We start from the raw sequence: 461,373 nt of genomic DNA on the forward strand, positions 1-461,373 counted from the left end.
CAAGGGTATAATAGTGGCCCACATATTGTAGGACATGTAGAAAATGTAAAACAGGATAAGGATTTATTACCTTGGGGCGCGTGGTATGTCATTCGAAAAGAAGATGACATCGTTCTAGGTGATATAGGTTTTAAAGGGAAACCAAATGAGGAACATACAGTAGAAGTTGGTTACGGATTTATTGAGAAATACTGGAATAAAGGGTATGCGACAGAAGCTGTACAAGAACTAATAGATTGGGCTTTTCAGACAGGAGAGGTAGAAACGATTATTGCAGAGACGCTCCTTGATAATTATGGTTCGATTCGTGTGTTAGAGAAGTTACATATGAAAAGAGTAGATTCGACAGAAACAATGATGAATTGGAAAATAGAAAAAAACCGCTCGAAGTAAGTTGAGCGGTTTTTAGTAATTAAGGTAGCATCTGTTTTTGATCATTCGGATATCCGGCTGTCGGTGTGTTAGAATGCTTGGAATGATTACGAACAGCAATGAAAATAGAAATAATAACGACAAGACCAATTGCCACGTAAGAAAGGGAAATAATCGTTGGATCCACTTTAAATGTAGTAAGTAGTGTACGAATGTTTGTAAAGATAATAAGGCCACCAACTAATACGCCAAGTAAATGAGAAGGTACGATGCGCACTAACCATGCAGCGATTGGAGCTGCGACAATACCGCCAAGCATTAACGAAAATACCCAAACCCAACTTACTTGTTCCCAACCGAGTGAGATGAAAAAACCAATTGTTGCAGCGAGTGAAACAGGAAACTCACTCGTATCTACAGATCCTATAACTTTTCTAGCTTCATTTCCTCTTGCTAAAAGTACAGGTGTCGTAATCGGCCCCCAGCCCCCACCACCAGTTGAATCAACGAATCCAGCGAATAAGCCAAGCGGAACAAGTTGTTTAGCAGACATACGTTTCTTTGAAGTAACAACTTGTTTTTGAATAATGAATCGTAATAAAATATAAACCCCTAAAGTAAATAAAAATACAGAAATGTACGGTTTAATTACATCACCAGGTAAATTACTTAAAAAACATGCCCCGACAAATGCGCCAATTGCTCCTGGTAATGTAAGCCTGGAAACGGTATATTTATCAACGTTTCCAAACTTGAGGTGAGATGCACCAGAAGCGGCGGTTGTAACAACTTCAGCTAAATGAACAGATGCGGAAGCTACAGCCGGTGCGATACCAAACATTAGTAAAAGTGAGGTAGACGTTACCCCGTACGCCATTCCAAGCGCTCCATCGATTAATTGAGCGAAAAATCCAATAATAGCAAAGACAATTAATTTCTGCATAAATAATCCCCCTGTAATAGTAAATGAAAAAGGCACTTTTCCCGTGTGAGAAAAGTGCCTTTGGTTTTTCCAATCAGCAATAATGAAATTTGTTTCATTATAATACATATTAATCGTATAAATCAACTAGGTTTTAAAGTTTTTTGAATTGAATGAAAGAAAAATAAAATATACAATAAAAGGATGGAGAGAAAGGGGAGAAAGACATGTTATTATTTGATCACCTCGTACATGCAGTGAACTGTACACCGGAGGAAGCGGCAAAACAAATGCAGGAACTTGGATTTCATACTGCACTAGGCGGAGAGCATACTACTTGGGGGACTTGGAATAGTTTATGTTATTTTGATTTATCTTATATAGAATTTTTAGCAGTTCAACATGAAGAAAAAGCGAAGAAAGCAGACAATCCATTAGTACAAGAAACGGTAGTGAAATTACAGGACGGAGAAGGTATGCTACAAATCGCAATTCGAACAGATGCAATTGAAGAGCTAGCAGTAAAGTTTAGTAAGCACGGTTTACATACGATAGGACCGTTTGAAGGGAAACGAATGAGAAAAGATGGCCGCCTTTTAGAATGGAAAATGTTATTTGTAAAGCAAGATAAGAACGGACCGAAATTACCTTTTTTTATACAGTGGAATGAAACGGACGAAGAAAGAAGAAATGATTTACGTAACATTGGCACGATCACTGAACATAAAAACAAAGTACAACAAATTGAAACAATCCATTACGCAGTAAAAAATGTTCGAGAAACAGTACGGAAATGGAAAGCAGTCATGGAGCTAACTGCAAGTCCAGTCATGAAAAATGAAGAATGGAATGCGGAGTGTCAAAGTGTATCGTTTGGTGACATTCAAGTACAGTTTTGTGAACCAATTGGAGAAGGTCTAGTGCAAGAATACATAAAGAATTATGGTGAATATCCATTTGCAGTGGAATGTAAAGGAGAAAATAAACGAGAGCATGAAGTGTTAGGTAGTTTGTACATATATTAATAGAGGTGAATGTTGTGAATGAAATACTTAGAGAGATAGAGAGAAAACTAGAATGCCCTCGTATTATAAAGTGTACAGCTATTTCAAAAGGTTTCTCACATGAAGAGAAATATAAAATAGAATTAGAAAACAAAGTAACATATTTTGTAAAAGTATGTGATGCAGTTCATTTTGAACGTAAACAAGAAGAATATACGTATATGAAACAATTAGAGTCATTACATATTCCAACGCCTAAGTTAATTCATTTCATAAAACTTGAGGAATTAAATAAATGTGTTCAAGTATTTGAATGGGCCCAAGGTGTAAATGGTGAAGAGGGCTTAAGTAAGCTATCGGTGGAAGAACAGTATCATGCAGGAAGAAAAGCAGGAGAAGTATTAAAGAGGATTCACTCGATAGAAAAAGAAAGTGCAAGTAATAAATGGAAAACATCTAGATGGAATAAATACGAAAGATACATAGAGGCATTAGCAGATTGCGAAGTGAATTTTCTAGATCTGAAGCCAGTATTAACCTTTGTAGACAATCATAAAGACTTATTAAAAAATCGTCCAATCACATTTTTACACGATGACTTCCATCCAGCAAATAGTATGATTCATAATAAAGAATTTATCGTTATCGATTTTGGTGGATATGATTTTGGCGATCCCATACACGATTTTTATAATGTAGCGATTTTTACTACAAGAATAAGCAAACCATTTGCGGTTGGACAAGTTCACGGTTATTGCGGAGGCGAACCATCACTTCATTTTTGGAAACTGTACTCCTTATATGCAGCAATGACATTCCCAGCTGATATCGTATGGACAAACCGAAGCACGTCGCATTTAGTAGGTGATATGAAGAAAAGGTTAAACGGAATTTTAGAAGATCATAATCAATTTTCATCCTATATTCCAAAATGGTATCAATCAAGTGAATTTAATAAATAACGGAGGAATTTATATGGACAAAATAGCAGTAATTTCAGATATACATGGTAATATTCCGGCTTTAGAATCTGTACTACAAGATATTAAATTGAGAGGAATTGAACGCATTATTTGTCTTGGAGATTTAGTAGGAAAAGGTCCTCATTCTAGCGAAGTAATTGAAATCATTCGTAAAGAATGTGAAGTAGTCGTAATGGGAAACTGGGATGATTTTATTACAAAGCCGACTGAATTTGAAGCATTAAAATGGCATCAAAAACAACTATCGGAAGAACAAAATGACTATTTAAGAAGCTTGCCATTTTCAATCGAGTTTTATATGAGTGGAAAACTCATTCGAATGTTTCACGCTTCACCGAGAAGTTTATATGAAAGAATACAACCACACGCTTCAAGAGAAGAGCGTATTAGTATGTTCGAAAACAGTGAGCTCACGGAGAATATAGAAGGAGAAAGAAAACCAGATGTCGTTTGCTACGGTGACGTTCACCAAGCATTCGTTCAAAATTTCAGAGGGAAAACGTTATGTAATGCTGGTAGCGTAGGAAACCCACTTGAAATCACACAAGCTTCTTATTTAATATTTGAAGGAACTTACAAAGAAAAAGAAGCAGCAAGCTTTTCTATTCAACTCGTACGAGTACCGTATGATATTGAATTGGCAATTCGATTAGCAGAAGAAATTGATATGCCAGAGATTGCAGAATACAAACAAGAGTTACGGACTGCATTGTATCGAGGATTTAAGGGGAAGTAAACCAATCATAATATATCTATCGTAACTTAAAATATATCAACGATTTTTTTGATATATCGACGATTCGACGAATAGTGACATGGATTGTTACTTGTAATTATATTATGTTAACTGATTAAGGGGGGAATATCATGTGTCGAAAACAAAACATCAAAGAAATTATTGATCGTATTTTAACGTTAAAATTAACTCATCCAATTAGAGTTGGAGTAAGTGGTATTACAGCTTCAGGAAAAACAACATTTGCAAACGAATTAGCGGAAGAAATAAAAAAACGAGGGTTACCAGTAACACGCGCTAGCATTGACGATTTTCATAACCCAAGGGTGATTCGTTATACACAAGGTAAAGAATCTGCAAGAGGGTATTATGAAGATGCACACGATTATACAGCTTTCAAAGAAAGGTTATTAAAGCCTTTAGGACCTAACGGGAATTTACAATATGAAACGATTTCTCATAACTTAATAACGGATATTCCTGTATATAATACGCCTATATTCGCTCAACCCAATATGGTACTCATAGTAGATGGAACATTTCTATTGAAAAAAAACATTGAGTATTTATTTGATTACAAAATTTTTGTAGATACAGATTTTGAGATTGCGAGAAAACGTGGTGCGAAGCGGGAGACAGAAGCTTTTGGAAGTTATGAAGAAGCAGAGAAGATGTTTTTGAACAGGTATCATGCGGCTTGTAAAATGTATATAGATGAGCATAATCCGAAAGAGTGTGCGGATGTTGTATTTCAGAATACTGATTTAGCAAAAACAAAACTTATATTTCATGAGCGAAAGTAATACACAATCAAAAGTATATGTATAGCCTTTTATTAATAGTTATAATTCTCGTATAATTATATTAGCTTTAGAAAGTGAAAAACGGGGGATAAGGCAATAAGAAACGCAAAAAGGGGAGAAAAAATATAATGAATGAAGTACTAGAATTAAAAGAAGAACTACTACAAATTAAAAATAATAATTATGCTGTACCAGAAGACGTGGATGCATATCCGTATGCGCAGTGGATGTTAGATTATATTGGATCACCTGATGCTGAATTACGTGATGATTTAATTTATAGTACGCTTCACACATGGATTACAACTAATGTGTTTAGACAAAAAGAATTACGAGGATTAATGTTACAAGCAATTAGTCCTGATTATTTATTTTATAAAATTGGTGAAAAGGGAACAGACTCTGTATTTAAGCGTGCATTCTCCGTATTAATTCCACCACTTATTTTATCTGTTCATGAAAGAGAACCGTTGTTATCAGAAGAACAACTATACAGCGTAGCAGAACAAGTGCTGGAATATGTATATTTAGAAGAAGATGTAAGAGGTTATGTAGAAGGAAAAGGATGGGCACACTCTACTGCGCATGCAGCGGATGCGCTCGATGCGTTAGCACGTACAATACAAAATCGTGAGTTTTCATATGCGATTCTTGCAGCTGTTCGTCAGAAAGTTCGCCTAAATGACTATGTTTACATACACTTTGAGGATGAGAGATTAGTAACGCCAATTATGTCGTTACGTAATCAAAATCTTTTAACAGAAGAAGAGTGGAGCAACTGGTTACATAGTATAGCAATTGTTGAAGACATCCCGCATCCTCAGTATGATATTTTAGTACAAAATATTAGAGCTTTTTTAAGAAGTTTATACTTTAGAGTTTTAGAGACAGAGGGTAGTACAGCCTTTACAGATGATATTTTGGAAACTTTGAAGGATTTGCGTAGGTATTAAAAATCCATTTTGCTAAAAGGAAATTACATAAAACCAACACCTCCCAACCATACTAATAAAATGTGTTGGAGGTGAGTTTTATGGACAAAAAAGACTTTGAAAAAGTGTATAATGATTATTTATATCAAGGAAAAGAACAAGCTCAATTCGAAGTAGACCATGAAGTTAATACAGGAGCAGAACAAATAGTTGCCGTTCGTAAAAATGATGATGGGGATTTAATTGCTTTTAAGACAAGTAGCGGGAGAGAGTTAGATTATATGACTGCTCTTAGTGAAGCAAAATCAGGGAAGTTAGCTCATGTGGACGTATTTCATAAGTATGGCAGAGATATTATACGTAGCGAACCTGATGGAATAAAAGAAAATAACTTAGATAATTTACCTTCATTTTAAACGGGTAAGCCTTAAGAAGAGAATGTTCATTTGGATATTCTCTTCTTTTTTTCTCTACAAATAGACGGTTCATTTCTACAGTGCGATCATACTTTTAAAGAGCACTCTAAATTTTTCTTTATCTTCTGCTGTAAATGGTTTCGGTCCCTTTGTACGTTTACCACTTTTTCGAACCATTGCACTTAAATATCGTGTTTGTAATAGTTGTTCAATGTTATCATTCGTATACTTATAGCCTTTATGGTGTAGTACGATACAGCCTTTTGCTAAAGCAAGCGAAGCAAGACCGTAATCTTGTGTTATGATTAAATCTTCTTTTTTTGCTAACTGCATAATTCGGTAATCCGCAGCATCTGCTCCAGAATCAACATAAATTGTTTCCACGCCTTTTGGCTGCTCTGCATTAGAATAATGAGAAAAGCTTGTAACGAGGGTAACAGGAATTTCTGCCTTTGTAGCTTCAAAAATAATTACATCTTTTACAGGGCAAGCATCTGCATCAACATAGATTTTCATTGGTATCACTCCTATAACTAGGTTCGTGTTGATGATAATGGTAGATTTAGGTTTTGTCAAACGAGGATTTTGTATTTTAACTTACAAAAATTGTATATATTTAAAAGTATATGTTAATATACAATTGGTGTAATGATAATAATTTTCAGAAATGGGGAATTGAATGATTTATAAAGCAGATAACAATGTAAGGCAAAAGTTAGTTGAGATGTTTGATGATTTCGATAGTACGATTGTACTTTCCTATCTCCAAGGGCATATGGGAAGTGCGTGGGTAGACAATCCTGAAAATCCAACTGTTGCTCAAATAACTGTAGGGATTTTTGTGTTTTACGCCGGGAATCCAAACGCAGAAGAGGCGGAAGAATTATTATATAATCTACCTGATTTTACTCTTGCCATTGTAGATTCGGATGAATGGAAAAAACGGATAGAGACTGTTCACAAAGGAACAATTGAGAAGTTTCAAAGGTTTAGATTTAATAAGAACCCCGGCGATTTAGATAAAGAATACATACGGGATATATTGTCTACATTACCCCAAAATTACGAAATGAAAAAAATTGATAAAGATATAGCAAAGTCATCTTCATTTCATGCACTCTCAGAAGATTTTACTAGTCAGTTTGATTCAATCGATGATTTTATTGATAGGGGCGTAGGGTACGCCGTTTTAAATAAAGGACAAGTTGTTTCTGCTGCAACATCATTCAGTATATTTGATGATGGTATCGAGATTGAAATTGCGAGTCATCCTGAACATAGAAGAAAAGGTTTAGCTACGATTGTAGCATCTGCACTTATATTAGATTGTTTAGATAGAGGAAAATATCCTAGTTGGGATGGAGCAAATTCTGAATCTGTTGAACTAGCAAAAAAGCTAGGCTACACTTTTAAAGAATCTTATGATACATATTTTATTGAAATAAAAAAATGAACCAATACAAGTACATAAACTAAAGTGTTTTTTAGTTTATGTACTTAGTTAAAAATTAATTAAATTGCAAGGATACTACTTATTTTCCACAAACTAAAATAGCCTCCCGCAAACGAGAAATCCCTTCCTCAATTTGATCAATATCCACTTTTCCATAAGATAAACGTATATAACCATCTTTCGCCCCGAAAATACTACCAGGCATAAAAGCAATTTCTTGTTTTAAGCTTTGCATAATGAGTTGTTTTTCGTTTATCGGTTCTTTTAATTTTCCCCATATGTAAATACCACCGGTCGGGTTTGAAAAAGAGATTTTATCGTGAAGTTGCTCGTTTAGAGCGCGGACGATAACGTTTCTTTTTTCTGCTAGTTGTTTTCGTAACGGTACGATATGAGACTGAAATGGTACGGTTTCGAAAAATTGCTGCATAAGCCACTGCGGGAAAATGCTCATACCTAATTCCATTTGGTGCCTTGCGTCTGATAACCTTTCTACTACAGACTGCGGAGCGACAAGCCAGCCAACTCGTAAACCTGGTGCAATCATTTTAGATAAAGAATGTACATAAATGACAGTTCCGTTTTCATCAATTGATTTTAAGGTAGGACAAGGTTGTTTCTTTTCTAGCGTAAGTAAACTAGACGGATCATCTTCCACAATCGCAATTCGTAAGTCTGCGCAAAGTGATAACAGTTTTTTTCTACGGTTTGGATGAAGCATAGTTCCCGTAGGATTTTGGAAATTTGGATTTAAAAAGATCATTTTAATACGATGCTTTCTATATAGCTCTTGCACATCATCCGGATTAATACCGTGTTCATCGACAGGTAATGGGAAAATACGAATACCTGCTGATTGGAATAACGGTAAGGAATAACAGTGTGATGGACTTTCGAAAGCGACAGCATCACCTGGATTTAATAAACATTGTACGATAAGGTGAAGTGCTTGCTGTGCACCAGATGTAATCATAATCGATTGTTCAGTCGCTTCAACTTTTAAATATTCTTTCATATATTTTACTACCGCTTGTCTTAATGGAAGATAACCTTGCGGGTGATCGTAACTTAATGCATGCGTTAACGGTTGTTCTCGTAAAATCGTTTGTAGTTGATCGTGAGGATAAAGATTACAACCAAGCTCTCCGTTTGCAAAATCAATAATATTTTCATTTTGTTGTACTTCTGCTCGAATATGGCGAAGTAACGGTAAGTTTGGTAAGAACGTACCGCCTTCCACGAAATTTCTCCAGTTCGGCGTTAATGTTGGAGAAACGCCCCACATATGTGTACTCACGCGTGTTCCTTTACCAGTCGTACTTTCTACAATTCCCATAGCACGTAGTTCATTATAAGCAGTCGTTACCGTACTACGGTTTACATTTAACTGTGTAGCTAATTTCCGTTCAGAAGGTAGGAAGCTACCTGGAGGAAGTTCCCCGTATGTAATACGTTTCTCGATAAAGTCAACAACTTGCTGATAAATAGGGATTTTACTGTCACTATCTAGCTTCCATTCCATAAAAAAACGCCTCCGTATCTCTTATATACATCCAGTATAGCAAATTGGCTGGGTAAAAAAACAGCCAATTGGACGGTGTTATATCCAGCCAATTTTACTATGCTAAATATGGAAGGGGAGATTCGGATGAAACGATGGCAAATGGAATGGCTCCTAGTATCAGTAGCGTTAGTATGGGGAGCAAATTATACAATTGGAAAGTATGGCGTGGCATTTATGTCATCCATTCAATTTAATAGTTTACGATTTTTAGTAGCATCACCGGTATTATTACTTATTACATTTTTAATAGAACGCTCATTACGCATTGAAAGAAAAGATTGGCTACGATTAGTAGCAGTCGGTATCGTTGGTACGACAATGTATCAAACGATGTTTATGCTATCTGTGAAATATACTTCAGCAACGAACGCCTCATTATTAATTGCGATGTCACCTATATTTACAGGGATATTAGCAGTATTGCACAAACAAGAACGCTTTTCGATGAAAGTACAAATAGGTTCAATAGTAGCCTTTATTGGTGCCGCATTCGTTTTATTAACAGGTCATACAGGAGGAGCTACTTACGAGTATGCATGGCTCGGAAATATAATTGGATTAGTCGCAGCAATTGCGTGGGGATGGTATCCAATATTAGCACAACCCCTTATTACAAAATACTCCGCAATGAGAGTCACATCTTGGTCTACTTTAATTGGAATTGTACCTCTCGTTATATATTGTTTATTCAACGTAAACACATTAACGTGGCCAGTAGACATGCCAAGTTGGGGTTCACTAGCATATTCAATCGTCTTCGCGACAATCTTCGGACTTGCGATGTGGTATGTCGGTATTAGTCAAATAGGCTCAACGAAAGTAATGGTATATATGTATCTTGTACCGTTGTTCGCAGTTGTTTTTGCGGCAGTAACAATCGGAGAGCAAATAAACATGATGCAACTCGTTGGCGGACTTATTATCTTTGTGGGTCTATATGTTGTAAAAAAAGGTGGAATGAAAAAGCCAGCTCTCAATTTGAAAAAAGTAAGCTAACAGTAAAAAGGATCTCTTTCATATAGAAGGAGATCCTTTTTCATTTCGTAATAAAAGCGCTTGTTCAATCGCCCATTTTTGATGATCATGAAGTAGAAGTTCCACAGCATGTAATGGAGACATCCACCTTAAAACATGATCCTCCTCACAGTTTCCAGTTCGTTTCTGCACCATGTTCGCGATATAAAAGAACCCGTCATTTAAATAATAAGTATCTTCCTTTTCCGCATAAAAATATCGCATCGCATTACCGATATACTGGTTAATTTCAATTGCCCATCCTAATTCCTCTAGTAGTTCACGATGTAAGCATTCATCTTTTGTTTCGGTACCTTCCATACCACCGTCGGGTAAAAAGTAGCGTTCTCCTTTTTGGATAATAGCAATCTTTGAAGAGGTTGAGTTAAAAATAATTGCATAACAACTAGGTCGTAATACATATTGCTCAGTAGGCTTTTTATAGCCAAAAGTAAGTTTAGATATCATAAAATACGCCACCTCTTTATAAAATACATAAAATGGATAATAAGGTAAAAATAGAATTGTATAAGTATAATCTTACGAGATTGGAGTGATAACAAAATGATAAATCGAAAGTGTACGCGCTGTAAAGAAATTACAGGTGCATTGCTTGGTGGTAAAAAAATTAAGGAAGAATTTTTATGTGAAGACTGTTTGCAAAAAGGAATTGCGAGTGGAGAAATCGAATAATCACAAGTGGAAGAAAAATAAACTTCGTATCTTTCTATAAAAATATTAAAAATAATGAGTGTGATTTATTTAATATCCTCGATTTTGATGGCCTTTTCAGCTGGATCACTTATACCTGATTCAGGGTTTGGTGAAATATCAATTACAGGATCAGGTACAGTTGGGGTTATTATACTAGGGTCCATATTCCAGTCTGTTCTTGTATTTTGCGGGATCTGAGTATTCATTCTATTAGTAGAAACCGTCATTAAAATTTATGAAAAAATGAAGTGAGTGAGAGGGAGAAACATATGCGAGTAAGAAACATCCAAGGGGAAGATTATGTAAAGATTCATTCAGTTTTAAATGATTGGTGGGGCGGGAGAGACATGGCTGCCATGTTACCAAAACTGTTTTTCGTTCATTTTCAAGAAACAAGTTTTATCATTGAAGAAGATGGAGAAACGTTAGGTTTCTTATGTGGATTTTTTTCACAAACATATAAAGATGAAGCATACGTTCACTTTATCGGTGTAAATCCGAAGTATAGAAGAAGAGGAATCGCATCGACATTGTATTCTTATTTCTTTGATGTCGCTCGTGCAAATAACCGTAAAGTTGTAAAAGCAATCACATCACCAGTTAATAAAAAATCGATACAATTTCACCAAGAAATTGGTTTTCTAATTGAGGCTGGGGATGATGAGATAGAGGGTGTATCGGTACATAAAAATTATGACGGGAACGGCGGTAGTAGAGTTTTGTTTTTAAAACATGTGTAAAAGTAGGCTAGCGTGAAGTTAGCCTTTTTGTTGTGAGGAGGAAAGTATATGGAGAGTGCTCAAAGTAAGGACGAGTATTTACGACGTATTTATAAAGTACAAGATTATATAGAATTACATATAAATGATTCACTTTCAATTGAAGAGTTAGCGGATGTAGCAGGATTTTCAAAGTTTCATTTTCATCGGATTTTTAAAGGAATAGTAGACGAGCCGTTATCTCGGTATGTGAATCGCTTGAAGTTAGAAAGGGCAACAAATCTACTTACATATCGCACAGATATGACGATTACTGATATCGCTTACCATTTTGGTTTCACAGATTCAGCAGTTTTCTCCCGTACATTTAAAAATTATTACGGAGTAAGTCCGTCTCAATATCGAAACGACAATAGCAAGAATTGCAAAGACGTAAGAAGAACTTCTCAATACAATGAATGTAAGAAGGTTCGAGGGAATGTTGAAATTGTAACAGCGGACGATATAAACGTCGCATACATAAGACATATCGGTACATATAGGGAGTTAACTATAGCTTTTCCAAAAATGATAGAGAAATTATTTCATTACGCAGCTAAGCAAAACTATCATGTATTTGAGGATACGAAAGTATTAACCATTTACCACGATCATCATGAATTTACTGAGGACTATCATTTAAGAACAAGTTTATGTATAACAATTCCGGATGCGTCCGCAGTAGAAACGAGTGATATTGGAATAATGGTAATACCTTCTGGAAAGTATGCAGTAGGGCATTTTGAAATATTCCAAGATGAATATAAAGGAGCATGGGATTTTATATACGGTGAATGGCTACCAAATAGCGGATATAAACCGAGAGATGCGTATCCTTTTGAAATGTATAAAAATGACTCAAGGCAGCACCCAGAAAATAAACATATAGTTGATATATATGTACCTATCGAACCTTTTTAATTATAGGTTAAGGGGGAAAGGATAATGAAAACTGCTGAAAAGTTAGATCAGATTATACAAGAAGAATATAAAAACATGAATGGTATGTTAGTAGTGCAGAAAGGTAATATTATTTTTGAAAACTATTATAACGGGCATGGTCCAGATGATGCATTTCATGTAGCGTCAGTTACAAAAACGATAATCTCGGCCCTAATTGGGATATGTATAGATAAGGGCTATATAAAAAGCGTTGATCAAAAAGTAATAGAGTTTTTTCCTGAATATAAACGTAAGGAATCTGAAATAACAGTGCGACACTTACTTACAATGACAGCTCCATATCCTTTTGTAGACTGGCAGGAACCGTTAGAAGAATTATGTACACAACCAGACTGGGTACAGTATACACTTCATAGAATGGGGAACGGCGGAGAGATTGGAACTTTTAAATATTCATCTGCAGGAGCGCATGTACTATCAGCAATTATCACGAGTGCAACAGAAAAAAGTGCGCGTGAATTTGCGAATGAACAGCTATTTCAGCCACTCGACATGAGAGAAATTCCAAACTACAATATGAAAGCGTTTGGATTTGATGACTTATTCGGAAAAGATGTAAAAGGATGGGTTCATGATCCAAATGGTATTTCGACAGGCGGCTGGGGACTAACGTTAACAGTTAAAGATATGGCTAAGTTTGGACAGATGTATTTGAATGAAGGTATTCATAATGGAAAACAAATTCTATCAAAATCATGGATAAAAGAATCGACAACAATGAACCAAAATCAATATGGTTACTTATGGTGGTTACGAGAAGAAGATGAAATCTTTTCATACTGTGCTATGGGTGACGGTGGGAATGTGATTTGTTGTATTCCAGAGAAGGAATTGGTAGTGGTGATTGCGTCTGAAATTATACCGAATGCAGGGGATAGATGGGAATTGATTAAAGAGTGCATATTTCCTCATTTAAAAGATTAATATAAGTGTTGTAAGAACAAAATTGTTCAACTAAGATTATAAAACTTCAACACCTATACGAATATTGAATAATTGCATGGTGTTGAAGTACTTTATAATCTATTAAAGCTGCTTTCAACTAAAAGAAGAAACATCTTTTTTCTTAGCTGTTTAACTATTTTTTAACCTTGTGAAGTATAAGATACATCGTGCCCAGCACAATTGCTAGTAAGGTAAATTTAATTAATTCTATTAGGCTGGCATCCCACTTGTTTTGTACGACATCTGTTAAATAAAATACATTAAACATACCATGTAAAATTGCGGGTGATATTACAGAACCGCCATATTCTCTCGTGTACGTTAAAATTATAGATAATATAAATAATAAAGAGAGATAACTTAATATTCCTAGAAGCTGAAACTCATAATTTTTATAAAAGATTGCTATTGGTAAATGCCATGAAGACCAAAGTAAAGCTATAATAATAGCTGTTTGCATGAATGAATATTTTTTTCGTAAATAGTAATGAAAATTCCCTCGCCATATAATCTCTTCTAATAAAGATCCAATTGTAAGACCAACGAGCAAGAGAAATCCCAATTCATTCCAATGATGATATAAGAACTTTATATCATAATTATAAAAATAGAAATGGAGACATAGTCCTAGAAGTAGTGGCAATAATATAGAGAAAATTAGTGTTTTTATTTTTGGACGTGAAATTCCAAGTGTATGAACTATTTTTTGTTTCTTATATAAAGTTTGATATGAAATAACTGCTAAAAGTGGAATAACCATTGTAAACCCCAAATAATTACGACCATTTTCTATGTTCAGCAAGATGATATATACAAGTGATGTGAGAAAATAAATACATAATGTTGAATGATAAACTATGTGCTTATTCATATTTTTCACCTGCCTAAGTATGTAAAAGTGGTTAAACGAATATCCGATATTTTAATTATATATGAGATGGAAATCGACAGAATGAATATTTCCATATTATTGTTTTTAACATAGAAAAAGCGTCGGAATTACATATATTGAACTTGTAGAAAAAATTAAATTATCCCCCGTAACTTTTCATAACAAAAAATCGTTAAACAAAAGAATAGATTTTTTATCACGAATGGGGGAGAACCATGAAAATGTTAATACTAGGTGGTACACGATTTTTGGGAAGAGCTGTGGTAGAAGAGGCTTTGAACAGAGGGCATGAAGTTACATTATTTAACCGCGGAACAAACAAAGAAGTTTTTCCTGAAGTGGAACAGCTTATCGGTGACAGAAATGGTGATGTATCAAGTTTAGAAAATCGAAAATGGGACGTTGTCATAGATACATGTGGATTTTCTCCACATCACATTAGAAATGTTGGAGAAGTGCTTAAAGATAATATTGAACACTATATATTCATCTCTAGCCTTTCCGTATATAAAGATTGGATTCCACATGACATAAAAGAAGACTATATATTACAACCTGAACCAACGGAAGCGCAAATAAAGGCTGTAGAGAATGGTGAAATATCTCCTTATGAGCATTATGGTGCACTGAAAGTATTATGTGAAAAAGAAGCAGAGAAGTATTGGCCGGGGCGTGTTTTACACGTAAGAGCAGGACTTCTTTCAGGAATGTTTGATTATACTGATAGGCTTCCATACTGGATTCAGCGTGTAGCAAAAGGAGGAGAAGTGTTAGTTCCAGGAAGAAAAAAACGTCCAGTGCAGATAGTTGATATAAAAGATGTTGCATACTTTGGACTCAACATGGCAGAAAAAAATAAAGCAGGTATATTCAATGTTACAGGTCCGAATGATGATTTGACGATGGAAGAACTATTAAATACGTGTAAAAAGGTTACGCATAGTGATGTTGGATTTGTTTGGATAGAGGAATCGTTTATGAAAGAACATAATGTCCAGCCTTGGACAGAAATGCCTTTATGGATTCCAGAAACTTTTCCGTTAGAAGGGGAAACGAAGCCGTGGAAAGGCGGGTTTTCTATTAGTGTCGAGAATGCTGTGAAAGAAGGGCTTACTTTTAGAAGAATAGAAGAGACAGTTACAGACGTGTATGAGTGGATGAAGAGCACAGACGAATGGGAATTAAAAGCAGGTATTTCAAGGGAAAGAGAAAAAATGTTATTGGATAAGTGGTATGAAATAAAGAGAGTTTAAATAAGAATTTTGTGAAAAAAGGACTCTGTTTATTGATTAAACAGAGTCCTAATATGAATCTACCACTCAATCGGTTCTTCTCCGTACATCTCCCATAGTTTAGGAAACATTTTTTTTAAACCTTCTTCATCGTCTTCATCCCAGTCAAATTCAAATTCAAAATCAACATCGTCGAATTCTTCGTTAGATAAGACATGGTAAAGTGTAAAGTAAGTATCATCATGTTTTTCTAGTGTGCAATGTGATTGTAACATATGTATATGCACTTGTAATGATGAAAAATGAGAGTTTGGAAAATTCGAAAATGATTGAATGAAGTGAATAAATTTAGTAACCTTATTTGTACAGTAATTACATAATTGTTTTGTGATAATTTGATATTTATATAAAGGGGCGTTACGGATGGATCTTACGTTTAAATTAGAGGAAACATGTTTTAATTACCGAGTCGGAGCAATTTGTAAACATGATAATAAAATACTTATTCTTCAAAACAAAGGGGAAGATTATTGGTACGTACCCGGCGGTAGAGTGAAAATGCTAGAGAATAGTGAAGATGCGTTAAAACGAGAGCTTGCTGAAGAGTTAGCGGTTTCTATTGAGATAAAGAGATTATTATGGTCAGTAGAAAATTTCTTTACGCTTTCTGAGCGAAAGTTTCATGAAATTAGTTTTTATTATGAAGTAGAGCTACATGAGTTACCTGCGAATGGAGCGGATCAATATATTTTGGAAGAAGAGGGTAGAACGTATTTGTTTAGATGGGTGTCAGTAGAAGAACTGCATACATATAACTTACAGCCTGCATTTATAAAAGAGAAAGTAAAGGATATAGCAGTACATACAGAACATATCGTTTTACAAAAATAAACGTATTCGGAGGGAAAAAGGGTGAAGGGGACTAAAAAAGAGGTACATATAAATGACAAAGTAATTCGTTACACACATATCGAAAAAGATTCCAGTACGGTTTGCTTTATGTTTTCAGGTTCAGGATACAATTACGATAAGCCGTTATTTTATTACACGACGATGCTTATGCTTGAACATAAAATTGATGTTGTACATATTCATTACTCTTACGATGAACAGGTAATGAATAAACCAATAGAAGAACTAACGAAAGTAATGATGGTGATATTAATCCTATAATGAATGAAGTATTAAAAGGTGATCAATACAACGAGACGATGTTTTTAGGGAAGTCACTTGGAACAATTCCGATTGCAAAGGATTTAATGAAGAGAAAAGAATTTTTACAGTCAAAAATGATAGTACTTACACCTTTACTAACTTTTGAATCTATTTTTGATTCTATTTTACATAGTAGTCACGAAGGGCTTTTAGTAATTGGGGATAAAGATAACCAATATAATGCAGATCAAATTAATCAGTTACATAATACAAATTTAAAAATTGATGTTATCAAAAACGCAAATCATTCTGTAAATGTTGGAGAATATGAAACAGAAAATTCAATTGAAGCAATAGCGAAAATAATAGAAAAGCTTAAAGAAATTGTTAGGGAAAACTAACTTATCAATACATGCAAAAAGAGGTGCGAATTGCACCTCTTTTACTTTAATAAGCCTTCAAAACATGAAGCAAATAATCTTTCCGATTCAACGGATTATAATCAACACGTTTTCGAGTAGGGAAGGGAGCCAAAATCTTTGTGAAACCAGCTGGCTTCGTTGTAAATACACCTTCTCCTTCTGTAAAGGAATGGAGCATGCGTTTAAAATTCTCTGTTTTTGCAACAGGTAATGAACCTGTTAATTGATAAGAATCATTATTGAATATAGGCTCTGCAAAAGTTGCTGGAATGTCAGCGAGCATATACATTGCGGTACTAATTGCTTGCTCCGGTACAGTTAATTCAAACGCATTAACAGGTTCATATACATATGTTTCAGCTTTCTTTAAAGCATCCATTAAAACGAGTGGCGTTAAGTTTCTAAAGTCACTCGCTGTTGTAACAGGACTAGCATAACCTGTATGCGTTAACGTGACAGAAATGTCCGTAACTTCCCAACCGTATAAACCTTGTTTTAACGTTTGAAATACAGTATCTTCAATCGCTTTATGAAATGCTAAAGGTAGTGAGCCAAGTTCAACGCCTAATTTATATGTTATGCCAGAATTAAGTTCACCACGTTCGACTTTGAATCCAACTGTTGCGCAAAATGGATTCGTTTTTTCGCCCATTACTTCAACGGAAATCCCAATGCCAATTAGCTTCTCAATACATACAACTCGCGTATTTGAAAAAGTAACCTGCAAATTATATTTCTCAAAAAGAGTCGTTTCAATTACTTCTTTTTGTACTTGACCGAAAAGGCGAATATATAGTTCATTATGAACATCATCTTTCCACACTTTAATGAGTGGATCTTCTTCACATAGTTCCATAAGAGCAGCGTATAAATCATGAATTCGTTCTTTAGGTACTGCATCGATGGCAGCTTCCATTTGTGGTTCGGCAAAGTGAATATCTTTTATATAATCAGTCCGTGTACCGATAATATCACCAATTTTAATATCACTTAGTCCCCACACTTTGCAAAATTCTCCGCTAGGAACGGTAGAAGTTTGAACAGCATCTCCATTATGAAACATGCACATTTTTTTAATCTTTTCCTTATGTGGTAGAGACTGATCGCGCTGTATATCAACATGTTTTCTAACGTGTAAGTTACCAGAAAAAACTCTTACATATGCAATCTTTTCTCCAGAAGGTTCACGTTCAATTTTAAAAACAATACCGGACAATTCTTCGTCTTGAGACAGATTATTAGCTGGAAGTAAGGTTGAAATATTTTCAAGTAGTTCAGATACTCCTATACCCGTCATTGCGGAACCGAAGAAAATCGGATACACATTTGCTTGCGCTATTTGTTTAATGAGTTCTTCTCTTAACATTGTGTCCGTTACGATTTCGTTATTTACATATGACTCAAGTAACGATTCATTATATGGTGCTAATCGTTCTATACAATCATCATATGATTTATATTCAATAATACGAGCTTCCTTTGTTCCTTCGTTTAGGACAGAGTAAAAGGGGAATGTTTCATTTGAAAGAATCGTTTTTATTTGCTTTACAACTTTTTCACTATTTGCACCACGACGATCAATTTTATTTACAAATAAAATAGTCGGTATGTTTAGTTTCTGTAACGTTCTCATTAAAATCTTCGTTTGTGCTTGCACACCTTCAACGGCAGAAATAACTAAAATCGCACCGTCTAAAACGCGGAATGATCGCTCCACTTCAGCGATAAAATCAGCGTGTCCCGGTGTATCGATGACATTTACTTTTAAGTCATCAATAAAGAAAGAAACGACGGATGCTTTAATCGTAATTCCGCGCTGCCTTTCTAATTCCATTGAGTCTGTTTGCGTACTTCCGCCATCAACTCGGCCAATTTCTTTAATCACATTCGTTTCATAAAGAATACGTTCAGTCAAACTCGTCTTGCCAGCGTCTACATGCGCGACAATCCCTATATTTATTGTTGTCATATATCAATATCCTCATTTCATTTTCCATTTTCATTTCCTCATTTCTATTTGTGTATTGCCGCATTATAATCACTCTCCAGTCATTTAAATTATTACTATTATAATGTAATTTACATTTTTTGTAACGCTACAAAGCGCCTTAATTTGGAAAAAATAAAATGAAAACAAAATGCTTGCATTCTTAATCGATATAGATTATATTAATTGACATATCAACTATTGATACATCAAATATTTTTATTTTGTATGTAAAGGAGGGATAGTTTGACAAGTTCATGCTCAAAAGAAGCGATTATTTTATATAAATTACACTTTCTAAATAAAGAAGTAAGTTCGAAATTTGAAGGGTGTACGGGTATGAGCCAGTCTCGATTAGAGCTTATACTTCAGTTATTTGAAGTAGGTGAAATTAGTCAAAAAGCACTTCAGCAAGAAGTGAACATTGATAATGCGGCGATTTCGAGGCATTTAAAGCAGCTTGAGGCTAATGAAATGATTGTAAGACGTAAAAATCCAGATGATAACAGAATTACGTTAGTTTCTCTTACTGAAGAGGGACGAAATAAAATTCAGGCGTTTCAAGAGGAAAAAGAACGTTTTGCAGCATCGGCATTTAAAGGATTAAGTGAAGAAGAACGCGACAATCTTTTAAATATGTTAATTCATATTCAAGAAAATATAAAAGAACTTTAAAAAAGGGAGAATACAACTATGACTAACTCAGTAAAAACAAATGATTTTAACGAAATTTTAACAGGACGTCGTTCCATTCGTAAGTACGATCCATCAGTGAAAATTAGTAAAGAAGAAATGACAGAAATTCTTACAGAAGCAACACTTGCGCCATCTTCAGTAAACATGCAACCATGGAGATTCGTAGTGATTGAAAGTGACGAAGCGAAAGCAACACTTGCACCACTTGCGAAATTTAATCAATCTCAAGTAGAAACTTCTTCAGCAATGATTGCTTTATTTGGTGATTTAAACAACTTTGATAACGCAGAAGAAATTTACGGTACAGCAGTAGAGCGCGGTTTCATGCCAGCAGAAGTAAAAGAAGACCAGATGAAAAAACTTTCAGCTTACTTCTCAATGGTTACACCAGAAGTAATGAAAGATACTGTACTTATTGACGGTGGTCTTGTAGCAATGCAATTTATGCTAGCAGCTCGTGCTCACGGTTATGATACTTGTCCAATTGGTGGTTTTGAAAAAGACCAAATCGCTGAAGCGTTCGGATTAGATAAAGAACGTTACGTACCAGTTATGTTAATTTCAATCGGAAAAGCTGCTGATAGTGGTTACCAATCAGTACGTCTTCCAGTTGAAAAAGTTGCTGAGTGGAAGTAATTTCAAAAGAAATAAGTGAAATATGAGAGGGGAAATACCATGATTATTATTCACGCAACATTTCAAGTAGATCCAGCGAAACAACAAACATTTTTAGAAGAAGTTCAACCATTACTTCATGGTTCAAGAGAAGAAAGTGGAAATGTATCTTATGATCTTTATAAAGATGTAGAAAAAGAAAATGTGTATACGATGGTAGAAGTATGGAAAGATGAAGTAGCAGTTGCGAGTCATAATACGAGTGAACACTTCACATCTTTCGTTAGCAAAGTAAAACAGTTGTTAACTGCTCCTCTTGATATAAAAGCTTATAATGGAGAGTTAGTAAAATAATGAGAAAGATGACTTTAGCTTATAGTGCTAAGGTCATCTTTTTTATTTTGACAGGAATATATTTACTTTTATCGTAATGTGTTATAATTTGGAAAATAATAATTCTTAATTTTCAGAACAAAAGAAAATGGGGGGATAAATAGATGAACACATTAAAGAAAATCACTAATAATATTTCGAAAGTTATTATAGGAAAAGATGAATCCATAGAACTTGCAGCCATTGCTCTAATAGCAAAAGGACATATTTTATTAGAAGATGTACCGGGGACAGGAAAAACAACACTAGCGAAAAGTTTGGCTAAAAGCGTGGACGCAAAATTTCAAAGAATACAATTTACAGCGGATACTTTGCCCGGAGATGTTATTGGTCTTGAATATTTTAATGTGAAGGAATCGGATTTTAAAACGAGGTTAGGTCCTATTTTTGCAAATATAGTATTAGTGGATGAAATTAATCGGGCTGTACCGAGAACACAATCTTCGTTACTCGAAGTTATGGAAGAGCGTACTGTTACAATTGCAAAACAGACGCATTCATTACCAGAACCTTTTTTAGTAATTGCAACGCAAAATCCTCTTGAATCTGCGGGTACATTTCCTTTACCTGATGCTCAATTAGACCGATTTTTACTTACGATTCGCCAAGGTTATCCTACGAGAGAAGCTGAAAAGGAAATGATGAATCGGTTTCAAACGAATGATCCGTTAGAAACATTACACCCTATTATTTCAAGTGAAGAAATTATTATGATGCAAAAGCGTGCAAGAGAAGTGTTAGTAGGAAATGATGTACAAGATTATCTTCTTGAAATTATTGAAGCAACGCGTAAGCATGAGCTAATTGAAATTGGTGTAAGTCCGCGCGGCACATTGGCATTTATGAGGGCAATCCAAGCACGGGCAATATTAAATGAAAGAGATTACTGTACGCCAGATGATATAAAACAACTCGCTGCTTCCATATGTGCTCATCGTTTAACGTTAACGATTGAGGGAGAGATGAAAACGACGAAAGAACAAATTATGAAAGAAATTCTTCATACGATTAATGTGCCGGTGGAGAATGTACGATGAATCAACAGCTTGTGTATACACCTTTAGCGGAGCCTTTCGTAATAGGAGTTATGTCAGTTGTAGCCGTTATTTTAAGTGTATTTTCAAGTAATCTACTCATATTATCTCTCGTATTTTTGTATGTAATTTTAATAGGTGCTATGTATGTATATATACGTAAAGTATCTCGTGTTCAATGGGAATACAGTCAAGGGAATTCGAACGTTTTTATAGGTGAAACGAACAGATGCAAAATAAAAATTTCAAACAAATCAATTTTTCCTATTTTTAATGTTGTATTTCGATTTAAATGTGAAAATAAGCTAACTTGGAATCATGATGATATAAACAAAAATCATAGTACAGGTTCAAATTATTATATGAATTTTAATTTAAAAGGAAGGGAGTCAGTTTCATTTGATTTGCAAGTTGTAGCGTTAAAAAGAGGCATCGCGAAATGGGAAGAAGTTGAAATTGTGATTACCGATCTCTTTGGATTTATAACGAACCATATCACATATAAACAAGTTGATACGCCCTCTTATTTAGTCTTACCAGCTGTTCCGAAAATACAAGTTCCGGAATTACAAGAATGGTCACGAGGATTTCGAAAAGCGATGTCTTCACCCTTATATGATGAAACGAAAGTAATGGGAGTAAAGTCTTATGAAAATGAGGATTTTCGTTCCATCCACTGGAGTGCAACGGCGAAAACGGGGACGATAACTGCGAAAAAGTATGAGCGAACGCAATCAGATAAATACGCGATTTATCTCAACTTGCAAAATAAAAGTGGTATTTCTTTGCGAAATGATACAGAGGAACTAATCGAATTAACGGCGGGTATATGTAAACAATTGCTCATGCAAAACTGTTCATTTGAAGTATGGATCAATAGTGTAAAAGATAACGGTTTGCTACATATAAAAAATGGGGATAATCGGAAACACTTGCAAAATGTATTAAGGGTACTTGCCTCGATATCAGACCAAGATACGCCTGTATCTTCTTCTTATTTTTACACAGCAGGCTTTCGTCGAAAGGAACTGGATGCGGTTCCTTTAATCCTTGGTACTTCACCAAAGAAATACAGTAGAACGAATAAATGGATTGTAATGAAAGAATAAGAAGGGGCTTATGTCATGGCGAATAAAAAGCGACATATGAAAGTGAAGTTATGGGGTGTAAGAACTTTAATCATACTTTTCTTTGCGATTAGTGCGATAACGTTATCACAAGGTGTTGTGTATGTACAAGACATAGTAAAAGGGCTTTTTTCTAGTAAGACGGAGATAATATCAGAAAGAAATTATGATTTTACTAGTGTAGACGCACAGTTTGATGAACCTGAAAGAATTATAGATGAAGAAACAGGAGTTGTAGATACAAGAACGAAAATAGATAGGGAAATTCCACTTTTTGTACGAAAAAATTCATGGACTGATGTGTTTTCTGTTCTTTCAAATTCATGGATTAGTGTCATTTTTTATGTAATTATTGCAGTGGTCATTTTATATGCTGTTTATAAATTAATGAGGAAAAAGGTAACGAAATCAGAAATAGAACAGGATAAACAATCGATAACAAAAGAAAATACGGATAGAACCGAAAAGAACAAGAAAGTGATGCATCAGTTTGAACAGCAGTTACCTAAAGATACGATAAGGAAAACATTAGTTGAATGGGAAAGAACTTTACCATTTCACGAACAGAGAAGGTCCTATGAAACGATGCAACAATGGTTAAGCAGAATTTGTAGAACGAGGGATATTATTCCGATATATGAGTCTGTCCGATATGGAGAAAAGACGTATACGGAGTTAGATGTGGAAAAGACTGTGCAATGGATAGAGCGAGACGGGAAGGTTTGAAGTTAATATAAGTAAATTAAATTAACTGTAAATTAATTTTATTTACTTATATTTAATTACGTGGTAATGTATACTTACTTTTTTATATCGCTACCAATGGAAAAAGGTTACTTTAGTAGAGTATTGCTCGTTACATTTTTTGTGAGGCTATCTTCATTTCATCAATATAGAATGAAAAACAGATGAAATAATTACGAGTAGCATATAAATAAAAAATTATTATTTATGTTTAAATTTTTGTAAGGGTGTGAAAATAGAATGAAACCGGTATTGAAAAACATACTCCTTTCCTTTATTTTTTCTGCAGCAGGGATGTGTTGGTTTCTGTTTATATTAGTTAGAGGAGGCGGAGACTGGTTATTGTCTTGGGTAGGTGTATTAATGGCATTTTTATCTTTATACGTGTTAATAGATTTATATTGTAAGTATACATACGATAAAAAATTAAGTAAATTGTTTATTAAAGCAACAGTTACTACTTTTAGTTTTGCAGTATTGGGAATCACCTTTGGTATTGTACACGAGCTATTGCAGCCATGGAGTCTCAGTCTAATGGTTTGGTATTGGTTGTTAGTATTACTTTTATTTGTAATGACGATAATATTATTAGTGATTTTAGTATTTGTTAATCGTAAAAATCACCATATTCCTAGGAGATATAGAATACTTATACTGCTAAATTTATTTCTTACGTTAGGACCAGTATTATGGCCACTATTACTTTCTATTATCGGAAATGGTATGAACGCTAGTGCAGGATGGTAAAGGTGAATATAGATTAGTTGTTTAAATAAAAGAGAACGTGTTTACATAAAAAATGAAAACACGTTCTTTTTTATTCATTTTAATACGAACACAATGAAACATCTTAAAATAATTAAGATAAGGTGAAATAAAAACGGGGGAGGTTAAGGGACTTTCCTTATTTTTTATGCCCTTTTTATTTTCATACATAATTCTTTCTCAGCAGATTGTATCAAACTTTAAACGTAAGTATTTTGTAAGGAATGGATAAGAAAAAAGAGAGTTTTATCATATAGGATAAAAGTATATTTCGAATCAAAATGATATGAATAGGGGAGAGAGAATCTTATGAAAAAACGTAATCCAATGAAGTTAGCAAGTTTGGCAGTGAATCGGCTACACTAAGTTGGACAGATACTATAAGGGCTAGTAGACTTAACATACTAACCTAAGGGAGCGTGCTACTATGTCACGTCAACGTCGAACTTTTACACCAGAATTTAAACTTCAATTAGTAAAGCTATATGGAAATGGAAAGTCCCGTGCAGATATCTGTCGAGAATATGAAATAACGCCTTCTGCGTTGGATCGCTGGATTAAGAATCATCAAGAAACTGGGACATTTACTGCTAAAGAAAATCGGACAGAAGAAGAAAATGAGTTAATCAGATTACGTAAAGAAAATCAACGTTTAATGATGGAGAATGACATTTTAAAGCAAGCAGCGCTGATCATGGGACGAAAATAGATGTGATCCGAAATAACACTCACAAATATTCAGTATCAGCAATGTGTAACGTCCTTAACATCGCCAAAAGTACCTACTACTATCACGCCAAGCCGCGTGAACAAGACGCACATGAAAAAGAAGACGTTGAGCTTTCCAACGAAATAGAACGACTCTTTAAAGAAAGCCGTAGTAACTATGGTACTCGTAAACTCAAAGTAGAATTAAAGAAACAGAAGATGGTCGTTTCTAGACGTCGAATCGGTCGAATTATGAAACAATTAGGACTTGTATCAAATTATACGGTGTCACAATACAAGCCGTATAAACAAACCTGTAATGAAGCACCAATCAAAAATGAGTTACAACGTCAGTTTAAACAAGAAGAGCAATTAGCTGTAGTTGTCAGTGATTTAACATACGTCCGTGTTGAAAAAAAATGGCACTATGTATGCTTATTTGTGGACCTTTTCAACCGAGAAATTATAGGTTACAGTGCTGGTCCAAATAAGACAGCAGACCTTGTGTATAAAGCATTAGCGAGTATTAAAGGAAATTTACATAACATCAAGATGTTTCATACAGACCGAGGAAAAGAGTTTGATAATAAACTGATTTCAGAGGCTTTAGAAACATTCAGAATTCAACGATCATTAAGTATGAAGGGCTGCCCCTACGATAACGCTGTGGCCGAAGCGATGTTCAAAGTGTTTAAAACAGAATTCGCAAACGGAGCACACTTCGCTTCTCTTGAACAGCTCGCTCTTGAACTTGATGATTATGTTCATTGGTTTAACAACATTCGAATTCACGGAACACTAGGCTATTTAACGCCAGTGGAATATAAGAAACAGACCTTATAAAAATTGTCCAGTCTAGTGTTGACATTCCAGCAGTTTTATTAGCGGGTACCACTGTATTCACACCAGGTTTTACTGTAAAAGCAGAGTCTACTCAAAATATTTCTAATTCGTCAGAAGCACATGATCAAAAGAATCGGAATGGTTGGAAAAGGGTCATGCAGGAAACAATTCAAATTGGAGCGCCAGGGGTATTAGCTAAGACGTCTAATAAAGGGAAAATTAGTAGTTATACTGCTGGCGTAGCAGATTTAAGCACAAAGAAACCGGTGAAATCAGATTATCGCTTTCGAATTGGTAGTGTGACGAAAACTTTTACCGCCACGACGGTTCTTCAATTAGTTGGAGAAAATCGCGTACAACTTGACGATTCAATTGAGAAGTGGTTACCGGGTCTCGTTCAAGGAAATGGGTATGATGGCAATCAAATTACGATACGCCAACTTTTGAATCATACAAGTGGTATCGCTGAATACTTAAAGTCAAAAGATGCTGACATAATGAATTCGAAAAAAACGTATACAGCTGAAGAAATAGTGAAAATAGGTCTTTCTCTACCTCCAGATTTCTCGCCGGGCAAAGACTGGTTGTATTCAAACACAGGATATGTAATATTGGGAATGCTAATTGAAAAAATAACTGGTAATAGTTATGCGGAAGAAATTGAAAAGCGAATTATTGAACCTCTGGACTTGCCAAATACGTTTTTACCAGGAAATTCACCCGTCATCCCAGGAAAGAATCATGCTCGTGGATATGTGAAAATGGACGAAACAGGCGAGTTGAAAGACATTACGTATTATAATCCGAGTTTAGCTAATGCAGCTGGAGATATGATTTCTAATGCGGATGATTTAAACAAGTTCTTTTCATCTTTACTCGGTGGTAAGTTACTGAAGGAACACGAGTTAAAAGAAATGCTTACTACAGTTCCTATAGAAGGAAAAGGGGTTGGTGATGGATATGGCCTTGGAATCTATGAGACGAAACTTCCAAATGGTGTCTCAGTTTGGGGGCACGGAGGATCAATTCCTGGGTTTATGACTTTTGCTGGTGGAGTAATTGGAGGCAAGCATACATTTGCTGTCAATGCTAATTCTTTAGGTCCGGTTGAAATCCTTACACAGTTTAATAAAATGATGCAAGTTGAATTTAATAAATAATAGATGAAAAGAGTTCTACTATAGAGGTATATAAGGACTTGTATGTGATTTAATTGTTATTAAAATATACTCTTAAAAAATCCCGAATCATGAGCAATTTACTTCCCATGATGCGGTTTTTTTATGTGCTGTTACAAGAAAAGTAATGATGTATTTAAATTTTTTCATTTTACTATAAATCTATTATATTTATTTGATATTCCTTATTTATAGTGACTTTTACATTTTTAAAATATTGCAACATACAAAGGTAAGTAGTTCTAGATTTCGGGGTTAATAATAAGTGAATTCTGATTTTTGTTGAAAAATATTTAAATGTATTTCCGTAATTTACATAATAAGGTACTTTTATCGTATGAATTAATAACAAATAGAATTAAGTATACAAAAATAGATAATTATGATTTGTGTAAAAATTATTGACTATTATGAAAATAATGATTAATATAAGTTTTATATTTTGGTTCCATTTATATTACAAATTTGTATTTTATTTCAAATTTAATTGTGTCGTAAACTATAATTGAATATATTGTGAAAAAGAATAGGGAGCGGGAACAGCAATAGAAAAGGCTATCTTTTCAAATTTTGTAATGAAATCAAAGGAAGGATAAATATGTATAAACAAGTAGTAGAACTGTTAGAAGAAGCGGCTATATCGTATACACAATATACACATGAACCAATATTAGATTATGAAACAGATAGAAAAATTAGAGAAAGGTTTAAATTAGAAGGTGTACCCAGTAAAAGTTTATTTTTAAAAGATAAATCAAATAACTATTACATATTTGTAACTGTTGAAGGAGAAAAATTAGATTCAAAACTTATGAAAGATTTGGTTGGAAAAAGGATTTCTATTTGTTCAGCCGAGGAGTTAATAGAAAAAACTTCTTGTGTTCCAGGGTGTGTATCTCCATTTGGCTATTCAGATGAAATCACACTTATTATAGATCGAAAAATTTATAACTATAATAAATTTTTGTTATCTCCCGGTATACCTGAGATAACAATTGAAATACCTACAAAAAGTATAAATAAAATCTTAAATATTGTTGAGAATAATATTTTAATATATGAGAAAAAATCATAAATATATTAGGGGGGATTTTAGTAATGCCAACTACAAAAATGTATTTATACGATCAAAAGAGAATAATTGAAGAACAAAATAAAGGGATTTTAGATGAGTGGAAAACTATATCTTTCAATAATTTTCACGATAGCATTTTAGATCAATCTAAACCATTTCCGTGTTATTTTGCAGTAGATTCTGAGAAACATGGTTGGTCTAGATATATATTTTCTGAATCGGCTTATGATGAAAATGAATTGTTCAAACTAAGGGATGGGATTTATGAATATATTAAAACATATCAACAAATTGCAAAGAGAACTACTTTAGTAATATTTTTCAAACCATCTAATAAACAATTACTGGCTGAAGAATACAAAAAACAATTTTGGAATGTATTACAATTTTTAATGAGAAATGATCCGGAGCCATGGAATGCAGAAATACCAATAGATCCTTATAACGCTAAATGGGAATTTTGTTTTGGTGGTGAACCTATATTTGTCGTTTGTAGGGCTCCAATATATTCTGAGAGAAAAAGTAGATATACAGGAACAGGCCTTGAAATTACGTTACAACCTCGAGGTACTCTAGATGATATTACAGGTGATACAAAACAAGGGAAACAAGTAAGGAAAGTGATTAGAAAACGTTTGTTAGCATATGATGATATTCCAATGCATCCAGATATAGGGGATTACGGAATAAAAGAAACCTTTGAATGGAAACAATATATGTTACCAGAAACAAATGAAGAAAGTGTAATGAGATGTCCTATTACGGGGTTGAAGAAAAATGATTAGCATGATATTCAGTTATATATTATTAGGGATTTCATTGTCTGCACCAGTCGGTCCGATTAATGTTGCTCAAATAAATAAAGGAATAAAAAATGGTTTTTTGAGTGCATGGTTAGTAGGAGTCGGGGCGATGTCAGCAGATGTTGTAATGATGTTTTTAATTTACTTTGGTATTTCGACTTATTTAACAACTCCAGTTGCCCAGCTTTGCATTTGGATTTTTGGTTTTGTAACGATGATTTATTTGGGCTATGAAAGTATGAAAGAAGCTACTAAACAAGTTCAATATATTTCATCAGGTGAAAAAGAACATCCTTTAAAATCTTTTCTATCGGGGTTTGCTATCGCAATTTCAAATCCATTAAATATTATTTTTTGGATAGGGATATATGGATCAGTTCTAACTAGTGCTATGAATACTATTGGAAAAGAACAAGCTTTATGGTATAGTGCAGCCATTTTTGCTGGGATTATGCTTTGGGATATATTTATGGCTACATCTATTCATTTTGGTAGAAGATTTATTAATCATACAGTAATGAAATGGATTTCTATAGTAGCAGGAATTATTTTAATTATGTTTGGAATATATTTTGGCTATGAGGCAGTAAAAGGGATTAATAGACTATTATGAAATGATTGATAATTAGAGTAGGTAGTTATTTTTAGAACTTTATTCATAGCGAACCTTTTGGTTTTTGAATTTGTTAATTGATAAGTATAGGTTAATTCCTTATAGTAAAAGACTTATAGAATCATTCTATAAGTCTTTTTATTGCTGTATAGAAAAATATATAGGCACATTCTCTTCTCACAAGAAGAAATAAAATTTTTAACAAGAGTGATAAAATAAATATATAAGCAGTAAAGCAAATTTCAATAAAAGTAGCTTGTTTGCATTTGAAAAATCTAGAATGTTTTTAATTGCTATGAATTACTTTCACAACTTTTGTGAGCACTCCTGCAACGACAATGTTTGCAGGTACATCTTTTGTAACAACTGCACCTGCAGCAATAACTGAATTGTTTCCAAGTGTCACACCAGGAAGTATGGTTGCACTAGACCCGATCCATACATTTTCACCAATTGTAACAGGGGAGGCGTATGTCGTGTTTCTTGTTTCTAAAGTTAGCCCGTGATTAAGTGTGGCAATTGTAGCATTCATACCGATTATACAATTGTCTCCTATTTGAATCCCATCTCTATCTTGAAAAGAACATCCATTGTTAAAAAATACGTTTTTGCCCTTACAAAATATTCATTATTCTTTCAAAGGTTCCAGTAAAACAACTTCACAGAAATGTTCATGTTCAAATGAGGAAGAAGTGAACAATAAAACGATTTATATTCCGAAAATTGTAATTTTTATGATTGTTAAATATAATAGTGGTATATATTGAGTGGACTTAAATAGAAAATAGTTTAGTTAATTAATTATTTTTCGTCTTAACTAATATAGCATTGGAGTGAAATACATTGGGACAAAATCAGTTTAGATGGAGTAACAAGCAATTGCGAGAACATGTTGAAATAATAGACGGTACAAGAAGTCCACACAAATTATTAAAGAATGCAACATACTTAAATTCCTATATACGTGAATGGATGCAAGCGAATATTTGGATCTATGATGATCGTATTATATATGTAGGTGAAAAACTACCAGAGCAACTACATGAATGTGAAGTCATTGATTGTGATGGAAAGTATGTCGTTCCTAGTTACATAGAACCGCATGCACATCCATATCAATTATATAATCCAGAGACGTTAGCGAATCATGCGATGCAATTTGGAACAACAACTTTTATTAATGATAATTTAACTCTATTTTTCACGTTAAAGCGTGAGGAATCATTTCATTTATTAGATGAATTTAAAAAGCTTCCAGCTAGTATGTATTGGTGGTGCCGTTTTGATGGACAAACTGAATTGCAAAATGGGGAATCTTTATTTAATAGTGAAGAAATAATAGAATGGCTACAGCATGAAGCAGTTCTTCAAGGAGGAGAGCTAACAGCATGGCCAAAATTATTACATGGCGATGATGAAATGTTAAATTGGGTGCAGGAAACAAAGCGATTACAGAAAAAAGTAGAAGGACATTTCCCAGGAGCATCTGAAGCAACATTAGTAAAATTAAAACTGTTAGGTACAGACTGTGATCATGAAGCAATGACGGGTCAAGAATTGTTAACTCGTCTTATGCAAGGTTACACTGTTTCTCTTCGAAACTCTTCCATCCGACCAGATTTAGAAGTTTTATTAAAAGAATTACTGGAATTAGGTGTAAAACAATTTGATAGATTCTTTTTCACAACAGATGGTTCTCATCCGTCCTTTTATGAAAACGGAATGACGAATGTAATGATTACTACTGCTATAAAGCAAGGTGTTCCAGTAATAGATGCATATCATATGGCAAGTTATAATATTGCTCGTTATTATAATATGGAGCATATACATGGTTCGATTGGGACAGGGAGAATTGCTAATATCAATATTTTAGAAAGTAAAGAAAACTCAGTACCAGCGAGCGTTATTGCAAAGGGGAAATGGGTGAAGCGTGACGGTGTAAATACGCATGAAGCATTACATATAGACTGGGGTAAATGTAAAGTAACTCCATTATCATTAGATTGGTCCATAGAAAAAGAGGATATGATTTTCTCTAATAAAACGGGTATACACTTATTAAATAACGTTATTACAAAACCATATACTAGTAAAATCAACATAGAATGTAATGAATTGTCCACAGATCATGATGAATGTTTCCTTATGATGATTGCTCGTGATGGCAGTTGGCGAGTGAATACAGTTGTGAAAGGTTTTGCGAAAGAACTAGGTGGGCTTGCTAGCTCTTATTCTGGTACAGGTGACATCATTCTTATCGGAAAAAGAAAAGAAGATATGCTTATAGCTTTTCATAGAGTAAAAGAGCTTGGCGGGGGAATGGTAATAGCTGAGAAGAATGAAGTATTACATGAAATTGCATTACCATTGCTCGGAATTATGTCTAATTTAAAAATGAGTGAATTAATACAGGAAGAGAAACAGATGGTGAAATTACTACAAGAGCGTGGCTACGCGTATGATGATCCAGCATTTACAATTTTATTCTTTTCTGCGACGCACTTGCCTTTTATACGGGTAACACCTATAGGGCTATATGATGTGAAAAGTGGAAAGGTAGTTGCTTCGCCGGTGAATTTGATAAAGTAATATTAGAAAGAACTCCTCCGCTACAGTAGTTATGTAAAGTGGGGGAGTTTTATATTTTAGATGTATTGTTATAAATAGGATTACATATAAATAATCTCAAAAATAACCTTAAACGAGAACAAATAGATAAATTAGGAAAATATATACCCAAAACATACTTGACTCATAGGAATTAATGGATTAATATGTGGGTATTACTTATTTTACCACTCATTATTTTAATGCTAAAACAAATTGAATAGCTGATTGGATAACCAAAGGCACGTATACATTTCATAATTTTGAAATGTGTTCGTGCCTTTTTGTATTATTCATAGAGCAAGGAGCGGAGGAGATATGAATAAAACGATGCCAACATTAATCGAAGAAACAGATTGGTTGTTTCGTAAAATGGTCCGTGAGTTTGTAAAGGAACGTGACAAAATTAAGATTGAAGGTATTATGTTGCCGGGCATCTTAATATTAAACAAAATTATTCGAGATGGTGAGCAGCGTCTAACTGATTTAGCAGAAGAACTGGATTTTACATCAGGAGCGATTACGGCATTATGCGATAAGTTAGAAGAAAGAGGCCTGGCTATTCGGAAACGTCATCAGGAAGATAGACGAATCACTTTACTTGATATTACTGAAGATGGCCTGAAATTTATAAAGCGAAATAATAATATAAGAACAAGTTTTATGTCTGTTTTATTCGATGGATTTTCAACAGAAGAATTACAAGTGCAGGCTGAAATTTTTAAACGCTTAGCCTATAATTTAGAACACCTTTCGGATAGGATTATGAAACTAAGTAATGAGAATACGGAGAAATAACAAATAATGCTATTACTCTAGTTATTGAGGTCTGAAAATTCGAATAATCAAAAGGTAACTAATTAATAATATGAATAGGAGTGGAAAGAATGGGACATCCAACAATTTATCCAACAGGAGCAACAGTATATAATCCAAAGAAAGCTTGGAGTGGCTATACAATTTATCAAGCTGCAGATCATGGTGCGTTATTAATTGATATGAATGGAAAGGAAGTACACTTATGGAAAGGACTGCGCGGATTTCCAAATAAGTTATTACCAGGCGGATATGTTTTTGGTCATACAGCACAAAGAGATCCTGAGTTTGGTTTTCAAGATGAAGTCGATTTAGTTCAAGTTGACTGGGAAGGAAACATCGTCTGGAAATTTAACCGTCTGGAACATATTGAAGACCCAGGCCATGATTCGCAGTGGATGGCTAGAGCTCATCATGATTATCAGCGTGAGGGAAATCCCGTTGGTTACTATGCACCAGGATTAGAACCGAAAACAGATGGTGGAAATACGTTAATTTTAGCACACAAAAATGTACATAATCCGAATATATCCGATAAGCCGTTATTAGATGATGTCATTATTGAGGTAGATTGGGAAGGGAATATTATATGGGAGTGGGCTGTCAGTGATCATTTTGAAGAACTTGGATTTGATGAAAGTGCTAAAAATGTACTATTCCGTAATCCTAATATTAGATCCTTTGGTGGTAATTCGGATGGAGATTGGATGCATATAAATTCTATGTCTACAATTGGTCCGAATAAGTTTTATGACCAAGGAGATGAACGTTTTCATCCTGAAAATATTATTTGGGATGCTAGGGAGTCAAATATAATTGCCATTATTGACAAGAAGACAGGAAATATAGTTTGGAAACTCGGTCCTGATTATTCTAGCCCAGATGTTAAGCATTTAGGATGGATCATTGGACAACATCATGCACATATCATTCCGAAAGGATTGCCTGGAGAAGGGAATTTACTCGTATTTGATAATGGTGGTTGGGCAGGATACGGTCTTCCAAATCCTGCATCTCCATACGGTTCCAAAAATGCTGTTCGTGATCACTCGAGGATTTTAGAAATTAATCCAGTAACTTTAGAAATTGAATGGCAATATACGCCAACTGAAGCTGGGTATCAAGCTCCTTTAGATTCATATCGATTTTACAGTCCATATATTAGTTCTGCTCAAAGGCTGCCAAACGGAAACACATTGATTACTGAAGGAGCAGATGGTCGGATTTTTGAAGTTACTCGTGACCATGAGCTTGTATGGGAATATATTTCACCATATAAAAATAACAGAAACTCAAATATGGTTTACCGTGCGTATCGTGTACCGTATGAGTGGGTACCTCAACTAGAAAAACCAGAGGAGAAAGAAATTATTCCCCTTGATATAGCAGCATTTAGAGTACCAAATGCTGCAGAAGCTGGTACGAAATTCGTTGTGACAGTCGAAGGGACAATATCTTACGGCACCGGAGATTTTTGTGTAGCGACATTGGAAGAAATAAATAAAAAACGAGATTAACGCTAGTAATTTAAAGTGTGGGGAGAGTCATTTCCCCCACTTATTAAAATGAACTTGATAGGTTTGTTATATGACAAAACGTTTCCATTTCTTTATTTGTAATAATTTAACGTAATATTTCGGTTAAACAAATCTTGCTTCAAGCTTGAACAAATTGTTATGGAGGAATGATAAATGGTGAAACTAAAGCCTTTATTTTTAAGTTTATCAATGGTTACTAGTTTAGCTGTAGCAGGATGCTCAAACTTTTCAAAAGAAAGTGCGGGAACGACAAAAAGTAATGGGAAAGAAACGGCCGCGGTGAAAATGGCTATAGATACAGCTGCTGGCGGATCTTTTCAGTTTAGAGCTGCCGAGAAACAAGGCTATTTTGAGAAAAATAGTATTAAAGCTCAACTATCGAATTTTGCTTATGGAATTGATACAGTTAATGCGGTATTAACGGAACAAGCTGATACAGGTCTTGCTGCTGATTATGCGCTTTTAAATTCGTTAGGAAAAGGGGATATGGTCGTAATTTCAACACTTACGCGAGGAAATGAAAAATCATCAAAAGACAATGAGCTTCTAGTTAGAGAGGGTATTAAAACAGAAAATGATTTAAAAGGTAAAAAGTTAGGCGTACCTAAAGGGACTGTAACGGAGTATGTTTGGGCGAAATATTTGGCAGCGAAACATATTAATGAAAAGGATATTATCTTCGTTCCATATAGTACACCAGACGAAGCTATTGTAGGAATGAAAAATGGTGATATAGATGCTGTTTGGAGTTCTGGTGCATTAAAGGATAAATTTAAAAATATAAAAGGTGTAACAAAATTAGGTGATTTAGAAAGTGCAGGCGTTACAATTGACAGCTATTTACTAGCAAAAAGATCATTCGTCGAGAAGAATCCAAAAGCCGTTGAAAATACTATTAAGGCTCTTTCTGAAGGTATAAAGTACGTAGAAAACAATAAAAAAGAAACAGCAAAACTTGCTTTTGAACAATTGAAACTACCCGAGAAAGATGCATTAAAAGATATTGAAAGACAGAACTATGTTCTTGGATTTACAAAAGAAGATGCTAAGCATCTAGAAGATATGAAAAAATGGTTAGAAGAAAAAGGGAAGCTGAAAGATAAATATGAATTGAAAGATAAGATTGATCTTGAATCACTAAAGAAAGCTTTCCCTGAATCTGTTACTTATAAATAGAATAGGAGTGAATTATGGTGAGTACAGTAAGTGAAAAAGAAGTATTGAAATCTCCTGTGGCCATTTCTATTTCTGGGTTATCTAAATCATTTAATAACGAACAATTTGTTTTAGAAGATGTAAATTTAACAATTGGGAATGGTGAATTTTTTATATTACTTGGCCCAAGCGGATGTGGAAAATCTACGTTATTAAGTATGGTTGCTGGATTTGTTGAAAAGACATCAGGGAAACTAATAGTCAATAATGAAGAGGTAATTAAGCCTGATAGAAATCGTGGCGTCGTATTTCAACAAGCAGACGCAGCGCTTTTTCCGTGGCTAACAATTAAAGAAAATATTGAATTTGGTTTAAAAATGAAAAAAATGATAAAGCAGACCCGAAATGATATATCCTCTCATTATATAAAACTAGTTGGACTAGATGGGCATGAAGGAAAATATCCAAGAGAACTTTCTGGAGGAATGAAACAAAGAGTTCAATTAGCACGTGTGTTAGCCAATGACTCGCAATTTTTATTAATGGATGAACCATTTGGAGCACTCGATGCAATGACTAGAAGAACAATGCAAATAGAGTTAATTCGAATTTGGAAAGAAACAAACAAAACGATTATTTTTGTCACTCATGATATTCAAGAAGCTCTATTACTTGGGCAAAGAATAGGGGTAATGTCTAAAGGACCTTCTTCAAAAATTGAAAAGATTTACGATATTCCACTACCGTATCCGAGAACATTTACAGATAAAGAATTTAATTACTATTATCAAATGATTCAATCACACTTTGATTGAAAGGAGGTCCAAATATGAGCGTGTTGAAAGATGAGATTGCAAGAAAAGAGACTATTTATGAAACAAATAATTTCAAGATTGGTTTACAAAAGAAGCTATTACAAAGTGGAATTATCACTTGGATACTTATCCTTACGATATGGAGTGTTGTAGCGAATTTTTCTGATCCGCAATTTTTGCCAAGTCCGATAGCAGTTTTGTATGGAGCAATTGAACTGAGTCAAAATGGTTCCTTATTTATATATATAGGAGTTAGTTTTTTAAGAGTAATAGCTGGATGGATTTTAGGGAATCTTGTAGCCATTCCGGTAGGATTATTAATTGGCCGAATCCCATGGTTAAGAGCGCTATTTGATCCAGTTATCAATTTTATTCGCTTTATTCCACCTCTTGCCTTTATAACATTATTTATGCTTTGGTTTGGTATTGGAGAGCAATCTAAAATTTTTCTCATTATGTATGCAACTTTCTTTATTGTGACGATTAACACAATTACCGGTGTGCAAGCTGTTGAAGAAGATAAAATTCGCTCAGCGAGAAGTATGGGAGCATCAGAATGGCAAATTATGTTCCATGTCATCATACCAGCAGCACTTCCTTATATTTATACGGGGGCAAAGCTTGCAATGGGATCCTCATTTATGGCCATTGTTGGAGCTGAAATGGTTGCAGCTAATGAAGGAATTGGTTATATGATTTGGAATGCAAGGTTATATTTCAAAACAGATTGGATTTTTGTCGGTCTTGTTATTCTTGGATTGATGGGCTTCTTGATGGATCGGATATTTAATAAATTCGGAAGTGTAGTTCTGAAAAGATATAATGTGGTGAAAAAATAAAAAAGAGCCATTTAGCTGACTAAAAAAAGGTTAGATAAATGGCTCTTTTTTATGAAAAAAGTCGATGCGTTCTTACTTCTTATTATTTTTCTATTTTGGTTTCAATCCTCTTCACCAAATCAGCTGACACTTTATGGAAATTCCCTAGAACGACCTTTCTAATATCATCGGATATAACTTTCAAGTCACTAGCTAAGTTTTCTGCAAGATGTTCTTTTTCTATCGGTTTTAACTTCGTATAAAATTCACCAGCCTGCGTAAAGTCATCTTGTTTCGTTATTGAAGTTCTTTCAATTTTACCTTCAACGTATCTTCCGTCACCGCTCGTTATTTGATTAGCAGGTGTCCAATTTTGTTGCTTGTTAATCGTTAATTTCCGAAATTCGGGACCAATTCTTCTTCTTTGAGAATCACTATAAATGTTAGCTCGCCCTTGCAACATTTTATCATCTGATAATTCAGCACCGTCAAGTAAATTAGAAGGGGAGAAAGCGACTTTTTCTACTTGTTCCATATAATTTTCAGGGTTTTTATTTAATACCATTTTGCCGACTGGTATAAGAGGATACGCTTTTTCATCCCATATCTTTGTATCATCTAAAGGATCGTAAGAAAGATGCGCTTCATCTTTCGGGTCCATGAGCTGGACATATAAACCATATTCCACTGGTTTACCGTTTGCAATTGCATCATATAAATCTTTCCCGCTATAATCTGGGTTTTCAGCAGCCAGTTTATTTGCTTCCTCACTAGTAATGAATTGTACACCTTCAAATGGGTACCAATGATACTTTACATACTTTCTATTGCCTTCTACATTTCTCCAAACATATGTATTTACACTATGTCCTGGGATGTGGCGAAGGCTTTTGACCGTACCATTATCAGAGTACAAACGGACAACGAAATGTATGGATTCAGGTGCTCTAGCGACAAAGCTCCAAAATCTATTAGGGTCTATTAAGTTATTTTTAGGTGAAGGTGACAACGCTTGAATGGTTTCAGGGAAACGCATCGGATCGCGTACAGAAAAGACAGGAATGTGATTACATAATAGATCGAAAATACCTTCTTTAGTATAAAATTTTGTAGAAAAACCGCGTACATTTCTAGAAGTATCAGGTGTTCCTTTCGTGCTAACAGCTAATGAAAATCGCACCATAACGGGAACTTTCTCATTAGCATTTTGTAGGAAATTTAGTTTAGTATGTTCGGGCATTGGATAGATTGTTTGAAAATAACCGAACGCACCAAATCCTTTTACATGAACAGGTCTTTCTAAAATTTTTTCGTGAATAAATTGTTGTAACGCCTCGTGAAGCACACTATCTTGCTCTAGAACAGGTCCACGTGAACCAACTGTTTGAGAGTGAAGTATAGCTTGTTCATTACGTTCTCCATTATCATTAAAGTCTTTCCTTAGTAAAGATTGTCTCTGTTTATCATAGTTTTCATTCATCAATATAGCCTCCAAATCTTTTTCGTCCATTGTTACTAAATATGATTTTATAGCCTTGATTATGTATAACACGCTAAGTTCAAACTAGTTACAGACCGCTAGATGAGAAAAACGCGTATGTAGTGGACCTGTTGAAATAGAAGAAATTATGGAAAAATGAATATCGGGAAGAACATTACTATTAAAATTTCAATCTTAAAAATGAATTTATACATGACTTTATAGAAAATGAACATAAATAAAACAGGGAAAATAACTAGGAGGAATGTAACATGTCGGATTGGTTTCAATTAGATAAAGAGTATATGATGTCAACGTACTGTCGTACAAAGCTTGCGATAGAAAGAGGAGCAGGGTGTAAACTGTATGATGTGGATGGTAAAGAGTATATAGACTTATTTTCTGGTGTCGGAGTAAATGTATTAGGATACAATCACCCGAAAATCGTACAAACAACAATGGATCAAGTTACGAAGTCGTTGCATCTACCGTTTCATTTTTTAAATCCAGTTGCGATTGATTATGCAAAGAAATTAGTTGATTGCTCTTTAAAAAACGGAAAGGTCTTTTTTACAAACTCAGGTACAGAAGCGACAGAAACGACGTTGAAATTAATTGATAAATATAGAGCTATTATGCATGAAGAACGTGAAGGAATTGTAGTGTTGAAGAATAGTTTCCACGGGCGTACGTTGGGGGCACTTCATTTTACAAGACAAGAAAGTGTATATCAAAATTTCCCGAAAACATCGATCCCAGTATATGAAGTTGAGCGCGAGAATATAGAGCAATTAGAAGAGACAATAATTCATGAAAATCCAATTGCAATTATGTTAGAACCTGTATTAGGAAGCGGAGGAATTTATCCATTATCGGGTGAATTTTTACATGGTGTTCAAAATTTATGTGAGAAATATAATGTATTACTTATCGTTGATGAAGTTCAAAGTGGTATGGGGAGAACAGGAAAACTATTTGCTTATCAAAATTTCAATATTACACCACATATTATTCAAATTGGTAAAGGAGCAGGAGGCGGGATACCACTTGGCGGAATTATTGTAGGTGAAAAGTTATGTGATGTATTTGCACCAGGAGATCACGGCACCACATTTGCTCATTCATCAATGGGAACGGCTTTAGGTTTAACTGTATTAAATACATTACTTGACGATGGTTTAATGCAAGAAGCATATGAAACGTCACTATATTTGAATGACAAACTGCAAGACATTCAGAAAGAAAATTCTTATTATATTCAGGAAGTGCGTCATGCGGGGATGATGTTTGGGATAAGTGTGAATGACACGAATGAAAATGTGAAGAAATTACAGATTGAGTTAATGAGTAAAGGAATGTTGGTCGATGTAACACAAGGGAATATTATTCGATTACTTCCGCCGTATATTATTACGAAAGAGGAAATTGACGCATTCATTTATGAGTTTATTTCCTGTATTCATAACATAGCTGCTACAGCAAGTATTTAAAAAAATATAAAAAGCTGAAGAAGTCGCTGTTTTAGCGGCTTCTTCAGCTTTTTAAAATAGTAAATTACTTAACCTAGAGAGCATCTCATTGGACAAATAATTAATTATGTGAAACAATAATAACAGATAAGGAGACGTTAATTTTCCTTAAGTGCTTCGAATTAATTTTATTCAATAAGAGAAGGTGTGCTTAAAGAAGTTAAATTAAATAAGGAGCTGTTTTATTATATGCAACAAAATAATGATTTAAATTTTGAACCTCAAGACGTTAATATTGTTAATCCTAAACAAGCCAGGAAAGCAGTAGTTGCTACTGGTATAGGGAACGCAATGGAGTGGTTTGACTTCGGATTATACGCGTATTTAGCGGTAATTTTAAGTCAATTATTCTTCTCAGGTGTTGATAATAGTGGATTGCAACTTGTACTTACATTCGGTACATTTGCAGCGGCCTTCCTCGTTCGACCAATCGGAGGTGTATTCTTTGGTAGAATAGGAGATAAGTACGGCCGAAAAATCGTGTTAAGTACTACTATTATTTTAATGGCACTTTCTACATTATTCATCGCATTACTACCAACCTATGAACAAATTGGTGTATGGGCACCAATACTACTTTTAGTTGCCCGAATGATTCAAGGCTTCTCTACAGGCGGCGAATATTCAGGAGCAATGGTTTATATCGCAGAATCTTCTCCAGATAAAAAGCGTGGTATACTCGGTAGTGGTCTTGAAATTGGAACACTCTCAGGTTACATTGCTGCATCGGTAATTGTTACCATTTTGACGTTATTGTTAACAGATGAACAAATGCTCAGCTGGGGCTGGCGTATTCCTTTCTTAATAGCTGCACCAATTGGTTTGGTCGGTTTATACTTACGCCGTCATTTAGATGAATCTCCCATCTTTGAAGAGATGGAAAAAGCACAAGAGGAATCTGAAGACAATGAACAATTTTCATTTATGGATATTATGAAATATCACAAAAAAGACTTCTTATTAAGCACAGTAATTGTCGCCTTCTTTAATATTACAAATTATATGATTCTTTCGTATATTCCTTCTTATCTAACTCAAGTACTTAAAGTCGAAGAAACAACAGGCTTACTAATTATTTCTATTACGATGGCACTTATGATTCCACTAGCACTATATTTCGGTAAATTAAGTGATAAAATTGGTAATAAACGCGTCGTGCAAATCGGTTTACTTGGTTTAACTGTATTTGCAATTCCAGCCTTTTTACTAATAGGTAACGGGCATATTGCAGCTATATTTGCAGGTATTTTCGTATTAGGTTTCTTCCTAAGTGTATATGAAGGAACATTACCTTCATTATTACCATCACTCTTTTTCACTGATGTACGTTATCGAGCACTTTCGATCTCATTTAATATTTCTGTATCGATATTTGGTGGTACAACACCACTTGTATGTTCATACTTAGTTCATGCAACCGGTAACCCGCTTGCACCGGCATTTTATTTAACAGGTGTAAGTATTATTGGATTAGTTGTATTTAGTGTCCTATTCGTTACAACATCAGGACGTGCGCTAAAAGGTTCATATCCTACAGTAGAATCGAAAAAAGAAGCACACCAAATTGCTAAAGAAGATCCTGAAGAAACACTTTGGTGGCATGAAGAGTCATTAGAGATTGAAGCAGGGAAAAACGCCTCAATTTAAAAAGTAACGTAGAAGTATAAAAAGACTCCTATGAAAATAGGAGTCTTTTTGTTGTGTTATTTCTTTCTTTTCTTTAAACTCTTCTGATATGCATAGAGTTTATGGATTTCTTCCTTAAATTCATACAAAAGTACGGTGTTTTCCTCATTTGAATAACGCACTGTATTATAAGCATTACTAATAATATGACTCTGAATATTTACATCTTCTTCACTATTTATTCTATCTAACCATGCCTCAATAGTTTCTCCTCGATTTCTATTTAAAGGAGGAATTAATTTACTCTCAAGCTTAAAAATTTCTTTTCGAATTTCGTTATGTGGCGGTTTGTTTCGTTTCAAACGTTTTTGGCTCATTCCTTCTTTATCAGTGATGATAGTAGATTCAAAGACAGGTATATTTGGTAAACTGAATTGTTTTCGTTTTTTTATTATTTTCCAAACGACATAAATAGCGATAGCTGTACAAGCAATTATGGTCATGCTATTTATAAGAGTTGGATCAAAAGAACGTGGCTCCAAATCATCCTTAATTGTAGGGTCTTTTAGATTTCCTTTATTCGACCAAAAATCATCTGTTTCTTTTAACACGGCTGCTGAAAATAATGGATTGATAGCGTATCCGAACCCTAATGCAACTGCTTCTATGATAAATGAAAAAACAAGCCGAATGAAAGGAAACACTTGAATAAGTATTATACTCATTACACCAATCGTAATAATAGAAGCGAAACGTAATAACTGTTGATTACGATTTGCTCCAGTTAACCAAAATGTAATCATAATGTGTATAACTAATAGTAATAGTTTCTCGAGTGGTGGAAAAGGCGCATAAAATATAGCTGAAACACCAAACCAAACGATACCACCTAACGATTTTTGAACTGGGTATCCTGGTCCAACTACATGTACGATAAAGAAGAAAAGCGGTAACATAATTGTGCCAAATAGAGAGAACGGGAGAAAAATAGAACAACCGATTATTTGAGTCATTAACAGTATGACAAATCCTGTTGTTTTTTTCTTCGTGAATGTATGGATTAGAAATACACCAATATAGCTTAGTGCTAAAAATATAGTAATAGCTATAAGTTCGTCCCTTTCTGTTAATAACGAAAGGAGGAGCAGCAGAATAAAGTCATTAACGTGATAGAGCCAAGTTTTCAAGCTTTTCCACCATCCCTTCGTTATTTATGAGAAACGTAGGTTGCGATAGAAGAGAGAGGTCATTCTTCTGCAAGCCAATGTAAATCATTGTAGAGGATTGTTCTCCTTTTCTATTTGTATAATGGAGAAATCCTTGTTTCGGAATTAATGTGCTATCGTCTGAAATACGTGCCAATTCCTCTAAAGCTTTTGCGTAATGTGTTTGCCCTTCATTTAATGGTAAGTGCAGAGGACCACCTTCAGCTAATATACTAATAAATAATTCAAACGGTATTTGATGCTTCGTAGCGTATTGACAAATGTATGTTGCAAATGAAATAAGATCTTCTATATTATCTTTCCAACCAAACCCGCGATCAGCAGATAATGAAAGACAAATTGTCCAACTATAATTTTTAACAGGTTCATATTGCTTTGCCTGTAATTCCTGCATTTTCGCAGATGCTTTCCAATGAATGGAGCGGAAAGATTCACGTTCGTACCGTTTCACACCGATAATAGATGTTTCATCATTGTAAAAAGAAAAATTCGTTCGATAAGATCCATTTAAAAGTTGCTGAAGTTCTTGCAAACCTGCTACTTCTTTAGGTGATGGATACACAATAATTTCAGTTCTTAATTTATCAAATACAGGTAAATGTACAGATAATAAATGAAAAGGATCTTTCAAAACACATTCGAATTGTTCAATTTGGAACACGCCACGCTTCGTTGCGGTTAATGTTAAATCCCATTTTTGCGCTGAATGAGCAGGTTGTGAAAAAGGAAAAGAGAATAACGTTTTCGATATTTGTTCAATTCCTTGATCTTTATTCGGTAGTAGGGACGGATCTAAATGAAAATAACAAACACCGTTAACGAGTGGTATGTTTGCTCCATTTTTTAAATGAATAAAAAACTGTCCAGATTCATTAGGAAATAAACGAGTTGTTTGTTTCTCGTTTAGCAATTGAAACTGTTTTTCTATATATGCGACATATTTATAAATGAAAATCGCAAATAAATAGTAGAAGAAAAAGAAAAACATAATGATTCGTTGCGGCATAAAAAATGTAAATAGTATCGCGCCTGGAACAGATAGTTGAATAATATGAAGTTGAAAAAATAAAGGTACAGTTACAACGCGCTGTCCATTCATACTTGCTCAATCTCCACTGGTACGTCAACCTCTTTTAAAATCTTTTGCATCATTTCATTTTTTGTCGTACGTAATGCGCCTTCCATTGATAAGATGATACGGTGATTCCAAACAGAAGGAACTAAAAATTGTATATCTTCTGGTGTGCAATATTCTCTCCCGCGTAAAAAGGCTAAAGCTTGAACAGCACGTACTAAAGCTAATGTGGCACGTGGACTTACACCGTTAGCGATATAATCATGATTTCTTGTAGCATGAGCAAGTTTAATAATGTAATGTTCTAACGGTTCTGATACGAAAATCCCTTTTACTTGTTTCTGTGCCTCTAAAATATCATCTAAAGTAATAACAGATGTGACACTTCCTAGTGGTGCATCGTTACGAAAACGTCGCATCATTTGTAGTTCATCTTCAGGATTCGGATAACCTATAGAAATTGTCATTAAAAAGCGATCAAGCTGTGCATCTGGAAGAGGGAACGTCCCTTGTGATTCAATTGGATTTTGCGTCGCAATAACAAAGAACGGTTTTGGAAGAGGAGTTGACTGCTTTTCAAGCGTCACTTGTCGTTCTTCCATCGCTTCTAATAAACTAGACTGTGTTCTCGGCATTGCACGGTTAATTTCATCTGCCAGTAGAATGTTTGCCACGACTGGTCCGAGTCTTAACTCGAATTCGCTCGTTTTCGGATTGAAATATTCAATACCTGTCACATCACTCGGAAGTACATCCGGTGTAAATTGAACGCGAGAAAAATTACCACCAATACTTTTTGAAAGTGTTTTCGCAAGTAACGTTTTCCCAGTACCAGGTACATCCTCAAGAAGTACATGACTGTCAGCAAGCAAGGAAACAATTAATAGATCTATAACATTTTCTTTACCTACAAAAACTGATCCTATATTTTCCTTCAATTTATTTATCATATATATCATTCCTTTCAAAATATAAACGGATATTTCTATATTTTAACAAATTATTCAGAAAATTTATATGATTTTTCAATTCAAAGAAATAAATATTCAATTATTAAATTATACTCTTGCATATTTTGGAATGCGAATATATAATATCGGTATATGATATATCGTGAGGCGATATATCATGAAGCGATGTATCGGAGGTAGTTATAATGAATGTAAAAGCGCAAAAATATATTCCGTTAACTGAAGCGACATATTACATATTGTTGTCATTAGTAAAGCCAATGCACGGTTACGGAATTATGCAAATGGTAGAAGAGATGACAAATGGAGAAGTAAAACTCGGTCCTGGAACTTTATACGGGAATACGACGAAGTTATTAAAAGAGAAATTAATTGTTGAAGTTGCCTCAACAGATAGAAAGAAGTGTTATGAGTTAACACCACTTGGTAGAGAAGTGTTAGAGCTAGAGTATAACAGGTTGCAGAGGTCGGTAAGAAATGGAAATAGTATATTAGGGGAGTGAATAGAAGATGAAGACAAAGAAGGTATTGAAATTTTTCGCGGCATGGAGTTTAGAAAAAGAAGAAGCCTTTTTACGGAAAATGCATCAAAAAGGATGGGCGCTCCAAAATTATAATATGATGTATACGTTTAAGAAAACTGAGCCGAAAGATATAATTTATAAAGCCGATTTTAGAATGGATTATAGAGATTCAAAGGAAAAACAAAAAGAATATATTGAATTATATGAAATGTGTGGTTGGAAACATGTAACAAGTTTCACCAAATGGCACTACTTTTGCAAGGACATAGCTGATGATAATGAGTTGCCAGATATATATTCGGAAAAAGAGACAAAAATCGAAAAGTTTAAAGACTTATTTAAATTTCTTGTATTTGTTTTTTCATTTGCAATGATATGTATGATTCCTACTTTCTTAAGTTCTTCGGAATTTAGGATTCCAATTTTGATAAAAGGTTTAATTGGATTTTTAGGTTGTATGTATTTGTATATATTTATAAGGTTATTTTGGAAGATAAAAAAATTAAAAAAAGAAATTCTTTAAAAATATAGAAAGGGGATTAAAATGATCGTTTTGACTATGTTATTTATATATTTGACCTTAGGTGAAGGGGTTCTTGGTAAGCGGCTGTACAATAGGTTGAAAGAAGATATACAAACAAATAAAAATGCAAGAGTTTCCTTTTATATAAGAACAATGAGTTTACTGTGGGTGTTAACCATCATTATGTTAATAACATCATACTCAATCAATATCCCATTTGAGGAATATGGACTTAAACTACCATCTGCTAATCATATGGTAAGTAAGTATTTTAAAAATATGAATATATCATTGTGGATAGGTGTATGCATTGGGTTTATAGTGCCGTTAATTATGTTAAAGAAAAGTAAACTTTTTCAAAAGTATACAGAGAAACAAATGAGTGATGTTTCAGAGATGCTCCCTAATAATTGCCGAGAAACAATACTATGGATTTTTATTTGTATTACAGCAGGTGTAACAGAAGAGCTATTATTTCGTTCTTTCATGATGAATTACTTATCACAGCTTTTCCCAGCACTATCGATAATGGGGGTACTAGTTATCTCTTCCATCATTTTTGGTTTAGCGCATTTTTATCAAGGGTGGAAAGGTGTAGTAGGGACAACGATTTTAGGTTTTATGTTAGGAAGGGTATATATTGCAACTGGATCAATTTATCCATCTATAATTATACATATGTTGATAGATTTACTTGTACTGATCCGCTTATTTATATTGAAAGGAAAAGTAATATTACAGAGGGTCTAAAGTAAATGTAGAATGAGAATAAAAAAGTTGCTTGAAACACAAGCAACTTTTTTATTAGAAAGATTGATTTTGAGCAGGTTTAATAAATTGCTCTGGATTTTCAACAAGCCCACATACAGCACATTGGACACGATAAGTAGGTCCTTGATAAGCCATATGAAAAGCATTCATCGTTTCATTTGTGTATTCTTCTTCTACTTGACCAGTTTGTGGATTTAATTTGACTGGTTTTACTTGTTGCTCAAGAATATTAAAGCGAGTGCGGTTCGTTTTACAACTTGGACATAGCATTGGTTCCATATGTATACACCTCCATTTGTAGCATTTCTTAAACTCATTAATTTTATGCAAGCAAAAAAACTTTCTCAATATAAATAGGTGTTTAATGTATTTAAAATTCAGAAAAAATAAAATATAATAAGAGTACGAACTGGTTATGTCCAAACCAAATCTCCTGTTTTATGCCAATAAGCTGGGAGGCCGAGAAATCGGCCTCATTTTTTTGTGCTCGTTACTATAGGAAACAAGGTTTTTATGAGACTTTTGTCGAAATTTTAGGGATGGATATAAAGGGGGATGTAAAATGAATTTAAAAATGAAGTACATCATTTTATACGTAGAAAAGTTTGAGGAATGTTTAAGATTCTATAAAGATGTATTACAGTTACCGATAAAAGCAGAGCACGGTACATATATTGAATTTAATACGGGTACTACCATATTAGCGATGAATACGCGGCAAGACGTAAAAGAATTAACAGGATTACCACTTACAGAAGGTGAGTTACAATCTTCCCATTTTGAATTGGGATTCGTTGTCGAAAATGTACAAGAAACGATTGAGCAACTTAGAGAACAAGGTATTAAGGTTTTAGTTGAACCAATTGTAAAGCCGTGGGGGCAAACCATTGCATATATTGCTGATCCAGATGGAAATTATATTGAAATTTGCAGTTCATTAGAATAGAAGGAGAAAAAGAGATGGGATTTCCGAAACTAGAAACAGAACGTTTACAATTAAGAGAACTAACACTGTTAGATGCAGAAACGATGTTCCGTTATTTTTCAAAAGAATCTGTTATACGTTATTTCGGAATGGATTCTTTCGAAAATATTGAGCAAGCGAAAACAACGATTCAAACGTTTAAAAATCGTTATGAAGAGAGAAGTGTATTTCGCTGGGGAATAGAGAAAAAGGGGACGGGCCAATTAATCGGAACGTGCGGTTTTCATTTAATTAACCATCATCATAAGCGAGCTGAAATTGGTTATGAGCTAGACGATACATATTGGGGACAAGGGTATGCAACGGAAGCGTTACAGGCGATTTTAGCTTACGGGTTTGAAACATTGCAACTTATAAGAATTGCTGCTGTTGTATATGTAGAAAATAAAGCTTCTCAAAAATTATTAAATAAAGCAGGATTTCAAGAAGAAGGATTACTTCGAAAACATATGATTCAAAATGGAGTTGCTCATGATACCATTTTATACTCGTTATTAAAAGAAGAGTGGAAGAAGTAATGAGTACAAACGAACTTATAACTATTATGAAGAAACATAGGAAAAATAAATTTATTTTAGGGATAGATGGTTTAAGTCGTTCAGGAAAAACAACATTTGTTGCAAATTTAAAGGAAAATATGAAACAAGAAAGTATTCCGTTTCATATTTTTCATATTGATGATCATATAGTGGAGCGTAATAAACGATATCATACTGGTTATGAAGAATGGTATGAGTATTATTATTTGCAATGGGATATTGAATGGCTTCGGCAGAAGTTTTTTCGAAAGCTACAAAATGAAACAAAACTAAAATTACCGTTCTATAATGATAAGACAGACTCATGCGAAATGAAAAAAGTACAGATCCCCATAGTAGGTGTAATTGTAATTGAAGGCGTTTTTCTACAGCGAAAAGAATGGAGAGATTTCTTTCATTATATGGTGTACTTGGATTGTCCAAGAGAGACACGTTTTCTGCGGGAAAGCGAAGAGACCCAAAAGAAACTTTCGAAGTTTCAAAATAGGTATTGGAAGGCAGAGGATTATTACTTAGAAATGGAATCACCGAAGGATAGGGCGGATTTAGTTATAAATTGATTTGAAGAAAACCTCAACTTTTTGTTTGAAAAGTTGAGGTTTCTCTATGTAATAGCAGATTAATTATTTCAATTAATGAGAAGGAGAATATTATTATAATTTGAATTATATATTTATAGATAAATCTATAGATGAAAAGATTTCAATAAAGCGAGTGATTACATGAGTATTTTCATTTTAGAAGACGATGTCATACAAGCACAGCAAATGAAGCGGCTAGTTGAAGAGATTTGTGAGAAGTATAGGTTGCCTTTTGATTTTATTGAGGTGACTAGTAAAAGTGAAAATATTATTACTAATATTCCGAAGGCGAAGTATGTCCCAATCTATTTTTTAGATATAGAGATTAAAAGGGAAGAGCGTAAAGGGTTACAAGTAGCACAAGAGATACGAAAGTATGATACGCAAGGAATTATTGTGTTTGTAACGACGCATTCTGAATTTGCACCTATTTCATATCAATACATGGTATCAGCTTTAACTTTTATTGATAAAGGGTTGCCATATGAGGAGAGATATAAAGTTTTTGAACAATGTTTACTTCAATATGAAGCAAGAAATAAGCATATTATTCCGTCGGATGACTTTATCGTTGAAAATAGTAATGCCACTGTGCGGGTTCCTTTTCATGAAGTTGAATATGTTATGACTGATGAACCGCACCGGTTAGCATTAGTGACGTTAGATCGAATCGTTTATTTTTATGGAGCATTAAAGGAGATAGAAATAATAGATGAACGTTTATTTCGTTGCCATCAGTCATATATCGTGAATACGAAGCAAATGTCTTCTTACGATGCGAAACAAAAAATGATAGTTTTAAAAAGCGGGAAACGCATTCCAGTGTCACGGCGTTTAGTGAGTAAAGTACGTAACATGTTAAAGGGTGAGATGTAATGTATATTTATGATTTATTTGCAATACTGCTTACTAGTATGTGTCATACGTTTTTATATATACAATTAATCCGATACAACAGATTGTCAGTTAGAATGTTAATAGCTTTAAGTACGGTATTCATTATTTTACTTGCTATTGTCGTAACAGTAACGAAATATCCAGAATTGAATAGTACGATTGTGTTATTTTTAATAAGTTTAGGATTAATGCAAAATGAATTGAAATTTAAGCATAATTTATATTTTGCACTGGTGAGTATGGTGATTATAACGTTAGTGAAAATGTTGCTATTAGATTTAGGGATGAAAATCTTTATGTTAACTCCATTCAATTTATATTTATGGACAGGTAGTATTATTCATCTTATCGTATCAATCCTTACTTTTATCGGTATTTTAGTAGCGCGTAAAAGAATTCAAAAAATCGCTCAATATATAGTAAGTAGTCCGTTATACTATGTAACTTATATATTATTAATGATCGGGTTTATTATTGAACTAATTTTAACTCAGCCGTCAACTGAGTTTTTAGCAAAAATAAATCAACAATACAGTGAAGTAAGTTATAATTCAGCGATTATTATTTTTTTATTATTACTAATCATCGTACTAATAAGCTCACATTTATCGAAAGAAAAGTTACGAGAAGAGCATGAAAAACGTTTAGATAAAGAGTTATTAGATTATGTGGAAAAATTAGAGGATATGCATGATGAGCTTGCTAGTTTTCGTCATGATTATATGAATGTATTACTATCGTTAGAAGAAGGAATACGTACAAAAAATGTGAAAGAAATTGAGCAAGTGTACTACGATGTTATTGCTCCCACATTAAAAACAATAAATGATCATGAACTTGATATCGCAAAATTATCTCGCATACAAATTCCTGAAGTAAGAAGCGTATTAAGAGCAAAAGTTAGCACTGCTCAGCAGCAACAAATAAAAGTAATGCTTGATATACCAGAGAACATTGAAAGTGTTTCGATGACGATTATTTCATTTATTCGTATCATTTCAGTTTTAGTAGATAATGCAATTGAGGAAGCAGTATGTAGTGAGGAAAAGATATTACAAATCGCATTCTTTGAAATGGATTCACGACAATATTTTATCGTGCGTAATAGTTCAAAGGGTGAAGCGATTGATTTACAAAAAATTTATGAGAAAAACCATTCAAGTAAAGAAGGTGCTAGAGGGTACGGGCTATTTTCGTTAAAACGAATCATAAATAAAACAAATAATGCGACGTTAGAAACAACTTATGTAAGTCCTTATTTCACACAAACATTTATATTAAATGAGATGAAATGACCATCTATGATGAAAAGGAAACCAAATAAGAAATAACTACATACTTTCTTCACTCAATTTTATACACTTCAAGTAAGAGGTGAAGCGAGATGAATGGTCTTATTTTTACAACAATGATTAGCTTTGGTTTACCGCTTATAGCACTTTTATATGCTTTTTGGAAGAAACGCTATATTCCATATATGTTAGGTATATTGGCTTTTGTTGTATCACAAATATTGATTCGCATACCAATGCTAAATTATTTAAATGGAACTAGCACAGATTTTCAAATGTTTTCTGTTATGCAGCCTATACTATTTGCAGTTTTGCTTAGTATATCAGCTGGAATTTTTGAAGAGATAGCTCGTTTTATCGCAATGCGTTATTTTATGAAGCAACGAGATTGGCAGTCTGTTTTTTTATTTGGAGCAGGGCATGGTGGTATTGAGGCGGTGTTGATAGTCGGTATCCCAGTAATATCCCTATTATTATCACAAACCGTCATTCAAAATGGTGACAGTTATTATCTCGGTGGTATTGAGCGCATCTTTGCGATGGTATTACATGTTGGGCTTTCTTTCATTGTATTGCAAGCTGTCGTCCAAAAGAAATTTCGTTATGTTGTATATGCAATTCTCATCCATGGGAATGTAAATGCATTAGCTGGCATTATATCGCTATATGTGCCAGGGAAAAGCGGGATTATTATGTCAGAAGTTTCAATAGCAATTTTTGCGTTACTCACTTTTAGTTATAGTTTTATTTTAAAAAGAAAGGGTGTATTAAAATGAGAAGAATGTTACTTATTATTATAAGTGCTATCACGGCGTTCGCGCTCGCAGCATGTACCGGTAATAAAGTAGATGAAAGTACGTCTAAAAAATTTATTTCAAAAGCGGAAGAAATTGTATCATTATTAAATGAGGCAAAGTATAAAGACGTGCGTGAAAAATTTGATAGTAAAATGAAAGCTGCATTGTCAGAAGAAAAGATGAAAGATCTTATACCTATAATTGAGAAAGCTGGTACATTTGAAAAAATTGAAAAACAATCGATTGAAGAAAAAGATGGCTTATATACTGTTATTCTTGTAGCAAAATATAGTAAAGAACAACGGACATTCATTATAACTTATAATGATAAAGAAGAAATAGCAGGTTTAGTTATTAAATAAAAAACAGATACAGTGGAAGTTTCCGCTGTATCTGTTTTTTTGATTTAACCAAATTATGGTTATTTGTGCTAATATGAACTTATAGCTATATAGAAGGGGTGAGTTAGTATGAAAACTGAACTAGTTCCTAAAAAGAAGTACAGTATAATAAGCTACATATGTTTACTCATCGGTATTTTATGTTTTCTGTTCGTTTTTATAACGCCAACAAGGATAGCGAATGCAGGTAATATAGTGGGAGATTATATTACAGTTGCCCTGACAGTTGCAGGTATCATACTTTCTATCATTACAATGACGAAAAAAACAGAGAAGAAGGGGATTGCTATTCTTTCATTCATACTGTCCTCATCATTCTTTATATTTTGGATCATCGCGATTATTTTAGTTTTGACTGGTCGAGTTAGTTTTGCTCCGTAATACCGAATAAAAAGAGCCCTTCTCGTGTGAAGGACTCTTTTTATTCGGTATCTTCTGGTTGATATTCTAAAATATCCCCAGGTTGGCATTCTAATGCTTTACAAATGGCTTCTAAAGTTGAAAAACGAACTGCTTTTGCTTTACCATTTTTCAAGATCGAAAGGTTAGCCATTGTAATTCCAACCTTCTCCGAAAGCTCTGTTACACTCATTTTTCTTTTCGCTAACATTACATCAATATTAATAATAATTGCCATATTATTCACCTCAGACCGTTAAATCATTTTCTGATTTTATATCTATCGCATCTTTTAATAGTCTTTGGAGAACGGCAGCAAAGACCGCGATTACCATTGAAGCAAAAATTATAATCATTCCAATAATAATAATGCCAGGGGCGTCATCTCTCTCTGCCACAAGATAGAAAAGTGGCATACCTAATACATATAATACACTAATTGCTAGTGCGCTGTACTTAATATTTTTTAAGGCTTTAACAGATAGCTCAGAGAATGCGTTGTTTTTATCAATATAGTTTAAAAGTTTGAATGTTTGATACAGCGCAAAATAATAAGGTATTGCTGTTGCGTATAAGTTGATAAATACAAGATATTTAATATATGCAATATCAGGATAAAGTTCTGCGGCGAAGTTTCCTATTTTAGGAACTAAAAAAATGCACATAGCAAGAACAGGGATACCCATTAGAATCACAGCTGTCTTTAGGAAGAGTGTTGATCCTTGTTTCATAAAAAGCACCTCATTTATTTAATATCTTATTAATTTACCACGAAATTTATTGTTAAACAATAAATTTTTATTTAATTCAATTGGGGATTTATTGTTTAACAAGTTAATAATGAAAAATCTTCTTTATAAGATAGATGAACTATACCGAGATGTAATGAATAAGAAAGTTACTATTGTTAGCTTTAGAAAAATTGGGAACTAATAAAACATATGTAGACAGTCAGAATTTTGTATGTAAATGAATGTGAAACTAATGGAGGCGCAATCATGTTTGTATTGGGTTTAAAGATGAAGAAGTTACTGTTAGTAGGAACGATCACACTAAGTATGTTATGTACTGAAAGTATGATGAATGATTATACGGTGGAAGCGAAAGTGAAAAAAGTAGAACGTCAACCGAAAAATGTAATCATAATGGTTATGGACGGAACGAGTTCTTCAGCAACTACATTAGCTCGCTTGTATAAAGGGAAACCACTTGCATTAGATGAAATTGTAACAGGGGGAGTTCGTACATATTCGGCGGAATCAGCTATAACAGACTCAGCTCCAGCAGCTACAGCTTTAGCGACGGGGAATAAATCGAATTCAGGATATGTAGGGGTATTACCTACTATTGTGAGTTCACCTGGCTTAAAATCAATGAAAGAAGAGGACAAGTTACGTCCAGTTGCCAATGTTTTAGAAGGTGCGAAACGTACTGGTCGCGCAACTGGAATTGTTGCTACAGCTGAAATTCAGCATGCTACTCCTGCTGGATTCTCCGCTCATCATGTGAATCGTAACAATTTTGAAGTGCTCGCGGAGCAACAAGTATATCAAAATATAGATGTCGTATTAGGTGGGGGAAAAGCAGCACTTCTACCTGAGACAGATAGTGGGATTCGAAAAGATGGTGAAGATTTAGTAAAAGTGATTCAAAATAAAGGCTACGACTTTGTTGAAACGAAAGATGCATTATTGAAATCCAAAGCTAATAAAATTTGGGGCTCTTTCTCACATAATGCTTTAGCGTTCGATATGGATCGTGAAGCAACAACTCCAGAGCAACCAACACTCTCTCAAATGACGGAAAAAGCAATTCAAACGTTATCAAAAGATAAAGATGGGTTCTTTTTATTTGTGGAAGGAAGTAAACCAGACTGGGCAGCCCATGTGAATGATCCAATTGGGATGATTAGTGATGTGTTAGCATTTGATAATGCAGTTGCAGAAGCATTAAGATTTGCAAAAAAAGATGGTAATACGATGCTAATAGCCGTAGCGGACCATGGTAACAGCGGTATTTCTATTGGCAATATGAATACGACAAAAGGTTATAATACTACGCCGGTCTCTGCATATATTGATCCATTGAAAAAAGCGAAAATGACACTTGAAGGGACTATCAATAATTTGAAATCTGATCTATCCAATGTAGAAGAGGTAGCTAAATTATACGGGTTGGACAATTTAACTTATGATGAAAAAGAAAGGTTAAAAGTGGTTAAAAAGAAAATAGACGTAGGTCCAATTTTCACTACATTATTGGCTAACCGTGCGAACATAGGCTTTACAACAGGAGGTCATACTGGTGAGGATGTATTTTTATATTCATACGGTCCTCAAAAGCCAGTTGGTTTGATTCAAAACACGGACGTTGCAAAGACAATAGCGAAAGCGATGGGCTTTAATTTAGAAGAAGTAACAAACAAATTATTTGTAGAGAGTGAATTAGCCTTTAAGCAGAATGGTGCAACTGTAACAATAGATAAAACTGATGTAGCGAATCCTGTACTCATAGTAAAACATAATAATGTAACAGCTCAATTATTTGTTAACAAAAATATAATTCGTATTAAGAATAAAGATTATGAACTAGGAAGTGTTGTTGTAGAAAGCAATGGTAAGTTCTATGTACCAGAAGAAGCAAGTCGTTTATTCATAAAGCATTCTCGTTAAAAAAATGCCAATTCCTTAGCTACTACTTAGGAATTGGCATTTTTGTATAGATGAGATTTCATTCGAAAAAACGAGGAAAGAGAACCACAAATTCTAGAGTAAACTTCCTGTAAATTTACCTATTTTATGTTTTTCATCCTAGAAAAAATATTTCTCAACATTTTAGCACTTTAAAAAGATTGAATATTCGTATTATAACGAATATTATATTGCTATCGGCAAAAATCGATAATTTGCAGACACTGGGGAGGAAATACATTGAGAAAGAAAAAGAAATTAAAACCTTTAGCGGTATTAACAACAGCAGCAGTGCTAAGTAGTACGTTTGCTTTTGGAAGTCATGCAGCGTATGCTGATACGCCACCATCTCTACCAATTGATGAGCATTTAATACCAGAGGAACGCTTGGCAGAAGCGCTGAAGCAACGAGGAGTAATCGATCAATCTGCATCACAAGCTGAGACATCAAAGGCTGTCGAAAAATATGTTGAGAAAAAGAAAGGGGAAAACCCTGGAAAAGAAATCTTGGCAGGAGATAATCTTACGCAAGAAGCTTCAGATTTTATGAAAAAAGTAAAAGATGCAAAAATGAAGGAAAATGAACAAGCGCAGCAGCCCGAAGTAGGACCAGTAGCTGGGCAAGGTCCAGGATTGAACCCAGGAAAATTAAATGGAAAAGTACCGACTACACCAGCGAAGCAAGCTGAGTACAATGGGGCTGTTCGAAAAGATAAAGTACTTGTATTACTCGTAGAATTTAGCGATTTTAAGCATAATAATATCGATCAAGAACCGGGGTATATGTATTCTAAGGACTTTAATCGTGAACATTATCAAAAAATGTTATTTGGTGATGAGCCATTTACGTTATTTGATGGATCGAAGATTAATACATTTAAACAATATTATGAAGAACAATCTGGCGGAAGCTACACAGTTGATGGAACTGTAACAGAATGGCTTACTGTTCCAGGAAAAGCGTCAGATTATGGTGCTGATGCGGGAACTGGTCATGACAACAAAGGTCCTTTAGGCCCAAAAGATTTTGTGAAAGAAGCATTGAAAGCAGCAGTAGCAAAAGGTATCAATTTAGCAGATTATGACCAATTTGATCAATACGATCAAGATGGTGATGGAAATAAAAATGAGCCAGATGGAATCATCGATCATTTAATGGTAGTACATGCAGGCGTGGGGCAAGAAGCTGGCGGTGGTAAATTGAAAGATGATGCAATTTGGTCTCATCGTTCAAAACTAGGGTCGAAGCCATATGCGATTGATGGTACAAAATCTTCTGTTTCGAACTGGGGCGGAAAGATGGCTGCATACGATTATACAATCGAGCCAGAAGACGGAGCGGTTGGTGTATTTGCACATGAGTATGGTCATGATTTAGGCTTGCCAGATGAGTATGATACAAAGTATTCAGGACAAGGTGAACCAGTTGAATCATGGTCTCTAATGAGCGGCGGTAGCTGGGCTGGAAAAATTGCAGGTACAGAGCCAACAAGTTTCTCACCGCAAAATAAAGAGTTTTTCCAAAAAAATATGAAGGGGAACTGGGCGAATATTGTTGAGGTAGATTATGATAAACTTCGTACGGGAATCGGTACTGCAACATATTTAGATCAAAGTGTGACAAAATCAAAACGACCAGGAATCATTCGTGTTAACTTGCCAGACAAAGATATAAAAAATATTGAGTCAGCATTTGGTAAGAAGTTTTATTACAGCACGAAAGGAAATGATATTCATACAACACTTGAGACACCAGTATTTGACTTAACGACTGCAACGGATGCTAAGTTTGATTATAAGGCATTTTACGAACTGGAAGCGAAGTATGATTTCCTTGACGTATATGCGATTGCAGAAGATGGAACGAAGACACGCATTGATCGAATGGGCGAAAAAGATGTAAAAGGCGGTATAGATACAACGGATGGTAAGTGGATTGATAAATCATATGATTTAAATCAATTCAAAGGAAAGAAAGTAAAACTGCAATTTGAGTATGTAACAGATATTGCAGTAGCATATAAAGGATTTGCGTTAGACAATGCAGCATTAACTGTAGATGGAAAAGTTGTTTTCTCTGATGACGCAGAAGGCCAGCCAGCAATGACATTAAAAGGATTTACTGTGTCTAACGGATTTGAACAGAAGAAACATAACTACTATATCGAGTGGCGTAATTACGCTGGGTCTGATACTGCATTACAATATGCACGTGGTCCAGTATTTAATACAGGAATGGTTGTATGGTATGCGGATCAAAGCTTTACAGATAACTGGGTAGGCGTTCATCCAGGTGAAGGGTTCCTTGGAGTAGTAGATTCTCATCCAGAGGCAATCGTAGGAACATTAAACGGACAACCTACTGTGAAGAGCAGTACACGTTATCAAATTGCCGATGCGGCATTCTCATTTGATCAAACGCCAGCATGGAAAGTAAATTCACCAACTCGCGGTATCTTTGACTATAAAGGATTACCAGGAGTTGCAAAATTTGATGATTCTAAGCAATACATCAACAGCGTTATTCCAGATGCGGGACGTAAGTTACCTAAACTAGGATTGAAGTTTGAAGTAGTAGGTCAAGCTGAAGACAAGTCTGCAGGTGCAGTTTGGATCCATCGATAAAATAAAATGAAGAGGAGCTGCCATAAGCCGGTGAAACTGACTTATGGCAGCTCTTTTCTGCTTGTGAAAAAGTTTGTAGAAGTTCATTTTATAAATAAAACGCTCCATTTGTCCAATTATAGCGCTATTTGGGGAGTAAGTAATTTGTAAGTATTGAGTAAGAAAAAAGAGATTTTTATAGTATATAATATTTATTACATCTACTTTTAACACCTGATACTAATAGTATGCTATAATATGAATTAGCAACAAAAAGGAAAGGAATTAGTAAAATGACATTAGAAAATACTAAAAATTTAAAAAAACAAGTTGCTCCATATGAAAAATCAACAATTAAAAAAAGTGTGTGGCAACTTATTAACACAGTCGTGCCATTTGTTGTTTTATGGTATCTCGCTTATAAAAGTTTGTCTGTTTCTTATCTGTTAGCATTAGTTCCATCTCTGTTAGCTGCTGGTTTTATGACGCGAATTTTCATAATTTTTCATGATTGTACCCATTATTCATTCTTTAAAAGTCGACGTGCAAATAGAATAGTAGGTTCATGTATGGGTGTGTTAACGTTATTCCCATTTGATCAATGGGGGCATGAGCATGCGATTCATCACGCTACAAGTGGTAATTTAGATAAGCGAGGTACAGGAGATATTTGGACGCTTACAGTCGATGAATATGTAGCTGCACCATTTAGACTTCGTTTAGCATATCGTTTATATCGCAATCCATTCGTTATGTTTGGATTAGGTCCGATTTATGTTTTCTTGCTTAAAAATAGATTTAACCGAAAAGGTGCAAGACAGAAAGAACGTATGAATACGTATTTGACGAATATTATTATCGTTGCTGTAGTAGCTATCCTTTGCTGGGCAATAGGGTGGCAATCGTTTCTGTTCGTACACGGTACGATATTCTTAATAGCAGGTTCAGTAGGGATTTGGCTGTTTTACGTACAGCACACTTTTGAGGATTCTTATTTTGAAGAGGATAAAGATTGGGAATATGTAAAAGCGGCAGTAGAAGGAAGTTCATTTTATAAACTTCCAAAAATCTTGCAATTCTTAACTGGTAATATTGGATTCCATCATGTTCACCATTTAAGCCCAAGAGTACCTAATTATAAGCTAGAAGAGGCACACAATAATACGCTTCCGTTAAAAAATGTACCAACAATTACACTTGCTACAAGCTTACAATCACTACGTTTCCGTCTTTGGGATGAGAAAAGTAACAATTTTGTTAGCTTTAAAGATGTAAAAAATATAATTAAAAATAATGTTTCTGTTCGGGTGAAATCGGAATTATAATTTCATCGGCTATAAAACTCCCCTTAATCATTTTCGATTTAAGGGGAGTTTTTGTTATATATAACGGATATTGAGGACGTGGAATACTCATATGTAGGTATAAATTCAAGGATACGATAATCATATTATGTAAATAAGATGAAACATCATTATTTTTTATTATTGTGAAGGATATCATACATATATAATGGAAAGCAAAAGGTGGATGAGAGTAATGATGAGAACAGAAACAACGTAATAAAATAATTCTTTCAAAAGGAAGGGGAAATGAAAGATGTTGAAATTACAAGGAAAATACAATGAAGCGAAAGTATTTACGAATAACGTTGATGAGACTGCGACAGGGCAGATTATTGATCTTTGTAACCAAGAATTTGTAAAGGATAGTCAAATTCGTATTATGCCAGATACACATGCGGGAGCAGGGTGTACGATTGGGACAACGATGACAATACAAGATAAAATCGTTCCTAATCTTGTAGGGGTAGACATTGGTTGTGGTATGGAAGTTGTTGTAATTGATAAGAAAAAAGAAGAAATTAATTTTGATTATTTAGACGAAACAATTCGTAAATTCGTTCCAAGTGGTTTTCGTATCCGAGATAAAGAACATCGATTCTCAAAAATGATTGATTTTGATGGTGTGAGAGCACCATTTACATTACAACGCGCTCAAAAAAGTATAGGTACTCTTGGAGGAGGGAATCATTTCATCGAACTAAATGAAGACGATAAAGGGAATGTATATATTGTCATTCATAGTGGTTCTCGTAATTTAGGAAAGCAAATAGCAGAGTATTATCAGAACTTCGCATATGAACAACTCATTGATGTTACATCAATGAAAGATGAGATTATTAAGAGATTAATGAAAGAGGGGAGAGAAAAAGAAATACAAGAAACTTTACGTGGAATAAAGAAGCCTAATATTCGAAAAGAATTAGCTTATTTAGAAGGACAGGGATTCAAAGATTATATGAATGACATGAGTATTGCCCAAAAGTATGCTGAGTTAAATCGTAAAGCAATGATTGATGAAATTGTTACGAAAATGGACTGGAAAGTAACCGATCAATTTACTACAATACATAACTATATAGACATAGAAAATATGATTCTACGAAAAGGTGCTATTTCAGCTCAGAAAGATGAACGAGTCATTATTCCAATTAACATGAGAGACGGTTCAATTATTGCATTTGGTAAAGGTAATCCAGACTGGAATTTTTCTGGTCCGCATGGGGCAGGACGTATCATGAGTCGGAAGAAGGCTAAAGAATTATTGAGTCTAGAGGACTTCCAAAATACGATGACAGAAGTTTGGACTACATCGGTAGCAGAGAGCATAATTGATGAGGCACCAATGGTATACAAGCCAATGAATGAAATTATCGAAAATACGAAAGAGACAATAGATATAAAGCATATTATTAAGCCATTATATAATTTTAAAGCGAATTAAAATGATAAAAGACCGCACATGAAGTGAAAGCCATGTGCGGTCTTTTATATAAGCAGGGTATTACATCGTCTCTCTAATTTTAGTTTCACTATTAGTGTTAGTAGAAATTCTTTTCTTAACTTTTAAGTGATAATAAGTGTAGCAAAAGATAATAAATGGTACAGTGCAATAGATTCCAAGTCGTTGTTCAGGGATAAAGATAAGACTAATTAATATAATGCCATACAATCCAAAACCAAGAATTGGTACAAGTGGATAAAGTGGAGTTTTGAACTTTAAGTCTTCTAATTTTCCGCCGTCTGCTACATAATGTTTACGGAAAAAGAATTGAGAAACACAAATTGACATCCAAACAATGATTGTTATGACTCCGGAGATGGAAATTAACCATAGGTAAACAGTTTCAGCAGCTACTACGCTTGTCAAAAGAGAAAAAGCAGAAATAGCAATTGTCATAATTAAAGCATTTAGAGGTATTCCTCGTAATGATAATTTCTTTAAAAAGGCTGGAGCCATTTCATTTTTGGATAATGACCAAAGCATGCGAGTTGCTGCGTACAATCCTGAATTGGCGACAGAAAGAACAGCAGTAAGAATAACAAAGTTCATAATATCAGCAGCATATGGAATACCGATATTATCAAAAACAGCAACGAACGGGCTTTTTGTTAATCCTGCTTCTTCCCAAGGAATTAAAGCAACGAGAACAAAGATTGCTAAGACGAAGAAAAACATCGTACGCCATATAATATTTCTAATAGAACGAGGTAAAGTTTTTGCTGGATCTTCACTTTCACCTGCAGCGATTCCAACAAGTTCTGTACCTTGGAAGGAATAATTGACTGTAACCATTGTTAATAGAATAGCTGCAAGTCCATTTGGGAATAAACCACCATGATTTACGAAATTTGATAATAGCGGAGCTGGTTCGTCGCCTTTCAAATCAATTAAACCGAACATAGCAGCGCCACCAAGGATAATAAAAGCGATAATGGCAGATACTTTTATACTTGAAAACCAAAATTCTGTTTCTGCATAACTACGAGCAGATAGTGCGTTAATCGTGAAGATTGTAACGCCAAATATTAAACACCAAACCCAAACAGGAATATCAGGAAACCAGCGCTGCATTGTAATGCCAGCGGTTGTAAATTCAAGGCCAGTCGTATTCGCCCAGCTTAACCAATACAACCATCCGATTGTAAAGCCAGTTGCAGGATTGATAAACTTAGTGGCATATTCCTGGAAAGACCCCGAAACAGGCATGGCTACAGCGAGTTCACCAAGACATAGCATAACGAAATACATTAATAATCCACCGGCCATAAAGGCAAGTACGGATCCACCAGGTCCAGCCTGACTTATAATAAAACCAGATCCGTTAAATAATCCCGTTCCAATCACACCACCCAGTGCAATCATGAATAAGTGTCTACTTTTCATCGTACGTTTTAATTCATTGTTTGTATTATTTACTTGCGCCATTGTTTTCCTCACTTTCGTAGTTGATAGCATAAAGTTTGATGTTTTTCCGTATTATGGAATGTATTCCGTGATGTGAAATCTTGTTATAATTTTCAGATAATTAAAAAGAAAAGTCAATATTTTTTTGTTTACGCTTTCAAATTATTGTTCGCGACATATTTTTATTTTTGGAAAATTGAATAAATGGATTGATTTCATTTCGAATGTTTGTTAAATTGATAGGTAATTGAGCGTACTAACATATTACAAGTGAAGTAGAGGTGAGTTATGGTACAGTCCATTGATCGAGCGATAAGTATTATAAAGTTATTAAATTCTACTAATGAAAAAGAGTATTGGGCCATTTCTGATATAGCGGACAGAACACATCTCCCAGTTAGTACAGTACATAGATTACTTAACTCTCTAATCGAGCATGGGCTAGTTACACAAATTTCAGAGACGAAACAGTACAAAATTGGACCAATGTGGATGGAAATAGGATTACGACAATTGGAGAAGGTAGACTACAGATCAGTTGCAAGAGAAGTAATGAAACGATTGGCCTATGAAGTGGAAGAAAGTGTGTATTTGAACATTCCAAATGGAACACATTCTATTATCATTGAAAGAATGGATAGCCCTTTAAAAATTCGAGTTATTGATAACTTAGGGGAACAGATTCCTCTTTCAATTGGTGCTGCAAATAAAACGATGCTTGCCAATATGAAACAGAATGAAATGGAATATATTGTTGAGCAACTACTTTCTACCCTACCAGAACAAAAGCAAATTCTTCTTGATCAAATAAAGCAAATAAGAAACGAAGGATATGCTGTCAGTTATGGAGAAAAAACAGAAGGGACAGCTTCAGTAGCTGCACCTATTATCGGATTTAATCATAAAGTAGTAGGAGCATTAAGTGTTGGGTTAATTAGTCATCGCATTAATGATGATCGACTTTCTTTTCTTATTAGTAAGGTAAAACAAGCAGCACATGAAATATCAATAAAAATCGGCAGTACATCAGAACTATAGTTTTGATAGCTGTCGTCATTTTTTATTCATATAATGGAATTCGTTTTCATAATACGGAAAAATAGGGGGATTTATATGTCAAAGTGGCAATCAAAAGAACAATTGATTCAATTATTAAGCGGTCTTGTTGAAATTCCTAGTATTACAGGTACAGAAGCTGAAGTGATATTGCCAGACTTCGTTGTGGAACAATTATCTGATTTACAGTACTTCAAAGAAAATCCGCACCATTTGCAAAAAAATCCGACAGGGGACGGACGATATTTTGTTACAGCACTAGTAAAGAAAAGCAATCGTACAAAAAATACCGTAATTTTAGTTAGTCACTTTGATGTTGTAGATGTGCAAGATTACGGAGTGTGGAAAGAAGATGCATTTAATCCTAAAAAGTTAACGTCTATGTTTTATTCTCATAAAGATGAATTACCAGACCATGTACGTGAAGATATAGAACAAGGAGATTGGCTGTTTGGTAGAGGAACAATGGACATGAAATGCGGCCTCACGTTACAAATGGCGATGATTGAGCAAGCCTGTGAAGGAAGATTTGATGGGAATGTTCTTTTATTGGCCGTACCAGATGAAGAAGTAAACTCTGTAGGGATGAGAGCTGCTGTTCCAAGATTATTAGATTTAGCAAGAGAACATGATTTAGAGTATAAAACGGTACTAAATTCAGAGCCTATGTTTGCAAGACATCCTGGTGACCAAAATAAGTATATTTACACTGGTTCTATTGGTAAAGTGTTACCTGGTTTTCTTTGCTACGGAAAAGAGACACATGTAGGTGAACCTTTTGCAGGCTTAAATGGGAGTTATATGGCTTCATTAATAACAGCAGAATTAGAGTTGAATACAGACCTTTGTGATATTGTAGAAGGGGAAGCGAGTCCTCCGCCAACTAATTTACTTCAAAGGGACTTAAAGGAGGATTACTCTGTACAAATTCCGCATCGTGCAGTCACGTTATTTAATTTGTTTTTACTAGAAAAATCAATGACAGATATCGTTTCATTGCTGCGTCAAAAAGTAACGAAAGTAGCAGGAAAAATAGAAGAATCATATGAGAAGCAAGCTTATCGTTTTTCTAAATATAATCCATTTATACCACCTAACCTCAAAGTAAATGTATTAACGTATGAAGAGCTTATCGCATATGCAATTGAACAACATGGGCAAGAGAAAATAAATGAAATTCAATTTAGCATTATAAAAAATAGAGAAGATAAAGATGATCGTGCGGTAACGATTGATTTAGTAGATAAACTAGCTATTTTATGTAAAGAAAAGGCGCCGATGATTGTACTTTTCTTCGCTCCGCCATATTATCCAGCTGTAAGTTCACGTAACAACCAGTTAATTAAAGAAGTAGTTGGAGAAATGGAAAGGTATGCACACTTCAATCATAATATTACATTTGAAAACCAAAACTATTTTGGAGGAATTTCAGATTTAAGCTATGTGGGCTTACAAAATCCATTACATTCAATGAGTTCACTTGTAGACAATATGCCATTATGGGATAAAGGTTACTCAATTCCACTTCAGGAACTAGAAGAATTTGACGTTCCAGTATTAAATATGGGGCCGGTAGGAAAAGATGCACATCAATGGACAGAACGTCTAGATGTAAATTACGCATTTGAAACGCTATTAGATATGTTACCGATTTGCATTGAAAAATTACTTGTTTCTAATAAAATTACACAAGTATAGTAGGGAAGGGGAAAATGAAATTATTTTAATATAATTAATAACTAAAACGGCCAAACTCAAGTAAATTCGAGTTTGGCCGTTTATCATGTAGTGCATTTCTAATTACATTCATGTGAATTTATAGTTTTACTTTTTCGTTTGACCAGATAGTTCGACAGACTTTTGTGTACAACGTTGCATAGCTGAAATGATGGCTGTTCGTAAGCCTTTTTCCTCTAAAGTTGCTACAGCTTCTATCGTTGTTCCGCCAGGGGAACAAACCATATCTTTCAATTCACCTGGATGTATTCCTGTTTCTAGTACCATCTTTGCAGATCCTAATACAGCTTGAGCTGCGAATTTATATGCTTGATTTCTTGGCATACCATCTAGTACAGCAGCATCTGCCATCGCTTCTATTATCATATATACGTATGCTGGTGAAGAGCCACTTACAGATGTTACAACATCCATTAACTTTTCACTTACAATCTCTGATTGACCAAAACTATTGAAAATGTTTAGCACATCTTCTAAATCTTTTTCTGTCACCATTTCATTCGGACATAATGCTGACATTCCTTCTCCAACAAGAGCAGGAGTATTAGGCATTACTCGTACAACTTTTAATTTTTTATTAAAGGCATTTTCAGTACTTTTAATACTTTTACCAGCAGCGATCGTAACGATGATAGCATCGTTTTTTATCACTTCTTTAATTTCGTTAATTACTAACGGGTATAAGTCTGGTTTAATTGATAAAATTAAAATATCAGCATTTTTAGCGACTTCATTGTTGTCAGTAGTTATAGATATTCCGTACTTTTCACTAGCATTTTCTAAATTCGTCGTGTTTAAATCTGAACACATGATTTTATTTGAAGACACTATCTTTTTGTTTAGCATCCCGCCAATTATAGCCATCCCCATATTTCCGCATCCGATGAATCCAATTTGTTTATCCATAATAATTCAATCTTGCTCCTTTTTAATAAATTATATCATTTCGAAAGTATTATCTTAATATAACAATAACATCTCTGTGCAATATAAAGAAACATTCTAAGAGAATATATTCCTTTTTGCAACATGAAAAGATAAAAATTAATTATATTCGACATTTTGTAAATGTATACACTATAATGTAAGGTTTATGTTTATAAATATGAGTTGAACTTATATTGATTTGTATTTTCATTCAGTAGGGCAATAACTTCATACAAGTAACTCGCAGCTCTATGTATTTTTAAAAATACCTCTTGACACTAAATCGAACTATATCGCATAATATAAAAAAATTAAACCGAAAATCGTTGAAGGGAAATAGTACATATGTCTTCTTGCGAAAGAGAGTGGAATTCACCGGCTGAAAGATTCCTCGTATAGAATATATCGAACCTATCCCTGAGTCTTAAATGAAAGTTTAGGCGTTCGCCTGCGTTATAGGCACCAAGTGGATATCTATGTATATCAATTAAGGTGGTACCGCGGAACAATGACCGTTTCGTCCTTTTTATTTTATTAAGGGCGAAGCGGTCATTTTTATTTTGCTCTTAAATAGGCTACGTGCAGCACTCATAAGAATAGAAATCGCTGCAAGCTGTATGAATAGAAATGTAATGTATAAAAAACTTTGATTTTAGACTTGGGGGATAAAAAAGTGAAGAAACAGCGAATAGTTGTAAAGATTGGGAGCAGTTCTTTGGCGGATAGTCATGGAGGCATTTCTAAAGAACAACTTTCAGATCATGTTGCCGCATTAGCTCGATTGAAAGAGGAAGGGCATGAAGTGTTGTTAATTACATCTGGGGCCGTTGCTGCAGGTTTTTCTGCTCTAGGATACCCTAGCAGACCTGTAACAATTAAAGGGAAACAGGCTGCAGCAGCTGTCGGACAAAGTTTATTAATGCAGGCGTACACGGAGGAATTTCGTAAATACGGTATCGTTACTGCGCAACTATTGCTGACGAGAAGTGATTTTTCTAGAAAAGAACAATATAGTAACGCTTACGCGACGTTAGGAGAGTTACTAAACCGTTCTGCTCTTCCAATTATTAATGAAAATGATTCCATCTCTTTAGAGGAGTTAACGTTCGGTAATAATGATATGCTGTCAGCTTTAGTAAGCGGACTTGTGTCGGCGGATATGCTGATGATTTTTACAGATGTGAACGGTTTATATGATAAAAATCCTCAGAAAAATGAGGATGCGAAAAAATATTATTTCCTTCCTGAAGTTACAGAAGAAATCGCTTCTCTTGCAGGAGATGCTAGCTCAAAACTTGGGACTGGCGGAATGAAATCAAAAATCGATGCTGCAAAGACAGCACTCTCTCTTGGGGTAAGTGTATTTATCGGTACAGGACGTGGACAAGAGAAATTTGTTGATGTTTTGAAGGGGAAAGGTGACGGAACGTATGTCGGAAATGCCCCTCAAAAAGAAATGAAGATGAACAAGCAGTGGATTGCCTTGCATTCGGTTGTTAGCGGTCAAATTGAAATAGACGCTGGAGCAACTACAGCTATCATTCAGCATGGCAAGAGTCTTCTTCCTGCGGGTGTTACAAATGTGTCAGGATTTTTCAAAGTTGGCGATGTTGTAGAAGTCATGACGCAACAAGGGCGCGTAATTGGAAAAGGACAATGCACATATAGCGCAGAGGAATTAAGAGAGATAAAAGGTATGCAAAGCCAACATATTCAAGCAAGAGGCGAAAGGCATAATTATGAAGTCATCCATAGGGATCATTGGGTTTCACTTTAAGAATAGTGATGTTAAAAAGGAGGAAATAAAAATGAATGAAGTGTTAGCAAAGGGGAAAAGAGCGAAAGAGGTTGCTAGGGAACTGGTACTAAAATCTACACATCAAAAAAACGAAGCACTTGATGCAATTGCAAATCAATTAATAAGTGAAACAGCTTATATTTTAGAGGAAAACAAACGCGATATTGAAGAAGGTAAGGCAAAAGGATTTTCGGATTCACTCCTTGATCGTCTTATGCTAACTGAAAATCGTATTATTGATATGACAGAGGGGATTAAGCAGCTAATTGAATTACGTGATCCTGTAGGAGAATGTGTAAGTGCATGGGAAAGGCCAAATGGACTATCTATTCAGGAGATGCGTGTACCACTTGGTGTTGTTGGCATGATTTATGAGGCAAGACCGAATGTGACGGTGGATGCTGCTACAATTTGTTTAAAAACTGGAAACGCAGTCATATTACGTGGTAGTTCTTCTGCTATTCATTCTAATAAGGCGATCGTTGCCGTTATTCACAGGGCGCTCAAACAAACAAGCTTACCTCAAGAAAGCGTACAGCTTATAGAAGATACAACGCGAGATAGCGCAAAGCAGTTATTTACAATGAATGATTATTTAGACGTTCTTATTCCAAGAGGTGGCAAACAATTAATCGATACTGTTGTGAGAGAAGCGTCTGTTCCAGTACTTGAAACAGGTGCGGGAAATTGTCATATTTTTATTGATAAAACAGCGAATAAGCAAATGGCAATTGATATTATTATAAACGCAAAAACGCAGAGACCATCTGTATGTAATGCGATTGAAACGATTGTACTTCATGAGAAGTGGGCACAGCAATATGGTAGCGAGTTGTTTTCTTCTTTGAAGGCAAGAGGCGTGGAGCTACGTGGTGATCAAAAAGCATTGGCAATTGATTCATCAATTGTACTTGCTTCAGAAGAAGACTGGGGGACAGAATTTTTATCTCTCACGCTAGCAGTTAAATTAGTTTCTTCTATAGAAGAAGCGATTCACCACATAAATACGTATGGATCTATGCATTCTGAAGCGATTATTTCAGAAAACGAGGAAAACGTCAGCAAATTTTTCGTATCTGTTGATGCTGCTGCGCTGTATCACAATGCATCAACTCGTTTTACTGATGGAGCTGAATTCGGATTCGGAGCTGAGATTGGCATCAGTACACAAAAGCTACACGTAAGGGGACCAATGGGACTTCCTGCATTAACTTCTACAAAATACGTCATTCGTGGAAATGGACAAATTCGAAAATAAAAATAAAAGACACTCAATTTTCGTTTGGGTGTCTTTTATTTTAAAAATTATTTACCATACAAAAAGCCCAACAAGCATAGCGCTTAATAAGGAAACAGCCATTCCGCTCACAAGAAGCTTCCAAACATTTTTCCCGATGACTGATGATTTTTCGCCGCCAAATAATGAATTGTAAGTTCCATAAATCATACCTACTGTACTAAAGTTAGCAAAAGAAGCTAGAAATGTTGTGGCAACCGCAACTGTATGCGGTTGTAAAGACTTTAAGTTTGATTTTAAATCCATCATTGCAACAAATTCATTCGTCGTTATTTTGATCCCCATTAGTTCAGCTACATACATAGCATCACTGCCCGATAAACCGAGTAAAAAAGCGAAAGGACTAAAGATAATAGAGAAGATTTTTTGAATTGTTAAACCCGTTACAAAAAATCCTAAAATCCCATTTAAACATGCTGTTAAAGCTACATATCCAATTACCATAGCTAAAATAACGATAACCATATTCATCCCGACTAACATACTGTTGGAAATAGTAGAAAAGAAATCCTTTTTTTCATGTTTGGAAGGTGAATAAACAACATCTTCTTCTTTCGAAACTTCCACAGGATTTAATACATTGGCTAAAATTAATGCGTTAATACAGTTTAATGGGATTGCGCTGAAAATATATGTTGCTGGAACCATTGATAAATAAGCACCAAGAATGGATCCGCTGACGCTACTCATACTCATAATTCCAAAAGTCAGCAGACGATTTTCTTTTAAAACAGATAATTGATCCCGAACAACAGCAAGCGCTTCGGTGTTCCCTAAAAACATCATTTGAATCGAAAAGAAGCTTTCTAACTTTGGTAAACGAGAAATCTTTGAAATAATTGCACCTACTTTATCAATAATCCAAGTTAAGATTCCAAAGTAAGAAAGAATATCAAAGAACGTGATAACAAAAATGATAGGAAGTAATGCGCTAAAGAAGAAATCAATTGTTTGATTTTCCATAGCAGAAGGAAATGCAAATCGAATTCCTTCATTCGCACATGCTAGTAGCCAACTGAAAAATGAAGCAATTTTATTAATGATAATACTGCCTAGCTTTGTGCCTAACATAAACCACGTAATAAAAAGCTCCAATATGATGAGAATTACAATTGGTCTCCATTTTATATGTTTTTTATTAGGCGAACATAAGTAAACAATTAATATGACAACGAAAATCCCTAACATATTCAATATGAAATACATGTCAACAACTCCTTGAGGCTTATTATTTGTATATAAAAAAGCTCCTATTCTTCTTAATTTAGAATGAATGTATTTCAACTAAAATTTTGTTAATTCTAAAAATGTAGAAGGTAAAATTCGATAAAAATAGAATTTAATATATAGCAAACAAGGAGGGATAAAAATGGAGGTCTATCACATAACGAGTAGAAAGAGGGAAACTTATAACGTTCAAGTGAAATATTCGATACTTTTCGAATGTGCTCTTGGAATTGCTGCGATTACTCATAAGCGGTTAATTGATACTCTTGAAAAGAGCCAAAATGAATGGGAAGAAATTAAGAAATCATTAACAGAAGAAATGAGAGAGCACTTACAATTTGTCGAAGAACATAATACGTGGAAAGCATTGCTTCAGTTGTTGTATGAAGAAGATTTTCACGATGTATCGCAGTTTCATACTACAATCGATTCACTTTCAGAAGAAGATTTGAAGTATATATGTTTACCGTTTTTAGGGGAGAAGTATGAGGAGAAAAGACGTTTAGCTGCAAGTACAGATGTAACTGCAATACATGAACTAATGGAACTGACAAAAGATCATCAGTTTTTCTCTACTTATATTCGTTTTATATGCGATGTTGATGTACAAGTGCTGAAAGCTCATTTAATTGCTGTTATGACAGGATGGTACGACAGTGTTATTAAAAGAGAGGAAGAACAAATACTTTCTATATTCAAACGAGATTATGAAGCAAAGAATGAAATGAATAAAAAGATGAAACCAGAAGAGTTTGTCGAGTGGGCTACAGGTGGCGTTCATTATATGCCAGAACCAAGTGTTCATTACGTACTTCTTATCCCGCAAATAACGTACAGACCGTGGAATATTGAGGCGGATGTTGAAGATACAAAAGTATTTCATTATCCAGTTGCAAACGAAAGTATCCATCCTGAAGATCCATATGAACCGAATTTTTTTTTAGTTCAAAAACATAAAGCTCTTGGAGATGAAGCGAGATTACGCATTGTAAAAATGTTGTTCGAAAAAGAACGAACATTGCAGGAAATTACAGAAAGATTGCAACTTAGTAAATCGACTGTACACCATCATTTGAAATTGTTACGTGCAGCGAAGTTGGTTGATATACATGACGGAAAGTATGTATTGAGGAAGAAAGCAGTACAGTCTTTAGCGAAAGAATTAGATATGTTTTTGAATAGATAATTAACAACGAGAATGTACATAAAGGGAGGAATATAAAAGAAAAGTTGGTGTATGAAATTGAAAAATGTATTGAAAAATCGCTCGTTCTTTTTTATGTGGATTGGTAGTGCAATCTCAGAATTAGGAGGGGGGTTCGGAACGTTATGTAATTCAATTCTAGTATATGAGTTAACAGGATCGGAAATGGCTTTAAGTAGTATGTGGCTATTATATTTCATCCCATCACTCATACTGCAATTAATCAGTGGCCCATTTATTGATAAATGGAGTCGGAAGTGGATTATGATTTTTTCACAATGGATACGAGCGTCCGTATTCTTATTACCTTTGATAATGTTAGTTTCCGGTAGTTTAGAAGTTTGGCACATTTATGTTGTTCAAATTGTAGTGGGACTTATTACACCACTTTATACACCTGCAAGTCAAGCAATTACACCGAGCATTGTAGGGAAAGAACAACTTCAAGATGCAAATGCGTACATTGATGGAATGACTCGTCTTATGATGTTTCTTGCGCCAGTATTAGGTGGAGTAGTCATTCATTTGATTGGCACAGAACTTGCGTTATCTTTCGTATGCATTTGTTTATTTGTTAGTGGCACTTTCTTACTTTATATAAAAGAAAATAGAACGTCGCAACCTATTCGGAAAACATGGCTAGAACAGTTTCTTCACGGTTTTACATATTTTTTCACAAAACCAATCATCGTTTGGCTCGGTATATTTTTTACTTTCGTTCAATTTGGAGTAGGAGTAACAATGGTCACAAACCTTCCTTATATAAAAAGCGAGCTGTCAGCGGGATATGTGGAATTTGGTTATTTTATGGCCGGATTTCCACTTGGCTATGTAGTTGGATCTATACTAGTCGGAAAAGTAACATATAAAAGCCGGCGTATACTTATGCTTGGAGGATTGTTTATAGGGGGGCTCACATACATTTCGCTAGGGTTCAATCATAGTATTATCATTGCAATAATAATTGAAGTAATAGCAGGGATTTGTATTGCATTTTTCAATGTTCATAACACAACGATATGCCAACAGTCAGTTCCGAACAATATGATAGGACAAGTATTTTCAGTGCGATTATTTTTCATACGATCCGCTATGCCGTTAGGTGTGTTAGTAGGGGGAATATTGAGTGAAATGTGGGGAGTAAGAGCGCTATATTTAATCATCGGTGCAATTATATGTGTCACCTCTTTAATAGGAATGTTACTTCCGTATTTCAAGTTTTTAGATGGGGCAGTTGAAGAGAAAACAGCGTAATTCGAAAAACTTAAACTTTATAATTGAAAATAATTATCATAATCAACTATAATGTAAGAATAGTAGTATTCGTATTACAAAGAGGGAGTGGGATATATGTTTATCGAAACGAAAACATTTACAGTAAAAGAAGGTACATCAAATATAGTTGTAGAACGTTTTACTGGAGAAGGTATTATTGAAAAATTTGAAGGCTTTATCGATTTAAGTGTTCTTGTGAAAAAAGTAAGACGAGGCGACGAAGAAGTAGTCGTTATGATTCGCTGGGAATCTGAAGAAGCTTGGAAAAACTGGGAAACAAGTGAAGAACATTTAGCTGGACATAGAGCGAGCCGTGGTAAACCAAAACCAGATCATATTATTAATGTGGATCACGCAGTTTATTATGTGAAATCATCGAAAGCGGCTTATCAGAAGTCGTAATATATATAACGGTAGAGGATATTTGTTTATTAAGAAACAAATATCCTCTTTTTTTTGATTTATAGTAAAATATGGATGTGATAAATGTTTATTTGTAAATGGAGGTAAATGAAGTGAAAAGAATATTACTAATGACATCTTTGGCAACGATATTATTATCAGCGTGTAGTAATAATAATGTGAAAAAAGAAGTATTTAAGAATGAGGAAGAAAAACGTGAAAGCAGTGCAAACATAGTAGAGCAGAAGGAATATATCATTATTGATAAGAAACATAATGATATATTTCTAAAAGATGCTAGCTCAAATAAAGAAGACAGTGTGAAAGTAAGTTTAAATGATTTAAACTCAACAAAATGGAAGGCGCCTAAAAGAAACGGTATCCTAGATATAGGTGATCATATCTCTTTGGAGAAAGAAGAGGGTAAATATACACCTACATTAGTAAAAGATCTTGTTGGTGAAATAAAATATGATGGTACAATTAAATATAAAATTTTAGAAGCAACTAGTAAATCGGTAAAGTGGTTTCCGCTAAATAAAGAGAACAATGGAGGATATGTTCCGCCAGAGATGGTAAAAGTAGTGAACGCTTCGAAAATAAAAGCTGGAGACATTGTAACGATTCAAGATAAAACAAAAAGCAGTGAAGATGTAATTATATATGAACTGACAATTGTTGAATAAGTATGTAGAAGATGAAAGATATAAGAGAAGTAAAATATATAGGTAACGAATAACTCCTTAATAATGTGTGTGGAGGTTACAAATGTTAGAAGCACAAATATTTAAACATGAACAACATAAAAAAATAGTGCAAACAATAGTAGCGGAAACCTTGTGTACGGAAAAGGTAAATGGATTCATGCTCATCGGATCTGTCGCGAGAGGTGACGCATATCCTGACTCGGATTTAGATTTTTATATTCTTTTAGAAGACGGACAAAAGAAGAAATTTCATTCTGAAACGAGAGAAGGTATTTTTGTTGAATATAAGTATGCAGATGTTAATCAAATATTAGTAAACTTTAAAAACAATCCGATGGAACTATATTCATTTTTAGAAGGTGAAATTTTATTTGATAAAAGTGGTGACTTAAAAAAATTAAAGGGAATAGCTATATCTGAATTTGAAAACTATCGTGTTTCTAGCGATAAAGTGAAAGGCATTTTTCATTGGTTGCATAGTTCGTTCATTAAAATTCAATCTGCTTTAAAAGCAAATGATGAGTTAAAAGCTTCATACATAGTTCATACGTCAACTTGGACATTGGTAGAAGGAATATGGGCTATTAATAATAAGCCAGTACCGCCAGCGGGATCTGTTTTGAAGTATATTAAAACTTTATCTATAGTACCAGTTAATTTTGAAGATTATATAAATAGATTGTTTTTAGGTGATACGAAGGACCGTATTAAAGCAGCAATGGAGTTAATTGAGTGGGTGCTTCATAAATAATACTGTTTCGGTAAATCGATATGTTGTTTCGAATCGTCGATATATTGAGAAAATCGTTGATATAATTCAAGTTACGATTGATATATTTGGAAAATCGTTGATATAAATTTCATATACTGTATAAGTAGCAACTAAAAGAGTGTAATCTAGTCAATTTTTTTACTAGATTACGCTCTTTTTAGCCCAACTGTATTTCAAATTCAAGCATAGCTTGATCTTTCCTAAACGGCATATCGAGTTCTTTAAATCGTAAGCTTATTCCAAACAAATTATTAGGAAGGGCAGGAGATACAACGAAATGATGACTCATATGTCCATCAGTGCCGCCACCACCTTCTGACCAACAGTCGTATGTATCGTCTATTGATAATTGGAAGAAACTATGAGGCTTAACTTCATTCGTGGAATCCCAATCGCTATATAAATAAATTACACTAGCGTTTGCATATTGTCGAATAAAAGTTACGGTATACATGATACCTTTATATTCATACGTTTTACAAACAGGTATATGTTTTTGGAATTTAGTTGGTTCGACGCGAGGTTTAAATTCACCTTCGTCCATCATGGAAGAGAATAGTGAATTTAGATAGTCTGGATAAAATTCGTATTGCTTTGCCCATTTATAAATCGCTTCATCATGAGGAAAACCTGGGTTACCATCTGAAAGTTCTTTTCGTTCTTTTAATAGGGCACAAATTTTTTCATCGATAGTATATAATCTTTCATCGTAATAATCAGTAGGGCGTTCAAAACCCATTCGTTTCATAATCATTCCTCCTCGTATATTATATTTAAGCTGTTATTTCAGCTTTAAATTCCCTTAATAAGAGACCCGTAAATTAATACTTGGATGTCTCAAGATATTTCTAGATAATGATTGTAGGATCATTTGGGACAATTCTAATTTCTCCTGTGGATATACCACATAAAAAAGAGTGTTTCTCAGTGAACGTGCGGGACTCCCTACTCGCAGGCTGAGCAGCCTGACCCTCGAACCTAGATGTTAGTAGCTCTAGGGCGGCTTTCGATTCAGGACAAGCTCTCATACACGAGGTTGTTGGTCGGCGTACACACTAGAGATATCTCGAGGCGTCCAAGAAATGATTCTAAATCGAAAGGAGGTCTCTTACGTGAGATTATTTGTTGGTCTAGATGTAAGTTCGTTTGATATAAAAGCTTGTATTCTAAATGGTGAAGGAGAAAAGCTAGACTCCTTTTCAGTCAATAATGATTTACCAGGTGCCACAGCGCTTAAAGAGCGATTATTACAACGTATAGCCACTCAAGAGGTTGAAACCTTTAAAATCGGCTTAGAATCCACATCTGTTTATAGTTTTCATCCATCTATGTTTCTTCACTATGATGAAGACTTACAAAGCTTTGGAGCAAAAGTCTTTCTAATGAATCCAAAACAAATTGCAAACTTCAAGAAAAGCTATTCTGACATGGATAAAACAGACGAGATTGATGCCTTCGTCATCGCTGACTATTTACGGTTCGGAAGAAATCAAATGTCTATCGTAAAAGAAAGCCAGTATGTGGCACTACAGCAATTGACAAGATCTCGTTATCAGCTCGTTAGAATGTTGACAAAGGAAAAACAACATTTTTTACAACACCTAAGTTATAAATGTAATACGTTCTCACAAGAGGTGGACTCTTCTATATTTGGCAACGCCATGATGGAATTGTTCCTTGAAAAATTCAGTCTAGAAGAGCTAGCCAACATGCCTTTAGAGGAACTCGCTGAGTTCCTACAAGTGAAAGGAAAAAACCGATTTGGTGACCCAAAATGTGTGGCATCAACCATTCAAAAGGCTGTTCGCTCTTCCTATCGTTTGGATAAGGTTGTGGAAGACTCCATCGATGTCCTTCTCGGAACATCTATTGCGGTCATTCGTACCTATCAACAACAAATCAAAGAACTAGAAAAATCCATTAAGCGAATCATGGCTGGATTGCCTCAAACACTTGAATCCATTCCTGGAGTCGGACCTGTGTTCGCCGCCGGTATTCTCGCTGAAATTGGTCAAATCGAAAGATTTGATGATGAAACCAAGGTAGCAAAATATGCCGGATTATATTGGCGTACGCACCAGTCTGGTCGATTCACCGCAGAAAACACTTCATTATCTCGTAATGGAAATCATTACTTGCGGTATTACTTAGTTGAAGCCGCCAACTCTGTAAGAAGGCATGTATCTGATTACCAAGAATATTACGTGAAAAAATATAATGAAGTACCAAAACATCAACACAAACGTGCACTCGTTCTAACCGCAAGAAAACTTGTGCGATTGGTGGATGCGCTACTACGTAGTCACCAACTCTTTACGCCAGAAAGGTGCGTGAAAGTGTGACATAAAACTTGTCATCGCTACCTTTCAATTAATTTCCAGTAAATTACATGTATTACTGGTCTAGTTTCGTGATGTCTTTTTTAAATAAATAGTACTTTGATAACTAAAAATTCTGTTGTTTTTCAGTTGACATACTACCGCAGGTCTTTTCTTTATTTTAACAAATAAGAAAGGACGATATATTTTTTAATGTAAAAATTAAGTGAAAACCTAAAATCATTTATAAATTAAATATTGTAGATTTAAAATGAAGTTTCATAACAAGGTCTATTTTGCAGAGAAATTAATTATGTATAAAATAACAATAATATATCTTAATGCAAGAAAATCTAGAGAATCAAGCAGGTTTCCCATATGGTACAGTACGAAACGATTATAAGTAGTACAGTGATATAAATAGGAGGTTATCGCTATGACATCTGTATTTAAAGATATGCGTTCCAGCTAAGAACGGAACGACTCGACCTGAATATGTGGGAGGAATCTGATGCAGTCTGGCTTAGAGAACTAATTGGTGAACGTGGAGTGGAAATGCCAACCGTTGAATCTGTTCGTAACGATCTTATTGAGAAGCGCAAGATAGCAGTTGAAAATGGTATTTCTCTTCTCACGATTCGTAGACGAGACGAAGGCGATTTCATCGGTTACTGTGGCTTAATTATCGGTCGTTCCACGCTTGAAGAGCCGGAGATTGCATACGAGTTGTTCCGCAGTGCTCATCGCATGGGTTATGCGACAGAGGCAGCATCAGCGGTATTGGAGGCTGCGATTGCTACGGGGCGCAAAAGACTATGGTCTACTGTAGGCGCTTGGAATACTGCGTCTTTTCGGGTGTTAGAGAAGTTAGGATTTACGCGACATCATAGTACGTTTGGCGAACGCGGTGAGATTGTTTGGAATGTGCGCGATCTATAGATTAAATTCAAAACAATGAAAAATGTAAAAGAAAGCCCATATGTTAGATTACTCAGTAATCTAGCATATGGGCTTTTCCTTTAAATGCAATAGTTTGTTTTAATTTTTTACATCCTCATATAATTGGAGTGCCTCTTTCACATTCAACCCATTTTTCACAATCCCATGTATCGCTTGAATCATCGCAGCTGGATGTTCGGATTGCCATATGTTGCGGCCCATATCTACGCCGATTGCACCTTCTTGCAGTGCGTTATACGTAATGTTTAATGCGTCTTCAATTGAATCTAGTTTTGGGCCGCCCGCGATGACGACTGGGGCAGGGCAAGTGCTTGTGATTTTTTCGAATCCTTCGCAGTAATACGTTTTAATAATGTCAGCACCCATTTCAACGCATACACGGGAAGCAAGTGCTAAAAAGCGAGCTTCACGTTTTTGCAGTTCTTTTGCAACTGCGGTAATGCCGAGTACTGGCAGACCATAATCGTGAGCTTCTGAAACTACATTTGCGAGATTTGTAACTGTTTGTGTTTCATAGTCTGATCCGACGAAAACAGATACACCGACGCCAATTGCATTTTGTTTTACTGCTTCTTTTACAGGGGTAACAATTGTTTCATTCGCTAAGTCTTTACCGACGATAGTAGCTCCGCCTGATACGCGCATAACCATCGGTGTACTGCAATTTTCAGGAATGCATGAGCTAAGTACACCTCGCGTTAAAAAGAGAGAATCCGTATAAGGAAGTAAGTTTTTAACAGTTTCAAGTGGCTGTTCAAGCCCATGAATTGGCCCTAAAAAGTAGCCGTGATCTATCGCTAACATAACCGCTCTGCCATCAGGTAAAATTGTATTTAATCGATTTTTAAATCCCCAAGTCATTCAAAATCACTCCTTCGTTAATGTTGGATTTTCCGTTTGAACAGTATCTTTATTTGGTAAATGTGGTGACTTTATAAAAACCGCTTTAAAAGGTTTGTCAGAATGGTTAATAAGATAGTGAGATTCATGAGGACGAACTTGCAGGACATCACCTTGTTTCATTGGAACTCTTTCGTTATTTACATAGAAATCTATTTCACCTTCTAATGCATAAAAGACCTCTTCGCACGTCGTATGATAATGGTTTTGAAACTCCTGCCCAGGCTGAATGACAACAAGGCCAAGATCAATATTCGGACCTTGTATTAAATATTTCGGCCCGTTATCACCGAAGCGATAGGAGAAGTCATTTTCATTCGCTTTTAACATACATTCCACTCCTTTATGTAATGTGTTACAGTGCACCAGGCGCAATCCACATATGTGAAGTGAGCCCTTTATCAGCTAAAGCGAGCTGACTGTCATATACAGTTTTCCATGTTTCATAGAACTCTTTATATAGTTCGTGATTTTCAGTAACTGGTTCGAATGTTTGCTCCCACTGTACAAACTCTTCGGCAGTTTCTTCCATAGATGCATATATGCCAGCGCCAAATCCAGCAGCAATCGCAGTTCCTAAAGCAGCTGCTTCTTTCACAACAGGTACTTTTACAGAAATACCAAGGACGTCTGATAGAATTTGTGGCCATAGTTTTCCTTTAGCGGCACCACCAGCAAAAATAACTTCAGAAGGGAATATACCAGTTAGATTTTCTATTAATTGTAAGTTTCCAAGTGTTACGAAGGCGGCATTTTCTTCAATAGCACGGAATAGCTCTTTTTTTCCACATTTGTCAGCGTCTAAACTTAAATTTAAAAAAGAAGGTGCGGCATGACGCCAAGAAATGTAGTTCATAACGTTTGAAAAAGTAGGGATAATGCCATGTGAGCCGACAGGTACGTCTTTCGCTTGTTCTTCTAATAATTCATAAGCATCTACACCGAGTTTGTCAGCAAGTTTCTTTTCCTCTTGGCAAAAAGCGTCTCGAAACCAGCGCATAACGAGGCCTGGGAAAAAGGCAATCGTTTCGTATTGCCATAGGTTACGTACGACGTGACAATTTATACGAATCGCAGCTTGTGGATCTGGTATTGGCTCAGTAACATTCACTTCTTGTTGCCAAAAACTACCTCCGCATATTAATGTTTGATTCGGTTTCACGACTCCAGTTCCGAGTGATGCCATTTGAGCATCTCCGCCCCCGGCTACGACAGGAATTCCTTCACGTAATCCAGTTAATGCTGCACACTCTTTTGTAACGTTGCCAATTACTGTACCAGCTTCATTTACTGTTGGTGAAAATGGTAAAGATAGACCGCACTCCTTAGCGACATCGTTATCCCACACTCTATTTTGTAAGTCAAAAATACCTGACGTGCATCCGTTTGAAGGATCGATTTGCAGCACGCCGCTTAGTTTATATAAAATCCAATCGTTTAACATTGTAAAAGAGTGAATAGAATTATAGACGTCGGGTTCATGTTTTTTTATCCAAAGTAGGCGAGGTAAAGCACCTAATGAAAAAGTTTGACCAGACTTTGTATATAAATCTTTTTCAAGATGTGACCGAATTTCTTTTAGTTCACTAACCTCCGCGGATGCACGCCCATCAACATTTGCACACGCCCATATTTCTTGCCCATTTTTATCATATAAAACAAAACCTTCTCGCATACTAGTAGCGCTAATAGCTTGAATGGAAGAGGGCGAGATATTACTTCTTTGTAAAACTTCTTTCGTGCATTGTTGTACTAGCTTCCAGTTTTCTATTACATCAAAATTCATAGAACCTGGGTAACGAGGATCTGTATTATGAACCCATTCTTTTTGACTGACAGCAATTTGATTACCTAGTAAATCAAAAAGAACAGCTCGAATGCTTCCTGTACCAGCATCAAAAGCTAATAAATGAGACATTAACAATCACCATCCTTTCGTAATAAGGAGAGGGCCGTTTCCTCATCGGTAATTAATGTATGAATAAACTTTCCTTTTAAGGCACCATAAATTGCGTCTATCTTTTCTGTACCTCCAGCAACACCGACGACATGATTCATATTGCGCAAAATAGAGAGAGGCGTGCCAATTAGACGATTGTGATGCGAGAGCTCTAGTAAATCGCCATTTGTATTATAAAACTGTCCTAAAATATCGCCAGCACCGTTTTGACTACGAATATATGTCATCTCACGTAGTGTTAATTTTTCTTCTTTTACAATCGTAGCGTCTTGAGATAATCCGCCAATACCAACAATAGCTGTATGTGCAAGTGAAGCGACATGAAGCATATCTTTTACACTCGGTTCTGATAAAATACTTTGTGCCATTTCGGTTGTAGACGCTAGAAACGGCGTAGGGATAATGTGAAGATCACCTTGCATGTAATGTAAATAGTTTTGTTTTCTCGAGAGATAGTGATTTACTCCGCCTGTTAACGTTACGATTGAAAGATTAATAGAAGTCTCAAAATGAATGTTTTCTAGCATTTTGCTAATTGTTTCTCCCCATCCAATACCGAGTAAATCGCCTTGCTGGAGATGAGTTTCTAAATATTGTGCAGCAGCTTTTCCGAGAGAAGCGTGATAATTGTTTACTGGGGGCGGGATAATAAAAGCATCTTTTAAGTGGAATTTTTTCATTAAGTCACGCTCAATACTTAAACAGTGCAAACCAGTCCCTTTTACGTGAAATGTAACGATACCTTCACTCCGCGCCTTCTCTAATAACCGGACGACTTTATTTCTTGAAATATGAAGAAGTGAAGCAATCTCTTGTTGTGTTAATTGGTCTTTGTAATAGTACCAAGCTACTTTCGTTAATAAATTTTCTTCAAAGTTCAGCTGTGTCATACTCTTCATCCCTTTCAACAATTGACCACAGCTTAAACATATGTACCATATATTTTGTTTATTCCAGTTGAAGCGATTAATAGTACGTAGAAAAAAGTGTTCTAGATATAAAAAAAGGAATATACAATGCTACAAAACAAGTAGAACAAATAATCATTTTCTCAAAAAATGTTCTGTATAAAGGCAGGTGACATCATGTGGAGAACGCACCTTTATTACAAGTAAAAAAAATGAGTAAGGCGTTTTTAAATCAACTTGTATTAAAAGAAGTGAACATTCAAGTAGAGCGCGGAGATATATACGCTTTAGTTGGAGGGAATGGTGCCGGGAAATCAACATTAATGAAAATATTAACGGGGTTATATTCGTATGATGATGGAGAAATGTATGTAAAAGGAACGAAGCAACAGTTTTCAAATCCGTCAGAAGCACATCGAAAAGGTATTTATTTAATACCGCAAGAACCACTCATTTTTCCGCATATGACTATTGAAGAAAATATATGTATCGGGTTAAAAGAAAAGAAAAAGAAATTAAGAGTACAGATTCAGCAATTGATTAGCAGCCTAGGATGGGATATTGACCTTAATGAACTAGGAGGATCATTATCGATTGCGCAACAACAGTTAGTAGAAATTGTTAGAGGATTAATACGAGAAGCTGAGATTCTTATTCTAGATGAGCCAACATCGACATTAACAACTCACGAAATTAAGAGTCTTTTTATGTTGATGAAAAGTTTACAAGAAAAAGGAATTGGGATGATTTATATTACGCATCGCTTTCCAGAAATCTTTGAAATTGCCAACAAAGTAGCAATACTACGTGATGGAATGATTGTAAGCCAAGGTGACGTATGTGACTATACATATGACATGCTGATGGAGGGGCTATTGCCAAAAGGGTATAAACAGAAAGAGAAAATAGAAGTAGTTCAAGAGACAGCAAGGACGAAAAAAATATTAGAAGTGATCGATATAACGAGCCACACATTCAAAAATATATCATTCACTGTACATGCAGGCGAGATTGTAGGTGTTGCTGGCATTATAGGATCTGGCAGGACTGAATTAGCAGAAGCGATATTTGGATTGAAAACTATAAAATCAGGATCTATCTTATTAGAGGGGAAATCAATTGATGCGTGTTCTTTGCATAAAAGGCTAGAAAAGGGACTGGTTTATGTCCCAGAGGATAGGGCGAGGAATGGCATTTTCTCAATTGCTTCAGTTAAAGAAAATATTGCAGCAGCAAGTTTACAGCAAAATAATCGCTTTTTTATAAATCAAGAAAAAGAAAGCGCTTTAGTTAATTCGTTTATAGAACAGTTCCGAATTGTTGTACACGATATGAATGAAGAACTGGCATCTTTATCAGGAGGTAATCAGCAGAAGGTCGTGCTTGCAAAGTATCTCGCATGCAAGCCTAAAGTTATTATTCTGGATGAGCCGACTCGTGGAATTGATGCGAAAGCAAGGATTGAAGTGTATGAGACGATCGAAAAAATGAAAAGGGAAGGACTCGCAATTTTATTAATCTCTTCAGATGTTGAAGAAATTGTTCAATTAGTAAACCGTGTATATGTAATGAGAAATGGACGATTTGTTTCTCATATGGAAAAAGAACAACTAAGTGTGAATGAAGTTACACGCCTTGCATACGGAGGTGTAGCGGAATGAAACGCATGTTAAAAATGCATGAAACGTCTATCATACTGTTACTACTAATGTATATAGCTATTGTAGGAATAATAAACCCTAGTTTTATTCAATTTAACTCGTTCTCTTTACTGATGAAATCAAGCGTTATTTTAGTCGTGCTAGCAATTGGCCAATCGTTCGTCTTATTTACGAAAAATATAGATGTATCAGTTGGTTCAATTATGGGATTAAGCGCAGCTGTTTGCGGAATGTTGTTAACTGATGGATATCATGCATCTCTGTCCATACTTGCTGCTATTATACTTGGCGCTATTCTCGGTTTTATAAATGGAATTGGTGTTGCAAAGTTTCGGGTACCGGCCATTATTATGACATTAGGTATGTTAGGAGTCATTAGAGGTGCGATGTTAATCTTTACAGGTGGAAAGTGGATTGAAGATATACCAAACGATTTTAAGCAACTGTCATCGAGCGTCATACTTGGTTTGCCGATAATTGTATGGATTGTTCTTATTATTTTACTACTACTATACTTCTTTTTAAGGAAAGTGCCATACGGAAGGTACTTCTATGCGGTTGGTGATAATGAAGATGGCGCGAGACTTATTGGTATACCTGTTAATAAAGTGAAGATATGTGCGTTTATAATTTCAGGCATAAGCGCTGCGCTCGCTGGTTGCATATTTGTTATGAATATCGGATTCGTTCCTAATCAAACAGGAACTGGGATAGAACTACAGGTTATCGCAGCTGCTGTACTAGGGGGAGTTCATTTAAAAGGAGGAACAGGTTCTATAGTTGGAGCTGCATTAGGAGCGATATTTTTAGAGGTGATAAGCAGTTCACTCGTCTTTTTAAAAATACCAGCATTTTGGAATAATGCTATTTCAGGTTTCTTATTATTGCTAATCGTCATATTAGATAGCGTTATGAAAAAGTGGAAGGCAGAAAGTAGGATGAATCTATGAAGTATGTATACAGATGGGAAGGTGTTCTAATCGTATTACTTCTTTTAGAATTTATTCTCTTTAGTTTTATAAATAGTGATTTCTTAAATATTAGTAATCTCCTTTTTAGTACAAATGATTTCCTATTTATCGCAATTGCGGCGATACCAATGACTTTCGTTATAGTAACAGGAGGAATTGATGTATCAGTCGGCTCAATAATGGGTCTCACTTCGATCTTAATCGGTGTACTTTGGATGAACGGAATATCTATTTTGTTTGCTGTCATAATCGCCCTAATAATTAGTTGTTTAGCAGGCGCTATAAATGGACTCATTATAAAAATGACAGATGTAGAACCACTCGTCGTTACACTCGGCACGATGTTTTTATACGGAGGAATTGCACTCGTCATTTCAGGAGGAGCAGGTGCTTCTGGGTATGAAGGGATAAGTGGTTTACCTGACGCATTTGTACAACTGGCAAGCGGTAATTTTATAGGAATACCGAATTTATTATGGCTACTGATCGTATTAACAGTTTTATGTGCTGTATTATTTCACCGAACTATATACGGACGCCATATAAAATTAACAGGTGCGAACGAAAATGCAGCAAAATACACCGGGATTAAGACGAAGAAAGTAGTCATCATTGCTTACATGCTTTCCGGGTTAGGAGGTGGATTAGGGGGGACTTTCTTAACTGCCTATTTCGGTTCGGCACGTGCTGATATGGGAAGTGAAACAATTTTACCAATCATTACGGCAGTCGTATTAGGCGGGACACTTATTACAGGGGGAAAAGGAAGCATTATCGGTACTGTACTGGCGAGTATTTTCATTGGACTCATGCAGTATGGCTTGCAAATGACGGGTTTAACAAATGAACAATCCAACGTAGTAATTGGTATTATCCTTATTCTTTCAGTTATTATGAGACATTTCAAATTACATCAATTCACACTGGGGAAAAGAAAGAATTTGCATAAGGGGGAAATGTCATGAAGAGAAAACTAGGGATTGTATTCATTGTATGTATTTGTTTAATCTGTTTAATCGCCTGTTCTAGTCAAACCGCAGATAAGAAAAAAGCGGATGATGTGAAATTTGCATTTATCCCGAAATTAACAGGAGTTGGATTCTTTACATCAGGTGGTGAAGGAGCAAAAGAGATGGGAGATAAACTAGGCGTACAAGTGAAATATGATGGCCCCTCTGAAGCAAGTGTTTCTGGGCAAGTAAAATATATAAACAATTTCATTAACCAAAACTATGATGCACTTATGGTTTCTTCAACGTCAGTTGATGGTTTATCGCAATCACTGCAACGTGCTAAGAAAAAAGGGATGACTGTTTTAACTTGGGATTCCGATGTGAATCCGAAAGATCGTTCCTTTTATATAAGCCAAGGAACACCAGACCAACTTGCTAACTTATTAATTGAAATGACTTCCAAGCAAATTGGAGATAAAGGGAAAGTAGCATTTTTTTATTCTAGCCCAACAGTAACAGATCAAAACCAATGGGTAACGAAAGCGAAAGAAATTATTAAAGAGAAATATCCGAACTGGGAAATTGTAACGACGCAGTACGGTGAAAATAATGCGCAAAAGTCTTTGTCAGTAGGGGAGAATATTTTAAAAACGTATCCGGATATTAACGCAGTTATTTGTCCAGATGCAACAGCACTCCCAGCCATGGCGCAAGCAGCTGAAAACTTAAAAATGGATAAAAAGGTTGTCGTAACTGGCTTCTCTACACCAAACGTTATGCGTGATTACGTAAAACGAGGAACAGTACAACAATTCGGATTATGGGACGTAAAACAACAAGGTGCACTCGCAACGTATGTAGCAAATGAAATTGTTGTAAAAGGGAAGAAGTTAAAAGTAGGGGATAGCTTCGAAGTAAAAGGAATTGGAAAAGTGAAAGTAGAGCCAAACTCTATTCAAGGATATGATTATGAGGCAGAAGGAAACGGAATTATCGTATTGCCAGAGCGAGTTGTATTTACAAAGGATAATATTGAAAAATATAATTTCTAGTAACGAAAAAACGTCCGAATGTATCGGACGTTTTTATTTCTTCATTAATTATGAACTGTTTCTTTTTCATTTAATCCAAGGGTACGACCTGTAGAAGTGTGAAGGTCTTGGAATAATCTTGGATTTTCTGTTAATGAAATGCCGTAAGAAGGAATCATTTCTTTTATTTTTCCTTCCCATTCTACCATTCGGCTTGGGAAACATTTTTCTAATACTTCAAGCATAACATGAACGGCAGTAGAAGCACCCGGTGAAGCACCTAGTAATGCTGCGATTGATCCATCAGCCGCACTAACAACTTCTGTACCGAATTGAAGTGTTCCTTTACCGCCAGCATCAGTATCTTTAATTACTTGTACACGCTGACCAGCAACTACAATATCCCAATCTTCACTTTTTGCGTTCGGAATGAATTCGCGTAATTCTTCCATACGTTTTTCGTGTGATAACATAACTTGCTGAATTAAGTATTTTGTTAGTCCCATTTCTTTTACACCAGCAGCTAACATCGTTAAGACGTTATTTGGTTTTACAGAACCAATTAAGTCAAGGTTTGAACCAGTTTTTAAGAACTTAGGAGAGAACCCTGCGAATGGTCCGAATAATAAAGCTTTTTTATTGTCTATATATCTCGTATCAAGGTGAGGTACAGACATTGGCGGAGCGCCAACTTTAGCTTTACCGTATACTTTCGCATGATGTTGCTCTACAACTTTTTGGTTTTTACATACCATAAATAGTCCACTTACCGGGAATCCACCAATATGTTTTGATTCAGGGATACCAGTCTTTTGAAGTAGGGGTAGGCTACCGCCACCGCCGCCGATAAAGACGAATTTAGCAGTGTGATGCTCAATTTTACCACTATTCATATCGTGTACTTTCACTTCCCACAAACCATTTTTCGTGCGTTTAATGTTTTCGACACTATGTTTGTAGTTTAGCTCGACATTTTTCGTTTTTAAGTAATCAAACAACATTCGTGTTAATGCACCAAAGTTAACATCTGTTCCAGAGTCAATTTTCGTTGCCGCCATAGGCTCATTAGATGTACGACCTTCCATAATGAGTGGAAGCCATTTTTTTAATGTTTCAGGAGAATCGGAAAACTCCATTCCTTGAAACAGTGGATTTGTTGAAAGCGCTTCAAAACGGTTTTTTAGAAACTGCACATTTTTTTCACCTTGTACTAAACTCATATGAGGTAGAGGCATAATAAAATCTTGTGGATTACGAATTAATTTGCTTTTTACAAGATATGCCCAAAATTGTCTTGAAAGCTGGAATTGCTCATTCACTTTTACAGCCTTACTAATATCTATAGATCCGTCAGATTTTTCGGAAGTATAGTTCAGTTCGCATAGCGCAGAATGCCCTGTACCTGCATTATTCCATTCATTAGAGCTTTCTTCCCCGGCACTTGCGAGTTTTTCAAAAACTTTAATTTCCCATTCAGGTGCTAATTCTTTTAGTAATGAGCCTAACGTTGCACTCATAATTCCTGCACCAATTAAGATAACGTCTGTTTTTTGCTGCATGTTGCTCATGATAATCTCTCCATCCCCTATATTGGCAAAAAAGAGTAGGTGTTTTCTATGTCTAAGCCGTAAAAGAGAAACACCGCCTAGGCCCCACCTAGGTGTATACCTTTTTTGTCTCAATTATATAACCATCTCATACTCTATTATAATAATTAATAGACTAAAATATCTAGTGTTATCTGATAATTTTAAAATATTTAACGCTTTATTTGCCAAAATTCTTATTTAACAAGCACTTTTCAGTTAATGAATAGAAAAAAATTACAGTTTGAAATTATCTCGAAAAAGCTTACGTATCCAAAAGTCGGTAGAAAGGATACCTTTTTATGGGACTTTTTTAAAAAACTATTGTATAATTATTCTGAATATTAAAAAAGGGGGATACACATGCGTACACAAGAACAAATCGCAAACTTATTTCGAAATTTTTCAATAAAGGAATGTAAAGGGTCAAGTGACTTATATGAATATTTATCAATGAAAATTGCTGAAGATGAGGAAGTACTTACACTATCGTCCTATGCTCAGGTAGGTCAACCAGTCCCAAACTTATTATTAGGTGCAGTACATTATTTATTGTTAGCAGGGAAAGAACATCATGTAAAAACGTATTATAGTAGCTTAGTTGAACATGCCGATACGAATTTAGATCAAGCTTTTGATCATTTTAAAGATTTCTGTAAAATGTACAGAGAAGAAATGATTAATTTATTACAAACGAAACTCGTACAAACAAATGAAGTAAGACGATGTGCATACTTATATCCAAGTTTCAGTTACATATTTAACAAAGTGAATAAACCGTTAGCGTTAATAGAAATTGGGACAAGTTCTGGATTACAACTATTTTGGGACCAATATAGCTATTCGTACGGTACAGATGAAACATACGGAAATATAAATTCGAATGTACATGTAACTTCTGAAATAAGAGGGGAGAATGTGCCTCATTTATTAAAAGAAAGTCCACCTGTCGTAGAAAGAATCGGACTAGATTTACATGTAAACGATCTACATAGTGATGAAGATTATTTATGGCTACGTGCACTCATTTGGCCAGAACATAAAGAAAGGCTTGAACTGTTTGACCAAGCTGCATCTTTAGTAAAAAATAAATCTGTTCAATTAATAGAAGGAGACGGTGTAGAGTTATTACCATCTATTATTGAACAAATAGGTGAAGATGCTGTTATCTGCATTTTCCATACACACGTCGCCAATCAAATACCAGAACAAGTAAAACGTAAGCTAGAAAAACAAATCCAAGAAATCGGTGCAAAGCGCGATGTATTCCATCTTTATAACAACATGTGGGACCGGGACCTTCATATTGATTATTATATTATCGGAAACGAATATCGTGAAACGGTTGGAGAAACGGAAGGGCATGGGAGATGGTTTAGCTGGAAGCTTGGGAATGAGACGCTATGTTAATATGTGAGAAATTTTTATTTTCAAGAAATTAGATAGTGAAATTCCAGAAAAATGAAAGTAACTAGTTACTTTCATTTTTCTTTTGTGATAATATGTTAGTAATTACTTACTTACATATTGAATGGAGGAATAAAGATGGGGAAATTAACAGCACGAGAAAAAGTTATGGAAGCTGCTACTTTATTATTCGGGGAAAAGGGGTATACAGCGACAACAATTCGTGAAGTGGCAGAAAAAGCGGGGGTAAGCGAATTAACGATATTTCGTAATTTTAAAAATAAGGAAAATCTTTTTAGGGAGAGTATTATTTTGCGGACGACACCAGTCGCATTGTTAGAGGAAATAGAAGAGCAATTTACGGGTGATTTATATAAGGACCTTACAAAAGTAGCAGAAACATATATTCAAACCAATTTACCAAAGCTAAATTACATTTGGGCTACGTTAATAGAATCAAGACAAAATAGTGAAATGAAAGCATTACTACATGAGTTGAATTCACATCTAGTGAATCACTTAGAAAAATATTTAAAGCAACTTGGTGAGAAGGGACACATTTCCACCTGTAATTACCGTTTGATAGCGAATATGTTTTATGGACAACTGTTTTTATACATTATGAATGTAAGTATATCGGAAGAAGAAATTCAGTTAGAAGAGTATATAGAGACATGTGTAAATTTATTTATGAATGGGATTTTAAATAAATAAAACGAATAAGGGTGGCAGAAATGAGGAATATATTTGCATTAATAGCTTTAATTGCAGGTTTTTTTTATGGCAATTTTAGATTCAAATATTGTGAATATCGCATTACCAGAAATGACAAAGACATTTCATACTTCAATTGATACAATTTCTTGGGTTGCTAATAGTTATAATGTTGCCTTTGTATCGTGTTTATTAATTGCAGCACGTCTGGCGGATCAGTTTGGTCGCAAGAAACTGTATATTATTGGTTTATTGTTTTTTTCTATTAGTTCATTTATGTGCGGTATAGCCACTTCTTTTCATACATTAGTTGCTTTTAGGGTAATACAAGGACTTTCTGCCGCAGTTATCGTACCAGTTGCTATGCCATTAGGCCTTAATTTAGTACCGAAAGAAAAACAAGGTATGATAGGAGGCGTCATGGGAGCTTTTGGGGGATTAGCAGCGGCGATTGGCCCTTCACTTGGAGGCGTTTTAACTGACAAATTAAATTGGAGTTGGGTGTTTTTTATTAATATACCAGTTGGTATTTTATCTCTTATCTTCGTGATTCTTTGTATTAAGGAATCGTATGATCATGCTGCAAGCTCTAAAATAGATTGGGCAGGTATGATTACTTCTGCATCTGCACTATGCTTACTCGTATATGCACTCATACAAGTAAATACAAATCATTTAACCATGATAAGCTTAATACTTCTTTTTATGCTCTCACTCATAGGATTTAAATTGTTTTTTATCATTGAAAAGAAAAGTGAAAATCCAATGTTGCCATTAAAATTATTCACAAATAAAGAGTTCTCACTCTCGAATCTTTCTTTATTCTTTGTTGGAATGGGATTAATGAACTTTTTGTTTATACTTGCTTTTTATTTCGTTCAAGTAGGAGGTATGTCAGAATTACAGTCAGGTTTAATCATTAGCACGCTAGCTATTGTTTCAATGATTGTTACAACAATAGTAACACCAATTGCAGCAAAGCGGGGAAGTTCATTAATAGGCAGTATAGGTCTACTAACATTTATCATAGCATCATATTTATTTAGTCAAATAGATTCCAACTTTACTACATGGGATTACCTTTGGCGATTAATGATTGTTGGGATTGGAACTGGCTGCACATTAGCACCGTATACAACAACGGCAGTTTTAAGTGTGCCTATTGAAAAGTCAGGTGTTGCTGCAAGTATTTGTAATATTTCAAGAACAGTTGGAAGTATTGTTGGGGTTGCGATACTTGTGATGTTTCTGAATCATCAATTGTTAGTTGAAAAAGAGAAGGTAAATAGGGAAGTAGTAACTGTGATTAAAAAAAGTGATTTGTCAAATTTAGAAAGGGGGGAAGTACTGCAAGCGATAAATAAAAAACAGCAAATCATATTAAAATCTGATGGAGAGCGAAAAATTTACAAACAAGTAAAGGAGGAATATCAGCAAGGAATAATTCGTAGTTATAATTTAGCATTTTTAATGGGCGCAACTATATTTTTTATCGCATTTATTTTTAATATAGGAAGAGTCTTATTAGAGAAGAAAAGAAGAGGATTGTTTGAATAAAGAAAAAGGCTGTGCGTCATATAGAGCACAGCCTTTTTATAGTGATATGTATTTAATCAAAACCCAGGTAATCCATCAATCTCACAAATTTTCTTGGATGTAAAACTTATATTTAGTAAAATTTTGCGCGAGGGGATGTTGTTCGGATCAATAATTACAATATAGTTTTGGCATAGTATTCCTCCAAACTAAAATTTTTTTTGTTCGTCAGAAAAGATTGTCTTTAACACTATTACTTACACTACCATAACCGTTGTTTTCAGTAAAACACGCTCCATCTAATGTAAGATTCCCTGAATGTTGTAATGTATTAAAAGTTCATTGGTACGCTCATTACTAAGTCGTAACATATCATATATGTATTTTTGGCTATATTGAGGATAGGTTGGTTTTATATATGTTTTAGTAATTGAAAGAAAACTATTAAGTATGAAGAAGGGGATAAAACGTTTATAGGGGATATAGAAAGTTATAATATATAGAATTAGAAATAAGAATTTGATAGTATTGGAGTAAGGAGTTTTAATAACAGTATATTAAGTCGTATTAATATAACTGTTGCAAATGTTTTGGTATGATATTAAATTTTATTATTTTTACGAAAGCATTTGATAGAATTCAAAAAATATAATGGAGGCTAATATGAAAAAAGTAATTGGCGCAGCAACAGCAACTGTTTTCGGATTGGGAGCATTTACCACAACTGCTACTGCAGAAACGATCGTAACAGCAGATGTACTCAACGTACGTGAAAAACCGACTACGGAATCAAAAGTTGTCGAAAAAGTAAAAAACGGGGAAGAATTAAAAGTCATAAATACCGAAGATGGCTGGTCAAAAATTGAGTTAAATGGTAAAGAAGTATTTGTAAGCTCGGAGTTTACTAAAGATATTTACCATGTAACAGCAGATTTGTTAAATGTACGTTCTGAATCAAACACAGAATCAAAAATTCTTGGCAGACTGAAAAAAGATGATGTAATTGAATCAACGAAGCAAGTAAAAGACGGATGGCTACAATTTGAGTATAAGGGAAAAACAGCTTATGTAAATGTTTCTTTCTTATCAAGTAAAGCACCAATTGAAAAAAAGGCTGACGGGAAAACGAAGCAAGTAGCGAAAGTACAAAAATCGGTTAAAGCTAATGAAGAAGCTAAAACACAGAAGATAACAAAGGCAAAAGAAACAATAAAACCTAAGGAAGAAGCGAAAGTACAAAAAGAAGCAAAGCCTAAGGAAGAAGTGAAAGTGCAAGAAGTAGCGAAACCTAAGGAAGAAGCGAAAGTACAAAAAGAAGCAAAGCCTAAGGAAGAAGTGAAAGTGCAAGAAGTAGCGAAACCTAAGGAAGAAGTGAAAGTACAAGAAATAGCAAAGGCTAAGGAAGAAGCAAAAGTGCAAGAGGTAGCCAAAGCTAAGGAAGAAGCAAAGGCACAAGAGATAGCAAAGGCTAAGGAAGAAGCAAAGGCACAAGAGATAGCAAAGGCTAAGGAAGAAGCAAAAGCGCAAGAAATAGCCAAAGCTAAGGAAGAGGCGAAAGCACGAGAAATAGCAAAGGCTAAGGAAGAGGCGAAAGCACGAGAAATAGCAAAGGCTAAGGAAGAGGCGAAAGCACGAGAAATAGCAAAGGCTAAGGAAGAAGCAAAGGCACAAGAGATAGCCAAAGCTAAAGAAGAAGCAAAAGCGCAAGAAATAGCCAAAGCTAAGGAAGAAGCGAAAGCACGAGAAATAGCCAAAGCCAAGGAAGAGGAAAAAGCACGAGAAGCACTAAAGGCAAAAGAAGAGTCTAAAAATAACGTGCAGTCTGCTAAACGTGAATTAACGGTGGTGGCGACAGCATATACTGCTGATCCGAGTGAGAATGGTACATATGGTGGACGCGTTTTAACTGCGATGGGGCATGATTTAACGGCTAATCCGAATATAAGAATTATCGCAGTAGATCCGAAAGTAATCCCATTAGGATCTAAAGTATGGGTAGAAGGTTATGGAGAAGCAATCGCTGGAGATACCGGAAGTGCAATTAAAGGTAATCGCATTGATGTATTAATGGGTTCAAAAAGTAAAGCGATGAATTGGGGAAGACAAACAGTTAAAGTGAAGATTTTATAATAAATCTAGAATATAACATAATAAAAATAAGACTGACATATTCTGTCGGTCTTATTTTCGTACCATCACATCATTAAGAATTGCATCAAATATATCTTTTTGCGTGAAGTTATCTGTAAAAATAGTTTCTCTAGTAACTTCAATTGTATCGTGCGGATTATACCATTTTTGTAGGGAATCCTCACCAAATTCATGCCGCTTTTTCCTTGTATTATGTCGTCGAATCGTTTCCTTTAACGATAAATCAAAGTAATATGTATACGCGTTTCCTTCAAAAAAATGTATTAATTCTTTCAGCATATCACCGTATCTACGACTGTTTAAAATACCTTCTAAAATAACAAACTCACATTTTCCTTTTCCGTACTTTGTAATTTCAAATAGTAAATCGTGTGATAAATTACCGATTGTGTCGTGTACTCTAAGCATATCTCTACGTACAACATCCTGCGATACTAAAAGTGTGCCTTGTCCGAAATGTTCTTGTAGTTGCTTTGCGATTGTTGTTTTACCACTTGCGGAGTTTCCTCTAAGGATGATTAATGTTGATTTTATAGGATTAGACATAATGTATTCCCCCAACGTGAATGATTATATAGAAAATTTTAACAAATGAAACGTAGAAAGTGTATAATTAATATGATGTAAATAAAAAAGGTGGGGGCGAAATGGAAGCGAATTTAAATAAGGCGCAACCAATTTGGAAACGAACATGGTTTCGCTATCTTGGGGTATTTATAATTGTACAATTGTTGTTTATTATTTGTGAAGTAACTGCATGGGCACCAAACTTTAGACCTGGCGGAGAATTCTTTAATAGAGTATTAAATTCTCAATTTTTTACAGAATGGTTCACGCCATATAAAATTCCTCATTTTAATGTGTTTACAGCATTTTTTGCCATTACATTGTTACCATACGCACTAATAGGGGCAATGAAAGATTTCACTACAAGAAAAAATATAAAGAATTAAAAAGAGGTACTATATGCTATTTCAAAAAGATAATGTATCGGTTAGGTATGTAGTAGAAGAGGATGCACCAATCATTTCAAAATGGTTAACAGACCCAGAAGTACTGAAGTATTACGAAGGACGAGATGATCCGCAATCAGTAGAAATGGTACTGAATCATTTTATACATAATCCAAATAGTCCTGAAAAAAGGTGCTTAATAGAGTTTGATGATGTGCCGATTGGTTATATTCAAATGTATCCAGTTGATTCGGAGTGGAAAACTTTATATGGCTATGAAGCATCACAAAATGTATGGGGAATGGATCAATTTATCGGAGAACCCGCCTATTGGGAAAAGGGAATTGGAACTAAACTTGTTCAGGCAGTAATTACATATATAATGGAGAACACGGGAGCAAAAGCAATTGCAATGGACCCGAAAGTAAATAATGAACGTGCAATAAAGTGTTATGAAAAATGCGGATTTAAAAAGGTGAAGATTTTAAAGGAACATGAACTGCATGAAGGGGTATTAGAAGATTGTTGGATGATGGAATATAAATAAAAGGGAGCTGCGCGATATGAAAAAAGCATTATTAGTAATTGATGTGCAAGCAGGTATGTATACAGCAGGAATGCCAGTACATAATGGGGAAAAGTTTTTAGAGACATTACAAGAGCTTATTGAGAAATGCCGTTCAAATGATATTCCGGTAATTTATGTGCAACACAATGGACCGAAAGACCATCCGTTAGAAAAAGGTACAGATGGGTGGAAAATCCATGCGGCAATTGCTCCACTAGAAGGGGAGTGTGTGGTTGAAAAAACGACTCCAGATTCATTCCACAAGACGAACCTAAAAGAAGTATTGCAAGACAAGGGAATCGATCATGTTATCATTTCAGGAATGCAAACGGAGTACTGTGTGGATACGACAACGCGAAGAGCGTTTAGTGAAGGGTATAAAGTAACGTTAGTGAGCGATGCACATAGTACGTTTGATACAGAGGTGTTACGTGCTGAAGACATTGTGAAGCATCATAACGTAGTGTTTGGAGCGTTTGCTAATGTTGTTACGTTAAAAGATTTGAAAGAAACTGTCTCTAAATAAGAGGCAGTTTTTTATTAGAGGAAATCGTGTCAAATAATGTCGGTAAGTCGATATCCTTTGTCGAAACGTCGATATATTTGAAAAATCGTCGATATAATTTCACGTACCATAATAAAAACACAAAAAAAGGAGCACCACATAATTAAAAAGGGCGCTCCTGTATCAAAATATTATTTCTTCTTATCTTTATCCAATATATTCTGCTCTTCAGCAAACTCCGTACCATATGCGAAGCGACGATTAATATGAATATTATCGTTATGGTGCCTTGTGTGAGAGTTAGAGAAGCGATGAACGATTACTTCTGATAATGTGAAGACAATTGCGGAAAGGATGCTTCCCCATGCAATTTGCATATAGTTGTCTAATAAAATATTACCGAAAATCCATACGCTTAAATATGTTAGTAAGAAATCCGACATAATGGCACCAGTATTGCCAATTCGATTTAAAATAATTTTATCAACGAACATATAAGATACGATTGTTACAAAGAGACTAAATGAAATAATTTGGACGAACGTTGCTGGGAAAAATAAAGCGAGTCCGATACTAAATGCGATAATGCACGATATAAACTTGATAAGCACTACAGTAAAACCATTCAATATTTACACCTCCGATTTATACATAGTTTTACAATAAATTTAGGAGTTCATACATTGTAACGAATATATTTATATAAAACTTTTTCATGTTCTATATTTGTCTAAATATTAAAAAAACAAAGAAAAAATGTTATAGTAAAATGAGAGTATATGACATTTTTAGGTAAGGGGGAATCCTCGGTGTGGATTACTTCAGAAGTAGAAATTCCAGACGAGTTAATTGATCATCTTGAACAAGGAAAGTTAGTATTATTTGTTGGAGCGGGAGTTTCTATGAAAGGGAAATCAAACTTACCGAATTTTGATGATTTAGTTGATGAAATTGCAAAGACGTTATATGTCGAAAAACGTGAAATAACAGAACCACATGATTATTATCTTGGTAAAATTGCGAAAACAAAAGATGTACATCAAGTTGCAAGAGATTTAGTGCATATTGAAAAGTCAAAGCCGAATCCGCTTCATTATGCGATTCCGAGATTGTTTCCTTTAGATACAGAAGTCCGTATTGTAACAACAAATTTTGATCGACATTTTACAACTGCAATGAAAGAAATGAATAGAGAATTAAACGTATATTACGCACCTGCGTTACCTACAGGTAGAGCGTTTAAAGGACTCGCTTACATACATGGCAATATAGAACAAGAGAAAGAAGCATTAATTTTAACAGATGGTGATTTTGGAAGGGCTTACTTGACGGAAGGATGGGCGAGAAGATTTTTAGTTGATTTATTCTCGAATTATACCGTTTTGTTCGTTGGATATAGCCATAATGATCCAGTAATGAAATATTTAGCAACTGGTTTACCACCAAGTACAAGGCGTTATGCATTTGTCGCACAAGGGGAAAACACGTACCATTGGGAGCATTTAGGGATAAGGCCGATTGTGTATCCGAATAAAGGGAATAATCATCAGTCTCTCGTTAAAGCAGTGAAACGATGGGCTGAGTTAATGGGTGATAATTATATTACGAAACGAATGCGAATTCGTGACATAGTAACAGTACCGCCGTCAGTAGAGCAGGAACAATTATCATACATAAAACAATCTATAAAAAAAATTGAAACAGTCCGCTACTTCGTTGAATTTGCTCACGATTATGAATGGGTGGAATGGCTTGAAGCGGAAGGGAAATTACAAAATTTATTTTTAATTACATCAAACTATAACGAGGTAGATGAATTACTTGCAAAATGGTTAGTGGAACAATTTCTTTTTAGTCATCAAAAAGAATTATTTCAATTAATTTTTAAAAATCACTCTAAACTATCTCCGTTATTATGGAGAACAATTTGTAGCTACTTAAACGAAACGAAAATGAAAATGGACCCGTTGTTGTTTGCAAGATGGACACTGCTTTTATTAGAAACAGCTGAAAAAGATAGTAAATCGATTGAAACAATTTCTTACTTATTGCAAAAATGTTCTTTTCCTGAGCATAAAGAAATCGCTTTATTGTTATTAACGTTTATTTTGGACGGAAAACTTAAGTTGAAGCGTGAAAGAAAGTGGGGAAATGATACCGGGGAATCAATAGAACTTGAGGAATCAAGTCGTTTACCCGTGTCTATATTTTCTTATGTGGAGCAAATTTGGAATGAAAAGATGAGACCGCATATTTCTTATTACGCCGTTCCAATTATGATGATGGGAATAGAGAAGTTGCGGATGTTATCACTAAGGCAAACGGCATTGAAAAAAAGGGATAAGGAAAATGTGGAAAAAGAGTTTCAGCAAAATGATCTTGCATTTTTAATTCAAATTGTAAAAGAATGTTTAGCCTATCTATGTGAAAGCGATGAGAAAAAAGCAAATTATTATATTACAGAAATGATAGAAGCAAACAGCATACTTCAAAACCGAATTGCAATTGATGCGATGAATAAAAATATATTTGTTAGCGCCGATGAGAAAATAAAATGGTTGTTACAGGAAGGGATTCTTTTAGATGTCACGTATAAACAAGAAGTTTTTCAACTTATAAAAAATCATTACGCACTCTCTTTAGAAAAAACAAAAGAAGAAGTCATTCAAATTGTACTGAAGGATCTTGCAGAGGAGAGGGCATTTGATGTTAGTTTCGTTTTAGATTTATTATTCAATTGTGATACAAATAGTCCATCTACAGCAAAAGGTTATGAGTTAATGAAGCAAAAACATCCTCACTTTCATTCTGATCGATACAGTGTACAAAAGAAAGAGGTCGCAGAACAAAGTATTACTTGTAATGTAACTGCCGATGGATTATTGCAGCTAAAAGATGAGGAAATTATGAAACAAGTTCGCCAATTTTCTCAAGATGGTGTGTTTGAACAACGTCATTTTTTAGAGATGTTATCGAAAGCATGTAAATTGAATACAGAATGGAGTATTTCATTTGCTTATCAATTAGTAGGTATGCATGAAATAAGTAATGAAGTTTGGTTTGTTTGTATTAGAGAGTGGCGAAATAACAGAGGACTGACAAATGAACAAATACAAAAAGTTATTCCTCTGTTGCAGAAATTTGTTAGAAATACTGCTTTTCATTGGTTAATTAGTAGTTTTTTATATGAAATTAGTAATCGATTAGAAGAGTTAGAGGAAAATAGTATACGCAATGTGAAACGGTTTGCTTTTTCGGTATTCCCTCAAGTCATGAAAAGTGATACGGATTTTAAGCTTGGAAAACAAGATTTTTACAATGAATCGATTCAGCATCCTGTTGGAAAAATGACAGCTGTACTATTAAAACTGTTATCATATGATCATTTATACGATCGCAATGTGTATGAATATTTATTTTTATTTGAAGAACAAGTAAGAATTAGTACAGAACGAACAAATTTTATGTTAGCGCGTTTAGTAGCAGATATTACATTTCTTTATCATATTGAGAAGCAATGGTGCCGAAAATATTTGTTACCGTACTTAGAGTTAAAGAAGGAAAATGAAATCACGAAATATGCATGGGCTGGCTTGTGTTACACACAAATCAATTTACCTTTATTTACAGAAATGAAGCAATTTATTAAGTATGCAGTAGAACATTTGGAAGTATTACATCCGCATACGAGGGAAGCTTTCTTAAAATGGCTCAGTTTTGTATTTATTAAATGTGTACTGTATTGGGAGCAAAAAACAGATTGGTTATACCCTTTACTTTTACGAGAAAATGAAGAAAATAAAATTAAATTTATGCAGTTCTTATGCTATTATGTCAAAACGTTAAGTGCAAAAGAACAACAAAAATTTTGGGCAGCTTGGCTCAGTATATTTTTGCGAGAGCGACCGAAAATGGGGGGAATCACAGCTAGAGAATATGTAATGCTTTTACGTATTATTTTATTTATGGATGAAATAGTAGAAAGAGGATTATCTATCATTTGTAAAACATTTTTGGACGTGGGTGGAAAAGGGAATCAAACGGAGTTAAAACAGTTATTTCATGAAATACTTGAGAAGACAGAGAGTATAAAGATGTATAAAGAGTTGTATGCAAAAGTATTTTTCACTTTACTGCAAACGCTTCAGGAAGCTAATTTACTTGAAACTGAAATCATTCAAATAAAAGAATTATTAATTGGATATAGAGTAGAAAAATGTGTAATAAATGCAATAGATAATGAGATAATTCGCATCGGAATTGTTATGGAGAATTTACAAGAAGAAATGTAGGGCAAAAATGTAATTTAAAAAAATATATAAAAAGTTGTTGACAGTGTTTTGAAAAGCGTTCTATAATACGAATCATACTTATTCAATTTCAAAAAACATTTGAATAAACAAAGTGCAATGAAGAGATCACAGTAGTGGTTAGTCTTACTGTAACAGAGAGCTGGTGGTTGGTGTGAACCAGTACAGGGATAATCATGAATTACAGTCTTGGAGCATCTTTTTCGTAGTAAAGATAGTATTGTCTTTATGAAGAAAAAGCGGTCAATTGATCGTTAACAGTGAAGAGAGGTAGACAGAAATTTAGTCTACAACTAGGGTGGTACCGCGATAAATATCGTCCCTACTGATTTATTCAGTAGGGACTTTTTGTATTTTAGTGGCCCAACTTGAAAATTAAATATGCATGCGTTGAAAGGAAAAGCAGTAGTTGTTGTTTCCCTGTAACAGAGAGCTGGTGGTTGGTGTGAACCAGTACAAAAACAAGAGCGAATTACAGTCCTAGAGCATCTTTTTCGTAGTAAAGATAGTATTTATCTTTATGAAGGGAAAGACGGTCAGATGATCGTTAACAATGAAGAGAGGTAGACGAAAGAAGTCTACAACTAGGGTGGTACCGCGATAAATATCGTCCCTACTGATTGCATCAGTAGGGATTTTTTGTACAAAAAAAGTGGGTTTTTAACTAGTAGAGAGTGTCTTTGTACGAATTATTAGTTTAAAATAAGAAGAGGTATCGATTCCACTTTAAATTTGTATAATTGACCAGTTCAGAAAATAGAGAATTTTTCATTCTCTTACTATACTTTTAAAACATTAGAGGAGGATTTCCAAATGGCAAATCATGAATTAGATCAATTACGTAAACAGGTAGATGAAATTAACTTACAACTATTACACCTTTTAAACAAACGTGGTGAAATCGTTCAAAAAATTGGGGAGCAAAAGCAAGTACAAGGTACGAAACGTTTTGATCCAGTACGTGAGCGTGAAGTACTTGATATGATCGCAGAGAATAACGAAGGACCATTCGAAACGTCAACGGTTCAACATATTTTCAAAACAATCTTCAAAGCTAGCTTAGAATTACAAGAAGATGATAACCGTAAAGCATTACTAGTATCACGTAAAAAGAAACAAGAAAACACAATCGTTGATGTAAAAGGTGAATTGATTGGTAACGGCACACAAACGTTCATTATGGGACCTTGTGCGGTCGAAAGCTTAGAGCAAGTTCGCCAAGTAGGGCAAGCGATGAAGGACCAAGGCTTAAAATTAATGCGCGGTGGTGCTTTCAAACCGAGAACATCTCCATACGATTTCCAAGGTTTAGGAGTAGAAGGATTACAAATTTTACGCCAAGTAGCAGATGAGTTCGACTTAGCGATCATTAGTGAAATTTTAAATCCAAACGATGTTGAAATGGCATTAGACTACGTTGATGTAATTCAAGTTGGTGCACGTAACATGCAAAACTTCGATTTACTACGAGCTGTAGGTAAAGTTAACAAGCCGGTATTATTAAAACGTGGATTAGCAGCAACAATTGATGAGTTCATTAATGCAGCAGAATACATCATTGCACAAGGTAACGACCAAATTATTCTATGTGAGCGTGGTATCCGCACATACGAAAGAGCGACACGTAACACATTAGACATTTCAGCAGTACCGATCTTAAAGAAAGAAACACATTTACCAGTTGTTGTTGACGTAACGCATTCAACTGGACGTAGAGATTTATTATTACCAACAGCGAAAGCGGCTCTTGCAATTGGCGCAGATGCAGTAATGGCTGAAGTACATCCAGACCCAGCAGTTGCATTATCAGATTCTGCACAACAAATGGATATTCCGGAATTCCATAGATTCATGGAAGAGTTAAAAGGTTTCAAAAATAAATTATCTTAATTCCATATTATATATGCGTTGAAGAGGAAACAGTAGTGCTTATCTCACTGTTAAAGAGAGCTGATGGTCGGTGTGAATCAGTACAAAGATAAGCATGAATTACAGCCTTGGAGCATCTTTTCCGCCAACTTTTGGAGGGAAAGACGGTCTAATGATCGTTAAAGAAGAAGAGAGGTAGACGAAAGAAGTCTACAACTAGGGTGGTACCGCGATGAACATCGTCCCTACTGAGCGCTCAGTAGGGACTTTTTTGTACAAAAAAATAGTAAAGGGGCAAGAGAAATGAGATACATTACAGCTGGAGAATCACATGGACCGCAGTTAACAGTTATTTTAGAAGGTGTACCAGCAGGTTTAACGCTGGCGGCGGAACATATTAATAAAGAATTATTAAGAAGACAAAAAGGGCACGGACGCGGAAGACGTATGCAAATTGAAACAGATACAGTTGAAATTGTAAGTGGTGTTCGTCATGGGATGACACTTGGCTCACCCATTACGTTAATCGTAAAAAATGATGATTTCAAACATTGGACGAAAGTAATGGGTGCAGAGCCAATTTCGGAAAAAGAAAGTAAAGACATGAAACGTACAATTACGAAGCCACGTCCAGGACATGCGGATTTAAATGGAGCAATTAAATATGGTCACCGTGATATAAGAAACGTACTAGAGCGCTCTTCTGCAAGAGAAACGACAGTTCGTGTAGCTGCTGGTGCGGTTGCGAAACAAATTTTAAAAGAATTAGGCGTAGAAATTGCAGGGCATGTACTTGAAATTGGCGGAGTAAAAGCAAAACATATTTCTAACTTGTCTATTGAAGAAATTCAAACAATTACTGAAAACTCACCAGTTCGATGTTTAGATAAAGAAGTAGAGCAAGAGATGATGAATGCAATTGATAATGCAAAAAGTAGCGGAGATTCAATCGGAGGCATTGTAGAAGTCATTGCAGAAGGAATGCCGATTGGCGTTGGTAGTTACGTTCATTACGATCGTAAATTAGATGCAAAACTTGCTGGTGCGATTATGAGTATTAATGCATTTAAAGGTGCTGAAATTGGCATTGGTTTTGAAGCAGCAAGACAGCCAGGAAGTAAAGTGCACGATGAAATTTTATGGGATGAAGAACAAGGATACACGAGAAAAACGAATAATGCCGGTGGTTTAGAAGGCGGTATGACAACGGGAATGCCAATTGTCGTAAGAGGTGTAATGAAACCAATACCTACATTATACAAACCGTTAGCAAGTGTTGATATTGATACGAAAGAAGCATTCCAAGCGAGTATTGAAAGATCTGATAGCTGTGCAGTACCAGCTGCAGGTGTAGTAGCTGAATCTGTTGTAGCATGGGAACTTGCACATGCACTAGTCGAACAATTCGGAAAAGATCGTATGGAGTTAATTCAGCAAAACATTACGCAACATAATAAATACGCAAAAGAATTTTAATAAAAAGGTGGTTTTAACATGCAAGTAAAAAATCAACTATCATCATTACAACCATATAAACCAGGTAAATCACCGGAACAAATGAAAGAAGTGTACGGAGATCATTCATTTGTGAAATTAGCATCGAATGAAAATCCATTCGGCTGTTCACCACGTGTTTTAGATGAGTTGCAAAAATCGTGGTTGGATCATGCTTTATATCCTGACGGAGGTGCTACAACACTCCGTCAAACAATTGCAAATAAGTTACATGTGCAAATGGAACAAGTACTTTGCGGTAGTGGTTTAGATGAAGTCATTCAAATCATAAGCCGTGCAGTACTTAAAGCAGGAGATAACATCGTAACGGCTGGGGCAACATTCCCGCAGTACCGTCACCATGCAATTATAGAAGGTTGCGAAGTGAAGGAAGTTGCGTTAAATAACGGTGTATACGACTTAGACGAAATTTCTTCAGTAGTAGATAACAATACAAAAATCGTATGGATTTGTAATCCGAATAATCCGACAGGCACATATGTGAATGACCGAAAATTGACTCAATTCATTGAAGGGATTAGTGAAAATACGTTAATTGTCATTGATGAAGCGTACTATGAATACGTAACAGCAAAAGATTTCCCAGAGACATTACCGCTTTTACAAAAACATAAAAACATTCTTGTACTTAGAACGTTTTCTAAAGCGTACGGATTAGCTTCTTTCCGCGTAGGATATGCAATTGGACAGGAAGAGTTAATCGAGAAATTAAATGTCGTACGTTTGCCATTTAACGTATCTTCATTAGCGCAAAAAGCAGCGACGATTGCTTTTGGAGATGAGGAGTTTATTGAGGAAATAGTTCGTGTAAATACAGAGGGATTACAACAATACGAGAGCTTTTGTAAGGAACATGATATTCCATTTTATCCATCGCAAACAAATTTCATCTTCTTGCCAGTTGAGAATGCTGGAGAGATTTATGAAGCTTGTGCACACGCAGGATTTATTATTCGTCCGTTCCCAAATGGCGTCCGTATTACAGTCGGAACAAGGGAGCAAAATGAAGGAGTGATTTCAGTGTTACAACAACACTTTGAAAATAAAAAAAGAAAGTCTCGAGATGAGGCAAATGCGTAAGAAGGTAGTATTAATTGGAACTGGTTTAATCGGAGGCTCTCTCGCATTAGCAATTAAGAAAGAGCACGATGTAACGATAACAGGTTATGATATATTTCAAGAACAAGTAGAGCGTGCAAAAGAATTACACGTAGTAGATGAAATAGCAGTAAATTTACAACATGCATGTGAAGAGGCGCATTTAATTGTTTTTGCTTCTCCAGTTGAAGAAACGAAGAAGTTATTACACAAATTAGCGTCATTTCGGTTACGAGAAGATGTTATCGTAACCGATGTTGGTAGTACAAAAGGAACGATTATGAACGAAGCGGAAGCTTTATTTTCAAAGGAAGTTTCTTTTATTGGTGGACATCCGATGGCAGGTTCTCATAAAACGGGAGTTGAAAGTGCAAAAGCGCATTTATTTGAAAATGCATTTTACATTTTAACACCGATGCATCACGTGCCAAATGAACATGTGGAAGAGTTAAAAGATTGGTTAAAAGGAACAGGATCACATTTCCTTGTTTTAAATACAGAAGAACATGATTATGTAACAGGGATTGTAAGTCATTTCCCGCATCTTATTGCAGCTGGATTAGTAAAGCAAGTGGAGAAACATGCAGGAGATAATCCACTTATTCATCAGCTAGCTGCTGGAGGTTTCAAAGACATTACACGTATCGCATCTAGTAGTCCGAAAATGTGGAGTGATATTGTTAAGCAAAATCGAGAGCATTTAATGGTATTATTAAAAGAGTGGATCTCTGAAATGGAAGATTTATATGATACAGTTTCTGCCGGAGATGCAGGCGAGATTCAAAACTATTTTGCGGATGCGAAAGAATACCGTGACTCTTTACCGGTAAGAAAGAGAGGGGCGATTCCTGCCTATCACGACTTATACGTCGATGTTTTAGATAAAGTAGGGGCATTGGCTCACATTACAAGTATTTTAGCGCGCGAAGAAATTAGTATTACGAACTTGCAAATATTAGAAGCGCGTGAAGGGTTGCTTGGGGTATTACGTATTAGCTTCCAAAGAGAAGAAGATCGTATGCAAGCGAAACTCGCGCTTGGAGAAGAAAAATACCAAACTTATGAAACAATTTAAATGAGAAGGTGAAAACGTGAAGGAAAGAACAATTCAACCTGTTAATAACGGATTAAATGGCAACATTACAATTCCAGGAGATAAATCGATTTCTCACCGTGCTGTCATGTTCGGTGCGATTGCAGAAGGAAAAACAACAATTAAAGGTTTCTTGCCCGGTGCAGATTGTTTAAGTACAATTTCTTGTTTTAAAGAAATGGGAGTAGATATCGTGCAAAACGGTGATGAAGTCACTGTAGTTGGTAAAGGATTAGAAGGTTTACAAGAACCGAAAGCTGTATTAGATGTTGGTAATTCGGGTACAACTATACGTTTAATGTCAGGAATTTTGGCAAATACACCATTTTTCTCTTGCGTACAAGGTGATGCATCTATTGCAAAAAGACCGATGAAACGTGTAACAAATCCATTAAAACAAATGGGTGCGAACATTGATGGGCGCGAAGAAGGAACGTTTACACCGCTAACAATACGTGGTGGAGATTTAAAAGCAATTGAATACACTTCGCCGGTAGCAAGCGCACAAGTAAAGTCAGCTATTTTACTTGCAGGGCTTCGTGCAGAAGGTGTAACAGCTGTTACAGAACCACATATTTCACGTGATCATACGGAAAGAATGCTTGAAGCATTTGGCGTTAAAGTGACTCGCGAAGGAAAGACAGTGAAACTAGCAGGTGGACAAAAGTTAACAGCGACAGATGTTCAAGTACCAGGTGACGTATCATCAGCTGCCTTTTTCTTAGTAGCAGGTGCAATTATTCCAAATAGTAAACTAGTATTACAAAATGTAGGCATGAATCCAACACGTACAGGTATTATTGATGTTTTAGAGAAAATGGGTGCTACGTTCACTGTAGAGCCAATTAACGAAGGAGCATCAGAACCAGCTGCAAACATTACAATTGAAACATCTTCATTAAAAGGAATCGAAATCGGCGGAGATATTATCCCAAGATTAATCGATGAAATTCCTGTAATTGCATTAGCGGCAACGCAAGCAGAAGGAATTACAGTTATTAAAGATGCACACGAATTAAAAGTAAAAGAAACGAACCGTATTGATACAGTCGTAGCGGAATTAACGAAACTTGGTGCTCGCATAGAAGCAACTGAAGACGGGATGATTATTTACGGGAAATCAGTTTTAAAAGGAAATACAGTTAATAGTTATGGTGATCACCGCATCGGAATGATGCTTGCGATTGCCGGCTGTCTAGCAGAAGGTAAAACAACAATTGAAGACGCAGAAGCAGTAGGTGTATCATACCCTACATTCTTCGAAGAACTTCAAAAATTAGCTAAATAAAGTGAAACTTTAATCAGTGGGGGGCTTCATCCCCCACTGATTATCAGCCCTCACCAATCGGACTTTAACGGGCAGTTGATCCCCTACCTAAATTCTTTGCTTTCGCTAAATTTTGAGGTGGGGGTCTTACTGCCCGTTAAAGCGGGATAAAGTAATGAGAAGCAGATACAAGATGTATCTGCTTTTTTTATATTGAATTTGTGTCGTTAAGCCAATATAATTTCATTCACCGCACTGTAATATTTTAAATTATGGTACAATTCAAACAAAGGAAGGGGAGAAACATATGAACGTTATACGATTAAAAGAAGATAAATTTAGAGAAGCACTATGCTTATCAGAATACGCTTTTCAATATAAAGTTGAAGAGGATCGATTGCAGCAGCAACTTACAAGAATGAAGGAAAGTCATGAAGTATACGGTATTATGGAAGGTAATGACTTAGCTGCAAAACTACACCTTATTCCGTTTCATATATACATAGGAAAAGAAAAATTTAAAATGGGTGGCGTTGCAGGGGTAGCAACGTATCCAGAATACAGAAGAAGCGGATATGTGAAAGAATTACTTCAACATTCACTTCAAACGATGAAAAAAGACGGATATACAGTATCGATGTTACATCCATTTGCTGTTGCATTTTACCGTAAATATGGCTGGGAACTTTGTGCGAATCTTCTTGTATGTCATATGACAAAGAGTGATTTAGTTATGAAAAAACAAGTGATTGGTACTGTGAAACGTTTCAATAAAGAAAATCACTCAGAAGAAGTAGAGAAGCTTTATGAAACATTTGCAGAACGTTTTTCTGGTATGCTAGTTCGAAATGAAAAATGGTGGTTACAAGCAGTTTATGATGATTTAACATTAGCAATTTACTATGATGAAAATAAAACTGCAGCCGGCTATATGTTATATAAAATAGAAAACTATAAAATGACAGTAGATGAATTTGTTCCACTGCATAATGAAGCACGAAATGGTCTATGGAATTTTATTTGCCAACATGATTCTATGATTAAAGAACTTGAAATGACAGTAAGTGAAAACGAACAGTTGTTATATACATTGCAAGAACCACGTGTGAAAACAGAAATAAAACCATATTTTATGGGAAGAATTGTAGATGTAGAGCAGTTCTTAAAACAATATGAGTTGAACTGGAACAACGTACAGCAAGAAGTAATCTTACATATTACAGATTCATTTGCACCGTGGAATAATGTATCAGTGAGACTTGCAAATTATGAAATAACAATTATAGAAGAACCGATGGATAAAGGGATCAAGCTAGATATAAATGCACTATCTACAATATTGCTTGGATACAAACGCCCATTAGAACTAAATGAATTAGAATTAATTAGCGGAAGCGAAGAGGAAATACAAGCGTTTGAGAAAATAGTTCCGGTACGAGATGCATTTATTTATGATTTCTTTTAAAAAATAGGGCTGTCCAAAATCAAATTTTGGGACAGCTTTCTCTTTGGGCGTCGGTTTTTGTCGGTAAGTTGATATATCCTGAAAACCGCTGATGTAATTTTATTCACAAATAAGGGAATAAAATTACAACTATACGTAGTCACACACTTGACTTTTATTCCCTGTAATTTATAATTAAAAACGGAATGAACTTTCATTCCTGAAAATAGAGGTGGAAAAAATGGCTAAAAACAAACAAGAGGATATTTTTGATGCTGCGATGCAACTTTTTGCAGAGCGTGGTTACGATGGTACGACAATTCCAATGATCGCTGAAAAGGCAAAAGTCGGTGCGGGTACTATTTATCGCTATTTTGAAAATAAAGAGGCGCTTGTTAACTCATTATTTTCAAAAAGTATGTTACAGCTTTCTGAAATGATAAAAACGGATTTTCCTGTTGAAGCAAATATTCGTGAACAGTTTAGTCATACGTATAACCGTTTATTTGAATTTGCGAGAAACAATGTGGATGCTTTTTTATTTACAAATTCTCACTGCGATAGTTATTTTCTTGATGAGCAGAGTAAGAAAATATTTGACGATTTTATAGGCTTCTTTATGAATATTATTGAAGATGGAATCGCAAAAGGTTTTCTTCGTCCATTGCCTCCAGTTGCTTTAATTATTATTGTATATCAACCGTTAGAAAAATTAACGAAAGTAATTGCAACAGGGCAATTAGAATACTCGAAAGAGTTAGTAAAAGAATTGGAAGAAAGCTCTTGGAACGCTATTAGAATCATTTGATTCTATAGCTTTATAAGGACAGGAATGAATATTCATTCCTAAATATAGTTAAAAAATGAGAGTAGGAGAGGGTATTTGTGTAACTAAAGGAATGAACATTCATTCCGAAAAAGTAGTTTAATAGAGTTTATAAAACAATGTAATAGAGCAATAGGAATGAATGTTCATTCCGGAATGGTATTTTAAAAAGGTGGGAATGAATATTCATTCCGAAACTAACATGAAATTTTAATCGCGGGAGATGATGCAAATGAGCAAGCTGAGAAATTGGAGAAGTTTATCTTTTCTATTGTGGATAGTTATTACCATTACAATGATCGTTACGATGCCTAATATGGATAAATTAGTGAAAGAAAAAGGGCACATTACGATTCCTAATACAGAACAAAGTAGTATTGCTGACAAAATGATAAAAGAAATGAATAAAGACGGGACAGAAAAGTATGAGATTATAGCAGTTTTTAATAGTGGTAGTAAAACAACTTTAACGACTGAACAAAAAGAGGAAATAACAAAAACAATCAATGCTTTGCAAAATGAAAAAGAACAATTAGGAATTAAAGAAGTTGTTTCACATTTAGATAATAAAGAATTAGAGAAACAATTAGTTTCTAAAGATAATACGACTATTTTAACGCAAATATCGATAGATAAAAAACATGGTGAAATATCGAAAGTTTCAAATAATCTTCATAATAAAGTGAAAACGAAAGGGGTAAAAACGTACTTAACAGGAAGTGACTTAATCGCGGGTGATTTTCTTACATCTTCTCAAGAGGGAGTGAAAAAGACTGAAGTTATTTCAATTATTTTCATTCTTGTAATATTAATCATTGTATTCCGTTCACCTATTGTTCCCATTGTTTCTCTTCTTACTGTTGGGGTATCATATTTAGTTTCAATGGGGATTATTGCTCATTTAGTAGATCAATTTAATTTTCCATTTTCTAACTTTACACAAGTGTTTGTAGTTGTTGTCCTGTTTGGGGTTGGAACAGACTATAACATTTTATTATTTACGAGATTTAAAGAAGAATTAAGTAAACAAGAAAACGCATTTTTGGCTACGAAAGAAACATTTAAATCGGCAGGGAAAACCGTTTTATATAGCGGGATAGCAGTACTAATTGGTTTTGCATCTCTTGCTTTAGCGAGTTTTAAATTATATCAATCTACTTCAGCGGTAGCAATTGGTGTCGCAGTTTTATTACTAGTATTAACTACGTTAAATCCGTTTTTCATGGTGCTTTTAGGAAAAGGGATGTTTTATCCCGTTAAAACATTTAAAGGTCATGAAGACAGTCGTCTATGGGGATTCTTTGCGAAAAACTCAGTAGTGAGACCATTTGTAGCTTTAATTATTGTATTCGTGATATCGATTCCTTTCATATTAAAGTATTCTAATACACTTAATTACAACGATTTATTTGAAGTAGACAATAAATATGAGTCGAAAATGGGGATTAACGTAATAGAAGAACATTTTCCACCTGGTTTTTCTTCACTAAGTACGTTAGTCATTCAATCGAATAACAAGTTAGATGAGGCGAGTTCGCTTCAAACTTTAGATGAACTAACTGATAAGATTTTGAAAGTGAAAGGTGTTTCAGAAGTATATTCACCGACACGTCCAACTGGTGATAGGATTAAAGAACTATATATAAATAAACAAGCGGGTGAACTAAATACAGGTTTAGGGGATGCCAATGGTGGTATAAAGGAAATTAATGATGGATTAACTACTGCGAAAGATAAGATGGGTAATAAGGACTCAAATAGTCTTGCAAACGTTCAAAAGTTAATGGATGGAACAAATGAAGCGAAAAATGGTGTATCGGCATTAGGAACAGCTTTAAATCAACTATCTAATGGCATAAATGATGGAGCAAAAGGTGCGCAGCAAATTGAGAGTGGGTTAACTTCAGTAAATGAAAATATAAGTATATTATCTCATGCAGCTTCACAACTTCATGCTGGCTATACGCAGTTAGAAAAAGGTTTAAGTTCTTACGATCAATACTTCGAAAGTATTTCTCAAGCGGTTGACGGTGCGAAGAAAGGTTATGAACAAATTGAAATGTTAATGACCAATTTCATCCAAACGAAACCAGAATTAGCAAATGATCCTAACATTCTGCAGACGATAGGAATTGCTAAAGAGGCTCAAAAGCAATTAGGTGGGCTTTCAAATGAATTAAATCAATTAGCAACGCAACACAATGCGGCGATGGGATCATTTAAAGAAGCGAATCATTCGTTATTGAAAGTGGATAATGGCTTAAAAGAAATGAGCAACGGAGTTACTAAGTTACAAAAAGGAGCAGCTGATCTTAAAAATGGATTAAATGAAGGAGCAACAGGTTCAAAACAAATTGCGAACAAGTCATCTGAATTACAAACCGGATTAACGAAAATAAACGATGGGCAAGGCCAGCTATTAACCGGACTGAAAGACTTGCAAGAACAGATGGGGCAATTACAATCAGGACTATCTAAAAGTACAGAAGGCCTTGAAAAGGTAAGTAACGGCCTAGGGGATGCTCAGAAATATTTAGGAGAACTAAATGAATCAAAAAGCTCTGAGAAATTTTATATTCCAAAAGAAGTTTTGGAGGGAGAAGATTTCCAAAAAGCTTTGAATACGTACATGTCACATGATAGAAAGACTGCTAAAATGACAATCATTTTAGACGTAAATCCGTATTCAAAAGAAGCGATGCCAATTATTCAAGAAATCAATAAAACGATAGATGGTACTTTGAAGGGGACGGAATTAAATCATGCGAAAACAGCAATTGGAGGAACAACAGCTAGAAACGTTGATTTAAAAGAAGTAACAGGTCAAGATTTCTTACGTACAGCTACAATTATGTTAATTGGAATTGCGATCGTACTAATCGTCATTACACGTTCATTATTAAACACCATCTTTATTATTGGATCGTTACTATTAGCGTACTTTGCATCATTAGGGATAAGTGAACAAATTAGTACGCATGTTTTACATGTAGATTCATTAAGCTGGAATGTTCCGTTCTTCAGTTTCATAATGATAGTCGCTTTAGGAGTGGATTATAGTATTTTTGTAATGATGAGATACAATGAGTTAGAAGGGGACCCAGCGACGAAAATTGTAACTGCTTCTCGTCATATTGGAGGAGTCGTATTATCAGCAGCACTAATTTTAGGTGGTACATTTGCTGCATTGATCCCTTCAGGTGTATTAACGCTTATACAAGTAGCATCCGTTGTTGGTGTTGCACTGTTACTGTTAGCTATTATTGTGATGCCAATATTGTTACCTGCTTTAATAGGATTAACGAGTAAAATGAAGAATTATGCAAAGAAATTAAGTGAAAGGAAATAAAAGAATCCACTTTTAAAAGTAACTGGTTCCGTTATAGGATAGAAAATATAAAATAACACACAAATTAGGGATGCAAAGTCACATATGATTTTGCATCCTTTTTTACTGTTATTATAGTGTTTAAGCACTTATATATAGTTAAATTGCAAGGGAAGAGAAAAAGAAAACAGTAAAAAATACCAGCGCAACGATTGGGGATTCCTGACAAAGTATTTGATTTAAAAGATATAATTTACTTTAGATAGTTCACTCTGGTGGACTATCTTTTTTTAAAGGTAAATGGAAAATTTATGTTAAAATAATGATAGAGATTGTGAAAAAATGTTCTTAAGTTAACGATTAGGCTAATTTAAGAAGGATTTTTTAAAGGAAATGTTGAATATCGTATTTTGAAGGAGTGATTGCAGTGGAGTAAGTAATTTTTTTAATCTTGGTTAAATACTTTGAAGGAAGGGATTTATAACTATGAATACAAAACTAATAATAGTAGAAGGTTTACCTGGATTCGGAAAATCGACCACTGCAAAGCTAATAAATGAAATTCTAAACCAAAATAAAATTGAAGTGGAACTATTTTTAGAGGGGAATTTGAACCACCCCGCCGACTATGATGGTGTATCTTGTTTTAATAAATTTGAATTCGATAGATTAGTATCTAACAGTGGAGATTTTAAAGAAGTTCTTCTTAAAAGAGTTTTAAAAAAAGGAAGCAATTATTTATTACCATACAGAAAGATAAAAAATGAGTTTGGTGACCAGTTTTCGGACGAATTATTTAACGATATTTCAAGAAACGATATATATGAATTACCATTTGATAAAAATGTTGAATTAATTACTGACAAATGGCATGATTTTGCTGAAATTGCTCTAGAAGATGATAAGGTTTATATTTTTGAATGTTGTTTCATACAAAATCCATTAACGATTGGGATGATTAAATACGGTGAACAAAAAGAAAAAATAATAAATTATGTAATGAAAGTTGCAAAAATCATAGAGAATTTAAATCCAATGTTATTCTATGTAGAACAAGATGATCTTGAATTTTCATTTAGGAAGGCATTAAAAGAAAGAAATCCAGAATGGTCCACAGGAATTGTCGACTATTACACGAATCAGGGCTATGGGAAAGAACATAACCATTCAGGGGTAGAAGGAGCGATAAAAGTTCTTGAAGCTAGAAGGAATTTAGAGTTAGAAATATTCAATATGTTAAAAATGAAAAAAGAAAAAATCAATAATACAAAATATGAAATTGACTCATATAGATCAATGTTAAAAGATAAATTAACAATACAAATGGTGAAATAGCTTTTTACACTAACTGGTGCTTTAGTTGGAGAAAGAAATAAAAACGCTCAGAATATTTTCTGAGCGTTTTAGTTTGCTATTTATAATGGGAAATGCATACAAATTATTGTATTATTTCAATTGATAAACATAATGCTCCAATTATAAATGTTTTTTCAAAATGAATCCTCTTTAAAACGTGTATGTAACTTTAATATAATTAAAAACAAAGGTTTTATTCGAGTTTGGAAAGAAAGGAATAGCAATCAACCGTTGCTATTCATCCAGCTTCTACTATATAATAGCTATAGTCTACAATAATTGAGTCGTAATATGCGATTTTTTAAGACAATCGGTGAGAAAACGCTGAAATAAGCGGTATTAGTAGGAGGACACAAATGATTACAGTAAGTAACGTTAGTTTGCGTTTCGCGGATCGCAAATTGTTTGAATCCTCTTTAAAACCTATATAAATCCAGTTATAACAACCTCTAGTTTGCGGTTCTGCTTTATTGAATCGTAAACTGGGGGTTTTTTTAATGGTTAAAAAAAGTAAAACGAAAAGAAATTTCAGATTGTCTATGGAAGAATTAGATGTTCTCGGAGAATTGGAAGCAGCCGAGGAATATATCGAGAGTTGGGAGGAGGCTTTTGAATTTTTTCATAAAGCGGGCATTTTAAAAGGATTGAGGGAAGCGACTTTATTTCACTATCAAGCCCAATTGAAATCACTTTTAAGGGCATTACCTGTTGGAATTAAGCCATACGAGGTAACGAAAGAACATATAGAGGATGCTATTGTATTCTGTAAAGAAAAAAGAAATTTGCAGCCTTCAACAATCAACATTGTAATTAGGGCAAACAAAACATTTTTTAAATTTCTATTTGAGAACAAACACATTCCCATAAATCCAATAAAAGATATTAAAAAATTAAAGGCTCGTACAAAAGAAGTTGAAGTCCTTACACCAAAACAACTTAAAACTTTACTTTCTAAGGTAGACAAAAAAACTTGGAATGGCGTTAGAGATTATGCCATTTTATTAGTTTTAATAGAGACAGGATTAAGACAAAATGAAATATTGAACCTTAGCGTATTAGATGTAGTATGGGAACAAGATTTACTATTAGTGAAACACACTAAAACTTTTCATCAAAGAAAAGTACCGATTACAGATAATACTAAAAACGCACTAAAGCGATGGTTACTAATCAGAGGGGAAGTACATACAAAAAGATTATTTTGCGGAATATCGGGAAGTGCTTTTACAAGTAGTGGATTAAGACAAATGATTTATAAGTACGCTAAACTAGCAAACATTCAATCTAGATGTAGTCCTCATATTTTTAGACATACATTTGCATCCATATATTTAAGGAACGGTGGGGATTTATTTTCATTACAACAAATAATGGGGCATAGCGATATTACGATGACAAGGAGATACACGCATTTTATGTTTGACGATATAACAGAATTACATAAAAAATACAGTCCATTAAGGAAATTAAGAGATTAATTAAAAAGAAAAAAGCCTCCAACCGCCATTGGAGACTCAAAACTACAAACATCGAAACTAAATAACGGACAAGCCGTATCAGTCCGACCATCTACTTTGCAGTATATCGAAAAAATTCGAAGATTGCAAGGCGTCTTTAGTAATGTCTTTTTTGGGTACTGATGCGGCAAGTCAAAAAGCGGAAGCCGTACCGCTATAAAAACGTAAAAGGATAGCTAGACCGCCGCAAACACTAGCGCTACACGTTTAACGTAATTCCGTTCCCTTGCGTGTGTAGGTCTAGTGGGTAGCGCACATAATCGGCTAGGGTGGTGTTTGTTGCGATTACGATCGCAGGAATCAACGAAAGATATCGCATACAGGGGCAAACTTGTATGTAGAAAGTCGTTGAGTACGGAAGTACACGGGCAGGAACGGCAAGTACTAGAAACCTCGTTATGCGTGACATGACGCTAGTTTGATCCGCTTCTCTATTCGCATTTACTGCGAGTAGGGAACGAACTCGCGCCTATTTCCTGTTATCGTTCCATTCTGCTAGTAAGTGCGTCACCGATTGTAAATAGTATAAATTCGGTATTTAGCGTCACTAGCGGAAGTTAGTTGAATATCGGAGGAAAAACAGACGCTTAGAAGAGGTGGAAGACTTACGTATGGAAAGCAGACTTAATATAAGACAGTACGCAAATAAAGGCGAAGACATAAACGCGAAGACATAAACGCAACATTAAACAGACTAGCGCTATTAGGGGGAGAGCTAGCAACCTAACAAAATAAACTACCCCAAAACGATAAAAATGAACTTCGTTGCTATAAGAAACACAAAATTTCCATTTAGGAGGTGCTTCAAAACCTTAGCTTGATGGGCATGTGCATGTGCATGTGTATGGTAAAATGAGGTATACACTTTAGGAAGGAGATTATAAATCTTGAAACCTTTTGAATATGAACATAAAAATGGCGGTAGTGTTATCTTGACTATGAAGAACATTAATAAAACCATTTTTAACTATTATGTAAATGATGAATTAAAAGCAACGGGAACAAGAAAAGAAATAGCCGAAAAGATGAATACAAAAATCAATCTTGTCACGAAAAATGTGTACAAGACTAGAAATAATCCTAATAAGGCGATTAAGTACATTTAAAAATAGTAAAGGTAGGGGAATAGGATGAACTTCACAAACAAGGTAACAGAATACGACATGTTAAAAGTAATGGATATTGTAGAAGGTAAAAATGAGATAAAAAGAATCATAACACAAGATGAATTTAGAGATGTTATGTTGTGTCCTCATGATATGGAAAAAGCTATTTTTGATTATAGCGTAAATAATGAAGCTATTGCTAACGGAACTATGAAAGAAATTATTTCAAAAGCAAATATTTCAGAAGAAAAATTTTTACAGTTGTTAGATTACGAAAATGACTATGAAAATGAACTTCTTTATTTAGAAGAATATGATAAGGGAATGTTTTACTTTAAAACGGAAGATATGAAGTACCCGTATGTTGGTCATGTAGATGATTTAGCCGTATTTCTTATTGATAAGTTAGGTAAGGAAGAAACAATTAAATTGTTTAGCAGCGTGAAAGAAAACATATTCAAAGATGAAGAAGAACTAGAAAATGTGATTATTGAGGACTACGAAAAAGATTGTGAAGTATACACATTAGAAAACGATACGATTCACATATTAGGTTATGGTGCTGAAATTTTCAGAGATGTTCCGTTTGCTTATGAAAATTTAATAGAAGATAATTCGGAATTGTTATACACATATTCATTACTAGAAAAAACTGTATATGAAGATAATGATTGTGAGCATGAAGAACTATGCGAAAAATGTGGTAACTGTTTAAATTGTGAACATGGCTTTTTAGATGGTGATGATTCATATACTTGTTGTTGCTCTGATGAGGAAGAAGTAATATGCCCGACATGTGAAGCGTGTGTAAAGTGCGCTTGCAATTGTAGTAAAGAATAATAGAAAGGATGATATTACATGAAGATAAAAATTAAAATAAAAAAGGGGCGAAAACCTTCCGCAATTCTATTAATAGTTGCGTTCGTACTTTTGATAGTTACGAAGATAATAGGGAACGTCATTATAGGGGGACTGGCGGTAGTATTCGGATTAGCCGTAGTCGCATCGGTTATTACTGCTAGGATTGGCGACTTTATGCGGAAGAGAAAAGGAGAAGAGGACGTATAAAGGTTCGGAAAAAGACGGAGGAATTATACTATGAAAAATAAGCGCAAAGAAACGTTATTCATTGTATTCGCATTTTTATTTATGACCGCAGCGAAAGTATTCGGTAATCTATACATAGCAGCTTTCGGTGTTGCATTCGGATTATCGGTAGGTTTGGCGTTTGTTACTGCGATGATTGGTGATTTTGTACGCAAGAGGAAAGAAGAGGGGGACGCGTGAAGGATTGATTTAATAAAGATCGTGGCGGAATAATACATAAAGGGTAATATCGAAGTGCGTTACGTATGGGAAGTTGAGTGTCCTTTGTGAAATCTACTATTAATATATAATGAATTAACATAGGGTGATTAATATGCATTAAACAACACTGGGGGAATTACTATGAAGTCATTGAAGAAAGTAGTTTTATTAGGGGTGGCGACAACGTCAATCTTTAGTGCTTGCTCTACAAAAGAAAAAGTGGGCTATGAGCCGTATAAGAAACACGAATCTGTTGAAACTGCGCAAGGAGAAGAGGAAACGTCCAATCCGACTAAGGTCGAGAAGGTTGAAAAAGAACCTGTGAAGGATGAGAAGCCGCAACAAGTGGAGGAATCAACGAAGGAAGATTCGGAGGTTAACGACAGACGTCCGTATTATAAAGATGCGAATAACGATGCACCAACCGTGTCACTAGAACAGTATGACGGCATCAAGGTCGGAATGTCTGCGAACAAAGTCAAAGAGATAGCGGGAACACCTAGATTCATCGAGAAATATAAGTCGTTCTCTATCTACGGATATCTAGGGCATGATGGAGAAGGTTCGATGACTATAACGTTTAATCCTGATGGAAGTGTAACGAAGAAAGCGCAAGACGGTCTTAGAAATACTGCGGTTAAAGATGCGAAAGCTAACGAAGACCGTGCAACAGGTAATCCTAAACCTGCTACGAAATCTAGTACTAAAATTCCGAACGATTATTGCGGACACGGACACGATGAAACGAAGGAACTAGCGCACGACTGCGAAAAGATTATTGATAAAGAGGCTCATAGAAGACATCTGGAGCAACAGGAAAGAGAATATGAAGAACAACAACGTGAGGAAGCGAAGAAATACCAATCTGAAATGACGGAAGAAGATAAGTCGAGAATTCTACGTCAAGAAAAGCGCTGGAATACGCCTAGCGGTGGTATTGGCGATAAGTGGCAAGATGAATTAAAAGAAATGGAAGAGCAAGAAGCGAAGAAGGGTGCGCAACAATAACACATTACAACAGGCGGTGGGAACTGATTTTTTGTGACTGGCGGAATAGGAGGAGGATGTATAATGGACGTAATTTCAGAATGGACTAATCATCATATGAGCATTAGGGGAAGAAAGGATTTAGTTTCCTCTGATGAAATGTGGCGTAAAAAGTTTATAAATTTGCAAAATAACAAAGGTGATTTAGAAATTGTTAAACCAAATACTTTGCTATTCAGGGTCCATATTGGTGGAAATGATGAGCCAGATTATGATGATTATGATGATCGGGGAGAAAATCAAAACGAGGAGTATGCGCATGATTATAATAACTGGCTAGATGAGAGCAATGTTGAGCGTATTCGTTTTGATAATCATTGGGTATCATTTACAAAAAGTGTAGATGTTATTGGCTCAAATTATTTTGGTCAAAATGGACGTAGTGGATTTGTTATAGTGATTTCTTCTGATAAGGCAATTGATATTTCTTCTTTGGGAACTAGGGGATTTGATGAGCAAGAAGTTGTTGCTCCAATGGATAGAAAAACACTAAGAGAAATATTGACTTTCAAAGACTTCATAAAGAAGTATGGTACTGGAAATTCTGATTATGAAAAAAGAGAAAAAATATAGACTAAAAATCCCCTTAATGTCAAGCTCCGCGTAATTAGGAGGACGCACGTGTTCCGAATTAAGGTGAAAATTAAGAAGGGACGGAAACCGTCTATTATATTATTAACGTTGGGCTTATTCGCGTTGTGGCTGCTGAATGTATCGGACAACTTTTACATAAAACTATTCTCGGTGCTATTCGCTTTATCTGTCATAGCCACATAGCTTACGGAAACGGCGTTACGCAGTCGAGATAAAATAAGAGAATATAACAACAATAATAATAGATGATAGTAATGGGCGATGTGTAACGGCATTGTCTCTTTATGCGCATTTCTTCGTTAATATCCATTGTAAAACTCGGCTACTTGTTTATTAGTAGCTATTTCTAAATTAGGTAAAAGTAGCAACGCCTTAACACGCTCTAATACTTCTATACGTCCTACGTGTTTTTCTCGTAACCTCTCGTCGATAGTAAACGCATATGGATTTGTTTGTAAGTGTGTTGTCATTTTAATCTCTCTTTTTAAGTATATTCATCCCTATAAGTGCACTGATTTTTTTCTTTTGGTACGCATTTACAAAAAAGGCTATAGAGGTAGTCAAAAAAGTAGCAGGGACTCTGTTTTAATGGTATATTTTAGGTATACGATAAGGAGAAGGATAAAACCTAACTTTTCAGTCATCATGATACTTTATATTTCTCTTAACAAAGAGAGGAGCATCAAAATGAGATTTTCGGAAAAATTTGAATTAGAGAATCAAAATCAATCTAATTTTGCATTTGTTAATATACGTGTGGATAGGGATAATAGGCTGTGCGAGACGTTCGTAATTGAAAAGATTACGCACCATCTTGAAACGTTGAAATGTAAATAACACCCACAACGAATTAAGATTGTAGAACTCTTAACTTGAGAAGTGGAATGATAGAGTAACGTCTTGAAACGCTTCCCCTAATACTCCGACATGCGCCTTCTAGTTTTGCGACATAAGAAGGGGTCTGAAGCTCGGTGAAGTCATCTGAAAAATTACCGAAGTACCTATTTTAACAGGCAACCGAAAAGGATCTCAGAGGTGAGTCCCGTAGTTGATAGGGTGGGGGTCACAAAAAATTAGATATGGTGAGAATGAATAAAATGGTATTCTGACGAACTTCCGAATGTACGGGTCGAATATTCGCATACCAGAAATGGTATGGGAAACGAAAGTTTCTATGTCCAGTGGTGGATACGTTATAGCCTGGAAAAACCACCATGCAATGTTACAGGCATTGGATAGGGCATCGGCTTAAAGGAAGCATCTAAGTCTAAAATTGATAAAGTTAAGGGAACGTCGAAAGCTAATGATGTGGAGAGCGCAAACTCTATGAAACAGTAAGGAGGAAACGGTATACCGAGGGAACTTCTTTTAACATTAGTGAGAGTAGTGGTAGGAGCAAAGAAGGTTCTGTAATGGAACTGGAGCAATAGCCACAAGTCGACTCTTTAAAAGTCATATAACCTCAATCGCTCATGGAATTCTCGTATGACTTAAAAGGTCACGAGCCAAGATTGGAGCGTGATAAAACATGAAAAGGTCTAGAAAAGAGGGACTAAAGGATAACTCGCTTAGACATTCTGAATACTACGGTATGCAGGAATCACAAGACGAGTTATATGCCAAAAGTCTAAATGGAGGAAACTTCAAGCAGTTAATGAAAGTCATAACCTCTGAAAGTAATATTCTTTTAGCGTTTAGAAATATTAAACGCAATTCAGGAAGTATCACAGAGGGGATTGATGGAGTTACTATCAAGGATGTTGAGAAACTCAGTCAAGAAGATTTCATCAAAATTGTTCAAAAAAGATTTTCTAACTATACCCCACGAAAAGTGCGACGCGTAGAGATACCAAAGCCTAATGGGAAAACGAGACCACTCGGAATTCCATCAATGTGGGATAGAATTGCGCAACAATGTATAAAACAAGTACTTGAACCTATATGCGAGGCAAAATTCAACAAACACAGTCACGGTTTCCGTCCAAATCGAAGCCCTGAAACAGCTATGGCAGATGCAACCTTGAGGGTGAATCGAAGTCATATGCAATATGTAGTTAATGTAGACATACAAGGATTTTTCGATGAAGTTAATCACAAAAAACTCATGCGTCAACTATGGACTATGGGAATACGAGATAAACAACTTCTTGTAATCATCCGAAAAATGTTAAAAGCCCCAATAGTACTGCCCAATGGTGAAATGCAATATCCAAACAAAGGTACACCACAAGGTGGAATATTAAGTCCATTATTAGCCAATATCAATCTAAATGAATTCGATTGGTGGATAACAAATCAATGGGAAGACAGGTTGTTAAAGGAATTGTCATTAACCATTAAAAAGGGCGGACATGTTGACAAGTACCCACATTACAGTAAAATGCGCAAAACAACGGCTTTGAAAGAAATGTATATTGTTCGATATGCAGATGACTTCAAAATCTTCACCGCTACGAAATCGAATGCACAAAAAATCTTTAAAGCATGTGAGATGTGGTTGCAAGAACGCCTAAAACTACCAATTTCGAAGGAAAAGTCAAAAATCACAAATCTCCGTAAGGAAAGTAGTGAATTTCTTGGTTTTGAAATCAAAATGGTAAAAAAGGGAAGTAAGTTAATTGCAAGAACACACATATCAAACAAAACCAAAAAGAAAATCCAAAAACAATTTGAAGATCAAATCGCTGTAATTCAAAGAAGTAAAAATGAGGGACTAAAGAATAAAGCTATTGTTCGCTACAACTCTATGGTAATTGGCACACATAATTACTATGAGATTGCGACCGAGGTTAATAGGGATTTAGCAAGCATCCATAAACACCTAAATATAAGGATTTACAACAGATTACATGTTAATAGGAAAGGGAAGTACAAAGGGAAAGATAAAGGAATTAAAAGATACATGAAATCAGCAATGGTTCGATATCTAAATGATATTCCTATTCTACCACTAGCGTATATCAAGCACAAAAGCCCCAAAAATAAGGATACAAAAATCAATAAGTATACACCACAAGGTAGAGAATTGATACATAAAAATCAATCTGCAGTGCCTGAATGGAAAATACAATGGTTAAGAGAACACCCTGTCATTAGTCAACGAGCAACTGTTGAATATAATGACAACCGAATCTCTCTATTTGTAGCCCAACATGGCAAATGTGCAATTACTTCCGAGGAACTAATACTATCAGACATGCAATGTCACCATAAAACACCTTGGAAATATACGCAAGATGATAGTTATAAGAACCTAATCCTAATATGTAGAGATGTACACACATTAATCCATGCAACATCGCCTGATGTGATCGGAGGTCTAATGGAGAAGTTGAAGCTAAACGAAGGACAACTCATTAAGCTAAATAAACTTAGAAAACAAGCGAAAAATGAAATGTTAGAAATCAATTGACAAACAAAACATTAACAAAAGTAATAAACCTTTAGATTGAGGAAACACAAAGACATTAAACAGTCGATGGAACGCCGTGTGCGGTGAAAGTCGCACGCACGGTGTGGGGCGGGGGAAAAATTGGAGATAACATCAAAGATTTACCTATCGCACCCGAAATGGGTAGGCGCTACCCCAGAGGGAAATATCCTTTGGGATGCGTCACATTTTTCTAGACCCTACGCGTATAGCTGCTGAAGATGGAGAGTGGTTTGAAAGGTGTAGCGTGATTATTCAAGATTTCTTTAATACAATATTCGATTTGTATAATGAGGGTCGAACTGAAGAGGCTAGGGCGCATTTTCAATCTTCGGGAGAGTCCAATGAACTCTTTTTAGGTTATACTGAAGGTTTTCCAAGAGGGAATGGAAATTCAGAAGAGTCATTAGCAAAGGTTTTTGATTTTGTTGATATGCAAGGATTACTAGAGGATGTAATTGTCGGAAGATTAGAAGATTTTTACGTGTTCGTTCCAGATTTCGGTAGAGATTTATTGTCAGATTTAGTAGCTAGTTTAATAAAAGCGGAACTAGTTTCTTTTACGCAAGAACAATGTGAAATTCACAACATTGATTTATCAGTTGAATTTGAGTTTCAGTATTGGGACAATATAAACCATAGATGGGAGACTGCAATAGAAAGGCTACCTGCCCATGAGGGGTACCCGATAGTTCTTATACCAAAAGAAACTCTTGTTGATAAATATTTATACGGTCCAAAGAGGTATTGGACTCAGGTTGTTAGTATATGGAGGCAACACAGACATCGAGACGAAGAGAGTGAATTACATCAAAATCGCTCAAATCATGAAGAGTTTGCTTCTAAAAAAGAGATTGCCCGATCAGAAATTAAGGAGCAAGGTATCACAGAAAAACAATATCTAGTTAATATGACAAGAGAGAATCCTGGTATGATTGTTAGATTCCGCGATAATATTAACAATACTCAAAGAGGGACTAATTCTAATAAAATGAGTGATGAAGAATTAGAGCGATTTATTGAAGCCTCTTATGAATTGGTATAATTTAATAGAATTGTAGTACCGCATAGTCGGTAATTGATATAAGGGTTACGCTGAGAAGGCGTAGCTCTTTTTATATACGTAAAGTAACGGGAATTTACGGTATGTAAACTACCTGATAATGTAATAGAAAGTAGCTGAATCCCTTGCGAGAGTAAAGTTTACGGTGGTTTACGTGTAATGAAAATAGTTACATTTATTTACGTATATACGACCTCATAGGGATTGGTACACTTCGCTACATTTCGGTAGTGATCGATAGTGATTTATGATAGGTTGCGAGTAGTGAGCGTTGTACATCGATACATATGTGTGGTACTTCCTGTAGATTCGTAGTTATCGCTATACATCAGCAGATCACTATATAGAGGATGCCTTTCCAAACTCATAAGGTTATTATCTACGCGCACCTGATCGAAAAACCTCGTAATTTTATTTAATTTATGTTCGTGATCGTATGCAATTCGTGGAGTCGTAGAGGTCTAAGGATTCGAATGATCTTCGCTAGGGCTTCGTGAGATATCTGTGCATACAAAAAAGACAACGCCACTCAAAGCGATGCCTCGTACTCTTTTACCTTCTTATAGAATGTCGCCTTCTTCATATTGACCGCTGCCATAAACTCGACTGCCATGATCTTCTTCGCTTTCCAATCGCTATACAATCGATCCCAGTCCGCAGGAAGCTCCATAACAGGGCGTCCGAGGTGTTTTCCTTTTTCCTTTGCTGCGTCGATGCCTTCACGTTGACGATCCTTTATCGTTCTACGCTCCTGCTCGGCGATTGACGTATAAACTTCGATGATAATGTTATTAATCATTTCGATCACCCAGTCTTGCCCCGCAGGAACGTCCGTCATTGTCGTAGGAAGGTCGATAATTTTAACGCGAATCTTTTCTTTCTTAAAGTATTCTAAGTACTCTTTGATCTGTTGTTTATTACGCCCTAGTCGGTCAATGGATTTGATGTACAATGTATCGCCTGCGCGCATCGCTTTAAGCATATTCTGAAAGCCCTCGCGATCCATATCCTTTCCGCTTGCCTTATCGGTATAGATATATTTCTCATCTGTTACATACGGCTGCACCGCTTTATATTGTCGATCTAAGTTCTGACTATTCGATGATACTCTCAGATATGCAAAATTAATTGTCATAATGAAAACCCCGTTTCTTTTTATCATTAACCTAAATATACATTTTGTGTCTGTAAAGGTCAATTATTTAATAGACGTACACAAAGGTTTATTTTTGGTTATTAATAGACTTATATCTGATCGTTTTCTCAGTGTCTACAAACGTGTACCTTTTTAGACCATTACCCACGACGTACACTTATATAACAATAGCCCGCTATATGTTTCGTTTTATACCACATCGCCATACCACTCGACCAATAGCCCGATACCATTGCCCCGATATAGATAGGCGCATATAGGTCGGGTTATACGTGCTTGTACAGGCGCTCATACGTTCTCGTGTAATACGATTGTATTCGGATAACGGAGAAGTGTAGTACAAGGCTAGCAAAAGCCTGAGAATGAACGTTATACATTAACACCACGTATACTCACACCGTATGACTACGCTGCGGCGTACCACACTACTTCGCATCATATCGTACTGGATCGTGAGTAGCAGGATCAGGATCGTTCTTGTTTGATCTTCTTATTTAATTGTTGCGATTGAATTGTTATTCATTTCATTCATTGATCTTCTTCGTTGTCTTCTTCTAATGATTAAAGTCTTTGATTGATTCGTTCGCTCGCTCTTCTTCTCGTTGAGTTCGATTGCAATTCGTTTCTTCTTTCTTCTTCGCAGTGAATCGAATTAATGTTCGTGATTTAATTTGAATTAATGTTTCTTTCTTTGTGTTTCTTTTCGTGAATCTTTCTTGATCGTGAAACTTCGAAACTTCTTTTAAAGGCTCTCTCGCTTGCTGCTAAACGCTGAGAATGTCGAAGGTGTTACGTTGTCCCAAACTTTCCGAAACGCTCAGACCCTCCAAGCCCGCGGCGGCAGCCTCGTACGCAACTGCTAAAACCTAGCGAGCACCATTTTTAACCCATAGGGTTACTTTCCACGTAGCAGATAATGAAGACTTTTTACCCAATCCCCTACGAATATCGAAAATTACGATCATATAAAAATTTCTGTGCTGATTTTTGAAACAGGGGGTTCACCTGATAATGAAAGAGTTTGCGTTTATGTACGTGTAAGGATATCCGCAGCCTGTACGAATTGCATACGAAGTCACCCGAAATATGTAAAGGGTGGCGTCTATGTTTACGTAAGTACGGTGACAATGCGGACAAATACGCATCACTTGACCGAAAATGATTGGGTCATCGCGTATATATTAACGTCAGGATGGCGGCGTATATTATTTAAATGTCTTTTACGCTCTATCACGATCTTATTAATGTCTATATTGCTGCGTAAAATCACTGTAAGAATTCGCTCTTTGAATTCGATACAGAAATATTATTTTTATAATAACGTCTTTTTAATAACGTCTTTATTACGTAAGATACATCACACTAACGAACAGTGACTAATCCAACTAACGAACAGTGATTAATCAAACGAACATGAAAGGAGAGTGCTTATTATGGCACTAACAGAAGAGCAACGACAGGCACAAAAGGATAGCCGATCGAGAAAGAAAGAGATGGTCAAGGATCTAGAATCGATCACGAAGAAGTACGACGAGCAACCATTCTATGATAAGCACGAAAAAACGGAGAGTGGGTTCATCAAAGTGCCGAGGAATATCATGCACTACATGAACTTGCAGCCGTACGGATTCACGACAGAAACGATATTTCTATATCAAGTCATCATTCAATATACGGCAAAAGACACTAAATATGCTTATCCATCTCAATATGAGCTGGCAAACCTACTAAAGAAAACGACATCGACGGTTAAAAGGCATATTGCACTACTGAAAAAAGTCGGACTTATCCGCGTCGAACGCGCCAATAAAACGAATTCCAATCGCTATGTACCGTTAGCGCCATTAACAGAAGCGGAACTACTGCAACGCTACCCACTCGCAAAAGAGTACCATGACGAATTCGAACGAAACATGACCGAATTTAGCGCGTCGGAAACTGAACGAATGAGGAAGTATCGAAAAGAAAAGGGGCGAATGTAAATGACTAAACTAATAAACATAAGAGGCGAAGAGGTACGAATGGAAGAGCTTACGAGGGGCTGCGAAATTCCGTCTACTATACCTCTAGAGTTGTTAACTTTACTTAAGCGATTGGGCAACGATAGCGGCGAAGTTAAAGGTGTAGCACAGTCGGTAATGACTAAAATGCTGTCTATCAGTAGTCAAAGTATATTGGATTCACTGGGCTATCCGATATTCACCGTCATATATACGTTAGAAAAAGCGAAGATAATCGAGCGGACAGGAATGATCGAGGGGACACAGAGTTACGCCATTCTATTCGATCGTGTAAATGAGATTTCAAATTACATTAATGAAAAACGAATTAAACGCGAAAAGCAAGAAAAGGCACGTCGGGAAGAATACGAGATACGAAAGTCTGATACGTTTTTCTAGGAGTGAGAGCGACGTTCACGATCTCAGCAATCGGAATTATGAGACAAACAAAAACAAACGGAGGTAGTACAAATGCAAATGACACACATCGAAAATAAATCAAGAGCACAACGAACAAGCGAATTATCCGAGGTTATCGCTGAGGGTCGTAGGAAATACGGCGAGCATCACATTATCGTCAATTCGGGTACGGAATTGCACCCGAATTGGATCGCCATACCGCAAACACCAAAGGGAGCTGCGGGCATAAAAACGCCTGACATATTCGATCCTTCGTGGTATCGAAACGACGCTAATGATAACGCCTAGGGGAGCGGTTAAGTTGGTGCAAAAATACATAGGCGATCCGCGCTTAGATTAGAGTTGGACGAAATTCGGAAACTAGCTAATCGGCGTATCAAGAAAAGGAACGCGAGAAAGGAGGTGATGAATAATTTCACATATCACAAGGGTAATAAAAAGAAATACAAAAAATTTGTATAGAATATACAATTAAATAGTAAATAGAACTACATATATATTGAGAAGAAGATTTTCCTTTTCTCCCTCTGAGTTCCTCTTTTCGTAGTGTCAGCCGTAGATTATTCTCGATCTGCGGTAATGGCACATTGATAAATTAACAAATATATCGCACTTGGCGCGGAAACGTCTTATTAAAAATAACGACCTGATGCGCGTAAATAATCGTTTACTTCTTCTTATAAGCTCGATTACACTGGCGGGTTTACCCGCTCTTTTTTAATCTCACATGTATAAAATACACGAAACAAGGAGGCGAAACGTAATGTACAACCACCCGTCATATAATGCGTCAGTCCTTGCGTTAATCTTAAAGCTCGCACAGATTACGCAATTCGACCTAGCGAATCTATTAGGAACGACACAGGCGAGCATATCACGCTATATATCAGGCGATCAAAAGTTACCATCAGAGAAAGCTGAACTTCTTACTCAGATCATCGGCGAACATAATCTATTTTTATTACAAACGTTCGACGGCAGTATGATCGCCATAAGCAACGATCTACAAAAACGACTAAAAACGAAAGAAGGCGATTAATATGCGCCCGTTACTAGTGGCTGATATGTATGAGCTGCGGGGTAAATCCTTCTTAGTTGCTTACCTCTATAGAGATGGCACATTACTGACTCAGGTCATATTGCTTTTAGAAGAGAAGCCGCTAGCCGAGAAACTACGAGAAATTGTATGTGTAAACTGTGAGGACTTTCCTAGTTTTGACGTATGGACAAGCACAGAAGATATATACCTTGCGTGTTTAGGCGAACCCGATATTATGGGACACTATAAAACGCAGGAAGATACGAGCGAAACGCTTAGATGTTTCGAAGACGAGCGGACACAAACCGCTTTAATAGATGTTTACGAATTAAAAGATCCGAACGAAATAATACAAATAAAATCAATAACAAAGTGGCGCACAGTATTAATCGAATGGCTGCGTAAGGGTATCAAACTACTAGAGGGAAATACGAAAGGGGAAACGAAAGATGGAATGGAAACTATACGATGAATTCACAGTACAAAACGATAAGGCAAACGAGTTTATCGCAGGTTATCGAGGGAAGGTACAAACTGCGAAAGAGGCAGTAACGTCCGCTACAAAGGCGTATGAAGCGATTCTCCAAAAAGAATTTGCGGGTGAAAAAGTAGCGACGCAAAAGAAAGCAGTGCTAGCAGATATCGAAAAGGCTCAGGCTGCGTTGAAAGTCGCCGAGGGCGAGTACAGTAAAGCGAATGATTATGCGATGGCGAATCTAGCAGGTACGATCACACTCGACGACCTTGCTAGTGACTGGCGAAAGAACTTCGTACCAACCTTACGAAAAGAGAAGGTCGATCCACTGCGTCAGAAGGCGGAACAAGGACTAAAGGATTACTTCGCGGCAGTCTTAGAAATATTACGCATCGAAAGCGAAAATAAATGGGCAGTCGAGTTTATGAATGAGCGCTTTAGAAGTCGAAAAGGCGCTAGACCGATCATGCAGAATGCGGCAGGTATCGGCGATATTCCTGTACCGCCAAATGATAGCGATTGGAATAATATCTTGAAGTATAAACAAATACCTGCGAGATTCAAGAGCTAAGCGATATTTAAAGGTAAATCGCCTATTAATATAGATAAAAACAATGTGAAGTCGCCAATAATCGGGCGGCTTTTTCTAATTCTAAGGGGGAAATAAAAATGGTAAAAACTTATTCTAATGAACTAATCGGTGTCAAAGAAAGCGTAACAGACGAGATGTTATTACTAAATCCGCTACAAACACCTATGCTCGACTTACTCGGTTTCGGTGATCCAGTAACTAACGTAGAACACGTATGGTTCGAAGATGAAATGTTTGCGCAGGATGGTATCGCAGCGAACGAAGCGTCGGCAGAAGCAACGACGATTACAGTCGAAGACGCAGAAGCATTCCGACCGAATCAAGTTATCCGTAACGGCGAAGAGTTAGTCTTAGTAGCTAAAGTCGAAGGCGAAACGTTAACGGTATTACGTGGATATGCGGACACAACTGCGGAAACTGTAGAAACTGGCGCAACTTTAGAAGTTATGTTTGTAGAAGGTTCGGAAGGTGCAGACGCTCGTGACGCTCGTTACAAGCCTCGTAATCGTGTATCGAATCTGATGCAGATTTTCGACGAGACAGTCGAGTTAACAGGTACGGCGCAGGCAATCGCGCAATACGGCATTGATAGTGCGTTCGAACAGGAAAAACAAAAGAAACAATTAGAACTAGCGTTACAACTAGAAAAAGCGGTAATCAACGGAGTTCGCTACGAGCGAGGAAATACGCGTATGATGCGCGGTATTCGTTCGTTTATCAAAACAAATGTTATCAAAGCAGAAGGCGCAGAGATCACAGACGAGCACCTGATCGAAGCATTCCGCGCAATCTTCGAGAAAAGCGGATCTACTGTGAGCGGTAATTACAAGATCATCGCGGGAGCTACGCAAAAGATCGCTATCTCAGCTTTCAATAACGCGCAGATTCGTCTAGATCGTTTAGACAATGGTCGAGGTCAAGTCGTAGATCATTACATGAGTGACTTCGGCGCTGCTGAGATCTTATTAAATAAAAACATCCCTGCGGGAGAAATCCTGATCGTAGATGCGAATCGCTTATCTATTAGACCGCTAAGAGGTCGCGAATTCTCTCACCAGTTTTTAGGACTAAAAGGCGATTACATGCAAGGAATGTTAGTCGGCGAGTACACACTAGAAATGCTACAAGAAGCGGCTCACGCTAAGATTATGGGCTTATCGACTAGAATGAAATAATCGAAATTAATCGACTAGGGCTTCGGCTCTAGTCGCTTTTTATGCGTAAACGATATAGATCGGTAACGAATGGAATCGCATCTTTCAGCATTACGGGCGTCGACAGTGTGTTACAATTAATCGAAGCGGAAAGCGAGGATCTCCAATTGACTGGACGTGTGATTGGACAGTTTAAGAAGGTTGTATAAAAAGGGAGATGGCGCAAAGATGGCGAAATCAAAAGAGAATGATTTAACGGAAAAACTCGTGGAAGGTCGGAGCAAATACGGTGACGGTAACTTCACGGTACAGAACATTGGCGAGGAAAATAACCCGAACTGGATCATCGTAAAAAATGCGAAGAAAGGATCGGCAGGCATTCGCGAAGAGGAAGAATTAAGACTGCGATCAAAATATATAAAATAGTGCGGAAATGGGCGAGGTCTTAACGGACTTCGCTCTCTTTTTTGTGCGCAGCGAGACAATATTCGAAAATAAGTCGCCGAGATTAACGATTTGAGGCGATTAGATTTAATGTGATGAACAGTTATGCGCCTATATGCGTTCTATACCGATTTAAATAGATTAAGAGAAGGGCGAAAGTGAGGTCGTGGTAGATTTGCTACAACTTTTTTTATTTTTATGTGATATATTTAGAAGATGAAATTTAATTATTTGAATAATAGGAATATTACGCAAGTTGCGTAATTGAAGGGGGAATAATATATGAAGATTGAAGAATTGATAAAGTCGTTAAAAGAAAGTAGCGCTAAGGAAATTGGAAAAGAAATTGGTATATGTGATAAAAGGTTGTTAAGAGGGTTAAAAAACGCGAGGTATGAATATAGTAAAAAAAGTGGCGTAGGTTGGCATTTTACAGGACAAGGAGAGGCGCCTTTAAAAGCAGATATCCGAGAATTTATAGCGGTTTCCGATGATACGAAGGTAGAAACTACGGATGATGTACTTACAAAAAAAGACGTAAGTGGATTACTGAAAATGCTAAGCGAATGGGATACGACTAAAAACGCAGTTAATACGCTCATGCAACAAAAGGAAAAGATTTCGGCACAGAGGAAAACTAATCCGATTCATTCGTTGCATGAACGCATTAGAGAAAGTGGATCGAAAGGAAAGGTTAGCAGGACGGTGAATATCGGCAAGGAGATATGTTCGAAATTAGGTACAATCGAAGATGAGTATCGTTTAAATCGTGATGAAATTGTAGAGATTGCGCTCTATGAATTCTTCGAGAAGTATAAGGTGTAATATCGGTGAGAGGGGCGTAAGATTTTATAAACTGTGTCTTTTTTGGATATAATGGTAGCAATTCTTGTGATTATATATGTATTTAGCGCCTTAAATTGTTAATGGATTTTAAAGGATATTAATAAATAATTCTTTAAAAAGAGCAATAAAACTACTTATATCATAATTATAAGTTGTAATGATTAGCATGTTCTAGTAGAATTGTTTACAGATGAAAATAAAGGAATCGTAAATTATGGATTTCTGTTAAAATTGGAGAAGGGTTGAGAAACCCTAGGTATTAGTAGGAGGACACAAATGATTACAGTAAGTAACGTTAGTTTGCGTTTCGCGGATCGCAAATTGTTTGAAGATGTTAACATAAAATTCACGCCAGGTAACTGCTACGGTTTAATCGGAGCAAACGGTGCTGGTAAATCAACGTTTCTAAAAATTTTATCTGGAGAAATCGAACCATCAACAGGTGACATACATATTACGCCAGGCGAGCGTCTAGCAGTATTAAAACAGAACCACTTTGAATATGAAGAGTTTCCAGTATTAGAAACTGTAATTATGGGTCATACTCGTCTTTACAAAGTAATGCAAGAGAAAAATGCCATTTACATGAAAGAAGACTTTAGTGATGAAGATGGTATGCGTGCTGCAGAACTTGAAGGTGAGTTTGCTGAGCTGAACGGTTGGGAAGCTGAGTCAGAAGCTGCAATCCTTCTTAAAGGTTTAGGTATTGGTGAAGACCTTCATGATAAGAAAATGTCTGAGTTAACTGGTGCAGAGAAAGTAAAAGTATTACTTGCTCAAGCTTTATTCGGTCAACCTGATATTCTATTACTAGATGAGCCTACCAACCACTTGGACTTAAAAGCGATTCAATGGTTAGAAAACTTCTTAATGAACTTTGAAAATACAGTTATCGTTGTATCCCATGACCGTCACTTCTTAAATAAAGTATGTACGCACATGGCTGATCTTGATTTCGGTAAAATTCAACTTTATGTTGGTAACTATGACTTCTGGTATGAGTCAAGCCAATTAGCTTTAAAATTAACACAAGATGCTAATAAGAAAAAAGAAGAGAAAGTAAAAGAGTTACAGAACTTCATTGCGCGCTTTAGCTCAAACGCATCTAAAGCGAAACAAGCAACTTCTCGTAAAAAATTATTAGATAAAATTACATTAGATGATATTAAGCCATCATCTCGTCGTTACCCATTCGTTGGCTTCACACCAGAACGTGAAGTAGGAAATGACTTATTAACTGTTGAAGGTCTTTCTAAAACAATTGATGGTGAAAAAGTGTTAGATAATGTGTACTTCACTTTAAATAAAGGTGATAAAGTTGCATTTATTGGTCGTAACGATATTGCGATGACGACATTATTTAAAATCCTTATGGGTGAAATGGAGCCAGATAGTGGTTCATTTAAATGGGGCGTTACAACATCTCAATCGTACTTCCCAAGAGATAACTCTAAATACTTTGAGAACAGTGACTACAACTTAGTTGAATGGTTACGTCAATTCTCTCCACAAGATGAGTCAGAAAGCTTCTTACGTGGTTTCTTAGGCCGTATGTTATTCTCAGGCGAAGAAGTTAAGAAGAACGTTTCAGTACTATCTGGAGGCGAAAAAGTTCGTTGTATGTTATCTAAAATGATGTTAAGTGGTGCAAACGTTATTACACTTGACGACCCAACGAACCACTTAGACCTTGAGTCTATCACTGCATTAAACAATGGTTTAATTGCATTTAAAGGTACAATTTTATTCACATCACATGACCATCAGTTCGTACAAACAATTGCAAACCGCATTATCGAAGTAACGCCAAACGGTGTAATCGATAAAGAGGCTACTTACGATGAGTTCTTAGAAAATGAAGAACTTCAAAAACAAGTAGATGCAATGTACAAAGGTCAATAATAAATGATGAAAACCTCGCTCTCGTTTTGAGAACGAGGTTTTTTTTATAAATTGTATTTTATGGATTGTGAATAATTATTTAAAAATAATTTTATTGAAGGAAAGAGATTTGAATGTTGTACATAGAAGAATGGCTGAAGCATAAATAACTGAAGAAATATAATATACATTAAAAAATAAATGTTATCTATTGTGAATTTAATTATATTACATTAATGTTCCAGAACTGGAGACATATTTATTTGCGAAGTAGGGAATAAAGGTATATAGTATGTGATGTCATAATTAGTGGATGAATCTTGGGAGAAAACAGAAAATGTTACAAATTTATTTTGTTAAATAGAAACCAAGGTCAAAATGTATAGAAAGAAATAGTTGAATAAATACTAGCTTCAAATTATAATTACTAGTATTCTTCATATAGTTAAATAAATAGAATCTATTTGAAGATAAAAAATTGAATAGAGAGACAGACTTATAAAAAATAAGCCTTGGATGATCAAAAGAGGTGGAGAAATGAAACAATTCTTATTAAAGAGCAAAAGCGTGCTAAGCAATCATTTTGGATTCTTTCTGTTTGCCGTTATTTTATTTTGGCTCAAAACATATGCGGCTTATGTAACAGAATTTAATTTAGGTATTTCAAATACAATCCAAAAATTCTTGCTGTTTTTCAACCCGCTTAGTTCAGCAGTGCTATTTTTAGGACTTGCATTATTTGCAAAAGAGAAACGATCTTATATTTGGTTAATTGTTATCAACTTGTTATTGTCGATTCTTTTATATGCAAACGTCGTATACTATCGCTTTTTCAGTGACTTTATTACGTTCCCGACGTTGACACAAACGAATAACTTTGGAGATTTAGGTGGTAGTATTGTTGCGTTGCTACATCTTTATGATCCGCTATACTTCTTAGATACAATTATTTTAATTGTGTTAGTTGCAACGAAATTTGCAAATCCAAAACCAATTCGTGTTGCGAAGCATAAAGTATCACTAGTATTTGTAGCAGGTATTTTATTATTCAGTGTTAACTTAGGACTTGCAGAATCTGACCGTCCTGAATTATTAACAAGAACGTTTGACCGAAATTATATTGTGAAATATTTAGGGGCGTATAACTACACAATTTATGATGGAATTCAAAGTGCGAAAGCATCAACGGAAAGAGCGTTAGCTGATGGAGATAATATGACAGAAGTAAGAAATTATTTAACATCAACTTATGCTAGTCCGAATCCTGAATATTTCGGTAAAGGTAAGGGAATGAACGTAATTTATATTCATTTAGAGTCATTCCAAAACTTCTTAATTGATTATAAATTAAACGGTCAAGAAGTTACGCCGTTCTTAAACTCATTTACAAAAGATGCGAATACGCTTTACTTTGATAACTTCTTCCATCAAACAGGACAAGGAAAAACATCTGATGCGGAGTTTATGTTAGAGAATTCTATGTTTGGTTTACCACAAGGTTCTGTCTTTACAACGAAATCTCATAATACGTATCAATCAGCACCAGCTATTTTAGGGCAACAAGGATACACATCAGCAGTATTCCACGGTAACTATAAAACATTCTGGAACCGTGACGATATTTATAAATCATTTGGTTTTAATAAATTCTTTGATGCTTCATACTATGATATGAATGAAAAAGATGTAGTAAACTATGGATTAAAAGATAAACCATTCTTTAATGAATCCATTCCGTTATTAGAAACATTGAAACAACCGTTCTATACGAAGTTTATTACGTTATCAAATCACTTCCCGTATCCAATTGATAAAGAGGAAGCGACAATTGAACCAGCGAACACAGGTGACTCATCTGTAGATACGTATTTCCAAACAGCACGTTATTTAGACGAATCTGTAAAAGGTTTCATCGATTACTTGAAACAATCTGGTTTATACGATAATTCGATTATCGTTATGTACGGAGACCATTACGGTATTTCAGATAATCATAACGCAGCAATGTCAAAAGTAATGGGTAAAGAAATTAACTCGTTTGAAAATGCACAGTTACAGCGTGTACCTTTAATCGTTCGTGTACCAGGTGTGAAAGGTGGCGTACAACATCAATACGGTGGTGAAATTGATGTTCTTCCAACTCTTTTACACTTACTAGGAACAGATACAAAAAATTATGTTCAATTCGGTTCAGATTTATTATCACCAGATCATAAGCAAGTTGTTGCGTTCCGTAACGGCAACTTCGTAAGCCCAACAGTTACTGCATTAAACGGCAAATACTATGATACAACGACTGGAAAACCAGTAGAATTTACAGATGAAATAAAACAAAATGAACAAATGGTTCAAAACTCGTTAAAATACTCTGACCAAGTCGTAAATGGTGACTTATTACGATTCTACACACCGGAAGGATTTACACCGATAGATCGTTCGAAGTATAACTATAACAATCGTGATAAAAACAAAATGAAAGTAAAAACGACTCCGGAAGGGGAAGCTAAATAAATAACAAAAGGCACTATTCCTATGAATAGTGCCTTTTGTTTGTAAATAAAACATCATCATGAGATAGAACCATCTGTTGCTTTCTGTTTTGCCTTTCCGAAGAAAACTACACCGGCAATGATGATAATGATGAATGCCCATTTTATGAAAGGATTACTTTCGAAAAATGCAGCGAACCATTTTTCATCTACAATCATTTTCGCGGCAGTATAAGCTAAAACAGCTGCTCCAATTGTAATAATGATAGGATAACGGTCGACCCATTTTAAAATTAATGTACTGCCCCAAACTACTACTGGAATTGAAACCAATAACCCGATGATTACTAAAGAAAAGTTGCCATGCGCAGCTCCCGCAACAGCAAGAACATTATCAATTCCCATTAATGCATCAGCAATGATAATGGTTTTAATAGCAGACCAGAAACCTTCTTCTGCCTTAATATCGTGATCTTTGCCTTCAGCAATTAATTTGTAAGCGATCCATATAAGGAGTACACCACCAATTAGAAGTAGCCCTGGTATTTTTAACAACCAAACAACAACTAAGGTAGCAAGGGCTCTAATCGCGATTGCCCCGATAGTTCCCCATATAATAACTTTCTTTTGTTGATCTTTCGGTAATCGTCTTGCTGCTAACCCAATTACAATGGCATTATCACCTGCTAACACTAAATCAATTACAATAATGGCAAATAAGGCTGACAAATATTCAGCTGAAAGGAAATCCATATACATATCACTCCTTAAGAGTAATATGTGCTAAAGTGTTGATAATATAAAAAATAGGATTGACTTTGTATATTCAATCCATAATTTCTTACTGTATTTTGATAAATCTGTTTTAATTTCGTATCAATCGCTTTTGCAATCTCTTTTGCTTTTCGATTCATCTTTTTAATACGGTTTTCTCTTCTACTACCCAAGTTTTTACTTCTGATTTCATGAATAGATCTATCTTCCTTAGCACGAAAACGTCGTATTTTTTACGAAGGAGAGAGGGGGGGTGAGTCGAATATACGAGGAGTAATTCCAAAAACGATAAAAAGACTTGATTCCCAGTTAAAGGAAATCAAGTCTTTTTCATTACATACGATTATCATGCCAGAAGTTTAATGGGAAGTGTTCGTTCTCACTATAGGCTTCTAATTCATATCCTTTTTCTTTCAGCCCTTTAATAATACCAGGTACTGCTTTTACGGACTGTGGATGAATGTCGTGCATAAGGATAACTTCTGTTGGCTTGTTTGCACCATTAATAACGTTTTCTACAATTTTAGCTGATGCAGCGTCAACCGGCATTTTGTTATATCTCCAGTCTAATGAATCAATTGTCCAATCCCAAACTTTTAGCCCATTCTCAACAACTTTGTTACGAAGCGCTTCGTTTAATCCTGGCATTGAGCCGTAAGAAGGACGAGTTAATACTGGTGATTTACCTAGAACGCCAGCGATTAATCCTTGATCTTCTTTCATCTCATCTACGTAATGACCTTCTGTGTAAAGTTTCTTGTAGTTATGAGTCATACTGTGCATCCCAACGTAGTGGCCTTCAGCATCTTCACGCTTTACAAGATCAGGAAAAGCTTTTACATTTGAACCAATCAGGAAGAATGTTGCTTTTGCATTTTCTTTCTTTAACATATCTAAAAGCTCAGCTGTGTATTTTCCAGGACCATCATCAAATGTTAAATAAGCTACTTTTCTAACTTGCCCATTGTATTGTTTTGGAGCTTCTTTCGGTGCAAGAGACGATTGAATTTCACTTACAAGTTGAACAGATTTTGCTTCATCCTCTGTACTTGCTAGAGCAGTATGTGTTGATCCTAAAGCCGCTTCGTATGTAAAAAATACCCCCGCGCAAATCAACATAGCCCTTTTCACTAAAGTTGTCATTCGAATTCCATTGTGCATAATTTTCCTTCTCTCTATAAAAGTTCTACTCTACTATATTAGCAATTATAGGGAGGTAATTGCAAAAAAACTTTTTTACAAGTGCAAAAAAGTTTGTCCAAAAGTATGCAAGATTTCAATATTTTGCTGGTTTACTAAAAGGAAACAAGGATGGAATGCAAATGCATGTAGTTTGTTGCTGTATATAGTAAACCCAATGAGTGAGTTATACAGAGAATGCTGAAGAAGAGTGTGCCTGTTGCATTAAAACGCATCTACAAAATTTCACATACCGCATTTAAAAAGTAAATATAGGAAAACCAAAAAGTAATATAGAATATATCGTACATACATATATGAAGTCAACAGAAAAAATAAAGAGGTGGGTATATGTTACTTGAAGAAGTAATGCAGCAACTAGAGGAATACGGAACAGAACAGAATCGTAAAACGTATAAAAATCATGGGGCGAAAGAGCCACTATTCGGAGTTAGTTTTGCCAATTTAAAATTGTTAAAAAAGAAGATAAAAAAAGATCATGATTTAGCAATTTTATTATGGGAAACAAAAAATATGGATGCAATGACATTAGCAACAATGATTTTAGATCCAAAGAAAGTTACGACAGAACTGTTAAATAAATGGGTACAGGAAGTTGATTATTATTGTTTAATGGACGTTTTGATGACAGCTATTTGTACGTCACCAATCGCGATAGAAAGGATGGAAGAATGGACAAACTCCGATGATGAATGGATTGGAAGAGCAGGCTGGTCTTTATTAGCAAATATAGCGATTAAAAATAAAACGTTACAAGATGATTTCTTCTCTCCTTATCTAGAAGAAATCAAAGTAAATATACATAATGAAAAAAATAGAAAAAAAGAAGCGATGAATCGTGCATTAATCGCGATAGGAATTCGTAATGAAGACTTAGAGCAAACAGCGATTGAAATTGCACGTAAAATTGGAAAGGTACAGGTTGATTACGGAGCAACGTCATGCAAAACACCAGACGCAGAGTCGTATATAAAAAAAGCGAGAGAAAGAGCTGCAAAAAAGAAAGTGAAATAAGAAAAGGGGAACGGTTATGAAAGCAATGGAAGCGGCAAAAAGCATAATTACATCACACTTTCCGGATTGTGATGTAGCTTTACTTGGAGGAAGCGTTGCAAGAGGAGAAGCGACAAAAACATCTGATCTGGACATTGTAATAGTTGATCAAAGTTTAACGTCTTGTTATCGAGAATCTTTCTATAGTAATGGATGGCCTGTTGAAGTGTTTGTACATAATTTTGAAACGTATAAAACCTTTTTTAAAATGGATTGCGATCGCGGGAGACCTTCGTTACCACAATTAGTTTCAGAGGGGATTGTATTAAAAGGTGAAAATGAAATTGTTGAAAAACTAAAAAGAGAAGCAAATAATTTACTAAATAAAGGACCAGCAAAATGGACCGAAGAAGTGATGAAGCAGAAGCGGTATTTTATTACAGATACTTTGGATGATTTTATTGGTGCATCAAAAAGAGAAGAAGAATTATTTATCGCGAATTTATTAGCTGATTTATTACATGAATATGTTTTAAGAGTAAATGGGAAATGGCTTGGAAATTCAAAATGGTTTATAAGGGTACTTAGAAAATATGATGAACAATACGCAGATCAATTTGTAGTGGCGTTCGATCATTTTTATACAACGGGAGAGAAAATGAAATTGATTACTTTTGTAGAAAAAACGCTAGAACAGTATGGAGGAAGAATGTTCGAAGGGTTTTCTATAGGAAAGTAAAAAGGGGATAATACAATGAATATACCATTCGTTCAATTAAGAGAACTGACACTAGATGATGTAGAAGACCGATATCAATGGTCATTAGATACAAAAGTAACAAAACATTTAGTTGTACCAGATCAATATCCACCGTTCACTCGTGAAGATACAAAAAAATGGATTGAAGCATGTATAAATCGAAAAAATGGTTACGAACAAAGAGCTATCACGGCAGAGAACGGCATACATATTGGATGGGTAGATCTTAAAAACTTTGATAAAACAAATAAAAATGCAGAATTGGGAATCGCGATTGGTAATAAAGAATACTGGGGTAAAGGGTATGGAATAGCAGCTCTATATAGTATGTTACATGTAGCATTCTTTGAGTTTGAATTAGAAAAAGTATGGCTACGTGTAGATGAAGATAATTTACAAGCTAGAAAGAGCTATGAAAAGGTTGGTTTTGTATGCGAAGGGTTAATGAGAAATGATCGATTACGTAAAGGTCAGTTCATTCATCGCTATCGTTATAGTATGTTAAGAGAAGAATATCAATCTTTAATTAGTAGTTTGTAAAAATATTATGTTAACTTAAAGGGGATGGAGAAATATGATTCGATTACTTACGAAAGAAGATGCAAAAAAATATTGGGGCTTACGTTTACAAGCATTACAAGTAAATCCAGAGGCATTTGTAACAACTTATGAAGAGGCGATTCACCAAGAAAATCCGATTAGGCGAGTGGAAAGTAATTTAACAGCTGCTACTAGTTGTACATTTGGTGCTTTTAATGAAGATCATCAATTAGTTGGAGTTGTTACTTTACTAACAGAAGAGAAAGAGGCGTATAAACATAAAGGCCATATCGTTGCGATGTATGTAGATGCAAGCAATCGAAGAAGTGGCCTTGCACGTGAGTTAATACGTAAGGCAATCGAAAAAGCAAGAGAAATGAACTTGGAACAATTGACATTAGGTGTTGTATCCACTAACGAGCCAGCAAAAAGGTTGTATGAATCAATGGGCTTTAAAACGTATGGGATTGAAAAGAGAGCTATAAAGATGAATGGTGTGTATAGTGATGATGAACATATGGTGTTGTTCTTGTAAGAGAGGGAGTTTAGTATGAAAGATCTTTATATAGACAAAAATATGAACCCGCAAGTAGCAATTTTGTATGCGATGGTTACGGATACATTTAAAAGACTGCAAAAGTTAGTAGAAGGAACTGACGAAAAAGAACTGTCATTTAAAGGGACAGAAAATAATGAAAATAGTATTGGACAACTACTTCAACATTTAGCAGTTGTCGATTTGCATTGGGTATACCGCTTAAAAGGAGAACCCGTTCCACTGGCACTTGATAATATATATGGACCTATGTTAAATGAAGCAGGAGAGCTGCCCAGTTTAAGAAAACATACATTGCAACAATTAATGCAAGATTATGAAGCAGTGCAACATATGTTTTATGAGGAATGTATGAAACTAACAGAAAATGATTTAACACGAGAGGTTTTTTATGAAAAGGGAGAAAATGCGACTATAAGGTGGGGGATATGGCATATAGCTGATCATAATCGGTACCATCAGGCTCATATTAGTCAGTTAAGAAAACTATATAGAGCTAGAATGCATACGAGATAAAGATTTCGAATTTTAATTATATTTAATTTGTTGTATAGTATAAGAAGAAACTAAACAAGGGGTTTTATAATGAAAGCTATTGCAGTAGGGATATTGGCATCATTTTTCTTTGCCTTTACCTTCGTTTTAAACCGGGCAATGGATTTAGAAGGTGGAAGCTGGATTTGGAGTGCATCATTACGGTACTACTTTATGGTTCCAATGCTTTTACTTATTGTCATGTATAGAGGAAACTTAAAGCAACTCTTTCAATATATGAAAAACAATCCGAAAGAATGGTTAGTTTGGAGTATCGTTGGATTTGGTCTCTTCTATGCACCACTTAGTTTTGCTGGAGCTTTCGGACCTGGTTGGCTCGTTGCATCAACATGGCAAATTACGATCGTAGCAGGGATTTTGTTAACACCATTTTTTGCAGTAGATCCGTTACATAAAAAACTCCCAATGAAGGAATTAGTTATGTCGGGTATTATTTTATGTGGTGTTGTACTCATGCAAGTAGAACATGCTTCTTCATTAGGAATTCGTGAAACCGTTCTATGTGTCGTTCCTGTACTTATTGCAGCGTTTGCGTATCCTCTTGGAAATCGAAAAATGATGCAAGTTTGTAAAGGGGAATTAGATGTATTCCAGCGAGTTCTCGGTATGACATTAGCAAGCCTACCATTTTGGTTTTTACTATCTGGTTATGAAGTATCAACAGGTGGTCTACCGTCAAGTAGCCAAGTCTTTCAATGTTTTATTGTAGCAGTTAGTTCAGGTTTAATCGCAACGGTATTATTCTTCTTTGCGACAGATCTTGTAAAAGATGATCCGCAAAAACTAGCAACAGTGGAAGCAACTCAGTCCGGTGAGGTTTTATTTGCGCTAGTAGGAGAACTTATCTTGTTATCTGCACCAATTCCGTCATCTTTATCTTGGATTGGTATGAGTCTAGTTATTATTGGAATGATACTACATAGTTATGTAGCGGTCGTTGTGAAGAAAGAAGAAAAAATAACGGCGTAATGAGATTAGCTCTTTATATAAAGAGCTAATCTTTTTTCATAGAAAGGAATGATGATATGAATTTGCAACGCGTTGAACAAATTGAGAAAGATCCCATTTTAAATGTACTACAGTATGCAGTCGGACCAAGTGAAACTAGCTTAAAGAAAGCAGTTTTATTTTATGAAAGGAATAAAGCGACTTTGCATAGATATGAAGAAAAGGCTTGCATAGGTATTGAAATAATTGGAGCAAAGAAAGCGAGAATTTGCCATATAGCAGTCGTTCCACAATATCGTCATAATGGAATTGCGTGGCAAATGATAAAGGAAGTATTAAGAATGCATCAATTGATGTATCTAGAAGCAGAGACAGACGATGAAGCAGTAGAATTTTATAAAAAAATTGGTTTTCAAGTTAAAAGTTTAGGAGAAAAATATCCGGGGGTTGAAAGATTTTGTTGTTATTTAGAAATGTAGTATAAAAATATATAAATATACATATTATGTTTAGTTTGAAAAAAGTGATATTTACATTATATAATAAAGGTATCTGGAAAAATATAGATAATAGAAATTAGGTGTATAACACATGAGAATGGATAAAAGTAAATTTATAAAAATTGCTACTTCAATAGGAGTGTCATCTTTTTTATTAACGGGCTGTGGCGATTATGAAGAAGATACTGCCCAGCAAGAAAGTACTGCTGTTAAAACAGATGGTGCAAAACAAGGAAATGAACAAGAAAGATTAAATTGTGATGATAAAGCTCCAACTAATGAAAATGTAGAAAAAGATGAGTTATGTAAGGAAAATAATCCGTCATTTTCTTCTTATCATGAAAATTCACATTTACCGATACTGCCGTTCGTTGCAGGATATTTATTAGCAAGCAGAACTTCAAATATGAATTATACAGTAAAACCGAATATAATGAAGAAACCGTATGCAAATAACATTATTCCATATCGTGAAAAAGACCAAAGTAGAACTGGAGGCAGCGGTGGTGGAGGGTATTACGGCGGAACTAACAGCAACAATAATAAATCTTCCAATAAAGTAGATTTAAATAAACAGCAGCCAAATCCATCAAATAAAGTAACACCAGATACAAATGCGCCGAAATCATCTACGACACAAACGCCGAAAGTGAATTCTGGTTCTAGTGGAATTGGGAATGCAAAAGCGCCAGCAGGATCCTAAAATGAAAGGATAATGGAGTAATGTATACAGAACAAGAACAGAAAGATTATATGAAAGTATGGTTTTCACTTGCAGAAGAGGCTGGTCGGAATGGGTTTACTTGGCCGAGTCTATTAGAAAATGAAGAATGGAATCAATATATGGCAACAGGTATGTATCGTATGCCAATAAAAACTTATACTGCTATTTCAAAAGCGACAGAAGAAATTATGTATGTGCTATATAGAACGTATCAATATATTCTCAATACGACAAAAGATTTTCAAAAATTAGGATTTCCAGCTGAAACGTGGGAAATTGCGAGAATGAAACATACAGGTTTGTTTTCATATTTTACAAGGTTTGACTTTATCGTAAATGGTGAAGATATAAAGTTAATAGAAGTAAATTGTGATACACCCACAGGTTATTTAGAGCCTTCTGTCGCAAATGAAGTATTATGCCGTTATCACGATGTAAATCATCCAAATCATATAGAAGAGCATATTGTGCAGGCGTGGGAACAAATTAAACATGACTATAGTATAGATCCTAGAGAAACGATTTATTTTACGAGTTATGATTGGCATGATGAAGACCATCAAACGGTTCAATTTTTAAGAAGCTATTGTTTAGATCAGTCAACGGATTATATAGGTATACAAGATATCGTCGTTGCAGATGATGGTATATATACGCCAAATGGTGAGAGAATTCATTATTTATATAGACTATATCCAATTGAATATTTAGTTTCAGATGCTGATAAAAACGGGAAAAGAATTGGACTCCAGTTTTTAGATCATATTGCGCAAGGTAGAGTGAAAATCATTAATCCACCAGCTGCTTTCCTTATGCAAAATAAAAGTGTGCTCGCATTAATTTGGCAACTTTACGAAGATGAAGTTTTCTTTAGGGAAGAAGAGCGAGAGACCATTCAAAAATACTTCCTACCAACATATTTTACAAATAAACCATTTATAGAAAGAAATGAATCCTATGTTTCTAAACCTTTATACGGCCGTGAAGGCGGAGGGGTATCTATATTTGAAAATAATGAACTATTAGCTGAAGATAAAACAGAGTATTACTTTGAACAGCGGAAAATATATCAGCAATACATAGAAATGCCTGACTATACAATTGATACATGGGACGGTCCGTATACTGGTAAACTATTAATTGGTTCACACTGTATTAGCGGGAGAGCTGCTGGTTTATTTTTACGTGTAGGTGAGAAAATAACGGGAAACTTATCGATGTTTACTGGAGTTACAATTGAAGGATAAATGAAACAAAGAGCTTATCATTTTTGATGAGCTCTTTGTTTGTATATAGTGTTTTTATGTTTTTGATGTAACGCCTTCATTTTTTGCATAGATAAAAACGATTAAGTTAAAAATTAAGAAAAATATGATAATATATGTATGTAGTAGTTTAAAACAAATGGGGGAACAATCGTGAAAATGAATGACATAGTGGCAAGTACAGCATTGCCAAATACAATCAAAACAATTACAAATGATTTAAGAAAATTAGGGTTAGAAAAAGGAATGACGGTTATTGTACATTCTTCGTTAAGTTCCATAGGCTGGGTATCAGGCGGAGCAGTTGCAGTAGTAGAGGCGTTAATGAATGTTATTACAGAAGAAGGAACACTCATTATGCCAACGCAATCTTCAGATTTATCCGATCCGAAACATTGGTCAAGACCGCCTGTACCTGAAGAATGGTGGCAAATTATTCGGGATAACGTCCCAGCATTTGAGCCACATATAACGCCAACAAGGGCAATGGGAAAAGTAGTTGAATGTTTTCGTACATATCCGAATGTAGTACGTAGTAACCATCCATTAGGAAGTTTTGCTGCATGGGGAAGACATGCAGAAGAAATAACAATGAATCAGTCACTATCAATGAGTTTAGGAGAAGAATCTCCATTAAGAAAAATATACGATTTAGACGGATACATATTATTAATTGGTGTTGGATATGATTCCAATACTTCTGTACATTTATCAGAAGTACGTTCTGGTGCATGTGAGTTAATAAAAGTAGGGGCACCCATTATAGAAAATGGTGAAAGAGTGTGGAAAGAATTTGTTGATATGGATTACGATTCTGACAAATTTGTAGAAATTGGTGTGGAATTTGAGCAAAAAGGAACTGTGAAAATAGGGAAAATAGGAAACGCAAAGTGCCGTCTTATGAAACAACGTGATATAGTTGATTTTGGAACAGAATGGTTTCGTAAGAAAAATTAGTAAGGGATGGTTACGATGAAGGGGAAAAAGGTATTAATTACAAGCGGTGGTTGTTTAGAAAAATGGGATCAAGTTCGTGGTCATACGAATATGGCAAAAGGAACAATTGGAAGAATAATTGCCGAAGAGCTTATAAGTAAAGGGGCCTATGTTATATATTTACATGGTTATTTTGCGGAGAAACCGAATGATATAAACAATCAATTAGAATTACACCCATTTGAAGGAATTGTTGATTTGCAAGATAAAATGAAAAGTATCATTACGCATGAAAAAGTCGATGCGGTTATTATGGCAGCGGCTGGATCTGATTGGATTGTGGACAAGATTTGTGATCAAGAGGGTAATGTTCTTGATATGAATGGAAAAATCTCAAGTGATATAGCGCCGATTATACATTTTCAAAAGGCACCGAAAGTATTAAAACAAATAAAACAGTGGGATTCAGAAACTGTACTCGTTGGCTTTAAACTTGAAAGCGACGTAAATGAAGAAGAACTGTTTGAAAGAGCGAAAAATAGAATGGAAGAAGCGAAGGCGAGTGTAATGATTGCAAATTCACCACATTCTTTATATTCGCGCGGAGCAATGCACTACGTAATTGGACAAGACGGTAAAGGGCAGTTATGTAATGGAAAAGATGAAACAGCGAAAGAAATTGTCAAAAGGTTAGAGGTACTATGTAATCGCGTTACTGCTTCATAATTTCAAGTATTTGGATAAGAGTGAATCCGCATAGTATATATTGGTAAGCGAAACTTTTTGCTTTGATACAAACGTTAACCATTCAATATGGATACATAGAATAATTGGTGAGGAGTGAATTCTATGGAACATTTATTAAAGCAAGCTATTAAACTCCGGAAAGAAAAGAAATATGCGCAGTCTAAAGAGATACTCATTGGATTAACGAATTTTACGAGGGATGCAGAAGTACTTTATCAATGTGCTTGGATACATGATGTAATGGGGCTGGAAACAGAAGCTATGCCGTATTATGAACAGGCAATTGCAAACGGTCTTGAAGGTGAGTCACTTTGCGGAGCTTATATCGGCCTTGGTAGTACATATCGTTGTATAGGTGAGTATGACAAAGCAATTACTGTTTTAGAAACAGGATTACAGCAGTTTCCAGATAATGATGTGATGAAAGTATTTTTGTCATTAGCGAAATATAACGTAAACGATCATGAATCCGCGATGAAATTATTACTTGAAACAGTCGTAAAAGTAGAAGAAGTTAAAGAATTTGAACGTGCTATTTCATTTTATAAAGACCATTTAAACGAGATTTTTAAATAGAGGAGTGAAAGTATGAGTGTCACACTTTCGCGAAGGCGAAAAGGTATATGGATTGGACTCGTATCTTTAATCTTGTTATCAAACTATTTATTGTATGCTCTTCCAATTGTACCAGCTACTCCGAAAGAAGTTGTTCTTGGGTCATTATTAGATTGTATGTTTATAATTCCAATCATTACGTATTTCTTTATTATTCGAAAAAGGTACTCGTTAACGTATATATTTCCTGTTGTAATAGCTGGTTATATATTTGCAAGATTTATTATTCCAAGCGACTATTTACAAGCTTTTTCATACGTTTCTTATAGTATAGTTGCAGGAGAAATTGTTTTTGTATGTTTAGAGTTATTCCTTCTATATAAAATTATTAGAAAGCTTCCTAACATAATAAAAAAATGTAAAGAATATAAAAGTGAGTATTCTTCATTTTCTTATGCAATTGATGCAGCGTTTGACACCACTATGAAAAGAAATAAATTAGTAGATATCATTGTAACAGAGTGTAAGTTAATCTATTATGCATTTTTATCGTGGCGTGAAAAAGTGCCAGAAGGTGAATGCGTATACTCATATCAAAAAAAGACTGGTGCAATAGGTGTATATATTATGATCATCCATGCGACTTTAATAGAAAGTATCGGTTTTCATTATTTGTTTCATCAATGGAATCCAGTTGTAGCATGGGTGTTACTTATTTTAAACGTATATGCAATGTTTTATTTTTTAGCTGAAATACAAGCAATGCGTAAAAATCCAATTATTGTTACGGAAGAACAGGTAATTATTCAAATTGGATTAGGGAAGAAAATCATTATACCGTTTACACAAATTGATAAGATTACGTTTTATAAAGGAGAACTTTTAAAAAAAGAGAAAGAGGTTCTTGACGCAACGGTGATGGAATTTATAAAGGAACCTCCAACATTTGAAATCATACTCAAAGAGCCAATAAAAGCACAATTATTATATGGATTTTCTAAAACAGTAAGTCGCGTTCACTTAAATGTTGATGAGGAACGGAAGTTTTATGATGCAGTTACCGAGAAATTAAAACATGGGTAATGCTATTAATTTTCATCGTGCGTTTGGTGTGTATGGTATTTGTATCGAAAATAATAATATATTAGTAATCGATAAATCAAAAGGTCCATATAAGAATAGATATGATCTACCTGGTGGGAGCTTATATGAAGAGGAGTCGCTGTTATCGGCACTCCATAGGGAATGTAAAGAAGAAACTGGGTTAGAAGTAAAGGTTATAAAGCAAGTAGGTACGGTTGATTTTCAATACCCTTCAAAGTTTAAAGATTATACACATGTACACCATATTGCAGTTTTGTATGAAGTTGAAAAGAGTGCAGGGAAAATCATAGTACCAAAACAATTTGAAGGTCAAGATTCTTTAGGAGCGAGATGGGTTTCTATAGAAAGCATTACAGAAGACAATTCATCTCCGCTTGTATGTAGTGCAGTAGAGTGGCTGAAAACAAATGAGCTTCCATTAGAAGTAAAAAAATATGAAACATGGACAGTGAAAAACTCCTTCTAAAATAAGAGGGAGTTTTTATTGTGTATTTGGAGACCAAACACTTCTTTATCACTATATAAATGGATATAATTAAGGTTAGAAATAGCATAAGGGGAAACAAATCATGAATAAATTACTAACACTTAAAAGTAAAATTGTAGAAAGAAAAATCCGATATGACTCGACAATAGTAGATCATACTTGCTTATTACTTGAAAAGCAGTTGCAAAGTATCGTGCTATTTCATGAGGTTCAGTATTCATTTACAATGACTGCACATCGTGCGAGTTTAACAATCCCAAAAGGAAGTTACACCATTGCATACTATTGGGAAGATCGTCCGTACAATTTATACATATGGAGAGATAAGAACGGAATGTATGTAGGCTCTTATTTTAATGTTGTAAAAAATACGCAAATAACAGATGAACTAGTGTCATTTGAAGACTTAATTATTGATATTTTGGTACTTCCAAGTGGAGAATATTTTATTTTAGATGAGGATGAGTTGCCTGAGTCTTTAGAGGAGTTTGAGGATGGTTATGTGAATGAAGCTCTTAATGTATTAGAGGAAATAATTCAAAAGATGCTTCCTCAAATGATTGTAGAAACAGAAAGAGTGAGGTTAAACTAAATTGTAATCGATTTGAAAATAGAATACGTGTTTAATGAAATTGAGTAGTCTCAAGTTATATAATCTAACTTTTTTGATAAGTCTAAGGTTAGATGTATATTTCTTGGGATTACTCTTTTTTTGTGGAAATTAATATTGACTGAATACAGTTCAGTCGTTTATGATTGAATCAAATTCAGTCGCGGAAAAAACATAATAGGAGATAACATATGAAAAGAATATCGAAAGAACCAGATGTTAGAAGGCAAGAGTTGATGGATATTGGTTTTGAACTATATATGAAAAATGGTATGAAAGGATTTGGCATAAAAGATGTTGTGAATCATGCTGGTGTAGCAACGGGCTTATTTTATTATTACTTCAAGTCTAAAGAGAATTTTGTTGATGAAGTATTAAATGATTTTATTGTGAAAAATATGGAGTTAATTGAAGAAATACTTATTTCTAATGAACGGTCTGTCATGCAAAAGCTGAAAGATTCTCTAAATATATTTTGGACATTTATCGAAAAATTAGCGCCTTATAAAAATGTGAGTTCGTTTCAGACGGAACAACATTTTCAACTGGAACAGAAATTATTTACGCGAATGCAGCCATTAATTCGACAAGTAATCGAAGAAGGGGTGAAAACTGGGATTTTTAATACTGATAACTCATTATTAGCATCAGGATTTATTTTATACGGTCTTAGCAGTATTGCTCATTCAGAGGTGAATTTGAATCTAGACACGAAGCAAGAAATGGTTAATTTAGTATTAAATACACTACAATATGATCAAAGAGAAGGAGAATGTATATGAAGATCATGATTGATGGAAATAATATTTCGAATGAACAACTTATAAAGTGGAAAAAAGAACGTATGAAAAAAGTTTTCAATACATTAGGACATAAAGAGCCAGAATTAAATGATACAGACGTTATGATAAAAAAACTAACAGAACTAAAATTAAATTATTCATACAATGAAATGTATGATAAGTTAAAATCTAAACTTAAATTAAGTGAAATGGGTATGCGTATTTGTACTGCTTTATCTGGTGATAGACGAAAATTTTCAAAAACAAATATTTATTTAGATGGGATTACAGCAGAAGAGGCGATAAATGGAATTGATAGTTTTATGCTTGAACAATCAGATGAAAATAATCAAGTGAATTTATCAGCCTGTCCAGATCACTACGTACTAAGACCCTTTGGGGAAAATGAATTGGAGGTTATCGAAACTACTGGTAATTCTCCATTTCCAGTTCAATTTTTTATTGTTTTTGGTGACGAAACAGGATTAAAGACACCTAGAGATAAGTCTTATCAATACCAATCAACAGGTGTTGCACGTATGAAAGACGGTACTACTATTGGTGGAGTTCGACATCAATTCAAAGATACAGATACTGGTATAGAAGTAAGTCTAGTTGTAGAGTTTCCGGCACTTTGTCCTAATAGTCTTATTAAATCGCATCAAATGCATTTAGCATGTGAGTTTTCTTATTGGTTACAGTGGATTAAGGAACATAAAAAATAATTTTTATATAAATAACAATAAGGATGTTCAAACGAACCATATGTATTTTTTAACAAAACCCAGTTGACTTATCGGAAATGTTTGTATAATATGTACTTAATTCTATTACGTATTGCTGATTGGAGAAACCAAAGGCATTTTATCTATTGATAAAATGCCTTTGGTTTTTTTATTACATAAATACTGAATCTGTTCATTTAGATGAATCATTTCAAGGAGGGGAAGAAGTGACTGTTTTAATTGATGGAGTATCAAAATATTTTTCGAAACAAACTCGTACTGTCCAAGTATTAGAGAATATTAATTTTCAATTAGAAAAAGGGGATTTTGTTACAGTAATTGGTCCGAGTGGTTGTGGAAAAAGTACATTATTAAAAATTATTGCAGGTTTAGACAACGATTTTGAAGGTGAAATCATTATTGATGGGGAGCGTATAACAAAACCGAGTAAGAAGCAAGGATTTATATTTCAAGAGCATCGTCTGTTTCCGTGGTTAACAGTTGAAGAAAACATTGCAGCTGATTTGTCATTAAAAGATAAGTATGTAAAGGATAAGGTAAAGGAATGGGTTAAAATTGTTCGGTTAGACGGTTTTGAAAAATCATATCCGAAAGAAATATCAGGCGGGATGTCACAACGTGTTGCGATTGCAAGAGCGTTACTAAGAGATCCTAATGTATTATTACTTGATGAACCATTTGGAGCACTGGATGCATTTACCCGAAGTCATTTGCAAGAAGTACTGCTCAATATTTGGGAACAAAAAAAGACGACAATGATATTCGTTACACATGATATAGACGAAGCAATATATCTTTCAAACAGAATTGTCATCATGAGTGCAAAGCCTGGAAAAATACATAAAGTAATTGAAAATAATTTACCTTATCCGCGTAGTAAAACTTCGGAGTCATTCCAAGAAATTCGAAAGAAAGTATTACAGCAGTTTGAGTATGGAGGATTGATTCAAACAAGTTTATAGGGAGAGGGTGAGTATTTATGTATAAAAAATTTAAAGTTCTTTCTTTTGCATTAGCTATTTCTTTATTTTTATTCGGATGTGAGAAAAGTACAGCAAGTAGTAAGAAGGAAGATGTAACAGTACAAATTGGTATTCAGCAAGGGTTAAGTCCACTATTACTCGCGCAGAAAAAGGGATGGTTTGAAGAGGAGTTTAAAAAAGAAGGAGTTAAGGTGAAATGGACAGAATTCCAAAGCGGACCTCCTTATTTTGAGGCAATCGCATCAAATCGATTAGACTTTGGTGAAGTTGGCAATTCTCCAGTTATTTCCGCGCAAGCAGCAGGTATTGAATTTACCGAAATTGCTAATACAAGTTATGCGAGAAAAGGAACAGGGATTCTTGTACAAAAAGATAGCAAGATTACGAGTGTAAAAGATTTAAAAGGTAAAAAAATCGCAGTAGCAAAAGGAAGTAGCGCATTTAATTTATTGTATCGAGCGCTTGATAAAGAAGGTATCAATGCGAAAGATGTAAATGTCATTCAGTTACAACCAGATGAAGCGCAGCCAGCATTTGAATCAGGATCAGTAGATGCATGGGCAATTTGGGATCCTTTCATATCGTTACATACGGTAAATAAAGGAGCGAAGGTAATTACAGATGGTGAACAATTAAATGTATCTTCTCCAGAGTTTTTAATTGCGAGAACAAAATTTGCGAAAGAGCATCCAGAATTAGTGGAGAAATTCCTTAAAGTATATGAAAAAGCACGTGTATGGCAAGATGAAAACTTGGATGAAGCAATAAAAATATATACTTCTGCAAAGAAAATAGATGCAGATATTGTAAAAGAAGTGTTTAATCACGACAAACCCATCTTAGTTCCGGTAACGAAAGAAATAGTTGCAGAACAGCAACAGACAGCAGATTTTCAATATAAGCTCGGTTCTATAAAGAAAGAAATCAAAACAGATAAAGTTGTAGATAATTCTTTCGTAGAAAAAGCATTAAAGGCGAAATGAAAAGAGGTTTTGTAAATTGGAAAATACGAAGGCTGTTGTGAAAAGGGCAAGTATAACGATTGGCAAAAGCAATGTAAAAAAAGTGCGAAAGACAAATGTAAAAGTGTTAGTAAGAGCGATTACTATACCAGTTATCGTATTAATAATTTGGCAATTAGCCGGCGTATTTGATCTAGTTTCTAAAACAGTTTTACCAACGCCGCTAGATATATTTTTAGCTTTTCAAGAACTTATAAAAACAGGAGAGTTATTCGGTCATTTAAGTATTAGTGTATTCAGGGCTGCGGCTGGTTTCTTTATTGGCGGGAGTTTAGGAATTATTTTAGGAACAATTGTTGGATTTTCAACGAGAAGTGAGCAATATTTAGATCCGTCAGTACAAATGTTAAGAACTGTGCCTCACTTAGCTGTTGCACCGCTTTTCGTATTATGGTTCGGTTTTGGAGAAACATCAAAAGTGTTATTAATTGCAGATGGTGCATTTTTTCCTTTATACGTAAATGCGTTTCTAGGAATACGAGGTGTAGATTCAAAGTTATTTGATGTTGCGAGAGTGTTAGAGTTTAGTAGAAGAAAATTAATTACAAAATTAATTTTACCTGCTGCATTACCGAACCTATTATTAGGAGCAAGATTATCATTAGGAGTTGCATGGGTGAGTTTAGTAGTCGCAGAACTTATGGGATCTACAGAAGGTATTGGCTATATGATAATGGATGCAAGGCAATTTTCAAATACAGATATCGTATTTGTTGGTATTATCATCTTTGCATTCGTTGGGAAGTTTTCGGATTCACTCGTACGTTTACTAGAAGTGAAGTTTTTAAGATGGCGAGATAATTATAAAGGTGAGATAGGAAATTAACATATAAATTATTAGGGGTAATTTATATAGAGTAGTTTAGTGTACGTTTCAAAATAAATAAGGGGTGTGTAAAGGTATGGAATTATTATGGTTTATTCCGGCGTATGGAGATGGACGATATTTAGGAACGACAAAACGAGGAAGAGCAGCTGAGTATGGTTATTATAAACAAGTTGCACAGGCAGCTGATTATTTAGGATATACAGGTGTGTTACTTCCAACTGGCCAAGGTTGTGAAGATCCATGGGTATTAGCATCGGCACTTGCAGCTGAGACAGAAAAGCTAAAATTTTTAGTAGCAGTTAGACCGGGACTAATGTCACCGACAGTTGCAGCAAGGATGGCATCTACATTTGATAGAATTTCAGACGGGAGACTACTGATTAATGTAGTCGCTGGAGGAGATCCAGTTGAATTACAAGGAGATGGATTGTATTTTGAGCATGATGAAAGATATGAAGCAGCTGATGAGTTTTTAAAAGTTTGGAAATCGACATTGAAAGGTGAAACCATTTCATTAGAAGGGAAACATATTAAAGTTACAGATAGTAAAGTTGTGTTCCCGCCAGTTCAAACGCCATATCCTCCTATATATTTTGGAGGATCATCCGATGCTGGAAAGGAAGTTGCGGCTGAACATAGTGATGTATATTTAACGTGGGGAGAACCGCCAGAGCAAGTGAAGGAGAAAATAGAGGAAGTAAGAAAGCTGGCAGAAGAGAAGGGGCGTTCAGTACGATTTGGCATCAGGTTACACGTAATTGTAAGAGAAACAGAAGAAGAAGCATGGGAAGAGGCAGAACGTTTAATTCAATATGTAGATAATGAAACAATTGAGCTTGCTCAAAAGACCTTTGCAAGATATGATTCAGTGGGGCAAAAACGAATGACACATTTAAATAAAGGAACAAGAGAGTCGCTAGAGATAAGTCCTAACTTATGGGCTGGCATCGGGCTTGTAAGAGGTGGTGCGGGTACTGCGCTTGTTGGAGATCCGCATACAGTAGCAGATAGAATAAAAGAATATGAAGCGTTAGGAATTGATACATTTGTATTATCGGGATATCCTCATTTAGAAGAGGCATATGAAGTGGCAGAACTGTTATTTCCTTTATTGAAGGAAGATAAGAAGCAAGAAAATAAAATTGTTGGTGAAATGATAGCTGATGCATATGCATTAAAAAAATAGTGAGAAAAAACCCGCAAGTAAATCACTTGCGGGTTTTCATCGTAAACTATCAGAAAATATGGTAAAATTAAATAGTAACTTAAGGTACGGTTGGTTGTTCAATTATCACTTCTCTAAGTAGGAGGGGGGTGATAATAAGTGAGTGAAATAGCGTTGTTACTGCAAGGTGGACTGTTTCTCGTTGCATTGTTAACATTCGTCGTCGTTTTAATAGACAAGCTCAAAAAATAACAACCCACCTATGCCAATAGAATGTGGGTTGTTTTGTTTGTAAGAAACAAATAGGATAAATGAACAATCCAATCTGCTAAGTTACGTGGACTAGTGTGTAGCCGCACACTAGTCTTTTTTATTTATATACAATTTATAATTGGTTTATGTGATTGTATTGTTCTTTTCATACTTATTATAACACAGTGTCTTTTCATCAAGAAAGGAGACCGTATGTTCTGTTTCTAATTAAATAGAAGGTGACTTTTCTTTAAAGAGCCCGTCCATATACTGTTTTAAAGTTTGAACGTAAAATTTTTGCTTATTTACATCATTTACGCCGACAATTGGTGATGGAAGTTCATATCTCTTTTCTGATAAATGAACGACAACATCAAAAATATCAAATAGACGAATGAAACAGAACAGGCCATCTTTATCACTTAATAAAATAAAGTAGTGGTTTTCACTATTTGTATTTAATGTATTCCATAAAGAACTTTTGCTTAAATCGCGAACAATGCTCTTTTCTTTTAATTCCATGAAGTCGGCATTTGATAGGATGCTAGAAATATCAATCGCATCTGGATCTTCAAAATAGCCATCGACTGCTTGTACAGCGAAAGTATAAGCCATTTTTAATACACTCATTTTATACTTACGGTTATCTAAAAGTAATTCACGTTGAATAGAGCTAGCTACTTTCGTTACACGTTCTTCTTTCCAAATTTCATTATGTAGTGAAATATCGTGCTTTTTACATAGTTTCATAATTAATGCATTGGAATAAAGTATTTCGTCACTTACTTCAACCACATCCGTCTCAGCCGCTGCAAGTTCCTCACCATGCTCATTCGTATAGAGCGGGGAGTCAATCTGTTTTTTCATGTGTTCAATCTTAAACTGACTTAATTTATGTCGGATTAAGGGGCGATCAATATTTGTTGTCATTTGTTCATAACAAGTATCACAAATTGAGTTTGTGAAATAATATCCACATAATATTTCTGGGATGACATATTGTTCACTAAGTTCTTTCGTATCTTTTCTGCAAATGATGCATTGTGTCATTTTTATCACCTTTATCTGCAAATTTGTATGTAATCTCATTGTAGTGTATTTATTGGTATTTTGGAATATTGTAAAGGAAAATATTATGTGAAATTGTTACTTATTTTGGTACAATGAAGAGAAGTGCTAGTTTAAAGGAGGACGTTTTTTTGAAATCGAAAGTGCACTTTTGGACATTAGAAGTGCTAATGGTTGTAGCGATCATATTTATTTGCACAAAAATATCGTTTCTATTTCAACCGATTGGTATCTTCATATCAACGCTGTTTTTCCCAATCTTAATCGCGTTATTTTTATACTTCATATTTAATCCGGTGTTAGTCTTTTTAGAGGAGAAAAAAGTACCTAGAAATTTAGCGATTTTACTGTTATATCTTTTTATCATAACATTAACTGCGGTTGGCGTTGGGGTAGTTGTTCCAACGATCTCACAACAGCTAATGGATTTAGTGAAAAATATGCCAGGCTATATAAAAGAGGGAAAACTATACATACAAGATTTATCCCATCATAGATTGTTTGAATGGTTATCTACACAAAATTATGTTTCCATTGAAACAATTGAAAAAAATGCAATTGAGTACTTAAAGGATATACCAAACACCATTACGTCGAGTGCAACGGCTTTATTTGGTATCATAACGAACGTCGCATTAGTGATCTTCACAGTACCGTTCATTTTATTTTATATGTTTAAAGATGGACATGCGTTTCCAGGAAAAGCAGTAAGTTTATTACCAGAGTCATACCGTGAAGAAGGGCTTCGTATCATTAAGGAAACGAACGAAACATTATCTGCATATATTCAAGGGCAAGCGCTCGTTTGTATATTTGTAGGTGCTTTTACTTTTATCGGTTATTTAATTATCGATTTACCGTACGCTTTTGTTTTAGGAATTATAGCTGCATTTACAAATATAATTCCTAACTTAGGTCCATTTATCGGTGCAGCACCAGCTGTTATCGTAGGTCTGTTCGTATCTCCGATGCAAGCGTTGTACGTAATTATTATCGTAACAATTGTACAACAGTTTGAAAGTAACATCATTTCACCGCGTATTATGAGTTCAAAATTAAATATCCATCCGTTAACAATTATTATTTTAATTTTAGGGGTAGGTAACTTTGCGGGAATTATCGGAATGATCTTGGCGGTGCCAGTGTATGCAGTAACGAAAACAGTTGTATCGAACTTAGTGAGATTGTTTAAGACGAAACGAAGTAATCGAAAATAGTATATGTTGAGAAAGATACACCGCTTTTTAAGTGGTGTATCTTTTGTTTATTAATCAAATTTAAAAATTGTACAAATACAATTTTATTGTGTATTTATTACATATCAAATATAACGTTAAAGTTGTATGATATAGCTCCAATAAAACTATGTGGAATCCCTCTGAACTATCCAAATCATTTCCTTACAACGTGCTATCAACATCATAATCGACTCCTTTCAAGTTTTATATTTTTAAAGGATTATAGGTGAGTGTAGTATTTGCTTCTACGATCTCGAATTTCGTCCATAATCTTTTTGTATTGTTGCTCTTGTTTTAATTCCTCTTCAGAAAAAATTTTTTTCTGGATTGTAATTGTTAAGAAGAAAAGATGAAACTTCATGATACATTCCTCCTTTCGAAAGGAATTATAGATGGCTACAGTAGTGACTTTGACGTTCTTTTACATCTTCCATAGCTTTATTAATTTGATGATCATGCAATATTTCACTGTCGGAGAACTTAGTTTTTTGAATCGTAATGGTTAAAAAGAATACTTTAAATTTCATAAGTGTATTACCCCTTTAAAAGTTATTTAGAAAAGACAGCTGTAATAAGAGGCTTGACGCTCTTTTACTTCGTCCATAATAGTTTGAATGTGTTGCTCACGTAAAATCTCTTTCTGTGAAAGTTTACGTTTTTGAATCGTAATCGTTAAAAAGAATGCTTTAAATTTCATGAAGGTATTGCTCCTTTATAATTAATTTAGAAAAGACGTGTGTAATAAGAAGCTTGACGCTCTTTTACTTCGTCCATAATATATTTAATGTGTTGCTCACGTAAAATCTCACTTTGAGAAAGCTTACGTTTTTGAATCGTAATCGTTAAAAAGAATGCTTTAAATTTCATTAGGAAAGTGCTCCTTAAAAATATATTTTTAATACATATGTGTATAATATGAACTTTTAATGTCAGTCATTTTATCAGTCAGTTGTTTTATTTGTTGTTTACGATTGATTTCAGCTTCAGTTAAAGTATTCTTCTGAAGTACAGTCGTAAAAAAGAAAATATGAAAAGTCATAAATGAATTCCTCCTTTCGAAAAGGAATTACATGTGATCACAATAAAGTGCTTGGCGCTCCTTAACATCATTCATAGCTTTTTCTATTTGCTCATTATGAAACATTTCATCTTTAGAAATTTTATTTCTTTGAATCGTAATACTTAAAAACAATACGCTAATAGTCATCGAATGTTGCTCCGTTCTTAAAAAAATGATGTAAGAGGCTAAAAAATCGCACAAAAAAGCCACAGGAAGATATAGTTCTCCTATGGCAGGGCGTGAAAAAGCCACAGGAAAGTATACGACCTCCTGTGGCGAATTTATGAATTAATCGAAATAATGTACGATTTTCAATTCTCCATTAGGTTGGTCGAATTCATATTTAATTGTCCAGAAAACATAGGTGCAGTTAACGCTAAAGTTAAAGCATGCAATTGTAATTTCATCATTTCCTTCGACCTCCTTTTAGAATATTTTTCTTACGTTAGTAATTATATACAATTAATGGATAATTGTAAACAGGAAAAGTGAAAATTTTTAATTTTGATTAAAATGCGTATATTTTAAAGGGTTTTGAGAAGGTGTATTGTAATTAACGAAATATCGATAAAAATGGGGGATGCTAAATGAAATATATGCATCGTATTGTAGTTGTTATGCTAACAATTTTTTTATTTATTACTGCTTGTTCTAGCGGAGAAAGAATAAAAGAAATATCTGATGTGAAACCTGGTGATTTTAAGAAATATGCGGGGACATATGTTGGGAATAACTCAGATGTAGTTGCAATTGTTAATCATTTACCCGGTGGTGATACATTTCAAAGCATTAGTTTAGAGAATGAAAGTATAAAGGTGTACTATGGTGCAAAAGGAAATGGAACTCTGACAGAAGACATGGTTGAGACGTATTGGTTTGATGGTAAGGATACGATGGAGAAGAATTTTCTCTTTAACGTTATTTATCTAGCGATTTTAGTACCAAATGCGAAAAGCTACGAGTTTCAAGTAGAAAATAAAAATTTCACGATAAAAAGAGAAGAAATACTATCAATCCTGTATGAAAAATTTGATAATTTCCCAAAAGAACATGATATATGGGATAAAAAGAAAGTAGGAAAGTTTTTTAAAGATAAAAATGAAAAAATTACAATGCTTGTGGAAGATAAAGATTTTCGGAAATCTTTATTTGCTAAATCTCCAGTACAGCAGTTGAAATGATGGGAGGAAAATAGGTGGAGTTAGTATATAAAATTACTTATCATCGAATGCAAGATCATTATTTACCTAAGTTAATACAGGCAATTAGCTTCGTTAGTGAAGAAGACTTATGGAAACAAGGGGATTCTGTGAATTCAATTGGTGGAATTATACTACATATTTGTGAACATATACAGAGAAATACTAGTCGTTATAAAAATCCAAATATAGTCTTTGAAAAGGGAATTGAGGAGTATTTTCCAGTAAAGCGACAACGTACTGAACTTTTGCTACAGTACGTTGAAGAAGTATTTGATGAATGGGGAACAGAATATATACAAGCATGTGGAGAAAAAAGAAATATTGAACTTCATAGTTTATTACATTTAGTGGAGCACACAAGTTATCATTTAGGGCAAGTTGTAGATCGTACAAAGTCTATAAAGGGACAACAATTTAATTTTTGTCAAAATGGTATAAATGAAAAGAATTTAAAAATTAGAGTTGAAACTTCAAAATTTTAGAAAGAGAGTTATTCTTAAACGAATGACTCTCTTTTTTTATAAAAGAAATTTATGGAAATATACATTTTTATGTGATATGGTTAATTACATAAGTAATGAACCTATGAACCTAAGGTGGTGAAATTATGAAACCTACTCTGGAGCAAAATAAATTAATATACTTGCAAATTGCAGAAACGATCGAATCTGATATTTTAAAAGACATATTACTTGAAGAAGAACAAGTGCCATCAACAAATCAATTTGCGAAGATGTTACAAATAAATCCAGCTACTGCAGCTAAAGGGGCAAACGTATTAGTGGATGAAGGGATTTTATATAAAAAGAGAGGGATCGGGATGTTTGTTGCAAAAGGAGCGAAAGAAGTTGTACTTAAAAAAAGACAAAATACTTTTATGACCGAATATTTACCGAAAGTGTGGGAAGAAGCGAAAGTGTTAGAAATATCAAAAGATGAATTGATGGATATGATTCAAAAAATTACGAAGGAGGGGAAAGAGGGATGATTGCACTTGAAACGAAAGAGATAACGAAAAAATATAAAAAGAAAGTAGCTGTAAATAAAGTTACGATTTCATTGGAAGACCATAAAATATATGGTTTGCTTGGGAGAAATGGAGCAGGAAAAACGACACTATTAAATTTACTTGCAGGTCAAATTACTTCAAGTAGTGGAAGCGTATCAATATTTGGCGAACATGTTTTTGAGAATAGTAAAGCGATGCAAAATATTTGTTTTGTTAGAGTGAAAGAAGAAGCTCATTTAAGTTTTAAAGTAAAAGAAATTTTTAAGATGTGCAGCATGTTTTATAAAAATTGGGATGGAGCTTATGCTGAAGAACTGGCAGATAAATTTAAGCTGAATATGACAGAGAAATACCATAAACTATCCCATGGTATGCAAACAGTCGTAGGAATTATTCAAGGATTAGCAAGTAGAGCACCAATTACTATTTTTGATGAACCGACTACAGGTTTAGACGCAGCACATCGAGAGTTGTTTTATAGTTTACTACTAGAAGATTACGGTGAGTATCCACGAACAATTATATTATCAACACATTTAGTAGAAGAAGTAACCCATGTGATTGAAGATGTGATAATCATAAAAGAAGGAAGATTAGTTGTTCAATCATTGGTGGAAGATTTATTACAACAAGTTCAGATTATTTCAGGGCAAAAGGATAAAGTGGACGAGTTCTTGATCAATAAAAAAGTATTAAATCGAGAAGTTTATGGAAATAAGGGTATTGCTGTTATATGGGAAGAACTTTCTAATGAAGATTATTACTCTCTTGAAAAAGAAGGTTTAGCAATTGATAGAATTACATTACAAAAATTATTTATTCACATAACTGGTGGTGAAGTGGAATGACGATATTAATGAAACAGTTAAAGTTACATATTAATTTTCATTATAAAGCAATTTTAATATTTTGGATTGTAGCCTTATTAATAAAAGGGGCTTTAAATGCTGCGCATTTAAATGGAGTGAACATTGGTTATTTACCCGAAATTATAAATAACCCGTCAATAGCAATTATGTTGTTTATAGTAGGGAGTGTTTTCATCATTCAAGATGAGCTATTTCGTTTAGCTGTTTCATTTGGTGTAACGAGAATTCAATATTTCATCGGAGCAATTTGTTATATTATCTTGCAATCCGCAATGTTTTCGTTTCTTCAAATAATGCTTTTGCAAGATATAAAATATAATTTAGTAAATGTTAGTTTTGGGGAGCAATCGGTACAACAATTTATTTTGCACTTTTTATTTTATGTTACAACAGCATGTTTCTTTCAAGTGGTAGTAGTTTTTAAACAACGATTTCAGTGGATCGGTCTTATGATTGGTGGGACCCTTTTCTTATCAATAAATAGTGTACTTTATGGAGAAGCAGGGGTAACCAGTTTATTATTTACGAGTGATGGATCTTTAGTAAATATACCGTATTTTACTGTTATTTCAATTGGATTAACTGTCCTTTATATCATAACTAGTAGTATATTTATTCGTAAAGTATCATTCGAAAAAACGATTTGAAATATTATTAGATTACTATAGAGAGAAGGATAGCAAATGGGAGATACATCTTCACTCATTACAGTCTTTTTAGGCATTGCACTATTAATATTCTGGCGTCGTTATCGCTCCATGCATAAGCCAATAAAGGGATCGGGAAAACATATTTTATGGCCGTTATTATTTTTAACACCAGGTGTTGTATGGTTTTTTGGTCCAGTACATCCAGCTATATTACAAGTAGTTATAGCGGTATTCATTGGGGTACTTTTTGCTGTGCCGCTTATAGTATTAACAAATTATGAACGAAGGGACGATGGGAATATTTATACGAAAAAAAGTGCAGCTTTTTTAATTACTTTTATTGCACTTGTCGTTTTAAGGTATGGTTCAAGACAATTTATTGTAGATTTAGATCAACAAACGGTTGGTTTATTATTTTACGTAGTTGCTGTCTCGTATATTATTCCTTGGAGAATTGCTTGTTATATAAGGTTTAGGCAAGTTTTGCGGGGGAATAGTAATCATACAGTGTAAAAACAAAGACTTCTCAATAGAGAAGTCTTTGTTTTTATGAAATCATTATATGCTATGTAACTAATTTTCCCTCTCAAAATCACCACTATATGGTAAAATTTTATAATGAATGAAAGAAATGTATGGTAATGGGGGTAAATCAAATAAATGAAATGAAAATAGTTCTTTTTGAGAGGAGGTAATGAGTCGATATGAGCTACTTTATTGCGTTAGTATTTGCTGTTTTATTAGCTTTTTCATATAAAATTGTTGATATTACAGTTGGCATTATTATTGGAAAAACGTTGTACCGCAAGATAGAAAATGAGATTATTTATATATGGGGGACAATACTGACGATAATTAGTTATTTTTATGTAGATAATTATGTATTCCGTTTACCAATTCACTATGAATCAATTGTTGTATTAATCTTGATTGCTTTGATAACGAATATTGTCATTTCACGATACTCAGGATATAATCCAATTGGGAAAAAGAATATCTTAAACTTTGTAATTATGTATCCTGTTTTTGAAGAAGTAATTTTTAGAGGGATGATTATACCAATACTTAACAACGCATTCCCAATCCTCTCTAATTTTGAAATAGCTTACATACCAGTTACGCTACCAATTCTAATATCTTCCTTTCTATTTGCTGTATCTCACTTACAATATTACAAATTTAATCAGACTAGTATAAAATTTATGCTGTTCGCATTTTTAGGGGGAATAATACATGGTATGATTACGGATTCCACACTATCAATTGTTTTCCCAATATTATTACATATAGAATTCAACTTCCTTTCTGTATATTACGCAATAAAAACTGTAGTAAATTGATAATTGAGTTAGTGTATTTATAAATGAATTATTGAAATCTTATTAAAAAAGGTAAGAAAATAGTTTTTTTACTACAGCTAACGAATTTTACGTCAACAATCACCTCTAGCTGGGGAACTAGTTGATTTTTATAGTAACAAAGATAAAATCTCACATGTAGAGACTGTTTTAGCGTATAAAATCCGCGTTTCAAAAAGCTGACAAAAGTCAGCTTTTTTTATTCGTAGCATAAAGTAAAGCACCAATCGCACCGCTATTACCACCATCTCGTAAAAAGATGGGTGTTTTATTTTGGTATTTTGTGTAGCTACTAATAATATTTTGAAGATGTATGTTATTACATAGAGTCGAACCAATATAAATAATATGGTCAATGTTTTTTGTTTCGGCGAATTGAAGGCTTAATGCAGTAACGACTTCACCGACAAGTCCTTGTATAGTAGCAAGTATATCTGAGTTATTATAATTTGATTCTATAGTAGCGGCTTTACCAAAATTGCTAGCAGTTAAGCTATTATCAATAGGAGAGAGAATACCACCATAAATATCTCCAACCGTAATATCTAGTTCTTTTCTAGATCCTATTTTTGTTAAAGGAATCACATCTTCAAAATGATCTATGTTTGTTAACAATTTTGAAAGCCCCATAATAGTACCACCGCCAACACCGGTTCCACCAACTCGAATATATTTTTCATTATAAACGTAATGAATGGAAGTGCCTGTACCGATATTTGTTAAAATAAAATTGTTTATATCATATTTATTATCTTTTAATATGTATCGGACACCTGTAAGAGTAGCTTCAAATTCGTTTAGTTCTACTATTTTATATGAGGGTGAAAGTAGTTGCTGTAATTGTTTTGCTTTACCACCTGTAATACATATTTGTTTTTTACCAGTGTTTTGCTTAAGCCAATCTATTATTTTATTTTGTTCATTTGAATAAAACTTTTCAAAAGCTAATTGCATTTTTTCGTTCAAATAAGCAATTTTCGTTAATGTTCCTCCAGCATCGATACCAATCGTACTTTCCATTTTTCTGCCCCTAACTAAGTAATTTGTTTACTCTGTTCATGTTGATGAGACGAATTTGTAGGAGATAGATACCCTAGTGAATGAAAACGTCTCTATTCTGCTTGGTATATTAATAGCTTTTCTATCGTTACAATCGGCTGATTATTAACGGTTGCGGTACCTTTACCAAGAACAAAACCTCGGCGATTGCGAGTTAACTCATAATGTAAATCAAGTTTATCACCGGGATATGCTTTTTCATGGAATTCAACCCCATCTAAAGAGGAAAGGAAGCCTAGCCCTTCAGAGTCACTCGTATGTACAAATGCGCTAAGCTGAGCAAGTGCCTCTACAATTAACATATGAGGCATATGATTTTGACTATCATTTATAAACCATTCGTTATTTGTAATGAGTTTATATCCTGTAACGGATTCACCTTGTTTTACATTTGTTACTTTATCAATCATTAAAAATGGATAACGATGGGGAAGCGTGTCTTTAATATGCATATGAAAGTACCTCCAATGAATAATACCCCTGCTAAAGTTAAGCAGGGGAGTGGGAACTAATTTTTAACTAATTCATCTACTTTTTCAAGGGCGAAAATGCCGCTATTTCTAATGTTTTCAACAACTTGTTGTAACACTTCTTTATCTTGAACGAGTGCAATACGTACAAAGCCTTCTCCGTGAGGTCCGAATGCATGACCTGGTGTGACAACGACATTCGCACGATCCATTAATGCATAAGCGAAGTCTATAGAAGTCCAGCCTTTCGGAATTTCGGCCCAGACGAACATACTGCCAGCTGGTTTTTCAACATTCCAGCCAAATGTTCGGAACCCATCGACTAAAGTATCTCTACGTTCTTGATAAATACCACGGTTTTTCTCACAAAAAGCAGCACCATTTTTTAGTGCAGCACATGCCGCTTTTTGAATTGGTAAAAACACTCCGTAATCTGTATTGGATTTAAACTGAGTAAGCGCACGAACAATTTCTTCATTACCAATCATATAACCAATACGGCTACCTGCTAAACTATAACTTTTTGACAAAGAGTTGATTTCTACGCCAACATCTTTAGCGCCAGGTACAGAGAGGAAGCTAATTGGTTTAATACCATCAAAATAAAATTCAGCATAAGCAAAATCATGGACAACAATAATGTTATGCTTTTTCGCAAATGCGATTACCTCTTTAAAGAAATCTTCATGAGCCATTGCTGGAACGGGATTCCCTGGGAAGTTTAAAATCATCATCTTCGCTTTATCTGCAATTTCTTCAGGAATTAGCTCTAAGTTAGGTAAGAAATCATTATCTTTCTTTAGAGGCATGTAGTAAGATGTTGCACCAGCCATTTGAATTCCTGTTTCATAAGCTGTATATCCTGGATCAGGAACTAATATAATATCTCCTGGATTCGCATAAACCATAGGTAAATGAACGAGTCCGTCCTGTGACCCCATTAATAATAAAACTTCTTTATCGGCATTTAATATAACATTATGAGTGTTGTTGTAATATTCAGTTACAGCTTCGTGAAATTCTTGAATGCCACTTAATGTGTATCCATAGCTTTCTTTTTGATCTGCTGTATGTACCATTTCTTCTCTTACGAAATCAGCAGGTGGCATATCAGGATTCCCGATACTTAAATCAATCATTTTGTGACCTGCTGCAATTTTTTCTTTTTTATAGGCCCCTAATTCACTAAATATAGAAGATTGGAATGCTTTCATTCTAGTTGCTAACGTGTAAGTCATCAAAACCCCTCCTAAAAAACAGTGTTTTCTTTCTGCGTTTTTAATTATTCTGAAAACACATGGTTACATTTTATCACTTTTTTGTGAAAATTAAAATGATTGACAAATTTAGAGGGAGGTTAAAGAGATGGAATACAAAATAACGCAGAAAACATTTTCTGCGTTTGATATGAAGTGTAATTATTTCTTTTTATATGTACATAATTTTTCCACTGCATAAAAGTATACGTTTAATTTGCCATCGACAACTTTTAAAGTTTGATCTGATGTAAATGAGTTACCATAATCAATGTGATATACATTAGAATCCTTAACAAATGAGCCTTTGTATAAATCTTCTTTTTTCTTCGTTGTTTGCATCTCTACTAAATATTGAATGATTTTTTCTTTCTTTTCTTCTTTTACAACTGTTTCAAATTTATACGATATAGGACAAAGACCGTTTTTATTGTCAACGACTTCCCAAGAACCGTAAATATCATTATTGCTACATCCGCTAAGTAAAACGATGAATATTGGAATAATTAATAGAATCTTTTTCATTTTGTACTCCTTTCTTTGCATTTTCAATAAACGTGCGAATACGATACGAACATTGTAATAAATAAAGTTTAAATTTTTATAAAGAATTATTTAATTTCATATAAAAATTTAGGGGGGATTGAAAAAGCATGAATCTAGTATAAAGTCAGATTCATGCCTAGTTTGCTATCTGATGTTTTGTTTTTTGTGGATAAATGAAGTGGAAAGAAGAATGACAATGCCATTTAAAATATATACATTTACAATAGAAACGGTTAGGTTAACTGCTCCAAAACTAGCTTTATTGAATATAGAAATGAAAGCTGAAGTAGTCAAAAAGATAATGGGAGTTAACAGTAAAAATATGAAACCTGCCACAATTCTTCTTTTAAAGTTATGCCCTGAAAGGGAAAAGGCTAAAAAGTTTAGGATGCTAAACATAACTATTACAAAAATAAAGATAATAAATAATTGCATACCATCAGACATTCCTACACCGCCTTGTTGTAGATAATAGTTTATATAATGTATTCGAAGGTAAGAGTGTTTACTTTTTTTAATAATTTTAATAAACGTAATAAATAAGATTATATAAAACAAAGAAGCATGGATTAGTTTAATACTACTAAATCCATGCTTCTTTAATTATGTTATAAATTCGCAGATTGAGATGGTTGTTTTTCATACTGTTTCTGTTTAGAAAGCGATATGAAAATAATGAATAATGAAATAACACCGAAAATAAGAACCATATATTGCAATCCAATCGTATCTAAGAAGAAGCCTGTGCCAAGTAAGACAATTTGGAACATCACTCTTTCAAACATATTACGGAATGAGAAGAGTCGGCCGTGATAGCTCTTTTCCACTTTCGTTTGGAAAATTGTCGACATAATAGGGAAGAAACAACCAACACTAAAACCAAACAACCCAAATGATGTAAGAGACATCCATTTTATATCGCTAAAGAACAATGATAGATGTGCAAAAGCGGTACAAACAGCGAAGAAATATAGTAACTTTTCAGGTTTGAAATGATCAGATAAACGTTTAATAACGAAGGCACCTAACATAAATGCGATACCTTCAATCGTATATATAAAGCCTTTAATCGTTGGATCATGTTGCATTTCGCTAATATTAATTACCATTAAATTAAATCCAGCTATAAATAATAGAGGGATAATACTTAATATAAGTGCTGTGAAAGCAATCGGAATTCCTCTTAAAATACGGAATACTTCCATAAAGCTATTATCTTTTGCCGCTTGTTTACTAGGTGTTGTTGATTTCTTATCTTCGAATTGTAGGAAGAAAGTTGATAGGAATAATAAAGCATATGCTGCCATTGAGAAGGCGTACATATATTGTAAACTCATTACAACTAAAAGAATTCCACCTAGTGAAGTACCTGCAATACGAGCGATTGTACCTACATTCATATGTACACCGTTCATTTGTAATAACTCATGCTCACGTACGATAAGTGGAATTACAGATTGTAATGCAGGGAAATAAAATGCTGCTGAAATTTGAAGCGCAACCATAAATGCAATCATAAAGGCGATACTTTCAAATTGGATAGCGAAAAACATAAAAATAACACTAATAACACGACCAAAACCAGCATAAAGAAGGACTTTTTTCTTTTCATATTGATCGATGATACGACCAGCCATAGGTCCCACTAGAACACCTGCTAATAGTCCGATAAACAATATAACTGATTTCATGAAATCAGAAGGGACATATTTTTGCATAAATTCCAGGTTGCCAAGAATGCCAAGCCATAACCCTAAACCTGCAATAAACTCCCCAATTAAAACAATCCAAACATTTTTATTACGCCACATAATATAAAACCTCTCCGTCTTTTAAAATGAAAAACTCGTATATAAAACCTCCTTATTTTATGTATTATTTTTAACGAACTTTTTTAGAGTCAGAGTCTATATTACGTGTTTCATGAGTGGATTTCAATCTTTTTGATTTGTCAAAAAATCGATGTGTAGTTGATGAAATAAGTAATGAAAATGTAAAAAATTATGATGAAGTATCAATTGAAAGTAAGGACAAATAAAAGGAAAATAGAAAAGCAAGAACGTACATACTACGTTCTTGCTTTTCTCAAGTACAAAATGAAATATTAGATTCACTTAGCAACATTTACGCTCTTGTCCAATAGCTAAAGCGCTAAAAGATAGAGGACCAACAACTTCTGCGCTTGCGCCGCTAGTAAGGTTTTCTACAGTTAATGAATATTGGTGCGTTCCACTGCTAACATCTTGATCTATAGCTTGAAATGTTTGAGTATAGAATTGTTCAGAATCTGTAGATTCAATACCTACTTGTGCATTAAAAATTTCAAAGTTATCACGGAAAATTCGGAATAAAACTTGTGAAGTCCCAGTTATACCTTCTACACCAATTGTAGCGATTAATTCTACTCGATTATTACGTGAATCTCTACTTGAAATTCTCAACTTCAAATTTGCTAGAATTGCTTTATTTGGAGAAGCTGGGATTGCAAAAGTTGTTTCACCTGTTTTACTTATAGGCTGAGTAGCTTGATAGTCAATGATATGAGTCATATTCGTCACCTCCTCATATACTAAAATATGAAAATAGCAATGAAATAGCTTGGACAAATAATAGAATATTTTAATAGAGTCGACATTAATTGTTGAAAAGGAGTAATTCACAAAAAAGCATCAAGAAAATATCACAATACAGTGATGGTTTTCTTGGTGCTTTTGTACTTAGGCCGAATATTCTTCTTTGCGTACTTCGAAAAATTCATTACGACGTAAGTAATTATAAACTTTCTCGGAAACCTCTTCTTCTTCAGACATTAAGAAACGATGATTAAAAGCATAGAAGGATTGACCTTTAATTAATTTTACGTAGTAAATTTTACACGCCTCCTCTAGCAAAATTAGTATTCACTTAATATTATGATGACCTATATGCTTGTGAATCATACTTGAAGTTTCAAAGTATAGAAGCGAAACAAATTAAAAAGCTTACAAAACTGTAATGTTGTTGTCACGTTTTCCGATAGTTAAAAATAACCAATCTCCTCTATACTACAAATAAGTTACATAAAATAAGGGGGTAAAAATGATGGATGAAGTGATTGGAGAAGTTGTAGCAGGAATCTGTGAATTTGTGGTGGAAGTAACAGCAGATGCTATTGGGAATTTAGTTTCTGGAAAGGATGAGGAAAAAGAAACATTATAATAGTTTGTAAAAGTATACAGATGATTAAACTATAAAGGCTGATTTCTAAAGGGAAGTCAGCTTTTTTATTTTTTACATTATATTAATATTATTTGAATATTCATTTGTTATTATGTTTATGAAACTCATAAAGGAGGTGAATAAATAAAGATGTCGAATTTAGAGGCTGATTTATCTGATTCTCGTTTAATTGTGGCGAATGTGGAGGAAAAGGAATATCACTTTATTGTTCGTGAACACCCGATTGTAGGAAAAATGATATCGCTATTGGAAAATGGAAAAGAATATGGTTTAATAGATAAACAAATTGCTAATAAAGATAAATTTATTAAATCGGAGCTTACTAAATTAGAGTATTTTAACATAGATGTTCTCTATCATACACCTGGATGGATATGGATTGGTATGGATCAATTTGGTTTACATGCTCGTGAGGCTACTTATAACGAAGTAGACGTTATTATGAAGTTGAAAGAGGATTTATATTATATAGATGTATATGAAAAAGTAAAAATGTAATTAATATTTAGTCAGGTTAGGGGACAAGTTCCCGTAGCCTTTTTTGTTTTATATGTAAACGGAAAATCGATTTTATGTTGATGATAGGACAGCATGATAAGAAGTGAGCTGAAAAGAGGATTTGAAAATACATAAAGAGAACTTTAATTATTATATGAATTCTATATGTAAATAACAATAGAAAGAAGATGATAAAATGAGTAAAGAAGAGCTTGTGAAACAACAGTTTGGTAATAATGCGGAGAAGTATGTAAAAAGTAAAATTCATGCTAAAGGACCGGATTTACAATATGTAGTTCAACAAGTTGAGTCTCGTCATAATAATCGTCTTCTTGATATTGCTACTGGCGGAGGACATGTTGCAAATGTATTAGCGCCATTGTTTAAAGAAGTAGTTGCTTTAGACTTAACAGAAAAAATGTTAGAGAATGCAAAAAAATTTATTATAAGTAACGACCATGAAAATGTGTCTTTTGTTGCTGGAAACGCTGAGAGTTTACCGTTTTCTGATAGTTCTTTTGATACAATTACGTGCCGAATTGCAGCACATCACTTTACGAATCCAGCTCAGTTTATTTATGAAGTAAATCGTACGTTAGAAGATAATGGATTGTTTATTTTAATAGATAATGTTTCGCCGGAAAATAATGAATACGATACATTTTATAATTTTATAGAAAAAAAGCGGGATCCGAGTCATGAACGGGCTTTGAAAAAAACAGAATGGATTACCTTATTAGAGAAAAATGGTTTGCAAATGCAGTCATGTCTTACTTTTGACAAGAAATTTGAATTTGACTGGTGGTGCGATATGATGGATGTACCTTTGCAGAAACGCGTGAAATTAACAGAATGTATGATGAAAACATCAGTTGAAATGCAAGAATTTTTTAACATTCAATATGAAAATAATAAAATTATATCGTTTTATACTGAAATGGCATTGTTTATATGTAAAAAAAGTGCGACATTAAAAAGATAAATTTCTTGAAGTCTTTTCAAAGTACGATATACTTAGTACTGAGAAAATGAGAATAGAGGAAAAGTAATAATGATTCGCGTACGTATTGAAGGAACTGAAGAAGAAATGCTTGAATTTATGGAGAAAATGCCTGATATTCCTGGATTTGAAAAAACACATATGAGAGAACCGAGAAAAGGAAATAATCCAAAATATGATTCAAGTAAAAATATACTAGCATATTTATCTTATAAAAAGATTGAAGTCGCCAATAAATAGGCGGCTTTTTTAGTTTGCATCGTTTCACAGCCTTGTCTTTTTCACATAATAATAATAGTAGATTATGCTGAAGAGGGGTGAGGATAGTTAATAAGAAAATCATCTTTTTTGGAGACTTTGGTATTGACGATGCAGTGGCGTTAATTTATGCAAATAAAACATGTAAATTAGATATTATAGGTATTGTTGCTGAATATGGAAATGTATCGCGAGAAATCGTAACGGAAAATGTGTATTTTTTAGAAAGATACTATGCTACAAAAGTAAAAATCATTGAGGGTGCAGCGAGGCCGATGACTGCTGAAGAACCTTTGTTCTTTCCTGAAATCCATGGGGAGCACGGTCTAGGCCCAATTATTCCACCTAATATGAGGATTTGTAAACGAGAAAATTTTTGTGAATTAATTAAATTAATTGAACCTTGTCCAGAAGATATTATTATCGTAGCGACAGGACGTTTAACAACATTGGCGACGTTATTTTTATTATATCCAAATGTAATGGATAAGATATGTTCTTACTATATCATGGGTGGTGCATTTTTATTTCCTGGTAACGTTACTCCTGTATCAGAAGCGAATTTTTATGGAGATCCAATCGCGGCAAATATTGTAATGAAGTACGCAAAGAATGCGACAATTTATCCGTTAAATGTAACGCAAGGAGCCCTTATTACTCCAGAAATGGTGAATATTATTAATAAAGAAGGAACAGGGCAGGCAAAGCTTATTAAACCAATGATTGATTTTTATTATGAGAACTTTTATAAAAAAGAATACCCGGGTATTGCTGGAAGTCCGATTCACGATTTACTTCCATTCATTTCATTTATAAATGATGATATTTTTGAATATAAAAAATCTGCAGTTTGGATTAGTACGACAAATGACGTAACAAGAGGACAAAGTGTGGCTGACTTTAGAAAAATAGCTGAACCGACGAGGTTTGATGATCGGCCGATACAAAGAATTGCGGTTGGTTTTAACTATCCTGCATTTAAAGAAGAGTTTATGCGGACAATATTGAAGCCCGACTGTCCATAATAAGTGTAATATCTCAAGTTGCATAAATTGTTAGCCTAAAAAGTTAATTAACATGTATTATTTTTACAAAAAAATACAGTTATGCTCCATGAATAACTTATGAAAAATGTAACATAACTAATGGTAAGCAATTGTTTCTAATTATATTTTGATTGGTGAAATATAAAGGAGGTTATCATATGATTTGGTCTTTAATCGTTGGTGGTATATTAGGGTGGCTTGCTAGCTTAATTACTGGTAGGGATGTACCAGGCGGTGTAATTGGTAATATTATTGCTGGTATTATTGGTTCTTGGATTGGTGGGAAATTACTTGGTAGTTTCGGCCCAGTAATCGGCGGATATGCAATTATTCCAGCTTTAATTGGTGCGATTATTTTAATCTTCATCGTAAGTTTCTTATTGCGAGCAATGCGAAAATGAATGTAAGGACTGTTTACATTTGTAAGCAGTCCTTTTTATATGTTATGCTAGTATTATACAATCAGGAGGTGTCAGCATTGAAATCATTTACAGTAAATTTCCATCAAGAAGATAATGCTAAAGCGACAACAGTACATAAATTAAGTGAAGAGGACTTCAATAAAGCGACAGAAAAAGGTACTCGTCATCTATTTGATTTAGATACAAACGTTGGATTCTTCGTATTCTTTGACGCAGAAGATGCAGAAGGAAATGATCAATACTTAATGTTACAATATGAAGGGGATCATGAAGAGCCAACTGCGTGCTACGGATTTGATTTAAAACTATACTATCAATTTTTAGCATTATACTTAAACGATCTTGAATTCCAAGGTGAAACAGATGAAGAAGAGGAAGAGTATGGTCCAATTCATCATTTAGCTCACTTACTTTATCATATTGTTGAAGATGGAAAGTCAATCGAAGTGTAAAAATACATATGTAAAGCTGCCCTTTTTGGGCAGCTTTTTTCTATTTAAGGAAGGATTGCAGTGTAATTGGCGAGAAGGGATATATAAGGAGATGGGGGAAAATGATTAATAATACAATTCCGAGTTTTTTTAAATTATGGGAAAGCACTGACGTAGAATTAGTAGTCCTCAATCAATATTTCACTTCGCATCCAGAGATATTTGAAGAATACTTTAAGTATCATTGTCCTAATACGAATGAACGTCTTTCTAATGCCATAAAACAATATCCCGCAAAAATAGAAGATATTCGTATCATTGCAGAAACATTACCGACTCTTATTCAAGAGATAACGAATGAATATCGTAATAAATATAGCTTTGATGTAAATATGAAATTCCACATATTTGTTGGAGCTTTTGGATCTAATGCATTCGTAGAGAGGGAGATCATTGGAGATATATTTTTTGCGGTAGAAAAATTATCTCCAGATTTGAATCATCTTCGTGTTATTGTTGCTCACGAAATAGGGCATATATATCATAATGTTATGTTACAAAATAATGGAATGGATTGGGAGAAAGCTGTGTGGACCGATGCGGCAGTTAATTTGTATCGTGAAGGTGTTGCAACATACGTATCAAAGCAAATTGTGAAAGGTTTAAATGAATCCGTGTATTACTCATATGACGATGATGGTGAACGTTGGTTACAATATTGTATAGAAAATGAAGAACAAATAAAGAAACGTTTTTTGAAAGATTATATAGAAGGATGGACGTTTGAAAAAGAGAAAGAGTGGTTTCGGTTATCTGGCGGACAATATTTTGGATACAACCGACTCGGTTATTTTTTAGGAACAGCTTTTGTAGAATATGTTGCACAAGCATTGGGCGAGAGTGAAGTATTTACTTTTTGGAACAAACACAATTTGAAAAGAGGTGTAATGGATTGGTTATCGAAATGAATCAGATTATGATAGGGGGCTGAAATGTATGAGAATGTATGTAAAGATAGGTATGTTATTTCTCGCTTTTACATGCATTTTTGCATTAGTAGCATGTAAAGGGACGGACGAAAAAAAGGAAACAGACCCAACAACGGAAAATAGTAAAAACGAACAGAAAAATACTTCTCAAGAAAAGAAAGAGCCAGATGAAAAATCAAATAATGAAGGATCAACAAAACCAAAGGCAGATCAAAGTGCGAAAGATACAGTAATAAATCAAAAATCAATTAACCACGTTAAAGAATTATTTGAATTAGCGAAAGAAGGAAAAGTACCTAATGTTACGTTCGCAGCTCATACAGGAGATATTGAAGAAATAGAAAAAGCGTGGGGGAAAGCAGATAAGACAGAACAAGCAGGTAACGGAATGTACGCTACCTTTACAAATAAAAATGTTTCCTTCGGTTTTAATAAAGGATCACAAGTTTTTGATGTACGCTCCTATCATGCAGAACTAAAATCAATTACATTACAAGAAATTGAAAAGGCATTAGGAAAACCAAACTCAGTTAAAGGAAATGGTGAAGATAAAATATATGTATATAAAGTAAACAATCAGTTTGAGTTAAAATTCATTATTCCAAAATCGACTGGTAAGGTAAATCATATTTCGGTATTTTCACCTGAGGATAGTATTAATAAAATGGCAGGGTAGGATAATAAAAAAGGATGTCACAAAAGTCGAAATCGATGACCATGTGACATCTTTTTTTGGTGTAAATAAGAAACTTCCTTTTATAAAATATGATGGGGATGCTCTAAAACATCTTTTTGAATATCTTTTCTTCTTTTCTTACGCTCTAAATTTTGAACAAAAAGAGCTTGAATAATGCCCCCAATTATTAAGAAACAAGCACAAATATAAAATAGCATGCTACCGTTTAGTTTACTTAATAAAACGGCACCAAGTACAGGACCGCACGTTCGGGATATATCCCAATGTAACCCGTAAATTGAAAAATACAATCCACGTTTATCTGTAGGGGCGATTTCTGAAACAAATCGAAGTAAATGGTTTAAAGCAATACTTCCACCAATGACTAAAAAGAGTAATGTAAAAAATAGTGACGCGATTGTTGCTGAAAGCCCGTAGCCAATTGCAGCTATTGTATAGCATGTGTAAGAAATAAGAATAATTTTCGCCATAGAAAATCTTTCAGACCATTTCACGAGGAAAACTTGCAGAAAGATTTCCATAATAGCTTTGCATGTTGAAATAAAAACGAGTATGAGTTCGAAATCCGGAAAATTATGTTTCGCGAAAATAAGATAATTCGTCTCAGTTTGTGCATAAAAAAAGCTAATAGGAAGTGTAGAAATCATAAGTCCAAATACGGCGTAATGTTTGTGTACAAATTGTTTTGGAGATGCTACTTCAAATTTTTGCGTTGGTGTTGTCATTGCCGGAGCAGTTTCTGGAAGCTGCGTCCAAACAACGACTGCATATGCTATAAGTGTAATGCTTTGCACTATAAATACATATTCAGGGTGAGTCTTATAAAAAATAGTACCAATTAAAGGACCGATTAGAGTACCTATTGCTCCCATCGTTTGCAGAAGTGAGAAGATTTCTGCTTGCTGCCCATGTTTTGTTAAATCAGCAATTTGTGCACGTTGAGCGGGAATATATAAGGAACGGCCAACCCCATTTATGACATATAACAAAGCAAATATAAAAACGGATTGAGCAAAGATGAAGCTGCCGATTGCAACGCCTTGCAGCAGTAAGCCGAGTAACATAATTTTCTTTCGCCCATATTTATCAGTCACTCTTCCAGCAATAAGTGTAAATATAATGTCCGAAAGCGGTTGTAACCCGAAAATAAGCATAGTCATCATAATATTGCCGTTTAGCATCTTATTAACGTAAATAATCATAATGATAGCTAACATGGATTCTGTTGTTCGAGTTAATAATTCACCGCACAGTCTAATGATGATTGGTTTATTGTAACGTAATAAGAGATGATTCAATATTATTTCCTCCTTTCTATATTGAAATGATAAGATGAAAGGAGAATTGGAAAAAGGGTAAAAAGAATAGGGAGTATTTTTCACCTTTTAGGGGGAATATGATGTTTATTTTAGATCAATACATTGAACTATGGGTTGCCTATGGGAAAGGGAAAAAAGAAGGAGAACAATTAGAAATAACAGTCCAAAATATATCCGAAACATTATTTTGTACAGAACGTAATAGTAAATTGATTATAAAAAAATTAGATGAGTTAAATTGGATTGCTTGGTTTCCAGGACGAGGGAGAGGGAGGCGTTCTAAAGTAATATTTCGAAAGCATCCGAAGTCATTAATTTTAGATAAGGGAAAAGAAATAACGAAAAAAGGAGATGTGAAAAGTGGAATCTCATTTGTAGAACGCTACAGCTCACAGTTTCCATCAATAAAGAAAGAGTATGAAGTTTGGGTAGATTCCATATTTGGCCATCAAATAGAACGGACACCTGAAGGAAGAAAAGACGTACTTCGTTTGCAAGTACAAATGAACCTGGACATCGCTTTAGATCCGGTTTACGCTACGATGCGCTCAGAATGTCATATGGTTAAACATCTTTTTGATACACTCGTATATGTAAATGAGGAAACAAATTCTATAGAACCAAGGCTTGCTTTTCAATGGGAATATAATGATGCTGAAAAGGTATGGACTTTTTATTTACGAAAAGGCGTTCGTCTTCATAATGGAAAACGCCTTACTGCACATCATGTTATACATTCATTGAATCGATTTATGAAAGCTGAAAACAACCCACATGCATGGATGTTACAACATGTTGAAAGTTTCCGTGCAGTGGATGAATTTGTTGTTGAAATTCAATTGCATACGGAAAATAGGATGTTTTTACATATGCTAAGTGCAGAACAATGTTCTATCGTAAAGGAAGATGAAGCGGGAAACTTCATAGGTACAGGACCTTTTATATTACAAGAGAAGAATACACATTTATTTGCATTAGAAGTACATGATTTATATTATCGTGAAAGACCTTTTCTTGACCGAATTGAACTATTGAATGTAGAGCAAAATGTAAATACATATGACGTATTAGTAAAGGCACAGTATAAAGATAAAGAAAATCTTAATAAAGAACTTTCACGGCTTGAATCGAATGTGACATATGTAACGTGTAATCTTGTAAAAAAAGGGCCAATGCAAGATGAGCTGTTTCGAAAAGCGCTATACAAAATTATTCATGGTGATAAAATCGTTCAAGAACTCGGCGGAGAACGTGGAGAAGTGGCAAAGAAACTAATATTAGCAAATGAAAGTATAGTAGATATTGACGAAGATATCCAAAGTTTAATTAAAAGGAGTACGTATCATAGTGAAGTGCTACAACTATACACATTTACAGGACGAGATCACGTTGAAGATGCACAATGGATACAAAAAGAGTGTGCGAAGTACGGGATTCGTGTAGAAACTAATTTTCTTGAAATAGAAGATCTTTTAGAAATTAGTACGATACAAAAGGCTGATATGATGCATGATAGCGCAACAATTAGCGAACGAATAGAAGATAGTTTGTTATATATGTTTCTTACAAAAAACAGTTTTATTCATGGGCAAAGCAGCGTGGATTTTCATAAATTATTGTCCCCTTATTTTAAACAAGAACAAGTAGAGAAAAGAGTTACACTGTTACGCGATATTGAGGAGACATTGTTACGTCAAGTTCAAGTTATTCCTTTATACCGTAACAAACAACAAGTAACTTCTCATGAAAAAGTACAAAATATAATGATTAATTCACAAGGGTGGATTGATTTTTATAGAATATGGTTTAAACCTTGATAGATAAAGGTTCTTATGCATTTTTCATGAGATGTGTAAGGGCCTTTTTGTATGTAAAATAGGATTGTTTTACACATTGTTATGCTACTTGTTATAAAAGTTCATTTACAACGTAACAGTGTTATGTTACATTGTTATCAGGAAGGAGTGTTATACAGTTGAGTACAGATTTAATTTCAAAAAAAGATTTATTAGAACTTACTGGTATTTCATATGGACAGTTATATAGGTGGAAAAGAAAAAATTTAATACCGGAAGATTGGTTTGTACGAAAGTCTACATTCACGGGTCAGGAGACATTTTTTCCGAAAGAAAAGATTTTAGAGCGAATTGATAAAATCCAAACGATGAAAGAGGATCTATCACTAGATGAACTAGCGAATATGTTTTCACCGAGTGTGAGAGAAATTCTTTTAACAAAGGAAGACGTTTTACGTAAAGGGATTGCATCAGAACCAGTTTTACAATTTTTTATAGAACAAACGAATAAAACAGCAGAGTTTCAATTTGTAGATATTCTTTATGTGTACATGTTAGAAGAATTACTACAATCGGGAGAGATTAGTTTAGAAGAAGGAAAAATGGTCTTGCAAGTATTAAGTGAAAATTATGAAGCAATGAAACATAAAACGTGTGACTTAATCATTGTCCGAAAGTTAGGGATTTCTACATGTTTCTTAGTTTCAAACGTGGACGACTTAATTTTTGAAAAAGGCACCAAAATCGTTTTGCGCGAAGCGATTATGAAATATACCGAAGCATTAAAAACTAAATTGTTGTAGTGGAGGAGAAAGTATGCGTACAGATAATTTGATTATAAATGGTTACGGTTCATCGAATGGCGGCGAGTTTCATAAAGTGCAATTAAACGGAAAAGGAACTGTGAATGGAAATGTTGAATGTGAGCAATTTGAATGTAACGGTTACGGTGCAGTTACTGGCGACTTGAAAAGTAGCAGAGCACGAATTAGCGGATCTGGTAAAGTTGATGGCACAGTTCATGCTGAAACGATGCGAATTGATGGAAAAGCTACAATTACGCAAAATGTAAAGGCAAACAGTTTGAAAATTGCAGGAAAAGGTACGATAGGTGGAAATGTCACAGGTGAAGAATTTAAAGTTAATGGTCAAGCAACAATTGACGGTAATTGTGAAGTGGATACTTTTTCTTCAGAAGGTCAATTTACAATTGGCGGATTATTAAGCGCTGATGAAATAAATATTAATATTCACGGTACATGTCGCGCGAAAGAAATTGGTGGTCAAACGATTAAAGTAAGACATAGATCAGGTACATTAAGTAGGCTATTTAAAACAGTATTTGGCTTGCAGTTAGAAGCTGAGCTACTCGAAGGTGACAATATCGATATTGATTATGCTCACATAAGAACGGTAAGAGGAAATAATATTACAGTAGGACCGAACTGTGAGATTGAACTCATTGAATATACAGGTGTTCTTACTGTTGATAAAAGCGCAAATGTAAAAGAAATTAAGCAGGTTTAATGGGAGGGAGAAAGTAATATGGAACATCCACATAGTCTCACAGTAAATGGTTCCGGTAATTCAGCAGGCGGAGATTATAATAAAGTGAAGATTCGCGGTGAAGGAACGATTTCTAATGATATGAGCTGTAATGAATTTAAAACGTACGGCACGAGTGATGTACGGGGTAATATGAAAGTGAAAAATTATGTTGTGTATGGAGATAGTGAAGTACAAGGAACTGTAGATGCAGAATATGTAAAAGTATATGGTAATACACAAATGCATGGTGATGCACATATTGAAAAAACAAAAGTTAGAGGTATGATAGATATTGCTGGGAAGTTTTCAGGTGATTTTGTCGATGTAAAAGGTGCTTTAAATGTGAGGGGAAATATTGAAGTAGAAGATTTATCATTAACTGGTGGTCTTGAAAGTGATGGATTACTTAATGCTGAAAATATTCAAATCTCACTTCGTTATGAAGGAAGTAAGGTAAGAGAAATTGGTGGTAAAAAAATTATGATTCGTAAAAAAGCGAGATTTCTTCCTTTTATTAGTCATGCTGGTAACCTACAAACTACAATTATTGAAGGAGATGATATTTATTTAGAACATACGATTGCTGACGTAGTGAGAGGAAACAACGTTACAATTGGCCCTGGGTGTGAAATTAGTGTTGTAGAATATCATACTAGTTTTAATCAAAAAGGTAATGCAGTCGTAAAAGAACATAAACAAATATAAGTAATACGAGGGAGAGCAAGAGATATGGTTGAGAAGAATAATAAGCTTGGCTTTGTTGTGGCGGGCTTATTGCTAGGTATACTAATGGCATCAATGGATAATACCATTGTCGTAACGGCGATGGGAACGATCGTTGGTGACTTAGGAGGCCTTGAAAACTTTGTATGGGTTGTTTCTGCCTATATGGTCGCAGAAATGGCAGGTATGCCGATTTTCGGTAAACTATCAGATATGTATGGTAGAAAGAGATTCTTTATTTTCGGTTTAATTGTCTTTATGATTGGTTCGGCACTTTGTGGTACTGCTGAAAATATTACACAGTTAGGTATTTATCGTGCCATTCAAGGTATTGGCGGCGGGGCATTAGTGCCGATCGCGTTTACAATCGTTTTTGATATTTTCCCTCCTGAAAAGCGCGGGAAAATGGGTGGTTTATTCGGAGCGGTATTTGGTTTATCAAGTATTTTTGGTCCGTTACTCGGCGCATATATTACAGATTACATTAGCTGGCACTGGGTATTTTATATTAACTTACCACTTGGCGTTTTAGCACTTATTTTTATTACATTCTTTTATAAAGAATCACGAGTTCATAGAAAGCAAAAAATTGATTGGTTTGGCGCAATTACTTTAGTTGGTGCAGTAGTTTCTTTAATGTTTGCTTTAGAACTTGGCGGACAAAAGTATGATTGGGATTCTAGCTTTATTTTAAGTTTATTTGGCGGATTCGCTATTTTAATTATTGCATTTATTTTTATTGAACGAAAAGTAGAAGAGCCAATCATATCATTTGAGATGTTTAAGCAGCGCTTATTCGGAATGAGTACCATTATTGCTTTATGTTATGGTGCTGCGTTTATGTCAGCAACTGTATACATTCCGTTATTCATTCAAGGTGTATACGGAGGTACCGCAACAAACTCAGGGTTATTACTATTACCGATGATGTTAGGATCAGTTGTAACAGCGCAATTAGGTGGGTTTTTAACGACGAAGCTTAGCTACCGAAACATTATGATTATTTCTGCTGTTATTATGCTAATTGGACTATTCTTATTAAGCACATTAACGCCAGAAACAAGTCGTGTATTATTAACAGTGTATATGATTATTATTGGATTTGGAGTTGGTTTCTCATTCTCTGTACTAAGTATGGCGGCTATCCACAACTTTGGTATGGAACAGCGAGGGTCTGCGACTTCAACGAGTAACTTCATTCGTTCATTAGGCATGACGCTTGGTATTACAATCTTCGGAATGATCCAAAGAACAGGTTTCCAAGATCAATTAGAAGAAGCATTTAAAGGTATGAACGGGGGAATGAATACAAACGCTTTAGGAGATTCAAGAGCTATTTTATCAGAATCGGCAAGATCTCAAATTCCACCGCAAATATTAGATAAAATTATTGATGCTCTTTCTAGCTCAATTGTCCAAACATTTATGTGGGCATTGGTACCAGCTGGTTTAGCATTCATATTTATTTTCTTTATGGGAAATGAGCGCATGGTAATTAAAAAACAACAAAAGAATAAAAAGAGCGAAACATCAAAAGCGTAATGAAAAAGCTCCCTTCCAATTGGAAAGGAGCTTTTTCGTATGTACGGATTTAGATTAGCCTTCGATGATTTCGTATTCTTCGTCTGCTAATAATAAAATTTGTGTTTTCTTACCTTTGTTTTGAACTTCGATTACATCGTAAGCACCTAAGTCTCTTATTTTGCTTTGAGAAGCGTTAACCATAACTTCAATAGAATCAATTAAGATATCTTCTTCAATGTATGATTCAGGCAATGCCATATCTTCAGTATCTAATACACATGCGTATAGATTTTGTAAGTTTTCAGCAGTAGGATTTTGTTCTTCAACATCAATGATGTTTTTTACTGCTTCCATATTTTCTTCTTTTGCTTGGTATACTTTAATTTTAGCCATTGTTTTAATCTCCTTTATAACGTAATCGTAGAGGCTACACTTCATTATAACGTTTTTTTCATGAAAGATGAAATTGTTATATGTATTTATAGGGGAATTTATGTGTTAGTACTCATTTTTAATGCGATAAGTAGGCAAATATATTCCTACGTTAAAGTTATATTGTCCAAGCTTTTCTCATATCCCGCTCATATTATGTGTATGAGATAAAACATATAGAGAAGGGATGGAGTGTAAGTGGGTTGTGAGCCGAAACGAAATGATCGATGTTGCCAAAATAGTATTTGTGAATTTTTGCGAAGTCTAGAGCCTTTTACAAAAGTTGAGAGTATTGTAATTGCCGGAAATGAAATTGTTGTATCTTATTTTCTTTCATTTAATAAGAAGAATGGTGTCGTATCCTTCGTACAAGAGGACGATGAGGTTATTTTTGTAGATTGCTCTAAGATTGATGCAATTCGAATAGGAAAAGTTTGTAGTTGTAAAACGAAAGTCAAATTTATTGAAGAGGATTTCAGTCTACTTGGAAACGTTTGTCCGCAATGTTTAACAGAGGGAAGCACACTCTTTTTTGACTTTCACAATTCAGAATTGAATTTATCACTTCAAGCAAAAACAATTGATGCGCCTAGTTGTACTGAGTTTATAGATGAGATGGGAAATGTAGTAAAACAAATTACTATAATAGGTGAAGCAATTGTTTCTAAAGATTTTGTTCAAGTGCCTGAATTATTAAGTTTCCGACTAGTATTATCTGATACGGCTACGAATCCTTTAAAGTTTGGAATACTGTTCATTAATTTCCCTGATCTTACGTTTATTATTCTTTTCGCATCGAGTGGATACCTCAACATTTCGAATTGTTTGAGGATAGAGAGTGGAACTGGTAATGCTGAAATAGAAGAGATGAAAAAGATAATATCGAATGACGATAATACGTACACATCAGTTGTTAAAGTGACTAAAGTATATAAAAACGGAGGAACAGAATCATTTGTTTATAAGAATGAGTTATAACATATATATTTAAATGAACCCTTAAACTAATGTTGAGGGTTTTTACATAATAAAAGATTATAGATTGTGAATTTTTATTAAGTATATTATCTGTAAACCTATACACTAGAAAGTCATTTACTTTTTGATTAAATGTTATAATAATTTTATATTTATGAATAATTTATAATTATATGGAATGTAGTAGACGTTTGCTTATATGTAGAAAAGAGTAGAAGTACATTAATTCTAAAGAAAGCAGGAATGTAAATGATATATGAAGCGAATATACATACAAGAGAAAAATTAGTTACTATGTTCGAAGATTTCAATAACGTTGTTTTACTTTCTTATTTACAAGGACATATGGGTACCGCTTGGGTAAATGATCTTGAAAATCCGACAGTAGCGCAAATTACGGTAGGGATCTTTACATTTTACGCTGGGGATTCAAAGGTGAAAGAAACAGAAGAATTGCTTCGAAACATTCCTGATAGAATGTTAGTCATCGTAAATAGTGTAGAATGGAAAAAGCGTTTAGAAACATTTTACGAAAGAAAAATAGATAAGTTTTTACGATATAAATTTAAACGTAATGCAGAAGTTTTTGATCGTTCAAAATTACAATCTCTTATATCAGCGCTTCCAAAAGGATACGAGTTAAGAAGAATAGATGAAAATATCGTAAATAACCCTACATTACATAAAGTCTCTAAAGATTTTACAAGTCAATTTCAATCAGTAGAAGATTATATAAACCGAGGTATAGGGTATTGTATTTTGTATAAAGGAGAAGTTGTATGCGGTGCATCATCATATAGCATTTATGATAATGGCATTGAAATTGAAGTTGCGACTGATCACAATTATAGAAGAAAAGGATTGGCGACTATAGTTAGTGCAGCACTCATCTTGGACTGTTTAGAAAAAGGGATATATCCAAACTGGGATGCAGCGAATACTACATCTGCAAAACTAGCTGAAAAACTAGGATATGTTTTTGATAAGGCGTATGATACTTATTTTGTGGATAATAGTTCAAATAAAAGAGCAGTTAGCCAAAGCTAACTGCTCCTCTCCAAAGGGGGAATGGAGAGATACAATCATGTTATTTACATTATTGACGGGAGATTGATTTTTAATCAATCTTCTATAAAAGTTGAGATAAAATATTTTTAATTAACCCTGAGGATCCAATTAAGAGTACTGATAAAAATACAATTGAGAATATACTTTTTTTAGGTTTTTTTAATTCTATGTATATGTTAGTAATGGCACCAATTGCAACTACAGTAAAGATAACGAGTCTTATTACATCTATCATAAATAACGCTCCTTTTAATTACTTAATTGTATTATATAGGAATTGGCCTTTCGATTAGTTTATTTGAATACGATTTAAGGTAATTTTAAACAAACTAATCTTTTATACAAAAGTAAGGTTAAGAAAAAAGACAGCGTAAGAAGTAATAGTATATCTTGTAGAAGCTGATGTTGACCAAATAAATTATGGTTATTATCTATGCGGAAAAGTATAATTAATATTTATATATACTCACTTTAGGTACCTTTACAACTTAAATAATAAAACATGCTTTTCATAATGATCCAAACACCAATTATATTTTTCTAGAATAATTGGATGAACAACTTCTTTCGTAGTATCGACCTCAGTATAGCCATATTTCTTATAAAAGTTTTCTAATTCCTCAAAAGGAAGACAATATACATTTGGAACTTGTAATTTCTTCGCAGTTTCTACTAAAAATGAAACAAGATCCCCAGCTAATTGTAGCCCTCTAAATTGAGGAAGAATATAAATTCCACCCATTTCTAAAGTATCTTCATCTATTTGGACTAATCGTCCAACACCTGCATACTCATTGTTGTATGTAATAATTGCAACTTTATCTCTTTTTAAATCACTTCGTACAAATCCTATTGAGTCGTATTGATTATTAATCCATTCTAAATCATTAGATGTAGCCAATTGGATACTCATAGACATCCTCCTTCGGAATACTAGCACTATTTTTATTATATAAAACATAAGATGCTATATCAAAAGAACCTTGATATAGCACATTTGCAAAATTTATTAGTTGAAGTTGTAGATTTGCTGGTATTGAAATGATAATTTCAACTAAAAGAGGATAAGAACCTTGTGAATCTAGTGTAAAACTAGTTCTTGTGTTTGGTAACGCATTATTATTTAAGCGTATAGAGTTTATAGGCTTATTTTAATTGGTGTAGCTACTATATTATTGGAACTAGTAAGGAAATATAATAATCCCCAGCCTGAGTGATAAAAATCGTATTAGGATTTAACAAAAAAACCTCCTGAAAAAGAAAAGGGATTTAAAAATAAGAGCACTTCGAAAAGTGCCCTTCAGTAACGACTACTCATTCTAAAAAGAAAGGACGCAATATATCATATGAAGTTAAGTGTATTTAATTATGGGCCTTTTATATAAAAGTTTTATTTTGTTCCGAATGAAAAGGCGGTTGTTTCCGTAACCACCTTTCAGTAAAATAAAGCACTTTTTATGAAATAAATTATGGATGATCCCTAAAAAGGGTTATAGGATATACTCACATTTTTATAACTAAAGTGACGAGTTCAGGTTATAAGAAAGGAACAATTATATTGTATGAAATCTATTCTAGAGTAGTCGCAAAGAAAGCTGTCTTCTTATTTGAAGGCAGCTTTCTTTTATTAGAAAAAGAAGTAGAAGTAAAATAAAAGATTAAGTTACTTGTCCAAACAAATCTTTAAAAAATACATAAAATGCTAATAGTTAGTCAATATTTTAATATTGCTAACTTTTAAGACTAAAAGGGGTGATTTTATGTGTGAATGTGAAGTTTGTAGAAGAAAGAAAAACCGGGATCCATTAAATCGGGATTGTGAGCCGAAAAAACGAGCTCCTAAGCTAAAAAAAGAGGATTGTGAACCAAAAAAAGAGGATTGTGAACCAAAAAAAGAGGATTGTGAGCCAAAAAAAGAAGATTGCGAATCATTAAATTATTATTCGTTTAGTAAAAATGCAAATTTTTTAGAGGAAGCTATACAAACAGATAAAATCGATCAAATTTCTGAGGAATATATTGAAATAGTTGATTCAGCAGATGTACAAGTTACTACTACAGATACAAAAGCTGCGCTATCTATCCAAGCGGCATTACAAGCAGCTATTGTGGTTGTAGTAAGTATTTCTATAGCAGATAGTGAAAAGGCAGATAAAATAACACAAGAATTATTTCAAAAATCAGCTATTAAACAAATTAATAGACAAAAAACATTTATTAAAAATTCCAGAAACGTAACCGTAACAACTACTGATACAGATATTGCAGTGAATATTCAAATTCTCCTTCAAATTTTATTAGCTTTATTAGTTAAACTAAACATTTTATAAAGTGTCTATCCTATTGATATTTAGCTATAAGTTTTCACTCTAAGTAAACGTTTTTTGTTGTAACATATGGTACAAGCTTGGACTTCTTATTATGATTGAATTAATATTCAAGATAAATGAAAAAGCAAGTGTGGAAAATTACAAATAAAGTTTAAATACATTATTTAACAGTAAATGAAACTTATATTTATGTGAAGTGAAGGAAAGAAAGCTGACTTCTTATTAGAAGCCAGCTTTTTGAAGTTATTAGTAAAAAGAAGTGGAAAATAGAAGATTAAGTTACTTGTCCAAGCAATTTTTATTAAATTACATATAATGCTCTTAGTTATTTGAAATTTTTATAGAAAATTGATTGGAGTGAATATTGTAAATGGATGATTTAAACAAATTTTCTTCCTTTAAGTTTGATAAGGATCAAAAGAATATAATTATAGACCTTTTACTCTCAGATATTTTTAATAGGCATGGGATAAATGAAGAAAAACTAAAAAATTTATCGCCAGAAAAAAAGCAGCAAATTAAAAGTATTGTTTCTGAAATACAATCACAAGTTAATAATTATTTAGATTGAAAGGGGGTGAACGTATGGACAAAACATGTCATTCAGATGAAAATAAAAAATGGAGTGCATTAGATTACTCAAATCCTCATCCATCTTTTAAAAATACTAGTGTTTCAGAAGCAGCTGCGCAAGAAAGTAAAACTTACCAAATTTCTGAAGAATCAATTACAATTGTCGATTCAGCAGATGTAGAAGTTACTACTACAGATACAAAAGCTGCGTTATCTATTCAAGCTGCATTACAAGCAGCTATCGTGGTTATAATAAGTATTTCTATAGCAGATAGTGAAAAAGCTGATCGTGTTGCACAAGAATTGTTTCAAAAATCATCTATTAAACAAATTAATAAACAAGAAACTGTTATTAGAAATTCTAGAAATGTTACAGTTACGACTACTGATACAGACATAGCAGTAAACGTTCAAATTCTTCTCCAAATTTTATTAGCGTTACTAGTTAAATTGAATATTTTATAAAGTGTTTAACTTGTTTTTTATCTAGTGATTCTTTTACTGTTTTAATTATAGTACAGGCTATAAATATTACTCATAACTGGACTAATATTTAACATCGCTAAAATAATAATGAGAGCAATGTGATGGAAAATGAAGTTTGGTTATTTTATGAAAATTTAAAAGCCAGTTCCTTTATTGGATTTGGCTTTTAAATTTTAAACAGTATGAATTTGAAAAGATTATATTAAGATAAAGAATTAAAATATAATGATACAAAATACTTATAAAATTATTCGTGTTTTAGAAAAATAATAAGAAAAAGGTGTTTAAAATAGAATCATTTGTATTAACAGTTCAAGTTTTGAAGAATAGTGCATACAATATAAAGTGTTTTCCTTTCTTCATTTAAGTTTTACGTATATAATTTAAAGGTACTATTTTTATTTTATTATTTTATATTTATAACAGAATAGAGGTTTAAAAATGGGTGTTAAAATCATTACGGATAGTGCGGCGGATTTACCAGTAGAATTGCTGCAAGCATATGATATTGATTTAATTCCACTCCGTGTTTATGATGAATCAGAAACAGAGTATTTAGATGGAGTAACATTAGAGTCAGTTACATTATTGCAAAAAATGAGAGAAGGCGCTGTTTATAGAACGTCATTGCCTTCACTTGAAACTTTCCAAGAAAAATTTGTTTCTTATGCAAAAGAAGGTAATCCTTGTATATATTTAGCTTTTTCATCTGAACTGTCTGGTACATATCAATCATCAGTTCTCATTAAAGAGGAAGTAAAAGAAACATATGCTGATTTAGATTTAGAAATTATTGATACGAAATGTGCTTCGCTTGGTCAAGGTCTTGTTGTTTTAGAAGCTGCTAAAATGGCGAAAGACGGTGCATCAAAAGAAGATATTTTAAAACGTGTTGATTTTCTAATGAACCATATGGAACATATCTTCACTGTAGCTGACTTACAGTACTTAGTGAGAGGTGGACGTTTAAGTAAAGTCGCAGGATTTATCGGTGGTTTACTAAACATTAAACCGATCTTAAACGTGGAAGAAGGAAAACTTGTACCACTTGAAAAGGTAAGAGGGAAAAAGAAAGTACTTGGCCGAATTGTCGATATAATGGAAGAGCGTGGAAAAGAACTTAAAGGTCAAACAATCGGTATAACTCATGGTGACGATTTAGAAACAGCTGAAGCATTAAAAGCATTAATTACAGAAAGATTTGGCTGTGAAGTATTTATCGTAAATACAATTGGTGCAGCAATCGGAGCACATACAGGACCTGGCGTTATAACGTTATTTTTCTTAAATGAAGTAGAGTAAAGGATTGATCTTTTGATCAATCCTTTTTTATTAATCAGTAATAATTGGTCGATATGGTATCGGTGAAGATAAAATCATCGAAGTTTTGACTGTTCCAAATGGTATAACGATATCAATTAATTCCTCTAATTCCTTCATAGAGTGAACCGCTACTTTTAAGTAATAGCTACTTTCACCTGTTACTCGATGACATTCGAGTATTCTATATTCTTCGTAGATTTTCTCCTCAAATTTTTTACAAGGAATCTTTAGATTTTCAATTCTTAAAAATGCTTGAATTGATTTTCCAACTGCATCTAATGATATCCGAGCGGTATATTTCTCAATTATTCCAGTATCTTGTAATCTCTTTAGTCTTTCTGTAACACTAGGGCGGCTGAGGTGTAAGTGCTCCGTCATTTCTGTAATTGTCATTCTCGCATCTTCTTGTAGTAATAACGTAATTTTCTTGTCAATTTCATCCATGAATTATGCTCCTTTGCAAAATTGAAAGTAAATTTCTGAAATGAATACATAATATAAAATCCAATGTTAAATTACATACACTTTTGTATATTGAATAGAATGATAACTTTCTATAATTAAAATATAAATGGAGGTGCATGTAATGTCTAATCATTTTGATGAAACAATTTCTATTAAAAAGGGAACAGCCTTATACGTCGGAGCGGTTCTAGGATCAGGAATTCTTATATTACCTGGTATGACAGCGAGTGTAGCAGAGGGGAATGCAATTGTTTCTTGGCTTATTATGATATCACTTAGTATTCCACTTGCATTCACATTCGCATTTTTATCGATTGAGCATCCAAGTGCTGGTGGAATAGCTACTTTTGCAGAAAAAGCTTTCGGTAAAAAGATAGGTGCTATTATAGGATGGTGTTTTTTTATTGCAGGTAGTGTTGGGCAAATTGTTGTCTCAATGACTGGTGGAATGTATATAGTGAGAGTGTTTGATTTATCATCATATTTTTCTTATGTTATAGCACTTATTATTTTAAGTATTTCAATTGGTTTCAATTTATATGGGTTAAAAATGACTGGGTGGTTTCAAGTATGTATTGGTGTATTAACTTTCTTTGTTTTAATTGTAACAATTATTAGTTCACTACCTTATATTGAAATGAAAAATATAAACGTAAATATTTCTATGCAAGAAATAGACCCAATCATAAAAGCATCATTATTAATTTTTTGGTCTTTTTTCGGCTGGGAAGCTATTGCAAGTTTAGCTCCTGAATTTAAATCACCTAGAAAAAGAAATATTATTTTATCTACGGGATTTGCGATTGTTATTATTGGAGTTTTATATATAGGTATTGCATTATCAGTAATTGGAACGAAATCCTATCATATCAATGCTGATAATACTACATCTCTTGTTCTTGTAATGAAGCAAGCATTAGGCGACCAATTTGCATGGATAATTGGATTTGTAGCTTTTATCATTTGTTTAGGGACGACAAATGCATTTATCGCAAGTATGGGGCGCTTAGGTTATTCACTAGGAAAAGAAGAAGTTGCACCGCGTTATTTAGCGCATATTAATAAAAAAAGAGAAACACCAACAAATGCAGTAAAAGTTGTAAGTTTTATTGCAATAATAGGTTTGTTAATTAGTTTCGTTTTCCATATTAGCATAGATAAAATTGTTTTAATACCGAATTCGTTAGGAATTGTTACATATATAGTCGGTACTGCCGCTGGGATGAAATTAATAAAGAATAAGTTAGGTAAAATTCTTTCTATAGTGGCTTTTACATGTTGCGTAGTAGTTTATCCTTTTATTGGAGGAGTAATATTGATTCCAGTAGCCGTAGCATTCATATGTTTATGGTATGTGCGTTTCAGTAGCAGAATAAAAGAATATAAATAAGAATGCGCTTATAGAAATCTAAATATTTAAAGATGTTAAAATTTTACCACTTCATATATAATTGTGTAGGGAGAAATATCTGTAACTATTTGTAAAAATAGGGGGCGGCTATAAAAATGCATGAAATTGCTAGGTGGAATTTAGATCGATTGTATCCGGTTGAGGATATTCTAACTCCAATATTGGAATTGAAAGAACAATATTATGAGACAAAGGATGTAGGGGTCCTTTCAAAACTTATACAAGCTATTGAAAAAGCAGAATACTATTTGTACTGTCGATCGGCTGAAGAAAGTGTTGCATCGGATAATACTAGATTGACTGTGAAAGTAAAGGAATTAAAAAGTGAAGTGCAGCAAGTCATACAGCAAAGTGAAGTGGAAATTACCGATAGTACTAGGCTAATAAAAGATGAACTAAATGCGTGGGAAAATATGTACATACAATTAAGGAATAGGATAGAAATAGAGCACAATAATAAGCAATTATCATTTGGACAAGCAAATCATATTGCAATGAATAGTGATAATGAAAAGGAAAGACTAGAAGTATTCGAGTCATTAACATTTGCTTTACATAAGGAGAAAGAAATTTTTGCTACTGTATTAAATCAAATAGGAAGATTGCGTAATACAAAGGGTAATGAATTAGAAGATAGAGAGATTTTAGCAAGGTCACTTCATGCGAATGGTATTTCAGAAACTGTATTATTACAAATATGGAATACGACAGAAGAAAATCTAGATAAATTAGTTAGTGCTTTAAATGTGTATAAGAAAGGCAGAGCTTCGATTACATGGCATGAACTTATGACAGTAAAGGAGAATAATGAGGTTATTATTCCTTTTTCAGTAGCAGTACAAAACATATACGATGCATTAAAAAATATAGATGAAGAATTAGCAGAATTTGCACGTCATGCGATAGAAAGTGGTTGGGTAGATGCAGAGCTGAGAGAGAATAAACCACCAGGTGGATTTTGTGCTCCTTTTTTCAGTGAGAAAGAATCTCGAATCTCAATGCGTTACGACGGAAGTATCGATAGTGTAAGAGTACTTGCCCACGAACTAGGACATGCTTGGCATTTTTATAATATGAGTTTTGAACAATCCTCTTCTTTTTTAGATGATTATTTGCCAATGAGTACAGCTGAATCAGCATCTATTTTCTTTGAAACGGTGCTTATAAATTATCTAATTCAAACAACAGATAGTATAGATATGAAAAAGTCATTGCTTAGCTGGAAAATAAGAAACTGTTTTAATTATGTAATGGCAATTCGAGCATCGTACGAATTTGAGAAGAACTTTTACGAGAAATGTAAAGAAAGTCCTTTAAGTGCTGATGAAATCGAAAAATTATCTATAGTAGCGCAAGAAAAAGCATATGGAAATTCATTATCAGAATATCAGCCGTTTGTTTGGATGAAATATGTTCAGTTTTATTTAGCAGATGTTCCTTTTTATAATTATCCATACACATTTGGCTATTTAGTTAGTTTTAGTTTATTAGAAATAGCTAAAGAAAGGAAAAGTACTTTTCACTTGAAATATAAAGAGTTTTTACGAGAAACAGGAAAAGCCCCAGTGGAAGAACTTATGAAAAAACATTTTGAAATAGATATAACGAGCTATGAATTTTGGGATAAAGCCTTTAAACAAATTTCTAAAGATATTGATGAATATTTGCGACTTATGTAAGGAGAGAGTATAGTGGATTACCAACTTATAAAGGGAATACCTTTTTCAACTTTAGAATATACAAAAGCTATAAGTTTATTAAAAAGTTGGCTACATGAAAAACAAGAGAAACCAAGATTTGTAGTAACTGCAAATCCTGAAATTGTTATGTCTGCAAAGGAAAGTACGGCTAAATCTAAACAGTTTAAAAAGATGTTACTATCTGCGGATTTAATAACAGCGGATGGAATTGGTGTCATAATTGGCTCGAAAATATTAAAAGGAACGCTGAAAGAACGCGTCACTGGGGCAGATATCACTCACGATTTAATAAAATATTGTAACGATAATCGATACCGTGTCTTTCTTTTTGGAGCTGCACCAGAAAGTAATAAAAAGGCATTAGTAAAATTAAATGAGCAGTTCCCAGGCGCACAGTTTAAAGGACAGCATGGATTTGTAAATGGTGAGGAAATAGAAGAAGTAAAAATGAAAATAAAGCAATTCAAGCCGCACTTATTGCTAGTAGGACTAGGTTCACCGAAACAAGAAGAATTCATCTATGAAAACATACAAACATTAAACGTTCCACTATCTATTGGTATTGGAGGTATGATCGATATATTATCTGGTACTGTAAAAAGAGCACCGAAAATTATGAGGGATACAGGAACTGAATGGTTATATAGATTACTCTCACAGCCGAAAAGATTAAAGAGACAAATCGTACTTCCGAAATTTTTATTGTCGGTTATGTCTGAAAGAATTAAAGGGAGTAATTAATAAAGGAGAGTACATTCATGAACAGAATCGGAATTATCGGAGCAATGCAAATTGAAATAGACTTACTTTTAGAAAAATTAGTTGTACAAGAAGAACAAATAATTGCGGGAATGCCTTTTTACGTTGGAGAATTCATGGGAACTGAAGTAATTGTTACAAGATGTGGTGTAGGGAAAGTAAATGCAGCGGCATGTACGCAAACATTAATTCATAAATTTGATGTAGATGCTATCATCAATACAGGTGTTGCTGGTGGATTACACCTGGATGTAAAAGTTGGTGATATTGTTATTTCAACGAATGTTACCCATCATGATGTAAGTAAGACTCAAATGAAAAACTTATTCCCGTTTCAAGAACAATTTATCGCAAGTAAGGAATTAGTAGAGCTAGCGCGTAAAGCATGTAATAGTAGTTCTTTACATATGGAAATTCATGAAGGAAGAATCGTAAGCGGTGAATGTTTTGTTGAAGATTCAAAACTAAAAGCGAAATTAATAGACGAATACGCACCGCATTGTACAGAAATGGAAGGTGCAGCAATTGGACATGTTGCCTACATAAATGAAGTACCGTTTCTCGTAATACGATGTATTTCTGACAGTGCAGACGATGAAGCACAAATTTCTTATGATGACTTCGCGAAAACGGCCGCAAACTATTGTTCAGAAATTATCGTTGAGATGCTTAAAAATATATCAAGTAAAACTGTATTATAATTCAAAAGGAGAGAATGAAATGTTACAAGCATTCATTTTTGATATGGACGGAACGTTATTTCAAACAGATAAAATTTTAGAATTATCGTTAGATGATACTTTTAATCATTTACGTTCATTACAATTATGGGATACGGTAACACCTATTGATAAGTACCGTGAAATTATGGGTGTGCCGTTACCGAAAGTTTGGGAAGCTTTATTACCGGATCATTCTCTTGAAATAAGAGAACAAACAGATGCATATTTTTTAGAAAGATTAATTGAAAACATTAAGAGCGGAAAAGGTGCTTTATATTCGAATGTAAAAGAGATTTTTACATATATAAAAGAAAATAATTGCTCAATATATATTGCAAGTAATGGTTTAACTGAATATTTACGAGCAATCGTATCTTATTATGATTTAGACCAATGGGTTACTGAAACGTTTAGTATTGAACAAATAAACTCACTTAATAAAAGCGACTTAGTAAAAAGTATTTTGAACAAATATGATATAAAAGAAGCAGCGGTAGTCGGGGATCGTTTATCTGATATAAGCGCAGCTAAAGATAATGGCTTGATTGCGATTGGATGTAATTTTGATTTTGCACAAGAAGATGAACTTGCCCAAGCTGATATAGTAATAGATGATTTACTGGAGTTGAAGGGGATATTGCCTGCTATACAGAGATAATAAAGTTGTTTAAATTACAATATAATCATTCTAAAAATAATAAAGTCGTTTAAAAATCTTTCTTCCATTAACGGAGTAAATTGCTTAGTGGGGAATTAAAATAAGTACTTGTGGCTTCTGAAGTAATGGAAAAAGAAAGATGTTAAATACAAAGTAGATTCTGTTATACAGAGGTAGAGATAGTGGTATTCATTTGTGATGGATTAGTAATGGTTTGATTTGGATTATAAAGTGTGTGCGTTTTTTGCCAAGTACTATATGACTTATTCTATGGAGGAAATATGCTTAAAGATAATTTTAACATTAATAATATTCCCACGGTTTTGTGGGGAGATAAAAGTGAAAAAGTTTTTATTGCAGTACATGGAAATATGTCAAATAAGGAAGATGCAGTTATTCAAATATTAGCTGAAGAAGCTAATCAAAAAGGTTATCAAGTATTAAGCTTTGATTTACCTGAGCATGGAGAAAGAACAAATGATAATACACTTTGCAAAGTACAAGTTTGTGTTAGGGAATTATCTATAATTATGAATTACGCAAAAGAACATTGGAAAGAAGTAAGTGTGTTTGCATGTAGTATCGGAGCTTATTTTAGCCTTTTAGCTTATCAAAATGATGTGATAGAAAAGGCGTTATTTTTATCACCAGTAGTTAATATGGAACGAATTATCGAAAATATGATGAAATGGTTTAATGTAACACCAGAGCTTTTGCAAAAAGAAATGATTATAGAGACACCGATTGGTCAAAAGTTATATTGGGATTATTTATGTTATGTAAAAGAACATCCTATTAATACATGGAATACAGATACATATATTATGTATGGAGCTAAGGATGAACTGTGTGAATTTGAAACTATAAACGATTTTACAAAAAAGCAACGTTGTGAATTAGAGGTCGTGGAGACAGGTGAACATTATTTTCATACTGAGGAACAGTTAAAGGTATTTGAACAGTGGTTATACAAACATATAGATTAACAAATTATAACTTAACTTGAACATGTTAGAGTAGAATGGTGAATTTATAAACTGATATTATTTTTGAGAGACACTATAAATGTAAGGGTATTCATTTAAGCAAACAGCTGCTTTAGTTCATATATTATCGATTTACATCTGAAGTGAAGAATACACATACTACGAATTGAATAAGATAACAATCATAAAAATGCCCAGAATAAATGATTCTAGAGCATTTTTATGTATTTTCATAGTAAGGGGGATTTACTTGAAAGATATATATATTCAACAAATTGAAGATTTAATGATATACGAACACGAATATCTTGTTCAGGAAAGCAAAGATGAAGGGTTTTATTTCCTAATAAAACTAATAAGTGAATATGAAAATAAAATAAACACATTTAATAAAACTGGAGAATGTTTATATGGTATTTTTCAAGGGGAAAAGTTAATTGGAATAGGTGGGCTAAATGCGGATCCGTATACAGAAAATAATAAGATTGGCCGATTAAGGAGATTTTATATTGCGAAGGACTATCGTCGTATAGGACTAGGGAAGTTGTTATTAAACAAACTATTATCTCATGCAGAAAAGTATTTTAAAGTGGTGGTTTTACATACAGATACGAAACAAGGTGATGTATTTTATACTGCAAATGGATTTGTGAAGAGAGAAGTATATAAAGGATCTAGTCACTATAAAGTATTATAGAAAAGGCTATCAAAACAATATTTTATTAGTCTCGAGTTCCTATATTTATAAAAAGAAAATTTAATTTCATTTACCGAAATAATAGTATAAAAAAGAGACCTCAGCTTCTAAAAATAAGCTTACGAGATCTCTTTTTTTCTAGTCAATTATGTGCTTACATTCATTTGCTTCAATAATCTCTTCGGATCACCTTTTAAATAATAGAAATGTGGATTATTTTCATCGTCGTAAAGCATAATATAAGGCTTTTGATTAAGCGGGAGAAGTACAAGTACTTCATCAATTGTTGTATGTAACCATTGATTCGTAATAGAAACTGGTTTAGATAAAGGGATTTTTATCATGTGGCCATCTCTTGGAACGACATTTAAGTTTTTGAACGGGCCAGTAATGGATTTAGCATATTGAACAGCTTTTTTTTGAATAGCTGGATCTAAAGATTGTTTTTGAACGACCATTTCTTTTTGACAATCAAATACTTCAATTTGTTGATTTGTATTTGCGAACGCATTTGTTGATAATAAGAAGAAAAGAAGAGTAATGACCCCGATTTTTTTCATCATAGTACAACACCTCGTTTTTACTATACCCTTAACTGGTTCAAATATTTTTCTGTCACATACATGTAACAAAGAAGTTGTATGATACAATTGATTTTTGTTTAAAAGCAATGGAGGATAATGTATGAAAGTATTAATCGCAGATGATGAACAAGATATGCTAAGGATTTTAAAAGCTTATTTTGAGAAAGAAGGCTTCGAAGTTTTCTTAGCGAAAGATGGAGAAGAAGCACTTCAAATATTTTATGATGAAAAAATTGATTTAGCTATTTTAGATTGGATGATGCCGAAACATAGCGGTATTACTGTTTGTCAGGAAATAAAGAAAAACTCAAGCGTAAAAGTATTAATGCTCACGGCGAAAAGTGAAAGCGAAGATGAATTAGCAGCTCTTCAAAGCGGGGCAGATGAGTACGTAAAAAAACCATTTCATCCAGGTGTACTCATTACTCGAGCGAAAAAGCTAATACAGCACGATGATGTCATTCAAGTTCAAGATTTGAAAATTGATTTTACGAAAAATAAAGTTTATAAAAATGACAAAGAGTTAGATATTACAAAAACAGAGCTAGAATTAATAAAGTGTTTTTTAAATCATAAAGGCATGATTTTAACTCGTAAAAAATTGTTAGATATCGTATGGGGATTTGACTATTTTGGAGAAGAGCGAACTGTTGATACACATGTAAGAAGGTTACGTAAAAAAGTAGGAGAAAATATTATAAAAACGCATCGTGGTTTAGGGTATAGTTTGGAGGAGCAGAGTGAATAAACTTGGAAAAAAGCTATTTCTCAGCATTTCTTTAACTGTTATTCTTATTTTTACGATTTCTTTATTATTAATTAACTATCTTTTACCGAAATATAATATTTACAAAACACGAGAAAGTTTAAAAGGTATTACAGCACAAATACAGTCCATACCGAGCGAACAAATAGATGAAGCAATTTCTAGCATTGAAAATAAAGGAACTGTTACGATTGCGTATACATCAATTAACAATTCGGAAGATCATATTAATGATGAGTTACGCTTGCAACTTACAAGGAAAAGAGTTGCCCTTAATAAAATTTGGATTACAAAAGAAGAAATAATGAAAGTAAAGAACTTCGGACAATCGAATAAAATATACGATCAAGGGAAAACCAAATCTAGCTTTTTTGTGAAATACATGACGAAAGGCGATATGTTGATTTTGGTAGGGGTTTCTATCGCAAATTCGAATGAAATAATAAAAACGTTAAACACATTTTATGTATTCATTTTAGGTATGACGATTTTACTTATTATTGTACTTGTATGGATATTATCAAAAACAATTACGACACCACTGAAAGAATTAAGTGATGTCGCAGAAGATATTTCACGTTTAAAGTTTAAAAAGATAGAAGTGAAAACGAATGATGAAATAGGAGACTTAGCCACTAGTATTAATATCATGAGTGAAAAACTACATGAAGCGCATGAAGATTTAACAGACCGAAATGAACATTTAAAACGATTTATGGGTGATGTGACCCATGAATTAAAAACTCCAATCGCGTTAGTGAAAGCATATTCTATGGGAATAAAAGATGGTCTAGATGATGGTACATACATAGATACAATCATTAAACAATCGGATCACATATCAAACTTAATTGAAGAGTTATTACGATTTTCTAAACTAGAAAGAGATGTGTTACAAAAAGAAGAATTTTCTATTAAATCACTAGTCCAAAGTATATTAGATAAGCATAAGATTGAACTGGAGTCGAAAGAAATTAATTTGCAAGTGAACTATAATGTTGGCGATGCAATTGTTTATGCAGATGTAAATAAAATGAGAATGGTGTTCCAAAATTTAATTTCTAATGCGATAAAATATACATCAAATCAAAATATAAAAATTACATTAGAAGATCGAAATGAGAGTGTATATTTTCAAATTCAAAATGGTATGAATGCTGAACATATGAAAGATATCGATAAAATTTGGGAACCTTTTTACGTCTTAGAATCTTCTCGTAGTAAAGATCGTTCAGGTACAGGACTAGGCTTAGCGATCGTGAAAAGTATTGTAGAAAGACATGGTTTTGACTATGGCGTAGTTACTATAGGGGGAGAAATACGGTTTTATATAACTATGAAGAATGAATAATTTAATACAATTAGAAGCATCGTCTATTAATAGGCGATGCTTCTAATTGATTATATTTGAGTAGTAAACGAGAATAAATAACTTCGAAAAATAGTTGGAAGAGTGTTCTACAAATTTCTCAAGTGGTTGTACAAAAGAATAACTAAATTTTCAGTAAATTTGTTGTATAGTAAAAGGAGAAATATATGGGGAGGAAAGAGTATGGGGAAAAAGAAAATAGCAATTACATTATCAACAATCATATCTTTATCAATCACATCAGGAGTTTCTAGTATGACTGCGAATGCAGACAATAAAGAAACAAACTACATAAATGAGTATGACATGAAGTTAAATGGAAATGTTTCAGATGCGTTACGTTCAAGTACGAAAATTGAATTAGAAAACGGGATGACAAAACCGATTTACTCGCTTGATGAAGCGATTGTTGAAAATTTATTTGTAGAAACGGAAGTAGATAGTGATCGAGATGGAAAAAAAGATCGAGTATCAGTAAAAGTTATGCGTCCAAAAACTGATCCAAATGTGAAAGTTCCTGTTATATATGAAATGAGTCCATATCGAGCTGGTTTAAAAGATGTTCCTGTATATAACGTAGATGAAGAATTGTATGCGTATGAAGGGAAACCGTATGGAGCTGTTAATCTTGGTTCGTATGGAAATTATTATGTACCAAGAGGCTATGCAGTCATTTTAGGTGAAAGTATTGGAACTGGGAAATCAGATGGATGTCCGACGACTGGGGATGAGCAAGAAATATTAGGGACGAAATCTGTTATTGATTGGGTAAATGGACGTGCGAAAGCATATACAGAAAATGGTGAGGAAGTTAAAGCCGAGTGGTCAACGGGAAATGTAGGTATGACAGGAGTTTCTTATAATGGTACGTTACCAAATGCTGTTGCAACGACAGGCGTTGAAGGGCTAAAAACAATTATACCTATCGCAGCGATTAGTAGTTGGTATGATTATTATCGTGCAAACGGTGCAGTGATTGCGCCAGGTGGATACCAAGGAGAAGATACAGATAATATGGCAGAAGCAGTACTAACAAGAGAAAATCCTGAAGTTTGTGGACAAGTAATAAAAGAGTTAACAGCAGGACAGGACCGGAAAACTGGTAATTATAATAATTTTTGGGACAAACGTAATTATGTAAAAGATGCTAAAAATGTAAAAGCGAGTGTATTTGTTGTTCATGGTTTAAATGATTGGAATGTAAAGACGAAGCAGTTCGCGCAATGGTGGGAAGCACTTGGAGAGAATGATGTTCCTCGTAAAATGTGGCTACATCAGGGTGGACACGGTGGAACATCAACGAATGACTGGCAAAGAACACAAAATAAATGGTTCGATTATTGGTTATACGGAATTGAAAATGGAATTATGAATGAACCAATGGTCGATGTACAACGTGAAAATAAAACTTGGGATAAAATAAAAAATTGGCCGGATCCATCAGCTGTGCCGTCAAAAGTGCGAATGTATTTAAGTAATAAAGCAGTTAATTTACCATTCAGTATGGGTTCTGTTAATAAGATGTTTTCATTCGTAGATGATGCAAAAATGAAATCAAACCAATTAGTTGCAAACCCAGAATTAGAAGTAGCAAATCGATTAGTGTATACAATGCCTGTACTGCAAAAAGATACGCGTATAAGTGGTATACCAAAGATTTCAATTACAGGAAATATTGATCGATCTGTATCAAATTTAACAGCATTACTTGTTGACTATGGAGGAGCGAAGCCGGAAATCGTAACGAGAGGCTGGATGGATCCACAAAACGTAAAGAGTATAGAAAATTCAACGGCGATTCAACCGGGCAAAGATTATACATTTACATGGGACATGCAGCCAGATGATTATGTCTTTAAAGCTGGGCATCAAATTGGAGTTGTTTTAATTGCAAGTGATTATGATTATACAATTAGACCAAAAGCGGGCACGAAGCTTACAGTGAAATTAAGTGAAGTGACATTGCCAATTGTGAAATAAATAGTTATGGATAAAGAGCTTACTACAAAGTAAGCTCTTTACATTTTGAAAGGGAGAGTTTAATGTGAATGTTTATTGGTAGATACAAAAATACTTACAACAAATAAAAAAATTGCATTTATGATCAATAGGCCACTAAATATAAGGCCCGCAAAACCTCCAGCGAATCCATCGCCTACTTTTTCGCCAATTATGTGCAAAGTGGCGAAGAAAACAATGGGGCAGCAAGAATGAAAATACCACTAGATATTTTCCATATTTGCCTATATTTCTTCGCTATAAAGAAAATTAGAGCATTAAAAGTAATAAGAAGTAAAAGAAATATAATGAATGAATTCATCATACCCTCCTTCTAGATGAATTCTGAATTTTCGTTGTTTTTGTTTTCATTTCGAAGGAAGTATTATACAATATGATTATATTTTATGGAAAGCGAGTGATATATTATGACAGTCAGCTCTTTCGAATCTTCATTAAAAATACAGGTACAGGGAGATTAATTGAATTTAAATCTTCCGTACGTAAAAAACGGAGGAGAAAATAAATGTTTAGTTTTTATAGTTCACTTTGCACGGAACTTTATGATTACACAAAGCCTGTCGGTTATTCTTTAAATGGTGATATTGAGTATTACGAAGAACGTTTGAAAAATTGTAGAGGTAGAATTCTCGAAGCAGCAGTAGGGTCAGGGCGTGTCATCATCCCGCTTCTTGAGGCTGGTTTTACAGTAGATGGGATTGACTATTCACCTGAGATGCTAGAATCGTGCCGTATAAGATGCAAAGAGAGAGGCTTACACCCTAATTTATATGAAGGAAGCTTACAAAAATTTTCACTTCCGCAGAAATATGAGGCAATTATCATTCCTACTGGTTCTTTTTGCTTAATTGAAAATCGAGAGGATTCTATAAATGCATTGAAATGTTTTTATGAACACCTTAATCCAGGCGGACGATTAATCGTAGATATTATGCTTCCGTATGACTGGAAGACGGGGGAGATTCATACATCGACTTTTTCTTTGCCGAGCGGAGACGGAATTACATTAGAAAATAAATCAATTGAAATAGATTGGCTGAACCAAGTTACTCTATCATATTTAAAATATGAAAAATGGAGTAAAGGACAGTTAGTACAAACAGAACTACAACGCTTTGCGGTACGCTGGTATGGAATAGAAGAGTTTAAACTTCTTTTAGAAAGTATTGGTTTCTCTAATATTACTTGCTCTGCTGACTATGTTTTTGAAAAAAAACCGTCAAAGGCAAATCAAATGTTTACTTTTGAAGCAGTGCGAAAAGAAAAATAAAGAAGTATGTAAGAAAACAAGGCAATCGATACAATATCGATTGTCTTGTTTTAATTGTATATTATTTACATGTTATTACGTTTTCATTGTCCAAGCATCCTTCTACTAACTACATATACTATTTATATTAAAGACAGTCACTATTTTAAATAGAACTGTAATTTTTTTATTAATGATATTTTAGAGAAGTAGGGGGATAAATTTGGCAAACGAAGAACAAGATAGAATTGAAAATCAAGTGTATTCAAATCGTGTAGTAAGATCAGAATTTGATGCGAATTGGGAAACTTGTATATCAAAAAGTGGTTATGTAATTTATGTAGCAACAAGTAATAATGCTGAAGTAATAGTACTTCTTGCAGATGGTTCAAGTAAATTATTAATTTTCGAACAAGGCGGTAAAGTAGTAGTAGGCGGTGGTGGAACAAGTCATTACAGTAAGCCGCACATCGCAAGAAATATTTAAGGTAGAACAAAATGCCGGAACATGGTTAACTCATTTTAGTAGAACTTGATGTACTACAAATACTTTTGAATGATCAGAGAAGTTTGTAGGGAATTGTACGGATCAATATTTGAAATATAATGTATCGTTTGAAGAATTCTATAAGCAATAAAAAAGCATTTCCTATTTCGGGAAATGCTTTTTCTATGTTATAGTATAATAGTGTTTTGAAACAATGTTATTTTAATATATTTCAAATTTTGTTATGTATTATTTTTATATTAAATTAGTTGCGTAAGTATTTTTTTATATAAGGAGTAATAATTAGAGAAATGAAAAATATAGACTTTATACTAGAAAGTGATGAGGCATTAAAACCGTCTGAACGATTAGTACTATTATTATTAGAGAAGCATAGAATGTTATATACGAACGATCTATTGGCATTATCTAATTTATCATATAAAACATTAACAGATTCATTAACGGCGCTTGTATTAAAATCATATGTGCTAAAGGAAACAGGTAAGGGAAGAAGACAGAATTGTTATAGATTGGTATGATAAAACTGCTGATTTTAGAGAGTTTATATTAATATTTATCGAATGTAAGGAGAAAATGTATTTTTGTTTTCAAATGAAAAATGAAATAAACTCAAATATTTTTAATTTCATTTTTGTTAATGATAATTTAATCATTTTAAAAATAGAAAAATAAAATAAACTGCATAAAACAGAAATAAAAAAACAATCCGTTTTTAAAACGGATTGTTTTTTTATTGGAATAATATTATAAGATGAATGGAAAACAGGAATGATTATTCTACTTCACTTGTATACTTTTCAGGTAATAATTCCATTACGTTACATTTTACAAGTTCACCATTATAAGAGAGTATAACATTCGTATTTTTTCCGTAATCACTTATTAATTCTCGACACATACCACATGGAGCAACAACCCAACATTTTTCTATATTTTCATGAGGGTGTGGGTGAGCGACTGCTACAATGGTATCAAATTCATGATCACCTTCTGAAATAGATTTTCCAATTGCCATAGCTTCACCACATACTGTTATTCTTCCGACATTCGCTTCAACATGTACTGCTGCATAAATATTACCTGTTTTAGTGCGTACTGCTGAACCGATATGATGACGACTGTATTTATAGGTTTTTTTGATTACTTTTTCAGCAGCTATAATTAAATTATAGTCTGCACTATCTAAAGGCATTACTCGTAACATAACTTCTCTTCCATATTAAACATGATTAGCATCATTTTAACAGAAAATTACGATATTTAAAGCAAGAGATAAAAAATAGATAGATAATATTATTATGTAAACTATTGTTTTGAAAGGAAAATATAATATTTAATAGAACATATAGAAGAGGATATGATATTGCCTTAGAAAAAGGATATGATCATCTTTTACATCATTTAAAACAGGAAGTGAACGTATGATAAATAAATGGAGTGTAGGCATATTTTTATTTAACGAGGTAGAAGTGTTAGACTTCGCGGGGCCATTTGAAGTTTTTTCTGTAACCGAAGCGGATGAAGAAAAACCATTTACTGTTTATACAGTTAGTCAAAATGGAGAAATGATTACAGCAAGGAACGGATTAAAGGTAAAGCCTGATTATAGTATTAAAGATTTACCACCAGTTGATATATTAATCATTCCAGGTGGTAAAGGCGCACGGGAAAATGAAGTGCAAAATGATATTATAATCAATTGGGTTCGTCAGCAAATGAAAGAAGTAAAACTAATAACTTCAGTTTGTACTGGAGCGTTATTACTTGCGAAAGCCGGTTTACTGGATGGCTTAAAAGCCACAACGCACTGGGCTAGTATTCAAACGTTCAAAAAAGATTTTCCGAATGTAGAAGTAATGGAGAATGTGAAATTTGTAGATGAAGGGCACATCATTACATCGGCAGGTATTTCAGCTGGTATTAATATGTCATTTCATATTGTGAAAAATTTGTTAGGTGTGGAGGTTGCTGAGGATACGGCAAAAAGTATGGAATATGATATTGATTTACAAAATTAAAAAAGCCCAAATTGGGCTTTTTTCTTATTTTAAGTGTATATAGGTATGATCTATGCTCTAAACTTAAGCTCTTAAATAGTCATTCTGGTTTTATCAAATATACGACAATGCATCTCTTTCCTCCTTGTAATCATGTTAAAACAAGGAGAAACTTGTATGTAAAAAAACTCTTCTACAATAGTAGAAAAAGAATAACAGAAACTACTATTTTATGGCAGTATACATAAAAAAATGCAACAAAAATACAGAAATGTCGTCGAATGCTATCTTTAATTGGTTAATTAGTGAGATATTTTTGTGAAGGAGCTTATTTTATAAGAATAGAATTAAAGTTAATAAGAAATCATGCCGATGGTAGTGAAAATATATGTGTTAGGGGGATTTCATAATGAGGAAACTCAAGCGAATAAATGTTCCTAATATACAAGAACAACTATCACAGTCTAATGAAAATCGAGCAATTAATAAGAAAAAACTAAGGCGATTTATATTCATGTTTATATTTATTGCGGCGGCTACTTTGTACGTTCAATTTATTTTAACGAAACAACAAGAAATAATTGTAGAAAAAAAAGATACAATAACGAACCAAAAAAAACAATTGGTTTCTTTAAAGAAAGATAAGGCTTCTTTAAAGACTAACATAGAAAATTTAACAGACGATGAAGAAGAAATTTTAAAGTTTGCGAGAAAAGAATATCAATTTTCTAAATCAAATGAAACTATATTTGTGTTGCCGAAGTAGTGTAATAGAACAGTTAGCAATAGCTAGCTGTTTTTTCATGTATGAATGTCATGGTACAAGAAACAATTACATATTGTAAAAATGAAGAGCTCGAGCTGTTTTTGTACTTATGGAATATATACGAAAATAAATGTTGTTAAAATTCTGTCAATTGTATTATAATACAAGGTAAGCGGATACATTTTTTAATCCATGTTGAGTTTATCACTCATACGACTATTAAGAAAACCGTTATCCCGTATTAGAAAGGAAGAGAGCTGTGTACGCTTCAAATACAATTTATGTCGTAGGGGATGCGAAAGCACCTCAAAATAATCCCATTACCGAAAAGTTTAAAAGCTATTTTGTAGCGTTTGTACTTGTTAAGGAGACTGGGGAAATTGTAGATGCAGATTGCTCAGCGACAATTGCATTAACATCTCAATTCGTTAAATATTTATTTCTACATAAAAATATTAATGACCCAGAATTAGTAATGGAAATAAAAGATCGTTATTTCGGTTCGTCTCAAAAAGCACTACTTGTAGCATTAAAAGATGCACAGAAAAAATATAATCAAATCGCTGCTTTGTCTACACATTCATAGACAAAATCCAGCCGTAAGAATCTTCTTATGGCTGGATTTTTTTATTTCCCATTAACCTTCCACATGAAAAGTAGGCAAAAGAGGAGATGTATTGCTCCAAAATCATTGTGAATTAAGGTTCTATTTTGCGAGAAAACGAAAGGATGAACAAAATGAAAATTACTGATGTAAAAGTAAATCGTAGACGTGTAAATCTGCATACACCGTTTAAAACGGCGCTTCGTACTGTAACCGAAATAGAAAGTATAGACGTATATATTCATACAGATGAAGGAATTGTTGGCAAGGGTGCTGCAGCTGCAACACCAGTTATTACGGGGGATTTCGCTAGTGGGATTGAAGAAGCAATTTTAGGGCCGATGCGTTTAAGTTTAATTGGTCAAGATATTATTCAGTTTCAGCAGTTACTACAGCACATTCAAATGAGTTGTATTGGAAATCCAAGTGCAAAAGCGGCGGTAGATATCGCTTTATATGATGTGTATTGTCAGTATCATAACGTTCCACTTTACGCATTATTAGGTGGAAAAAAAGAAATTCACACAGATATTACTGTAAGTGTAGATGAACCGTTCATTATGGCGAAAGAGGCAAAGCAACATGTAGAAAAAGGATTTCAAACTTTAAAAATTAAAGTTGGGAAATCTGCACACTTAGACTTAGAACGTATTGAAGCGATTCGAAATAGCGTACCAAAAAATACGACGTTACGATTAGATGCAAATCAAGGGTGGAATCCAAAAGAGGCAGTTTCTATCATTAAAGAGATGGAAAATCGCAATTTAAATATTGAATTTATTGAACAACCTGTTCATGCGAAAGATTGGGATGGATTAAAGTACGTCAAAGATCATGTACAAACGCCTATTATGGCAGATGAAAGCATATTTTCAGCGAGTGATGCATTAAAAATTGTGCAAGGAAGATATGCAGACTTAATCAATATTAAATTAATGAAATGTGGTGGCATTCGCGAAGCGTGGCGTATTGCCGATATTGCAGAAGCAGCTGGTGTGAAATGTATGGTAGGAAGCATGATGGAATCTTCTCTTTCTGTTAGCGCTGTTGCACATTTAGCTGCTGCACATCCTAATATTCATTACTTCGATCTTGATGCACCGCTTTGGTTAATGGAAGAACCGGAAGGAATGACTTATTCTGGATCAAAGGTAAACCTTCAATCGACAGTGAATAGTAAATCTTAGGAGAAGAGACTAGTAAATTATCTTTTAAGGGGGATATGTATGAAAAAAGTAGGAACTGCATTTTTAACAACTTTATTTATATTTTCATCGTTTACATCAGCAAATGCTGAAGAAAAGAAAGATAGTAAGGCTTTTATCGATGTATCTGCTGCAACACTTTGGACCACGCCTGATTCATTACGGCCAATTGATGCACCAAGTGCTACAAATCCAGTTGATTTGTGGAAGTGGACGAAATCGATGACGCTTGATGAGAAACTTTGGTTAACAAGTGCAAATAAATTAGAAACGCAAGCATTATTAGGCCAAGAAGTAACAGTTGTAGATAAAAAAGGGGATTGGGTGAAAGTGTTAGTCCATGGTCAGCCAACACCTCGAAATGAAGAAGGCTACCCAGGATGGATGCCTGAAAAACAGTTAACATATAATCAAGAATTTGCAGATAAAACAAATGAACCTTTCGTATTAGTAACAAAACCGACAGCCATTTTATATATAAATCCTTCTGAAAAACATAAATCGCTTGAAGTGAGCTATAATACGCGACTGCCGCTACTTAGTGAAGATACGATTTCATACCGCGTGTTGCTACCAAATGGGCAGAAAGCTTGGCTACGAAAAAATGATGGAACGGTTTACCGTTCTCAAAATGATATTCCAACCCCGACGGCCGATGATTTAATAAACACAGGGAAAATGTTTTTAGGATTACCGTACATTTGGGCTGGTACAAGTGGTTTCGGATTTGATTGCTCTGGATTTACACATACGATTTATAAATCGCACGGTATTACAATTCCACGAGATTCTGGTCCGCAATCGAGAAATGGAGTTGCAGTGGATAAAGAAAATTTACAAAAAGGAGATTTAATCTTCTTTGCATATGATCAAGGGAAAGGTAGTGTCCATCATGTGGGAATGTATATTGGTGACGGAAATATGATTCACTCACCAAGAGCTGAAAGATCAGTAGAGATTATCCCGTTAAATACACCTGGATATATAGAAGAATACGCTGGTGCTCGTCGTTACTTACCTTAAAAAATAGAGGGGGTTTTCAAATGAAAAAATTTGTTCGCTACTCATTAGTTAGTACTCTATTCGTTTCTTCGATTTTAGTTGGCTGCGCAAAAGAAAAAACAACGACAAAGCCGAAAGATGAGAAGAAAGTATTACAGTTACTAGAAACGGGTGAAATTCCATCGTTAAATTCAGGGAAAGTAACAGATGCAGTATCATTTAACGTTTTAAATAACGTAATGGAAGGATTATTCCGTTTATCGAAAAATGATGAAGTGATTGAGGCTGGAGCACAAAAATATGAAGTGAGTAAAGATGGGAAAACATATACATTCCACTTGCGTGATGCGAAGTGGTCTAACGGAGATCCAGTAACAGCGCAAGATTACGTATATGCTTGGAAGCAGCTTATTAATCCGGATACTGCTTCTCAATATGCATACATTGCGTACGATGTGAAAAATGCGGAGAAAATAAATAAGAAACAACTAGGATTAGAGGAATTAGGAGTAAAAGCGAAGGATGATAAAACGTTCGTTGTAGAGTTGGAACATCCTGTACCGTATTTTACGAAACTACTTATTTTACCGTCCTTCTATCCAATTAACGAGAAATATGCGAAAGAGCAAGGCGATAAATATGGATTAGAAGCAAATAAAACAGTATATAATGGGCCATTTACATTATCTGATTGGAAGCATCAAGCTAGTTTTATGATGAAGAAAAACGATAAGTATTGGGATAAAAAAGAAGTGAAGCTAGATGAAGTAAACTATCAAATTGTTAAAGAAATTTCAACTGCGGTAAATTTATATGAAACAGATAAAGTTGATAGAGCTGTCATTTCTACAGAATTCGTAGATAAATATAAAAATAATAAAGAGCTAAAACAATATACAGATCCAGTTATGTACTTCTTCCGATTTAATGAAAATGTGCCGATTCTTAAAAATAAAAATGCACGTCTTGCATTAAGTACAGTGTTTGATAAGAAAGGACTTGCGACTTCATTTTTAAATGATGGATCGGTTGCTGCAAACTATTACGTGCCAAAAGGATTTTTAAAAGGTCCAGATAAAAAAGATTTTAGAAGTACAGCAGGTGAGTTTAATAAAACGGATGTAAAACAGGCGAAAGAATATTGGGAAAAGGCGAAGCAAGAGACTGGTACAAATGAAGTAACGCTTGAGTTATTAAACTATGATTTAGAAAACTTTAAGAAAGTAGGAGAATACATTAAAGAACAGCTAGAGAAAAACTTACCAGGCTTAAAGGTAAATGTAAAATTACAACCACATACGCAAAAGCTAGCGCTAGAGAAGAAGAAAGAATATGAAATGTCATTATCACGTTGGCTACCAGATTATCCAGATCCAATGACATACTTAGAAGTATTCCTTTCTGGAAGCAGTGTGAACAATACTGAATATGCGAATCCAGAATATGATGCGTTAATTAAGAAGATTAAAACAGAATTAGGTAATGATGAAAAAGCTCGTTGGAAAGCACTGCAAGATGCGGAAAAAATGCTGCTAGATGATGCGGTAATTGCTCCCGTATTCCAGCGTGGATTATCGTACTTACAAAAGCCATATGTGAAAGATTTATACGTACATCAATTTGGACCAGCAACAAGTTTAAAGTGGGCAGATGTACAAAAATAAAGGATGAGAAAACAGACTCCACGTTTGTGGTAGTCTGTTTTTTAGTTAAAGTCGGGTAAATAGTACATGGTATAATTTACTAGTCTGTATAAAATTTTGGAGGGGAATGAAGTTTTATGTTTGAAGAAAAGAAAGTAATACATACAAAAAGGTTATTCATGAGAAAGCCCATTATAGAAGATGTTGATCAATTTTATAGCATAGTAAAAGAAGAGGCTGTTGGCAAATGGCTTGCTAAATCAAGGGGAATGTCAAAGGGAGAAGCAAAGGACTATATTATGCAACTAATATCACATTGGGAACAGTATGGTTTCGGGGTATGGTTATTAGTTAATAGAAATACAGGAGAGCTTTTAGGACATTGTGGTTTAAGAAAAGTGGATGAAACTGATGAAATAGAGATTATGTATCTACTTGATCCAGACTATTGGGGAAATGGATATGCATCAGAAGCGGCAGGGGCTTCTATTCAATATGCAAAAGAGACGATGGGTGTAAAAAGAGTAATTGCTAGGGTGAAAATAGCAAATGACAATTCGAAAAATCTTTTGCGAAAGTTAGGTTTTACATATACTCATAATGTTGATTATAGTGGACGTACCTTATCTTATTTTGAATTTAATATAGCTTCTGATGAATTATAGACATTTTATATGTTTTTTCATGTCTTAATAATAAAATTATTACTAAATTTCCAGTGTGAAATGTATGTAGAATCTTGTATAATTAACGTGTTTCTATGGAAACATTTTCTTGCGCTATATAGGTCTTAATAGAACAAGGAAAGAAATACATACATGTATATAATAGATAAATAGAATGGAACATGTATAGAGAAAAAGGAGAGAAATGATGACGTGTCAAAGACAAGGGTTACAATCCAATTGCGATAGGAAGAGGACTAAAAAATGAAAATGAAGCATGCTTTTGGTCCCATAATTTTAGCTTGTGTGCTTTTTTTCATTATCGTACTCATCCCATCAAAAAGTTTAGTATCAATGATTAGTGATAAGAAAGTAGAAGATGCGGCAACTTCCTTACAAAAAGAAAAATTACAAAGTGTATTCTTGCAACAGAAAATGTTAGAGAATTCGCAGTATTTACCGATGTACGGTTCATCTGAATTTTTACGAATGGATGCATATCATCCGTCTAATTATTTCAAAGTAAATCCCGCTGGTTTTACGCCATATTTAATTGGGATTGGCGGTACACAAAGTTTAGCTCATATATTAAATATGACATCTACAATGGATGAGTTAGAAGGTAAAAAAGTAGTCTTTGTTTTATCACCACAATGGTTTACAAAGACTGGTGTATCGCAGGGGGATTTTACGAACAATTTCTCTAAACAACAAGCATATCATTTTATTTTTAATGATAAAATAAATGTAGAAATGAAGAAGCAAATTGCGAAACGACTTTTAGATTATAAAGTTGTTCAAGAAGATGATATATTAAAAAATTCATTAGAAGGTATTGTATTTAATGATACGAAACATAACGTAAAAGCGGGCTTAGTTAAACCACTTGCTTATATGCATCGAAATATTTTAGATCATAGAGATTTATTTAACTCCATATTTAAGATTGAGCCGATGAAAGAAAAAACAAATGTGGGACTACGTTCAATTTCTTGGGTAGATGCACGTAAACATGCGGAAGAAGAAGGGAAAGCGGAATCTACTACAAACACATTCGGAATTGAAAATCCATATTACTATAAACATAATTTAAAGAAAAAATTAAAAGGGTTAAAAAACTTTAGAGCAAATGAATCGTATGAAGAATCACCAGAATATGATGACTTACAAATTGTTTTAAATATTTTTAAAGAGAAAAATGTCAAGCCGCTCTTTATTTCTGTACCTGTAAATGGACCGTGGTATGATTACGCTGGTTTCCCTAAAGAGCGCCGTGAAGTGTATTATAAAAAAGTTAGGGAACAAGTTGAGAAAGCTGGATATCCAGTAGTCGATTTCTCTGGCCATGAATATGATAAATATTTCTTAAAAGATACAATTCATTTAGGTTGGAAAGGCTGGATTTACTTTGATGAAGCAGTGCAAAACTTTTATACTGAGAAATAAGTGTGGAGAAAAAGGAACGGCTATAAGCTGTTCCTTTTTTAGTATAGAGGATTTTGATGTGGGCAATTCGGAAAGGCATGTATATCTTGAATTTGTCTAAAATCATAATGCTTCATTGCGAACTGCGCTTGATAAAGGTATTCATACACATATAATTGACCATCATGTGCTGAACATAATACACCAGAGGTTCCTTGCCCATTTATGAAGGAAATACCGATAGGGCGTCCGATTAAGTATTGTATTTTTTGTTGCCAATGCATAGGGGAATCACTCCTTTTTGAGATAATATACGAAATGAATGAGTGAATTGTTGCTTATCCACATAATTATGGAGGCTTTTTATATAATTCCTAGAAGATATTCATATGAATGAATTACAAGTGCGAGAAAGGAATGCATAATGAAGAAAGAAAATATTTTAGAAGAAAAGTTAAATATAATAGAATGGTGTCAAACATTACAGCAAGTACCTGATGATATATGGTTTCAGGCATTAAGAGAAGGTTCATGGGCAATTGCGGATGTGATTTCACATTTTATAGTTTGGGACGTGTTTTTAATAAAGGATAGAATTCCATACTTTATAAGTGGACAATCTGTACCAAATGTTCCAATAGATGTTGAGGAAATGAATAAGGGAGCAATTAAATATGCGAGATCTGGTATTTCAAAAGAAGGACTATTAAATCAATTCAGTGTTACTCGTAAACAGTTAGTGGATGAAATTGAGCGAATTCCCACCAAATATTTTTATAATGTCTACCAATTTGGCACTAAAAAAGTGAAATTAAATCATTACTTTTCATCACTCATTCAACATGACTTAAAGCACAAAGAAGAAATAATACAATTTCTAATACAAAATCAAGCCTATAATAAAAACCGCTAACATTCGTAATGAATGTATAGCGGTTTTTATTATATATTTTTACGCAAAATTTTACGTTTTTTTGTCCATTTTTTTACAACGAAGTATAAAACAATAAGTATGACGCCACCAATTGCGAATGATTTCACATATGGTCCAGCGATATCATTAATATTCTCCCAATTTTCACCTAGTTTTTCACCTAAGTAAATGAAAATGATAGACCAAGGGATGATTGCAAGTGCTGTTAACGTAGTGAAACGTAGGAATGACATTTTTGTAATACCAGCAGGAATTGAAATCGCATGACGCACTACTGGAATGAAGCGTGCTGTAAAAATGACGCCAGTTCCGTAACGATTAAACCAATCTTCTGCAGCATCTATATGTTTTTTATGAATGAAAATATATTTTCCGTATCGTTCTAATATAGGTCGTCCACCGTATCGTCCAAGCCAATAAATAAAAATTTGAGCAATAACGCCGCCAATTGTACCAAATACAACTGCACCTACAAATGAGATACTACCATTGAATACTAGGAATCCCGCATAAGCAAGGACAATCTCACTTGGGATAATCTCAATCATAAGTCCAAGCATAATGCCCCAATAACCTAATCCCTCAAAAAACGTTAATACTGAATGAATAAAACTACTTACCATTGTTGCACCTTCTAGTTTATGTATTTTTGAATAGGTGAACCTTATACTTAATAACATAAAAGATTCACTATGTGTAGATTATACCTTATTTGTATAGGGGATTGCTATTTCAATTCTTTTATGTCTCTTATAAGTATTATAATAAAGCATATAAGGTCAGTTTTTATGAAGAGATAATGAAAAGATTATTAAAAATTTCTCATATGTTAATGATAATAAACTGAAAATTAAGTATAATTATATAGGTTTTTAATTTGTAAAAACAGGAGGAGAATACATGCAATTTAATGATCCGATTTATGGGGAAATTACTATTTGTGATAGACATATCCTTCGATTGATGGATACAAAAGCATTTCAAAGATTGGCGTATATTAAACAACAAGGACATACATATTTTTTACACGAAAACGCAATACATACGAGGAAAGAACATTCAATAGGTGTATATGTACTTGTAAATAAAGTGATAGAACATCTTACGAATATTGGTGATATTCAATTATCAGAATATAAGAGGGAATTATTATCTGTTGTAGCACTTCTACACGATGTTGGCCATGGCCCGTATTCGCATTGTTTTCAACAAATATCAGGTGAAGATCATGGTGAGTGGACTATACGAATCATTCAAGAGGACGAAGAAATACGCACAATTTTAAATCAGACCCCTGGATTATTAGATGATGTAATGAAAGCTTTAACAGAAGATGGAGTTTTTCTAATTATAGATGAACTTTTGTTTAATTCATTAGGAATGGATCAATTAGATTTTTGGAATAGGGATTTATATTATTCATCGCTTGAGATAGGTGGATTACAGATAGAAGAACTGATAGCTAGTATGCGTTTTATAAACGGTAAACTTGTCATTGAAGAATCGGGAATCCCTTTGATTGAACAACTAATGAAAATGAAAGAAGGACTTTATAATTATGGCTTTGGTCATCCGTTTGTAATAGGAAAAGATTTATTGTTGCAATCCATTTTTCAAAAGATAACTGAAAAAAACTTTAAATTCTATACCCCTGAATTACAAAATTTCTTTCATAAAGAAGAGGATTTATTAGTAGAGGACTTTCTTCCATTACAAGATGAAATGATTTTACATGAAATTCAGTGCTTTGCAAAATCAGAGGACAAACAATTAGTGGCGTTAATTCAACTTTATTTTTCGGGTGCTAAAAGTTTATCATTTCAAAAAGGGGTGGAGGGTGATTTTAAAAAGGAAAACAACAATTTAGCGATAATAACTGAGAAAAAGGCGTACAGTTCATATGTAGGTGGTATTTACGTCTATAGTGAGGGGCAGTTAGAGGACATTTTAGAAAAATCCCTTTTTATTCGAGAGATAGTAAGGTTACCTAAAAAAGAATATGCATATTTAATTTAAAATGGATGAGGTGGAAATATGGTTTGGAAAGAACGTCTTTTAGAAATGGATGATTTACCAGTTATATTAGAATGGTATAACGATGAAGAATTACATAACATAGCGGATATAAAACCATTCAAGCGATATACAATCGAAGTGCTTCGTGAGTACTGGACTGAAAAATTGTCGCGTTCTTATGCAAGTTATCATGTAATAGTAGTGAAGGATGAAGTAATAGGTAGGGTCGGATTAAAAAAGACGAAATATGATGATACATATGTGATGGAATACTCTATTCTCATCGGCGTTTCGAATTTATATTCAAAAGGGATTGGGACGGAGATTACAAAGTATTTTATTAATAAATCATTTTTAGACCCTGATATAGAAGCAGTTCTATTGCAAGTTAGGGAAGATAATAAGAGGGCAATTCGTTGTTATGAGAAAGCTGGATTTAAAAAAATAAAATCGTATATAGAGAATGAAGTGAAAGTGTACGAAATGATTAAAGTTAAGAAAGAGGAAACAGTATCGAAAGAAAAAAGTATGTGTATTTAGTTCTGAATATAGCATGAATTAGGGAGAGTGAAGAAAATACATGAAACATAAAATTGCATTACTGGCAGATGTACATGGAAATGCAACTGCTTTAAAAGCAGTTATCGAAGATTCTATGAAAGAAAGTGTGACTGAGTATTGGTTTTTAGGAGATTTAATTATGCCTGGTCCTGGATCGAATGATTTATTTGAAATGTTAGAAAGTATTAACGTTGATACTTATGTACAAGGAAACTGGGAAGATAGCTTTCTTGATGTTCTTAATAAAAACATTGATATTGATAACGCAACTGATATTTATGTTTCTAGATTAGTTCAGTATCAATGTGAAAACTTGGATGAAAACTATATTAAGAAAATTAAAAATTTACCATTACAGATAACAAAACAGGTTAATGATTTATCGATCAGTATTAGTCATAATCTACAAAATAAAAATTACGGGGGAGATTTGTGGCCAACTAATAATCAGGAACAGTTTGACCGGTTATTTGATCGTGAATATGATATTGCGATTTACGCTCATACCCACCATCAATTGTTGCGCTATAGTAGCAATGATCAATTAATTATTAACCCAGGAACAGTTGGACAACCTTTTTACAAGTGGAATAAGCTAAACTCTGACTTACGTGCTCAGTATGCAATTCTTGAGATTGATGAGGCAGGGATTGCGGAGGTGAGATTTAAAAAAGTTTCTTATGATGTAGAAAAGGAATTAAAAAACGCTATTAGTAAAAATCTTCCTTATATTGATTTATATCGCGAATTGCTCGAGACAGGAAAAACTCATACTCACGATATTGAATTATTGCGAGAAATTAATGATAAATACAATTACAACGATGATGTAATTAAGTTTATCGAGAAAATCTAATAGGAATTTAATAGCACGAAATGAAAATTGTTGAATGAATTATAGATTAGTAATGATAATTACATAATCAAGAGCCATTTTAAAATGAAACTTATATGCAAACGATTTTTGCATCTTATATCGATTTAAAAAACAAGCATCTCCCAGTTTTACATATAAGGTAGGGGGATGCTTGTTTTTTTACGGCTTCACATCTAAGTTCTGTAAAAATAACGTTGCTGTTACGTAACGTTTCGCTAACATTTGTACATATGCGGTATGTACAGAAAGTGTGGCGATAATAATGGCGTTACGAATTGCTTCGCGTTGTTCGTTGTTAACTTGATCGAACTTGCTTGCAATTTTATCAGCTCTTTCTTTTACGATGTTTTCAATTGTATGGATTGTATCTGTTGCATTTAATTGTAAGCAATTCCCTTGATTGAGTTCTTCAAATAGAGAAGAGTATGCTCCATATAAATGAACAGGATTGATTAAGTCATCACTTCGATCGGCTGGGTCATTTACGATAAGGCGTAATAGCTTACGAATGGATTCAAAATCAAGTGCTGTTTTTAAATCTTCAACAATGAATAGTAAGGCTGCTTGTTCAATTGAATATTTTTTTCCTTTTTGAGGAGAGCCAATCATTTCTTTTATATCTCGTTTCACCCAGTTTTGCATGGCAGTTACAGAGAAACTTGTGTTTTCGATCTGATTGCCAAGCGCGACTATTTCATTTAAAGAGAAACCGACGTCTGTATCGTCAATTTTTATCAGTTTTTCAAAAATAGGTGAAAGTGCGGTAGTAATAAAAGCAGTTACGCTTTGTCCGCTTTCAATATCTTTTTTATGTGACTTTGCCCAAGCTTCTTGTAAAATACCGAGAGGCTTTTTCGTATTCCATCCTCTTAATGATAGAAGAAGGGTAGCCATTTCGTTTCGTGTGAGATGAAATGTTTCCATCTTTTCACCTCCATAAATAATAAAAAGTTCTTATGAACCTATAATATGTTTTGTTTCATTTAAAGTCAATTCTGTTTTGCTTAATTTTTCCTTTGTCACTAAACTGTCGGAAGTAAATAACACTTGCATATTTCGACAAAAGTTCATATAATAAGTTCATAAGAACCTTTAAAATGTTTTTAAAAATAAATCTATCATTCTGAATTTACTAGAAAGGTAGATTTCACATATATCTATATAAAAGGAGAATGGATATAATATGTTGAAAAAACTTGTAGCAGTCATGACAGCATTCATGGTTATCTTTGGAGCTAGTAGCTTCATGTTTGTAGATCACGCAGCAGCGAAGAGTTACAAATCTGGTAAAAAGTCATTTACACCAAGTTCAGGTCAAAAGTCAAAAGTTGATTTAAACAAAAAAGACTCAAATGTAAATTCTCAAAAAACGACTCCTGATTCAAAAACAAAAGCAACAAATACAGCACCAAAAAGTAATAAAGGAAGCTTTATGAAAGGTTTATTACTAGGTGGTCTCGGTGGTTTACTAATGGGTAGCTTATTTGCAAATATGGGAGCTCTTGGTTCTGTATTAGCATTTATGGTAAATATGTTAGTAATGGCTGGTATCGTAATGTTAGCAATTCGTGCATTTAAATACTTCAAAGATCAACGTAAGAAAAAGGAAGATGAAGTAGCATGGAAACGATAAAAATTTCTGAACAAGAACTGATCAATGCCCTTTGCGTATATATCGCTGAAAAAAGACAAGTTGGTCCAGAAGAAGTTTTAGTTGAACTTATGTACGACGATGACTATGGTTTTTCTGCTGAAGTAGAGGTAAATGGTCGCCAACAAATTTTAATTCAAGCGAACTTAATCGAAGCACTACGCTTATTACTTGACAGAGAATATAATGTCAATTCATTTGCGGCGAGATTACAACTTGAATTAGATGATGAAGAAGGTATTTACGCGTTAGCGAAATTTAATAACTCAGATGAGTAGGAAAAAGAGCTGTTGAGAGTATTCTCAGCAGCTCTTTTTAGTATGTGCATATGCAAGGGAATAATCACGCCATATTTCATTCATTTTCCGTCTACCGACATCAACACCTTGGTTAAATTGAATGGCAGCTTGTTGACGTACCGCATGTACATGTTGGATTGCTTGTTGCAATTGTTGTTCCACCGAATGGGATTTTTTATTTGCTTGTTTTACAATTGAATATCCAGCAACAGTTCCTTGTGCCATCGCGATTTTCCCGCTTTCAATGCCAGTTATATTACCAGCAACAAATAAACCGGGAAGAGGGGTTTCCATTGTTTCAGAATGGAGAGGAACATGCCCACCTAATTCCGGAATGTAACGGAACGGACAGCCAGCTACAGCGGCTAGTTCAGCGAGAGGATATAAGCCACCGGCAATACAAACGAAGTCTGCCTCATATATTTGTTCCGATCCGGTTACGATATTTCCTTTCGTATCAATATTAGCAATGCGTACACCTTCAACTTGATCTGTTCCGATAATTTCAAGAGCTGCTTTTCGAAGGTGAAGAGGTGTACCGTTTATTTTCATTCCGCTGTTTGGATAGAAGGTTAATCCGGCTTTTCGAATCCAGTCATATTTCATAAAATGGCTACCTATGCGTAGAAAAGCAGAAGGAGCGAGATGAGCCGCATTTAAAAGAGAATTTAAAACTTCTTCTGGTTCACCAGCCTGTTGACTTAATTCACTTTTTTCAGGAAGGACGATATGTTCCACTTTAATTCCTGCCAATTGTAATTCATTCAAAATAGCAAATGACAATATGTTAGCACCAATAATGATTCCTTTTTTCCCAACTTGCACACGATGTACATTCGTCATAACTTGAGCAGCGCCAATTGACATCACCCCAGGGAGTGTCCAACCAGGAAGAGGGATAGAGTACTCAGCAGCGCCAGTAGCAAGTAAAACGAAAGGTGCTTCTAATGTACCGATATTCGTATGGACGAACCAAGAACTTTCATCTTTATCTAAATTATAGACGGAAATGCCACATTGAATATTAACTGAAAGAGATTGTGCTTCTTCGTGAAGGCGTTTTGATTCTTTTATTCCATTCCACCATTCTCCAGTAGGTTCTTGATGTAATTGTCCTAACAATCTTCCGCCAGGCTTCATAAATTCATCAATAACAAGTACTTTTAGTCCAAAACGGGCACAAGAGATAGAGGCTGATAAGCCCGCGGGTCCAGCACCGATAACAATGACATCGTTCATCGTTTTTTCACCATCTCTCTCACGATATTTGGATGTTGTTTACCACTAATAACAACCATACCGTTTTCTACAACAGTTAAGCATGCTCGTACGTTTGCTTGATTGTTTACTGTGACGCGGCATTCAGAACAATGTCCAATATTACAGTAAATACCTCGTGGTGTCCCGCTATCTTCATGCACTCTTAATGTTCTTATTCCGTTCGCAAGTAAAGCAGCTGCAATCGTTTCATGTTCATATGCTTCATATTGTTGACCGTTAAATTGAAAAGGGATGCGATTACTATTATGTAAACTCCCTAAAATAGGGTGATGTGTAATTCTACTCATTTACTTTCACCTACCGATCCAAAAGTAACTGCTCGTACCGGTGGTTGATATTTCAATGGAATCTCCTTTGTAGTTACGCCTAGATTTGTATTTTCAATCATTCGATCAATCATCATTCTACATGTGCGGCCACCGCAAAATCCCATGCCAGCACGTGTTCTTAGTTTTAATTCTCTAGCCGAGCATTTATATTCAGCAATTGTCGATTGAAGTTGTTCGTATGTAACTTCTTCACATCGACAAACAATTAAGTGATCTTTATTCGTCATATGTATTCCTCCTCTAGTTCGGTTTGCACAAATTATATAATGCAAAAACTATGCCAATATAGAGGAGGGAAGGTTTATTGCAACCCAAGTTTTTTTAAACGGTTATATAAAGTGGCTCTCGTAACACCAAGCTGTTTCGCACATTCTAATTTATTTCCATTCAAAATGCGTAAAGCCCTCTCAATGACTTTTTTCTCATGTTCCTCCATCTCTTCTTGTAAAGAGAGGATTGTATTATTGTTGCTGAGTAATAGGGAATGAGACGTATGATTGTCTAACGTTTCAGTTGTATGAAATGGTAAATATTCTTGTTTTATAATACCGTCAGTCGCAAATACAACAAGTCTTTCAATAACGTTACGGAGCTCGCGAATATTACCTGGCCAATTGTAATGAAGCAGTTCATGCATAATGCTTGAAGGTAAGTCGCGAATGGGTCTGTTATAGTTTATTGAAAAATCGTTTAGGAAAGAATAGGTTAATTCAATAATATCTTCGCGTCTTTCGCGCAGCGGTGGAATATGCAAACTAACGACATTTAGGCGATAGTATAAATCTTCTCGGAACGTGCCTTTTCTCATTTCTTCTTGTAAATCACGATTGGTAGCAGCGATAATACGGAAGTCAATATGAATCTCTTTTTCTCCACCAACTCGGTAATATTTTCGTTCTTGTAGTACGCGCAAAAGCTTCACTTGCATATCGAGCGGCATTTCTCCTATTTCATCAAGAAATAATGTGCCGCCTTGGGCGAGCTCTATTTTACCTTTCTTACCTTTACTATTTGCACCAGAAAACGCCCCGCGCTCATACCCGAATAATTCGCTTTCAAATAACGCCTCTGGAATGGCACCACAGTTAATCGAAATAAAAGGTGCCTTCGCTGCCTCACTAGCTTCATGAATTGTTTTCGCAAATACTTCTTTTCCAACACCACTTTCACCGAGTATTAAAACAGTTGATTTCACCGAACAAACTTTTCTAGCTAATTGTATTGTTCTTTGTATAACAGGGCTCTTTCCATTCATCGCAAGAAAAGGATCTGATTCATCTTTATACTTTGCTACTTCTTGTTCTAAACGGTGCATTTCATGTGACATATTGAATAGTTTTTCATTTAATGCGACTTGATTTGTAACGTCAGTTTCTGAAACGACTGCTCCTATAATTTCACCGTTACAATAAACTGGATTTGAGTTAATTAATACGAACAAATCTGGACGAGGTTGATGGAACTGAGCGATTATACTTTTTCCATCATGTAATGATTGCAAAATTTCCAAATCTTTATAGTCAAAAAAACGAGTGATAGGTTGCCCAATAATTTCATTATGCTTGACTGAAAAGATCTTTTCGGCGCCATCTGTCCAGGTGCAAACGCGTTCTTTATCATCGATGACCGTAACGGAAGAATCCGTTGTTTGTATTACGGTGTTATAAAAAGAATGGAGTTCATTGTATGACTTAACAAGAAACGGGATGATTTGCTGAGCTGTTATACAGCATATAGGCTCTTTATTTTCGTTCATTATGATAACGACTATTTCATTGGAAAACGCGTCAATTAAAGCGGTGAATGAGTCATCTTCATATATTACTGCGCAGTTATATTTTTCTGTAGTAGAAGGGCGGTAATAATACTTTCCGTTAATTTGCTCAATATGTTGCAAGCAGTATGTATGATCAATGGATAAAATTTTTAGAAATTCTTTTATTGTGGGAAATGAGAATGCCATATTGTCCTCCTATTATGTATAAAAATTTTGACAGTGATAAAAAAATAATACACTTATTTGTGATAAATTTAAAATATTTTTACAAATAAAAATATTTTTTATAAAAATTGTATATATGTACAGTTGGCACGTCAATTGCATAAAAGAAAGTGAGAGCTTTAGGGGAAGGAGGAGTATTTTGTGAGGCACTGCGACGTTTTAATAATTGGCGGCGGTATTATTGGCTGCTCGATCGCTTATTACACTTCAAAATACGGAAGAGACGTAACAATCATTGAAAAAGGAGAATTTGTCAGCGGGACGTCTTCACGGTGTGACGGAAATATTTTGGCTATTGATAAAGACCCAGGATTTGATAGTCAAATGTCGTTAGTAAGTCAAAAATTAGTAACGGATTTAAGTGAAGAGTTAGAGCACTCATTTGAATATAGGGCACCAGGAAGTATTCTCGTATGTGAGTCGGATGAAGAGATGGAAGCAGCGCAGCAATGGGTGAATCGCCAAAAAGAAGCTGGTTTACCGTTTCGAATGCTTGATAGGCAAGATATAAGAGCGGAATCGCCATTTTTTGCAGATGATTTATTAGGCGGGTTAGAATGCGCAACAGATTCGACTGTAAATCCATATCTTCTTGCTTTTTCACTTCTTGCAGAATCGAAGAAATATGGTACGAAGGCTTTTAATCATACGGAAGTAAAAGAAATGAAAAGAGATATAGACGATTCCTTTATTGTGGAAACGACAAATGGAACGTTTACTGCGAAGCAAGTGGTGAACGCAGCGGGTGTGTGGGCTCCGAAAATCGGACAAATGTTGGATATAAATATCCCAATTGAACCGAGAAAAGGGCATATTATTGTAGCTTCAAGGCAACAACACGTTGGTTGCCGTAAAGTAATGGAATTTGGTTATTTAATTTCTAAATTTGGTGGAAAACGAAAAGTGGATGCTTTAACTGAAAAATATGGGGTAGCTCTTGTGTTTGAGCCGACAGAAAGCCAAAATTTTTTAATTGGTAGTAGTAGAGAGTTTGTAGGGTTTCATACGAGGATAAATAACGAGGTTATTAAATGTATTGCGAACAGAGCAATACGTTTTTATCCGAAAATGGCGGATATGATGGTGATTCGTTCATATGCTGGATTACGCCCGTGGACAGAAGATCATTTGCCGATTATTTCACGTGTGGAACATATCCCAAATTACTTTATAGCAGCAGGGCATGAGGGGGATGGCATTAGTCTTGCCGCAGTTACAGGAAAAGTGATTGAAGAGTTATTAAACGAAAAAGAAACAATCATTCCTATTGAACCACTTCGTTTGAGTCGTTTTACAGAAAGGGTGTTAAACGGATGAGGTCACAAAGAGTCTTTACGACGATTGATACACATACGGGTGGGAATCCAACGAGAACATTGATTAGCGGCCTGCCTAAGTTAATAGGCGAGACGATGGCAGAGAAGATGTTACATATGAAAAAGGAGTATGACTGGATTCGCAAATTGTTAATGAATGAACCGCGTGGTCATGATGTAATGTCAGGAGCGCTATTAACAGATCCGTGTCATCCTGAAGCAGATATTGGTGTTATTTACATAGAGACAGGTGGATATTTACCGATGTGTGGTCACGATACAATTGGTGTATGTACAGCTTTAATTGAATCAGGTTTAATTCCGGTAGTTGAACCGATTACCTCGTTAAAGTTAGACACGCCAGCCGGGTTAGTTGAAGTGGATATCTTTGTTCAAGATGGAAAAGCGAAAGAAGTCTCCTTTTGTAACATACCAGCTTTTTTATTGAAACACATTACTGTAGACGTCGAAGACATTGGAACTGTAGAGGCGGATATTGCGTATGGAGGGAATTTTTATGCCATTATCGATGCGAAATCAGTAGGGTTAGAGTTAGTACCAGAAAACGCATCTACAATCATAGATAAGGCAATTCATATAAGAAATATCATTAATGAGAAATTTGAAATCATTCATCCAGAGCATTCGTTTATTAGAGGATTAACCCATGTGGAGTTTTATACAGATCCTACACATGAAAGTGCGCATGTGAAAAATACAGTTGTCGTTCCGCCTGGAGGAATTGATCGTTCTCCATGTGGTACAGGAACATCAGCAAAGTTAGCGGTATTATATGCTAACCAAAAAATTGAGATTGATGAAGAGTTTGTTCACGAGAGTATCGTTGGCTCTTTATTTAAAGGTTGTGTCATAAATACGACAAATGTTGAAAATATTGAAGCTGTCGTAACGAAAATTACAGGTTCAGCTTGGCTTATGGGGATGCATAGATTTTTTTACAATGAAAAGGATCCACTGAAAGAAGGCTTTTTGCTAATTCCGCCGATGGAACATGAAACGGAGGATGTAAAATGAACATTCAAAAAATGTATACAGCAGTAGACGTACACGTAAATGGCGAGGCATTCCGTGTAATAAAAGATGTACCATGCAAGTACTACTACAATTTAGAACAATTAAACGAACAATTTTCAGGTGAATTAGCAGAAGAAATGCAGCTTTTATTAAATGAACCGCGTGGTTTTATCGGTTTAAATGGATGTATCGTCGTTCCTTCTATTCATCCGGAAGTCGATGCAGCTGTATTATTTTTTAATCATGAAGGGTCAATTCCTCTCCATTACGGAGGTATTGTCGCAGTCATAACGATGTTACTAGAAAGCGGCTATTTAAAAAAGAGAGAGACGAATCAATACAAAATCGAAACGTTATCTGGCATATTTTCAGTCCATGCGTATGTAGAGAATGATGAAGTTGTATCTGTTTCGTTTGAAAGTAAACTATGTTATTTGATTGAGAAAAATTTACAGGTTGGTAATATAAGTTACTCTCTTATACAGGCAGATAAAGTATACGCAGTTGTAGAAAAAGGTGCGTATTCTCCAGAAATTTGTATTGAAAACATTTCTGAGTTGAAAAAATGGGGAGAAGCTACACTCCAAACTATACAAAAACAGTCGCTAATAAAAAGGCTTATTTTAGTAGAGCCTTCGCAGAAAGAGAAGAACCATATAAAGTCGATTACCTTTCATGAAGATAGCTTTATCGTACGTTCGCCGGGGTTTGTCTCTACTATTGTGTCATTTGTTCATACGTTATTTAAAAACGATAGTATAGCGGATAAACCTTTTATAAATGAAAGTATATTTAATAGCTTTATAACAGTTGAAAAAGTGAAAAGGGAAGAAACGGGTTACATTTTCCGTTTTGAAAGTAGAGGTTTTATTACAGGGGTGCAGACATTTCTACTAGACCCTACAGATCCATTTCCAGCAGGATTTTTATTAAAATAAAATGGTAAGGGGAGAGATAAATATGAAAAATATTAAAGGGGCATTTCCAGTATTAATCACACCGATGGATGAGTTTCAAGAAATTAATTGGAACGGTGTAAAACAAAACGTAAACTACTTTATTGAGCAAAAAGTGGCTGGCATTATTATAAACGGAAGCACAGGAGAGTTTGTTAGTTTGTCAAAAGAAGAACGATTTAAAATGGTAGAAACAGTATTAAAAGAAGTTAATGGCCGTATTCCGGTTATTGTTGGAACTGCAGCAGAAACGACGAAAGAAACGATTGAATTTACAAAACATGCAGAAACGCACGGAGCGGACTGCGCATTAATTATTAACTCATACTATTGTAAGCCAAAAGAAGAGGAAATTTATTTTCACTTTAAAGAAATCTCAAACGCTGTAAATATACCAATTATGTTATACAATAATCCGTTTACATCTGGTGTTGATATGAGTACAGAACTCATGCTACGTATTGGAAAAGAGTGTGAAAATGTTACACATATTAAAGAATCTAGCGGAGATATTCGAAAAGCAAGAGATTTAGTAAGACAAGGCGAAGGTGCGTTTCAAGTATTCTGTGGATCTGAAGATTTAGTTATGGAATCTTATTTAGTTGGTGCGACGGGCTGGGTTTCAGTAGCAGGAAATATCGTACCGGGACTTGTTACAAAAATGTATGAGCATTTTCATAATGGTGAATTAGAAAAAGCTTGGGAAATAAACGACGCTATTTTACCTCTTTGCGAGTTTCTCGAAGGATCAGGAAAGTATGTGCAAATCGTGAAACGATCAATGGAATTACACGGGCAAGCTGGGGGGCCTTCTCGCTATCCGAGACTCAGATTAACTGAAGAAGAGGATCAAAAGCTTCAAATGATTATTTCAAAAATTGCAGCTCATGCAGCTGTTTAAATAAGGGGGAGAGCATATATGTTAACGAAAAACATTGAACTAAAACCAAAAGTGAAAGCGTTTTTAAATGAAGAAATTAAAATGTTTATTAATGGTGAATTTGTTCCTTCGATTAGCGGGAAGACGTTTGAAACATACAATCCAGCAACTGAAGATGTTTTAGCTATCGTATGTGAAGCACAAGAAGAGGATATCGATGTCGCAGTAAAAGCGGCACGATCTGCATTTGAATCAGGACCTTGGGCAGAAATGACTACCGCTGAAAGAGCACATCTTATTTATAAATTAGCAGACTTAATAGAAGAGCATGGAGAAGAATTAGCACAGTTAGAAGCTTTAGATAATGGGAAGCCATATCAAGTAGCACTGGATGATGATATTGCAGCGACTGTAGAAAATTATCGCTATTATGCGGGATGGGCTACGAAAATTATCGGGCAAACCATTCCGATTTCAAAAGATTACTTAAATTACACACGCCATGAACCTGTTGGCGTTGTAGGTCAAATTATTCCTTGGAATTTTCCGCTCGTTATGTCTTCTTGGAAAATGGGAGCTGCACTAGCAACAGGTTGTACGATCGTATTAAAACCAGCAGAGCAAACTCCTTTATCCTTATTATATGCAGCGAAACTTTTTAAAGAAGCAGGTTTTCCAGATGGTGTTGTAAACTTTGTGCCAGGTTTCGGCCCTGAAGCGGGAGCTGCAATTGTAAACCATCATGATATTGATAAGGTAGCCTTCACAGGTTCAACAGTTACAGGAAAATATATTATGCGTCAATCTGCAGAAACAATTAAACATGTAACGTTAGAACTTGGTGGTAAATCACCAAATATCATTTTAGAAGATGCTGATTTAGAAGAAGCGATTAACGGTGCATTCCAAGGTATTATGTATAATCACGGCCAAAATTGTAGTGCTGGATCTCGCGTGTTCGTTCACCAAAAACATTACGAAACAGTCGTAAATGAACTAGTAAAAATGGCGAATAACGTGAAACTTGGAGCAGGTATGGAGAAGGAAACGGAAATGGGTCCACTCGTATCTAAAAAGCAACAAGAGCGTGTACTATATTACATTGAACAAGGAAAAGCTGAAGGCGCGACTGTTGCTGCTGGTGGTGAACGTGCATTTGAAAAAGGTTATTTTGTACAGCCAACGGTATTCACAGATGTTACTGACGATATGACGATAGTTAAGGAAGAAATCTTCGGACCAGTTGTCGTTGTGCTTCCATTTGATTCGACGGAAGAAGTAATCGAAAGAGCAAATCGTTCGTCATATGGACTTGCAGCGGGCGTATGGACACAAAATATTAAAACAGGACATCAAGTTGCCAATAAATTAAAAGCAGGAACAGTATGGATTAATGATTATAACTTAGAAAATGCAGCGGCACCATTTGGTGGGTTTAAACAATCTGGTATCGGTCGTGAGTTAGGTTCATATGCGCTTGATAACTATACAGAAGTGAAGAGTGTTTGGGTCAATATAAAGTAATAGAGAGTCTAACTGTTAATGAATAGAGATACGGACAACTGGAAGATTTCATAATAGTTGTCCGTTTTCTTATATATAAAATAGTGTTCTAAAGAATGATAAGGGGGATTTGGATGGAGCAATTAGTAGAGTGGTTAGTAGGGCAAGTGTGGAGTATTGGTTTAGTTGTTTTCGCGTTAGGAGCAGGTGTGTATTTTACAATTGCAACTCGTTTTCTTCAAATTCGTTATTTTAAAGAGATGATTAAACTATTATTTGAAGGGAAGAGCTCAGAAACGGGAATATCATCCTTTCAAGCATTTTGTTTAGCTTTATCAGGTAGGGTTGGAATAGGTAATATTGCAGGGGTCGCGACAGCTATCGCTTTTGGCGGGCCGGGAGCTGTATTTTGGATGTGGGTAATGGCTCTTTTAGGAGCAGCTAGTGCCTTTGTCGAATCAACATTATCTCAAGTATATAAAAGTAAAGTTGGAAATGAATATCGCGGTGGTACACCGTATTTCATTGAAAAAGGATTGAAAATGAAATGGTTTGCAATCATTGTAGCGGTCGTTGTAACACTTTCATATGGTGTTTTATTACCAGGTATTCAATCTAGTAGTATCGCAGTTGGATTCGAAAACTCTAATGGGATTAGCAAATATATAACTGGTATATTGTTAGTCATATTATTAGCAGCAATTATTTTTGGTGGCGTAAAGAGAATTGCAGGCGTTTCTCAAATGCTCGTTCCATTTATGGCAATTGGATATGTAATTGTTACATGTATCGTATTAATTGCGAATGTAACGGAAATTCCAAGTATGTTCGCTTTAATTTTCTCTAGTGCTTTTGGTATAAATGAAATGTTTGGTGGAATCGTCGGTGCAGCAATTGCATGGGGCGTAAAGCGCGCTGTATTTTCAATAGCTGGCGTTGGAGAAGCGACGTATAGCTCTGCTGCGGCTGAAGTATCTCACCCAGCAAAACAAGGGTTAGTTCAAGCGTTTTCTGTATACATTGATACAATTATCGTATGTACAGCGACAGCTCTTATGATTTTAATAACAGGTATGTATAATGTTATACCGGAAGGGAAAAGCGCTATTGTAAAAAATATAGGGAATGTTGATGCTGGTCCAATCTATACACAACAAGCAGTTGAAACTGTTATGACTGGGTTTGGTCCATTATTCATTTCAATCGCAATCTTCTTCTTCGCATTTACAACTTTACTCGCATACTACTATATCGCTGAAACGACACTTACTTATTTAGATCGTGAGCTTAAATATAGTTGGTTAAAACCAGTTTTGAAAATTGGATTTTTAATTATGGTTTACATCGGTAGCATAGAATCAGCGTCGCTTTTATGGAATCTTGGGGATTTAGGAATTGGTAGTATGGCATGGTTAAACTTAATTGCGATTCTACTATTAAGTAAAATCGCATTAAAAGTGTTAAAAGATTATGAAGCGCAGAAAAAAGAAGGGAAAGATCCAGTATTTGACCCTAAAAATGTAGGAATTGAAGGTTTAACATTTTGGGAAGAAAGAAGTAAAGAGGTTCAAAGAAAAAACGTTAAAGAACAAGCGGTAGTGGATGATAGTCTGAAACTGTAGTTTAAATAAACTGAATATTCATTCTATTAAACAAGGTATATTGCCTTCTTTTCATCACATACTACAGTAGGTACAGATAATTTGAATGGGGGTAATAATAAGATGGAACACGAACAACATCATAGTTCAGTAAATGACGTTCTACATCATTATAAAGAAGGAATCGGTAGTTTTACAAACCAAATTCCTGAAATTGCTGAAACATATAATGCATTCACGCAAGCTTGTTTTCAAGAGGGTTCTTTAACAAAAAGGGAAAAACAACTTATTGCATTAGGAATTAGTCTAGCAACGCAAGATGAATATTGTACCGTTTATCATACAAAAGGGTGTCTTGATCAAGGGTGTTCAGATAAAGAAATTCTGGAAGCGTGTGGTGTATCAGCAGCATTTGCTGGTGGAGCTGCAATGAGTCAAGCGGTAACTTTAGTGCAAGAGTGTTTAACAGAACTGAAAAATCATAAGCATTGAATAGAAAAAAACGTTTTAAACTTTATGTTTAAAACGTTTTTTATGTGAAATTACATTTGTATTCATTTTAATATTTTATATCTTCATAAATCGAATTCTCTACATCAGGAAGAACTGTGTATATGCTTTTACCGATTAAAGCTTCTAATTCTTTCTTAATTGCATAAAACCCTTTCCAATGTAATGATGTATGAGACGTTGTACCGTGACGTAAACCAACGGAAATCAATCTTCTTTCCAGCGTAGTAAAACCATCCGCGTCAGCAAGAGCATCACAAAGAGTAATTACTTTATTGTATAAATCGTAGTTACAATGTTCAATCAATATTTCAACTAACTGGATTCTCATATGATCAGGAACGAGACTCCACTCCGCTGCGATATCTATATGTTCATTTTTGCATGGGAATGAGTGTGTAACACAAATAACAGCGTTTCCTGTATACCCTAAATCATTCATATACATATAACCATCATAGGAATGAATGACCGATTTGGTAAAACCTTTGTATCTTCCGATATCATGCAAAAGGGCAGCATTATATGCTATATCAGCATCTAGGTTATACCCATTTTTAATAAGTTCTATAATTATGTTTTCAGTTGCCTGAGCAACATTTATTGAATGTTCAAACCAAGGACCGGGGTTTTGTTCATATGCCCATTCGAGTAATTCTTTTGCATATGTTCTATCTACTATATATTTCATATCGTTATCCTTTCCCTAAAAAATCATGTTTTAAAGAATTTCATCTTAGTATATCATTATTCCTGCTTTAAAAATTGGTACAATGAAACAAAAGGGGGATTAGTAATGCAAAATTTAGTAATTGAAGAGATTAAGAAAATAAATGATGATATGGAAGAGCTTTCTGAACTTTTGAAAACGGTTGTAAATGATGGGGCGTCAATTGGTTTTTTACCTCCACTGGATCAAAAAGAATCAGCGAAATATTGGGAAACTGTTTTAGCACCAGAAGTGATCTTATATGTTGCTAAAATAAATAATGAAGTGGCAGGGAGTATTCAATTACATTTAGTTACAAAGCCTAATGGGATTTATAGAGCTGAAATTTGTAAGTTAATGACTCATCCAAACTTTAGACGTAATGGCATTGGACGTTCACTTATGCGCAAAGCAGAGGAACGAGCGAAGCAAGAAAACAGGACTCTTTTAGTGCTAGATACGAGAGAAGGAGATCCTTCGAATAAATTGTATAAATCATTAGATTATCAAGAAGCTGGAAAAATACCAGAATACGCAATTTCTCCAAATGGTAATTTAGATGCCACAGTTATTTATTATAAATTTTTATAAGTGATGATTAAAATGCTGTCATGCTTAAAATAATAAAGTTTGATTTTTAACACCGTCTATATTTCTCTAGCGATGTTATTTGAATTTAATTAATGTGCTAATTGAATTTGAGAAAGTTTTTAGAGGGTTCTTTTCGTAATGTTCCTCGACTTATAATGGATGTAGAGAAGATGACTAGGCAACTATAGTTATTTTCGCTTTATTATGGGAAAGGGGATGACGAGATGAAAACGAAAGGTTTACAGAAGGTGAAGAAAGTTATATTAAGTGGTGGGATATTACTTACAGGATTGTTAACTTTCGGTTTTTCAGAAAAAGCTTCAGCTCATGGATACGTAGAATCACCAGCGAGCCGTTCTTATTTATGTAAGCAAGGGGTGAATGTAAATTGTGGTCCGATTCAATATGAGCCGCAAAGTGTAGAAGGAATAGGTGGATTCCCGCAATTAGGACCTTCTGATGGACAAATCGCAGGAGCTGGCCATTTCCCTGCTTTAGACGTTCAAACAGTTGATAGGTGGAAAAAAGTTACGTTAAACGGCGGGACGAATACATTTAAGTGGAAACTAACCGCACCTCATAGTACGAAAGAGTGGAAATATTATATTACGAAAAAAGATTGGAATCCAAATAAGCCTTTAACGAGGTCTGATTTAGATTTAGTGCCTTTTTATGTGAAAAATGATGGAGGAGCTAGACCTGGAACTTCCGTAACACATGAAGCAAATGTGCCTACTGATAGAAATGGATATCACCTTATTTTAGCTGTGTGGGAAATAGCGGATACTGGAAATGCATTTTATCAAGTTATAGATGTTAACCTTGTAAATAACGGTTTAGCATCAAATAACGTGCTAAATCATGTAGCGCAAGTTCCTACTTTATTTTAAATAAAGTATACATTTCGATCATCTAATTCATTTTAGATGATCTTTTTTACGAAAAACGATGAAAAATATAGAAGAAAGTGCAATTATTTATAAAAAATTATGCTTTAAATATTGTCATATTTGCTTCTTTAAGATATCCTTTTCATGAAGAGGTGGAAAACATGGAAAAAGTACTAGTTTTCGGGCATAAAAACCCAGATACAGATGCAATTTGTTCTGCAATTGCATATGCAGAATTGAAAAAAGAATTAGGAATGAATGCTGAGCCTGTACGTTTAGGCGAAATCAGCGGTGAAACTCAATTTGCGTTAGACTATTTTAAAGTAGAAGGACCGCGTTTTGTTGAGACAGTTGCAAACGAAGTGGACAACGTTATTTTAGTAGACCATAACGAGCGTCAACAAAGTGCTAACGATATCGAATCTGTTCGTGTGTTAGAAGTTATTGATCATCACCGTATTGCTAACTTTGAAACAAGCGATCCTATTTACTACCGTTGTGAGCCAGTTGGTTGTACAGCTACAATCTTAAACAAAATGTACAAAGAAAACGGCGTTACAATTCGTAAAGAAGTTGCAGGTTTAATGTTATCTGCAATCATTTCAGATTCTTTACTATTCAAATCTCCAACTTGCACAGAGCAAGACGTAGCAGCAGCTCGTGAATTAGCGGAAATCGCTGGTGTAGATGCTGACAAATACGGCTTAGAAATGTTAAAAGCTGGTGCTGACTTAAGCGGAAAAACAATGGAGCAATTAATCTCTCTTGACGCTAAAGAATTCCAAATGGGTAATGCGAAAGTTGAAATCGCACAAGTAAACGCTGTTGATACAAATGACGTTCTTGTACACCAAGCTGAACTTGAAAAAGTTATCTCTGCAGTAGTAGAAGAAAAAGGTTTAGACCTATTCTTATTCGTTGTAACTGATATCTTAACTAACGATTCTGTCGGTCTTGCGATCGGTAAAGCAGCAAACGTTGTTGAGAAAGCATACAATGTATCTCTAGAAAACAATACTGCTACATTAAAAGGTGTTGTATCTCGTAAGAAACAAATCGTACCAGTATTAACAGAAGCATTTCAAGCGTAATATTATTGAGTATGATTTAACAAAAAGACAAGTAGTCAGATTGGCTACTTGTCTTTTTCTTTCTCTAAAAAACAGAAAATTAGATTTTTAAAAGGAGAGTTGTGTATGTTTAATGATTTGGAGAGTAAATTACAGTCACTTTTAGAGCGAAATATTACTTCTGTTTTAGAATTAGAAAATTGGATTTTCGATGAATTGCGTGTAAACGCTGAAATAGAAGAGAAGATAACAAGTAGTTTAATCGCCACGTATAGAGATACAGGTAACAGAAATATGCGTGATTTACATATGTATAATCAAAATACAATTCAACCACTTTTAAAAAGATACAATGCAAAGTTTGACCAAAAATTTATAGAGTGTCCGTTTTCTAACTTATTAGACGAGCGAAAATATGCATTTATGAAAAAAGCAAGATTTGTAAAGAGTAAAATGTTTAATGAAAAAAACATTGCTCTTTCTATTAAAGAGCAAGAGTGCATTACGAAGTATAGAGAAATAATGTCTAACATAACAATTAATTGGGAAGGCGAGCAAAAGACGTATGCACACGTTAAAGCAAAGCTAGATAACCCAAATAGAGCTATTCGCGAAAAAGCTTGGCACGCTTTATGTGAAGCAAGGAGTGCAGTGAAACCAGAAGTGGATCGTATTATGAATGAACTTATACAATTGCGGAATGAGATAGCTTTAAATGCAGGGTTTAATAATTATAGTGAATATGCTTTTAAACAAAAAAACAGAGATTACAGTATTGATGATTGCTATAAGCTCCATGAATCTATAGAAAAGTATGTTGTACCAATTTGGAAACAGTTAGGAAGTATTTCTAAAAAGAATCTCGGTGTAAAAACGTATCGCCCTTGGGATCTTTCTCCATGTAATTTACCAAAAGTCCCATTCCAAAATGTGATTGATTTATTAAATGGTGTGGAAGAAATATTTCGAAAGATAGATTTATATTTTTATGAGAAATTTATTCATATAAGGAAAGCTGGATGCATTGACGTAGAAGAACGTGAAAATAAAGCACCAGGAGCTATTTGTTTTACCTTGCCTCATAGTAAAGAGGTTTTTGTGTATTCTAATTTTAGTCCTTCATTTTATGCAATTAATGCACTTATACACGAAGTGGGGCATGCATTTCATTTTTATAAACAATTTAAAAACGATAGTAGTATGCAGGAAAGATATCTGCGCGAAGAGGTGGCTGAACTTTATTCCCTCAGTCTTGAGTTATTAGTAATGGATAAGCTGAATGTTTTTTATAAGCAAGAGGATGAATATAAAGAAGTGCAACGCGTACAAATATATCGTGCTTTGTCTTTATTAATGTCGTCAATTGTAGGAGATGTATTCCAGCACTGGATCTATGCGAATCCAAACCATACACCAGAAGAACGTGATAAGAAATACGCCGAACTATGCAAAAGATATCAATATTCAACAGTCGACCTTGCAGGATTAGAGGATGAAATCGGTGCAAGTTGGATAGAGTCATTTCACTATGTTCAGTTTCCTTTTTACAAAATTGAATATGCAATTGCACAAATAGGAGCAATGCAATTGTTTCAAATTTACCGGGAAGACCCAGAAAAAGCGATTGCTTTCTTTAAAGAAGGTGCGAATGCAGATTGGAATTTATCTATACAAGAAATATATGAAAAAACAGGTGTCACGTTTGATTTTTCGGAAGAAAGGATAGAAAGTACTGCAAGTGTTATTTTGGATGTGATCAATGAATTAAAATAAGGATAGCACTCGCTATCCTTATAACTGTTTATTCGTAGATTTTTTCTTGTTTATATAAAATGTAATAATAGCTGTAATTAGGAAAATAGGTAGGGCATACGCTTGCCCAACAAACAATTTCCAGCCAATATGATTATAGCCTTGGGATGATGGAGCGATCATAGCGATTATGCAAATTATAATATAGAGTACTAGTGCAGGGAGTATATTTTTCATTTGTTCACCTCCTTCTAAAGATATCCTATTTGATTATTTATATACTTTAATTATTATTAAGGGCTTTGAAAAGTAAATATACTATTGTTTATAGTATTATAATATTTATAAGGAGGTACTATGTTTAAATAGGGTAATGGGGGTTCAAATCTTAAAAAAGTGAATTATTAGTAAAAAAGATAGTCATATGGTAAAAGATGTAATTTTTATATTTGATATCATTATATAGCATGTTGAGGTCAAAATGTATAAAATAATTAACTTTACTTATGCAGGAGAAGAGGTAAGAAATATATGGGAAGGTTATGCATAATTCCATGCGGAAAGAAGAAAATTTGGGATAAGTATCCTGATTACGGACCGATGGAGGCAAAAGATGTATATATTAGCCCGTTCGGAAAAGCATGTCAGGCATATGCAACAATGTTTTTTGAGAGTTGGGTTATATTATCGGCGAAGCATGGATTTTTAAGGCCAAATGATATTGTACTAGAAAACTATGATCTTGCGTTTGATTCAAAGAGCGATAAGGTAATAAGTATAGAGCAATTACAAAAACAGATGGTAGATAAAAGTTTACTACAGTTTGACGAAATCGTCTTACTTGCAGGGAAAAAGCATAAAAAAGTAGTAACAAAGCTATATCCAGAAGAAATGATTACATATCCGTTAGAAGGATGTAAAGGAATTGGATATATGTTGCAGAGGTTGAAAGAGGCAGTGAAGGAAGAGGAGGAAATATAAGTATAGTTTCGGTCACCATGAGCTTAAACTGTTTTTAGGGAATTAAAACGTAAAATAGAGTTTTTAAGCATCGCCAAAAAGGTGATGCTTTTTGTTCGTGTCACCACTTTTTATATCGAAAACGATTTGCCTTCACCTTTAGAAAATGTAGGATGTATGGGGACAGTTAAGATTGTAAGAGGGAATAGCAATAAGACAAGTTTTGAATATGATATTAAGAAAGGAGATGTTGATAAATAATGGCCAGATATAGTTTGCATGGAGGACACAATAGTATTGTTCAAGGGGCTAATTTTGGGAATCGGAAAGAACACGTTCTAGATAGGCAAGTTAAAGATGCTGTGGCGGCTAAGTTAAGATCCCTAGGACACACGGTTTATGACGATACGGACGAGGTAGGGACAACTCAATCACAAAATTTAAATAATATCATTCGGAATAGCAATTCCCATGCTGTGGATTTAGTTATTTCTTTTCATCTTAATGCAAGTGATGGAAATGGACAGGGTGTTGAGGTTTTGTATTATGATCAGAAAGATTTGGCGGCTAAAATATCAGCTCAAATAGCAAAAGATATTGGATGGCGTGATCGAGGTGCGAAACAACGTACAGATTTAGCGGTATTAAATGGAACGAAGGCACCGGCTATTCTTATTGAATTAGGATTTATTGATAATGAATCCGACATGGCAAAATGGAATGTTGATAAAATCGCTAATTCTATTGTATTTGCTCTTACAGGACAAACTGGAGGAGGTGCAACGGACTTGCTCAAAGTAAAAACTGGTGGTGTAGCATTTAGCAATTTACAAGCTTTGGCTCAGGCGATGGTTGATGCGGGTATTGATGGACAAATTGTCGTTCAGAAAGATGGCATTGGTTATGCTATAACGAATGGCTATCCGTCCGGAAATATCGATAAATTTACAGCTTGGTTAGATGCACGTAAATGGTACTATGAGTACTTGAGATAAAACGAAAATTAGTTTGATTAAAAACTAAAAATTGTCTTATTTTTAGCTAACAAGTATATTAAGTAATTAATAATTATGTAACTATAAATATAGATAATGTATATGTAAAGTAGTACACAAAACCACCTTTCTGACAGGTGGTTTTGTGTATCCCGCTTTAATGGGTAGTAAAATTCATACCTCAAAATTCGGATAAAGCTAAGAAATTAGCTGGGAATTGCACTGCTTGTGGCCTCCTACTGATTATAGTTTAGAGCTTTGTAAGTCTTTACTTATTAAACCCGTAATAATATTTTATTTTCTCAATACATAAGCCGAATTTTAAATTATTACTAAATAATACAATACTTCTCATACTATTTATTAGATGATAATAGCAAAAAAACAAGCTTTGAATATAATAATGAAAAAGGAGATGTTAAATAATGGGTTATATTGTAGATATTTCGAAATGGAATGGCGACATTAACTGGGATATTGCAGCACCACAATTAGATTTTGTAATTGCACGTGTGCAAGATGGTTCAAATTATATAGATCCTTTATATAAAAATTATGTACAAGCAATGAAAGCAAAAAATATTCCGTTTGGTAATTATGCGTTCTGTCGTTTCGTTTCAGTAGAGGATGCACGGATAGAGGCGAGAGACTTTTGGAACCGTGGTGATAAAAATGCCACAGTTTGGGTAGCTGACGTAGAAGTAAAAACAATGAACGATATGAGAGCGGGTGCACAAGCTTTTATTGATGAATTACGCAGATTAGGAGCTAAGAAGGTTGGTTTATATATTGCTCATCATATGTATGATCCATTTGGAATGGCAAATGTCAATTGTGATTTTGTATGGATTCCTCGTTATGGTGGTAACAAACCAGCCTACCCATGTGATATTTGGCAATACACAGAAACAGGGAATGTAGCTGGCATAGGAAAATGTGATTTAAATAAGTTAATGGGAAATAAACCGTTAGTTTGGTTTACTAATCAAACTATTGAACAATCGACAAAACAAGAAGGAGTTGGAATTATAGTGAATAAATTTAGTAAAGTTGTTACGTATGAATTTGGTACAGCATTAGTAGTAGAAATGTTAGGAATGATGGATGCTCTTGGGTATGAATCTCGTATTATCTCATATGGAGATAAACAAGGATTAGTTAGATTTGAAACAGCATATCGCCAAGGGAATGAATTAGATCGAGCGACAGCGTGGTTAGATGCTAAAGGACTTAAATATTTTTATACAAAAGAATAGTTTGCTAAATAAAAAGCCGTCATGTGACGGTTTTTTATTTTTATGTAATCTTTTAACTCTACTTATAATATGGAGAAAATAGATTAACAAACAAGCCATTATATACTTTCAAACATAGAATATGATGCATTCTATCAAGGAGGAAGCATATTTATGAGAAATACTTGTCATTGTGGACATTTTCAAGATTGTAAAAAATTTTGGGATGATTTGATGTTTGGGAGATATAGATGTAAACGCAATGATTTTCACGAGTGTTGTTGCACAGAGAAACCGAAGTGTGAGTGTGAAAAATGTCATTGTAAAACAAAAGCGAAATGCCATTGTAGGCATGAAGAGGAAGGGTATTAATAATAAAAAGGAGTACGATACGTACTCTTTTTTTGGGGTGATTATATTCCATGTTGAACAGATTTCTTTACAATTAACCATGTGTCTTTCTTTTTAATCGTTATAGCTACATTAGTTCCATTAGATTCCTTATAAAAGATATATCCATTGTTTGAGTTTACATATGTGACTGGTTCGCCTATGCAATCTCGCGAGCAGGATTTGTTGACTAGTTCAATTAGGGATAGTTCGCTTGGATCTGTTTTACTTGCTTCTATAACAGCATCAAGGTTCGTTTTTCGATAGCCTTGTAAGTTGATATGAAAAAGCTGCTCTATTTCTCCTGTAATGCTAGTATTCATTACTTCTACTGAATTCTTTTTTTCTTGAAGAAATCCGTTTTCATAAAGTAATTTTGTATATCCAATCCATGCTATTAATACTAGCATGAAAAATATACCCGTCATTTTAAGCGTTCGTAGTCGTTTACTTACAATAGTTTCTGAGTATTTCATTCAGTCTAATCCTCCAATGTTTTTAATTTAAAATATGCTTGGATACATACTTTTAGAAGAGGATGAAATTTGATGAGTTTTCAATAAAAAAGAAAACATCCAGAGTTAGATGCTTTCTTTTTTGTATTTTTTGCTATCTGTTCGTTACTTGTTTCATAAGTGGTCTAATTTCTTTAACCGGTGGTTTTTTATCATATACATCAACGTAAGAAAAGTAATAATTTAAGTTTCTAAGAAGTCCTTTTCCTATTTTAGCGCTTAAGAATGGAAATACTTGTCCAGTATAATCGTCGAGAGATTTACAGTAGTATTTTTCATCTAAATATATACTGTATTTACATGTTAGTTCTACTAGTGCATTCCCTTCATCATCAATTACTTCCTTAGAATCAATAATGTCTATTAATGCGAATTTTTCATTTAGATAAACTTTCTTCTTTTTCTCATGTTTATTTGTAAGTATAAATACGAGACCAATGGCGTTAATCAAATAGTTTCCTCCTATAAAAAACGGATATTAATAAAATATATCGATATAAGCTAAATGTAAAGAGCGGGGGCGAAATATCATTGATAGAAAGTTTAATAAGCCGATTTGTTTTTTCAAATCGGCTTATTGTTATTGAAATACTTGCGGGAATTGCTTTACGATTGCGTTTGTTATCATGTCGGACATTTCTAAAGCTTCTTTTTCAATTTTATCGTACAGTTTTACGCCTGCTTCATAATCTTTATTTAGGAATGCCAGTGCTTCTGCCTTAGTTAGTGATAAATGTTCATAAAACATTTTTCTAAATTCTTCTTTATCTATATATGGGTTGATGCTAGTAAGAAACGCAACAATTTCATCACCGTTAGCGTACCATTTTTTCTCTATAGCGGTAGCCGCATTTTGATCACCAGCTTTTGCGGCTTTAACAAGATCAGCTGCAATTACTAAGTGTTCTTTAATGAGTGCACTATATTTTTTTACAGCATCCTCACCATAGAATGGTTCGAGCGATAGTCCCATATGTGTTGCATTTTGAAGAAGCCGTCCAACTGTAACGTTTATGTCGGGTAAATTGAAAACAATACTTATAATAGCTAATCTCGTCCAAGCGACATGTTGTTCCCATAAGGAACGCATATAACCTTTTAAAAAGTTCTCATTTTTACTAATTCGGAAATTACGTACAGATGTATCAAAGTGTACATAAGGGTTATGATAGGGGGAGTAATACGATTGCCAATAAGTATACATAAACGGTAACACTCCTTTGAACATGTATAACTCAAAGTATGATGGAAATTTATTTTTAGTTACGTGTCCTCGTTTATTTTTAAAATTTGAGCGATCTTATTGTGGTATATATAGATAAAACGAATATAAAATAAAAGAGGCTCTGCAAGGGAAGTTGCAGAGCCTCAAAAGGGTATTGCCGAGATGTCGGACTCGACTACGTAATATTATCATAAAATTCTATTAAAAAAACCTGGTAAATGTGTCCAATTGAAAGGGAGTCTTTAATAAAGTCAAAGGGATCTGCTTCCCGCGGCAGATCCCATTAACTAGATAATGTCAATGAGCAAAAACTCATCTGGAGTACCTTTATAGTAACAAGTGAATTTCGTTTTGTGTATTGAGAAAAAAGAATTAGATATTTAAATGTTAAGCATTTATATTTTACCTTTTGTAATTATGACCATTTGTAGTGAGTGGATTATGGTTATAAAATGGTGATAAGATTTATAATTACATCTAAAAGTGTTATGAAATATATATAAATTAAAAAAGACCCGCTTATATAAGCAGGTCAACTTAAGGGGTTTATCCAACAGAATATTTCATATAATACCAACTGTATTGCAGTAAGTCTATAAGGGTTATATTGAGAAAATTATTATGAATGATCTATTTCGCACCTGTATTAACGTTTAAAAAGTTGAGAAAGAAAATGAAAAAGCTTTCTATAAGAAAATAATGGTTGGTACTTATAGTATGATTCATATTTCCACGCTTCATTATTTGAGAATTGGAGTTGGTTCGATATGGTTTTCTGTTTGATGGAACTAATATTACAGTGCTTCATATAGTAACCTCCTGAATTCATATGTATAAGATTAGTAGTATTCAAGGAGAATTAATAAAATGTGTATTTATTTTGAAATTCGTTATAATTGCTAATCATTCTCAAAAACGTAAAGAAGCATAAAATAATGAAAAAGCAGGCTGATAGTCATGTATTCATCACTTTCATGATGCATAAGAGATGATATAATAGGAGTAGATGAAAGATAAAGAAAAGCAGGTGACTCTTTTTTGTTTACAAAAGCACAAGAACTTTTAGCGTCTTATTTCGGTTATTCGTCATTCCGAAGAGGACAAGATGAAACAATTAAAAATGTATTAGATGGGAAAGATACTGTCTGTATTATGCCTACAGGTGGTGGTAAGTCAATTTGTTATCAAATTCCCGCATTAGTATTTGAAGGAACAACGTTAGTTATATCGCCTTTAATATCACTTATGAAAGACCAAGTAGATACATTAGTACAAAATGGTATTTCAGCTACATATATTAATAGTTCTATTTCGATTACAGAAGCGAATCAACGAATTCAATTAGCGAAACAGGGCCATTATAAGTTACTTTATGTAGCGCCAGAGCGACTTGATTCAATGGAGTTTGTTGACCAACTGATCGATATGAAAATCCCGATGATTGCCATTGATGAGGCGCACTGTATTTCACAGTGGGGACATGATTTCCGTCCGAGCTATTTACATATACACCGTATATTAGATTATCTTCCAGAAAAGCCGCTCGTATTAGCATTAACTGCTACGGCAACACCACAAGTTCGTGATGATATTTGCAACACGCTTGGAATTAATCAAGAAAACACGATTATGACAACGTTTGAGCGCGAGAACTTATCATTTTCTGTTATTAAAGGACAAGATCGTAATGCATATTTAGCGGATTATATTCGTCAAAATCAAAAGGAATCTGGGATTATATATGCAGCTACTAGAAAAGTAGTTGATCAGTTGTATGAGGATTTAATGAAAGCGGGAGTTTCTGTATCAAAATATCATGCCGGTATGAGTGATAACGATCGAAATGAGCAACAAGAACTCTTTTTACGTGATGAAGTGAGTGTAATGGTAGCCACATCTGCGTTTGGGATGGGTATTGATAAATCGAATATTCGTTACGTTATTCATTATCAACTTCCAAAAAATATGGAAAGTTATTACCAAGAAGCAGGACGTGCTGGCCGTGACGGATTAGATAGTGCATGTATATTGCTTTATTCTTCTCAAGATGTACAAGTACAACGCTTTTTAATTGATCAATCGACAGGAGAGTCTCGTTTTTCAAATGAACTTGAAAAACTGCAAAATATGACTGACTACTGTCATACAGAACAATGTTTACAATCATTTATTTTGCAATACTTTGGAGAAGAACCAAAAGAAGATTGTGGCCGCTGCGGTAATTGTACAGACGACCGAGAAAGTATCGATGTGACGAGAGAATCGCAAATGGTTTTATCTTGTATGATTAGGACGAACCAACGATTTGGTAAACAAATGATTGCACAAGTACTAACTGGATCTAAAAATAAGAAAGTCATTGAATTTAATTTTCATACTTTGCCAACTTACGGACTTTTATCAAATCGTAGTGTAAAAGAAGTGAGTGAATTTATTGAGTTTTTAATTTCAGACGAGCTAATTGCAGTTGAACATGGTACTTACCCGACACTAAAAGTAACGGAAAAAGGGAAAGAAGTGTTACTTGGTAAAGAGAATGTTTTACGTAAAGAACGAGTAGAGACAAGACAAATCGTTCAAGATCATCCTTTATTTGAAGTACTTCGCGAAGTACGTAAAGAAATTGCGCAAGGAGAAGGGGTCCCTCCATTCGTTATTTTCTCTGACCAAACGTTGAAAGATATGTGCGCAAAAATGCCGCAAAGCGATTCTGAACTTTTAACTGTGAAAGGGATTGGTGAACACAAACTTGTGAAGTATGGTTCGCACTTCTTACAAGCAGTTCAGCACTTTATTGATGAAAACCCAAACTATGCTGAAACTATTAAAACAGAAGTGGTGACAGAACGGAAGAAATCAGGGAAAGCTTCAGCAAATTCTCATTTGGAAACGTATGAAATGTATAAACAAGGTATTAATCTAGATGAAATTGCGAAAGAACGTGGATTATCAAGACAAACGATTGAAAATCATTTAATTCGTTGTTTTGAAGATGGAATGGAAGTAGACTGGAACAGTTTTGTTCCTGCAGAATACGAACAACTGATTGAAACTGCTGTGCAAATTGCTGATGGTGGTCTGAAATCGATTAAGGAACAACTTCCGAATGAAGTGAGTTACTTTATGATTCGTGCTTATTTACAAATTAGAAAGTAGTGACATGTAAAGGGGATAGGGATTTATGCATCACGTTTTTGTGTATGGCACGCTAAGAAAAGAGCAAACGAATGCTCATTATATGCAAGGTGCAATATGCATTGCAGACGAAGCATGGACGTATGGGGAATTATTTGATACAAACGAAGGGTATCCGGCGATGACTTATTCGAATGAAGAAAAGGTGTATGGAGAAGCTTATGAAGTAAATGATGACATATTGCGTAAGTTAGACGAACTAGAAGAATATACAGGTAATGCAGAGACGGATTTATATGAACGAATCACACAAATAGTATTTGATGGTGATAGGGAAATAGAGGCATATGTGTATATCGCTCAAGATAAAAATATGCTAAAGAAAGTTATCATTTCTGGTGATTGGTTGAAGTATCAACAAGGGAAATAATAGCAGCCATAGAGCAGATAGTGGAATTGTCCATTATCTGCTCTTTTATTTTTGGCACTTTAAAAATTCTTATTATTTAGATAAAATATAAATATAGGGAAATCAAAAGGAGGATTTTTCATGGGTATCAGAAATTTAGTTTCTCACCTGTAGTAGAAAAATAACGTACAGGAGGAGAATAATAATGAACGAATTAAATGTAAAAGAATTTTATAAAAAACAATTTGAATTACTAAGCTATGATATAAAAAATGAAAATTGGTTGCAGGAAGTTGCGAAAGAAGTACAAGAACAAATTGGATATCCATTTCAAACGATGTTAGAACTAGGAGCTGGAAATGGTGGTTTTGCAAGAGCGATGTCTAATTTGGATGTAAAGATGACTACTGTTGAGCTTGTACCAGAGTTAGTTATCTTTGCTAAAGAACATTCTACTAGTGATATTGAGATTCATTGCGCTGATTTTTATAAAATTAACTTTGAAGAAAAGTTTGATGTTGTTAGTTATTTAGATGGATTTGGTGTAGGGACAGATGAAGAACAATTGGTTTTATTAAAACGAATCCATAATTGGTTGAAAGATGATGGGTGTGCACTTATTGATATTTATCAACCATTATATTGGGAAAAAGCAAATGGACAAGAAATGCCGATTTATTCTGCAATGCGAAAATATGAATATGATAGTGAAAATGCTAGGATGCTGGACCACTGGTGGGAAAAGGATTCTTCAAATGATATCGTGACACAATCTTTACGTTGCTATACGATAGATGAGATTAGTAATTTATGTGCAGAGGCTGGTTTCAGTATAGTTGGGATTTTCCCAGGAGGAGCATATGACTTTGAAGAGAGGAAATATAAAGAGCAAGCGTCTTTAAATGAATGTTTATCATATCGAATAAAAGTAAAAAAGAGTAGGGATTAATTCCTTACTCTTTTTGTGCTTTTATAGTGTGAATCATTGACTGTTTTTCGTATTTAATTGTCGTTCTTTTTTAATTCTTATAGATCTTAGTACGACCCCAATTCCAAGAAATATAATAGTAGCAACGACTCCGCTAATAGGGTTTAACCAAAAATCACTGCTGTTAGTAAGTGTAATGATCCCTGTTATTGTAACTAAAACAGTAGGAACGGCATCTTCAATTGCATGCATGATAACGCATGGCCATACTGACTTTGTAAGTCTATATATTTCAACATACATAATAGACCAAGAAACCATAAGTAGACAGCCTGATAAAAGCATATGTAACCTTGAAATAGATTCGAAATATTCATTTGGTAAAAAAACTAAATAATAAGCGGCATGCCAAAGAGCCCAAACTAAACCAGAAATAATATAAATAAACCAATCGTTTAACTTTAGTTCAATGAGCTTAGGAGTTAAATAACCGCGCCATGAAAACTCTTCAAAAATATTTTTAATAAAGTTACCAATAGTAGACATGAATATGAGTGACAATAACGAATATATTTCAAAACTAGTTATGTTTGCTACTCCAAAAATAAGTGCTAAACTTATCGTTATTACTGTAACGAACGGGTAAATTAGTATCGCAACGAAGTACCATTTAAAGTTTGCCTTCAAATTTAGTTTTATACCAAAATCATTCCAATCTCGGCTAATAACTCTAAGGAAAATACATGAGAGGAAAGGTAATATTAACCACAGTCCCATGCCTAAAGAGTTTCCTTCAGGCTGATCTGTTAGAAAAGAATCTAGAATTACGCCAATCCAGCCACTTGCCAATACAATGAACACAAAAATAAGTAAATGTAACTTAAGGGGTTTTCTTTTGGTAGCAGTCATTTTGAATAGACTCCTTTACTTTTATTTTTGTTTTTGTGATTTTAGTTATTTTATAAATGAAATAATAGATATCTAGAAAAGAAGCTGGAGAGTATGTAAGGGGAACTTAGTTAGATAGTATAAAGTCCTTTTATCAATAGAAAATAACAACTTTTGTATAAATCACTTTATTATATGTGTAGTTGTATGGTTTAGATGTTATATATTCTTATCATGTAAAAATATCATTTGAATTTCAATATTAGAAAGGTGAAAAGTAAGATTTTTCAGAAAAAATAAATTAAGGCCTTGACTTTATAATTGGATTTTTAATACAATTATATTTCGACTGAAAAATTAGAACGGACAGGAGGGAATCATCAAATGAACAACATTTTTGAAGAAGAGTTACAAAAAATGAAAGATACATTACGTACGATGGATGATCAATTAGAACAGCTTGAAAAAATCCCAGTTTATTATGGCGATGATTTTAAAGAGCAAATTCTTGAAAGTATGAGGGAGTCTAATAGACAAAACTTACGTATTGGTGTACAAGAACCGTACTTTGGAAGATTAGATTTTCAAGAGGATGGCAAGGAAGAAGTTATGCCGATCTACATCGGTAAGGTAGGTGTTTCAGATAAAGATACGATGAAACCAATTGTAATTGATTGGCGGGCACCTGTCGCAAGTATGTTTTATTCATTTACCGGCGGTGATGAATTAGCGTTTTATCAATCACCAGACGGATTAGTAGAAGGTGATGTTTATTTAAAGCGAAACATCTCTATTCGAAAAAGAGAATTAGAACGTGTTGTTGATACATATGTAAAAGGAAATGAAGATGTCTCGCATGCTGATGATTTTCTTCTATATCGATTAGGTGAGAATAAAGATAATAAACTAAAGGATATTGTTTCGACGATACAATCGGAGCAAAATGATATTATTCGTGCGGAAAGAAACTTGCCATTATTAATTCAAGGGGTTGCAGGGAGCGGTAAAACAACGATCGCTTTACATCGCCTTGCTTTTTTAATTTATGAATATCGTGAGCAATTAGAAGCGGAGCGAATGATTGTTTTCGCTCCGAATAGTCTGTTTTTAGACTATATTTCGAGTGTACTTCCTGAATTAGGTGTAGGGAATATTAGTCAAACAACATTTCCGGACTGGGCATTACGTACGTTAGATGATTCGGTGAAACTGAAGCAGATAGAAGAAAAGTTGAAAGAAGCATTTTCTATTAATCGTGATGAAAGAAAGGTTATGCTTGGTAAATTGAAAGGTACGCTAGAATTTAAGTCCTTTATTGAAGAGCAAATGGTTCAATTTGAAAAAGAACTAGTGCCAACAAGTAATTTTGAGGCATGGGATAAAGCTGTTATTCCAGTGGAAGATATAAAAAAATGGATGCAAGTTGAGTATAAACATTATCCATTAAAGAAAAGAAGAGAACGTTTAGTTGGCCGAATGAAGCGCTGGATTGAAATTGAACTAAAAAAGTATGGCGAAACAAACGAGAAGAAATTATTAAAAAAAGAAGCGACAAAGAGATTGAACAGTTATATGAAGTTTTGGCCGAAAATGAGCTCGCTTTCAATATATAGTTCAATATTGAAAAGCAAAGAAATACTCAAAGTATTACCCGAGGAACTTGTGAAAGAAACTGAGAAGAGTTGTCGTAAAAAAGAAGTGTATGTAGAAGATTTACCCGCTTTAATTTACATACATCATCGCATAACAGGTATTGAAATCGGGCAGAAATTTCATCACGTCGTTATTGATGAAGCGCAAGATTTCTCACCATTCCAAGTTTATGTATTAAAAGAAATTACATTAGGTAATTCTTTCACTATATTAGGTGATTTATCTCAAGCGATTTATGATTACCAAGGGATTGAAGATTGGAGTGCTTTTAAGGACGTATTCCAAGAAACAGGCTATTATGAACTGACGAGAAGTTATCGTTCTACAAAAGAAATTATTGAATTCGCAAATGAGATAATAAAAAATGCAGAAATTCCTGTAGGGCTTGCAATGCCAGTTTTCCGTAGTGGAGAAGAAGTAAAAGTAATTCATACAGAAGATCAGTTTACTGAAATTGTGAAAACATTAAAACAGCTACAAAATGCAGATGTGAAAACAATTGCGGTAATCGGTAGAACAGATGATGAATGCCGCGATATGTATGAGAAATTAACAAATGAGGGAATGTCTGTAAACGTCATTGAAGCAGATCAAAGTAAATATGAAGGTGGTATTTCGATAGTACCTGTATACTTAGCCAAAGGGTTAGAATTTGACGCTGTGCTACTAATTGATGTTGATGAAGAACATTACAAAAATACAAAACACGATGCGAAGTTACTATATGTCGGATGTACGAGATCACTTCATGATTTATGGATTTTCCATAGTGGGGAAGCATCGCCTTTAATTAACGGATTAAAATAAAAATGAAACGTAAGAGGCTTTTCTAGTAACAAAAAGAAGGACCTCTTGTTTTTCCATATAAAGGTTCGGGGAGAGAATAACAATGATTACAAAAGTAATAACGAAAAGAAATTGGGGAATCGCAAAGATAAATGGAGAAATTAATGAAGCCTCATTAAAAGAAGAGGGATTTATTCATTGTTCGTTTTTTGAACAAGCTTTAAAAGTCGCAGAAAAACATTTTAGTCATGAAGAAGAAGTTTTATTACTAACAATTGATCTAACTCTGTTAAAAGCAGAAATAAAATATGAACTTGCTTCTAACGGCCAAGAATATCCGCATGTTTACAGAGCAATTAATATAGATGCAATTATAGATGTTGTTCCATTGCTTAAGGAAAAAGGGGAATTTATATTACCAGAGTTACAAAGTTAAGCGTGTTATAAGTAAGCTAGAAAAGCACAAATTACAAATTTGTGCTTTTTATTATCCGTTTTTTGGTAAATTTTTGTTGTTTTTGTCACACTAATACTGTACGACACATAGTATAAAACATATACTGTATGACATATAGTAATGAAAATGAGGTGAATACATGGATGCTTTATTAAATTCGTTAATTACTGAACTAAGAAGAGGTACATTAACATTAGCAGTTTTAAGCCAATTAAGAACGCCGCAGTATGGATATTCACTTGTCCAATTATTAGAGAAATCAGGAATCGTAATCGATCAAAGTACTTTATATCCACTACTTCGCCGGTTAGAAAAGCAAGAGCTAGTGACGAGTAGTTGGGATAAAACAGAGAGTAGACCTCGTAAATATTATGTTTTAACTGAATACGGATTAGAAATATTCCAGCAGTTGAGAAAGGAATGGATAAAGGATTCGAAAAAACTTTATAACTTATTAAAGGAGGAGGACAAGAATGAATTTGATTGATATTTATGTCGAGGAAGTAGCGAAGAGATTACCTGAAAAAAATCGTGAAGATATTATTCTTGAGCTACGGTCAACAATTGAGGATATGTTGCCTGATGATTATAATGAAGATGATGAAAAAAGGGTTCTTGAAAAATTGGGGAGTCCGGTTTCATTAGCTAATGGATATTTGGATAGATCGATGCATTTAATTGGACCGCGTTATTTTGATGTATATACGACATTATTAAAAATGATCATTCCAATTGCAGTTGTTATTGCACTCATTGCAATGGTTGCAGAAAATTTTTTAAGTTATACTGGTGATCAAGCAGTATTAAATGTTATTTTACAAGTAATAGGTAAAGGCATTGGAGAAATTTTTGAAGTAGCCCTCCATGTATTTTTCTGGTTAACACTCGTATTTGCTATTTTAGAAAGAACGGATAAAAACAAAGATACCGAGCCGTTGACGACAAGTTTAAAAAAGTGGACGCCAGATGATTTGAAAAACATTTCGTACATTCCGAAGAAAAAAGCAATCTCCAAGTTTGAAGTTTTTGGAGGGTTAATGTGGACGGCAATATGGGGTACACTTTATTTTTATGCGAATCATCTCGTTGGCGTATACAGTGGTACGGGAAGTGGATTGAAGTTTGTCGCGCCAACGTTTAATCAAGATGTGTTACTTCAGTATTGGCCAATCGTTGTGATGATAATTGTTTTTGAAATAGCGATATCTCTTTATAAATTAGTACAGGGACAATGGACGAAAAGATTAGCAATCGGGAATGCTATTCTCCAAATAGCTGGAACGATAGTATTCATTATAATTGTAGTAAATCCGCACATATTTACCGATGGATTTATTACGTTTGTGGCAAATGTGTTCACTATTTCTCCGGAAGAACTTAAAAAGTGGCTAATTAGTGGGGGTATTCTCATTTACGTTTTATCTGCTGCATTAAACATTTATGATGGCTTTCGAAAAGCTAGTGTTCGTGTAACAAATAGGTAGTTAAAAAGAGAACGTATATGAAAGGAAGAAAACGATGATAAGGGAAGCAACGGAAAAAGATGTAATATACATTTTAGATATTTATAATGATGCGATACTGAATACAACTGCTGTATATACGTATAAACCCGTAACCCTTGAAAATAGAATAGATTGGTATGAACAAAAAAAGGCTGATGGTTATCCGATTTTTGTATACGAACTAGATAATAAAGTAGTAGGATTTGCGACATTCGGTCCGTTTAGAGCTTGGCCTGCCTACAAATATTCAATTGAGCATTCTGTGTATGTTGATAAGGAATATAGAAAATGTGGGATTGGAACTTCTTTGATGAGAGCATTGATCACAATTGCCAAAGAAAGAGAATATATGACTTTAATTGCTGGAATTGATGCGGAAAACGAGAAAAGTATTGCCTTACATGAAAACTATGGATTTGTTCATGCTGGGACGATTAAAAAGGCTGGTTATAAGTTTAATAAATGGCTAGATTTAGCTTTTTATCAATTGGAGCTTAATGGTCCTAAAAATCCTTTAGAAGAATAGAGATTTTTCGTAAACATGTATCTTTTAGGTAGCAAGGAGTAATTCATGCTACCTTTTTTTATTGTAAAAGCCTATTTAATCTGCAAAAAAGGGGTTTTTACATTCTATATTGAATGATTAAAGGTGATAAAACGATATGAAATGAGGAATGAAAATGGAAACTGTCATTCAAAAAATGAAAGAGATACAATCTGATCAAGTTGGAGTAGCTATTTATTCTACAAAAAGCAATCGTATAGTTGCTTCATATAATAGTGAAATAAATATTCCATTAGCATCGGCAGCAAAAGTAGTAATCGGATTTGTAGTAGCGCAAATGGTGAAGGAAAATAAATGTAATTGGAATGATATACTTCATCATGTTAAATTTAATCCAAATGAAGATAGTGCGCAGTTGTATCCACATTTACAAGGAAGAAGGACTTTAACACTTAGTAAAGCAGTAGAAGTAATGATAGCATGTCATGATAGTTACGTTGCGCAGTCAGTTGTAATGTACTGTGGTGGATGGGATGCTGTGAAAATGTATGCCCAAACGTACTTTTCAAAAATTTATATACAAGAGGACGCTAGAGATGAGAAAAATGTTGGAGAATTAAATGAAGTTCTTTCACTTTTAGTACATATTTTTCAGGGGTATAAATCAGAAGCAGAATTATGGGAACCAATTATTAGCGGTATGGTAAGGCAGCAAGGTGAATATGAAGGAATACATTCATATCACTTAGCTCATATGACAGGTGGATTATCTACAGCTACAATAAATATTGGTATAATAGGAATATTCAACGAATTCCCGTTTCTTTATGTTATTGGGGGAAAAGATTTACCTAATCGACGTGAAAATAAAGAGGTAGATGAAGCTTTTGCAGTAGCTTTGAAGTACATATACAAAGAGTATAGTGAAAGTATGCTAGGAGTGAGTAATTGAAAAGAAACTTAAAGACATCAACAATTATTATTTTAATTGCAACCATTATTGCTCTTGAAGTGGGTATCGCACTATACAATCACAATTTGTCATTAGATACTATTTATTTTGCAGCGATCCTCATTTGTATTGTATTACTTTTTGGTACACGTGTTTCTGAGAAGAAAGAGAGACGAAGAAAAACAGCTCTTTTATTTTGGCCATCTATTTTACTGTCTATCGCTTCTTTTGCAGTTATAAGTTATATAAGAGTAGGCTATGTTTCTGTACCAGGTATAATTGGTTTTTCATGCTTTGTTACTTATGGTGGATTCGTATTTATTAGTATTTTAAAGAGAAAAAGTAAAAATGAAAGGTAGCTTAATAAGCAGAAAGGAAGAAATATATGAAACATATAGAGAATGGTACTCGCGCTGAAGGAGAATACATAAAAAATAAGGTCATTCAATATAACATGTCTATTTTAACAGATGAAGCAAAACAGCCGATGGAACAAGTAAGTTTTGTAGTGAAAAATGAGAATGGGAGAATCTTTGGCGGAGTAACAGGAACGATGTATTTTTATCATCTTCATATAGATTTTTTATGGGTTGATGAATCAGTTCGTCATGATGGTTATGGTAGTCAACTATTACATAAAATTGAAAATATTGCGAAGGAAAAAGGTTGTAGATTAATATTATTAGATTCATTTAGTTTTCAAGCGCCAGAGTTTTATAAAAAGCATGGCTACCGAGAATATGGTGTTGTTGAAGATCATCCGAAAGGACATAGCCAACATTTTTTAGAGAAGAGGTTATAGTATTCGTGTTTTACAAAAAAGTGGATTTTAAAAGCATCGCCAATAAGGCGATGCTTTTTTTAGTTTATAGAAACTAATCAATCTGATGCAATTATGCGAAGAAATAGTTCGATTCGTATTACAAGGATTTTCTTTTTTTACTATTCAAATAGCTTATTCATTAAATCTTGTATTTCACGTCTTCTTTTATCTGTTTCATCCTTATCAATTGTATACGTATCATCCTCTATTATAAGAACATCACCCTCTTTTGCAGTGGAAGGGAGTTTGGATTTAGGTACATCAATTGTTACGTTATTCACTTCAATAACTGCTAGTTCGCCTTCAAAACGGTCAATAATACCTCTCTTCATAATTATCTCTCCGTTCTTACAGAAATGTTAGAACCATCACTATTAATAATTACAGTTCCATTTAAATCAGTTCTATATACTTTAACAGACATTGCATTTAACTTTGCTAAAGTTTCCTGAGTAGGATGGCCATATCGGTTACCTGCACCTGCACTGATTACAGCGATACTTGGTTTCACTGCATCTAAAAATAGCTGAGAAGAAGATGTCTTACTTCCGTGATGGCCAGGTTTTAATACATCGGATTTTAGGCCGGAACCATACGTTGCAACCATATCTTTTTCACTTTTAGATTCAGCATCACCAGTAAATAAGAAAGATTTGCTGCCATGTGTTACTTTTAATACCGCACTCCACTCATTTAGATCGTTACCGTATTCTTTAACAGGAGCTAAAAATTGTGAGTTTAAACCATTGATTGGTAAAGTTACTCCAGACTTCGCTTCTTTAATAGTTAACCCTTTGTTAGCTACTGCAGTTAAAAAGTCTTTAAACGTTTGTGTCGTATGACTTACTTTAGGTGCGTAAACGTTTTTTACGTTCATAGCATAAAGTACTTCATCTAATCCACCTACATGATCAGCATCAGGATGAGTGGCAATCATATAATCGATAGTTTGGAATCCTAATCCTTTTAAATAGTTTGCTACTACTTTACCTTTCCCGTTATTTCCGCCATCAATAAGAATCGTTTCTCCACTTGGAGATTTAATAAACGTCGCATCACCTTGTCCGACATTTATATAATGAACTTCTAACTCTCCTTTAGGCTTAGGAAGAGCCGGACGGAAACTAGGTTCTAATACACGAGCTAAAAATGCAGCGAACTGTTCACGAGTTACTTTTACGTCTGGACCAAATGTACCATCAGGAAACCCAGCTGTAATATTATTTTGAGCTAAAATTTTGACAAAATTGTAACCCCAATGAGTAGATGGAACATCAGGGAAATTGACGTCTGCACCTGTAGGTTGCAAATTAAAAGTTTTAACTAAAACTACTGCCATTTCTGCACGAGTTAATGAACGGTCAGGGAAATAGTTTGTTTCACGTTGTACAATGTTATTATGTGCTAACTTATGTACAGAATCATAGTAATAGATACCTTTGGCTACATCGGAAAAAATATGATTATAGCTAGATGGTTTTTCTAATTTTAATGATAAATCTAGCATTAAGGCCATTTGTCCACGAGTTACATCATCACCCGGTTTAAAAGTTCCTTCTGGCGTACCATTAATGATACCTTTATCCGATAAATAGTTAATTTCCTTAATTGCCCAATGATTAGATTGGACATCTGGGAAAGCTTTAGCACTTGTAAGATTTGGAATGAACAATGTTAAAATCATGACAAATGCTGTTAGTAATAAACTAAACTTTTTCAAAAAATCGCCTCACTTAATGTATTTTTTACCTTATTAACTTTACCATTTCTTACAAGTAATTCAAAGTTTAATAGGTAAATATTTTATTAGTTGTTTTGTATTTCCATAAATTCATTAATTTAAAATAATCTAACTTAATAGAGGAGATAGGAAAGGTATTAGAGAATTGTTTATATTGCAATTGTAAAATCTATATTGTAAATTTATAAAATCATTTATAATAATTTATATCATATTAAATGGGAGAAAGAAAATGTATACATATAAATTACAAGATGAGAAACTAATCTGTTCAGAAAAATTAAAGAGGCTTTACGATTCTGTCGGTTGGTGGCCTGAAAGAAAAGAAATCGATATTCAAAAAATGTTAAAAAACAGTATAGCAATTGGGGTATGGAAAGAAAATGAGTTAATTGGATTTGCTAGAGTTGTGTCTGATGGTGTTTTTCGAGCGTACATAGAAGATGTTGTTGTGCATGAGAGTGTAAGAAATAAAGGTATTGGTGAGAAGATGCTTACAATGTTGCTTGAAGAGATATCTCATATCAATATTGTGAGCCTATTTTGTGGAGAGAAACTTATAAAGTTTTATGGTCAACAGCAATTTCAAGTGACGAAACAAATTGTGATGCACCGTAATCAAATAGTGAAAGAATAAGAGGTGACAATTAGAATGATTGCGACAAGAGCGTATTGTTTATCGAAAAGAAAAGCGACAGAAGATTCTCCTGATGGTTGGAATGCAACATGTATGAGGCTTAATAATAAAATATTTGCGATATTGAACCATGAAGAAGGCGAAAAAGCGGCAATAACATTAAAATGTGATCCAGAACTTGCGCTAAGATTAAGAGAAGAGTATCCAGAAACAATCATTCCGGGTTATCATATGAATAAAAAACATTGGAATACGGTGTATATACATAAAGATGTGGAACAGGTGCAAATTAATAAGATGATTGATTGGTCGTATGATTTAGTTCTGCAGTCATTTTCAAAGAAAAAGCAGCAAGAGTTATTAGATTAATATGTATAAGGGGTGGATGTATTGAAAGACACGATCAAAGATACATATGATAAATTAGCGAGTACATATAAAGAAAATCTAGATGTGGCAAATCCATATAACAGCTATTATGAAAGACCAGCGATGATGGAGATGGTTCCAAAGAAATTAGAAGGGAAGAGTATACTAGATGCCGGATGTGCAGCTGGATGGTATACTTCTCAATTTGTAGAAAGAGGAGCAAATGTTACTGCAATTGACGTAAGTTATGAAATGGTAAAAGCTGCAAAGGAAAGTATGGGGGATAAAGCAACGTTTCTTTGTCATGACTTGCAAGAAGTATTACCGTTTGAAGATCATACTTTTGATGTAATTGTAAGTTCGTTAACTCTTCATTATTTACAAAATTGGAATCAAGTATTTCAGGAGTTTCGTCGAGTACTGAAGCCAGGTGGAGAATTTATATACTCCATTCATCATCCTTTTATGGACTTTACAAAGTTTACTTGTAAAAATTATTTCGAAAAACAATTATTAGTAGATACTTGGGTTAAACCAAACATTACAATTGAAGTTGAATTTTTTAGAAGGTCACTTCAAGATATTATTAATGAAACAACAAATTATTTTATGTTAGAAAAAATGGTTGAACCGAGGCCAGTTGAAAAGATGAAAGAAGTAAATGAAAAATCTTATTACTATTTAAATACAAATCCACATTTTCTTATTGTTAAAGCAGTTAATAAATAGCTAGTAAAATGATTATATTTTACTAGCTATTTTGCAGTTATAAATGATGAATTAGGAGTTTTGAAATGAATACGAAATGAAATAGATTACTATACGCAATGTTTACAATCCTTGTTATTATTTTAGGGCTTAGTTCAAGAAAATTTGCTTTTGCGCTGCCGGCTCTATTAAATGATTATTTAGGTGATGCTTTATGGGCGTTAATGATTTTCATTGGATTTGGATTTTTATTTCCTAAAATAGCGACGAAGAAATTGGCTTTTATTAGTTTAATGTTTTGCTACGGGATTGAAGTGAGCCAATTGTACCATGCCGAATGGATAGATAGCATTCGTGCAACGACTTTAGGTGGACTCGTGTTAGGTTATGGGTTTTTGTGGAGTGATTTAGTTGCTTATACAATTGGTGTTGGGGTAGGATTTCTTTTTGAGTTTATATTAAGGACGAATAAGCGATTTTAAATGGAGGTATTTATTATGGAGGATATATTAGAAATTGTGAATTTTTGGTTTGAAGATAAAGATGTCACAGCTACTGAAATAAAAGCAAACGTAACAAAGATTCATTGTAATAATAAATCCTATATTTTGAAGGAAAAGGGATCGATAAAACAACTATTAGTTGAAATACATGTATTAGAACAGCTTGAGGAAAAAGGGGTTAAAGTACAAAAATTAGTGAAAACGAGTAATAGTAAAAAGTATGTATTTTATAAAGAGAAGTATTATTGTTTGTACAAATATATTGCTGGAAGTGGACTTGAAATAAAAGATACAGAAAATCTGAAGGAGCTAGGAAGTACAATTGGAGAAGAAATAGCTAATTTACATCAAGCACTTAATTCGCTGAATAATAATGAGTTAGTAAAAAGAGATTTGTATAAAGTAGTATACGGATGGGCTTTACCTATTTTAGAAAAGAATGAGTATGTTCATCAGGATGTAATTCGAAAAATGAATCAAATACATACAGCTTTCAAAGAAATAGTTCACCCATTACGAGAGCAAATTATTCATCGTGATATGCACTTATCCAATGTAATCTTTAAAGATAATGAATTTCAAGGTTTTATAGATTTTGAACTATTAGAAAGTAATGTAAGAGTATTCGATTTATGCTATTGCTGTACGAGTATTTTGAGTGAGTTATATAGTGATGAAGTATTAAGAGGGAAGTGGCAACATATTATCAGCACAATCTTTGAAGGATATAATAAACAAAACATTTTAATGAAAGAAGAACTACAGTCTATTTGGTATGTCATGCTTTCGATTCAAGTTATCTTTATTACTTATTTTGTTCAGTTAAAAGATTTATTAAAGTTAAATGAAGAGATGTTTTTCTGGATTTTTGCTAATAAAGAGGCTATTGAAGAGTCAATAGAAAGGATCGCACGAAAATGAAAAAAATTATATTAATAGGTTCTGGTGGTTCAGGAAAATCTACACTAGCAAGGCAGTTAGGAAATAAATTAAATATTAAAGTACATCATCTTGATGCGTTATTTTGGAAACCGAATTGGGAAGGGGTACCGAAAGAGGAGCAAAGAACGGTTCAAAATGAATTAGTTAAAGAAGATGAGTGGATTATTGATGGGAATTATGGTGGGACAATGGATATAAGAATGAACGCAGCTGATACAATTATTTTTCTTGATATTCATAGAACGATATGTGCTTATCGTGCTTTTAAAAGAGTTATACAATATCGGAATAAAACAAGACCGGATATGAGCGCGGGATGTAAGGAAAGATTTGATTTGCAATTTTTTAAATGGATATGGGAATATCCTAATGTTAAACGACCTACAATTATAAAAAAGTTAGAGCAGTTGCCAGAAGAGAAAAAGGTTATTGTTTTAAAATCTTCAAGTGAGGTTCGGAAGTTTTTAGAACGCATATAATAGCATGTGATACAACAATTCTTTGTGGATATTAAAGATTAGTTTAATAAAACTAATCTTTTTTTATTATGATGTATTTAAACATTCCTGAAAATTGAATTTTGTAATAGGAACCTATGTAAAAATAATGCTTGGAGGAATAGTAAATGAATAACGATTTAATTCAAAGGATCGATTCATTAATGATCAATATTCCAAAAGGAGAAGTAGTATTAAGAGATGATCGAATAAAGAAAGAATGGCAAGTGCAAATCAAACCATTTCTTCTTGCAAAGTATGTTGTAACGATGGAATTATATGATGCTATTATAAATAGTACATGTAATGATTATAAAAATAACAATAAGCCAGTTGTAAATATTTCATGGCATGATGCAATTACTTTTTGTAATTCACTCTCTAAAACAGCAGGGCTTACAGAGTTTTATTCAATACAAGATGATGGGAAAAAGGTTCGTTGTAACTTCCATTCAAATGGCTATCGATTACCGTCTGAGGCAGAGTGGCAATACGCATGTAAAGCAGATACGCCAGGATATACATATGGAGAACTTCAGAAAATAGCATGGTATAATGAAAATTCAAACGGACAAATTCAAGACGTTGGTAAAAAAGAGCCGAATGCATGGGGACTTTATGATATGTTAGGGAACGTTTGGGAATGGTGCTATGATTTGTATGATGAAAAGGTGTATGGATCATACCGGATTTTTCGAGGTGGCAGTTGGGCTGAAGAAGCTAGAGGCTGTGGCGCGACTTGTCGCCGACGTAGCCATCCTACATTTCATATAGATGATCTTGGTTTTAGGCTTGCAAGGTCAATTTAATAAAAGAATAGTATAAAACAAAGATTTTGGAGAGTATCCATATTCTTAATATGATAGAAAAGATTTGACTTAAGGAGTGTTTTAAGTGGCACGTGTTTTATTCATTAATGCTGGATCAGAAGGACATATAAATCCAACGTTGCAAGTTGTAGAAGAATTAGTTTCGCGTGGAGAAGAGGTAGTTTATTTTTCAATAGAAGCTTTCAGAGAACGTATTGAAAAAACAGGGGCTATTGTAAGAACAATTGACGACCAAAGGTTTATAAAAGCATTTCTTTCCGGTGGCCGAAATTATTTGCAGGAAAGAATAAATGGCCTTCTACATACAGCAGATGTTATTATACCAAGTGTTCTTGAACAAATTGAAGGAGAACATTTTGATTATATGATTCATGATTCGATGTTTGGCTGTGGCCGTATAATTGCTCAAATTTTAAAGCTTCCGGCAATAAATTCCTGTACATCTTTTGCACAAGATGAAAAATCATTTCAACAAATGTTAGATCACTTGTCTAAAAGTATCCCAGTGAAAGTTCAGGAGAGGATACATAATGATTTTGAAAGATTAACTAAGGAGGTTGCGGAAAAGTATAGTGTTGAAATAAACTCACCATATGAAGTTTTCTGTAATCCAGCGTCACTTACTATTGTATATACAATAAAAGAGTTCCAGCCTTTTGGAGATATGTTTAATGAAACATTTAAATTTGTAGGTCCATCCATCCCTGCACAAGTAAAAAATGAAGACTTTGATTTTACTTCAATTGAAGAAAAAAGCCCGATTTACATTTCGCTAGGCACTGTTTTTAATGAAGCGCTTGATTTTTATAAACTTTGTATGAAGGCGTTCGAGAATAGCGAGCATACAATTGTGATGTCTATTGGTAATAAAACGAAAATAAGTGATTTAGGTGCTATTCCTAAAAACTTCATTGTAAAAAACTATGTACCACAAATGAAACTACTTGCATATACAAAGTTGTTTATTACACATGGTGGAATGAACAGTACACATGAAGGGCTATATAACGGGATTCCACTCATTGTAATTCCGCAAAGTGCAGATCAGCCAGTAATCGCAAAGCAAGTGGAGAATCTAGGAGCTGGGATTAAGTTATCTATGAAAGAATTAACTGTAGAACAACTACGTGAAAGTGTAGAACTTGTATTAAATAATCCATCATATAAAGAAGTTGCATGGAATTTGAAGAAATCTTTCCGGAAATCTGGTGGCTCTCAGGAAGCTGCTGATGAGATTTTTACATTTATAGGTCAATAATAAATAGAAAATTATACATGAGAAGAGTGTCTATATGAAATGATATAGACACTCTTTTTTATATGAAGCGGAGAATTCGTTGTTTTGAAATGTTGAATATTCTGTTTTGTAAATTCGGACCATAGTTTTACGTGTTACTAATGCTTTCATCATTTCTGCACAACTTCTGCACATACTTTGATGATTTCTATGTCATGATATATTCATCAAGTGAAATATTTCACAAGAAATGAAATATATTTTCACTGCGGTGTATGCATAACACACACATACATCGTTACAAGATTGTCTCTTGTTATTCTTTTACATCGAAGCCCACATTACACTACGAATTATAACAAAAAGGGGACAGGAACATGAAGAATCGATTTTTAAAACAACTACAAAACATGAAAATGAACAAAAAAAGTCTAGGAGCTGTTGCGTTAACAGCTGGAATTATTGGCACAACACTTATTCCTCAAAACGCATACGCGCACGGTTTTGTTGAAAAGCCGAGCAGCCGATCTGCTTTATGTAGTCCAACTTATGGTGCACTAAATGTAAATTGCGGAAGTGTTATGTATGAACCGCAAAGTTTGGAAGCTCCAAAAGGCTTCCCGCAAGGTGGCCCAGTTGATGGACAAATCGCTTCTGCAGGTGGTAAATTTGGTGGTGTGTTAGATCAACAAACAGCAGATCGTTGGTTTAAAAATACAATCACTGGTGGAGAAAATACATTTACTTGGAAGTATACAGCGCCTCATTTAACGAGCAAATGGCATTACTATATTACAAAAAAAGGATGGAATCCAAATAAAGCGCTCACAAGAGCAGATTTTGAACCGATTGGAACTGTACAACATGATGGTTCTGCAGCCTCAAATCATTTAACTCACAAAATCAATGTACCTACTGATCGTAGTGGATATCATGTGATTTTAGCAGTATGGGATGTAGCCGATACAGCAAATGCATTCTATAATGTTATTGATGTTAATCTCATCAATGACGTAAAACCAGATACAGAGGCTCCAAGTATTCCAAATGGAATACAGGCCCAAAAAGTAACAGCGCATAGTATTGAACTAGCATGGACCGCTTCTACGGATAATGTAGGGGTAAAAGGATATCAAATCTTCCGTAACGGAGAGATGATCGACACAGTACCGGGCACTCATTTTATTGATAAAAAATTACAACCAAGCACGGAATATTCTTATACTGTAAAAGCGATTGACGCAGCTGGAAATGCTTCGAAAGAAAGTGCAAAGCTTACAGTAAAAACGACAGTTGAGGCTCCCGATACAGAAGCACCAACACAACCAAAAGGATTACATAGTATGGGAACAACAACGTCAAGTGTGGATTTAATGTGGAGTCCTTCCGACGATAATATTGGTGTAGACCATTACGATATTTATAGAGAAACAGAAGGATCGATGAAAAAGATTGCAACATCCAATACGACTGCTTATATCGATAAAAATTTACTCCCTAATACTACTTATAAATATGTAGTGAAAGCTGTTGATGTAGCTGGAAATGAATCTGTACAGAGTGATATATTCACAATTACTACAAAAACTGAAAGCGCTTCATACGAAGAGTGGGATGCAACGAAAGCATATGAAAAAGGAGATAGAGTTCTATACGAGGGAAAAGTATATGAAGCAGTGCAGAGTTATAAAGGAAATGGGGATCCAAACTGGATTTATGCTTTATCATTATGGAAAACAGTATAAGCTTTACTAAGATATGAAATAAGAGATAATGGGCTTTGATGCAAAAGGACATCTTGAGAATTCATTTTTCTATTAATAAAAAAGGGTAGTATATGAATACGTAAAGTAGTTTCATATACTACCCTTTTTATTATGATAACATTTTCGTCATAAGTATATGCGGAATACCGTCTTCCATAAATACATCAGAAGAAGTTTGATAACCTAATTTTTTATAAAATCCTTCAGCTTGTGTTTGACCGTGTAATTTTACTTTTGTAGATTCTTTTTCACGAGCAATTTCTTCTAACGCTTGAATAATTATTTTTCCTAATCCGTATTTACGATAGTCTTTTAAAATACAAATACGTTCTAATTTTCCAGTTCCATTAACAAATCGTATGCGACCTGTACCAACAGGAAGCTCGTTATAATAAACTAAAATATGTTTACATTTCTCTCCGACTTCATCGAATGTATCGAATTCATCTTCAAGAAGGACATTTTGTTCTTTTACAAATACTTCTCTTCTAATATGAAAGGCAGTTTCTAAATCTGTAAGTTTTGTTATGACTTTGGAGTGCAAATTGTTCAGTCCTTTCTAGTGTGATGTGCTTTTGTTTTCATAGTATATCATAATGTTACGTAATAAAGAGAAAATATAAAAAGCTGACTGTAAGAGTCAGCCTTCATTATAATTCCTTAATCCCATTTTTTGTTCCAATAATCGCCTTACTAGTCATGTTAACAAACAATCCGGTTTCAACTACACCGGTAATCATTTTTAATCGTTTGTGTAAATCGGAAGGAGTAGCTATATGATTAGGAAATATACAATCGACAATCATATTATTATTATCGGTTATAAATATTTCATTATTTTTTAAACGTAACGTTGTTTGACAACCTAAAGATTGAATTTTCCTTTCGGTTTGTTTCCGTGAAAAAGGTATAATTTCAACAGGTAATGGGAAAGTACCTAAATACGTTACGAGTTTCGATTCATCAGCAATGATAAGTAGTTCTTTAGAGGAAGAGGCAACGATTTTTTCACGAAGTAATGCGCCACCGCCTCCTTTTATAAGTTGTAAATTTGAATCAATTTCATCAGCGCCATCAATTGTAAGATCAAGACTTTGTACGTCGTTTAACGAAATCAACGGAATATTTAGCTGCTGTGCCAATGCTTCCGTTTCCTTTGATGTCGGGACAGCTTGAATTGATAATCCCTCTTTTACACGTTGACCTAATTTTTGTATCGTCCAGTATGCGGTTGATCCTGTACCAAGACCAATCTTCATACCATCTTTTACGAAGGTTGCAGCATATTCACCAGCTATCTGTTTTAAATCCATCGCTTTACTCCGCCGGACGTGGTCCAGCATCAAGACCTGAATTTTCAACTGTAAGTACCGGACGAACGACTATATCCTTATGTACACGCATTTGACAAGATAATCGTAAATGATCTTCAATTCCTTTTTCTGTCATCGCATTTTTTTCATTCGCACTCGCTTCACAAAAATCACCGGCTATAATTTCTACTCTACAAGTTGTGCAACGTGCTTTTCCGCCGCAACGATGGAGTATGTTTACACCGTTATCTTCAATTGCTAATACTAATTTTGTGCCTTCTTTTACATCAAAAGTTCCCGCACCTTCAATTGTTAATTTTGGCAAATTTGTTCCTCCTCACGTAAAATTGTACATAACATATTTATGACCGCGAATTATTGAACATAAACATAATTTTTTTATATGCCCCGTAACTTTTTTATTTGTTGAATCGTTAATTAAGTAAGCGCTGAAAAGGAGTGGTTATTTTGTGCACAAAAGTAACTCATATTTTGAAAAATCATATCGATATGAATCATTCAAATATAACTTTTTTAATTGAGCAATACGGAGAGTTGAAAAGATACTGTACATTTTTAACGAAAAATAAATGGGATGGCGAAGATCTTGCCCAAGAAACAGTTTGTAAAGTACTTCAAAAATATAGTAATAAAGATATTTGTATGACGCTCGTATATAAAATAGCTAGAAATCGTTGGTTAGATCAAATAAAGTCAAAATCAGTTCATGAAAAAATAAGAGACCAAATTACTTTTGAAGAACCCCATGAAAAAATTGCAGATTTGCATGAAATGGTAGGGAAAGTATTATCTTCATTAAATGTACAGCAATCCGCAATTTTATTATTAAAAGATGTTTTTCAATATAGTATCGCTGATATTGCTAAAGTATGTTCCGTATCGGAAGGGGCAGTAAAAGCTTCTTTGTTTCGTAGTAGAAATAGGCTAAAAACTGTAAGTGAAGAAGGGATTGAGATAGTTGAATTCACAGATGATATGGAAGTTGTAGTAACGTCTATTCGAGAGGAGAGACCGGAATTATTAACGAAATTGCTTCCGACAATAGATTTTACTAAGTTACCATCTAAACAGCCAGTCTTATTATTTAATGTGAAACAACCTTCTTCCTACAGTTGTATGCTTTGCGTTGCATAACAATTATTGGAGGGATTTAAAATGAATGCAATTCCATATGTTGTAGAACAAACGAATTTAGGAGAACGTTCCTATGATATATATTCAAGGTTATTAAAAGGCCGTATTGTTATTATCGGTTCAGAAATAAATGATCAAGTAGCGAGTAGTGTCGTAGCTCAATTATTATTTTTAGAAGCAGAAGATGCAGAGAAAGATATATTTTTATACATTAATAGCCCAGGCGGATCAACGACAGCAGGTTTTGCCATATTGGATACGATGAATTTAATCAAACCAGACGTGCAAACGCTATGCATGGGCTTTGCAGCATCATTTGGTGCATTGCTATTATTATCAGGTGCAAAAGGAAAACGGTTTGCACTCCCAAATAGTGAAATTATGATTCATCAGCCGCTTGGTGGTGCACAAGGGCAAGCAACGGAAATTGAAATCACAGCAAAAAGAATTTTAAAGTTAAAACATGATATTAATAAAATGATTGCAGAAAAAACAGGGCAACCGCTTGAAAGAGTAGCACATGATACAGAAAGAGATTATTTTATGACTGCAGAAGAAGCGAAGGCATATGGGATTGTAGATGATGTTGTTACGAAAAAATAGCAGAAAGCAGGCTAGAGAGTAAAGTATATTCTCTAGCCTGTTTTATTAATCTTTTATCCATTCATCGACTAACGCTTGATTCTTTTTAATCCATTTTCGCGCCGCTTCTTCGGGATCTTTCGTTTTATTTAACTCGACCATTAATGTACCAAGCTGTTCATCGTTCATTTTCCATTTATCAAAGTATTTTATGATATCCGGATGATCTTTTTCGAAACCTTTACGAACGGAGTAATAAATGTCATCTTTTTCACCATATACTTTCTTAGGGTCTTTTAAATATTTTAAGTCAAATTCTGAAAAACCCCAATGTGGATTCCAAAGCGTAACAGCGATTGGTTTCTTTTTCGTATATGCTTTTTTTAGTTCACTCATCAAAGCAGCTTCAGAAGACTGGACAAGTTTTAGCTTTATATCATATTCCTTCATCGCTTTATTCGTTAAATTCATAAGACTGCTGCCAGGTTCAATTCCGACAATTTTATTATCTAGTTCATCTTTATGTGCATTTAGATCTTCAATGCTGTTTATGTTTTTCACATAAGAAGGGACAACTAAACCTAGTCCGGTTCCTTCATACCATTTTGATTTTAAGACAATATCATCTTTATAACGATCATTTAGTGGTTTATCCGTAACGGGTAGCCATACTTCTAAATTAGCATCAACATCACCGCGAGCAACACCAGTCCAAATTGCCGCTTTTTCTAAATACATGAGTTCAACTTTGTAGCCTTTTTGTTCTAGTAGTACCTTCCACATATTTGCAGTTGCAATGTTTTCTTTCCAACTTGTTACACCTAGTTTAATTTTTCCTTTCGAATTTGCATTTGTTGCATTACATGAAGAGAAAATCATAGTAATAAATAATGCAAGGCATATGAGCCATATTTTCTTTCTCATTAAAAACCTCCTAAGAAACGTTTGCTTTTAAATAAATGTATAAGTAAGCATTCTTATTATGAACGGAAAAAAGAATTTTAAAGAAATCTTATAAATGTTATTTTTATGTAATATTTCTTTGCAAAATCGCAACACTATGTGAATAGATGGGTAGAAAAGGAGTAGTGACATGGATAATACAAAGGTACGTGTTGAAAACGTAACAAAAGTATTTGGGAAACACCCGCAAAGAGCGCTTACCTTATTAAAAGAAGGAAAAAGTAAATCGGAAATTTTGAAAGAGACAGGAATGAACGTTGGCGTAAAAAAGGCGACGTTCGAAGTATATACGGGAGAAATTTTCGTTATTATGGGATTGTCTGGTAGCGGGAAATCGACGTTAGTTCGTATGTTAAACCAACTGATTAGACCAACAGCGGGGCATATATACATAGATGGAGAGGATATCGCAACGATGGGAAAAGAAGAGTTGCGAAGAGTGAGAAGAACGAAGATGAGCATGGTGTTTCAGAAATTCGCTCTATTCCCTCATCGTACCGTTTTGCAAAATGTTGCATATGGGTTGGAAATACAAGGAGTTCCAGTAGAGGAACGAGAGAGAAAAGCGTTAGAGTCCTTGAAGTTAGTTGGATTAGACCATCATAAAGATAATTATCCAAGTCAACTGAGTGGTGGTATGCAACAGCGTGTCGGCATTGCGAGAGCGCTTACGAATAATCCGGATGTTTTACTTATGGATGAGTCATTTAGTGCATTAGATCCACTGATTCGAAAAGAAATGCAAGATGAACTGTTAGAATTACAAGATAAAATGGAAAAAACAATTATTTTTATTACGCATGATTTAGATGAAGCCCTTCGAATTGGTGATCGAATTGCGTTAATGAAAGATGGAGAAGTTGTCCAAATTGGAACGCCAGAAGAAATTATGATGAGTCCTGCGAATGAATTTGTAGAGAAATTCGTGGCGGATGTGAATTTAGGAAAAGTAATAACGGCGGAATCTATATTAAAACGACCAGAGACGTTATTAATAGACCGTGGACCACGTGTAGCACTTCAAATTATGAGAAATGCCGGAGTTTCTACAGTTTATGTTGTTAACAAAAAATATGAGTTTTTAGGAATATTAACGGCAGATGATGCGAGTAAAGCAGTACAAAAGCAATGGCCGATTGCTGATTTATTACTTACCGATATCCCGCACGTGTATTTAGATACTTTACTGGAAGAAACGTATGCGAAAATGGCGGAGATGAAATATCCGTTACCAGTAATTGATGAGAAGAAAAGGCTAAGAGGAATTATTAAACGTGAAAGTGTCATTCAAGCTCTTGCAGGTAATATTGAAGAAGAGGTGAAAGACGATGAATAGTATACCACGTATTCCTTTAGGGGAATGGGTCGACTCATTTGTTGCAAGTTTATATGAGCACTTTGAAGGCTTATTCCGAGGATTCTCTTATATTATCGGCGGATTCGTTGATTTACTCACTAATTTTTTAATAATAATACCGGCCATATTGATGATTATTATTTTATGTTTCCTCATTTGGTACACAACGAGAAAAGTATCTTTAGTTATTTTTACACTCATCGGATTATTATTTATTTTGAATATTAACTACTGGGCACAGACGATGCAGACATTAGCTCTTGTACTTACATCTGTTATTATTTCAATTATTGTAGGTATCCCAATTGGCATTTTAGCTTCGCAAAATGAACGGTTTTCAAAATTTTTAAAACCGACATTAGATTTTATGCAAACAATGCCGGCTTTCGTATATCTTATTCCCGCGATTACATTTTTTGGAGTAGGTGTAGTACCCGGGATTATTGCATCGGTAATCTTTGCAATGCCACCGACAATTCGTTTTACTGACTTAGGAATTAGACAAGTTCCAGAAGATTTAATAGAAGCAGCGAATGCGTTTGGCTCTACCGCATCACAAAAATTATTTAAAGTACAATTACCACTCGCAACTGGAACGATCATGGCTGGTGTGAACCAAAGTATTATGCTCTCTTTATCAATGGTAGTTACAGCATCGCTTGTAGGAGCTCCAGGTCTTGGAGTTGATGTATACCGCTCTGTGACACAAGTTAATATCGGGATGGGATTTGAAGCGGGACTAGCCATTGTTGTCATTGCGATTATATTAGATCGTATTACACAAGGATTTCACCAAAAAAGAAGATAACAAAAAAACACACTTTATTATACAAAGTGTGTTTTTTGTTTGAATAGATTATATTCGAACGATAACAGAACCGTCAGCTGACGCAAAAACTTGTTTTTTTATTTCATTGATTTAATTCTTCGATGAATAACGATATGTTTGTTTAATAGCGACTTTAAAATCTCTTCTTAAGAAGAGGATTATGTGGTGGAAAAGTATAAGTAATAAAGTACATTTTTTGGAAATTATTAAGTGGAATAGCGAATATATTAGGAGACAGTGAAGTCATGTAAATAGATATTATTTTGGAAGAAATTATGAGAGGAGATGCTATTTTGTCTAAAAAGAAAAAAAGCAATGATGCCTTGGCAATAGGCGTCGGTATAGGGGTTGTAATCGGTGTAGTCCAAGGTTATTTTACAAATAATTTAGTAATCGGAATTGTGATTGGGATTGTAATTGGAGTTGTGTTTTTGAAGAAAAAATGAGGTGTAAATTCAATTCAAAATTGTTGCGTTAAAAGAATGAATTTTTGGAATATAAATCCTATATTTCCTTTTTTATGATATTATATATAAAAAGGATGGTGATGGATATGCCAACAAATAATCAAGTAGAACAAAATTGCTTCATTTGTGAAAAACATAAAGGAAATATTACAGTTCCAGGTGGAGCTATTTACGAAGATGAACTCGTTTACGTTGGACATGTCCACTGGGATAGCGAAGAAACGTATCTTGGTTATGTAATGATAGATATAAAAAGACATGTACCTGGTCTTGCTGAACTAACAGATGAAGAAGCAAAAAGGTTCGGACTTATATCAAGTAGAGTAAGTAAAGCACTAAAAGAAAGTGAAGGTGCAGAACATATTTACACTTTTGTTTCAGGGAATGGTGTACCACATATGCATATGCACATCATACCGCGTTATGCAAATACACCAAAAGAGTTTTGGTCACCGACTGAAGTAGCGAAATGGAACGGTGCGCCTTATGGTGATACAGAAAAAATCAAAAAACTATGCGAAAGAATACGAAAGTATATGGTGAGTGAATATGCATACAACAAATAATAGACAATATTCATGGGTTGGAAGTAGAGAAATGTGCTTAGACGAAATTTCGATAAAGCAATATGGTGAAATCGTAATTGGTAAATACGGCGGGAATATAAGTGCCGGAGCAAAAAAGAATGAAGATGGTGCGTTAGTTTGGTCAAATGGTGATTGGGAATTTGCAGCTATACTAGATGGACATAATAGTGCAGAAAGTGTTGATTTAGTAGTAAATACAATTCAAAAAGAATATGAAAATATAAAAGAAATGATGGCTGAATCGATTGATAAAGTATTTCGATCTATTGAAAATCATATTCTTACAATCTTTCAATCTTCTTCATTTAAGGAAAAGTGTCAAAGAATTAAAGGTGAAACAGCTTGCTTACTATGTGTAAGAAAAGAAAATTATATATGGTGGCTATCTATTGGAGACTGTTTAGTTTATGTATTTCATGAAGAGTTACATAAGTTAGGACAATATGCATTAAACCAACGTCATTTTTACGAATGGATTGGAAATGTAAACACATTTGATTTACCTGTTCCTTGCTATTCATCAGGGATTCGTGAATTACGTAATGGAAAGAATCGAATTGTAATGGTGACAGATGGAGTATTAGAATGCGGGGAACGTCGGTATGAAACTCCTGTAAATCTGTATAGTGATATGAATAGAAATAATATAAAACTTGAAGAAAGTGTTCATCATGTATTAGAGCACGTTCATCATCAATTCGGACGCGACAGTGCGACAATTGTTAGTTGGGACATTGATAATAAAGGAAAGGCTACTTATCCGAGTGATCAGCCAGAGAAAATAAAAGTAAGAAAATAAAAGTAAGAAAATAAAAGGAGAGAGTTTTCTGTCAATTGCCAAAATAACTCTATTAATTTTATGGGTACTATGTATATTCGTTTTTGAAAAAATAGCAAGGAAAAGATTAAACATCCCGAAACAAAAGGGATGGGATAATCAATATGTGAATAAAACACATAAATGGGGGAATAGAATTATCATTTTCTCTTATATAGTTGTTATTGCGATAAGTGCTTTTTTTCCAAACCGTATATTTATGGGGTATGTACCTCTTTTGTTTTTTATCACGTTATATGGATTTCAATCATATATGGAGTGGAAATATGATAAGGAATCGCGCGAGTTCTTGATTTCATTATTTGCAGTTACAGCGCTAATAATAACTGGATTAATTATATATTTCTTTCTTTAATAAATTTTCAATTAAATATTTAAAGGAGGAAAATAATGAATAGATCTGTATTACGTGTAGAAGTCATTATTTATAATGGAAATAACTCAAAAGTGCTCGTTCAATGCGATGAAAATGAATCATTTTATTGTTTTCCAGGAGGCTCTATTGAATTTGGTGAAACAGCAAAAGAAGCGATAATAAGAGAATTAATGGAAGAATACGATTTGAAGATTGATGTTCAAGAGCTAGCTGTTGTAAATGAGCATATTTTCGAGTGGAACAACGAAAAAGGATATCATTGTACATTGATATATTGGGGAGTTGTTAAAGAGAGGGTTACAAATGAAATAAGACATTAAGAATATGAAGATATTATTTTAATATGGAAGGGCATAGAGGAATTAAAGGAGAAACCAACATATCCTGAAGGAATTGTAAGTTATTTAGAAGAGAATAACCGTAATATAGTCCACTTTATTACTAAAGATAAATAAGGTAATAGGAGGGGGAGCAATGGGTATTTCTACAATTTTGCTTATTATTATTGGACTTGGTATAGGTGGTTACTTTATAGAACAGTTTTTAAGAAGAAAATTAAATATGGAGAAAAGAGGCTTTTTTGGATATAAGCATGTGAATAGCTTGCATGTGAAATTGGAAATAGGATTGTTCTTTATTTATTTCGTAAGTAGTATCATTTATGTTAATAGTAATGAAAATGCAAATGTAGGATATGCCCTTTTCATTTTTTTTTGGAACATTATGGACGTTAAGGGCATGGATGGAGTGGAAATATGATAGGGAATCGAAGGAATATATTCTTTCGATAATCGGTTTATTGGCATTTATAGTTATGATTTCATTGCTCATTTACTTTGATCCGTTTTCAATTTAAAACGAAAAGAATAAAAAAAGGAGATGGAATAATTTGGGGATAAATGAGATAATTGAAAGAGTTCAAGAAAAATGTACGGAACAATCAGTTATAATAATAGGTATTGATGGCTGTGGCGATGCAGGTAAAAGTACGTTAGCAAATAAAATAAAAAGTAATTTTTCAACTGTAACGATTGTTCATATGGATGATTTTTATTTACCATCTGCAAATATTGTAAATGAAAATCCTACGAATAAATCAATTGGTGCAGATTTTGACTGGAAACGCCTTTTAAAAGAAGTTTTAAATCCGATTAGTAATGGACTAGAAGGGCGTTATAATTGGGAAAAGGGTTCTTTAGTTGGATCCCACATTGTTCCTGCCGGTGGTATTGTAATTATTGAAGGTGTATATGCAACACGTCAGGAGCTAGCGGGAATGTATGATTTAAAAATATGGGTGAATTGTCCTCGTGAAACACGTATAAAAAGAGGAATTGCTAGAGATGGAGAAGCTGCGCGTGATATGTGGGAAAACAATTGGATGATTGCTGAAGATATGTATGTAGAAAGTCATAAGCCACATGAATTTGCAGATTTTATTATTGATGGTACAAATAATGAGATAACTAATAAATAAGAAACCATTTACTACTAAATGGTTTCTTATTTAATTTAAGCGTGTATTTTAGCTAATATCGATGTAATAAAATTTGTTTTATCCTCTGCATATTGATGTTTATCATTAGGATTAGCTTGTGAAAGTTGAATCTTCAACTGTTCATACTGTATACGAGCAGTTTTATTGACTATTAAGTAATCTCTGAATTGCAACTGTTCTATTAAATATGTATTCCCTTTTTCATACATATGAATTTGATGAGTTCTTGGCTCACCTTTATTAAAATAATATCGTTCAGGCAATACATCTTTTCTATATTTATAGTTTAGTAGTTCTAATTTTTTAATACAATGTATACCGTCCCTATAATTTTCTAATTCAATTGCTATATCAATAATGGGCTTTGCACTTAAATGTGGAATAGAAGTACTACCAATATGGTGTATCGCTAAAATATGTTCGCCAATTTGTTCCTCAATGAATTGTTTCTCTTTTACAAATTCAATTGCCCACTCTTCGGTCCACGGAACTAAAAACACTTTACCATATGGTAAACCTAACATTTAATTAGCACCTCTTTCAAAATGTTTTTCAATAAAGGTAATTACATTTTCTTAAAGCTTCTCAAAACAAGATATTCCCACAATCTCCAAGGAAGAATTTTCTTTGCAAAGATCATAAATTTTACACCTTTACCGATTGGATAACGTAAATTCATACGCTTAGACTCAGCAATTTCTACAATTTTATTAGCAACATCTATCGGATTACCAAATGTATCACTGCCGCTATTAATATGTTTTTGTATTTTATCCATATATTCTTTGTATGGAGAGGTAGTTTCAGATTGATTTTCTGCTAATTGTTTACCAACTTCCCATATATTCGTGTTATAAGAACCAGGTTCCACTAACGCAACATTTATTCCGAACGGTTTTACTTCTAAACGAAGGGATTCACTCCATCCTTCTAATGCATGTTTTGAAGAAACGTAAGGAGATAGACCAGGGAATCCAACTTGACCACTAATGCTGCTTATATTAATAATTTTTCCGCTTTGTTGTTCTCTCATATAAGGTAAAACAAGCTGAGTAATTGATATAGCTCCAAAAAAGTTCGTTTCAAATTGTTTACGGTATTCCTCTACTGGAATTTCTTCTACAAAGCCACCATTTGCATATCCTGCATTATTAATGAGGAGGTCCACTTTGTTTATTTCTTTTAAAAATAATTGAAAGTTATGTAAAGAGTTTTGATCGGTTACATCTAATTGTTGAATTTTAATGTTTTGCTGTAAGTTGAGTTGAGTAACTTGAGATAATAAGTTTCCTTGTTTTTCAAGGTTTCTCATTGTTGCGATAACTAAATAATCTTTTTTTGCGAGTTCGAGTGTAGTTAATAGTCCGAATCCACTTGAAGCTCCTGTAATAACCGCGATTTGTTTATTCATTTTCTGCCAGCTTTCTTTTTCTTTTATCATAACGAGTTATGATAAGAAAATCTATTATTCTTACACTTTCTTTGAAAGCTATTCATGTTAATTCTATATTCTATGGTTTTTAAAGAGGGAATTATACGGACTTATCGTATATAGAGAAGTGAGTATGAATACGTTTATGAAATGAGGGAAGAGAGATGGCCCATGTGAAAGATGTATTAGCAGATCAGTTATTAGCGAATGCGAACGATCCTAGTTGGTATATTCCGTTTTCAGATGCAGTTAAGGGTTTATCTGAGAGGGAAGCTTTCTGGAAACCGAATGAAGAGAGTAACAGTATAGCTGAAATTGTACAACATTTATTGTATTGGAATTCTACGTGGCAAACTAGATATAAAGAATCGAATGTGAATGCTGTGCCTGCTATCGGAGATAATAACAAAAGTTTTATGCTTTCAAATAATCAAACTTTCGATGAATTACGAGAAAAACTACTAGAGAAACTGTTACTATGGCAAAATCTCATAAATGAAGAAAAGGTTGAAAGCGATGTAGTGGGATTTCCTGTTTCTGCAAAGTGGTGGGAAGTGCTAGCCAATGTAACTACTCATAATGCATATCATATCGGTCAAATTATTTACATCCGAAAATTACAGAAGAGTTTTGATGGTGAATAAGATAATAATTTTCAAATTAGGTGAACAAAAGTGGACAAAACGAGACTAATGTCTCATTTTGTCCACTTTTTTATTTTCAACATAGAGAGAAAACCTATTAAATCAAGGATTGGAAATTGGCACGGTACTTGCAATATAAAAGATGAACAAGAAAATAGGAGGGCTGAACATGTTAAAAACAACTGAAAGTAAAGGGAATGGAATTACGAAAGAACAAGCTCGCTGGATGTACGAAAAAATGTTAGAGATTCGTAAGTTTGAAGATAAGGTGCATGAATTATTCGCGCAAGGCGTTCTGCCAGGTTTCGTCCATTTATACGCTGGGGAAGAAGCGGTAGCAGTTGGTGTATGTGCCCACTTAACGGATAGTGACAGTATTACAAGTACGCATAGAGGACATGGACACTGTATCGCAAAAGGTTGTGATTTAAACGGTATGATGGCTGAACTTTTCGGGAAAGCGACAGGATTATGTAAAGGTAAAGGCGGATCCATGCATATTGCTGATTTAGATAAAGGAATGCTTGGTGCAAATGGCATTGTAGGTGGTGGTTTCCCGCTTGCTTGCGGTTCGGCATTAACAGCTAAATATAAAGGAACGAAAGATGTAAGTGTTTGTTTCTTCGGTGATGGAGCAAATAATGAAGGAACATTCCATGAAGGAGTTAACTTAGCGGCGATTTGGAAGTTACCAGTTATTTTTATCGCTGAAAATAACGGTTACGGTGAAGCAACGACATTTGAATATGCTTCAAGTTGTGATTCTATTGCGGATCGTGCGAAAGCTTATAACATTCCAGGTGTTCAAGTGGATGGAAAAGATCTGCTAGCTGTATATAAAGCTGCTGAGGAAGCAGTAGAACGTGCGCGTAATGGCGGTGGTCCAACAATAATTGAATGTATGACATATCGTAATTACGGTCATTTCGAAGGTGAAGCACAAACGTATAAAACTTCAGAAGAAAAAGAAGAACATTTAAATGAAAAAGATGCGATTGTGAATTTCCGTAAGCATTTAATTCATGAAGCTTTATTAACTGAATCTGAGCTTGTAGATATGGAAAAGGCAGTAGATGAAGCGGTTCAAAAATCAATTGAATTTAGTGAAAATAGTCCATATCCAGAGGATGAAGAGTTATTAAAAGATGTATACGTTTCTTACAAATAAGAGGAGGGTGAAAAATAATGACTAGAACAGTAAGTATGTCAACTGCAATTAATGAAGCGATGAAAATCTCAATGCGTCGTGATGAAAACGTAATTTTAATAGGAGAAGACGTTGCAGGTGGTGCACAAGTTGATCACTTGCAAGATGATGAAGCATGGGGCGGTGTTCTTGGTGTTACGAAAGGCCTTGTACAAGAATTTGGCCGAAATCGTATTTTAGATACACCAATTTCAGAAGCGGGTTACATGGGAGCAGCAATGGCAGCTGCGGCAACAGGGCTACGTCCGATTGCTGAATTAATGTTTAATGATTTTATCGGTAGTTGTCTTGATCAAGTATTAAACCAAGGTGCAAAGTTCCGCTATATGTTCGGTGGTAAAGCGAAAGTGCCAGTTACAGTACGTACGATGCATGGTGCAGGTTTTAGCGCAGCTGCACAACATTCACAAAGTTTGTATGCGTTATTTACGAGCATTCCAGGTATAAAAGTTGTCGTTCCTTCTACTCCATATGACGCAAAAGGCTTATTATTAGCGGCAATTGAAGATGAGGACCCAGTAATCTTCTTTGAAGATAAAACACTTTACAATATGAAAGGTGAAGTGCCGGAAGGGTATTATACAATTCCATTAGGTAAAGCTGATATAAAACGTGAAGGTTCTGATGTAACAATCGTCGCCATTGGAAAACAAGTTCATACAGCACTTGTAGCTGCTGAGCAATTATCGAAAAAAGGACTTGAAGTAGAAGTAATTGATCCACGTTCTTTATCACCACTGGATGAAGATACGATTTTAGCATCAGTTGAAAAAACAAATCGCCTTATTGTTATTGATGAAGCAAATCCAAGATGTAGTATCGCAACGGATATTGCGGCAATTGTAGCGGATAAAGGATTCGATTTGTTAGATGCACCAATTAAACGAATTACAGCACCACATACACCAGTTCCGTTCTCGCCACCACTTGAAAAGTTATATTTGCCAACGCCGGAAAAAGTAATTGAAACTGTATCAGAAATGATCGGAGACCAATCTTTATTACATGTGTAATAAAACGATGAGAAGGGAGAGAGAAGCATGGCTGTAGAAGTTGTAATGCCGAAGTTAGGTATGGCGATGAAAGAAGGTATTATTACGAGCTGGAATATTAAAGCAGGCGATCATGTATCAAAAGGTGAACTAATTGCTAGTATTAATTCGGAAAAAATCGAAACTGAAATAGAAGCACCAGCGGATGGAACTGTTCTTGATATAGCTGTAAGTGAAGATGAGGGAGTTCCACCTGGCACTGTCATTTGCTATATCGGTAAGCTGAACGAAAAAGTAGAAATCAATGAAAGTATAAATGTTGTAGAAGAAAAAGCACCTAATCTAGAGCTTAAAAAGGTCCAACATCCAGAACCATATGCGAAAGAAGTGGCGAAGCAAAGAATCAAAATTTCACCTGTAGCGAAGAAAATTGCAAAGTCTGAAAATCTAGATATCAAAGCATTAGTTGGTACAGGCCCCGGCGGAAGGATTACAAAAGTAGACGTATTAAAAGTGATTGAAGAAAGAGTAACAATTCCAGAAGTACTTGAACAAGAAGAAAGTAAAGTAATTCCTGTTACTGGTATGCGGAAAGCAATCGCAAACCGTATGCATGCAAGTTTACAAAATAGTGCGCAATTAACATTAACGATGAAAGTAGATGTTACAGATTTAGTTGCTTTACATAAAGAAATAACGGCAGTTGTACAAAAACGATACGATAACAAACTAACTATTACGGATTTCGTTTCTCGAGCTGTTGTATTAGCGCTTGGAGAGCATAAAGAAATGAACAGCGCTTATATGGATGATACAATTCATCAATTTGAACATGTTCATTTAGGCATGGCAGTCGCATTAGAAAAAGGATTAGTCGTTCCAGCTATTCGCTTTGCTAATAATCTATCTTTAGTAGAGTTATCTAAACAAATTAAAAACGTTGCACAAAAAGCAAGAGAAGGTAGTTTAAGTAGTGATGATATGCAAGGGACAACCTTTACAATTAGTAATTTAGGTAGCTTCGGTATTGAATATTTTACGCCAGTATTAAATACACCTGAAACTGGTATTTTAGGTGTAGGTGCAATTGAACATGTTCCAGTATATAAAGGGAAGAAAATAAAAAAAGGCAGTATGTTACCTTTAAGTTTAACATTCGATCATCGTGTATTAGATGGTGCACCAGCAGCTGCATTTTTACGCACAATTAAACGTTATTTAGAAGAACCTGTAACAATTCTTTTATAAAGAGAAGGTGAGAGAATGAGTAAACTAGTCGTTATTGGTGGCGGACCTGCTGGCTATGTAGCGGCAATTACCGCAGCTCAAAATGGAAAAGATGTCACTCTTATTGATGAAGCTGATCTTGGCGGGACTTGTTTAAATGTTGGGTGTATGCCTACAAAATCATTGTTAGAAAGTGCAGAAGTGCATGACATTGTGAGAAAAGCGAATCATTATGGAGTTACACTCAATAATGGAAGTATATCAATTGATTGGAAGCAAATGCAGGCGAGGAAATCACAAATCGTAACGCAGCTCGTTCAAGGAATTCAATATTTAATGAAGAAAAATAAAATAAAAGTTATACAAGGTAAAGCGAACTTTGAAACGGATCATCGTGTGCGAGTTATATACGGTGATAAAGAAGATGTAGTAGATGGAGAACAGTTCATTATAGCGGCAGGTTCAGAACCGACTGCATTACCCTTTGCTCCATTTGACGGAAAGTGGATTTTAAATAGCGGCCATGCAATGTCCATAGATTATATACCAAAATCATTATTAATCGTTGGCGGTGGTGTAATAGGATGCGAGTTTGCAAGTATTTATAGTCGTCTTGGAACAAAAGTTACGATTGTTGAAATGGCACCGCAATTATTACCAGGTGAAGATGAAGATATCGCACACATTTTAAGAGGGAAACTAGAAAATGATGGTGTAGAAATATTTACAGGAGCAGCTTTAAAAGGATTAAATACTTATAAGAAGCAGGCTTCATTTGAATATGAAGGAAGTATCCAAGAAGTTAATCCAGAATTTGTTCTCGTTTCTGTCGGCCGAAAACCACGTGTACAACAATTAGATTTAGAAAAAGCAGGCATTCAATATTCAAATAAAGGAATTTCTGTGAATGAACATATGCAAACCAATGTATCACATATTTATGCAGCAGGAGATGTGATTGGTGGAATCCAGCTTGCTCACGTTGCATTCCATGAAGGAACGACGGCAGCATTACACGCGAGTGGAGAAGATGTAAAAGTAAACTACCATGCTGTACCTCGCTGTATTTATACCGCTCCAGAAATTGCTAGTGTCGGTTTAACAGAAAAAGATGCAAGAGAGCAGTACGGTGACATACAAATTGGAGAATTTCCTTTTACAGCAAATGGAAAAGCGCTTATTATTGGAGAACAAACGGGTAAAGTAAAAGTCATTGTGGAACCTAAATATCAAGAAATTGTAGGGATTTCTATTATTGGTCCACGTGCAACCGAACTGATTGGACAAGGAACTGTAATGATTCATACAGAAGTTACTGCCGATATTATGAGAGATTATATTGCAGCGCATCCTACTTTATCTGAAGCGATTCATGAAGCGCTATTGCAAGCGGTAGGACATGCTGTACATGCTTAGATGGAAATATAATAAACCACTATTCTCTAAATGAATAAGAGAATAGTGGTTTGAATTTTTACGGGAGAAATTGAATATCCTATTATTTTTTTACGTCAATCGCTGAAGTAATATCGTTCCAATCAGCAGCTAAATTAGCAGTTTTACCGTACCAATCCGCATGTTTGAATACAACACCTTTTCCATAGCCTTGTGTTGAAGTATGCTCCCAAAGTGTCGTTGAATAACTTGCTGAAGGTGATGCTGTACTTACAGAGGAAATTCTGTCGTTCCAGCTAGATGGTAAGTTTTTAAAGCCGCTGCTCCAGTAAATATATTGGCCACCTTTATCTTTATGTTCATAAAAATCAGTACTACCAGCACCGCTACCTAAAGGATTAATTTTATTTTTAAGTACTTTTTTATCCTTTTCAATATAAGCATCTAATGTTTCGCGGCTAGTAAAACCATAAGCTAGCCAATCTCCATTTTCATTTTGCTCTGGTAATACCATAGTAATTTGGATGTCTTTCTTATCTTGATCACTTAATTTTGTAAGTGAATTAACATTCTGTTCATCCACTTTTAAATAATCAAAAGACTTAATTGTGTTACCTTTTTCTTCAGCACTTGCTACTCCTAGTCCTCCAGTTAATGCAAATCCCGCTACTAATGTACCTGCTACTAATTTTTTCAACATATAACCATCCCTTTTTGTTTAGATTTTTGTACAAGTGAATCTTTGTACTAGTAAAATGTATTCTAATTATCGACTATTGTAAATATTCTGAAGTTTTAGAAATAAAAGATGGAATATTTACAGTTTTGCATTTTTTCTTTAGAAAAAATAGTTATTAGAATGCTATAATAAATAGATATATCGCTTTTGTTGGATGTTGAAATGTTTTAGGAGGGAAGCTGAAGAAGTAACGATTTGTGCAAAAGATGTATTGCTGGAGATAGATTACTAGTAAACTTGATTACTTTACAAACAAAAAAACAGTCGTATTTGACTGTTTTTTATTTAATTGCTAAATTATCAAGTTTCCAATATGTATCTGTTAACGGCGCGGCTTTGCTATCTATGAATAAATACATATTATTTAAATCTTTTGGAGAAGTTTTCATATTAAATTCAATGTCAGTAGTTAAAGAAAACTCAGATGGAACCTTTTTAGCATTTTCATTTTGTATAACTGCACCTTCGTATTTTTCACCCGTTTTTTCATCTTTTATGAAATATTTTATTTCTGAAAGATCTATCGTTTGTCCGTCGGCACGAGCGTTATTTATTGTAACGCGAGCTGTGAGACGCCACTCTTTGTCTATTTTTTCGAATTTAGCATTTTCAACAGTTGCTCTATAGTATTCATTTTTAACTATTTCCCCATAATGCATTGCATTCTTTTCAAGAGCGCTCTTTTCTTGTTTTGGTGCAGTATTCCCGTTACATCCTGCCATAAGTCCTGTAAATAATAATGCTGTACAAGTTACTTTCATTATAGATTTCATAATAATTCCTTTCTGTGTTAAAAAGTAAAACATAGGCATAATTTTACATGAATAGGAAAGGAAATGGAAGTATATTTGCGGAATATCCAAATATACATTTATTTTGTTGTCAAGATAATTGAATAGAAAGAGGGAAAAAGCTGAATAAAACGGAGTGAATAAGAAGTGAAAATATTGTAAAGCGGAAGAGACATGCATATAATTAAAATAAGGATAAGATTTCAGAATCTTCAATAACGGAGGTGGACACATGTTTACTGAAGAGCGTAGAGAGAAAATTTTAGAGTTACTTAAGAAAAATGAAAGGGTAATTGCAAAGGATCTTGCGGAAAGTTTCGATATGTCTATCGATTCTATAAGAAGAGATTTGTCTATTATGGAGAAGGATGGCTTGTTAAAAAGAACACATGGAGGAGCAATTGAACTTGCTAGAGTACGGAATTTAGCTACCAAGCCATTGAAACGTTATAGTAATGGTTCTGTATATGAAGACGCAATTGCAAAAATCGCAGCTTCTTATACACAAGAAGGAGATTCCGTTTTTATTGGTGGAGCTTCCATTCATTATGCCATGTTAAAATATTTACCTGAAACATCATTTACAGTTATTACGAATGCTTTAGAAATTGCTAGTACGTTACGGGAATATAAGAACATTGATACGTACTTAATTGGTGGAAAGGTGAAACCATCAGGAAATATGACAGATACACTTGCCTCAGAATTGATAAGTAGACTCTCTATTGATCTGTATTTCTCTACAGGTGGTGGCATTTCATTGAATGGTATAAGTACTGCAACGCCTGAAGTTGCTTATTTTAGTAAAACAGTAAGTAAGATTGCTAAAAAGAATATTTGTTTAGCACCCCATAATAAACTCGGAATAGACGGCTTTATAAATGGAGTTTTACTGAAAGAAATTGATCTTATAATAACAGATGAAGAGGCTAGTAAAGAAACAATTCAAGAATTTGAGAAACAAGGTAAAAAAATTATAATAGCACCAATAGACTGCATTTAAAAGGAGTTTGTAATGATTATAAAAGGACAGGAGTTTCACATAAATGGATTAACTTATACAATTCGTTCTGCAGCTGAAGCAGATGCGGAACAGTTATCGGAAATTAGAGTTCAGATCGATGGAGAAACTGAAAATATGGATAGAGAAGCTGGAGAGGGATTTATAAATAAGATAGGATTTCAAAACATAATAAAAACAGATAGTGAAGAGAGTAAGAACCTGTTTTTAGTTGCAGAAGTGCACAATCGAATCGTTGGATTTTCAAGATGCGAAGGGGCAAATTTGAAGAGACTATCTCATAAAGTAGAATTTGGTGTTTGTATTTTAAAAGAGTTTTGGGGATATGGAATGGGTAAGAGTCTATTGCAACAATCTATTCATTGGGCTGATGAAAATGAGATTAAAAAGATATCATTACAAGTATTAGAAACAAATGAAAAAGCCATTCAGCTATATAAAAAATTAGGTTTTGAAGTAGAAGGTATTTTAAAAAATGATAAAAGGCTGTCGGATGGGAAGTATTATAATACGGTTGTAATGGGAAGATGTATTTGAGTCTGCGCATAAAAGAGGTGGGAATGTATGTTTTATAGAAGAAAGTACTATATAGTAAAAAGTGAATTTATTAAAATATTTAATGATCATTTCAATCATACGAACTTACCTAATCAGTTAAAGCATGGATCTAGGCTAATAGGGCGCTGGATGAAAGATAATAAGAATGGCACGACTGAAGTGTTTGCCATATGGGAATATGATAGTTATGAACAGTATAAAGAAATAGAATCAAAAATTAGAAGTGATGAGAAGCATACTAAAAAAATACACGAATGGTATGAAAAACATGGAGGGAAACAATATGTTTTTCAGGAGTACATAGTAGAGATGAAAAATGAAGAGTTAGTGTGTACTGTAAAGTGATAGAGAGGTGAGGGATAATGGGAATGAAAACAAAATTATATTTTAGAGTAGCATCCACAATTTTATTTGCAATAGCCGTGATTGTTTTCTTTATAAATGGCAATCCACAAAAGTGGTTTTGGTTATGTATTTTCTTTGCTTCCATTATACAAAATATAGTGCTACTAAAAAAGAATAAAGAAGTGCATTAAGATATTCAAATTATTAACATATTTGTGTCGTCTTTCTAGTTTTGTTGAAAACGCTTTTATTCAGTTTTATAATAAAAGTATGTTTTTTACAGATCTCCAAAACAATGAATAGGGAGATGATACAATGCTAGCTTCACCGTTTTACTTACATACATGGAAAAAGTTTGTTGATGAAGGTGTCCTTGATTCGAACCGTATAAATGAAAGAATTTCAGAGTCATGGTATCGATGTAAACAAGCAAATGTGAATCCTCATATGAATAAAGGTCAGAAAATTTTGTCTTCTAATGTTTTTCAAGACCAAAAGAAAAAGAGTGAAATCTTCCTAGATATAGCAATACCTCAAATACAAAATATGAGAAAAACCATTGATGAACTGCAAATGATGGCATTATTAATTGATCCAGACGGTTACGTTCTATCGTTAAGTGGAAATGAACAAACATTGAAACGAGCAAAACATATTAACTTCATTGAAGGTGTGAAATGGACGGAAGCAGCTGTTGGTACAAATGCGATAGGAACAGCGCTTGAGATTGAAGAGGCTATTATGATAAGTGGTACAGAGCATTATTCTGTCGCATCTCATAGCTGGAGCTGTGCGGCCGCTCCTATTCATAATGATGATGGGAAATTAATAGGCGTTCTAGATTTCTCTTGTCCGATTGAGTTTTCGCATCCATATATGCTCGGTATGGTAACTTCGATTGCACATGCGATTGAACGTGAATGTAGTATTCGAGTACATCAAAATGAACTGCAGTTAATCCATCGTTTTTTAGATGTAATTGATAGTGATGAACAAGTTGTAATTTGTAATCATCGTGATGTTATCGTTTCTGCAAGCAAGAGGGTTCGGGAACGAGTATGTAATTGGTCACGGATGAAACTTGAAGATTTAATGCAATATGGATTGAAGTTTAAATTAGAAGTGCCAGTATACAGTAATAACAGAATGATTGGGAAATGTATTTATGTAAAGGAAAATAAACAAGGAAATTTATTTTCAACTGTCCCACTTATAAACGGAATTACTTTCCCTGGAGTTATTGGGACGAGCAGTGCATTTCAACATACTTTAGAAGAAATTAAGCTTGTATCTCCAACTGACGCAAGTGTATATGTTTGTGGTGAAACAGGTGTAGGGAAAGAATATGTAGCGAGAGCGATTCATGAAAATAGTCCAAGAAAAAATGGTCCTTTAATAGCTGTTAACTGCGGTTCATTACCGAAAGAATTAATGGAAAGTGAATTGTTCGGTTATGCTGAAGGAGCGTTTACAGGTGCACGGCGCCAAGGATATAAAGGGAAATTCGAACAAGCAGACGGAGGAACAATATTTTTAGATGAAATTGGTGAAGTGCCACCAGAGATGCAAGTAGCATTATTGCGTGTTTTACAAGAACGAACAGTAACCCCAATTGGCAGTTCAAAAGAGGTGCCAGTTAATATTCGTATTATTACTGCGACACATAAAGATTTATTGCGATTAGTAGAAGAAGGGAAATTTCGTCAAGATTTATATTATCGCTTACATGTTTATCCACTATATGTTCCATCGTTAATAGAAAGAAAAGAGGATATTCCGTACTTCATACAACAATTTTGTGAACGAAAGAATTGGAATGTTGTATTTCCAAAAAGTATTTGTAATCAATTTTTTCAGCATACATGGCCCGGAAATATTCGAGAATTATTAAATGTATTAGAACGCATTTACATTTTGTCGCAAGGACGAGAAATATGCGAAAAACAAATCTCTTTTTTATTACAAACAATGATGGGAAATCAACCTCAATTTGAATTGCAAGCAGAAAATAAAACAGAGAACACATTAAATTTCCGTGAAAAAATACAGCGTGATAGCATGATTGAAGCGCTAGAAAAGACAAATGGAAATGTTTCATTAGCTGCAAAACTTTTAGATGTACCTCGAAGTACATTTTATAAACGAATGCAAAAATATAAGTTATAAAGTAGATTTTTGTAATCTACTTTTTCTTTGTGGGCTCATGTTCTGTCGGAATGTGCGCTTACCGGGGAAATAATAGAATAGTTAGAAATTAATTTCCGGAAGGAGGACTTATGTGAAGTATATTGAAATTGGCATCGGAAATAAGTGGTTTGTTCGAACAGAAACCGAAAATAAAGATGGAACTGAATTTGAAGAACGAGGAATTATAAAACCTATTTATTTTGAGTCACTGTACGTACGAATGTGGTTTCGGAAAACGTGTTTAATTTTTGATACGAAAGAAGGGTTTAAAAAGGTTAAGAAGAGGAGGACTGATTATAAATTTATAGTTGGAATTGTAAGTAGACTGAATAAAGAAAAAGTGTACTAACATACGTAGTTATATTGACCAGAAAATCTTTTTGACTTATATCAAATTCATGAAAAGCAATTTTTACAAATATAAATTGATAATAAAACCGCTAAGGAAACTTAGCGGTTTCTTTTTAAATAGGAGGGATTTTCGTATGAATAGGATCGTAACTGTTTTACTTGCAATTATTATAATGGGGTATTCTATTTATAGTTGGAATAATACTTCGGAACTGAGTATGCTAATTTTACAAACGCTTTTAGGGTTTATATTAGTTAGCTTAGGCGTGCAAAATTTAAAAAATAACGAAAAAGAAAATAGAAGTATAGGGATTGCTTTATTACTCGTGGCTTTGTTTTTAATTGTTGTATCTTTAATAAAATATTTTGTATGAATAAGTTTTTAAATTAATAAAAAATGATTATTTATTGAACCCCCCTCACAATAAAAAGTGGAATGTCAACACTAGACTGGACAATTTTTATAAGGTCTGTTTCTTATATTCCACTGGCGTTAAATAGCCTAGTGTTCCGTGAATTCGAATGTTGTTAAACCAATGAACATAATCATCAAGTTCAAGAGCGAGCTGTTCAAGAGAAGCGAAGTGTGCTCCGTTTGCGAATTCTGTTTTAAACACTTTGAACATCGCTTCGGCCACAGCGTTATCGTAGGGGCAGCCCTTCATACTTAATGATCGTTGAATTCTGAATGTTTCTAAAGCCTCTGAAATCAGTTTATTATCAAACTCTTTTCCTCGGTCTGTATGAAACATCTTGATGTTATGTAAATTTCCTTTAATACTCGCTAATGCTTTATACACAAGGTCTGCTGTCTTATTTGGACCAGCACTGTAACCTATAATTTCTCGGTTGAAAAGGTCCACAAATAAGCATACATAGTGCCATTTTTTTTCAACACGGACGTATGTTAAATCACTGACAACTACAGCTAATTGCTCTTCTTGTTTAAACTGACGTTGTAACTCATTTTTGATTGGTGCTTCATTACAGGTTTGTTTATACGGCTTGTATTGTGACACCGTATAATTTGATACAAGTCCTAATTGTTTCATAATTCGACCGATTCGACGTCTAGAAACGACCATCTTCTGTTTCTTTAATTCTACTTTGAGTTTACGAGTACCATAGTTACTATGGCTTTCTTTAAAGAGTCGTTCTATTTCGTTGGAAAGCTCAACGTCTTCTTTTTCATGTGCGTCTTGTTCACGCGGCTTGGCGTGATAGTAGTAGGTACTTTTGGCGATGTTAAGGACGTTACACATTGCTGATACTGAATATTTGTGAGTGTTATTTCGGATCACATCTATTTTCGTCCCATGATCAGCGCTGCTTGCTTTAAAATGTCATTCTCCATCATTAAACGTTGATTTTCTTTACGTAATCTGATTAACTCATTTTCTTCTTCTGTCCGATTTTCTTTAGCAGTAAATGTCCCAGTTTCTTGATGATTCTTAATCCAGCGATCCAACGCAGAAGGCGTTATTTCATATTCTCGACAGATATCTGCACGGGACTTTCCATTTCCATATAGCTTTACTAATTGAAGTTTAAATTCTGGTGTAAAAGTTCGACGTTGACGTGACATAGTAGCACGCTCCCTTAGGTTAGTATGTTAAGTCTACTAGCCCTTATAGTATCTGTCCAACTTAGTGTAGCCGATTCAAAGTTAAAATTCTACTTGTATTTCACTATATAAAATATGGCATAATGATTTAGTTAAAATAGAAATGGATAGGGTATTTGAGAGGGGCAGTATAATGAGCTTTGCAATAGAAATAGTAATAAAAGCACCAATGGATGTTGTATGTGACTACATAATAGAAGATGAAAAAATAAAAGAATGGAATACGTTTATAATAGAAAATCGCTATCCTTCAAATATGGATAAAGAGAATCCACGTGTAGGAGATAAATATATTACTGTTCAAAAAGTCGGTAAGAAAATATTCGAGGCTGAAGTAGAAATCCTTGAATACGATGCACCTCATATTATTTCACTTGGCAGTGAAATGAAGCAAGGTTATTCGGCAATGACTTATATGTTAGAAGAAGAAGAGGAGGGTACAGCACTGACATTAATTTCAGAATATGAACCTAGTAATCTTTACTATAAAATTATGTATAAGTTAACAGGCTGGATTTCACGAGGTTTAACTATGGAACAAATTGAGCGTCTAGCAGAATGTGTAGAAACTGCTTATCATAAAGAAGTTTAATTTTAAAGATATGTATGAAGGTAAAAGCGTTACTCAATCTCATGAGTAACGCTTTTACTGTTTAAAGATTTTTTATTGAAAACCTCAATAGCTCTTTCATATATTTCTTTATCAACACAAAATCTTTCTGTTATCCAATAATTAAGTTCAGAAGATGTAATGATGTGTTCTCTTTTCTTACCTTGGAAATATCGTTTTAAAACATTATTATTAATAGAAGTTGGAATACCATCGATATAACCGAAAATCTGAATTTTCTTTAATACAGGAGATGTATGCCAATCGTTAGACTTTGTAATGAGTTCTTTCATACTTGATAAATGTATTGGATCTGTATGTAAGATTTTTGCTGGACCTGGATTTCTAGCAATTTTAATCTTATTATTTGAGACTTCATAAGTGAAAGTTTCTCTTACATTACTTACTTGAAATGATTCATAAAGTGGGTAAGCTTGGAATAAAGGTGCACAATAACCAACATCAACATAATAAGGTTGGTCTAAATTAACCCGTAAACATAAATGTCCGGGATCCATATACATATAATGAACATCAAAACCAAGATTTGATAATAACCAATGGAATCCAATTGAGTGCGTCCAACAAGTACCCCCGAGACCTTTTGTTGTAATACGGTTTATGTATGTCTCAATGGAAGGAAAATAATTGCCTGTTTCATTACCTTTTTCCCAGTCAATTATTTTAGTAAGAGTTTCCCATTTTATTTTTTCTTGATGAGCTTTAATAAGCTCATTTAAAAATTTTAAGCTAGTAGGCTGTTTTGTCGTATCTAAAAATGATAGAAAGCTATTTACTAGTTGTACTTGGTTCATTTTCTTATCCTTTCTATATAGAAATCGTTTTTGGTATTATTATACAATAGATATCAGAAAATACAGGTATTTATTAATGGAGTGGGAGAGAATTATATGTCTATGTCGCTATATTATAAAAAAATCCGGGAGAAATTAGGTCATGAACTAATTTTTATACCGAGTGTAGCTGCTGTTATTAAAAATGAGCAAGGGGAAATCTTATTTCAATATCCTGGCGGAGAATACTGGAGCTTGCCAGCTGGAGCAATTGAGCCTGGAGAAACTCCAGAAGAAGCGGTAGTTCGTGAAGTGTGGGAAGAAACAGGATTGAAAGTGCAAGTAAAAAAACAAAAAGGGGTGTTTGGAGGAGAAGAGTATCGCCATACATATTCGAATGGCGATCAAGTAGAATATATTGTTGTTGTGTTTGAATGTGAAGTTTCCAGTGGCAAGCTGAAGTCAATTGATGGTGAATCTTTAAAACTACAATATTTCTCATTATCTGAAAAGCCTCCTTTGGCACTACCATACCCAGATAAAATATTTTTATAGATGTAAAATAGCACACCTTACTTATTGAAGGTGTGCTATTTATATAACCCTGTCGTATACATTTCAGTTAACGTATGCACAATCTCTTCTAGGTCGATCTTTTTATCATTTTGCACAATCGTCCAAAGAAACATCTCATTCATTGCGAACCAAGCACGTGCTACAATTTCTTTATTTAATTCAGGATGTGCTAACCCATTTTCTTGAGAGTATGTAATATCTTGCGTAATGCTGTTTATAAAGCGTTCTCGGATCTCATCCCATTTTTGACGTATCTCTTTTGATAAACCAATTGCTTCCTGCACAATTTGTAAAATAGCTCGTTCTTTCTTTGCTAGTTGTAGAAATGCTCTAACTTGATTTTGAATCATAACACTCGCTTCTTCTTTTGTTTGGGGCGAAAAGGAGCGCTCAGCAATATCATAAAATTGATTCATAACATCTTCCATTAAGACAATGAGGAGATCATCTTTGTTTTTGAAGTATACATATGCCGTTCCATAACCAGTTTCTGCATGTTTAATAATTTGTGTAATGGTTGTTTTCTGAAATCCATTATTAATAAAAACAATGTAGCCGGAATGTAAAAGTTTCTTTTTAGTTTCTAAGGAGCGGTGTTTTCTTGATGAAAGAGTAGTGTTTTTCAAAGAATCACCTCTTTATACTGAAATATCTGAAAATATAACTGTATTGTAAAAGAAATTCATATATAAAGTCAACTGACATAATATCATTGACGTTATATCAACTAAGGTGATATATTTCAATTAGTTAGAATAAAAAGAAAATTAAGAGAAGGTGACACCATGTATAAAGAACCATTTCAACCAACTTATGAGTATGCGCTTGAATGTGATAAACATGATGAACTGAAAGATTTTCAAACTGAATTTTATAAAAAAGAAGGAACAATATATTTAGATGGAAACTCATTAGGGCTACTTTCAAAAAGAGCAGAAAAATCATTACTTACTTTGCTAGATTCATGGAAAGAGTATGGCATTGACGGCTGGACCGAGGGTGAGCATCCGTGGTTTTTCCTTTCGGAGAAATTAGGTGAATTGACTGCACCTCTTATTGGAGCTTTACCAGAAGAAACTATTGTAACCGGTTCCACGACAACGAATATTCATCAAGTAATCGCAACTTTCTATGAGCCGAAAGGAATTCGCACAAAAATTCTTGCGGATGAGTTGACATTCCCGTCTGATATATATGCACTTCAAAGTCAAATTCGTTTAAAAGGATTAGATCCAGATGAGCATTTAGTACGAGTGAAGAGCCGAGATGGTAGAACACTTTCTGAAGATGATATTATTCATGCAATGACAGATGATATCGCGTTAATTTTATTACCTTCTGTACTATATAGAAGTGGCCAAGTTCTTGATATGAAACGTTTAACAGCGGAAGCACATAAGCGTGGTATCCATATCGGATTTGATTTATGTCATTCGATTGGTTCTATTCCGCATCATTTCAAAGAATGGGATGTTGATTTCGCTATTTGGTGTAATTATAAATACTTAAATGCAGGACCTGGTGGTGTTGCTGGTCTTTATGTAAATAAAAAGCATTGTAATAGACTTCCAGGATTGTCTGGATGGTTCAGCTCTAGAAAAGATAAGCAGTTTGATATGGAACATATATTAACTGCAGCTGATCATGCAGGTGCATATCAAATTGGTACCCCTCACGTATTAAGTACAGCGCCGTTAATCGGTTCTCTTGAAATTTTTAAAGAGGCTGGTATACAACGTTTACGTGAAAAATCTTTACATATTACAAGATACATGCTTAATTTAATTGCTCATGAATTAAGTGATTTTGGATTTACAATTGGAAATCCATTAGAGGATGAAAAACGAGGCGGGCATATTTATTTAGAGCATGCAGAAGCAGCACGTATATGTAAAGCGTTAAAAGCAAATGGAGTAATTCCAGATTTTAGAGCGCCAAATGGAGTGAGACTTGCGCCAGTTGCTTTATATAATACGTACGAAGAAGTATGGCAGTCTGTTATAATTTTAAAGAAAATTATGAAAGATGAAGAGTATAAGCAATTTGAAAATAAGCGAGAGGTTGTGGCATAAGTATGAAAACATCAGAGTGGATTGATATTTCACAACCGCTAAATAATGATATTGCTACTTGGCCAGGGGATACACCGTTCTCGTATGAAGTATCATGGTCAAAAGAAGAGAGTGGCTCAGTAAATGTCGGAAAGTTAACGATGAGTATTCATACAGGCACTCATATTGATGCACCGTTTCATTTTGATAATGATGGAAAGAAAGTGTTAGATTTAGATATCCAAGTTTATGTCGGACCTACGCGAATCATTGACGTTTCTAATCTTGAAAGCATTGGGAAAAAGGAATTAGAGGAATTTCATTTAGAAGGCGTAGAACGCTTGTTGTTACGTACATCTTCACATGGTAAAGCGAATGAATTCCCAGATATAATCCCGCATTTACGTGCGGATATAGCACCGTTTCTTTCAGAAAAAGGTATACGTTTAATCGGGGTGGATGTACCATCAGTTGATCCATTAGATGATAAAGAATTAGCAGCGCATCATCAATTGTTTAAACATGGCATACACATCTTAGAAAATGTCGTACTAGATCACGTAGCAGATGGCGATTATGAATTGATTGCATTACCACTTGCCTTAACAGATGCAGATGGAAGTCCAGTTCGAGCAGTTATTAGACCAATATAAGTAGAAATATATATAAAGGGGCGTTTTGCTAATATGAAAGAAAACGAAAAGGTAATTATGGAAAAAGGGATTCATACGGACTTTAAAGAGAATATGACGTACGGGGAATATTTACAATTAGATAGTTTACTATCTTCTCAAAAGAGATTATCAGACCACCATGATGAAATGTTGTTCATCGTTATTCACCAAGCAAGTGAGCTTTGGATGAAGCTTATTTTACATGAGTTACATGCAGCAATTGAATCTATTAAACAAGACAAATTACAACCAGCTTTTAAAATGTTAGCACGTGTATCAAAAATTCAATCACAAATTATTCAATCTTGGGATATTCTTGCGACATTAACACCATCCGAGTACATTGAGTTTCGTGACTCGCTCGGTCAAGCTTCAGGTTTTCAATCGTATCAATATCGTATGATTGAGTATGCACTTGGTTATAAAACGCCGCATGCATTGAAAATTTATGAAAAAGATCCAGAATTACACGCTCGACTTCATACAGCGCTACATGCACCAAGTTTGTATGATGTCGCAATTCAAGCTCTTGTAAAAGAAGGATTTCCTATTCATAAAGATGTGTTGAATCGTGATATTACGCAGCCTTATGAAGAAGACGCAACAGTAGAAGCGGCATGGCTTGAAGTGTATACGGATGTAAAAAAATATTGGGATTTATACCAACTTGCTGAAAAATTAATTGATATCGAAGATTGGCTACAACAATGGCGTTTCCGTCATATGAAAACAGTAGAACGCATTATTGGACATAAAATGGGAACAGGTGGCTCTTCTGGTGTATCTTATTTAAAACGAGTACTTGATCAACGCTTCTTCCCAGAGCTTTGGAATGTTCGCACAAAATTATAAAAACAAACCTGTCAGTTCATTACTGGCAGGTTTGTTTTTTATTTGAACCCAAGTATGTTTTAATTAAAGCTACAAGATATAATAAATTAGGTAATGATTTAATTGGAGGTAAAGTATTGGATTTCAAGCAGCTAGAAAATAAATTTGAAAAGAAAAAAGTGAATACATTTCTTGTTTATCAAAAAGGAGAATTAACAACTGAGTATTATAAAACACCCGAATGTACAAATAACTTATATAAAATAAATTCGATTACAAAAAGTATCGTATCTTTATTAATTGGTATTGCAATTGATAAAGGCTATATAAATGATATACATACACCTATTACAGAGTGGATTGAAAATGTATCTGAGGAAAAACAGGATTTGACTCTGTATCATTTATTAACGATGACTACAGGAGAAGATTGGAAGGAGTTTGGGAATGGGGTTGTTTTCCCAAATGATTTTGTAGAATCGGATAACTGGGTGCAGTACATATTAGAAAAACCAATAATTGAAGAACCGGCTACAAAAATGAATTATAACTCAGGTTCTTCGCATTTACTTAGTTACATTATCCAAAAAGCTACTGGAATGCCGACAGAGCAGTTTGCGAAAAGATATGTATTTGATCCATTAGAAATTACTGAATATGAGTGGCAGCAAGATCCGCAAGGAATACATGTCGGCGGCTTTGGAATGAAAATGAAGTCTAAAGATTTATTAAAGTTAGGAATATTATGTTTGCAGAATGGATATTGGCAGGGGAATGAAATTGTATCATCGAAATGGTTAGAAGAATCCAGTACGGCTCTATTTGAAACGTATGAGCATGTCGGGGCATATGGATATCACTGGTGGGTATTGAATAACGAAAGATTTCACATACCGTATTGTATGTACTTTGCTATGGGATATGGCGGGCAATACATCGTTATCATTCCGCAGTTAGAGGTCATTGCTGTAATAAGTAGTCATATGCCTAAACGTGGGCTCGTTCCATTAAAGTTATTTATCGAGCATGTACAGGAGAATTATAAGTTTGTATGAGAAGAGGAGGGACTGTATGGGGGATGTAAAAACATTATCTCTATTTAGACTATGTTTAAGCCTTCTAGCATTTAGTGCAATCATTACGCAATTTATAATACGGGCACAAGTGAAACCGTTCAATCCAGTTAACTTTTTTAGTTTCTTCACTATCGAAAGTAACATTTTAGTTGCATGTATTCTCCTTTTAAGTAGTATCGGAACAGCTACATTTGGTCGATCAGAACAGTTTGGTATACTTCGTGGTGCAGCAACTGTATACATACTTACGACTGGACTCATTTATTTTTTATTATTAAGAGGGTTAGAAGAATCACTTCAAACCGCAATACCATGGGTAAATACGGTGTTACATTATATCATGCCAATCGCAATGCTTTTAGATTGGATTTTAAATCCGCCTAGTAAGAAAATCACTTGGAAACAAGCCGCAAATTGGCTCTTATTCCCGTTTTTTTATGTTTTATATAGCTTAATACGTGGTCCAATCGCGAATTGGTATCCTTATCCGTTTTTAGATCCGAGAATAGGTGGATATGGTAGAGTACTTTTATACAGTATAGGGATAGCAGTTGTAATTGGCGCTATTTGTATATTGGTAAAATTTTTAGGGAATCGAAATTTTAGAAATGAAAGAAACCCGGCTGTTTAAATTCATAACAGCCGTGTTTCTTTCATTTTATCTACTCGTTTTCTGAAACGACATTTTAATAAATTTCTCCGTCTTCGTTTCAAACTCTACATCAACAAAAACACCATATTCTTTTCCATCCTCGCGTAGCCATAATTTAAATTTTTCAACTGTTATTTGAACGGTTTTTGGTTTTCTACCTATATGAAGGTAATCAATAATCTCTGCTTTTGGGTATTGTTCTTTCGTTTTTTCTACAGCAAGTTTACCCCATTCCGCATACGGCGGCTGTGCATGAACAATTGCTGAGCCTGTATATATATTTGAACATATTGTTAGGAACAGAATAACGAGTACGACACGCTTTAACAATTTTTTCATAATGAACTCCTTTTACCTTTTTTTATATTGTTTACATACTTTTTCTACGATATTAGTTTGAATTTTTTTGTCTTCTTTACATAAAAGCGAGGCTTTTACAAAACATAACCAAGAAATCATTTCCGTAATTAAGGAGGGAAAATTATGCGCCAAAAAGCTGTTTTTAAAATAGCAGTTTTGCTTGCGTTCATAGGACTGTCTTTCATGGTCAGTAGTATACAACTAAAAAATGTAGAAGCCTTTTCTAATCAAGTCATTCAAAGGGGAGCATCTGGCGAAGATGTCATTGAACTGCAATCTCGTTTGAAATATAACGGATTTTATACAGGAAAAGTGGATGGGGTTTTCGGCTGGGGTACATACTGGGCACTTCGAAATTTTCAAGAGAAATTCGGTTTACCTGTTGATGGTTTAGCCGGAGCTAAAACGAAGCAAATGCTCGTGAAGGCAACGAAGTATGATAAGTCAACTGCTAATAAAGGAACGACAACGAATAAAGGAAATAGTGGTGGTACAGCACAAGGAAATAAACCACCTCAAAATAAAGGGACAAATGTTCCAAATGGCTATTCCCAAAACGACATTCAGCTTATGGCAAACGCAGTATATGGAGAATCTCGTGGTGAGCCGTACTTAGGACAAGTTGCAGTCGCTGCAGTTATTTTAAATCGTGTTACAAGTGCATCATTTCCAAATACTGTTTCGGGTGTGATTTTTGAGCCAAGAGCATTTACAGCGGTAGCAGACGGACAAATATATTTAACACCAAATGAAACAGCAAAAAAAGCTGTATTAGATGCAATTAATGGATGGGATCCAACAGGAAACGCATTGTATTATTTCAATCCAGATACTGCAACAAGTAAATGGATTTGGACTCGTCCACAAATTAAAAAGATCGGGAAACATATTTTCTGTAAATAGAGCGGAGGTGGAACTATGTTACGAGGTATTATAATCGTATTATTAACAGTTGGTGTAGTTGGAACTGGATACTGGGGCTATAAAGAGCACCAAGAAAAGAATGCAGTATTAATTCGAGCAGAAAATAGCTATCAACGTGCGTTTCATGATTTAGCGTATGAGGTTGATTTATTGCACGATAAAATTGGAACAACGCTTGCGATGAATTCGCGCGCATCTTTATCGCCTGCATTAGCAGATGTATGGAGATTAACATCGGAAGCTCGTTCGGATGTAGGACAACTTCCTTTAACATTAATGCCTTTTAATAAAACGGAAGAATTTTTAGCGAATATCGGTGATTTTAGTTACCGTGCAGCCATTCGTGATTTAGAAAAAGAACCGTTAAATGATCAAGAATACAAAACGTTGCAAACTTTATATTCCAATGCAGGGAATATACAAGATGAACTAAGAAAAGTGCAACATCTTGTTTTGAAAAACAATTTACGCTGGATGGATGTTGAGATGGCACTCGCATCAAATCGTGATCCTGCAGACAATACAATTATTGACGGATTAAAGACAGTAGAAAAAAATGTAACATCGTATTCATCTACAAACTTCGGACCGACCTTTACAAGTGCACAAAAAAATAAAAAAGGTGGATTTGCAGCAGAAGGAAAAGCAATTTCAAAAGATGAAGCGGCGAAAATTGCAAAATCGTTTTTAAATTTAAAAGGAAATGAAAAAGTAGAAGTCGAGAAAAGCGGAAAAGGTGCGAAAGAATCTTTCTATAGTGTGAAAATTAAAGACGAGGCAACGAATAATGAGTTTTATATGGATATTACCGGAAAAGGCGGATATCCAATTTGGGTTATGAATAATCGAGAAATTAAAGAACAGAAAATTAGTTTAAACGATGCAGGAAGTAACGGTTTGAAATTCTTAAAGGACCATAAGTTTCATAATATGGAGCTTTATGATAGCTCACAATATGATAATGTTGGAGTATTTACGTATGTAGTAAATGAGAATGGCGTACGAATTTATCCAGAGGCAATTCAAATGAAAATTGCTTTAGATGACGGTTCTATCGTCGGATTTTCGGCGAAAGAATATTTAGCATCACATCAAAAACGAACAATCCCTTCGGCAAAGCTAACCGCAGCAGAAGCAAGAAAGAAAATAAACCCTGATGTAAAGGTAATGGAAGAGCGAAAAGCAATGGTAGTAAACGATTTGCATAACGAAGTACTTTGCTATGAATTTGTAGGTACGTTAGGGAAAGATACGTACCAAATTTTCATTAATGCAAATAGCGGAGCAGAAGAAAAAGTGAAGAAAATGCAAGCTGTTGAAAAAATTTATGATTAAACTTGAATGGTAAAGTGGTGAGAATAATGAAAATCTTAATATATATATTGATGGTTTGTTTATTAATAACTGGATGCAGTATTGGAAAAAAAGATAATCCAAATGAAAAGCCCGAGCAAAAAAATGTTTCAATGAAAAATGTTAATTATACAAATAAGTCAAATAAGCCAAATGAAAAAGCAGCGGACCATTTAGCATCTTTAGCGGCAAGTGTGCCAGGTGTAAATGATGCGACAGCGGTAGTAGTTGGGAAATATGCTATTGTAGGAATTGATGTAAAAGCGAAACTAGATCGAACACGTGTTGAGTCCATAAAATACTCTGTTGCAGAAAGCTTAAAAAACGATCCTGATGGTGCTAATGCAGTCGTTGTAGCAGATGTTGATACGTATGAAAGACTGAAACAAATTGGAAAGCAAATTAAAAAAGGAAAAACAGGTGAAGGTATACTGGATGAGTTAGCAGCAATTGTTGGCCGAGTAATGCCACAAGTTCCAAATGACATGATTGAAAATCGAGAAACGAATCCAATAAAAGATAATGATAAACAATTACCAAAAGATGAAGAGCAAGAACTGAGAAAAGAACAGAATGACCAATCAAATAATCATTTAAATAAATAAATTTAACAGTAACCCTGTACTAAATTGTACAGGGTTTTTTAATATAATATTAAATATTCAGTTTATTTTTAAGGGAATATATGGTTTAATTATTATGGGAGGGACAACTGTTATGATGAAAAAAAGCACAATAATATTATGTAGTTTATGCTTAGGTTTCAGTATGACAGCGTGTGAACAGAAGAAAGAAGTAAAAAAGCACACAGCGACTTCTTCTACTGTAATGGAAAATCAGAAGAAAGAATCTATCAATATAAATCATTTTTCAAATATAAATGAAGGAATGACTTATAAAGAAGTAAAAGATTTAATTGGTTTTGAAGGGGATTTACTCATAGAAGAAGGGGTGGAACATTCTACACAAATTAAGCAAATTTTTGCTTGGAAGGGAAGCAATCCAACTGCATTAGTTGAAATTACATTTTTAGATGGCAAAGTACATTCTAAAGTGCAGCAAGGTTTAAGTTAATAAGTAAAAAATGGGAGAGTTTATCATGAACATACATACAGGGGAAATTCAATTAGTTCCGTATAAAGAGGAATTTAAGGAAGTTATACAAACATTTACTTTACCAAGTGAACAAGTTCAATTTACATCGGACCCAGTTGAATTATTGAAAAAAGCAAAAAATGATCGTACAAAAAATGTGATTGTTATTTTAGATTACAATGGGGTACCTGTTGGTCTTTTTGCATTGCAAACAGGAGATAGAGTGCAGGAGTTCACAGAAAATGAGAACGCTTTACTTTTAACTTCATTTTCTATAAATCACAATAGACAAAGGAAGGGATACGCTAAAAAATCACTGGCACTATTACAAGAGTTTGTACAACGTTATTTTCCGATGAAAAATGAAGTTGTACTTGCTGTGAATGAAAAAAATATTCCTGCACAAAATTTATATGAAAAAGTTGGCTTCCAAGATAAAGGTTTTAGAAGAATGGGACCAATTGGTCAACAAATTATAATGCATTTACCTATTATGAAATAACAAGAACAAAACTTACTCTTGCATAGCAAAGTAGTAAGTTTTTTTATTTAGAACAATATATGTTGTAAAATATATAAATAAACGAAATAGAAATGAAGGAAATACAAATGAATCAAGTTAGAAAATGGAATATTATTGGTGGAAGGGTGATAAAAACAGGAATTGCGGTTTTTCTTACAGTTCTAGTGTGCGAATTTTTCAATATTCCAACTATATTTGCTGTTATCACCGCAATTGTAACGATTGAGCCAACTGCAACAGATTCTATAAAAAAAGGACTGGTTCGCTTTCCAGCTTCAACAATTGGATCAGCGTATGCAATGACTTTCACATTTTTCCTAGGTCATCAGGCGCTTTCTTATGCGTTAGCAGCGATGTTTACAATCGTTACATGTCAAAAACTAAAGTTACATGCGGGAACGTTAGTTGCAACATTAACTGCTGTTGCAATGATCCCAATTACGGTAGATCACTATTTTACTGCATTTTTAATTCGATTAGCTACTACATTTACTGGTATTATAGTGTCTACTTTAGTGAATTTTTTCATCTTACCACCACATTATGTTAAAACAATTTCGGGATGCACAGAGGAGCTATTTGTTAAAACGGCAAATGTTATGGAGGAATGGCTTACTGCGTTAATGGATGGGAAAGTTATAAAAAAGGAGACAACCTATAATCTTTCTAATTTAACTGTATTATTACATAAAGCAGTACAATTTGTTCAATATGAGCAAAAAGATTGGAAATATCATCGACATACAAAAAAAGAAATGAGAAGTTTTTTACTTGTACAAAAGCAACTTCATTTATTACAGCAAATTATTTATCATATAGATAATCTAGCTCGAGCACCAATTGAAACATGTGACTGGTCGCAAAATGAAAAAGAGATTTTACGACGAACAATTCATTCTATAATTTCTATATTAAGAAATCATTGTGAAAAAATAGATGAGGAACATTTTAAACTGATTGATGAATTAGATAAGCAATTTTGGACTAATAAAAATGATTTAGCACATTGTAAACCGAATCAATATCATCATCATTTTTCAAGCAAATCTATCATTTTGTTTGAGGTATTATCTATACATGATATGTTAGAGGAATTAAAACAAATATTCGAGAAATATGAGAGTGAAAATCAATTTAATTGCTCAGTTCATTAAAATGTGGAGGATTGATATGACAATTTATATTGCATTACTAAGAGGTATCAATGTAGGCGGTCATAAGATAATCAAAATGGCTGATTTAAAACAAGCGTTTGAATCAATAGGGTTGAAACAAGTGAAAACATATATTCAAAATGGGAATATCGTATTCAAATCTGAGGAAGATATAACATTTCTAAAGGAACGAATACAGTCTGAAATTAAAAACGTTTTTGGTTTTGATGTTCCGGTTATGTTAAGAACACATGAGGAATTTATAAACATTACAAAAAGATGCCCCTATGAAGTCAATTCATTGCGAGAAGGCGAAAGTATACATATTGCCTTCTTAGCACATGAACTTTCTAAAACAGAAAAAGATCAGCTACTTATGCAAAAAAATGAGACTGAAGATTGTTACATACATGAAAAAGTTGTGTATTTATTTTTCAAAAATAGCATTCGAAATTCAAAATTAATGAATCAGTTCCAGAAGTTACATACACCAGTTACAGTAAGAAATTGGCGGACTGTGAATAAATTAAAAGCGATAGTTGAGGGGATGTAAATATAAAAAGATGAGATTTTCTGTATAAAGAAAATCTCATCTTTTTATTTATATTGTTTTGCGACTATAAGTTCGACAATAGGGTAAATAAAGAATGAAGAGCACAGTGTAATAAAAAGAGGGAAATTTTTAATCCCATTTAAATTAGCTCCCATAGAAAACCCTTCAGAGAAGAGTAATATAAGGAACATTACAACTACGAGCGTAAAATATGCAATTTTAGAGCTTTTATATGTAATTTGTTGTCCCATTTCATCCTAACTTTCTTCTGATACACCGTGGGAATCTCCCCATGTAATATGATTGATAAGGTAGCTAAGTATTAAAGCGCTTGTGAAAATTGTGCCACCTAAAATCGCACCTTCAGCGATGTATTTATAAGCCCCGTGTATAAGCACTCCAAGTAATGATAAAACGGTTGTTATTAAAATGAATTTTTTGCGATTCATATGAAAAATGGCACCTCCACTGTTGTAAAAAACTCTTTACAATTATAGTATAAAATTGGAAAAGTTTCATGTCAAATACTTTTTACATATAGAGCCGAGAATATGATATTTTGTTTTTATGATTAATAAAAAATTACATTACATTTGAATGTAAAAGAATGGGCTCGCATATATTTGGAAGGGATGTCAGATTAATTTAGGGGGTAGTTATGTCTATTCTTTTAAAAGCTGGTGCTGATGCAGGAAATAACGGTTTGAAGTTAATGGTGAAAGGGCAAGATCCTATTTTTATTCCGAGTATATATGCTTTATATATAGGAGAGCCTACAGGATTGTTAGATGAGGGAGATGTTTCATTATCTGAATTAGAAAATCACATTGACGTGACCATTAGTTCTCCATCGTTAATGTTAAATAATGTGCGGTATATCGTTGGAGAAAAAGTCATTCAAGATCAATTAAAAGGTACTGAGGTTGAGAAGAAATCGAATAAGTCAACTGATGAGTTAATGGTTATTACGATTCTATCTGGTTTAGCGGTAAGTGCTATGCGTCAAAGTCCAACTTCTAGCCACATTAACATTCGATATGATTTATCTGTTGCTCTCCCTATGCAGCTTATTACACAAGAAATAGCGGCGGAAAATGCGAAACGTTATATGGGGAATCATAAGGTTGTGTTCCATTATCCAAACGGACGTGATGTTACAATTAATATTTCCATCGAATATTGCAAATGCCTACCTGAGGGTGCTTCTGGGACGTGGGGCATTGTATATGATGAAGAAGGAAATGTTGTAAAACATAAAATAGAATGTGAACAAAATAAAGTGTCAGAAATTGATTTTGTTGATAAAACTTTATTATCTTTTGATATTGGTGCAGGAACGACAGAAGAAGTCGTTTCACTAGGTGTAAACTTTAGACCACAACTAAGTAAGGGTTTATCGTACGGTGTGAAAGAAACGTTACTACAAATTATTACGAGATGGAACCGGAAGTATCCAACAAAGACAATTGATAGTATTACAGAATTCAATCAAATTTATTTAAATGATAAACACCCTAGAAATGCTTTATTAGTTGAGGAATCACAACCAGCACTATTAGGTTTAGCAGCGCGCGTTGCAACGGATATTATTAACAAAATTGATGATATGAAAGACGATCCGTACGTATTTATTTACGGCGGGGGCGCAGTTATCATTAAAAATAGCTTGAAAATGATTTTAAAACAAAAAGGGCGTTTAACAAATGTAATCTTTGTAGATAATCCACTATTTACAAATGCACGTGGATTATTAGTATACACTTGTTCATCAAAATATAGAGAGCATAAGCAAAAAGAGTTAGGATTTACAAACTTAACGATAAGTTAGTTGGTGGAAACATGCGATCTAGGCGATATAAACGTGGTGATCGAGTGAAAATTAATATTCATAAATCAGTATCACCTGAAATGCTTGCGTGGCTGAATAAACAATCAAACCCAACCAATTTCTTTTTCTTTGCTGCACAGCAACTCTTTAAACAAGTGGGAGATATTGATGTGGCAAAAGCTATACCAAGTAGCCATGTTTTCTCATTATACGTAGAACCATCATCCTTATTAAAAGTCGAAGTTAATCCTTTTAAAAACGTACCACTAGAAGCAAATAAATCTACCGATAATATAAAAAAAAAATCATGGGAAGCTGTTGATCAATTAGATTGTCCGTTTTTTTAAACATAAAAAAATATAAGTATCGCCCATCACTATACATACGGATACAGTGATGGGCTTTTTACATGTACCGCATAGAAGGGGCACAAATTGTGGTGTGCCCCTTTATTCGTTATTTATCTATTATTTTAGCTGTATGTTCAGTAACAGCATGAATGATGTCTTCCCAGTCATAAGGATGATTTTCATGTCCTGCGCCTTCAAGAGTTAATAGAGCTGAGTTAGAAATCTCATCGATAAGTGCGAGACCATGTTCAAAAGGGAGTGCGGTATCGTCTGTTCCGTGAATGACTAATGTAGGTGCTTGTATGGAGTGAAGCACCCCTTCATATGTATCATCACCTTGAAGTAAAGCGTGATTAAACATGCTTAATAAATTGTTAGCTCGTTCAATTTCTTGTTTTACTTGATTATAGACTCTTTTTTCATCAAATGTGCGTTTGGACCCGCATAATAGACGGGACCCTGAAACTAAATATTCTGCTACAATATTTTCATTTGTCCAATCTAAATGCGTGCCATTTGCGTGATGTGTTAAAATTCTTTCATCCATCGGGGGTAAGTCACGTGTGTTATTGTCAGAGCCTATCACACTTGTAGCTAGTAATGTTAACGTTAATATTCTTTCGGGATGTTTTACAGCAGCAATTTGAGCGATCATACCGCCTAAAGACATACCAAATAGATGCGCTTTGTCAATATGATAAGCATCTAGTACCCCAATTGCATCTTCAGCCATATCCGTAACGGAATAATTAGAAGTTCCAGGTTCATATGCGACAGAGCGTCCCACATCACGGTTATCAAAACGAATAACAAATTTTCCTGTGTTCGCTAAACGTTCACAAAATTCTTCATCCCAATAAACCATTGAACATGTTGCACCCATAATTAATAAAATAGCTGGGTTTTTAGGATTCCCAAAACTTTCTGTACATATATCAATCCCGTTTATTTTAAATATCTTTTCGGTCATAGAGTTCTCTCCATTTCTTTTGAATTTAATTTAAAATACAATTTTGAATGACTCTACGTTGCATAAGATTTGCTTTGTTTTTTCATAATTACCCCCAAAAATAAGTTTATGATAATTTAAGGGGAAAAATTTTGAGAAATAATTGTATGTTATTAAAATAAACAGCAAGGGAGAGGACATGAAAGCAATTTTTATAGATTAATATGGTAGTGTTAAAGAATTAAACGAAAAACTAGTTTTAAGCCGGTTGTTAAGAATAACGAGGTATAAAATGAAGAAGGCGTTAGAAAAGCTCATATTTTGAGTGGAGGTAAACATGTTAAAGGTAAGATTGTCATGAAAGTGGAATAGTAATGACTTAACATACTTCAAAATTTCTTTATACCCCAAAACAAAAATATTTTGGGGTATTTACTTGTTAGCTTACAAGGATTGTGCATATGCTTTTAAAGTGTATAGTTTCTTATTGTATCGTGTAATTTCTCTAAACCAATCAACATATCTTTTTCATTTAACATAGAATAGCTAATCCTGAATTGGTTATGAGTTATATCGTTATGTAATAGACAAGCTGTTCCCGGTAAAAAAGAAACATCTACTTCATTTGCTTTTTGTAATAAAGTAAAAGGATCTATCGAATTAAGAAGAGTAATCCATAAATTAAAGCCGCCATCAGGTATTTCAAATTGTATTTTTTTAAGTGGTGATAACATATCAATCGTTATATCACGTCTAATTTGTAAAGCTGTACGTAATTTTTCTAAATGATGTTTCATACGTTCTGCACGTAAAAACGGTAGAAGTGCTTTTTGTGTTAATAAAGGACTACCGATATTCATTGAACCTTTTACAGCATATAGCCATTCGAAAATAGGGCCATCGGCAATAAGCGATGCGATACGTAGTCCTGGTGCTAATGTTTTACTAAATCCTTTTATATATATTACATGGCCATTCGTATCCCAATTTTTGATAGGAGGGGGAACAGTAGCGCCCTCAAAATATATTTCTCCGAAAGAATCATCTTCAATTATAAAAAACTTATATAACTCTGCTAGTTCTATAAGTTCCATTCTCCGTTCTTTTCTCATTACTGTACCTGTTGGGTTCTGGAAAGTTGGATTCGTATACAATAAAACGGGGTTTTTACTTTGACAAATATCATCGATTAAATCGGAGCGAACCCCATGATTATCAAGAGGAACAGGTATAATTTGAGCCCCTTTATTGATGAAAATATCAAGCGCAGCACTGTAACACGGACTTTCCACTAATACAATATCACCAGGTTTTAATAGTGTTTGAGCAATTAAATCAATTCCTTGTTGTGCTCCGCTTGTAATTAATAATTGAGATGGGTCTGTCACTAATTTCTGGTGTTCATGTAAGTATTTTGTTATTTCAACCCGTAGTTCATAATTACCTTGAACTGGCCCATAGGTTGCTAGGATCATCTGGTCTTTATTAAGTATTTTATGCATTTCGTCTGCCAAGAATGGATTTGGCAATAGACGTGGATATAAAATCGCTTGTGAAAAATCGTAATATTTCCGGTGCTGATTCATTGCATATTGAGATCGCATAACATTAATCGTTTTCGTTTGTTGCCATTTATACGGAATTGGTTTGGAATCTTTCTTTACATGTTTATGTATATAAGCACCTTTACCTTGTTCAATGCGTATATATTCTTTCTTTTCTAGCTGTTTATACGCCTTACGAACAGTTAATAGGCTAATCTGTAAATCTTCGGCCATAGAGCGTAAAGATGGAAGTGAGTCACCATGCGAAAGCATGCCACTTTGTACTCTTTCAACGATTTGCATATATATTTGCTTGTAATACGGTATGTTGGATTCTTTACGCAGTACAATCTTCATGGTTTCACCTTTTTCGTTTTTATTAAATTTAAGCGAAAAATATAAAGAGAATCAACTACAATTTTAGGCAACTGTTATATACATAGATACACTGTTATACACTATACCTTCTATACTCATGTTAAGAGTAAAAAGGAGGAAGAGTAATGGTCATTTTTAATTATATTTTAGTATGTATTATTTTTGGAACAACATTTTTAACGATAAAAATCGGAATTGAAGCAGGAGCGCCCCCATTATTTTCAGCGGGAATTCGTTTCTTTTTAGCAGGAGTAATCTTAATGATTATATTTAAGCTAAAACGAAAAGAAATTATGCCACACATATTTTCAAGACGAATTATATATGCTGGTTTTTGCTTAACATTTATGACATTCGCAACATTATATTGGGCAGAACAATATATTTCTTCAGGGTTAGCTGCTGTGTTATCTGCTACGGGACCGATGATGATTTTGTTATTACAAGCGAAGAGAAATAAGTCAAAACTACAAAAGGAGCAACTGCTAGCTTTAATTATTGCACTAATAGGCGTTGTTTTTGTTTCTTTACCAGGAATGCACCAAGAAGTAAGTTTCATATGGAGTATCGCTTGTTTTGTATTAATAATAGGAGAATTTTTTTACGGAATAGGCTCTATTCGCTCAAAAGAAATACTTTCAGATTTACAAAGTGTATCACCATTTCTTATTAACGGTATTCAAATGTTTTATGGAGGGATTTTACTACTAATTGTATCAATAATTGTAGAACAGCCAAATGTAACTATATTAACTTCATGGAGTGTACAATGGCCTATTTTATATCTTATCTTTATCGGATCAATTGGTGGACACGGATTATATTATTGGCTCTTATCAAAAACAAATCCTGTATTCCCGTCAACTTGGTTATATGTCTCTCCATTAATTGCTATTATTGTAGGATATATCATATTAGGAGAACCTTTAAACCCTACAATGGGAATAGGTGCTTGTTTCATTTTGGTTGGTGTATTTTTAGCTAATCGATCCACACTCCGGTCTTATTTCAAACAAGGAAGATTATTTGAGAAAGAAATGTAGTTGTATAAAGTAGCAGCCCTGCATATAACAGGGCTGCTTTCATTTTATTCATGATACGGATTGACTTTATTTATTGGAAAGGCATAATATTATTAAGCTATATGAAAGAGATCTGTAAGAAGAGGGGAGTTATTATGAAAATAAGTTGGACTGAAGTAAAGGAAAAAATTCGACCGCAAATTTCAAAACCATCATATGAAACTTGGTTTACTAATACTACTGTTTATTTAGAGGATGATATATTAACAATTTATTGTCCAAATGAATTTGCACGTGACTGGTTAGAATCTCATTATAAAGAATTAGTATTCAATACATTAAGAGAAATGTTTAATACGACGTTTGAAATTCAGTTTGATCTATGTAATGGCGAACCATCTAACTTGAAAGATGTCCAAAAAGAAAAGCTTAGTAGCTGGGATGAAGTAAAGAAAGCATTAAGACCTAAAATAGCAGAGAAAACATTTATGACATGGATTAGAAATACAAACGCTACGATAAAAGATAATAAAGTAATAATCTTTTGTGAAGATGCGTTTCATCGTGATTTGCTTGAAGGGGAGTATAAAAATATAATTTCAAGTACCATACAGAAAATTACTGATGAAGAATATCAAATTTGGTTCGAAATAGGATCAAGCGCTACTTCTAAAGCACAGATCCATCACGTGCAAAATAATCAACGTACTTCCGGACAAGAGGAATCAAAAACAATTTGGAATAAAATAAAAGATAAAATGCAATTAAAAATTTCGAGACCGTCATATGAAACTTGGGTCAAAGAAACGACAGCTAGAATAAATGAAGATTCATTGATCATTTATTTTGAAAACGAATTCCAACAAGAGTGGGTTAAAAAGTCTTATAAAGATTTAATTTCGCAAATAGCTAAAGAGTTAACTGGAAATACATATGAAATTCAATTTGAATTAAAATCAAATACAACCAGTAATAATGAAAAATCAACAATTGAAGATATCACTTCCGAATTAGGAGAGCAGTTCAAAGTCTCTAATAACAGTTTGAAATATAATGATGTAGATGAGAGCAATAAACGTATTCGAGCGTTAGAAGAAAAAATAATGAACTTGGAAAAGGTCATTGGTACATTAGTAGAAAAATTAGATGCAGTAGAATTAAAAACACAGTTGGAAAAATAACCAACTGTGTTTTTTTACTTAATTCGCTTTTTTTATAAACCCTTTATAATGACGTTTTACAAGCTGACTTTCTAACGTTTTCATTGTTTCAAGTGCCACACCGACAATGATCAGTAAGCTTGTACCACCAATTTGTGCAGAAGGTGGTAATGTAGCAATCTTTGTGAATACAAGCGGTAAAATTGAAATTGCACCTAAGAAAATTGCACCGATAAATGTTAAACGGTATAAAATTTTCGTTACATATTGTTCTGTTGATTTACCAGGACGAATACCAGGTACATATCCATTTTGCTTTTTCAAATTCTCTGCCATTTGCTCAGGATTTACTTGAATAAATGCATAGAAGTATGTGAAAGCAACGATAAGACCGACATAAAGTGTCATTCCAATTGGATGTGCGAAATCAAGGTTTGCAACTAACCATTTTGATACGCTTGAATCAGGGAAGAGCTGCGCAATTGTACGCGGCGTCATTAAAAATGCGGAAGCAAAGATGACTGGAATTACACCAGCACTATTTACTTTTAGAGGTAAATGAGTGTTTTTTGCTCCTTGATATTGATTGTTTCCTGAAACAGCTTTTGCATATTGAATCGGTATTTTACGCACAGCTTGTTGAATGTAAATAACCCCAACAACTATCGCTAAAATTATAAGACCAATTAAGACCATTTTTATGATGTGCATGAATAATTGATCGCCTGCATTTTGAAATTGTTGTAAATAAATTTGATTCGCAACATTTGGAATCGCTGCTACAAGTCCTGCGAAGATAATCATCGAAATACCATTACCTACTCCATTAGCGGTAATTTGTTCGCCTAACCAAAGTAAAAATGCAGTACCTGCAGTTAAAACTGTCGCAATAAATAAGTATGTAGTCCAGCTTTGATCTGTTATTAATTGTCCACCTGCTATATTATTAAAGCCATAAGACATCCCAATGGCTTGTATGAATGCGAGAATGATTGTAAAGTATCGAGTGAATTGAGCTGATTTCTTACGGCCCATTTCTCCTTGCTTTGCCCATTCCGAAAATTTAGGTATAACGTCCATTTGTAGTAATTGTACTATGATGGAAGCTGTAATATATGGTGTAATACCTACAGCAAAGATTGAGAAGTGTTGCAGTGCTCCTCCGCCAAATACGTTTAGCATACCTAAAACGTTAGCTTGATCTTGTACTTTTAATACCTCTGCGTTAGTATGAGGAACTGGAATAAACGTGCCAATTCGAAAAACAATTAACATCGCTAATGTAAAAAGGATTTTCCTTCTTATCTCAGCTACTCTCATGAAATTTGAAATCGTACGAAACATAATGTCGCCTCCTATATTTTTATCAGTTTAAAACTGATTATTATATCCCGATGAAGTAACCACAAACCTCCTTCCGCATTAAATTCATTTGACAAATGGAATTTTATACATTTTGTAGTTTTCACGGATATAAAAATATAAGGTGTTTTTTAGCGACCTATAAGCTTTTCGTAATCATTCAATACACATAATATATCGAATAAATTAACAAATGTACATACATACGCATGAAAAATGAATAAATAGGGTCATTTTTTACATTTATTTAATGATAAATTGATAGGACATTATTATTAGGAATTGTTATACATGTTATAAAAATAAAGGTGAGACATTATGATTTATAGCTAATATTCATTCGAATGTGTCAGCTAATAGTTTCTCCCAATCTTTAAAGGATAATTTATCAGTTATATGTTTTAGTGCATTAGGTACAATAATATGACAAATAAGTTCTAAGCTATTACCATCTGGATCAATAAAATAAACAGATGCATTACCTTGATGTGGACGGACAAAAGGTGCAATAGATTCATTACTCCCAAACGGAACAGCTTTAATTTGAAGTGAGTGTAACCAATTTAATGATTCTTTTAAATCCTCATATGAAACTCTAAATGCAATATGACGTAAAGAAGGATGATATTTCGTTTCACATTCAGAACCTTCCCATAACCCCAGCCAACTCATTCCTTCTTCAATCCAAAAGAATGCTGTTGATTCATCGCTCCAAGCTAATTTCAACCCTAGTTTTTCATAAAATTCAATTGAGTTTCTTAAATTGCTAACCGGTAAGTGTGCTTCGTATATTCCTTTAATCAATTTAAAGCCTCCTTTATTCTTACAATTTCTTATCATTACTATAGCTGTTAAAAAAAAATATAGAATCGAGTAAAAGTATGAAAGTAAATACAACTTTAGTAGTAAATAATCTTATTTCAATTAAGATTTATGCAATTAAGAAATTTGTTTATTTAAAAGGGATTTATCAAATTGAAAGATAAATAAATTGAATAGATACTTAATAAGGGGATGATATAAATGAAAGTAGTTGTAAAAGAATTACGACCATTAGAAGTGGCATTTATAAGAAGAACTGGTAGTTACTTCGAACCACAAGATCATTGGGGGAAGTTATTGAACTGGTCTATTGAAAATAAGCTTTATCCACCTGAGCAATCATTTATCGGAATTTCATTAGATAACCCTGAACTTGTTGCAAGTCATATGTGCCGACATGATGCTTGCGTTACCATACCTAAAAACTTTGAAAAAGAACAACATGAGGATGTGCAATTTAAAAGTGTAGATGGAGGTCTATACGCTCTATACCAATTCTATGATGAACCCCATAAATTAAGTGAAGTGTATCGATATATGTACGCAGTGTGGTTACCAAATAGTGAATATAGTGCAGATTATGATAGGGATAATTTAGAGTTTTGTATGAACAATGTTGCAGAAGACCTAGAAGGAAAATTAAAGATTGATTTATTTGTGCCAATAAAAAAGAACAAATAATAAGTAGTATAAATTATAAGCGGTATTAAAAAATTGTTTTTTAATAGTATTAAACCCACTCTTAAAAATAGTTGAGAGTGGGTTTTATGTTGTTATTGAGAAAAAAGTTTACTTTAATTAATATGAATATTTGTTTATATGATGAATGTACGTAATAGTACATAATAAAAATATTATTTTTTTGTCACAAAAATGAGCATTCTGGTTTCTCTATAATGCAGGCATCAAACGAGAGAGAGGTTTTATTTACATGCAAACAATAAAAAGTGAAGAGAGGAATGTTTCACATATAACATTTGAAGCGTTGTTTAAACAAAACTATGCGTATGTTGTTAAACAAATAATATGGATCATTAAAGAACAGACAGTTGCTGAGGAATTAGCGCAAGAGGTGTTTTTGCAACTGTATCATTCAGATTGGAAATCAATAGAAAATTTACGCGCTTGGCTTATAAAGTCTTCTACTTATGTCGCCTATAACTACATTCGCTCTGAAAAGAGACATCGGGCAAGAATCGATAAAGAAACCCAGTATCAAGAAGTTCAAATTGATTCGTCACTAGATGATGAATGGATTAGAAAAGAAGAAATTACAAAAGTACAAAGGGTTTTGCGAAAAATGAAAGAACAAGATCGAACAATATTATTAATGAAATTTTCAGGGTTTCGATATAAAGAAATCGCGCAAGTACTTCAAATTGAAGATTCGTCTGTTGGAACATTGTTGGCACGAGCTAAACTTAAGTTCCGAAAAACTTTTGAACAAATGGAGGGGAAATAAATGACTTGTTATGAAATGGGATCCATTCAATCATATATTGATGGCGAACTTTCGCGTGAGGAAAGAAAACAATTTATAAAGCATTTAGACAAATGTAAGAAGTGTCAAAATTTATTAATTGAGCTAACAGAATTAAATCAATGGGAACATTCAACACTAGCCGAGGAGAAGCTTCATGAGACTCCAGAAATAAATATTGATGTCGAAAAAGCATGGCAAACATTTAATGGTTATAACCAGACTAATAATGTACTTAGTACAAATCAAACGATAGAAAGAAAGCCGGGAGTATTTTCAAATATGAATAAAAAATCAAAACGGTTCATGTATACGTCGGTTGCTGCGGTAGGCATTTTTACTATAGCTATGATCCCGCAAGTTCAAGTTGCAGCAACTAATATTGCTTCTTACTTTGCTAATGAAGTATTAAATGATACGGTTGTGAATGAAGGAAGTAAAGATGAAAACGGTGTACAACAAGAAGGTATGTTGAACGGGCAGTTTATACCTATTGATGAAAAGATAACAGATCAAGGGATAACTGTACATTTTAAAGAATTATATGTGGCAGATGCACGTATATCTGTTCATTATAGAGTGGAGAAAGCCGATGGAACTCTAATGCCATTTGAATTTGATACAAATGGATTAGATATAAAAAGCGATGGAAAAGTAAATGGACAACAAGAAGAAAATCCTGAATATAACACAGGAAATGGTATGTTTTCACAATTATCATTTATTCAAGGTGAAGACAATTCACCATTTGAATTATTGTCAGAAGGAAAACAGTTAGAGCATGTAGGCATTCGTGATAAAGACAGACCAGAAGGCGTCATTACATTTGTTGAAGGTTCTGAAGGAAAAGGTTCCTTTAAACAGCCTTTAACATTAGATGTAAACATAAATAAAATAGGAAAAATAGCTGGATCTTGGAAAGGTCAATTTCAAATTAATCCTGAAAAAGTAAATAAGTAAAACAAATTTATATGAAAAAAAGAATAACACAATACATGTCGAGTGATATCTTTATCTATTGGTTTGCTTTTATAATGCTTATTTCTTACATTATTTTAACTATCTCTTTTATTTACTAATCAAATAGTAACGAAGAATTTCAATGTATGAGATAACTAATTTTTATAAGTTATTGTGCAGCGAAATCACCAAATAAACAATTAAATGAGACGAGCATATACTAATAAATGACACAATGCATAATTTATAATCGTATTTGAAGAGCACCTTAAAGTGCTCTTTTTTTATTGAAATTCATGCACATATATAAGTTGTTCTTTATTTATATTATCGCCCTTACATTATGTAATTTTGCATAATGTTACATAAATTGTGTATTTTCCCTTTTTTTCGACAGGAACAGCAAGTATACTTTGTACAAGCTTTCTATTTCAAAATTATACGAGGTGAAAAAATGAAAAACAAAAAGACGTTAACTAAGGTAGCATTAACAACAGGTTTAGCTTTAACAGCAGTAGCACCATACGGAGTAGGTCATGCAGAGGAAACAGATCAACTACAAGTTCAAATTCAGGAGGAATCATTCCGTTCTGGTGAACTTACACAACCGTCACAAAAGGCACCAGAGAATGTAGTAAAAGATGCTCTTAAGGAGAAAACAGAACAAGCCCTTTCTTCAAAACAAGTCAATGGAGAAACTGGAGTAGATTACAAAGTTCTTCAAAAACGTGATTCATATGATGGGACTACACTTGTACGTATACAGCAAACATATGAAGGAAAAGAAGTATATGGCCATCAATTAACTGCACACGTAGATCATAACGGTGTTATTAAAAGTGTTTCAGGTGATAGCGCGCAAAATTTAAAACAAGAAGAATTGAAAAAACCTATCAATCTATCAAAAGATGAAGCACAACAATATATTTATACGAAGTACGGGAACGATATCAATTTTATTTCTGAGCCAGAAGTTAAGGAAGTTATTTTTGTTGATGAAAATAATGGCCAAGCTAGCAATGCGTACCAGGTTACATTTGAAGCTGCCACGCCAAACTATGTTTCTGGAACATATTTAGTAAATGCACAAAATGGTGATATGTTAAAAAATATGGTGCAAGAGTCTAACTTGAAAGCAAGTGAAAAACTGGTTGGAGCCTTAAAGAAAAGTAAAAAAAGCAGTCTTACATCATTAACGGGCACTGGAAAAGATGATTTAGGGATCTCTCGTTCATTTGGTATTTCTAAACAAAGTAATGGCAAATATGCTCTTGCTGATTATACAAGAGGGCAAGGAATTGAAACATATGATGTGAATTACAGAGATATTACTAAAGAAGAAAGCTATTATCCTGGTACATTAGCAACTAGTACTTCGACAACATTTAATGATCCAAAAGCAGTAAGTGCTCATTACTTAGCAACCAAAGTGTTTGATTTTTATAAAGATAAATACAACCGTAATAGCTTTGATAATAAGGGACAAAAGGTAGTTTCAGTTGTACATGCTTGGGATTCTGGAGATACGAATGATCCGAAAAATTGGCAGAATGCGTTAAGTGCTAATAATGGTAGTATGCTTGTATATGGAGATCCTATCGTCAAAGCATATGACGTAGCTGGGCATGAATTTACACATGCTGTTACTTCTAGTGAATCTAATCTTGAATATTACGGTGAATCTGGTGCGATTAATGAGGCACTATCTGATATTATGGGAACATCTATTGAGAAATACGTAAATAATGGAAGCTTTAACTGGACGATGGGAGAACAAACTGGATCTGTCTTCCGTGATATGGAAAACCCAGCTTCTGTTCCATCTTCACTTGGAGTACCTTATCCAGATGATTACAGTGAATTTAATGATTTTAATGGATGGGATCAAGGTGGCGTTCATTTTAATTCAAGCATTATTAATAAAGTTGCGTATCTCATCGCAAAAGGCGGAACTCATAACGGTGTAACTGTTAAAGGAATTGGTGAAGATAAAATGTTTGATATTTTCTATTACGCAAATACAGATGAGTTAAACATGACTTCTAATTTCAAAGAATTAAGATCAGCATGTATTCGAGTGGCAACTAACAAATATGGTGCAAATTCAGCTGAAGTTCAAGCAGTACAAAAGGCATTTGATGCAGCAAAAATTAAGTAAGTTAGAAACATAGTTCTTATTCATATATTATTACATTATGAAAAAACAGCTAATGTCGTTTTAAGGATATTAGCTGTTTTTTCATACCAATGTATTTGAAAAATAAACTTACTAAGCAATAATTAGGCACTCTACCTTTAAGAAGTTGCGACAAAGATTTAAGGTTTATAGTATATAAAAACAGAAAATTAATAATATATTGACCTCTTAACGGAAAGTACTATAAAATGAAAGCGATAACAAACGGTTGCTTTAAAATAATTTCCCTGATCTTTTCGTATTTACAAATATATGAAGACACAAATAAACTATTTTTTTAACAATTAATGCAAACGTTTTCGTATCGAAAAGATCATTGAAATACATATGTGAAAATAACCAATACGGGGGTGAAGCAAAAGAGATTTCTAGATCAATTTAAATTGTGTAATGTAGTACAGGCATAATAAATCGTTCATACTATTTAAAGAAAGGGTGTATGTGGTGCAAATGACAAAAAGATTAATTAACAAATCAGTTTTATTGCTTACTATAATCGTTATGTTATCATCTGTTTTCTCCTTTCAAAGTGTAAAGGCAGTTTCAAATTCGAAAACAACTGAAGTTATCATTCATTACAAAGAGCAGCTTGGAAATACAAAAGACTGGAACCTTTGGATATGGGGAGAAAATGCAAATGGTAAATCATATGAATTTACAGGTGAAGATGAATTTGGAAAGTACGCAAAGATTAATATAGATGGTGATTATAACCGTTTAGGATTTATCATTCGTACAAATGAGTGGGAAAAAGATGGTGGCGATCGTTGGATTGAAAATATAAAGGACGGTCGTGCTGAAGTATGGGTTCTTTCTGGTGATGAAAAAGTATATAACGCTAAGCCTTCATCGGATCTCTCAATTCAAAAAGCAACTATTGATAGTTTCCATGAAATTACTGTAACGACGAATGTCCCGTTTCATATTAAGGAAAAGAAAATTGAAATGGAAGGTATTAAAATTAAGAATATTACTCCTTATGATATAAACAGTGGAGATATTACGAATAAGGTGAAAATAATTACAGAACAGAAAATTGATTTAAAACAAACATACAAAGTTAAAATAGAAAATTTAGCTGATACGAATACTGAAATTGGTAAAGTCATTCGTAGCGAGGAATTTGATCATTTATTTTATTATGGTGGTAACGATTTAGGAAATACATATACCGCGCAACATACAAAGTTCCGTGTATGGGCTCCTACTGCGAGTGAAGCGAAGTTAGTTACATATAAAAAATGGAACGATAAAATCGGTACTGAAATAAATATGCAACAAGGTGAAAAGGGCACCTGGAAAGCAGAACTTAAAGGGAATCAAAAAGGTCTCTATTATACGTATAAGGTGAAAATTGGTGCCAAGTGGACAGAAGCAGTTGATCCGTATGCACGTGCTGCTTCTGTAAATGGAGATAAAGGTGCGGTTATTAATTTAGAAGAAACAAATCCGAAAAAATGGAACACTAACAAAAAGCCTAAATTAAAAAATCCGGAAGATGCTATTATTTATGAATTGCATGTACGTGATCTTTCTATTCAGCCCGAAAGTGGGATTAAACAGAAAGGGAAATATTTAGGAGTAACAGAAAAAGGAACAAAAGGGCCTGAAGGTTTGAAAACGGGACTTGATCATATGAAAGATCTTGGTGTTACACACGTTCAGCTTTTACCGATATTTGATTATGCTTCAGTAAATGAAGAGAAGGTAAACGAACCACAATATAACTGGGGATATGACCCAAAAAACTTTAACGTTCCAGAGGGATCCTATTCTACAAATCCATATGAGCCAACTGTTCGAATAACTGAATTAAAACAAATGATTCAAACACTACACGATAATAATCTTCGTGTTGTGATGGATGTAGTATATAACCATATGTATAACGCTGCTGAATCTAATTTCCATAAGTTGGTTCCAGGTTATTATTATCGTTACAATGAAGATGGAACATTTGCAAATGGAACTGAAGTAGGAAATGATACGGCTTCAGAACGAAAAATGATGAGGAAATTTATGATTGATTCAATAACATACTGGGCAAAAGAATACAATTTAGACGGATTCCGTTTTGATTTAATGGGTATTCATGATTATGAAACGATGAATGAAATACGTAAAGCTGTTAATCAAATTGACCCTTCTATTATACTGCATGGAGAAGGGTGGGATTTAAATACACCTCTTGCAGCAGAGTTGAAAGCAAATCAAAAAAATGCAGAGAAAATGAAAGGGATTGCTCATTTTAACGATAATATACGTGATGGATTAAAAGGTAGTGTATTTGAAGAGAAAGAAAATGGTTTTGTAAATGGAAAGGAAAACATGGAAGACCGTATTAAAAAAGGCATTACAGCAGGCATTGACTATGATAGAAATACGTCGACTTATCAAGATCCAGAGCAGGTACTAACTTATGTGGAAGCGCATGATAATCATACATTATGGGATAAACTTGAGTTGACTAATCCAGGTGACAGTGAAGAAGTGCGAAAACAAATGCATAAATTATCTTCTTCGATTTTATTAACATCACAAGGGATTCCGTTTTTACATGCGGGACAAGAGTTTATGCGCACAAAATATGGTGATCATAACAGTTATAAATCTCCAGATTCAATTAACCAGATGGACTGGTTGCGCCGTGCAGCGTTTAATAATGAAGTAGATTATATGAAGGGATTAATAGAATTACGAAAAAAGTATCCATCCTTTAGAATGACATCTGCAGAACAAATAAAAAAACAAGTATCTTTTATTGATACTCCCAAAAATGTAGTAGCTTATTCAATAGATGGAAAGGGCAAAGGAAATAAAAATGAATACTTTATAGTGGCTCATAATGCAAATAGGGAATCCGTTGAAATCTCGCTTCCATCGAAAGGTCCTTGGAAAGTACTAGTAGACGGGAAGCAGGCGGGAAGTAAACCACTTTATGTTATTCATGATAATAAAATTAAAGTTCCTGCGTTAAGTTCTTTAGTTTTAAAAACAGAGAAACCGATTAAATAAATGCCAAAAGCGGAGTGAAGGGTATTTTTACTTCGCTTTTTAAATCAAAATAATATAATTTCACATACTGTAATTATATTACAAATTAATAAATAAAAAAGAGAAGAACTCACCAAGATTCTTCTCTTTTTTATGTGTAATTATCGTTTCCATAGTTGTAGATATAAGAGTTTTTAAAAATAGGAAAAAGCAAGTTGATAAACCTATTTACAAAGTGACGAGAAAATGACAAAACTGTAAGAATGCATGAATGTTTGTAAGAAAGTTCGATGTTTTCCTTTTTCTTTTTTTATTAAAGTGGAAAAGAAGAAAGCGGTGTCATAAAAGGTTGCTATTTTAGATGGTGGACAATAATCAACACTATTCATGTAATGCAAGTATATGGAAATCTGTAAAGTACCTTACTAAAAAGGAGAGATTTAAAATGTCTATTTCTCAATTCAATATTGATATTTTTCGAGCCATTAATGATTTAGGTAAACAATATTCATTCCTAAACCCAGCCATAGTATTTTTGGCAGAATATATGGTATATATGTTTGCTTTAATTATTTTAGCTTATTGGTTTACTAGGTCCAGAAAAAGTAGAATGATGGTTATTCAAGCGATGGTTGCTTTTGTAATTGCTGAGTTGATTGGAAAAATAGCAGGGAAATTCCATCTGAATTATCAACCGTTTGCAGTATTGCCTCATGTTAATAAACTTGTCGACCATGCTGTAGATAATTCATTTCCTAGTGACCATACAATTCTCTTTTTTTCGATTTGTTTTTCGTTTTGGCTTGTTCGTAAAAAAACTGGATGGTTATGGCTTATACTTGCATTTTGTGTAGCGATCTCACGGATTTGGGTAGGGGTTCATTATCCTTTTGATGTTGCAGTAGGGGCTTTAATAGGATGTATTTCAGCGGTATTTTCGCATTGGTTAGTACCGAAATTATCTTTTATTAGGCAATTACTTACTCAATATGAAAAAGTAGAGAAACATGTTTTACCATCCAAAAACAAATCAAAAGGATTGTGAGTACAATCCTTTATCATCCTCATTACTATTCTTCACAAGCTGAATGGGCCGAGATATCAATACACTTATTTACATCCAAGAAGACGAAAAGGAATAGGTAGTACGTCTAGGTAATAAAACAGTTTATTACCTACTATTTAGATAACAATGAAGGCCATATCGCAAAACATTTAGTTAGCACCGAAGTGTATTTTTATCGTTTTTGAGGTAACTTATTTTCTTCAGTTGATAGACATGTGGCGTGATCCCAATATATAAATTTGGAACTATGTTAATTTTTCATATAGGATACCGTCATATTGATATAAAGGCGTTATCCTTTCCTATGATTTCTCAGAAAGAATAACGCCTTTTTCTTTTTAGGGGGGATTTTGTATTATTACCTTGATAGTGATGTGGTTCTACCCCTTTTAATGGTAACAAAAATCTTTCGAATAGATCTAACTTGCACAATGCTTCCCGTTAATATAATACGCTGATTTTGTGAAAACCGTAAAAACAACCTCTACTTCTGGAAGTCCAAAATCCATTACATATGTAGTAATGGCCTTGGCAAATCGATCACGAATTTCCTGTCCACGCTCGAACCATTTCACTTCAATAAGAGGAAACGCTTCTATTTCTTCTCCATTAAATACAAACGTAGAACTTGGTAGTTCCAACGTAAAATTATCCGTACCACACTCACAAATCTCTGCGAGCTCTTCTACTAATGGCTTGCTTATGTGTTTTAATTGTTCAGTAGTAATTCCACGAAACACAACATGCGGCATGTGAACCCCTCCGTTAGATAGCTTTATATTTGTTCACATCATAGCACAATTTATTTTGCTGCACTAGAATCTATTGATACATTTCAATGACATTCTTCAGAATGGGGCCCCGTCCCGAAAAGGCGGATTGAATTTTGAAATGAGTCATATGAGACATTCAAAAGCCTTATTCCACGTTATATTAGCCTTGTCTCAATAGGCTTTCCTCTATTGGAACGAACTAAAAAACATTGATACAAAAGACTTTTTATCTTTAACTTTGTAAAAGCGCAAAATCCTGACGCTATCTAATCACTATCAAGCTAAATTTTTTAGTACCTTCAGAACGAAATGTTGTGTTAACTTGTAACAAAAAGTGCATTTTTTGTTTTGGGATAATTCTGATTTCTTAAGTTGATGGATATGCGACGGTACCCTTATAAGGGCTAGTTTGTATCTTATGTGGTGAATTTTACAAATAGCGAAAAAGAGTCCTATATAAATGGGACTCTTTTTCTTCAAGTATTAACTTACTGGATATGCATTAGAACCTAGATAACGTTCTTTTATAATTTGTAGATGATGAAGCTCATGTCCAGCTATGATGTATGCTAATGCACGAACTGTAACTTCAGATTTGTTCGCATATCCTTTTTGTAACCAAGTGTCTTTATCTAAGCTTTTCAGTAAATGCAAGGTAGATTGGCGAACAACTATTAAATTCTCAAGAAGATCTTGCATAGATTGCTTATCAAAAGTAGCTTTGAGAACATACATATCATCGTTATAGCCTGGAAGTTCTGCTGTCTCGCCTCGAGCGATAGATAACAAGCGATACGCCATAACACGTTCTGTATCCGCAATATGGCCGATTACTTCTTTTATACTCCATTTAGTAGGAGCATATCGAAAAAGTCCCTCACTATCAGAAATCTCTTTTAATAAAAGATTCGTTTCCTCTATTTGTTGTGCTAAAATTTGTATGATATTTCCGTCTGATACTAAGTTAACATACGTTGCATAATAGGAGTTATATTCACTTGCCTTTGGTCTAATTTGCATACGAATCATCCTTTATATTTAATCTTTAAGTATAGCTTATCACAAAATAGTTTTTAATTAATCTGAAAGTTCTAAAATAAAATAAAAAACCCATCTACTACTTTAGTCGAAATCGTGTACTTTCACATCATTTAACAAACAGAAAAAGGGTTTTTGATTTAACTCTTAGAATATCGTTCTATTAGAAGTTCTTTGAGATGAATTGTTTTTTTGATTACTTTTGATTATAACTAGGAAATATAGGAAGGTTGTGAATTTATTTGATGAGTTATAAAGCTATTCTGTTTGATTTAGATGATACGTTACTTAATAGGGATATGGCAGTAAATACATTGTTTTTATTTGTTTTAGAAAAGTGTTATGAAGATGTTAGTGATACAGTTAAAAACAATATGCTACGGAAATTCAAAGAATATGATAAAAGAGAATATGGCATGAGTGATAAAACGATAGTTTTAGAATCGTTGTTTGATGAATTTCCGCCGAAGTATAGATTGCCACGCAATTATATCCAAGATTTTTGGAATGAAAACTTCCCAAAATGTTTTTCACTTGATCAAAATACTATTCATTTCTTAAATCATATAAAGAAGTACTTTGAAATTGGAATTATAACAAATGGCTCAAGTCAGAGGCAAAGGGCTAAAATAATTAACACGAAGTTAAACAATTACTTTGATACAATCATTATTTCTGAAGAAGTAGGATTTAGTAAACCAGATAAACGTATATTCGAACTAGCATTAAATAAACTTGATGTGCAACCAGAAGATGTATTATTTATTGGAGATGACTTAGAAAAGGATATTGCTGGTCCTCAAAATACAAATATAAAAGGGATATGGTTTAATCCTCATAGAATCACAAATAAGACTGAAATAAAACCGTATTCTGAGATTGACACTTTTGATAGTTTATTAAGTTATATTACTCCGCAATGTTTTTATAATAAGTAAAAATATTGCGGAGTAATGAATTTTTATATTCTAAACAATAATTAAGAGAGGTTTCATTTACCGCATTGTAAGTAAAAACAAAGAAACTGGAATGTCAACACTAGACTGGACAATTTTTATAAGGTCTGTTTCTTATATTCCACTGGCGTTAAATAGCCTAGTGTTCCGTGAATTCGAATGTTGTTAAACCAATGAACATAATCATCAAGTTCAAGAGCGAGCTGTTCAAGAGAAGCGAAGTGTGCTCCGTTTGCGAATTCTGTTTTAAACACTTTGAACATCGCTTCGGCCACAGCGTTATCGTAGGGGCAGCCCTTCATACTTAATGATCGTTGAATTCTGAATGTTTCTAAAGCCTCTGAAATCAGTTTATTATCAAACTCTTTTCCTCGGTCTGTATGAAACATCTTGATGTTATGTAAATTTCCTTTAATACTCGCTAATGCTTTATACACAAGGTCTGCTGTCTTATTTGGACCAGCACTGTAACCTATAATTTCTCGGTTGAAAAGGTCCACAAATAAGCATACATAGTGCCATTTTTTTTCAACACGGACGTATGTTAAATCACTGACAACTACAGCTAATTGCTCTTCTTGTTTAAACTGACGTTGTAACTCATTTTTGATTGGTGCTTCATTACAGGTTTGTTTATACGGCTTGTATTGTGACACCGTATAATTTGATACAAGTCCTAATTGTTTCATAATTCGACCGATTCGACGTCTAGAAACGACCATCTTCTGTTTCTTTAATTCTACTTTGAGTTTACGAGTACCATAGTTACTATGGCTTTCTTTAAAGAGTCGTTCTATTTCGTTGGAAAGCTCAACGTCTTCTTTTTCATGTGCGTCTTGTTCACGCGGCTTGGCGTGATAGTAGTAGGTACTTTTGGCGATGTTAAGGACGTTACACATTGCTGATACTGAATATTTGTGAGTGTTATTTCGGATCACATCTATTTTCGTCCCATGATCAGCGCTGCTTGCTTTAAAATGTCATTCTCCATCATTAAACGTTGATTTTCTTTACGTAATCTGATTAACTCATTTTCTTCTTCTGTCCGATTTTCTTTAGCAGTAAATGTCCCAGTTTCTTGATGATTCTTAATCCAGCGATCCAACGCAGAAGGCGTTATTTCATATTCTCGACAGATATCTGCACGGGACTTTCCATTTCCATATAGCTTTACTAATTGAAGTTTAAATTCTGGTGTAAAAGTTCGACGTTGACGTGACATAGTAGCACGCTCCCTTAGGTTAGTATGTTAAGTCTACTAGCCCTTATAGTATCTGTCCAACTTAGTGTAGCCGATTCAAACACTTAAATCTCTACTTAAGGGAAGTGGCTTTATAGAAACACTCATTACTGGTAAATATTTAAGAAATGAAAAAATAAAAATACAAGTAAGGAATGTATTCTTAATCTCGCATTGCCCCCGCTTCTCGAGAAGTCATTGCTCCTTGTCCTGCTCTTACATCATTTTGAATTTCTTGTTTTACTTTTTGCGCATCAGTTGTTGCAAAATCTGATTTCATATTAGAATTAGACTTTATAATTTTTTTAGGATGTTGCATACAAACCCTCCTCAATTTAATACTTTACAAACTTATTATTTACAAAAATACACTCTTCATCCCACGAATAGTTAAACACATTTTATTTAAAGTAAAGTGGGAATTATAAAAAGAAGAGTAAGGACAAGCGACAAGGGTTTGAATATTACCCCATAAGGCAAGTAACAAGAATAAAAAACGCTAATGATGTATATTTGGTGGTTACATGATATGGATGGAGACACTGGTTATTGGAAAGAGTATTTAGCGACAACATATCCTGAAGTGTTTGCATAAAAAAACCTCCAAATGGAGGCTTTTTTATTTAAGTAAAAAGTAAATTAAAGTAATAATTATATCCTCCCTTTTCACATCACTCATGATTATATACATTCTATACAATGTAGAAGAACTGATGTTTGTGTTAAACTAAGAAATGAATAAAGGGGGAGTTTTCTTGAACAGTTATAATGATACGATACAAAACTTAAACAACATAATTTACAAACCTAACAATTTACTGATTGCGAATGTAAAAGAAGAAAAGCAAAACGCAGAATATGCAGGATATTTATTTCACTTAAATAACAAAACCATTCGTTTTAGAAAATCCAAAGTTACTCCTAATAAAATTGGTCAATTTGTTTCTTTTTGGGAGAAAGATGACAATATGCAGAATCAAGCGTTTTCTTATGACGCTGCTACTGACTTATTAGTTATCACTTGTATAGATGATAATAAACTAGGACAATTTATCTTCCCTAAAGAGATTCTTCTTAAGGAAAAAATCTTGAGAACACAAAATCAAAAAGGCAAGATGGCTATGAGGATTTATCCGATCTGGGATACCCCTGTTAGCAACCAAGCTAAAAAGAGCCAAATGTGGCAGCTTCAGTATTTTGTTGATTTAAGCGATCATAATAATTTACCTATAGACAAACTATTACATTTGTATTCGTAGCTTCTTATCTTAAGTAATCTTGTTGGTTAGACTTTTTGTACCGGTACAGTTAAACGAAATGTACATTGTTTCAGTACCCCATCAAAATTACAATCAGCATATACTAGTTTAACTTATACATTTTAAGGGGTGCTGACTATGACAAGTCTACAACATAAGCTTTTTACAAGATTGAATCTCGCAAAGCGTACTGAAGTGAAGTTTGAAGAATTAAATACAATTCTTTTTGCATTTGCACACACTATACCATTTGAGAATTTAGATGTTATAGCAAGTAACACGAATACAATTACTATGGAAAATTTACAGAATAAAATTTTAAGCAGATCCCGCGGTGGACTTTGTTATGAATTAAATACGCTTTTTTATTACTTTTTAAAAGATTGTGGTTATGATGTACAACTCGCATTAAGTACCGTATATAAAAATGATATAAACGCTTGGGCACTCGAGGATGGGCATATAACGATTATTCTAAATTATGATAACGTACGATACGTAATTGATGTAGGTATTGCTTCATTAGTACCTCTAGTCCCTGTACCTTTTACTGGTGAGGCTGTTTCTTCTAAAAATGGTACGTATCGAGTGAGACGAAAAGATACGAGTAAAGGGAATTACGTTCTAGAAAGAAAAGATACGAGTAAAGGGAATTACGTTCTAGAAAGAAAAGATACGAGTAAAGGGAATTACGTTCTAGAAAGAAAAGATACGAGTAAAGGGAATTACGTTCTAGAAAGAAAAGATACGAACGGTGAGTGGAAAGTTTGTCATGCTTTTTATAATCGTATCATTGATGAGGCAGTAGTGAATGGTGTTCAAAAAAGAGTAGTAGAAGATGAGAAATCTATTTTCAATAAAGGACCAATTGCAGCCAAATTGACAGAATCTGGTCATGTCTCTTTAACCAATACTAGTTTCACTGAAATAGTTCATGGTGAAAAAACGAAACGTGAAATTACAGAAGAGCAATATAGAGAGCTTTTATATACTTTATTTGCTATTGAGTTATGATAACGCGAATAGCTAGCCGGTTCTGAATAAGAACCGGCTATTTTATTAATTTAATTTAATTTAAAACAACTATTAAAGTTTGATTTTCTTAATAGATATAATACACTAGAACAGTATGAAAAAGTATAAACAATGAATTTTGAATGTAAAGGAAGATCTTCATGTCAATTATCGATAAATTGAAACTTAATAAGTATACGAATATGGTTGTTATTAATGAACCAAGTGATTACGAAGTTTTTACAGGAAAAGAAACTGTATTTTCAAAAGAACACGATGCCATTTTTATTTTTGTAGAAACACTGGATGAAATGGTGAAACAAACGAATTATATTATTAGTAATAAAGAATTATTAATTGAAAAAAGATACATATTCTTCGCATATCCGAAAAAAGGTAATTCTCGCTACAGTACGTTTATTCACCGTGATGAGATGTTTCCAGCATTAAACGTTGGAGAAGATGGATATGTGGGAGAAAGCGATATTAAATTTGCGCGAATGGTAAGTATGGATGACATCTTTACTGTTGTAGGTTTAAAGCGTGAGAAGAAAAAAGTGACAAAAACGCCTGCAATGAGCCAATGTGTAGCTGATTATGCAGATCGAATTCAAGATGTTGAAGCTTTATTAGCTAATCACCCAAATGAACTTAAGTTTTATCAAAGTTTAACACCTGGATACAAAAAAGATTGGGCACGTAATCTGTTTTCTGTCAAACAAGAAAAAACACGTGAAAAACGTTTTGAAAAGATGATTGAGGTTCTATCACAAGGCTATAAAACAATTGATTTATTCCGCAAAAAGAAAAAATAAGATTAGGAAAGTCACAATGATGCAACAATTAATTGCGATGAGTACATTGAAAAAAGTATTTCTTGCATTATACTAAGGGATGTTCTTATATTTATATAATTAGTAAAAGAGAAAAGGTGTTTGAAATGAAATCGTATATTGTAGTTGGAGCGGGAATTTTAGGTGCGTCTACTGCTTATCATCTTGCTAAGGCTGGCGCGAACGTTACTATCGTGGATCGTCAACAAATAGGTCAAGCAACAGATGCAGCAGCAGGTATTGTCTGTCCATGGCTTTCGCAACGTCGTAATAAAGCATGGTATAAAATCGTTAAAGGCGGTGCACGTTACTATTCTTCGTTAATTCAGCAATTAGAAGACGACGGTGAAACGGATACAGGTTACAACCGTGTAGGTGCAATTAGTTTACATACTGATGAGAAAAAACTAGATCAAATGGAAGAGAGAGCGTATAAACGTCGTGAAGATGCCCCAGAGATTGGTGAAATCACTCGCTTATCAGCTGAAGAAACAAAAAAATTATTCCCAGCATTATCAGAAGAATTTTGTTCTGTTCATATTAGTGGTGCTGCAAGAGTAAATGGAAGATTATTACGTAATGCATTAATAAGCGCTGCGAAAAAACATGGTGCAACTTTTATAAAAGGAGATGCAGTATTAGTCCGTGAAGGTAATCATATTACGGGAGTTATAGTAAACGATGAAACTATTTTAGCAGAAAAGGTTATTGTAACTGCAGGTGCATGGGCGAACGAAATCTTAAACCCATTAGGAATTAATTTTTTAGTTACGTTCCAAAAAGGACAAATTGTTCACCTGCAAATGGAAAATACAGCAACAGACAATATGCCAGTTGTTATGCCGCCAAATGATCAATACATTTTAACATTTGACAATGGACATGTCGTAATTGGTGCAACACATGAGAATGATACTGGTTTCGATCACCGTGTAACGGCTGGTGGTTTACATGAAGTATTGCATAAAGCATTAACAGTTGCACCTGGCTTAGAAGATGCTACTATGCTTGAGACGAGAGTTGGATTTAGACCGTTTACTCCAGGATTCTTACCTGTTATCGGACCACTTCCTAACTTCGACGGTATTCTCGTTGCGAACGGATTAGGAGCTTCAGGTTTAACTGCTGGTCCATATTTAGGTTCAGAACTTGCTAAGTTAGCGCTGGGACAACCAATTGATTTAGATTTAAATGATTATGACGTTGCTGGCGCAATTGAATAACATCCGGTATGAAAAAATACACTAAGCAAATTTGATAGGAAATAAGTAGTTTTTTCTCCGTTAAGAGTAAGACTGTTTACGAAAAATAAAATTCTTTAAAAATAAAGAGCCGACACCATAAACTTGCATTATTAATGTAGAATTGTGATGTTTGCTCTTTATTTCTATTTATTTAAAGCTTTTTTGGAGAGGAGGTTAAGCAATGAGAGCGCCATATCAAGTATTAATATTTCCTTATATAAAAATTGACAACTCTATTCAATATGCGATTTTCAACCGAAGTGATTATGGTTATTGGCAAGGAATAGCTGGTGGTGGAGAAGACGGTGAGATTCCTATTGAATCAGCAAAACGTGAAGCGTTTGAAGAGGCTGGTATTACAAAAGAATGTTCATATATACAATTAGATTCTGTGCCTTCACTACCAGTAGAGGATGTAGTTGGAGAATTCCTTTGGGGAGATGACGTTTATGTAATAAAAGAATTTTCGTTTGGAGTTAAAGTACCTACAAAAAACATCTCATTATCTAAAGAACACTTACATTATAAATGGTTATGCTTTGAGGAAGCCGTAACGTATTTGAAGTGGGATAGCAACAAAACAGCATTGTGGGAATTAAACAAAAGACTATTAAAATAGTAAAAGTATTAGCAAAGACGTTAGTGGTACGAGAATTGAACAATTAAAAAACTTACTATTCTTCATATGTAGCAAGTTTTTTTCTATACAGTTACCCCTGGAAAAATAAAAATAGTTAGAAATATTTTTTATTGTATGGTTTTTGGCTCTGAATAGCGGAATACATATTAAGTATTCAACAGTTCAAATAAAACGAGTCATCTTTTTATTTGAAGAAGAAAGATGACCAGTTTTATGCTAAAATTCGCTTAGTGTATATTTTCGTTAAAATGTGGGCAGGCCCACTTTTAGCAAAACCGGAGTGGAAATGATGAGTATAAATTGTTTTGTGGGATTGATAAAGAATGAATTATTAAAAGAGATAAGCATAAGAAGCGAGGATGAATCCGAGCCTGTAGTAGTTAAAGATATTCCTAGACTTTGGAAGTGTTTAGGGAAAGGTAATTATGCCGCAGTATTCATGCACAAAGAATACAAAGATTGGGTAGTGAAAGTTTACGCGCGAGAAGGAGAAGGCATTGAAAAAGAGTCAGAAGTATACCGCAGAATCGGAAATCATCCTTCTTATTCAAAGCTTATTTATAAAGGGGAAAATTTCATAGTATTGAAACGGTTAAAAGAAATTACCTTATACGATGCTGTTCATAAAGGGATTAAAATCCCTAAGCAGGTGATCCTTGATATCAATCAAGCTTTAGAGTATGCAAGAGAACAAGGATTAACCCCCTGCGATGTTCACGGGAAAAATGTGATGATGGAAAAAGGAAGGGGATATGTAGTCGATGTATCTGATTTCTTAAAAACAAAAGAAGATAGTAAGTGGAAAGATTTAGAAAAGGCATATTTTACATTTTATTTGCCTTTCATTTATAAATTGCCTTTCCCTGTTAAAATACCGTATTTTATGTTAAACATTGTTAGACGTTCGTATAGAAGATATAAGAAGCTTAAAAAGAAATTCAAATTGTAAAAGGATTACATACTAATAATTGAACCAATAGCAAACGAAAGGACCGTACATATTAGAGATGTACGGTCCTAATCTTTTTTATGTATACATATTTTTGCTAGTTATATCACTATCAATCCCAAAACGAGATATTTTGAATAAATGAAACCGTCAAAATAAGTGTTGATGCGGAACCAGTAGTTAATAACATTACTATTTTTCGTCCATTCTGTTCTTTTGAAGGTTTTATCAGTTCTGTAATCAACACAATCCAAATTATTATAGATACTATCGAGATAATATTTATGGACATATGTAACACCTTCCTTTTTGTTTTTACATAAACATTTCTTATTTTGTAAAATGAAAGCAATTTAACTGGAAAATATGTACAGTATTACAAATCAGGTTTCTCCTGTTAAACCACCTTTTTTAAATAGAAATACTACTGATAAAACGATAATAACTGCCTTTAAACTGCTCCAATATGGATAAACAACATGATCTGTTAGATGAGCATGTTGAAAAATGTTCTCTAATCCATAAATTCCATTAATGATTGCTAAAAGAAAAGCGGCTTTTCCAATAGCTGTATTACGATAGAGGATAAATAAATATAGTGCAACTATAAGTGGTAAGATGATTTGTAGTAATAGTGTCATAAGTAGCCCCTAGTTTATTTATAATTATATTATATACAAAATTGTAATAAAAAGGAATGCGACTTATTTGATACTAATAAGATTACTCTAATCATATTCTTCTATTAAAAAGAATATAAAGGGGTGTAAAGTTAATTGACAAAAGTTAAAGTTCGTTTACGACCCATTGTTCATAACATAAATTTACCCACTGTAATCAAAACAGCTATTCTTCCAGGTGAATCGGCTGAAAGGCTATTTATCGCAACGCAATTAGGAGAGGTTTTTTACATAGGAGATGACGTCATAAAAACATTTTTAAATATTCGTCAACGAATTATAAAATTAGGCACATCTGAAGAAGGTGTCTCTAGTAGTGGTTATGATGAACGAGGATTGCTTGGACTAGCATTTCATCCACAATTTTATCAAAACGGTTTATTTTATCTTCATTATTCTGTCGCTGGAACCCAAGGGCCAGGTGCACTTTCTGAACAATTTAAACCGAATCCTTGTGACCCGAAAACTTTAAATTTAAAATGGCTAAATAAAGATACGCAATATGATCATATCGATACAATTGAAGAATGGATTTTACAATCAAACGGTCACCCTCAAAAACGTAGAACATTACTTAATATAAAACGCCCATTTTTTAATCATAATGGAGTAAATACTTTAAACTTTTCTCCAGAGACGGGGAAACTTGTTTTTACAAATGGAGATGGTGGCTCGGGTTATGATCCGTTCAATTTAAGCCAAGATGATTTAGAAATAGCAGGTAAAATTATTGAAATCGATGTAAGTAAAAATACATTCATAAATAATCCTCCAGTCGTTACACGCTTTAATGAACTTCCTCTATCTATACAAGAAACACTTACAGTAATTGCGAAAGGTATTCGTAATATAACCGGTATTTCATTCCAAAGGTTTTATAATCAGTATATTAAATATGTAGGTAATGTCGGACAGGATATTGTAGAGTCTATTTTTTCATTTGTTCAATATAAACCAATACCGGTTACCGAACTTGTTCAAATGCATGTAATGAGACTCACTTCAAATCAAGATGGGTTTATTAATTTTGGTTGGAGAGGATGGGAAGGAGAATTACCTACTTCTTTTATAAGGCACTGTCCAGAGAATCCTACTTTAGACGAAAGAACAATGACTTATTATAATGAAACAATAGAAACATCAGTGAAGCGAATTCAGCCACTCATTAGTTATTTTCATAAAGACCCGAGACCAGATAAGTTTGGCGGGACTTCTCTAACAGGAGTTCAGTCATATATGGGAGCTGCAATCCCGAATTTACATGGTAGTGTTGTGTTTACCGACCTTGCTAGAAAAGAAGAGTCTCGGCCGCCAGTTAAAGGTGTATTAGCATATACTAGAGCAGGTACAGATGGTAAACATACTGATTTTCATGTTATTGAAACTGATTATGATTTTGGTACGCAAGCAGCTTATTATATGAGTTTAGGAACAAATTTGGATCAAACTAGGTTATATTTAGGAATTTACGGTTCTATGAAAGTAACTGATTTTAACAAAGGTACCATTTTTGAAATTATCCCTTAATACGATATACACTCGTAGTTTAATCGTACAAGGAATTCCCTTTGTTTTAAAACGTACAAGTTCTCCCCCTAAAAGCCTTTTATTGTATAGTAACTCATAACAAGTAGAACGCAGCTCATAAACCAATAGTGTATGAATAAGATAGAAAGTGATGGATGAGATATCTTTAGGGGGTATTTTGATGAATCGATTTGTACGTTATTGGTGTCAACTTATGATAAAGAATAATGGGGACTTTGTTCATAAAAGAAAATTATCCCTAGCAAATAAAGTAGTCATTACAGCTTTAATGAGTGCTTTGGCCACCATGTTTCAAGCAGCAGGTAACTTAATTCCTGGTATAGGGTTATTTATTAGCCCTTTTGCGACGTTACCAATTTTTTTGGCGATTTGCTACTCTATTCGTGAGGGAGTACTTTCTTATTTCCTTACTATTCTCCTATTATTTATTATCGAGCCAAGTGAACTAATTGTTTTTCCCTTTACTACAGGTTTATTAGGTATAACCTTAGGGCTTTCCTTTATACAATTCAAGAGGAGAATTTGGGTTGTTTCCTTTTCTGCAATTTGTCTACTTATAGGAATTATCATAGTTCTCGATATTTTCCGTTTTCCAGTACTTGGTCCTACTATTCATACAACTATGGATATAAAAATGATTTTATCAATATTTATACTGAGCTTTCTATACTGCTGGATCTATGCAGGGCTTTGTAGAATATTGTTGAATAGAGTATATAGAGTATGGTTTTAACACTTGTATAGAATGGAGACTTAAAACATGTATAACGTTGCAATTAGGAGACCAAATTCGGATGATTTAGAGGAACTTCACTCGTTTTTCCGTATAGTTATTACGAATACATATAAAGACGAAGGATTATCACAACAATTGGATGACATAGAAAATGAAATTAACATGAAAAAGCAATATTTGAAAACAGATTTTGATAGTAACGGAGAAAAACGTTACTTTTTATTAGCAATTGATACAAATAACGATAAAATCATTGGAACAATCGAAGTTGGTTCAGCAAGTACATTGATTAATAGTTGTACAGGCGGTGTACTTAAGGATTTGTATGAAATAGGAACTGTTTTTATACTGCCGGAGTATCAAAAAAAGGGTATCGGGAGTTTACTACTAAATGCAATATTTCTTACGTTACTTAGCAAAGGTATGACAGAGTACTGTTTAGATAGTGGATACAAAAAAGCGCAAAGTATATGGACAAAGAAGTTTGGAGAGCCTAGTTATGTACTGAAAGATTATTGGGGAGAATCAAGTGATCATATGATTTGGAAGAAGAGTTTATATGATACACCTATAATATTTGAATTATAAAATGAAATATGGCTCTGAACGTAGCTTTTCTTACATATGTATGCTATTATTTATCTTTATAATAAAAGAGGACGTGAATGAACTTGATTAAAATTAGTATCCCTGAAGTTGATGTTACAATTACTGAACGTAAACAAGTTATTAAAGGAGACGAGCCAAGAATTACGCCAATCAATGGTTTTATCGATTTCCATTTGTTCCCTAGAGATAAAGGCGGCATTTTTATGTTTTACAATATTAATGACGAACTACTTTTCGTAGGTAAAGCTCGTAAAATTAGACAACGTATTAAGAAGCATTTCGAAGACAATGTTTCACCAATTAAAAATCACCGTGATGAAGTATACCGCATTGATGCATGTATCGTAGAAGATCCAACAGAAAGAGAAATTTACGAAACATATATCATTAATGAATACAAAGCAAAATATAACGTTGATAAAGTATTCTATAAATAAGCAATAAAAAAACAATCCTAGCATATATACTGGGATTGTTTTTTATTTAGATTTAGTCCTCATATTTTTCTCCTTTTTTTAAATGATTAGCAGCAATAAAACAAACTACACCTATACATATAAGTACAATTCCAATTGTTTTATGTTTTCCAAAAAAGAAAGGAATATCAGAAATAACATTTGTCATACATAACCCTACAAACACGAGGATAGGTCCTACCCACAGTAATACATTGCCGAATTTTGTATGTTTCCGCATAGTAAGCCTCCTTACCTCTTTTTACATATATATCCATGAATTAAAAGTAAATTCATAGAGAAATACAGTTTTTTTCATATCGAAAATTTAACCTTCATATATTGGTACAAGCAAACAAGAAAGGGGACCATCATGAATTGGTTAGAAGCTTTTATATTAGGGATCATACAAGGTTTAACAGAGTTTTTACCGATAAGTAGTACAGGTCATCTTTATTTAGGAAGGCATTTGTTTCAATTAGATGAAGCAGGATTGTTTTTAGATACGATGCTGCACATTGGGACTTTACTTGCGGTGTTTATTTATTACAAAAAAGAATTTATATATTTAATCAAAAATCCGTTTTCAAAGCTCATGTTATTACTTATCGTTGGGACAGTACCCGCGGTTGTAATTGGTTTATTGTTTAAAGACTTCTTTGAAGATATTTCAAAAACAGGAATCACAATCGGTTGGGAGTTTTTAGTGACCGGATTCTTTCTCTACATGGCAGATAAACAAAAGAATGGTCGTAAAAAAATGGATGACATAACATATAAAGACGCATTTATCATCGGTTCATTTCAAGCGGCAGCTATTTTTCCGGCAATTTCTCGTTCTGGTATGACAATCGTCGCTGCATTATGGAGGAAGTTAGACCGCGAAACTGCGGCTTACTTTTCTTTTTTATTATCAACTCCAGCCATTGTCGGAGCAATCATTTTGCAATTTGCAGATGTTTTTCAAGGGAAAGCAGAATCTATTTCTAGTACATCTTTAATTGTCGGAACGTTATCAGCAGCGTTTTTTGGATACATAGCCGTTTCATGGATGATTCAATATTTAAAACGTCACTCCTTAAAAGTATTCGCGTATTACGTATGGGGATTAGGTATTTTAATTTTAACGTTGCAATTTACTGATGTATTTTAAGTATAATGATAAAGAAGTTAATTCGTTTAAGATCCTGTTTCATTCATACAAGGCAGGGTCTCTTTTTATTAAGGGGGAAAACATGTTTAATAAGGCTATCGTTATTGGTGGAAGTATGGCAGGAAAGTTCGCAGCAAAAGCATTATCAACTTCTTTTAAAGAAGTAATCATTATAGAAGCTGGTAAAAGATGGGATGGAAAGTCTTCGAGAAAAAGAGTTCCACAAAGTAATCATCCTCATGTGTTATTAAAAGGTGGAGAAAACGCAATTGAAGAATTGTTTCCTAATATTACGGATGAATTAATAGAAGCAGGTAGTATCGTAAATAACTTTACTCGCGATTTAAAATGGCAGCAATTTGGTTTATGGAAACAGCCATTCATAGGGGAAGTACATATGATTCAACAGAGTCGTCCTTTGCTAGAATGGCATATTCAAAAACGAATTCATCAAATTTCAAATATTACTATTAAATATGAAACATTAGTAAAAGGGTTATTGGTAGATGGAAAGCTTAACAAAGTGTGTGGAGTAAAAGTTAAATATTTAGAGACTGATACACAAGAAGAAGTTCATGCAGATCTTGTTGTTGATGCGAGTGGATTTGGCTCAAAAAGTATAGAATGGTTACGAGAATACGGAATTGAAATACAAGAAGAGAAAGTTCGTATTGATTTATTTTACGCAACGAAAATGTTTAAACTTAAAGAAAATGAGAAATTAGACTGTTGCAATGTGCTAATGTCTCCGAGTTTCCCTGATAACCCTTATGGCGTTCTTATTCAAACGATAGAAGATAATCGTTATTTTGTTACTTTCAGTGGATACGCAAACGAGAAAGCACCACAAACAGATAAGGAATTTTATCATTTTGCTGAAAATCTATCAATTTCTAATGTTACAGATTTCCTAAATAAAGCTGTGGCAATTTCAGATATCAAAACGTATAAAATTCCTTATCAAGTACGTCGGAGATTTGATCTCACTACAAATATGCCAGAAGGATTATTAGTCGTTGGAGATGCACACTGTCGTTTTGATCCTGTTTTCGGTCAAGGTGTTTCCGTTGCTGCTATGGAAGCTCACCAGTTGCAATTACTTCTGCAAGGTAGAAAACAACTTGATAAAGCATTTACACAACAATTTTATAAAAAGGCAGCTACTATAATAGAAACCCCTTGGGATATGACAACAACGGAAATATCACGTCACCCGGAGCTACAGAGAGCATTAACTACAAAACAAAAATTTCAGCTATGGTATACAAAACAAATATATCGACTATCCGCAAGTAATTCTGATGTTTATATTCGGTTAGTACGAGTGATGAATTTAATTCGTAGTCCATTTCACCTATTTCATCCAAAAGTACTACTTGCTGTGTTACTAAAACAAAAGAAATAGCAGGAAAATAGTTGATTAAAAAAGAATATATAACAGTTAGTAGATATAGAAGGGATAATCGAAATGAAAATATACATAGAACAATTAAAGAAACACGATGCTAAGGATTTATTTACGTTTGAACTTACGAATAAGTCTTTTTTTGAAACAATGGTACCTAATCGTGGCTCGCAATATTTTGATTTTGAATATTTTCAAAAACTACTAGATGATTTATTAATAGAACAGGCGGATGGAGAATCTTATTTTTATTTAATTCGTAACGAAGAAAATGAAATTGTAGGAAGAATAAATTTAGTAGATATAGATTCGGAGACTCGAATCAGTTCGTTAGGTTATCGGGTCGGAGAAAAATTTACTAAAAAAGGAGTTGCAACAGCAGCCGTAAAATTAATTTTAGACGTAGCAAAAAATAATGAAATTAATGAGGTTCATGCTAAAACAACTTCTAATAATCTTGCATCACAAATTGTACTAGAAAAAAGCGGATTTTCTTCTTATCAAAACGAAGCAGATACAACATCTGTACAATTAAATGGGGAACAGGTGAATTTTGTACATTATATTTGGAGAAATAATTCGCGCTTATAAGAAGGGGGACTTATTCATGAATGATTTACGATATCCAATTGGGCAATTTACATACAAACGTCCTATAACGGAAGAAATGATAGATACATGGATTCAAGAACTTGAAGATTTACCTAATGAACTAACGAAAGCTATTAAAGATTTAGATCAGAAGCAGTTAGACACACCGTACCGCGTTGGTGGATGGACAGTTCGTCAAGTAGTCCATCACGTTGTTGACAGCCACATGAATAGCTATATACGCTTTAAATTAGCACTAACAGAAAAGAATCCAACGATTAAACCATATAAAGAAGAAAAGTGGGCAGAATTACCTGATTCTAAATTACCAGTAGATGTTTCACTAGTAATGTTAGAGTCATTACATAAAAGATGGGTTAACCTTTTATATTCTTTAGAACTTGAAGATTTAGAAAAGACATTTAACCATCCAGAGACTGGTGAAACAAAACTTGCTGTTGCAATTGGACTATATGCATGGCATGGTCGTCATCATACAGCTCATATAACTTCATTAAGAAAACGACTAAATTGGTAGATGGAGATTACATTAGAGAAGGCAACAGAAAGTAATGCAGCAGTTTTATTTCAAATGCAAATAGACTCATTTAGCCCTTTATTACATAAATATAAAGACTACGAAACAAACCCAGCAAATGAACCTATTGAAAAAACTATTTTTAGAATAAATAATCCTAGCAGTAATTTTTATAAGATGATAATCGATTCGAAACTTGTTGGAGCGATATGTATATCCCAAAAAGAACTACCTTATAAATTTTGGATTAGTCCAATGTTTATTCATCCAATCTATCAAGGGAAAGGAATTGCTCAGAAGGTACTTATTTTAATTGAAGAGATGTTTCCAAAAGCACAAAGTTTTGAACTTGCTACGATTTTAGAAGAAGAGGGAAATTGTTTTCTATACGAAAAAATGGGGTATAAAAGAACAGAAGTAACTAAGAAATTAAATGATAAAACTACACTTATTTATTACAAAAAGAAAGGTAAAGCGTTTAAAATACGCTTTACCTTTTTATGTTTTTTAGATTAAATATACAAAAATGATGAATATTCTTCCAAAATACTCGGGTTAGTAATTTTTTAAATGAATAAAAATACAAATAGACATTATTTTGTCGTATATGTTACTAACGCTTTTTGGATGCTTAAAACACTATCGTCACCTTTAAATTCTTTCGTAATTGGCGTGCTCAAACTAGATACCCAAATTTTAAGTTCAGCATCTAAATCAAAATGCCCAGCTGTTTCAATGCTAAATTGTGTAATACTTTTATAAGGGATAGAATGATACTCAGTTTTTTTACCTGATATTCCTTGTTTATCTACTAAAATAAGACGACGATTTGTAAATACGATTAAATCACGAATTAATTTATAAGCATGTTCAACTTTCTCATCGTCTAACATAATCTTCTCTAAATCACGCTCTACACTTTCTGTACTCGTATTTGATGCATTTCCTAAAATACCGCTAAATAAACCCATAGGAAATTCCTCCTCCATTATTTGTGGAATGTGTTACTTATATTGTACCATGCAACTCGATGTGAAGTTATGATATTACATTAGTAGTTTCTGGCTATTGTTGTAATTCATTTATATAACCTCATCTTAATATCTTATGCTAATATGTAAGTAAGAAAAAAGAAGCAGAGGGATATAGCATGAAAAATATCGGTTTAGTATTAGAAGGCGGAGGAATGAAAGGTTTATATACTGCAGGCGTACTCGAATATTTTATGGAAAAGAACTTATTTTTCCCTTATGTAGTTGGTGTATCCGCTGGAGCTTGTATGGGAGCAACTTATTTATCACGTCAAAAAGGGAGAAATAAAAAAGTAAATACAGAGTTAGTAGCAGATCATCGTTATATATCTTATCGAAATTTAATTCGAAAACGTGAATTATTCGGAATGGATTTTTTATTTGATGAAGTACCTAATAAAATTGTACCATTTGATTTTCAAACTTTCTTAAACTCAAATGAACAGTTTGTTATAGGAACGACTGATTGCGAATCAGGACAAGCTATTTATTATAATAAAGCAGAACATGGAAATGATATTTTAAAAATCATTCGTGCATCTAGCTCAGTGCCGTTTATAGCACCTGCTGTAGAATATGATAATCGAAAATTGCTAGATGGAGGAATTATAGATCCTATACCGGTTTTAAAAGCGCAAACTGATGGTTATGAAAAGAACGTTGTAATTATGACAAAACCAGAAGGATATGAGAAGCAGCGTAATAAGTTTTCTGGCCTAGCTAAAATTTTATATAGGAAATATCCGAATATCGCACAATCTTTAGTAGAACATTATCGTTTTTATAATGAGACGATATCTTATATGCATCAAATAAAACAAAAAGACAACTTTTATATTATTCAGCCTAGCGTACAGCTTCCAATAAGCGGAATAGAAAGAAGTAAAGAAAAGCTCGTTAATTTATATAATCTTGGCTATACAGATGCTCAATATCATTATGAAAACTTATTAAATTGGATAGAGAAATAAAGGGGTGGAAAGTTGAAGTTAGGAAAAAGGGTTATTTTTAATGAATTGCAGAAAATGCCTAGTCCACTGTATAAACCGTTTCCGAATTGTGACATTCAAAAAATACGAAAAGATTTTAATAATATGTTTACAGAAGATGATTGTATAAGCGCTGATTTAAATTATTATTGGATGCATACAGCAGGTACTTTAAGTTACGTACTTAATAACAATGAACAGGAGATTGTGTTTAATCAAATAAAGTGGCTAAGGAAATCTTTTTTTGAATGGTTTCCACAATATCGTTTTTTAGAAACAGAGATTATGAAGTATCCCATTTTGTATAGAGATTTCATGAATTATGAAAAGACTCGAAAGTTATTACTTTATTACCTTACTGATTAAAAACGTACAAGTGATGCTGCTTGTACGTTTTTTGTTCATAAAATATTCAATATTAACATGTAGGTATTTTAACGAGAAAAAAGAAGTACATATAGAGAATGTGCGAGGGAGGAGATAGAAGTTTGTTAGCTGTTTTCCTTTCAATTCATGTCCAACTCAAATATTTCGAGTAAAATTCGCTTCTAAATGGTATTATCAAATATCAAGAAAACTAATTTAGAAACGAAGAAGGGACAGGTTTAATATGGAAAACGTATCAAATGTAGATAAAGTAGAATCAATTAAATCTTTACAGTCAACAATCCGTAAACTTGAAAATGCGCTATCTCAGATGACTCAAAAAGGCTCAAACACTACTTTAGTGAAAAAAAGACTCAAAGCAGTTAGTATCGGCTTAGCTATGTTAGAACGTATTTGGAATCAAGAAACCCATCATTACACGCAAGAGGATTTAGCAGACGCTCGAAATGTTCTAATTGGTTTGCTTCCATCAATTGAAAAGATTTATGTTAAGTCAAAGCTCGGGAGTCCTCAAAGAACTCTTTTAGAAAGAAGAATAAAATCATTGGAACTTTCTATTCAAGCAATTGATCATTTTTCTAATCAATAACTTCTCTAAACATATAACTTACGACTACTTTTATATAGGGATTCTAATGAAAAAACTACATATAGAATACTACAAAGGAGGAAGAGAGGTGACTACCATAATCAGTCCTACGTTAGAGAAGCTTAAAAATCACTTAAAGAATGGAAATGAAAAAGCTCTTTATACTTTTTTGCATGAAATCAAGTCAAATCATACACCACTATTAGAACAATGTCCTATAGATAATCAGTATAAACTTATAACGTATATATGGTTAGGTGATCAAGGTACTGAAAATGTTTATGTAGTCGGTAGTTTTCCTGGTTGGGATCTGTCTGTAAATCAATTACAACGATTGTTACAGACAGATATTTGGTATGTTACGTTTAGGACGAATAAGAGGTTCATTTCAACTTATTATTTTACAGTAAATGATTTTTTCAAAAATGATTGGATAAAGCGTAGTGAACAGTACCGACTAGACCCATTCAATGAAAATGTATTTGGAGAAGGTGCCAATAAAGCGTCTGTGTTAAAAATAGATATGGAAGTGCAGTATAGCAGTCGTTTTCCTTCAAATCATTATCCATCCGGAAAGATTGAAACATATTCTTTTTATAGTTCGATTTTAAATAACACACGTAAACTTCATATTTATACGCCTCATGATTATTCTCACACTTCATATCTTCAAGAACTTCTCATTGTATTTGATGGGAATTCATTCATTAATGACCTTTCAATCACAAAAACACTTAATTATTTAATTTACGAAAAAGAAATCCCATCGTGTATTGCTGTTGCTATAGATCCTGTTGATCGATTAGAAGAGCTAACTTATAACGATAAAATGAACGCATTTCTAACGAAGGAATTACTTCTGTGGATTCAGGCTAAGTATCGTGTGCATAAAGAAGCGAAACATACAACAATTGCAGGTTTCAGTCTTGGTGGCCTAGCAGCTTTTTATACAGCACTTCAAAATCCATATATTTTCGGAAATGTGTTGTCAATGTCTGGATCCGTACATTGGAAAAAGGATAATTATAAAAATACAATTCCTTGGATTGAAAATCAAATTTCATCAATAGATTCTAATGCGACTCATCTCAATTCTTACATAGCAGTAGGTGAACTTGAAAGCAAACCTCTTTTAACGGCTAATAGAAGGCTATATAAAGCTTTAGAAGAAAAGAAATACCAAACCACTTATGAAGAGTTTCAAGGCGGACATGATAGCGTGTGGTGGCGAGAAAAGCTATTCGATGGATTAAGGGCATTAGAACTTACAAAAAAGACACTAAAAAATAAAAAGGAGAGAGAATCTATGAATCAAGAAGAACTAGATAAAAAACTAAAAAAGCAAGAGATTTTAGTAAAAGATGAGAAAGTTTGGTCCTATACGTATGAGGATCATATTAGTTCTATCGTTAAAGAGGCAGAAAAGAAAGGGGCTTTTGATAATTTACCTGGTAAAGGGAGACCACTGAATCTTGATAAAGATCTTTCGTACAATCCTGAAAAACAACTGTATAGAACTTTGAAAAATAATTATGTTTTACCTAGGTGGATTGAGATTTCAAAGGAAATTGATGACTTAAAAGAAAAACTAAAAGAAAATACAAATACTGCAGAAGCAGCGGATTTAATTCGAACTATTAATAAAAAGGTTTTAGAACATAACCTACTTTGTCCAGCAAGTGCGCAAAAAACGAGGGTGAAAACGGACTTTTAACAATTTTTAATGAAGCTATCTCTTGCTATATAATTAAGTAAGGCATTTTCAATTCATTATTAAGGGAGGCAAATGTGATGAAAAATACGTATAAACTTCAAATTCCGAAAGAACTAGAGCAATATCGTAGTATTTTAGAAGAAAGTGTAAAACCGTATATTAAAGTGGCTGGAACGAAAGCAGAGACAACTCTTTTTGAGAGTAAGTTTGGTGGTTATCCGTATTTACCTATAAATCAAGAGCATCCTAAAGATTCAAATGGACAACCTATGATGTTACTTGCGCAGTTAAACTTTGAAGAAATTCCGCATGTTGAATATATGCCCAAAAAAGGAATATTGCAGTTTTTCGTAAGTGCTGATGATGAGCTTTATGGAGCAGATTTTGATCACCCAACAATCCAAAAAGACTTTCGAATTATTTATCATTCTACAATTATAGAAGATTTAAATAAGGTAATTACTGATTTTAGTCATTTAAACACTTTAGAATTAGAAGACTTTATCATACCTGAAGCAGCAAAATTACAATTTGAATTAGATTATCAACCTATAACATCTAGAGATTATCGATTTGAAAAGATGTTTAGTGAGGATATTGATTGGGAAGAAATTGTTGATGAAGAAAATAATACAGAATTAGGCGAACTGTATGATGATTTATGTAAAGATTTCGGACATAAAATTGGTGGTTATCCATTTTTCACACAGACAGATCCAAGGGAATGGGAAGAAAAATACCAACAACATGATATATTATTACTGCAAATCGATACAGACGACTCATTAAATATTATGTGGGGAGATTCTGGTGTTGCTAATTTCTTTATTAAAAAAGAAGATTTGTTAAATCTAAATTTTTCCAATGTTATTTACAACTGGGATTGCTATTAAGAGTATATAACTGAAATACTAGCAAGCTAAAAAATCTTCCTGAAGGTGAGGGAGATTTTTTTAAGTTAAAAATAAACGTTATGTTAACTAGAGTGTGAAATAATAGGAATAATAAAAGTCAAGTGTAAATAACAGAAATAACAAGAAATAATGTAAAATTGTAAAACGTGTGTAAATAGCAATAAATTTATAAAGTACAACATAAAATAAAATTATTGCTATTTATATTTTGTAAAAAGATTTTTTCCGCATAAAAATTTCTTGCTGATCAAAAATGTTTTTGATTTGCTGTGATGAATTTATAACTAAAAAAAGATAAAAAACTGTATAAATGCGTTTAAATAAGATTTTATGTGAATCTCACTAAAAATCTCTGTTTCGTCTCACTAAGTATAGTTTACTTGGATTTTGATACCTGATATTGCTTTGTTTCTATAACTGCCTATAATATATATTATGTTAACTGGATAAAAGTAATAAACTTACTATATGTTAGTTTATATTGTTACGCTTCCCTTTTCATTAGATTCATTCTGTGTAATCAATTGTGTGCTTATTTGTTGTTTTATGAGTTGTTGATGATAATGTCTCCAGATATAAATTATATTTAAGACAATAAAAATGCAATTCGTTTTAAATGAACACATTAAACGAATTGCATGGATATGATTCATAATAAGTTTTTAAAATTAGTTTGCTACAGCAATTGCTTCGATTTCAATTAATAAGTTATCGTTAATTAACTTTCTAACTTCGACAGCTGAACTTGCTGGTGGATTATTAGTGTCAATGTATTGATCTCGAATATCTCTAACAACGGCCATTTGAGAAATGTCTGTTAAGAAAAATGTTAATTTTACTACATCATTGAAATTTAAGTCTGACGCTTCTACTAATGCGATTTTAATATTTTCAAATACTTGTCGTGTTTGTGTAGCTAAATCATTAATTCCAACAATTTGACCGTCTATATTAATTGCTACTTGTCCAGATATGTAAATCGTTCGTTTAGCGTTACTAACTTCCACTACATGTGAGTATCCAAAAGTTGGTGGCATCGTTTCTGGATTGATAAATTTCTTTTGCATGGCTCTTCTCCTCTTTAAATATCTTGTTTTCTTTATATTAGATTTTAAATTCAGATTATCCCTTATTTACTATAATAATTATTTACCGTTCAGCTGCTACATTTGTAAAAGTATATTAGCACTTTAATTTAAAGTTATTGATGGATTATGTACGTTTGATTTTTTGGGGTGCTTGTTATAATTACACCTTGTTTTATTAATTCTTCAGTTACTTTTGTATAGAAAAAGTGATACCACCAGATAAAAAACTCTTCATAAGTAATTTCTTTTGAGTATCTGCTGCTGGCAAAGTATTGTTTTAAAGGTTTATCGTTTTCGTTGAATAATAAGACTAAATCTTCACTGATTGTGTTTGCAATTTCGTTAAGTATAAATAAGTCTGTTGATTTAAATACAGGGATAACAGGTTGTGAATTTTGATATAAGCCTAATTTTTCGTAAACTACGTTTAAATGTAAGTCTTTTTGTCTATCTGCTGCTACGAAACCTTTTACTAATTGTTTTTTCTTATAATTAATATCAGTATTAGTGTTTTGGAAATATTCTTCAAATGTTTCGTTATCTGCTGTAATTAAATTTAATGTTGAATATCGAGAATTTCCATAAAGACCAATTTGAACTTCTCCTAAATCTAAATATGTATTACCATACATCCCGAAAGCCTCTATATCTGTTAATTCTTGTTCTTGAATTGCATAATAATATCGTTTCTTATTTCTTAAAGGTCGTTTCTTTTTTAAATAGTTTTCTTCAATGTAATTTATTTGTCCAAAATCTAATAACACACCACTATACAATAAAAGATTATAAGATTCTCTAGATAAATGATTAAACGTGTCGATTCTTTTTGAAATATCTTCAATATGACTTGAATAGTTTTCAAAGATCTTAAGTGTTGGTTTAATTAGAGGTTCACAAAGGTTATAAAGCTTTTCTCCTTCACAAGCTGTTATAATCATACACGTTGGATAGTACCTCCCTCCTATTATTTCTAAAATGGAACAAGTTTTAGCGATACATTTATTTTTCATATATTCCTTAAGGAAATTTTGTTTTCTCTGCTTAACAGCAGCTTGAGTTCTTTTTAGCTTTCGATCTTTTAATTGATCTAGACTTAGACTTTCTTTCTGAAATTCTTCATATTTTCTATGCAGATAAATATCTTTGTCTTTATAAATCCACTTTGAAAATAGTTGTATTGGTTTTCTTCCGGTTAAAATGACGCGATAATGTTTATTTTGATTTAGTAATTCGGCTGGTAAATTATGATTTTGTAGTACCTGATTTAAAGAATTCATAAAGCTATATGATCCTCCTACAAAGCTTACTGTATAAGTTTCATACTTGACGTAACCATCCCCATCAAAATATCCACGAACAAAATGATGTAAATATTCTTCTGGTACGAAAGGGAATTCAATGTTAAAAGATTTACATGGCATAATTCCATGTATGTTCATAAGGTTATCTTTTATTGTTTTGCTATTAATGTTTAGCATATATACACCTGTCTTTTTGTTTTGGTAAAGTGGCTGGTTTGTTTTTAGTTCTTTTTTTATGTCTTCTAAAATATAACTTTCTTTTTGTGATACACTAACACATTGATTTTCTTTTTGTATAACACCATCCGCTGCTATAAATCCTAAAATATAAGCCATATTATTTGACCACGTTTTAAAATAATTTTCTGTTATGTTATACTTTCTCTTCCAACTCCCTATAGCACGCCTTGGAACGTTATTGTCTGTTAAAACCATACGAATATACCTAGCGGACACATTGGCAAGCGTAGCTATTTCTGAGGTACTCTTCCCTTCTGTATATAGCTGAGTTATTTCAGATTTTGATAGTTTACATTTTGATTTCTTTTTTCTCTCTATTTGCACTTACATCCTCTCCTTCCTTTTAATAATTAGGGACATATTTTCTTCTATAACATATAACAAAACGTATGTTCTTTGTTACTTGTAAGAAGAAATTTACTAAATTAAAACAATTTACATTTACTTAGTATTCGTTTTATCTGCTGCTGAATAAATCTCATTTTATATATACGAATAACGAATTTGACAAATTTATGAAATGTACTGCATTTAAGGTGAAAGCTAAAATGATTTCGTTTAAACTACAAATAGCCACAATAACAACATACGTATATTGTTAAACGTAAAAAGGAGAACGAATGAAAAAGAAATATACAAATCAAATTCATACTGATGTAAGTTTTAAACCGAAAGATATTATAGGTTTAATAAATGATTACTTTAAAATGAAATCAAAGCTGCGTCCTATAAAGAATTTACCGATTGTTTTATCAAATAAAGATAATGAATCTTTAGAAAGTGTTACATGGTTTGGGCATTCTGCTTCTCTTTTAAAAATAGAAGGTAAAACATTGTTATTAGACCCGATGTTTGGAGATGCCTCTTCCCCGTTTCCTCTGTTTAATAGTAAACGTTATAGTGGTGCTTTTTCTTTAGAGCGTGAAGATCTTCAAGAGATTGATGCGATTATCATTTCTCATAATCACTATGATCATTTGAATTACAAAAGTATTATGCAGTTAAAAGATCGCACAAAGCACTTTTATGTTCCGACTGGAGTTGCACAATATCTTATTAAATGGGGTGTTTCACCTAGTAAAATTAGTGAGCATAAATGGTGGGACGAAATTACGTTTGATACTATTAAGTTAGTATGTGCACCTGCAAGACATTTCTCTGGACGAGGTATGACAGATAGAGATTGTTCGTTATGGTGTTCATGGGCTATCCTTGGTCAAGAAACTAAAGTTTTCTTTAGTGGTGATAGCGGTTATGCGCCTCACTTTAAGGAGATTGGTAATAAATACGGTCCATTCGATCTTACGTTAATGGAATGCGGGCAATATGATCCAAGGTGGTCTGCAATTCATCTGTTGCCTGAAGAAACAGTACAAGCTCATATTGATGTACAAGGAGAATTACTTCTTCCGATTCATTGGGGGGCTTTTACATTAGCATTACACGAATGGAGTGACCCGATAGAACGTGTTACGAAAGAAGCTAACCGTTTAGGAGTTAAAATTACAACACCTCAAATTGGCGAATCTATTACGTTAAAATCTACAGACTATCCTAGGTATGCTTGGTGGCAAAAAGTCTAATTATAATGTATTTTTTACAAACTGATTAAACTTGTCTATTTCTTCAACGAATGGATTATGATTACTTTCTTCAAATTTAGTTAATACTGCGTTCGGGATTAAATTTGCTATTTCACGGGAAAATATGTAGGGACATTGTGCATCATGCTTACCACAGTATATAAAACTTGGGATTTTTACGAATTTAAGTTTCTGACGAACATCATAATCTTTATATTCAACTTGTCTAAAATAATTTAACCGATTGCCAACTGTCTTTCCGCTATTCGGCAATTTTAATGCCTCTTCAAGCTTTTCTTCAGAATAAAAAGACATAAGTGCCCACTCTCTACTTAATGCTTTTCTTTCTTCTTGTACTGTACTATCATCATTTAATGCATTCATAATTGATACGATTCTATTAAATTTTACATTTTTACTACAGTATATACTATCTTTATGAGATGCATATTCCTTGCTCGCCGCTGCGCCACCAACAATTATTTTCGTTAAACTTTCTTGTGCTTCAGTCGCATATACAAGAGCTAACATCCCTCCTGTCGAATGACCAGCAAACCCCCACTTATTAATATATAAAGCTTCTCGAATCGCTTCTAAATCTTTAATCGTTTCGGTCATACTATATTCAGAATCAGTTTTAGCCGAATCTGAATTGCCACATCCCTTTAAGTTAACTAAATAAACACTATAATGGTCAGTAAATGGGTTTGCAAAAGTATTTCCATTATCATTATACTCACTATACAAATGAGTAACGCAAAGTGGAGGTCCTTCTCCCTTTTGAAAATATTCAAACTTTCCTCTTGGAGTTTTGATAATATTTGTTGTCCACATATCCAATCTCCTATCTGAAATTTTCATTTTCTCTTAGTTTGTTATTTATAAGCGAATAGTATTATATAAAGAAGTAAGTAACCTATCCTGCTTAACCAATTTCTGATTCCTATAATTTATTAATTTATGATTAGATAAAACAAAATTGTGCTCTAATATGAATTCATTGTAGAGTACTTCAACTAAAAATTTAGGTATCATCTCTCCTACGCCGTAATTACAGTCACTTAGAATCCAAGAAATCTCTTTCCAATCTAGAATTCCTTCTGAGACTTTTTTTGGAGTGTGATATATAAATTCATGAAGTAACTATACTAGATAAACATACATTCCGCCAGAATATGAAGAATCCTCCCATTTAATAATGCCTTTAAATTGAATTTGATCATGCGTAACTTTTATATTAGTCTCTTCTTTTATTTCACGAATTGCATTTTCTAAAGGTGTTTCTCCCTTTTCTATCTTTCCTCCTACACCATTCCATAACCCTTTTACAGGGTCATATTTTCTATTTAGCATAAGTATCTCTTCATTTCTAAATAAACAAGAGCGTATTTTGAAAGTAATTATTCAGCGTACGCTCTTTATGGTTTGATTGATTTTGGGATTCTATATATTTTCTAACCTTTTTTCCAAATAGTATCGATTATGCCCTTTAGGGTGATCTTCACTTACCCCAATTACTTTATATCCATGTTTTTTATAAAAAGCAGGTGCCTGAAAGCTAAAAGTATCTAAATTGATTAGCCTACACTCTTTTTCAATTGCAAATTCTTCAATAAGTTTTATTAACTTGGTTCCATAACCTTCGTGTCTATATTCTTCAGAAACCCACAGGAAATCCACATGTACGTGATGCCAAAATGTAATTGCAGTTATTCCACCTACTATTTCTTCATCTTCATTTTTCACTATAAAACTAATTTTTTCTGAAGGCTTTTTCTCTTCATCTGAAATATGTTTTTGATTATATTCAATTACTTTTTCTCTTATGTAATCACTATCTTCTTGGACCCATTGTTTTACTATTTTCATTTTAATCATCACCCTCCTTTTAAAGTATCTATTCAATTTAATAATCGTAATATCCTGTCTAACTTAATAGTCGTAGTGCACTGTTTCATTTCACTAAAATTGTAAAAAGCCGTACTACATTTTATTTGTAGTACGGCTTTTTACCGCGTTTGATTCTTTTTAATTAAAACTTCCGTTAGTTTGAACGTATTAGTAAAATAATTCTATTGTATTACTGCGAAAAAGAATAAACATTCCTAAACCAATTAGAACGATTGGAACGATAATATGACAATTTCTCTCAAGTACTTTAGCAAAAATAGGAGCTCTTAACAATGTGTAGCCAATCAAACACCATATTGCTATCATGCAAAAAAAGATAATTAATGTAACGATATTTGCTTCCATAGATTGACTAGCGAACATTGGTATATAAATTGAGATATTGTCAGCTCCATTAGCTAATGTAATCGCAGCTACTTTAAATAATGAACCAGAAGTATTATCAATGACTTTATTACTTTTGTTAGAACGAAGTGAGAATAGTCCTTTAACACCCATATAAATTGGAACGAATCCTAATAAGCCGATCCACGATATAGGAATGAAAAAAGAGCTTAAGGAACCAACGATACTTAGAAAAATAATTATACTAAACCCCAAATATTGTCCAATAACGATATAAAGTTTTTTTCTTGTAGCTTTTTCGTGGACAGCTCTTCCTTCTTTCCTAATTACTTCTGTTTTTACTTGTGAAAATAAAACAAGCAATATAAAAATGTCATCAATATTTGTTGTAACGAATGCCACAACAGAAGAAATTATGGTTGTAATCAATAAAAGCCAACTACTTTCATTGTAAACTTATAAGAAAATTATGGTCTATGAATGAAGTGCACGTTCCATCACAAAGTTGGTTAACTGTAATTTTCTAAATGTTTTTTAACAACATGTTAGTTCCTTTATAAAACAATATGAATATTCTATGTATCTGCTACTTAGTTCATCAAGAAATAAAAAACTTTATTGCTTCTCAAATCATTTCATTTTAAATTAAATAACTCTATTCTCTCTATACTAAAAAGAGCCCTATATTAGGACTCTTTTTAGTATCAAGCTACTTTCCGATGTAAATGTTTTAGTTCCTTTTTCTTCTCTGCATTTGGTGGATGGATTAATATTGAAATAATGAAGGAAATAACGCTTAAAACACCGATTATAATAAAGGTCGGTTGAAATCCACCCAGTAAAGCTCCAATGAACGCTCCTGCAAGTGCACCAAATCCGAAACCTTGATATACAATCCCATAATTTGTGCTATGGTTTTTTAATCCGAAGAAATCTCCAACAATTGCTGGGAAGATTGTAATATTACCACCAAAGCAAAAGGCCACGCTTGCTACACAAGCGAAATAAATCCCGTAATTTAGTGGAATGAAACTTAAAGTAAAGACTGACAATCCAATAATAATAAACGTTGCAGAAACAATTTTCATTCGGCCAATTTTATCCGATAACGTTCCAAGAACGATTCTACCTACTGTATTAAAAATTGCAATCATTGCGACGGCATTAGCTGCAGTTGCTGCGCTAAGTCCAACGAGCTGCACTCCGATATCTTTTACCATACCGATTAAATATAGACCGCCCATACACGATGTGAATAGCATAAAAAACAAAAGATATACTTGTTTTGTTCGCATCATTTCACGAGGTGTATAATCATTGTGTAAAGTCTCAGTTACAGTGTTACTTACAATTGCCTCACGTAAGAAGAACGATCCGATTAACACTAAAAGTAACACGATAATACCCCAATATAAGAATGCTTGTGATACACCAAGGTTATCGATAAGATTTCCGTTTATATATCTAAAGATTAAGCTGCCCATCCCATAAGCTGATACAGATATACCTGAAATAAGCCCTTTCCGATTGGGAAACCATTTAATTAAATTAGATAGTGATGTAATATAAGCTGTTCCATCCGCATAACCAACAACGACACCAGCTAATAAATATAATAGTGGTAAGGAAGAAACTTGTGAACTAAGTATTAATCCGAGTCCTAATACAATTCCTGCAGTAGCAATAAGTTTCCGAAGTCCTAATTTTTTCTGCAACTTGGCTGCAAATAAAGTTGAGAATGATAAAGAAAAACTTGTTATGGAGAAAGTTATCGCTACCGAATTAAGATTCCATCCAAACTTACTTACAAGGGGTTGATTAAATAAACTCCATGTATAAATTGTTCCAAGGCCAATTTGAACAATGATTGTACCTAGAACAATTAGTAACGGATTTATAGAAGTTTGTTTCATACTAACTGTCCCCTTCTTTTATCGTGACATGAATTTTCACAGTTAGTATAACCATCATAAAAAGCAAGATACTGCATGAAAAATGGAAATTGAATTCATGTACACAAAAAGACACTCCATTATGAAGTGTCTTTCTGCAGGTTATATTAGATTTACTTAAAGAAAGCTTTGTTAAGATAAGACATTTTCAAATGCTTATGTATATAGAGTACCAAAAGTTTTCAATCATGTGATGGGACTTAAGATGTATTTTTGATTCATCATATGGTCGGATAAACGAAAAATTAATATTCAATTTCATCAAAATCTTTCGGCTGCGGTACCGTTTGCATATTAGCTGCATCTTTTGGATCGCTATAAATTGCATTTTGCTCTGTATTTACATCTTTTATATTTTGCTTTTTATTTTTGTTCACTTTATCTTTCACTTTCAATCACTCCTTTTTGTTATAGGAGTAATTATGCCCTATTACCGTTACGAAATGTATCAGCGACTAAATTACTAAATTCACGTAAATAATATAAATAATTATCACCGCCGTAGTTATATCTTTTGTTATACATTTTTGCAACAACTACATTATATGCAGGTATTACTAATATAGTTGGTCCCGTAATTCCTAATATTTGATACGATCCTTTTGGTACGCGTTCACCTAGTTCACTTAATTGTGCAGGTTCATTTTGAACGAACCAAAATAATCCATTTTGTGGTAGCTCTTTATTTACATATGTTGGACTCTGCAAACTCGTAGCGATTTTTATAACTTCTTTCGGAACAATTTGTTTATCATCTATCATACCTTGATTTAAATGAAGATTGCCCCACTGCGCAAATTCTTTAGCTGAGACAAATAGATTTTTTTCAGTACCGTCATCTACTTTACCAATTTCACTAATCGCGTCTTCATTTGGATTATTAACAACGTCAACTAACTTTTCATCTTGCTGAACTCTCCAACCTGTTTCTTGAAAATTAGCAGGTTTAAACACACGCTCTTTTAACAATTCAGGAAAACTTTTATTATATAGCTGATAAATAAGACGTGTCATCATTCTTACATTAATATCTCTATACGCCCATGCTTGTCCAGGTTCAAATTCACGAAAAATTGTTCCGTCATCCCTTTCTCCTAATCCGTGCGAATGTGTTACTAAATGTCTTATCGTTATTTTACCAAGCAATGCAGGATCAAAGTCTTTAAAATATTTTTTCGCTTCATCATCAATAGAGTTTATTTTCCCCTCATAAAGCGCATACGCTATCATTAATCCTAAATAACTTTTTCTAGCAGAAGCAACGTTAAATTGTGAAGATGCTGTTACTTTCTTGCTTGTAGATGTACTTGAGTGATAACCACTATAATGCTCTAGTACGATTTTATTATCTTTTATAATACAAAGTGCTGTAGCAGAACTATGATTTTTTTCTTTTATAGCCTCTACCCAAGAAATCAACTTATCATATGTATACAAATACATCCCCCTTAATACACATCAAAATTACAGCATGAAAGAAAAGTGCAAAATAATTTTCACACCTTTCTTTCATGTAAAATAGTTTTGATCTTCTATACCTAAATGATCCACCAGTTCCAGCAATTAAAGCAACCAAAACATCCAGCGCAACCTACACATCCGCCACATCTGCCGCCACAACCACCGCAGCGTCCACCACAACCTCCGCAGCCACCGCAACGACGTACATCGCCTTGAATGTAATAATATGGATATTGATTTTGTTGTTGATCCCAATAAACAACATTACCAGTTTGATAATCATTAAGGTTTAATGATTGTAGTTCTTGTTGAAACTGATTCATTATAAAACCCTCCATTTATCAATATAAATTCCGTCCAAATATTAAAGTTAATAAATTTTTACAAACAAAGTAGAAATAAGACTATAGACTAAATGCGTACATCAACAAAATATGAACTTACACTAGGTGATGTACCTTGTTTTTCAGCCTATTTTCTTTATATTTATTCGATGGACGTATTTACTATAAATAAAGTGATTTAAAAATTACTAATCCAACAATTTAGTAGTTCATCACTTAACTTTCTGTCTAGTAATTCCTTCACTAATGGCATTGGCATGATTTCATAATGATTTAAGGCTTCTTTATTATAATCTATCCAGTGAAATGCTAAATGAGACTCGCTAGATTTCGGTGTTAAGTCCGTATGTAAATCTTGTGACTCTACTTCAAAAATGTGGTTAATTTCATGATGAAGCACTTCTTTATCTTGCCATTGGTTTTCTATGACTCCTAAAAATTGTTTTATACTACAATTTACTCCGAGTTCTTCTTGTAATTCTCTTATTAATGCATTTTCAGCTGATTCGCCAACTTCAACATGACCACCTGGTAAAAAATAATGATGGCCAATGTATTCAGCCAATAACAATTTTTTATCTTTAATCATAACAGCTCGTACAATATGATGGAATTTATTTTTCAATTGCTATTCCTCCCAGTCATTTATTTTATATTTGATTAAAATAGCCATTTAATATCGGGATAATATAAATCATAGGTGTTTCATACGGATGAATTTCGTTAATGACTTCAAGTGCATCCTTTACAAGATCACGTTTGCACTTTATTTCAATTTTACATTCTTGCCCTTCGCATATTTGACCAATTTCCCCATTAAAAGGTGAAGCACCATCTAATGGTCTCCAGTATCCTTTCACGGAATTATAGGAAAGACAATGATCATATTCACCTGTTTTACAAGCACCAATTCTATTTAGCTCATCCCGTAATATCTCAATGTATTCTTCCGGAATAAACACTTCGATTTTCACTTCCGAAAATTGCATATTTCATTTCACACCTTTACTTTGTAATACTTAAACACATAAACAATAGACTTGCTCACCATCATACTCCTGTCCTAATGATATGAACCCATATCGTTCATATAATTTCTTTGCAGAGAGATTATCTTTATGTACGGTTAATCTAATTTCTTTACACGCCTTAAACGTATTTTTTATTATATTAATACTTTCTTGTAATGCTGCTTTTCCATAACCATTACCTTGCTGCGATTGATCAATAATAAATCCGTTAATCCAATACATATCCGATGTCTCTCTTACAACAGCATGCATAATAAAACCAACCATAAGGTCACCATCGTATATAGCGAGTGGTATGTACTCTACATTGTCACCATCTGGTTTTATATATACTTTAGCAAGCGAAACTGCTACGGATGGAACAAATTCCAACTGATTTTCTTTAACTTGTAGTTTTAATGCTTCTTCCCAATTTTCTCTCGTAACAACCTTTAACTGGACATTCAATATTGTAAGCTCCCTTATATAGAGGATGTATGTTTATATTCAACGTAGCGAAATAATTCCCTTTTTCGACAACGGCTTATAACATAATTTTTATAAAATCTTGAATAAATTTTTGTTCATCTATTTCTAATGCTATATGGGCTCCTTCAGATATAGAGCTAGGGCGAAAATCAGCAAATGTTTGTCCTTTCGTATCTCCGTATGTATCAACATTCACTGTACGATGTACAAATTCAAAAAAGCTTGGATTTACTCATCCACTTATAGCAACCACATCATGAAGCAATGGCCCTTTGATAGATGGATTAAGTTTTTGGTATGCAGAAAAATAGTAATCATACATTGGTTTCATTATCGTATGGAATGGATTCTTTGAATTAGCTGGAATATAGTCAAACACATTTGGTGTTAACACAGCTTTGTTTGTTACATTTAAAGGGAATATGAATAAATTCTTTGCTTGCTGAAAAACAATTTTACTTGCAATAGGATCTCCATACACATTTGCCTCTGCTAATGGCGTAACATTTCCTACTTCTAAAAAGACACCACCCATGAAATATATTCCTTTTACATTCAGCATTAAATCATTCCATAAATTAAAAGCAATCGCTAACGAGGTAGATCTTCCTACATCGACAATTGTTAAATCTTTTCCGTACTTTACAAGAATCGAGGCAATACTACCAAAATTGTATATCGGGATAGACAATACACTTTCTGGCACATGAATAGGCCCTAATCCTTCTGGTCCGTGAATTTCAGGATAATATGTTGAAATTTCTTCTGTAAGTGGTTTTGTTGCACCGCTAATCACAGGAATGTCTTGTCTATTTGCTAACTGTAAAATATACGCTGCATTATGTGCAGCATGTATATGCTCAACATTTCCGTATCCGGTTACAATACCGACAATTTCAATTTCGGGATGCAGTAAACCATACATAATGGCAAATGAGTCATCAATACCTGGGTCTCCGAAAAATAATACTTTTTCCAAGAAATACTCTCCCTTCACAAAAACATAGAGTCATCAATAACTATGTATATGAAAAAAGCAAGTATATCTATGCGAATTTTAGTATGGATAATGTTTTACAAAATATTAATAAGGAACTAGCGTATGCTAATTCCTTTCTTAAGTAACTATTCTCAAATTTAATTATTGTATCCTTCATAAATTGCATCATTTATTTAATTTTGTAATTTTTTATCATCAGGTACAGGTTTCCACCAATTTCCTGTAACAAATAACATAGTTAATAAATTATAACTATCACTAAAATAGCTTTCTCTCTTATTCTTCATCCAATCCCAACCGCTATTTACCCACTTTTGATTATTGCTACTCGTTATACTTGCAGCAATAAACGGTGAAACAAATACAGCAGTTGGATAACTACCAATATTGGATCCATTTAATTGATAACCATCCACAATTTTAGAAGGGTTTCCATTCGTTTTATTTTGAATCCATGAAGAGACTTTATCAGAAATGACTTTACTTCTTTTCTCGCCGTACATCGCATAGTCCATTACAATTCTCAATGGTACTCGACTAGCATTGTAATAATATGCATTTGTATATTCTGACTCATCTAAGAAGTCTTTAGGTGCGGGTTGTGGTGGGTTTTTTACAACGAAATCTGAAATAAGTCCTGTATTTGGAGAGTACTTATTACTAAATTGCGTATAAACATCGTACAAATTATTAATAACAGTAAGCCAAGTTTTATCACCTGTAAATTCATAAAATGCTCTAAGATGTGACATCATCCAATCAGATGGTCTCGTATCAAGTGAACTTTTAGAATCCCAATCTCCTAAATTTAGTCGGTTATTATTTGTAACATTACTAGCTTTAATACCTTTTGTAATCATGTCTTGTGCTTCTTTCAAATAATTAACTGTTCCATTAGATCCCCACTGCTTATGAGCAAGAAGAAGAGAATACGCAATATCTAAATCCCCATCAGTAGCAGAATCAAAATGACCTTGTGCTTTTTTACTATCTGCGACAACCCATCCCATTAAATTAGGATTTTGAGAACTTTTAAAAGTTCTTGCTGTTTTAAATAAACCGTCATAGATTTTTTGAGCATTAGAATCATAACCAGCCATTAATACTGTAATTATCATCCCATACCCTTGACCTTCTGAAGTTCCAAGTGGCTTAAACCCATCCGCATCACCCGTAATCTCTCCTTTTACGTAATAACCACCAGGTAAAGAAGATAAATCATTTTTCAAATATTTCTTTTTCCAATTATCGTAGTAACTTCTTACAGAAGCATTTAAACTTTCCTGTGTAACATGATTCGGTTTTATAACACCTGCATAATTAACTTGCTGGGGAAATGGTTTCATTTCCTTTGCAGCAGCTACTTGTTGATTAACTACGGGAATAGAATTTTGTATTGAATTGTCCGTTACACTTGCTGCGAAACTAGAATTAGAAAAACTAGCTATTCCGATTCCTACAATAGAAATACATGTGAAAATTTTTCTTTTTCCATTCATTATGTTGTCAGCTCCTTTTAAAATGCTTACTATATAAAATGTAACATACAATATTTAACTGAAATACAAAATATTATATTTATCAACATAAGAAAGAAACTATATAAAAAAGTATCATAAAATCATTATTGAATTACATTATACGGATTGATTATTTGCTAGATTCCTATGTTTTTCTTTTCTTAATACTGGTATATGAACAATCAAAATTCCAAGTATAGTAATCCCCCCACCAATTATTGAAACAAAAGTCGGTACTTCTCCTAACCATATCCAAGCAACGAAACATGCAGTTACTGGCGTTAAATATAGAGAACTTGTTGCTTCAGCAGCACCAGAATGAGATATGATATAAGCCAATGCGATATATGGAAGTACTGTTGGAAATAAACCTAAATATATAATACTCATATTCACTTCAAGAGGAGCTGCTAGTATTTCTGTATACATTCCCGGGAAGAAAATAAGCATACATACCGTACTAGATAAAATTGTATATATCGTAAATGGTAAGAAGCCGTACTTTTTTAAGTAAGAAGTTTGGAAAACAAAATATAAGCTTTCTGAAATCGCTGCTAATAGTATAAAAAATCCCCCACTATTTAATTGAATAGCATCTCCTTGACTAAATGATATGAAAGCAATTCCTATAAAACTAATTACACCACCGATCCAACCATTTAATTTCATTTTTTCATTCATAAAAGCAGAAGCGAATATTGCCGTTACTATAGGCGTGACTGAAACAATTAAACTTGCAGATCCAGCATTTACTGTTTTTTCACCATAGTTTAGTGCAATGTGATAAAAAGTAAATCCTAAAGCACCAAATATAAAAATGGCTGGGATATCCTTTAAATCCGGTAGCCGTAACTTATATATAAAGGAAAACAAAAGAAGTATAACTGAAGCAATTAATAAACGTAGTAAAGTCAGATGCTCAGGCGTATAAGATTCAAGCCCCATTCGGATTGCTGGAAAAGCAGATCCCCATATAAGAATCGTAAAAGCGTGAGCACATATAATGCGTAAATCCCATTTTTTATTATGCATGTTGTTTCTCCCTCCCTAATAAACCAACCATTTTCAAATTACCAATTATTTCTTTTCATCATATTTAATAGTTGATACAATGTCTTCAACCAGTTTTTTATCGTAAAAACCAACCACTTGGCATTTTTCAAGTGAACGAAGGAGTTTTTTGATGACAACTAGTAAAAAAACAACTAAGTATCGGCAAATAGTAGACTATATGAAAGAAAAAATTGAAAATGGAGAATGGCCAATTGGAAGTAAGATCCCTAGTCAAAGGCAGTTAGCGAAATTATTTCAAGTAAATCGCAGCACTGTAATAACTGCACTAGATGAACTTATGGCTGATGGATTGATTCAAGGGAAAATTGGAGCAGGAACAATTGTAACGAATAATACATGGTCATTATTAGCAACAAATCCACCACCTGATTGGAGTGAATATGTAAAGGCCAGTATTCATAAACCAAGCAAGTTAATGGTACGAGAAATAAATGAAGCAGAAGCAAATAACAAGCTTATCCATCTTAGTAAAGGCGAACTTTCTCCTCATCTTTTTCCATTAGAAACGATGCAGTCCATTATGAAGAAAGTAAGTGAGGAATTAGACTATTTTGGATACGAGGAACAAAAAGGGTTTTATCCGTTACGTGAAGCAATAAGTAAATACGTAAAATCATTTGGAATACAAGCATCACCGGGTTCCATATTAATCGTCTCGGGTGCATTACAAGCATTGCAATTAATATCAATTGGTCTTTTACATAGAGAATCTACCGTTTTACTTGAACAGCCTTCTTACTTATATTCACTTCATGTATTTCAATCAGCAAATATAAATCTATCTGGTATATCTATGGATCCTCACGGTATATTACCTAACGAGTTATTAAAACGAATTAAATACAGTCAGAAGAAAAACATTTTATATTCAATTCCTTGTTTTCAAAATCCAACAGGTATATTAATGTCTAAAGAGCGGAGAAAAGAAATATTAAAAATATGTGAAAAGGAACAGTTACCTATTATTGAAGATGATATTTACCGCGAGTTATGGATTGATGCACCACCCCCAGATCCTTTAAAATCAAGGGATAAACATGGACATATATTATATATTGGTAGTCTCTCTAAGACGCTTACCCCAGGACTTAGAATTGGATGGGTTATCGGTCCAGAACCCGTTATTGATAGATTATCAGATATAAAAATGCAAACAGATTATGGATCGAGTTCATTATCTCAAAGAGTTGCTGCTGAATGGATAAATAAAGGATTTTATGAGGAACATGTTGCAAACGTAAGAATTAAACTAAAAGAACGAAGACAAATAATGATACGAGCTTTACATAAGCATTGTGCAGATATTGCCACCTGGGATATACCTAGTGGTGGATTTTTTATATGGCTAAAGGTAGTACCTAGCATTCCGATGAAGAAATTATTTTTAAAGGCACTATCAAAAGGGATTCTATTAAACCCGGGACGTATCTATGAAGAAGAATCAGATCGATACATTCGTTTATCATATGGATATGCTTCTCCAGAGCAAATGACTAACGGTATTAAATTGTTAAGCGAATTAATTCGTAAGTTAATGACATAATAAAAACTCCTCTTTTTCCATAGAGGAGTTTTTGTGTATTTTATTTACCACAACCGCATTTCCTGCCCCAACACAATAAGTCCTTCATAAGGATCCCCGTCAATTTTTAATACTTGAGCAAAAGCAGGTTCTGTTTTTAAACCGTTCTCTTTTAAGCGAATAATTTCTTCTCTTATATGTGGATGTTGCATTAATAACATGTGCTCTACTATCATATGTCTATATGCATTTTGGTTACGCACTGGCATAGGCTGAGCAAATAATTCAAATTTAAAACCTTCAAATTCAAAATTTACTTTTATCGATTCAGTATTTTTAATTTTTTTCTTTTTTATTTTGAATCCTTCATAAGAGCCATATAAAGATCTCATTTCTTGTTCAAAAACATCAAAGTTATGTACTTCCATTACTATATCTAAGTCAGATTGAAGTGTGTCAATTCTTATAGGTATTGTCCCGCAAAGAATGGGACTATACAAAGCTAAATCCTCCATGATGTTTAGTTTATTCAAAACATCATATACCTTTTGTTGCTTGTCATTCCCTGATTGTAAATATGTAATAGATGTAAACATGGAAGTCTCTCCTTCATTTCACGTAATACGTGTTTCACTAAATTCAAGAAAATTTGTCCGTTTAAATTTGTTCTAAGAGTACCTTTATTTCAATATATTAAGACGAACAAACGATGTTTTTCAACTTTTCTCCTATACTGCAATACTATAAAAATAAAAAAGGAGGAATTATTATGAGCATTTTTAACATTCTTTTAACCATCCACATATTATTTGGGACAATATGCTTAATCACCGGTATTGTAGCGATGGTTGCTCAAAAGAAGAAAGGAAAACATACGGAATGGGGTGAAATATATCATGCATCCTATGTTGTCATAACCCTTACTGCAATTATATTATCCATTATAAACTGGGATAAAATCGCATATTTATTTTATGTAGCAATTTTCTCTTATGCTTTTGCGATTTATGGCTACCTTGCACGAAAAAAACGTTGGAAAAATTGGCTTCACCACCATATTAGAGGTATGTTAGGCTCTTATATCGGTGCCGTTACCGCACTATTAGTAAACGTAGGTATTCATATTCCCATAATTAATTTATTGCCGCCTATATGGTTTTTACCTACATTAATCGGTATTCCTCTCGTAGCCAGTGTATCAAAAAAATATAAAAAGCGTAGTTAAAATTCATTACATTTTTGTTACTTTCTGATGATTATTATGAAAAATCATACTCAATGTAATATTTTATTTATAAATTCAAAATCGTATTGCTTTAAGTTAGTCACTTAGAACTAAATAAAAAGAATCCAATAAAAGTATTGGATTCTTTTTCGGATTTCATTTTAATGTCGGCTTTATATATTTAATGATGTTATCATCTGGATGACGAACTCTTATTAATAACAGTGGATCTTTGCATCGTTTTTTTATAACCGCTTATATTATTCCTTTAAGAATTCTACTTTTAATTCATGAGTTTTTTAACTTCAAAACTGAATGTAATCGATCCGGATAATTCGTAAACATCCCGTCAACTCCCCATAATAGTAACTTTTTCATGTCTGCTTCATTATCTACAGTAAATGGATGAACTTCTAATCCGTGTTTCTTTATTTTCTTTACATAAGCTGCATCAATATATTTGTAGTTCATACCAAGACCTATGCAATATGTACTATACTTCTCTATCTCTGATTCAGCTAATTGAACTGCCTTCTTGTAAGAAAGTAATTGGACTAGAGGTATATTAAATTGTAAACTATGTAGCTTTTGCAGACTTTCTTCACTAAATGATTGAATAATAACTTTATCCTGTATTTCATAGTGATTGATAATTTCTAATAACTTTTCTTCCATTCCTGGATATTCATCAGGTGATTTGGTTTCAATATAATAGTTTGCGTGATGCCCAAACATTTCAATTATTTCTTCTAGTGTTGGAACTTTAGCATTTTCATATTCTTTCTTTGCTAAAGTTGGATGTTTTTCATTAAAAAAAGAACCTGCCTTTAATTGCTTTAATTCTTCTAATGTATGTTCCTTAACTAGCCCCGTACCGTTTGTAGTACGATTTACTGTTTCATCATGCATAGCTACTAAATGTCCATCTATTGTCATTTGAAGATCAATTTCTATATAATCGCCTTTTAATTGTTGTCCTAATGTATACGCAGCAATTGTATGTTCCGGTGCATACGCCGAAGCGCCTCTATGTGCAATATTTTTTATGTGATTTGATTGATTAATAGCTTTCGTGTACTTAAGTTCATTTACTTTATGATAAACAAAAGTACCTATTACTAGAAAGGCGCAAATGATTGTAACGATATATATCTTTTTCATAATGATGTATTGACTCCTACATGAAAGCAATTTGGCTTGGATAATTTATTCAAACAAATGTCCATTTTCAAATACAGTCATTTGTCCAACAGATTGAAAACCAGCTTTTTTATAAATATTAATCCCATCAGGTGAAGCTTGTAATACGCATTGAGCAACGTTTAATTTCTTTGCTTCTTGCAGCAAGTGATGAAACATAGTAGAGCCAAATCCTTTTCCTCTCATTCTTTCTTTCGTTGCTATATCATAAATACCAATACTATCTTTTGTACATACTAATGAACCAACCGATATGACTTCATTTTTATAAAGTCCTAAGTACAGGTTCATATTCCCACTATTCCATAAGTCGAAAGAAGCAGTTTGATTGTAGAATGCTTGTACATGTATACCTTCCTCGGATGTACCAAATAGACTAGCTAACGCTTCTCCAAACTTTTTAATTTGTCCTGACGAAGATGCTTTTTGTATCGTAAAACCTTCTGGCAAGTTTGTTGTTGGATGTATTGTATGTAAGTTTGCTACCATCGCGATATTTTGTTCTGTTTCTTTTAATCCAAGCTTTATTAATTCATTCTTTAAATTACCCTCCAGCTTCTCGTCCCAAAACCAAACACTCATTGGATATTTCTTTTGATTATAGTACGCTACCTCCTTATATAATTTCTCGATATCTTCCGTTACATTATTGTTTAGTAAAGTAATGATATTAAATGTATCTGCAGGTAAACCACAGTCGACAGCGATGTAATCCTTCGTTTCTTTCACATTCATTCCCTGTGCCTGCCGCGGAATATATGAAGTTTTATATGTAAAATTATCTATTAATAACTGTTTAAAATTCATTCATTTTGCTCCTTTCATAAAAATTCAAATTCGAATCTTTCAGTATTAAATATAACATATAAGAAATATACCTATTTCTATAAAAATATCTCTATAAATCACACTTTGTCTTCTAAAAGAATTAAATATGATATAACGTTGTCGGAATGAAAAAAGTGGTATATAATAAATATTAACATTACTAGTAATTATTTTAGGTATTCCTAGAATAAAGGAGCGATACATATGAAAATTACTATTTATTTCGGAAGTCATGAAGATCAAGATGTTCGTACAATGGACTGTCATTTAGATGTAGAAGATACGGAAGAGATTGTTTCTGTATCATAATATAAATAGTTGGGATGAACCCTCTTCCTTACAACGTTTAAGGCACCTTTTACAGGTGTCTTTTTTGTTGTTTTTTCTTCAAAAACCCTTTACTTTAGAGCGTTTTAATAGTAAAATATAAATATACGAACAAACGTTCTTTTTTATTTTAATTGTACATGAAGGGATGATTTTTACAATGGCTCAAACAAAGCGCAGAGGAAGAAAAAAGCAAACACCTATTATTTCAAATACAGGCTTTATCGGCTCTGTCTTTATTGATACATTGGAGTTACAAAAGAAATCCTATTATTTCGCTCGTAAAAAACTTCAAATTGTGCATCACGTACTAGATGGTCTCTCTGGAGCAACGAGTTCTCTATTTAAAGAACATAATATTTCAGCATACATGTCATGTGTATATTTACATAAACAAAAGAAAATCGGCTTTGTTCTTTCAACGAAACCTTTTGAACAAAGTGACGGTGTTGCTTACTTTATAAATTATTTAATTGAAAAGAATTTTTACGGTAACGAAGAAGTAGAATATCAAGAAGTATATAATACAGGTTTTATTGGTGTAGTATTCGCTGATTTATGTAGTATAGATCGTTTTAATTTCGAGTTTGAAATGGGTATGTTAACGAAATTAATGAAAGATATGATTATTCCAGTTAAAGAACTTTTTTTACGTCACAATGTACCGGCTTACATCTCCACTTCTCATTTAGAAGAACAAAACAAGTTAGGCTTCGTTCTATCTATAAAACCGTATGATGAACGTGCAGAAGCAGATTTATATTTTGAGGCGTATTTAAAAGAACGCGGGTTATTTATTGGTGATGAAGAAGATGATATTGATAAGATTGTTATTAGAAAAACAGCTGAATTACGATAGATAAGCGCAGGATGATGATCCTGCGCTATTTCGATATTATTTAATTACGTTCAACACTATACCCTTTTGAATGAATTTCTAAATTCAATTTATTTGAGTAAGCCTGATTTAAAATAAGAAATACGATTCCTCCTCCAATTGGAAGCGTGTAGGATGGAATATGATTTAATAATAGACCTGATAATGCCAGTGCTATCGGCTGCATCATTTTACCTAAACTTAATCCAATACTAAGCACTCTGCCCCTATATTCATCTGGAATCTCTCTTTGCATAAAATAAATTAAAGGGATATCAATTAATGCTATCATTAACCCTAAAAAGAACATAATGGCGCAGTACATGGTCGCAAATACAATTTTATTCACTTCAATACTTTTGAATAGAACAGGTGCACCTGAAACTATCATAAAAATTGCCATCATAAAACTTGTTTTTTTCAATAGATAGGAATAAGAAAAACGATTCGTTATCTTTTTTACTATTATTGCACCAACTATCATACCTATTGGAAAAGTCCCTTGGATCAAACCAAATTGTTTAGAACTAATATTGAGAACTGTATTCATAATGTATGGCAATGGAACAGTTACAGAAAATCCCAGAAAAAAAATTAAGTGAAATTAAAATACGAAACGTATTTTTTAAGCTCTCCCGCTCCATTAAGTAAGAGTATCCCTCCTTTATATCTTTCATAAAATTAATTTCCCTTATTGAACATTCCTTATTTATGTATTGCTCGCACAATTTAAAGTTGATAAACAATATGGATATAGCCGAAAGGATAAATGAAATACCGTTAATGATTATAAAAGTGTTCATCTCAAAGACTGCAAAAACAATGCCCCCTAACATAGGCCCTAGAATTAAAGATATAGAATCGATAATTTTACTTATAGAGTTAAGACTCATTAGTCTCTCTTTAGAGACGATATTTGGTTTTGCAGCCTCTAAACCTATTCCAAAAAATGTTGTAAATACTGTCATCAGAAAGGTAGTAGTATAAATGATGAATAAGTTTAACCCATAATAGTTGCTTAATATATAAACAGTTATTAATAAGCATCCGCTTAGTACATCCATACAAACGACGAGTTTCTTTTTATCAACCTTATCAGCAATTACACCGGCAAATGGATTCATAACAATCATTGGAATCGTTCCTAAAATAAGCGTAATCGCGAAATTTAAAGCAGATCCGGTTATTTGTAATACATACAATCCTAATGCGAAACTATAAATAGAGCTACCGAATATTGATACTGTTTTTGCAATTGAATATAAACAAATATTTCTTAGTTCTTGGTTGCTTTTTTTATTTTCTATATGTAACCGTAAACTTGCCATAACTTTTCCCCCTGTCTAATTTTGTATTACGTACATTGTAAGTTCTTGGGTCAACCCAATCACAATATGTACGATTTGAATAATTTTAAGGGGAAATAAATAAAAGATGGGGTTAACCCCATCTTTTTCCGAAAAATGAATATGTATAAATTTCTTCACCTTGAACAAAGAAATCCTCGTACTTTCCGCCTCGTTTCAAATAATTTGAAGTACTTTCATCAATGGATTGAAACTGTAGATTTTGGAGTTCTTTCTTTATTTTTGAAAGTGTAAAATTTGCTCGAAAGTTATTTGTAATTTGGCTATTTAAGCTGAAATTTTTAAATAAAATAAATAAACTTAATAAATAACAATCAGATTTAAAAAGTGGGTTTAATTCGTGAAGTAAAAAATCCTCATGTTCAAAACTATAATTGCTCGTACCAGAGTGATCAATTACAATATCTACTGACCGATTTTGAATAGGGATGTTCAAAAAATCCGCACATATAAAGAGAATATTTCTTCTCGGATTTTTTCTCGCTAATACGTCTTTTAAAAATAAAAGTTTATTGAAATCTCTATCTACTGCGATGTATAGGCAATCTTCGGGTAGTTCTTCATAAATGCTCCTCAAAAAGAATCCAAGTCCTGATCCTATATCTAGTATTAATTTGTTATTTAAATCTAAATGTATTAGTTTCTTTTTCGCCCATTCCCCTTCTCTATGCATATTTTCCAAATATGCATTATCAGTTTCATGAATATAATCCGAAATAATATTTTCAAGTGACGTTTGCTCATTTGCTTTAAATAATTTACCAGCAGATATAATTCCTGAAGTAATAATGTATTCTTCTCCACAATTACAAATTAACTTTCCTTCAATAATTTGATTGTTATTAATAATTCCATCTTGAAGAATTAATTTTTTGCTACACTTAGAACATGTGAGTAAATGTAGTACACTTAAATCTATCCCTATCATTGTATTGGAAGTTTCATTTGTTAATAATAAATCATGTAACACTCCCTTTAATTTATCCCGTTTCTTCTCCAAAAGTTCTATTTCCTGTTCCATCTTGTCATATTTCAGTTTAAATAAAGATTGGTAAAAAGTATCTTTTTCGTAATTCATAGATTTCGCTAAATTTTTATAAAAAAATAGTTCTTTAATTTCATTCAAGCTAAATCCTAGGTCTTTGTAATATAAAATAAGTTCTAAATCTGTTTGACAATACTCATCAAAAAAATAGTGTCCCCCCTTTTTTCAGGAATAATGAGACTAAGATCCATATAATGTCTAATTGTATCAATACTTAAGTTATTTACTTCTCCAAACTTACCAATTTTCATAACATCCCTACCATTTAAATATTTTTTTATATAGATTTCTATTTTTATCTTTAAAAATCCTTTCCCCTTTTTTATCAACATTATTTACGGAATGAACAAATGGTATTATTTATATTGTTGTGCCTAATAATATAACATGCAACTTTTGGTTTTATGTATGTCACATTATGAGTATCAAAAATATTAAACCTCAATAGATTTATTCTTTTCTACTTAATGAAATGTACCTATAAATGGACATTATAGCATTACTTTATTGAACTATTGGAGCAGGATCCTGTATAAGATTACATAGGGGTAGCGTCACATGCCCATCAAGCTAAACGAGTAACTTACTAGATATGGAACAATCCTTGGTTCAAAATTAACAATTGATAGAAAAGTAGGCATACTAAAGAAGCCTATTAAAATCTGATTTTTTTGCTAGGCAGCTTGTCTATGCTTCACCATCGTTTTATACACAATCCCCAAAATATTAAAGACAGTCACTTCCTTATACCGATGACATTTACGACCGTTCTTTTTGAGTAGTAGATAAAGACGATGAAAAATTGTCAAAAGTTCTTCTGTGCCAATGGATATCGCTTGAAACAGTAACGGAAACTAATCTTTAATCATATAAATCGCTTTATATTCACTCGGCTCCTGCTTTTTTTTCAAGCAAAAACTGTCGCATTGAAACATCGTAGAAGAACAGAGGAGAATGCCGAGGAGTTGTCCATATAAATGGTACTCTAGGCGTTCTCTTTTAATATTTTTACATTCATCAATTTCAAAAAATGATTTCCACGTTTTAAACAAAATTTCAATCTGCCAACGAAGTGAATAAAGAGGTTCATCTAATTTTCCAAAAAACGGAATCATAACTTTGTCGTAAGTTAATTATTAACCCATAAGCTTGCCGTGTGTTTTATTAATATAGCTTTGGAATAATATTTGGTTAAATTAATACTAATAACCTTAATAAATGAGTAAAAAGAAAGAGCGTATTTTGAAGAAAGATTAATCAAAATACGCTCTTAATTTATTTAATTGAATCATTCTTTTATAAAAAGTCAGATATTTATGTATAACAACTTTACTTCTATTATAAATTTAAAGCGTTATGAAGAATGAATACGAATCAATGCTTCCGCTTGTTTAATGCTTTCTTTTAAATAAATTGGCGAATTGGGGTGATTTAATATTTCTTTAGTAGTTAACCATAATACCGCTTCAACCTCATCGGGACTTTTAGAAAATGCCTCCCCCGATTCATATTCGCAAAGAAAAACAATATTGACAACATTTTCACCTGTATCCGTTACAAATGATGTACTGTGTATATAATTTAGCCTGTCTTTTACGCTCACACCGACTTCTTCTAATATTTCTCGCTTTACTGTTCGCTCTAATATGTCTGAGAAATTTCCTTCTATATTTAACTTACCTCCCACAAGAGAAAGCCAACCACCAGCATGTTCCTCTTTTTTGCTTCTTTTAATAACAAGCCATTTATCATTCTTCCTTATAGCACCTTCAACATTTACGATAAACATTTTAAAGTACCTCCTATAAATTATCCTTAATTGTTTCTTCAAGGTTTATAATATTTTCTTCCTTTTACATGAATTATAAGTTTGCCGTAAACAAAAAGAACCATACCCTTGCCAAAATGGCAAAGTTATAGTTCAAATCACAGGGTAGTACCACATGCCCATCCACTTAAGAAATTGGTAGTTCCCCAAAACAAAGAAAATTTTCGTTATGAGGATATTTTAAAATATTAGCTTGCTAGCATTTATCACCTTAATTTCAAAAAAATTTTAAAAAGAGGTTATTTTTTTGAACCAAAAAGGTATATTTTTATCTATAAAAAGATTTACTTTACTTTCCTTTTTGACTACTTGCTAAATTCAGCAAGTAAAATATTTTTAAAAGGATCAGAAGGACTATAACTAGTTTCATGGCCATTCAAATTGATGGCCAATGTATGCTTGCCTCCAAGTGTGCCTCCAGCAAAAGTAGAAAACCCTGGAGAGGCACCTGCGTGTCCCCATATCGAGACACCGTTTGGAAGTTTAGTTTCATAGATTCCAAGACCATATCCATCGATTACTTCTGTTCCTGTAGGAACTGTAGTAATCATTTGTTTTAGTTGCTGTTCCTTCAGTAATTTGCCACTGAGTAAGTAAGAGAAGAATTTGTTTAAATCGTCAGCAGTAGAAATCATATCTCCATCCGAGCTACCTGGGTAAGAATAAGTAACGTCTTTTAGCTCACTTTCTCCGTCATATCTTTCATATCCACGGGCATGTTTGGTACCTGGAATAACAGTTGAATTACCAGGTAGGAATGTATTCGACAATTCGAGCGGTTCAACAATCCGATTTTCAACCTCTTCCGCATAGCTGTTTCCAGTTACTTTTTCAATAAGGATACCCAGTATTACGTATCCTGTGTTTGAATAAGACCAGCCCTTACCTGGAGCAAAGTCTGGTGAAAGAGAAATTCCCATCTTTACTAATTCTTCAGCCGTATACAATTTTTTTGTATCCATAATATCATAGTCTTTTGACTTTAAGTATTCAGCAATCCCACTTGTATGATTCAATATTTGCCGAATCGTAATCTGGTTAGCATCATATCCGTTTCCTTGAATAACGCCAGGCAACCATTTTTCGATGGAGTCATCTAGATTCAAGCGGTTCTCTCCAGCCAATTGAAGTAGAACTGTTGCAATGAATGTCTTCGTCGTACTGCCAATGCGAAAGCGAAAATCTGTTTTCATCGGCTTCTTGGTTCTCAGATCCGCTATCCCGGCGGCATAGCTCCAATTTTTACCATCCTTAGAAATTTGAGCGAGTATTCCAGGGTATCCAAGTTGGAGTGAATCCCGCATTGCTTTCTTAACGGAAGTACGATCGCTTTGATTACTTGTTTGTAACGAACTAGATACATTTTGCGTGGGTTCTGCTTTTACAATTGAGGCTGGTGTTATGTATAACAGGGAACTTCCAGCTATTAAAAGTGATAGACTTGCACATGTAATTTTACTGCATGTTTTCATAAAGCATCCTCTCCTTTATTTAAATTGTAAAGTTAGTTGCTTACTGTTTCGTATTAATCACACAGCTATCATCTCCAACAGTGACAAAAAAGTCAGAATTAAATTCGTAATCATATTCATAATTATTATTTTTACAAAGGCTATTCTGTTTTAACAAACGGTAAATCCCTTTTCTTCCACATGTATGTTAACCCCAGAAATTACTTCTTTTCCTTGAAACACTCTTGTTACTGGTTTGTTTTTCATATATAAGTCATATCTGTTCCGCCTTTCACACCTCCTTATATTTTTATCCTACACAATGAAAATCTCTTTTTTCTTACCTATTCCTTACAAATTACTTACGTTCAAAATAGCTTCTATAATAGGACCGAAGGAGCATCTGTACCCGAAAGTTCAAAGTATTTTCCAATAAATATATTTATCAAAAAGAAAAACAGGGTTTTTTCACTTCTATGTTTCTTTTTTTCGTTTTTGGGAACAATTAATTCTTAAGTTGATAGCGAGGGGGTACAGCCACATTGCCATCAACTTAAGAAAAGCAAATACCCCCAAGATGAAAAATTAGTTGTTTTCTGTAAAAAATACACAAAATTTTCATCTTGAGGTTGTAAATTCTTAAGTTGATGGGCACATATGGTGACCCCTATTATGAAAAATAATATAAAGATTTTAATTTGATCCTATATATTCTTTATAAATTTCAAAAGTAGATTCCCTATTTTTGGTATGATAGACAGAGACTATATAATTTCTTATGGATATTCTTGAAAAGGGAGTAATGCTGTATGAAATCAATAAATGTAAATGGCAATATATATTATATTGAATCTGTTCCTTTTGAAGATAAGAGTGAGCAGGATGAAGAGGGATACTACGAATATTTTTACAAAGGAGTCAATTTATCGTTTCACTCGGACAAAGAAATAATTACAGCCCGAATCTATGACAAGGAAAAAATAGTATATTTCTTAAAAAATCCATCTCTCGCTTTTGGTAAGGATTTTGAAGCGATAAAGGTATATATAATTAAAGAATTTGATGTAAATACATTCAAGATTCCAGGTGGAGAAAAAGCCTATATAGAATTATGGCTATAATCGATTTCTGTCTTTACTATGATATATTAAAAGCAAAAGGTAGGTAAGTATATGATTGATAAAGCTGAATTAAATACTCATAAATAATTGTAAAGGGATATTCTTTGTTCAGAAGGACTATATAACCGTAGCTTACAAGTGATGTAGTGCTACACCTATTCCATCTAACTTGCAACACGTTTGCAGTATCCTAACTCAAATCATATTAATCTGGATATAACCAGCAGCTTAAGACTTTTAATATAATATTAAAAAGTGGATATGCTTAAACTCATATCCACTGTCAACTACGTATATTTTTCACCTTAAACATACTTTTTTTCTATTTATATACTTACCTTCGCTTCTCCAATATCCTGCTTTTTAATTAAATCTAAGTAAAAATGTGAGACAGTTGTGTTGTAATAAGGAGAAATAAAAATAAATGATAGATTAAATGTAAACATTCCGATAAATGCAGCTAATAAAAACCAACCAATAAATGATAACCAAACAACAAATAACTTTAGTTTTTGTCCTTTCATTATTCTTTTACTTTCTCTCAATGCTTCACTTGCTGTATAATCAGGATTCTCTACTAATATGTAATACGACATGGAATAAGAAAAATATTTAATAATACCTGGAACAATTAATAAGAGACTCCATAAAAAAAGAAAAATAGTTTGCAACAGCCCCAATTTCATTGATTTAAACACATTATTCTTTTTAAATCCCGAAAATACATCGTCTACCTTAGCATCTTCTTTTTTCCCTAAGTGTAAAGTAAAAACAGAATATCCATAATTGAAGATACCTTGTATGAGACTATAAATTAGGAAACAAACCCCACCTAAACCAATATAACTTAGAATAAGTACAGCAAGTGCTACTGAATCTACTTGTGGTTGCCCACCAATTGAATAAATAAATAGTGCATCAGGGCCAATTATCCCGATAAACAGTACAAATATTAAATACATAAAAGTGGCGATTGCCGATGCACTTAAGGTTGGTACAAAATAGAATAAAGCTGATACTCCTATACCTACCCCCCATTTTCCATCTAACGAATTCAGTGCTGCTTTCTTAAAATTTCTTGTCATACTTGTATTCCCTCCTTTTTTCTTATTTTGCCTTACTAAAAACATAAAAAAACTTGTAGCAGGCCCCGCTACAAGTTTTTTTAGCCAAATACTTTGGCTCATCGAAAAATTATTTGTTCTACACAATCGGGGGTAATGCCTGAAATATGGTTTGTTAACATCATTATATAACATAATTATGAATTTTTGTTAAAAATTCTATATATTTAGACATTTTTGTTTAGAGGGTACTTCAAAACCTTAGCTTGATGAGCATGGGGTAGCATCAGGAAAATGCCGATTTACAACGATAAGGGAATTCCAAATTAAAAAGCCCAACTTCTCTGCAAATCAAAATAGAGAAATTGAGCTTTTTAGTTATTTCATTTTTTTATTGAATTCATTAACTGGAAGAAGTATTCAGGTTTATGAGTCTTATTTAGGTTATACCATGAATGTAATGTATCTGATGTAAATACATCTATTTTTTTCAGTACCTCCATTGCAAATTCCAGAGGAGCTATTCCTGATGCAGTAACTAAATTCGTATCAGATACCGCAGATCCTAACTCATAGAACTTTTCTCCTTTATAGTTAGGACATACCATTTTAGTATATTCTAAGTTATTACTTGTATGCTTTCTAGTATCCAAGTATCCCATATTCGCGAGGGCATCAGTTGCACCACAAATTGCAGCAACAATAGTGCCAAGCTTTAAAGCTTGGCCAATTCTTTCTAAGATAGGTTGATGAATTTCTTCACCCCAAGTAGTCCCTCCTGGTAAAATTAAAAGATCTTTACTCTCAAGAGTACATTCATCAAGGGAAATATCTGGTTTTATGCTCAGCCCTCCCATAGTAGTAATCATTTCTTTATTAGCTCCTACTGTAATTACTTTTAAAGGTGCTAAATCTTTTTTGAAATATCTTCCTGAGTTTAGTTCAGCAATTAAATATCCATATTCCCAGTCTGACATTGTATTAAATACATATAGAAAAGCTTTTTTTGTTTGTATCCAACAACACTCCAATCACAATTTATATAGCTATTATAATATAACTTCCCTGACAGTTAACGTCAGGGAAGTTATCATACTTGATGAAATTTTATTAATTCAGACAGAACTTCAATAATTCTCTTCTTAAGACTTATTGGCTCAATAACTTTAATAGATTTATTGTACGGTAAAAGTAAATAAGGTACATATTTATGTATCATATCTTTTTCAAGAAGAAAAACTGCTTGATTTGAAGTCCGTTCTTGTAAATAATGTCCTAAAAACCAATGTTGGCAAATATCAGCCAATACATTTTTATCCCCATTAATAACCAAAGAAATAATACTTTCCTTATCTTCTATAGTTGGAAGAAGACTTTTTATAAAAAAGTCACTTGCTGAAAAATTGTCTGGCCGGTTAAACTTATTTTCGGTTTGTATTAAACTTTCAATTCGATCTACTCTAAAACTACGGATATCATTCCTAAGGTGACAAAATCCAATTACATACCATTTATTATTCCAATAGATAATTCTGTATGGATCAACCAATCTATAATTTAATTGCTTTTCGCCACTTTTATGGTAAAGAATTTTTACTGAATCCCCGTTAGCTACGGCCTGCTCCAACTCCTTCAAAAAAGTTTCTATAGAGAGTGAACTTAATCGACTTATTACTTCAAGACTAGTTAAATGTTGGTTTATCTTTGTTTCTTGCTCTTGATTTGAGTATTTACTTAGTTTTGAAATGGCCCTATTTAATGCTTTACCTCCATAATATCCGGCTTCTTCTGCAAAAACAGCAGCGTGAAATAGTGAAGTTTGCTCCTCAAAATCAAAAAAAAGAGGAGCCTCAATAAAATTGTTCAATAAAGTGTATCCGCCGTTATGTCCTGGTTCTGAAATTATAGGTACGCCACTAGTTGAAATTGTATCAATATAACGATACACAGTCCTTATATTTATCTCTAACTTTTCTGAAATTTGTTTCGCAGTAATTTTTTCACCTGAACGAAGCATCCATAGAATTGCTAGCATATTGTCAATTTTAGGCATATAATTTCACCTCTATATGAAACTTATTTTCTATTATATATTTCCGATCTTTGGTATAACTCATCAACTGTTCCTTTCCGATAGCTTTCTATATAATAAAGCCTAGACACATTTGTAATTTCATAAGTTTTTTATTTACAGTCATATCTCCCTCATTATAAAGCTTTACTGCATAATTCATTCCTGCGTGATTTTTATGGTACTTCTTTGACCGCCCTTTCAACTTTCCTTCTTTCTTAGCTAGTTCAATTCCTTCACGCTATCGCATACGGATAAAATCACGTTCTAATCGGTTTACACCCGCCATAACAGTAATTAAGAATTGGATGTAGGGATTATCTTCTGATAAATCTAGCCATGTATCTTTTAAGGATATTAAATTTGTCTTTTTACTCCGTATGTTATCGATTAATTCAAATAAATCTTTTGTACTACGAGTAATTCGAGTTAAGTCCGTAACATAAATGATGTCACCTTCTTGTATACCATGTAACATTTTTGGGGGTTTCTTACAATCTTTCGTTTCTCTGGGGACTTTTCCTTCAAATTAATATCCATTCCGATTTCGTTCAGTTGCTGAAATGGCCTTGAAGAATTCCGGTTAATTGAACTGACACATATAATAGTATAAATGGTACTACAAGCGTAACTAGTTTCTTTACTTTCATATTAACCTTTCCCCTTAAAACTAAAGAGATTTATACCTATGCATATAAAAAGAGACATCTTTTATATGATATTGGTTAAATTTGGATGAATATTATTTTATATTGAAAAAATAAATACGTCAAAATTATTTTAGGGAAATTATAAAAATCATATTATATATAGATTAGCAAGCTAATGAAAAAATGCCCTCCTAAAAACGAAAAACGTGTTTCTATCTGAGAATTTATAAAAAAGGATGACGTTTTTATTTCTATTTGTATGTGTAATAAATTACACCTATTTCCTTGAGAATTTTAAAGATTCTCATCCCCAATACCTTACGAGTTATTGCTACAGATCTTGGTTTTGTACACAAAATCTATAGAAACCAAGAAAAAGATTTTATATCTTTTTATGTTTAGAGGCGTTAAAAAATCACTACACCTCCTTCATATACGTGTAATATACAGGGATTTATAACTGGATATAGAACATAAAAAAGAGATGTTTATATTATTAATAAAATGATATACATAAGTGGAGGGTTAGAAAATGAAAATTGCAATCGTCTGTTTCGATAACTTTACCGATATAGATGTTTTTCTACCATGGGATTTATTAAATCGTGTACGTTTAGTCGGTGGTATTTCCGATTGGGATGTCCAGCTTTTAGGGACGGAACAATCTCATATATCTATGTCTGGCTTGCGTATTCCCATGACAGGAAGTATATCTGATATCCCTTTTGCCGATGCTGTAATATTTGCAAGCGGTAAAGGTGTAAAGGATTTATATAAAAATCAACAATATATTAATAGCATTCATGTAGATCCTCAAAAACAATTAATAGGATCTATGTGTTCTGGTTCACTACTATTAGGAGCTAAAAAATTACTAACTGGTAAAAAAGCTACTACATATCCCTCAGCAGTAGAACAGCTAAAAGAATTTGGTGTAGACGTTATTGAGAAAAGTTTCGTAAACGAAGGAAATATATCGACTGCTGCGGGTTGTTTTGCTGCTCAAGAACTATCGGCTTGGATTATAAGGACCCTACTTAATGAAGAAATGGTTGATATTGTACTAGAAACTGTTCAGCCAGTAGGAAAAGGTTTATATTTTTAATCTCAAATCAAGTCAAGAAATTGTGGTTCCTCCCCAAAAATGATAAAATAAGATTTTTGTTTCGAGTTAACACAAATTTCGTTCTAGAGTGCTATAAAACTTCAACTTGATGGTGGCGTGGTATGCACCATTTATAAATAAAAAAACCCGCGTATCATTCACGGGTTTTCTTCTTAATAACTAATTGCTATTGTACCTTCACCTGCATGTACCGCAAATGAAATTGGTAATGGATATAATTTGAAATCCATTTCAGGGAATGCTTGTCTAATATCTGAAATCCATTCTTCAGCTCCATCTTTATCGTTAGCATGGAACATGTGAAGTACTTTTGGTAATTCTTTTTCAAGTTCATTTTTAATGTATTCTCGACATTTTTGGATTTTACGTACTTTCTTTTCAAGTAAAAGCTCTCCACCTTTTACTTCTAATATTAAGTTGACACTTAATAAACTTCCAAGTAAAAATTGAACTCCCTTTACACGTCCACTTGCATAAAGGCCTTTTAAACTTTTCGGGAATACATGGAAAGGTCTTCTTTTTTCATCTACTAATGTTTTGTGTATATCTTGTAAAGTCATACCATCATTGTATAACGATTTCGCTTTTCTAATTAGTTCATCCATTGGATAACTTGTTGTTTCGCTATCTAATACCGTTAATGGGAAACCTGCCATTTCTGCAGCTAACTTCATGTTTTGGTAGGTTCCACTTACTTTTCCGCTAATAGCAACTGCAAATCCTTCTTCATATTCTTCTTTGCATTTCGAAAATAACTCTACCATTTCCCCTATGTTAGGTTGTGATGTAGTGACAGTTTTACCTTCGTTTAAAGCATTATAAACGCGCTCACGCACACCTTCTTCACAATCTTTGTACGACACACCATCAATAATAACTTCAATTGGGATAACAAAGTTATCTCCTTCTGTTGTAAAACTCGCAGTTGTACTATCAGTAATCCAAGCAACACGCTTCATGTTGTTCCTCCCTTAATTCAATTCCTCTTTTCTAATTTTTCTATATATTTATGTTATGAAAAGAGAATATCCCTGTAATAGTAACAGGACTTTATTGTTTTGGCTATAGTAGATAGATGATAAATGTGAATATTTCTTGTCTTTTTCACAAATTAAAAAGAAAATCAAGAAATTTGCTTGATTTTCCTTTTATCCTACATTATTTAAAAGTTTCATTATCTAAAATCACAACATAATCATTTGTTAATCGTCCGGCTTCTTTCGTATAACTAACAAGTCTTTGTACATTATCACAGCTAAGTTTTGCACCCCATACGAGTAATGGTACACCGATAAAGTCGATGTGAAACCTTCTAGAAAACAGACCGCCAAAAGTCATTGGTAAAGGTACTGTTGGTGATGTATTAGAAAAAATAATCTTTTCATGACTTTGATAATGTTTTTGCAGAATCTCTCCTAAATGCTTCATCGCAGGTACAACGATTTTTGATGCGCCGCATCCAATCGTATAAACCGGGTTACCATTTTCATCTACTCCATGAAAAATAATTTTCCCCATATCTTCAGTTTTCAATTTATTAAAGTAATCCACATTTAATATTTCTTCTTTTGTTAGCTTACGATCCGTTGGTAATTTATTTAAATGATAAGCTGCAGCAAGTGCAGTTGAATGTGTTCCACCGAAATCCGTGTAAATGAATATCATATTATCATCCCTTGTTATAAAAGTTCAATGTTATTTAGTATTACCGTTCACAGCATTGTTAAACAAGGGATGATTGTATTTACAGTTTTCGTTAATTCATAATATATTTTTTGATTATACTATCGTCTTTTTATTACGGCATATCATGTAATAGCCATAAGCTTATTTATAAAAGTAAAAAGACGTACTTTTGACTCGTACGTCTTTTATCATCTTTATTCAAAATAAATGTATACTTTAACACGTATGAATTGTTAGTTAAAATACTTTTCAAAACAAAAACAATCATGCACTCGTTTAAATTGTTTTCTTATGTCTTCTTTATTTTCACCTGTATAATGAGCAAATGTTTGAATTGGATATAACTGATCTATATTACTTTTCATTACACCTTTTATCTCGTCTGTATGATCGCTATATACGTGTAAATAGGAATCTACTTTTACAAATCCGTTCTTTTCATACCAACCATGAACCCATAAATTGTCCCTAGTCCATGCTTCCAATCGATTTAGTTTACGTTCTTTCGCTAACTTTTCTCCCTCATTTAATAGTTGATTGCCAATTTTCATTCTACGAAAATCTGGATGAACTGCAATATGCCAAATCATGCCGCCAAGACCAGTTCCTCTTGAACAAACTGTACGTTCTTCTAATTCATATTCAATATCTATTAAACCCACAATTTGATTTTCATATACAGCTACTAATTCAATAGTAGGATTTTCATATTTTTCTTTCTCTCTAAGTACATTATCATAATATGCTGTATCTAGAAAAGATAACACACGGCAACGTACCCAACCGGTTTCATCCTCTTTTCTATACGATCTAATTTCTATATCCATATAATTAAAAAGCTCCTTCTATTTCTATCATTAATTTTTCGGGTCCTGCTCCTTTATTTGACGGAATAACTAATGTAATCCCTAAGTCTGGATATACGGCCGAGCGAAAACTGACGCCTGGATCATATCCCATTACATGATATTTGAATATCTTGTTTTCTCTTATTTCAATCCATATTCCATAGCCGTAAGATTGATAACTATTTACTTGGATGTGAGGAGTTAAAAGTATTTTTGTATATTCTTGGCTTATAATTTCATAGTTAAATAACGCTTCCCAAAACTTCATCATGTCTGGCGCAGTAATAAAAGCTCCACCATCAGAACCACCTTTTATCGGAATAGAGTAAGCATTTGTTCTCCATGTCTGGCTAATTTCATCTTTTATATATCCGAGAGCTGTCTGCTTTGGTAATCTATCTAAAGAAAAATAGCCAGAATCATTCATACCAATTAGTTTAAATATGTGTGTTTCTATATACTCCGTAAATTTAAGTCCTGTCTGTTCTTCGATTATTAACCCCAGTATGATAAAACCAGCATTGTTGTAGTGAAACTTACTTCCAGGCGCAAACATCATATCTCTGTTTTGAAATAATGGTAAAAAGTCTTTTAAACTTTTTAATAAATACATAGGTGTTTGTTTCCAAAGATCTTCGAAGTTATCCATAATACTTTCATCAAAATAATCTGGAATACCCGAACTATGCGTCAAAAGGTGATGTATTGTAATATCTTCATTAAAGTTTGGAAAGTTAACACTTAAACACTCTTTTAACTTTGTTTGAAAAGTAATTACCCCATTTTCAACAAGTTGACAGATACCGATAGCTGTGAATATTTTACACCCAGAGGCAATTCCAAACCTAGTTTGTAGCGTATTGTTTATACACTCATTTCGATTTGCATAACCAAACGCTTCTTCATAAACTATGCCCTTTTTTTCTTTCACTAAAATTACCCCAGAGAAATCTATATGACGATATGTTTCTTTTACAATGTTATCTATTTGATTTTTTGTTTTCATTACAAAAATCACCCTCGTTTATCAATATTGTTCTCCTTTTTTATATTTCCATATATAGGAGGGATAACCCTCCTATTGAACATCGTAAGATTCAAATCAAAACTAAGAGAATTATTTCGAATGTATTGACTCAGAAGAATGCACTTTAGAATGTGATGGCAATAAAGTAAACACACACAAGATGATAGTAATAAATAACATTACTAAAGAACCTACAATAACCACAAGTTGTATAGAAATAAATTGAGTGGCAACTCCAAACAAAATCGTAATTAAAATGGTGATACCTGCAATAAATAATCCATATATACTCCCAATCCGTCCCATTATATGGACAGGGACATTATTTTGATAAAAGGTATTAAAACCTGTATTTGCATATGCCATAGAGAAAGATAAAATAAAGAATCCGATAGCAGCTATTAAAAACTCATTTGAAAAAGCATAAATTATATAATCGATTGCGATGAAAAATGATCCTATTCCAATTAAAAATGAAGGTGTTAATTTTTTTGATAAAATTGTATTTGTTATTGCTCCTAAAATAAATCCGGCTCCAGCAATACTAACTAAAAAACCATATTCACTATCTGTTAACAATAAAACTTCTTTCGCAAATGACAATTCAAGTGAATCATTTGCGGCAGCTAACACCATCATCCCTTGAAATAAGAAGTACACGAAAACGATATACAAAGATTTTTTACTGAAATTTAAAACGATGGTCCAATCTTTTTTTAGTACAGCTAAAGACAACCTGTCATTTGATGTATGAATATTAGGTTTTTTATCAAGATTAGGTAGCAGCAAGGTAATTACTCCTGATAAGAGAAATGCTATAGCATTCATATATATAGCAAACTCTGGTGTACTTGCTATTAACAATGCTCCCGCTATCGATGGACCAATTACAGAGGCACCAGACCCTATTAAACTACGCAATGAGTTGAAACGTTGTCTTTGTTCAACTGGTATTAATTTCGTCATATACGTCATCGCAGTTGGCTCATAAATTGCATTGGCCATACTAATAAAGAATACGAATACATAAACGATCCAAAGTGATGGAAGTAATGGTAAAATAGCGATAAATACCGCGCGATATATATCGAGGTGAATCATTAATTTCCGTTTATTTAAACGATCAATCATACTTCCTGACCAAGCGTTTGTAAATAGAGTAGCTAATGGTTTAATTACATATAAAGTAGCAACAGCTAAGGCTGAGCCACCCATATGATAGACAAGTACATTCAGTGCTATTAAGTAAATCCATGCTCCTAAATTTGCAATACCAACTCCGGACAGTAGTAATAAAGGATATTTCCAATCGTTAAGTAAGTTTTTCATTTTAGGCCCCCGCTTTCCAAAGTGTTTTAAACCAATAAAAAAATCCCACCCCCAAGACTTTTAGTCTTAGGGACGAGATTTATCATCGCGGTGCCACCCTAGTTTGTTAATATGTCACCATATTAACCTTATCTGGTACTGCATTCTAATTCATGCTTATACCATAGCTCTATAACGGGAGCTCCCGTCACACCACCCCCTAATAATAGGTTCCGATGCGCTGCTCAGAGGCTTGGTTCAATAAAGAATTTTTACTCCTTTTCAGCTAAATGGAGCTCTCTGTGAAAAATTCATTTTATTTACTCTTCTCTTCACTGCATTTGATTTTTCCATATTATCACATTTGTATTTAACTGTAAATAAAAAATAATCAGATATTTATAGTTGGGTCATTTTTGCTTTTCGACCAATTCGGCATATGAGACGCATTAGCTTTTTATGAAGATAAGGAAATAAGGTAAAGAATACGTCCATTGTTTTTTTAAACGGCATTGGACATATAACTAATTTATTTTTATGAATAGCTTTCAGTGCAATTTCAGCAAACTTGTCAGCTGAAATCGGCTTATTTGTTTTTAGTTGTTTTATAATTTGGCCCTTATTCATATTAATTGCAATTGATTTTTCAAATATGGGTGTATCTACAAAAGTTGGACAAAGCACACTTACATTTACACCATATTCTTCTGCCTCATAATGTAATGAAGTGGTTAAACCGACGATAGCATGTTTTGTTGTTGCGTACGCGGTACAAAGTGGAGCAGGTCCTAAACCTGTTGCAGACGCAGTATTAATGATATGACCAAATCCTTGTTTTTTCATGAATTGGTAAGCCAATTGTGTCCCGTAAATTACTCCTAATAAATTTATTTCAATAATATGTTTCCAATTATCTAAAGACATATCGAATACTTCTCCATACATAGCAATTCCAGCATTATTAAACATATAATCAATTCTACCAAACTCATTAACTATTTTTATAATAAGTTCCTCTACGGATTCAGCGTTAGTAACATCTAAATATTCAAACCTAGCTAGTTGATTATTATTTTTTATATTATTCACAAGCTCTTGACCACTTGTTTCATTAATATCTGCGATAATTACAAATATATCTTTATTTGCTAATTGAATAGCTAAAGCTTTACCGATACCAGAAGCTCCGCCAGTTACAATTGCGACTCTTTGTTCATCCATATAAAAAACCTCCTGTTGTTAATACATATAATGAAAACGGACGAGTGTAAAGATTTGAACAATCGTTCTAATTCGCTTGTAATGCTACGCATGTTTGTTTGAAATAGAGAGTAAAAAAATCGTAATGGCTTCATTAAATAAAACTTCTAATTTCTCTGTTTCAAATGAATGAATGAATTGACATAACCCACCTAGCCATGAACCTAATAAAAGACTTGAATCCTCAACATTTTCTATATAAAATTCACCACTTTGTATACCTTCATCCAAAATTTTTTGATATGTTTTTAAAGGGATAACAGCTAAACCATAGAGTTGTTGAATTGTAGAAGGGTTCGCGCTCGGATCAGAGGCAAGTTCTTGTCCTGCTCTTAATAATGGCGTTTTGTAATTATAAAGTACAAATTTAGCTATCCCATATAATTTCCCAGTAGCGTTTGTATACTGTTTTTCTGCTATTTCCCATTTATCGTGCCAATTTCTCATACTGTCTTTAGCTAAATAAACAAATAATTCTTCTTTATTTTTATAATGGTAATATATATGTCCTTTACTATAACCAGAGGCTTTTGCAATGTTATCAATTGAAGTTCTTGTATATCCTTTTAAGGAAAATAATTCTGTCGCCTTCTCTGCTATTATTTCTTTGGCTAAATCGCTATCGTATCGTCTTTTATTCAATTTAGACTCCTTCCGTCGTTTCATACAAAAATTTGAACAGTCGTTCTAATTTCAATATATGTAGGTTTTTCTGTTTTAGTAACTGTTAAAAATCTTATTTATTATTTTTTATAAAAATTACGGTGCGTGAAATTACTTGAATCATTAAAAAAAGAGTCTATTATATATAGACCCTTCATATTTCCTGAATTAATTTGTATTTGCCTCTGCTAACGGTTGTAACGGTGGTTCTAATTCTAGTTCTAATATATCGCCTTCTTGTATAGCTTGTCCTTTTTCAATACTTTGATTTGTTACATAACCCGTACCTGAAGTTTTTAAATCTAATTTTAATAGTTTAGAAAAATACATAACATCACGCATGGACCAACCTTGTAAATTGGGCATTGTTGCGTTGTTTCCTAATAAAAATATACGATCACCTTCACTCATTACTTCACCAGACTGCGGATATTGTTTTTTAATTTTTCCTTCTCCTAAAATTATCGGTTGGAGTTTCTCTTTTTTTACATTATTCTCTACCGTATCTATTGATTGATTCACATAGTTTTGCACTTTTAATTGGGATTTTTTCGTTGCATCGGCCATTTGTTGTTCTGTATATGGTTTCACCTTTAAATATTCAAGGCTATTTTTCACAACTGGTTTAAATATTTCAGCGAGTGGCTGAGCTCCATATTCATCTCCCTTTAACTTCGGCTGCTTAATAGCTAAGTATACAATTAACTCTGGGTCATCAATTGGAGCCATACCTAAAAATGAAAAAATATAATTTTCTTTACCTTCCATATATCGTCCATTTTCAGGGTTCGGAATTTGCGCTGTTCCTGTCTTGCCTCCTATTGGGTAACCATCGACTTTATACATTGTACCTGTACCTTTTGAAGACGTAATAACACGCTCCATTAAGTCTCTTACCTTGTCCGCAGTCTCTTTTTTTATCGGATTGCCAACTTCTTTCGGTTGATTTTCCATAATAACTTGCTTGTTTGTTGGATTTACAACTTTGTCAACGATATATGGTTGCATCATTTTCCCGTCATTTGCTATAGCGGTTGCAGCTTGGATTAATTGAATTGGAGTTACTGTAGAACCTTGTCCGAAAGAAGTTGTTACTTGTTGAATTTGTGTATTTAATAATAAAGTATTTTTACTTTCACCAGGTAAATCTATTCCCGTTTTTTGGTTAAAACCAAATTTATTCATATATTGCTTAAATTTATTTGGTTTTAATAACTGATCTTCTAAAATAGAAAAAGCTACGTTTGATGACCTTTCAAAACCTTCATCAAATGTTATAGATCCCCATCCAAACCCACCATTATGATCTTTTATATCCGCTGAACCTACTGAATACTTGCCGGATTGAAAATATTCTTTCCCGTTATATACACCTTCATTGATTGCAGCAGCTAACGTAAATACTTTCATCGTTGAACCTGGTTCATATGCATTTGCGATTGGATCATTTAAAAAGTATTCAATATCCCCTTTATTAGGATTAAAACTAGGTTTACTAGACATAGCTAAAACTTTCCCCGTCTTGGGATCCGCTATAATACCTACTAGCATAGAAGAGTCATAATGCTCTTGCGCCTTATTCATCGCTTCTTCTAAAAAACTATTAATTTGTTTATCGAGCGTAAGATATACGTTATTTCCATGTTTAGCGGGTTCAATTTTTCCTATATCATTTGTAAGCGGGATACCTCCTCGCGCTCCCACATATTCTATATTCCCATTTGTCGAGCGCAAATATTTATCTAAACTTTTTTCAAGTCCAAACTTCCCTTCTGTATTTCCTTTATCGTCTGGTCTAGCAAAACCAAGTATATAAGATGCAAAATCTTCATTTGGATACACTCTTGCTTTCTCAGGCATAAAAGAAACACCTGGGATTTTCAATTTTTTAATTTGTTCTTTCTTTTCCCGAGACAAATTCCGGCCAACTTTTCCGATTTCAACTTGCGTACGCCCTTCATGGAAATTCTTTAACACATCTTCTTTATTAATTTCAAGCGCATCAGCTAATTGCGCTGCGGTTTCATCTTTATTTTTCAATTTGCCATTACCTTTCAAATTCACAACAACACGATACGTTGTTGAATCTTGAACGAGCACTTTTCCAGTTTGATCATAAATCGTGCCACGATTCGCTTCCAAAACACCATTTTTATTATGTTGTTCATTTGCTAAATCCTTTACATTCACATTATGCACGACTCCTACTGCTTGAATATAGAAAAAACGCAAAAGCATAATTAGAAACAAAACAATAAAAGCAATCATAAAATACCGCGCGCCTTTATTCGTTTGAAGTTTATGCATATTTCGCTCCTTTCTTTTTTAATTGATACATGCAAGGATGTGCTTTAAAATATGTAATTTTTACTTTCAATACTATATGTTTCGAAGTTTTCCTTTCAATTCCTTTAAAACGTTCTGAAAGTAGCCATTGTTTCTATTATATTTATCTATTTATATTGCGGTGCGTGAAATTTATGAACATTCCGTTATAATAGGGTTAACTTATTATAATCTATAAATTTAATAAAAACTTTTGATACTAGCTCATTTATTCCTTCATCATTCTTTTAATACGTATCTCCTTATCTTGTACACAATAAAAAGTCCTCCTTTGGATTTCCAAAGGAGGACTTTAAAAAACTACGAATAGTTATTTATAACAATTAAGCTATATGATTATATTTCGCTAAAAAAGGAATTCGTTTTGCTACTAATGCGTACATTTTGAATACAATTTTTGCTATCGGCTCCAACGTACGTGTACTTTGCATTACTAAGCCACTCGTGATAAATGTTAAGAAAGCAGCACCAAGTATATCTAGAGGATAATGAACACCTACGTACATACGCGATACACCAACTAATACCGCCCAAATAAGAGCGATATATTTTAGTTTTTCTCCTCTAAGCAAAAATACAAATGCAATTGAAAATACAAGTACTGAATGATCACTAACAAATGATGAGTCTGCTGCATGTGGCACTAATTGATGTACATCATGTGATACAAACGGACGTGGATGGTAATATACCGCATGTATCACAACATTTACTAGTAATGCGATAATGACTGAAAGCGTCGTATATAACACTGTATATTGTTTTTTTATTGCATTAACTTTCTTTCCATTATTAAACCATAAAATAAGCATAAATAAAACAGCTACATATACAGCACTATTTGTAATAGCAATCATTAGCGTATCTAATAGTTTGGATGATTCAGCAAAATTATTAAACCATTGAAATACTGTGTAATTCATAATACTCTCTCCTTACATAAAAGCGTTCTTGATTTACACAGTATACAACATCAATATGAAAATCGGCTGAAACTTTTCTCATCTAATTCTCATTTTACTATTACTCATTTGACAAAATTAAGACTAATTATAACGGCTAATTATGTATAAAGCTGAAAAACCTTTAAAACAATACGAATCATATGCTTGTTATGTATAGAATACATAACATAGTTACTTCAATATACTAGTTAAGAAATCATATTTTTAATACATACGAAGTGCAATATTACCGAATTGTTCGCCTTGTTCCATACGTCTTAACGCTTGAATCGCTTCTTCCAACGAATAAACTTTATCCATAATTGGTTTAATCTTATATTTCTCTATAAACTTAATCATTTCATTAAATTCTTCACTGCTACCCATAGATGTCCCCATAATATCGATTTGATTATAAAATAACGCTCGTAAAGGTAATTCAATTTTATCTCCGGAGCTTGCACCAAAATTAACAATTCTCCCATTTGGTTTTAATACATCAAAGTATTTTAAGAATGTTGCTGGACCTATACTATCGATTATTAGATCTACTTTTTCTCCGCATAAACTCTCTTCCCAATTTCCGGAACTATTAAAAGAAAAATCTACGCCATATGTTTCGGCAAACTTTCTTTTGTTCTCTACCCTTGAAGTAACACTTACTTTTGCGCCAATTGCTTTCGCAAATAACATGGCAAATGTCGCTACACCGCCGCCTATCCCCGGAATTAAAACATGTTCTCCACACTTCAATCTACCCTTTGTAAAAAGCACTCTATATGCAGTCAGTGCCGATAAAGCCAAAACGCCAGACTCTTCCCAAGTAAGATATGACGGTTTTCCTACTACATTTTCAGCGGGCACTATTACATATTCAGCAAACGTTCCATCTTTTGGTCCCCCTAACACCTCTGGTAACTCTGGTACTTCGGCAATATTCTCCCATCCAATACTAGGATTAATAATAACCTCGGCTTGTAATAAATCAGCTGAAACACCTTCTCCTATTTCTGTAACAATACCTGCACCATCTGACCCTATTACTAACGGTAGATCCATTTCTTTTCTATTGTTTATAATAAATAAATCCCTATGATTTAATCCTGCTGCTTTTAACTTTACTTTTACTTCCCCGGCATTAGGATTTGTTTCAGATAAAAATTTATATTCTAACCCCTCTACTCCTTTTTTATATTGATGTAAAATTGCTTTCATTGCTTCATTCCCCCTTAATATTTTCAATGTACTAGAAATATCAAAATAAATAAACTAATCTGTCTCCAATAATTAGATGTATATCGTTATGCCAAAAGAAAAAATCCCTCCCTATAAATAACGTAGGAAGGGATTTTTTAAATTTTTTCAGATAAAAATCTGTAATGTTAATTCTTTTGATTTTTAGCTAATTCTAATATCTTTTGAATAAATGGTGCTTTTGCATTTGTATAAGAAACACGATCAAAAGGATATGTAGCTGCAAGTCTCTCTTTTAGTTCTCTATATTCTTTACGTGCCCATTCATGCTTTATTAGAAAGTCTCGAAATAAAAGATTGTTTTTCCATTCGTCACTATTATAAATATAAACATGTAAATGATGAGTACCTGCTCTCCATTTTCCCTTTCTAAAAAAACGCCAATTAGGTGTTTCTTTTGGAACATACTCATATCCAATTTTTAATAGATCATCAATCCACTTTTCGATAATTTGCAAATCTGTTATGCCAATCATCATATCAATTAAAGGTTTCGCCCCTAGCCCTTGTACAGATGTGCTCCCTATATGTTCAATAGCAATACAATCTTCCCCGAATAAAGAAATAAATTTCTCTTTTTCTATTAAATACTCTTCGTGCCACTCTTTTTCATATGATTTAATAACGATTTGTTGTTCCATTTTATCCACCTTTTTATAATTATTTATTATTATATTTATATAAATTTCATGTGATTCACATAGGATTTTTACAAAATGTGTCGAATACTGAAATATATAACTTAATTATAATAAATGCGAGGTATAATATGAAAGATATTCCAGTTGAAATTCAGTTAAATCAAGTTACATTCCAGTTAAAAGAACATCATAATTTTGATTGGCTATTGAAATTAGGAACCGTATTTGCAGTTTTTGACCAGCAAGATTCAGGTAATATAAGTTTTGGTGTTGAAAAAAATGGCCATAAAAAATTCATTAAATACGCAGGGGCACAAACAATTGCATACGAAGGAACAATAAACGACGCTATTGAACGTTTAAAAAATTCAGTTTTCCTATACGAGGAATTAAAACACAACTCGCTTATAAAACTAATTGAACACTTTCCAGTTCAATCTGGATATGTATTAATTTTCGATTGGTTTGATGGTGAATGTCTTCATTCGCACTGGAGTTTTCCGCCTCCTGAAAAATATAAAAATCCAAACTCTCCATTTTATAAATTTAAGCATTTACCTGTTAGAAAACGAGTTCAATCCTTAAATTCCATTTTTTCTTTCCATACATATGTCGAAAAGAAAAAATATATAGCGATAGATTTTTATGATGGTAGTATTATGTATAATTTTAATACAAATGAAACGAAAATTTGTGATATTGATTTATATTCTAAAAAACCATACGTAAATAAAATGGGAAGATTATGGGGTTCCTCACGTTTTATGTCTCCTGAAGAATTTGAGCTAAACGCTATAATTGATTCGAGAACAAATGTATTTAATATGGGGGCAATGGCTTTCGCGATTTTAGGTGGTGGAAAAGATCGCTCCTTTACAAAATGGGAAGCAAGTAGGGATTTATATGAAATAGCGTATCGCGCTGTAAATGAAAACCGAACCGAACGATATGCATCAGTTGAAGAATTTTATGAAGAGTGGGTAAACGTGTCGAATACTAAAAAGATATAAATCTATATTATTCAAACAAATATATAGTTTATACTATTATCATGATAATATATATGAAAAGGAAATTAAAAATAACGAGGCAAATATTATGAACTTTGTGTATATCAATCAACACGTGTTAAATAACCTTCTATACATTTTAAGTAGCATATTTATTTTTTATTTTATATATGATAGCGGGCGCAATTTGAAGAAATATAAAAAACTACTTATTATACTTTGTACGAGTATCCCTCTTATTTTATGTATGCGCTATCCTATCTATATGGATGAAAATTGTATTCATGATTTAAGACAAATACCGGTTATAGTAGGTACGCTTTATGGTGGCTTCCCTGTCGGTATAACATTGTTTGCTATTTTATTAATTACAAGATTTTCATTTTATGGATTTAGTATGTTAACAATACTAGTTTATGGCATAATGTTTATCATTACAGCATTCGCATCCGCAAAATTTAATACGTATAATAGAAAAATTAAAGTAGCTTATGCAATGTTTTTAACATTTTTCTTAGCAATATTTACAACTGTAATTGTATTAACTTTATCAGATTTTGAAGTGAATAATTTGTACATCATTTATTTCATAATATTACCAACCATTTTAATGTTGTTTGTAGTTTATTTTAATGAAGTTTTAAAAGATGCAGTAGGCATGCGATCGAAGTTAATTAAAATGGAAAAAATGGAGATTGTTAGCCAACTCGCTGCTAGTATATCGCACGAAGTAAGAAATCCCTTAACTGTTGTAAAAGGATTTACACAACTTTTAAAAACACCAAATTTAACTCCAGAATCAAGAGACGAGTATATTAAGCATATACTAGAAGAATTACATCACGCCCAAGGAATTATTGATGATTATTTAACGTTTGCCAAACCTGCTTCAGAAAAATTAGATGAGATTTCAGTAGAACAAGAATTAAATCGAGTTATTAATATGATCTTACCTTTATGTAATATGAATACAATACATATTACAAAAGATTTCTCTACGGCAACAATAGTTGGTAATAAACAGCACTTTCAGCAATGTTTTTTAAACTTATTAAAAAATGGTATTGAAGCAATGCCTAATGGCGGTACTTTAAATATCTCCTCTTCTATTAGTAATAATAAAGTTATCATACGAATTGAAGATAGCGGAATTGGTATGTCACAAGAGCAAATAAATCGATTTGGCGAACCGTATTTTAGTACAAAAACGAAAGGTACAGGTTTAGGTACAATGGTTGCTGTTAAGATCATTGAAACGATGCAAGGTAATTTAAAAATCCGAAGCGTTATGAATAAAGGTACTACTTTGACAATTACATTTCCGAAATGTAATACAAACGCATCTAACAATAAATAAAAAAGGAGCAATTATGCTCCTTTTTTATTTGTTTCGATACATAAGTATCTTCTATGTTTTTTGTTTTACATTTGTGGAGACTAATTAAAAATTAATACCCTCCGCCCCAGCAGCTGCATCCAACGATAATTAATAAAATAAATAACACAACTAATAAAGCGAAACCTCCACCAAAACCACAAGAACCACCGTAACTCATATTTTCTCCTCCTTTTGGTTTGAAAACTAATAGGTAGTTGATCATTTTAACTGGTTCGTATTATACATTATGTAAATATCCCTTTTTTGAGCATGTCTATATAAAAATAAGTAAAAGCACTCATTTGAGAGTGCTTTAAAATGGATACCAAAAATTTTGAAATACATGTAACTTTACATATACTGCAGCAATTAAAATAAAAACACCTACAAATAAAGCAATGAAATCTCCGCTTTTCGCTTTATTTGTATAGAACCACGTACGTGTATCCTTCTTTCCAAATCCTCTTAAATCCATTGCGTTTGAAACTGTATCGATTCTCTCTAAAGAATGAATAATTAAAGGCCAGAAAATTAAGACACGGTTTTGCATGCGAATCCATAAACTTGCTTCTCCTTTTTCAAAAGCTACTCCTCTCGCCTCTTGGGCATGTTTAATAACTTTATATTCGGACTGTATATCAGGTATATAACGTAATGCGATATTTATCGCATAAGTAATTTTATAATGAATTCGAAATTTACTTAAGCTACTCACAAATTTGCTTGGATCAGTCGTATAAATAAAAATAAGTGTAAATGGTAATAACGTAAAATACTTTAACGAAAGTGTAGCTGCATAAAATAATGTTTCGTATGTAATTGTTGCATATCCAATATACATAAATGAAGTATACGATCCAGTTAATTCAGATCCATGGGTTGGTGTAATAAATAAGATCATGACAGAATTTAATAAACTAAATGTAAATATAACAGTAAAAACAATAAAAATTTTACGAAATGGAATTTTAGCAACTACAAGTCCGATACACCCAATGAAAAATAAAAATAACAATACGCGAAAATCAAAAAATAAAAAAGTAAGTGTCATACAAAAAATAAATAATAACAATTTCACTGCTCCGTCCATGCGATGAAAATATGTATTATACACCTTCCTCCCTCCTAATATCATCAAAATAAAGTTTCATAAATCTTTCAGGATCTGCAATGCCACTAAATTTAACGAGTTTAAATAAAGAACTCTCCTTTAAGTTCGCTCTTTTTAACGTTTCTGGATGTCCTAATACAATAGATGCAGGATTATTCGCAATAATTTTCCCTTCATGTAGAACTATTGCTCTGTCTGCATATTCTATTGCGAGATTCATATCGTGTGTGATAAAAATAAAGGATATTCCCTTTGCAGCTAGTTTTCTAATAAACGTCATAAATTGTTTATAATGATAATAATCTTGTCCCGCTGTCGGTTCATCTAATATGATAAGTTTTGGATTTGTTGTTAGTACAGATGCAATCGTTAATCTCTTTTTTTGCCCATAACTTAATGCCTGAATTGGCCAATTTCGAAATGGATACAAGCCACAAATTTTTAATGTTTCCTCTGCTCTAAGGTTAATTTCTTCCTTCGAAAATTTTTTTAATTTTAATGGAAATGAAATCTCTTCCATTACAGTAGCTTGTGTAATCATATGATTTGGATTTTGCATCACATAAGATATAACCTCACCGCGTTTACGAATAGACCAAGAATTGATATTTACTCCATCAATTAAAATCCTATCATTTTTTGTTTTATTTATCCCTATAAGACTATGAGCTAATGTTGATTTTCCAGCTCCATTATGGCCTAGAAGTGCTACTATTTCCCCTTTATATAGAGAGAAATTTATATTGTCTAATACTTTTTGTTTATTAGGATATGAGAATGACAAATCCTCTACTTTCAATAATTCTTTTTTTGTAGGAGTATCTTTACAAAAAGTTTGCTTCTCCATCCACTCATTTATTACTCCACTAACATTTTCCCTTTGAAGATTTTCAAGTGGGTATATTACGTCATTATTACTATCAAATTGCAATCTCTTTAATCCTTCTATGTACATAGGTTCTCTTAATCCGATTGAGGGTAATATATTTGACGCTAAAATCTCATCTGGTGTCCCTATCGCAACAATTTCCCCTCCATCAATTAATATGATCTTATCTAAATCCAGGTTTAACATTTCTTCTATTCGATGTTCAATAATTACAATTGTTTTATTATATTGCTTATGTATATTTTTAATAAGTTCAATTGTATGTAAGCTGCTAGCTGGATCTAAATTCGCTAACGGTTCATCGAACAATAATATATGAGCATTTGTTGTTAACAGACCTGCTAAAGAAACAGTTTGTTTTTGTCCTCCTGATAATTCATGTGGACTTTGTTTATGAAAAGTATGCATCTTTACCTTTTTTAATGATTCCGAAACAATCTTTTTCATATCATTTTCATTTACGCATTCATTTTCTAAATAAAAAGCTACATCTTCCTCTACTGTAAGACCAATAAATTGTGCATCTTGATCTTGCAAAATTGTTCCAACCTGTTTACTCTGTTCAAAAATACTTCCTTTCCTCGGGTCTTTTCCGTCAATTAAAATAGTACCAGTACTAGTCCCTTCATAAGAAAATGGGATTAGCCCATTCATACAATGAGCTAATGTTGATTTCCCTGAACCACTTCGCCCAGCAATTAGCACTTTTTCCCCGGGATATATATGAAATGTAACGTTTTTAACAGTAGGCTGCGCTGCATGCTTATATTGAAAGTTGAATTGTTCAAAAGAAATAATTGGTTGCATTTTAATATCCCTACTTTTCAATTTTTAAATGTGTATGTTTCTTATTCGATTTAGCTAGGCCTATTGTAATTGGCAATCCAAGAACTAAAAATACAATAACGTCAGCAATTGTTGCACCTAACACTTGTATAACAATTTTGTCAAACGGTTCTCCCATTACAATAATATCGAATGCCCCAGCAAATATAATAGCAATGACAATTCCAATTAAGCCAGTAATGGCTAAATAAGAAATATCTCCCTTATTATATGTCCCGTTTTTCACACTAAAGCCAATTCTTTTTTGAATGAACCCCATTGCAAAGCCAATAATGCCTGAACTAATAACCCATCCCCACCAAATACCCCAGCCAGCGATTGTGTCTGTTACGGTATGACCGATAAGTCCTATTAACAGTCCTGCCACTGGGCCAAATAACGCTCCAAAAATGGTTAAAATAGCTAACGCAGGTTTAATAAATGTATTTGGTGCAATAGAAAATCCCCAAAGTCCTAATATCCCGTATAATGCGGATCCAATTCCGATTGCCACTACTAATTTTGTTGATAATTTGTTCATTACAATTCTCCTCTCTTAATAGTCAACTTTTATTACTCTATATTTATTTTGAAAATGAATTATGCATCGACACTCCCTTTCTATACAACAAAAAATGACCTCTTACATAAGAGGTCATTTTCTTTCACGTTCAAGAATCCTCTTATCTTCCAAAAAACACATCGTGTTCTCTGCGGAATTAGCACCTTCCTATAAATATATATATAGGGGTTGCTGAGGTTTCATAGGGCCGTTCCCTCCACCTCTCTGGATAAGTATTAATTTGTAATTCGTATTATGGCATTAAACAATATAAATTTCAATACTTTTCTAATTATTTTTATTTTTTGTTTAATAGTACATTTAAATCATTGTATTCTTATCGGAATTATGAAATAATGAATTCAAAATAGTTACGGGAGGAATATACGATGAAAGTAATTGGTTTAATTGGTGGACTAAGTTGGGAATCTACATCATTATACTATAAACATATTAATACACTTACACTCTCTCAATACGATCAAAATGCAAAGCTTGTTTTATATAGCATGGACTTTGGTGAAGTAACGACTTTATTACAAAATCATCAATATGAAGAAGTGAAAAATGAATTAGTTACTGTTGCAAAGAAGGTTGAAAAATCCGGAGCTGAATGTTTATTAATGTGTTCCAATACGGTCCATTTATTTGCTGAAGAAGTAGAAAGTGCAATATCCATTCCACTTCTTCACATAGGTGATGTAAGTGCTAAAGAAATGGTAGAACAGAATATAAAGCGTATCGGATTATTGGGTACGAAACAAACGATGGAACAAGACTTCTATAAATCACGTCTAGCAAACTATAACATTGAGACAATCATCCCAAATGAAGAGGAAAGAAATTTTATTCATCATGTTATTTTAAATGAATTAAGTAAAGGAATTATTTCAGAAACATCCAAAGAAAAGCTATTACAAATTACAAAATCATTAATTCAAAATGGCGCAGAAGGTATACTACTAGGTTGCACCGAAATACCGTTGCTCATTTCCCAAAACGACCTTACTGTTCCTGTTTTTGATACTGCTTTTTTACATGCAAATACTGCTGTGCAGTTTGCGGGATAATCATATAAAAAGCATAAAGGTTGAGCCTCTATGCTTTTATATGATTTACACTATTTATTTAATAGAGATTTAATAACTGAGATTACTTCTTTTGCACCACCACATTCTAAAAAACTATCATTCAGTTTTCGTATACCATGCCTATACTTTTCATTTGAAAGAACGTCTGTTACCGCTTCTTTTAAAGTTTGTACATTAACATGCTCTTTCAATAACCTATGTGCGGCTTCAAGCTCAGTTAATCTTTGTGCTATCATAGGTTGATCTTTATCATGTGGAATGATGACAAATGGGACATTAAAATAAATAGCGTCGTGTACACTGTTCATGCCGCCATGTGTAATAAAAACATCTGCTTCATTTAATATTTCTGATTGAGGTACGTATGAAGTAATTATAAAATTGTCTGGCGCTTTCTTAATTTTAGAACGATCATTTCTATCACCAATTGCCATTACAACTATCCCTTTAAAATCTGAGAAAGTATCAATACAAGTATTAAAGAATGGTTCAAGTCCTTCAAGCAGTGTCCCCATTGAAATATAAATAACTATCTTACCTTTAAGCAATTCAAGTGGAAACTCTACATTTGTTTTACGCTTTGAAATACTTGGTCCAATAAAAATGTTATTTTCTCCAAACAAATCGCTATTAGGTTGGAAGTAACGACTTGTGTACACAAGAGTAATATCTCCCTTGTTATGCATAAATTGAAGATTGTTTTTAGGCTTTACTCCAAATTCATGTTCCATTCGATATAGTAACTGTTCAGAAATTTCATCAGGTTGGAATGGTATTTCTGCATTAGGATGAAAAGGTAAAGTCTCCAAAAATTCAGTAGGAATTAAAAATATAGGAGAAGAAACTATGCCTGGAATTTGTAAATACTCCTTTACTAACTCTCCAGCACCAAATATATCATAAATTACGAAATCAAAATTAATGCTTTCACATAATTGTTTCGTAATTTCTAATATATATAAAGAAGTTTGAACATGTACATGAAAAAAAGAGTTCAATCCATATGAAGTTTCAGTATCAATAGAAATATCCTTTAATAAATCTGGATGGGTATATACAGTAGCTCCCAAATCTTCAATTCTGCCTTTAAAGTGTTCTGTTGTAATATAGTGTACGTGATCCCCCCGTTCAGTAAAGGCTTTGACTAAACTTAATGTCGGGTTTACATGTCCCTCTGCTGGAAAATTAATCATTAAAATATTTAGCACTTCTTTCTCACTCCTTACATTTCAACGCTCTTAATAATCATACTGTAATGATTACCGTCAATCTTCCCCTAATAGTCCTAATATACTTGCTACTTTAGATTGATAAATAATTGTCAGTTATTTAATTAAAAAAGGCATCTACTTATGTAGATGCCTAACCGTGATAAGGAGTGTTCTGTGAGGTTAGAATAAGCTTTTCAGCTTGTCCTATGCTATCAATATATGATTTATTTTATAAAACGTGAACAATTGATAGAATGATTTTACCTTTCTATCACCCATTTTGAATCTATCCCTAAATTAAATGACTCTAGTTTCTATATTATTTCATATATTTTAACCTTCTTGAGAGCTATCTATTTGTGAATTTTCTCCAGTCAATCTCTTATTTTTCAATTCAAAATAAGCATCTAAAACTTCTTTTCCAATATCAGAGTTAATACCAGATTTATCATTCATAACCCACGGCACAACTACAGAGAATGCTACTTCTGGATTATCATATGGCGCATACCCTGCTAACGTTAAGTTATAACATTCTCTTCTCTCGCCCTTTTCATTTCTTCCAATATCGCTTTCTCCACCGTAAACTGTCTGTGCTGTTCCTGTTTTACCTGCTGGTTTATAAGATGCTTTTTGGAACGCCCTTACTCCTGTTCCATCACCCTCTTGGAATACCTTTCTAAATCCTTCTTTTACTTGATTTATATATTCCTCTTTCATATCAATTTTATTTAAAACAATTGGTTCTACTGCATGCACCACTTTACCAATCTCATCTTTTTGCGACGTTTGCTCTCTTATTTCTTGAACAATTTGTGGCTTCATTCGATATCCGCCGTTTGCAATTGTTGAAATATACTGTACAAGCTGAAGTGGTGTATACGTGTCATACTGGCCAATTGAGTAATCTAATAAGAAACCAGGTTGATTATCTTTTTTACCTATTTGTCCAGCTGTTTCATTCGGTAAATCGATACCCGTTGGAACACCTAATCCGAATTGTCTGAAATAGTACCTCATTTTATCAAAGTATTCCTGTTTAATATTTAATGAACTATTTTTCACATAATCCACACCTGCAATTTTTAATGCTGTATGAAACATATAAACGTTTGAAGAGACTTGTAATGCTCTTAAATCATCAATGTTTCCAAACTCTTTCCAAGACTTCTTCTCCCTAGTACCTTTAAACTTCATAGGTGCATCATAAAAATAAGTACCTGGTGTTATAGCTTTCGTTTCAAATCCAGTTAAAACTGTCGCACCTTTAACTGTTGATCCCAGCTCATATGAACTAGTCATTGTGCCTAATGCATAGTCTTCAACTTCTGTTTTCCCGTCTTTTTCTACAAGTCTTTTCCCAGCCATTGATAATACTTGTCCGTTTTTCGGATTCATCATTACAACGAAAGCACGGTCCAACATGGATTCTGATCCTTTATATGCTTTTAATATTTTTTCTATACTTTCTTCTACTTTTTTCTGTAATTCCATATCTATCGTTAAAGTTAAGTTCTTACCGCTCTTTCCCTCCGAAATTGTTTCCGTTCTAATTGTAGTACCTTGTTTATCTGCAACGCTTCTTACTTCTTTTTTTGTACCATGAAGTACATCTTCATATTGCTGCTCGATATAACTTTTTCCAACCCTATCATTTCGGCTATAATCACGTACCAAGTAATAATCTAATCGTTCACTTGGTAATCCTTCATCGGAATTAGAAACATTTCCAAGAACAGATCGGAATAATCCATCATTCACATACACTCTCTCCCAATCAACCGACACGTCTACACCTGGGAGATTCGCCAAACTTTCACTAATTATAGTAAATTCCTTTTCACTAACGTCTTTTTTAATAATTTGAGGAACCATTTGATAACCAGAAGTCATCTTACTTTTAATAGCTAACACTTTTATATCTTTATCAGTTAAATCTTGAAGATTTTTATCTGTAACTCGTTTTCTTTTTAACTCTTCAATTTTTTTATCTAAATTTTTCCCGGTAATATCTTTATCTCTGAACTTATTTATTTCTTTTTTAGATACTAATTTTTCGGTTAGTGTCGGATTTAATTGCATCCAAAAATCTTTCTTATCCGTCTCAGTTAGTTTATCTATATCCTCTTGTGGTATTTCAATTATGTCTGCAAGTTGTCTTGCTGTTTTTAATATTTCTTCTGATTTTACACCTTTCATCTTTGTATATGTAATTGTACGTAAAGATTTATTATCAACTACTGGATTCCCTTCTCGATCAAATATTTTTCCACGCGGGACAGAAAGGCTTACGGTTGCATTTTCTCTCTTCTCTACTTCATTTTTATACGTCTCACCATCGATAATTTGTACTTTACCTAATTGTATGATCATGGCAGAAAATAATATAAATACACAAAAAAATAGAATGTTTAAACGCATTGTTACTGCTCTACCACTTTTTTTCTCTTGTTTTTTCACCTTGTCATAATCTCCTCCTTACTGTATTTCTATTAATAATTGAATCTATATATTAAAAGTAATGCACGTTTTCTATACATTACTTTGCACAAATACTAATATATTGATAAAAACTTAATAGAAATTAAAGCAAATCTAAAGAAAAGGTAAAGTTTTCTAAATTAAATACAAAAATACCCAATAACAAAAAGTTTAACTTTTCGTTATTGGGTATTTAATAATTTAAGAGTTAATAATTGAACGTATTGATTCTAATCTATCATCATAATTTGATAAAGGCTTTTTACTCTGAATTTTTGGCAAGTAAATCGTTACTGTTGTCCCGACACCAACCTCACTCATAATACTTATATTCCCTTGATGACTTTCAATAATTTTATAACTTAACATCAATCCAATACCGGTACCTTTTTCTTTCGTACTATAAAAAGGTTCGCCTAATCTTTTAATTCGTTCTTCAGGTATTCCTATTCCTTTATCAATTACACTAATAATGATACCATCTTTGCCTATTTCTTTTATGTGAATTGAAATTCTCCCACCATCTGGCATAGCTTCGATTGAATTTTGCAAAATGTTAATAAATACTTGTTTCAGTTGATTTTCTGAGCATTCAATGATTATATCTTTAGAATCTGTATATAATTCAACTTGAATATTTGTCATAATTGCTTTTGTATTTATTAACGAAACGACATTTTTAAATATTTGATAAAGATTTTTCTTTTCCGTGCTTAGTTCATCTGTTTTAGCAATCGACAAAAATTCTTGAAGAATCGCTTCTATTCTTTCAATTTCAGAAAGCATTAGATCAAAATATTTTTCTTGATCTTCTTTATTAATTTGAAATAGCTGTATAAAGCCTTTAATGACTGTTAATGGATTCCTAACTTCATGAGCAACACCAGCTGCTAATTGACCAATTGCTGCAAGTGTATCTGATTTATTTAGCAATTCTTCTGTCTTTTTCCGCTCTGTAATATCACGTACAATAATCATAATTTTATTATGCAATAACGGTAAACATCTAGCTTCGAAGAAATCGATACTTTCATTAATTGTAAGTGGATATTCCACAATTACATTTGTCCCTTTTTCTTTCACTTGACAAATTGCTTCTTGAAATTTTTTTGCTACTGTAGATGGTAATACTTCGTAAAACTTTTTTCCCATAAAAGCTTCTGCGGGTACGTAAAATTTTGTAGGGGATCCTGCTTTATAATCAATAATTGTTCCATCATCTTCCGTTAAGAAACATAAATCTGGTAAAGCCTGAAAAATTAATTCTAATTCAGACGTTTGTTGTTTTAATTTCTCTTCTATTGCTTTTAAATGTGTAATATCCACACCAACAGCCCAATAACTAAATCCACTTACAGGAAACTGTTCTGATATATTGGACCACATTATCGTTTTAATTTCACCATTTTTACAAGTTAAACGCATTTCCCAGTCTCTAAAGTTCTTTCCACGAGTCAAAAATTTCTTTTGTATCTCGTGACGATAATCATGATCCGGATACAGTAATCGAAGTGCGTTTGGATTTCCAATTACCTCTTCCGCAGTATAGCCTGTCACAATTTCACATTCGCGATTCCACAAAACAAAATCTCCATTATAATCAAGTGCATCAACCATAACAGGCATGTTTTGTAAGATTGTATGTAGTTCCTCCTCTTTTCGAGTAAGTAACGTTGTATTTTTATTTTGAAATCCTTTCATTACTCCATCTATAATTAAATTTGAAAGCATTTCAAAGTATTTTTGGCAATTGAAAATTTCGCTTTTCTGAGACCATACAACAAAAGATCCTAAATATTGATTGTATAAAAAAATGGGGATTTCAATTTTGGGAAGTTTACATATTTTCTTTTCATTTATTCCAAATGAAAATATACATTCTTTTTCAGCATCAAGAAGTTGATGTGATATGTTGGTTAATTGATAAAATTGTTCTGCCATGGTTTCTATTGTACTCACATCAATAAGTTCCATTAGCCGCGCATTCATTCCTTTTTCACCTCAATATGTAAAATTCATACAAATTTTAAATTCATACTTCTCCATTATACGAAGAATGTGCCTGTAGGTATATAGCTGAAGAATAATTATTCGAACAAATTTTATTTTTCAATTAAAAATAAAAAATATATCCGTGCAAAATTGAAACTCTAATTAGTAAGTTTTTTCATCTCCGATTAATTATTTGCTGTGCCAATCATGATTTTTTATGTTGCACAAACTCTCCTTAGCTCCTTACATTTGTTAAGTTTTGTCATGAATTCATACGCATTAGTTGTATTATAAAAACGGATTAAATGTAAAGTTCATAAAATTTTCACAATTACTATGAAAAATATAAACATTTATTCCAATATATTCTATATAATAAAATGTAATAAGGCTTCTATGAATCTCATAGAATACCTTACCCCTAATAAAAAGAAAAAAAGAATCTATTTAGATTCTTTTTTTCTTTTTATATTACATTACATATTTATATAAAGCATGTGCAACACCATGTTCTTCATTAGTCAAAGTTTCATATTGACACATCGCTTTTATTTCTTCGACTGCGTTCCCCATTGCAATTGATAGGTTTGCTTTTTCCATCATGGATACATCGTTTAGCCCATCACCTATCGCTACAGTATTTTCAACTGGAATATTTAAATGTTCCGCTAAAGTATATAGTCCATTTCCTTTTTGAGCGTCTCGATGATTAATCTCTAAATTATGCCAATATGAAGATGTAATTGCTAAATCCGTATTATGCAGAAACGTTTCTTTTAACTTTTTTAATTTTTCCATGTCATAAGAAAATGGTAAAAGCTTATGCACATGTATATCTGTTTCTACAATTGGTTTACAACTTTCTGCACTAAGAAATGCTGTATGTTCAAGGTATAATGCTGCAATCGTTTCTAATTCTTTCATGTCGAAATTTTCTTTTGAATTCTTCACATATTCTATTTCATTACGTACACTCTCTACTCCATAATCTGGTACGTACACACCTTTGTCAGTATAAAGCTGATAATATAAACCATTCTCTTCAAGATAGTTCACAATCTCAAGTGCTTGCATATTTTGAATTGGATATCGTTTCATCATTTTTTTATCTTTATATATAAGCGCACCATTTTCAGCGATAATTGGACACTCTAAATTCACTTCTAGCAACAATCGTTCAATGTCAACTATAGAACGTCCTGTACAAATTGCTACAACATGGCCCGCTTCCTGGCATTTTCGAATCGCTTCTGCATTCTCTTTACTAATCATTTTATTCCCCGAAAGAAGGGTTCCATCTAAATCAATTGCGATTAATTTCATTATTTCTTCACCACTTTCTATATATACACGAATTTATATTAAACGAAAGGTATCGTTTTCATACTGATTTCGTGAAGTACTCCTTATTTATAATTTATGAAAAGCGTTTCAGGTCAAGAAATAATTAAAAATAAAATCAGAAGCTTTTCTTTTTAAAGAAAAGCTTCTGATTTTAAACTATGAACTATAACTAATATATTTCGTCTCACACATGTACACATTCTTTTCTTCAGTCGGGACATATATTTTAAACTTTTCTAAACGTTTTCCGTAAACATGAATAGTGACAACGCTTTCATTTTCTGCTATTTCAAGAATATGACAATCAGCTGGTGGAATGACTTTATCTGTTTCTCCTTCTCCCAAATAAAGATTTCCTGTATGAGTTAAATAAACAAGTGAATTTTCAAGCTGCTTCGTTTGTATAAAGTTCTGCACCATTATTCTTCCTGTAAATACGCCTTCTACTCCCCATGTGCCATCATGATCATGTAAAGGAGTCGATTGTCCATCTTTCCATACAAGAGCTAATACTTCAAAGCGATTTAAAGGATCTTCATATAGCAAGTGTCGTGCATATTGAGCTGAATTCGCCTTCTGTTTTTCTAACGGAAGCCATGTTTTCTTTTCTAAAAGTTTTTCTAATAATTTTTCAATCCTACAAACAATTTGATCTTCTAATAAATTGCTATTTACTAAATCCGTTACAGCTTTAATAAATGTTTGGAACGTCTTACTTCCATTACATGTTAACATAAGCATCCTCCTCTACTCTTATTCACACACTTCCATACTAAATAACCCACTAAAATTTTACAATTGAGAAATAAAAAACAAGGTACAGTAGTACCTTGCTGAACAGTTTATTGAGTTTTTAAGCAGATAGGTAAGAATTTCAAAGTTTGTTCATTTTCCAATATACATTGTTCTAAATTGAACGATGGAGATAATGCTATCTTTTCAAAAGCATTTATAAAGGTAGTTAATGCAATCTCAGCTTCTAAACGTGCAAGTGGTGCCCCTAAGCAAAAGTGAGGACCTTTACCAAATGTTAAATGCTTTTCATTTCCTATTCGGTGTATATTAAATTTAGAGGCTTGCGAGAACTTTTTCTCATCTAAATTTACTGCACTTACCCACGCAACCACCATTTGATCCTTTTTCATTAAAGGGCCAAATATATTTGTATCCTCTGTAATTCTCCTAGCTAATGTAATGGGAAAACGATAGCGTAATACTTCCTCAATTGCTTTTGAAATTAATGTAGGTTCTTCTCTTAATTCTTTATATGTTCCTGGTGAATCCACTAAGAAACAGTAAAAACTATTAATAATTAAATTTGTAGTTGTTTCATTGCCAGCCGCTAATAAACCCAATGAAAAAGTAACAATTTCTTCATCAGTTAATCTTTCGCCTTCATATTCAGCTCGTATTAAATCTGAGATAATATCATCCGTTAAATGGTATCTCTTTTCCTGAACGATTGGTAGAAGATATGCTTTAAATTCATTTAGTGCTATCCCCTTTTCTACATCCAGATCATTAAACTTTTCTTTACTATACGGCATAAATAAAATATCAGACCATGCTTTAATTTTTTTGCGGTCAGTTGTTGGCACTCCTAATAAATCGGATATGACGGTAACAGGTAAAGAGGCAGCAAACTGTTCAACGATATCAACTTCACTAAACTTTTCAATATCTTTTACAAGTTCATCTGCGATAGCCTGTATTCGAGGTTTCCATTGTTCTAAACTTCTTGGAGTAAATGCTTTAGAAACGATAGAACGTACATTGCGATGTTCTGGTGGATCAGTAGAATTAATATTGATTCGAGTTTCTAAAGGAGGGATTGAGAATTGTCTTCGCTCCCTTCTACTTGAAAACAGGCGATAGTCTGATAAAACACGATTTACGTCCTCATACAAAAATACATTCCAAACATCTTGCTCTTCATCATAATGTACGGGGTGATTATCCCTCATAAATTGATACCACTCATACGGATTCCACAATTCCTCTTTCGTTTTCAGCTTTGAAATTTCATGAACTAAAATCACATTTTCAGGCGAAGCCATAGTCCTTTCCTCCCTTTTCTTTTACAATAAAAGTGATAGGTCGGTAATTCAAAGTTGTATAATCTAACATATGTTATTTTAACATATACTAAAGGGGATTTTTCCTAGGAGAACTTGAGAAATAAATAAGGGGGATTTTTATGTATGTTGATATTTTATTGCTCGCAGAATTGACGTCAGGGCCAAAATATGGGTATGAAATAAAGAAAAATATCCAAAATCGGTTAGGAGAGAATTTTGAATTAAATCATAATATGCTTTATCCTTCTCTTCGACGTTTTGAGAATATGGGGGCTATAACGAAAAAGGTACATACACAAGTCGGAAAACCAAACCGAAATATGTATGACATTACTGAAACAGGAGAAGAAATTTTTTCTGAAATGTTACGCGAGTTTCCCGAAAAACTCGCGACAAACAACGCAGAATTTCTTGTTCGTATCGCGCTATTTGAAAAACTTGATTATGAAGCTAGAAAAGAAATTTTAACAATACGCCAAAACGTACTACATAAACAGCTTACTGCTATTCAATCTTTAGATGCTAGCTCATCTTTTATTACAGAAGTCATTGAATTTAGTAAATCACGTATTGAACATGAATTGCTTTGGATTACATCACTGATGAAGAAAATATGAAAAAATAAAAGAAAAGTTAAAAACAGTGAATGAAAATGAGATTTATTATCAATACTATAATTAATAAAAGGGCAACCACGATTTGGCTACCCTTCAAAAATTTATACTTCCGGATCGAAAGTTTTGCAATCTGTTTCTTCTGTAGTCGATGCTTGTTTTCCTTTATGACTTACTACATAAATTGCGTCTGCGCTACATTTATTACCGTTAGCCCAAAATTTACAATTGTTTACTTCACATAAAACGTCTTGTGCCATAGTATCACACCTCCTCGTTCTATTATCATTAACAAAATTCGGAGGTATGATACTCTTTGTTATGCATTTTTTATTCCATTTTTAGCTTTCTTAATGGCTCTATATGCCCTTGTACAATGGCATCTATATTTTCAGTTATTTTTTCAATATCAAAATGCCACCATTGAATTTGCAGTAATTCCTCTATTATTGTATTTGTAAATCGTTCCTTTATTTTATTCGCGGGGTTTCCACCAACAATTGTATATGGTGCAACGTCTCTAGTCACAACAGATTTAGCTGCAATGATTGCACCATCTCCTATTTTGATTCCGGGCATAATTGTTGCATCCATACCAATCCAAACATCATTACCTATGACTGTATCCCCTTTGTAAGGTAGATCAGACAAACTAGGTGTATGCTTCTCCCACCCATTTCCAAATATATTAAATGGATATGCCGAAAATCCATCCATCCGATGATTCGCTCCGTTCATAATAAAGGTAACTCCATTTGCAATACAACAAAACTTTCCAATGATAAGGTGATCACCAAGAAATTCATAATGATGTAATACTCGATCTTCAAATGTTTCTCCATCTTTCGCATCATAATATGAATAGTTTCCGGCTAGTATATTAGCTTTCGTTATTGTATTTTTTATAAAGTGAACATTTTTATTTCCTTCAATAGGATATTTAACATTTGGATTAGGATTCATGTTGCACAGCACTTCCTTTACCGTTTATTTCACTTTCTACCGCTATTACTGGCTTTAAATTGTATATAGGTAAAATAAATAATAATCCAATTATAAATAGTAAAGCTGTGCCTTCGTACATCGTACTTAATGAGAACATTTCTTTTAATGAACCAGCAATACTCTTTGTTACTACCATTGAACCAGTGAATAGCGGACTTAAAATGCCATTTACACGACCAATAAAATCTGTATCACTATTTTGAATAATGAGCGTATTAATACCTATTTGGATACATGGAAGAGCTAACCCACTAAAAAGTTGTGCTGTAAGTGTTACCCATAAATTTGTCGAATAACCTATAATACCAATACCGATTGCCTGACCAAGCATACCGATAATTAACATCTTTTGCGGCGCAACGTTTTTTGCAAACACCATCGCTAAAGCACCACCAACAATCATTCCTGCACCATTTACTGTTAGTAACCATTGTAAACTCTCTTTTGATAATCCTAACTGCTCAGTTACAATAAAAATACCTAACGGCTGAATTAAACCAATTCCTAGTCCTGCTGCCATAAAACAAAGCCCTAGCAAAGTTAATGCTTTTTTCTTTTTCACATATTTAATACCATCAAGCATTTCCTGTAATAAAGTGATTTCTTTTTTCTCATTATCATTCTCAAGATCTTTCGGAAGAAATAACAACACAACTGCTGCAAGTAAAAAAGCGATACCTGTAATAATGATTGAAATATAAATTCCAAAACTATGAAAAATAAATGTTCCAAGAATCGGCCCTAACACCATAAATATCGCAAATATTGTTTGATAAATAGACATCGCTAATTGAATTTGTTCTGCCGATAAATGCTGTTTAAATAATTTCATTCCAGATGGTTGAGAAAACTGCGAAAGGATTGCAGAAATAAGCGTTACAAAAAATACGATTTTCCACGTTCCAAACATTAGAGTAATTAATACAGCAAATACCGAAATAGAACTTAACGTTTCACACCATACCATTGTCTTCTTCGGCTTCCACCTATCAGCAAACGTTCCACCAATAAAGGAAAAGATGAAAATTGGAGCAAACTCCGCCACTGAAATCATCGAAATAGCAAAAGCATCACCCTTTGTCATTTCCATTACATATAGTAATACCGCAAAGTTCCGAACCCATATTCCAATTTGTAAAAATAATGCTGATGCTAGAATCCCCTGTACAAACCGGTTTTTTAATACTTGTGATACCCCATTATTTTGTTTCGTTTCTACATTTGTCGACATAAAAAAGCCCCCTATTTCATGTTCTGAACAGGAGGCAGCACAAATCATATGAAAAGACTATATTTTCGCAGGGCGAAATACATCCCTTTTCTATAAATGTACAGACTAATCCTATTCAGAAGAATATTTCGTTTTTTAACGAAGATCTCTTACAAATAGAATTAGTTGATCATTGAGATGTTTTCACCCTTCCGTTTCGAATTTAAATTACACATACATACTCTATGTAAATCATTTTCTATGTATGCATGTCTTACAATAAATATTCTAGAATGTTAATGGTAATTCCTCTAAAGAACGCATTAAATAATTACCTTGCCATTTAATGTCTTCACGATTCCCTTTTATTTGTAGTTTTGGCATTCTCTCAAACAAAGTAGTAATAGCAATTTTTGCTTCCAACCTAGCAAGTGGAGCGCCTAGGCAGAAATGGCTACCATGTCCAAAGGCAATATGGCGATTGTTCTCGCGAGTAATATCGTAAACTTCCGGATTCTCAAATACTGTTTCATCACGGTTTGCAGAAGCTAAGGCAATGACAACCATATCTCCTTTTTCAATTGTTTGGTCATGAATTTGAAAAGGTTCATCTGCCCATCTTGAAGTTGTAACCTCAACCGGGGAATAATATCGTAATCCTTCCTCAATAGCAGCATCAATTAATTTTGGATTTTCTTTTAATAACTGTAATTGGTTCGGATTTTCGAGAAGCGCTAATACCGTATTTGTTATTAAATTTACCGTTGTTTCGTGTCCCGCCACAATTAGTAACATGATCATCGAATATAGTTCTCGGGCGCTAAGCTTATACCCTTCACTCTCTGCAAGTATTAAAGCACTAACCAAGTCTTCTTTCGGCTCTTTTCGTTTCATATCAACTAAATATTGAAGGTATGTAATAAACTCAGATAGGTGCTTTTCAGTTTCTTTTATTTCTTCTGGTGTTTCTGGATAAGCAATGACAGCATGAGACCAAATTCTGAATTTCGCTTGATCCTCTTTTGGAATGCCAAGCATTTCACTTATCACAATGATCGGTAAAGGAAATGAATAATCATCCACAAGGTTTAATGAACCTTTTCGCTCAACTTCGTTTAATAAATCATCTGCGATATACTGAATTCTTCCTTCCAATTGCGCGATCATCTTCGGTGTAAAAGCTTTTTGTACGAGTGATCGTAAACGATTGTGATTAGGTGGATCTGAATTTAACATGTGCGTCGTTAAATAATCACTATTGTCAACAGTAAGAAACACATTCAATGTATCTTGAGAAAACACATTGGCCGGATCTTTTTTTAAGCGATTATCTTTTAATAGTGGTAAAGCATCTTCATATCTTGTAATAAGCCACTCTGCACCTAATTCAGTTTTATTCACAAATAAGATAGGTTGCATTTTACGAGATTCTTTATAAATTTCATATGCATCTTCTTTAAACTGAGCTGAAGCTAAATTGATGCCATCCTCTATTCTTAGCCCAACTTTATTTTTCATTGACATTGTATTCCCTCACTCTCATTTGTTTTAAAAAAACAACCAACATATGCATTATACGCTAATAAAAACGTGAAAATTGTAACTTTTTAATCAAAACCTTACTTCGTATATTGAAAAATAAAAAAGTGAGGGAGTAAAATCTTTCTACTCTCTCACTTTTCTTTATGCGAAGCACATAAAATTACTAATTTGTTGATAGCGATAACTTACTTTACGACGACGACCACCTTGCCACGTGTAACCTGATACTCCATTTCTTCTCACTTCAGTCGGGAAGAACCATAAATCCCTTCCAAAAGGACCAGGACGATGTAAGCGTAAATAGCCCCATCTTCCTAGACAGTTACACAACCATGATTTCATATTACCTGGTTGTGCAGGAGAAGCAAATGTAGACGGTAACGACGGCGCTTGTGACGGAGGTGGTGACGTTGGAGCATCTTCCGCATCATCTGGTCTGTAATCTTCTTGTTCAATATCTCTCACTTCATTTGTAGGTTCATACCCGTAGTTTTGTGGATTATAATACATCGCTTGATCATATGGATAATTTTGCTGGTAATACATATTAATAAATCACCTTCTTTTCATTCATTGCCTTTACCATTCATATGTGATATGCCCTCTCTGGGAAGCTTATGTATAGCCTAAATTCAACAAAAAATAAAGCTCGTATTTAAAAATACGAGCTTCTTCATAAACAGAATAGATGTATTATTTTCTTAATTTCACACTATAGAAACGCATTTCATCTAATGAACCTTCAAATTCAAATACTTCTTGTTTAATTAATTCCTTTAAGCGATATTCTAAAAACGTATCGCCAACTGATTGCTCTACAAGACCAAGTGCTTCACCAATTACTCTAGGAGCTTTTAGGAATTCTTGATCAGCACCTATACTTTTCGCACATTCAATAATAAATTGATCAAAATAATTTTCTTGTACAGAACGCACTTCATTGTCTGTCCAAACTCTTAAAAATCCCGTACTTTTCGAGAGACTATCCCACTCATGTTCAAACTGCAGACGATTCTCTACAGTTAAATACGGCAATTTTACAAAACTTTTTTGAATTAGAGCTAAACTTTCAGGTGGTAACTCTCCTGTTCCACGAATAACATACTCTAGTTTTAATATTTCTTTACTTGCTTCAGATGTATTCATAACGCGAATATTTTTCTTATCTTTTAATTGCGCCATTACAAAACATAGACCTACATGTTCATGTGCGTTATCGGCTTTCCAAATTGTAATAGGCGTTTCACTAGGAATAGCGTATAGTTCTTCCATAGTTTCTAAAAACCTTGGTAAATACTCTTCTTCAAAATAATTTTCATAAGCATTTAAGTTGTTTACTAACCATTCCTGTCTTGCTAGTTGCCCTTCATTCATATGTAACTTATTTATCGGCCCAATTGAAAAGAATTCAGAAAAAGCAACAACCATCTCTTCCAATCGTTCTTCTTGACCAAGCATATGCTTTAAACATCCAGCTGTTGAATCATCAAATGCAATATGTACGTGTGAGACTTCTTTTACATTTCTTTTATAAGATGTATTACTCGTTAGTTGCTTAGGAATATCCATCAAATTTTTAATAGTATCTTCACTATAGTTTTCTTTTAATAAATTTAATTGGATTAGAATACTTTGAAGTAAATGTTTTGCTTCATCTTCGTGCATATCCTCTACAGCATTTTTAATTTTATCTATCATGTAAACCCCTCAATTCATTTCAAAAATAACGTGGATTATAGTGTATCATTTAAGTGTTACTCTTTAAAAGTTTTTTAGTCAAATCATGTATTAGAAAGATTGCTAAATAACCTTTTGTAAATCCTTTTATTTAAATGTATAATTATATAGAAAATAAAAAATATAGGAGCTATGTTTATGGAGAAAGTATTTCCTAATTATAAACATTATCTAAAAAATTGGAGATTTATATTTATTTGTATATTACCTACAATCGCCTTTTTATTTGCTTTTGATGTCATCTTTGAATTAATATTTCATCAAGATTTCTATTTATCTAACTTAATTTTTGCTATTATTTTATTTTTAATATTTATGAGCATCAAAGATATGTTTAAAATTAAAAGTTAAAGATCCGGATAAAGTGGGATAAAAAAAGAGCACCCTGCAATTAGATGCTCTCATGTGATAGAGGTTTTTCTGAGTATTAAGTAGGACACGAAGGTCTTGTCCCACTATCTAATATATGCTTGTACTTATTTTTTGTGCATGTACGAAGTATCACTATAAATTCTCCTCATAAATTCCTTGTACAATTAACATATTTATACATAAAAAAACATCCCCCGTGGATGTTTTTTTATGTACCGATTTTTAAGCTTCCATAAACTTTGCCGGTACACCAATTTTTTCAACTACAGAAGATATATTAGTAGGATTAATCATTACATTTTCAATACTAACTAATTTATTTTCTAATAGTCCATTCTCTGTTGTAATAAGTTCTTCAAACCGTTCTAAAGTCATCGAGAATTTATGTTCACTTCCGCCATTCATACTGACTTTTACATACTTCATCGTGCACCCGCCTTTCATAATAATCTATAATTCGATAAAAAGGCGCTTACATCCTTTTTATTTAATACTAGATTTTACACTTTTACACTTGCCAATTTACGTTTATATTTAATATGAAAAAAGCTGATACTATTTTTTATTCACATTATAATTGCGAGTAAAAATGATAAAGATAGAAATGCACAAAGTGGTATAAATAAAACAGTATCCATTCTAGCAAAACGCGTATCTTTTTTTCGTTTGAAGATACCAAAATAATGAAATTCACCTATTACTCTTATAAAAAAAACAACCATACAAACCCAGGATCCCATTTGAACAATAATATTAGGAAATGCGAAATGAATAATATTTGTTTGTTGTAATAAAATTATTGCGGCCATACTTAGTAATAACGCAATGAACAAAGTCATCCCTGTACCTGGTGTAAATGCCTTTTCTCCAGCTTTTGTTGGAATGACACTATTTGTCGCCCACTTACCTCCGAAAGCCCAGTAAACATGTAAAAAGCTAACTAAAAATAATATACAGACAGAAATATATGTAATAATAAGCATTTTGTCCTCCCATTATTTTATTTAAGTCCTTAACTTTAAGGTATGCTATAAAGTGAAACTTTAATCAGTGGGGGTCTTACTGCCCATTAAAGCGGGATAAATTTCTCATTAGCAATCAATATGTAATTACAAAAAAGCCTTCAATGATAACTCATTAAAGGCTTACTAAAATTTCTTATGCATTATACCTATTTCTACGACGTTCCATCCTTGTTTGTCCTTGAACAGTACCTTCTTTATATTGATGTATTTGCTCTTTCAGTTCATATGTTGCAGCTGGAGCCGGTTCTTCGTAATTTTGCTCACGTATTTTTTCTGGCGTTTTTCGTTTTGATACTTTTCCACCAAACTTAAATAATTGCATCCTAAATTTCGGTAATCTTGGAAGTGGAATCTTAAAGGATAATTTTTTCCGTTTCTTTTTTTGTTTAAATAGATTTATATTTTCTTTATTATCATCTTTCTCTCTGCGGTGAATTAACATAGTAATTAATCCACCTAATATAAGTCCACCAACTAAAAGCATAAGATATTTGAAATTACTTGTCATTAAACTCGACATACGTTCAAGTATGACTAACGATTGCACTTCTTTAATATCCCATAGTAAAGCGGCCCATAATGCGAATAAACCGAAAGTAAGCCCATATGTACGAAAACGGAATAAACATGGGATTAAAGCGATACAAGCAGCGATTTTCGCATTCGCTATGATTGAACTTGTTGAAATATCTTGATGCCAAATAACTAACAATAGTGTAATAAATGGCGCATATGCTATCCAGCTACATATACGTGAATATATTTTTTTCGCAAAATAACTACCGAAACTGGTGAAAAATAAAAGGCCTCCAATATATAAAGATTGTTCTAGTGGGATTTGCTTTAAAATTCCTGCAACTGGAAAGAGGCCGCTCAATAGCATGAATAGCACATCTAATTTCTTCACAATTCCTCATTCCTTTCAAATTTCTTTTGAATTCATTCATATTGCTTTTCTACATAGTGTAGTTTTTCATTTCTAAAAAACATCTTAATCCTGTATGGAAATAAAGTAAATATATAAAAGAGAAGATACATGACAAAAGATATCCTTATTTACATGAAAAAATGACAAATCCTGATCGATATAATGAGCAGGATTTGTTTATTATTATTTACAATAGAATAATTGAATCTTTCTTTTCTATTTTTATAATATCTACATCCAATTCATCATCAAACTCTTTAAACTCTCTTGCATCTATATCAGTCATATAGCTCTTTATTACTTTCGCCATATGCATAGAATATGGCATGTGTATATTCTTTTCCAAAAGCATACTTGAATTACAGCACATGTAATGTACCATTTTGGCAATATAGTTCCTTTCAACAGCTTTTACACCTAAAGGTAATATTTCAAGTATATATCGATGCAATGTTTCACTATCATTACACAGGTATTCACCAGTGCTATAATACATTCCCTTTTGATCTATATATAAACTCGTACTATCTAATACGTCATCACATTCTATCACACCGTATTTGGGTACATCAAAAGATGTATTTATTCTTACAGCATTTAAGTTTGGAACCTTTAGCACATCTGGAACAATGTCAGGGAAAGTATCTATATCAATTTTTTCATTTTGTAACTCTTTTATCCAATGTTTTCTTACATTCGCATCTATAATGAAGTATACTTGCTCATTTTGCTCTTTTGCAGGTTGTAAAATTTCCGCTAATGTTTTAGAAACAAATTGTTTAAATTGAATGCCCATATCATTTCTTTTTGAAGGCTGCGGTAAAAAGGTGTTATGTTTATCTACATTTATTAATAAACGATCAATCGTTTGCCACTCTATATTCCCATATAATTTATATGAAATTTCTTTTCCTTTTATTTTTGAAAAAATGGGTAAGAAATCAAATTTTGAGATTCGTTCAATTGATAAATTAACATATGTACAAGGTAAATTTATCTTATTCCAACTACGTTTTAAAAATCCTTTTTGTTCTAATAAACTCAAAATACCATTTATAATCGTTTTACGAGACACACTTTGGCCTATAAATAAATTAATAAATGCTGAAATACTGTTTGTTCGTGCAAATCCTTCTCTAACAATTTGCTTTGGATCAATTTTTTCACGTCCATCACAATTTTTCATTGCAATTAACGCCAATGTCGCATCATTACGCTCACCTGCAGTAGCATAAACCGCTTTCATAACATCCTCTACTAAATTCGTTTTATACTTCTGGCAATATTGCATTTTATATGGATTTTGCAATACCTTTTCAATATTACATCTTACTATTTTTAACAACACTGGAGAATCTGCATTTAATATATATGATGACTCACTAATTTGAGCTAACACCATTTCACTTTCAAATAACGCTTGTTCTACTCCCAGCGATATTTTTTCAGACCATATTTCTAGCGTTATAGTCTCTAATCCTTTTGGTGCAATTAAAGGGAATACTTCTTTCTCATTGCCTATTTCCATCTTTTTACATCCCGGTAGTAATGTGAAATAAGAAAATTTTTGCTGAAACCCTTTAAATAGATACTCTCTTTCTTTTGCTTTTATACCAGATCTTATTTTAGTACCTTGAACTTTATATATTCTCTCATTGTATGGAAGAAGTACCCTAAGATTTGCTCCTAGCATATAATCTTTCGGATATTGAAGAATATGATCTAATTCAACTTCTCCACCTATACGAAAATCATCTTTTAAATTTCTAAATATCTTAATCCATTTGATGCCGTTTGTAGCCTGCTGAACTTTTAGTTTTACAAATCGTAATTTCTTATTATTCGATGCAAATTCTGGAGTAGAAATTAATATCATGCCCCGTTTTCGTCTTAATAGCAAAGGAATGTCTGGATGGTTATATTCTTGATAAAACCTCCGAATTCCTATTGAAACATTTAATAATGGAATGTTCTCTCCTCCTCGCGTTATATATTCGAACCGAAATACATAGGCGAAATAGTCTTGTGTTTTTTCATCTTTAATAGGCTCTGACATCGCCTCACAAATATTTTGTGATCTAAGAGGAGAAAAATATATATCTTCTTCATTTATATTTTCTAATTGTACAGGACGTTCACAAAAAATATGTGAAATTAAAGCGGGCACCCATTTAGAATATACTTCCTTATCATGTAGTACTGTTAAATTAGAAATTAAATCATAATGCCATTCATATTTTGGCGATTCTATTAATTTATTAGGTTTCCAATCATGAATAATCTCATACCAACTTTGAAAAATATAATCAAGTTGTTCTTTTCTAATAGGTTCTTTACATACAATCCATGGTGTATTTTCATTTAGTACATATGGATTATGCTGAATAAATAATATATCAGAAAACATATCATATAATCTTTCATTCAATCGTTTCAACTTACTCGTTAATAAAAATGTCTTATAATGTATCTCTACAATATCGAGCCATTCAATAGGAAAATATATAAATGATACGCTTTCGTTTAAAAGAGGTTCTATTATATTTTCAAATGTTAACAACTTTAATTTTTCCATAAAATGATTACTTCCTTTCTTCATTTTTCTTGATCACAAAAAAACTAAAGTATTATCACATAATTTAATTATTTAAAAGAATAGCAAATACCGCTTATCCGACTTATATATTAATGACATGACTCTGATAAAAGTTAAAAGAAATTTTCATACATATCCCTCCTTTTATATAACAAACATAATATATTAAGATTATACAATATTAGTCACGTATTGTATTTGGGATTTACAATAATTTTACAAAAGATTATAAAAGAGGTATTGACCATACATATGTATATCAAATCCTCTTTTCACTATCCTATTACCTTTTTCGCTTCTTTATTCACTGACCACTGCTCTAATGTATAAGTCATTTCCCAAAATGAATATTCATATTGACTGCTAATAATAAAATGCTTTTTCATTCCTTTGCGGTCAGACTCTGTCACATGTATTGTCAGATTCATTTATTAATGATGTAATAAATGGTGACGCAGAAAGTCGTGCAAAATGGGGAAGTTATGCTTTAACTCAAGTTGGTTTAGGACTTATTGGTGATAAAGGAATAAGCAAAGTCACTACACTCGCAAAGGGTGCGAGTGTAGCAAAATTCTCAGAAGGTATTTCGCATTTTACGAATAAATTGCAAATGGGAGATCGCTTTGCATATGCTAGCGTTAGTGAGTTTAGAGATATTCCAAAAACTTCTTTTAATTCTTTAGAAGATGCACGTAATACATTTATGTTTACTGCCCCTGGTAATTTAAATACACCTAGATTCCAAGAATATCTTAGCCAAGTAGAAGAAATAACAAACAGAAAAATCCCTGAAAATCAAAGAGAATTGCTTCAGGAAGCTTTAGAAAAGATTGCTTATGAACGATTAAGCAAAGAAGAAGTAGATCAAAGAAGGGCTGAGTTCAATACTATAAAAAATAAGCTGATAGCTGAATGGGAAAAAGAAACAGGCCAAACATGGCCTACATATACGGAGGAATTTATTTCTAGAAGAGGTAAAGTATCACGGAGAATTGATAAGCCATTTGATGCACATCATTTTATTGAAAATGCACATGGCAGAGAACATGAATGGTGGAATATGCACCCAGCTAAATACCCTGATGAACATCAAGGTGGTATACACGCTAAGGACAGTATCTCAAGAGAAATTTTTAAAAAGTAATTAACGGAGGTAACGAAAGCTATGTTTGATTTTTTGAAAAAGTATGTTGTAGCTAATGAAAGTGTAAAATCTGACCAAACACCTATTTTCTATCCTTTAAAAAGTGAGGAAATAGAAGAAGCAGAAGAGTTGTTAAAAATGAAATTCCCTAAAGAATTAAAAGATTTTTACAAGGAAATTGGTTATGGTTTTTTAGAAGCATCAGATAGGTTCTTTTTTAATAGATTTATGGACCCATTTTCGGTTTCTGATTTTCGTTTAAGGGAAGATATTTATGAATACAATCCCAATATAGATGGTGTTGATGATGAAGAATCGCTGGTTTTCTTTGAAGTAACAGAATTAAATTTTTTAACAATTAAATTCAAAGAAGAAAATGAATTAGACCAATGTCCTATTTACTCGAGTTCTACAAAAATAGCGGATTCTTTAGAGGAATTTATAAATAAAATGGTTGAAAATCCGGATTATTATATTTAATCTTTTTAAACAAAGAGAGAGTCTGCTCAATATAAGCAGACTCTCTTCCTACTTCACATGTACATAGGCTTCATTAGTTGTTACATAGTATGTTTTCCCTTTGCTTTTCTTTTGTGTAGACAGTTACTTTCGCATCAATCGTAAATGCTAAACCTGCATCTACCGAGCCAATGATACCTTTTGATAAGCATTTAAAAGTTCCTCTTGATAAAGTTTTTGATTAAGGAGTGTTGAGAACAATGGGGAGATATCCACTAATAGCAATCATAAAAGAAAATGAGGATAAAGAAAATGTGATTTACAGTTTTGGTCCAGATACCGAATCTTGTATGTTAAATCCAGAGCTTTATAGTAGATGGAATTTTAAAGTTGCAAAGAATGCAACTAACCGTGTCGAAGCATTTATTTTACTAGATGATATGCCTGAGAAACATGTGGCCTTGTTATATAAATGCGTTCATAAAATATATGCTCATATAGAGGAAAATGGTGGTATAGAGAATATGAATAACATTGATTTCCCGGAATATTTCGAGTTTATTGTTTAATAGATATCAGCATTAAACTTTGACATAATAATTATAAGAAACCGACTCTCTTTTATAGGAATCGGTTTCTTTGTCATGCTGTTACTAAATTAATATATATTTACATAGGCCTCATTAGCTGTTACATAGAATATTTTACTTAACCTCATACCATCAACCTTTACGGTCAAGGTATCCTTTAATTGCATTAAGTTGTGTATCTGATGTTGGCTCAGAAACAAAATACAGTTTCTTATTCCCTTCACACATTAAAGAGTCGTTAACTTTTGCTACCTTCTCTTTAATATATGAAAAAAGATAAGACTCTTTAAGATGATTCTTTTTGATTTCTCAATATAAAGAGTCTTAGATTTCCGCTAACAATCCTATACTATATGAACAAAGAGTAAGGTACGATTGAATGATTGAATATATCCACTAGCGATGGCACTATATTCTTTGCCGGCATGTACATGTATAAAGCTAATATTTTATATGAATATTCATAGTCAGTATTCATATATTACAATAGCGTCAGAAGTACCATTAAAACAATTAGAGCAACTACCACAGCTGCCACAACCGCCACAACTAAAACAACCAAAACAACCGAAGCAACCAAAACAACGGAATCCACCGCAACGACCTCCACAACGACCACAGCCACCACAACGACGAGCAGCATCTTCAATATAGTAATATGGATATTGGTTTTGCTGGTCCCAATACACAACATTTCCAGACTGGTAATCATTAAGGCTTAACGCTTGTAGTTCTTGTTGAAACTGATTCATTTTCATGACCTCCGTTTATTAACTTTTAACCTTTTGACGCTTTCCTATATTTCCTAAGTAGAAATAGCGCTATAAAGTGAAACGTTAATCAGTGGGGGTTTTGTTCATCAACCACTGATTATTAGTTGAACCAATCGGACGTTTACGGACAGCCCGACTCCCACCTAACTTCTTTGCTCCAACTGAATTTTGAGGTGGGAGTTTTACTGTCCGTTAACGCGGGATAAACTAAGTTCAATACATACACCTACAAAATATGACCTATCACTAGATGATGCACCTTGTTCATGTACCTATTTTTCCACGGGTTCATTTTTATAAATAAAAAAAGACGCATTTAGATTGATGCGCCTTTTTGCGATACTTCTTTTGTTAAATCATATACATAAGTATGATTCATACCTGTGAATAGCAATACCTCTTCTCTTTATCCTATTACGTTTTTCTCTTTTGTACTTACCGGCCACTTTTCTAAAGTATAAGCCATTTCCCAAAATGAATATTCATATTGACTGCTAATAATAAAATGTTGTCTCATTCGTTTACGGTCTGCCTCTGTTACTTGTTCAGCGATAGTATCTAACCTTGTAATTTGCTCTTCAACTAATGTTCGGAACCAATCGGATCCATAAGCAGAAATCCATTCCTTATAAATTGGCTCTTCTGGCTTACAGTCTTTTAAACGCTCACCAATTTCATAATACAACCAATAACAAGGTAAAATTGCTGCAATAACATCGCCTAAATGTCCTTCATACGCAGCACGATACATATGTGAAGTGTACGCATATGCAGTTGGAGCAGGGATAAAATTATCTTTTTCTTCTTGTGTTATCCCTAATTTCTTCGCAAAATTCTCATGTAAAGATAATTCCGCTTCATATGTATTTTGAGCATGGTGTGCCATACGAGCTGTCGTTTCTAATTCCAGTGCTTTTGCAGCTCCTAAAGTTTGTACTCTAGCAAAGTGACTTAAATAATATGAATCTTGAAGCACGTAATAGCGAAAATTAGCTAAATCTAACGTTCCTTCACCGAGTTTTTTTACAAAAGGATGATGAAAACTAGCTTCCCAAATTGAGTCTACTTCTTTACGTAATGATTGTGAAAAAGTCATGTAAATCCCTCCAATTATGTATGAAATTTAAGTATTTACCCACCATTATTAAATCTGTAAAACAAAAAAACTTTCTTTACAGACGTAAAGAAAGTGAAATTGACAGTATTTATTCATAAAATAACAATGTCTTTCCCACTTCCCTACGCTGGCATTAACCAGATCAGGTACTAAGAGTCTCAAATTCCCATTTGATCTCAGCCTATAATAGGCCCCCCTAGTGGATAAATATATAATTTTCGTATCGTATTCATCATAACATACTTCATGTTACTGTCAAAAGTATTCATGGTACTGCTACTTAAAACCCTTCTTCTTCCCTTACTCTTAATGAAGTTTCAATAATCATATCTAATAGTTTACTATAGTCAATTCCCGCTGCAGCGGCACTTTTGGGAAGTAAACTCGCTTGTGTCATCCCTGGTAATGTATTAACCTCCATTACATATGGAATACCATCCTTCACCATCATATCAACCCTTGCATAAACACTACATTTTAATGCTTTATAGCAAGCCAGTGACGCTTTGTTTACACGTTCCTTAAGTTCAGCTGGAAGTTCAATAACTTCTTCAATTGTACTAGTATCATCATATTTCGCATTGTAATCAAAGAACTCAGCCGCATGTCGAATTGAAATGATGGGTAACTGTTTTCCATCAAAAATGGAACATGTAATCTCATCACCTTTAATGTACTTTTCTATCACTACTTCAGAATCCCATTCGAACACAGTTTCCAGCATTGAAATTAGTTCGTCTTTATCATAAACAATCTTTACCCCCACACTCGAACCACCAGAGTTTGGTTTTACCACTAATGGAAATCCTAACTTATCTAATTCATCAACATTTAGATCCTCCATTTTTGTAAGTTCAATCCAATCTGGTGTTTCTATTCCTTCATAACGTAAAATCTTTTTCGAAATATTTTTATCCATACATATACCGCTAGATAACATATTACTCCCGCTATAAGGAATACCTAAACTTTCAAGCGTTCCTTGAACAGTCCCATCTTCTCCGTATTTTCCGTGTAATGCGAGCAGCGCAAAATCAATGTCTTTCGCTTTTTCAATTAAATCCATTTTTTCATTTAACGTAATTGGTACTATCTCATATTTATTTTTATCTAAATTTGCAATCATTTCATTTCCAGTCATAATTGATACTTGTTTTTCAGAGGATACTCCTCCCATAATAACGCCGATTCTCATTTCCTCAACTCCAAATTTCGTTTTTTATCCCGCATTAACGGGCAGTAAGACCCCCACCTCAAAATTCAGCGGAAGCAATGCAGTTAGGTGGGAGATCAACTGCCCGTAAAAGCCCGATTGGTTCAACTAATAATCAGTGGGGGATGAACCCCCCCCACTGATTAAAGTTTCACTTTATTGTATCACCGATTATTTTGATTCCCCGAACTATTTCGTCTTCTTTCAAACGTGAAAATCCTAATCGAAACGTGTTCGCTCCTCTTCCATCAGAATAAAACACATCTCCAGGAGAAAAAGTAACCCCTTGCTCATAACATTTTTGTAAAAGTGTACGAGCATGAATTTTTTCTTCTAACTCTATAAATAAATGAAGTCCACCATCACCAGTCATTCTTTGAAACGGAATGTACTCGTTACACGCCCCAACAGCTAACTCATATTTTTTCTTATAAACAGACCTTGCCTTTTTTAAATATTTTTCAAAATATCCTTCATGTAAATATTGAAAAAGAACAGCTTGATCTAAAGTAGATGTATGAATTGTTCTTGCTCTTTTTACACTTTCTAAATGATGGATCAATTCTTTATCTGCAATGATCCATCCGACACGTAAACCAGGGAAAAGTACCTTCGAAAAGCTACTAATATAAATCACATTATTACCAGCGCCAGCAAAAGTTAATAATGGGGCTAAATGTGAACCTGAATAACGTAGTTCCTCATTAAATCCATCTTCTATAATAGGAACCTTATATTTTGAAAATAATCTCATCAGTTCCGTTCTTTTCTCTGAACTCGTAACAATACCGGTTGGATTATGATAAGAAGGAATTAAATAAGCAAAATCAAATTCTTTTTCATACAAACTTTTTTCAACTTCGTTCGTATCAATGCCATCTTCATTCATATTTATTCCATGCACTTCAAGACCATGTAAGCGGAAAAGCTTCAACGCAGCATGATGAGTCGGATTCTCACAAATAACCCGCCCTGATTTCTTTGATAACGAGGATAGAACAATGTCTAACCCTTCAGTGAATCCATTTGTAATTAAAATATCTTTGTTCGAAATATCTACACCTTTCATTTCCATATAATGAAGTAGATAATTCATTAACGGTCTATAACCTTTTGCGTATCCGTAGTTTAATACGACATCGCCTTCAATGGACATACGAGTAAGAAAAGCTCTTTTGAAATTTTCCACATCAAATAGCTTTTCGTCCGGAGCGATACTGTTAAAAACAATCATTCCTTTTTCCCAGCGAACACCATGTTTCATTAAATCTAATTCATCCGCTAACAAGGTAACTGTATTAAGTTTATTTTTCCAATCTATTTCAACAGACGAAGTGTTTGAAATATCAACCTTCGCAACGAAATTCCCTTTTCCTTTAACTGCATAAATGAGCCCTTCTTGCTCTAAATCTGCATAAGCAGCGAGTACAGTGTTTCTGCTTACACTAAGTAATTCACTTAGTTCCCTTGTTGAAGGAATTTTTTGATCCCCGAGCAAATGCCCTTTCATAATCATCTTCTTTAAATAATCTTTTAATTGAATATAAACGGGACGATCTTTCACAACTTTAAAATCTTTAAACAATTCCTTACCCCCTGCAATCATTTTTGCATAATTATTTCATTCTCAAAAGGTCCACTACATATGTATTTTTTATAAAGGGCGGTACGGTTTTATAAAATACAACTTTAATCAATTAGTAACTTTACTCCCCGTTAATACGTGACAAATCTTTACGATATAAATTAATTATATCTTTTAAAGCTGCTGCTGCGGCTCCGCGTGGATTTGATGCACCACCAATTGTAGTAACTTGGCCCATCGTATCTGTAAAGAACGTAATCCCTTTTTCTGTCCCATTTACATTTGCTAGCGGATGATCTTTATCTATTTCGCACGGTTCAACATTTAAATTCACATTGCCATCCTCATCTTTATATGCTGATGCAATTAATTTAATAAATTTATTTTGTTCCTTAGCATTTCGAATTTGTTGTTTTGTAACATGTTCAATTCCTTTTATATGTATATCTGTAAGCATATGCTCTGTTCCCATTAAACTGTTTGTCAAAAGTAACAATTTACACGCACTATCAGAACCACTTACATCTAATATTGGGTTCGTTTCAGCAATTCCTTTACGTTGCGCTTCTTTCAGTGCTTCCTCAAACGTAATATCTTCCTCATTCATTTTCGTAAGAATATAATTTGTTGTCCCGTTTAATATTCCTTCTATTTTTTCAACATGGCAACCAGCTAAACTAAATTGACCAATATCAAGTGTCGGTAATGCGGCCGCAGTTGCACCACTATATCGAATTCGTACATTCGCAATTTTTGCTGCTTCATTTATTTCTCTCCCGTTTGTAACAAGCGCACCTTTTGAAATTGCTACTATATCCATTTGTTTTTCAATCGCTTGTTTTATATATTGTTTCCCTGGATTTCCATCTTTAAGGTTTGTAACTGTTGATTCTACCAGCACTGTACCACTTATGTTATCTGTTGCACGTTCCTCCGGATGATATTCTATATACTTCTCAATTGCTGCGCTACTGCTACCATACGTTAATAAGTCCTGAATAGATAACCCATCCTCATTATGTATTGCAACATTTCTACCTAATACGCCACTTACAACTAACTCTATACCATATGTTTCATATATATATGAACATTTTTCATATAGTAATTTTATAAACTCTCTTCCTACTGTTCCATATCCTGATAATACAACTTTAATTTTCATAATATCCCCCCATATTTTTCTACCAAATCCCTCTTTCAATATAATATAAAGCGCCCCCGAATTCCATCGAGAGCGCTTTATTATTACCTATTTCGGTAAACGTGATAGCTTTTCAGCAATTGTTCTATAAAACTCTTGAATGTTAGAAAAACCTAACGTGTCTGAAATACTTAATCCCACCATGTCGAGATGGTCCCAATTTGCTTTCATTTCGATATGATTCCATTTTCCAATCTGTAATGACTCATTATTATTTACAGTTGCATTAGATGATGGTGCAATCATAGAATTTGTATTTACTACACCATCATTTTGCCACCAAGAAGTATTAATTAATGGGCGGTTTTCTTCATATCTCGCATAAGAGCCTAAGAAAAATGCATTCCCCATTAACACTTTATTCATCGTTATATGAGGCAAATGTAAACCTGTTATAGGTGCCGCTTGTGATGCATGTCCACTATAGGATAAGTAATACACATTCGGTTGCGTCTTTACCCAAGTATTTAACTCCTTTGCACCATCAGTACTTAAATCCCATTGACTTATATCTTTTGTATTTTTCCAAATTGAACTATTTAAAATACGATCAGTATATTGTAAAGAGGACTCTCCAGCATTCTTCTTTAACCCCCATTGATCCAATTTGAAATCATATAATGATAAATTACTGTTTCCTCCTAAACTTGCAGCTGTAATGAGTAAATCTTTAACGAACGGTAGTAGAAGACTACCATCAGCAAGTGTTGTACCGTTGTGAGGGGTTGCTAATGTTGTAACACTATGAACATATGATTTCTCGCCCTCAAATAGTGGTGATATTTTGGTGTTTGGGTGATTTTTCACATAATTTTTTTCTTCAAAACTGCCTTCTTTTAATAGCTGTACCAATGTTCTAATCGTTTGTCCACCCATGCTATGTCCGACTAAATGTACTTTATTTGTTTCACTCCAACTCGGCATGAAACCACTATAAGTTCTTCCAAAACGATTATGTCCATGTTTCTCAACATGTGCGGCACCGTAGTCTACTGTTCCACCGTTAATTTGGGCATATAATTCACATGCACGATCCCAATTACTAGAAACTGGCCCAACGGCTGCGGTATGAACTGTATAACCATTGCGTTTCAAATCTTCCTGTATATCATGAACACCCCCCAATATTTAACCCCTAGCATTTCCTCTCTACCCCATCCGGCAAATCCGTTTACTAAAATGATCGGATAATTATTTTGTTGACTCTCTTCAGCGTATATTACTTTCGTGGCGAATGAACATACAGTCATCAATGCAAAAAAACATATTTTTAAAAATAACTTCCCCATACTTCCTCCCCCTAATAAAACGTTTACATTTTTTAAATTTACAGCATGCTTTAATAACTTAAACATAATGTAAAGTATTTTATATACGTTGTATATATAGAAAACATATACAAATGTTGATAAATATTTACTTTTTACAATACAACTTGTAAATCTGTTTATTTGAATTTATAATTAGATATAGTTTCCTCATGTTAAAAAGATTTAATAACCATAAGAAAACTAATCTCATTGCTTGAAAAGGAGGAAAAATCATGCAAATCGGATCAAATATTCATACATTGTCTCAACCTACTAAAATAACTCCATCTAATCTTGAGCATAATACTATCTCTTCTACTAAACTTGAAGATAAAAAATCAAATGATCCCATCAAATTTGATATTCGTTCATCTGAAAAAGAGATGAAACAACCTGAGCATAAATTTAATGAATTAGATTTATGGAAGATGCTAAAAGATAAAGGTGTTCCTTTATGGATTATACTTGAAATGCTACAAAAGGCTCGTAAAGAAAAAGAAGCACAAAATAATTCAGTTCAAAATTCAAATGCAATTGAAGAAACAAGTGAGACTCGATTAAATGAAGTAATGTAATTTATGTTATATGAATGCTCTAAAGTAAAAAGAGTTCGAGATTGATAAAATTTCTATCAACCTCGAACTCTTTTTTAAGATTTTTCTCCAATCGTTACAAACTGAAATGATACTTCCCCTTGATGATCTTTAATTAACTTTTCTACTTTTACTTTTTCATTTATTAATGTATTATCTGTTGACATTTTAGGTTTTTCATCACCTAAAGACTTGTTCAGGTGGAGAAGATGCATTTTCGTTTCATTTGCTTTTAATTCTTTATACACACTATCTTTTGCTACAATTATATATGCTTGTGTTGGATATTTACGAGTGTTACCTATCCAAGCATCACTACCATATTTAACAGCAAACTCCTTTCCTTCTAATTCAATACTTTTTAAATTTTTTTCATCTTCTTGTGCCAACAAAATCGATCCTTCTTTTGGTAACTTAGGTAACGTATCTATAGGTTTAAATTTGGATCCATTCTCTCTTTCACGAAAAATCTTTGTTTTAATCAACGCTTGTGCTGTAGATTCATTTAAAATTAAAACTTGTCCATTTCCAAATGTACCCGTTTTTACAGAAAACACTTCATTTTCTTTCGTAATTTCCTGATAACGATTCATAATTAATAAAGTATTATTTTCATCTCCAATGATTAATACACCGTTAGCTGGAAATCTGTTTTCATTTTTAGAGCATGCGCTTAAACTTATTAACATTAATATACTTAAAATGAAAATAGATAATATTTTCTTCATCACAGTTCCTTTCATAACTCAAATTGTTTTTACATGCTTTTATGCAGTCTTACTTACTCATATTCCCTACTGTTCCATAGTTTTATAAAGCTTTTGTAAATAACGCCAACGAGTTATATAGAAATATAAAACTTGTATACAGATAAATGAAATTAAAATTACAATAGAACTATTTAAAATAGAAAAATCGACTAATTGTTGCAATGCCATATAAGCAACCACTGTGTGTATTACTGCAATGGTAATCGGTAAAAAGAACATTAATAATAACTGTCTCGTTACAACTTTTTTCAACTCTCGCTTACTTAATCCCATTTTCGAAATCATTTTATATTGTTGTTGATCCCGATCCAAATCAGTATATAACCGGAAGTAAATAAAACTAGCGGCAAATGTGAAGAAGACGATTCCAACTAAAACACTTGCCATAAGTAATAATCCATTCGTTTGTTTTGCCTCTAACAAACTTAAAGTCAAAGCTTGAAAATAGAAATTACCTTCTCTTCCATCTGCATTGAATATACTATTTAATTGATTTGAAATTTCTTTCGTCTTTATCCAGTCATCTACAACAAATCCGTATGTACGATGTTGAATAACTACATCATCTTGATTGATATTAAAAGGAATACCATCATATACACGATCTTGAACTGCGATAAAAATACCGCTAGTATCATGTGGTAAAACTAAATTTTCTACAGCTTTTTTCACACGAAATGTCTTTATCCAATCTCCTTCAATGACTTCAATATTCTTTTTATAATCACCATTTTTAAATTCTTGTTTTTGTGATACCATTCCAGGGATTAGTAATATTTCATCTTCTTTTTCAATTGTTTCTTGTTGATACCCTAGCGCTCTCGCAAGTTCGTTATATTCACTTAATTTCATTACATATACATTACTTTCTGTATATTTATAAGTAGATGAAGCTGTTCGATATGGAATATTCGCATCAGCAAGATGTTTTTTTATAATAGAGAGATGTTTATCCACCACTTTGTCTTTTTCAGGACCTATATAAAGAAACGTATATGGGTTTGTCATTCTTACCAATTCTTTATTCCCAATAGCAGCTGTAGTTCCAATTGCTGTAAAAGCAACTGCTGAAATAATAGACACTATAAAAAACATAGTTGCATTATCTTTCATACGGTAAATTAATTCTGAAAACGTTAATATATTTGTTCTCTTTAAAAAGAAAAATTCACTCCTTTTCGCAAGATGCAATATATAAACACTACATTGTGTATATAAAAAGTACGTTCCTATAATTACTAAGAGCACACCCATTACGAGCATGATAAAACTATGATTTTGAATAAAGCGAAATACTGAAATGTATCCATACCCTATACTAATTAAAGAAAGTAACGATAATATTATTGAAGCTTTCGGTTCAGGCTTTGGCTTTTCTCCAGCTTGAATAAGTTCCACAAGTTCGGTTACTTTAACCGTTTTAAATGTAACTAACGAAACGATTAAAAATAAGACAAGAAACGTGAAAACTGTTAATAATACAGCCTGCACTGGTATATAAAAAGGTAAACCATTACTAATCATTAATACACTGGCACTGATTAGTAAAACTAGTTTAGAAAATATGAGGCCAATGAGGATCCCAATACAAATCGAACCAAGTCCGATTAACATATTTTCAATTAACAATAACTGCTTAAGCTGTCTCATTGACATACCTTGCATCATTAAAATGCCAAATTCTTTCTTACGCGTTTTTAAAAACGAGCTCACTGAATATAAAATAAAGAAAAATGAAAAAACAAAAATCAAACCTTGGGATATTTGAAATCCTAATGTACCAAATGTACTTATTGTTTTACTTGTCGATTTCAACTCCCCCTGTAAATCAGGATGGAATAATAAAAGGGCATATGTAAAGAAAATCATAATCGAAAATGCACTACTTAAAAAATGACCTGCATATGTACGCTTATTACGAAAAATATTATTAAATGCGAACTGACGAAAAGTCATGCCTTTTCCCCCCTAACAAAGAAAGGACATCCATAATCTTTTGATAAAAGGTTTGCCGACTTTCACCACGATAAATTTCGTTATACAGTTGACCATCTTTTATGAAGATTACTCGGCTGCAAAAACTAGCTGCATACGGATCATGTGTAACTAACATCATCGTTGCCTTTTCTTCCTTATTAAGCGTATCCAGCATCTCCATTACATCATTTGAAGATTTAGAGTCTAAATTCCCGGTCGGTTCATCAGCAAGTAATAATTGCGGCTTATGAACAATTGCACGAGCAATTGCTGTTCTTTGAGCTTGTCCCCCTGAAATTTCAAACGTTCTTTTATTCAATATATCTGTAATATTTAATTTCTCTGCAATTTCTTCTACTCGTTTATTCATTTCTTGCACAGAAACACCATCTAATGTCATCGGCAATACGATATTTTCCTTCACTGTAAGCGTACTAAGTAAATTAAATGATTGGAATACAAATCCTAATTGTTTTCTACGGAATAAAGCCAAATCTTCAGATGATAACTGGAAAGGATTCGTACCATTTATTACTATTTCTCCCGATGTTGGAGAGTCGATAGTAGATACCATATTTAATAATGTTGTTTTTCCGCTACCAGATGGGCCCATGATCCCTATAAATTCACCTTCTTGGATTAATAAATCAATATCTACTAATGCTTTAAAAGGTATTTTCCCTTTATATACTTTACTAATATTTTTTGCATGTAAAATTTCCATTTCTATTCTCCCTTCATTTGCACTTCTCACAATAGAGTGTAAATGAATTCTCTTATAGCTCATATTGATTCATCTTTCATTTATCTTACACGCTTGTAAGATTTCTAAAAAAACCGATAATAACATTATTTACAAATTAAAATTAACGCATAACTATCTTATAATAATTGTATAGTGGTAGGAAATACAATCTCCTATCTTTATTATACGAAAAAGAAAAGACCGATAATGGTCTTTTCCTTCCCAAAGTTATATTTTTAACTTACACCTTTAATTGAAATGTATTTGATAAATACTCTCTGCATCATTGACCGTAAACTCTTGTAGGTATAGATCTCTACAATCTATTCTAAATAACTTAGTCACACTCTGTTCTCACATGTTAATCCCCCTTACTTATATTAAAGCTCCTTAATCTGCTTCGTAAGTTCCATAAATCGTTCATCCAGAGCTTTATATTCTTTGTCTTTAGAAGTTAAAAAGCTTAATTTCCCTAATACTTCTTGTCTTTCTGTTTCTAACGTTAAACGTAGCTCTTCAATTTCATCTCTAGTTTTCGTAGGTTCTTCAAGCTGCTTTTGTATCGTATTGTTTACAAACACAAGTTTTGTGTTTGTTGTTTTCTCCAGAAAATATCGATCATGAGAAACAATAACGAGTGTTCCGTTATACTCAGCTAATGTATTTTCGAGCTGTTCACGTGAAGGCAGATCAAGATGATTCGTTGGTTCATCTAAAATAAGTACATCTTTTTCATCTAAAATATAAGCCATTAGCTTACATTTTACTCGTTCACCCATACTCATATATCGAATCGGCTCTTTCCATTGGGAAGGTTCAAACCCTAAATGTTTCATTAAATTTTGGACTTTTCCTCTTTCTTCAAACGTCTCTTTGAAAAATAAATCTTCTGGTGTTTTTTCCAGCGGTAAATCAAATACTTCTTGTGTTAAATAACCGATGTTTGCTGAAGGTGAAATCCACACTTCTCCTTCAGCAGTTTCGTTTCCCATAATCATCTTCAGTAAAGTTGTTTTCCCGCTACCGTTTGGTCCAACAATCGCAATCTTCTCACCGTGTTGAATTGTAAAATTAACGTTTTCAAATAATATTCGATTATTAAATTCTTTCCGCAATTGTTTTACTTCTAAGAAACGTTTTCCTACTTTTTTACTCGCTTGAATAGAGAATTCAACTGAATACTCCTCTTTCACACGTTCTACCTTCGTTTTCTCTAGCTCTTTTTCGAGACGTTTTCGTTTCGACTTCACTTGTGCATCCATGCGCTTCGCTTTTACACGATAAAATTCTTTAACTCCTTCTTGTTTTGTAGACTGCGCATGTGCCTTTTGTGACCATGAACTTAGTTCTTTTATATGAGTTTCTACTTGTTCTATCTTTTTTTGTTGTTTTTCATATTCACGCTGCTGCGTCATTCTTTTATGCTCACGTGCTTTCATATAACTCGTATAATTCCCGCTATGATCAATTAATTTCTTATCCTCAATTGACCATATTCTAGTCGCGACAACATCTAAAAAATATCGATCATGCGATACGACGATAACTGTACCTTTCATATTTTTTATTTGTTTAATAAGAAATTCCGTACTCATCTCATCTAGATGATTTGTCGGTTCGTCTAATATTAAGACATTAGGATTTTCAGCAAATCCTTTTGCTAATCGAACTTTTAGCTTTTCACCACCACTTAAAGTAAGAAAATCATTCGTTGGCACGCCCCATTTCGCAAGAAGTTCTGCTTCTTTTGCAATTATATCCTTACTAACAAAAGATTCTTTTTCTTGTTCAACATATGCTGTTGTCATGTTCATTTGCATCCATTCAACAGTACCTTTTGAAGGCTCAATCTTCCCATTTATTAATTGAAGTAACGTTGATTTACCGGCACCATTTTTACCAATTAATCCGATAACATCCCCTTGTTTTACTGTCACATTCATTTTCTCTAACAACATATTTTCCTTTATTTCAACATAAACATCATTTAATTTTAATAGTTCTTTCATAATACCGATCCCTTTCATTAAGGGAGAATAAAAAAATCCTCCCAAATAAATTTGGCAGGATTAGTCGTTAAAATATTTATACCCAAATAAGCTATTACGCAAATCAAATAGCAAAACCGTTGTTTGGAATTGGGCAGACTAATCCTATTTTTTATAAATTGAAATGTATTGAATTTCAACATTTAAAAATAAGATTAGTTAATCATCGTCCACCCATCATTCCTTTCCGTCGTTAATAACCATATTGTACCATACTAGTACTGTATGAGTAAATGTAATTATATGTGCTGTTAAAAAGTTGCTTTCTTTTAGATTTATTTATCATTCCTTAACTTCATGTTGAATAAGCACAAATTACATTGATTGTAATACGTCCTTTAGGTTTCCCCAGTAATAAATTTTATATAAAAACAAAATCTTATTCATTATCCAATAACCACTTATTGTTTTTCGATAAATTTTTATTGATTATTCCCTTAGAATAAGCTATTATATCTTTACAAAAAATATTAATGTAAGGATTGAATTTATGGACAGGACATTAGAAATCACAAAGTTAAATATGTTTGTAAGGATTTTTATCCTCCCGATTATAGTAGGGATACTTGTTGGTATACTAACGAAATTGGGGCAAGGTATACTTCCAGGAAATTGGCATTCATTAGCTAACTTAGGAAGCGTTTGGTTAGTTCCATCCTTTTTCGTGGCTAGCCTTAGTTATTCTAAGCGTACAGCTATGCTTTCTGGTATCCTTGCACTACTCGGTATGGTATTAGGCTATTATGGTTATGCAATAGTTATTAAAAATGTAGCTCACTCTATTTATTTTATATCTGTATGGATTGTATGTGCATGTATAGGAGGAACGATCTTTGGAATTGCAGGTTTTCTATGGAAAGATACTACAAATCCACTTCATAAATTCGGAAGCGCACTTTTAAGTGGAGTTTTTGTAACGGACGGAATTCACATTCTATTAAACTTTGAAGATTACAGTCACATGTTACCTGTTGGATATACGGAAGTGATAGTCGGAATTATCTTGATTCTTGTATTAGAACGCTCTAATGCTTATCGTGTGTCTTCTTTCTTAATGATGATTCCTATCACTATTTTGGGATTAATTGGGTATAAATTATTAAGTTTGTTTACTTAATTACAATACTATATCATGAAAAAACAAAAGACTAATTGTATTATAGTCCACAAAACATATCACGTATTCGAACATTATACTTATACATAGGATAGGATCCATGAAGCTATCTCTTTCAAAGGGGTGGCTTTTTTCTTACAAAAATATTTATCAGCTTTTTATTAAATCCTTCAAATTTAACAATCGTATTTATTAGTGTGTCATTATACATACTAATATGACGTTTTACCATTTCATATAACCGCTAAAAAAAGGCTAAAAAACTTATTTCCAAAGCTCTTTAGCCTAGATCACTTATTTATACATTATAAAATTTAATTCGTACAACCGTACCTTTACCAACTTCTGAATGGATTTCTACACTATGTCCTAATTGCTTCGTAATTTCATATACGAGATATAGCCCCATTCCAGTTGATTCTTTAAAATCTCTACCATTTTCTCCTGTAAAGAAAGGTTTAAACACTCTTGGTAAATCTTGCTTCGGTATGCCTACACCGTTATCAGCAATTTCAAGTATAACATTATTACCTTCCTTACAAGCTTTCACTTTAATCTTCTCTCGACTACCAGATGAATATTTAATCGCATTTGATAGTATTTGTCCAATTAAAAATTGTAACCATTTCGCATCACTTTCTACTGTAATATCCTTATCAATTTTAAGCTCTGGATATACAAAATTCCGGATAAAGAAGCGTTTATGTTCATGCACAGAATCATTCACTATTTTATGTAATTGTACTCTTTCCACATAAAAATCTTGTGTAAATGCTTCTAAACGTGCGACATACAGTGCCATCTCTAACCCCTTTTTCAGCCTATCTGTTTCCTCATTTATACTTTCAAAACGTGGATCCACTTCATCCTGTGTAATTAATTCTATTACAGATAAAGGTGTTTTCATTTGATGAATCCACTGATTCATAAAAGTTAAATGATCATTATTTTTTCTTTCTTGTATGTGGAGCTGATTTTGATAATGGCGATATTGTACCTCAAGTAAGTCTTGAAGTGCAGCAGATATAGCTGCAAAATCAGATTTTTGAACAGATTCATCTAAAGATTGCATCGGGTTTGCTAATCGTTCATAGAAAGTACGATGAGTAAAGTAACGAAGTACTAAATAGCCTACCATAAAAAAGGCACCTAAAAACATTGCATACAATGCCGTCGCGATATGCTTATGCCCATCAAACCAATAAACGAGAAATATGGATAATAGTTGAATGACTGTAAAACAAATAAGAGGTATATGATCACGTATAAACAGCCTTATCATTTTTCCATACCAGTATCCCAAGTAATATGTAGTCTATATCCAACACTACGAATCGTTTCAATCGCATCCTCAATATGTATTGTTTTTAACTTTTTTCGCACACGTGTTGTATTTACACTTAATGTATTATCATCAACATAGGATTCGCTATCCCATAATTTATTTAACAACACTTCTCTACTCACAACACGCGGATAATTTTTCATTAACATTTCTAATAAAATAGCTTCATTTCTCGTTATATCAATTTCTTGACTCTTAAGCTTCAATACAAGCCTTTCAGGATATAAACAAAGTCCATGTTGCTCAACCATCCGTTCTTCTACTTTCGGTGCATAATCTCCGTAAGCACGTCTTAAATGACTTCGAATTTTAGCCATTACAACTTCGTAATGAAAGGGCTTTGAAATGAAATCATCTCCACCGTTTTCTAACGCCATAACTTGATCCATCGTACCTTCACGGGCTGAAATAAATAATATCGGACATGTAGAAATTCCACGAATTTGACGACACCAATAATACCCATCAAAACTCGGTAAATTAATATCTAATAAAACTAACTCTGGTTGTTCTTCTAAAAAAATATTTAATACATTTTGAAAATCCGATACAATAATTCCTTCATACCCATATTTCGCAACATGTGTTGATAATAGTTCTGCAATTTTCATATCGTCTTCTACAATCATAATTTTAACCATGTGTTTACTCCTTTTTCGATCCACAATCTTATATTCAATTATATAAAATAAATACTACCTTTTTTTATATAATCCGTAAATCAAAAAAGATACTTTTATACAAAATCATCCTTCTTCTATCATTTCTTATTTAATATGGAATTCACTCATAGTAAACCCCAATTTCTCCACATAATTCATCCCTAATTCCATTCGAGCAGTCTTCAGCGGGTCAACCACTTGACAAACTTTTAAATTGCCGGCAGCCGATAATAAAAGTGTTGCATCAGCTTTAGACATTTCTAATTCTTCATGTAAAAATGTCACCATATTACGTACAGCACGATTCGCTGCATCATCTAGCAATTTTTCTGAAGCTATCGTCATTACTTTTTCTTTTTGAATAGCCATTGGTAGTGGCCATTTTTTCCCTTTTATAATTTGGACTGTTACGGTTACCTCACCAGCAACTTCTACTCCACTAACCCCAATTTCACCGTCACCCATCGCTGCGTGTAAATCACCTAATGCTAATAGAGCACCAGGAACATTTACAGGTAATAATAATGTTGTCCCTTCTTTTATCTCTTTACAGTCCATATTCCCGCCGTGATCATGTGGTGTGCCACATGAAATGCTCGCTTCTTTCGGCGCTGTTCCAATTACACCGATCATTGGATTAATCGGGATTTGTAGTTCATTTGAAAACAAAACATGTTCATTATGTACTGAGACAATTTTCACTGTATTTTCATGTAGCTCTTCACCCATTACACCAAGATTTGCACCTGTAGTTAAAACGCCTTTCTCTACAATTTTTATCTTTTCAATCGTAACAACTAATATATCACCAGGTTCTGCACCATTAATATATACTGGACCAGTCGCTGGATTAATCCGGTTCCAATCTAACTCTTGGAACACAACATCTTCAGAATTAATTTGATTTTCAAAGCAATCATATGTTTCAAATATAAGGCGACTCCCAATTTCTACTTCCATACATGGTTTATTTTCTGGTGACATTGCGTAAATGATATGGTCTTTCTGAATTCGATGCATATTATCTCTCCTCTTTATATTAGTCTACAATTACTAATTAGCTTTTTTCATAAAAGCTCCTTTTAATAATTAATGAATTTACATATGGAAAAGCACTTAGCTTATTTTCATACATACACTCTTTACTATAACAGGTAAAGAAAGTTGGTATCACTATGCCCCTTATTCCATATAACGAAAGCGATGTTGATTTACTAGCTCGTTTAATGCGTGCTGAAGCTGAAGGCGAAGGTCGACAAGGTGAACAACTTGTTGGCTGCGTAGTAGTAAATCGTGTATTTTGTGATTGCTTAGATTTTAAACAACTCCGTACCGTACGTGACGCTGTATATCAAAGCCCTGGTGGATTCGAAGCAGTGCAATACGGATATTTTTATCAACGCGCTCGTGAATCAGAAAAAGAAATCGCACGAAAAGTTTTACAAGGTGAGTGGCGCTGGCCAGCAAGATGGGCTCTTTGGTATTTCCGTCCAGTTGGAGCTTGTCCGCCCGAATGGTATAATCAGCCATTTGTAGGACAGTTTAAAAGTCATTGTTTTTATGAACCTAGTGGTGATGAATGTCCGAAATTGTATACACGGTAGTAAAATTTGGAACGCAAGTACTTAGCTGAGTACTTGCGTTGCTTTTTTTTAGAAATCTAATAATTCGATAAATTTTTCGATACCTACAACATGTATTAATAACGGTATACGAGGGCCACTGGACTGATTCATAATAAGCCTATAAATTATAATAAATAATTGTTTTTGATTTTCTTTCATTATTTTTTTATTTTCATGATGACAAAGCGCGTACAATTGTTCCATTAAGTTAGAGTAATCTTTGTTAGAACGAAGTATGTTGCAGACTTCTACTAGCCGTTCTTTCTGTCTTTCATTTAATGTGTTGTAAAACTCTGTATTTCTCTCTTGATTTACCGCAATTAATTTTTCAGATTGAAAGTTTCTTACCCAATACTCTGCACGATTACTTATCGCAATCATTTCAGGTAATCCGTAACTACTATCTATTTCCCCAAATATATTTTGTAAAATAGATGAGTCAAAATTTAATAACGGCAACGTTCCTGCTACTTGATTAAATCTCGGATATTCTTTAAACTGGCTATCAACTTTTGAGAGTTTAATTGCATCAAATAAATCTTCATTTTTGAGCGTTTTATTCTCATAACTATCTTTCAACCGTTCATATTCTGTATAATTGCGAATTACATCTTCATCAAGACCGATATGAAACGCTGCGTCTGGCCTATATTTTGCAAACATAAATAGAATCACTTCGGGCAAATACACTTTTAGCAACTCGCTAGGTGTAATACTATTCCCTGAGGAACTAGACATTTTTTCATGATGCCCTTTAATTCCAATAAAATCGTAAGCAATGTAATGAGGCGCTTCACGATTGAATATTTTTCTCGCAATTTCTTTTGATACATTATAACTACCCGTTTCTGATGAATGATCTCTTCCGCCCGGCTCAAAAACAACATCCTCTATCATCCATCTCATCGGCCAATCGATTTTCCAATTCAGTTTCATTTCATTTGTATTTAATACCGATAATTCAGTTTGATTTCCGCATTCACATTCATACCGAACTGTTTTTAATACTTCATCAAAATGTGTAATCGTTGTCGCATCTTTCCCGCATTTCTCACAATATAATGTAACCGGATAAAAGCCCTCTCGCTCTTCTTCACTACACTCTCCCGTTTTAAAACTCATTAAAATATCATATATTTCTTTTCTTTTATATAAAGCCTCCAATATGTTTTTGTTATATCTTCCACTTCTATATTCAGCATGTTGATATATGAATTCCACTTCAATCCCAAATACTTGAAGCGATTCCTCAAACTCTTTTTCAAAATGCTCGGCATATGAATTATGACATCCATACGGATCTGGTATATCACAGTATGGCATTCCGATATACTTTACAAAAGATGAATCAACATTTTTAGGGACTTTTCTAAATCTGTCGTAATCATCCCATGAAAATATAAAACGAGTCTTTTTCCCTAAATCTTGAAGCGCCCTTACAACAAAATAAGTCGTTACGATTTCACGAAAGTTCCCAATATGAACAGAACCAGATGGACTAATTCCAGATGAGCAAACAAAAGTTTCTTTGTTTGGATGTTTTCTAATTAATTCGTGTGCTACTTCATACGCCCAATGCATATACTACTCACCTCAATTATATTTTTGTTCTCACATTTTCATTTTTTTGCACTAAAAAAACTCCCACCCCCAAGATTATTCATCTTGAGGACGAGAGTTATTAGCTTCGCGGTACCACCTCAGTTTGTTAATATGTCGCCATACTAACCTCTTCAGGTACGGCAAAATATGCTTATACCCTATCTCTATAACGGGAGATCCCGTCGCACCATCCCTAAATAAATTAGTTCTTTGCGCAGCTCCAAGTCTTTTTTCATTAAGATGTATACTGCTCTTTCTCAGCTACCAGAGCTCTCTGTACGTATTCTTTCTTAACTACTCTTCTCTTCCATGCCATTTTACATATTAGTTTTTTCATATGATAATTTAAAATAGTTTTATTGTCAAATTTTTCCGAATCAAAAACATATACTTATCTAAAAAAATTCTTTATCGCCTCTAATTGAATTTTATGACTACACTCATCACAACAATATACCCCTTTTGGTTTCTCTTTAAATCGCTTATATTTTTCACTGCCTTCATACACACGAAATATATTTTTACAAGAAAAACAAACAATTTCATAAAACATCATATGCATTTTCCTCTCAATATTTATACATTTTTTTAATCACTCGAGAAAATCATTTTTTCCATGGTACAAATCTTAATATTTTCTGATTAAAAGGTTTGCCCCTATTCTTATCGAATTATATAAATATCTTATAAAGCGAGGTGAACATCTTGGACAGTAATATAGAATTAGTTTTAGATGCGAAAGCAAGTTTAGCTGAAGGACCATCTTGGAATGAAAAAAAGCAACTTTTATACTGGGTTGATATTGTGGAGAAACAATTATGCATATTTAGTCTTACCGCTAATACAAACCGAGTAATTGCTCTCAATCAACAAATTGGCTGTGTTGTTCCATATTTAGCTGACATACTACTCCTAGCTATGGAAAATGGCTTTTATTCTATTAATGTAGAAACAGAAAAACTGACACATATTTTTGACCCTGAACCACATTTATTTAAAAATCGTTTTAATGATGGAAAATGCGATCCGGCAGGACGTTTTTTGGCAGGTACTACAGATACATACGGTATTAATGCTGCTGGCTCCTTGTATTGTTTACATAATAATTTAAAGGTAGAGAAAAAAGTTTCACATGTAAATACATCAAATGGCATAGCTTGGTCACCTGACCATACATACCTTTACTATATCGATACACCTACTAAAAAAGTAGTTCGTTTTCATTATGATATATGCTCTGGAGTAATTCGTAATCCAAGTGATGTAATTATTTTCCCCGAAAATGACGGTCTACCTGATGGTATGACAATTGACGAGGAAGGTTGCTTATGGATTGCTCATTGGGGAGGTTCAAAGATTACTAGATGGAACCCTTCAACTGGTGAACAAATATTAAGTATCCCGATTCCAGCGCTATATGTAACATCTTGTACATTTGGAGGGCCTAATTTAACCGACCTATATGTTACAACAGCCAGAACAAGAATGACGGATGACGAATTAAAGCAATATCCACATGCTGGTGGTATTTTTCGGATTCAAACAAATGTAAAAGGTTGTCCTACCCATTCATTTTACAATAATAATATTGGAGCTGAAACACTATGAATCGCATTAATTTTATAAGACAAGAAGAAAAGAAATATCATGACCTTTGCTATGAACAATATAAACTATTTGAAACTGGTTCTTGGCTGTACAAGCCGGTTAAAACAGTTATGGATTTGATGGATTATTTTGAAGGAAACAACAACTTGCAAGTACTTGATCTCGGCTCTGGCGTTGGAAGAAATAGTATTCCCATTGCCCAAAAGATTCAAAATGCGAGTGGTACTGTTACATGTGTGGATTTACTTGATTCTGCTTTAACAAAATTACAAACTTATAGTAAAGAATATGGTGTAATTAATAATATTAAAACAGAACAAGTAGCAATTGAAAACTACTATATCCAACCTAATACTTATGATTATATCGTTGCAGTATCCAGTTTAGAGCATGTTCAATCAGAAGAAGATTTAAAAAAAGTGCTCCATTCCATAAAAGAAGGTACAAAAAGCGACGGTATGAATTGTTTAATTATTAATTCGAACATACAAGAAATTGACTTACATACAAATGAAGAGTTAGATGCTTTAATTGAAATTAACCTTCCTACTGAAGATATGATATATCTATTAAAAAGTATTTATAAGGAATGGAAAGAAATTAAAGTTGAAATAAAAGAATTAGTCTATGATATTGTTCGCGATGAAAGGCATATTCAATTAAAAACAAATGCTATTACGTTTGTTGTTCAGAAATAAAACTATAAAAGGTAAGGTTTTTCCCTCATATATTCAGAGAAACACCCTTACCTTTCAATTATAAATTCTTCAAAAAATTGCTTCGTTATTAGTTTTAGCTTTATCTAAAACATTATTTTTATTAGAAATACTATTCAGCTATTAATTGGATACGCATACTCAAATTATTTTTACCTCATGCTTGATTTTCTTCTGTTTGTTCATAAAACATCACTCCTTTCAAATAACCGTCCTTAATTACTTTCTATTATATATTATAAAATGCAAATTATAAGGAAAATATATTCCATATGCACAAATAGTTTACATAACATTTTTATGGTTTATTTATGTGTATAATCTACATCTCCCCCCAACCACACATACTATCTAAAACAGTACAGACTGCTTTTACATTCTTCATTTTTATTTCCTTCTTTAAATATATGTAAAAAGTAGGATTCACAAAAAAATTACAGAATTATATATATAACAAGTATTGGACGGATTATTTTCAAATTCCTCTATAATAAAGGTGGTATAAACAGTGTGAAACTTATACAAGAACGTAGCCTTACCGTAAAGACAACTTTTTCTAAAGAATACAAGATTTTTATTTTTGGTTTACTCATTTCACGAATTGGAGACTCATTGTATACTTTTGCGTTACCTTGGATTGCCTATCAATTAACCGGCTCAGCTGTAATAATGAGTTCTTTATTTGCTATTAACGTATTGCCAATCGTTTTATTTGGCCCTTTAGTTGGTGTAATAATTGATCGTTATGATCGAAAAAAGTTACTTTTGGTAGCGGATATTACTAATATTATTTTAGTTAGTCTTGTTCCAATACTACATTCATTACATCTATTAGAAATATGGCACTTGTACATAATTACTTTTATTTTAGCAGTTATGTCCATGCTTTTTGATGTAACAACTGTTACAGTCATTCCGCAAATTGCTGGAGAATCCTTAACGAAGACCAATTCTTTCTATCAAATGTCAATCAATTGGCTAGTTTATTTGGTCCAATGATAGCTGGGGTTTTCATTTCTTTTTTTGGCGGCTTTCAGTTGCTTTGGATTAATGTTCTTTCATTTATTGCAACATTAGTTGCTGTGATGTTATTACCGTCTATGAAAACCACAAATAAAAAATGTGAAGATAAAAATACACTTCAAAATGTACTATCTGATTTGGTTAATGGATTTACATGGCTCAAAAATGATCGCTTAAATATAGCTTTATCTTTTCAAGCTATGATAGGAAACTTTGGAGCAAGTGCGGTTTTAGGTGTATTCATGTATTATTTATTATCCACATTACAACTTACCCCAGAACAAAGTGGGGTGAATTATTCATTAATTGGAATAGGTGGTCTTTTAGGAAGCTTGATTGCAGTTCCTTTAGAAAAGAGGTTACAGCGCGGTATACTAATCCCTTTACTCTTATTTGTTGGGGCAATTGGCTTAACTTTTGCACTTTGGAGCACATATTGGCTCGCTCCCGGAATTGCTTTCGGTGTTGCAATGACTTGTAATATTGCATGGAATACAATTGTAGCCACAATTCGTCAGGAAACAGTTCCATCAAATATGCAAGGGAGAGTTTTAGGATTTTCACGTGTACTTACACGATTAGCTATGCCACTCGGAGCATTAGCGGGAGGCATTATTTCAGCTTATAATCCAGTGTTTGTATTTGTTTTAGCTGCTTTCACGAAGCTAGTTGAAGTTTTTATTGCACTATATAGTCCAATACGAAAACTATGATGAAAGGAAAGATAACTATGATTGGTTAATTGCAATTACGGATAAGTTTATAAAGAAAAAAGGCATTATGATATGCCTTTTTTCTTTACAATCATTTAACTGGATAACAAACTTCTGTAACCCACTTATTAGCATCCGACTCCATTGCTGGACTCACATGATAAATATTAAACATCGGGCCTGCTAATTCGTAACCTTCTGTCTCAATCCATTTTGCGGCTGCTTCATTTACCTTTGTCATTTGTTCATAACTTCCGCTTACTGTTACAGAAGCTACTTTGATTGGCTCTATTTTTTGAAAATAAACATCTTTTGTATTTTCATGCTTTCCTAAGATATTTAGCTGTATTTCTACATCTACATCATTTTCTTTGTATTCTTGATCATGGAAGACAGCGATACTATAACTCGGATGGGCCATACTAATATTTTTTATATGAATTTCTTGCATTAACATGGTCCATAAATCGCCTTCACAATTATATGATGGAATAACCTTTCTAACACTGGCTACATATCTTTCTGGAATTTCTTTTATTGAAACGTGGTAATTCATCTCAACAACATCCTCTCTCATCGTTTTCATTGAATCTTCGAGGAGACGTAATTGTTTTTTGAGGTTAGTCATGTCTTCTTTAATTTGAGCACTACGATTTAAAAATTGCTCCTTAATACCATCTATATTATCGCATTCTATTATTTCTTTAATGGTAGCGATATTAAATCCCATATTTTTTAACGTTTGAATTTGATTTACTTTCTTTAATTGGGCTGCTGAATAGTATCGGTATCCACTCTGCTCATCAACTTTTATTGGTTGTAATAATTCCACTTTATCGTAGTGTCTCAACATCCGAATACTAATGGAAGATAGTTTTGAAAAGTCTCCTATTTTAAACATAATTTCCTCCTATAAATTACATCTACTTCGAAGTTCAACTTCATCTTAAACAATGACATTGTGTGAGAGTCAACTGTTTCTAACACTTAACTTATATTTCTTTCATTCTTTCCCCTTCTACTTACCTCCTTCTTAAAGCTATAAAAATTGATATTAGTCCGTTAACAGCTAATAAAGTTACACTAATACTTGTAAATAAAGCTACGTCTGGCGCAAATATTTTAATCGTACGCCAAGGTGAACTCGTACTATAAGTAAAAAGTGGGATGAAAATAATAGATAATAGTAGGGATAGACTCCCTATGAATAACCAAATTACCTTTTTTACAGTTTTCATATGTTTATACTTTTTAATTAACATAATTGATATTATGAAAAGTATGAGTGTAACTACCAACAAAATAATTTGTGTTAATGGTATTTTTTTAGGGATATCAACCGGTTCTTCTCCATTCAAAATACTAATAATCCCCTTTTTCAAATCTGATAGTGCGGTTTCTTCTAATACATGATTTTTATTTGTTAAAATCACACCACTCCAGCCACTTTTATTTAAAGTAAATATTTCTGCACGAGCATCGGGCGTTGATCCTGAATGCCAAATCATCGTTTCGCTTTCATTTATATTTGTTGTTCTTAATCCAAAACCATAACTTTTTTCTGAATTTATTTGATAAAGTGGTGAAAGATAAAGATCCATGTTTTCTTGCTTTAAAAATTGAGGATTTTCTTGGCGATTCAAAAACATAATGAATTGAATCATATCTTCCAAATTCGCGGTAATATAACCATATGGTGCCCCGGCATTATCATAGAACACTACACTTTTTCTTGGTATGCCAAACCACGACTGATAACCTGTTAAATAGCCTTTTTCATATGCAGTTTCTTTACTTGCTGCCGCGCCATTCATATTTAACGGCTGAAAAATATACTTTTCCATATATGATGAATATGTTTCATTTGTGACTTCTTCAATAAGTGCGCCTAAAACAATATAATTTGCATTACTATATTGATATTTTTCACCTGGTGAAGCAGTTACTTTTACATTTGAAAGTTTCATTACATTTTCTTTTAATGCTGTAGAACTTTTAGATTGCTTATCTGATAATGCTAAGCCTTCATATGTGTTGATTCCGCTTGTATGAGTTAGTAGATGTTGGATTGTTATAGTTGAGGATATTTGAGCATTTTTTAGTTTAAACCAGGGGAGATATCGTTGAACTGGATCCTCTAATTTTATTTTTTTATCTTCTATTAATTTCACTATAGCTAAAGCTGTTAAAGATTTACTTATTGAGCCGATTGCAAATGGCGTTTTACTAGTTACCTTTTTTTCAGATTCTCCAGTAACCCCCATCGTTTTTGTGAAGAATACTTCTTTATTATGTACAATTGCAACAGCAACTCCTGGAATATTCTGTTCATTTATAAATTCTTCAATATACTTATCTAAAGTAGCTTTAATATTGTGCTGAGCATACACTTTTGGATGAACGATACATACTACTAATACATTACAAAGAATACATATTTGGAATAATTTATAGATAGTTTTCTTCATTATACTTTAGATAGCTTTCTTTTTTTATAATTTACTAAACTAATAAATACTACTACAGAGATTGTAAAACTACTCATTATTAATAATGAGTTCCACCATTGATTCTCTGATATACGATATAAAATATTATAATCATGAATCGGCTACACTAAGTTGGACAGATACTATAAGGGCTAGTAGACTTAACATACTAACCTAAGGGAGCGTGCTACTATGTCACGTCAACGTCGAACTTTTACACCAGAATTTAAACTTCAATTAGTAAAGCTATATGGAAATGGAAAGTCCCGTGCAGATATCTGTCGAGAATATGAAATAACGCCTTCTGCGTTGGATCGCTGGATTAAGAATCATCAAGAAACTGGGACATTTACTGCTAAAGAAAATCGGACAGAAGAAGAAAATGAGTTAATCAGATTACGTAAAGAAAATCAACGTTTAATGATGGAGAATGACATTTTAAAGCAAGCAGCGCTGATCATGGGACGAAAATAGATGTGATCCGAAATAACACTCACAAATATTCAGTATCAGCAATGTGTAACGTCCTTAACATCGCCAAAAGTACCTACTACTATCACGCCAAGCCGCGTGAACAAGACGCACATGAAAAAGAAGACGTTGAGCTTTCCAACGAAATAGAACGACTCTTTAAAGAAAGCCGTAGTAACTATGGTACTCGTAAACTCAAAGTAGAATTAAAGAAACAGAAGATGGTCGTTTCTAGACGTCGAATCGGTCGAATTATGAAACAATTAGGACTTGTATCAAATTATACGGTGTCACAATACAAGCCGTATAAACAAACCTGTAATGAAGCACCAATCAAAAATGAGTTACAACGTCAGTTTAAACAAGAAGAGCAATTAGCTGTAGTTGTCAGTGATTTAACATACGTCCGTGTTGAAAAAAAATGGCACTATGTATGCTTATTTGTGGACCTTTTCAACCGAGAAATTATAGGTTACAGTGCTGGTCCAAATAAGACAGCAGACCTTGTGTATAAAGCATTAGCGAGTATTAAAGGAAATTTACATAACATCAAGATGTTTCATACAGACCGAGGAAAAGAGTTTGATAATAAACTGATTTCAGAGGCTTTAGAAACATTCAGAATTCAACGATCATTAAGTATGAAGGGCTGCCCCTACGATAACGCTGTGGCCGAAGCGATGTTCAAAGTGTTTAAAACAGAATTCGCAAACGGAGCACACTTCGCTTCTCTTGAACAGCTCGCTCTTGAACTTGATGATTATGTTCATTGGTTTAACAACATTCGAATTCACGGAACACTAGGCTATTTAACGCCAGTGGAATATAAGAAACAGACCTTATAAAAATTGTCCAGTCTAGTGTTGACATTCCATCAAATATATCTTTACTATTAGGTTGGTTAAATGATTCAGTTAAAAATATTGAAAATGTAGTTTGCGAGATGAGGTAAGTAATAAATGCGATGAATATGCCACGTAAGACAAATGTGTTGTATTTTCCTTTTTCATTTTGAAGTTGTTTCATTTTAACTTGTAAATCAATTTCATTTATTTCTATAAAATCTTGAACAAATAATTGAGGGGTACCTAAATCATCTATACTGTCTTCACCATGTTCACGACATTCTTGAATATGTTCTAATATTTGTCGCTTAATATTTTCCCTTTCTTCTAAACTAATATCGTATTGCTTTAATTCCTTTAGTACGTCTGTTAAAAATTGCTTTTCTTTACCTATCAATCTATTCCTCATTTCAGAAGGTCTCCTTTCAAACCGCTTTTTAATAATGTTTGAATATCCGATTGCAATTCTAACCACTCATTAATTTTCTTCTCAAGACGTATTTTACCGTTTTCATTAATTTCATAATAAATTCTAACTTTACCACTGTCTGTTACTTCTTGATAAGTATTAACCCATTCTTGATTTTTTAACTTAGTTAAAATTGGATAAATACTTCCTACTCCTTTCAACTTTAAATTGTGTACTTCTAGCTCTTTCATAATCTCATAACCATAACTTTTCTTTTTTGACAAAATAGATAATACACACATTTCTAAATGCCCTTTAATTAAACTCGTTCTATCCATAGGATAAATTTAACAGAAATATATACTTCATTCAAGTATATATTTCTGTTAAATGCAAAAAAAACAGACAATAAAACAAAAAAATTAACAAACAACAATACCACTCATCAACCGTTTTTAATCTCAACAATTATTTTTATAATATAATAATTACATAATTAATATAACCTTTAACGTTATTATCCTCTTAATTCAAAAACCTTATCTTTATATATTTCAAACCATTGTTGCCATTTATCTTTAGAAAATTCTTTTTCTTCTCCTTCTAAAACGGCAGAAAAAAGATCTAAACAAATATGCCAACCTGCTATATCTTTCGGTGTATGATCAGTTAATTCATGAATGTATTCTTTGAGAAGTAAAAGGGTACCATTATCCTCTTTATGTATTTCAAATCGGACCCGATCTTTATCCCAAGTAAATTCAAGCACTGAGTTTTGTTGACACTCTATAATATCAATATTTATAAATGAACCATCCATCATGTCGAACTTTATTACACCATTTGTTTTAAGGCTTTCAATCTGCAAATTGGACATCCATTTTTTTAACTTACTATTTTCTGTTAAAACCGACCAAACTTCTTCTATTGAATATGAAAAATGACGATCAAATTGTACTACGTATTCATTATCTTGTTTATTTATTACAGCTAACATTATTAATTAACCCCCTTTAAACCCGAATGTATGTTCTATTTTACACGATTTTATAAAAAAAAGAAATATCTATTCCACCCCACTTAGTTTAAGTGGTTTTTGTTATATTCATAATTGATTGACTTATTACATATGAAAGTTCTAATCTGGTTGACCATGCTTTTATTGGATCAGTAATATTATCTTGATTAAGACTATTGACGTATTTTAAACCATCTACTGCAATATACCCGATTTTAAAATCGGTAAATTCTTTTATAATCATCGGCCATTCACCATCAGTCATTCTGCATTTAGAATATTTTATTATGTAATCAGCTGCTTGTTTTGAAATCCCACATGAACCTGCTGTAATATCTACTTGTTTCCCTAATTGTAATGACATAATTTTATTTGATACTGTTTCTGTAGCTTGCCATTCTTCAGGATGTGTCTGAAAAGCTCGATCCGTTCTGCCAATGATTAAGTAATCTACATCTACTATATTCTGAATGAACGTATCGAGCTCAGCTGGATATTCTTTCATCCAAGTTAGCAAACGATCAAAATCACAATAGTGATAGTAATCATGATCATAGTTACTAACAAAATTCAAACAATCCCTACGTGCGTTCCCTACCCCTGATTTTTCTACTATATTTATATGGAAGTTACATTCCTCTAGTTCTTTTACAATTTCTTTAGGTGTTACATTACTAATTGTTATATATTTTTTATGATAATTTAAATGTATTAATTTCTCTTTTAGCTCTTTTATTGTAGATAATAAGCTCCCTGTTGGATCATGAGTAATGCATGTTAATGCCACTTGTTTTATAGGTTGCATATTATATTCGTCCCCTTTGCAAAATAAAAAGCAGAAAGAATACTTTCTGCGATTTTTATAATAAAATAGTATAAACAAATAAACTCCACTACAATTCATAATTTTATATTATAAGCACGTAATTTACTTTAATGATTTACCGCTTAATCGCATCAACAATTAACGATGGAAAACCAAGTTTATCACCTTTATTTCTAGAATCATACCTTTTCGAGCGGAAAATAACACCGTCGTTTGCATCCCATTCATTGTAATAAAACTGACCATTTTCATCACAATATTCAAGCAAAACTACCTCAAATCCAGCAGTTTCAAACATTTTCGTTAATGTTTTATAATTATGAACGATTTTATGACTTGCTGCTGGGTGATCTTTTGGGCCAGGTCCACCTATTTGAACTACATTTTGGTACGCCTCATCTCGAAAAAATGCATCAGGAACGCCGCACCGAATATGCCCCTCTTGCTTTAAAAATTCATAGCAAATTTCAGCAGCTCATACACCTTCTTCAAACGTAAGGTGTTCCCATACATGCTCAGCTAAGATAGCTGAAATAGAATTGTATTCAAATCTTTCTTCCCACGTAGCTTTATCTAGTAAATTAAGTTCATTTTCTTGCGTTTGTATCCATCCAGGATTATTATTAAACACCCCTGCTCCGACTACTACTTTAATTTCGTCTTGTTTTATTGCCATCACCTTCACTTCGTAAACATTTTAATTATTAATATATTCTATGTTTACTATTATTCTACCTTCTAAAATAAATTAAGAAAAAATGGTGATTGCTTTAACAAAAATGAGTTATGGAAACAATTCATGATGCACAATTATTTTTGTACTCTATTCTTCAAACGAATAAGCTGTACTATCTACTTTTATATTTTTCTAAATTTGCGAACTAAAGTGAACACTATACCTGCAAAAACCATCCATAAGCCCATTGTTGTACTATTAGTTGTACTGCCCCCCGTGTTTGGAAGCTCTTTATATGTAGATTCTTTTTTATCGGAATTACTGTTGTTTTGGATATTACCGTTATTACTGTTATTAGTACTACCTTTAGCTTTGCTAGCGTCTGTATCCTTCACTAATACTTTTTGTATTGCATGTACCTTATTACCTACAGAATCTGTGACACTATATATTATTTCAAAAGTACCAGCTTTAGTGGTATCTCCAATATCTTTATATACTACTTTAGAAGTAAGATCACCGTCTTCTTTATCCGTAGCTGATACACCTACCATTGGATTGAATTCATCTCCCTTAGTAATTGTAGTTGTAGAAGGTACTTTTAGTATTGGTATGTCATTCTTAACTTCTTCTCTACCTGTGACTGTTACAGTTTGTTTCGCAATTTCTTCATGGCCTTTAGAATTTGTAACTGTATACGTTACTATGTAAGTACCGACTTTAGAGGTATCTACTTCCCCCTCAACTTTTACTTTAGAAGTAAGATCGCCGTCTTCTTTATCAATAGCTTTTACTTTTGCCATCGGATCGAATGATTCTCCTACAGTAATTGTCGTTGCAATAGGAACTGTTAATGTAGGTTTTAGATCTGATGTTTCTCCATCTCCCTCTACAATTACAGTTCGTGTTACCGTTGCTTTCCCACCTTGAGAATCAACGACAGAGTACTCCACAATGTATTTGCCTGGTTTAGAAGTGTCTACATCACCTTTATGTTCTACTCGATTTGTTAAATCACCATCTTCCTTATCAATAGCTTTTATATTGCTCATTGGGTCAAACTTATCACCGACACGTAGTGTAATTGTTGGCGGTACTGTTAGCTCTGGGACTTGGTTTGCCTCAGTTTTTTCGTTTTCTTTCACTGTTCCTTTAATTTTTGCTGCATCAAAAGCTTTTTGGACCGTTTCAACCTCAATGGAATTTGCCCCATATTTATTTGTTGCAACTTTAAGACACGCTAATCTTAATTCAGAGAAATTAGAAGTCATATTCAATTCATCAGTATTTGCATAATAGAAAATATCAAACATTTTATCTTCACCAATACCATTTACAGTTACACCGTTATGAGTGCCACCTTGTGCAATTAAATACGCGACTTTATTAATAATACTTGAGTTGAAATGAACGCCCTCATTATCCTCTCCGTTTAAATCACTGTATTTGCTATAATCATCTGGATACGGTACTCCATTAAAGAATTTGACTGAAGATGGATTTTTCATATTACGGAGAACTGATCCACTTTGTTCTCCTATTGTCCAATTAAATTCCCCATTATTTATATATTTCTCAATAGCCGTTCCCATAATATCAGATAACGCCTCGTTAATTGCTCCAGATTCTCCAAAAAATTCAAGATTAGATTCACTAGATGTAACCGCATGTGTAAATTCATGACCCGCTATGTCAAACGATCTAACCATTGGATCACCATATATAAGCATACTAACATTGTTAATATTAGCGCTAAATGCATTCCCCCAATTTTTAGGATCATTTGTTTCTCCAGAATCCCATGCATGTACAACTGAAACTACTTTTTTCCCTTTATTATCAAAACTATTACGCTTATATTTGTCTTTATAAAAATCATATACGTTTGTCGCTAAGAAATGAGCACTTACCGCTTTTGGGTCATTAAATGTTGTTGATGTGCTAGTTGTTAATATACCAGGATAATATTTTTCTTCAAAAGTAATATCTCTATAATTTACATCATACGTCTCAATTCCTTGCCCTCTTGTATAATCAGCAAGCGCATATTTCCCGTTACTTTGTTCAGAAATACCGAATGTACGAGTTATTCCTAAATCATCTTTTCCAGTCCCGGTTAATGATTTAAAATTACTTTTTTTACTCTCCTGAATAGCTTCAACACGCTCTTCATTCACTTTTAAATCTGACTCTTGCACCATATTTTTCAACATATCACCACTATGAGCATCCACTAAATAAGTTCCAGATACATAGTTTGGTGTGGCAGCTGCAAATGTAACTTGATATGCATTTGTAGCTTGCCCACGATTTTCATCAACAAAAATAACTTCCTTAACTTCTGCCTCAGAAATAAATTGAATATCATTTCCGTACTTCGTATAAATATATTGTTTTGCTTCTTCTTTTGATAAATTAATAGGATTCTTTAAATCTTCTTTTTCTAAGTTTTGTGCACTTTCCCCTGAAACACTTTTAATAATACCCTTTTTATCTACATGAGCAGTCAATTGGTGTCCGTATACTTCTTTACCTTCATATATTTGTTGCATACGAACAAGTGTAGTCCCATCATAAGAACCACGTTTTTGAACAACTTCGTAATCTACCCCTTTGTCTCCACTCACTTGTTTTGGTGACAAAGCATGTTCCGTCTTTTCCTTAAGTGCATCTTTCACTACGTTCTCTGGCGTTTTTTGTGATGGTTTTGTAAGTTCACCTGTACGGAACGAATCCTCTTGAATATCAACTTGCATTTGATCCGTTTCCTCCGCATAACCTATCTCGTATGGTACTATGCTTGTTAAAGCTAATCCTGTTGTTAATGCAACTATAGCTATTTCTTTTTTATTTTTCATGTTATTTCCCTCTTATGATTTCCTAAAATATGAAATTACTAAAATTTATACAATCTATTTCTAATGTAAAAAGATGACTTCTGTAATCAACAAAAGTCACCTCTTCAATATGTAATATCCCTAATATATTTTTAATGCATAATTTCTATATAAAACAGAAAAAGCATTCATTAACGAGCATTTTGCATTACTTTTATTAGGTCATTTATATTTTCAACTTTCTGCTGAAACTGATCAAATCTACTATGTAACAATGAAGGATTCTTATCTTCAGTTGAAATAACTTTTTTTAACTCCAGTTCTAATATATCATATGTATCAAAGAAATTATCAAATTCTACACTTACAAGCTCTTCATTTTCACGATAAAATCTTTTTGTTTCTATATAAGTCATGTATGATTTATTTAAAAAACCTAATGAAATTAAATATTTAGAAGTGTTTTCTTGATAAATAGCAATATCACATGCTATTTTCATATCAGAATAAGTCTTTTGAACGAAACAATGCAATTCAAAAATCTTAAACTTTAATCCATTATTCATTTCATCCCCTCCCATCCTATCTATTCTACATAAAAAAAGAATATTATACAAAGTAAAATATCAATATAGTACAAAAATAAAAAGCGAAAGAATAAATTCTCCCGCTTATTATATCAATACATACATTTCATATTGTGCTAAAGGATTCTTTTCAAATCCGGTTTTCTTTAAAAATCCTTCTAGTAAATTGTTATTTGGAAATCCAATTGATAAACTTTCTAAATTCAACTCATCTCTTGCTACTTGTAATAATTTTGATCCAATACTACGATTTCTATAATCTTTGTCTACGAAAAGAAAACTAATTTTACCTTGTTCATTCATACATATAGCACCTTTTAAATCATTATTGACATATGCACCGTAAAATGTATGATTTGTTTTTTCGATATAATCCATATCATTTTGCCAGTTTATATGGAAGTGTAACCATTTTTGAATTTCAACTTTAAAAGCTGCAAATTCTAATTGTTTTACTTCAATTCCTTTACATTCTTTTAGCATTATTTTAGTCATATCTTTTAAATTATAATAAGATAGATCGTACACTTTTTCATAGCCTAATTTATTATAAAAACGAATCGCTCGGTCATTACCTACAATGACTTCAAGAAAAAGTTGCTTACACCCGTTTTGAATCGCTTCATCTTTATGCAGTTCAAATAACTTTTGACTCACACCAATACCGCGATACCTAGGGTGAATAGCTAATGTTCCACAACGCATTGTTTTTATACTTTCATAAATCTTAATACCACCAAGTATTACACCAACTGGTTTGTCACCATCTAAAGAAAGAAACGAGTGTTCTAACGAATTCCCTTCTGCTCCAAAAAATCTTTTTATAAAATCTTCTTTTGAAACTTCCATCTTAATAATATAATCTGAAAACCCATCCTTAAAAGCCTCATACACTAAATCTATATTTACTTCACTGCATCTTTTATATTGAATCATATAAAATTATCCCCCACTTACTCGTGTTAAACTTAACATACAAATACATAAAATGTACTAGCTCCACTCTACCCATCATTCTTTAATTTTTAATCCTACCATTTAATTTGAAATAAACGGGCACTTCCCTACATATCTGTCACTATTAATTTGTTTTATAACAAATGGTGCAATATCACTATTTTGAATTTTGATTCCTGGCATATCTACTAAACTCTCGTTTATACGTCCAATACCATTTCCCTCTATAACAAATGGTAATCTAACAATTGTCCAATCTACTTCACTACTTTGGATAATTTGTAATTCTTTATATTTATCTTGCATCATTTTTGATAAAAAAACTTTAAATAAGGTAGCTCCTATTTTATTTACAATTCCCTTTTGATCTCCTGTAACATTTAAAGAGCCTCCGGAAATTACAATATATCTTTTTATTTTAAACTCCTTCATTGCTTCTAAAATATGCTTCGTTACTGTACTAAAAATGTAATATTCATTTTTCGGTTGACCTACTGCATTAATTACAGCTCCACACCCTTTAAGTAATTTGCGTATTGAAGCAAAATCACGTGCATCTCCACTAATGATCTCTATATTTTCATTTGTTATTTTGATATTATTAGAATTTCTTGTTAATATTTTTACTTGATACCCCTTATCTAGCGCTTCTTTTACAAGGAATTTCCCCGCTTTTCCGTTTGCACCCAAAATAGCTATTTTATTTGTACTTTCCAATATTAAGCCCCTCTTACTATCTATGATTTACTACATTAATCTCATATACACGTAAAAAAGCAATTAAATGCTCACACGCTCGTTCACATGCTAACATTTTAAATATTTTTTGTTCCTCTTTCGTTTTATCATTTGCTTGATCTGAAGCAGCTTTTAAACATAAAAAAGGCTTCTTATTGATTTGACATACATAAGCAAAAGCTGCGACCTCTTGATCAACCGCCAATGCTCCATATACAGTATACAGTAAATATCTCATTTCTGAACTACGGATACGTTGATCTCCAGATAAAAATGTACCGAAATGAATCGGATCATAAGATCGTATTTTTTTTATTCTTCTTACAAGCGATTTTGTTGTTTCAATAGGTGCTGTTCTACCATTATATAAGTTAAAAACATCTTCACCCGAACCAGCAGCAGTGACATCGTGTTGTATGGCGTTCAATGCCACTACAATATGACCATTTTTCACCTTATTTGATAAACTCCCGCATATCCCTGTCATAAACAACTCATCCGGCTGAAACTCACTAATTAATAATTGTACACAACTAGCACAACTTACCTTCCCAACACCAGTTATAACTGAAATAATTTCCAGATCATTTATAGTATGAAAATGAAATTCCCAAGCGGCTCTTTTTTCAATGCGTTCACTTGGATAAGATTGATGCAAATACGTAAGTTCAGGTTCCCAAGCCGCTACAATTGCAATACGTTTCATTACAAACTTCACTTCCCTCACTGTCATTTAAATAATTTATCTATGCTTTCTCTTTTATAATCTGGAATCCACTCTTTATATTTCTCATATAAATTTCGTATTGTTTCTTTATTCTTCGAAATTACTTCACTTCCTCTATCATCATACATAAACATGATAATATCTTTTGTTGCATTTATGAGAAATACATCTGGATAAGAAATTTCTTTTTTTGCGTCCTAAACGAGGATAAAGACCTGGTAAATCTTCATGATTCGCTGCTTTAATAAGTCGTTTATACTTTATATCACCAGCGAAATATTTTAATGAAAATTGATATGTACAATACAAGTCAATTTCTTCATCTTCAAATAAAGTGAAACTTTAATCAGTGGGGGTTTTCTTCATCCCCCACTGATTATTAGTTGAACCAATCGGGCTTTTATGGGCAGTTGATCCCCCACCTAACTTCTTTGCTTTCGCTTAATTTTGAGGTGGGGGTCTTACTGCCCATTAAAGCGGGATAAAAAAGTATTGTTTCTTGTCTTGTTTGATACTTTAAATCTCTTTTTGAATAAATCGACTATATATTTATTTTCTGTGGATTTTTTACATTTCCCTTTTTAAGTCAATAAACATTTGCTATTAAAAATACTTTATCTTCTTTTGAAAATATATCTTCAAATAAGTGTTTATTATATGTATGGTACTAATGTAACCCCAGTAAATATTTCATTCATATATTCTTTTAACTATATTTTATATTCTTTCTACTCTACAATTTCTTTTAACTGCCAATATGCATCTTCTAGCCAAGGGTGTAAAACTTTCAACGTGTCTTTTCTATCCCACAAATATGAAATATATGCAAAAGCCGCATGTTCTAAAGATTTTTCTAACCCCTTTTTTACTTCTACTAAGTATGGTGGTGTCCCATTTTGATCCCATTCTATTTTATCAGCAACAAATAACACTAAATCCATCTTCGTTGCATGTTTAAGCAGTGTGGTATGGCAACAAATTGCATTTAAAGTCTCTTCATCATGCACTTTAAATATCTCTTTTGCGATTACTCTCGAAAGTTTTTGATGAATAATCATTGGGAATTTTCGTTCTTCTTCTAATATCTCTATTCCAAATTCTTCAGCAACTAAAATCCGTACTTCATTTGGAAAAATTGCACTAATATCATGTAAATATCCCGCAATCGCTGCTTTTTCTTCATCTTCATAAAACATTTTTGCAATTTTCCTCGCCTCATTTGCTACACGAATTGAATGTTTATATGTAGGCTTCTGATTGTATTTTAATAAAAAATCTTTAATATCATTTTCTATTTTTCCAGTTGGAGAAAATGAATATATCTCCTTATATAACATAGTAAATCCTCCTTAAAACTAACTTTCAATATAATATATAATCTTAATATCCTTGTGTTTTGTATTCGTTATAAATGTTGTAATCCCTTTTTTAATACGTTACATGAAATTTTATACAGAATCATCGCTACAAGTACTTAAATGTTTGATATTATAGTAATGTTAATGATTTGTAAGGAAAGGAACTACATAATGAATAAAAATATATTAATTATTGATGATGATAAAGAAATTGTTGAATTACTTGCTGTTTATTTGCGAAATGAAGGCTATAACATTTATAAAGCATATGATGGCGATGAAGCATTACAAATGATTTCTACATATGAAGTTGATCTTATGATTTTGGATATTATGATGCCAAAACGAAATGGATTAGAAGTTTGCCAAGAAGTTCGTGAAAATAATACTGTACCTATTCTTATGCTGAGTGCAAAAGCAGAAGATATGGATAAAATATTAGGTCTTATGACAGGCGCTGATGATTATATGATTAAACCATTTAATCCATTAGAATTAGTAGCTAGAGTGAAAGCTTTGCTACGACGATCATCCTTCCAAAATGCCACTTCCCAAAAGAATGAAGATGGTATGATTCGCATTCGTTCTGCTGAAATACACAAACATAATCATACTGTAAAAGTAAATGGAGAATATATTAAACTTACATCTATTGAATTTGATATTTTATATTTACTTGCGAGTAATACAGGACGAGTATTTAGTTCCGAAGAAATTTTTGAACGTGTTTGGAATGAAGATGGTTATGGTTCAAATAAAACTGTAATGGTCCACATTAGTAATTTACGGGACAAACTTGAAACAGGAATGAATGGAGAAAAATTTATTCATACTGTTTGGGGAGTGGGCTATAAAATTGAGAAATGAAGCATTTGATATATTAAAGGATATCCCAAAGTGGAAGTTAATTTTTTGGTTCATGTTAGCTATCACACTTACCCCTATTACTGAATTAATTATATATCGCCTCGTTACGAGTGTAATTGAGAGTTCGCTTACGTTAAGCGAACTTGGTAAAGAATTCATTAGAATTTTTGGTTATGAAAAATATAAAGGAATAAAAGAATCTCTATGGATGATGATTGTCTCTTATTTATTTTTATTTTCTATTTTCTCATCCTACCTATACATTTTTTATCGTCATGAAAGAAAGCTTTACTATGAAACTTGCATTAAAAAAATGATAGAAGAGATTCGCTATATTGCAAATGGAAACTTCAATCATAAAGTTTCTATCGTAAACCATAATTATCTAGAAGAGTTAGCAAGCGGGGTTAATCAAATTGTTGAACAATTGAAAGTCTCGATTGATGAAGAAAGACAGGCAGAACAAGCAAAAAGCGAACTTATTACAAATGTATCGCATGATTTACGTACTCCACTTACCTCTATAGTTGGATACGTGAATTTAATCCACCATGATAATTATAGAGATGAAGTGGAATTACGGCATTATATACAAGTCATTTACGATAAAGTAACTCGTCTTAATGCATTAATGAATGATTTGTTTGAATATACACGTGTTCAAAATAAAGAATTAAGTTTATATTCTGTCCCTATTGATATTGTAGAACTTCTTGGACAATTAACCGTTCAATTTCGAATACAGCTTCAAGAGGCTAATATTGATTGTCGCCCCTTTTTTCCATCAAAGAAGCTAATGGTATTAGCTGATGGCGACAAATTAGTACGCGTATTTGAAAATCTAATTATTAATGCTATCGCTTACGGTAACGATGGTGATTATATTGATATTACTGCTTATGAAAGTAATAATATGATCGCAATCGATATAACCAATTACGGCCAACCTATTCCAAGTACCGATTTACCTCATATTTTTGAACGTTTTTATCGCGTTGAGAAATCGCGCTCTACAAACACTGGTGGATCTGGACTCGGATTGGCAATTGCAAAAAGTATTGTCGAATTGCATAAAGGAACAATTGAAGTGTATAGTGATGACAAAAAAACAACATTCACTGTAAAACTGCAACCATACAAATGTTAATACAGCTTAATTTCAGGTCCAATTTCTTACAATATAAGAAATTGGACCTTTCATTTTCCATTAACATCCAAAATTTAATAATCCTTTATAATTCTTTAGAAATTCTTTACCTTTTCTTTCTTCCTAATTAAGCATTCCTTTTTACAATATTATTATCGATGTCATAATAGGAGGATCGCTTATGCAATTCTTAAAAAAATTCACAATTTTATTATTATCTTTTGTTATTACTGCACTTATCGTTTTATATTTTTATCTTTATGTAAATGGTCCAATTATTCAAGCTAAATCAGCTATTTTAATAGATGCCAATTCAGGTGAAGTTGTTTATAAAAAAAATGAAGAAACTCCTATACAATCAGCTACTTTATCTAAATTAATGACTGAATATATCACACTGGAACAACTAAATGAAGGAAATATACAGTTAGATGAAGTAGTAAAAATAAGTAACGAAGTTTTCCGAGCAGAAACGAGTCCTATACAAGTAACTTCGAAAGATAAAACGACGGTTCGTGATTTACTTCATGCACTGTTATTGACAGGAAATAATCGTTCCGCACTTGCCCTTGCAGAACATATCGCTGGAAACGAAGATAAATTCACACAGTTAATGAATGAAAAAGCAAAACGCCTAAAGTTATCACAATCATCTCCGTTTCTAAACGCTACTGGAATGAATAACGATACAAATAAACTTTCAACTACAACAGCAATTGAAGTTGCTAAACTAGCAACACAATTAGTAACAGACTTTCCAGATGTACTGAACGTTACAAAACTAACCTCTTACCAGTTCACCTTCAAAGATACGAAAGTTTTCAACACCAATAAAATGATTTATTCCCTTAATAAAAACATTAAACACCAAGGTGTTGATGGCTTACAAACTAGTTTTTCAACTAATGGTAATTATAGTTTTGTCAGTACAGCAAAACGAGGAGATACTAGACTTATTTCAGTAATATTAGACACCGATAATGAAAACAGCACTTTTATTGAAACTAAAAAATTACTACAGTACGGCTTTGATCCCTCCTCGTACTCTGCACTCCAAGCATTTAAAGATGCTGTTACATCTTGGGCAGTTTTGCTTCAGTTTAAAAATTTGATTATACAAACATTGTTAATTTTCTTCATTATAACAATTTTAATGTTCTTACATATACGTCAGAAAAAATCCGAGGATTTCAATTAGGAAATCTTCTTATATATAAAAAACGGCTTACATTTACAGTGCAAGCCGTTTTCTAAATCTATAGTCCTCTTCCAATTAAATTCGCTGAAACAGGCTGAAAGTTTAACTCTCTCGCCCATATAGATAGCTGGCCAATATGGTGAATTTCATGCACAATTACATGTCTCAAAACTTCACCATATGTATATGTTTTATCTGTCCACGAAGCTTTTAATATTTTACATTCTAAGTTAGCTGACCATACTTGTAAAAATCCTTCTAATTCTCGTTTATACAAATCAGATAACACTTTCACTTTCTGGATTGATTGATAATCTTGAAACTGCGGTTCACTATCTTCTTTTCCTTGAAGCGCATTAATCCAGCTGTACTCAACATCAACAATATGAAATAATGTTTCTAAAATACTTCCAACACCACCAACTCGCTTGCGGAGTAATTCTTCCTCTGAAAGCTGTTCACACCACTTAAACCAATCATCCCTTACTTGCCAATTGTATTGAAATAAAGTGTACACGTTTATCTCTCCCCTACCTCAATTATCCACTTAATAGCATCTATAATATAATGTGGCTCATCTTTTTGAATATAGTGACCGCTTTGTTCTGCAATTACAAACTTATTATTGCTTGATAATCGTAATAATTCTTCTTGCAATTGTAACCATTTCATTTGTGCTTCTTGCAAATAAAAGGCTTTTTTACCAGCAGCTAACACGATAAGTGGAATATTTCTCATTGACTGACAATGTTTATCTGCTTCAACTAGACTAAACATAAACTCTTCATAAGAACTTTCATGTACAAATTGTTTATAGTAAGCTTCTTGAAATTCAGGAGACATGATCGGCAAAAAAGCTTCTTTATAATTTTCTGGTGTCGAATCAACTAAAACTACTCCCATCATATTCTCGGGATAAAAAGTCGTAAATAAACGTGCATTTATACCGCCAAAAGAATGTCCTATGAAAATATAAGGCGGTTTCAGTTGCAATTGCGCTAAGCAACTTCTTAATTCTTTTATCATTTCAGAACTAATACGTCGTTTGGAACTATTCCCACTTTTCCCCAATCCAGTTCGATCATATGTAAGTACCGTCCCATATTCAGTCAGCCCTTCTGCAATATGATCCCATGCCTTTGAATAATCGCCATAACCTGCCTCCATTATAATAACAGGTTGCAACTTCTTTCCTTGGAATACTTTTGAATACATTTTAAATCATCAACTTGTATATATTCCTCTATACATTTAACCATTGACGATTACTTCTCTCTGATTCAGTTCCTCGTCAATTTGATTAATTATTTCCTCCACAGATAAAGATCCATCCAAAACAATATCTGAATTTGGCTTTACAGTATGAAGCGCCTCTAAATAAGCTTTTCTCGCATATGTTATATAATGCTTTAAATCATTATGTATTTCACTCATTGTATCCTCTTTAAAATCTCGCAAAATTCTTCTAGCCATCGCAATATCTAAAGGCGTATCAATAAATATAGTTAAATCAATGAATTGTCGCATTTCACTATTTAAGTATGCAAAAGGATAATCTACAATAATATAATCTACATTACTATCTCGTATAAGATGCTGAATATCCTTAATTAATGGTGTGAGTACCCATTCATCATAATTCGCTCCTTCATCAATCCATTTACAAATATCAGCAGGACAGTTATGAAAGTTATAGCTATCAAAATATAGTGCTTTTGAATTTGTTAGCTTTTGAGTTAATCTTTCTGTAATAGTAGTTTTACCTCCTCCTGAAACAGCTGCAATTGAAATCACTTTAGTATCTTTATTCATAACTTCCCACCATACCCCTTTTAATTAACATAACATAATTATAGGAAACAATTATTTTTTAGCTCTCCATTCATATTCTAACATACTCATTTCCCATAAGTTCCAATACGTTTCCCCTACTTTTTTTGATTCTCTTAATAAACCTTCTTTAACAAATCCTATTTTTTCATAGCATGATATAGCTGACGTATTAAAATCAAAAACACCAAGAGTTACTCTATGTAGTTTTAATTCTTCAAATGCAATATGAAGTACTGCTTTCATCATATGTTTCCCTATAGAACGTCCTCGCATTTTCGTATCACCAACTAGTACTTTTCCAATTCTTGCAGATCTATTTATATTATCAATTTGTCCAAGTGAAATATGACCAATTACTTCTTGAGTCTCTTCATCTATTACTTTGAATGCGAGTGTATTTTCACTTTCTATATATTTTTCTAATTGTTCTTCATTTAGGGGATATGTAAATGCATTTCCTGACCACTGTATTAAAAATTCTTCGGAATCAATCCAGTTTATTAATCGTTTGAAATCGGATCGTTTAAAGGGTTCTAATTTAATCAACTTCATTCTCCTTTCATACACCATTCTATATATCCTCAAACTTATTTCTATATATAGAATATATTCTCCTTTTATACGAAATGAAAATAAAGCCATTCATAAGAATGGCTTTACAAAAAACATAGCTCAATTATGCCATGTTTCTTATGTTAACAATGGTTCAATCGCTTCAATTTTACAAACTGAAATAATTACTGTAACTACCCCAGCACTATTAGCAAGCTTTACAACATCACAAGTGACTGAAGAAACAGTTCCTGCATAATTATTACTTCCTGTTGTAATACGCACTGATCTGTTTACTAACTTTCTCAGCTCATCTCTAATTCCTTGTACACAGCAACAATCGCATGCCTTATTTTGCTCTTCATGTTCTTTTTTACACTCTTCAAAAACATCCCAACAATCATCCTGTTTACATGAACACTTTTTACATGAACACTTTTTTCTAGAATTACAACGAGATCCCAAAATCTCACCCCCTAGTCATTTCTATTAATATAGTATGTCCACTAGCTTCAAAGTGTACGAGGCAAAAACATAGAAAAGAAAAAACAAACACATGTACTAAACTATCCTGTATACATAAAAACTGACCTCTAACAATTAGAGGTCAGTTCACATTATACATGCTTTAATTTTATAATTTACTAGACTGCAATCCCTGAATAAATGGCACTACTTCAGGGTTTACAAGTGATGATAAATCACCTAATTCTTTCCCTAAATAAGCAGCTTTAATGACACGTCGCATTACTTTAGAATTACGCGTTTTCGGTAAATCTTCTACAACGTGAATATCTTTTGGACATAATGCTTTTCCAATATGAGAGTTTACTAAACTCATTAATTCTTTCCTTAATTCTCCTGTGAATGTTACATGATCTCTTAATACTACAAAACAATGACAAACTTCACCTTTTACATCATCTGGTACACCAATCGCGGCAGCTTCTATGACATCATTATGCTTCACAAGAATAGATTCATATTCAGCAGGTCCAATACGTTTTCCAGCAATGTTTAACGTATCATCTGAGCGCCCTGTAATAATATATTGTTCACCATCATAAATCACCCAGTCACCATGAACCCATTTATTTTCAAAACGTGACCAATATGTATTCACATATCGCTCATCGTCTTCCCAGAAACTCTTCGTCATACCAACCCAAGGTTTCTCTAAACATAATTCCCCAACTTCATCACGAATTGGATTACCTTGATCATCGAGTACAACCGCTGCCATTCCTGGTAAAGATGCATTGAAACTAATCGGTGCAATTGGTTTAATTAGAACGTTCCCGAAAATTCCACCTGAAATTTCAGTGCCACCTGAATAGTTACAAATTGGTACATTATTTTTTCCAACCGTTTCAAATAGCCACATCCAAGGGTCTGGATTCCAAGGTTCACCTGTTGAGGCGAATACTTCTAAACTCTTAAGCGAATGTTTATTTACATACTCATCACCTTTTGCCATTAACGCACGAATTAATGTTGGTGATATACCGAGATGTGTAATTTCATATTTATCAACTGTCTCCCATAAACGATCTGCCTCCGGGAAATCAGGAACACCTTCGTACATAACCATCGTTGCCCCATTAATAAGAGAACCGAATAGTAAAAATGGTCCCATCATCCAGCCCATATCAGTTACCCATAATACTCGGTCACCCTGTTTGATATTCATTCCAAATCCTGCATCAAAAGCTGCTTTTAAAGGAAAGCCAGCATGAGTGTGTACTGTCCCTTTCGGTTTTCCAGTTGTACCTGATGTATAAATGAGCATTAATGGATCATCACTATTCATCTCTTCAGCATGTGTAAATGGTTTTTCTTT

Annotated in this window: 470 protein-coding genes, 30 pseudogenes, 2 riboswitches and 6 other annotated features (2 of these 508 running past the window's edge); of the genes and pseudogenes, 308 read left to right on the plus strand and 192 right to left on the minus strand. The window is 33.5% G+C overall.

The features are described 5' to 3' along the window. Positions 1 to 393: the 3' portion of a GNAT family N-acetyltransferase gene (locus QCI73_RS12285; protein ID WP_000764614.1), read on the plus strand. 69 nt of this gene lie to the left of the window's left edge; 393 of the gene's 462 nt are visible here — the last part of the coding sequence; its start codon lies off the left edge, out of view; the stop codon is at positions 391 to 393. Between the two features lie 19 nt (positions 394 to 412). Here the strand turns inward: QCI73_RS12285 and QCI73_RS12290 are convergent, their stop codons facing one another. Continuing rightward, positions 413 to 1,315, minus strand: coding sequence for a sulfite exporter TauE/SafE family protein (locus QCI73_RS12290; RefSeq protein ID WP_353823006.1), 903 nt, complete (start codon positions 1,313 to 1,315; stop codon positions 413 to 415). 206 nt (positions 1,316 to 1,521) lie between these two features. Here QCI73_RS12290 and QCI73_RS12295 point away from each other — a divergent pair, with 206 nt between their 5' ends. From QCI73_RS12295 to QCI73_RS12320, 6 genes are all read left to right on the plus strand, one after another. Then, complete coding sequence (locus QCI73_RS12295) at positions 1,522 to 2,319, plus strand: VOC family protein (protein ID WP_353823007.1); 798 nt, start codon at positions 1,522 to 1,524, stop codon at positions 2,317 to 2,319. A gap of 14 nt (positions 2,320 to 2,333) precedes the next feature. Further along, positions 2,334 to 3,260, plus strand: a complete 927-nt coding sequence (locus QCI73_RS12300) for an aminoglycoside phosphotransferase family protein (RefSeq protein WP_353823008.1) — start codon at positions 2,334 to 2,336, stop codon at positions 3,258 to 3,260. A 13-nt stretch (positions 3,261 to 3,273) separates the two neighbouring features. After that, on the plus strand, positions 3,274 to 4,017 hold the full coding sequence (locus QCI73_RS12305) for a metallophosphoesterase family protein (RefSeq protein WP_074563065.1): 744 nt from the start codon (positions 3,274 to 3,276) through the stop codon (positions 4,015 to 4,017). A gap of 131 nt (positions 4,018 to 4,148) precedes the next feature. Then, the gene (locus QCI73_RS12310) at positions 4,149 to 4,820 is read left to right on the plus strand and encodes a nucleoside/nucleotide kinase family protein (RefSeq protein ID WP_353823009.1); all 672 of its coding nucleotides are present in this window, start codon (positions 4,149 to 4,151) and stop codon (positions 4,818 to 4,820) included. A 128-nt stretch (positions 4,821 to 4,948) separates the two neighbouring features. Continuing rightward, positions 4,949 to 5,773, plus strand: a complete 825-nt coding sequence (locus QCI73_RS12315; protein ID WP_353823010.1) for a DUF2785 domain-containing protein — start codon at positions 4,949 to 4,951, stop codon at positions 5,771 to 5,773. A gap of 80 nt (positions 5,774 to 5,853) precedes the next feature. Next, on the plus strand, positions 5,854 to 6,168 hold the full coding sequence (locus QCI73_RS12320) for a DUF3892 domain-containing protein (protein ID WP_353823011.1): 315 nt from the start codon (positions 5,854 to 5,856) through the stop codon (positions 6,166 to 6,168). A 75-nt stretch (positions 6,169 to 6,243) separates the two neighbouring features. Here the strand turns inward: QCI73_RS12320 and QCI73_RS12325 are convergent, their stop codons facing one another. Further along, positions 6,244 to 6,684 (minus strand): YaiI/YqxD family protein, encoded by a 441-nt coding sequence (locus QCI73_RS12325; protein WP_087953254.1) that lies wholly within the window; start codon positions 6,682 to 6,684, stop codon positions 6,244 to 6,246. A 163-nt stretch (positions 6,685 to 6,847) separates the two neighbouring features. Here QCI73_RS12325 and QCI73_RS12330 point away from each other — a divergent pair, with 163 nt between their 5' ends. Then, a complete protein-coding gene (locus QCI73_RS12330) occupies positions 6,848 to 7,621 on the plus strand; it encodes a GNAT family N-acetyltransferase (RefSeq protein ID WP_262726180.1) in 774 nt (257 codons plus the stop codon). Positions 7,622 to 7,700: 79 nt separating this feature from the next. Here the strand turns inward: QCI73_RS12330 and pdxR (QCI73_RS12335) are convergent, their stop codons facing one another. Beyond that, complete coding sequence (gene pdxR, locus QCI73_RS12335) at positions 7,701 to 9,143, minus strand: MocR-like pyridoxine biosynthesis transcription factor PdxR (RefSeq protein ID WP_262726181.1); 1,443 nt, start codon at positions 9,141 to 9,143, stop codon at positions 7,701 to 7,703. Positions 9,144 to 9,269: 126 nt separating this feature from the next. Here pdxR (QCI73_RS12335) and QCI73_RS12340 point away from each other — a divergent pair, with 126 nt between their 5' ends. Beyond that, on the plus strand, positions 9,270 to 10,181 hold the full coding sequence (locus QCI73_RS12340; protein ID WP_262726182.1) for a DMT family transporter: 912 nt from the start codon (positions 9,270 to 9,272) through the stop codon (positions 10,179 to 10,181). An 18-nt stretch (positions 10,182 to 10,199) separates the two neighbouring features. Here QCI73_RS12340 and QCI73_RS12345 read toward each other — a convergent pair whose 3' ends face one another. Next, on the minus strand, positions 10,200 to 10,667 hold the full coding sequence (locus tag QCI73_RS12345) for an NUDIX hydrolase (RefSeq protein ID WP_353823012.1): 468 nt from the start codon (positions 10,665 to 10,667) through the stop codon (positions 10,200 to 10,202). 96 nt (positions 10,668 to 10,763) lie between these two features. On the opposite strand from QCI73_RS12345, the pseudogene QCI73_RS12350 reads away from it, so the two are divergent. The 4 genes and pseudogenes from QCI73_RS12350 to QCI73_RS12365 all read left to right on the plus strand — a co-directional run bounded on the left by QCI73_RS12350 (position 10,764) and on the right by QCI73_RS12365 (position 13,558). After that, positions 10,764 to 11,111, plus strand: a pseudogene (locus tag QCI73_RS12350) (DUF3980 domain-containing protein). Between the two features lie 71 nt (positions 11,112 to 11,182). After that, entirely contained in the window at positions 11,183 to 11,653 is a 471-nt protein-coding gene (locus tag QCI73_RS12355; protein ID WP_098264709.1) for a GNAT family N-acetyltransferase, read from the plus strand. A 48-nt stretch (positions 11,654 to 11,701) separates the two neighbouring features. Next, positions 11,702 to 12,592 carry an AraC family transcriptional regulator gene (locus QCI73_RS12360; protein WP_262726183.1) on the plus strand — a complete coding sequence of 297 codons (891 nt, stop codon included), beginning with the start codon at positions 11,702 to 11,704 and terminating at the stop codon, positions 12,590 to 12,592. Positions 12,593 to 12,616: 24 nt separating this feature from the next. Beyond that, positions 12,617 to 13,558 carry a serine hydrolase domain-containing protein gene (locus tag QCI73_RS12365; protein ID WP_353823013.1) on the plus strand — a complete coding sequence of 314 codons (942 nt, stop codon included), beginning with the start codon at positions 12,617 to 12,619 and terminating at the stop codon, positions 13,556 to 13,558. A 154-nt stretch (positions 13,559 to 13,712) separates the two neighbouring features. Here the strand turns inward: QCI73_RS12365 and QCI73_RS12370 are convergent, their stop codons facing one another. Beyond that, on the minus strand, positions 13,713 to 14,459 hold the full coding sequence (locus QCI73_RS12370; protein WP_353823014.1) for a CPBP family intramembrane glutamic endopeptidase: 747 nt from the start codon (positions 14,457 to 14,459) through the stop codon (positions 13,713 to 13,715). 227 nt (positions 14,460 to 14,686) lie between these two features. On the opposite strand from QCI73_RS12370, the gene QCI73_RS12375 reads away from it, so the two are divergent. Beyond that, positions 14,687 to 15,724, plus strand: coding sequence for an SDR family oxidoreductase (locus QCI73_RS12375; RefSeq protein WP_353823015.1), 1,038 nt, complete (start codon positions 14,687 to 14,689; stop codon positions 15,722 to 15,724). 59 nt (positions 15,725 to 15,783) lie between these two features. Here QCI73_RS12375 and QCI73_RS12380 read toward each other — a convergent pair. Beyond that, positions 15,784 to 15,948, minus strand: a pseudogene (locus QCI73_RS12380) (DUF4240 domain-containing protein); the annotation flags it as partial. 178 nt (positions 15,949 to 16,126) lie between these two features. Here QCI73_RS12380 and QCI73_RS12385 point away from each other — a divergent pair. Both QCI73_RS12385 and QCI73_RS12390 read left to right on the plus strand, forming a co-directional pair. Continuing rightward, positions 16,127 to 16,594, plus strand: a complete 468-nt coding sequence (locus QCI73_RS12385) for an NUDIX hydrolase (RefSeq protein WP_326305203.1) — start codon at positions 16,127 to 16,129, stop codon at positions 16,592 to 16,594. A 21-nt stretch (positions 16,595 to 16,615) separates the two neighbouring features. Beyond that, positions 16,616 to 17,259 (plus strand): annotated as a pseudogene (locus QCI73_RS12390) (alpha/beta hydrolase). A 46-nt stretch (positions 17,260 to 17,305) separates the two neighbouring features. On the opposite strand, the gene QCI73_RS12395 reads toward QCI73_RS12390, so the two are convergent. Next, positions 17,306 to 19,249 (minus strand): GTP-binding protein, encoded by a 1,944-nt coding sequence (locus QCI73_RS12395; protein ID WP_353823016.1) that lies wholly within the window; start codon positions 19,247 to 19,249, stop codon positions 17,306 to 17,308. 264 nt (positions 19,250 to 19,513) lie between these two features. On the opposite strand from QCI73_RS12395, the gene QCI73_RS12400 reads away from it, so the two are divergent. The 12 genes from QCI73_RS12400 (at position 19,514) to QCI73_RS12455 (ending at position 29,861) form a co-directional block, all read left to right on the plus strand. Beyond that, on the plus strand, positions 19,514 to 19,942 hold the full coding sequence (locus QCI73_RS12400) for a MarR family winged helix-turn-helix transcriptional regulator (RefSeq protein ID WP_353823017.1): 429 nt from the start codon (positions 19,514 to 19,516) through the stop codon (positions 19,940 to 19,942). 18 nt (positions 19,943 to 19,960) lie between these two features. Further along, entirely contained in the window at positions 19,961 to 20,599 is a 639-nt protein-coding gene (locus QCI73_RS12405; protein ID WP_000185384.1) for a nitroreductase family protein, read from the plus strand. Positions 20,600 to 20,638: 39 nt separating this feature from the next. After that, positions 20,639 to 20,932 carry a putative quinol monooxygenase gene (locus QCI73_RS12410; RefSeq protein WP_000583838.1) on the plus strand — a complete coding sequence of 98 codons (294 nt, stop codon included), beginning with the start codon at positions 20,639 to 20,641 and terminating at the stop codon, positions 20,930 to 20,932. Positions 20,933 to 21,075: 143 nt separating this feature from the next. Beyond that, entirely contained in the window at positions 21,076 to 22,008 is a 933-nt protein-coding gene (locus tag QCI73_RS12415) for an AAA family ATPase (RefSeq protein WP_074608508.1), read from the plus strand. Continuing rightward, complete coding sequence (locus tag QCI73_RS12420) at positions 22,005 to 23,114, plus strand: DUF58 domain-containing protein (protein WP_353823018.1); 1,110 nt, start codon at positions 22,005 to 22,007, stop codon at positions 23,112 to 23,114. Before QCI73_RS12415 ends, QCI73_RS12420 begins: the two co-directional genes overlap by 4 nt. A 15-nt stretch (positions 23,115 to 23,129) precedes the next feature. After that, positions 23,130 to 23,858: a signal peptidase II gene (locus QCI73_RS12425; protein ID WP_353823019.1), complete on the plus strand. Its 729-nt coding sequence runs from the start codon at positions 23,130 to 23,132 to the stop codon at positions 23,856 to 23,858. Between the two features lie 258 nt (positions 23,859 to 24,116). Next, complete coding sequence (locus QCI73_RS12430) at positions 24,117 to 24,623, plus strand: DUF3902 family protein (RefSeq protein ID WP_000805739.1); 507 nt, start codon at positions 24,117 to 24,119, stop codon at positions 24,621 to 24,623. Between the two features lie 445 nt (positions 24,624 to 25,068). Beyond that, positions 25,069 to 26,192, plus strand: a protein-coding gene (locus tag QCI73_RS12435) for an IS3 family transposase (RefSeq protein ID WP_085964333.1) whose coding sequence is annotated in 2 segments (ribosomal slippage) — positions 25,069 to 25,315 and positions 25,315 to 26,192 — 1,125 coding nt in all. Because the reading frame shifts where the segments join, the coding sequence is not laid out codon by codon here. Then, a complete protein-coding gene (locus tag QCI73_RS12440; protein WP_353824109.1) occupies positions 26,189 to 27,352 on the plus strand; it encodes a serine hydrolase domain-containing protein in 1,164 nt (387 codons plus the stop codon). Before QCI73_RS12435 ends, QCI73_RS12440 begins: the two co-directional genes overlap by 4 nt. A 616-nt stretch (positions 27,353 to 27,968) precedes the next feature. Then, the gene (locus QCI73_RS12445; protein WP_000278065.1) at positions 27,969 to 28,445 is read left to right on the plus strand and encodes a YbaK/EbsC family protein; all 477 of its coding nucleotides are present in this window, start codon (positions 27,969 to 27,971) and stop codon (positions 28,443 to 28,445) included. 23 nt (positions 28,446 to 28,468) lie between these two features. After that, positions 28,469 to 29,230: a YqcI/YcgG family protein gene (locus QCI73_RS12450; RefSeq protein ID WP_001143350.1), complete on the plus strand. Its 762-nt coding sequence runs from the start codon at positions 28,469 to 28,471 to the stop codon at positions 29,228 to 29,230. Then, positions 29,223 to 29,861 (plus strand): LysE family translocator, encoded by a 639-nt coding sequence (locus QCI73_RS12455; protein ID WP_262726379.1) that lies wholly within the window; start codon positions 29,223 to 29,225, stop codon positions 29,859 to 29,861. Before QCI73_RS12450 ends, QCI73_RS12455 begins: the two co-directional genes overlap by 8 nt. A gap of 286 nt (positions 29,862 to 30,147) precedes the next feature. On the opposite strand, the gene QCI73_RS12460 is transcribed toward QCI73_RS12455, so the two are convergent. Beyond that, positions 30,148 to 30,486, minus strand: a complete 339-nt coding sequence (locus tag QCI73_RS12460) for a DapH/DapD/GlmU-related protein (protein WP_116844819.1) — start codon at positions 30,484 to 30,486, stop codon at positions 30,148 to 30,150. Between the two features lie 218 nt (positions 30,487 to 30,704). On the opposite strand from QCI73_RS12460, the gene QCI73_RS12465 reads away from it, so the two are divergent. The 6 genes from QCI73_RS12465 (at position 30,705) to QCI73_RS12490 (ending at position 37,634) form a co-directional block, all read left to right on the plus strand. After that, positions 30,705 to 32,453: an adenine deaminase C-terminal domain-containing protein gene (locus tag QCI73_RS12465; RefSeq protein WP_262726380.1), complete on the plus strand. Its 1,749-nt coding sequence runs from the start codon at positions 30,705 to 30,707 to the stop codon at positions 32,451 to 32,453. Between the two features lie 336 nt (positions 32,454 to 32,789). Further along, positions 32,790 to 33,269 (plus strand): MarR family winged helix-turn-helix transcriptional regulator, encoded by a 480-nt coding sequence (locus QCI73_RS12470; protein WP_353823020.1) that lies wholly within the window; start codon positions 32,790 to 32,792, stop codon positions 33,267 to 33,269. Between the two features lie 89 nt (positions 33,270 to 33,358). Then, positions 33,359 to 34,804 (plus strand): aryl-sulfate sulfotransferase, encoded by a 1,446-nt coding sequence (locus tag QCI73_RS12475; RefSeq protein ID WP_353823021.1) that lies wholly within the window; start codon positions 33,359 to 33,361, stop codon positions 34,802 to 34,804. A 174-nt stretch (positions 34,805 to 34,978) separates the two neighbouring features. Then, the gene (locus tag QCI73_RS12480; RefSeq protein ID WP_262726383.1) at positions 34,979 to 36,001 is read left to right on the plus strand and encodes an ABC transporter substrate-binding protein; all 1,023 of its coding nucleotides are present in this window, start codon (positions 34,979 to 34,981) and stop codon (positions 35,999 to 36,001) included. Between the two features lie 14 nt (positions 36,002 to 36,015). Beyond that, on the plus strand, positions 36,016 to 36,795 hold the full coding sequence (locus QCI73_RS12485; protein ID WP_000255350.1) for an ABC transporter ATP-binding protein: 780 nt from the start codon (positions 36,016 to 36,018) through the stop codon (positions 36,793 to 36,795). Positions 36,796 to 36,809: 14 nt separating this feature from the next. Then, positions 36,810 to 37,634 (plus strand): ABC transporter permease, encoded by an 825-nt coding sequence (locus QCI73_RS12490; RefSeq protein WP_353823022.1) that lies wholly within the window; start codon positions 36,810 to 36,812, stop codon positions 37,632 to 37,634. Positions 37,635 to 37,716: 82 nt separating this feature from the next. Here the strand turns inward: QCI73_RS12490 and QCI73_RS12495 are convergent, their stop codons facing one another. After that, entirely contained in the window at positions 37,717 to 39,093 is a 1,377-nt protein-coding gene (locus tag QCI73_RS12495; protein ID WP_327924039.1) for a catalase, read from the minus strand. 272 nt (positions 39,094 to 39,365) lie between these two features. Here QCI73_RS12495 and QCI73_RS12500 point away from each other — a divergent pair, with 272 nt between their 5' ends. Both QCI73_RS12500 and QCI73_RS12505 read left to right on the plus strand, forming a co-directional pair. Further along, positions 39,366 to 40,583, plus strand: coding sequence for an aspartate aminotransferase family protein (locus tag QCI73_RS12500; RefSeq protein ID WP_353823023.1), 1,218 nt, complete (start codon positions 39,366 to 39,368; stop codon positions 40,581 to 40,583). Between the two features lie 228 nt (positions 40,584 to 40,811). Then, positions 40,812 to 42,269, plus strand: coding sequence for an MFS transporter (locus QCI73_RS12505; RefSeq protein ID WP_001186942.1), 1,458 nt, complete (start codon positions 40,812 to 40,814; stop codon positions 42,267 to 42,269). Between the two features lie 56 nt (positions 42,270 to 42,325). Here QCI73_RS12505 and QCI73_RS12510 read toward each other — a convergent pair whose 3' ends face one another. Genes QCI73_RS12510 through QCI73_RS12520 form a run of 3 tightly spaced genes read right to left on the minus strand, consistent with a single transcriptional unit; the run spans position 42,326 to position 45,499 of the window. Then, positions 42,326 to 43,435 (minus strand): DUF4018 domain-containing protein, encoded by a 1,110-nt coding sequence (locus QCI73_RS12510; protein WP_353823024.1) that lies wholly within the window; start codon positions 43,433 to 43,435, stop codon positions 42,326 to 42,328. Continuing rightward, the gene (locus QCI73_RS12515; protein ID WP_353823025.1) at positions 43,410 to 44,573 is read right to left on the minus strand and encodes a DUF58 domain-containing protein; all 1,164 of its coding nucleotides are present in this window, start codon (positions 44,571 to 44,573) and stop codon (positions 43,410 to 43,412) included. Before QCI73_RS12515 ends, QCI73_RS12510 begins: the two co-directional genes overlap by 26 nt. Continuing rightward, a complete protein-coding gene (locus QCI73_RS12520) occupies positions 44,570 to 45,499 on the minus strand; it encodes an AAA family ATPase (RefSeq protein ID WP_353823026.1) in 930 nt (309 codons plus the stop codon). The genes QCI73_RS12515 and QCI73_RS12520 overlap by 4 nt, the downstream gene beginning before the upstream one ends. A 206-nt stretch (positions 45,500 to 45,705) precedes the next feature. On the opposite strand from QCI73_RS12520, the gene QCI73_RS12525 reads away from it, so the two are divergent. From QCI73_RS12525 to QCI73_RS12535, 3 genes are read left to right on the plus strand one after another with little or no spacing between them, the layout of a single operon-like run. After that, positions 45,706 to 46,023 (plus strand): PadR family transcriptional regulator, encoded by a 318-nt coding sequence (locus tag QCI73_RS12525; protein ID WP_078418078.1) that lies wholly within the window; start codon positions 45,706 to 45,708, stop codon positions 46,021 to 46,023. Positions 46,024 to 46,030: 7 nt separating this feature from the next. After that, on the plus strand, positions 46,031 to 46,567 hold the full coding sequence (locus QCI73_RS12530; protein WP_049112474.1) for a DUF2812 domain-containing protein: 537 nt from the start codon (positions 46,031 to 46,033) through the stop codon (positions 46,565 to 46,567). A gap of 21 nt (positions 46,568 to 46,588) precedes the next feature. After that, positions 46,589 to 47,317, plus strand: coding sequence for a CPBP family intramembrane glutamic endopeptidase (locus QCI73_RS12535; RefSeq protein WP_000636546.1), 729 nt, complete (start codon positions 46,589 to 46,591; stop codon positions 47,315 to 47,317). Between the two features lie 54 nt (positions 47,318 to 47,371). Here QCI73_RS12535 and QCI73_RS12540 read toward each other — a convergent pair whose 3' ends face one another. After that, entirely contained in the window at positions 47,372 to 47,617 is a 246-nt protein-coding gene (locus QCI73_RS12540; RefSeq protein WP_000433609.1) for a hypothetical protein, read from the minus strand. Between the two features lie 283 nt (positions 47,618 to 47,900). On the opposite strand from QCI73_RS12540, the gene QCI73_RS12545 reads away from it, so the two are divergent. The 8 genes from QCI73_RS12545 (at position 47,901) to QCI73_RS12580 (ending at position 53,211) form a co-directional block, all read left to right on the plus strand. After that, positions 47,901 to 48,284 carry a glyoxalase/bleomycin resistance/dioxygenase family protein gene (locus tag QCI73_RS12545; RefSeq protein ID WP_327924023.1) on the plus strand — a complete coding sequence of 128 codons (384 nt, stop codon included), beginning with the start codon at positions 47,901 to 47,903 and terminating at the stop codon, positions 48,282 to 48,284. A gap of 14 nt (positions 48,285 to 48,298) precedes the next feature. Next, positions 48,299 to 48,841 carry a GNAT family N-acetyltransferase gene (locus QCI73_RS12550; protein WP_353823027.1) on the plus strand — a complete coding sequence of 181 codons (543 nt, stop codon included), beginning with the start codon at positions 48,299 to 48,301 and terminating at the stop codon, positions 48,839 to 48,841. Next, complete coding sequence (locus tag QCI73_RS12555) at positions 48,841 to 49,422, plus strand: kinase (protein WP_353823028.1); 582 nt, start codon at positions 48,841 to 48,843, stop codon at positions 49,420 to 49,422. Before QCI73_RS12550 ends, QCI73_RS12555 begins: the two co-directional genes overlap by 1 nt. A 162-nt stretch (positions 49,423 to 49,584) precedes the next feature. Then, entirely contained in the window at positions 49,585 to 50,319 is a 735-nt protein-coding gene (locus QCI73_RS12560; RefSeq protein ID WP_061536804.1) for a LytR/AlgR family response regulator transcription factor, read from the plus strand. Then, entirely contained in the window at positions 50,319 to 51,635 is a 1,317-nt protein-coding gene (locus QCI73_RS12565; protein ID WP_353823029.1) for a GHKL domain-containing protein, read from the plus strand. Before QCI73_RS12560 ends, QCI73_RS12565 begins: the two co-directional genes overlap by 1 nt. 89 nt (positions 51,636 to 51,724) lie before the next feature. Further along, positions 51,725 to 52,408, plus strand: coding sequence for a YhfC family glutamic-type intramembrane protease (locus QCI73_RS12570; RefSeq protein WP_353823030.1), 684 nt, complete (start codon positions 51,725 to 51,727; stop codon positions 52,406 to 52,408). Beyond that, positions 52,405 to 52,791, plus strand: coding sequence for a DUF3887 domain-containing protein (locus QCI73_RS12575; protein ID WP_353823031.1), 387 nt, complete (start codon positions 52,405 to 52,407; stop codon positions 52,789 to 52,791). The genes QCI73_RS12570 and QCI73_RS12575 overlap by 4 nt, the downstream gene beginning before the upstream one ends. 108 nt (positions 52,792 to 52,899) lie before the next feature. Beyond that, the gene (locus QCI73_RS12580; RefSeq protein WP_000845972.1) at positions 52,900 to 53,211 is read left to right on the plus strand and encodes a hypothetical protein; all 312 of its coding nucleotides are present in this window, start codon (positions 52,900 to 52,902) and stop codon (positions 53,209 to 53,211) included. 40 nt (positions 53,212 to 53,251) lie between these two features. On the opposite strand, the gene QCI73_RS12585 is transcribed toward QCI73_RS12580, so the two are convergent. Then, complete coding sequence (locus QCI73_RS12585) at positions 53,252 to 53,467, minus strand: helix-turn-helix domain-containing protein (RefSeq protein WP_000974619.1); 216 nt, start codon at positions 53,465 to 53,467, stop codon at positions 53,252 to 53,254. A gap of 10 nt (positions 53,468 to 53,477) precedes the next feature. Continuing rightward, entirely contained in the window at positions 53,478 to 53,960 is a 483-nt protein-coding gene (locus tag QCI73_RS12590) for a DUF2975 domain-containing protein (RefSeq protein WP_000809096.1), read from the minus strand. Positions 53,961 to 54,227: 267 nt separating this feature from the next. Between QCI73_RS12590 and QCI73_RS12595 the strand changes: the two genes are divergently transcribed. The 4 genes from QCI73_RS12595 (at position 54,228) to QCI73_RS12610 (ending at position 61,310) form a co-directional block, all read left to right on the plus strand. Further along, positions 54,228 to 55,901 carry an alkaline phosphatase gene (locus QCI73_RS12595; RefSeq protein WP_353823032.1) on the plus strand — a complete coding sequence of 558 codons (1,674 nt, stop codon included), beginning with the start codon at positions 54,228 to 54,230 and terminating at the stop codon, positions 55,899 to 55,901. Between the two features lie 258 nt (positions 55,902 to 56,159). Further along, positions 56,160 to 58,544 (plus strand): immune inhibitor A domain-containing protein, encoded by a 2,385-nt coding sequence (locus tag QCI73_RS12600; RefSeq protein WP_353823033.1) that lies wholly within the window; start codon positions 56,160 to 56,162, stop codon positions 58,542 to 58,544. Positions 58,545 to 58,816: 272 nt separating this feature from the next. Further along, positions 58,817 to 59,848 carry a Delta(5) desaturase DesA gene (gene desA, locus QCI73_RS12605; protein WP_353823034.1) on the plus strand — a complete coding sequence of 344 codons (1,032 nt, stop codon included), beginning with the start codon at positions 58,817 to 58,819 and terminating at the stop codon, positions 59,846 to 59,848. Positions 59,849 to 60,122: 274 nt separating this feature from the next. Then, the gene (locus QCI73_RS12610; RefSeq protein ID WP_353823035.1) at positions 60,123 to 61,310 is read left to right on the plus strand and encodes an RtcB family protein; all 1,188 of its coding nucleotides are present in this window, start codon (positions 60,123 to 60,125) and stop codon (positions 61,308 to 61,310) included. 60 nt (positions 61,311 to 61,370) lie between these two features. Here the strand turns inward: QCI73_RS12610 and QCI73_RS12615 are convergent, their stop codons facing one another. Beyond that, complete coding sequence (locus QCI73_RS12615; protein ID WP_353823036.1) at positions 61,371 to 62,795, minus strand: amino acid permease; 1,425 nt, start codon at positions 62,793 to 62,795, stop codon at positions 61,371 to 61,373. Between the two features lie 267 nt (positions 62,796 to 63,062). Here QCI73_RS12615 and QCI73_RS12620 point away from each other — a divergent pair, with 267 nt between their 5' ends. Beyond that, entirely contained in the window at positions 63,063 to 63,812 is a 750-nt protein-coding gene (locus tag QCI73_RS12620) for an IclR family transcriptional regulator (protein ID WP_353823037.1), read from the plus strand. A 75-nt stretch (positions 63,813 to 63,887) separates the two neighbouring features. Next, positions 63,888 to 65,528 (plus strand): M20/M25/M40 family metallo-hydrolase, encoded by a 1,641-nt coding sequence (locus QCI73_RS12625; protein WP_353823038.1) that lies wholly within the window; start codon positions 63,888 to 63,890, stop codon positions 65,526 to 65,528. Positions 65,529 to 65,654: 126 nt separating this feature from the next. On the opposite strand, the gene proC is transcribed toward QCI73_RS12625, so the two are convergent. After that, positions 65,655 to 66,473 (minus strand): pyrroline-5-carboxylate reductase, encoded by an 819-nt coding sequence (gene proC, locus QCI73_RS12630; protein WP_353823039.1) that lies wholly within the window; start codon positions 66,471 to 66,473, stop codon positions 65,655 to 65,657. A gap of 338 nt (positions 66,474 to 66,811) precedes the next feature. After that, positions 66,812 to 67,022 (plus strand) — a binding site (T-box leader). Between the two features lie 145 nt (positions 67,023 to 67,167). Here proC and proB point away from each other — a divergent pair. Next, positions 67,168 to 68,271: a glutamate 5-kinase gene (proB, locus tag QCI73_RS12635; protein ID WP_353823040.1), complete on the plus strand. Its 1,104-nt coding sequence runs from the start codon at positions 67,168 to 67,170 to the stop codon at positions 68,269 to 68,271. 31 nt (positions 68,272 to 68,302) lie between these two features. Continuing rightward, a complete protein-coding gene (gene proA, locus QCI73_RS12640) occupies positions 68,303 to 69,550 on the plus strand; it encodes a gamma-glutamyl phosphate reductase (protein WP_327924001.1) in 1,248 nt (415 codons plus the stop codon). A gap of 51 nt (positions 69,551 to 69,601) precedes the next feature. Here proA and QCI73_RS12645 read toward each other — a convergent pair whose 3' ends face one another. Continuing rightward, complete coding sequence (locus tag QCI73_RS12645) at positions 69,602 to 70,795, minus strand: NupC/NupG family nucleoside CNT transporter (RefSeq protein ID WP_000273608.1); 1,194 nt, start codon at positions 70,793 to 70,795, stop codon at positions 69,602 to 69,604. Positions 70,796 to 70,958: 163 nt separating this feature from the next. Here QCI73_RS12645 and QCI73_RS12650 point away from each other — a divergent pair, with 163 nt between their 5' ends. The 5 genes from QCI73_RS12650 (at position 70,959) to QCI73_RS12670 (ending at position 75,155) form a co-directional block, all read left to right on the plus strand. Then, the gene (locus QCI73_RS12650) at positions 70,959 to 72,002 is read left to right on the plus strand and encodes an ArsR/SmtB family transcription factor (RefSeq protein WP_353823041.1); all 1,044 of its coding nucleotides are present in this window, start codon (positions 70,959 to 70,961) and stop codon (positions 72,000 to 72,002) included. Positions 72,003 to 72,053: 51 nt separating this feature from the next. Then, positions 72,054 to 73,274, plus strand: a complete 1,221-nt coding sequence (locus QCI73_RS12655) for an MFS transporter (protein ID WP_327923997.1) — start codon at positions 72,054 to 72,056, stop codon at positions 73,272 to 73,274. 96 nt (positions 73,275 to 73,370) lie between these two features. Next, entirely contained in the window at positions 73,371 to 73,697 is a 327-nt protein-coding gene (hmoA, locus tag QCI73_RS12660) for a heme-degrading monooxygenase HmoA (RefSeq protein ID WP_262724842.1), read from the plus strand. Between the two features lie 98 nt (positions 73,698 to 73,795). Continuing rightward, positions 73,796 to 74,383, plus strand: coding sequence for a hypothetical protein (locus tag QCI73_RS12665; protein ID WP_014893627.1), 588 nt, complete (start codon positions 73,796 to 73,798; stop codon positions 74,381 to 74,383). Positions 74,384 to 74,465: 82 nt separating this feature from the next. Continuing rightward, entirely contained in the window at positions 74,466 to 75,155 is a 690-nt protein-coding gene (locus QCI73_RS12670) for a nucleotidyltransferase domain-containing protein (RefSeq protein ID WP_353823042.1), read from the plus strand. A 178-nt stretch (positions 75,156 to 75,333) separates the two neighbouring features. On the opposite strand, the gene QCI73_RS12675 is transcribed toward QCI73_RS12670, so the two are convergent. Next, positions 75,334 to 75,930, minus strand: coding sequence for a hypothetical protein (locus QCI73_RS12675; protein ID WP_070806326.1), 597 nt, complete (start codon positions 75,928 to 75,930; stop codon positions 75,334 to 75,336). 358 nt (positions 75,931 to 76,288) lie between these two features. Here QCI73_RS12675 and QCI73_RS12680 point away from each other — a divergent pair, with 358 nt between their 5' ends. After that, on the plus strand, positions 76,289 to 77,518 hold the full coding sequence (locus QCI73_RS12680) for an IS110 family RNA-guided transposase (RefSeq protein ID WP_127063753.1): 1,230 nt from the start codon (positions 76,289 to 76,291) through the stop codon (positions 77,516 to 77,518). 412 nt (positions 77,519 to 77,930) lie between these two features. Beyond that, positions 77,931 to 78,433, plus strand: a pseudogene (locus tag QCI73_RS12685) (GNAT family N-acetyltransferase). A gap of 99 nt (positions 78,434 to 78,532) precedes the next feature. Here QCI73_RS12685 and lsrF read toward each other — a convergent pair. Genes lsrF through QCI73_RS12705 form a run of 4 tightly spaced genes read right to left on the minus strand, consistent with a single transcriptional unit; the run spans position 78,533 to position 82,204 of the window. After that, positions 78,533 to 79,315, minus strand: coding sequence for a 3-hydroxy-5-phosphonooxypentane-2,4-dione thiolase (gene lsrF, locus QCI73_RS12690; RefSeq protein WP_353823044.1), 783 nt, complete (start codon positions 79,313 to 79,315; stop codon positions 78,533 to 78,535). A 6-nt stretch (positions 79,316 to 79,321) separates the two neighbouring features. After that, entirely contained in the window at positions 79,322 to 79,684 is a 363-nt protein-coding gene (locus QCI73_RS12695; RefSeq protein ID WP_000909989.1) for a cupin domain-containing protein, read from the minus strand. Positions 79,685 to 79,709: 25 nt separating this feature from the next. After that, complete coding sequence (gene lsrK / locus QCI73_RS12700; protein ID WP_353823045.1) at positions 79,710 to 81,272, minus strand: autoinducer-2 kinase; 1,563 nt, start codon at positions 81,270 to 81,272, stop codon at positions 79,710 to 79,712. Then, a complete protein-coding gene (locus QCI73_RS12705) occupies positions 81,272 to 82,204 on the minus strand; it encodes a sugar-binding transcriptional regulator (protein WP_353823046.1) in 933 nt (310 codons plus the stop codon). Before QCI73_RS12705 ends, lsrK begins: the two co-directional genes overlap by 1 nt. A 197-nt stretch (positions 82,205 to 82,401) precedes the next feature. Between QCI73_RS12705 and QCI73_RS12710 the strand changes: the two genes are divergently transcribed. The 4 genes from QCI73_RS12710 to lsrB are packed head-to-tail and all read left to right on the plus strand — an operon-like array spanning position 82,402 to position 86,859. Further along, on the plus strand, positions 82,402 to 83,883 hold the full coding sequence (locus QCI73_RS12710; RefSeq protein WP_353823047.1) for a sugar ABC transporter ATP-binding protein: 1,482 nt from the start codon (positions 82,402 to 82,404) through the stop codon (positions 83,881 to 83,883). Further along, the gene (locus QCI73_RS12715) at positions 83,880 to 84,833 is read left to right on the plus strand and encodes an ABC transporter permease subunit (protein WP_327923986.1); all 954 of its coding nucleotides are present in this window, start codon (positions 83,880 to 83,882) and stop codon (positions 84,831 to 84,833) included. Before QCI73_RS12710 ends, QCI73_RS12715 begins: the two co-directional genes overlap by 4 nt. Continuing rightward, positions 84,830 to 85,819, plus strand: a complete 990-nt coding sequence (locus QCI73_RS12720; RefSeq protein ID WP_327923985.1) for an ABC transporter permease — start codon at positions 84,830 to 84,832, stop codon at positions 85,817 to 85,819. Before QCI73_RS12715 ends, QCI73_RS12720 begins: the two co-directional genes overlap by 4 nt. Beyond that, a complete protein-coding gene (gene lsrB, locus QCI73_RS12725) occupies positions 85,816 to 86,859 on the plus strand; it encodes an autoinducer 2 ABC transporter substrate-binding protein LsrB (RefSeq protein ID WP_353823048.1) in 1,044 nt (347 codons plus the stop codon). Before QCI73_RS12720 ends, lsrB begins: the two co-directional genes overlap by 4 nt. A gap of 44 nt (positions 86,860 to 86,903) precedes the next feature. On the opposite strand, the gene QCI73_RS12730 is transcribed toward lsrB, so the two are convergent. After that, the gene (locus tag QCI73_RS12730; protein WP_353823049.1) at positions 86,904 to 88,406 is read right to left on the minus strand and encodes a malate:quinone oxidoreductase; all 1,503 of its coding nucleotides are present in this window, start codon (positions 88,404 to 88,406) and stop codon (positions 86,904 to 86,906) included. Between the two features lie 381 nt (positions 88,407 to 88,787). Here QCI73_RS12730 and QCI73_RS12735 point away from each other — a divergent pair, with 381 nt between their 5' ends. The 3 genes and pseudogenes from QCI73_RS12735 to QCI73_RS12745 all read left to right on the plus strand — a co-directional run bounded on the left by QCI73_RS12735 (position 88,788) and on the right by QCI73_RS12745 (position 92,102). Beyond that, on the plus strand, positions 88,788 to 89,834 hold the full coding sequence (locus QCI73_RS12735; RefSeq protein ID WP_353823050.1) for a DUF2332 domain-containing protein: 1,047 nt from the start codon (positions 88,788 to 88,790) through the stop codon (positions 89,832 to 89,834). A gap of 135 nt (positions 89,835 to 89,969) precedes the next feature. Next, complete coding sequence (locus tag QCI73_RS12740) at positions 89,970 to 90,545, plus strand: TetR/AcrR family transcriptional regulator (protein ID WP_353823051.1); 576 nt, start codon at positions 89,970 to 89,972, stop codon at positions 90,543 to 90,545. Between the two features lie 20 nt (positions 90,546 to 90,565). Beyond that, a pseudogene (locus QCI73_RS12745) lies at positions 90,566 to 92,102 on the plus strand (MFS transporter). 56 nt (positions 92,103 to 92,158) lie between these two features. On the opposite strand, the pseudogene QCI73_RS12750 reads toward QCI73_RS12745, so the two are convergent. Then, positions 92,159 to 92,257, minus strand: a pseudogene (locus QCI73_RS12750) (GNAT family N-acetyltransferase); the annotation flags it as partial. Positions 92,258 to 92,744: 487 nt separating this feature from the next. On the opposite strand from QCI73_RS12750, the gene entB reads away from it, so the two are divergent. Further along, entirely contained in the window at positions 92,745 to 94,211 is a 1,467-nt protein-coding gene (entB, locus tag QCI73_RS12755; protein ID WP_353823052.1) for a cell wall-binding protein EntB, read from the plus strand. 51 nt (positions 94,212 to 94,262) lie between these two features. Here the strand turns inward: entB and QCI73_RS12760 are convergent, their stop codons facing one another. Beyond that, positions 94,263 to 94,778, minus strand: coding sequence for a kinase (locus QCI73_RS12760; RefSeq protein WP_327923975.1), 516 nt, complete (start codon positions 94,776 to 94,778; stop codon positions 94,263 to 94,265). A 101-nt stretch (positions 94,779 to 94,879) separates the two neighbouring features. On the opposite strand from QCI73_RS12760, the gene QCI73_RS12765 reads away from it, so the two are divergent. From QCI73_RS12765 to QCI73_RS12775, 3 genes are read left to right on the plus strand one after another with little or no spacing between them, the layout of a single operon-like run. Continuing rightward, the gene (locus tag QCI73_RS12765) at positions 94,880 to 95,185 is read left to right on the plus strand and encodes a YfzA family protein (protein WP_270704950.1); all 306 of its coding nucleotides are present in this window, start codon (positions 94,880 to 94,882) and stop codon (positions 95,183 to 95,185) included. 13 nt (positions 95,186 to 95,198) lie between these two features. Then, positions 95,199 to 95,732 (plus strand): GNAT family N-acetyltransferase, encoded by a 534-nt coding sequence (locus tag QCI73_RS12770; RefSeq protein ID WP_327923970.1) that lies wholly within the window; start codon positions 95,199 to 95,201, stop codon positions 95,730 to 95,732. A 16-nt stretch (positions 95,733 to 95,748) separates the two neighbouring features. Then, on the plus strand, positions 95,749 to 96,279 hold the full coding sequence (locus QCI73_RS12775) for a cysteine hydrolase family protein (RefSeq protein ID WP_070806313.1): 531 nt from the start codon (positions 95,749 to 95,751) through the stop codon (positions 96,277 to 96,279). 170 nt (positions 96,280 to 96,449) lie between these two features. On the opposite strand, the gene QCI73_RS12780 is transcribed toward QCI73_RS12775, so the two are convergent. Beyond that, entirely contained in the window at positions 96,450 to 96,887 is a 438-nt protein-coding gene (locus QCI73_RS12780; protein WP_001013099.1) for a YndM family protein, read from the minus strand. Between the two features lie 150 nt (positions 96,888 to 97,037). Between QCI73_RS12780 and QCI73_RS12785 the strand changes: the two genes are divergently transcribed. The 17 genes from QCI73_RS12785 (at position 97,038) to QCI73_RS12865 (ending at position 119,915) form a co-directional block, all read left to right on the plus strand. Continuing rightward, positions 97,038 to 100,550, plus strand: coding sequence for a DUF4020 domain-containing protein (locus QCI73_RS12785; RefSeq protein ID WP_353823053.1), 3,513 nt, complete (start codon positions 97,038 to 97,040; stop codon positions 100,548 to 100,550). Positions 100,551 to 100,658: 108 nt separating this feature from the next. Further along, positions 100,659 to 100,895, plus strand: a binding site (T-box leader). Between the two features lie 54 nt (positions 100,896 to 100,949). Next, positions 100,950 to 101,186, plus strand: a binding site (T-box leader). A gap of 195 nt (positions 101,187 to 101,381) precedes the next feature. Continuing rightward, on the plus strand, positions 101,382 to 102,458 hold the full coding sequence (locus QCI73_RS12790) for a bifunctional 3-deoxy-7-phosphoheptulonate synthase/chorismate mutase (RefSeq protein ID WP_001273582.1): 1,077 nt from the start codon (positions 101,382 to 101,384) through the stop codon (positions 102,456 to 102,458). 9 nt (positions 102,459 to 102,467) lie between these two features. Beyond that, positions 102,468 to 102,687, plus strand: a binding site (T-box leader). A gap of 53 nt (positions 102,688 to 102,740) precedes the next feature. Beyond that, a complete protein-coding gene (gene aroC, locus QCI73_RS12795) occupies positions 102,741 to 103,913 on the plus strand; it encodes a chorismate synthase (protein ID WP_353823054.1) in 1,173 nt (390 codons plus the stop codon). An 18-nt stretch (positions 103,914 to 103,931) separates the two neighbouring features. After that, positions 103,932 to 105,032 (plus strand): histidinol-phosphate transaminase, encoded by a 1,101-nt coding sequence (hisC, locus tag QCI73_RS12800; protein WP_353823055.1) that lies wholly within the window; start codon positions 103,932 to 103,934, stop codon positions 105,030 to 105,032. Further along, entirely contained in the window at positions 105,025 to 106,125 is a 1,101-nt protein-coding gene (gene tyrA / locus QCI73_RS12805) for a prephenate dehydrogenase (RefSeq protein ID WP_353823056.1), read from the plus strand. Before hisC ends, tyrA begins: the two co-directional genes overlap by 8 nt. Positions 106,126 to 106,141: 16 nt before the next feature. After that, on the plus strand, positions 106,142 to 107,431 hold the full coding sequence (gene aroA, locus QCI73_RS12810) for a 3-phosphoshikimate 1-carboxyvinyltransferase (protein ID WP_044793568.1): 1,290 nt from the start codon (positions 106,142 to 106,144) through the stop codon (positions 107,429 to 107,431). Positions 107,432 to 107,717: 286 nt separating this feature from the next. Further along, complete coding sequence (locus QCI73_RS12815) at positions 107,718 to 108,875, plus strand: GNAT family N-acetyltransferase (RefSeq protein WP_353823057.1); 1,158 nt, start codon at positions 107,718 to 107,720, stop codon at positions 108,873 to 108,875. 220 nt (positions 108,876 to 109,095) lie between these two features. After that, positions 109,096 to 109,662 carry a TetR/AcrR family transcriptional regulator gene (locus tag QCI73_RS12820; protein ID WP_087955971.1) on the plus strand — a complete coding sequence of 189 codons (567 nt, stop codon included), beginning with the start codon at positions 109,096 to 109,098 and terminating at the stop codon, positions 109,660 to 109,662. Between the two features lie 250 nt (positions 109,663 to 109,912). Further along, on the plus strand, positions 109,913 to 113,029 hold the full coding sequence (locus tag QCI73_RS12825) for an MMPL family transporter (protein WP_353823058.1): 3,117 nt from the start codon (positions 109,913 to 109,915) through the stop codon (positions 113,027 to 113,029). Between the two features lie 465 nt (positions 113,030 to 113,494). Continuing rightward, the gene (locus QCI73_RS12830) at positions 113,495 to 114,343 is read left to right on the plus strand and encodes a P-loop NTPase family protein (RefSeq protein WP_353823059.1); all 849 of its coding nucleotides are present in this window, start codon (positions 113,495 to 113,497) and stop codon (positions 114,341 to 114,343) included. A gap of 518 nt (positions 114,344 to 114,861) precedes the next feature. After that, positions 114,862 to 115,842, plus strand: a complete 981-nt coding sequence (locus tag QCI73_RS12835) for a tyrosine-type recombinase/integrase (protein WP_353823060.1) — start codon at positions 114,862 to 114,864, stop codon at positions 115,840 to 115,842. Between the two features lie 926 nt (positions 115,843 to 116,768). After that, positions 116,769 to 116,987, plus strand: coding sequence for a hypothetical protein (locus tag QCI73_RS12840; RefSeq protein WP_353823061.1), 219 nt, complete (start codon positions 116,769 to 116,771; stop codon positions 116,985 to 116,987). Between the two features lie 24 nt (positions 116,988 to 117,011). Next, a complete protein-coding gene (locus tag QCI73_RS12845) occupies positions 117,012 to 117,827 on the plus strand; it encodes a hypothetical protein (RefSeq protein ID WP_353823062.1) in 816 nt (271 codons plus the stop codon). Between the two features lie 18 nt (positions 117,828 to 117,845). Next, positions 117,846 to 118,055, plus strand: coding sequence for a hypothetical protein (locus tag QCI73_RS12850; protein ID WP_353823063.1), 210 nt, complete (start codon positions 117,846 to 117,848; stop codon positions 118,053 to 118,055). Positions 118,056 to 118,085: 30 nt separating this feature from the next. Then, positions 118,086 to 118,274, plus strand: coding sequence for a hypothetical protein (locus QCI73_RS12855; RefSeq protein WP_353823064.1), 189 nt, complete (start codon positions 118,086 to 118,088; stop codon positions 118,272 to 118,274). A 162-nt stretch (positions 118,275 to 118,436) separates the two neighbouring features. Then, positions 118,437 to 119,303: a hypothetical protein gene (locus QCI73_RS12860; RefSeq protein ID WP_353823065.1), complete on the plus strand. Its 867-nt coding sequence runs from the start codon at positions 118,437 to 118,439 to the stop codon at positions 119,301 to 119,303. 63 nt (positions 119,304 to 119,366) lie between these two features. Then, the gene (locus QCI73_RS12865; RefSeq protein WP_353823066.1) at positions 119,367 to 119,915 is read left to right on the plus strand and encodes a hypothetical protein; all 549 of its coding nucleotides are present in this window, start codon (positions 119,367 to 119,369) and stop codon (positions 119,913 to 119,915) included. A gap of 320 nt (positions 119,916 to 120,235) precedes the next feature. Here QCI73_RS12865 and QCI73_RS12870 read toward each other — a convergent pair whose 3' ends face one another. Further along, positions 120,236 to 120,406, minus strand: a complete 171-nt coding sequence (locus tag QCI73_RS12870; RefSeq protein WP_353824139.1) for a hypothetical protein — start codon at positions 120,404 to 120,406, stop codon at positions 120,236 to 120,238. Positions 120,407 to 120,623: 217 nt separating this feature from the next. Between QCI73_RS12870 and QCI73_RS12875 the strand changes: the two genes are divergently transcribed. The 3 genes from QCI73_RS12875 (at position 120,624) to QCI73_RS12885 (ending at position 124,411) form a co-directional block, all read left to right on the plus strand. Beyond that, positions 120,624 to 120,773: a hypothetical protein gene (locus QCI73_RS12875; RefSeq protein ID WP_353823067.1), complete on the plus strand. Its 150-nt coding sequence runs from the start codon at positions 120,624 to 120,626 to the stop codon at positions 120,771 to 120,773. Between the two features lie 691 nt (positions 120,774 to 121,464). Next, positions 121,465 to 123,348 (plus strand): group II intron reverse transcriptase/maturase, encoded by a 1,884-nt coding sequence (gene ltrA / locus QCI73_RS12880; protein ID WP_000830948.1) that lies wholly within the window; start codon positions 121,465 to 121,467, stop codon positions 123,346 to 123,348. Positions 123,349 to 123,544: 196 nt separating this feature from the next. Continuing rightward, complete coding sequence (locus QCI73_RS12885; protein WP_353823068.1) at positions 123,545 to 124,411, plus strand: hypothetical protein; 867 nt, start codon at positions 123,545 to 123,547, stop codon at positions 124,409 to 124,411. Between the two features lie 547 nt (positions 124,412 to 124,958). On the opposite strand, the gene QCI73_RS12890 is transcribed toward QCI73_RS12885, so the two are convergent. Then, positions 124,959 to 125,564, minus strand: coding sequence for a recombinase family protein (locus QCI73_RS12890; RefSeq protein WP_353823069.1), 606 nt, complete (start codon positions 125,562 to 125,564; stop codon positions 124,959 to 124,961). A 1,619-nt stretch (positions 125,565 to 127,183) separates the two neighbouring features. On the opposite strand from QCI73_RS12890, the gene QCI73_RS12895 reads away from it, so the two are divergent. From QCI73_RS12895 to ltaS, 12 genes are all read left to right on the plus strand, one after another. Next, complete coding sequence (locus QCI73_RS12895; protein WP_353823070.1) at positions 127,184 to 127,567, plus strand: helix-turn-helix domain-containing protein; 384 nt, start codon at positions 127,184 to 127,186, stop codon at positions 127,565 to 127,567. After that, positions 127,568 to 127,984, plus strand: coding sequence for a hypothetical protein (locus tag QCI73_RS12900; protein WP_353823071.1), 417 nt, complete (start codon positions 127,568 to 127,570; stop codon positions 127,982 to 127,984). It abuts the gene before it with no gap. Between the two features lie 72 nt (positions 127,985 to 128,056). Continuing rightward, complete coding sequence (locus QCI73_RS12905; RefSeq protein ID WP_353823072.1) at positions 128,057 to 128,293, plus strand: DUF4148 domain-containing protein; 237 nt, start codon at positions 128,057 to 128,059, stop codon at positions 128,291 to 128,293. A gap of 475 nt (positions 128,294 to 128,768) precedes the next feature. Continuing rightward, positions 128,769 to 129,044, plus strand: a complete 276-nt coding sequence (locus QCI73_RS12910) for a helix-turn-helix domain-containing protein (RefSeq protein WP_002172411.1) — start codon at positions 128,769 to 128,771, stop codon at positions 129,042 to 129,044. A gap of 1 nt (position 129,045) precedes the next feature. Beyond that, positions 129,046 to 129,516, plus strand: a complete 471-nt coding sequence (locus tag QCI73_RS12915; RefSeq protein WP_353823073.1) for a hypothetical protein — start codon at positions 129,046 to 129,048, stop codon at positions 129,514 to 129,516. Continuing rightward, positions 129,494 to 130,090 carry a hypothetical protein gene (locus QCI73_RS12920; RefSeq protein WP_353823074.1) on the plus strand — a complete coding sequence of 199 codons (597 nt, stop codon included), beginning with the start codon at positions 129,494 to 129,496 and terminating at the stop codon, positions 130,088 to 130,090. The genes QCI73_RS12915 and QCI73_RS12920 overlap by 23 nt, the downstream gene beginning before the upstream one ends. Positions 130,091 to 130,188: 98 nt before the next feature. After that, complete coding sequence (locus tag QCI73_RS12925; RefSeq protein WP_353823075.1) at positions 130,189 to 131,286, plus strand: SU10 major capsid protein; 1,098 nt, start codon at positions 130,189 to 130,191, stop codon at positions 131,284 to 131,286. Between the two features lie 41 nt (positions 131,287 to 131,327). Next, positions 131,328 to 131,474, plus strand: a complete 147-nt coding sequence (locus QCI73_RS12930) for a hypothetical protein (protein ID WP_176546643.1) — start codon at positions 131,328 to 131,330, stop codon at positions 131,472 to 131,474. Positions 131,475 to 131,493: 19 nt separating this feature from the next. After that, positions 131,494 to 131,691 (plus strand): cytoplasmic protein, encoded by a 198-nt coding sequence (locus QCI73_RS12935; protein ID WP_098686110.1) that lies wholly within the window; start codon positions 131,494 to 131,496, stop codon positions 131,689 to 131,691. Between the two features lie 300 nt (positions 131,692 to 131,991). Beyond that, on the plus strand, positions 131,992 to 132,534 hold the full coding sequence (locus QCI73_RS12940; protein WP_353823076.1) for a CopG family transcriptional regulator: 543 nt from the start codon (positions 131,992 to 131,994) through the stop codon (positions 132,532 to 132,534). Positions 132,535 to 132,831: 297 nt separating this feature from the next. Continuing rightward, a complete protein-coding gene (locus QCI73_RS12945) occupies positions 132,832 to 134,457 on the plus strand; it encodes an ABC-F family ATP-binding cassette domain-containing protein (protein ID WP_000633868.1) in 1,626 nt (541 codons plus the stop codon). Between the two features lie 516 nt (positions 134,458 to 134,973). Beyond that, positions 134,974 to 136,947: a lipoteichoic acid synthase gene (gene ltaS / locus QCI73_RS12950; protein ID WP_353823077.1), complete on the plus strand. Its 1,974-nt coding sequence runs from the start codon at positions 134,974 to 134,976 to the stop codon at positions 136,945 to 136,947. A 56-nt stretch (positions 136,948 to 137,003) separates the two neighbouring features. On the opposite strand, the gene QCI73_RS12955 is transcribed toward ltaS, so the two are convergent. The 3 genes and pseudogenes from QCI73_RS12955 to QCI73_RS12965 all read right to left on the minus strand — a co-directional run bounded on the left by QCI73_RS12955 (position 137,004) and on the right by QCI73_RS12965 (position 138,860). Next, entirely contained in the window at positions 137,004 to 137,678 is a 675-nt protein-coding gene (locus tag QCI73_RS12955; RefSeq protein ID WP_327923952.1) for a TerC family protein, read from the minus strand. A 112-nt stretch (positions 137,679 to 137,790) separates the two neighbouring features. Continuing rightward, positions 137,791 to 137,948 (minus strand): annotated as a pseudogene (locus QCI73_RS30855) (DUF3841 domain-containing protein); the annotation flags it as partial. Between the two features lie 84 nt (positions 137,949 to 138,032). Next, positions 138,033 to 138,860, minus strand: coding sequence for a peptidoglycan-N-acetylglucosamine deacetylase (locus QCI73_RS12965; protein WP_327923951.1), 828 nt, complete (start codon positions 138,858 to 138,860; stop codon positions 138,033 to 138,035). Between the two features lie 369 nt (positions 138,861 to 139,229). On the opposite strand from QCI73_RS12965, the gene QCI73_RS12970 reads away from it, so the two are divergent. From QCI73_RS12970 to QCI73_RS13075, 22 genes are all read left to right on the plus strand, one after another. Then, entirely contained in the window at positions 139,230 to 139,913 is a 684-nt protein-coding gene (locus tag QCI73_RS12970; protein ID WP_262724815.1) for a DNA alkylation repair protein, read from the plus strand. Between the two features lie 16 nt (positions 139,914 to 139,929). Then, on the plus strand, positions 139,930 to 140,631 hold the full coding sequence (locus tag QCI73_RS12975; RefSeq protein WP_353823078.1) for a nucleotidyltransferase domain-containing protein: 702 nt from the start codon (positions 139,930 to 139,932) through the stop codon (positions 140,629 to 140,631). A 15-nt stretch (positions 140,632 to 140,646) separates the two neighbouring features. Then, complete coding sequence (locus QCI73_RS12980; protein WP_353823079.1) at positions 140,647 to 141,192, plus strand: GNAT family N-acetyltransferase; 546 nt, start codon at positions 140,647 to 140,649, stop codon at positions 141,190 to 141,192. Positions 141,193 to 141,226: 34 nt separating this feature from the next. Then, complete coding sequence (locus tag QCI73_RS12985; RefSeq protein WP_353823080.1) at positions 141,227 to 141,727, plus strand: GNAT family N-acetyltransferase; 501 nt, start codon at positions 141,227 to 141,229, stop codon at positions 141,725 to 141,727. Positions 141,728 to 141,742: 15 nt separating this feature from the next. Next, the gene (locus QCI73_RS12990) at positions 141,743 to 142,264 is read left to right on the plus strand and encodes a DinB family protein (RefSeq protein WP_353823081.1); all 522 of its coding nucleotides are present in this window, start codon (positions 141,743 to 141,745) and stop codon (positions 142,262 to 142,264) included. A gap of 69 nt (positions 142,265 to 142,333) precedes the next feature. Continuing rightward, positions 142,334 to 143,272 (plus strand): DMT family transporter, encoded by a 939-nt coding sequence (locus tag QCI73_RS12995; protein WP_000643664.1) that lies wholly within the window; start codon positions 142,334 to 142,336, stop codon positions 143,270 to 143,272. Positions 143,273 to 143,328: 56 nt separating this feature from the next. Continuing rightward, a complete protein-coding gene (locus QCI73_RS13000; RefSeq protein WP_001053313.1) occupies positions 143,329 to 143,730 on the plus strand; it encodes a GNAT family N-acetyltransferase in 402 nt (133 codons plus the stop codon). Between the two features lie 112 nt (positions 143,731 to 143,842). Beyond that, on the plus strand, positions 143,843 to 144,454 hold the full coding sequence (locus QCI73_RS13005) for a hypothetical protein (RefSeq protein ID WP_001242155.1): 612 nt from the start codon (positions 143,843 to 143,845) through the stop codon (positions 144,452 to 144,454). 20 nt (positions 144,455 to 144,474) lie between these two features. Then, a complete protein-coding gene (locus tag QCI73_RS13010) occupies positions 144,475 to 145,722 on the plus strand; it encodes a glutathionylspermidine synthase family protein (RefSeq protein WP_353823082.1) in 1,248 nt (415 codons plus the stop codon). Positions 145,723 to 145,899: 177 nt separating this feature from the next. Then, positions 145,900 to 146,697, plus strand: a complete 798-nt coding sequence (aacC, locus tag QCI73_RS13015) for a BA2930 family N-acetyltransferase (RefSeq protein WP_353824110.1) — start codon at positions 145,900 to 145,902, stop codon at positions 146,695 to 146,697. Positions 146,698 to 146,712: 15 nt separating this feature from the next. Further along, positions 146,713 to 147,402, plus strand: coding sequence for a phosphopantothenoylcysteine decarboxylase domain-containing protein (locus QCI73_RS13020; protein ID WP_327924126.1), 690 nt, complete (start codon positions 146,713 to 146,715; stop codon positions 147,400 to 147,402). 123 nt (positions 147,403 to 147,525) lie between these two features. Continuing rightward, positions 147,526 to 147,999, plus strand: coding sequence for a tetratricopeptide repeat protein (locus QCI73_RS13025; RefSeq protein ID WP_327923943.1), 474 nt, complete (start codon positions 147,526 to 147,528; stop codon positions 147,997 to 147,999). Between the two features lie 12 nt (positions 148,000 to 148,011). Beyond that, on the plus strand, positions 148,012 to 149,061 hold the full coding sequence (locus tag QCI73_RS13030) for a hypothetical protein (protein ID WP_353823083.1): 1,050 nt from the start codon (positions 148,012 to 148,014) through the stop codon (positions 149,059 to 149,061). After that, on the plus strand, positions 149,054 to 149,548 hold the full coding sequence (locus tag QCI73_RS13035; protein WP_088309680.1) for an NUDIX hydrolase: 495 nt from the start codon (positions 149,054 to 149,056) through the stop codon (positions 149,546 to 149,548). Before QCI73_RS13030 ends, QCI73_RS13035 begins: the two co-directional genes overlap by 8 nt. 103 nt (positions 149,549 to 149,651) lie before the next feature. Further along, on the plus strand, positions 149,652 to 150,161 hold the full coding sequence (locus tag QCI73_RS13040; protein WP_353823084.1) for a ribonuclease FAU-1 family protein: 510 nt from the start codon (positions 149,652 to 149,654) through the stop codon (positions 150,159 to 150,161). A 209-nt stretch (positions 150,162 to 150,370) separates the two neighbouring features. Then, positions 150,371 to 150,961, plus strand: a complete 591-nt coding sequence (locus QCI73_RS13045; RefSeq protein ID WP_353823085.1) for a TetR/AcrR family transcriptional regulator — start codon at positions 150,371 to 150,373, stop codon at positions 150,959 to 150,961. After that, a complete protein-coding gene (locus QCI73_RS13050; protein ID WP_327923939.1) occupies positions 150,958 to 151,686 on the plus strand; it encodes a hypothetical protein in 729 nt (242 codons plus the stop codon). The genes QCI73_RS13045 and QCI73_RS13050 overlap by 4 nt, the downstream gene beginning before the upstream one ends. A 227-nt stretch (positions 151,687 to 151,913) precedes the next feature. Continuing rightward, entirely contained in the window at positions 151,914 to 152,669 is a 756-nt protein-coding gene (locus QCI73_RS13055) for an ABC transporter ATP-binding protein (protein WP_353823086.1), read from the plus strand. A gap of 17 nt (positions 152,670 to 152,686) precedes the next feature. Continuing rightward, complete coding sequence (locus tag QCI73_RS13060; RefSeq protein ID WP_000276920.1) at positions 152,687 to 153,673, plus strand: aliphatic sulfonate ABC transporter substrate-binding protein; 987 nt, start codon at positions 152,687 to 152,689, stop codon at positions 153,671 to 153,673. A gap of 16 nt (positions 153,674 to 153,689) precedes the next feature. Then, a complete protein-coding gene (locus tag QCI73_RS13065) occupies positions 153,690 to 154,538 on the plus strand; it encodes an ABC transporter permease (RefSeq protein WP_353823087.1) in 849 nt (282 codons plus the stop codon). A 76-nt stretch (positions 154,539 to 154,614) separates the two neighbouring features. Further along, positions 154,615 to 155,727 (plus strand): FMNH2-dependent alkanesulfonate monooxygenase, encoded by a 1,113-nt coding sequence (ssuD, locus tag QCI73_RS13070; RefSeq protein WP_353823088.1) that lies wholly within the window; start codon positions 154,615 to 154,617, stop codon positions 155,725 to 155,727. A 138-nt stretch (positions 155,728 to 155,865) separates the two neighbouring features. Continuing rightward, entirely contained in the window at positions 155,866 to 155,958 is a 93-nt protein-coding gene (locus QCI73_RS13075) for a putative holin-like toxin (protein WP_001289320.1), read from the plus strand. Positions 155,959 to 156,186: 228 nt separating this feature from the next. On the opposite strand, the gene QCI73_RS13080 is transcribed toward QCI73_RS13075, so the two are convergent. After that, positions 156,187 to 157,008 carry an HNH endonuclease gene (locus QCI73_RS13080; RefSeq protein ID WP_000189721.1) on the minus strand — a complete coding sequence of 274 codons (822 nt, stop codon included), beginning with the start codon at positions 157,006 to 157,008 and terminating at the stop codon, positions 156,187 to 156,189. A 149-nt stretch (positions 157,009 to 157,157) separates the two neighbouring features. On the opposite strand from QCI73_RS13080, the gene QCI73_RS13085 reads away from it, so the two are divergent. Then, on the plus strand, positions 157,158 to 158,243 hold the full coding sequence (locus QCI73_RS13085) for an AI-2E family transporter (RefSeq protein ID WP_000837888.1): 1,086 nt from the start codon (positions 157,158 to 157,160) through the stop codon (positions 158,241 to 158,243). Positions 158,244 to 158,484: 241 nt separating this feature from the next. Here QCI73_RS13085 and QCI73_RS13090 read toward each other — a convergent pair whose 3' ends face one another. The 6 genes from QCI73_RS13090 to QCI73_RS13115 are packed head-to-tail and all read right to left on the minus strand — an operon-like array spanning position 158,485 to position 159,471. Next, entirely contained in the window at positions 158,485 to 158,625 is a 141-nt protein-coding gene (locus tag QCI73_RS13090) for a YrzI family small protein (protein WP_262724798.1), read from the minus strand. 25 nt (positions 158,626 to 158,650) lie between these two features. Then, positions 158,651 to 158,791 (minus strand): YrzI family small protein, encoded by a 141-nt coding sequence (locus QCI73_RS13095; protein WP_000669812.1) that lies wholly within the window; start codon positions 158,789 to 158,791, stop codon positions 158,651 to 158,653. Positions 158,792 to 158,817: 26 nt separating this feature from the next. Then, positions 158,818 to 158,961 (minus strand): YrzI family small protein, encoded by a 144-nt coding sequence (locus QCI73_RS13100; RefSeq protein WP_070806290.1) that lies wholly within the window; start codon positions 158,959 to 158,961, stop codon positions 158,818 to 158,820. A gap of 26 nt (positions 158,962 to 158,987) precedes the next feature. Beyond that, entirely contained in the window at positions 158,988 to 159,131 is a 144-nt protein-coding gene (locus QCI73_RS13105) for a YrzI family small protein (protein ID WP_353823089.1), read from the minus strand. A gap of 28 nt (positions 159,132 to 159,159) precedes the next feature. Then, positions 159,160 to 159,303, minus strand: a complete 144-nt coding sequence (locus QCI73_RS13110) for a YrzI family small protein (RefSeq protein ID WP_048525995.1) — start codon at positions 159,301 to 159,303, stop codon at positions 159,160 to 159,162. A gap of 27 nt (positions 159,304 to 159,330) precedes the next feature. Next, complete coding sequence (locus tag QCI73_RS13115) at positions 159,331 to 159,471, minus strand: YrzI family small protein (RefSeq protein WP_000156179.1); 141 nt, start codon at positions 159,469 to 159,471, stop codon at positions 159,331 to 159,333. A gap of 440 nt (positions 159,472 to 159,911) precedes the next feature. On the opposite strand from QCI73_RS13115, the gene QCI73_RS13120 reads away from it, so the two are divergent. From QCI73_RS13120 to QCI73_RS13150, 7 genes are all read left to right on the plus strand, one after another. Then, complete coding sequence (locus tag QCI73_RS13120) at positions 159,912 to 160,505, plus strand: DUF4825 domain-containing protein (protein ID WP_353823090.1); 594 nt, start codon at positions 159,912 to 159,914, stop codon at positions 160,503 to 160,505. Positions 160,506 to 160,519: 14 nt separating this feature from the next. Beyond that, positions 160,520 to 161,008 (plus strand): DinB family protein, encoded by a 489-nt coding sequence (locus tag QCI73_RS13125; protein ID WP_353823091.1) that lies wholly within the window; start codon positions 160,520 to 160,522, stop codon positions 161,006 to 161,008. 125 nt (positions 161,009 to 161,133) lie between these two features. Further along, complete coding sequence (locus tag QCI73_RS13130; RefSeq protein WP_353823092.1) at positions 161,134 to 161,514, plus strand: GntR family transcriptional regulator; 381 nt, start codon at positions 161,134 to 161,136, stop codon at positions 161,512 to 161,514. After that, positions 161,511 to 162,383 carry an ABC transporter ATP-binding protein gene (locus QCI73_RS13135; RefSeq protein WP_353823093.1) on the plus strand — a complete coding sequence of 291 codons (873 nt, stop codon included), beginning with the start codon at positions 161,511 to 161,513 and terminating at the stop codon, positions 162,381 to 162,383. Before QCI73_RS13130 ends, QCI73_RS13135 begins: the two co-directional genes overlap by 4 nt. Beyond that, positions 162,380 to 163,051 carry a DUF4052 family protein gene (locus QCI73_RS13140; RefSeq protein WP_353823094.1) on the plus strand — a complete coding sequence of 224 codons (672 nt, stop codon included), beginning with the start codon at positions 162,380 to 162,382 and terminating at the stop codon, positions 163,049 to 163,051. The genes QCI73_RS13135 and QCI73_RS13140 overlap by 4 nt, the downstream gene beginning before the upstream one ends. 36 nt (positions 163,052 to 163,087) lie before the next feature. Then, positions 163,088 to 163,567: a CcdC family protein gene (locus QCI73_RS13145; protein ID WP_353823095.1), complete on the plus strand. Its 480-nt coding sequence runs from the start codon at positions 163,088 to 163,090 to the stop codon at positions 163,565 to 163,567. 191 nt (positions 163,568 to 163,758) lie between these two features. After that, entirely contained in the window at positions 163,759 to 164,394 is a 636-nt protein-coding gene (locus QCI73_RS13150; RefSeq protein ID WP_353823096.1) for a CPBP family intramembrane glutamic endopeptidase, read from the plus strand. A gap of 207 nt (positions 164,395 to 164,601) precedes the next feature. On the opposite strand, the gene coaW is transcribed toward QCI73_RS13150, so the two are convergent. The 8 genes from coaW to QCI73_RS13190 all read right to left on the minus strand — a co-directional run bounded on the left by coaW (position 164,602) and on the right by QCI73_RS13190 (position 170,613). Further along, positions 164,602 to 165,432, minus strand: a complete 831-nt coding sequence (gene coaW, locus QCI73_RS13155; RefSeq protein WP_353823097.1) for a type II pantothenate kinase — start codon at positions 165,430 to 165,432, stop codon at positions 164,602 to 164,604. A gap of 92 nt (positions 165,433 to 165,524) precedes the next feature. Beyond that, entirely contained in the window at positions 165,525 to 165,923 is a 399-nt protein-coding gene (locus QCI73_RS13160; protein WP_000547665.1) for a 3-hydroxyacyl-ACP dehydratase FabZ family protein, read from the minus strand. Positions 165,924 to 165,979: 56 nt separating this feature from the next. Continuing rightward, positions 165,980 to 167,179, minus strand: a complete 1,200-nt coding sequence (locus QCI73_RS13165; protein WP_353823098.1) for an LL-diaminopimelate aminotransferase — start codon at positions 167,177 to 167,179, stop codon at positions 165,980 to 165,982. A 180-nt stretch (positions 167,180 to 167,359) separates the two neighbouring features. Beyond that, positions 167,360 to 167,722, minus strand: a complete 363-nt coding sequence (locus QCI73_RS13170; protein WP_000722267.1) for a hypothetical protein — start codon at positions 167,720 to 167,722, stop codon at positions 167,360 to 167,362. A gap of 165 nt (positions 167,723 to 167,887) precedes the next feature. Beyond that, positions 167,888 to 168,190, minus strand: a complete 303-nt coding sequence (locus QCI73_RS13175; protein WP_262724794.1) for a hypothetical protein — start codon at positions 168,188 to 168,190, stop codon at positions 167,888 to 167,890. A gap of 161 nt (positions 168,191 to 168,351) precedes the next feature. Beyond that, positions 168,352 to 169,554 (minus strand): MFS transporter, encoded by a 1,203-nt coding sequence (locus tag QCI73_RS13180; RefSeq protein ID WP_000269250.1) that lies wholly within the window; start codon positions 169,552 to 169,554, stop codon positions 168,352 to 168,354. A gap of 303 nt (positions 169,555 to 169,857) precedes the next feature. Continuing rightward, the gene (exsC, locus tag QCI73_RS13185; protein ID WP_098670482.1) at positions 169,858 to 170,292 is read right to left on the minus strand and encodes an exosporium protein ExsC; all 435 of its coding nucleotides are present in this window, start codon (positions 170,290 to 170,292) and stop codon (positions 169,858 to 169,860) included. 168 nt (positions 170,293 to 170,460) lie between these two features. Beyond that, positions 170,461 to 170,613 carry a YqbF domain-containing protein gene (locus QCI73_RS13190; protein WP_073541767.1) on the minus strand — a complete coding sequence of 51 codons (153 nt, stop codon included), beginning with the start codon at positions 170,611 to 170,613 and terminating at the stop codon, positions 170,461 to 170,463. A gap of 478 nt (positions 170,614 to 171,091) precedes the next feature. Between QCI73_RS13190 and QCI73_RS13195 the strand changes: the two genes are divergently transcribed. From QCI73_RS13195 to QCI73_RS13230, 8 genes are all read left to right on the plus strand, one after another. Further along, complete coding sequence (locus QCI73_RS13195; protein WP_074568081.1) at positions 171,092 to 171,460, plus strand: hypothetical protein; 369 nt, start codon at positions 171,092 to 171,094, stop codon at positions 171,458 to 171,460. Positions 171,461 to 171,656: 196 nt separating this feature from the next. Next, positions 171,657 to 172,442 carry a class I SAM-dependent methyltransferase gene (locus QCI73_RS13200; RefSeq protein WP_327923924.1) on the plus strand — a complete coding sequence of 262 codons (786 nt, stop codon included), beginning with the start codon at positions 171,657 to 171,659 and terminating at the stop codon, positions 172,440 to 172,442. A gap of 69 nt (positions 172,443 to 172,511) precedes the next feature. After that, a complete protein-coding gene (locus QCI73_RS13205) occupies positions 172,512 to 172,700 on the plus strand; it encodes a DUF3970 family protein (RefSeq protein ID WP_327923923.1) in 189 nt (62 codons plus the stop codon). 77 nt (positions 172,701 to 172,777) lie between these two features. Next, positions 172,778 to 173,743 carry a nucleoside hydrolase gene (locus QCI73_RS13210; RefSeq protein ID WP_242275761.1) on the plus strand — a complete coding sequence of 322 codons (966 nt, stop codon included), beginning with the start codon at positions 172,778 to 172,780 and terminating at the stop codon, positions 173,741 to 173,743. Between the two features lie 179 nt (positions 173,744 to 173,922). Next, complete coding sequence (locus tag QCI73_RS13215) at positions 173,923 to 174,165, plus strand: GlsB/YeaQ/YmgE family stress response membrane protein (RefSeq protein WP_000638307.1); 243 nt, start codon at positions 173,923 to 173,925, stop codon at positions 174,163 to 174,165. Positions 174,166 to 174,242: 77 nt separating this feature from the next. Next, the gene (locus tag QCI73_RS13220) at positions 174,243 to 174,638 is read left to right on the plus strand and encodes a hypothetical protein (protein WP_000834883.1); all 396 of its coding nucleotides are present in this window, start codon (positions 174,243 to 174,245) and stop codon (positions 174,636 to 174,638) included. 101 nt (positions 174,639 to 174,739) lie between these two features. Further along, entirely contained in the window at positions 174,740 to 175,585 is an 846-nt protein-coding gene (locus QCI73_RS13225; protein WP_353823099.1) for a DUF5700 domain-containing putative Zn-dependent protease, read from the plus strand. Between the two features lie 28 nt (positions 175,586 to 175,613). Beyond that, positions 175,614 to 176,282, plus strand: coding sequence for a YjgB family protein (locus tag QCI73_RS13230; protein ID WP_327923920.1), 669 nt, complete (start codon positions 175,614 to 175,616; stop codon positions 176,280 to 176,282). 80 nt (positions 176,283 to 176,362) lie between these two features. Here QCI73_RS13230 and QCI73_RS13235 read toward each other — a convergent pair whose 3' ends face one another. After that, positions 176,363 to 177,601 carry an MDR family MFS transporter gene (locus QCI73_RS13235; protein WP_327923919.1) on the minus strand — a complete coding sequence of 413 codons (1,239 nt, stop codon included), beginning with the start codon at positions 177,599 to 177,601 and terminating at the stop codon, positions 176,363 to 176,365. 101 nt (positions 177,602 to 177,702) lie between these two features. On the opposite strand from QCI73_RS13235, the gene QCI73_RS13240 reads away from it, so the two are divergent. The 5 genes from QCI73_RS13240 (at position 177,703) to QCI73_RS13260 (ending at position 183,231) form a co-directional block, all read left to right on the plus strand. Continuing rightward, complete coding sequence (locus QCI73_RS13240; RefSeq protein ID WP_327923917.1) at positions 177,703 to 179,439, plus strand: ABC transporter substrate-binding protein; 1,737 nt, start codon at positions 177,703 to 177,705, stop codon at positions 179,437 to 179,439. A gap of 158 nt (positions 179,440 to 179,597) precedes the next feature. After that, the gene (locus QCI73_RS13245; protein WP_000102254.1) at positions 179,598 to 180,221 is read left to right on the plus strand and encodes a YhbD family protein; all 624 of its coding nucleotides are present in this window, start codon (positions 179,598 to 179,600) and stop codon (positions 180,219 to 180,221) included. Positions 180,222 to 180,234: 13 nt separating this feature from the next. Beyond that, positions 180,235 to 180,945: a bactofilin family protein gene (locus tag QCI73_RS13250; RefSeq protein ID WP_001258379.1), complete on the plus strand. Its 711-nt coding sequence runs from the start codon at positions 180,235 to 180,237 to the stop codon at positions 180,943 to 180,945. An 18-nt stretch (positions 180,946 to 180,963) separates the two neighbouring features. Next, positions 180,964 to 181,671 carry a cytoplasmic protein gene (locus tag QCI73_RS13255; RefSeq protein WP_353823100.1) on the plus strand — a complete coding sequence of 236 codons (708 nt, stop codon included), beginning with the start codon at positions 180,964 to 180,966 and terminating at the stop codon, positions 181,669 to 181,671. A 24-nt stretch (positions 181,672 to 181,695) separates the two neighbouring features. Further along, the gene (locus QCI73_RS13260; protein WP_262724783.1) at positions 181,696 to 183,231 is read left to right on the plus strand and encodes an MDR family MFS transporter; all 1,536 of its coding nucleotides are present in this window, start codon (positions 181,696 to 181,698) and stop codon (positions 183,229 to 183,231) included. 54 nt (positions 183,232 to 183,285) lie between these two features. Here QCI73_RS13260 and QCI73_RS13265 read toward each other — a convergent pair whose 3' ends face one another. Further along, positions 183,286 to 183,606: a hypothetical protein gene (locus QCI73_RS13265; RefSeq protein ID WP_001062732.1), complete on the minus strand. Its 321-nt coding sequence runs from the start codon at positions 183,604 to 183,606 to the stop codon at positions 183,286 to 183,288. A 237-nt stretch (positions 183,607 to 183,843) separates the two neighbouring features. Here QCI73_RS13265 and QCI73_RS13270 point away from each other — a divergent pair, with 237 nt between their 5' ends. Continuing rightward, positions 183,844 to 184,623 carry a BC_2878 family exosporium-associated protein gene (locus QCI73_RS13270; protein WP_000501713.1) on the plus strand — a complete coding sequence of 260 codons (780 nt, stop codon included), beginning with the start codon at positions 183,844 to 183,846 and terminating at the stop codon, positions 184,621 to 184,623. Between the two features lie 249 nt (positions 184,624 to 184,872). Continuing rightward, on the plus strand, positions 184,873 to 185,670 hold the full coding sequence (locus QCI73_RS13275; protein ID WP_000638721.1) for a GNAT family N-acetyltransferase: 798 nt from the start codon (positions 184,873 to 184,875) through the stop codon (positions 185,668 to 185,670). Between the two features lie 502 nt (positions 185,671 to 186,172). Here the strand turns inward: QCI73_RS13275 and QCI73_RS13280 are convergent. Continuing rightward, complete coding sequence (locus QCI73_RS13280) at positions 186,173 to 186,604, minus strand: GNAT family N-acetyltransferase (RefSeq protein WP_353823101.1); 432 nt, start codon at positions 186,602 to 186,604, stop codon at positions 186,173 to 186,175. A gap of 847 nt (positions 186,605 to 187,451) precedes the next feature. On the opposite strand from QCI73_RS13280, the gene QCI73_RS13285 reads away from it, so the two are divergent. The 4 genes from QCI73_RS13285 (at position 187,452) to QCI73_RS13300 (ending at position 190,382) form a co-directional block, all read left to right on the plus strand. Beyond that, positions 187,452 to 188,021 carry a spore coat protein gene (locus QCI73_RS13285; RefSeq protein WP_353823102.1) on the plus strand — a complete coding sequence of 190 codons (570 nt, stop codon included), beginning with the start codon at positions 187,452 to 187,454 and terminating at the stop codon, positions 188,019 to 188,021. A gap of 370 nt (positions 188,022 to 188,391) precedes the next feature. Then, complete coding sequence (locus tag QCI73_RS13290; RefSeq protein ID WP_000342253.1) at positions 188,392 to 188,592, plus strand: spore coat protein W; 201 nt, start codon at positions 188,392 to 188,394, stop codon at positions 188,590 to 188,592. A gap of 14 nt (positions 188,593 to 188,606) precedes the next feature. Next, positions 188,607 to 189,059 (plus strand): spore coat protein, encoded by a 453-nt coding sequence (locus QCI73_RS13295; protein WP_353823103.1) that lies wholly within the window; start codon positions 188,607 to 188,609, stop codon positions 189,057 to 189,059. A gap of 462 nt (positions 189,060 to 189,521) precedes the next feature. Then, complete coding sequence (locus QCI73_RS13300) at positions 189,522 to 190,382, plus strand: DegV family protein (RefSeq protein WP_062921221.1); 861 nt, start codon at positions 189,522 to 189,524, stop codon at positions 190,380 to 190,382. 30 nt (positions 190,383 to 190,412) lie between these two features. On the opposite strand, the gene QCI73_RS13305 is transcribed toward QCI73_RS13300, so the two are convergent. Beyond that, positions 190,413 to 190,847, minus strand: coding sequence for an Lrp/AsnC family transcriptional regulator (locus QCI73_RS13305; protein ID WP_000343327.1), 435 nt, complete (start codon positions 190,845 to 190,847; stop codon positions 190,413 to 190,415). A 142-nt stretch (positions 190,848 to 190,989) separates the two neighbouring features. Here QCI73_RS13305 and QCI73_RS13310 point away from each other — a divergent pair, with 142 nt between their 5' ends. The 6 genes and pseudogenes from QCI73_RS13310 to QCI73_RS13335 all read left to right on the plus strand — a co-directional run bounded on the left by QCI73_RS13310 (position 190,990) and on the right by QCI73_RS13335 (position 197,801). Beyond that, positions 190,990 to 192,258: an APC family permease gene (locus QCI73_RS13310; RefSeq protein WP_353823104.1), complete on the plus strand. Its 1,269-nt coding sequence runs from the start codon at positions 190,990 to 190,992 to the stop codon at positions 192,256 to 192,258. 116 nt (positions 192,259 to 192,374) lie between these two features. After that, positions 192,375 to 193,958, plus strand: a complete 1,584-nt coding sequence (locus QCI73_RS13315; RefSeq protein ID WP_353823105.1) for a M3 family metallopeptidase — start codon at positions 192,375 to 192,377, stop codon at positions 193,956 to 193,958. A 12-nt stretch (positions 193,959 to 193,970) separates the two neighbouring features. Then, positions 193,971 to 194,720 (plus strand): WecB/TagA/CpsF family glycosyltransferase, encoded by a 750-nt coding sequence (locus QCI73_RS13320; RefSeq protein WP_088106727.1) that lies wholly within the window; start codon positions 193,971 to 193,973, stop codon positions 194,718 to 194,720. A gap of 17 nt (positions 194,721 to 194,737) precedes the next feature. Next, positions 194,738 to 196,118 (plus strand): annotated as a pseudogene (locus QCI73_RS13325) (5'-methylthioadenosine/adenosylhomocysteine nucleosidase). Positions 196,119 to 196,399: 281 nt separating this feature from the next. Continuing rightward, positions 196,400 to 197,104, plus strand: a complete 705-nt coding sequence (locus QCI73_RS13330; protein ID WP_353823106.1) for an alpha/beta hydrolase — start codon at positions 196,400 to 196,402, stop codon at positions 197,102 to 197,104. 250 nt (positions 197,105 to 197,354) lie between these two features. Further along, positions 197,355 to 197,801 (plus strand): GNAT family N-acetyltransferase, encoded by a 447-nt coding sequence (locus QCI73_RS13335; protein ID WP_353823107.1) that lies wholly within the window; start codon positions 197,355 to 197,357, stop codon positions 197,799 to 197,801. Positions 197,802 to 197,947: 146 nt separating this feature from the next. Here the strand turns inward: QCI73_RS13335 and QCI73_RS13340 are convergent, their stop codons facing one another. Beyond that, positions 197,948 to 198,364: a hypothetical protein gene (locus QCI73_RS13340; protein ID WP_353823108.1), complete on the minus strand. Its 417-nt coding sequence runs from the start codon at positions 198,362 to 198,364 to the stop codon at positions 197,948 to 197,950. A gap of 121 nt (positions 198,365 to 198,485) precedes the next feature. On the opposite strand from QCI73_RS13340, the gene QCI73_RS13345 reads away from it, so the two are divergent. From QCI73_RS13345 to QCI73_RS13355, 3 genes are all read left to right on the plus strand, one after another. Next, entirely contained in the window at positions 198,486 to 199,133 is a 648-nt protein-coding gene (locus tag QCI73_RS13345; RefSeq protein WP_000865972.1) for a response regulator transcription factor, read from the plus strand. Continuing rightward, on the plus strand, positions 199,126 to 200,502 hold the full coding sequence (locus QCI73_RS13350; protein WP_353823109.1) for a sensor histidine kinase: 1,377 nt from the start codon (positions 199,126 to 199,128) through the stop codon (positions 200,500 to 200,502). Before QCI73_RS13345 ends, QCI73_RS13350 begins: the two co-directional genes overlap by 8 nt. Positions 200,503 to 200,703: 201 nt before the next feature. Continuing rightward, a complete protein-coding gene (locus tag QCI73_RS13355) occupies positions 200,704 to 202,500 on the plus strand; it encodes a Xaa-Pro dipeptidyl-peptidase (protein ID WP_353823110.1) in 1,797 nt (598 codons plus the stop codon). Positions 202,501 to 202,559: 59 nt separating this feature from the next. On the opposite strand, the pseudogene QCI73_RS13360 reads toward QCI73_RS13355, so the two are convergent. Then, a pseudogene (locus tag QCI73_RS13360) lies at positions 202,560 to 202,840 on the minus strand (hypothetical protein). Positions 202,841 to 203,044: 204 nt separating this feature from the next. Here QCI73_RS13360 and QCI73_RS13365 point away from each other — a divergent pair. The 3 genes from QCI73_RS13365 (at position 203,045) to QCI73_RS13375 (ending at position 204,817) form a co-directional block, all read left to right on the plus strand. Next, positions 203,045 to 203,809: a class I SAM-dependent methyltransferase gene (locus QCI73_RS13365; RefSeq protein WP_353823111.1), complete on the plus strand. Its 765-nt coding sequence runs from the start codon at positions 203,045 to 203,047 to the stop codon at positions 203,807 to 203,809. 202 nt (positions 203,810 to 204,011) lie between these two features. Beyond that, positions 204,012 to 204,275, plus strand: coding sequence for a hypothetical protein (locus tag QCI73_RS13370; protein WP_262726364.1), 264 nt, complete (start codon positions 204,012 to 204,014; stop codon positions 204,273 to 204,275). A 311-nt stretch (positions 204,276 to 204,586) separates the two neighbouring features. After that, the gene (locus tag QCI73_RS13375; RefSeq protein WP_000789031.1) at positions 204,587 to 204,817 is read left to right on the plus strand and encodes a hypothetical protein; all 231 of its coding nucleotides are present in this window, start codon (positions 204,587 to 204,589) and stop codon (positions 204,815 to 204,817) included. 254 nt (positions 204,818 to 205,071) lie between these two features. Here QCI73_RS13375 and QCI73_RS13380 read toward each other — a convergent pair whose 3' ends face one another. Then, the gene (locus QCI73_RS13380; RefSeq protein ID WP_353823112.1) at positions 205,072 to 205,503 is read right to left on the minus strand and encodes a cytidine deaminase; all 432 of its coding nucleotides are present in this window, start codon (positions 205,501 to 205,503) and stop codon (positions 205,072 to 205,074) included. Between the two features lie 143 nt (positions 205,504 to 205,646). Between QCI73_RS13380 and QCI73_RS13385 the strand changes: the two are divergent. From QCI73_RS13385 to dltD, 9 genes and pseudogenes are all read left to right on the plus strand, one after another. Beyond that, positions 205,647 to 205,724: pseudogene (locus QCI73_RS13385) on the plus strand (ankyrin repeat domain-containing protein); the annotation flags it as partial. Then, positions 205,721 to 206,317: a DJ-1/PfpI family protein gene (locus QCI73_RS13390; RefSeq protein WP_353823113.1), complete on the plus strand. Its 597-nt coding sequence runs from the start codon at positions 205,721 to 205,723 to the stop codon at positions 206,315 to 206,317. The pseudogene QCI73_RS13385 and the gene QCI73_RS13390, both read left to right, overlap by 4 nt. A gap of 388 nt (positions 206,318 to 206,705) precedes the next feature. Next, positions 206,706 to 207,062 carry an FtsB family cell division protein gene (locus QCI73_RS13395; protein ID WP_001228722.1) on the plus strand — a complete coding sequence of 119 codons (357 nt, stop codon included), beginning with the start codon at positions 206,706 to 206,708 and terminating at the stop codon, positions 207,060 to 207,062. A gap of 259 nt (positions 207,063 to 207,321) precedes the next feature. Further along, positions 207,322 to 207,648, plus strand: a complete 327-nt coding sequence (locus QCI73_RS13400; RefSeq protein WP_000271328.1) for a DUF3870 domain-containing protein — start codon at positions 207,322 to 207,324, stop codon at positions 207,646 to 207,648. Between the two features lie 143 nt (positions 207,649 to 207,791). Continuing rightward, positions 207,792 to 208,853: a dipeptide epimerase gene (locus QCI73_RS13405; protein ID WP_353823114.1), complete on the plus strand. Its 1,062-nt coding sequence runs from the start codon at positions 207,792 to 207,794 to the stop codon at positions 208,851 to 208,853. 39 nt (positions 208,854 to 208,892) lie between these two features. Continuing rightward, positions 208,893 to 209,894 carry a C40 family peptidase gene (locus QCI73_RS13410; RefSeq protein WP_000755453.1) on the plus strand — a complete coding sequence of 334 codons (1,002 nt, stop codon included), beginning with the start codon at positions 208,893 to 208,895 and terminating at the stop codon, positions 209,892 to 209,894. 20 nt (positions 209,895 to 209,914) lie between these two features. Continuing rightward, complete coding sequence (locus tag QCI73_RS13415) at positions 209,915 to 211,537, plus strand: peptide ABC transporter substrate-binding protein (RefSeq protein ID WP_353823115.1); 1,623 nt, start codon at positions 209,915 to 209,917, stop codon at positions 211,535 to 211,537. A gap of 116 nt (positions 211,538 to 211,653) precedes the next feature. Next, complete coding sequence (locus tag QCI73_RS13420; protein ID WP_353823116.1) at positions 211,654 to 212,181, plus strand: GNAT family N-acetyltransferase; 528 nt, start codon at positions 211,654 to 211,656, stop codon at positions 212,179 to 212,181. A gap of 264 nt (positions 212,182 to 212,445) precedes the next feature. Continuing rightward, positions 212,446 to 213,627: a D-alanyl-lipoteichoic acid biosynthesis protein DltD gene (gene dltD, locus QCI73_RS13425; RefSeq protein WP_353823117.1), complete on the plus strand. Its 1,182-nt coding sequence runs from the start codon at positions 212,446 to 212,448 to the stop codon at positions 213,625 to 213,627. Positions 213,628 to 213,665: 38 nt separating this feature from the next. Here dltD and QCI73_RS13430 read toward each other — a convergent pair whose 3' ends face one another. Beyond that, a complete protein-coding gene (locus tag QCI73_RS13430; RefSeq protein WP_000558703.1) occupies positions 213,666 to 213,890 on the minus strand; it encodes a hypothetical protein in 225 nt (74 codons plus the stop codon). Positions 213,891 to 214,030: 140 nt separating this feature from the next. On the opposite strand from QCI73_RS13430, the gene QCI73_RS13435 reads away from it, so the two are divergent. Next, positions 214,031 to 214,519: a DinB family protein gene (locus tag QCI73_RS13435; protein WP_353823118.1), complete on the plus strand. Its 489-nt coding sequence runs from the start codon at positions 214,031 to 214,033 to the stop codon at positions 214,517 to 214,519. Between the two features lie 29 nt (positions 214,520 to 214,548). On the opposite strand, the gene uptA is transcribed toward QCI73_RS13435, so the two are convergent. After that, positions 214,549 to 215,163 (minus strand): undecaprenyl phosphate transporter UptA, encoded by a 615-nt coding sequence (gene uptA, locus QCI73_RS13440; RefSeq protein ID WP_327923896.1) that lies wholly within the window; start codon positions 215,161 to 215,163, stop codon positions 214,549 to 214,551. A 277-nt stretch (positions 215,164 to 215,440) separates the two neighbouring features. Here uptA and QCI73_RS13445 point away from each other — a divergent pair, with 277 nt between their 5' ends. Genes QCI73_RS13445 through QCI73_RS13455 form a run of 3 tightly spaced genes read left to right on the plus strand, consistent with a single transcriptional unit; the run spans position 215,441 to position 217,973 of the window. Beyond that, positions 215,441 to 216,556, plus strand: a complete 1,116-nt coding sequence (locus QCI73_RS13445; RefSeq protein WP_353823119.1) for an HD domain-containing protein — start codon at positions 215,441 to 215,443, stop codon at positions 216,554 to 216,556. Between the two features lie 18 nt (positions 216,557 to 216,574). Continuing rightward, positions 216,575 to 217,096 (plus strand): GNAT family N-acetyltransferase, encoded by a 522-nt coding sequence (locus tag QCI73_RS13450; RefSeq protein ID WP_000262122.1) that lies wholly within the window; start codon positions 216,575 to 216,577, stop codon positions 217,094 to 217,096. A gap of 40 nt (positions 217,097 to 217,136) precedes the next feature. Beyond that, positions 217,137 to 217,973, plus strand: coding sequence for a metallophosphoesterase family protein (locus QCI73_RS13455; protein ID WP_353823120.1), 837 nt, complete (start codon positions 217,137 to 217,139; stop codon positions 217,971 to 217,973). Between the two features lie 180 nt (positions 217,974 to 218,153). Here the strand turns inward: QCI73_RS13455 and QCI73_RS13460 are convergent, their stop codons facing one another. Continuing rightward, positions 218,154 to 218,918 carry a DUF1836 domain-containing protein gene (locus QCI73_RS13460; protein ID WP_000447224.1) on the minus strand — a complete coding sequence of 255 codons (765 nt, stop codon included), beginning with the start codon at positions 218,916 to 218,918 and terminating at the stop codon, positions 218,154 to 218,156. A 259-nt stretch (positions 218,919 to 219,177) separates the two neighbouring features. On the opposite strand from QCI73_RS13460, the gene QCI73_RS13465 reads away from it, so the two are divergent. Next, positions 219,178 to 219,627 (plus strand): hypothetical protein, encoded by a 450-nt coding sequence (locus QCI73_RS13465; RefSeq protein ID WP_000914477.1) that lies wholly within the window; start codon positions 219,178 to 219,180, stop codon positions 219,625 to 219,627. After that, the gene (locus tag QCI73_RS13470; protein ID WP_000447759.1) at positions 219,615 to 219,923 is read left to right on the plus strand and encodes a YxcD family protein; all 309 of its coding nucleotides are present in this window, start codon (positions 219,615 to 219,617) and stop codon (positions 219,921 to 219,923) included. Before QCI73_RS13465 ends, QCI73_RS13470 begins: the two co-directional genes overlap by 13 nt. Before the next feature lie 24 nt (positions 219,924 to 219,947). Here the strand turns inward: QCI73_RS13470 and QCI73_RS13475 are convergent, their stop codons facing one another. The 4 genes from QCI73_RS13475 to QCI73_RS13490 all read right to left on the minus strand — a co-directional run bounded on the left by QCI73_RS13475 (position 219,948) and on the right by QCI73_RS13490 (position 223,517). Next, on the minus strand, positions 219,948 to 221,183 hold the full coding sequence (locus QCI73_RS13475) for an NAD(P)/FAD-dependent oxidoreductase (RefSeq protein ID WP_353823121.1): 1,236 nt from the start codon (positions 221,181 to 221,183) through the stop codon (positions 219,948 to 219,950). Next, positions 221,180 to 221,512, minus strand: coding sequence for a (2Fe-2S)-binding protein (locus QCI73_RS13480; RefSeq protein WP_353823122.1), 333 nt, complete (start codon positions 221,510 to 221,512; stop codon positions 221,180 to 221,182). The genes QCI73_RS13475 and QCI73_RS13480 overlap by 4 nt, the downstream gene beginning before the upstream one ends. After that, positions 221,509 to 221,781 carry a (2Fe-2S)-binding protein gene (locus tag QCI73_RS13485; RefSeq protein ID WP_353823123.1) on the minus strand — a complete coding sequence of 91 codons (273 nt, stop codon included), beginning with the start codon at positions 221,779 to 221,781 and terminating at the stop codon, positions 221,509 to 221,511. The genes QCI73_RS13480 and QCI73_RS13485 overlap by 4 nt, the downstream gene beginning before the upstream one ends. A 74-nt stretch (positions 221,782 to 221,855) precedes the next feature. Continuing rightward, positions 221,856 to 223,517 carry a sigma-54 interaction domain-containing protein gene (locus tag QCI73_RS13490; protein ID WP_353823124.1) on the minus strand — a complete coding sequence of 554 codons (1,662 nt, stop codon included), beginning with the start codon at positions 223,515 to 223,517 and terminating at the stop codon, positions 221,856 to 221,858. Between the two features lie 180 nt (positions 223,518 to 223,697). On the opposite strand from QCI73_RS13490, the gene QCI73_RS13495 reads away from it, so the two are divergent. The 7 genes from QCI73_RS13495 to QCI73_RS13525 all read left to right on the plus strand — a co-directional run bounded on the left by QCI73_RS13495 (position 223,698) and on the right by QCI73_RS13525 (position 231,339). Continuing rightward, complete coding sequence (locus QCI73_RS13495; protein ID WP_088298850.1) at positions 223,698 to 224,873, plus strand: NAD(P)/FAD-dependent oxidoreductase; 1,176 nt, start codon at positions 223,698 to 223,700, stop codon at positions 224,871 to 224,873. Further along, positions 224,870 to 225,907 carry a proline racemase family protein gene (locus QCI73_RS13500; protein ID WP_001257530.1) on the plus strand — a complete coding sequence of 346 codons (1,038 nt, stop codon included), beginning with the start codon at positions 224,870 to 224,872 and terminating at the stop codon, positions 225,905 to 225,907. The genes QCI73_RS13495 and QCI73_RS13500 overlap by 4 nt, the downstream gene beginning before the upstream one ends. Further along, positions 225,904 to 226,845 carry a proline racemase family protein gene (locus QCI73_RS13505; RefSeq protein ID WP_353823125.1) on the plus strand — a complete coding sequence of 314 codons (942 nt, stop codon included), beginning with the start codon at positions 225,904 to 225,906 and terminating at the stop codon, positions 226,843 to 226,845. Before QCI73_RS13500 ends, QCI73_RS13505 begins: the two co-directional genes overlap by 4 nt. Positions 226,846 to 226,867: 22 nt before the next feature. Beyond that, the gene (dapA, locus tag QCI73_RS13510) at positions 226,868 to 227,764 is read left to right on the plus strand and encodes a 4-hydroxy-tetrahydrodipicolinate synthase (protein WP_353823126.1); all 897 of its coding nucleotides are present in this window, start codon (positions 226,868 to 226,870) and stop codon (positions 227,762 to 227,764) included. Between the two features lie 18 nt (positions 227,765 to 227,782). Next, the gene (locus tag QCI73_RS13515) at positions 227,783 to 229,267 is read left to right on the plus strand and encodes an aldehyde dehydrogenase family protein (RefSeq protein WP_353823127.1); all 1,485 of its coding nucleotides are present in this window, start codon (positions 227,783 to 227,785) and stop codon (positions 229,265 to 229,267) included. A gap of 113 nt (positions 229,268 to 229,380) precedes the next feature. Continuing rightward, positions 229,381 to 230,868 carry an alanine/glycine:cation symporter family protein gene (locus QCI73_RS13520; protein WP_353823128.1) on the plus strand — a complete coding sequence of 496 codons (1,488 nt, stop codon included), beginning with the start codon at positions 229,381 to 229,383 and terminating at the stop codon, positions 230,866 to 230,868. Positions 230,869 to 230,970: 102 nt separating this feature from the next. Continuing rightward, positions 230,971 to 231,339: a carboxymuconolactone decarboxylase family protein gene (locus QCI73_RS13525; protein WP_000399705.1), complete on the plus strand. Its 369-nt coding sequence runs from the start codon at positions 230,971 to 230,973 to the stop codon at positions 231,337 to 231,339. A gap of 67 nt (positions 231,340 to 231,406) precedes the next feature. On the opposite strand, the gene QCI73_RS13530 is transcribed toward QCI73_RS13525, so the two are convergent. Further along, positions 231,407 to 232,048, minus strand: a complete 642-nt coding sequence (locus tag QCI73_RS13530; RefSeq protein ID WP_076870764.1) for an HD domain-containing protein — start codon at positions 232,046 to 232,048, stop codon at positions 231,407 to 231,409. Positions 232,049 to 232,153: 105 nt separating this feature from the next. Between QCI73_RS13530 and QCI73_RS13535 the strand changes: the two genes are divergently transcribed. The 4 genes from QCI73_RS13535 to QCI73_RS13550 all read left to right on the plus strand — a co-directional run bounded on the left by QCI73_RS13535 (position 232,154) and on the right by QCI73_RS13550 (position 236,390). Beyond that, positions 232,154 to 232,657 carry a GNAT family N-acetyltransferase gene (locus tag QCI73_RS13535; RefSeq protein ID WP_353823129.1) on the plus strand — a complete coding sequence of 168 codons (504 nt, stop codon included), beginning with the start codon at positions 232,154 to 232,156 and terminating at the stop codon, positions 232,655 to 232,657. A gap of 224 nt (positions 232,658 to 232,881) precedes the next feature. Beyond that, a complete protein-coding gene (locus tag QCI73_RS13540) occupies positions 232,882 to 233,547 on the plus strand; it encodes a lytic polysaccharide monooxygenase (protein WP_000850063.1) in 666 nt (221 codons plus the stop codon). Between the two features lie 161 nt (positions 233,548 to 233,708). Further along, complete coding sequence (ppaC, locus tag QCI73_RS13545) at positions 233,709 to 234,638, plus strand: manganese-dependent inorganic pyrophosphatase (protein WP_000416850.1); 930 nt, start codon at positions 233,709 to 233,711, stop codon at positions 234,636 to 234,638. Between the two features lie 105 nt (positions 234,639 to 234,743). After that, on the plus strand, positions 234,744 to 236,390 hold the full coding sequence (locus QCI73_RS13550; RefSeq protein ID WP_327923885.1) for a M3 family oligoendopeptidase: 1,647 nt from the start codon (positions 234,744 to 234,746) through the stop codon (positions 236,388 to 236,390). Positions 236,391 to 236,408: 18 nt separating this feature from the next. Here the strand turns inward: QCI73_RS13550 and QCI73_RS13555 are convergent, their stop codons facing one another. After that, complete coding sequence (locus tag QCI73_RS13555; RefSeq protein WP_000789867.1) at positions 236,409 to 236,606, minus strand: DUF4017 family protein; 198 nt, start codon at positions 236,604 to 236,606, stop codon at positions 236,409 to 236,411. A 294-nt stretch (positions 236,607 to 236,900) separates the two neighbouring features. Here QCI73_RS13555 and QCI73_RS13560 point away from each other — a divergent pair, with 294 nt between their 5' ends. The 4 genes from QCI73_RS13560 to QCI73_RS13575 all read left to right on the plus strand — a co-directional run bounded on the left by QCI73_RS13560 (position 236,901) and on the right by QCI73_RS13575 (position 240,028). After that, on the plus strand, positions 236,901 to 237,350 hold the full coding sequence (locus QCI73_RS13560) for a DUF6884 domain-containing protein (RefSeq protein ID WP_000532994.1): 450 nt from the start codon (positions 236,901 to 236,903) through the stop codon (positions 237,348 to 237,350). Between the two features lie 239 nt (positions 237,351 to 237,589). Next, a complete protein-coding gene (locus tag QCI73_RS13565; RefSeq protein ID WP_353823130.1) occupies positions 237,590 to 238,324 on the plus strand; it encodes an N-acetylmuramoyl-L-alanine amidase in 735 nt (244 codons plus the stop codon). A gap of 425 nt (positions 238,325 to 238,749) precedes the next feature. After that, positions 238,750 to 239,580 (plus strand): GH25 family lysozyme, encoded by an 831-nt coding sequence (locus QCI73_RS13570; RefSeq protein WP_070806232.1) that lies wholly within the window; start codon positions 238,750 to 238,752, stop codon positions 239,578 to 239,580. Between the two features lie 217 nt (positions 239,581 to 239,797). Then, positions 239,798 to 240,028 (plus strand): hypothetical protein, encoded by a 231-nt coding sequence (locus tag QCI73_RS13575; protein WP_353823131.1) that lies wholly within the window; start codon positions 239,798 to 239,800, stop codon positions 240,026 to 240,028. On the opposite strand, the gene QCI73_RS13580 is transcribed toward QCI73_RS13575, so the two are convergent. The 3 genes from QCI73_RS13580 to QCI73_RS13590 all read right to left on the minus strand — a co-directional run bounded on the left by QCI73_RS13580 (position 239,973) and on the right by QCI73_RS13590 (position 241,668). Then, on the minus strand, positions 239,973 to 240,425 hold the full coding sequence (locus tag QCI73_RS13580; RefSeq protein ID WP_000877599.1) for a hypothetical protein: 453 nt from the start codon (positions 240,423 to 240,425) through the stop codon (positions 239,973 to 239,975). The genes QCI73_RS13575 and QCI73_RS13580 overlap by 56 nt on opposite strands. A 133-nt stretch (positions 240,426 to 240,558) precedes the next feature. Beyond that, the gene (locus QCI73_RS13585) at positions 240,559 to 240,915 is read right to left on the minus strand and encodes a hypothetical protein (RefSeq protein WP_029438629.1); all 357 of its coding nucleotides are present in this window, start codon (positions 240,913 to 240,915) and stop codon (positions 240,559 to 240,561) included. A gap of 129 nt (positions 240,916 to 241,044) precedes the next feature. Beyond that, complete coding sequence (locus QCI73_RS13590; protein ID WP_000289003.1) at positions 241,045 to 241,668, minus strand: hypothetical protein; 624 nt, start codon at positions 241,666 to 241,668, stop codon at positions 241,045 to 241,047. Positions 241,669 to 242,727: 1,059 nt separating this feature from the next. Between QCI73_RS13590 and recQ the strand changes: the two genes are divergently transcribed. The 3 genes from recQ to QCI73_RS13605 all read left to right on the plus strand — a co-directional run bounded on the left by recQ (position 242,728) and on the right by QCI73_RS13605 (position 246,182). Continuing rightward, positions 242,728 to 244,845 (plus strand): DNA helicase RecQ, encoded by a 2,118-nt coding sequence (gene recQ, locus QCI73_RS13595; protein ID WP_353823132.1) that lies wholly within the window; start codon positions 242,728 to 242,730, stop codon positions 244,843 to 244,845. 25 nt (positions 244,846 to 244,870) lie between these two features. After that, positions 244,871 to 245,254 (plus strand): gamma-glutamylcyclotransferase family protein, encoded by a 384-nt coding sequence (locus tag QCI73_RS13600; RefSeq protein WP_353823133.1) that lies wholly within the window; start codon positions 244,871 to 244,873, stop codon positions 245,252 to 245,254. Positions 245,255 to 245,438: 184 nt separating this feature from the next. Continuing rightward, positions 245,439 to 246,182: a class I SAM-dependent methyltransferase gene (locus QCI73_RS13605; protein WP_353823134.1), complete on the plus strand. Its 744-nt coding sequence runs from the start codon at positions 245,439 to 245,441 to the stop codon at positions 246,180 to 246,182. 33 nt (positions 246,183 to 246,215) lie between these two features. Here QCI73_RS13605 and QCI73_RS13610 read toward each other — a convergent pair whose 3' ends face one another. Next, on the minus strand, positions 246,216 to 247,070 hold the full coding sequence (locus QCI73_RS13610; RefSeq protein ID WP_353823135.1) for a CPBP family glutamic-type intramembrane protease: 855 nt from the start codon (positions 247,068 to 247,070) through the stop codon (positions 246,216 to 246,218). A gap of 363 nt (positions 247,071 to 247,433) precedes the next feature. Between QCI73_RS13610 and QCI73_RS13615 the strand changes: the two genes are divergently transcribed. From QCI73_RS13615 to QCI73_RS13650, 8 genes are all read left to right on the plus strand, one after another. Further along, the gene (locus QCI73_RS13615) at positions 247,434 to 249,509 is read left to right on the plus strand and encodes a HelD family protein (protein ID WP_353823136.1); all 2,076 of its coding nucleotides are present in this window, start codon (positions 247,434 to 247,436) and stop codon (positions 249,507 to 249,509) included. Between the two features lie 82 nt (positions 249,510 to 249,591). Further along, positions 249,592 to 249,924, plus strand: a complete 333-nt coding sequence (locus QCI73_RS13620) for a DUF952 domain-containing protein (protein WP_353823137.1) — start codon at positions 249,592 to 249,594, stop codon at positions 249,922 to 249,924. A 160-nt stretch (positions 249,925 to 250,084) separates the two neighbouring features. Next, the gene (locus tag QCI73_RS13625; protein ID WP_000339350.1) at positions 250,085 to 250,432 is read left to right on the plus strand and encodes a PadR family transcriptional regulator; all 348 of its coding nucleotides are present in this window, start codon (positions 250,085 to 250,087) and stop codon (positions 250,430 to 250,432) included. Continuing rightward, entirely contained in the window at positions 250,419 to 251,429 is a 1,011-nt protein-coding gene (locus QCI73_RS13630) for an HAAS signaling domain-containing protein (protein WP_353823138.1), read from the plus strand. Before QCI73_RS13625 ends, QCI73_RS13630 begins: the two co-directional genes overlap by 14 nt. 34 nt (positions 251,430 to 251,463) lie before the next feature. Continuing rightward, the gene (locus QCI73_RS13635; RefSeq protein WP_000617502.1) at positions 251,464 to 251,976 is read left to right on the plus strand and encodes a GNAT family N-acetyltransferase; all 513 of its coding nucleotides are present in this window, start codon (positions 251,464 to 251,466) and stop codon (positions 251,974 to 251,976) included. A 154-nt stretch (positions 251,977 to 252,130) separates the two neighbouring features. Next, positions 252,131 to 252,907, plus strand: a complete 777-nt coding sequence (locus QCI73_RS13640; RefSeq protein WP_353823139.1) for a serine hydrolase — start codon at positions 252,131 to 252,133, stop codon at positions 252,905 to 252,907. Beyond that, positions 252,904 to 253,266, plus strand: a complete 363-nt coding sequence (locus tag QCI73_RS13645) for a hypothetical protein (protein ID WP_262725740.1) — start codon at positions 252,904 to 252,906, stop codon at positions 253,264 to 253,266. Before QCI73_RS13640 ends, QCI73_RS13645 begins: the two co-directional genes overlap by 4 nt. Positions 253,267 to 253,292: 26 nt before the next feature. Further along, positions 253,293 to 253,709 carry a GNAT family N-acetyltransferase gene (locus QCI73_RS13650; RefSeq protein WP_353823140.1) on the plus strand — a complete coding sequence of 139 codons (417 nt, stop codon included), beginning with the start codon at positions 253,293 to 253,295 and terminating at the stop codon, positions 253,707 to 253,709. Positions 253,710 to 253,849: 140 nt separating this feature from the next. Here the strand turns inward: QCI73_RS13650 and QCI73_RS13655 are convergent, their stop codons facing one another. Further along, a complete protein-coding gene (locus QCI73_RS13655; RefSeq protein WP_000820164.1) occupies positions 253,850 to 254,062 on the minus strand; it encodes a DUF3006 domain-containing protein in 213 nt (70 codons plus the stop codon). A gap of 2 nt (positions 254,063 to 254,064) precedes the next feature. Continuing rightward, positions 254,065 to 255,450: an S-layer homology domain-containing protein gene (locus QCI73_RS13660; protein WP_076870778.1), complete on the minus strand. Its 1,386-nt coding sequence runs from the start codon at positions 255,448 to 255,450 to the stop codon at positions 254,065 to 254,067. A 253-nt stretch (positions 255,451 to 255,703) separates the two neighbouring features. Here QCI73_RS13660 and QCI73_RS13665 point away from each other — a divergent pair, with 253 nt between their 5' ends. The 9 genes from QCI73_RS13665 to QCI73_RS13705 all read left to right on the plus strand — a co-directional run bounded on the left by QCI73_RS13665 (position 255,704) and on the right by QCI73_RS13705 (position 262,939). After that, positions 255,704 to 256,108: a GNAT family N-acetyltransferase gene (locus QCI73_RS13665; protein WP_327923810.1), complete on the plus strand. Its 405-nt coding sequence runs from the start codon at positions 255,704 to 255,706 to the stop codon at positions 256,106 to 256,108. A gap of 15 nt (positions 256,109 to 256,123) precedes the next feature. Beyond that, entirely contained in the window at positions 256,124 to 256,477 is a 354-nt protein-coding gene (locus QCI73_RS13670; protein WP_000562184.1) for an MmcQ/YjbR family DNA-binding protein, read from the plus strand. Positions 256,478 to 256,498: 21 nt separating this feature from the next. Next, positions 256,499 to 257,206 carry a class I SAM-dependent methyltransferase gene (locus QCI73_RS13675; RefSeq protein ID WP_000655490.1) on the plus strand — a complete coding sequence of 236 codons (708 nt, stop codon included), beginning with the start codon at positions 256,499 to 256,501 and terminating at the stop codon, positions 257,204 to 257,206. Positions 257,207 to 257,304: 98 nt separating this feature from the next. Further along, positions 257,305 to 257,667, plus strand: coding sequence for a ribosomal maturation YjgA family protein (locus tag QCI73_RS13680; RefSeq protein ID WP_353823141.1), 363 nt, complete (start codon positions 257,305 to 257,307; stop codon positions 257,665 to 257,667). Between the two features lie 15 nt (positions 257,668 to 257,682). Then, on the plus strand, positions 257,683 to 258,609 hold the full coding sequence (locus QCI73_RS13685) for a phosphotransferase enzyme family protein (protein WP_327923812.1): 927 nt from the start codon (positions 257,683 to 257,685) through the stop codon (positions 258,607 to 258,609). Continuing rightward, on the plus strand, positions 258,606 to 259,109 hold the full coding sequence (locus tag QCI73_RS13690; RefSeq protein WP_327923813.1) for a DNA topology modulation protein: 504 nt from the start codon (positions 258,606 to 258,608) through the stop codon (positions 259,107 to 259,109). Before QCI73_RS13685 ends, QCI73_RS13690 begins: the two co-directional genes overlap by 4 nt. A gap of 146 nt (positions 259,110 to 259,255) precedes the next feature. Next, complete coding sequence (locus tag QCI73_RS13695; RefSeq protein ID WP_353823142.1) at positions 259,256 to 259,936, plus strand: formylglycine-generating enzyme family protein; 681 nt, start codon at positions 259,256 to 259,258, stop codon at positions 259,934 to 259,936. 85 nt (positions 259,937 to 260,021) lie between these two features. Further along, positions 260,022 to 261,215 carry a macrolide family glycosyltransferase gene (locus QCI73_RS13700; RefSeq protein WP_353823143.1) on the plus strand — a complete coding sequence of 398 codons (1,194 nt, stop codon included), beginning with the start codon at positions 260,022 to 260,024 and terminating at the stop codon, positions 261,213 to 261,215. A gap of 356 nt (positions 261,216 to 261,571) precedes the next feature. Next, complete coding sequence (locus QCI73_RS13705) at positions 261,572 to 262,939, plus strand: lytic polysaccharide monooxygenase (RefSeq protein ID WP_327923815.1); 1,368 nt, start codon at positions 261,572 to 261,574, stop codon at positions 262,937 to 262,939. Between the two features lie 130 nt (positions 262,940 to 263,069). Here QCI73_RS13705 and QCI73_RS13710 read toward each other — a convergent pair whose 3' ends face one another. The 3 genes from QCI73_RS13710 to QCI73_RS13720 all read right to left on the minus strand — a co-directional run bounded on the left by QCI73_RS13710 (position 263,070) and on the right by QCI73_RS13720 (position 264,598). Next, positions 263,070 to 263,504, minus strand: coding sequence for a GNAT family N-acetyltransferase (locus QCI73_RS13710; protein ID WP_353823144.1), 435 nt, complete (start codon positions 263,502 to 263,504; stop codon positions 263,070 to 263,072). A 106-nt stretch (positions 263,505 to 263,610) separates the two neighbouring features. Further along, positions 263,611 to 264,273 carry a ribose 5-phosphate isomerase A gene (gene rpiA, locus QCI73_RS13715; RefSeq protein ID WP_353823145.1) on the minus strand — a complete coding sequence of 221 codons (663 nt, stop codon included), beginning with the start codon at positions 264,271 to 264,273 and terminating at the stop codon, positions 263,611 to 263,613. Between the two features lie 4 nt (positions 264,274 to 264,277). Beyond that, positions 264,278 to 264,598 carry a 2Fe-2S iron-sulfur cluster-binding protein gene (locus QCI73_RS13720; RefSeq protein ID WP_001125378.1) on the minus strand — a complete coding sequence of 107 codons (321 nt, stop codon included), beginning with the start codon at positions 264,596 to 264,598 and terminating at the stop codon, positions 264,278 to 264,280. Positions 264,599 to 264,741: 143 nt separating this feature from the next. On the opposite strand from QCI73_RS13720, the gene QCI73_RS13725 reads away from it, so the two are divergent. Continuing rightward, complete coding sequence (locus QCI73_RS13725) at positions 264,742 to 265,428, plus strand: RNA polymerase subunit sigma-70 (protein ID WP_000337493.1); 687 nt, start codon at positions 264,742 to 264,744, stop codon at positions 265,426 to 265,428. Positions 265,429 to 265,449: 21 nt separating this feature from the next. Then, positions 265,450 to 266,031, plus strand: a complete 582-nt coding sequence (gene clpP / locus QCI73_RS13730; RefSeq protein ID WP_353823146.1) for an ATP-dependent Clp endopeptidase proteolytic subunit ClpP — start codon at positions 265,450 to 265,452, stop codon at positions 266,029 to 266,031. A 45-nt stretch (positions 266,032 to 266,076) separates the two neighbouring features. Here the strand turns inward: clpP and QCI73_RS13735 are convergent, their stop codons facing one another. Further along, complete coding sequence (locus tag QCI73_RS13735; RefSeq protein ID WP_001227645.1) at positions 266,077 to 266,934, minus strand: glycine betaine ABC transporter substrate-binding protein; 858 nt, start codon at positions 266,932 to 266,934, stop codon at positions 266,077 to 266,079. 169 nt (positions 266,935 to 267,103) lie between these two features. Here QCI73_RS13735 and QCI73_RS13740 point away from each other — a divergent pair, with 169 nt between their 5' ends. The 9 genes and pseudogenes from QCI73_RS13740 to QCI73_RS13780 all read left to right on the plus strand — a co-directional run bounded on the left by QCI73_RS13740 (position 267,104) and on the right by QCI73_RS13780 (position 272,904). Beyond that, the gene (locus tag QCI73_RS13740; protein ID WP_000370624.1) at positions 267,104 to 268,309 is read left to right on the plus strand and encodes a quaternary amine ABC transporter ATP-binding protein; all 1,206 of its coding nucleotides are present in this window, start codon (positions 267,104 to 267,106) and stop codon (positions 268,307 to 268,309) included. After that, a complete protein-coding gene (locus tag QCI73_RS13745) occupies positions 268,302 to 269,138 on the plus strand; it encodes an ABC transporter permease (protein ID WP_001084753.1) in 837 nt (278 codons plus the stop codon). The genes QCI73_RS13740 and QCI73_RS13745 overlap by 8 nt, the downstream gene beginning before the upstream one ends. Before the next feature lie 296 nt (positions 269,139 to 269,434). Next, entirely contained in the window at positions 269,435 to 269,605 is a 171-nt protein-coding gene (locus QCI73_RS13750) for a glycine zipper domain-containing protein (RefSeq protein WP_002092099.1), read from the plus strand. Between the two features lie 101 nt (positions 269,606 to 269,706). Beyond that, positions 269,707 to 270,192, plus strand: coding sequence for an HIT family protein (locus QCI73_RS13755; RefSeq protein WP_353823147.1), 486 nt, complete (start codon positions 269,707 to 269,709; stop codon positions 270,190 to 270,192). After that, complete coding sequence (locus QCI73_RS13760) at positions 270,176 to 271,012, plus strand: PP2C family serine/threonine-protein phosphatase (protein ID WP_353823148.1); 837 nt, start codon at positions 270,176 to 270,178, stop codon at positions 271,010 to 271,012. The genes QCI73_RS13755 and QCI73_RS13760 overlap by 17 nt, the downstream gene beginning before the upstream one ends. Before the next feature lie 55 nt (positions 271,013 to 271,067). Continuing rightward, positions 271,068 to 271,406, plus strand: coding sequence for a DUF4181 domain-containing protein (locus tag QCI73_RS13765; RefSeq protein WP_168176182.1), 339 nt, complete (start codon positions 271,068 to 271,070; stop codon positions 271,404 to 271,406). 35 nt (positions 271,407 to 271,441) lie between these two features. Next, positions 271,442 to 271,882 (plus strand): annotated as a pseudogene (locus QCI73_RS13770) (NUDIX domain-containing protein). Positions 271,883 to 271,901: 19 nt separating this feature from the next. Beyond that, positions 271,902 to 272,283: pseudogene (locus QCI73_RS13775) on the plus strand (DUF4181 domain-containing protein). Between the two features lie 33 nt (positions 272,284 to 272,316). Beyond that, complete coding sequence (locus QCI73_RS13780; RefSeq protein ID WP_353823149.1) at positions 272,317 to 272,904, plus strand: uridine kinase family protein; 588 nt, start codon at positions 272,317 to 272,319, stop codon at positions 272,902 to 272,904. A gap of 35 nt (positions 272,905 to 272,939) precedes the next feature. On the opposite strand, the gene QCI73_RS13785 is transcribed toward QCI73_RS13780, so the two are convergent. Further along, positions 272,940 to 273,449, minus strand: coding sequence for a GrpB family protein (locus tag QCI73_RS13785; protein WP_353823150.1), 510 nt, complete (start codon positions 273,447 to 273,449; stop codon positions 272,940 to 272,942). A gap of 41 nt (positions 273,450 to 273,490) precedes the next feature. Next, positions 273,491 to 274,336, minus strand: coding sequence for an oxidoreductase (locus QCI73_RS13790; RefSeq protein WP_353823151.1), 846 nt, complete (start codon positions 274,334 to 274,336; stop codon positions 273,491 to 273,493). Between the two features lie 185 nt (positions 274,337 to 274,521). Here QCI73_RS13790 and QCI73_RS13795 point away from each other — a divergent pair, with 185 nt between their 5' ends. The 5 genes from QCI73_RS13795 to lpdA all read left to right on the plus strand — a co-directional run bounded on the left by QCI73_RS13795 (position 274,522) and on the right by lpdA (position 279,843). Further along, positions 274,522 to 275,001, plus strand: coding sequence for a DinB family protein (locus QCI73_RS13795; RefSeq protein ID WP_000951609.1), 480 nt, complete (start codon positions 274,522 to 274,524; stop codon positions 274,999 to 275,001). 169 nt (positions 275,002 to 275,170) lie between these two features. Beyond that, positions 275,171 to 276,169: an acetoin:2,6-dichlorophenolindophenol oxidoreductase subunit alpha gene (acoA, locus tag QCI73_RS13800; RefSeq protein ID WP_000921306.1), complete on the plus strand. Its 999-nt coding sequence runs from the start codon at positions 275,171 to 275,173 to the stop codon at positions 276,167 to 276,169. Between the two features lie 17 nt (positions 276,170 to 276,186). Further along, entirely contained in the window at positions 276,187 to 277,221 is a 1,035-nt protein-coding gene (acoB, locus tag QCI73_RS13805) for an acetoin:2,6-dichlorophenolindophenol oxidoreductase subunit beta (protein ID WP_353823152.1), read from the plus strand. Positions 277,222 to 277,248: 27 nt separating this feature from the next. Next, a complete protein-coding gene (locus QCI73_RS13810) occupies positions 277,249 to 278,448 on the plus strand; it encodes a dihydrolipoamide acetyltransferase family protein (protein WP_353823153.1) in 1,200 nt (399 codons plus the stop codon). A 15-nt stretch (positions 278,449 to 278,463) separates the two neighbouring features. After that, positions 278,464 to 279,843 carry a dihydrolipoyl dehydrogenase gene (gene lpdA, locus QCI73_RS13815; RefSeq protein ID WP_353823154.1) on the plus strand — a complete coding sequence of 460 codons (1,380 nt, stop codon included), beginning with the start codon at positions 278,464 to 278,466 and terminating at the stop codon, positions 279,841 to 279,843. An 82-nt stretch (positions 279,844 to 279,925) separates the two neighbouring features. Here lpdA and QCI73_RS13820 read toward each other — a convergent pair whose 3' ends face one another. Further along, complete coding sequence (locus QCI73_RS13820; RefSeq protein WP_000914447.1) at positions 279,926 to 280,522, minus strand: hypothetical protein; 597 nt, start codon at positions 280,520 to 280,522, stop codon at positions 279,926 to 279,928. Between the two features lie 320 nt (positions 280,523 to 280,842). Then, positions 280,843 to 281,334 carry a hypothetical protein gene (locus QCI73_RS13825; protein WP_327923825.1) on the minus strand — a complete coding sequence of 164 codons (492 nt, stop codon included), beginning with the start codon at positions 281,332 to 281,334 and terminating at the stop codon, positions 280,843 to 280,845. Positions 281,335 to 281,584: 250 nt separating this feature from the next. On the opposite strand from QCI73_RS13825, the gene QCI73_RS13830 reads away from it, so the two are divergent. The 7 genes from QCI73_RS13830 to QCI73_RS13860 all read left to right on the plus strand — a co-directional run bounded on the left by QCI73_RS13830 (position 281,585) and on the right by QCI73_RS13860 (position 286,188). After that, positions 281,585 to 282,355 carry a DeoR/GlpR family DNA-binding transcription regulator gene (locus tag QCI73_RS13830; RefSeq protein WP_353823155.1) on the plus strand — a complete coding sequence of 257 codons (771 nt, stop codon included), beginning with the start codon at positions 281,585 to 281,587 and terminating at the stop codon, positions 282,353 to 282,355. Positions 282,356 to 282,367: 12 nt separating this feature from the next. Further along, positions 282,368 to 282,910: a GNAT family N-acetyltransferase gene (locus QCI73_RS13835; protein ID WP_262726029.1), complete on the plus strand. Its 543-nt coding sequence runs from the start codon at positions 282,368 to 282,370 to the stop codon at positions 282,908 to 282,910. A gap of 27 nt (positions 282,911 to 282,937) precedes the next feature. Beyond that, positions 282,938 to 283,276: an NIPSNAP family protein gene (locus QCI73_RS13840; RefSeq protein ID WP_262726030.1), complete on the plus strand. Its 339-nt coding sequence runs from the start codon at positions 282,938 to 282,940 to the stop codon at positions 283,274 to 283,276. A 17-nt stretch (positions 283,277 to 283,293) separates the two neighbouring features. Beyond that, the gene (locus tag QCI73_RS13845; protein ID WP_262726031.1) at positions 283,294 to 283,467 is read left to right on the plus strand and encodes a hypothetical protein; all 174 of its coding nucleotides are present in this window, start codon (positions 283,294 to 283,296) and stop codon (positions 283,465 to 283,467) included. A 124-nt stretch (positions 283,468 to 283,591) separates the two neighbouring features. Then, positions 283,592 to 285,442, plus strand: a complete 1,851-nt coding sequence (locus QCI73_RS13850) for a sigma-54-dependent Fis family transcriptional regulator (protein WP_353823156.1) — start codon at positions 283,592 to 283,594, stop codon at positions 285,440 to 285,442. 112 nt (positions 285,443 to 285,554) lie between these two features. Next, positions 285,555 to 285,812 (plus strand): DUF3977 family protein, encoded by a 258-nt coding sequence (locus QCI73_RS13855; RefSeq protein ID WP_353823157.1) that lies wholly within the window; start codon positions 285,555 to 285,557, stop codon positions 285,810 to 285,812. Between the two features lie 136 nt (positions 285,813 to 285,948). Then, entirely contained in the window at positions 285,949 to 286,188 is a 240-nt protein-coding gene (locus QCI73_RS13860; RefSeq protein ID WP_001080080.1) for a DUF3953 domain-containing protein, read from the plus strand. 87 nt (positions 286,189 to 286,275) lie between these two features. On the opposite strand, the gene QCI73_RS13865 is transcribed toward QCI73_RS13860, so the two are convergent. Further along, a protein-coding gene (locus tag QCI73_RS13865) for an IS3 family transposase (protein WP_353823158.1) occupies positions 286,276 to 287,399 on the minus strand; the annotation gives its coding sequence in 2 pieces (ribosomal slippage) (positions 286,276 to 287,153 and positions 287,153 to 287,399; 1,125 coding nt in all). Between the two features lie 172 nt (positions 287,400 to 287,571). Here QCI73_RS13865 and QCI73_RS13870 point away from each other — a divergent pair. Beyond that, complete coding sequence (locus QCI73_RS13870; RefSeq protein ID WP_353823159.1) at positions 287,572 to 288,030, plus strand: SRPBCC family protein; 459 nt, start codon at positions 287,572 to 287,574, stop codon at positions 288,028 to 288,030. 29 nt (positions 288,031 to 288,059) lie between these two features. On the opposite strand, the gene QCI73_RS13875 is transcribed toward QCI73_RS13870, so the two are convergent. After that, the gene (locus QCI73_RS13875) at positions 288,060 to 288,863 is read right to left on the minus strand and encodes an arylamine N-acetyltransferase (RefSeq protein ID WP_353823160.1); all 804 of its coding nucleotides are present in this window, start codon (positions 288,861 to 288,863) and stop codon (positions 288,060 to 288,062) included. Positions 288,864 to 288,959: 96 nt separating this feature from the next. On the opposite strand from QCI73_RS13875, the gene QCI73_RS13880 reads away from it, so the two are divergent. Then, positions 288,960 to 289,397: an NUDIX hydrolase gene (locus QCI73_RS13880; protein ID WP_327923832.1), complete on the plus strand. Its 438-nt coding sequence runs from the start codon at positions 288,960 to 288,962 to the stop codon at positions 289,395 to 289,397. Between the two features lie 35 nt (positions 289,398 to 289,432). Here QCI73_RS13880 and QCI73_RS13885 read toward each other — a convergent pair whose 3' ends face one another. Next, entirely contained in the window at positions 289,433 to 290,044 is a 612-nt protein-coding gene (locus tag QCI73_RS13885) for a TetR/AcrR family transcriptional regulator (RefSeq protein WP_327923833.1), read from the minus strand. Between the two features lie 159 nt (positions 290,045 to 290,203). Here QCI73_RS13885 and kynU point away from each other — a divergent pair, with 159 nt between their 5' ends. From kynU to QCI73_RS13910, 5 genes are all read left to right on the plus strand, one after another. After that, complete coding sequence (gene kynU, locus QCI73_RS13890) at positions 290,204 to 291,490, plus strand: kynureninase (protein WP_353823161.1); 1,287 nt, start codon at positions 290,204 to 290,206, stop codon at positions 291,488 to 291,490. A 2-nt stretch (positions 291,491 to 291,492) separates the two neighbouring features. After that, entirely contained in the window at positions 291,493 to 292,122 is a 630-nt protein-coding gene (gene kynB / locus QCI73_RS13895) for an arylformamidase (RefSeq protein WP_327923835.1), read from the plus strand. Between the two features lie 33 nt (positions 292,123 to 292,155). Continuing rightward, the gene (gene kynA, locus QCI73_RS13900) at positions 292,156 to 292,995 is read left to right on the plus strand and encodes a tryptophan 2,3-dioxygenase (protein WP_353823162.1); all 840 of its coding nucleotides are present in this window, start codon (positions 292,156 to 292,158) and stop codon (positions 292,993 to 292,995) included. Between the two features lie 116 nt (positions 292,996 to 293,111). Further along, on the plus strand, positions 293,112 to 294,029 hold the full coding sequence (locus tag QCI73_RS13905) for a serine hydrolase domain-containing protein (protein ID WP_262726216.1): 918 nt from the start codon (positions 293,112 to 293,114) through the stop codon (positions 294,027 to 294,029). Between the two features lie 16 nt (positions 294,030 to 294,045). After that, positions 294,046 to 294,681 (plus strand): Pr6Pr family membrane protein, encoded by a 636-nt coding sequence (locus QCI73_RS13910; protein WP_353823163.1) that lies wholly within the window; start codon positions 294,046 to 294,048, stop codon positions 294,679 to 294,681. A gap of 27 nt (positions 294,682 to 294,708) precedes the next feature. Here the strand turns inward: QCI73_RS13910 and QCI73_RS13915 are convergent, their stop codons facing one another. After that, positions 294,709 to 295,041, minus strand: a complete 333-nt coding sequence (locus QCI73_RS13915) for a DUF3889 domain-containing protein (RefSeq protein ID WP_353823164.1) — start codon at positions 295,039 to 295,041, stop codon at positions 294,709 to 294,711. Positions 295,042 to 295,185: 144 nt separating this feature from the next. Here QCI73_RS13915 and sleB point away from each other — a divergent pair, with 144 nt between their 5' ends. The 7 genes from sleB to QCI73_RS13950 all read left to right on the plus strand — a co-directional run bounded on the left by sleB (position 295,186) and on the right by QCI73_RS13950 (position 300,664). After that, complete coding sequence (sleB, locus tag QCI73_RS13920) at positions 295,186 to 295,965, plus strand: spore cortex-lytic enzyme (protein ID WP_353823165.1); 780 nt, start codon at positions 295,186 to 295,188, stop codon at positions 295,963 to 295,965. Positions 295,966 to 295,980: 15 nt separating this feature from the next. Continuing rightward, a complete protein-coding gene (ypeB, locus tag QCI73_RS13925; RefSeq protein WP_353823166.1) occupies positions 295,981 to 297,321 on the plus strand; it encodes a germination protein YpeB in 1,341 nt (446 codons plus the stop codon). A gap of 26 nt (positions 297,322 to 297,347) precedes the next feature. Then, positions 297,348 to 297,944, plus strand: coding sequence for a YhcN/YlaJ family sporulation lipoprotein (locus QCI73_RS13930; protein ID WP_262726218.1), 597 nt, complete (start codon positions 297,348 to 297,350; stop codon positions 297,942 to 297,944). A 112-nt stretch (positions 297,945 to 298,056) separates the two neighbouring features. Continuing rightward, the gene (locus QCI73_RS13935; protein WP_353823167.1) at positions 298,057 to 298,413 is read left to right on the plus strand and encodes a hypothetical protein; all 357 of its coding nucleotides are present in this window, start codon (positions 298,057 to 298,059) and stop codon (positions 298,411 to 298,413) included. Positions 298,414 to 298,438: 25 nt separating this feature from the next. Beyond that, positions 298,439 to 298,936 (plus strand): GNAT family N-acetyltransferase, encoded by a 498-nt coding sequence (locus tag QCI73_RS13940; protein WP_353823168.1) that lies wholly within the window; start codon positions 298,439 to 298,441, stop codon positions 298,934 to 298,936. A gap of 107 nt (positions 298,937 to 299,043) precedes the next feature. Then, positions 299,044 to 300,111, plus strand: coding sequence for an aromatic acid exporter family protein (locus QCI73_RS13945; protein ID WP_327923841.1), 1,068 nt, complete (start codon positions 299,044 to 299,046; stop codon positions 300,109 to 300,111). 16 nt (positions 300,112 to 300,127) lie between these two features. Further along, on the plus strand, positions 300,128 to 300,664 hold the full coding sequence (locus QCI73_RS13950) for a DUF1697 domain-containing protein (protein WP_353823169.1): 537 nt from the start codon (positions 300,128 to 300,130) through the stop codon (positions 300,662 to 300,664). Between the two features lie 44 nt (positions 300,665 to 300,708). Here the strand turns inward: QCI73_RS13950 and QCI73_RS13955 are convergent. Then, positions 300,709 to 301,113 (minus strand): annotated as a pseudogene (locus tag QCI73_RS13955) (DUF2178 domain-containing protein). A gap of 209 nt (positions 301,114 to 301,322) precedes the next feature. Between QCI73_RS13955 and QCI73_RS13960 the strand changes: the two are divergent. Further along, positions 301,323 to 302,492, plus strand: a complete 1,170-nt coding sequence (locus QCI73_RS13960) for a ParM/StbA family protein (protein WP_353823170.1) — start codon at positions 301,323 to 301,325, stop codon at positions 302,490 to 302,492. A gap of 11 nt (positions 302,493 to 302,503) precedes the next feature. Beyond that, positions 302,504 to 302,839, plus strand: a complete 336-nt coding sequence (locus QCI73_RS13965; protein WP_042511174.1) for a hypothetical protein — start codon at positions 302,504 to 302,506, stop codon at positions 302,837 to 302,839. Positions 302,840 to 302,948: 109 nt separating this feature from the next. Here QCI73_RS13965 and mleBCA read toward each other — a convergent pair whose 3' ends face one another. Together mleBCA and pdxR (QCI73_RS13975) are read right to left on the minus strand one after the other, a co-directional pair. Next, complete coding sequence (gene mleBCA, locus QCI73_RS13970; RefSeq protein ID WP_353823171.1) at positions 302,949 to 303,812, minus strand: BCA family alpha/beta fold macrolide esterase; 864 nt, start codon at positions 303,810 to 303,812, stop codon at positions 302,949 to 302,951. Between the two features lie 446 nt (positions 303,813 to 304,258). Continuing rightward, complete coding sequence (gene pdxR, locus QCI73_RS13975; protein ID WP_353823172.1) at positions 304,259 to 305,692, minus strand: MocR-like pyridoxine biosynthesis transcription factor PdxR; 1,434 nt, start codon at positions 305,690 to 305,692, stop codon at positions 304,259 to 304,261. A 146-nt stretch (positions 305,693 to 305,838) separates the two neighbouring features. Here pdxR (QCI73_RS13975) and QCI73_RS13980 point away from each other — a divergent pair, with 146 nt between their 5' ends. Continuing rightward, a complete protein-coding gene (locus QCI73_RS13980; protein WP_262726224.1) occupies positions 305,839 to 306,756 on the plus strand; it encodes a DMT family transporter in 918 nt (305 codons plus the stop codon). 134 nt (positions 306,757 to 306,890) lie between these two features. Continuing rightward, on the plus strand, positions 306,891 to 307,916 hold the full coding sequence (locus tag QCI73_RS13985) for a DnaA N-terminal domain-containing protein (protein ID WP_327923844.1): 1,026 nt from the start codon (positions 306,891 to 306,893) through the stop codon (positions 307,914 to 307,916). 18 nt (positions 307,917 to 307,934) lie between these two features. Here QCI73_RS13985 and secY read toward each other — a convergent pair whose 3' ends face one another. Both secY and QCI73_RS13995 read right to left on the minus strand, forming a co-directional pair. Continuing rightward, complete coding sequence (gene secY, locus QCI73_RS13990; protein WP_000490140.1) at positions 307,935 to 309,239, minus strand: preprotein translocase subunit SecY; 1,305 nt, start codon at positions 309,237 to 309,239, stop codon at positions 307,935 to 307,937. A 354-nt stretch (positions 309,240 to 309,593) separates the two neighbouring features. Beyond that, positions 309,594 to 310,061, minus strand: a complete 468-nt coding sequence (locus tag QCI73_RS13995) for a VOC family protein (protein ID WP_000589644.1) — start codon at positions 310,059 to 310,061, stop codon at positions 309,594 to 309,596. A gap of 219 nt (positions 310,062 to 310,280) precedes the next feature. Between QCI73_RS13995 and QCI73_RS14000 the strand changes: the two genes are divergently transcribed. The 6 genes from QCI73_RS14000 to QCI73_RS14025 all read left to right on the plus strand — a co-directional run bounded on the left by QCI73_RS14000 (position 310,281) and on the right by QCI73_RS14025 (position 318,755). After that, positions 310,281 to 310,760, plus strand: a complete 480-nt coding sequence (locus QCI73_RS14000; RefSeq protein ID WP_070806179.1) for an AraC family transcriptional regulator — start codon at positions 310,281 to 310,283, stop codon at positions 310,758 to 310,760. A 250-nt stretch (positions 310,761 to 311,010) separates the two neighbouring features. Beyond that, positions 311,011 to 311,541: an RNA polymerase sigma factor SigX gene (locus QCI73_RS14005; RefSeq protein ID WP_017561583.1), complete on the plus strand. Its 531-nt coding sequence runs from the start codon at positions 311,011 to 311,013 to the stop codon at positions 311,539 to 311,541. Next, positions 311,542 to 312,519, plus strand: a complete 978-nt coding sequence (locus QCI73_RS14010; protein WP_353823173.1) for a DUF4179 domain-containing protein — start codon at positions 311,542 to 311,544, stop codon at positions 312,517 to 312,519. Positions 312,520 to 312,973: 454 nt separating this feature from the next. After that, positions 312,974 to 314,677: a M4 family metallopeptidase gene (locus tag QCI73_RS14015; RefSeq protein ID WP_242303818.1), complete on the plus strand. Its 1,704-nt coding sequence runs from the start codon at positions 312,974 to 312,976 to the stop codon at positions 314,675 to 314,677. Between the two features lie 483 nt (positions 314,678 to 315,160). After that, positions 315,161 to 317,731 (plus strand): type I pullulanase, encoded by a 2,571-nt coding sequence (gene pulA / locus QCI73_RS14020; RefSeq protein WP_353823174.1) that lies wholly within the window; start codon positions 315,161 to 315,163, stop codon positions 317,729 to 317,731. A gap of 424 nt (positions 317,732 to 318,155) precedes the next feature. Then, positions 318,156 to 318,755, plus strand: coding sequence for an undecaprenyl-diphosphatase (locus QCI73_RS14025; RefSeq protein ID WP_327923847.1), 600 nt, complete (start codon positions 318,156 to 318,158; stop codon positions 318,753 to 318,755). Between the two features lie 440 nt (positions 318,756 to 319,195). On the opposite strand, the gene QCI73_RS14030 is transcribed toward QCI73_RS14025, so the two are convergent. Together QCI73_RS14030 and QCI73_RS14035 are read right to left on the minus strand one after the other, a co-directional pair. After that, positions 319,196 to 319,528 carry a DUF1904 family protein gene (locus QCI73_RS14030; protein WP_353823175.1) on the minus strand — a complete coding sequence of 111 codons (333 nt, stop codon included), beginning with the start codon at positions 319,526 to 319,528 and terminating at the stop codon, positions 319,196 to 319,198. Positions 319,529 to 320,032: 504 nt separating this feature from the next. Then, positions 320,033 to 320,569: a DinB family protein gene (locus tag QCI73_RS14035; protein WP_001167119.1), complete on the minus strand. Its 537-nt coding sequence runs from the start codon at positions 320,567 to 320,569 to the stop codon at positions 320,033 to 320,035. Between the two features lie 263 nt (positions 320,570 to 320,832). Here QCI73_RS14035 and QCI73_RS14040 point away from each other — a divergent pair, with 263 nt between their 5' ends. Continuing rightward, positions 320,833 to 321,525: an HAD family hydrolase gene (locus tag QCI73_RS14040; protein ID WP_327923849.1), complete on the plus strand. Its 693-nt coding sequence runs from the start codon at positions 320,833 to 320,835 to the stop codon at positions 321,523 to 321,525. Positions 321,526 to 321,641: 116 nt separating this feature from the next. Here the strand turns inward: QCI73_RS14040 and QCI73_RS14045 are convergent. Next, positions 321,642 to 322,765, minus strand: a protein-coding gene (locus QCI73_RS14045) for an IS3 family transposase (RefSeq protein ID WP_353823158.1) whose coding sequence is annotated in 2 segments (ribosomal slippage) — positions 321,642 to 322,519 and positions 322,519 to 322,765 — 1,125 coding nt in all. Because the reading frame shifts where the segments join, the coding sequence is not laid out codon by codon here. Positions 322,766 to 322,946: 181 nt separating this feature from the next. After that, positions 322,947 to 323,102, minus strand: a complete 156-nt coding sequence (locus tag QCI73_RS14050) for a hypothetical protein (RefSeq protein WP_162876052.1) — start codon at positions 323,100 to 323,102, stop codon at positions 322,947 to 322,949. Positions 323,103 to 323,538: 436 nt separating this feature from the next. Here QCI73_RS14050 and QCI73_RS14055 point away from each other — a divergent pair, with 436 nt between their 5' ends. The 6 genes from QCI73_RS14055 (at position 323,539) to QCI73_RS14080 (ending at position 328,722) form a co-directional block, all read left to right on the plus strand. Next, complete coding sequence (locus QCI73_RS14055) at positions 323,539 to 324,042, plus strand: MepB family protein (protein ID WP_353823177.1); 504 nt, start codon at positions 323,539 to 323,541, stop codon at positions 324,040 to 324,042. A 138-nt stretch (positions 324,043 to 324,180) separates the two neighbouring features. Further along, positions 324,181 to 325,056, plus strand: a complete 876-nt coding sequence (locus QCI73_RS14060) for an arylamine N-acetyltransferase family protein (protein ID WP_353823178.1) — start codon at positions 324,181 to 324,183, stop codon at positions 325,054 to 325,056. 161 nt (positions 325,057 to 325,217) lie between these two features. Then, a complete protein-coding gene (locus QCI73_RS14065) occupies positions 325,218 to 325,871 on the plus strand; it encodes a YdeI/OmpD-associated family protein (RefSeq protein ID WP_353823179.1) in 654 nt (217 codons plus the stop codon). A 125-nt stretch (positions 325,872 to 325,996) separates the two neighbouring features. Next, positions 325,997 to 327,112 carry an NAD(P)/FAD-dependent oxidoreductase gene (locus QCI73_RS14070; protein WP_353823180.1) on the plus strand — a complete coding sequence of 372 codons (1,116 nt, stop codon included), beginning with the start codon at positions 325,997 to 325,999 and terminating at the stop codon, positions 327,110 to 327,112. A gap of 202 nt (positions 327,113 to 327,314) precedes the next feature. Continuing rightward, complete coding sequence (locus QCI73_RS14075; RefSeq protein WP_353823181.1) at positions 327,315 to 327,752, plus strand: NUDIX hydrolase; 438 nt, start codon at positions 327,315 to 327,317, stop codon at positions 327,750 to 327,752. A 307-nt stretch (positions 327,753 to 328,059) separates the two neighbouring features. Next, the gene (locus tag QCI73_RS14080; RefSeq protein ID WP_142285835.1) at positions 328,060 to 328,722 is read left to right on the plus strand and encodes a protein kinase family protein; all 663 of its coding nucleotides are present in this window, start codon (positions 328,060 to 328,062) and stop codon (positions 328,720 to 328,722) included. A gap of 112 nt (positions 328,723 to 328,834) precedes the next feature. Here QCI73_RS14080 and QCI73_RS14085 read toward each other — a convergent pair whose 3' ends face one another. Both QCI73_RS14085 and QCI73_RS14090 read right to left on the minus strand, forming a co-directional pair. Continuing rightward, the gene (locus QCI73_RS14085) at positions 328,835 to 329,014 is read right to left on the minus strand and encodes a hypothetical protein (RefSeq protein WP_327923854.1); all 180 of its coding nucleotides are present in this window, start codon (positions 329,012 to 329,014) and stop codon (positions 328,835 to 328,837) included. A 91-nt stretch (positions 329,015 to 329,105) separates the two neighbouring features. After that, a complete protein-coding gene (locus QCI73_RS14090; protein WP_353823182.1) occupies positions 329,106 to 329,363 on the minus strand; it encodes a hypothetical protein in 258 nt (85 codons plus the stop codon). Positions 329,364 to 329,498: 135 nt separating this feature from the next. Here QCI73_RS14090 and QCI73_RS14095 point away from each other — a divergent pair, with 135 nt between their 5' ends. The 4 genes from QCI73_RS14095 to QCI73_RS14110 all read left to right on the plus strand — a co-directional run bounded on the left by QCI73_RS14095 (position 329,499) and on the right by QCI73_RS14110 (position 332,732). Next, the gene (locus QCI73_RS14095) at positions 329,499 to 330,929 is read left to right on the plus strand and encodes a PQQ-dependent sugar dehydrogenase (RefSeq protein WP_353823183.1); all 1,431 of its coding nucleotides are present in this window, start codon (positions 329,499 to 329,501) and stop codon (positions 330,927 to 330,929) included. A 181-nt stretch (positions 330,930 to 331,110) separates the two neighbouring features. After that, on the plus strand, positions 331,111 to 331,683 hold the full coding sequence (locus QCI73_RS14100; RefSeq protein ID WP_327923857.1) for a YybS family protein: 573 nt from the start codon (positions 331,111 to 331,113) through the stop codon (positions 331,681 to 331,683). 27 nt (positions 331,684 to 331,710) lie between these two features. Then, positions 331,711 to 332,274 carry a GNAT family N-acetyltransferase gene (locus QCI73_RS14105; RefSeq protein ID WP_327923858.1) on the plus strand — a complete coding sequence of 188 codons (564 nt, stop codon included), beginning with the start codon at positions 331,711 to 331,713 and terminating at the stop codon, positions 332,272 to 332,274. 77 nt (positions 332,275 to 332,351) lie between these two features. Then, positions 332,352 to 332,732: a nucleotide excision repair endonuclease gene (locus tag QCI73_RS14110; RefSeq protein ID WP_001048948.1), complete on the plus strand. Its 381-nt coding sequence runs from the start codon at positions 332,352 to 332,354 to the stop codon at positions 332,730 to 332,732. A 52-nt stretch (positions 332,733 to 332,784) separates the two neighbouring features. On the opposite strand, the gene QCI73_RS14115 is transcribed toward QCI73_RS14110, so the two are convergent. Next, entirely contained in the window at positions 332,785 to 332,991 is a 207-nt protein-coding gene (locus QCI73_RS14115; RefSeq protein ID WP_327923859.1) for a hypothetical protein, read from the minus strand. 132 nt (positions 332,992 to 333,123) lie between these two features. Between QCI73_RS14115 and QCI73_RS14120 the strand changes: the two genes are divergently transcribed. The 5 genes and pseudogenes from QCI73_RS14120 to QCI73_RS14140 all read left to right on the plus strand — a co-directional run. After that, positions 333,124 to 333,903 (plus strand): undecaprenyl-diphosphate phosphatase, encoded by a 780-nt coding sequence (locus tag QCI73_RS14120; RefSeq protein WP_046199129.1) that lies wholly within the window; start codon positions 333,124 to 333,126, stop codon positions 333,901 to 333,903. 82 nt (positions 333,904 to 333,985) lie between these two features. Beyond that, positions 333,986 to 335,308, plus strand: coding sequence for an FAD-dependent oxidoreductase (locus QCI73_RS14125; protein ID WP_353823184.1), 1,323 nt, complete (start codon positions 333,986 to 333,988; stop codon positions 335,306 to 335,308). A 63-nt stretch (positions 335,309 to 335,371) separates the two neighbouring features. Beyond that, entirely contained in the window at positions 335,372 to 335,899 is a 528-nt protein-coding gene (locus tag QCI73_RS14130; protein ID WP_353823185.1) for a GNAT family N-acetyltransferase, read from the plus strand. 16 nt (positions 335,900 to 335,915) lie between these two features. Beyond that, positions 335,916 to 336,437, plus strand: a complete 522-nt coding sequence (locus QCI73_RS14135; protein WP_327923861.1) for a YfiT family bacillithiol transferase — start codon at positions 335,916 to 335,918, stop codon at positions 336,435 to 336,437. Then, positions 336,438 to 336,953: pseudogene (locus QCI73_RS14140) on the plus strand (GNAT family N-acetyltransferase); the annotation flags it as partial. It lies immediately after the preceding gene. Between the two features lie 77 nt (positions 336,954 to 337,030). On the opposite strand, the gene QCI73_RS14145 reads toward QCI73_RS14140, so the two are convergent. Then, positions 337,031 to 337,408: a PH domain-containing protein gene (locus QCI73_RS14145; RefSeq protein WP_000522480.1), complete on the minus strand. Its 378-nt coding sequence runs from the start codon at positions 337,406 to 337,408 to the stop codon at positions 337,031 to 337,033. Between the two features lie 179 nt (positions 337,409 to 337,587). On the opposite strand from QCI73_RS14145, the gene QCI73_RS14150 reads away from it, so the two are divergent. The 5 genes from QCI73_RS14150 (at position 337,588) to QCI73_RS14170 (ending at position 342,040) form a co-directional block, all read left to right on the plus strand. Beyond that, positions 337,588 to 338,439: a patatin-like phospholipase family protein gene (locus tag QCI73_RS14150; protein ID WP_000789267.1), complete on the plus strand. Its 852-nt coding sequence runs from the start codon at positions 337,588 to 337,590 to the stop codon at positions 338,437 to 338,439. A gap of 12 nt (positions 338,440 to 338,451) precedes the next feature. Beyond that, positions 338,452 to 338,823, plus strand: a complete 372-nt coding sequence (locus QCI73_RS14155) for a YxiJ-like family protein (RefSeq protein ID WP_353823186.1) — start codon at positions 338,452 to 338,454, stop codon at positions 338,821 to 338,823. Between the two features lie 244 nt (positions 338,824 to 339,067). Beyond that, positions 339,068 to 339,433 carry a hypothetical protein gene (locus QCI73_RS14160; protein ID WP_262726287.1) on the plus strand — a complete coding sequence of 122 codons (366 nt, stop codon included), beginning with the start codon at positions 339,068 to 339,070 and terminating at the stop codon, positions 339,431 to 339,433. 88 nt (positions 339,434 to 339,521) lie between these two features. Beyond that, the gene (locus tag QCI73_RS14165; RefSeq protein WP_353823187.1) at positions 339,522 to 341,147 is read left to right on the plus strand and encodes a DnaJ family domain-containing protein; all 1,626 of its coding nucleotides are present in this window, start codon (positions 339,522 to 339,524) and stop codon (positions 341,145 to 341,147) included. 77 nt (positions 341,148 to 341,224) lie between these two features. Then, entirely contained in the window at positions 341,225 to 342,040 is an 816-nt protein-coding gene (locus QCI73_RS14170) for a YwqG family protein (RefSeq protein WP_353823188.1), read from the plus strand. A gap of 689 nt (positions 342,041 to 342,729) precedes the next feature. Here the strand turns inward: QCI73_RS14170 and QCI73_RS14175 are convergent. From QCI73_RS14175 to QCI73_RS14185, 3 genes and pseudogenes are all read right to left on the minus strand, one after another. Beyond that, positions 342,730 to 343,128 carry a RidA family protein gene (locus QCI73_RS14175; RefSeq protein ID WP_353823189.1) on the minus strand — a complete coding sequence of 133 codons (399 nt, stop codon included), beginning with the start codon at positions 343,126 to 343,128 and terminating at the stop codon, positions 342,730 to 342,732. A 134-nt stretch (positions 343,129 to 343,262) separates the two neighbouring features. Then, positions 343,263 to 344,123, minus strand: a pseudogene (locus QCI73_RS14180) (hypothetical protein); the annotation flags it as partial. Further along, positions 344,115 to 345,014 (minus strand): annotated as a pseudogene (locus QCI73_RS14185) (LAGLIDADG family homing endonuclease); the annotation flags it as partial. The pseudogenes QCI73_RS14180 and QCI73_RS14185, both read right to left, overlap by 9 nt. A 296-nt stretch (positions 345,015 to 345,310) precedes the next feature. Here QCI73_RS14185 and QCI73_RS14190 point away from each other — a divergent pair. Then, positions 345,311 to 346,273, plus strand: a complete 963-nt coding sequence (locus QCI73_RS14190) for an MBL fold metallo-hydrolase (protein WP_353823190.1) — start codon at positions 345,311 to 345,313, stop codon at positions 346,271 to 346,273. Here QCI73_RS14190 and QCI73_RS14195 read toward each other — a convergent pair whose 3' ends face one another. The 14 genes and pseudogenes from QCI73_RS14195 to QCI73_RS14260 all read right to left on the minus strand — a co-directional run bounded on the left by QCI73_RS14195 (position 346,274) and on the right by QCI73_RS14260 (position 357,337). After that, positions 346,274 to 347,107: an alpha/beta fold hydrolase gene (locus QCI73_RS14195; protein WP_353823191.1), complete on the minus strand. Its 834-nt coding sequence runs from the start codon at positions 347,105 to 347,107 to the stop codon at positions 346,274 to 346,276. A 45-nt stretch (positions 347,108 to 347,152) separates the two neighbouring features. Beyond that, positions 347,153 to 347,681: pseudogene (locus tag QCI73_RS14200) on the minus strand (NUDIX hydrolase). Positions 347,682 to 347,716: 35 nt separating this feature from the next. Beyond that, complete coding sequence (locus QCI73_RS14205) at positions 347,717 to 348,142, minus strand: GNAT family N-acetyltransferase (RefSeq protein WP_131369213.1); 426 nt, start codon at positions 348,140 to 348,142, stop codon at positions 347,717 to 347,719. A gap of 189 nt (positions 348,143 to 348,331) precedes the next feature. Beyond that, entirely contained in the window at positions 348,332 to 348,958 is a 627-nt protein-coding gene (locus QCI73_RS14210) for a cadmium resistance transporter (RefSeq protein ID WP_327923865.1), read from the minus strand. Positions 348,959 to 349,233: 275 nt separating this feature from the next. Further along, a complete protein-coding gene (locus tag QCI73_RS14215; RefSeq protein WP_327923866.1) occupies positions 349,234 to 350,442 on the minus strand; it encodes an L-lactate MFS transporter in 1,209 nt (402 codons plus the stop codon). Positions 350,443 to 350,726: 284 nt separating this feature from the next. Continuing rightward, complete coding sequence (locus QCI73_RS14220) at positions 350,727 to 350,870, minus strand: hypothetical protein (RefSeq protein ID WP_000653680.1); 144 nt, start codon at positions 350,868 to 350,870, stop codon at positions 350,727 to 350,729. Between the two features lie 31 nt (positions 350,871 to 350,901). Further along, on the minus strand, positions 350,902 to 351,918 hold the full coding sequence (locus QCI73_RS14225) for a serine hydrolase domain-containing protein (RefSeq protein WP_353823192.1): 1,017 nt from the start codon (positions 351,916 to 351,918) through the stop codon (positions 350,902 to 350,904). A 101-nt stretch (positions 351,919 to 352,019) separates the two neighbouring features. Then, positions 352,020 to 352,265 (minus strand): heterocycloanthracin/sonorensin family bacteriocin, encoded by a 246-nt coding sequence (locus QCI73_RS14230; RefSeq protein WP_001071385.1) that lies wholly within the window; start codon positions 352,263 to 352,265, stop codon positions 352,020 to 352,022. A 199-nt stretch (positions 352,266 to 352,464) separates the two neighbouring features. Next, positions 352,465 to 352,911, minus strand: a complete 447-nt coding sequence (locus QCI73_RS14235) for an NUDIX domain-containing protein (RefSeq protein WP_353823193.1) — start codon at positions 352,909 to 352,911, stop codon at positions 352,465 to 352,467. Positions 352,912 to 352,936: 25 nt separating this feature from the next. After that, the gene (cutA, locus tag QCI73_RS14240) at positions 352,937 to 353,275 is read right to left on the minus strand and encodes a divalent cation tolerance protein CutA (RefSeq protein WP_327923870.1); all 339 of its coding nucleotides are present in this window, start codon (positions 353,273 to 353,275) and stop codon (positions 352,937 to 352,939) included. A gap of 30 nt (positions 353,276 to 353,305) precedes the next feature. Beyond that, positions 353,306 to 353,764 carry a GNAT family N-acetyltransferase gene (locus QCI73_RS14245; protein WP_353823194.1) on the minus strand — a complete coding sequence of 153 codons (459 nt, stop codon included), beginning with the start codon at positions 353,762 to 353,764 and terminating at the stop codon, positions 353,306 to 353,308. Positions 353,765 to 353,840: 76 nt separating this feature from the next. Continuing rightward, positions 353,841 to 354,764, minus strand: a pseudogene (locus QCI73_RS14250) (nucleoside hydrolase). A 194-nt stretch (positions 354,765 to 354,958) separates the two neighbouring features. After that, entirely contained in the window at positions 354,959 to 356,284 is a 1,326-nt protein-coding gene (locus tag QCI73_RS14255) for a family 8 glycosyl hydrolase (protein ID WP_088106759.1), read from the minus strand. A gap of 138 nt (positions 356,285 to 356,422) precedes the next feature. Next, complete coding sequence (locus QCI73_RS14260) at positions 356,423 to 357,337, minus strand: DMT family transporter (RefSeq protein WP_327923873.1); 915 nt, start codon at positions 357,335 to 357,337, stop codon at positions 356,423 to 356,425. A 148-nt stretch (positions 357,338 to 357,485) separates the two neighbouring features. On the opposite strand from QCI73_RS14260, the gene norG reads away from it, so the two are divergent. After that, the gene (gene norG / locus QCI73_RS14265; RefSeq protein ID WP_483299568.1) at positions 357,486 to 358,922 is read left to right on the plus strand and encodes an efflux pump transcription regulator NorG; all 1,437 of its coding nucleotides are present in this window, start codon (positions 357,486 to 357,488) and stop codon (positions 358,920 to 358,922) included. 44 nt (positions 358,923 to 358,966) lie between these two features. Here norG and QCI73_RS14270 read toward each other — a convergent pair whose 3' ends face one another. After that, entirely contained in the window at positions 358,967 to 359,497 is a 531-nt protein-coding gene (locus QCI73_RS14270) for a DUF4269 domain-containing protein (RefSeq protein WP_353823196.1), read from the minus strand. Positions 359,498 to 359,670: 173 nt separating this feature from the next. On the opposite strand from QCI73_RS14270, the gene QCI73_RS14275 reads away from it, so the two are divergent. Then, positions 359,671 to 360,126 (plus strand): DUF2306 domain-containing protein, encoded by a 456-nt coding sequence (locus tag QCI73_RS14275; RefSeq protein WP_353823197.1) that lies wholly within the window; start codon positions 359,671 to 359,673, stop codon positions 360,124 to 360,126. A 288-nt stretch (positions 360,127 to 360,414) separates the two neighbouring features. Here QCI73_RS14275 and QCI73_RS14280 read toward each other — a convergent pair whose 3' ends face one another. Next, on the minus strand, positions 360,415 to 361,287 hold the full coding sequence (locus tag QCI73_RS14280) for a glycerophosphodiester phosphodiesterase (protein WP_353823198.1): 873 nt from the start codon (positions 361,285 to 361,287) through the stop codon (positions 360,415 to 360,417). Between the two features lie 45 nt (positions 361,288 to 361,332). Beyond that, positions 361,333 to 362,133: a GNAT family N-acetyltransferase gene (locus QCI73_RS14285; protein WP_353823199.1), complete on the minus strand. Its 801-nt coding sequence runs from the start codon at positions 362,131 to 362,133 to the stop codon at positions 361,333 to 361,335. 508 nt (positions 362,134 to 362,641) lie between these two features. Here QCI73_RS14285 and QCI73_RS14290 point away from each other — a divergent pair. Continuing rightward, entirely contained in the window at positions 362,642 to 363,340 is a 699-nt protein-coding gene (locus tag QCI73_RS14290) for a hypothetical protein (protein WP_000079437.1), read from the plus strand. Between the two features lie 40 nt (positions 363,341 to 363,380). On the opposite strand, the pseudogene QCI73_RS14295 reads toward QCI73_RS14290, so the two are convergent. From QCI73_RS14295 to QCI73_RS14315, 5 genes and pseudogenes are all read right to left on the minus strand, one after another. Beyond that, positions 363,381 to 364,686 (minus strand): annotated as a pseudogene (locus tag QCI73_RS14295) (MFS transporter). Positions 364,687 to 364,798: 112 nt separating this feature from the next. Then, positions 364,799 to 366,021, minus strand: a pseudogene (locus tag QCI73_RS14300) (methyltransferase domain-containing protein). Between the two features lie 423 nt (positions 366,022 to 366,444). Then, positions 366,445 to 366,852: pseudogene (locus tag QCI73_RS14305) on the minus strand (transposase); the annotation flags it as partial. 272 nt (positions 366,853 to 367,124) lie between these two features. Further along, the gene (locus tag QCI73_RS14310; protein ID WP_353823200.1) at positions 367,125 to 367,559 is read right to left on the minus strand and encodes an NUDIX hydrolase; all 435 of its coding nucleotides are present in this window, start codon (positions 367,557 to 367,559) and stop codon (positions 367,125 to 367,127) included. Positions 367,560 to 367,903: 344 nt separating this feature from the next. Then, positions 367,904 to 369,070, minus strand: a complete 1,167-nt coding sequence (locus tag QCI73_RS14315; protein WP_353823201.1) for a serine hydrolase domain-containing protein — start codon at positions 369,068 to 369,070, stop codon at positions 367,904 to 367,906. 788 nt (positions 369,071 to 369,858) lie between these two features. Here QCI73_RS14315 and QCI73_RS14320 point away from each other — a divergent pair. Continuing rightward, complete coding sequence (locus QCI73_RS14320) at positions 369,859 to 370,170, plus strand: hypothetical protein (protein WP_353823202.1); 312 nt, start codon at positions 369,859 to 369,861, stop codon at positions 370,168 to 370,170. 326 nt (positions 370,171 to 370,496) lie between these two features. Here the strand turns inward: QCI73_RS14320 and QCI73_RS14325 are convergent, their stop codons facing one another. The 4 genes and pseudogenes from QCI73_RS14325 to QCI73_RS14340 form a co-directional block, all read right to left on the minus strand. Continuing rightward, positions 370,497 to 371,255 (minus strand): DUF975 family protein, encoded by a 759-nt coding sequence (locus QCI73_RS14325; protein ID WP_353823203.1) that lies wholly within the window; start codon positions 371,253 to 371,255, stop codon positions 370,497 to 370,499. Positions 371,256 to 371,617: 362 nt separating this feature from the next. Continuing rightward, a complete protein-coding gene (locus QCI73_RS14330; RefSeq protein ID WP_353824111.1) occupies positions 371,618 to 372,250 on the minus strand; it encodes a type 1 glutamine amidotransferase family protein in 633 nt (210 codons plus the stop codon). Positions 372,251 to 372,324: 74 nt separating this feature from the next. Beyond that, positions 372,325 to 373,287: a helix-turn-helix transcriptional regulator gene (locus QCI73_RS14335; RefSeq protein ID WP_353823204.1), complete on the minus strand. Its 963-nt coding sequence runs from the start codon at positions 373,285 to 373,287 to the stop codon at positions 372,325 to 372,327. Between the two features lie 63 nt (positions 373,288 to 373,350). Beyond that, a pseudogene (locus QCI73_RS14340) lies at positions 373,351 to 373,893 on the minus strand (recombinase family protein). Positions 373,894 to 374,487: 594 nt separating this feature from the next. On the opposite strand from QCI73_RS14340, the gene QCI73_RS14345 reads away from it, so the two are divergent. Next, the gene (locus QCI73_RS14345) at positions 374,488 to 375,060 is read left to right on the plus strand and encodes a DJ-1/PfpI family protein (protein WP_262726060.1); all 573 of its coding nucleotides are present in this window, start codon (positions 374,488 to 374,490) and stop codon (positions 375,058 to 375,060) included. A 173-nt stretch (positions 375,061 to 375,233) separates the two neighbouring features. Here QCI73_RS14345 and QCI73_RS14350 read toward each other — a convergent pair whose 3' ends face one another. From QCI73_RS14350 to QCI73_RS14400, 11 genes are all read right to left on the minus strand, one after another. Further along, a complete protein-coding gene (locus QCI73_RS14350) occupies positions 375,234 to 376,040 on the minus strand; it encodes a DegV family protein (RefSeq protein ID WP_000831948.1) in 807 nt (268 codons plus the stop codon). Between the two features lie 199 nt (positions 376,041 to 376,239). After that, complete coding sequence (locus QCI73_RS14355) at positions 376,240 to 376,746, minus strand: DUF3189 family protein (RefSeq protein ID WP_000576329.1); 507 nt, start codon at positions 376,744 to 376,746, stop codon at positions 376,240 to 376,242. Positions 376,747 to 377,000: 254 nt separating this feature from the next. Beyond that, a complete protein-coding gene (locus tag QCI73_RS14360) occupies positions 377,001 to 377,594 on the minus strand; it encodes a GNAT family N-acetyltransferase (RefSeq protein ID WP_353823205.1) in 594 nt (197 codons plus the stop codon). Between the two features lie 4 nt (positions 377,595 to 377,598). Beyond that, entirely contained in the window at positions 377,599 to 378,621 is a 1,023-nt protein-coding gene (locus tag QCI73_RS14365) for a serine hydrolase domain-containing protein (RefSeq protein ID WP_353823206.1), read from the minus strand. A 111-nt stretch (positions 378,622 to 378,732) separates the two neighbouring features. Then, positions 378,733 to 379,971 carry an MFS transporter gene (locus QCI73_RS14370; RefSeq protein WP_353823207.1) on the minus strand — a complete coding sequence of 413 codons (1,239 nt, stop codon included), beginning with the start codon at positions 379,969 to 379,971 and terminating at the stop codon, positions 378,733 to 378,735. Positions 379,972 to 380,036: 65 nt separating this feature from the next. After that, positions 380,037 to 380,295 (minus strand) — a binding site (T-box leader). Positions 380,296 to 380,349: 54 nt separating this feature from the next. Further along, on the minus strand, positions 380,350 to 381,171 hold the full coding sequence (locus QCI73_RS14375) for an SDR family NAD(P)-dependent oxidoreductase (protein WP_353823208.1): 822 nt from the start codon (positions 381,169 to 381,171) through the stop codon (positions 380,350 to 380,352). A gap of 84 nt (positions 381,172 to 381,255) precedes the next feature. Next, on the minus strand, positions 381,256 to 381,852 hold the full coding sequence (locus QCI73_RS14380) for a TetR/AcrR family transcriptional regulator (protein ID WP_001042679.1): 597 nt from the start codon (positions 381,850 to 381,852) through the stop codon (positions 381,256 to 381,258). A 189-nt stretch (positions 381,853 to 382,041) separates the two neighbouring features. Beyond that, positions 382,042 to 384,180: a penicillin-binding protein gene (locus tag QCI73_RS14385; RefSeq protein ID WP_353823209.1), complete on the minus strand. Its 2,139-nt coding sequence runs from the start codon at positions 384,178 to 384,180 to the stop codon at positions 382,042 to 382,044. 362 nt (positions 384,181 to 384,542) lie between these two features. Next, positions 384,543 to 385,142: an undecaprenyl-diphosphatase gene (locus QCI73_RS14390; protein WP_353823210.1), complete on the minus strand. Its 600-nt coding sequence runs from the start codon at positions 385,140 to 385,142 to the stop codon at positions 384,543 to 384,545. 246 nt (positions 385,143 to 385,388) lie between these two features. Further along, on the minus strand, positions 385,389 to 386,378 hold the full coding sequence (locus QCI73_RS14395) for a zinc-binding dehydrogenase (RefSeq protein WP_353823211.1): 990 nt from the start codon (positions 386,376 to 386,378) through the stop codon (positions 385,389 to 385,391). Positions 386,379 to 386,545: 167 nt separating this feature from the next. Beyond that, entirely contained in the window at positions 386,546 to 387,058 is a 513-nt protein-coding gene (locus QCI73_RS14400; RefSeq protein WP_262726068.1) for a GrpB family protein, read from the minus strand. Positions 387,059 to 387,186: 128 nt separating this feature from the next. Here QCI73_RS14400 and QCI73_RS14405 point away from each other — a divergent pair, with 128 nt between their 5' ends. Both QCI73_RS14405 and QCI73_RS14410 read left to right on the plus strand, forming a co-directional pair. Continuing rightward, on the plus strand, positions 387,187 to 388,068 hold the full coding sequence (locus QCI73_RS14405; RefSeq protein ID WP_353823212.1) for a protein kinase family protein: 882 nt from the start codon (positions 387,187 to 387,189) through the stop codon (positions 388,066 to 388,068). A gap of 88 nt (positions 388,069 to 388,156) precedes the next feature. Beyond that, positions 388,157 to 389,425 (plus strand): LytS/YhcK type 5TM receptor domain-containing protein, encoded by a 1,269-nt coding sequence (locus QCI73_RS14410; protein WP_327924138.1) that lies wholly within the window; start codon positions 388,157 to 388,159, stop codon positions 389,423 to 389,425. 91 nt (positions 389,426 to 389,516) lie between these two features. On the opposite strand, the gene QCI73_RS14415 is transcribed toward QCI73_RS14410, so the two are convergent. The 4 genes from QCI73_RS14415 to QCI73_RS14430 all read right to left on the minus strand — a co-directional run bounded on the left by QCI73_RS14415 (position 389,517) and on the right by QCI73_RS14430 (position 392,812). Continuing rightward, positions 389,517 to 389,624, minus strand: a complete 108-nt coding sequence (locus QCI73_RS14415) for a YjcZ family sporulation protein (protein WP_000120182.1) — start codon at positions 389,622 to 389,624, stop codon at positions 389,517 to 389,519. Between the two features lie 135 nt (positions 389,625 to 389,759). Then, the gene (locus QCI73_RS14420) at positions 389,760 to 390,560 is read right to left on the minus strand and encodes an energy-coupling factor transporter transmembrane component T family protein (protein WP_327924139.1); all 801 of its coding nucleotides are present in this window, start codon (positions 390,558 to 390,560) and stop codon (positions 389,760 to 389,762) included. Then, on the minus strand, positions 390,553 to 392,253 hold the full coding sequence (locus QCI73_RS14425; RefSeq protein ID WP_353823213.1) for an ABC transporter ATP-binding protein: 1,701 nt from the start codon (positions 392,251 to 392,253) through the stop codon (positions 390,553 to 390,555). The genes QCI73_RS14420 and QCI73_RS14425 overlap by 8 nt, the downstream gene beginning before the upstream one ends. A gap of 10 nt (positions 392,254 to 392,263) precedes the next feature. Beyond that, entirely contained in the window at positions 392,264 to 392,812 is a 549-nt protein-coding gene (locus tag QCI73_RS14430) for an ECF-type riboflavin transporter substrate-binding protein (RefSeq protein ID WP_353823214.1), read from the minus strand. Positions 392,813 to 392,951: 139 nt separating this feature from the next. Then, a riboswitch (SAM riboswitch) is annotated at positions 392,952 to 393,069 on the minus strand. Positions 393,070 to 393,222: 153 nt separating this feature from the next. On the opposite strand from QCI73_RS14430, the gene QCI73_RS14435 reads away from it, so the two are divergent. Further along, positions 393,223 to 393,903: an aspartate/glutamate racemase family protein gene (locus tag QCI73_RS14435; protein ID WP_000864406.1), complete on the plus strand. Its 681-nt coding sequence runs from the start codon at positions 393,223 to 393,225 to the stop codon at positions 393,901 to 393,903. 50 nt (positions 393,904 to 393,953) lie between these two features. Here QCI73_RS14435 and QCI73_RS14440 read toward each other — a convergent pair whose 3' ends face one another. The 6 genes from QCI73_RS14440 to QCI73_RS14465 form a co-directional block, all read right to left on the minus strand. Next, complete coding sequence (locus tag QCI73_RS14440; protein ID WP_353823215.1) at positions 393,954 to 395,132, minus strand: macrolide family glycosyltransferase; 1,179 nt, start codon at positions 395,130 to 395,132, stop codon at positions 393,954 to 393,956. A gap of 336 nt (positions 395,133 to 395,468) precedes the next feature. Then, on the minus strand, positions 395,469 to 397,595 hold the full coding sequence (locus QCI73_RS14445; protein WP_327924143.1) for a peptidoglycan D,D-transpeptidase FtsI family protein: 2,127 nt from the start codon (positions 397,593 to 397,595) through the stop codon (positions 395,469 to 395,471). Positions 397,596 to 397,817: 222 nt separating this feature from the next. Further along, positions 397,818 to 399,605 carry an ATP-binding protein gene (locus QCI73_RS14450; protein WP_327924144.1) on the minus strand — a complete coding sequence of 596 codons (1,788 nt, stop codon included), beginning with the start codon at positions 399,603 to 399,605 and terminating at the stop codon, positions 397,818 to 397,820. Positions 399,606 to 400,079: 474 nt separating this feature from the next. Next, complete coding sequence (locus tag QCI73_RS14455; protein ID WP_327924146.1) at positions 400,080 to 400,931, minus strand: Cof-type HAD-IIB family hydrolase; 852 nt, start codon at positions 400,929 to 400,931, stop codon at positions 400,080 to 400,082. A gap of 177 nt (positions 400,932 to 401,108) precedes the next feature. Then, complete coding sequence (locus QCI73_RS14460) at positions 401,109 to 401,687, minus strand: cysteine dioxygenase family protein (protein WP_074610336.1); 579 nt, start codon at positions 401,685 to 401,687, stop codon at positions 401,109 to 401,111. A 107-nt stretch (positions 401,688 to 401,794) separates the two neighbouring features. Then, positions 401,795 to 403,009: a cytochrome P450 gene (locus tag QCI73_RS14465; RefSeq protein WP_353823216.1), complete on the minus strand. Its 1,215-nt coding sequence runs from the start codon at positions 403,007 to 403,009 to the stop codon at positions 401,795 to 401,797. A 140-nt stretch (positions 403,010 to 403,149) separates the two neighbouring features. Here QCI73_RS14465 and QCI73_RS14470 point away from each other — a divergent pair, with 140 nt between their 5' ends. Then, complete coding sequence (locus QCI73_RS14470; protein ID WP_062822557.1) at positions 403,150 to 403,647, plus strand: PadR family transcriptional regulator; 498 nt, start codon at positions 403,150 to 403,152, stop codon at positions 403,645 to 403,647. A gap of 101 nt (positions 403,648 to 403,748) precedes the next feature. On the opposite strand, the gene QCI73_RS14475 is transcribed toward QCI73_RS14470, so the two are convergent. From QCI73_RS14475 to QCI73_RS14500, 6 genes are all read right to left on the minus strand, one after another. Next, a complete protein-coding gene (locus QCI73_RS14475; RefSeq protein ID WP_000046091.1) occupies positions 403,749 to 403,904 on the minus strand; it encodes a DUF1540 domain-containing protein in 156 nt (51 codons plus the stop codon). Between the two features lie 70 nt (positions 403,905 to 403,974). Continuing rightward, positions 403,975 to 404,607 (minus strand): Vat family streptogramin A O-acetyltransferase, encoded by a 633-nt coding sequence (locus QCI73_RS14480; protein ID WP_262726367.1) that lies wholly within the window; start codon positions 404,605 to 404,607, stop codon positions 403,975 to 403,977. After that, positions 404,597 to 405,880 carry an MFS transporter gene (locus QCI73_RS14485; protein WP_353823217.1) on the minus strand — a complete coding sequence of 428 codons (1,284 nt, stop codon included), beginning with the start codon at positions 405,878 to 405,880 and terminating at the stop codon, positions 404,597 to 404,599. The genes QCI73_RS14480 and QCI73_RS14485 overlap by 11 nt, the downstream gene beginning before the upstream one ends. A 267-nt stretch (positions 405,881 to 406,147) precedes the next feature. After that, positions 406,148 to 407,383: a cytochrome P450 gene (gene cypA / locus QCI73_RS14490; RefSeq protein ID WP_327924148.1), complete on the minus strand. Its 1,236-nt coding sequence runs from the start codon at positions 407,381 to 407,383 to the stop codon at positions 406,148 to 406,150. A 159-nt stretch (positions 407,384 to 407,542) separates the two neighbouring features. Further along, complete coding sequence (locus tag QCI73_RS14495; protein ID WP_353823218.1) at positions 407,543 to 407,947, minus strand: hypothetical protein; 405 nt, start codon at positions 407,945 to 407,947, stop codon at positions 407,543 to 407,545. Positions 407,948 to 408,094: 147 nt separating this feature from the next. Continuing rightward, the gene (locus QCI73_RS14500; RefSeq protein ID WP_229136324.1) at positions 408,095 to 409,099 is read right to left on the minus strand and encodes a DUF1835 domain-containing protein; all 1,005 of its coding nucleotides are present in this window, start codon (positions 409,097 to 409,099) and stop codon (positions 408,095 to 408,097) included. Between the two features lie 177 nt (positions 409,100 to 409,276). On the opposite strand from QCI73_RS14500, the gene QCI73_RS14505 reads away from it, so the two are divergent. Further along, positions 409,277 to 409,489, plus strand: coding sequence for a hypothetical protein (locus QCI73_RS14505; protein ID WP_000416564.1), 213 nt, complete (start codon positions 409,277 to 409,279; stop codon positions 409,487 to 409,489). 243 nt (positions 409,490 to 409,732) lie between these two features. Here the strand turns inward: QCI73_RS14505 and QCI73_RS14510 are convergent, their stop codons facing one another. The 5 genes and pseudogenes from QCI73_RS14510 to QCI73_RS14530 all read right to left on the minus strand — a co-directional run. After that, entirely contained in the window at positions 409,733 to 409,936 is a 204-nt protein-coding gene (locus QCI73_RS14510) for a hypothetical protein (protein ID WP_000878375.1), read from the minus strand. A 140-nt stretch (positions 409,937 to 410,076) separates the two neighbouring features. Then, entirely contained in the window at positions 410,077 to 410,493 is a 417-nt protein-coding gene (locus tag QCI73_RS14515; RefSeq protein WP_044792300.1) for a DUF3995 domain-containing protein, read from the minus strand. Positions 410,494 to 410,668: 175 nt separating this feature from the next. Next, entirely contained in the window at positions 410,669 to 411,442 is a 774-nt protein-coding gene (locus QCI73_RS14520; RefSeq protein WP_327924151.1) for a DUF3959 family protein, read from the minus strand. Positions 411,443 to 411,650: 208 nt separating this feature from the next. Continuing rightward, complete coding sequence (locus tag QCI73_RS14525) at positions 411,651 to 414,038, minus strand: RNaseH domain-containing protein (protein ID WP_353823219.1); 2,388 nt, start codon at positions 414,036 to 414,038, stop codon at positions 411,651 to 411,653. A gap of 296 nt (positions 414,039 to 414,334) precedes the next feature. Continuing rightward, positions 414,335 to 414,469: pseudogene (locus QCI73_RS14530) on the minus strand (TenA family transcriptional regulator); the annotation flags it as partial. Here QCI73_RS14530 and QCI73_RS14535 point away from each other — a divergent pair. Next, a pseudogene (locus tag QCI73_RS14535) lies at positions 414,460 to 415,203 on the plus strand (hypothetical protein); the annotation flags it as partial. The pseudogenes QCI73_RS14530 and QCI73_RS14535 overlap by 10 nt on opposite strands. Positions 415,204 to 415,224: 21 nt before the next feature. Further along, a complete protein-coding gene (locus QCI73_RS14540) occupies positions 415,225 to 415,683 on the plus strand; it encodes an SMI1/KNR4 family protein (protein WP_262726372.1) in 459 nt (152 codons plus the stop codon). A 48-nt stretch (positions 415,684 to 415,731) separates the two neighbouring features. Here QCI73_RS14540 and QCI73_RS14545 read toward each other — a convergent pair. Next, positions 415,732 to 415,864: pseudogene (locus QCI73_RS14545) on the minus strand (N-acetylmuramoyl-L-alanine amidase); the annotation flags it as partial. A gap of 58 nt (positions 415,865 to 415,922) precedes the next feature. Between QCI73_RS14545 and QCI73_RS14550 the strand changes: the two are divergent. Further along, entirely contained in the window at positions 415,923 to 416,231 is a 309-nt protein-coding gene (locus QCI73_RS14550) for a hypothetical protein (protein ID WP_262721349.1), read from the plus strand. Between the two features lie 153 nt (positions 416,232 to 416,384). Here the strand turns inward: QCI73_RS14550 and QCI73_RS14555 are convergent, their stop codons facing one another. The 7 genes and pseudogenes from QCI73_RS14555 to QCI73_RS14585 all read right to left on the minus strand — a co-directional run bounded on the left by QCI73_RS14555 (position 416,385) and on the right by QCI73_RS14585 (position 423,433). After that, positions 416,385 to 416,480: an N-acetylmuramoyl-L-alanine amidase C-terminal domain-containing protein gene (locus QCI73_RS14555; RefSeq protein ID WP_483299567.1), complete on the minus strand. Its 96-nt coding sequence runs from the start codon at positions 416,478 to 416,480 to the stop codon at positions 416,385 to 416,387. A gap of 239 nt (positions 416,481 to 416,719) precedes the next feature. Next, on the minus strand, positions 416,720 to 417,004 hold the full coding sequence (locus QCI73_RS14560; RefSeq protein ID WP_353823220.1) for a heterocycloanthracin/sonorensin family bacteriocin: 285 nt from the start codon (positions 417,002 to 417,004) through the stop codon (positions 416,720 to 416,722). Between the two features lie 427 nt (positions 417,005 to 417,431). Next, positions 417,432 to 418,121 (minus strand): thiaminase II, encoded by a 690-nt coding sequence (gene tenA / locus QCI73_RS14565; RefSeq protein WP_353823221.1) that lies wholly within the window; start codon positions 418,119 to 418,121, stop codon positions 417,432 to 417,434. A gap of 123 nt (positions 418,122 to 418,244) precedes the next feature. Next, positions 418,245 to 418,350: riboswitch (TPP riboswitch) on the minus strand. A gap of 72 nt (positions 418,351 to 418,422) precedes the next feature. Next, the gene (ddlB, locus tag QCI73_RS14570; protein ID WP_353823222.1) at positions 418,423 to 419,337 is read right to left on the minus strand and encodes a D-alanine--D-alanine ligase; all 915 of its coding nucleotides are present in this window, start codon (positions 419,335 to 419,337) and stop codon (positions 418,423 to 418,425) included. 169 nt (positions 419,338 to 419,506) lie between these two features. Further along, complete coding sequence (gene pdxR / locus QCI73_RS14575) at positions 419,507 to 420,940, minus strand: MocR-like pyridoxine biosynthesis transcription factor PdxR (protein WP_353823223.1); 1,434 nt, start codon at positions 420,938 to 420,940, stop codon at positions 419,507 to 419,509. A 121-nt stretch (positions 420,941 to 421,061) separates the two neighbouring features. Beyond that, complete coding sequence (locus QCI73_RS14580) at positions 421,062 to 422,105, minus strand: homoserine dehydrogenase (RefSeq protein ID WP_327924158.1); 1,044 nt, start codon at positions 422,103 to 422,105, stop codon at positions 421,062 to 421,064. Between the two features lie 87 nt (positions 422,106 to 422,192). Next, a pseudogene (locus QCI73_RS14585) lies at positions 422,193 to 423,433 on the minus strand (esterase/lipase family protein). 254 nt (positions 423,434 to 423,687) lie between these two features. On the opposite strand from QCI73_RS14585, the gene QCI73_RS14590 reads away from it, so the two are divergent. Next, complete coding sequence (locus tag QCI73_RS14590) at positions 423,688 to 424,029, plus strand: DUF3914 domain-containing protein (protein ID WP_327924763.1); 342 nt, start codon at positions 423,688 to 423,690, stop codon at positions 424,027 to 424,029. A 74-nt stretch (positions 424,030 to 424,103) separates the two neighbouring features. Here the strand turns inward: QCI73_RS14590 and QCI73_RS14595 are convergent, their stop codons facing one another. The 4 genes from QCI73_RS14595 to abc-f form a co-directional block, all read right to left on the minus strand. Further along, positions 424,104 to 424,775, minus strand: coding sequence for a lipoprotein BA_5634 family protein (locus tag QCI73_RS14595; protein WP_327924764.1), 672 nt, complete (start codon positions 424,773 to 424,775; stop codon positions 424,104 to 424,106). 66 nt (positions 424,776 to 424,841) lie between these two features. Next, positions 424,842 to 426,773, minus strand: coding sequence for an FtsX-like permease family protein (locus QCI73_RS14600; protein WP_327924765.1), 1,932 nt, complete (start codon positions 426,771 to 426,773; stop codon positions 424,842 to 424,844). Then, positions 426,748 to 427,518 carry an ABC transporter ATP-binding protein gene (locus QCI73_RS14605; protein ID WP_327924767.1) on the minus strand — a complete coding sequence of 257 codons (771 nt, stop codon included), beginning with the start codon at positions 427,516 to 427,518 and terminating at the stop codon, positions 426,748 to 426,750. Before QCI73_RS14605 ends, QCI73_RS14600 begins: the two co-directional genes overlap by 26 nt. A gap of 401 nt (positions 427,519 to 427,919) precedes the next feature. After that, on the minus strand, positions 427,920 to 429,548 hold the full coding sequence (gene abc-f, locus QCI73_RS14615) for a ribosomal protection-like ABC-F family protein (protein ID WP_327924768.1): 1,629 nt from the start codon (positions 429,546 to 429,548) through the stop codon (positions 427,920 to 427,922). 529 nt (positions 429,549 to 430,077) lie between these two features. On the opposite strand from abc-f, the gene QCI73_RS14620 reads away from it, so the two are divergent. Further along, positions 430,078 to 430,704 carry a DUF6518 family protein gene (locus QCI73_RS14620; RefSeq protein WP_327924769.1) on the plus strand — a complete coding sequence of 209 codons (627 nt, stop codon included), beginning with the start codon at positions 430,078 to 430,080 and terminating at the stop codon, positions 430,702 to 430,704. 298 nt (positions 430,705 to 431,002) lie between these two features. On the opposite strand, the gene QCI73_RS14625 is transcribed toward QCI73_RS14620, so the two are convergent. The 3 genes from QCI73_RS14625 to QCI73_RS14635 form a co-directional block, all read right to left on the minus strand. Beyond that, complete coding sequence (locus tag QCI73_RS14625; protein ID WP_001992193.1) at positions 431,003 to 431,986, minus strand: sensor histidine kinase; 984 nt, start codon at positions 431,984 to 431,986, stop codon at positions 431,003 to 431,005. Then, on the minus strand, positions 431,983 to 432,690 hold the full coding sequence (locus tag QCI73_RS14630; protein ID WP_327924770.1) for a response regulator transcription factor: 708 nt from the start codon (positions 432,688 to 432,690) through the stop codon (positions 431,983 to 431,985). Before QCI73_RS14630 ends, QCI73_RS14625 begins: the two co-directional genes overlap by 4 nt. A 126-nt stretch (positions 432,691 to 432,816) precedes the next feature. After that, positions 432,817 to 433,731: an acetamidase/formamidase family protein gene (locus QCI73_RS14635; RefSeq protein ID WP_327924771.1), complete on the minus strand. Its 915-nt coding sequence runs from the start codon at positions 433,729 to 433,731 to the stop codon at positions 432,817 to 432,819. Positions 433,732 to 433,886: 155 nt separating this feature from the next. On the opposite strand from QCI73_RS14635, the gene QCI73_RS14640 reads away from it, so the two are divergent. Then, positions 433,887 to 434,315, plus strand: a complete 429-nt coding sequence (locus QCI73_RS14640) for a cell wall hydrolase (protein WP_327924772.1) — start codon at positions 433,887 to 433,889, stop codon at positions 434,313 to 434,315. 48 nt (positions 434,316 to 434,363) lie between these two features. On the opposite strand, the gene lysS is transcribed toward QCI73_RS14640, so the two are convergent. Together lysS and QCI73_RS14650 are read right to left on the minus strand one after the other, a co-directional pair. Then, positions 434,364 to 435,917: a lysine--tRNA ligase gene (gene lysS, locus QCI73_RS14645; RefSeq protein ID WP_353823224.1), complete on the minus strand. Its 1,554-nt coding sequence runs from the start codon at positions 435,915 to 435,917 to the stop codon at positions 434,364 to 434,366. Between the two features lie 83 nt (positions 435,918 to 436,000). After that, positions 436,001 to 436,257 (minus strand) — a binding site (T-box leader). 72 nt (positions 436,258 to 436,329) lie between these two features. Beyond that, positions 436,330 to 436,500, minus strand: a complete 171-nt coding sequence (locus QCI73_RS14650) for a DUF2197 domain-containing protein (RefSeq protein ID WP_000551046.1) — start codon at positions 436,498 to 436,500, stop codon at positions 436,330 to 436,332. 143 nt (positions 436,501 to 436,643) lie between these two features. Between QCI73_RS14650 and QCI73_RS14655 the strand changes: the two genes are divergently transcribed. The 3 genes and pseudogenes from QCI73_RS14655 to QCI73_RS14665 all read left to right on the plus strand — a co-directional run bounded on the left by QCI73_RS14655 (position 436,644) and on the right by QCI73_RS14665 (position 439,998). After that, positions 436,644 to 437,546, plus strand: a complete 903-nt coding sequence (locus tag QCI73_RS14655; RefSeq protein ID WP_327924775.1) for an SMP-30/gluconolactonase/LRE family protein — start codon at positions 436,644 to 436,646, stop codon at positions 437,544 to 437,546. Beyond that, positions 437,543 to 438,244 carry a class I SAM-dependent methyltransferase gene (locus QCI73_RS14660; RefSeq protein WP_353823225.1) on the plus strand — a complete coding sequence of 234 codons (702 nt, stop codon included), beginning with the start codon at positions 437,543 to 437,545 and terminating at the stop codon, positions 438,242 to 438,244. The genes QCI73_RS14655 and QCI73_RS14660 overlap by 4 nt, the downstream gene beginning before the upstream one ends. A gap of 528 nt (positions 438,245 to 438,772) precedes the next feature. After that, positions 438,773 to 439,998, plus strand: a pseudogene (locus QCI73_RS14665) (MFS transporter). 91 nt (positions 439,999 to 440,089) lie between these two features. Here the strand turns inward: QCI73_RS14665 and QCI73_RS14670 are convergent. Both QCI73_RS14670 and QCI73_RS14675 read right to left on the minus strand, forming a co-directional pair. Continuing rightward, complete coding sequence (locus tag QCI73_RS14670; protein ID WP_353823226.1) at positions 440,090 to 440,899, minus strand: MerR family transcriptional regulator; 810 nt, start codon at positions 440,897 to 440,899, stop codon at positions 440,090 to 440,092. A gap of 121 nt (positions 440,900 to 441,020) precedes the next feature. Beyond that, positions 441,021 to 442,466, minus strand: coding sequence for a serine hydrolase (locus QCI73_RS14675; protein ID WP_353823227.1), 1,446 nt, complete (start codon positions 442,464 to 442,466; stop codon positions 441,021 to 441,023). 213 nt (positions 442,467 to 442,679) lie between these two features. On the opposite strand from QCI73_RS14675, the gene QCI73_RS14680 reads away from it, so the two are divergent. Then, positions 442,680 to 443,803, plus strand: a protein-coding gene (locus tag QCI73_RS14680) for an IS3 family transposase (RefSeq protein ID WP_085964333.1) whose coding sequence is annotated in 2 segments (ribosomal slippage) — positions 442,680 to 442,926 and positions 442,926 to 443,803 — 1,125 coding nt in all. Because the reading frame shifts where the segments join, the coding sequence is not laid out codon by codon here. Here the strand turns inward: QCI73_RS14680 and QCI73_RS14685 are convergent. From QCI73_RS14685 to yqeK, 12 genes and pseudogenes are all read right to left on the minus strand, one after another. Further along, entirely contained in the window at positions 443,733 to 444,212 is a 480-nt protein-coding gene (locus tag QCI73_RS14685; protein ID WP_353823228.1) for a hypothetical protein, read from the minus strand. The two genes, QCI73_RS14680 and QCI73_RS14685, sit on opposite strands and share 71 nt — an antisense overlap. Then, the gene (locus tag QCI73_RS14690; protein ID WP_016087774.1) at positions 444,209 to 444,550 is read right to left on the minus strand and encodes a PadR family transcriptional regulator; all 342 of its coding nucleotides are present in this window, start codon (positions 444,548 to 444,550) and stop codon (positions 444,209 to 444,211) included. The genes QCI73_RS14685 and QCI73_RS14690 overlap by 4 nt, the downstream gene beginning before the upstream one ends. A 179-nt stretch (positions 444,551 to 444,729) precedes the next feature. Further along, the gene (locus QCI73_RS14695; RefSeq protein WP_327924801.1) at positions 444,730 to 445,209 is read right to left on the minus strand and encodes an SRPBCC family protein; all 480 of its coding nucleotides are present in this window, start codon (positions 445,207 to 445,209) and stop codon (positions 444,730 to 444,732) included. Between the two features lie 88 nt (positions 445,210 to 445,297). Next, the gene (locus QCI73_RS14700) at positions 445,298 to 446,035 is read right to left on the minus strand and encodes a hypothetical protein (RefSeq protein WP_327924802.1); all 738 of its coding nucleotides are present in this window, start codon (positions 446,033 to 446,035) and stop codon (positions 445,298 to 445,300) included. Between the two features lie 136 nt (positions 446,036 to 446,171). Beyond that, a pseudogene (locus QCI73_RS14705) lies at positions 446,172 to 446,732 on the minus strand (class I SAM-dependent methyltransferase). 182 nt (positions 446,733 to 446,914) lie between these two features. Next, positions 446,915 to 449,590 (minus strand): M4 family metallopeptidase, encoded by a 2,676-nt coding sequence (locus QCI73_RS14710; RefSeq protein WP_353823229.1) that lies wholly within the window; start codon positions 449,588 to 449,590, stop codon positions 446,915 to 446,917. Between the two features lie 170 nt (positions 449,591 to 449,760). Further along, on the minus strand, positions 449,761 to 450,135 hold the full coding sequence (locus QCI73_RS14715; protein WP_353823230.1) for a hypothetical protein: 375 nt from the start codon (positions 450,133 to 450,135) through the stop codon (positions 449,761 to 449,763). A 108-nt stretch (positions 450,136 to 450,243) separates the two neighbouring features. After that, the gene (locus tag QCI73_RS14720; protein ID WP_353823231.1) at positions 450,244 to 451,092 is read right to left on the minus strand and encodes a GNAT family N-acetyltransferase; all 849 of its coding nucleotides are present in this window, start codon (positions 451,090 to 451,092) and stop codon (positions 450,244 to 450,246) included. 102 nt (positions 451,093 to 451,194) lie between these two features. Then, positions 451,195 to 451,830, minus strand: a complete 636-nt coding sequence (locus QCI73_RS14725; protein ID WP_353823232.1) for an SDR family oxidoreductase — start codon at positions 451,828 to 451,830, stop codon at positions 451,195 to 451,197. A 16-nt stretch (positions 451,831 to 451,846) separates the two neighbouring features. Further along, on the minus strand, positions 451,847 to 452,584 hold the full coding sequence (locus QCI73_RS14730) for a phosphorylase family protein (protein ID WP_353823233.1): 738 nt from the start codon (positions 452,582 to 452,584) through the stop codon (positions 451,847 to 451,849). Beyond that, positions 452,581 to 453,242 (minus strand): annotated as a pseudogene (locus tag QCI73_RS30860) (DUF3885 domain-containing protein); the annotation flags it as partial. The gene QCI73_RS14730 and the pseudogene QCI73_RS30860, both read right to left, overlap by 4 nt. A gap of 64 nt (positions 453,243 to 453,306) precedes the next feature. Continuing rightward, entirely contained in the window at positions 453,307 to 453,915 is a 609-nt protein-coding gene (gene yqeK / locus QCI73_RS14740; RefSeq protein ID WP_353823234.1) for a bis(5'-nucleosyl)-tetraphosphatase (symmetrical) YqeK, read from the minus strand. Between the two features lie 192 nt (positions 453,916 to 454,107). Between yqeK and QCI73_RS14745 the strand changes: the two genes are divergently transcribed. From QCI73_RS14745 to QCI73_RS14755, 3 genes are all read left to right on the plus strand, one after another. Next, on the plus strand, positions 454,108 to 454,803 hold the full coding sequence (locus tag QCI73_RS14745; protein ID WP_001038815.1) for a response regulator transcription factor: 696 nt from the start codon (positions 454,108 to 454,110) through the stop codon (positions 454,801 to 454,803). Next, positions 454,793 to 455,950, plus strand: coding sequence for a sensor histidine kinase (locus QCI73_RS14750; protein ID WP_001243288.1), 1,158 nt, complete (start codon positions 454,793 to 454,795; stop codon positions 455,948 to 455,950). The genes QCI73_RS14745 and QCI73_RS14750 overlap by 11 nt, the downstream gene beginning before the upstream one ends. Positions 455,951 to 456,131: 181 nt before the next feature. After that, positions 456,132 to 457,148 (plus strand): D-alanyl-D-alanine carboxypeptidase family protein, encoded by a 1,017-nt coding sequence (locus QCI73_RS14755; RefSeq protein ID WP_353823235.1) that lies wholly within the window; start codon positions 456,132 to 456,134, stop codon positions 457,146 to 457,148. 58 nt (positions 457,149 to 457,206) lie between these two features. On the opposite strand, the gene QCI73_RS14760 is transcribed toward QCI73_RS14755, so the two are convergent. The 6 genes and pseudogenes from QCI73_RS14760 to QCI73_RS14785 all read right to left on the minus strand — a co-directional run. Then, complete coding sequence (locus tag QCI73_RS14760; protein ID WP_353823236.1) at positions 457,207 to 457,665, minus strand: DinB family protein; 459 nt, start codon at positions 457,663 to 457,665, stop codon at positions 457,207 to 457,209. Between the two features lie 2 nt (positions 457,666 to 457,667). Further along, positions 457,668 to 458,407 (minus strand): annotated as a pseudogene (locus QCI73_RS14765) (alpha/beta hydrolase). Continuing rightward, positions 458,400 to 458,960, minus strand: coding sequence for a nucleoside/nucleotide kinase family protein (locus tag QCI73_RS14770; RefSeq protein WP_353823237.1), 561 nt, complete (start codon positions 458,958 to 458,960; stop codon positions 458,400 to 458,402). Before QCI73_RS14770 ends, QCI73_RS14765 begins: the two are co-directional and overlap by 8 nt. A gap of 51 nt (positions 458,961 to 459,011) precedes the next feature. Further along, positions 459,012 to 459,551 carry a GNAT family N-acetyltransferase gene (locus QCI73_RS14775; RefSeq protein WP_353823238.1) on the minus strand — a complete coding sequence of 180 codons (540 nt, stop codon included), beginning with the start codon at positions 459,549 to 459,551 and terminating at the stop codon, positions 459,012 to 459,014. 120 nt (positions 459,552 to 459,671) lie between these two features. Further along, a complete protein-coding gene (gene exsK / locus QCI73_RS14780) occupies positions 459,672 to 459,998 on the minus strand; it encodes an exosporium protein ExsK (protein WP_353823239.1) in 327 nt (108 codons plus the stop codon). Between the two features lie 169 nt (positions 459,999 to 460,167). Beyond that, positions 460,168 to 461,373, minus strand: the 3' portion of a protein-coding gene (locus QCI73_RS14785; protein ID WP_353823240.1) for an AMP-binding protein. The gene runs 735 nt beyond the window's last position; 1,206 of the gene's 1,941 nt are visible here — the last part of the coding sequence; the start codon falls outside the window, past its right edge; the stop codon is at positions 460,168 to 460,170.

This window comes from Bacillus cereus group sp. MG16, assembly GCF_040459875.1.
Classification (GTDB): domain Bacteria; phylum Bacillota; class Bacilli; order Bacillales; family Bacillaceae_G; genus Bacillus_A; species Bacillus_A paranthracis.

Bases quoted from the DNA above. Each gene is read 5' to 3' on its own strand.
- pdxR (WP_353823172.1), bottom strand. From the start codon at position 305,692: ATGAAGATTGTACTGCGTAAAGAATCCAACATACCGTATTACAAGCAA.
- QCI73_RS12410 (WP_000583838.1), top strand. From the start codon at position 20,639: ATGATTATTATTCACGCAACATTTCAAGTAGATCCAGCGAAACAACAA.
- QCI73_RS14550 (WP_262721349.1), top strand. From the start codon at position 415,923: ATGGGGAGATATCCACTAATAGCAATCATAAAAGAAAATGAGGATAAA.
- QCI73_RS13860 (WP_001080080.1), top strand. From the start codon at position 285,949: ATGAATAGGATCGTAACTGTTTTACTTGCAATTATTATAATGGGGTAT.
- QCI73_RS12610 (WP_353823035.1), top strand. From the start codon at position 60,123: ATGTTGAAATTACAAGGAAAATACAATGAAGCGAAAGTATTTACGAAT.
- lsrF (WP_353823044.1), bottom strand. From the start codon at position 79,315: ATGACTTGGGGATTTAAAAATCGATTAAATACAATTTTACCTGATGGC.
- QCI73_RS12765 (WP_270704950.1), top strand. From the start codon at position 94,880: ATGGAAGCGAATTTAAATAAGGCGCAACCAATTTGGAAACGAACATGG.
- QCI73_RS13620 (WP_353823137.1), top strand. From the start codon at position 249,592: ATGATTACAAAAGTAATAACGAAAAGAAATTGGGGAATCGCAAAGATA.
- QCI73_RS13460 (WP_000447224.1), bottom strand. From the start codon at position 218,918: ATGGAAACATTTCATCTCACACGAAACGAAATGGCTACCCTTCTTCTA.
- QCI73_RS14390 (WP_353823210.1), bottom strand. From the start codon at position 385,142: ATGAATTACACAGTATTTCAATGGTTTAATAATTTTGCTGAATCATCC.
- QCI73_RS14040 (WP_327923849.1), top strand. From the start codon at position 320,833: ATGAGTTATAAAGCTATTCTGTTTGATTTAGATGATACGTTACTTAAT.
- QCI73_RS12365 (WP_353823013.1), top strand. From the start codon at position 12,617: ATGAAAACTGCTGAAAAGTTAGATCAGATTATACAAGAAGAATATAAA.
- QCI73_RS12940 (WP_353823076.1), top strand. From the start codon at position 131,992: ATGAAGATTGAAGAATTGATAAAGTCGTTAAAAGAAAGTAGCGCTAAG.
- QCI73_RS12415 (WP_074608508.1), top strand. From the start codon at position 21,076: ATGAACACATTAAAGAAAATCACTAATAATATTTCGAAAGTTATTATA.
- aroC (WP_353823054.1), top strand. From the start codon at position 102,741: ATGAGATACATTACAGCTGGAGAATCACATGGACCGCAGTTAACAGTT.
- QCI73_RS12325 (WP_087953254.1), bottom strand. From the start codon at position 6,684: ATGAAAATCTATGTTGATGCAGATGCTTGCCCTGTAAAAGATGTAATT.
- QCI73_RS14695 (WP_327924801.1), bottom strand. From the start codon at position 445,209: ATGTTAGCTGTAATAAATAAACAAGATAATGAATACGTAGTACAATTT.
- QCI73_RS12830 (WP_353823059.1), top strand. From the start codon at position 113,495: ATGAATACAAAACTAATAATAGTAGAAGGTTTACCTGGATTCGGAAAA.
- QCI73_RS12770 (WP_327923970.1), top strand. From the start codon at position 95,199: ATGCTATTTCAAAAAGATAATGTATCGGTTAGGTATGTAGTAGAAGAG.
- QCI73_RS13535 (WP_353823129.1), top strand. From the start codon at position 232,154: ATGCAAAATTTAGTAATTGAAGAGATTAAGAAAATAAATGATGATATG.
- QCI73_RS12860 (WP_353823065.1), top strand. From the start codon at position 118,437: ATGAAGTCATTGAAGAAAGTAGTTTTATTAGGGGTGGCGACAACGTCA.
- QCI73_RS14470 (WP_062822557.1), top strand. From the start codon at position 403,150: ATGTATGTTGATATTTTATTGCTCGCAGAATTGACGTCAGGGCCAAAA.
- QCI73_RS14715 (WP_353823230.1), bottom strand. From the start codon at position 450,135: ATGAATAATGGATTAAAGTTTAAGATTTTTGAATTGCATTGTTTCGTT.
- QCI73_RS14510 (WP_000878375.1), bottom strand. From the start codon at position 409,936: ATGAAGTATGTAAAAGTCAGTATGAATGGCGGAAGTGAACATAAATTC.
- QCI73_RS13250 (WP_001258379.1), top strand. From the start codon at position 180,235: ATGCGTACAGATAATTTGATTATAAATGGTTACGGTTCATCGAATGGC.
- QCI73_RS12955 (WP_327923952.1), bottom strand. From the start codon at position 137,678: ATGGATTTCCTTTCAGCTGAATATTTGTCAGCCTTATTTGCCATTATT.
- QCI73_RS12590 (WP_000809096.1), bottom strand. From the start codon at position 53,960: ATGAAACAAGGATCAACACTCTTCCTAAAGACAGCTGTGATTCTAATG.
- QCI73_RS12920 (WP_353823074.1), top strand. From the start codon at position 129,494: ATGGAATGGAAACTATACGATGAATTCACAGTACAAAACGATAAGGCA.
- QCI73_RS14650 (WP_000551046.1), bottom strand. From the start codon at position 436,500: ATGCATATGATGTTTTATGAAATTGTTTGTTTTTCTTGTAAAAATATA.
- QCI73_RS13985 (WP_327923844.1), top strand. From the start codon at position 306,891: ATGAAAATAAGTTGGACTGAAGTAAAGGAAAAAATTCGACCGCAAATT.
- QCI73_RS13525 (WP_000399705.1), top strand. From the start codon at position 230,971: ATGGAACACGAACAACATCATAGTTCAGTAAATGACGTTCTACATCAT.
- QCI73_RS13135 (WP_353823093.1), top strand. From the start codon at position 161,511: ATGATTGCACTTGAAACGAAAGAGATAACGAAAAAATATAAAAAGAAA.
- QCI73_RS13560 (WP_000532994.1), top strand. From the start codon at position 236,901: ATGGGAAGGTTATGCATAATTCCATGCGGAAAGAAGAAAATTTGGGAT.
- QCI73_RS13965 (WP_042511174.1), top strand. From the start codon at position 302,504: ATGCGATCTAGGCGATATAAACGTGGTGATCGAGTGAAAATTAATATT.
- QCI73_RS12530 (WP_049112474.1), top strand. From the start codon at position 46,031: ATGAAGACAAAGAAGGTATTGAAATTTTTCGCGGCATGGAGTTTAGAA.
- QCI73_RS12820 (WP_087955971.1), top strand. From the start codon at position 109,096: ATGGCTAAAAACAAACAAGAGGATATTTTTGATGCTGCGATGCAACTT.
- QCI73_RS12520 (WP_353823026.1), bottom strand. From the start codon at position 45,499: ATGATAAATAAATTGAAGGAAAATATAGGATCAGTTTTTGTAGGTAAA.
- QCI73_RS13550 (WP_327923885.1), top strand. From the start codon at position 234,744: ATGTTTAATGATTTGGAGAGTAAATTACAGTCACTTTTAGAGCGAAAT.
- QCI73_RS12995 (WP_000643664.1), top strand. From the start codon at position 142,334: ATGAAAGCTATTGCAGTAGGGATATTGGCATCATTTTTCTTTGCCTTT.
- QCI73_RS12870 (WP_353824139.1), bottom strand. From the start codon at position 120,406: ATGACAACACACTTACAAACAAATCCATATGCGTTTACTATCGACGAG.
- QCI73_RS14000 (WP_070806179.1), top strand. From the start codon at position 310,281: ATGAAAGTAGTTGTAAAAGAATTACGACCATTAGAAGTGGCATTTATA.
- QCI73_RS12945 (WP_000633868.1), top strand. From the start codon at position 132,832: ATGATTACAGTAAGTAACGTTAGTTTGCGTTTCGCGGATCGCAAATTG.
- QCI73_RS12455 (WP_262726379.1), top strand. From the start codon at position 29,223: ATGATTAGCATGATATTCAGTTATATATTATTAGGGATTTCATTGTCT.
- QCI73_RS12490 (WP_353823022.1), top strand. From the start codon at position 36,810: ATGAGCGTGTTGAAAGATGAGATTGCAAGAAAAGAGACTATTTATGAA.
- QCI73_RS14455 (WP_327924146.1), bottom strand. From the start codon at position 400,931: ATGAAATTAATCGCAATTGATTTAGATGGAACCCTTCTTTCGGGGAAT.
- QCI73_RS14160 (WP_262726287.1), top strand. From the start codon at position 339,068: ATGGAAAACGTATCAAATGTAGATAAAGTAGAATCAATTAAATCTTTA.
- QCI73_RS13375 (WP_000789031.1), top strand. From the start codon at position 204,587: ATGAAAAATATAGACTTTATACTAGAAAGTGATGAGGCATTAAAACCG.
- QCI73_RS13435 (WP_353823118.1), top strand. From the start codon at position 214,031: ATGAAGAAAGAAAATATTTTAGAAGAAAAGTTAAATATAATAGAATGG.
- QCI73_RS12425 (WP_353823019.1), top strand. From the start codon at position 23,130: ATGGCGAATAAAAAGCGACATATGAAAGTGAAGTTATGGGGTGTAAGA.
- QCI73_RS14640 (WP_327924772.1), top strand. From the start codon at position 433,887: ATGCCCCTTATTCCATATAACGAAAGCGATGTTGATTTACTAGCTCGT.
- QCI73_RS14260 (WP_327923873.1), bottom strand. From the start codon at position 357,337: ATGCATAATAAAAAATGGGATTTACGCATTATATGTGCTCACGCTTTT.
- QCI73_RS14595 (WP_327924764.1), bottom strand. From the start codon at position 424,775: ATGAAGAAAATATTATCTATTTTCATTTTAAGTATATTAATGTTAATA.
- QCI73_RS13130 (WP_353823092.1), top strand. From the start codon at position 161,134: ATGAAACCTACTCTGGAGCAAAATAAATTAATATACTTGCAAATTGCA.
- QCI73_RS12645 (WP_000273608.1), bottom strand. From the start codon at position 70,795: ATGTATTTCATATTGAATATGTTAGGGATTTTCGTTGTCATATTAATT.
- QCI73_RS12785 (WP_353823053.1), top strand. From the start codon at position 97,038: ATGACATTTTTAGGTAAGGGGGAATCCTCGGTGTGGATTACTTCAGAA.
- QCI73_RS13820 (WP_000914447.1), bottom strand. From the start codon at position 280,522: ATGTTGAAAAAATTAGTAGCAGGTACATTAGTAGCGGGATTTGCATTA.
- QCI73_RS14175 (WP_353823189.1), bottom strand. From the start codon at position 343,128: ATGCAAAAGAAATTTATCAATCCAGAAACGATGCCACCAACTTTTGGA.
- QCI73_RS12525 (WP_078418078.1), top strand. From the start codon at position 45,706: ATGAATGTAAAAGCGCAAAAATATATTCCGTTAACTGAAGCGACATAT.
- sleB (WP_353823165.1), top strand. From the start codon at position 295,186: ATGCGCCAAAAAGCTGTTTTTAAAATAGCAGTTTTGCTTGCGTTCATA.
- QCI73_RS12385 (WP_326305203.1), top strand. From the start codon at position 16,127: ATGGATCTTACGTTTAAATTAGAGGAAACATGTTTTAATTACCGAGTC.
- QCI73_RS12850 (WP_353823063.1), top strand. From the start codon at position 117,846: ATGAAGATAAAAATTAAAATAAAAAAGGGGCGAAAACCTTCCGCAATT.
- QCI73_RS14205 (WP_131369213.1), bottom strand. From the start codon at position 348,142: ATGAAAATAGTAAAACAATGGGTCCAAGAAGATAGTGATTACATAAGA.
- tyrA (WP_353823056.1), top strand. From the start codon at position 105,025: ATGCGTAAGAAGGTAGTATTAATTGGAACTGGTTTAATCGGAGGCTCT.
- QCI73_RS12930 (WP_176546643.1), top strand. From the start codon at position 131,328: ATGCGTAAACGATATAGATCGGTAACGAATGGAATCGCATCTTTCAGC.
- QCI73_RS13445 (WP_353823119.1), top strand. From the start codon at position 215,441: ATGCAATTTAATGATCCGATTTATGGGGAAATTACTATTTGTGATAGA.
- QCI73_RS12845 (WP_353823062.1), top strand. From the start codon at position 117,012: ATGAACTTCACAAACAAGGTAACAGAATACGACATGTTAAAAGTAATG.
- QCI73_RS13670 (WP_000562184.1), top strand. From the start codon at position 256,124: ATGATTGCGACAAGAGCGTATTGTTTATCGAAAAGAAAAGCGACAGAA.
- QCI73_RS14670 (WP_353823226.1), bottom strand. From the start codon at position 440,899: ATGTTTAAAATAGGAGACTTTTCAAAACTATCTTCCATTAGTATTCGG.
- QCI73_RS13200 (WP_327923924.1), top strand. From the start codon at position 171,657: ATGAGTAAAGAAGAGCTTGTGAAACAACAGTTTGGTAATAATGCGGAG.
- QCI73_RS12935 (WP_098686110.1), top strand. From the start codon at position 131,494: ATGGCGAAATCAAAAGAGAATGATTTAACGGAAAAACTCGTGGAAGGT.
- QCI73_RS14775 (WP_353823238.1), bottom strand. From the start codon at position 459,551: ATGGTGTATGAAAGGAGAATGAAGTTGATTAAATTAGAACCCTTTAAA.
- QCI73_RS12550 (WP_353823027.1), top strand. From the start codon at position 48,299: ATGGGATTTCCGAAACTAGAAACAGAACGTTTACAATTAAGAGAACTA.
- QCI73_RS13680 (WP_353823141.1), top strand. From the start codon at position 257,305: ATGTTTACAATCCTTGTTATTATTTTAGGGCTTAGTTCAAGAAAATTT.
- QCI73_RS13760 (WP_353823148.1), top strand. From the start codon at position 270,176: ATGCATACAACAAATAATAGACAATATTCATGGGTTGGAAGTAGAGAA.
- QCI73_RS13285 (WP_353823102.1), top strand. From the start codon at position 187,452: ATGTGTGAATGTGAAGTTTGTAGAAGAAAGAAAAACCGGGATCCATTA.
- QCI73_RS12450 (WP_001143350.1), top strand. From the start codon at position 28,469: ATGCCAACTACAAAAATGTATTTATACGATCAAAAGAGAATAATTGAA.
- QCI73_RS13665 (WP_327923810.1), top strand. From the start codon at position 255,704: ATGTATACATATAAATTACAAGATGAGAAACTAATCTGTTCAGAAAAA.
- QCI73_RS12470 (WP_353823020.1), top strand. From the start codon at position 32,790: ATGAATAAAACGATGCCAACATTAATCGAAGAAACAGATTGGTTGTTT.
- QCI73_RS14035 (WP_001167119.1), bottom strand. From the start codon at position 320,569: ATGCAAATTAGACCAAAGGCAAGTGAATATAACTCCTATTATGCAACG.
- QCI73_RS12395 (WP_353823016.1), bottom strand. From the start codon at position 19,249: ATGACAACAATAAATATAGGGATTGTCGCGCATGTAGACGCTGGCAAG.
- QCI73_RS12895 (WP_353823070.1), top strand. From the start codon at position 127,184: ATGCACTACATGAACTTGCAGCCGTACGGATTCACGACAGAAACGATA.
- ppaC (WP_000416850.1), top strand. From the start codon at position 233,709: ATGGAAAAAGTACTAGTTTTCGGGCATAAAAACCCAGATACAGATGCA.
- QCI73_RS12720 (WP_327923985.1), top strand. From the start codon at position 84,830: ATGAAGTATGTATACAGATGGGAAGGTGTTCTAATCGTATTACTTCTT.
- QCI73_RS13230 (WP_327923920.1), top strand. From the start codon at position 175,614: ATGAGAATGTATGTAAAGATAGGTATGTTATTTCTCGCTTTTACATGC.
- QCI73_RS13140 (WP_353823094.1), top strand. From the start codon at position 162,380: ATGACGATATTAATGAAACAGTTAAAGTTACATATTAATTTTCATTAT.
- QCI73_RS12615 (WP_353823036.1), bottom strand. From the start codon at position 62,795: ATGGCGCAAGTAAATAATACAAACAATGAATTAAAACGTACGATGAAA.
- QCI73_RS14070 (WP_353823180.1), top strand. From the start codon at position 325,997: ATGAAATCGTATATTGTAGTTGGAGCGGGAATTTTAGGTGCGTCTACT.
- QCI73_RS13380 (WP_353823112.1), bottom strand. From the start codon at position 205,503: ATGTTACGAGTAATGCCTTTAGATAGTGCAGACTATAATTTAATTATA.
- QCI73_RS13650 (WP_353823140.1), top strand. From the start codon at position 253,293: ATGAAACATATAGAGAATGGTACTCGCGCTGAAGGAGAATACATAAAA.
- QCI73_RS13590 (WP_000289003.1), bottom strand. From the start codon at position 241,668: ATGTATACTTATTGGCAATCGTATTACTCCCCCTATCATAACCCTTAT.
- QCI73_RS12670 (WP_353823042.1), top strand. From the start codon at position 74,466: ATGTTAGAAGCACAAATATTTAAACATGAACAACATAAAAAAATAGTG.
- QCI73_RS13735 (WP_001227645.1), bottom strand. From the start codon at position 266,934: ATGAGAAAGAAAATATGGCTCATATGCCTTGCATTATTTATTACTATG.
- QCI73_RS13010 (WP_353823082.1), top strand. From the start codon at position 144,475: ATGTATACAGAACAAGAACAGAAAGATTATATGAAAGTATGGTTTTCA.
- QCI73_RS12485 (WP_000255350.1), top strand. From the start codon at position 36,016: ATGGTGAGTACAGTAAGTGAAAAAGAAGTATTGAAATCTCCTGTGGCC.
- ddlB (WP_353823222.1), bottom strand. From the start codon at position 419,337: ATGAGAATCGGCGTTATTATGGGAGGAGTATCCTCTGAAAAACAAGTA.
- QCI73_RS12580 (WP_000845972.1), top strand. From the start codon at position 52,900: ATGAAAACTGAACTAGTTCCTAAAAAGAAGTACAGTATAATAAGCTAC.
- QCI73_RS13480 (WP_353823122.1), bottom strand. From the start codon at position 221,512: ATGAGTAGAATTACACATCACCCTATTTTAGGGAGTTTACATAATAGT.
- QCI73_RS13825 (WP_327923825.1), bottom strand. From the start codon at position 281,334: ATGAAATCTATAATGAAAGTAACTTGTACAGCATTATTATTTACAGGA.
- QCI73_RS14745 (WP_001038815.1), top strand. From the start codon at position 454,108: ATGAATAAAAATATATTAATTATTGATGATGATAAAGAAATTGTTGAA.
- QCI73_RS14635 (WP_327924771.1), bottom strand. From the start codon at position 433,731: ATGCATCGAATTCAGAAAGACCATATCATTTACGCAATGTCACCAGAA.
- QCI73_RS13180 (WP_000269250.1), bottom strand. From the start codon at position 169,554: ATGTGGCGTAATAAAAATGTTTGGATTGTTTTAATTGGGGAGTTTATT.
- QCI73_RS14465 (WP_353823216.1), bottom strand. From the start codon at position 403,009: ATGGCTTCGCCTGAAAATGTGATTTTAGTTCATGAAATTTCAAAGCTG.
- QCI73_RS14005 (WP_017561583.1), top strand. From the start codon at position 311,011: ATGCAAACAATAAAAAGTGAAGAGAGGAATGTTTCACATATAACATTT.
- QCI73_RS13020 (WP_327924126.1), top strand. From the start codon at position 146,713: ATGAAGGGGAAAAAGGTATTAATTACAAGCGGTGGTTGTTTAGAAAAA.
- hisC (WP_353823055.1), top strand. From the start codon at position 103,932: ATGCAAGTAAAAAATCAACTATCATCATTACAACCATATAAACCAGGT.
- QCI73_RS12620 (WP_353823037.1), top strand. From the start codon at position 63,063: ATGGTACAGTCCATTGATCGAGCGATAAGTATTATAAAGTTATTAAAT.
- QCI73_RS12865 (WP_353823066.1), top strand. From the start codon at position 119,367: ATGGACGTAATTTCAGAATGGACTAATCATCATATGAGCATTAGGGGA.
- QCI73_RS12650 (WP_353823041.1), top strand. From the start codon at position 70,959: ATGGAGGTCTATCACATAACGAGTAGAAAGAGGGAAACTTATAACGTT.
- QCI73_RS14475 (WP_000046091.1), bottom strand. From the start codon at position 403,904: ATGGCACAAGACGTTTTATGTGAAGTAAACAATTGTAAATTTTGGGCT.
- QCI73_RS14075 (WP_353823181.1), top strand. From the start codon at position 327,315: ATGAGAGCGCCATATCAAGTATTAATATTTCCTTATATAAAAATTGAC.
- QCI73_RS12965 (WP_327923951.1), bottom strand. From the start codon at position 138,860: ATGCACAATGGAATTCGAATGACAACTTTAGTGAAAAGGGCTATGTTG.
- QCI73_RS14495 (WP_353823218.1), bottom strand. From the start codon at position 407,947: ATGTATTACCAGCAAAATTATCCATATGATCAAGCGATGTATTATAAT.
- QCI73_RS14555 (WP_483299567.1), bottom strand. From the start codon at position 416,480: ATGTGTGAAGGGAATAAGAAACTGTATTTTGTTTCTGAGCCAACATCA.
- QCI73_RS12790 (WP_001273582.1), top strand. From the start codon at position 101,382: ATGGCAAATCATGAATTAGATCAATTACGTAAACAGGTAGATGAAATT.
- QCI73_RS12915 (WP_353823073.1), top strand. From the start codon at position 129,046: ATGCGCCCGTTACTAGTGGCTGATATGTATGAGCTGCGGGGTAAATCC.
- QCI73_RS13615 (WP_353823136.1), top strand. From the start codon at position 247,434: ATGAACAACATTTTTGAAGAAGAGTTACAAAAAATGAAAGATACATTA.
- QCI73_RS13195 (WP_074568081.1), top strand. From the start codon at position 171,092: ATGTCGAATTTAGAGGCTGATTTATCTGATTCTCGTTTAATTGTGGCG.
- lysS (WP_353823224.1), bottom strand. From the start codon at position 435,917: ATGCATTGGGCGTATGAAGTAGCACACGAATTAATTAGAAAACATCCA.
- QCI73_RS13120 (WP_353823090.1), top strand. From the start codon at position 159,912: ATGAAATATATGCATCGTATTGTAGTTGTTATGCTAACAATTTTTTTA.
- QCI73_RS13240 (WP_327923917.1), top strand. From the start codon at position 177,703: ATGTTTATTTTAGATCAATACATTGAACTATGGGTTGCCTATGGGAAA.
- QCI73_RS14525 (WP_353823219.1), bottom strand. From the start codon at position 414,038: ATGGAAAAATTAAAGTTGTTAACATTTGAAAATATAATAGAACCTCTT.
- QCI73_RS13940 (WP_353823168.1), top strand. From the start codon at position 298,439: ATGAACATACATACAGGGGAAATTCAATTAGTTCCGTATAAAGAGGAA.
- QCI73_RS13745 (WP_001084753.1), top strand. From the start codon at position 268,302: ATGAATAGTATACCACGTATTCCTTTAGGGGAATGGGTCGACTCATTT.
- QCI73_RS13455 (WP_353823120.1), top strand. From the start codon at position 217,137: ATGAAACATAAAATTGCATTACTGGCAGATGTACATGGAAATGCAACT.
- QCI73_RS14365 (WP_353823206.1), bottom strand. From the start codon at position 378,621: ATGAAAACAAAAAATCAAATAGATAACATTGTAAAAGAAACATATCGT.
- QCI73_RS13080 (WP_000189721.1), bottom strand. From the start codon at position 157,008: ATGACACAATGCATCATTTGCAGAAAAGATACGAAAGAACTTAGTGAA.
- QCI73_RS13580 (WP_000877599.1), bottom strand. From the start codon at position 240,425: ATGAAATACTCAGAAACTATTGTAAGTAAACGACTACGAACGCTTAAA.
- QCI73_RS13060 (WP_000276920.1), top strand. From the start codon at position 152,687: ATGTATAAAAAATTTAAAGTTCTTTCTTTTGCATTAGCTATTTCTTTA.
- QCI73_RS13500 (WP_001257530.1), top strand. From the start codon at position 224,870: ATGAGGTCACAAAGAGTCTTTACGACGATTGATACACATACGGGTGGG.
- pdxR (WP_262726181.1), bottom strand. From the start codon at position 9,143: ATGGAATGGAAGCTAGATAGTGACAGTAAAATCCCTATTTATCAGCAA.
- QCI73_RS13835 (WP_262726029.1), top strand. From the start codon at position 282,368: ATGATTATAAAAGGACAGGAGTTTCACATAAATGGATTAACTTATACA.
- QCI73_RS12815 (WP_353823057.1), top strand. From the start codon at position 107,718: ATGAACGTTATACGATTAAAAGAAGATAAATTTAGAGAAGCACTATGC.
- abc-f (WP_327924768.1), bottom strand. From the start codon at position 429,548: ATGAAAGAACTATTAAAATTAAATGATGTTTATGTTGAAATAAAGGAA.
- exsC (WP_098670482.1), bottom strand. From the start codon at position 170,292: ATGACTCATATCATTGACTATCAAGCTACTCAGCCTATAAGTAAAACA.
- QCI73_RS13750 (WP_002092099.1), top strand. From the start codon at position 269,435: ATGAGAGGAGATGCTATTTTGTCTAAAAAGAAAAAAAGCAATGATGCC.
- QCI73_RS13280 (WP_353823101.1), bottom strand. From the start codon at position 186,604: ATGAGTATCCAATTGGCTACATCTAATGATTTAGAATGGATTAATAAT.
- QCI73_RS14485 (WP_353823217.1), bottom strand. From the start codon at position 405,880: ATGTCGACAAATGTAGAAACGAAACAAAATAATGGGGTATCACAAGTA.
- QCI73_RS14660 (WP_353823225.1), top strand. From the start codon at position 437,543: ATGAATCGCATTAATTTTATAAGACAAGAAGAAAAGAAATATCATGAC.
- QCI73_RS14700 (WP_327924802.1), bottom strand. From the start codon at position 446,035: ATGCAACCTATAAAACAAGTGGCATTAACATGCATTACTCATGATCCA.
- QCI73_RS12320 (WP_353823011.1), top strand. From the start codon at position 5,854: ATGGACAAAAAAGACTTTGAAAAAGTGTATAATGATTATTTATATCAA.
- QCI73_RS14540 (WP_262726372.1), top strand. From the start codon at position 415,225: ATGTTTGATTTTTTGAAAAAGTATGTTGTAGCTAATGAAAGTGTAAAA.
- QCI73_RS14015 (WP_242303818.1), top strand. From the start codon at position 312,974: ATGAAAAACAAAAAGACGTTAACTAAGGTAGCATTAACAACAGGTTTA.
- QCI73_RS12835 (WP_353823060.1), top strand. From the start codon at position 114,862: ATGGTTAAAAAAAGTAAAACGAAAAGAAATTTCAGATTGTCTATGGAA.
- clpP (WP_353823146.1), top strand. From the start codon at position 265,450: ATGAATGCAATTCCATATGTTGTAGAACAAACGAATTTAGGAGAACGT.
- QCI73_RS13310 (WP_353823104.1), top strand. From the start codon at position 190,990: ATGTCTAATCATTTTGATGAAACAATTTCTATTAAAAAGGGAACAGCC.
- QCI73_RS14385 (WP_353823209.1), bottom strand. From the start codon at position 384,180: ATGCATAAACTTCAAACGAATAAAGGCGCGCGGTATTTTATGATTGCT.
- QCI73_RS13685 (WP_327923812.1), top strand. From the start codon at position 257,683: ATGGAGGATATATTAGAAATTGTGAATTTTTGGTTTGAAGATAAAGAT.
- tenA (WP_353823221.1), bottom strand. From the start codon at position 418,121: ATGACTTTTTCACAATCATTACGTAAAGAAGTAGACTCAATTTGGGAA.
- QCI73_RS14345 (WP_262726060.1), top strand. From the start codon at position 374,488: ATGAAAATTGCAATCGTCTGTTTCGATAACTTTACCGATATAGATGTT.
- QCI73_RS12760 (WP_327923975.1), bottom strand. From the start codon at position 94,778: ATGTCTAATCCTATAAAATCAACATTAATCATCCTTAGAGGAAACTCC.
- QCI73_RS13785 (WP_353823150.1), bottom strand. From the start codon at position 273,449: ATGTTAGGTTTACCATATGGTAAAGTGTTTTTAGTTCCGTGGACCGAA.
- QCI73_RS14450 (WP_327924144.1), bottom strand. From the start codon at position 399,605: ATGAATGCGCGGCTAATGGAACTTATTGATGTGAGTACAATAGAAACC.
- QCI73_RS14080 (WP_142285835.1), top strand. From the start codon at position 328,060: ATGATGAGTATAAATTGTTTTGTGGGATTGATAAAGAATGAATTATTA.
- dltD (WP_353823117.1), top strand. From the start codon at position 212,446: ATGAAAATGAAGCATGCTTTTGGTCCCATAATTTTAGCTTGTGTGCTT.
- QCI73_RS14690 (WP_016087774.1), bottom strand. From the start codon at position 444,550: ATGGATAGAACGAGTTTAATTAAAGGGCATTTAGAAATGTGTGTATTA.
- QCI73_RS14755 (WP_353823235.1), top strand. From the start codon at position 456,132: ATGCAATTCTTAAAAAAATTCACAATTTTATTATTATCTTTTGTTATT.
- QCI73_RS13870 (WP_353823159.1), top strand. From the start codon at position 287,572: ATGAGCTTTGCAATAGAAATAGTAATAAAAGCACCAATGGATGTTGTA.
- QCI73_RS14580 (WP_327924158.1), bottom strand. From the start codon at position 422,105: ATGAAAATTAAAGTTGTATTATCAGGATATGGAACAGTAGGAAGAGAG.
- QCI73_RS13950 (WP_353823169.1), top strand. From the start codon at position 300,128: ATGACAATTTATATTGCATTACTAAGAGGTATCAATGTAGGCGGTCAT.
- QCI73_RS13610 (WP_353823135.1), bottom strand. From the start codon at position 247,070: ATGACTGCTACCAAAAGAAAACCCCTTAAGTTACATTTACTTATTTTT.
- QCI73_RS13915 (WP_353823164.1), bottom strand. From the start codon at position 295,041: ATGAAAAAATTGTTAAAGCGTGTCGTACTCGTTATTCTGTTCCTAACA.
- QCI73_RS13275 (WP_000638721.1), top strand. From the start codon at position 184,873: ATGATATATGAAGCGAATATACATACAAGAGAAAAATTAGTTACTATG.
- QCI73_RS13690 (WP_327923813.1), top strand. From the start codon at position 258,606: ATGAAAAAAATTATATTAATAGGTTCTGGTGGTTCAGGAAAATCTACA.
- QCI73_RS13100 (WP_070806290.1), bottom strand. From the start codon at position 158,961: ATGAAATTTAAAGCATTCTTTTTAACGATTACGATTCAAAAACGTAAA.
- QCI73_RS14030 (WP_353823175.1), bottom strand. From the start codon at position 319,528: ATGCCGCATGTTGTGTTTCGTGGAATTACTACTGAACAATTAAAACAC.
- QCI73_RS14060 (WP_353823178.1), top strand. From the start codon at position 324,181: ATGACAAGTCTACAACATAAGCTTTTTACAAGATTGAATCTCGCAAAG.
- QCI73_RS13090 (WP_262724798.1), bottom strand. From the start codon at position 158,625: ATGAAGTTTCATCTTTTCTTCTTAACAATTACAATCCAGAAAAAAATT.
- QCI73_RS14320 (WP_353823202.1), top strand. From the start codon at position 369,859: ATGAAATCAATAAATGTAAATGGCAATATATATTATATTGAATCTGTT.
- QCI73_RS13605 (WP_353823134.1), top strand. From the start codon at position 245,439: ATGAACGAATTAAATGTAAAAGAATTTTATAAAAAACAATTTGAATTA.
- QCI73_RS14360 (WP_353823205.1), bottom strand. From the start codon at position 377,594: ATGGATATAGAAATTAGATCGTATAGAAAAGAGGATGAAACCGGTTGG.
- QCI73_RS13355 (WP_353823110.1), top strand. From the start codon at position 200,704: ATGGGGAAAAAGAAAATAGCAATTACATTATCAACAATCATATCTTTA.
- QCI73_RS14110 (WP_001048948.1), top strand. From the start codon at position 332,352: ATGAACTTGATTAAAATTAGTATCCCTGAAGTTGATGTTACAATTACT.
- QCI73_RS12575 (WP_353823031.1), top strand. From the start codon at position 52,405: ATGAGAAGAATGTTACTTATTATTATAAGTGCTATCACGGCGTTCGCG.
- QCI73_RS12985 (WP_353823080.1), top strand. From the start codon at position 141,227: ATGATTCGATTACTTACGAAAGAAGATGCAAAAAAATATTGGGGCTTA.
- cypA (WP_327924148.1), bottom strand. From the start codon at position 407,383: ATGTCAATGAAAAATAAAGTTGGGCTAAGAATAGAGGATGGCATCAAT.
- QCI73_RS13520 (WP_353823128.1), top strand. From the start codon at position 229,381: ATGGAGCAATTAGTAGAGTGGTTAGTAGGGCAAGTGTGGAGTATTGGT.
- QCI73_RS13040 (WP_353823084.1), top strand. From the start codon at position 149,652: ATGAATAAATTACTAACACTTAAAAGTAAAATTGTAGAAAGAAAAATC.
- QCI73_RS13485 (WP_353823123.1), bottom strand. From the start codon at position 221,781: ATGACGAATAAAGATCACTTAATTGTTTGTCGATGTGAAGAAGTTACA.
- QCI73_RS13960 (WP_353823170.1), top strand. From the start codon at position 301,323: ATGTCTATTCTTTTAAAAGCTGGTGCTGATGCAGGAAATAACGGTTTG.
- QCI73_RS13025 (WP_327923943.1), top strand. From the start codon at position 147,526: ATGGAACATTTATTAAAGCAAGCTATTAAACTCCGGAAAGAAAAGAAA.
- QCI73_RS14505 (WP_000416564.1), top strand. From the start codon at position 409,277: ATGGAGAAAGTATTTCCTAATTATAAACATTATCTAAAAAATTGGAGA.
- QCI73_RS13695 (WP_353823142.1), top strand. From the start codon at position 259,256: ATGAATAACGATTTAATTCAAAGGATCGATTCATTAATGATCAATATT.
- QCI73_RS12775 (WP_070806313.1), top strand. From the start codon at position 95,749: ATGAAAAAAGCATTATTAGTAATTGATGTGCAAGCAGGTATGTATACA.
- QCI73_RS14275 (WP_353823197.1), top strand. From the start codon at position 359,671: ATGAGCATTTTTAACATTCTTTTAACCATCCACATATTATTTGGGACA.
- QCI73_RS13255 (WP_353823100.1), top strand. From the start codon at position 180,964: ATGGAACATCCACATAGTCTCACAGTAAATGGTTCCGGTAATTCAGCA.
- QCI73_RS14430 (WP_353823214.1), bottom strand. From the start codon at position 392,812: ATGAACAAATTATCAACAAAATTAGTAGTGGCAATCGGAATTGGATCC.
- QCI73_RS13145 (WP_353823095.1), top strand. From the start codon at position 163,088: ATGGGAGATACATCTTCACTCATTACAGTCTTTTTAGGCATTGCACTA.
- rpiA (WP_353823145.1), bottom strand. From the start codon at position 264,273: ATGGATTTAAAACAGATAGCTGGTGAATATGCTGCAACCTTCGTAAAA.
- QCI73_RS12990 (WP_353823081.1), top strand. From the start codon at position 141,743: ATGAAAGATCTTTATATAGACAAAAATATGAACCCGCAAGTAGCAATT.
- QCI73_RS12905 (WP_353823072.1), top strand. From the start codon at position 128,057: ATGCAAATGACACACATCGAAAATAAATCAAGAGCACAACGAACAAGC.
- QCI73_RS13205 (WP_327923923.1), top strand. From the start codon at position 172,512: ATGATTCGCGTACGTATTGAAGGAACTGAAGAAGAAATGCTTGAATTT.
- QCI73_RS13170 (WP_000722267.1), bottom strand. From the start codon at position 167,722: ATGAAAAAGATTCTATTAATTATTCCAATATTCATCGTTTTACTTAGC.
- proA (WP_327924001.1), top strand. From the start codon at position 68,303: ATGAATGAAGTGTTAGCAAAGGGGAAAAGAGCGAAAGAGGTTGCTAGG.
- QCI73_RS13225 (WP_353823099.1), top strand. From the start codon at position 174,740: ATGATTAATAATACAATTCCGAGTTTTTTTAAATTATGGGAAAGCACT.
- QCI73_RS12875 (WP_353823067.1), top strand. From the start codon at position 120,624: ATGAGATTTTCGGAAAAATTTGAATTAGAGAATCAAAATCAATCTAAT.
- QCI73_RS13935 (WP_353823167.1), top strand. From the start codon at position 298,057: ATGATGAAAAAAAGCACAATAATATTATGTAGTTTATGCTTAGGTTTC.
- QCI73_RS13850 (WP_353823156.1), top strand. From the start codon at position 283,592: ATGCTAGCTTCACCGTTTTACTTACATACATGGAAAAAGTTTGTTGAT.
- ltaS (WP_353823077.1), top strand. From the start codon at position 134,974: ATGAAACAATTCTTATTAAAGAGCAAAAGCGTGCTAAGCAATCATTTT.
- QCI73_RS13000 (WP_001053313.1), top strand. From the start codon at position 143,329: ATGAATTTGCAACGCGTTGAACAAATTGAGAAAGATCCCATTTTAAAT.
- QCI73_RS13450 (WP_000262122.1), top strand. From the start codon at position 216,575: ATGGTTTGGAAAGAACGTCTTTTAGAAATGGATGATTTACCAGTTATA.
- QCI73_RS12665 (WP_014893627.1), top strand. From the start codon at position 73,796: ATGGAGGTAAATGAAGTGAAAAGAATATTACTAATGACATCTTTGGCA.
- QCI73_RS12890 (WP_353823069.1), bottom strand. From the start codon at position 125,564: ATGACAATTAATTTTGCATATCTGAGAGTATCATCGAATAGTCAGAAC.
- aacC (WP_353824110.1), top strand. From the start codon at position 145,900: ATGAATGACATAGTGGCAAGTACAGCATTGCCAAATACAATCAAAACA.
- QCI73_RS13150 (WP_353823096.1), top strand. From the start codon at position 163,759: ATGAGCTACTTTATTGCGTTAGTATTTGCTGTTTTATTAGCTTTTTCA.
- QCI73_RS14590 (WP_327924763.1), top strand. From the start codon at position 423,688: ATGCAAATCGGATCAAATATTCATACATTGTCTCAACCTACTAAAATA.
- QCI73_RS14480 (WP_262726367.1), bottom strand. From the start codon at position 404,607: ATGAATCCTAATCCAAATGTTAAATATCCTATTGAAGGAAATAAAAAT.
- QCI73_RS14085 (WP_327923854.1), bottom strand. From the start codon at position 329,014: ATGTCCATAAATATTATCTCGATAGTATCTATAATAATTTGGATTGTG.
- acoA (WP_000921306.1), top strand. From the start codon at position 275,171: ATGTTAAAAACAACTGAAAGTAAAGGGAATGGAATTACGAAAGAACAA.
- QCI73_RS12900 (WP_353823071.1), top strand. From the start codon at position 127,568: ATGACTAAACTAATAAACATAAGAGGCGAAGAGGTACGAATGGAAGAG.
- QCI73_RS12695 (WP_000909989.1), bottom strand. From the start codon at position 79,684: ATGTTAAAAGCGAATGAAAATGACTTCTCCTATCGCTTCGGTGATAAC.
- QCI73_RS14600 (WP_327924765.1), bottom strand. From the start codon at position 426,773: ATGACTTTTCGTCAGTTCGCATTTAATAATATTTTTCGTAATAAGCGT.
- QCI73_RS13095 (WP_000669812.1), bottom strand. From the start codon at position 158,791: ATGAAATTTAAAGTATTCTTTTTAACCATTACGATTCAAAAAACTAAG.
- QCI73_RS12715 (WP_327923986.1), top strand. From the start codon at position 83,880: ATGAAACGCATGTTAAAAATGCATGAAACGTCTATCATACTGTTACTA.
- QCI73_RS14620 (WP_327924769.1), top strand. From the start codon at position 430,078: ATGGACAGGACATTAGAAATCACAAAGTTAAATATGTTTGTAAGGATT.
- QCI73_RS13330 (WP_353823106.1), top strand. From the start codon at position 196,400: ATGCTTAAAGATAATTTTAACATTAATAATATTCCCACGGTTTTGTGG.
- QCI73_RS12535 (WP_000636546.1), top strand. From the start codon at position 46,589: ATGATCGTTTTGACTATGTTATTTATATATTTGACCTTAGGTGAAGGG.
- QCI73_RS12970 (WP_262724815.1), top strand. From the start codon at position 139,230: ATGTTACTTGAAGAAGTAATGCAGCAACTAGAGGAATACGGAACAGAA.
- QCI73_RS12825 (WP_353823058.1), top strand. From the start codon at position 109,913: ATGAGCAAGCTGAGAAATTGGAGAAGTTTATCTTTTCTATTGTGGATA.
- ltrA (WP_000830948.1), top strand. From the start codon at position 121,465: ATGAAAAGGTCTAGAAAAGAGGGACTAAAGGATAACTCGCTTAGACAT.
- lsrB (WP_353823048.1), top strand. From the start codon at position 85,816: ATGAAGAGAAAACTAGGGATTGTATTCATTGTATGTATTTGTTTAATC.
- QCI73_RS14335 (WP_353823204.1), bottom strand. From the start codon at position 373,287: ATGCCTAAAATTGACAATATGCTAGCAATTCTATGGATGCTTCGTTCA.
- QCI73_RS13045 (WP_353823085.1), top strand. From the start codon at position 150,371: ATGAAAAGAATATCGAAAGAACCAGATGTTAGAAGGCAAGAGTTGATG.
- QCI73_RS14270 (WP_353823196.1), bottom strand. From the start codon at position 359,497: ATGTTTACATCTATTACATATTTACAATCAGGGAATGACAAGCAACAA.
- QCI73_RS13305 (WP_000343327.1), bottom strand. From the start codon at position 190,847: ATGGATGAAATTGACAAGAAAATTACGTTATTACTACAAGAAGATGCG.
- QCI73_RS12420 (WP_353823018.1), top strand. From the start codon at position 22,005: ATGAATCAACAGCTTGTGTATACACCTTTAGCGGAGCCTTTCGTAATA.
- ssuD (WP_353823088.1), top strand. From the start codon at position 154,615: ATGGAATTATTATGGTTTATTCCGGCGTATGGAGATGGACGATATTTA.
- QCI73_RS13830 (WP_353823155.1), top strand. From the start codon at position 281,585: ATGTTTACTGAAGAGCGTAGAGAGAAAATTTTAGAGTTACTTAAGAAA.
- QCI73_RS13265 (WP_001062732.1), bottom strand. From the start codon at position 183,606: ATGGCTAAAATTAAAGTATACCAAGCAAAAGAAGAAAATATGGAAGCA.
- QCI73_RS13030 (WP_353823083.1), top strand. From the start codon at position 148,012: ATGAGTGTCACACTTTCGCGAAGGCGAAAAGGTATATGGATTGGACTC.
- QCI73_RS13315 (WP_353823105.1), top strand. From the start codon at position 192,375: ATGCATGAAATTGCTAGGTGGAATTTAGATCGATTGTATCCGGTTGAG.
- QCI73_RS12290 (WP_353823006.1), bottom strand. From the start codon at position 1,315: ATGCAGAAATTAATTGTCTTTGCTATTATTGGATTTTTCGCTCAATTA.
- secY (WP_000490140.1), bottom strand. From the start codon at position 309,239: ATGTTTCGTACGATTTCAAATTTCATGAGAGTAGCTGAGATAAGAAGG.
- QCI73_RS14195 (WP_353823191.1), bottom strand. From the start codon at position 347,107: ATGTGGACAACAAATATTATCAAAACTCCAAGAGGAAAGTTTGAATAT.
- QCI73_RS14190 (WP_353823190.1), top strand. From the start codon at position 345,311: ATGAAAAAGAAATATACAAATCAAATTCATACTGATGTAAGTTTTAAA.
- QCI73_RS12315 (WP_353823010.1), top strand. From the start codon at position 4,949: ATGAATGAAGTACTAGAATTAAAAGAAGAACTACTACAAATTAAAAAT.
- uptA (WP_327923896.1), bottom strand. From the start codon at position 215,163: ATGGTAAGTAGTTTTATTCATTCAGTATTAACGTTTTTTGAGGGATTA.
- QCI73_RS14405 (WP_353823212.1), top strand. From the start codon at position 387,187: ATGAAAGATATTCCAGTTGAAATTCAGTTAAATCAAGTTACATTCCAG.
- hmoA (WP_262724842.1), top strand. From the start codon at position 73,371: ATGTTTATCGAAACGAAAACATTTACAGTAAAAGAAGGTACATCAAAT.
- QCI73_RS12405 (WP_000185384.1), top strand. From the start codon at position 19,961: ATGACTAACTCAGTAAAAACAAATGATTTTAACGAAATTTTAACAGGA.
- QCI73_RS12730 (WP_353823049.1), bottom strand. From the start codon at position 88,406: ATGAGCAACATGCAGCAAAAAACAGACGTTATCTTAATTGGTGCAGGA.
- QCI73_RS13875 (WP_353823160.1), bottom strand. From the start codon at position 288,863: ATGAACCAAGTACAACTAGTAAATAGCTTTCTATCATTTTTAGATACG.
- QCI73_RS12975 (WP_353823078.1), top strand. From the start codon at position 139,930: ATGAAAGCAATGGAAGCGGCAAAAAGCATAATTACATCACACTTTCCG.
- QCI73_RS14315 (WP_353823201.1), bottom strand. From the start codon at position 369,070: ATGAAAACATGCAGTAAAATTACATGTGCAAGTCTATCACTTTTAATA.
- acoB (WP_353823152.1), top strand. From the start codon at position 276,187: ATGACTAGAACAGTAAGTATGTCAACTGCAATTAATGAAGCGATGAAA.
- QCI73_RS12585 (WP_000974619.1), bottom strand. From the start codon at position 53,467: ATGGCAATTATTATTAATATTGATGTAATGTTAGCGAAAAGAAAAATG.
- QCI73_RS14065 (WP_353823179.1), top strand. From the start codon at position 325,218: ATGTCAATTATCGATAAATTGAAACTTAATAAGTATACGAATATGGTT.
- QCI73_RS13430 (WP_000558703.1), bottom strand. From the start codon at position 213,890: ATGCATTGGCAACAAAAAATACAATACTTAATCGGACGCCCTATCGGT.
- yqeK (WP_353823234.1), bottom strand. From the start codon at position 453,915: ATGTTATATAAGGAGATATATTCATTTTCTCCAACTGGAAAAATAGAA.
- entB (WP_353823052.1), top strand. From the start codon at position 92,745: ATGAAAAAAGTAATTGGCGCAGCAACAGCAACTGTTTTCGGATTGGGA.
- QCI73_RS13810 (WP_353823153.1), top strand. From the start codon at position 277,249: ATGGCTGTAGAAGTTGTAATGCCGAAGTTAGGTATGGCGATGAAAGAA.
- QCI73_RS12885 (WP_353823068.1), top strand. From the start codon at position 123,545: ATGCGTCACATTTTTCTAGACCCTACGCGTATAGCTGCTGAAGATGGA.
- QCI73_RS13165 (WP_353823098.1), bottom strand. From the start codon at position 167,179: ATGACTTACACGTTAGCAACTAGAATGAAAGCATTCCAATCTTCTATA.
- QCI73_RS13845 (WP_262726031.1), top strand. From the start codon at position 283,294: ATGGGAATGAAAACAAAATTATATTTTAGAGTAGCATCCACAATTTTA.
- QCI73_RS12740 (WP_353823051.1), top strand. From the start codon at position 89,970: ATGGGGAAATTAACAGCACGAGAAAAAGTTATGGAAGCTGCTACTTTA.
- lsrK (WP_353823045.1), bottom strand. From the start codon at position 81,272: ATGTCTCATTTATTAGCTTTTGATGCTGGTACAGGAAGCATTCGAGCT.
- QCI73_RS13530 (WP_076870764.1), bottom strand. From the start codon at position 232,048: ATGAAATATATAGTAGATAGAACATATGCAAAAGAATTACTCGAATGG.
- QCI73_RS12500 (WP_353823023.1), top strand. From the start codon at position 39,366: ATGTCGGATTGGTTTCAATTAGATAAAGAGTATATGATGTCAACGTAC.
- QCI73_RS14025 (WP_327923847.1), top strand. From the start codon at position 318,156: ATGTCTATTTCTCAATTCAATATTGATATTTTTCGAGCCATTAATGAT.
- QCI73_RS14370 (WP_353823207.1), bottom strand. From the start codon at position 379,971: ATGAAAAACTTACTTAACGATTGGAAATATCCTTTATTACTACTGTCC.
- QCI73_RS12340 (WP_262726182.1), top strand. From the start codon at position 9,270: ATGAAACGATGGCAAATGGAATGGCTCCTAGTATCAGTAGCGTTAGTA.
- QCI73_RS14230 (WP_001071385.1), bottom strand. From the start codon at position 352,265: ATGAATCAGTTTCAACAAGAACTACAATCATTAAACCTTAATGATTAT.
- QCI73_RS14150 (WP_000789267.1), top strand. From the start codon at position 337,588: ATGAAAAATATCGGTTTAGTATTAGAAGGCGGAGGAATGAAAGGTTTA.
- QCI73_RS12515 (WP_353823025.1), bottom strand. From the start codon at position 44,573: ATGAATGGACAGCGCGTTGTAACTGTACCTTTATTTTTTCAACTTCAT.
- kynA (WP_353823162.1), top strand. From the start codon at position 292,156: ATGAAAGAAAACGAAAAGGTAATTATGGAAAAAGGGATTCATACGGAC.
- QCI73_RS12910 (WP_002172411.1), top strand. From the start codon at position 128,769: ATGTACAACCACCCGTCATATAATGCGTCAGTCCTTGCGTTAATCTTA.
- QCI73_RS14400 (WP_262726068.1), bottom strand. From the start codon at position 387,058: ATGGAACAACAAATCGTTATTAAATCATATGAAAAAGAGTGGCACGAA.
- QCI73_RS14415 (WP_000120182.1), bottom strand. From the start codon at position 389,624: ATGAGTTACGGTGGTTCTTGTGGTTTTGGTGGAGGTTTCGCTTTATTA.
- QCI73_RS12360 (WP_262726183.1), top strand. From the start codon at position 11,702: ATGGAGAGTGCTCAAAGTAAGGACGAGTATTTACGACGTATTTATAAA.
- QCI73_RS14325 (WP_353823203.1), bottom strand. From the start codon at position 371,255: ATGACAAGAAATTTTAAGAAAGCAGCACTGAATTCGTTAGATGGAAAA.
- QCI73_RS14310 (WP_353823200.1), bottom strand. From the start codon at position 367,559: ATGTTTATCGTAAATGTTGAAGGTGCTATAAGGAAGAATGATAAATGG.
- QCI73_RS12655 (WP_327923997.1), top strand. From the start codon at position 72,054: ATGAAATTGAAAAATGTATTGAAAAATCGCTCGTTCTTTTTTATGTGG.
- QCI73_RS12375 (WP_353823015.1), top strand. From the start codon at position 14,687: ATGAAAATGTTAATACTAGGTGGTACACGATTTTTGGGAAGAGCTGTG.
- QCI73_RS12480 (WP_262726383.1), top strand. From the start codon at position 34,979: ATGGTGAAACTAAAGCCTTTATTTTTAAGTTTATCAATGGTTACTAGT.
- QCI73_RS12445 (WP_000278065.1), top strand. From the start codon at position 27,969: ATGTATAAACAAGTAGTAGAACTGTTAGAAGAAGCGGCTATATCGTAT.
- QCI73_RS13405 (WP_353823114.1), top strand. From the start codon at position 207,792: ATGAACAAAATGAAAATTACTGATGTAAAAGTAAATCGTAGACGTGTA.
- QCI73_RS13365 (WP_353823111.1), top strand. From the start codon at position 203,045: ATGTTTAGTTTTTATAGTTCACTTTGCACGGAACTTTATGATTACACA.
- QCI73_RS13345 (WP_000865972.1), top strand. From the start codon at position 198,486: ATGAAAGTATTAATCGCAGATGATGAACAAGATATGCTAAGGATTTTA.
- QCI73_RS12570 (WP_353823030.1), top strand. From the start codon at position 51,725: ATGAATGGTCTTATTTTTACAACAATGATTAGCTTTGGTTTACCGCTT.
- QCI73_RS13420 (WP_353823116.1), top strand. From the start codon at position 211,654: ATGTTTGAAGAAAAGAAAGTAATACATACAAAAAGGTTATTCATGAGA.
- QCI73_RS13555 (WP_000789867.1), bottom strand. From the start codon at position 236,606: ATGAAAAATATACTCCCTGCACTAGTACTCTATATTATAATTTGCATA.
- QCI73_RS13260 (WP_262724783.1), top strand. From the start codon at position 181,696: ATGGTTGAGAAGAATAATAAGCTTGGCTTTGTTGTGGCGGGCTTATTG.
- QCI73_RS14675 (WP_353823227.1), bottom strand. From the start codon at position 442,466: ATGAAGAAAACTATCTATAAATTATTCCAAATATGTATTCTTTGTAAT.
- QCI73_RS14255 (WP_088106759.1), bottom strand. From the start codon at position 356,284: ATGAATGGAAAAAGAAAAATTTTCACATGTATTTCTATTGTAGGAATC.
- QCI73_RS13290 (WP_000342253.1), top strand. From the start codon at position 188,392: ATGGATGATTTAAACAAATTTTCTTCCTTTAAGTTTGATAAGGATCAA.
- ypeB (WP_353823166.1), top strand. From the start codon at position 295,981: ATGTTACGAGGTATTATAATCGTATTATTAACAGTTGGTGTAGTTGGA.
- QCI73_RS13395 (WP_001228722.1), top strand. From the start codon at position 206,706: ATGAGGAAACTCAAGCGAATAAATGTTCCTAATATACAAGAACAACTA.
- QCI73_RS14135 (WP_327923861.1), top strand. From the start codon at position 335,916: ATGAATGATTTACGATATCCAATTGGGCAATTTACATACAAACGTCCT.
- QCI73_RS14435 (WP_000864406.1), top strand. From the start codon at position 393,223: ATGAAAGTAATTGGTTTAATTGGTGGACTAAGTTGGGAATCTACATCA.
- QCI73_RS13490 (WP_353823124.1), bottom strand. From the start codon at position 223,517: ATGGCATTCTCATTTCCCACAATAAAAGAATTTCTAAAAATTTTATCC.
- QCI73_RS13475 (WP_353823121.1), bottom strand. From the start codon at position 221,183: ATGAACGATGTCATTGTTATCGGTGCTGGACCCGCGGGCTTATCAGCC.
- QCI73_RS13600 (WP_353823133.1), top strand. From the start codon at position 244,871: ATGCATCACGTTTTTGTGTATGGCACGCTAAGAAAAGAGCAAACGAAT.
- QCI73_RS12565 (WP_353823029.1), top strand. From the start codon at position 50,319: ATGTATATTTATGATTTATTTGCAATACTGCTTACTAGTATGTGTCAT.
- QCI73_RS13470 (WP_000447759.1), top strand. From the start codon at position 219,615: ATGGAAACGATAAAAATTTCTGAACAAGAACTGATCAATGCCCTTTGC.
- QCI73_RS13755 (WP_353823147.1), top strand. From the start codon at position 269,707: ATGGATATGCCAACAAATAATCAAGTAGAACAAAATTGCTTCATTTGT.
- QCI73_RS14215 (WP_327923866.1), bottom strand. From the start codon at position 350,442: ATGAAACAAACTTCTATAAATCCGTTACTAATTGTTCTAGGTACAATC.
- QCI73_RS13840 (WP_262726030.1), top strand. From the start codon at position 282,938: ATGTTTTATAGAAGAAAGTACTATATAGTAAAAAGTGAATTTATTAAA.
- QCI73_RS12345 (WP_353823012.1), bottom strand. From the start codon at position 10,667: ATGATATCTAAACTTACTTTTGGCTATAAAAAGCCTACTGAGCAATAT.
- QCI73_RS12555 (WP_353823028.1), top strand. From the start codon at position 48,841: ATGAGTACAAACGAACTTATAACTATTATGAAGAAACATAGGAAAAAT.
- QCI73_RS12545 (WP_327924023.1), top strand. From the start codon at position 47,901: ATGAATTTAAAAATGAAGTACATCATTTTATACGTAGAAAAGTTTGAG.
- QCI73_RS13565 (WP_353823130.1), top strand. From the start codon at position 237,590: ATGGCCAGATATAGTTTGCATGGAGGACACAATAGTATTGTTCAAGGG.
- QCI73_RS13625 (WP_000339350.1), top strand. From the start codon at position 250,085: ATGGATGCTTTATTAAATTCGTTAATTACTGAACTAAGAAGAGGTACA.
- QCI73_RS13390 (WP_353823113.1), top strand. From the start codon at position 205,721: ATGATAAATAAATGGAGTGTAGGCATATTTTTATTTAACGAGGTAGAA.
- QCI73_RS13880 (WP_327923832.1), top strand. From the start codon at position 288,960: ATGTCTATGTCGCTATATTATAAAAAAATCCGGGAGAAATTAGGTCAT.
- QCI73_RS12855 (WP_353823064.1), top strand. From the start codon at position 118,086: ATGAAAAATAAGCGCAAAGAAACGTTATTCATTGTATTCGCATTTTTA.
- QCI73_RS13115 (WP_000156179.1), bottom strand. From the start codon at position 159,471: ATGACTATTAGCGTATTGTTTTTAAGTATTACGATTCAAAGAAATAAA.
- QCI73_RS12980 (WP_353823079.1), top strand. From the start codon at position 140,647: ATGAATATACCATTCGTTCAATTAAGAGAACTGACACTAGATGATGTA.
- QCI73_RS14355 (WP_000576329.1), bottom strand. From the start codon at position 376,746: ATGATATTCATTTACACGGATTTCGGTGGAACACATTCAACTGCACTT.
- QCI73_RS13515 (WP_353823127.1), top strand. From the start codon at position 227,783: ATGTTAACGAAAAACATTGAACTAAAACCAAAAGTGAAAGCGTTTTTA.
- QCI73_RS13340 (WP_353823108.1), bottom strand. From the start codon at position 198,364: ATGATGAAAAAAATCGGGGTCATTACTCTTCTTTTCTTCTTATTATCA.
- QCI73_RS14515 (WP_044792300.1), bottom strand. From the start codon at position 410,493: ATGCTTATTATTACATATATTTCTGTCTGTATATTATTTTTAGTTAGC.
- QCI73_RS13570 (WP_070806232.1), top strand. From the start codon at position 238,750: ATGGGTTATATTGTAGATATTTCGAAATGGAATGGCGACATTAACTGG.
- dapA (WP_353823126.1), top strand. From the start codon at position 226,868: ATGAAAAATATTAAAGGGGCATTTCCAGTATTAATCACACCGATGGAT.
- lpdA (WP_353823154.1), top strand. From the start codon at position 278,464: ATGAGTAAACTAGTCGTTATTGGTGGCGGACCTGCTGGCTATGTAGCG.
- QCI73_RS14090 (WP_353823182.1), bottom strand. From the start codon at position 329,363: ATGACACTATTACTACAAATCATCTTACCACTTATAGTTGCACTATAT.
- QCI73_RS14375 (WP_353823208.1), bottom strand. From the start codon at position 381,171: ATGGATGAACAAAGAGTCGCAATTGTAACTGGCGGAGCTTCTGGTATC.
- QCI73_RS14720 (WP_353823231.1), bottom strand. From the start codon at position 451,092: ATGATTCAATATAAAAGATGCAGTGAAGTAAATATAGATTTAGTGTAT.
- QCI73_RS12495 (WP_327924039.1), bottom strand. From the start codon at position 39,093: ATGAATGAAAACTATGATAAACAGAGACAATCTTTACTAAGGAAAGAC.
- QCI73_RS14120 (WP_046199129.1), top strand. From the start codon at position 333,124: ATGAATTGGTTAGAAGCTTTTATATTAGGGATCATACAAGGTTTAACA.
- QCI73_RS14145 (WP_000522480.1), bottom strand. From the start codon at position 337,408: ATGGGTTTATTTAGCGGTATTTTAGGAAATGCATCAAATACGAGTACA.
- QCI73_RS13635 (WP_000617502.1), top strand. From the start codon at position 251,464: ATGATAAGGGAAGCAACGGAAAAAGATGTAATATACATTTTAGATATT.
- QCI73_RS14730 (WP_353823233.1), bottom strand. From the start codon at position 452,584: ATGACAGTGAGGGAAGTGAAGTTTGTAATGAAACGTATTGCAATTGTA.
- QCI73_RS13035 (WP_088309680.1), top strand. From the start codon at position 149,054: ATGGGTAATGCTATTAATTTTCATCGTGCGTTTGGTGTGTATGGTATT.
- QCI73_RS12295 (WP_353823007.1), top strand. From the start codon at position 1,522: ATGTTATTATTTGATCACCTCGTACATGCAGTGAACTGTACACCGGAG.
- QCI73_RS13105 (WP_353823089.1), bottom strand. From the start codon at position 159,131: ATGAAATTTAAAGCATTCTTTTTAACGATTACGATTCAAAAACGTAAG.
- QCI73_RS12705 (WP_353823046.1), bottom strand. From the start codon at position 82,204: ATGACACAGCTGAACTTTGAAGAAAATTTATTAACGAAAGTAGCTTGG.
- QCI73_RS13540 (WP_000850063.1), top strand. From the start codon at position 232,882: ATGAAAACGAAAGGTTTACAGAAGGTGAAGAAAGTTATATTAAGTGGT.
- QCI73_RS13980 (WP_262726224.1), top strand. From the start codon at position 305,839: ATGGTCATTTTTAATTATATTTTAGTATGTATTATTTTTGGAACAACA.
- QCI73_RS13930 (WP_262726218.1), top strand. From the start codon at position 297,348: ATGAAAATCTTAATATATATATTGATGGTTTGTTTATTAATAACTGGA.
- QCI73_RS12735 (WP_353823050.1), top strand. From the start codon at position 88,788: ATGCGTACACAAGAACAAATCGCAAACTTATTTCGAAATTTTTCAATA.
- QCI73_RS14710 (WP_353823229.1), bottom strand. From the start codon at position 449,590: ATGAAAAATAAAAAAGAAATAGCTATAGTTGCATTAACAACAGGATTA.
- QCI73_RS14425 (WP_353823213.1), bottom strand. From the start codon at position 392,253: ATGCAACCAATTATTTCTTTTGAACAATTCAACTTTCAATATAAGCAT.
- QCI73_RS13945 (WP_327923841.1), top strand. From the start codon at position 299,044: ATGAATCAAGTTAGAAAATGGAATATTATTGGTGGAAGGGTGATAAAA.
- QCI73_RS12595 (WP_353823032.1), top strand. From the start codon at position 54,228: ATGTTTGTATTGGGTTTAAAGATGAAGAAGTTACTGTTAGTAGGAACG.
- QCI73_RS14010 (WP_353823173.1), top strand. From the start codon at position 311,542: ATGACTTGTTATGAAATGGGATCCATTCAATCATATATTGATGGCGAA.
- QCI73_RS14130 (WP_353823185.1), top strand. From the start codon at position 335,372: ATGAAAATATACATAGAACAATTAAAGAAACACGATGCTAAGGATTTA.
- cutA (WP_327923870.1), bottom strand. From the start codon at position 353,275: ATGCAATTTTCGGAAGTGAAAATCGAAGTGTTTATTCCGGAAGAATAC.
- QCI73_RS13640 (WP_353823139.1), top strand. From the start codon at position 252,131: ATGGAAACTGTCATTCAAAAAATGAAAGAGATACAATCTGATCAAGTT.
- QCI73_RS13910 (WP_353823163.1), top strand. From the start codon at position 294,046: ATGGGGGATGTAAAAACATTATCTCTATTTAGACTATGTTTAAGCCTT.
- QCI73_RS13795 (WP_000951609.1), top strand. From the start codon at position 274,522: ATGGCCCATGTGAAAGATGTATTAGCAGATCAGTTATTAGCGAATGCG.
- QCI73_RS12560 (WP_061536804.1), top strand. From the start codon at position 49,585: ATGAGTATTTTCATTTTAGAAGACGATGTCATACAAGCACAGCAAATG.
- QCI73_RS13110 (WP_048525995.1), bottom strand. From the start codon at position 159,303: ATGACTTTTCATATTTTCTTTTTTACGACTGTACTTCAGAAGAATACT.
- QCI73_RS14460 (WP_074610336.1), bottom strand. From the start codon at position 401,687: ATGTTAACATGTAATGGAAGTAAGACGTTCCAAACATTTATTAAAGCT.
- QCI73_RS12625 (WP_353823038.1), top strand. From the start codon at position 63,888: ATGTCAAAGTGGCAATCAAAAGAACAATTGATTCAATTATTAAGCGGT.
- QCI73_RS14170 (WP_353823188.1), top strand. From the start codon at position 341,225: ATGAAAAATACGTATAAACTTCAAATTCCGAAAGAACTAGAGCAATAT.
- QCI73_RS14350 (WP_000831948.1), bottom strand. From the start codon at position 376,040: ATGAAGCGTGTTGCTTGGATTACTGATAGTACAACTGCGAGTTTTACA.
- QCI73_RS13630 (WP_353823138.1), top strand. From the start codon at position 250,419: ATGAATTTGATTGATATTTATGTCGAGGAAGTAGCGAAGAGATTACCT.
- QCI73_RS14290 (WP_000079437.1), top strand. From the start codon at position 362,642: ATGGCTCAAACAAAGCGCAGAGGAAGAAAAAAGCAAACACCTATTATT.
- QCI73_RS12330 (WP_262726180.1), top strand. From the start codon at position 6,848: ATGATTTATAAAGCAGATAACAATGTAAGGCAAAAGTTAGTTGAGATG.
- QCI73_RS13300 (WP_062921221.1), top strand. From the start codon at position 189,522: ATGGGTGTTAAAATCATTACGGATAGTGCGGCGGATTTACCAGTAGAA.
- QCI73_RS14115 (WP_327923859.1), bottom strand. From the start codon at position 332,991: ATGCGGAAACATACAAAATTCGGCAATGTATTACTGTGGGTAGGACCT.
- QCI73_RS12505 (WP_001186942.1), top strand. From the start codon at position 40,812: ATGCAACAAAATAATGATTTAAATTTTGAACCTCAAGACGTTAATATT.
- QCI73_RS12475 (WP_353823021.1), top strand. From the start codon at position 33,359: ATGGGACATCCAACAATTTATCCAACAGGAGCAACAGTATATAATCCA.
- QCI73_RS14125 (WP_353823184.1), top strand. From the start codon at position 333,986: ATGTTTAATAAGGCTATCGTTATTGGTGGAAGTATGGCAGGAAAGTTC.
- QCI73_RS14685 (WP_353823228.1), bottom strand. From the start codon at position 444,212: ATGAGGAATAGATTGATAGGTAAAGAAAAGCAATTTTTAACAGACGTA.
- QCI73_RS13740 (WP_000370624.1), top strand. From the start codon at position 267,104: ATGGATAATACAAAGGTACGTGTTGAAAACGTAACAAAAGTATTTGGG.
- QCI73_RS13415 (WP_353823115.1), top strand. From the start codon at position 209,915: ATGAAAAAATTTGTTCGCTACTCATTAGTTAGTACTCTATTCGTTTCT.
- QCI73_RS13465 (WP_000914477.1), top strand. From the start codon at position 219,178: ATGTTGAAAAAACTTGTAGCAGTCATGACAGCATTCATGGTTATCTTT.
- QCI73_RS14280 (WP_353823198.1), bottom strand. From the start codon at position 361,287: ATGAAAAAGATATATATCGTTACAATCATTTGCGCCTTTCTAGTAATA.
- QCI73_RS14395 (WP_353823211.1), bottom strand. From the start codon at position 386,378: ATGAAAGCAATTTTACATCAATATAAAAAAGGAGTAGAGGGGTTAGAA.
- desA (WP_353823034.1), top strand. From the start codon at position 58,817: ATGACATTAGAAAATACTAAAAATTTAAAAAAACAAGTTGCTCCATAT.
- QCI73_RS13655 (WP_000820164.1), bottom strand. From the start codon at position 254,062: ATGAAGAGAGGTATTATTGACCGTTTTGAAGGCGAACTAGCAGTTATT.
- QCI73_RS13215 (WP_000638307.1), top strand. From the start codon at position 173,923: ATGATTTGGTCTTTAATCGTTGGTGGTATATTAGGGTGGCTTGCTAGC.
- QCI73_RS14560 (WP_353823220.1), bottom strand. From the start codon at position 417,004: ATGAATCAGTTTCAACAAGAACTACAAGCGTTAAGCCTTAATGATTAC.
- kynU (WP_353823161.1), top strand. From the start codon at position 290,204: ATGTATAAAGAACCATTTCAACCAACTTATGAGTATGCGCTTGAATGT.
- QCI73_RS13505 (WP_353823125.1), top strand. From the start codon at position 225,904: ATGAACATTCAAAAAATGTATACAGCAGTAGACGTACACGTAAATGGC.
- QCI73_RS13790 (WP_353823151.1), bottom strand. From the start codon at position 274,336: ATGAATAAACAAATCGCGGTTATTACAGGAGCTTCAAGTGGATTCGGA.
- QCI73_RS13050 (WP_327923939.1), top strand. From the start codon at position 150,958: ATGAAGATCATGATTGATGGAAATAATATTTCGAATGAACAACTTATA.
- QCI73_RS14285 (WP_353823199.1), bottom strand. From the start codon at position 362,133: ATGAATTTTAAACAGTTATTAATAGATAATTTTACATATAAAACTTCA.
- QCI73_RS14625 (WP_001992193.1), bottom strand. From the start codon at position 431,986: ATGATAAGGCTGTTTATACGTGATCATATACCTCTTATTTGTTTTACA.
- QCI73_RS12675 (WP_070806326.1), bottom strand. From the start codon at position 75,930: ATGATTATGAAACGAATGGGTTTTGAACGCCCTACTGATTATTACGAT.
- coaW (WP_353823097.1), bottom strand. From the start codon at position 165,432: ATGGAAAGTACGATTGGTATCGATGCTGGAGGAACATTAACGAAAATT.
- QCI73_RS13175 (WP_262724794.1), bottom strand. From the start codon at position 168,190: ATGTCTGATGGTATGCAATTATTTATTATCTTTATTTTTGTAATAGTT.
- QCI73_RS13005 (WP_001242155.1), top strand. From the start codon at position 143,843: ATGAGAATGGATAAAAGTAAATTTATAAAAATTGCTACTTCAATAGGA.
- proC (WP_353823039.1), bottom strand. From the start codon at position 66,473: ATGGATAAACAAATTGGATTCATCGGATGCGGAAATATGGGGATGGCT.
- QCI73_RS14050 (WP_162876052.1), bottom strand. From the start codon at position 323,102: ATGCAACATCCTAAAAAAATTATAAAGTCTAATTCTAATATGAAATCA.
- QCI73_RS14500 (WP_229136324.1), bottom strand. From the start codon at position 409,099: ATGATAGATAAAATTAAAAATGCTGTAGAGGATATGCACGAAGATGAA.
- QCI73_RS13410 (WP_000755453.1), top strand. From the start codon at position 208,893: ATGAAAAAAGTAGGAACTGCATTTTTAACAACTTTATTTATATTTTCA.
- QCI73_RS14410 (WP_327924138.1), top strand. From the start codon at position 388,157: ATGAACTTTGTGTATATCAATCAACACGTGTTAAATAACCTTCTATAC.
- QCI73_RS14770 (WP_353823237.1), bottom strand. From the start codon at position 458,960: ATGAATAAAGATACTAAAGTGATTTCAATTGCAGCTGTTTCAGGAGGA.
- QCI73_RS13160 (WP_000547665.1), bottom strand. From the start codon at position 165,923: ATGCATATTAAAGACACGCTTCCCCATCGTTATCCATTTTTAATGATT.
- QCI73_RS12540 (WP_000433609.1), bottom strand. From the start codon at position 47,617: ATGGAACCAATGCTATGTCCAAGTTGTAAAACGAACCGCACTCGCTTT.
- QCI73_RS13705 (WP_327923815.1), top strand. From the start codon at position 261,572: ATGAAGAATCGATTTTTAAAACAACTACAAAACATGAAAATGAACAAA.
- QCI73_RS12310 (WP_353823009.1), top strand. From the start codon at position 4,149: ATGTGTCGAAAACAAAACATCAAAGAAATTATTGATCGTATTTTAACG.
- QCI73_RS12925 (WP_353823075.1), top strand. From the start codon at position 130,189: ATGGTAAAAACTTATTCTAATGAACTAATCGGTGTCAAAGAAAGCGTA.
- QCI73_RS12305 (WP_074563065.1), top strand. From the start codon at position 3,274: ATGGACAAAATAGCAGTAATTTCAGATATACATGGTAATATTCCGGCT.
- QCI73_RS14630 (WP_327924770.1), bottom strand. From the start codon at position 432,690: ATGGTTAAAATTATGATTGTAGAAGACGATATGAAAATTGCAGAACTA.
- QCI73_RS12430 (WP_000805739.1), top strand. From the start codon at position 24,117: ATGAAACCGGTATTGAAAAACATACTCCTTTCCTTTATTTTTTCTGCA.
- QCI73_RS14100 (WP_327923857.1), top strand. From the start codon at position 331,111: ATGAATCGATTTGTACGTTATTGGTGTCAACTTATGATAAAGAATAAT.
- mleBCA (WP_353823171.1), bottom strand. From the start codon at position 303,812: ATGACCGAAAAGATATTTAAAATAAACGGGATTGATATATGTACAGAA.
- QCI73_RS14605 (WP_327924767.1), bottom strand. From the start codon at position 427,518: ATGGAAATTTTACATGCAAAAAATATTAGTAAAGTATATAAAGGGAAA.
- kynB (WP_327923835.1), top strand. From the start codon at position 291,493: ATGAAAACATCAGAGTGGATTGATATTTCACAACCGCTAAATAATGAT.
- QCI73_RS13295 (WP_353823103.1), top strand. From the start codon at position 188,607: ATGGACAAAACATGTCATTCAGATGAAAATAAAAAATGGAGTGCATTA.
- QCI73_RS12355 (WP_098264709.1), top strand. From the start codon at position 11,183: ATGCGAGTAAGAAACATCCAAGGGGAAGATTATGTAAAGATTCATTCA.
- QCI73_RS14105 (WP_327923858.1), top strand. From the start codon at position 331,711: ATGTATAACGTTGCAATTAGGAGACCAAATTCGGATGATTTAGAGGAA.